The organism is Photobacterium panuliri, assembly GCF_059920555.1.
Genome location: NZ_CP197192.1, coordinates 803,284 through 1,264,656 on the forward strand (window position 1 = coordinate 803,284; position 461,373 = coordinate 1,264,656).

Sequence of the window (461,373 nt, forward strand, 5' to 3'; positions counted from 1 at the left end):
AGCGAATGTTCAATATTCACCTTGGTGAGCTGACATTTAGCCTCAGTGTTTAATGTGAATAATTGCTCGGCAGCTTTTAATTGTATTTGGGCCTGCGTCATGGCCTGATGTTGTGCTTCATTTTTCGGTGCATGTTCGAAGCCGACGATGTCAGCGCCTGGGGCGGTGATTTCCATTAACAGTTGGTTGCCATCTTGGGCTATGTTCAGTTCAACGTGACCGTGTACATGGGCATCATGTTGGCGAAAGCCTTCAGAAGAGTGCTCGTGCGAAGCGGCTTGTGCGGTTGATAGTGTGAGGCCTGCGATTAGGACAGATATAGCAGTTTGCATGTATGGCATTGTCTTACTCCTTGTAAAAATTATGGTGACAGGGATAGCGTCAGGATAGTTGGGAGTAAGGAGGCGAGCGAGCTGTTGGCGTAAAGGCTGATTTTGAGTGAGGACTCTTTCGCTGAAACTGAAAGAATTCCGTTTGTTGAGCGGAGAATAGTGTGTGTTGTCCAAGGGAGGGCGTATCATCATGGATAATATGGCAGATCGTGCATGATGCCTGATGATGGTTGTGAGCACTTGCTTCTAGCTTGTGCAATATCACAATTGGCCCTAACAAAATAAGTAGGCTAATAAGTAGAAATATTATTTTTTTTTGTAGATTGCCTCTGTTAACCACACTCTGCTCAAAAGCCATGATAACACTGTAATAATATAACATTACAAATTGGTGAAATCATGGCTTAAGATAATTATTTTGAGAGACGACGGGATTATAAGTGTTGCTTTACGATAGCAATAACCTGTTCTACGTCGTTGTTGCCGAGCTTCCCTTCCTTAGCAAACAGTACAGTGCTGTTTTTATCTAATACAATGATCGCTGAACTCTCTGGTTGAAGTTCCCAGTTTTTTTGAACAGTACCGTTAGCATCAAGTACCATGGAGGACCATGAGAAATCCCGTTTGCTATCTTCGGCCGACGATTTAACGAAACTGCCTGTTCCCCAAATAGCATCATCCTGATTGATGATGGTTGTTGTTTGATAGCTATCTGATGGGAATTTCGCGGCGGTAATTGCCGCCATCATCTCAGCATTCATCTCTTTGGCGGCACTGCGCCCGGCGATAGCCTGAATAACCCGGACCTTGCCGTTTAACTGAACGGTGCTCCAGTTTTGGTATGCAATATCACCATTGTTGATCAGGATCTCGCCTTTATCAGCAATAGTTGCAGATGGGATGGGTTGGCCGACATTGAGGTTGTGAGCAAAGGCTGCGCAAGGAAGCAGGGTTGCAAGTAAGCACAACAGTGTTTTTTTGTTCATTCTTGTTATTCCATGATTTTGTAGAGGTATCATTATCTTAGATTAAATGTACCAATCTGGTTTAACCAGTTTTAGGGATATGAATCAGATCACGCTGCGATGACGAATGCATCATTGAGCTTATCGGTGAAAGTGATATGGCAGGCTTATTGCTTCTTTTATCTCTAGATATTTTTTTGATGTTTGTCTTTTGGTATTGAGTTGGTCAAAAAAGTGTCATAGAAACCGTTTAGGCGAACTCAAAGTATGAAAAGGCGGTCTATAGTAAGAAGGAATTGGTGAGGGGCTTATGCTAAGAGTGTTTAAAAAATACAGACCGAATCAAGTTGCCCGTTATGTTAAAAGCTATTTTAGAGGGCGGGTATTTATTACAGGGGTCGGGGGATTTGAGTTCGACTGCGGGCGCCTATTGCCGCCCAAGCGAAAAGACAAGAGAGCACTAAATGTTCTCACGGAGGTTAATCGAGAGATCCAGTTACTTGCTGCCAAGGCGGTATAGGCGCTGAAAATGAGAGGCTAGTTTGGCGGGAAGCAGATTCCAATTCCTCCTAATCCACAGTAGCCATTTGGGTTTTTCGCCAAATATTGTTGGTGGTACTCTTCAGCCAAATAGTACTCTTGGGCTGGTTGAATTTGAGTTGTGATGGACGTGTGCCCCAATGCATGCTGGTAGTGCTCCATACTGCTCTGGGCGATTTGGTACTGTTCGAGGGAGTGAGTCAATATGATGGAGCGGTATTGGCTACCTACATCGTTGCCCTGTTTGAAGCCTTGGCTGGGATTGTGGTTTTCCCAGAAGAGCCTTAAGAGCCTATCAAGTGAAATGATCGTGGGATCATAGATGACTCTGACAACTTCGGCATGGCCAGTTTGCCCGCTGCATACTTCCTGATAAGTTGGATTTGGAGTAAATCCAGCACTGTATCCAACCGATGTACTGTATACACCAGCCTGTTTCCAGAAAAGCCGTTCCGCTCCCCAGAAGCATCCCATGCCAACAATGAGTGTTTCCATGCTGGCAGGGGGAGGTGCCAATAGGTCTGTGCCGTTCACGGCATGGTGACAGCTTGGAAGTATTGGATTATCTCTTCCTGGCAATGCGGTTTCGGCCGTCGGCATAGTGAGTTTGCTCACAGACATTGTCGTATCCTTCTCTCTTTGGTCGTGCTTCCAAAGTAGTGTAATTGGTTATGAGATTCAATCTTGGCTGATTTGTTGGCAAAAGGTTGGCAGTTGAGAAGGGGTTTGTCAGAATGAATAGTGCTCATAAAGATAATAAAGCTTGCTACTAACGAAGTAACCATTGAATGAATAAGACAGTCTTGCGCTCAGGTTTTATTGTTGCCGCGCTTATGGCCATTTCCCCCGCAAATGCGAAGACTTCATTAGAAGTAAAGGGGTTGAAGGGAAGCCTAGAAAAAAACGTTGAAGCATATATATCAGCTATCCCCAAAGGGGATTACAACACCTCGCTGCGTTTTCGCGAGCAGCTCGAGGGTGAGATCCGCAATGCACTTAAGGCACTGGGACGTTATAACCCTACAATCACGATAACTGAACAGCGTGATGACGGTGATACCCTTTTGTTGGTTGAGGTGGCCCCTGGCCCCAAAACGATAATTGCCAAGAGCAATATCCAAATAACAGGTATGGCAAAAGATGATCCAGATTTTTTGTCTTTGGTCAGAAATAGCGGGTTGGGGTTGGGGCAGACCCTCAACCATGGAAAATATGAATCGTTGAAGTCGTCGCTAAGTAGCTTGGCTTTGCGTAAGGGATACTTTGATGCCGAATTGGTCACGAGCAAGATGGAAGTGGCCCCAAGCCTCAATGAAGCATTCATTATCATCGATTTTGCTGGCGGTGTTCGTTACAACTTCGGTGAAACAACATTCTCCGGTAGCCAAATAGACCAAGATCGACTCGAGTCCCTGCTCCCCTACAAGGAGGGGGATCCTTACTTGGCTTCGACGTTGGGGGAGTTCAACCAGCGTTTGTCCAATGTGGGGTGGTTTTCATCTATTTTTGTCGGTGGTGATGTCAATCATTTGGGAGACGGCGAAGTTCCGGTAAACGTCGTTGTGACACCACAGGTCCGTAATCTTGTTGAAACCGGTATCGGCTATTCCACCGATGTGGGGCCACGATTGAAGCTGAACTGGCGCAAGCCATGGCTAAATAGCGCCGGACATAGCCTTAACGTCAAAACCGAAATCTCACAGTCTCAGCCGAAGATAGAAGCCACCTATAAAATTCCTCTCGATGATGTCCTCAATGACTACTACCAAGTTATCGGGGGGATCCGCTATGTCGATAGCCATGACACCATCAGTACCGAATACAACTTGGGGCTTGAGCGGCATTGGCGCTTGGAGTCGGGGTGGAAGCGGATCGCCTCCTTGCGTTTGCTTTATGAAGACTACAAGCAGGGTGCCCTCGAAGAGGGCTTGCTCCAGATGGTGATCCCGGGGATCAGCTACGATAAAACCCGAATTCGTGGCGGTGCTATGCCGACCTGGGGGGACAAGCAGCTTATCTCGATTGAGTATTCCGATCCGGTTCTTGGCTCTGATACGCAATTGGCCAGATTCCGGGGGCGTTCGGCTTGGATCCGTACCCTTGGGGATAACCATCGGGGGTATTTCCGGGTTGATGGCGGGGCAGTGATTGCTGACAAAATTGAAGATGTTCCGCCGTCCATGCGATTTTTTGCTGGTGGTGATAACAGCTTGCGGGGATACAGCTATGAGTCGATCGCCCCGAAAGACCAAGAAGGTCAACTTCAGGGCGGGCGCTTTATGGTGACCTCTACCCTTGAGTACCAGTACCGAGTTTACGGCGACTGGTGGGGGGCTGTGTTTTACGACTACGGCTCATCTTGGAATGACAGCCCTGATTGGCTGGCTGGTGCCGGTGTTGGGGTGAGATGGGCTTCGCCGGTAGGCCCTGTCCGGCTTGATTTTGCCTGGGGGCTGGACAAGCCGACAGACAAGTTTCAGATCCACTTCGTTTTAGGGCCAGAGTTATGATTTGGGTAAAGCGTTTATCATTGGCTGTTCTTGCCTTGCTGTTGTTTTTGGTTATTGCATTGGCTGCGCTGCTGTACACGCCGGCCGGGGTGAAAATCGCAATATGGGGAGCAGAAAAAGCACTGCCAGCACTGAGCATAGAGCAGAGCGACGGTAGTTTGTTGCAAGGCTTCTCGCTGTCAGGCGTTGCTTACCAAGACCAAGGGATGGATCTCTCAGCCAAGCGTCTCGTCCTGGATATTGATGATCAATGTTTGCTGCAGCCTGCAGTGTGCCTGCGTCAGGTTGAGATTGCTGGATTGTCGTTTGCTATGCCGACATTGCCGCCAAGCAGCGAGGAGTCGCAAACTGCGCCTGATGAGCCGAGTACGCCGTTTTCCATGCCGATCCCAATTAGCCTTGATCGCTTGGTGCTGGACGATATTTCATTGGATATCTTGGGTAACAAAGTTGCTTGGAAGCATTTTTCCAGCGCCGCAACCTTATCTGGCAATCAGTTGATACTCAAACCAACTGTATGGGATTCGATAACGTTAGCACTGGCGAAAAGTGATGCGGAGAGTACTCCATCGTCCAGTACCGCGGGTGATCCACAGGCCATTGAGTTGCCGGACGTTATTTTGCCGCTGGGTATTTCTGTTGAGCGCTTTACCGTGACAGATTTTAGCTTGGAAGGGGAAAACGCCCAGAAGGTTGCATTGCTTGATCTTATCGCTAAGGCGGAGGGCAGTGATGTGACGGTGGACCGGATTCAGCTGAATGTACCCCAAGGTAAGCTGGATGCCTCGGCCAAGATACAACTGGCGGGGGATTATCCGCTGCAGCTCAAGGCTGGCCTTGATGTCGCCATGGAGCCCTTGTCGGGCCATCATCTTGATGTAAAGGCATCGGGGAGCGTTAAAACGCTGGTCCTGGATGCCCGGTTGAGCGGAACCCTCGATGCCTTGTTAAAGGGGACACTCTCACCGCTTGATCCTGAGCTGCCGTTTGATCTGTCATTGAAAAGCCAGCATTTACAATGGCCGCTTACCAACAAGCCGGAATTTACCCTGAACGCCTCGGCTCTGACGGCCAGTGGTGATCTAAAAGGGTACCGTTTCAAACTCGACAGTACGGTCGATGGTGTACCTATGCCTAAGGTGAAGGCCCGCCTTGTGGGTAAGGGCTCATTGGATGATGTCTCTTTGAGTAAGCTAGCGCTTGAAACCTTGGGGGGAACCGTGACCGGGCAAGCCAGTGCCAGTTGGAAGGATCTCGTCAATTGGCAGGGGCAGTTGGCCTTTTCCCATATTCAGCCGGGCTTAGAATGGCCGGATGTACCGGGGGATTTAAGCGGCAAGCTGAAGACTTCGGGAGGGTTAACACGAAAAGGTGGCTGGTATGTTCAACTTCCCGAATTGGCGGTCGACGGGATTGTGATGTCGCAACCGCTGGATTTGGTCGGTCAGTTAGATGCCAAAGACTTGAGCGGTAAGGGTAAACTGGCCCTGAGTACTACAGGCTTGTCTCTAAAGCATGGTCCTAACGGATTGACGGCTAAAGGGCAACTGGACGGTGATTGGGACATGGCGGCAAGCATCAATGCTCCCGATCTCAGCCAGTCGGTACCCGGCCTGAAAGGTGAAGTGGCCGGTACGGTATCGGTCAAAGGCAAAATGGCAGAGCCGGAGCTTGATCTGGTTTTGGATGGCAAGCAATTAGGTTGGCAGGATTTGGCTTCTCTGGCATCGCTGGAAATTTCAGGCAAAGTGTCACCGATGCCTGTTCTGAATGCAGATCTTACCGTCAGGGCTGCCAAGGGTCAGTACGAGACTTTTAACTTGAAAACTCTGGCACTGCAGTTTTCCGGAACCGAAGCGAGTCATCAGTTAGTGTTGGACATGCAGGCTGAGCCTGTGAGTACGGTACTGAAGTTGGCGGGGGTATTCGATCCCAAGCAAGGCTGGCAGGGGGTACTGCAACAGGGCGAAATTGAGACGCCTATTGGCCCTTGGCGATTGAACCGACCAACAGCTATCGGCTATCAGCTAAATTCTCAGCTTGCGACAGTTGCTGCCCATTGTTGGCAGCAAGACCGTGCCTCCTTGTGCCTGCAGGAAAATTTGTCTGCCGGTGCCAGTGGGCGGGCCAAAGTCGCCCTTAAGGGATTCGGGTTTGATTTAATCAAGCCGTACCTGCCTTCCGACATCGCCCTCAAGGGGGCGGTCGGGGCCAATGTCGAGGCCGTGTGGGCTCCGGATTCAGCGCCATACCTCAACGCGCAGGTGAGCATGCCGCCAGGTTCGTTGACCCAGCAATTGGATCCTGAGGCCGATCCGGTACGTGTGGGCTGGGATAAAGTGACGCTTAATGCATTGATGCAAAATGATGTCCTCAATGCCGACTGGTTGGTTGCTGTTCGGGACAATGGTGATTTCTCCGGCCGGGCAACGGTGACCCAACTGACCGGTGATAAGCAAATTGAAGGTAATGTGAAACTTGATCGTTTCATGTTGGGTTTCTTGCAGCCGCTGCTTGCGGATTACCATGATTTTGCCGGCCAGGTGGATGCCAATCTGTCTGTTAGCGGTCCGATATTGCATCCTGCAGTTAACGGTTTGCTCAAGGTGACCGATGTCAAGGCGCAGGGTAAGACGGTGCCATTGGATGTAGACAAAGCCGATATCACAGCGACGTTCGCAGGTTATCAGGCTCGGCTACAGGGCAAAGTCGTGACGCCAGATGGCGATCTGTCACTGAGCGGTGAAGGCGACTGGCAGGATCTCAAAGCGTGGCGGACAAAGCTGCGGGTCAATGGGCGAGAGTTGGAAGTGAATGTCCCACCGATGGTTGCCGTGAAGGTTTCACCGGATCTGACGATTACCGCCCAGCCGAAGCAAGCTGAGATCACCGGCAAGGTTGAAATTCCGTGGGGGCGGATCACGGTAGATCAGTTGCCGGAATCCGCCGTGTCGGTGTCCAAAGACGAGGTTATCCTCGGCCCGGACCTGAAGCCAGTTGATACCCAAAGCACGATGCCGTTTAAGATCAAAACCAATGTGCTGGTTAGGATTGGCGATGACGTGAAGCTTTCCGCTTTCGGCCTTAAATCTGGGCTGGTGGGTGATCTGAATGTCCGTCAGAACGACAAGGGACCGTTGGTGTACGGCGAGATCAACTTGCGTGACGGTACTTATCGTTCCTTTGCCCAAGAGCTGGTGATCCGCAAAGGGCAGATATTGTTCAATGGTCCTGCGGATCAGCCTTATTTGTCAATTGAGGCGATTCGCGACCCTGACAATATCGAAGATGATGTGATTGCCGGGATCCGGGTAACGGGGCCTGCGGATGAGCCGAAGGTCGATATTTTCTCGGATCCGGTCATGCCGCAGCAAAATGCCCTGTCTTATATTCTGCGTGGGCGCGATCTGGACAGCGAATCAGACAGCGGTGATGCAATGACAATGGCACTAATCAGCATGGGCTTGGCACAAAGTGGCCAGCTAGTTGGTGATGTCGGCGAAGCGTTCGGTATTCAGGATTTGGCGCTGGATACGGCGGGTTCAGGGCAGGATTCGCAGGTGACGATCAGCGGTTATATTGCCCCGGGGCTACAGGTCAAATACGGTGTCGGAATATTTAACTCGATTGGTGAGTTCACCGTGCGTTACCGCCTGATGAAAGATCTCTATGTTGAGGTCGTATCGGGATTGGATAGTGCTGTCGACTTGCTTTACCAGTTCGAATTCAACTAAGGAGAAATGGTGCACAACGTTTTTGTCTACGGCACCTTGCGACAGGGAGAGTCAAACCATCATTGGTTGGCAGGCGCTGACTGTTTAGGAGAGTGCCGCCTGCCGGGGAGCTATTTGCTTTACCATCTGGGGAGTTATCCGGCAGTGGTAACCGGACCGGATGGCGGGGCATTGATGGGAGAGGTCTATCAGGTTGATGACAGCACATTGGCATTACTCGATGAGTTGGAAGAGTATCCCCGCCTGTACGGTAGGATCCTGATTGCGACGCCATTTGGGGAGGCTTGGCTATATCATTATGCCCAGCCAGTCGATGGCGCTCCGTTGATCCCCGGCGGAGATTGGTGCCAGCGTAGCGGATAGTGAAAATCCCCTTCCTTTTAGGAAGGGGATTTTTTTATATGCGCTAGTTTTTTGTATAGGGTTGGCTGGGCATCGCTGAGAGCAATTTTTGGTAGCTTTCCCCGTTGTATAACTGGCTATAGCCTAATTTTGACAGTTCGGTTTCTGCGATGGCAGCCCGGCGTCCGGAATGGCAATAGAGAAAAATAGCCTGCGATTTGTCCGGGGCTATTTTGATGAGTTTGCTAATTTCGTCATAGGGGACATTGACGGCATTGGGCAAGTGGCCTGCGAGGTATTCTTCGTTGCTCCTCACGTCAACAATCATAGGATTGCCAGTTTCGGCAGAACGGTGTAGTTGCCAGAACTGGTGGGCCGAGACGGTTTCGGCATGGGCTGTGCCTGCAACGAGGCTAACGGCGAGGACGGTCAGTATGGAAAATTGTTTTAACATGCGAGTGTGCCTTGGAGCCATCCCGGATAGGTGATATCCGGGATGGGAGAGATCAGCAATTATTTTTTCTGGGCGCGTTCGAAAGACTCAATAATTTCAGCCTTGGCTGCCTCGGCATCTGCCCAGCCATCCACTTTGACCCACTTGCCCGTTTCTAATTCTTTATAGCGTTCGAAGAACTGTGTGATTTGAGCCTTGAGAAGTTCGGGGAGATCCTCGACGTCCTTGATATGGTCGTATTCCTTGGTGAGCTTGCTGTGCGGTACAGCAACTACTTTGGCATCTTCCCCTGATTCATCGGTCATCTTCAGAACCCCGACGGGACGGCAACGGATCACTGAACCAGGGAATAACGGGTAGGGGGTGGGAACCAAGACATCAACCGGATCGCCGTCAAGGGACAAGGTATGGTTCACATAACCATAGTTACACGGATAGAACATCGGTGCCGACATGAAGCGGTCAACGAAAACAGCCCCGGATTCTTTGTCGACCTCGTATTTTATGGGATCGGCATTGGCGGGGATTTCGATAACCACATAGATATCTTCCGGGATGTCCTTTCCTGCGGGGACCTGATTGAGGCTCATTGTCTCTTCCTTTTGTTAAGTTAATCAGATGTTGGTGATGTTGAAATTATAATAGCAATATCGTTAATTCATTGTCTAATCGACAGGTGCACATTGACCGGGAAAGGATCGGTATCAAAGTGAACAGGCTGCCTTGGGCAGCCTGTTGAGTGGGTTATTCCTCCTCGTCGGGGAAGGTTTCGAGGAAGTGTTCGACTTTTCGTACCATGTTGGTCGAGCCGACAAAAAACGGCACTCGCTGGTGGAGCTCTGTCGGCTGGATATCCATGATCCTTCGGCAGCCGTCGGAAGCGACGCCGCCAGCCTGCTCGATCAGGAAGGCCATTGGGTTGCACTCGTAGAGCAGTCGCAGCTTGCCATTTGGATGGGTGGCCGTGCTCGGGTAGAGGTAGATCCCACCTTTTAGCAGGTTGCGGTGAAAGTCGGCGACCAGTGAACCTATGTAGCGCGAGGTGTAGGGGCGGTTGTCCTCTGGCTCGTTTTCTTGGCAATACTTGATGTATTTTTTTACGCCCATCGGAAAGCGGATGTAATTCCCTTCGTTGATGGAGTAGATACGGCCATCTTCGGGGATGGTCATTCCCTGGTGGGAGAGGCAGAACACCCCGAGTGACGGGTCATAGGTAAAGCCATGAACCCCGTTGCCCGTGGTATATACCAGCATGGTGGACGAGCCGTAGATAATATACCCAGCGGCGACCTGGCGGTGGCCCGGCTGGAGGAAGTCCTCCTCGGTGGCTGGTGTGCCGACGGGGGATACTCGGCGGTAGATAGAGAAGATCGTCCCGACCGAGACATTGACGTCTATATTCGACGAGCCATCTAGCGGATCCATCAGGACGACATATTTGGCGTTGCGGTTGAGCTCCTTGTTGAAGGCCACCGCTTCGTCTTCTTCCTCGCTAGCTACCCCGCACACTTGATCTCGGGCTTCGAGGGCGGCTTTGAATTTGTCATTGGCGTAGACATCGAGTTTCTGCTGCTCTTCACCCTGGATGTTCTGGCCGCCAACCGCTCCTGTGATATCGACAAGGCCAGCCTTGTTGATTTCGCGGTTGACGATTTTGGCCGCCAGCTTGATGGAGCCGAGCAGGGAAGATAGCTCGCCGCTGGCGTGGGGGAAGTCGTTTTGTTTCTCGACAATGAACTCGCCAAGGGTTCTAATATCGGACATATACAATCCTTGCATCATGTTGTCATTGGGGCTGTTAAGTCAGGTACAATGTCTCTAACGGACAATTTTCATACCAATAGTTAGTTAGACGCTTTATATTGTGTGTGCTCTACTTATCTATAACGAATTGTATATAAAGATCTTTTTTAGGGTAACGAAGTAACGCAGAAGCGTGAGGCGACCAAAAAACATACTGAGTGAGCTGACTGTTATGCACATCCATATTCTCGGAATTTGCGGCACATTTATGGGTGGTGCGGCAATCCTTGCCCGCCAACTTGGCCATAAGGTGACGGGCTGCGATGCCAATGTCTACCCCCCAATGAGCACCTTGCTTGAATCACAAGGAATTGAAATTATTCAAGGTTATGACCCATCCCAGCTAAACCCTGCCCCTGATTTGGTGGTGGTGGGCAATGCGATGAGTCGCGGCAATCCCTGTGTTGAGTACGTGCTTAACAACAATCTCCGCTATACATCGGGTCCGCAGTGGCTGCAAGAGTTCCTGCTGCAGGATCGCTGGGTGATGGCTGTTGCCGGTACCCATGGCAAGACGACAACCGCAAGTATGCTGGCGTGGATCCTCGAGGACTGTGGCTATCAACCGGGTTTCCTGGTTGGCGGGGTGCTTGGTAACTTCGGGGTATCGGCTCGGTTGGGCGAAAGTATGTTCTTCGTGGTAGAAGCTGACGAATATGACAGCGCTTTTTTTGACAAGCGTTCGAAGTTTGTCCACTACCGCCCGCGGACGTTGGTGATGAACAACCTGGAGTTTGACCATGCTGATATTTTTGATGATCTGACAGCGATTCAGCGCCAGTTCCACCATCTGGTCAGGACAGTGCCGGGTAACGGCCGGATTCTAGCTCCGAAAGGGGTTACTGCGATTGACCAAACTCTTGAGATGGGATGCTGGAGCGAGCTTGAGTACATCGGTGACGATGGCCACTGGCGGGCAGAAAAACTTGATGAGGCCGGTAGCCGTTTTACGGTGTTCCTTGATGGCAAGGCAGTGGGAACGGTGGATTGGGCATTGATCGGGGATCATAATGTCAACAATGCCCTGATGGCTATTGCCGCGGCACGCCATGTAGGCGTTACGCCTGATTTGGCCTGCGAAGCCTTGGCGGGCTTCATCAATACTAAGCGTCGTCTCGAGCTCAAAGGGGAGCAGCATGGCGTGCGTGTGTTTGATGATTTCGCCCATCACCCGACAGCGGTCGAATTGACGTTGGGTGGACTGCGCGCCAAGGTCGGGGAAGCCCGGATTTTGGCGGTGCTGGAGCCCCGTTCAAATACCATGAAGCTGGGGGTTCACAAGGCCGATCTCGCCCCGGCACTGGCTGCGGCTGATGAAGTGTTCATCTACCAGCCTGATAATATTCCGTGGTCGGTGGATGAGATTGCCCAGCAGTGCCATCAACCTGCCACAACAGATGCAGACCTTGATGCGCTGGTGGCAAAAATATGCGACGCCGCCACGCCGGGGGATAATATTCTGGTGATGAGCAATGGGGGCTTCGGCGGGATCCACGGCAAGATCCTCGCGGCGCTGGAGGCCAAGGGTGGTAGCGAACAGTAACGAGAAGCGGATCACCTTGGCTTGGACGGGAGCATCGGGGGCGCCATATGGCCTTCGACTGCTGGAGTGTCTGCTGGCGGCTGATTACCGGGTATATCTGTTGGTATCGTCCGCGGCGCGGGTGGTTCTGGCAACTGAGCACGGCCTCAAATTGCCATCGGGACCTGATGCGGCGAAAAAGGCGCTGGTCGGACACTTGGGGTGTGATGCCAGCAAGCTAGAGGTATGCGGGAAGGAAGACTGGTTCTCCCCTGTTGCTTCCGGCTCTGCTGCTCCAAAGCAAATGGTCGTTTGTCCGTGTTCGGCGGGGACTTTGGCGTCGGTTGCACATGGGATGTCCGATAACTTGCTGGAGCGGGCAGCCGATGTGGTACTTAAAGAGCGGGGCCAGCTGCTGATGGTGGTGCGCGAGACCCCGTTCTCGACCTTGCATCTTGAGAATATGCTCAAGTTGTCGCAAATGGGGGTTACGATCATGCCGGCGGCTCCCGGTTTTTATCACCAACCCCAATCTATTGATGATCTGGTTGACTTCATGGTCGCCAGAATTCTCGATCATCTCGGTGTCGAGCAGGGCTTGGTGCCTCGTTGGGGATACGATCACCGTCATTAACCTGCGATAGCCCCTTATGTTTGCAAGCCCGCCTTTCGGCGGGCTTTGTTTTATCGGTTATTTGTCCTGATGACTTTGTGGCTTGATCACCAACACATTGAGCGGCGCGTTTTCTACGACTTTGGCCGCCACCGATCCCAACATGACTTTGTCCAGCCCCGAGCGCTTGTGGCTTGGAATAATGAGAAGATCTGCGTTGATCTTCTCTGCGTACTCGAGGATTGTCGTCCAGGTTTTGCCTTCTGTAACGCACTGGTAGCGAGCGATTTCCGGGGGAATGTGCGTTTCGGCAAAAGTCTTTAGCGTTAGCTGGGCATCCTGAAGCATTTGGCGCGCAGCATCTTTGGGGAAGTAGTTTGAGACAATGGCCATATGGACACCGGGTAGGACGGTGAGCAAGTGGATGTCGGCTTTGGATTGCCTCGCGTGCCAAACGGCAACCTCTACAGCTTGGTCGGCAAACCCCGGTTCGTTGAGATCAACGGGAACCAATATCTTTCTATACATAATGCGCTCTCTGTTGATAGGAGGGCTTATGGCTATAAGTATAAGCCCCTCCTTGGAGGGAGGGACTCATAATAGCGTTAGCCGGGCTCAGAGATGGCCCAGACGGCGGGCTCTGCGCTTTTGATTCCAGCCGAGTACGGCCAGCAATAGCAGTACCGGCACGAAGACCCATTCCTTCATCGGCCTGACGGCGGGTAAGCTGACGGAGGTGATCTCCCAGTCGAAATCAATCCCGGCTTGCTCGGCCGGGCTGGAAAACTCAACCATATCAACCAGCATTTTTTCACCGTCCTGACGGAGGATAAGACCTGTTGAAGCGATGCGCTCCTCGGGGGAAACCGCCTCTTCGGCAAAGGGGAGCAGGACATGTTTCGAGACGAACTTGCCTTCGAGGTTCTCCCCGCTAACCTGCAGTTCCAGTGGTTGGCCTATCGCCAGTTTGTCGGCGGCATCGGCGATGAGGATCCCCGGCATATCGTGTTTTGGGGGATAGATATGATCCCACCAGAAACCGGGACGAAATAGCGAGAAGGTGATCAGCAGCAGCAGGGTAACCTCCCACCACCGGGTGCGGGTAAACCACCAACCTTGGGTTGCAGCCGAGAAAGTCAGCATGGCGATCACGGCAGAGCATACCGTCAGCAGCAAATGCCACCAGGAATCAATATTCATCATCAGTAGCTGGGTATTGAAGATGAACATGAATGGCAGAATCGCGGTACGGATATCGTAGGTGAATCCTTGGATACCGGTTCGGATTGGATCGCTTTTGGCGATAGCCGCCGCCGCAAATGCAGCCAGCCCCACCGGCGGTGTGTCATCGGCAAGGATGCCAAAATAGAACACAAAGAGATGGACGGCAATCAGGGGTATGATCAGACCGTGCTGGGCTCCAAGGGTCACGATGACCGGTGCCATCAAGGTTGATACCACGATGTAGTTTGCCGTTGTTGGAAGCCCCATACCAAGGATCAGGCTGATCAGTGCGGTGAAAAGCAGCATCAGGAAGATGTTGCCGCCAGAGATAAACTCAACGAATTCAGTCATGACCAGACCGATCCCAGTTAGGGTTACTACCCCGACGACGATGCCGGCGGCAGCCGTTGCGACCCCAATCCCTATCATATTACGGGCACCGGACACCAGGCTTTCCAGTAAATCAACACCACCTTGTCGGCATGCATCAAACAGGCTTTGTTCCTGGTTGAAGAATGAGAGCAGGGGGCGTTGAGTTAGTAGGATAAAGACCATGAACATGGTTGCCCAGAAGGCTGACAGCCCCGGAGAGAAACGCTCGACAGTCAGGCACCAGACCAGCACAACGATCGGTAGGAGGAAATAGAGCCCGGACTTTAAGGTAGGGCCGGGATCCGGAACTTCGGTGATATCCGCGTTTGGATCTTCGAGCAGGTGGTCCTGATAGCGAGCGGCCAGTCGGATGAGGGCAACATAGGCAATCAGGACGACCCCGGCAATGATCAGGGTGGCGATATCACCGAAGACAGTTTTGGTCCAGCCGACCCCGTAGTAGATGATAGCGCTCAGGACAATCAGTCCGACTATGGTTGTGGTAAATGACAGCAGGCTTTGGGTCAGAGTTGGCTTGTAATGACGCTCTAGGCCAGCCATGCCTGCCTTGCAGGCTTCTAGATGGACGATATATATCAGGGCGATATAGGAAATTAGTGCCGGGAGAAGGGCGGCCTTGATGACTTCGACATAGGAGATCCCAACGTATTCCACCATCAGGAACGCGGCTGCCCCCATAATGGGAGGGGTCAACTGGCCGTTGGTGGAGGCGGCGACCTCTACGGCTCCGGCCTTGGTGCCGGGGAATCCGACTTTTTTCATCAGGGGGATGGTAAAGGTACCGGTGGTGACGACATTGGCGATGGAAGAACCCGAGACTAACCCCGACAGCCCCGAAGCCACCACGGCAGCCTTGGCTGGGCCTCCTCGCATGTGGCCAAGCAGCGAGAAGGCGACTTTGATGAAGTAGGCCCCGGCCCCGGCGCGTTCCAGCATGGCGCCGAACAGTACAAACAGGAATACGAATGAGGTCGAAACGCCGACCGCGATCCCGAAGACCCCTTCTGTTGTCAGCCAGAGGTGGGACATGGCCTTGTTGAGGCTGGCCCCCTTGTGGGCGATGACATCGGGCATGTAGGGGCCGCCGAAGGTGTAGATCAGGAACACCATCGCAACCACCATCAGAGGAGGGCCGAGCGCGCGTCGGGTCGCCTCAAGCAGTAACAGCATTCCGCTGGCCGCGACGATGATATCAATCTGGGTTGGTGCGCCCGAGCGACTGGCCAGTTCGGTATAGAACAGATAGAGATATGCGGCCGAAAAACTACCGGTGAGGGCAAGGAGCCAATCTACCGTAGGGATCCTATCGCGAGGTGAGCTCTTGAGGGCGGGATAGGCTGTGAATGCAAGAAATACGGCAAATGCCAAATGGATCGAGCGGGCCTCGGTATCGTTGATGATACCGATATTGAATATGAAAGGGAGCGGAGAGGCATACCAGAGCTGGAATAGCGACCAGCACAGAGGGATGATCCACAGAACCTTGCTGGCCAATCCTTTCGGGCTCCTTGCCCCGGTATCGGCCTTGGCTACCATATCTTGCACATCGGCTGACGTTTGGTCTGTCTTCGTCATGCATTATCCTTCTTCGATGGACGAGGTGTGGTTGTTGGTAATGGGTATAGGATGTCGTTGTGTCGAGGGGGAAAGAACAAGCGCCGCGGTGGCGGCGCTTGTAGAGCCAATATCATTGAAACCCATCGGGTTATTTTAGGTAGCCAGCTTCCTTGTAGTACTTCTCGGCCCCTGGGTGAAGCGGGATGGACAGGCCGCTTTTGACCATGTCTTCTGGCTTCAAGTTAGCGAATGCCGGATGCAGCCTCTTGAATGTATCGAAGTTCTCGAAGACCGATTTCACGACGGCATAGACGATTTCGTCGGATACGTCTGTGGATGAGACCAGAGTGGCCGCAACACCGAAGCTATTCACGTCGCTATCCGTCCCTTTGTACATGCCACCGGGGACGGTGCTCTTGGCATAGTAAGGGTTGTCGGCGATGATCTTGTCGATAGCCGCCCCGGTTACAGGGATCAGCTTGGCGTCGCATGAGGTGGTAGCCTCCTTGATGGAACCGTTCGGGTGGCCGACCACATAGACAAAGGCGTCGATTTTGTTGTCGCACAGCGCTTGTGAGCGTTCTGATCCCTTTAGCTCGGAAGCCAGTTTGAAATCGCTCTGCTCCCACCCGAGAGCATCCATGACGACGCCCATTGTGGCGCGATCCCCTGAGCCTGGGTTGCCGATATTCACTCGCTTGCCTTTGAGATCCTCGACGCCTTTAATGCCGGCATCGGTACGGGCGATGACGTTGAATGGCTCGGTGTGGAGGGAGAAAATAGCCCGCAGTTTCTTATAGGGCCCTTGCTCTTTGAATTTACTGGTGCCGTTGTAGCCATGGTACTGCCAGTCTGACTGGACGATACCAAAGTCCAGTTCACCGGCTCGCATGGTATTGACGTTGTAAATCGAGCCGCCGGTTGATTCTACCGAGCAGCGAACATTGTGAACCTTACGGTCTTTGTTGACGAGTTTGCAAATGGCGCCGCCGGTGGGGTAGTAGACGCCGGTTACTGAGCCGGTGCCGATAGTTACGAAGTTTTGGGCGGAGGCCGCCCCGGAAACCATGAACGCTGCAGCCAGCGTACTCACTGTAATGAGTTGTTTTAATGCCATGTTTGTCCCTTCCTAGTTGTTGTAATTTCCAGAGGAAATAGTTCCCTTCGGTGGAAAAGGCATAGTTTCAAATCAGCCCGATGATAGCAAAAATAGAACATAAATTTAAAATTATGTTAATTATTTTGGCTATTAGGTGAGTGGAAATAGATACTGACAGGATGAGAGGGTGGAATATTTATTTAGTTCAATCAATAGGTTGCGAGTGAGACAAAGAGGCGGGGGAAGTTCGTGTTAATGTGATCTATTTCTCATCTACACCAGGCTGCAGGGGAAATGCCAGCCTGGTATAGAAATGCCAGATTACTTACTGTAATCAAACAATTCGCAAACGGAGTCGAAAAGTTCTTCGGTTGAAATAGCATTGGTAGGGGTGATGAAAATTGTATCATCGCCAGCAACAACACCAAGGATACCCTCGGCTTTGCCCAGTGAGTCGAGCAGGCGGGCAATAACCTGCGCTGCGCCAGGACCAGTATGGATGACAACGAGTGCGCTGTTAAAACCAATCTCCATAACCAGTTCTTTCAACGGGCTGCTGGTGGTTGGAACACCTAGCTCTACAGGTAGGCAGTACACCATTTCCATTTTCGCGTTACGAGTACGAACCGCACCGAACTTGGTCAGCATGCGCGAAACTTTGGACTGGTTGATATTGTCGAAGCCCTGGGCTTTCAGTGCATCGACGATCTCGCCTTGAGAGCTGAATTTTTCTTCTTTTAGAATAGCTTTGAACGCTTTGACTAAGCGTTCTTGTTTATCTGAATTTCGCATAGGTAACGTTTATCATGCAGGGACGAGGAGCTGTATTCTGGCATAACCTTTTGGTTGCAGGCAAACAGTGTTCAGTAGAAGTGATGGCTGTATCTCGCTTCCATCACAGATAAGTGCATAATTATTTTATTTTATGTTGAGTTTTTGCAATGGCCATAAATGACTGAATATGACGAATGTTAAATCTATGTGGCACGTTTTATTCTTGCCCATGCGCAATATCCCAAAGCTAGCTGCTTGAGATTGTATTTGGCGTACGCTTGCTATAACGTCATTGCTGCACGGTGATATAAAATAGTGGCTATACCCAAGTTATCTCAAGATGAAGGAGTCGCCGTGTGGCATCCTTCCAGTGGGGGAGTTGTCTTGGGTATAGCAATATATCGTGATTTCATATAATTAGGTCTGAAAATTATAACTTCTATCGTAAAGGAGAACGAAGATGAAAGTTGCTGTAATTGGTGCGGCTGGTGGTATCGGCCAGGCACTGGCGCTTTTGCTGAAGAACCGTCTGCCAGCAGGGTCTGATTTGGCCCTGTATGATATCGCGCCTGTCACCCCTGGGGTGGCGGCAGATCTCAGCCATATCCCTACTCCTGTCTCAGTAAAAGGGTTTAGCGGTGAAGATCCAACTCCTGCGCTGGAAGGGGCTGACGTCGTATTAATTTCTGCTGGTGTTGCTCGTAAGCCGGGTATGGACCGTGCTGATCTGTTCAATGTGAACGCGGGCATTGTTAAATCGCTAGCCGAGAAAATTGCCGTTGTTTGTCCAAAGGCATGCGTAGGTATCATTACTAACCCAGTCAACACCACTGTGGCTATTGCTGCGGATGTACTGAAGAAAGCCGGCGTGTACGATAAGCGTAAACTATTCGGTGTCACGACACTTGACGTGATCCGCTCTGAAACGTTCGTTGCTGAGCTTAAGGATCTGGATCCCGGTAAGGTACGTGTACCAGTCATCGGTGGTCACTCTGGTGTTACAATCCTACCATTGCTTTCTCAGGTAGAAGGCGTGACGTTTACTCAGGAAGAAATCGAAGCGCTGACCCCGCGTATTCAGAATGCTGGCACCGAGGTGGTGGAAGCGAAAGCGGGTGGCGGTTCGGCGACGTTGTCTATGGGTCAGGCAGCATGTCGCTTTGGCCTGTCTTTGGTGCGCGCCCTTGAAGGGGAAACCGGTCTTGTCGAGTGCGCCTACGTTGAAGGCGACGGTAAACATGCCCGTTTCTTTGCCCAACCAATACTGCTAGGTAAGGAAGGCGTTGAGGAAGTGATGGATTACGGCTCGCTGAGCGACTTTGAGCAGGCTGCATTGGAAGGCATGCTAGAGACGCTGCGCGGTGATATCTTGACTGGCGAAGAGTTCGCTAAATAAGTCGTGACGTTTTCCCCATAATCTGTGAAGCGGCCATTTATGGCCGCTTTTTTGTTGTTTGTGATCATTCAGTAGTAATGATCGCACCCTGTGTGGAGCTGGGGCTGGTCGGCAAGATCGTTGCAGTTAACATTGATCCTGCGGTGATCTGTTGTGCTCTCGATGATCGCGGTGTTGTTGTCAGGATCAATGTCGACCACCTCGGCTACGCTATGGTGGTATTCTACCCACATACCTCGTTTGAGCTCTCTTGCTTGCATACATCCCTCCCATGTGGATCTGGAAGATCCCTCATTGTCTAAAATATAGCTGATGAATTGCTCTGCCTAAATCTTAACGAGCTGGAGGAGGGCTAGGATCAAAAAAGCCTGTGCGAAGACAGGCTTTTGCGGGAGGAGCACTTGTGATGCTTATTATTTATTGCGGTGTACCGCCATGTGGGCCAGTGCCACAAGAGCTTCCTTGTAAGGGCTCTCTGCCAGCACAGAAAGGCAGGCTATCGCTTTCTCAGCTTCTTCTTCGGCGCGTTTCTGGGTGTATTCCAGAGAACCAACGTGGTGCATACAGGCCAGAATAGGCTCAAGCTTGTCCAGGCCGTTGCCTTGCTCGATTGCTTCGCGGATCATCGCTGCCTGCTCAGGGGTACCATGATGCATAGCGTGTAGCAGTGGCAGGGTAGGCTTACCTTCGGCCAGATCGTCACCAACGTTTTTGCCCATTTCGTCGCCATCGGCAGTGTAGTCGAGGATGTCGTCGATCAGCTGGAAAGCGGTGCCCAGATAACGGCCATAATCCTGAAGTGCCGTCTCGATCTCCTGTGGGGCTTCGACGAGAATTGCGGCAACCTGAGTAGCGGCTTCAAACAGACGAGCGGTCTTGGAGTAGATCACCTGCATGTAGCTTTCTTCGGTGGTGTTAGGATCATTACAGTTCATCAGTTGTTGCACTTCGCCTTCGGCGATCACGTTGACTGCCTCGCTCATTACATCGAGGATCCTTAAGGATCTTAGGCTGGTCATCATCTGGAAAGAACGTGTGTAGATGTAATCCCCAACCAATACGCTGGCAGCATTGCCGAACATCGCATTGGCAGTTGCTTTCCCGCGGCGCATGTCAGACTCGTCGACCACGTCATCGTGGAGGAGGGTCGCTGTGTGGGTAAATTCGATGAATGCCGCAGCGGTAGTGTGCTTGTCACCATCGTAACCTAGGGCTCGGGCTGCCAATACGGCCAGCATTGGACGCAGGCGTTTGCCACCGCCGCTGACAATGTAGAAACCTAGTTGATTGATGAGGGCTACATCTGAGTTCAGTTGAGCCAGTATCTTCGCGTCGACCTCAGCCATGTCTTGGGCCGTGAGCGCTTGGATAGCTTTGAAATCCATTGTACATCCAGCAAAATAGTGTACCGCGTAGCGCGGGAGGTTTAAGCCTGCCGGCTGATGACTTGGCCGCCTCACTGTGCCCTTGGGGCGTATTGCCGCGTGCTTCACACCGCAAATACACAAGGTTGCATAGTTAGGGGGGGTTGTTAATCAGCAGCTAAAATTAATTATCGAATATTACACTAAAAGTCAGCGATCTTCATAACCTCGATTGTGTTTAAATCAGGAGCTTTTATTCCTGAGCAGCTTTTCGCCAATTTTCTTTGCACAATAGCTTGCCAGAAGCAGTCTTTTCGCGTAACATTCGCGCCCTATTGATGACAAGATTAAGCGCATACCCAATGCCTAAAATATACCTGGCATATGGCCTATGCGGACAAGCGGAGTAAGACATGTACGCTGTTTTCCAAAGTGGTGGTAAACAACACCGTGTAAGCGAAGGCCAGACCATTCGCTTAGAAAAACTAGACGCTGAAACTGGCGCTAGCGTTGAATTTGACTCAGTACTTCTAGTAGCTAACGGCGAAGAAGTAACTGTAGGCGCACCTTTCGTAGCTGGCGGTAAAGTAACTGCAGAAGTAGTTACTCACGGTCGTGGCGATAAAGTTAAAATCGTTAAGTTCCGTCGTCGTAAGCACTCTCGTAAGCAAATGGGCCACCGTCAGTGGTTCACTGAAGTCAAGATTACTGGCATCAGCGCTTAATAACAGGAGAATTTAAAGATGGCACACAAAAAAGCTGGCGGTTCTACTCGTAACGGCCGTGACTCAGAAAGCAAACGCCTAGGTGTTAAGCGTTTCGGTGGCGAATCTGTACTAGCAGGTAACATCATCGTTCGTCAGCGCGGTACTAAATTCCACGCTGGTAACAACGTAGGTTGCGGTAAAGACCACACTCTATTCGCTCTATCTGACGGTAAAGTGAAGTTCGAAGTTAAAGGTCCTAAGAACCGTAAATTCGTTTCTATCGAAGCTGAATAATTCAGATTCGTAACGAATACTAAAGCCCTGCCAACTGGCGGGGCTTTTTGTTTATGGGAGACCGTTATGCCACAGCAAAATCCCGCATTGGGAATGTCACTGGCACTGATAACAGCGGTTTTCTGGGGAGCCTTGCCAATAGCCATGAAACAGGCTGTTGAGGTGATGGATCCTTTTACCATCGTTTGGTATCGGTTTCTGACGGCCTCGATAGGTTTGGGGCTATGGTTAGGGTTCCGCCGCCAACTACCCGCTGTGTCGCGGCTAGGGGGCCTAGGAGCGGTGATCCTACTGATAGCCAGTATCGGCCTTGCCGGTAACTTCGTGCTGTTTAACAGCGCGCTGGAGTACCTTAACCCCCCGGTGGTGCAGGTGATCATCCAGCTGGCTCCTGTTATGCTCTTGTTGGCCAGTGCCTGGCTATTCAAAGAATCACTAGGGCGACACCAGATCCTTGGTGTTGTCGGCTTGCTGACGGGCTTGCTGCTGTTTTTCAATGAGCGGTTGCTAGAGCTTTTTACAAGCCTGAGTAGCTATACGACAGGTGTCTTGCTTGCCGTGATGGCGGCACTGGTATGGGTGGTTTACGCCCTGGCCCAGAAGCGCATGTTAAGGCAGTATAATTCACCCCAGATCCTGTTAATGATCTATATGATCTGTGCGATCATGCTAACCCCGGCAGCTAGCCCCGAGCAAATACTGCTGATGGATACGCGCCAGCTGGGTATGTTGCTGTTTTGCTGTATCAATACCCTTGTTGGATACGGTGCGTTCGCCGAGGCAATGGCGCGCTGGCAGGCATCGCAGGTCAGTGCCGTGATTACATTGGCCCCGTTGTTCACCATTGTGTTTGTCGATTTGGCCAGCCTCGTATGGCCGGCATATGTCGTACCGGCAGAGCTCAATGGCCTGGGGTATCTTGGGGCCTGCGTCGTGGTTGGTAGCGCGATGTTCAGTGCCATTGGCCATCGCCTTATGCGCCGTCGTTGAGGGTGAACCCGCAGGGGCGTGAAAGGCGAAAAGGCCAGAACCAAACGATGTTTGGTGTACAATAGGTTTATAGCATCCTGGGTGGCCGCTGCCGCCGGATGAAGAGTTTTAACGCCACAGTGCGGAGAAAGAGATGAAGTTTGTAGATGAGGCGGTAATTCGCGTTGATGCTGGTGACGGTGGCAACGGTACAGTAAGCTTCCGCCGCGAAAAATATGTGCCGAAGGGTGGTCCTGACGGCGGTGACGGCGGTGACGGCGGTGATGTATACCTGCTGGCTGATGAAAACCTAAATACCCTGATCGACTATCGCTTTGAACGATTCCATGCTGCACAGCGTGGCGAAAACGGCCGTGCCGGTAACTGTACTGGTAAGCGTGGCGAAGACTGCGTATTGTCAGTGCCAGTTGGTACTCGTGCGGTGGATGAAGAAACCGGTGAGATCATTGCCGATCTAACAGATCACGGCATGAAGATCATGGTTGCCAAAGGTGGTTTCCACGGTCTTGGCAATACCCGCTTCAAATCATCAGTTAACCGTGCGCCGCGTCAGAAGACGATGGGTACCAAAGGTGAAGTGCGTCATCTTCGCCTTGAACTGTTGCTGCTGGCCGATGTTGGTATGCTAGGTTTGCCGAATGCCGGTAAGTCGACGTTCATCCGTGCCGTGTCTGCGGCGAAGCCTAAAGTAGCTGACTACCCGTTCACGACCTTGGTGCCGAGCTTGGGCGTTGTGCGCATTGATAACGAGCGCAGCTTCGTGGTTGCTGACATCCCTGGTCTGATCGAGGGTGCTGCAGACGGTGCTGGTTTGGGTATCCGCTTCCTGAAGCACCTTGAGCGTTGTCGTGTGTTGCTGCACATGATCGACCTGATGCCGGTTGACGGCTCGGATCCGATCGAGAATGCCTTTACGATTTTGAACGAGCTTGAGAAGTACAGCGAGAAGCTGGCGAGCAAGCCACGCTGGATCGTGTTCAACAAAGTTGATCTGATGCCTGAGGAAGAAGCTCAGGAGAAGATTGACGAAGTACTCGATGCACTGGCATGGGAAGGTGACTACTACTGTATTTCTGCCTTGAACCGCGCTGGTACCAAAGAGCTGATTTACGATCTTATGAAGCAGATCGAATCGATGCCGGTTGATCTCTACCGTGTCGAGGAAGAAGAGACTGAAGAGAAGAAAGTCGAGTTCAAGTGGGACGATTATCACGAGAAGCAAGTCAAGCAAAGCAGCTATGACGAAGACGACGACGATGATTGGGAAGACTGGAACGAAGATGATTACGACGTAGAGATTATCTACAAGCCGTAATTTTTCAGTTATCTTTCTGAATAGAAAAAGCCGCTCATATGAGCGGCTTTTTTGTTATTTATCAAGCCAAAAAGTGCGAATTTGACTGATAATCCATCACCCACATCACAAAACAGCAAAAAGGAGCGCTGATGCAGGTAGGAGAGGCACCACTTACGGAGCCCGTACAAAGGGAGATTTCACGCTTGGCAGCATCGGCGGGGCAGCGCTTGCTCCAGCATGGGGCTGAAAGTACTTTGGTGATGGATGTGACCCGCCGGTTGGGGCTGGCTCTCGGCGCCGATAGTGTTGAGGTGTCCCTGTCCGCCAGCTCGATGGTTATCACGACCTTGAGCAGCGAGCGTTGTATTACCACAACTCGCCGCTGTCAGGATCGCGGGATCAACATGCAGGTCGTGACCGAAATCCAGCGCGTTTGTATTCTGGCCGAGCGCGGGATGCTCGACATCGATGGGGTGCACCAGCGCCTAGAGCAGATCCAGCCGCTGCGTTACAACCGCTGGCTGGTTATTTTCATGATCGGTTTGTCCTGTGCCTGCTTCAGCCGCTTGGCCGGTGGGGACTGGCCTGTTTTTGCCCTGACCTTTGTTGCCTCTGCGGTCGGGATGTTTGTCCGTCAGGAAATTGCCCATTGCCATTTCAACCCGTTACTCAATTTTGGGGTAACGGCATTTGTGACGACCTTGATTTCGGGATTCGGCCAGGTCTACCAGATCGGCGAGACGCCATTTTTGGCAATGGCCTCATCGGTACTGATGCTGGTACCCGGTTTTCCACTGATCAATGCAGTCTCTGATATGGTCAAGGGATTTGCCAATATGGGGATTGCCCGTTGGACAATGGCAACGCTGCTGACGCTGTCTACCAGCATGGGGATTGTCGCGGCGATGAACGTACTTGGTGTGTGGGGGTGGCTATGATGCCTACGGTAGATTTTCTGTTGGCGCTACTTGAGGACATGCTGTTGGCATCGGTGCCGGCAGTCGGTTTTGCTCTGGTCTTCAACGTGCCGCACAAGGCGCTGAAGTACTGTGCGATAGGCGGGGCGCTGGGTCATGGTTGCCGCTTTGCCCTGATGCACTATGGCCTGTCGGTAGAGTGGGCTAGTCTGTGCGCCGCAACCGTTGTGGGGATGATAGGCGTGCATTGGTCGCACCGTTTCCTTGCCCATCCCAAGGTGTTCACCGTGGCGGCCCTGATCCCTATGGTTCCCGGGGTTTTTGCCTTCAAGGCGATGATCGCACTGGTCGAAATAAACCATGTCGGCTATAGCCCCGAGCTTTGGGGGGTAATGGTCGACAACCTGATCAAGGCTATTTTCATCGTCGCTTCGTTGGCGATAGGGCTGGCGATGCCCGGCTTGCTGTTTTATCGTCGTCGCCCCGTCATATAGGGGAGGGGGGAGCCTGTGTATGGGGCTAACGCTGTGGTATAACTACGGAAAGATATCGAGCAGGGTAAAGAATTATGATTATCAGCATGATTGCGGCAATGGCGCAGGATCGGGTGATAGGCAAGGATAATGCGATGCCTTGGCACCTGCCGGCGGACTTTGCCTGGTTTAAGCGCTCCACTCTTGGCAAGCCCATTATGATGGGGCGCAAGACGTTTGAGTCTATTGGCCGGCCCTTGCCGGGGCGCCACAATATCGTTATCAGCCGTAACCCCGCCTACCGCCCTGAAGGCGTCACTGTGGTGGCGGATATCGCCGAGGCCAAAGTGGCTGCGGGGGATGTCGAAGAGCTAATGGTGATTGGCGGGGGGAGTATCTACGCGGCTTGCCTGCCCGAGGCGCATCGCCTCTACCTGACCTTTATCGATCTGGAGGTCGAGGGTGACACCCAGTTTCCGCAATGGGGTAGTGAGTGGGAAGAGACTTACCGGGAGGCCTATACTGCCGACGAGAAAAATGCCCATGATATGCAGTTTGTGATCCTCGAGCGGTAGTGGCTTGGAGCATACAAAACAAAAAGGGCTTGCCATCGGCAAGCCCTTTTTTATTGCGGGTTATTGGGCATGGAGAGGACATGGCTGACTAAACCTGTGTCCGTCCTCCCAGCGCAGCAGGGTCATGCTGTTGCCCCAGACACAACCGGTATCAAGGCCGATAGTATGCTCGTCTTGATGGCCCATCAAGGCTGCCCAGTGGCCGAAGATCACTGTTTTTCCGAGTGGCTCGCGCGGCAGTTCGAACCAAGGACGCAGTGACGAGTCACCGATGTCGGCCGGAGCCAGTTTGCATGCCATGTCAAGTCTGCCGTCCGGGTAGCAGAAGCGCATCCGGGTAAAGGCATTGATGGAAAAGCGGTAGCGCTCAATCCCGCTCAGTGCGGGATCCCAGCTGTCCGGGCCATTGCCATACATATTTTCTAGTAACCACAGCCAGTTATCGCCTTGTAGCTGTGCTTCGATTTCACGCGCCTGCTGGCGTGCTTCAGCAAGGCTCCATTGCGGTGTGATCCCGGCGTGTGCCATCACGAATGGATGTGTCGGATGCTCTGCCATCAAGGGTTGGTGGCGAAGCCAGTTCAGCAGCTCATCGCAATCAGGCGCATCCAGCAGGGGCTGGAGCAGGTCTTTAGGCTTGCTCTTGGCGATACCGTTGGCAACGGCCAGCAAATGGAGGTCGTGGTTGCCGAGTACGATGACTGCCCGTGGACCAAGGCTTCTGACAAAACGGAGCGTTTCGAGGGATTTCGGGCCGCGCGCGACGAGATCGCCAGCCAGCCACAGTTCGTCGTGCCCTGCATCGAAACCGGCTTGCTCGAGAAGTTGGCAGAGATCGTCGAAACAGCCCTGAATATCACCGACGAGGTATGTCGACATGTGCGCCCTTATTTAGTGGAGAATATTGGGAATGGAGAGCCGGAACGGGGAAACTTCGGCAATAAACTCATCGCCCTGTTCGTTGGTCATGACGTAATGGCCCTGCATGACACCGAGAGGCGTTTCGATGACGGTGCCGCTGGTATAGGTATATTCGTCATGGGCGGCGATCACGGGTTGCTCCCCGACCACACCTTCGCCTTCGATCACCAATTTCTTGCCATTGGCATCGGTAATGAGCCAGCGTCGACTGATCAGCTGAGCCGAGCCATTGCCAAGGTTGGCGATAGTAATGGTGTAGGAAAAGACATAGCGCTGTTGGTCAGGCTCTGATTGGTCGTCGAGGTAGTGGGTGATCACCCGGCATTTGATGGTTGGCGTCGCATTCGTTGTCATAATAAGCATCCTTTCAGTCTGGGGGTGGCAGGCCACCCCCTTTAGAACGGCAACTTGGCGATATGCTGCCGGTTATTTGCCGTGGTTGGCATCCAGCCAGTTGGCCATGCCGACAAACTGTTCCAGAGTCAGGTTCTCCGGACGAAGGCTAGGGTTGATGCCCAGAGCTTCAAGCTGCTCGTCGTTCAGTAGACCTTTGTAGCAGTTACGTACGGTCTTGCGGCGCTGGTTGAAGCCCTCGCGGCAGACACGGTCCAGCCACTTCAGGTTGGTACATGGGTGCGGTAGCGTCTCGTAAGGGGTCAGGCGAACAACCGCCGAATCAACCTTAGGTGCTGGCTTAAATGCTGTTGGCGGCACTTCCAGTACCGGCATAACACGGCAGTAGTACTGTGCCATTACGGTTAGGCGGCCATAGGCTTTGCTACCAGGGCCAGCTGCAAGACGGTTAACAACTTCTTTTTGCAGCATGAAGTGCATGTCCTGAACATGTTCGTGGAACGTGAACAGGTGGAACATCAGTGGCGTTGAGATGTTGTATGGCAAGTTGCCGAAAATACGCAGCTTGTTGTTTTCTTTGATCAGCTGGGTGAAGTCGAAGCGCATGGCGTCGCCTTCGTGGATAGTCAGCTTGTCAGCTAGATCTGGGTGGTTGCGCAAGCGTTCAGCCAAATCACGGTCAAGCTCGATAACAGTGAACTTGTCTACCTGCTTGCCGACTGGCTCGGTGATCGCGCCAAGACCCGGGCCGATCTCAACCAGGTTTTGGCCTGGGCGTGGGTTGATTGCCGACACAATGCCGTCAATGATGTATGGGTCATTCAAAAAGTTCTGGCCAAAGCGCTTACGGGCGCGGTGACCGAGGTGGACCTGATCGCTGCTCATGTTTGTTTTTCTACCAATTCGAGGGCGTGCGATAGCGCTGTCCAAAGGCTACCGGTGTCCGCCTGTCCGGTACCGGCTAATTCCAGTGCGGTACCATGATCTACTGATGTTCTGATGAAGGGCAGTCCCAACGTGATGTTGACCGATTTGCCAAACCCCTTGTACTTGAGTACTGGCAGCCCTTGATCGTGATACATGGCCAATACCGTATCGGCATCGGCAAGGTATTTTTCCTGAAAGATGGTGTCGGCCGGCAATGGGCCAACCAAATGCATCCCATCCTCCTGACGAAGCTGGTCAAGGGCAGGGGTGATCACGTCGATCTCCTCTCGGCCTAGGCAACCGTCTTCGCCGGCATGGGGATTGAGGCCGCAGACATAAATCTTTGGCTCAGGGATCCCGAACTTACTGACCAGGTCGTCATGCAGAATATGGATCACCTGCTGCAGACGGTCGGTCGTGATGGCCTTGGATACACAGGCCAGTGGAATATGGGTTGTCACAAGGGCAACCCGTAATCCTTCTGTGGCCAGCATCATGACTACCTGGGCGGTATCTGACTGCTGGGCAAAAAACTCCGTATGGCCACTGAACGATACGCCAGCCCGGTTGATGACACCTTTGTGTACCGGGCCTGTGACCACGGCGGCAAACTCGCCGCTCATGCACCCTTGCGCCGCGCGGGCTAGGGTATCGAGAACATAGTGGCCATTTTGCTCATTAAGCTGCCCGGGTGCGACAGCGGCGCCAAGCTGGTGGTCGTCAACAACCAGTGTCCCTGCTTGGTGAGGCTGTGCTGGCACGTTCGGATCATAGCTGACCAAACGGACGTCAATCCCCAATAAGGCTGCACGTTCTACCATAAGCTGGGCGTTAGCACAAACAACCAGTTGGTGAGGCCACGCTTGCTGGGTGAGGGCCAGGACTAAATCTGGGCCAATCCCGGCGGGTTCACCGGGGGTGATGGCAATACGCTTAACTTTGTTCATCGGCGAGTTCCGGTTTCTCGATGAAGGCTCCGGCTCTTAGTTCCTGTAGCCAGGCCTGGGCTTCTTCGTTGAACTTGCGGCTAAACAGGATGCGATAGGCGCGATTTTTTACAGCCGCATCGGTGCGGTCGACGTCACGGCGGCCCATCACTTCAACGATATGCCAGCCATGTACTGTCTGGAACGGTTCGCTGATCATGCCTTGTGGCAGGCTCTCAATTTTGTCTTTGAACTCTGGCACGTAGATATCGGGTGTTTGCCAGCCGAGATCACCACCATTGACTGCTGAGCCGGGATCGGCACTCAAAGACTGTGCAACATCCGCAAATGTGCGTTCGCCAGCCATGATTTGACGGCGGGCTTCCATCAGCTCCTTGCGGGCCGCGTCATCACTGAGGATCAACGAGGTCTTAACCAGTATATGGCGCGCATTGACTTCGGTGACCGATACGGTTTCCAACCCTTCAACCTTGTTGATCTTCAGGATATGGTAGCCGCTGCCGCTGCGGAATGGGCCGATAATGGCACCGTTACCTTGCGTCGTGATTTGATCGGCAAAGATGGTCGGCATCTCTTCCTTGCGCATCCAACCCCATTCACCGCCCTGCAGGGCTTTAGGACCGTTGGAATAACTATAGGCCATATTGGCGAAATCAGCCCCTTCTTTCAGTTGGTTAACCAACTGTTGGGCTTCTTTGGCAACCGTTTCGCGCTGTTGGGCTGAGGCCCCTTCTTCAAGGCGTAGCTGGATGTGGCTGACATTGTAGCGCACCCCTTGCTGCTCTTGTTGGCTTAGCTGTTTGGCAAGGTTGTCCACTTCCTGAGGCAGGATGTTGATCCGGCGGCGAACCTGAATGTTGCGGGCTTCGCTGGCGGTCATTTCGCGGCGCATCTGCTCGCGGAACATCGGGTAGCTGATCCCGTAGCTGGCCAGCTGCTGCTGCAACTGGGCTAGGGTCATTTTGCGCTCGGTGGCAAGCTGGTTAATTGCTTGGTCAAGACGGTTGTCGTCGATACGAATGCCGAACTGTGCCGCTTGCTGGAGCTGGAGCTGTTCGATGATCAGCTGATCCATGATCTGTTTTGATAGCACCTCATCCGGCGGTAAGCCTTGGTTTTGTCCCGCTGCATTCATACGGACAGTTTTCAACATGGCATCGACATCGCTTTGCAGGATCACGCTGTCGTTCACAATCGTGACAACCCGATCCATTTCCTGAGGGGCGGCGTAGCTGCCTGCTGCCAAGCCCATCAGAACCATGCCAAGGAGGCTAGACTTCCAATTTTTCATCGTATATTTCCATTTGGCGCTGTCGCGCATTGTGTTACTTAGGGCGCGATAGCCAGGCTATCGCGCTTTAGTTGTTAAGGTAGAACGGGCGTCCGTAACCAATCGCAGTGTTGTCCGTCGAGCCAAACGGCGCGACGCCGCTCAGGCCGAGTAGTGAGAAGGAGATACTGAAGTTCTCTTCGTACTTGGCCGGGTCGGTGGTCACATTGCCGCGGGTCTCGAGGTACTTGTTGTAGCCGAGGCTGATCATCCAGCAGGCGGTGCGATAGTTGAGGGTGATTTGCCCCTCCAGCATCTGGTTCTCGGTCAGGTCATGGTAGTAGTCCGCACGCAGGCTGACGTTGTCATGGACCGGGAAGCCGGTAGAGAAGCCAAGCTGCGAGATCCCGTCTTCGGTGTAGCTGTTGAGCTGGTTTTCATCGTTAAGGTTCTCAGAAAGGTACTCTTTTGAGATGTAACGGTAGTTCAGCTGGTTGAAGACCGAGCCTTCGCGGTACTCGATAGCACCGTTGATGAACTGGAGATCGCTCTTGTTGGCGTCATACTGCACGCCGCCGTGGAAGAACAGCCAGTCATCGTAGTTGAAGTCGGACTCTAGGGCAGTCGCCGAGTAGTTCGGTGAGGACTCCCCGTCGACTTGGTTACGGCCGGCATCGTTGAGGTAGAAAATTTGGCCGATCGCCACGTTGAAGCGCTCGACAAACTCGCTGTCGAAGTAGCGCGAGGTCGCCCCGACGGTAAACTGGTTGGCCGCCGCAATGAAATCGACGCTGGAATAGCGCTTGTCACGGAACAAACCGTAGAAGTCGGTTTGCATCAGCGTGGTGTCATAGGCGTTGTAGATCCCTTTCTGGTCGACATCCTTGACATAGAGATATTGGATCTGCGGCTCAAGGCTCTGGGTATAGCTCTCGCCCCATAGCGAGGTATCACGCTCTAGGTACAGGCCGCTGTGGATCCGGATGCTCGGCACGGTACGCGAGACGTTCTCTTCGAGGTTGCTCAGTTCCGCAACTGTCGGGTCGAACTGCTGATTGTAGTAGGTGTACATCAGCTTGGCTTCGCTGGTGATTGACCACCACGGCGTCGCATACGGCAGGGTCAGGGTCGGCTCGAGGTGGACTCGGTCGGCCTCTGGCTTGTTTGGATCATCGTTCTCGAACCGGCTGATATGGCTCAGCAGGCTGAAGTCCAGGTCATACGGCAGATCGGTCTGGTAGTAATTGACCTCGAGCTGTGGCATCAGGCGGTAGTTGGAGGATACGCCCAGCGTCAGCGGCTGGAAATTACGTACCCGCAGGGTCGAATCCCAGTTCAGATCGCGGTAGGAGACGGCCGCCGTTTGTAGCAGGTTGTTGTCTTCGCGCTCACCGATGCTCGAGTCGATATCGGAGAAGTAGGTGGCATCGCTGACCTTGCTGTAGTCGACGTCAAATAGCCAGTGCGGGCCGTAACGGCCGGTGTGCGACCAGTTGAAGCCCCAGCGCGAGTCATACTGCTCGAATTTCTGGTCGTTACCCAGATATTCCCCTTTCAGGCTGCCTTCGCCCCACGTCGACAGGTAACGGAATTCGGTATTGAGCTGCAGACCGCGATTGCTCATATACTTCGGCGTGATTGTCATGTCGTAGTTCGGGGCGATGTTCCAGTAGAACGGGGTTTCCAGTTCGAAACCGTCACGCGAGCCGAAGCTGACAGACGGGTACAAGAAACCAGTTAGGCGCTCTTTGCCAACGGGAACCCGAAGGTAAGGCATGTAGAACACCGGTACGTCGGCCACTTCGAAACGGGCATTGTAGAGGTCGGCAAACGGCGAGTCGTTTTCGCGCTCGATGCTGGTTGCCGAGAAGCGCCAGCTCTGGTCGCCTTTCGGACAAGTGGTATAGGTACCGTTTTTCAGCCGGTAGTAGGCGATACCGTTCTTGATGACGCGCTCTGCCTCACCACGGCCTGCTTCACAGGTCATGTTGTAGACGGCGTTGTCCAATTCGGAGTCCTCGGTATCGAGGTTGCTCTGGATGCGGTCTGAGAGGATCTCGATGGTACCGTCGTGGAAGTAGACATTACCCTCGGCGGTGACGATATTCTCAGGCTGGCGCAAGGTGGCGGTATCGGCTGCGACTGTACGGTTCCCCTGACGGACAACGACGTCGCCCGAATAGGTCACCGATTTGTCGTTCATCGCCTCGGCGTGGTCTGCCGTGACTTTGACAGGTTCATTATTAGGATCTGCTGGCATATCCTTGGGCGCAATACAGACACCCCGGACCATTGCCAGTTCATCAGTCTCATCACTGGCCGCAGAGTTATCATGGATTTCTTCGGGAGTCGCAGGATTTGCATGGGCAACGGATGGGCCGAACAAGGCCAAGCTGATCATGGTTGCCAATAAGCTGCGGGAGGTTGATGACATCTAACTAAACGTTCCTGTAATTGAAGTTATTATTTGTTTGTGGGTCTTGGCCGGGTTTTTATATGATTTCACGGTCAATGCCAGTTATGATAATGCAAATTCGACCCGACAGCATCCTTTGGCTGTGATTGTATCGGGCAATATGTTCACGTTCTCTCAATAAGTTGGGACAACGCGGAAGAAATAATTTTAATTTAGCAAATTACCAGAGAGTCGCGAATGCAGGTTTGGGGCAAAATCTTAGGGGCATTTTTCGGATTCCTCCTTGGTGGGCCATTTGGTTTGTTGTTAGGTCTTTTTTTAGGCCATAAGTTCGATAAAGCGCGCTCAAATATTTATTACACCGGTTTTTCCGGATCCCGTAGCAATGCCGCCGAGCAGCAATCGGCATTTTTTAATGCCTGCTTTTCGGTAATGGGGCATGTGGCCAAGGCCAAAGGTCGGGTGACCAAGGACGAGATCCGGGTCGCCAGCACCATCATGGATAGAATGGGGCTGCAGGGCGAGGCGCGTCGCCAAGCTCAAAATGCGTTCCGTGACGGTAAATCAGAAGACTTCCCGCTCGAAGAGACCTTAATGCAGATCCGTCGAGGCAGTGGCGGTCGTGCCGATTTGTTGCAGTTCTTCCTCGAGCTGCAAATTCAGGCGGCGTTTGCTGATGGTTCGCTGCATCCTAGCGAGCGCCAGCTTCTGCATGTGATTGCCCGTATCCTCGGCTTTTCGCCGCAGCAGCTTGAGCAACGCCTGAATATGCAAGAGGCGGCGTTCCGCTTCCAGCAAGGGGGCTTCCATCAGCAATACCAGCAGCAGGGGCAGTTCCAGCAGGCGCCGACCCGTGATCAGCTGGCCGATGCCTACGAGGTTCTGGGGATCAAGGAAGGGGCATCAGCACAGGAGCTCAAGCGCGCCTATCGCAAGCAGATGAACGAGCACCACCCTGACAAGCTTGCTGCCAAGGGGCTGCCGCCAGAGATGATGGAGCTGGCCAAACAGAAGACGCAGCAGTTGCAAGCTGCTTATGATTTGATTCGTAAGACCAACGGATTTAAATAGACTCAGAGTTGATGAAAAACGGACGCCTTGGCGTCCGTTTTTTTATGTTCTTAATTTCTTATGCCTTTGAGTAGCGGTCAGGCAACGTTTTCGGGCTGGCTTCCGGGAAGAACTCGCACGGGGCAAACAGATGCATCGGCTCGTCGCTGCCCGGATGGAAGAAGCTCAGCTCAGCGGCATGTAGCTGGAGTCGCGGTGCCATCGCGATGGCTTCTTCGCCGGCATAGAACTTATCACCGAGGATCGGGTGGCCTAGCGATTGCAGGTGGACACGCAACTGGTGCGAGCGGCCAGTGATCGGGCGTAGGCGAACCAAGCTGCTATTGGCACTGCGGGCAATCACGTCATAGTGGGTGACCGATGGTTTGCCGTCTTCGAAGCACACTTTCTGCTTGGGGCGGTTCGGCCAGTCGCAGATCAACGGCAGGTCGATGGTGCCGCTGTCTTGCTCGACACATCCCCACACCCTTGCGTAGTAAATTTTCTCGGTCTTGCGATCGCGGAATTGAGCCTTGAGGTGGCGCTCGGCATTTTTGTTGAGCGCCAGAACGATCAGCCCTGAGGTTGCCATATCAAGACGGTGGATAATGTGCGAATCAGGGAAATCGGCCAGAACCCGGGCGTAGATACTGTCGTGGAACGCCGGATCGCGACCGGGATTGGACAACATGCCAGAGGGCTTGTTGACGGCAATAATATCGTCATCCTGATAGAGGATATCCAGCCATGGATCCTTGGGTGGGTTGTAGTCGATTTCGGGCAGTCTGTTCATTGCGTGCCTGGTTGTCATCGCTGTCGTCATAAGGGGCGGCGATGATAGCACACTTGCCGGTGTCTCCCAACGGCAGCAGATACCAGCAGGGGCTGGTGGTCAGGCGAAAAAAAGCCGCCAGAGTTTGGCGGCTTGTTATGAGGCGGGATGGTTAGCCGTGGCTAACGACGATCAGGCGCAGGGAGTCGAGCTGGACCTGAGCCTTGGTGATGTAGCCGGTCAGCTCGGTGATCTGGCTTTCCAGCAACTCAAGCTCATCATCACGGATATTCGGGTTGACGGCCTTGAGCGCCTGCAGACGGTCAAGTTCGCTGCGCAGGGTCGCTTCCATCTCAGCCTGAGCATTGGTGCGGATGGCTGCGACCTCATCGATAACCGATTTCTCGGCAAACTCGATCAGGGTGTGGATATCCTTCTGCACCGAATTGACCAATTTGCTGCCTAGGTGGCGGTTGACCGGGCTTAGCTGGCGGTTGAAGCCTTCGAATTCAACATTGGCCGCTAGGTTGTTGCCCTTGGCATCCGATAGGATGCGAATCGGTGTCTTTGGCAGGAAGCGGTTGATACCTGATTGCTTCGGAGCCTGAGCATCGACCACGTAGACCAGTTCCAGCAACAGGGTGCCGGCTGGCAATGCCTTGTTTTTCAGTAGCGATACGGCGGTAGTGCCGACCCCTTCAGTCAGCAGCAAATCGATGCCGCCCTGGATCATCGGGTGCTCCCAACTGATGAAGTGCATGTCCTCACGAGACAGCGCGGTATCACGATCGAAGGTGATGGTGCAGCCGTCGTAAGGCAGGCCTGGGTAGCTGGCCACCATCATGTGCTCTGAAGGCGTCACCACGATGGCGTTTTCACCGCGGTCGTCCTGATTCAGTCCGATGGTATCGAATAGGCCAAGAGCGAACGTAACCAAGTTGGTATCCCCGTCCTTGGCGCTGATTTCCTCGACCAGTGCCTGTGCCTTGTCGCCACCGTTGGAGTGGATTTCCAGCAGGCGGTCACGGCCTTGTTCCAGCTTGGACTTGAGCTCGTTGTGCATCGCGGCACTTTTCTCGATCAGGCTTTCTAGTTGCTCGCCTTCTGGCTTGTCATTGGCCAGCAGGGCGATCAGCTCGTCACTGAAGGCGTCGTAGATGGCACGGCCGGTCGGGCAGGTTTCCTCGAAGGCATTAAGGCCCTCGTTATACCAGCGTGCCAGCAGGGCTTGCGAGGTGCCTTGCAGGTGCGGGACGTGGATCTCGATATCACGCTTCTGGCCGATACGGTCAAGGCGGCCGATACGCTGTTCCAGCAGATCCGGGTTGTTCGGTAGGTCGAACATGACCAGCTGGTTGGCAAACTGGAAGTTGCGGCCTTCGGAGCCAATTTCCGAACATAGCAGCACCTGCGCGCCGTCTTCTTCTTGGGCGAAGTAGGCAGCGGCCTTGTCACGCTCGATAATTGACATGCCTTCGTGGAACACGGTGGCACGGATCCCCTCACGTTCGCGCAGTGCCTGCTCAAGGGTCAGGGCCGTCTGGGCCCGGGCACAGATCACCAGCACTTTTTCATTGCGGTTGGCTTTTAGCATGTCCAGCAGCCAATTGACGCGTGGGTCGAAGTGCCACCACGTTGCCGACTCACCTTCGAATTCTTGGAAGATATCTTCAGGGTAGAGTAGCTTCACCGCCTTTTGCTCGGTGCTCATGCTGCCGCCCATCATGCCGGCGACACGCATTGCCGTCTGGTACTGAGTTGGCAGGGCGAGCGGGTACATGTTGAGATGGCGCTGCGGGAAGCCCTTAACACCGGCACGGGTGTTGCGGAACAGCACGCGGCCTGTACCGTGGCGGTCCATCAGGTTGTCGATCAGCTCGGCACGGGTTGATGCCTTGATCTCGCTGTCGACGTCGGACGCCTCGATGATCCGCAGGGCAGGCTCGATATCTTGCTCGGACAACAGCTCGGTCAGGATGTTCTTGGCGCTGTCGTCGAGTTTCTCGTCAGACAAAAGGTTCGATACGGCTTCGGCCACAGGGGCGTACTGGCGCTCTTCCTCGACGAATGCCTCGTAGTCGTAGAAGCGATCAGGATCAAGAAGGCGCAGGCGGGCAAAGTGGCTCTGGTGGCCAAGCTGCTCTGGGGTTGCTGTTAGCAGCAGCACGCCCGGGCTTTTCTCGGCCAGTTCTTCTACCACTTGGTACTGGCGGCTTGGTTTGTCCTCGCTCCACTCTAGGTGGTGAGCCTCATCGACAACCAGAAGATCCCAGTCGGCATCCAATGCCTGCTCGAAGCGACGGCGGCTCTTGCGCAGGAAATCCAGCGAGCACAGCACCAGCTGGGCGGTATCGAACGGGTTGGCAGAATCGGCAAAGGCTTCAACACAGCGTTCTTCGTCGAAGATGGAAAAGTGAAGGTTGAAACGGCGCATCATTTCGACCAGCCACTGGTGCTGAAGGGTTTCCGGAACCAGAATCAAAATCCGCTCGGCACGGCCTGAAAGAACCTGCTGGTGGATGATCATACCGGCTTCGATAGTTTTGCCCAGACCCACCTCATCGGCCAGCAGGACGCGTGGAGCATAGCGGCGGCCGACTTCATGGGCGATGAAAAGCTGGTGTGGGATCAGGCCTGCCCGCATGCCGCACAGGCCGCGCAATGCGCTCTTGTGCTGTTCATACTGGTTTTTCAGGGCGCGGTAACGCAGGGCAAAGCGGTCCATACGGTCGATTTGACCGGCGAACAGCTTGTCCTGTGGTTTGTTGAAACGAATCTGGTTGCTCAGGAAGATCTCGCGGAGCACAACCCCTTCTTCGCCCGTGTCGGTACGGGTCCCGATGTAGGTGAACACGCCATTGTCTTCGTCTACCTGCTCAACATTCAGCGACCAGCCGTCATGGCTTTCGATCACGTCGCCGACGTTGAACATGACGCGTGTTACAGGGGCATCGTTTCTGGCATAGAGACGGTTCTCCTCGCAGGCGGAGAACATCAGGGTGACAGTTCTGGCGTCAAGGGCAACAACGGTACCCAAACCCAAATCACTTTCAGTATCACTGATCCAACGTTGACCCAAAGCAAATGGCATAGTGGTTAAAACCTTCTAATTCTTTGAAATTAAGGGAGATGCTAAGTCGGTGCTCTAGCGTTTTTGAACTACACTCAAAGTAATACCATAACTTGGCCACGGCCCTTGCGGGTCGGCAAAGCGTCAATCGGTATTAAGTGTAAGCCAGAATCCGCACCGGTAAAAAAGGGGAGTAATGTTACTGCATGCCGTGAGTAAGGTCACGGGCAAACTGTAAACCGGAGCGTAATATCTAAGTGTCACATTTGTTTCATTATCTCCGGTCTAAATAGAAGTACGCAGTTGCTTTTTCCCTAATCTGGCAGACACAGAAAGATTGCGGTGGTTGCACCGTTATTTTGATACCAAGGAGGTACTTATGGATGATGCAGGTAGGAAAGTCTTTGTACTTGATACGAACATTCTGCTGCATGAACCCCTCGCCATCTACTCCTTCAAGGAGCATGACGTAATTATTCCTATGACCGTGCTCGAAGAGCTCGACCGAATCAAGGACAGCAAGCGCGATGTCTCCCGTGATGCTCGGGTCGCCATCCGTGCGCTGGAGGATATATTCCATGATGCCACCCCCGAGCAAATTGCCGGGGGGATCCCCATCTCGGCGGCAGGCGAGGCCTGTGGTTCAATCTCAATCTTTGCCGATTACGAAATTACCGAGACCGTCCATGCCTTCGCCGACAAGGCGGGCGACAACCGGATCCTCAACGGGGTGCTCTACCTTCAGGCCTACTATTCCCCGCGCGAAGTGGTGCTGATCACCAAGGACATCAATATGCGCCTGCGGGCCAAGGGGGCCGGGGTTTATCATGTCGATGACTACCGCAGCGACCAGCTGATCGACGATATCCGGATGCTGACCAAAGGGTACTACCAGTTCCCGGGCAGCTTCTGGGAGCGGGTCGGGGTGTGCCATTCGGAAAAACAGGGCCGGGCCACCTTGCACACCCTGCCGGTCGAGCTGTTTGAGGCGCCGTATATCAACCAGTATCTGATTGACGAGGGCCGTGATTTCGCCGGGCGGATCCAGTCGCTGGAAGGGGATAGTCTGACCTTCAAGGATATCGGCCATGAGCGGATGATGCACCGTCAGGCATGGGGGATCCACCCTAAGAACATCTATCAGGGGATGGCCCTCGATGCGCTGATGGATCCGGATATCGATCTGGTTATCCTGACCGGGCCCGCAGGGTGTGGTAAGACGATCCTGGCGATGGCCGCGGCGCTGGAGCAGGTTATCGAGAAAAGCATGTACGACAAGATCATCGTGACCCGAAATACGCCGGAAATTGCCGAGTCGATCGGCTTCCTGCCGGGGACGGAAGAAGAGAAGATGATGCCGTGGCTGGCGGCGGTGACCGATACCATGGAAGCCCTGCACAAACATGACGTCTGTACCGATGGCTCGATGAAATATATTTTCGAGAAGGCCAATATCCAGTTCAAGTCGATCAACTTCATGCGCGGGCGCTCGATCCAGAATGCCTTTGTGCTGCTCGACGAGTGCCAGAACCTGACTGCCTCCCAAATCAAGACCATCATTACCCGCTGTGGAGAAGGCACCAAACTGGTCTGTTCCGGTAACCTTGCCCAGATAGACTCCAGCTACCTGTCTCCGGTCACATCGGGGCTAACCTATATTGTCGAACGCTTTAAGCATTTCGAGGGCAGTGCCAATGTCTACCTCAATGGTGTTGTGCGCAGCCGCTTAGCGGAGTTCGCCGAAGAAAACCTCTAACGCCTGAATATACAAAGGGCCAAGCTCTCCGCTTGGCCCTTTGTCATTATCTGCCGTTATTTATTCGTTGTTGTCTTGTTCCATGCCGAGATAGCGCCGCAACGCCGGCTCGCTTGGACGGGTCAGCAGCTCGCTTGTCGCCCCGAACACCTTTACCTTGCCCTCCTCGATAAACGCACAGCGGTTGGCGATCTTCCGTGCATCCTCCGGGCTGTGGGTGACCATGAGAACCGTAGTCTTCTGCTCGCTAGCCAATTGCTGCACCAGCGTCAGCATTTCTTGCCTCAGGGCCGGGTCAAGGGCGGAGAAGGGTTCGTCCAGTAGCAGCAATGGCCGTTGGCGCAACAGGCACCGGGCAAGGGCGACCCGCTGGCGCTGGCCGCCGGAGAGCTGCTCGGGGAGGCGGTCGAGATAGGTATCGAGGCCGACCTTGGCGGCGGCGGCCTTGACCTGCTCACGGTCACTGTCATTGAGTGACAGGCCCGGATGCAGTCCGAGTCCGATATTCTCGAAGACACTCAGATGGGGGAACAGGTTGTGTTCCTGAAACAGGATGGATAGCGGCCGCTCGGCGGGCGCAAGGGATGCCTCGATCCGCTTGCCGTCGATCTGCAATTCGCCGCTGTGTGGTTTGAGGAAACCGGCAATCATCGCCAGCAGCGTGCTTTTCCCGGCCCCGCTCGGGCCAAGCAGGGCGACGATGTCGCCGCGTTGAAGGTCGAGATCAAAACACAGCTCGGTCGACTGACCGCGCTGGGTCGGGTGTGGGTAGCTGTGGCTCAATTGGGTCAGTGTCAGCATGATGGTTTCCGGTTTAGCAGGTACTCGATGGCAGCGAACAGGCCGAAGCTGAGTACCAAGAGTAACAGGGCGGCAACGGCAGCCGCGTCCATTTGGTAGCTGCCGAGCAGCTGGAAGAGGTAGAGCGGGAGCGTTTGGAAATCTTGGCTGCCAAACAGGGCTATTGCTCCGAGATCCCTGAGTGACAGCACCGTGCTGATCCCGGTAGCCTGAGCCAGCGGCCCGCGCATGGCCCGCCATTCTACTAGCACCAAGCGGCGAAGGCCGCGCATTCCAAGACTCTGGCACAGCGGGTCGTATTGCTGGGCAATATGGAGCATGGGCTGGCTTAAGGTCTTGAGCACATAGGGCAGGGCCATCAGGGCATTGACGGTGACGACTACCCAGAAGGCGGCGGCAAAGGCATCGGTAAACTGGCGTAGCAGCAGAAATATGCCGGTGCTCAGGACCAGCCCTGGCGTGACCAGAATGATCGTCCCGATAAGCTCGATGCCATCGGCCCGCCAGCGAGCTTTTTGCAGCCGCCACTGGCGGCTGGTCAGCAAGATGGCGATCCCGCCGCCCAGCGCCAGCAGGCACGAGAGCACGGCAACCTGAAGAGAGTGCCATACAGCTTGCCATAGGCTGCTGTCACCGAGCAGCGCGAGGGCTTTGGGGTTGAGCCCCGACACAAAGACAGCCAATAGCGGGGGAAGCACGAGCGCGACGGCGGCGGAGATCCAAAGCCAGTCCCAGCAGCGGCTGGCTGGTGTGTCGAATTGGCCTTGGCGAGGCTGTAGGGTGCTGTGGCTGGCTGTCGCCAGGGGTTTGGCAAAACGCTGGGTCAGTAGCACCAGCGAAGCGCAGAGCAGCATTTGCCACAGGGCCAAAAGCGCTCCGCCAGCAAGATCGAAGTCATAGCGCAAGGCTTGGTAAACCGCCAGCTCGATGGTGGTGGCTTTCGGGCCGCCACCTAAAGCCATGACTACGGCGAAACTGGTGAAGCAGAGCATGAAAATCAGTCCGCCGGCATGGGGGAGTTGCTGGCGCATTCTCGGCCAAGCCACAAAGCGGAAGGCTTGCCAGCTCGACAGGCCGAGTTGGGTTGCCAGCTGGTGTTGTTCGGCCGGGATCCCCTCAAGGCTTTGGTAGAGCAGGCGCGTTGCCAGCGGCAGGTTGAGGAATACATGGGCCAGCAAGATCCCCTGCAGGCCGTAGAGCGACGGTATCTCCGCCGAGCCTGATGCGGCAGCAATATGGGCGAGCAAGCCGTTGTTGCCGTAGATAGCCAGCAGGCCGAATACGGCGACCAGTACCGGCAGGACCAGCGTCATGGCAAAGAGCCGCAATAGCAGTGGCTTGCCGGGGAAGTTGCGCCGCGATAGGGCATAGGCCATCGGGATGGCTGGCAGCAGGCTGAGCAGGGTGGATAGGGTGGCTTGCTTGAAGGTAAAGGCCGTTACATGGCGAAGATATGGATCATGCCACATGGCCGGGATATCCAGCATGCTGGCCTCGCCGACCAGTGCCAGTAGCGCGCCGAATACGACGCAAACAATCAGCCCGGCGGTAAGTACGCCGGGCTTTGATACATTGGTGGTTGTCAAAAGTAAGTGCCTACTACTTGGTTAGGGCTTGTTGCCATTCTCGGATCCAGCCCCGGCGCTGCTGAGCGACCTCGTCGGCACTGAATTCGAGGGCCTTGCTCGGCACGCTCAACTGCTCGAACCCTTTAGGTAGTTCGGTCGCGGTCACCGGATACATCCAGTTGCCGGTCGGGATTGCCTGCTGGAAGGCTGGGCTTAGGATAAAGCTCAGGAACTGGTCTGCCAGCGCGCTGTTCTGGCTGTACTTGAGCTTGGCGGCCACTTCTACTTGCATATAGTGCCCTTCGCTGAAATCCGCTGCCTTGTACTTGTCCTCTTGTTCGGCGATCAAGTGGTAGGCTGGCGAAGTGGTGTAGGACAGGACCATATCCGATTCGCCCTTGAGGAACATGCTGTAGGCATCGGACCAGCCTTTGGTCACGGTCACGGTCTTCTTGGCCAGTTGCTGCCAAGCAGCGGCGGCCTTGTCGCCGTAGACGGATTTCATCCACAACATCAGGCCTTGCCCCGGTGTAGAGGTACGAGGGTCCTGGTAGATGATATTCAGATCGTCGCGGTCGACGAGATCTTTGAGGCTGCTGGGTGGATTGGCCAGTTTGCTGCTGTCGTAGACAAAGGCAAAGTAGCCGTAATCATAGGGAACGAAGGTGGTATCCGACCAGCCGCCCGGCAGGGTGATCTTGCTCGTATCGACGTTGTGCTGGGCCAGTAGCCCGGTTTTTTTCGCTTCACTGATCAGGTTGTTGTCAAGGCCGAGCAGGACGTCGGCTTTGCTGCGCTTTCCTTCCAGACGGAGGCGGTTGAGGATAGAGACCCCGTCATCAAGGGCGACGAATTCGAGGTTGCAGCCACATTGGGCTTCGAAGGCCTTCTCGATGGTTGGGCCTGGACCCCAATCTGAAGCAAACGAACTATAGGTATAGACGGTCAGGGTGTTATCGGCGGCGAAGGCTGAGCCCGCTGCCAACGACAGAGTTAAAATCGGAAGTAGCTTTGTTACGTTGTTCACTATGCGCTCCTGGTACTCTTGCATCCGGCAAGAGAGGGAAGAAGGGGGCACAGGGTTTGAGATCCACCAGCATCGTGCTGGAGGTGATACGGCAAATTATCGTGGTCTCAATTCCTACGCCAGTACTAACTGGATCAGGTTCAGTGGGTCTTGCGTTGGCAATCTCAGCCCGGTGCATTTGCCCAGGCTCCCCAATGAGAACGGCTCTTATTGTATACCCAAGCGAGTTTCAGATGCTAGGTTCTGCATGCAAGGCATAGCTTTGGGGGGCGCTATTTGGCATCGTTGAGCGACCAGTTGTACTCGTATTTGATTTTGCCCAGTGAAATGGGTGCACCATCGCGGTAATGGTTGATGTGCTTGGTCAGAGCAGCTTTGTCTCCGAAGTCACTGCCATACCAGTCGTAGATCGATGAAAGGGTGGTCGAGGAGCTCGATACGGCGACCCCCTTGCGGCTGTTGATGAAGCGGGTGGCGGCCTGTTCAAGTAGCCGTTCGCTGTTATTGGCCGTGAACGCTTCTGACAGTAGGTCGGGGCAACCGAGGCTGGCGCAGTTGACCGCATAGTGGATGCGGGGGTCTTTCCAGATCGGTCGCAGGATCCGGTGTTCGATATCATTGAGGGTCAGTGGCTGGCCTGTAATTGTGAGTACTTGCTCATCCCACGGCCCAAAACTGAACAGGCCTCCGAGCTTGGTGATCGAGCTGACCGGATAGTTATCGAGGATCAGCTTGACCGTCTGGGCGTTGTAGAGGTTGACCCAATAGGCAAACTGCTCGCGCCGGTTGAGCTGGCGCGGGTCGAGTTTGGCGAGATCGCGCAGGTAGCGGTCGAGCTCGTAGTTGTCGCTGGCGCTGACTTGCCCGTAACGGAAAAGAGTTTGCTGCGGGGCGGCAATAAGGTATTTGTCGAGCAGGTGTTGCCAGCGGCTATGGTCGACCCGGACTTGGCTGGTGGCTGAGGCCTGTTGCCAGTAGGGCCAGAGGTTGGCCTTCGGGGCGGCGAGAGTGGTGGCAGGGAGCAGCAGGATTAGCATCAAGAGAAGCGGGCGCATGTGGGATCCTCGGTCAATAGTAGAGTGCTATTTCCTAGCAGACCGCTCAGGCGGCAGATTGCTTTCGTTTTTGTTCAAGGTATTGGCTTTTGGGGCAAAATTGCGGGGTATAGCTCCGGCCGATGGCCGGAGCTTGGGTCGGTTCAGGATAAGAACGCGGGGATATTGCGCTCGAAGGCAGCAATCTTATCTTCGTGTTGCAGGGTCAGGCCGATGTTGTCCAGCCCGTTGAGCAGGCAGTGGCGGCGAAACTCGTCGATCTCGAATCGGTACTGTTTGCCGTTGGCCGTAACGGTCATTGCCTCGAGGTCCACGGTGATCTCCGCGCCTTCGTTGGCATTAACGAACCCGAACAGCTCATCGACTTCCTGCTCGGCCAGCCGGACCGGTACCATTTGGTTGTTGATGCTGTTGCCGTAGAAGATATCGGCAAAACTCGGTGCGATCATAACCTGAATGCCGTAGTCAGCCAGCGCCCATGGGGCATGCTCGCGTGATGAGCCGCAGCCGAAGTTCTCCCGGGCCAGCAGAATACTGGCACCTTGGTAGCGGGGGGCATTCATCACGAAATCCGGGTTGGGTTGCTGGCCAGCATCGTCGAGGAAGCGCCAGTCGTGGAACAGATGCTTGCCGAAGCCGATCCGGTTGACCTTTTGCAGGAACTGCTTGGGGATTATGGCATCGGTATCGACGTTGGCGGCATCCAGCGGAACAACCAGGCCGGTATGTTGTTTGAATCCTGTCATGGTATGTTCCTTCTGTTAGGCCTGAATGGCAGCGGGTTCAAGTTCTCGGATATCAACAAAATGTCCCGCGCAGGCCGCTGCGGCCGCCATGGCCGGGCTGACGAGGTGGGTGCGGCCGTCACGGCCCTGACGTCCTTCAAAGTTGCGGTTGCTGGTGGAGGCGCAGCGCTCGTGCGGCCCCAGACGGTCATTGTTCATAGCCAGGCACATGGAGCAGCCCGGCAGGCGCCATTCAAACCCCGCTTCAATGAAGATTTTATCCAGCCCTTCTTTTTCCGCCTGTGCTTTTACTTGCTCCGATCCCGGCACCACCAGCGCCTGCACATTGGCCGCGACCTTGCGCCCTTTGGCGATGGCGGCGGCGGCGCGCATGTCTTCGATACGCGAGTTGGTGCACGAGCCGATAAACACTTTATCGACACTGAAGTCGGACAGGGTTTTGCCTGCTTCCAGCCCCATGTAGGCCAACGCCTTGGCGGCCGATGCCTGCTCGACCGGATCGGCAAAGTCGCTCGGTGACGGAATGGGTTGGTCAACCGCGATGACCTGACCCGGGTTGGTTCCCCAGGTTACCTGTGGCTTGATGTCCTTGGCATCAAGGGTCACCATATGATCAAACTGTGCGTCATCATCGGTTTTCAGGGTGTTCCAGTACGCCACTGCGGCATCAAAGTCGTCGCCTTGTGGCGAGAATTTACGGCCTTTGATGTAGTCGTAAGTGGTCTGATCCGGCGCAATCATCCCGGCTTTTGCCCCCAGCTCAATGGCCATGTTGCATACCGTCATTCGGCCTTCCATCGTCAGGTCGGTGATCGCCTCGCCGCAGAATTCCACCACGTAACCGGTGCCGCCGGCTGCTGTTGTCTTGCCGATAATGGCCAGCACGATGTCCTTGGCGGTGATCCCCGGTGCAACCTTGCCCCGGACCTCGATTTTCATGGTCTTGGCACGGGCCTGCTTGAGGGTCTGGGTTGCCAGTACGTGCTCGACCTCAGAGGTGCCGATCCCGAAGGCCAGCGAGCCGAAGGCCCCGTGGGTGGCGGTATGCGAGTCTCCGCAGACGATGGTCATTCCCGGCAGGGTGATGCCGAGCTCAGGCCCCATGACGTGCACGATACCTTGGTATTTGTGGTTCAGATCATAGAGGGTCACGCCGAACTCCTCGCAGTTCTTCGCCAGTGTTTCCATCTGGATCCTTGCCATGTCGCCACTGGCGTTGATGTCCTTGGTCTGGGTCGAGACGTTGTGATCCATCGTGGCGAAGGTCTTGCCGATCTGGCGTACCTTGCGGCCCTTTTCGCGCAGGCCGTCGAAGGCCTGCGGCGAGGTCACTTCGTGGACCAGATGGCGGTCGATGTACAGGATCGGGTTTTCGCCTTCCGCCGCCACCGCAACATGGGCATCATAGACTTTTTCGTATAGCGTCTTGGGCGCTTTGTTGTTCGACATTGCTCTTGCTCCTTGCTGCGGGGTTAGATTTGGCGGATATACTGGGCGATCCTGTCACCCATCTCGCTGGTGGACAGCGCCTTGCCGCCACCGGCTAGATCTGCCGTCAGCTCACCGGCTTCCAGTGCCTGTGAGACGGCTTGTTCGATGGCTCGGGCTGCGTCCTCTTCGCCAAGGCTGTAGCGAAGCATCAGGGCTGCCGAGAGGATCTGGGCAACCGGGTTGGCGATGTTCTTGCCAGCGATATCCGGTGCCGAGCCGCCTGCCGGCTCGTACATACCGAACTTGTCCTGATTGAGGCTAGCGGAGGGCAGCATTCCCATAGAGCCGGTGATCATCGCGCATTCGTCGGAGATGATGTCGCCGAAGATGTTGGAGCACAGCATGACGTCGAACTGGGCGGGATCCTTGATCAACTGCATGGTCGCGTTGTCGATGTACATATGGTTGAGGGTAACGTCCGGGTAGTCTTTGGCGACCTCTTCGACCACCTCCCGCCACAGGATCGAGCTCTGCAGGACGTTGGCCTTGTCGATGGAATAGACGTTCTTGTTTCGCAGCATCGCCGATTCAAAAGCGATACGGGCAATCCGCTCGATTTCGTAGCGGTGGTAGATTTCGGTGTCGAAGGCTTTCTCCTGCGGCCCCTCGCCCTCGCGCCCCTTGGGCTGGCCGAAGTAGATCCCGCCGGTCAGCTCGCGGACCACCACGATATCGAATCCTCGCTCGGAGATGTCGGCACGCAGCGGCGAGAAGGCTTCAAGGCCGCTGTGGATCTGCGCCGGCCGCAGGTTGCAAAAAAGCTGGAAGTGCTTGCGCAACGGCAGCAGGGCACCGCGCTCGGGCTGGTCATTGGGGGGGAGGTGCTCCCACTTGGGGCCGCCGACCGAGCCAAACAGGATCGCATCGGCGTCCTCGCACCCTTTTAGGGTCGCCTCTGGCAGCGGGCAGCCGTGGTTGTCGATGGCGATACCGCCGACATCATATTCGTTGCAGATCAGGGCAAAGCCGAATTTTTCCTGTGCCGCAGCCAGTACCTTTTCGGCCTGCTGCATGACTTCCGGGCCGATACCGTCACCCGGTAGAACGGCAATCTTGTATGTACCTGCCATGGTTATACTGTCTCCATTTTTGATTTCTGTTTGATTTCTGCAATCTGGTCTGCTTGATGGATGCTGTTGATCACATGCAGCAGGGCTTGCCCTGAGGCTTCGACGATATCGGTCGCCAAGCCCGTTCCGTGGTACTTGCGCCCTTTGTAATTGGCAATGATGTCGGCTTGGCCGAGGCCGTCCTCGCCTTCGCCCTTGGCGGTCAGGTCAAATTTGTCCAGCACTATTTCGTAGCCGGTCAGGCGGTAGATGCACTGGTATAGGGCATCTACCGGGCCGTTGCCGACAGCAGCCTCGCATTCTTCCTCCTCGCCGCACTGCAGCTTGATGGTGGCCGTGGCCATGACGCTGCCTGACTGGACGCTGAGGTAGTTCAGTTTGTAGTAATCGTCTTCCTCGCGCAGGTTGACGAAGTGGACGAGGGCCTCGAGGTCGTAGTCGAAGACCTGCCCTTTGCGGTCAGCCAGCTTGAGGAAGTCTGTGTACAGGGTATCGAGATCATATTCTTGCTCTGTGTAGCCCATCGCATCCATATGGCTTTTGACGGCGGCGCGGCCGGAGCGGGAGGTTAGGTTCAGAACCTGGTTCTTCAGCCCGATGGATTCCGGGGTCATGATCTCGTAGGTATTCTTGTTCTTGAGCATCCCGTCCTGATGGATCCCCGACGAGTGGCTGAAGGCATTGGCCCCGACGATGGCCTTGTTAGCCTGAACCGGCATATTGCACAGTTGGCTGACCAGTTTGCTGGTGCGGTGAATTTCCTCGTGTTTGATATTGGTGTCTACGCCGAGGAAGTCAGCCCGGGTTTTGATGATCATTGCGATTTCTTCGAGCGAGCAGTTGCCGGCGCGCTCGCCGATGCCATTGATGGTGCCCTCGACCTGACGTGCCCCAGCCTGTACGGCAGCCATGGAGTTGGCGACCGACATGCCCAGATCATCGTGGCAGTGGACCGAGATAACGGCTTGGTCGATGTTGGGGACCCGGTCGAATAGCTGGCTGATGATCCCGCCGAATTCGCTGGGCAGGGTATAGCCGACCGTATCGGGGATGTTGATGGTCTTGGCCCCGGCACGGATTGCCGCTTCGACCATCCGGCATAGGTTGTCAATTGGGGTGCGGCCGGCATCCTCGCAGGAGAACTCTACATCGTCGGTGTAGTTGCGGGCGCGTTTGACTGCCGCCACCCCCATCTCGATAACGTCATCGTAGCTGCGACGCAGTTTGTCTTGGACGTGGACGGTCGAGGTCGAGATGAAGGTGTGGATCCGGAAGGCTTCAGCGACTTTCAGCGACTCGGCGGCCACGTCGATATCTTTGGCCACGGCTCGCGACAGTGCGCAGACCCGACTGTCCTTGATGTGTTTGGCAATGGTCTGGACTGACTCGAAGTCGCCCGGCGACGATACAGGGAAACCCGCTTCGATAACATCAACACCCAGACGTTCGAGGGCATAGGCGATCTGCAGCTTTTCTTTGACGGTTAGACTGGCTGGCAGCGCCTGTTCGCCGTCGCGCAGGGTGGTGTCGAAAATGATGACCTGATCTTTCATTGCTACATCCTTTTGTTGGCCTGCCTGTCTAGGCATTGTCTGCATCCGCTTGCGCCGGCCTTGATATGAAAAACCCGCGCATATTGCGCGGGTTTTTGAATTCTTAGTGGTGTTTCTCACCCATAAGCTACCCGCGCGAACTGGTCACGATAAGGAGGAGGCTTAGGAGGAGTGATGAGAAACGTATTTTCATAATTGAAATATATCCACAAACTTCATTAACAAATGAATACCAAATAGACAGCTTCGCCGTCAACCTCAAATTGCATGTTTATTGCTCTTTTTTGGGTATTCAATAGCAGAGTATGGCTATAGGCGGACAAAACGGGCTAGAGATATGCACATTAAGAGAGGCCGTTAGAGCTTGGTGTATGGTCAGGTGCGGCTTGTGCAATGTTGCGGTTGTGTTGTTTTTTTTGCGTTGGGCGTCTGGGAAGAACGGAGAGGATCACTAAAATTAATCATAGTTTTAATTACACTGAGGCCGGAAGGAAGACCGAATTGGCCGAGAACAACGTAAAACAGTTAACCCGTGGATATTGATACCAGAGGATGGTGGTCTGGATGCTAAAACCTAAGAAGCGTTTGATACTCCCGGCAGTGTTGGCTGGTGTGGTTGTTTTACTACTGGCGATTAATCTTCGCCCGTCACCGGAGGTGAAGTCGGTTGGGAGCAGGAGCAAGGCGGTCGATGTGATCACCTTGCAGCAGCAGCCTCTGGCACCGCAGGCGGTAGGGTTCGGTAGGGTTGCCCCCAAAGTGGAATGGCAGGCTGTCGCCGAGGTGACGGGCAAGGTGGTGTACCGTCACCCGGATCTGGCCAAGGGGCGGGTGATGGATGCCGGAACGATATTGTTGAAAATCGACCCCTTAGATTATGAGTTGCGCTTGGCTCAGGCCGAGGCCGATATCAGCTCCAGTCGGGCTCAGCTCGCCAAGCTCGCCCAGGAAGGCGATAATTTCCGGACCACCCTGAAGATTGAGAAAAACCGTCTGGCTCTGGGGAGAAAGGAGCTTGCCCGTAAACAGGAGCTTAGGCGAAAGGGGCTGACTTCGCAGTCAGCGGTGGATCTGGAGCAGCAGGCGATGCTGGCCAACCAGAAAGTGGTGCAGGATATTGAAAACCAGTTGGTTGTCCTGCCCAATGAAATCAAAGTCGCCCAAGCTCAGTTGGATGTAAACAAGTCTCGGTTGGCCGAGGCTAAGCGGTCTTTGGATAAAACGGTGATCACTCTGCCGGTTGATGCGCGGATCTCGAGTGTTGAGATTGAGCAGGATCAGGTCGTGAATACCCAGCAGGTGATGGTGACGGCCCACGGTATTGACACGGTCGAGATTGATGCTCAGGTTGCCCTCCATGATATGCAGGTACTGGCATCGAGCCTGACCCAATACACCGCCCATACCGACGGTAGGCCCCGTGCCGACCAGTTGGATCTCGTCGCCAGTATTGAGTTGTCGAGTGGTAGTTTTCGTCAGCGTTGGCCGGCACGAGTGGCACGGATCAGCGACACGGTCAGCGCCAATCAGGCCACCGTCGGGGTGATCCTCGAGGTCGATCAGGATTACAGTCAGCTGTCACCGGAGTCGGCTCCGCCTCTGGTCAACGGGATGTTTGTCGAGGCTCGGATTGTTGGTCAGGCCAATTCGCATTGGGTGGTGCCGGAGCGGGTTGTCCACGGTGGTAGCGTGTACCGGCTAGGAGAGGGCGACCGGTTGGAGATCCTGCCTGTCACCGTGCTGTTTCGCCGTGATGGTCTCGTTGTCATTGACGGTGATCTAGCGGCAGGCCAGTTACTGGTGGCCAATGATTTATTGCCGGCAGTGGCCGGAATGGCACTGCATGTCGTTACCCGTGACGGGCATTCGGTGGATGATAGCGGGGAGCCGGAATCATGATCCGTTATTTTTCTCGCCATCCTACCGCCGCCAATTTGCTGATGATGGCGTTGATCCTGTTTGGTATTGTCTCCTTGCCCAAGATCAAGCGCGAAACCTTCCCCGAGTTTGCCCCCCCTTACATTATCGCTTCGGTCGCCTACCCCGGGGCGACGCCGCAGGAGGTTGAAGAGAGCATCTGCATGCGGCTCGAAGATGCGGTGGATGGATTGGCCAATATTGTCGAAACCCGCTGTGAAGCTGTTGAAGGGGCCGCATCGCTGATCCTCAAGCTAGATAGCAGCGAGGTGGTATCGCGGATGCTGGTGGATGTTCAGACCCAGATCAATGCGATTAATGATTTCCCTGCCGAAATTGAGTCCCCGATTGTTCGTGAGCTGGATTGGAACGAGCCGGTGGTGGATGTGGCGATCAAGGCTGAGACTAGCCTGCCGCACCTCAAGGCTTATGCCGAGCAGTTGAAGCGAACGTTGAAGTTGGATTACGGCGTGTCGCTGGTGGAGGTCAGTGGGTTCTCAGATCATCAGATCCGGGTTGAAATCGATGAGGTGGCCCTGCGCCAGCTTGGCCTGAGTATCAATGATATTGCCAGCAAGTTGAGCCGGCAGAACGTCAAACTGCCGAGTGGCAATCTGGAGTTGGCCGACCGTAACTTCCTGTTACGGTTCGACGAGCAGAAGGTAACGCCCCAAACCCTGGCCCTGACCGTGATCGGGGCAGATAGTCAGGGTGGGGTGATTCGGCTGGGGGATGTCGCGACGATCACCGATCGGTTTGCTCTCGATGAGCAAAAGGTGCTGTTCGACGGTGAGGCGGCGGCGATGCTGCGGATCAGCAAAAACAAAGCTGATGATGCCCTGCGGATCAAGGAGCGGGTGGTTGAGTTTGTCGAGGCCGAAAATCAACGGGCTCCGACGGGCGTCACGTTGACGTTGACCAATGATCTCTCCTCGCTGCTGTGGGACCGCCTGACCATGATGGTCAAGAATGGCTGGCAGGGGGTGGGCTTGGTCTTCGCCGTGATGTGGTTGTTCTTCTCGTTCCGCTACTCGTTCTGGATTGCCGCGGGCTTGCCGGTGGCTTTTCTTGGCAGCCTGTATCTGATGGCAACGTTGTCCCTGTCGATCAATATTATGTCGCTGGTTGGTTTGCTGATGGCGATTGGGATCATGATGGATGACGCAATTGTGATCTCAGAGTCGATCGCCTCGCATTTGGATCGCGGCCAGAAAATTCAGGATGCCGTTTACAACGGGGTACGTAAGGTGATGCCGGGCGTCGTGTCGTCTTTTCTGACGACGATTTGTATTTTCGGCAGCCTGATTTTTCTCGAGGGGGAAATGGGGGCGGTGCTGCGGGTTGTGCCGCAGGTATTGATCCTGGTGTTAACGCTGAGTTTGATTGAGGCCTTTCTTATCTTGCCTAACCACCTCAGCCATTCGTTACAGCGCCAGTCGGCGGAGCGGCGGCCCCCGCAGTGGAAACAGCGCTTTCTGGCTCAGTTTGACCATTTCCGCAACGGTACCTTGGTCCGCTGGGTCGGCCGCGTGGTCGAATGGCGCTACCTGTTCGTCGGCGCGGTGATCGGCCTGTTGTTTGCCTCGTTTGCCCTGCTGGCCGGCGGTGTGCTGAAGTTTGTCGGTTTTCCTGAGTTGGACGGGGATATAGCCGAGGCGCGGATTATTCTGCCGCCGGGGTCGACGTTGGGGCAGACCGAGACGGTCGTGGCGGAAATCGTCGCGGCGGCGGTAGCGCTTGATCGTGAGTGGAGTGTCCGCAATGAAGGTGGCGAGCCATTGGTTCGCAATATTACCGAGCATTACAACTTCAACGCCGATGCCGATGAGAGTGGCCCACATGTGGCGACAGTGCGGTTGGATCTGCTCAGTGCCGAGATCCGCACCAGCTTGATTGACGAATTCATTGCGGCATGGCGTGACAAGGTCGGGGAACTGGCCATGCCGATAGCTCTGGTGTTCAAGCAACCGGCGATGGGGCCGGGGGGACGGGCTATCGAGATCCGAATGCAGCATGATGATTTGGCTATGCTCAAGGCGGCATCCATTGATACCCGTCAGTTTCTCAATGAGTTTGCCGGTGTTTCCGGGGTGCTGGACGATATGCGGATGGGGAAACCCGAGGTGCTTATTACGCTGCGTCCCGGCGCCGAATCATTTGGTATTGATGGCCAGATGATCGCTTCCCAGCTGCGTGCTGCTTATTTTGGCCAGACCGCAGACGAGATCCAGGTAGGGCCTGAGAATATCGAGATCGAGGTGATGCTCAACAAAGGACGGGCGGCTAACTTGCAGGCACTGGCCAGTTTCCCGGTGATTCTGGCTGACGGTAGCCAGATTCCACTGGCATCGGTGGCTGTGCTGGAGCACCAGCGCAATTATGTCAGGATCCAGCGTATCAACGGGATGCGAACGCTCAGTGTCTATGCTGACTTGCAAGAGAGCGTGATCAGCTCGACCGAAGTATTGCGCCAGTTTCGTAGCGAACTGATGCCCCGTTTGCTGGCTAGCTATCCGGGCCTGAGGTTTGATTTTGAGGGGGCGGCCAAGGATACCGCCAAAACAGGGCAATCAATGGCTGTTGGGTTCGCGCTAGGGATCTTTGGGGTCTTTGTGATCCTTAGTTTCCAGTTCCGGAGTTACCTTGAGCCTTTCGTGGTGTTGTTGGCAATTCCGTTGGCATTGATCGGAGTGTTGTGGGGGCATGTGCTGCTCGGCCACCCGCTCAGTATGCCGAGCTTGATGGGCTTTGTGTCGCTGGCAGGTGTCGTCGTCAACGATTCTATCTTGTTGGTGCAGTATATCCGTTATCACCTCGACGAGGGCGATGAAATCAAGCGGGCTGTGGTGCTGGCCAGCCGCGAGCGTTTCAGGGCGGTGTTCTTGACGTCGTTGACGACGGCGGCAGGCTTGTTGCCGCTGATGCTCGAAACTAGCCTGCAGGCGCAGGTCATTAAGCCGTTGGTGATTTCGATTGTGTTCGGGATTTTCACCTCTACCTTGTTGGTGCTGTTCATGATCCCGGCCGCCTACGTGATCCTTGCTGATTTCAATCTTGTTCAGCGGCACGAGGCTTTGATACCGAATCTGTCTGACCATTAGGTATGTCTGGCTATATTCTGTTGTAGAACAGTGTGATAGTGGCTTGGTGATAATTTGTATGGCTTGCCAGCCTAGATAGTCAGACGTATTTTCTTACATTTTGCATAGTGGCTATTTGAACATGTTATTCCCCCTGTATTTGCAGGGGTTTTTATAGAGGTCATACCAGAATAATGATGAAATTGTGATGATGCAGAGTTGCCTTTTTCAGCATGGCAGGTAGACTCCCGTGCGTACTAGGCTTACAGGTGTAAGCTAAATTGGCAGAGTAGTTATGGCTAAACGTGAATTTCATATCGTAAACCGCCTTCGTGCCCAGATTGAACGTTTGGGTGAGCGGGTTGCATTGCGTCATCAGGTGGAAGGTACATGGCAGGATATCAGCTGGACTGAGTTTGGTGAGCAAATCCACCAGTTAGCGCTGGCGATGCTGGGCCAGGGCCTGAACATCCAAGATAAGATTGGTATCTTCTCTAACAATATGCCGCGCTGGACAGTGGCGGATTTTGCAGCTTTGTACAACCGAGCGGTTACGGTACCGATTTATCCGACTAACACGCCACAGCAGTCTGCCTATATCATCAATGATGCTGAGGTGCGTATTCTGTTCGTCGGCGGTAAGAGTCAGTTGGATGCGGCGCTTCAGATTGCGGATGAGTGCCCGCGTCTTGAGCGTATTATCGTGATGGCCGAGGGGGTGACGCTTCCTGAGCATCCGTTGGTAATAAGCTATGACGATTTTGTTGCCAAGGCCTCGGTAGATTGTGAGCCAGAGCTGGCGGCACGTCTGGATGCCACGGCGATGGATGATCTGCTGACCTTGATCTACACCTCTGGTACCACAGGTACGCCGAAAGGGGTCATGCTTGACTACGCCAATATAGCCTCGCAGATCGAAGGCCATGATCAGAAGCTGGCATTGGCAGAAGGCGATGTATCGCTATGTTTCTTGCCGTTGTCGCATGTGTTCGAGCGTGCATGGACCTTCTACGTCCTGCATCGTGGCGGGATCAACTGCTACCTGTCTGATACCAATTTGCTTAAGGAAGCTCTGGCAGAAGTGAAGCCGAACGTGATGTCGGCGGTGCCACGCGTTTATGAGAAAATCTATTCGGCGGTACACGATAAAGTCGCCCGGGCCCCGTTCCATCGCAAGGTGATTTTCACCTGGGCGGTCAATATGGGGGCGCGGATGGCGCTGGCGCGTCAGGAGTGCCGCGAGCCATCGTTCATGCTCAAGAAGAGCTATGCCTTGGCAGACAAGCTGGTGCTGTCCAAGCTGCGCGCGCTGTTGGGGGGCAACATCAAGTTCATGCCATGTGGCGGTGCTAAGCTCGACGAGAGCATCGGTCGCTTTTTCCACGCTATTGGTATCAACGTCAAGCTGGGTTACGGCATGACCGAGACCACGGCGACAGTATCATGCTGGGATGATCGCTGCTTCAACCCTGACTCCATCGGTATGCCGATGCCGGGAGCCGAGGTGAAGATTGGTGAAAATAACGAGATTCTGGTACGTGGCCCTATGGTCATGCGCGGTTATTACAACATGCCGGAAGAAACGGCCAATAACTTCACTGAGGATGGTTTCCTGAAAACCGGTGATGCTGGCCATATCGACGAAAATGGCAATGTTTTCATTACCGATCGCATCAAGGAACTGATGAAAACCTCGGGCGGAAAGTACATTGCCCCACAGGTGATCGAAGGAGCCATCGGCAAGGACCACTTCATTGAGCAGATCGCGGTGATTGCCGATACCCGCAAGTTTGTGTCGGCTCTGATCGTACCGTGCTTCGAAACGCTTGAAGAGCATGCCCGTGAGCTGAATATCAAGTATCAGGACCGCCTGGAGCTGATTAAGCACAACCAGATCATCGAGCTTATCGAAAAGCGGGTTGTGGAGCTGCAAAAGGATCTGGCCCGTTTCGAGCAGGTGAAGAAGTTTACCCTGCTGCCGAGCGCGTTCTCGATGGACAATGGTGAGCTGACGCCGACTCAGAAACTTCGCCGCAAGGTAATTCAGGATCGCTATCATCAGGAAATCGAGCGCATGTATGAGGAGAGCCATAAGAAGGCTTAATCTCAGGCCATGTGCCAATCATGATTTACGACAGGGAGCTTCGGCTCCCTTTCTTTTTGTCTGCGGGTTATGAACCGGCATCATGGCGAGGGGATTTTACTATCAGCTAGCGCGATATCCTCGTATTTCAAGGATAACCGGAGGAAGATCTTATTCACGAGGTGCATGGTGTGACGAATTCGGTGAATATTTGCTCATTTCAGGACAAAGTTGTTAACTGATGGCGACCAATAGACATATTTGCTAAAAAAGCGTTACAGTTGTTGCGATTCGCTGTTTGGCGTTATGACGTCAGGCAGCCACATAGTGAAGTACGGTGTATTTCATTCTTAGGCTAAAAATAAGCCCTAACTATGTACTGCTGATCTGTATAGCACAGCATAGATGCCGGACGTCGGATGTTGTCGGTATCTGGCTCTGACTCCGTGTTCGAGTAGGCAACGGAGTTGGGATGGCTGTACGGGGGCAGACGCGACCTGGAGGCAGAAATATGGAAATGTTGTCCGGCGCTGAGATGATCGTCCGCTCGATGATCGATCAAGGCGTGAAGCATATCTTCGGATACCCCGGCGGTTCGGTATTGGATATCTACGATGCCCTGCATGAGAAGAGTGACATCGAGCATGTCCTGGTTCGACATGAGCAGGCAGCGGTACACATGGCCGACGGCTATGCTCGTGCCACGGGCGAAGTGGGCGTGGTCTTGGTTACCTCTGGACCGGGTGCGACCAATGCCATCACTGGGATTGCAACTGCGTATATGGACTCCATTCCCATGGTTGTGCTCTCTGGCCAGGTGATGAGCAATCTCATCGGCAACGATGCCTTCCAGGAGTGTGACATGGTCGGGATCTCCCGTCCGGTCGTGAAGCATAGCTTTTTGGTCAAAAATTCCGAGCAGATCCCTGAGATAATCAAGAAGGCATTCTATATCGCATCCAGCGGCCGCCCCGGCCCGGTGGTCATTGATATCCCGAAAGACATGCTCAACCCCGCAGATAAATATCCTTATCAGTACCCAGCGTCCATTGCGATGCGCTCTTATAACCCCACGACTAACGGCCACAAGGGGCAGATTAAACGCGCGCTCAAGGCCTTGCTTGCTGCCAAGAAGCCTGTTTTGTATGTCGGCGGCGGTGCCATCATGGCTGATTGTAGCGAGCAGCTTCTGGCCTTGTCCGAGCAGCTTGATTTGCCGGTGGTCAATACCTTGATGGGGTTGGGGGCTTTCCCCGGGAGCCATGAAAAGAATTTGGGTATGCTGGGGATGCACGGTACTTATGAGGCCAATATGGCCATGCATAATTCGGATTTGATCTTTGGGATCGGCGTTCGTTTTGATGACCGTACCACCAATAACGTGGCTAAATATTGCCCTAATGCCACGATCATGCACATTGATATCGACCCGTCCTCCATTTCCAAGACTATTGCCGTCGATATTCCTATTGTCGGCTCGGCGGACACCGTGCTCGGCAACATGCTCAAGATGCTCGGCGAGATGGACGGGGGCAATGATAGCGAGGCGATTGCCTCTTGGTGGGAGGAAATAGAGAGCTGGCGTGCTCGGCAATGCCTCGGGTATCAGGCTGACAGTGAGCGGATCAAGCCACAGCAGGTTATTGAAGTGCTGCATAAGCTGACGGGTGGGGATGCCTACGTGACGTCGGACGTTGGCCAGCACCAGATGTTTGCCGCACTCTACTACCCATTCGACAAGCCGCGCCGCTGGATCAATTCCGGCGGGCTTGGCACGATGGGGTTTGGCCTGCCTGCCGCAATGGGCGTTAAATTCGCGTTGCCGGATGCTGAAGTTGTTTGTGTCACGGGAGATGGCAGTATCCAGATGAATATCCAGGAGCTCTCCACTGCGCTGCAATATGATATCCCGGTCAAGATTATTAACCTCAACAACCGTTTTCTCGGGATGGTGAAGCAGTGGCAGGACATGATCTATCAGGGGCGCCATTCCCATTCCTATATGGATTCGGTGCCTGATTTTGCTGCGATTGCTGAGGCCTACGGCCATGTCGGGATGCGGATCGACAATCCAGCAGAGCTGGAAGGGCAGCTTGAAAAAGCCTTGGCGATGAAAGACCGCCTGGTATTTATCGATATTAGTGTCGATGAGACAGAGCATGTTTACCCGATGCTGGTTCGGGGCGGGTCAATGAGCGAAATGTGGCTCAGCAAAACGGAGAGAACATAATGCGTAGGATCGTATCGGTATTGCTGGAAAATGAACCGGGGGCGTTATCCCGGGTTGTTGGGTTGTTCTCCCAGCGAGGCTACAACATCGAGTCGTTGACTGTGGCACCGACCGATGACCAGACATTGTCCCGTCTCAATATCACAACCAATGTTGAGGATGACGCCGCCTTGGAACAAATAGAAAAACAGCTGCATAAGCTGATTGATATTCTTAAGGTGTGCAATGTGACTGAAAGTGAGCATGTTGAACGTGAATTGATGCTGGTTAAGGTCAAGGCCAGTGGTTTTGCCCGGGCGGAGGTCAAGCGGACGGCTGATATTTTTCGTGGTCAGATTGTCGATGTCACTAGCCAGATCTATACCATTCAACTGGCGGGCACCGGTGATAAGCTCGATGCATTTATTGCCGCTGTCGGCGAGGCAACAGAGATTATCGAGGTCGCCCGCAGTGGGGTGGTCGGGATAGCCCGAGGTGAGCGGGCGCTGAAAGCATAGAAACGAGCGTATTCATCATCCAGCGACAAGCCCGGGGTTGCCCGGGCTTTTTTGTGCCTGATGAACAGGCCTTATTAGACTAAAGTCTACTAAGGTCTGTTCATCGTCATAATGCTGTTGTTTGGGGAGGGCCTATGACTCAGAAATGGCTGCCAAGGTTAACTGTTATTAGCCTGTTCCTACTGGGGTTTCAGGTGAGCGCATTGTATTTCCTGCTGGCGGTGTTGCTGCTCAATACCCACCACTCTGATATTTTCTGGTAGCTAGATATTGGCTTTTATCATGTCTAGCGCCCGCTGAGAGTGTGCTTTCATTAGCGCCAGAGCTTGGTCACTGTCGCGATCCAGCACGGCTTTCATCATCATCTCATGCTCGCCGTTGTCATTGTAGCGTTCGTCGTAATGGCGCTGGCGATTGACCCAAATGTGGCGGTAGCGTTGGATTTGCTCATAAACCTGATGATATAGACCAAGCATCGTCGGAGACTGGCTGCCGGCCAGCAAGGCCAGATGGAACTCGCTATGGCGCATTTCCCATTCGTTGAGATCGGTGCTGTCGTCGGCGGGGTTGAGTCGGTTGAGTTTATGGTAGCTGGTGATGATGTTGATTTCCCATGCTTCGTCACCGAATTGGATCGCGCGTTCCAGCAGGGTTTGGCTGAGGATTTGGTTGGTGGTGTACAGATCCTCGAGTTCAGTGGTGGATACCGGTGCGACCCAGCAGCCCTTCTGCGGGGCAAAGCAGACGTACTTACGCCATGATAGTTGGACTAGTGCCTCTCGGATCGGCGACGCCCCGACTTGGTAGCGTTCTTTGAGCTCGGCGACAACCAGCTTTTGGCCAGGGGGGAGAGAGCCGGAAAGAATATCTTGACGGATAATTTCCATCACTTTATCGGAAAGGGTTGGGGTTGGCACTGGACTCCTCACTATAAACGGCGAATTCCCAAGGGGAATGTATCGTGGCAAGAGTATACTTAGAGGTGTCGGCAGTATCGAATGTTATCTTATAAAAGTGTGAATTATCCCCCTAGCAATCGATAACGATTTACTCGTTGGGTTTTTTAGCTACTTTATGGTCATTGATCAGAGAACTATTTGTCAGGTATCGCTGCTTGCCGAATATAAAAAACGGGAGCCAGTTGGCTCCCGTTTTGTGTTCTGTGTGGACTGTGGTTGATTACAGTACGTGTACAGAAGCAGTGTTGGTTGTGCCTGATGGTACAAGAGCACCAGAAACCATAACAACGATATCGCCTTTAGCGCCTAGGCCTGTTTCCAGAGCCAGTGACTTACCGCGAGTGTAGAAATCGTCAGTGCTGTCGATTGCATCAACAACTACAGGTGTAACACCCTTAGTTAGTGCTAGCTGAGCAGCAGTCTTAGTGTTAGTAGTAACAGCTAGGATGTTTGCAGTTGGGAAGTACTTACGTACAGAACGTGCAGACTTACCGGCTTCAGTTGCAACAACAATCAGAGGAGCGCTTAGCTTCTCAGCTGTGTCTACAGCACCCTTACATACCGCTTCAGTGATGCGTAGGCGTGGGCTGTCTAGGCGAGAACCTAGCTCAGCACGTAGTGCCTTGTCAGTACGCTCACAGATTTGAGCCATGATGGTTACAGCTTCGATTGGGTATTTACCCTTCGCTGATTCACCAGATAGCATAACTGCGTCAGTACCATCCATGATGGCGTTAGCTACGTCACCCGCTTCTGCGCGAGTTGGACGTGGGTTCTTGATCATTGAATCAAGCATCTGAGTTGCAGTGATAACGACTTTACGTGCACGGTTACACTTCTCGATCATCATCTTCTGAGCAAAGATTACTTCTTCAACTGGGATTTCAACACCTAGGTCACCACGAGCAACCATGATACCGTCAGATGCTTCTAGGATTGCGTCGAAGTTATCAACACCTTCCTGGTTTTCGATCTTAGAGATGATCTGGATCTTCTCGCCGCCGTTTGCGTTTAGCAGTTCGCGGATTTCTTTTACGTCTTCAGCCTTACGGATGAAAGAAGCAGCAACGAAGTCAACGCCTTGCTCACAACCGAACTTAAGGTCAGCTTTGTCTTTTTCAGCAAGCGCTGGCAGGTTAACAGATACGCCAGGAAGGTTAACACCTTTGTTCTCGCCTAGGTCGCCGTTGTTCAGTACCTTACACTTAACTTCTGTTTCAGTTGTTTCCAGTACTTCCATCTCGATTAGGCCGTCATCCACAAGGATGGTGTTGCCTTTCGCTAGGTCTTTTGCAAAACCAGGGTAAGTTACCGCTACGCGCTCGCTGTTACCGATTACAGAAGTGTCGGTAGTTAGCGTGAATTCCTGACCAGCAACTAGAGAAACGTCTTGGCCGCCTTCTAGTTTGATAGTACGGATTTCAGGACCTTTGGTGTCCAGAAGAATCGCAAGGTTCTTACCAGTAGTTGCCATTACTTCACGTAGGTTGTTGATACGCTGGCCGTGCTCAGCGAAGTCACCGTGTGAGAAGTTAAGACGCATTACGTTCATACCAGCGTTAGCTAGTTTGGTAAGCATTTCTACAGATTCTGTTTTAGGTCCAATCGTACATACGATCTTGGTCTTTTTCATTGAGAGTGGTCTCCGGACGAACTTTTACCCAAGGGAAATTTGAATCACGGTGTTATACCTGAAAATGCGCATTGGAGAATATTGAAATACGCCTACAAAACGTGCCGTAGTTCAAACATTTGCAACTTACACCTTCATGACAACGGTGATAAAACAAATTTTGTCAAAAATATAGCCTTACAAAAACATTGTGTTGCTTTTGTAAGGCATTTCTGTGCGATCATCGCCAACCTTTAGGCGGCTTATAACTCAAAAGCATAACGCTTGTACGATCGCTATACACAAAATTGAGTGCTAAACAAGCTGTGTATAGTAGCATAGTTGAACTCTTTGGTCACCTTGTGATAGCGCGCAAAAATTTCTCAATCGCCAAAAGCGAGGGGGGAATTATCTACTTATTTCACAGATTTTTTTTGTTTATTATCAATCTCTGATTAATTTAGGGGCGTGAAATAATTCAATCATCTCAGTTGAACTGGATATCAGTGTAGGGATATTTGGAATTTGTGCGCAATGTGTGCTGTTTGGGTATGGAAGTGAAGCCTATTGGCAGAGTAGAATGCTTTTTACGCATTTTAGTAAGTGGCCTGTGATTTTCTCTGAGAGAAGAACGACATACCTAGCTGATAGGGGCTTTGTGACTAGTCCAGCAATTCATACCGATCCTTTATTCATCGATTCGGCGTATGGGGTTGTTATCCACCGTGATTTCAAACCGCTCTATGTTAATGATGAATATGCCAAATATCTTGGTTTTCAATCAAGCCGGGAGGTTATGGCTCTGCCCAGCATCCTGTCGCTGGTTGCACCTCACGAACAGCAGTTGGCTCGTCAGGCCTATGATTTGGTGATGGCCGGAAAGGCACAACCAGGGGTCAGGACCTATACCAATATCACCCACGGCGGAGCCCCCATTCGAGTGCTGACTATCGACAGTATTGTGAACTGGCAGGGTGAGCCGGCGATGCAAATTATCCTGATAGACTTAAGTGCTCAGGTTGATATGCAGCGCCGTCTTGCGGCCAGCGAGACCCGTTACCGCGGTTTGGTGGACGGGTCGATTCAGGGCATCGTGGTGCACAAAGATTTCCAGCCATTATTTAGCAATCAGGCGTATGCCAACATCCTGGGGTATCCCAGTATTGACGCCTTGCTGGGTTGCTCGTCGTTATTGAACCACATCCATCTGGATCGGCAACAGCAGGCATGGCGCGACAATAACCTGCTGCTCAGGGGGGAGGTTGACTGTATCCGTGCCGAATCCCAGTGCATTCGGTGTGATGGCAGTTACGTATGGCTGAGCATGATATCGAGCCTCGTCGACTGGAATGGCGAGCGAGCGGTACAGGTAACCCTGATGGACATTACCGAGCAGTACCAACTCCGCCAGCAGTTGGAGTTCCGGGCCAATCATGATGGATTGACGGGGGGGTACAACCGGCAGGCGCTCGGTGAGCATTTTCAAACCATGTTGGAGCAGGCCTGTGGCTGTGGCGGCGGACTGTGCTGCGTATTGGTGGATATCGATAATTTCAAGCGGGTCAATGATCGTTTTGGGCACCAGGCTGGTGACGAGGTACTGAAAGCCTTCTCGAGCCGTTGCCTTGAGGTGCTGCCGGAGCATGCTCTGTTTGGCCGTTGGGGGGGCGAGGAGTTCCTTTTGTTGTTGCCGATGTGCTCGACGGCTGAAGCGGTTGAGATGGCCAATGTGCTGTGCAATAGGATTGCGGATCAGGCCGTGAATGTCGACGGTATGTCGATCGGTTTTACCATCAGCGCAGGGGTGGCCGGAGTAGATGCCAACTTGGATTCGGTAGATATGCTGTTACTGGCCGCAGATAGGGCGCTGTATCAGGCGAAGCGGAGTGGGAAGTCGCGGGCGATTGCCTATGGTGGCTGCGAAGCGGTGATGTAGCCTGTATAACACGGTTAGAAAAGACAAAAGGCCGAAGTGGTGATTAACCGCTTCGGCCTTTCTATATCTGGTGGCCCCTGACAGACTTGAACTGTCGACCAAGCGATTATGAGTCGCCTGCTCTAACCACTGAGCTAAGGGGCCAGTGTGCGGGAAATTATATGGGATGGGATTTGCCTTGTCTAGCGAATAAAGTATTTGTTTTGTTTGAATATTAAGCACTCAAGGCAGAGTGTGACGGCGGTCGGTAATCATGGTGGGGTTGCGTACGGGTATAAAAAAACGGGCCTGATGGCCCGTTTTTACAAGAAGTGCTATGACTTACTCGTCAAGGAAGCTGCGCAGTACATCTGAGCGGCTTGGGTGACGAAGTTTACGTAGCGCTTTTGCTTCGATCTGGCGGATACGCTCACGGGTAACGTCGAACTGCTTGCCCACTTCCTCTAGGGTGTGGTCAGTGTTCATATCGATACCGAATCGCATACGCAGTACTTTCGCTTCACGCGGTGTCAGTCCTGCCAGTACCTCGTTAGTCGCTGCGCGAAGGTTGGTCGCGGTCGCGGCATCCATCGGTAGCTGAAGCGTGGTATCTTCAATGAAATCACCTAGGTGCGAATCTTCATCGTCACCGATAGGGGTTTCCATCGAGATTGGCTCTTTGGCAATTTTCAGTACCTTGCGGATCTTGTCCTCAGGCATCTGCATGCGCTCTGCCAGCTCTTCCGGCAACGGTTCACGGCCCATCTCCTGAAGCATCTGGCGAGAGATACGGTTCAGTTTGTTGATGGTTTCGATCATGTGTACCGGGATACGGATAGTACGAGCCTGATCGGCAATCGAACGGGTGATAGCCTGACGGATCCACCATGTCGCATATGTCGAGAACTTGTAACCGCGGCGGTATTCGAACTTGTCGACAGCCTTCATCAGGCCGATGTTACCTTCCTGGATCAAGTCAAGGAACTGAAGGCCACGGTTGGTGTACTTCTTGGCAATCGAGATAACCAGACGCAAGTTCGCCTCAACCATCTCTTTCTTCGCACGGCGAGCTTTCGCTTCACCGATAGACATACGGCGGCTGATGTCTTTGATACGCTCGATAGACAGGCCGGTGTCTTGCTCTAGCATACGCAGCTTAAGCGCGCAGCGGCGAAGGTCTTCTTCATACTGCTTCAGGCGTTCAGCATAAGGCTTGCCTGAGTTCAGTGCTTCGTCGATCCACTCGGTCGATGCTTCGTTGCCGGCAAAGAGGTTGACGAAAGTTTTCTTCGGCATCTTGCTGTTGTCAACACACATACGCATGATCAGGCGCTCGTTGGTGCGCACCTTGTCCATAGAATCGCGAAGTGAGCTAACCAGTTTGTCGAACTGCTTAGGGATCAGTCGGAACTGTTTGAAGATGTCAGAAAGCTCTTCAATAGCTTTGATAGTTTCAGGATCTTGACGGCCACGAGAGTCAATCGCCAGTGCCATCTTCTCGTAGGAGACACGCAGTTCGCTGAATTTCTCGCGGGCTACTTCAGGATCGATGCCAGCATCATCATCAGAGCTGTCATCGTCATCGCTGTCATCGTCGTCGTCGTCTTCAAGATCTTTGTCTTCGTCTTCCAGATCGGTTTCGCTTAGCTCGGAGCCGATGTGGGTTGCCGTCGGTGCCGCCGTCTCTTCGTCGTTAGGATCAACGAAACCAGAGATGATGTCGGTTAGGCGTAGTTCGTCGGCTTCAACTTTGTCAAATTGCTCAAGCAGGTGGGCGATTGCGGTTGGGTATTCGGCCACAGAACACTGAACTTGGTTGATACCGTCTTCGATACGCTTGGCGATGTCGATTTCGCCTTCACGGGTCAGTAGTTCAACGGTACCCATCTCACGCATGTACATGCGCACTGGGTCGGTAGTACGGCCGATTTCACTTTCCACGCTGGAAAGCGCCTGGGCCGCAGCTTCAATCGCGTCTTCGTCCGCATTGTCTTCTGTCATCATCAGATCATCGGCATCAGGGGCGGTTTCTACCACCTTAATACCCATGTCATTGATCATCTGAATGATGTCTTCCACCTGATCGGAATCGACGATATCTTCCGGTAGGTGGTCATTTACTTCGGCGTAGGTCAGATAGCCTTGCTCTTTGCCCTTGGCAACAAGCAATTTTAGCTGTGACTGCGGATTTTGCTCCATAGACGATATCCAACTTAGGGTCTGATTGAGATGTTAGTATGCAGAGATGCAAACCAGTAATTATAACAAATGTCTTAATTGTTGACTACTTACTAGCCGGGACGGTTGAGTATGAGTAACTGCAATTCCCGCTTCTCTTCGACTGATAAGCCGATGGTTCTCGATTTAGCCTGCAACTTTTCGATTTGTTGTTTGACGCACTGATCGATAACTTTATCCATCGCGTCCAAAAATACATCTAGCGTATTGTCCTCATCCTTGTTGAGGGGAAGCTCCCACGCGGCCAATCGGGCCAGCATGGCTTCGCTATTGCTTCCGCGCCAGTTCTCAAGTAATTGGCCTGTTCTGATATTGGGGTTGCTGCGGCATTTTTCAACAATAGATATCAATAAATTTAGTCCAGGCACCTCGATCCCTTCAAATGCCGCCATATCAAATTCGAGGCTGTTAACGAATTCTGGGTGCTGGATCAACAACGCGACCACCTCGCGCATCGGTGTGCGTTTAATTTCCGGTTGGCCTGCTTTTTTGGTGCTTTCGCTTCCCATTCGGGAGATCAACTGCTGGAGCTGGCTCTCGTCGGGCAGGCCGAGCTTCTTGCCCAGCATTTCGCGCAGATATAGGCGCAGCGTCCCGCCGGGTACTTTCTCTATGAGCGGTACGGCGAGGGTGCTGAGCTTGGCCTTGCCTTCGTTGCTGCTGGTGTCTACCTGCTGGAGCAAGGTGGTGAACATGAAATCGGACAGCGTCATTGCCTGATCGATTTGCTGCTCGAAGCCCTCGCGGCCGTACTGGCGGATATAGGTATCCGGGTCTTCGCCGTCAGGCAAGAACATAAACTTCAGCTGGCGGCCGTCATTGAGGTACGGAAGTGCCTGCTCCATTGCTCGCCACGCCGCATCGCGGCCGGCACGGTCGCCATCATAGCAGCAAACCACGGTACCGGTCTGGCGAAACAGGGTCTGGACATGGTCGCCGGTGGTCGAGGTGCCGAGCGAGGCGACGGCGTAGTCGACGCCGAATTGTGCCAGCGCGACGACATCCATATACCCTTCGACCACAAGCAGGCGTTCTGGTTCACGATGGGCTTGCAGAACCTCGTACAAGCCGTACAGTTCACGCCCTTTGTGGAAAATAGGGGTTTCGGGTGAGTTGAGGTATTTCGGCGTGCCGTCACCCAATACCCGGCCGCCAAAGCCGATGACACGGCCGCGGCGGTCGCGGATAGGGAACATCACCCGGCCACGGAAGCGATCATAGCGGCGGCCGTTGTCATTTTCGATCAGCATGCCTGCGGTCACAAGCATCTGCTGGCTGTCCATATCACGGCCAAAGCGCTGGCGCACCAAGTCCCATTGGTCTGGTACAAAGCCGATCCCGAATTTCTGGACGATTTCACCCGAGAGGCCGCGGCCCTTGAGGTAGTCAACCGCGATACCGCCATCGGGGGTACGGAGTTGGGATTGGTAGAACTGGCCAATGTGGGCCATCATCTCGTACATCCCGAGCTTTTCTTTGGTTCGGGCTTCAGGCCGCCCGCCGCCACTGCCTTGTTCGCGAGGGACTTCTAGCCCGACTTGTGAGGCGAGCTCTTCAATGGCTTCGACAAACTCAAGCCGATCGAACTCCATTACGAAGTCGAGGACGTTACCGTGCGCGCCGCAGCCGAAGCAGTGGTAGAACTGCTTTTCCTGGCTGACGGAAAAGGAGGGGGTTTTCTCGTTATGGAACGGGCAGCAGGCACCGAAATTCTTGCCCTGCTTTTTCAGTTTTACCCGGGCATCCACAATATCTACGATGTCATGCCTTGCGATGAGATCATCGATAAAAGATCGTGGGATTTTGCCTGCCATAGCGTGTGCGGTACCTGAGAGTCAGTGGATGATGGGCCAAACCAAAGGACTCGCTGGGGAGGTAGCCCTTTGGTTTGACGTACAGTGTAAAAAGTCTGGAGCTAGAATACAAACAAGCCGCGCATTCCGAAACCGGATAGCACGGCTTGTTGCAGAAATAGGGTGTGGATTAACCTAGCTTGGCTTTCACCAACTGGCTAATTTTACCCATATCGGCACGACCCTGAACTTTTGGCTTAAGCTCCGCCATCAGTTTGCCCATGTCCTGCATGCTGGCAGCACCGGTAGCAGCAATAGCCTCATCCAGCAGAGCAACGATTTCATCATCGCTTAGTGGCTGTGGCATGAACTCTTCCAGTACGCTGATTTCAGCAAGCTCGACATCAGCAAGATCCTGACGATCTGCCGCTTCATATTGAGCAACAGAGTCACGGCGTTGCTTAACCATCTTGGTCAGTACCGCCAGTACGTCGTCATCGGAAAGAGTGATCTTTTCGTCAACTTCGCGCTGTTTAATTGCAGCAAGAGCCAGACGGATAGCACCAAGACGAGGTTTGTCCTTCGCCTTCATTGCCGCCTTTTGTTCGTCTTTAAGACGTTCAATCAGAGTCATAGCACGTTCCTTCTGTTAATCAGTTGATTAGTACAGACGAACGCGACGCGCGTTTTCGCGAGCCAATTTCTTCAGGTGACGCTTAACAGCCGCTGCTTTAGCACGCTTACGTACAGTAGTAGGCTTTTCGAAGTGTTCACGACGACGTACTTCTGAAAGGATACCTGCTTTTTCGCAAGAGCGCTTGAAACGACGTAGTGCTACGTCAAACGGTTCGTTTTCACGTACTTTGATTACTGGCATGTAATACTCACCTCAGAGTGATTCATTAACGCTGACGTTCAAAAAGTGTCAGCTGATTAAAAATGGTGCGAAATTCTAATCTGATCTGGGGGCGTTTGTAAAGCATTCTGCATCCCCGAACTGGTTAATTTCTGTCAAGGGCGGTAGTATTGCCCTCAATTACCATAAGTATAGAGGTTGTTATGCGTATACTGGGCATCGAAACCTCCTGTGACGAAACAGGTGTGGCGATTTTCGATGATGAAAAAGGCCTGCTGGCACACGAACTTTACAGCCAGGTAAAACTGCATGCTGATTATGGTGGTGTGGTGCCGGAATTGGCCTCGCGCGACCATGTGAAGAAAACCATTCCGCTGATTAAAGAGGCGCTGAATGCGGCTGGCCTGACCCCGGCTGATCTCGACGGCGTCGCTTATACCGCGGGACCGGGCTTGGTTGGCGCGCTGCTGGTTGGCGCAACTATCGGTCGTAGTTTGGCCTATGCATGGAACCTCCCTGCAGTGGCTGTTCACCACATGGAAGGCCACTTGTTGGCCCCGATGCTGGAGGATAATCCGCCGGCATTTCCGTTCGTGGCGCTGCTGGTTTCTGGCGGCCATACCATGATGGTGGAAGTGAAAGGAATTGGTGAATATCAGATCCTCGGCGAGTCGATTGACGATGCCGCCGGTGAGGCATTTGACAAGACCGCCAAGCTGATGGGGCTGGACTATCCAGGTGGTCCGCTGCTGTCTCGCTTGGCCGAAAATGGCACGCCGGGTCGCTTTTCCTTCCCGCGTCCGATGACCGATCGTCCGGGGCTGGATTTTAGCTTCTCCGGCCTGAAGACATTTGCTGCCAATACCATTCGCGCCAATGATGACGACGAGCAGACTCGCGCCGATATCGCTTATGCGTTTCAGGAAGCCGTGGTGGATACCTTGGCGATCAAGTGCAAGCGTGCCCTGAAGCAAACTGGCTTCAAGCGCTTGGTGATTGCCGGTGGCGTGAGTGCCAACAAACACCTGCGCGCACAACTCGAAGAGATGATGCGCAAGATGAACGGTGAAGTGTTCTACCCGAGGACAGAGTTCTGTACCGATAACGGGGCGATGATTGCCTATGCGGGCATGCAGCGTTTGAAGAACCAGGAAACGATGGATCTCGGTGTTAAAGCCTTCCCTCGCTGGCCAATCGACCAGCTAAAGCCGATCAAGTAATGCTTGTGGCAGAGGGTTAGTTGATCCGAATTTGGCCGTGTCAAATCCGCATCAGGAAGGGTCTTTGTGGGACTCGTTACTGGTAGAGGGTTTGGTACGGCTGAATTTTGTCCAGATCTTGCTCTCGCTTCCCTCCAGTAGCCGCCGGAGATTGTCATGGTGGCGAAATACAATTAGGCACGATAGCATTGCCACCGGCAGGGTGTATTCGGGCTTTACCCACCAGGTGAACAGCGGTGCGGCCAGTGCCGTGACCATTGAGCCCAACGACGAATAGCCAGTGACCAGCACGGTCAGCAGCCAGGTGCCAATTAGCAACCCGCTCAGATCCCATCCAATCGGTGCCAGTGCGCCGAGGGCGGTGGCCACCCCTTTTCCGCCCCGGAAATGAAAGAAAATCGGATAGATATGCCCAAGGCAGGCCGCAATGCCGATAAAACCGAGTAGGAACGGGTTGATGCCGAGGAAGTAGCTGATCCAGACTGGGAGCATCCCCTTGAGAATATCGCAGACGAGAACCGCAGCGGCGGCTCCTCGTCCTCCCAAACGAAGGACATTGGTGGCGCCGGGATTGCCGGAACCTGACTCGCGGGGATCGGGTAGGCGGCACAGGCGGCTGATCAGCACGGCGCTGGAGACTGAGCCCAGAAGGTAGGCCCCGATGATGATCAGGAGTACGAGTGGTGTCATGCAGTGATCCGCTTGCTGGCGCCGGGGCGCTTTTGGTGTCCATTTTGTTGATTACACGTTGGCCAGTTTCCTGTGTTATAGTGCTGGCCGCAGCTCATAGGCAACCTGATGAGCTTGTAAATCAAAGCAGTAGTATATCGTCGTTTCCGACCTGATAATACGCGTTATTGCTCAAATTTGGTATCCGACCACTAGTACGAATTAGCGATTGAACATGGACTCAGTATTTATCGAACAACTTGAAGTCATTGCCACTATCGGTGTTTATGACTGGGAGCAGGAAATCAAGCAAAAACTGGTGCTTGATTTGGAAATGGCTCACGACAACCGCCCGGCTGCGCAAAACGATGACGTGATGTTGGCCTTGGATTACGCGGCGGTCAGTGAGGCGGTGACGACTTTCATTCAGGAAGGGCGTTTCTTGTTGGTTGAGCGTGTGGCCGAGGAAGTGGCTGGCTTGATTATGTCTCGCTTCGGCGTGCCTTGGATTCGGGTCCGGGTGACCAAGCCGGGTGCAGTAGCCAATGCCCGCGGGGTCGGGGTTGTCATTGAACGGGGTAGTCGGTGACCACGGTTTATATCAGCCTCGGCTCGAACATCGAACGGGACTATCACTTGCGTCAGGGTTTGCTGGAATTGGCCGCGCTGGGGCAGGGAATGCGCGTCTCTACGGTCTACGAGGCCGAGGCGGTTGGCTTTGACGGACCGCAATTTTTTAATTGTGTGGCTGCCATCGAAACGTCGCTGTCGCTAGATAGCCTCTTGCAGGTATTAAAGCAGATTGAACTGAAGTACGGGCGCGAGCCGGATGCAAAGAAAAATCAAAGTCGTACACTGGATCTCGATGTCTTGCTGTACGGCGATGAGGTTCGCGAGGAGTATCCGGTTCTGCCGCGCAGTGACATCTACAAATTTGCTTTTGTTCTTCAGCCATTAATGGAATTAGCTCCGGCACTGGTGCTGCCCGGCGATGGGCGTACCGTGGCGCAGCTATGGCACTTATCGAGTTTTGAGCAGGCACTGTGGCCTGTGGACGATTTTGTTGTTTAAGGATGACTATGACAACCTTTGAAGCTTTTGCGCTGGCTCTTATTCAGGGACTGACCGAATTTCTGCCGATTTCCAGCTCGGCGCATTTGATCCTGCCGTCAGCGATACTGGGCTGGGCCGATCAGGGGCTGGCCTTCGATGTCGCGGTACATGTCGGTACCTTGGCGGCGGTGATTGGCTACTTTCGCAAGGAAGTGGTCGCCTTGTTGTCGGCCTGGTTCGGCTCGATCTTCAAGAAGCAGCATTCAGCCGAATCAAAATTGGCCTGGATGATCGTGATTGCGACGATCCCGGCCTGTATTTTCGGCCTGTTTATGAAAGATATCATCGAGCTCTACCTGCGCTCGGCGTGGGTGATCGCGGTGACGACCATCGTGTTTGGCCTGTTGCTATGGTGGGTGGATGTGCGTGCCAAACAGACCGACGACGAATACCAGGCTGACTGGAAACGCTCGTTGTTTATCGGGCTGTCGCAGGCGGCCGCGATGATCCCGGGGACATCGCGTTCTGGAGCGACCATGACCGCTGCGCTCTACCTTGGTTTTACCCGTGAGGCGGCAGCGCGCTTTTCGTTCTTGATGTCAATCCCGATCATTTTGCTGGCGGGCGGTTATTTGGGGATGAAGTTGGTTAGCAGTGGCGCTCCAGTACAAGTTGATACGCTGGCGATCGGCATTGCGGTGTCGTTTGTCAGCGCCTATGCCTGTATCCACGTATTCCTTAAATTGGTAACCCGATTGGGGATGCTGCCGTTTGTTCTTTACCGTTTGTTGCTCGGTGGTGGCCTATTGGCATTCCTGATGATGCAGTAAGTTTCACGGCAAGCAAAAAGCCCGGCATCATGCCGGGCTTTTTTGTGCCTGTTGGCGGCCCTGTGGGCTCTTAGCGCAGGGTGGTAAGAGCTTGTTCGACGGCGGCTGTGCGGCGGATGGCAAGTTGATCCTTGATATCCTTGCCTTTGAAGCCTGCGTCGATAATCGGTTTTACTTCGACTTCCAGAGCGGCGGCGAAAGCGCCTTGGAGGATTTCAGCCTGTGGGTAGGGGGCGGTTTCGAAACCGGTCCGGCCTCGTACGTCGGCGAGGCAGCAGGTTGCCAGCTGGGCAACCCGCTCCGGTTTGCGCCAGGCATCGATCTGGTCGAAGATCTTGATGAAGGTAGCTGGGCGCAGGATATCGGCATTGTGGATCTTGGTGTGCTGGGCGCAGACCATCAATGCAGTATCTCGGTAGTCGTTGGGGACTCTCAGGCGCTGGCAGAGCGTCTTGATTGCCCCAAGCCCAGTTTGGCAGTGCAGCTTGTGGCTCGGCCATTCTTCTTCCGGGGTGAGCGCCTTGCCCAGATCATGGACTTGTGCCGTAAAGCGGATCACGGGATCATCACTTAGCAAGGCGGCCTGCTCGGCAACGAGCAAGGTATGGATGCCACAGTCGATCTCCGGGTGCCATTTTTTAGGTTGCGGCACGCCGAAAAGATTGTCGATTTCAGGCATGATCACCCCTAGCGCGCCACATTGGCGCAGTACCCTGAGGAAGATCTCAGGATTGGCGGTCTGGAGCGAACGTTCCCACTCCTGCCATACGCGCTCTGGGGTCAGGGCTGCCAGCTCACCGGCTACGACCATGTCTTGCATCAGAGCCATGGTTTCTGGGGCAACGGTAAATCCGAGATGGGCAAAACGCGCGGCAAAGCGTGCGACACGTAGCACGCGGAGCGGATCTTCGATGAAAGCGGGTGACACATGGCGCAGGAGGCGCTGTTGCAAATCGTGCTGACCGTTATAGGGATCGATCAGGGTGCCGTCGTCAGCCTTGGCGATGGCGTTGATAGTCAGGTCGCGGCGCATGAGATCTTGCTCAAGCGTCACATCGGGTGCCGAATGGCAAACAAACCCGGTATAGCCTTTGCCTGACTTGCGCTCGGTTCGGGCCAGGGCATATTCCTGTTTGTTTTTGGGGTGGAGGAATACAGGGAAGTCGCTGCCGACCTGAGTGTAGCCTTGTTCCAGCATTTGTTCCGGGGTCGCGCCGACTACCACCCAATCCTGATCTTTGACGCTCAGCCCAAGAAGGGCGTCGCGAACGGCCCCGCCTACCAAATAAATTTGCAATGTATTCCCCTTATGCACGACAGATATGACACAAGTATATCAAAACAGCAGCTTAGCACGAATCCTGTGAGCAACGTGCCAAGCTGACCAAGAGAGGCAGGTGTCTGTCTGGAAAGGGCTATACAATGGTATAAGTGACAAGTAACGTTAAGTATAATCAACCCATGTTCCAATCAAGAGATACGATGGTATGTATAGGGATTTCTACGGGATATCGGAGCCCCCCTTCTCAATTGTTCCCAGCGCGCGTTTTCTTTATCTGAGTGAGCGCCATCGCGAGGCGTTGACGCATATGCTCTCCAGCTTGAGCGGCGGGGGCGGTTTCGGCTTGCTGACGGGGGAAGTGGGCACCGGGAAAACCACGGTTTTGCGGGCGCTGGTCACCCGGCTGCCGCAGGAGACTCAGGTTGCGGTGATCCTTAACCCGTCCTATACCACGCTGGAGCTGCTGGCGAGTATCTGTGATGAGTTCGGCATCTCGTACCCAGAAAGTGCGACGGTCAAGCAGATGACTGACGCTATTTACCAGCACCTGCTCGATAACCATAAAAACGGCACCCAGAGCCTATTGCTGATTGATGAGGCCCAGCACCTGATGCCGGATGTGCTCGAGCAGCTACGCCTGCTGACCAACCTCGAAACCGACAGCATCAAGCTGCTCAAGGTGGTGTTGGTTGGCCAGCCTGAGTTGCAGCAGCTATTGCAGCAGGAGCGTTTGCGCCAGCTGGCGCAGCGGATCACATCCCGTTATCACCTGCTGCCCCTGACTCAAGAAGAAGTCAGCGAATATATCAACTACCGTTTGCGGGCGGTTGACTGCCTGCATAATGTGTTCAGCACTGCCAACAACCAGATCATTGCCAAGGCGACGGGGGGGATCCCGCGTTTGATCAATCTTGTCTGCGACAAGGCGATGCAGCTCGGTTTCCAGCGCAGCATGCACCAGATCCCGAAGGAGCTGGTGGAGCAGGCCTGTCAGGAAGTGCTGGACTGGCAGTTGCCGACACTCAAGTCGGTGGAGACGAAAAAGCAGGGCAACAAGCGCTTTATGCTGCCATTGGCTGCCGCGGTGGCCGGTGTGGCGGTACTTGGGGCCGGTTACGGCTTGGCGCTATGGTCGGGAGATGGCAAGCAGCCCGACAGCACCGCGAGTGTGTCCGCACTGCCTGTGGTTGCGAGCCAGCCAGTGTCGCCGACTCCCGCTGCTGTTGTGGCGGAAGCCGTGCAGGAGATCGTCGCTCAGCAACCGAGCCAGCCAGTCTATGATCCGCGCCAGGCTGCGGTGAATTGGATGCATCTGGTGAATCAGTCCGCCTCCGAGCGGCATGCGATGCAGTCGCTATACCGGATGTGGGGCTATGACACTCAGCTGAGTCAAGCCAACTGTGAGTCAAGCGGCCGTGTCGGTTTGAGCTGTTACAAGGGGCAGGGTGATCTTGAGCAGCTAGGGCTGATTAACCGGACTGCCATCTTAACGCTGACGGAGCCCGGTGGTATCCCATACTATGCGATTCTGTATGCGGTGCGAAGAGATAGCGTTGAGCTATTACTGGCTAACCAACGGGTTTCTGTGAAACCGGAGTGGCTTGCGGCCCGATGGGATGGGGAATACACCTTGCTGTGGCGTCCGCCGCTTGGAGATAAGGGGGCGATCCGCTATGGCCAGCAGGGGCCCCGGGTTCGTTGGTTGGATGATCAGCTAAGTGCCTTGCTGGGTGTCCAGCAAAGCCGTGATGATATTTTCGGCCAAGGCTTGCTGGAGAAGTTGCGACGTTTCCAAAAGGCCCAGGGATTGTCGGTGGACGGTATTGCCGGGCCGCGTACCTTGATGGTGGTCGATGCTGCTATGAACCTGCCGGGGCCGACCTTGCAGCCGCAAGCAACGGCGCAGGAGCCGCTGGATAATTCGCAGCAGTTGCCAGTCGAGATCACGGCAATGGCCTACCCGGTACTTGATGCTGAGCCATTGCCATTGTACAGCCGCTTGGTTCCGCTGGAGCCATCATCGACCCCGCAAGCTCAGGCTGCTGGACAGACAGGGGCTGAGCCTCCGGCTCTTATCAGCCATCAGGCCGATCAGAGCGGTGATGAGGGCTGGGATCTCAATGCGATTGATTACTCCGATATGTCACCGGAGTTGGCTTCTCACCTGAAGTCGGCGATTGCCGCAACCAGTGATGGGGAGCTGCCTGCAGAAGAGCCGGTGGCGGTAGAAGAGAAGGCGAAGGGTGCCGATACGATTGATATCGCGGATTTGCCCGTTGCGGTACAGAACAGGATCCCGACGCTGAACTTCCAAACCCATATTTACTCGTCGAATAAGGAGAGTCGCTGGGTGAAGGTTAATGGCAAGGAGGCTTTTGAAGGTGACAGTATCGCCCCAGGGGTGTTGCTGCGCAGCATTGAGCCTCGCCGGGTAGTGTTCGACTTCGAGTCGTACCATGTGTCGATGCCGGCACTTTCTGAATGGTAGTCACCCAGTTCCGAATGGTCGTCATTAAGTGACAAGGCGAAATAAAAAAGGCAGCCGCGAGGCTGCCTTTTTGTATGCGGGGATAGCTAGGTTAAGCCCAGCCGTTGTTGCGCTTGCGACGGCGCGGGATGATATGTGGCAGTAACAGGCCAAATAGCAAGCCACCGCCGGCAACCATACCGCCGTAGGTGAACCAGCGCATCAGCAGGTCATCTTTCTGAGTATCAAGCTTGGCACGCAGTTCGCGAATTTCGGTCTGGGACGTCATCAGCTGCTCGTTAAGGTGGCTGCTCTGGGTCTCCAGCTCGGTGATTTGCTCGGTGCGCATTTGCAGTGTGCTCTGCAAGGTTGCCGTTTTCTCATCGCCAGATTGCAGCGCATCAGCTAGCTGCGCCTTGACTTTGGTCAGTTCGTTTTCCAGCGCAGGAACGCGCTCTTTAAGACCAACCTGCTTAGAAATGAAGTCACCGTTAACCCAGCCAATACGGCCTCGGTCGTCACGGATTTTACCAAAACCGGTATCGCGGTTGGTTTCCAGCAGGGTAACTTTGGTTCCCGCATTGACACTGCCGATGATCCGGAACTGGGTGCTAGGGCCTTTGTGCATATAAGTAAACAGGTTATCGGAGATATACCGGGCCTGCTCTGCTTTTGCTGGCATGGTTGCCATGACGCAAGCAAATAATAGTAAGCTGATTAACTGCTTCACAATCTGATTCCTTGGGAGAGCCTGTTTTTCTTAAGATGACAAAGTCTAAAAACTTTGTACGGCGGGTTCAAGAAAAGAGGGAGGCACTGCCTCCCTCTTTTTGATCTCGAGCCCGATTTGACGTTAATTAACCGAACATTGCTTGCATTGCGTAGAAGAAGATCACTGCCAGTAGGGCACCTGCCGGCAAAGTGATAACCCAAGACGCAACGATATTGCGGACAACACCTAAGTTCAGGGCTGCAATACCACGGGCAAAGGCAACACCGATCACACCGCCCACAAGCGTTTGGGTGGTTGAAATTGGCAGACCTGTACCTGATGCAAGAACAACGGTTGAGGCTGTTGCTAGCTGGGCGGCAAAGCCACGGCTAGGTGTCAGTTCGGTAATACCGGTACCAACAGTCGCCATTACCTTGTGGCCCATAGTCGCAAGGCCGATAACGATACCGATACCGCCAAGAGGAAGGATCCACCATGCAATGGTTGTTTCCGCAGCCAGCTGGCCTGCACTCTCGACAGTTGCAACAACCGCAGATAGAGGACCGATCGCATTGGCAACGTCGTTAGAGCCGTGGGCAAATGCCATCGCACAAGCCGTTACAACCATTAGCAGGCTGAATACGCGCTCAACACCGGCGTAGCCGTTGCTGTCGACAGATGAACCGTCGTCAGTGTATTTGCGGCTGATGTATAGGTAACCCAAAAGCATTACAATGGTTGATATAGCGATAGAGGCCATCCAAGCTTCGTTGTTCGACAAGTGAAGACCAACGTGCTTCAGACCTTTCTTGATCGTTACCAGTGCGATAACCATCGCAGTGATGAACATGTAGACGGGTACGAAGCGCTTGGCATTGATTAGCGGGGTATCCGTATCAAAAATGAGACGCTGGGCGCTCACGAAAATACCATAGGCGAACAGGCCGGAAATCAACGGTGTGATAAGCCAGCTGCCGACGATGCCTTTTACCGAACCCCATGAAACCGCTTCAGGGCCGACAGAAATACACGCAAAACCAATGATTGCACCGATGATGGAGTGGGTGGTTGATACCGGCCAGCCCATGTAAGAGGCAAGCAGTAGCCAAGTACCCGCTGCCAACAATGCTGACATCATGCCGTAAACCAGTACCTCTGGTTTATCAGCAAAGAAAGACATATCAACGACGCCTTTACGGATTGTGTCCGTTACCTCACCACCGGCAAGATACGCACCCGCAAATTCAAAAATCATCGCAATGATGATCGCTTGCTTAACTGTTAATGCTTTTGAGCCAACAGAAGTACCCATTGCATTGGCAACGTCATTCGCACCAATACCAATAGCCATCAAAAGACCAAAAAAAGCCGCCACCAAAATAATCATGGTGCCGTAGTTAGACAGGATTTCCATTGTAAAACCTTGTTTTTGTTACACTCTTTCGCTATGAGCGCGATAGCATGATTTCAAGACGTGAGCCGACGCGCTGCGCCTGGTCGGCAATAGCACCAACCCACTCGAGAATCTTGTAAAGGAACATCACATCCACCGGACTGTATTGGTCTTCGATGGACATCAGTTGTTGGCGAAGCTTGATCTGCATACTGTCAGTGTCGTCTTCGATCACGTCTAGCTGGTTGATCATTTCCGCAACAAGCGTTACTTCTCGGCCTTTGAAGCCAGTTTCAAGCAATTCGTCGAGCTCGTTGATAACGCGATTTGCTTGGTTGGCTGAGTCCAGACAGCGCTGAACATAGGCAAGGAAGTCAGGGTACATTTCGGAAGGAATTTGCAGTTGGCGACCCAACACTCGGCCTGCGATATCTTTGGCGAGGTTGGCAAGCTTGTCCTGCTGGGTGAGAAGGCCGAGCATGTCAGTCCGGTCGACTGGCATAAACAGACCGCGAGGAAGCTTCAGACGGATCTCTCGTTTGAGCACGTCCGCATCTTTTTCAAGCTGCGATATCTGCTCTCGGAGCGCCGTCGCTTTATCCCAGTCTCCAGCCTTGCAGGCTTCGAAGAAGGGCACGAGAAGTTCGCAACACTCATTTACGCGTGTAACGTGGCGTTGCAATGGTTTTATTGGGGATTTAGCAAAGAGCCCCATGATCGTATTTACTGGCATAGCCGAATAACCTAGAAAGAGCCTAATTGGCGAATTCTTGAGCGATGGTCATTAAGGCGCGCATGTTAACGCATAAGTAAGTATAGGGGAACTAATTTCGATCAAGGTTTTGTTTATATTTCGTGCTTGCCCCGGGACGAAATTGCCAATATCCTTGGTTTGCCACTGTTTATAGGTAGGACTATGGAAACCGAGATAGAACTGAAGTTTTTCGTCTCACCAGAATTTTCCAGTCAGTTATTGCACAAAATTACTGAAGCGAAGATTCTGCAGCAAAGCCGTCGTGAGTTAGGCAACGTCTACTTCGACACCCCAGACCAAATTCTTCGCCAGCATGATATCGGCTTGCGTATCCGCCGTTTTGATGATGTCTTGGTTCAGACATTGAAAACGGCCGGCCGTGTTGTCGCTGGCTTGCATCAGCGCCCTGAATACAATGCGGAAACCCGCAGCAGTTCGCCTGAATTGACCCTCCACCCGGCCGATGCCTGGCCCGAAGGCTTCGATGTTGCTCATGTTCAGCAGCAGTTACAGCCGCTGTTTTCAACCGATTTTGTTCGTCAGCAATGGTTAATTGCGATGCCCGACGGCAGTCAGGTTGAGTTGGCCTTTGATCAGGGTTGCGTGAGTGCCGATGGCAAGACAGATGCAATCTGTGAAGTTGAGCTTGAACTCAAATCAGGCCAGACCGAGGCTCTGTTCGCGCTTGCCCGCGAGCTATGTACCGACGGTGGAATGCGTCTGGGCAACTTGAGCAAGGCAGCCCGAGGTTATCGCTTGGCCGCGGATTATACCGGGGATGCGATCAAGCCGTTGGATATCGTTCCGCTGGCCGGAGACGAAAGTGTTGAGGCCGTGTTGGTGAAAACCCTCGAGCATGCTCTCGGCCATTGGCATTACCATGAGCAGATTTTTGCCGAACGGCAAGATGTTGCGGCGCTGGAGCAAATCCAGCAGGCGCTGAGCCTGTTGCGCCAGACACTCGTGACCTTTGGCGGGATGATCCCGCGTCGAGCCAGTGCCCTGCTGCGTCAGGAACTGCAGTGGCTTGAAGGCGAGTTGGAATGGCTGGGCGAAGCGGCCAGTATTGCCGATTTGCTTGATGAGAAAGGTTATGCCCTGCGTAAGCTGGACAACCGCAAGACGTTGATGAAACAACTTGAAGCTCGCCAAGCTGATTTGCCTGATACCGAAGAGGTGCTTGAGCTGATTCAGTCGGCCCGTTATTGCAACTTGCTGCTCGACTTGAGCCGCTGGATCCTCAGCCGTGGCTGGCAGCCGTTTCTTGATGACAAGGGACGCGCCAGATTGGCCGAGCACGTCAAGGACTTTGCCGACCAGAGCCTGGCTCGTTCGTGGCAGGAATTGTTGGATGTGTTCCCTGCTGAGCGCCAGCTCAACCGGATTGACTATCTTGACCAGCAGCCGCGTTTGCTACGCAATTTGATGAGCGGACTGAGCTTTGCCGCGCTGTACGACGAAGACAAGCGCCGGCCGTTCCGAATGCCGTGGCTGGATCTGCTACAGGGTATGGACGACTTGCGCTTGCTTGAGCCGGCTCGTTCCCTGCTTGAGCTGCAAGATGACGAAGAAGATCGCCGTCAGCTCGAGAAATGGTTGGTTCGCAAAGAGGACTCATTGATCCACGCGATGGATCAGTCGCGGGCAATCGGTATTGAGCTGGTTCCTTACTGGCCCTAGTTATCCTTGACCCTTCTCGCTAGTTTGTTTATGGGCCCGGCAATATTGCCGGGCTTTATTGTATCTAGGGAGCAGGAGGCGATTTCTGCTCGCCTAACTGCTTTTCGATGGCCTCCAGCCGCTCGATAAGGCGTTGCTGGTTGTCCAGCATCAGGCGCCACTCCTCGGCATGGCGCTTGGCGTCTTTTTCTTTTTGCTGCTCGGGATCGGCGATTACCGAGCTGACCAGTCCCGCAACCATGCCGAACAGCCCGACCCCGCAGATAATGATCACTGCTGCGAGGATTTTTCCCATCGCGGTGACGGGATAGTGGTCGCCATAGCCTACCGTAGAGATTGTGACAAAGACCCACCACAGCGCATCGCCGGCTTCTTTGATATTGGACTCGGGGACATGGCTTTCGAAAATCAGCATCATTGACGAGCCGACCGAGAGCAGCAGGGTCAGTAGTAGGAAGATACCGGCAATAGTGGTTTCCCTGCGGTTACGCCGAAGCTGGCGGAGGATCTGCTTGCTTGAGTTGAGGAGCCGCAAAACCCGGAATATTTGCAACACTCGGGCGAAGCGGAGCTGTTCGATGACCGGGATGCTGGCGAGGAAGTCGACCCAGTGGGTCTTGATGTATGCGCGCTTGTTGCTGCTGCGTGACCAATCACCCAATAGCTGGCACCAGAACAGAAGGCAGATAAAGGAGTCTATCCCGAACAGCAGATGATAGGCGCTGCTTTCCTTGGGCAGGAAGATCATGGTGGTCACGATAGCCAGCGAGAGGAAGGAGAGAACCAGCGACATTAGGCTTAGCGGATTGAGTTCGTGTTTGACGGCATCAATTTTTTTTGTCATTTAATTTTCGTCGCTCCGGGCCGATAGGTACAATGCAGGGTAATTCGGTGAATGAAAAAATAATCATAAAACAATGGCCTATTTACACCGCTAAATAGCGGCAACGCCGAAAGACCAGGCTCATTGTGCATAAATATACGGAGATTCCACATGACAGAAATGGTGTTCAAGCCGTGGGAAAAAGGGCTGACAAATATCCGTTTGGTACCCAAGCTGGTGCTGCTGATGGTATTCAGCACGGTGTTGCTGATCGGCAAGCAGCTTTGGGATGCCCATACATTTTACCAGTCCGTTGTCAGCATTTCGCAAGATAGAGCAAAAGAGCAGGCACTGTCTACAGCCGCTATGTTGAAGAAAGTACTGGCGACTGGCCCGCAAGGGGAGGCCTTGGCGGAATCTTTAATTCAGGCTCAGTCAGCGGCCATGTCGCAGGATGCTTTCCTCTATATTGTTGAGCGTGACTCTCAACAGGTGTTCGGCCATCCGTCAGGGCAGAGCTTGGCTGCTCTGGGCGCGAACGTTGATGGTGCGGGTACACAGGCATCGCTGTTTGCTGGGTTGACGGGGAACCGGGCGATGACGCTGGAGAACCATCAACGATTCGAGTTCGCGGTGGCATTGCCAGAGCATAATTGGTTGGTGGTCGCTTCCCAGCCGGCCTCGGTAGCAGAAGCCTATTACCAGCAGTACTTGGTTCAGATTGCCTGGCAGACGGCGGCAATGATTGTAGCCTTCATGGTGATCTTGTTGGGGGGCTCGAGTGTGATGCTGCGCCAGACCCACTACCTGATGGATAGCATCAAGCGCTTGGCCGAGCGTGATTTGTCCCAGCCGATCGTGATGCCCTGCAAAGATGAATACGGTGATCTGGCCCGTGAGTTGGAGACGACCCGGGTTCAGTTGCGCGAGGTGATTTGCAACCAACGCGAGGCGGCCGGCGAGTTGTCCGGCCTGGCCGAGGTGATGTCTATTAGTATGGTGGAAACCAAAGAGTCCGCCCAAGAGGAATTTGTTGAAATTGACCAGCTGGCATCGGCAATGAGCCAGATGAACTCGACGGTGCAGACGGTGGCTGGCCACGCCAGAGAGGCCTCGGTTGCAACCGCCGGGACCTCGGATCAGGCGCTGCAGGGACAGCAGTTCGTGTCGCAGACCATTTCCACCATCCAGTTGTTGTCGCAGGATATCACCCAGTCTGCCGGTGCGGTTAGCCAGGTGGAAGAGCGGGTTGAGCAAATTGGCAGTGTGATTGTCACCATACAGGGGATCTCTGAGCAGACTAATTTGCTGGCGCTCAATGCGGCGATCGAAGCGGCCCGTGCCGGTGAGGCCGGGCGTGGCTTTGCGGTAGTGGCTGATGAAGTTCGTAGCTTGGCTCAGCGAACCCAAACCGCAACGGTGGAGATCCAGCAGATGATCGCCTCGCTTCAGGGCAGCGCTCAGCAGGCTGTAGGCCTGATGGAACAGAGTGTGGTTGAGGCGGCAGAGAGTGTCGAGTTGGTGACCAATGCCGGTGGTGAGCTTGATAAGATTGTCGAGCAGGTTCAGCAGATCAATGACATGAATTTCCAAATCGCCTCGGCGGCCGAGCAGCAGAGCACCGTAGCCAGCGAGATGAGCCAGAACCTGACGAATGTGCGGGAGTTGGTTGAAGCCTCGGTGGTGGTGGTCAGTGAGTTGGCGGAAACGTCAGATACCATGCAGGACCATGCCTCGGAGCTAGAGCGTAAGATCCAAGCCTTTCAGGTGTGAAAGGATCACCATGTGACACATACTTTTTATAGCTAAATCAACGCCCGTCTTATGCGGGCGTTGTGCTATCGTAAGGGCATATTCGACCGACGCGCCGACAGAGGAAAAGGAAGCATTATGAGCCCGCAAGATATTTTCAACGATGCCAAGGACAAAGCGTGGAACAAGCTGGCCTCGGCCCAGCCGGAGCGACTTGCTGAGTGGCCCGAAGCCAAGGAGGCGGAGCTAAGGGCGGTGCTTGGCTACAGTGATTTTGTTGCCGCAGCATTGGTACGGGACGGTGAATTACTGCCGTGGCTGGCCCAGAATCTGGATGGGCCATCACGCGAGGCGGGCTATCGCGATGAACTGGCGGCGTTGTTGGCCAAGGTCGGTGATGAGGCGGGCTTGATGCGGGTGCTGCGCCAGTTCAGGCGGCGCGAAATGGTTTGGATCGCCTGGCGGGACTTCACTCAGGCTGCCTCTCTTGATGCGGGGCTCGCGCATTTGTCGATGCTCGCCGAGGCGATCATCATGGAGGCCTACAACTGGCTCTATGCCAAATGCTGCGAGGAATGGGGGACGCCGACCAATGCGGAAGGCGAGCCCCAGCCGATGTTGATCCTCGGGATGGGCAAGCTGGGCGGCGGTGAGTTGAATTTCTCGTCTGATATCGATCTTATTTTTACCTACCCGGAAAATGGCGAGACGCTAGGTGGCCGACGAAGTTTGGCCAATGCCCAGTTTTTCACCCGTCTCGGCCAGCGCCTGATTAAGGCCTTGGATCAGCAGACGTATGATGGTTTCTGCTACCGGGTGGACATGCGGCTGCGCCCGTTCGGCGACAGCGGCCCCTTGGTGATGAGCTATGCGGCTTTGGAAGATTACTACCAAGAGCAGGGAAGGGACTGGGAACGCTATGCGATGATCAAGGCCCGGGTGATGGGGCGCGAAAGCTTTAGCCAATATCAAACCCTGCGCCAGATGCTGCGTCCGTTTGTATTCCGTCGTTATATTGATTTCAGTGCCATCCAGTCTCTGCGGCGGATGAAAGCGATGATCAGCAGCGAGGTGCGCCGTCGAGGGCTGATCAACAATATCAAGTTGGGGCCTGGCGGGATCCGCGAGGTGGAATTTATCGCCCAGTCGTTTCAGCTCATTCGAGGGGGGCGCTCGCCGGATTTGCGTGGCCGCGGTTTGCTCGAAACGCTTGATGCGGTGCGTCAGCAGGGCTTATTACCCGAGCGACAGGTCGCTGATTTGGAACGGGGGTACCGTTTTCTGAGGCGGCTTGAGAACCTGCTTCAGGCGATTGACGACAAGCAGACCCAGACCCTGCCGGATAAACCGCTGGATCAGGTACGGCTTGCGATGGCGATGGGTTACGGTTCATGGTCTGAGCTGGAGCATGCAATTACCGATGCGATGACAGCGGTGCACCGGGTGTTCGATGAGATTGTCGGAACCGATGAGGAAGAGTTGCAGCATGATGTACCGGGCCAGTACCGCGAGTTATGGGAGATGGTCAAAAATCCCGATGTGGTGACGGCAATATTGACCGAGCTCGACGTGCCGGCCGTGGAGGGCCAAACTCGGATTCTGGGCAATATGAAAGCCGAGCTGTCAAAGCGTACCTTGGGCCCGCGCGGACGGGAAGTGCTCGCGAGGCTGATGCCTGCAGTTCTCGCCCTGGTGGTGCCTCGGGATGATGCAGAAGCCGTGCTTGACCGCATCAGCAAGCTGATTGTGCGGATCGCCACGCGTACCACATACCTTGAATTGCTCGGTGAGCACCCTGCTGCGTTGGAGCAGCTTATCCGCTTGTGTGCTGCCAGCCCGATGGTGGCGAACCAATTGGCCCAGTACCCGCTCCTGCTTGATGAGCTGCTTGATCCTCAGCACCTTTACAACCCGACGCCGCTCAGTCAGTACGGTGATGAGCTGCGCGAGTACCTTGCCCGGATCCCCGAGGAGGACATGGAGCAGCAAATGGAGGCGATCCGCCAGTTCAAGCAGACCCAGCTTCTGAGGATTGCGGCGGCAGACATTGCTGGAGCATTGCCGTTGATGAAGGTGAGCGATCACCTGACCTATCTGGCTGAAGCCATCGTGGCGGCAGTGGTGAATCAGGCATGGATGCAAATGGTTGCCAAGTATGGCGAGCCATCCCATTTGGCCGGCCGTGACGGACGGGGCTTCGCCGTCGTCGGTTATGGCAAGGTCGGGGGCTGGGAGCTTGGCTACGGCTCGGATTTGGATTTAGTCTTTATCCATGACTGCCCTGAGCATGTCTATACGAGCGGGCCAAAGGAGATTGACGGTCGCCAGTTCTACCTGCGGCTTGCCCAGCGGATTGTCCACCTGTTTTCGACCCGGACGGCCTCCGGTGTCTTGTATGAGGTGGATGTACGGCTGCGTCCTTCGGGGGCATCGGGCATGCTGGTCAGCACGATGACGGCGTTTGCCGAGTATCAGGAAAAAGAAGCCTGGACTTGGGAACATCAGGCATTGGTTCGGGCGCGGATGATTTATGGTGATCCCCTGCTACAGCAGGCATTTGCCACTGTCCGCCAGCAGGTTTTGATGTTGCCGCGCGAAGAGCCGGAGTTACGTCGGCAGGTGGTTGATATGCGCCATAAGATGCGAGAGCACTTGGGGAGCCGCCGTGCCGGGTTCTTCGATCTCAAGCAGGACCACGGCGGGATCACGGATATTGAGTTTCTGGCCCAGTATCTGGTATTGCGTCATGCCGGTGTCGAGCCCGCCCTGACCCGCTGGTCTGATAATGTTCGCCTATTTGATACCATGGCGGAATATGACATCATGGCGGTGCAGGATGCGATGGCTCTGAAACAGGCTTATTGCCGCCTGCGTGATGAAATTCACCGTCTTAGCCTGCTCGGACTGCCCGCTCAGGCAGAGGATGGTACGTTTTCTGCCGAGCGGGATGCGGTTGTGCAGATTTGGACCCGCCTGCTGGCGGTGGACGCCAGCTGAAACACCTTGTGTGTAGGGTATATATATCGTTGAATTCCCCCAGGCTTGGGTGCATGGCAAATTGGCTTTGTGGTAAGATTTGGGGGTTATTACAATCCCGGAGAAAAAAATGAAACTGACCCTTCCTGATTATGATCAAGCAGGAGTACTGGTTGTTGGCGACGTAATGCTGGATCGCTACTGGTATGGGCCAACTAACCGTATTTCGCCAGAAGCACCTGTGCCGGTTGTAAAGGTTGATCAGGTTGAAGAGCGTCCTGGCGGCGCGGCCAACGTGGCGATGAACATTGCTGCGCTGGGCGGTCATGCCCGTCTGGTTGGCCTGACCGGGATTGATGAGCCTGCCAAGGCGCTGACCGAAAAGCTGAGCTCTTTGCAGGTACACTGTGATTTTGTATCACTGCCAAATTACCCGACTATCACAAAGCTACGCGTAATGAGCCGTGGCCAGCAGTTGATCCGCTTGGACTTCGAAGAAGGCTTCCATAATGTCAATGCGGATTTGATCCTGCCACGCGTCGAGCAGTCTCTGGCATCGGCCAAGGCGGTGATTCTATCGGATTACGCCAAGGGCGCACTTGAGCATGTTCAGGCGATGATTCAGCTGGCTCGTAAAGCTGGCGTGCCTGTGATGATCGACCCTAAAGGGGCGGATTTCGAGCGTTACCGTGGTGCGACCTTGTTGACCCCTAACCTGTCGGAATTCGAAACCGTAGTCGGCAAGACGACATCGGATGAGGATCTGGTTGCCAAGGGACTGGGCCTGATCGAGAAATTCGATCTGGAAGCGCTGCTTGTGACCCGTAGCGAACACGGCATGACTCTACTGCAAAAAGGCCAGGAGCCTTTGCATATGCCGACTCAGGCCAAAGAGGTCTACGATGTGACCGGTGCTGGTGATACGGTTATTTCCGTATTGGCGGCATCGCTGGCGGCAGGCAAGTCGCTGTCAGACTCGTGCAAGCTTGCCAATGCGGCCGCTGGTGTGGTGGTTGGTAAGCTGGGTACATCGACGGTATCGACTATCGAGCTGACCGATGCGATCCACGGCAGTCAGGATAGCGGCTTTGGTGTCGTGGGCGAAAGCCAGCTGATTGCTGCGGTGAAGGCTGCCCGTGCTCGTGGCGAGAAAGTGGTTATGACTAATGGCTGTTTTGACATCCTGCATGCCGGCCATGTTGCCTACCTCAATGAAGCCGCCAAGCTAGGCGATCGTTTGATTGTCGCGGTTAATTCAGATAGTTCTGTGCAGGCGCTTAAGGGGCCTGGTCGTCCGGTTAACCCAGAAGATCGTCGCATGGCGGTATTGGCGGGTCTGGGTGCGGTTGACTGGGTAGTGCCATTCACCGAGGAAACACCACAGCGCCTGATCAGTGAAGTATTGCCAACCCTTCTGGTTAAGGGCGGTGACTACAAGCCAGAAGAAATTGCCGGTGGCAAGGAAGTGATTGCCGCGGGCGGTGAGGTTCGCGTGCTTAACTTTGAAGATGGCTGTTCGACGACAGAAATCATCGAGGCTATCCGTGGCGGTCGTGGCTAACCGTCACTCACTAAGCGATAGCGTATAAAAAAAGCACCCTGACGGGTGCTTTTTTGTATCTGATATTTCTACCTAGGGGGGAGCCCCGCTTATTTCTTGGCGGTGATCAGACCGGCGTTGACATCCAGGATGTCTTGCTCGTTGAGGCTGCCGACAGCCTGCTTGAGCTGAAGCTGGCTGATGATGTAATCATAGCGGGCATTGGACAACTGGCGGTTTGCATCATACAGACGGCGGGTCGCATCCAGTACGTCAACAATGGTACGGGTACCCACATCGAAACCGGCCTCGGTTGCCTCAAGGGCTGACTGGGCAGATACCACCGACTGCTTGTAGGCGCGCAGGGCACCGATCGATGCATTGATGTTGTTGTAGAAGGCGCGGACATCTTTGACGACGCTACGGTACGACGCTTCCAGATCTTCGCTGGCTGCAACGTATGAGTACTGGGCCTGTTTCACTTCAGAGGTCGTACGACCACCGGTGTAGACAGGCAGTGCCAAGTTGATACCTGCGTTGATGGTACCGTCGTCCAGGCTGCCGTTGACATCACGGGTTTCGTCGTAGCTGTAACCGGCATTGAACGACAGAGTCGGCAGATGGCCGGATTCTGCTAGGGCGATACGGTCACGGGCGATATCCTGAGCGATGCGTGATGACAGCAGGCTCAAGTTTTCTTGTTCAGCACCGTTGACGAGATCCAGTACTTTGCCCTGTGGGGCGCTGGCAGCAAATCGCTGGGTATCAAGCACATTTAGGTTGGTGTGCTCTTGGCCGGTGATTTCACGTAGGCCTTCGTAGCTGTTAGTCAGGGCGTTTTCTGCCAGGATTTCATCTGCCAGTACGCTGTCGTACTGGGCCTGGGCATCGTGCACATCGGTGATGGCTGATAGGCCAACTTCGAAGCGCTGCTTGGTTTGTTCTAGCTGGCGGCCCACGGCGGCTTTCTCGGCACGGACAAACTCAAGATCATCCATTGCGCGCAAAACGGCAAAGTAGGCATCGGAAGTACGCAGGATCAGACCTTGCTGAGTGGCGGCATAGGCGGCATCACGTTGGCGGGCCTGCTTCTCGCTGATGTCTAGGCTAACCCAGCTTGCGCGGTTATAGATCTCTTGGCCAAGGCTGAGGCCTGCATTGAAACCGTCAGGATTATCCTTACCGTCTAGGAAGAAAGTGTTATAGCCTGCGGTGAGGTTAATTTGTGGTAGCAGGGCACTGCGTGAAGCGTTAATCGCCTCGAACGCGGTGTCTTTATCGGCTGCTGCACGGAGCAACTGAGGATCATTCTGTTTGGCTTGTTGATAGATTTCGGCGAGATCATCAGCCAGTGCACTGTGGCTTAGACCGCCAAGCGCAAAGCTAACGAAGAGCGGAAGCAATTTTTTCATGGATGCCTTTCCTGGTCCTGACAAAAAATGAGCAAGGCTCCAGTTTATCGTATGAATCCTTGCTGGAAACTGATTAATTCGAAGTTTTACTTTAATTTACGTATTTTTCTTATTCTATTCGTGATTGTAATTTATTCATATTGAAATTTTGACTTAAATAATTTAACAAGAATTGTCACAATTGTTGAATTAAATCATTGTTAGTCAGCATCAGGCATGAAAAAATAGTCTGTTATGCTGCTTGCTGGCGAATTATTCGCTCAGTTATACCCAGATAAAGGAATAGGTAAGATGGTGAAAACATCAAAGACAGTTGGCCGTTGCGAGGAATTTACGGCGAACGATGTTGAAGTGCTTGGCAAGGCTCCGCTTTATCAAGGTTTTTTCAGTATGGTCAAATATCGTTTTCGTCATCGCCTGTTTGCTGGGGGGTGGAGCGAGCCGGTCGACCGTGAAATGTTTGAACGCGGCCATGCGGCGGCTATGCTGCCTTATGATCCGGTTAGGGATTGCGTGGTGATGGTCGAGCAGTTCCGGGTCGGCGCCTACGCGGCGGGTTGTGCACCGTGGCAGTTGGAGATTGTCGCGGGCATCATCGAGCCGGAAGAGGTATCGGAGGAGGTGGTTCGCCGCGAGGCGGTCGAAGAGGCCGGCTTGGAGGTTGGCGAGCTGCACAAGATCACCCGTTACCTGTCGAGCTCGGGCGGTTGCTCCGAGACACTGGACGTATTTGTCGGTATAGCCGACAGTCGCAAGGCCGATGGGATCCACGGCCTTCCTGAAGAAGGCGAGGACATTCGGGTTAGGGTGTTGTCGAGGGAGCAGGCTTACCAGTGGGTAGAATCTGGTAAAATTGAAAATGCAGCCTCGATCATTGCACTACAATGGTTGCAGTTGAACTACCGAAAGTTGCAAGAGGCAGCCCAAGACCTCCCATTGCCGTGAGGATACCGATTGAATAAAAAGTACACTGTTGATTTCGCTGGCATTATGCGGTTGTATGAAACCAACTATGCGAAGTTGCTTCCACTACTACCAAAAAGTGATCAGGTTGGTGATAAGTGCGTTTATGGTGTTGCAGATCAGGAATATAGCCTGACTGTCACCGAGTCAACCCGTTATACCACGGTGGTTGAGCTCTGCCTGCGAACGCAGGAGACGTTGCCCGATTACCTGATCCCGCGAATGTCAGTCCGTTTGTACCATGATGCCAGGGTCGCAGAAGTGTGTTCCGCCCAACAGACTTCTAGGTTGAAGCCAAGGTATGATTACCCCAATTTGCGGATGCACCAAAAAGACGAAAAACATCAGGTGAACCGTTTTCTCGGGGACTGGTTGGTATATTGTCTGAAAAATGGGATCAGCAGACAGTCGGTTTGTTAGTTATTGATACACAAGGTTTTAGACGTTTTGCAGAACTTTACTCTGCCCCAAGCGAACCCCGACAAGGTGGTTCTCCTCCAGATCACAGATACCCACCTCTTTGCCGATGAAAGCGGCAGCTTGCTGGGAGTCGCGACTAAAGACAGTTTTCATGCCGTGCTTGATGCGGTAGAGGCGTCTGCATGCCCGTTCGAGGCCATCGTGGCGACGGGGGATATCTCGCAAGATCATACGGAAGCGTCCTACCGTCGCTTTTGCGATGGGATTGCGCGTTGGAGCCAACCTTGTTTCTGGTTACCGGGCAATCACGATTATCAGCCTAGTATGCAGGCTATGTTGCCATCCCCGCAGATCAAACCTTGCCACCAGGTACTCGCTGGCGATCACTGGCAGGTGATCCTGCTCGACAGCCAAGTGAAAGGCGTGCCGCACGGCGAGCTGAACAGCGAACAGTTGGCGATGCTGGATTTGGCCTTGGCGGCTTATCCTGATAGGCACGCGCTGGTACTGCTGCATCACCACCCGCTACCGGCCGGGAGTACGTGGCTTGATCAGCACCAGCTTCATAATGCCGAGCGTTTTTGGCAGGTGGTTGAACGACATCCACAGGTCAATGCGGTTTTGTGCGGCCATATTCATCAAGCTCTTGACCGCCAGTACCGCGGCGTGAGGGTGTTGGCGACACCGTCGACCTGCATTCAATTCCAGCCTGACTCCCATGATTTTTCTTTAGATCACCAAAGCCCTGGTTGGCGGGTATTGGAGCTTTTGCCTGATGGCAGTATCCAAACTCAGGTGCACCGAGTGGAAGGCCATCAGTTTACTCCTCATTTCGACTCGGCGGGTTATTGAATGAAAAAGAAACCGTTACTACTTTATATTCATGGTTTTAATAGTTCCCCGCTATCGGTAAAGGCATCCTTGATGGCTGACTACTGTCGTCAGGAACGTCCTGATATCCGGGTGGAGATCCCGCAGATGCCCTGCTACCCGGCAGAGGCCAGGGCCTATATAGACGAACTTGTCGGTTCGTTGTCTGCCGAATACCAGATTGGGTTGGTAGGTAGCTCGTTGGGCGGGTATATCTCAACATGGCTTAACGACCGCTATGGCCTGCCTGCGGTGCTGGTTAACCCGGCGGTGAAGCCTTATGAGCTGCTGCAGGATTATCTCGGTGAGCAGGAAAACCCATATACCGGAGAGCGTTACCTGCTGGTACCCGAGCATATGAACGAGCTGCGTGAAATGGATGTTGCCCAGTTATCTTCCCCTGAGCTGCTGTGGTTGCTGCAACAAGAAGGGGATGAAATTCTCGATTATCGCCAGGCAGTGGAAAAATACGCGTATTGCCGCCAGACTGTAGAACCAGAGGGTGACCACAGTTTTGTCGGATTTGAACGCTACCCTGCGCAAATCATCACATTTCTTGGCTTGTAGAGCCGATTAACGCTTACGCCCGATTTACAATTGTGGGGCACTTCATCGACCCTAGCTTGACATCCTCGCTGGGGTTACTGACTATTGTGGCAAATTTCCGTAACTTTCCGTAATTATGACAGAGCAAAGCTATAACGCTGGAGCCATTGAGGTTCTGAACGGCCTTGAGCCTGTTCGCCGCCGTCCGGGTATGTATACCGATACGACCCGCCCTAACCACCTGGGCCAAGAAGTCATCGATAACAGTGTCGATGAGGCATTGGCTGGGCATGCCCGTAAAGTCGAAGTGATTCTGCATGCCGATCAGTCGCTGGAGGTTATCGATGATGGCCGTGGTATGCCGGTGGATATTCACCCGGAAGAAGGGGTATCCGGGGTTGAACTGATCCTGTGTAAGCTGCACGCAGGCGGTAAGTTTTCAGGTAAGAACTACCAATTTTCCGGTGGTCTGCACGGGGTAGGTATTTCAGTTGTGAATGCCTTGTCTACCCGTGTCGAGGTCACCGTCAAGCGTGATGGCCAGATTTATCAAATTGCCTTCGAAAATGGCGATAAGGTGTCTGAGCTGGAAGTGATCGGCACTTGTGGCCGCCGGGCGAAAGGGACCAGTGTCCATTTTTGGCCCGATGCCAAGTATTTTGACAGCCCGAAATTTTCGGTGTCTCGCCTTAAGAATAACCTCAAGGCGAAAGCCGTGCTTTGTCCGGGTCTTGAGATTGTCTTTACCGACAAGAATACCGACGAGACACTGACCTGGTGCTACGAGGACGGCCTTAAAGACTATCTGCTAGAAGGCGTCAGAGGTTATACCCTACTGCCGGAAGAGCCGTTTACCGGTGCCTTCCACGGCCAGACCGAGGCGGCCGACTGGGCATTGTTGTGGTTGCCTGAGGGCGGGGAGCTGGTGGGCGAAAGCTATGTCAACTTGATCCCGACGGCTCAGGGCGGTACGCATGTTAATGGCCTGCGTCAGGGCCTGCTGGATGCGATGCGCGAATTTTGTGAATTCCGTAACTTGCTGCCGCGCGGCGTGAAGCTGACGGCTGATGATATCTGGGATCGCTGTGCCTACGTCCTGTCGGTGAAAATGCAGGATCCGCAGTTTGCCGGCCAGACCAAAGAGCGCCTGTCCTCACGTCAGTGTGCGGCGTTTGTCTCCGGGGTAGTGAAAGATGCCTTCAGCCTGTGGCTGAACGAGCGTCCGCAGCTTGCTGAGCAATTGGCCGAAGTCTGTATTGCCAACGCCCACCGCCGGATGCGCGCCAGCAAGAAAGTCGTGCGCAAGAAGATCGCCTCGGGTCCGGCCTTGCCGGGCAAGCTGGCCGACTGTTCGCAGCAGGATCTCAACCGTACCGAACTGTTCTTGGTAGAGGGTGATTCGGCAGGCGGTTCGGCCAAGCAGGCACGTGATCGTATGTTCCAAGCCATCATGCCGCTGCGCGGTAAGATCCTTAACACCTGGGAAGTCTCGGCCGATCAGGTACTGGCGTCGCAGGAGGTGCATGATATCTCGGTGGCATTGGGTATTGACCCTGACAGTGATGACCTGAGTGGCCTGCGCTACGGTAAGATCTGCGTCCTTGCGGATGCGGACTCGGATGGTCTGCATATTGCTACCTTGCTATGCGCATTGTTCGTGAAGCATTTCGAGTCGCTGGTGCGAGCCGGCCACGTCTATATCGCGATGCCGCCTTTGTACCGTATCGATTTGGGCAAAGAAGTGTATTACGCCCTGGATGACGCTGAGAAAGAGGGGATCCTCGAGCGCCTGAGCAGTAAGCGTGGCAAGGTCAACGTCCAGCGATTCAAAGGTCTGGGTGAGATGAACCCGATGCAGCTGCGCGAGACCACGATGGATCCGAACACCCGCCGCTTGGTGCAGTTGACGATCGACGATGATGCGCAGACCACCGAGATGATGGATATGCTGCTGGGTAAAAAGCGTGCGGAAGATCGCCGCCATTGGCTGCAGTCCAAAGGTGATATGGCTGAGGTGTAAACTCGGCTGTGCCAGTCGAGGCTGGCAGTAACGATGATTTGATAGGCCGGAGGCTGTAAATACGCGTCCGGCCGCAACAGTTTGAACGGAATACCCAACGATGACCGATGTCTCAATGGACGGCGTGGAACAGCTTCCGCTACGGAAGTTTACCGAAGACGCCTACCTCAATTATTCCATGTACGTGATCATGGACCGTGCCTTGCCGTTTATCGGTGACGGCCTCAAGCCGGTGCAGCGCCGTATTATCTACGCGATGTCCGAGCTTGGCCTGTCGGCAACTGCGAAATACAAAAAATCGGCCCGTACGGTCGGTGACGTACTGGGTAAGTACCACCCTCATGGCGATTCGGCCTGTTACGAAGCCATGGTGCTGATGGCCCAGCCATTTTCGTACCGCTACCCGCTAGTTGACGGCCAGGGTAACTGGGGTGCGCCGGATGATCCGAAATCGTTCGCCGCAATGCGTTATACCGAATCGCGCCTGTCTCGTTTCTCGGAAGTCCTGCTTAGCGAGTTAGGTCAGGGTACGGTTGATTGGGGGCAGAACTTCGACGGCACAATGAAAGAGCCGAAGATGCTGCCAGCACGTCTGCCGCATATCCTGCTTAACGGTGTTACCGGTATTGCCGTTGGTATGGCGACCGATATCCCGCCGCACAACGCGCGCGAGGTGGCAAATGCCGCTGTTCACTTGATCGATAATCCCAAGGCGGATTTGGATGAGGTGATGGGGTTTGTACAAGGGCCTGATTACCCGACAGAAGCCGAAATCATTACCTCTAAGGCTGATCTGAAGAAGGTCTACCGTACTGGCCGTGGCAGCATCAAGATGCGCGCGGTATGGCACAAGGAGAACGGCGACATCGTGATCACGGCGCTGCCGCATCAGGTCTCTGGCTCCAAGCTGCTCGAGCAAATTGCCGCGCAGATGCGGGCGAAGAAGTTGCCGATGGTCGAGGATTTGCGTGATGAGTCGGATCACGAGAACCCGACTCGCATCGTGATTGTGCCGCGCTCTAACCGTATCGATTGCGACCAGTTGATGAATCATCTGTTTGCCTCCACGGATCTGGAGAAGAGTTTCCGGGTTAACCTGAACATGCTGGGGCTTGATGGCCGTCCGGAAGTGAAGGGGCTGGTGGAAATCCTGAGCGAATGGCTGGTATTCCGCCGCGAGACCGTTCGCCGCCGTTTGCAGTACCGTCTTGACAAGGTTGTGGCCCGCCTGCATATCCTTGAGGGCTTGCTGGCCGCCTACCTCAATATCGACGAGGTGATTGAGATCATCCGCAGTGAGGATGACCCGAAGGCGGAGTTGATGTCGCGCTTTGATCTGAGTGCGATTCAGGCCGATGCGATTTTGGAAATCAAGTTGCGCCAGTTGGCGAAGCTTGAGGAAATCAAAATTCGTGGCGAGCAGGACGAGTTGTCGAAGGAGCGTGATCAGCTTGAGAAGCTGCTGGGTTCCGAGCGCCGACTAAATACTTTGATCAAGAAAGAAATTCTGGCAGATGCCGAAACCTACGGCGATGCACGTCGCTCACCGTTGGTTGAGCGAGAGGAAGCCAAGGCGCTAACCGAGCGCGAGCTGATCCCGTCTGAGGCGATCACCGTGGTGCTGTCTGATAAGGGCTGGATCCGCCATGCCAAAGGGCATGATGTTGACCCGAGCACGCTGAGCTACAAGTCGGGCGATGGCTACTTGTGCCATGCCCGAGGCAAGAGCAACCAGCCTGCGCTGTTCCTTGGATCCGATGGCCGCAGCTATGCATTGGAATCTCATTCGTTGCCATCGGCGCGCAGTCAGGGCGAGCCGATCACCGGCCGCTTGAATTTGACACCGGGCAGCCAGATGCGTCAGGTCATTATGGGCGAAGAGAGCCAGTTGTGGCTGATGAGCTCGGATGCGGGCTATGGCTTTATCTGCAAGTGTGCCGACATGGTCTCCAAGAACAAGAACGGTAAGGCACTGCTGACTCTGCCGGAAAGTTCCGAGGTGATGCCGCCGCAGTTGGTTGGGGATTTGGACAACGATGAAATCTTGGCCATTACCAATGAAGGCCGGATGTTGTTGTTCCCGATCAAGGAGCTGCCGCAGCTTGGCAAGGGTAAGGGTAATAAGATCATCAATATCCCTTCTGCGCGCTCCAAGGCTCGGGAGGAGTTCCTGTCACACTTGGTGGTCTTGCCGCAGGGCAGTCATATCACCTTGTATGCCGGCAAGCGCAAGCTAGGCCTCAAGCCGTCTGATCTGGATAACTTCCGAGGCGAGCGCGGCCGCCGTGGTGCGATGCTTCCTCGCGGGTTGCAGCGCGTTACCCGGATGGAGATTGACGCCCCGGAATCACAGGTAGAATCCGAGTAATCTCGCTCTGTTGATATTGAGCCCTCCATCAGGAGGGCTTTTTTATACCTATTGGCACAGTGGTCTAATTTCTCCACATAAAGGGTGTTTTTTCCTGCGGCCTGAGTATACTAGCGAACGCTTGTACGCTGAGGAGAAGTCCATGATTTTTGTTTTGCGCATGATTGCTGTGGCGATCTTTGCCTTTGTCATGTTTGTGTTTGGTTGCGGTTACTGTTTGTTGAGCCCGCGCAACCCTAAGCATGTCCGTACATTTGGCCGCCTGTTCAGCAAGATGTCCCGGGTCTTTGGCATCAAGCTGGAAATCCGAGTACCGGAAGGGGCTGATCGGGCAGGGCCTAGCGTTTATATCGCTAACCACCAGAATAATTATGATTTGTTTACGGTTGCCGGTGCGGTTATGCCACGGACCGTGACGGTTGGTAAGAAAAGCCTAGTCTGGTTGCCGTTGTTTGGGCAGCTTTACTGGCTGACCGGTAATATCCTGATTGACCGCGCCAACCGCGCCAAGGCGGTCGGTACCATTGGTCAGGTTGTTGAGAAAATCAAGCAGCGCAAGGTATCGGTTTGGATGTTCCCTGAGGGGACCCGTTCTCGTGGCCGCGGGCTGTTGCCGTTCAAGACCGGAGCATTTCACGCGGCGATTGGCGCGGCAGTTCCTGTAGTGCCGATTGTGTGTAGCTCGACTGAGCATGTTAAACTTAACCGCTGGAATAACGGGGTGGTGATTGTCGAAATCTTGCCGCCAGTGTCGACCGAAGGATTGACCAAGGAAGATGTTCGCGAGCTTTCCGAACGCTGCCGTAGCATGATGGAGCAGAAGCTGAGCGACATCAACGCAGAGGCCGCCCGCCGCTCAGCAGCCTGAGCCCGTGCGATCCTACCGCCCAATAAGGACATGCTATGCGTGTCCTTTTGTTTATATGGTTATAACGTGATGATTGAAGAACAGGTTGTTTTAGTCTCGCCTGATGGACAGCCCATTGGTCTGCAGGAGAAGATGCAGGCGCATCGAGATGGCGCTCTTCATCTGGCATTTTCTGTGCTGTTGTACCGCCAAGGTGCCAATGGTCGAGAATACCTGATGCAGCAGCGTGCGTTGGGCAAATACCACAGCGGTGGGTTGTGGACCAACACCTGCTGCTCGCACCCTCGTCAGGGGGAGACAATAGTAGAAGCTGGGATCCGCCGTTTGCAAGAGGAGATGGGGATTTCGGGTGTTAGCGCATTGGAAGACGTTGCCAATTTCATTTACCGCGCGCAATTGGACAATGCGCTTGTCGAACATGAGCTTGATCATGTTCTGATTGCCTGTACCGACGAGCTGGCGTTCGAGCCGAATCCTGACGAAGTGATGGCATACCGCTGGTGGCCAGAGCTAGAGCTGGTTGAGGCGGTAGAGGTATCGCCAGAGCTGTTCACTGCTTGGTTCCCGCAGGTACTATCCCACGCCATCGCGGCCTGATGGGGTGTTTCGGCTATAAAGCTTCGGTTATAAAAAAGCTGCCATCAGGCAGCTTTTTTGTGTTTTAGGTGACAGCACCTTGAAGCAACAGCGCGATTATTTGCGAACTGCGATAGCTTCAATTTCAATTTTTACGTCTTTTGGCAGACGAGCCACTTCAACACATGAACGTGCTGGGTAAGGGGCGTTGTGCTCATCGAAGAACTTGCCGTATACCTCGTTGACAGTACCGAAATCATTGAGGTCCTTGACGAAAACAGTCATTTTCACGATGTCAGCCACTTTAAGACCTGAGGCCTCAACAACGGCTTTTACGTTTTCAAGTGATTGGCGAGCCTGATCGGCGATGTCTTCTGCTACTTCACCTGTTTGCGGGTTAACCGGGATCTGGCCTGAGGTTAGAACCATATTGCCTAGGTCTACACCTTGAACGTATGGGCCGATAGCTGCAGGTGCTTGATCAGTGTGAAGAACTTGAGTCATTGCTAATCCTTACTGTTGGATTGGGATGTTAGGAATGACTTAGTTTGCAACCCAATAGCGTCGGGGTCAAAAGGTTTCCGCTGCTGAGATGAAAAAGCCTTCATAGCAGGAATGAAGGCTGGCAAGGTAGAGCGGGTCTAGGCGGTGCTTATGCGGGTACGCCGAGCCGGGTTCTTACCACTTTCTCACATTCATCAATCCGCGAGATATCACGCGGTGCAACCATCACGGTGTCGTTGCCACCCACTGTGCCGAGAATTTCAGCGTGTGGCTGGATATCGATAAGCCGGGCGACCAGTTGGGCCCCGCCGGGATGGGTTTTGACGACCACGACCAATTGGTTGTGGGTGATAAACTCGATTTGTGACGCAATGGATGAACTGACCTGTACCGGTTCGTTTTCTACAGTTAGGCAGTAGACTTTTTTACCGTAGGCATTGGGTACTTTGGCTACGCCTAGTCGGGATAGCAGCCGGGAAACCGTTGACTGGCTGACATCCTCAAATCCCATTTCAATTAGGCTATGACGGACTTCTTCCTGGGTGGAGAAGCTTTGTTGTTGCAACAGGCGCTTGCAGGCCGTTGTCATGCTTTCTTCAGGGCAGACATCCATCGCTCCGTGCATATTGAATCCACTCACGGGCAACTCCTTGTTGTTTCATTGGTATAGATCGTATCTTCTTATTGCCAGCTGGCCTTCAGTGTAGAAGGTTTGCATGAAGACAAAAAAAGGGCACAGCTGGGATATGTCACAGGACATAATAGTTTTGTTGCATAATATTGCAGGGGAATCATAGCAACAAAACCGAGGCAATTTGTTGACCGCAGTCACCAAAACAATACGCCATACATTTCGAGTCTCCGTCGAATTAAATTCTGTTGATAAAGCCTAAAAATAGTGAATTAGTTGATATCTTCCGGGTTCTGGGCAGCCAGCTCCATTGACCCATCGTGATCGCTTGCTGACGGTATATGCATATTTGTAGATCGACGGTTTTCGCTTTGAGATGCTTGTTGGTCTCGTCGGTTGAGGTGGGTGACATAGTCTGAAACCTGGATTTCATTGAGTGCATTGCTGCCGGAGCGGGGGGAGAACCCGAGCGCCTTGAGCCAGTCGAAAATAATGGTTGCCGGCACAAACTGGCTGTAGCGTGCCGCGGGAAGTAGGTTGTCGAGTTCTTCGGGGTTGTCGACAATCGCAACGGTGATTCCGGCGATTTCCCCGGCGGGGTTGAAAACCGGCCCCCCGCTCATGCCTGACATAACAGGGGCATCACTGAGTGAGTAGAGGCAATCGGTATTGGTGTCGATGACATCTTGCAGGTACTTTCCTTTCCCTTCGACGGCGGTGCCGAGTAGGGAATAGCCTTGGTGGGTAACGGCCTGATCGGGATAGATGAGCCCCCAGGTTGGCACAGTATCGGAGTGCCGCCTTACTAGTGATAAATCGCAGTAGGGATGGTGAATGACGTCCATATCCCATGACAGCCGGGCGACGTGCTTGGCGGTGATGATGTAGTCATGGCTGATGGGAACACCGGAGCCGAATCCACCGAGTAGGATCGGCACACCGATCACGAGCATTTTGTTCGCTTGATGATGGCTTGCTGTATCGATGTTGCCGTTGCTGGTTACGCAGCCGCTTACTGCGAGGCTGCTTGCAGCCATGAGCAGAGCGGGTAGGATATGCCGAGAAACGGCATTGCCGCTTGTTGGGGTATCTTTCATGCCACTGACCTTGTTGTCGATTGTTGGTGCTGTGGCCGGCTGTTGCTGGCGTCAGCACACTAGTTAGACTGTAAAAGGTAGCGGGTGGGGAAAGGGCAAGGCTGCGTTAGATGTGAGAATAAAAAAGCCCGCTCAAGGGTGAGCGGGCTTTCTTAGTCATGGGGCAGAAAATGTCTTTAGTGAGACAGGTTTAGCTGTCTATCCCCCTATAAAGGTGAGCGTGTTTTTGGTCACCTGTGCCGTGATATTAGTTGTTCTCGGTGACAATTTCGCGCGAGAAAACCTTTTCGCAGTACTTGCATTTCAGTTGAACGTCATCGTTTTTAGTCAGCACTTTGAAGCTGCTGTCGACGGGCTCGCCGTGGCTAATGCAGTTGCTGTTCGGGCACTTGAAGATGGCATTAATCTGCTCTGGCAGAGACAGATTCATCTTTCCTGCAACTTCGTAGTTTTCGATCTGATTGACGGTGGCCTTTGGTGCGTAGAGGGCCAGCTGATTCGCCTGCTCGGTAGTCAGGAAGGTGTTCTCGATTTTGATCAGATCCTTGGCGCCCAGTGCAGATGACGGCAGGTTCAGGCCGATGGTGACGCGCTGGTTGGTCTTGTGCATCTTGAACAGTTTCAGCACTTTGATACCGATATTGGCAGGGATGTGGTCAATGACGGTACCGTTTTTGATTGCTTCGACCTGCAGTTGTGTTTCTTTTGCCATTGTTGTTTCTCCTGCTTAGATAGTTTCGTTCAGTACCAGTGCCAATAGGGCCTCGCGTGCATAGACGCCGTTTTCTGCCTGCTGGAAGTAGTAGGCGTGCTTGGTTTTGTCTACATCTACGGTGATTTCGTCAATACGAGGAAGAGGGTGAAGAACCTTCAGGTTGTCACGGGCTTCGGTCAGCATCGCGGCAGTCAGGATGTACGCGGCTTTCATGTGGGCGTATTCAGACTCATCGAAACGTTCTTTCTGGACCCGCGTCATGTAGAGGATATCCAGCTCAGGGATCACGTCTTCCATGTTGCTGTGCAGGCTGTAGCTGATCCCGGCTGCATCGAGTTCTTCGCAGATGTAGTCTGGCATGGCCAGAACTTCAGGTGCGATGAAGAAGAAATTGATGTTGTTGAATTTCGACAGAGCCTGGGTCAACGAGTGGACGGTACGACCGTATTTCAGGTCGCCGACGAAGGCAACGTTGAGGTTGTCGAGGCGGCCTTGGGTTTCGTAGATGGTAAAGAGATCCAGCAGGGTTTGGGTTGGATGCTGGTTGGCTCCGTCGCCACCGTTGATGACTGGCACGCCGTTGGAGAACTCTGCTGCTAGGCGTGCTGCACCTTCTTGCGGGTGGCGCATGACGAATGCATCGACATAGGAAGAGATGACCTGAACCGAGTCGGCAAGTGTTTCGCCTTTTTTGGCCAGGGATGTATTTCCGCCGTTGTCGAAGCCGATTACTGTGCCGCCAAGGCGTTGAACTGCCGTTTCGAACGACAGGCGGGTACGGGTGGATGGTTCGAAGAAGCAGCTTGCAACAACCTTGTTCTTCAGCAACTCTGGATTCGGCTCGGCCTTGAGTTTACCTGCCGTCTCGACAACGAGTTCTAATTCACTACGACTCAGTTCCGGAATGGAAATGATGTGCTTTTGAAACAGCGAATTCGCCATGGCTTCTCTTCCCTCTTTGATCACGATGATGAACGTTTTTTGCCTGCCGTCAGTGTGTGACAGACAAAAAAAAGCCCCCTTAAAAAAGGAGGCTTCTTGGATACTTAACAGAAAGAACAAAAAACGGTGCTGCCGCCGAGAATCGGCGTGAGTTCAAGCAGGTAAGCAGAACTAAACAGGACATTTTTTATCTCTCTCTAGACAAATTGCGAAGGATTATACCCCCATTTTTCGTGAACGCAAGCGTTTGCCTAAAGTATTCATTTGTTGGGATTTTATGCAAAATAAAGGGATATTCTGGGTGGTGGAAACGGGGGCTTAACCCTTTAATTAATAGGATTTTTGCTGGGGAGTGCGGGGGGAGGTTGGACTCTTTTTGTTGGCATAAAAATACCGGCCCGAAGGCCGGTATAGGGTCGAGAGATAGGGTCACCAGCAAGAGGGGGGACCCTAAACCCAAGAGAGTCGGTTAGTTACCTAGTGTTGCTACCATGATTGCTTTGATGGTGTGCATACGGTTTTCAGCTTCGTCGAACACGATTGAGTGCTTAGACTCGATCACTTCGTCAGTTACTTCAACGCCTTTAGCTAGGATTGGGTACTCAGCTGCTAGCTCTTTGCCCACTGTAGTATCTTCGCCGTGGAATGCAGGTAGGCAGTGCATGAATTTAACATGTGGGTTGCCAGTTGCTTTGATGACATCCATGTTAACTTGGTAAGGTAGCATTAGTTCAATACGCTCAGCCCATGCTTCTTTCGCTTCGCCCATTGATACCCATACGTCAGTGTATAGGAAGTCACAGCCCTGAACGCCTTCTTTTACGTCTTCAGTTAGAGTGATCTTAGCGCCAGTCTCTTCTGCGATTTCGCGGCACTGTGCTACTAGTGCTTCTTCAGGCCAGTAAGCTTTTGGTGCTACTAGACGGATGTCCATGCCCATTTTCGCTGCGCCAACCATTAGAGAGTTACCCATGTTGTTGCGAGCATCGCCTAGGTAAGCGAAAGTGATTTCGTGTAGTTGCTTGCCACGGCCGTGCTCTTGCATGGTCAGGAAGTCAGCTAGGATTTGAGTTGGGTGGAATTCGTCAGTTAGGCCGTTCCATACTGGTACGCCAGCGTATTCACCTAGCTCTTCAACGATTGACTGGCCAAAGCCACGGTACTCGATACCGTCGTACATGCGACCAAGAACGCGAGCAGTGTCTTTCATTGATTCTTTGTGGCCGATTTGAGAGCCTGATGGGCCAAGGTAAGAAACTTGAGCGCCCTGGTCGAATGCCGCTACTTCAAATGCACAGCGAGTACGAGTAGAGGTTTTTTCGAAAATCAGTGCGATGTTTTTGCCAGTTAGGCGAGGCTGCTCGTAACCGTTGTACTTCGCTTTTTTAAGTTCAGCAGACAGTTCTAGTAGGTGCTGAATCTCACGTGGAGTGAAGTCTAGTAGTTTTAGGAAGTTACGGTTGCGTAGGTTAAAAGCCATGATAGTTTCCTCTCTGAATCTCTCTGGTCCGGCTGAGCACTTACTAAATATGAATAGTGCCAGCCGATTTGTTTTATTAATGTTTAACGTATAATGGAGCTCTTGTGAATAACTATTCTGTTATTCTGCAATAATATTTGTACCTGCGTCACCCTTAAGGATGGCTAGGCCGTCTTCTAGCGAACCGATACCAACCAGCTTGCCGCCTTTACGGATAAATTCGCATGAAGCATCAATTTTTGGACCCATTGAACCAGCATCGAAAGCGTACTGTGACAGCTCAGTAGGCGTAGTGCTGCGTAGTGCTGTCTGGGTTGGTTTGCCCCAGTCTAGGTATACAGCATCGGCATCGGTCAAAATTAGCAGTGCGTCGGCATTAAGTTGCTGAGCTAGGTAAGCTGCTGACATGTCTTTGTCGATAACCGCTTCAACACCTGTTAGCTTGCCGTTTTCGCGCTTCACTGGGATACCGCCGCCACCGGTGCAGATCACTAGGTGATCTTGCTTGATTAGGGTAGTGATGGCGTCGCCTTCAACGATACCGGTAGGTAGTGGGCTTGGTACCACGCGGCGGAAGTACTGGCCGTCAGGCTTCACAGTCCAATGGTATTTTTCTGCCATTTCACGGGCTTCTGCTTCTTCGTAAACAGGGCCGATTGGCTTAGTTGGGTCAGCAAATGCTGGGTCCGCTGGGTCAACTGTCATCTGAGTAAGCATGCAAGAAACGTCTTTCTCAGGAAGCAGGTTCTTCAGTTCTTGCATCAGCATGTAGCCGATCATGCCCTGGGTTTCAGAGCCAAGAACGTCTAGCGGATATGGGTTAACTTTCTTGTATTCCAGGCCTTGTAGGGCTAGTAGGCCAACTTGTGGGCCGTTACCGTGAACAAGGACTACATTGTATTCTTTACCAATTTCAGCAATGGTTTTTGCTGCTTTGGCGATGTTCTGGCGTTGGATATCTGCCTCTAGAGGCTCGCCGCGGCGTAGTAGGGCATTACCGCCCAGTGCGACTACAACAGTTTGCTTAGTCATGTGATCGTCTCTCTTGGTTTTGCTCTCGGTCTTATTGTGTTTTTGTCGTTGGCTTTATGCCGGTGACCGAAAGTGGATGTTGCTGTTTTCAGGCCGGTGCAGCGCACCGGCCGTTAGGGTTTGGCTATTGCCTGTGAACTTAGATACCGTCACGCTCGATTGGGCAGCTCATGCAGCGTGCGCCACCGCGGCCGCGGCCAAGTTGGTCACCAGGGATTGGTAGTACGGTGATACCAGCTTTGTCGTATTTCTCGTTGGTGTAAGTGTTGCACTCGTAACCAACAACCACGCCAGGTTTAACAGTCAGTACGTTGTTTGCATCGTTCCACTGCTCACGCTCAGCTTCGAAGTTGTCACCACCAGTAGTGATTAGGTTCAGCTGGCCTACGCCCAGTGCTTTTTCGATTGCAGTTACGAAGTAGCCTTCTTCAGTTGCTTTCACTGAGCCAGACTCGTCGCCAGTTAGGCTCCAGCACTTAACGTCTTTGCGAACAACTTCTGGGTAAACAGAGAAGGTGTCTTCACGCATGTGGGTCATAACTGTGTCTAGGTGCATGCAAGAACGGTGCTTAGGCAGTTCCATCGCGATAACTTGCTTAGCTTGGCCGTGCTTGAATAGGCTTGATGCTAGCTGCTCTACGCCTTGTGCAGTAGTACGCTCTGACATACCAATCAGTACAGCGCCCTTACCGATAACTAGTACGTCACCGCCTTCGATTGTTGAGTTGTCGTAGATCTTCTCTTCGTCACCGAAGTACTTGATGAAGTCCTGACCTGCGAAGGTTGGGTGCCAGCGGTAGATAGCACGTAGGTGGTTGGTTTCGCGCTGACGAGCAGGCTTAGCCATTGGGTTGATTGAAACGCCGCCGTATACCCAGCAAGATGTGTCGCGGGTGAATAGGTGGTTTGGTAGTGGTTCAATGATGAAGTCGCTTGCTGCGTGCAGGCCCTGCATCATAGAAGAAGACTGAATTGGAAGCTCAGAGTATGCTAGGCCGCCTAGTAGGATTGCTGCTAGTTCTTGGTTTGGTAGGTCCGCAAGGAAGCAACGAACATCGTTAGCAAATGTTGGGCCGAAACGGTTATCTGAAATCTGAGTGCCTAGCAGCCAGTCTTTCGCTTCTTTAACAGCTAGTGTTTCAGCTAGCATGTCTTGAAGAAGCATTACTTCAACGCCTTGTTCGCGCAAAGTGTTGGCAAATACGTCATGCTCTTCGCCTGCACGCTCAACAGCCAATACGTCATCGAATAGTAGGTCATGGCAGTTAGACGGAGTCAGGTGAGTTAGAGCGCGCTCTGGACGATGAAGAAGAACGCGGCGTAGTTGGCCTATTTCAGAACCTACATAGAACTTACTCATGATCGTATCTCTCTTTATTTGATAGCCAATTCATTTGGCATTTATTTGTTTTTTGGCGAAGAGAAAATTTATTCTCTGCCGTTGTTTCTGTAATTCATTCTACGGATCGTGAGCAGATAGTCTTAGATATCCATCACACTTTATCTATTAATCTCATAACGATGCCTTCTTTATTTTTTAACATTTTTAATGCATTCGTTACTATATTTCATGCGGGGTTTTTTATGTGGAAAGGACGTTTTTTTAGTGTGCTATTCACTGTTAAGTTGTTGTTTTAAAAGGTCTGGATTGGTCTTTGTGGAATGTTATGCATAAACTGCGGGTGAAATTTGTTTGTGTAAAAACAAGCTTATTCACTTTTAGTGGCTGACTATATAAAAATAGTTGGAATGTTAATGTTAAAATAACAAAACTTTTTCCAAAATATATTTCTTTTCTTGTTTTGTAATTTAGCAACAGGCGAGGTTACTGTTTTATTTTTCTTTTTTAATTATGTTTTGTTGAGTTTTTTATTTGATATTCGCAGCGCTGTTTTTTTGTTTTATTTCAATGTTTAATTTTCCAAGTGATGGGTAATGCAAAAATATAGCAGCAGGTAAAAATATTGCGCTTATAGGTTAGGGGGCGGTGCAGGTGTGGTATTTGAGTTGAGCGATGTTCTTGCTCTCTCAATCCCAATGGTTGGTGCTGTTGTTATGGCTGTATCTGTCGCCTCTCGTGCTGCCTCCAAGGGGGATGGCCAGGTACTGCCTTGCGATACAAGGGAGTGTCAGCTTGCCGGTATATGGCTGGGGGCATGCGAAACAAGTTGGTTGCGGGAGGGGGGACGAGCCTGCTAACAGCTGCCTAGAGGAGGGGGGCTGGTTGAGGTGCATTTTGAACCGGGTGTTTGGGATGGGCGCTGATAGCAAAAAGCCGCCCCGAAGGGCGGCTGCACAAGCAAGATAGAAGCGGTATTACATCATGGCACCCACGCTGAGCATTACCATGATTAGGACAATCAAAATGCCTAGTAGCGGTGCAACCCACTTCACCCAGCGAACGTATGGGACATGGGCAATGGCCAAGCCACCCATAACAACGGCTGAGGTTGGCGTCATTAGGTTTACAACACCTGATGCAGACTGGTAAGCAGTTACCACTAGGTCACGGCTAACGCCAGCAAAGTCAGCAAGTGGTGCCATGATTGGCATGGTCAGCACTGCTAGGCCTGAAGATGAAGGCACAAGGAATGACAGGATAATTTCCAGTAGGTACATCACGTTGATGAATACTACTGAAGACAGGCCAGATACGATGTGCTCTGCAGAGTTCAGGATGGTGTCGGTGATCATACCGCGGTCCATGATAACCACGATACCACGTGCGATACCGATGATCAGTGCTACGCCCAGTAGGTCGCGGGCACCGTCGATAAAGCTTGTGGTGAACTCTTCTTCGCTCATGCGAGAGATCACGCCGATGATGATGGTTGATGCTAGGAACATGGCAGAGATTTCAGCCATCCACCAACCTGCAACCGATACGCCGTAAATCATGATACCGAAAGATGCGGCGAAGATACCCAGGATGATTTTGCGAGTCGTGGTGAACTCCAGCATTTCGCCAGTCTGGTTGCCAAGGAAGTGTGCTTTGTTTTCTTCGTACTTGTCGTAAACGATAGATTTGGTTTGGTCAGCGCGAACCATCTTGGCATAGCGCATTACGTAGGCAACACAGATTAGCCAGCCGATAACAAGCATAGCGACACGTAGACCGATACCGTCAGTGAACGGAATACCAGCAGCGTTTGATGCGATAACGGTAGCAAATGGGTTGATAGTCGAACCTAGGGTACCGATACCCGCACCTAGCAGAACGGTAGCGGCAGCAACAACTGGGTCGAAGCGCGCGGCCATCATTACCGGTACAAGCAGGGTGTAGAACGGAAGTGATTCTTCAGCCATACCGTAGATAGTACCGCCTGCGGCAAACAGTGCCATCAGAATCGGGATCATCAGCTCTTCGCGACCTTGCAGACGGGCGGTAACACGCTCGATACCCGCATCAATCGCACCAGTCTTGGTGACTAGGCCTAGGAAGCCACCGATCACCAGGATGAACAAGGACACATCGATAGCCGCAGCTTCGTAAGTGTTGTGGTCGTAGAAGCCGTCAATCGGCGCCAATAGCACATCGACAACGCCTTGAGGGTTGCTCTCAACGCTGTGGTAAGTTCCGGTTACGGGTACTTCTTTGCCTAGATCTTCGTTCATGACGCGGTCGTACTGGCCAGCAGGAACGATCCAAGTCATCAGCGCCACTAGGGCAATAAGGGCAAATAAAATGGTGTAGGCAGATGGAAACTTAAAGTTGGCAAAGAAGCCGCCTTTTTCTTCCTTGTTCATCGATTCAGTTGTCATTGTTATCTCCTTGCCTCTTGGGCACTTTGTGCCAGAGGGTTAAACATCGACCTAGTCCGAAACAGGCATGAAAGTGTTAGCCAGCAAGGCCTCAGGGTATGAGGGCTGGTATTGACCATCAGGTACTGTAAAGGGGTGGATTAGCTTGAAGCCGTTGGTGGTTAATACCTTGGGCTGTTGGCCGTGAACAGTCAGAGAAGTACTCTCTCTGCATGAAGTTCCATTGACCGGCAGTAGACAGATTTGCTACTACCGGCGGCAATGGCCATGCGAGTTAGCGTTCTACGAGGGCGACAAAGTGGGCTTTGCCGCCGCCATCCTGATTGCTGGACCGGGCAGATGTTACTCATGATCGTATCTCTCGAAATTGTTTTGGCGCAGTCTCTGCTGCAGCTCTATTTGCTTGTTGCCATCGGATTTTATGCTGACGGGATTGAAATGACTTTGGTGTTGTTCACACTTTACGGGGTGCATGTCGCAGCTCGCTTGAGACGGTATGTAAGGACAAGGGTATTTCTTTGTAATAAGTGGGTGAATATGTGATTAACTATTTCTTGCTCGTTGGGTCGGGGTGCATAGCCGGGAATATTATGCATTTTTCCGAATTCTAGCACCAAGGCAAAAAAAATCGCTTTGTTTGATGTATGTCAATTTTAAAAATGGCGGCTAGAAATGGGAGTGGGAGATAGCCCACGCTTTTACGTGGCAATTTTCCGTAATCCGTGCGATATTTGCCGTCGAATTGATATTAAGGTGGAGTTTCCCATGTCTTATGCAGAACTGATTGAAGAGCAGAAGGAAGAAACGCGCGAGATTATTGCTGCGTTGCTGGAAGATGGCAGTGAGCCTGATGCGCTTTACAGCATTGAGCACCACTTTTCGGCTGATACTTTTGAGCAGTTAGAAGCTGCGGCAGCTGAAGCGTTTAAGATGGGCTTCGATGTACTGGATGCCGAAGAGCTTGAGCTAGCCCCTGAAGACGGTGGCGGTACCGTGGTATGTTTTGATGCCGTGATGGAATCAGCACTGAATGCAGAGTTGATTGACGAGCAGGCAGAGAAAATGATCCGCCTTGCAGAAAAGCACAACATTGATTACGACGGCTGGGGTACTTACTTCGAGTCGGACGAAGACGATGATGAAGACTACGAGGATGACGAGGAGTAATTCCCCGTTGATCTGACCGATTGAAAAGCTGCCCATGGGCAGCTTTTTTTGTATGTAGCCATCACGCATGCTGATGCAGGCAGAATGAAGGGACGCTTGTGGCTGCCTGCTTGTTCTGGCGCAGCCAGACTTTCTCGTGGAAGTAGTACGCAACACTGTTCAGGCTTGGCTCCAACATTGCCATGATACCACCGACAAAGGCATCACCGGTCAGCAAGTACACTACGGTAAAGGCAACGGAAAAATGGACGGTGGCAAAGCTGGCTGTTTTCCATTTTGTTTGAGTTTGACGGGCTTTCAATGTGGGTATTGATGCCCATGCCTTTTCGTGGAAATAGAAGGCCACAGTGTTGACGGAAGGCTCAATCATAGCAATCAAACTACCGATAAGGAGGTCGCCAGTCAGCATGTAAGCGACACTAAACGCAATGGTAAAATGGAGTGCGGCAAAAGTTAGTGTCTTTTTCATGATGATCTCCTCCCCTCAAGGATGTTTGGGTGTGTTGTAGGAATGCCCTGTTTCTATGTTTTCATTATTGAGAATTATTCGCGTTTAATCTAATGGCTTTTAGATATTGATTTGATAGGAACAAGCTATCAAATCGCGTGTGGTGAATGTAATTCTCTATGAGTGATGGTGCGATAAAAATCGAGGGTGGCAGGGGGCGCTTAAAACAAAAAAGGCTGGCCCGAAGGCCAACCTTTTTAACATGACACGCTTATAGGCGTGTTATTAACATTGAGCAAAGCGCTTATAGTGCAGCAATCGTTGCTTGTTGCTCAGCGAGCTTCACTAATGTTTCTTTGTAGCCATCTAGCTTCTCGCGCTCTTTGGCGATAACCGCTTCAGGTGCTTTGGCTACGAAGCCTTCGTTGCCTAGCTTGCCTTCGATGCGCTTGATTTCGCCTTCAGTCTTGGTGATCTCTTTCGCCAAGCGAGCCAGTTCTGCATCTTTGTCGATCAGACCTGCCATTGGGATCATCAGCTCAGACTTGCCAACCAATGCTGTTGCACATGCTGGTGTTTCTTCACCGGCTTCTAGCACGCGTACAGATTCTAGCTTCGCTAGGGACATCAGTACTTGCTTGTTCGCTTCAAGACGTGCGGCATCTTTTGCGTTGTCAGCTTTTAGCATCACGTCTAGCGGTTTACCTGGGTTGATGTCGTATTCGGCACGCAGGTTACGGATGCTGGTGATGAATGCTTTCACCCACTCGATGTCGTCTAGCGCTTCTTGGTTGAAGTTAGCTTCGTCGAATTGAGGCAGGGATTGCAGCATAATGGTATCGCCTTCCACACCGTCTACTAGCGGCTTGATGCTCTGCCAGATAGTTTCAGTGATGTAAGGGATCACTGGGTGAGCCAGACGCAGGGTCTTCTCAAGCACCGTGATTAGCGTACGACGAGTGCCGCGCTGCTGTGCTTCGGTGCCTTTCCATAGAACTGGCTTAGTCAGTTCTAGGTACCAGTCACAGAATTGGTTCCAGATGAACTCGTACAGGGTGTTCGCGGCCATATCCAAACGGAAGTTGTCGATATGGTTGTTGAACGCCTTCGCAGCCAGTTCAAACTGAGACTCGATCCACTTGTCCGCCAGTGAGTATTCGATCTCACCGCCGTTGAAGCCGCAATCTTGCTCTTCTGTGTTCATCATTACGTAACGGCTGGCGTTCCATAGCTTGTTACAGAAGTTACGGTAACCTTCCAGACGCTTCATGTCCCAGTTGATGTCACGGCCAGTCGATGCCATTGCTGCAAGCGTGAAACGTAGGGCGTCAGTACCGTAAGGTTCGATGCCGTTTTCAAACGTCTTACGGGTGTTCTTCTCGATCTTCGCCGCAAGTTGAGGCTGCATCATGTTACCGGTGCGCTTCTCAACCAGAGACTCAAGGTCGATACCATCGATCATGTCGATTGGGTCAAGCACGTTACCTTTCGACTTCGACATCTTGTCGCCGTTCTCGTCACGGATCAGGCCGGTTACGTAAACAGTCTTGAACGGTACCTGCGGCTTGCCGTTTTCGTCTTTCACGAAGTGCATGGTCATCATGATCATGCGGGCAACCCAGAAGAAGATGATGTCGAAACCGGTGACCAGCACGTCTGATGGGTGGAACACTTTCAGATCGTCAGTTTGCTCAGGCCAGCCTTGAGTACCGAACGTCCATAGAGCGGAAGAGAACCAAGTATCCAGAACGTCTTCGTCCTGGTGCAGTTCGATAACGCTTTCTAGGTTGTGGTTCTGGCGAACTTCGTCTTCGTTGCGGCCAACGTAGACATTGCCTTGGTTGTCGTACCAAGCCGGGATGCGGTGACCCCACCATAGCTGACGAGAGATACACCAGTCTTGAACGTCGCGCATCCAAGAGAAGTACATGTTTTCGTATTGCTTAGGTACGAATTGGATGTCGCCATTTTCAACGGCTTCAACCGCTGTTTTTGCTAGTGGTGCAGTACGTACATACCACTGGTCAGTCAGCATTGGCTCGATAACGACGCCACCACGGTCACCGTAAGGTACCTGTAGGTCGTGATCTTTGATCTCTTCAAGCAGGCCTAGTTCGTCGAACTCGGCAACAATCGCTTTACGCGCTGCGAAACGCTCCATACCGTGGTATTTAGCTGGCAGTTCTGTCGCGTAAGCGTCGCTTGGCTCACCGTTGGTGTTGAAGACTTCCGCCGCGTCACGGATGTTAGCGTCGAATGTCAGGATGTTGATCATTGGCAGGCTATGACGCTTGCCTACTTCGTAGTCGTTGAAATCGTGCGCAGGGGTGATTTTCACACAGCCTGTGCCTTTTTCCATGTCCGCGTGCTCATCGCCCACGATAGGGATGCGGCGGTCAACGATAGGCAGGATGATGTCTTTGCCGATCAGATCTTTGTAACGTGGATCTTCTGGGTTAACGGCAACACCGGTATCGCCCAGCATGGTTTCCGGACGGGTGGTGGCGACGACGATGTAATCTTTACCGTCAGCCGTTTTAACGCCATCCGCTAGTGGGTAGCGGAAGTGCCACATGTGGCCCTTGGTATCTTTGTTCTCTACTTCAAGATCAGAGATAGCGGTGTGTAGTTTAGGGTCCCAGTTAACCAGGCGCTTACCACGGTAGATAAGGTCGTCTTCGTACAGACGTACGAATACTTCCTGAACGGCGTTAGACAGACCGTCGTCCATCGTAAAGCGCTCGCGATCCCAGTCTACAGATGCGCCTAGGCGACGTAGCTGCTTAGTGATAGTACCGCCAGATTCGCCTTTCCATTCCCAGATTTTGTCGATGAAAGCTTCACGACCGTAATCGTGTTTGGTTTTGCCTTCTTCTGCAGCGATCTTACGCTCAACAACCATCTGAGTCGCGATACCCGCGTGGTCAGTACCTACCTGCCAAAGGGTGTTCTTGCCCTTCATACGCTCACAACGGATCAGGGTATCCATGATGGTATCCTGGAACGCGTGGCCCATGTGAAGGCTACCGGTGACGTTTGGCGGCGGGATCATAATGCTGTAGGCAGCTTTAGTCGTATCACCGTGAGGCTTGAAGTAGCCAGCCTCTTCCCAGCGCTGATATAGCGCCTGTTCAATTGAAGTTGGGTTGTATGTCTTTTCCATAGCGCTCTTAGAAGGATCTATGTGGAATTAAGGCGTATCAGGGGCAGTGGCGGTCTGAAGCTGGATGCCAGCTTGGCGGTATAGCTTGTAGCGTTCCCGCGCCAACTGCTTGAGTTTTTCATCGCAAGGGACGAAGTCTATCACTTGTGAGAAGGTAACGGCAAAATTTGGTGCATGTTGGCTCAAATTTATCAGTATCCCGCGTCGTCCGCTGTGGCGGAGTTCGGGCCATCCAATTTCAACCGGAGAACCACCACGGGGGCCTTCGCCGATCAAATTGTGCGGTACGAAATTATCGGGTTCCTGTTGCCATAGGTACTCATCAATGTGTTCTGCTTGGGCTTTGCTTTCCGCGAGAATATAGACTTTCTGGCCCTGGCGGTAACTCATGGCTGCTTGATGACAGGCAAAATGCAGCAGGTAGTTGTTGTCTGCGGCAAGGTGCGTTTCATCGATCATATAAAAAGTAGCATGAGTCATAGCGATAACCTATAAAACAAGAGGGCCTTTTGGCCCTCTTCTGTTGTCAATCTTACTCGACGGTTTCCTGGCCTGCTCGGTTGAGGAGGAACTGGACCAGCAATGGAACCGGACGGCCGGTCGCCCCTTTGGCCTTGCCGCCAACCCAAGCTGTCCCGGCAATATCAAGGTGAGCCCAGTTGTACTTTTTGGCAAAGCGAGACAGGAAGCAGCCTGCGGTGATTGTACCAGCGCCCGGGCTGCCCAAGTTGGCCATATCGGCAAACGGGCTTGCCAGCTGCTCTTGGTACTCGTCGCTCATCGGCAGGCGCCATGCACGGTCACCGGCTTGCTCTGATGCGTTGATCAGCTCGTGTGCCAGCGGGTTGTGGTTCGAGATCAGGCCGCTGATATGGTTGCCAAGGGCAACGACACAAGCGCCGGTGAGGGTGGCGACGTCAACGACGCATTCCGGCTCGAAACGCTCGACGTAGGTCAGGGCATCACATAGCACCAATCGACCTTCGGCATCGGTGTTGAGCACCTCAACGGTCTGGCCTGACATGGTGGTCAGGATATCACCCGGACGGTATGCACCGCCGCCAGGCATGTTTTCACAACCGGCCAATACGCCGACCACGTTGATTGGCAAGTTTAGCTTGGCCAGTGATTTCATCGCACCGAAGACCGTCGCGGCACCGCACATGTCGTATTTCATCTCGTCCATCTGGGCTGATGGCTTGATGGAAATACCGCCGGAGTCGAAGGTCAGACCCTTGCCGATCAGTACGATAGGCTTGGCTGACGGATCTGGGTTGCCCTTGTATTCGATGACCGACATCATGGCTTCGTTTTTCGAACCTTGGCCAACTGCCAGGTAAGAGGTCATGCCCAGCTCTTTCATCTCCTGCTCGCCGATGATTTTGGTCGAGACTGTCTCGAAGTCATCAGCCAGACGGCGTGCTTGGGAGGCTAGGTAGGCAGGGTTGGCCACGTTTGGCGGCATGTTGCCGAGATCTTTGCCGGCTCTGACGCCAGAGGCTACCGCTAGGCCGTGTGAAATCGCGCGTTCGCCAAGCGACAGCTCGCGGCGGGTCGGCACGTTGAACACCAGTTTGCGCAGCGGACGACGAGTCTCAGGCTTCACGCTCTTGAACTGGTTGAAGGTATACAGGCTGTCTTTGGTTGTTTCGACGGCCTGGCGGACCTTCCAGTATGTATCGCGGCCTTTGACATGCAACTCGGTCAGGAAGCAGACGGCTTCCATAGAGCCCGTTTCGTTCAGGGTGCTGATCGTTTTCTTGATGATCTGCTTGTATTGACGTTCGTCAAGCTCGCGCTCTTTACCACAACCAACCAGTAATACACGCTCAGATAATACGTTTGGTACATGGTGAAGCAGCAGCATTTGGCCAGGCTTGCCTTCGAGATCCCCGCGGCGAAGTAGCGAACTGATGTAACCTTCGCTAATCTTGTCTAGCTGTTCGGCGATGGGAGAAAGACGACGTGGTTCAAAGACGCCAACGACAATACAGGCACTGCGCTGTTTCTCGGGGCTACCACTTTTTACACTGAACTCCATGCGTACTCCTACATCCTATTAAAGACAATTAAAGCTAAATGTTAGATAATGCCGCACTTACTTGCTGGACCTCAGATTCGGTATAGGATTAAAGTGCAGGTTAACATTTAGCCGAAAGATTAAAAAATACCTAATTAACCGAAAAATTATAGTGATTCCAGTAAAAAAACAAGTTTTCTATGGGTAAATAAAGCGTGATTATTGTTCGGTATTTGACGCGTGAAACATTAAAAAGCCAATTTGCGGTGCTGTTCGTGCTTTTTCTTGTTTTTATCAGTCAAAAATTCATCCGCATTCTGGCCTCTGCGACGGAAGGCTCGATCCCCAGCGATCTGATCGTGACCTTAATGGGGCTGTACATGCCATCTATGGCATTGTTGATGCTGCCGCTGAGTTTGTACATCGGTATCTTGCTGACATTCGGCCGCCTGTATGCCGAGAGTGAAATTACGGTAATGAATGCGACGGGGATCGGGAATAAGTTCTTGATTCAAGCTGCATTATGCTTGGCTATTATCACCGGTACCATCGCTGCGTTCAATGCCTTGTGGCTAGCTCCGTGGAGTGTCGAGCAGGAAACGCAAGTGATGGAGAAGGTTGAGGCCGACTCGGGGCTGGATCTGTTGGTCAAGGGCCAGTTCCAGGCGGCTCCCGATGGCAAGGGCGTCGTGTTCGTCAACGACATTACCGATAACGGTACCCGGTTGCACAAAGTGTTTGTTGCCCAGCTCGCTGCCAAAGATGCCTTGCGTCCAAGTGTGATGGTGGCGGATCGTGGCTTTGTCAGTGAACTGCCTGATGGTCGCCAGATTCTCGATTTGAAAGACGGTACCCGCTATGAGGGGGTTCCGACTCGGCTTGATTATTCCATTACGGATTTTGACGGCTACCAAGCTCTGATCGGCCAGCGCGCGGTGCGTGAAAAAAGCCGAGATTGGGATGCATTGCCAACGCTCGAGCTGATGAAACGCCCGGAACTGGCTGCAAAAGCCGAGTTTCAGTGGCGGGTTTCGCTGGTGCTATGTATCCCTATTTTGACAATGGTTGTTGTTCCGCTGTCGGCGGTCAATCCGCGTCAGGGACGTTTTGCCAAATTGGTGCCAGCCGTTTTGATTTATCTTGCCTACTTCTTGGCGATCAGTGCGGCCAAATCGGCGGTAGAAGACGGGGGGATGCCATCGGCCATTGGCTTGTGGTCAATCAATATTGTTACCTTCATCATCGCAGTGGGGCTCAATAGCTGGGATACCTTACCGATGCGTAAGTTAAGAGAAAAAATGCGGAGACGTGGCTAATGTTTAAGATTCTTGATTTATACATTGGCCGTACGATCATTGCGACATCGGCACTGACCTTGTCTACCTTGGTTGGCTTGTCGGCTATCATCAAGTATGTCGAGCAGTTGCGCAAAGTTGGCGAGGGTACGTATGACTTGTGGAAGGCATTGGCGTACGTGCTTCTGAGCATTCCCCGAGACATTGAAATGTTCTTCCCAATGGCAGTATTGCTGGGGGCGTTGATTGGTCTGGGAATGCTAGCTTCGAGCTCTGAGCTGGTGGTAATGCAGGCGGCGGGTTTTTCCAAGCTTGATATCGGTTTGTCGGTGCTGAAAACGGCAGTGCCTTTGATGATCCTTGTGATGTTGCTGGGGCAGTGGGGGGCACCTGAGGCCCAGAAGTCGGCCCGCGAGCTGCGTGCGCTGTGGACATCTGGCGGCAATATGCTTTCTGTCCAGCGTGGTGTTTGGGCGAAGGACAACAACGATTATATTTACATTGGCCGGGTTCATGAGCAGAAGCAGCTTTACGCTATCAACATCTGGCAATTCAATGATAAGGATCAGCTAGAGTCTACGACCTTTGCTGAATCTGCTGATTTTGAGCCTGAAAAGGGCTGGGTACTCAAGGATGTGACGGTCACGACCATGGGCGAAACTCAGCAGACCAAGCAGTCTTTCCCAGAGCAGGTTTGGAAAACCACGTTGACCCCTGACAAGCTGGCGGTGGTAACGGTTAAGCCTGAAGAGCTTGCCCTTTCTGGGGTGTATGATTACGTGACGTACCTCAAGGACTCCAAGCAGGATGCCTCGCGTTATGAGCTGGCATTTTGGCGTAAGGCGCTCCAGCCGGTTTCGATTGCGGTGATGATGCTGCTGGCGCTGTCGTTTGTCTTCGGTCCGCTGCGTTCGGTGACGATGGGGGCGAGGGTGCTCTCTGGGGTTATTTTTGGTTTCGCCTTTTATATTTCCAATGAGGTGTTCGGGCCGATGAGTATCGTTTACCGCTTACACCCTATTGTTGGCGCACTGGGGCCGAGCTTGGTCTTCTTGCTGATCACTATTTACTTGTTGCGGCGTAAACTCTAGCCCTCATATCGTCACAAACAAAAAAGGAGCCATTGGCTCCTTTTTTGTTATCTCCATTATATGGCCTTATCGAGGACTATCATTTCGCACTCGGCCATGATGTCTTGGAATGATTGCTTTCTGGTGCTGAAAGGGGCGAGCAGGTTGCCGAGACCGAATGCTGAGGTGGCCAGCCTGATCAAAGCTTGGGTAGGGCGGATTGGACTCCCGTCGCTATTTTGCAGGCGCAATTTCCATGCCCGCATCCCCAAGGTTTGCCCGGCTTGGCACCAAAAATACGTGAAAAAGCTAATAGCGACCGTGACTAGGTAGCTAGAGTAAAGAATGCTGGCACTCGGGTGTCGGCTCATGTAGTCGCTGATATCGAGATAGCCGCTGGTATTAATGATACCAAGGCTACTTAGTCCGGCCGTCAGTGCGACACCGACACCGCCTGCAAGCATCAGGACTGCGATAATGATAAGGCTATCGTATAACCAAGCGCCAAGGCGGCGGAAAAGGCTTGGGTAGTTGTTGCTGGGGATAACATCCTGTTGTCTGGACTTTTTCACGTACGTACCTGTGGTCGAGTTTTCAATTTTCGCGCAGTGTACCAAGTTAGGGTGGCGGGGTGAATGGGGGCGATCTCGTAATTGAGAGCCTCGCAGCAAGCTAATGGGCGGGGGCTGGCTATAGTTATCAGAGTCTGGTGACAAAAGCCCGTTAGGCATTGTTGCTTACTACCTATGAGGTAAATCAACCGTTGAGGACTCGAACTATGGCAGAGAGTAATAACCACACAACGAACTGGCCAGAGTTGGCAGAGGCGTTATACGACAAGCTGACGGAGCGACATGCTCAACTCACGTATGATTTTGATCATGTTGAGATCAGTGTACCGAGCGGGACAGGGGATAGCCCTGACCATTCCGTTTGGAAGGTGAACGGCAGTATCTCTATCCGTGCCAAAAACTTGGATAAATAATGCTTTTTTTGCACGGTAAACTCGAGCTGGCACTTGGGCGTAGCCAGGTGCGGGTGAGGGCAAGGAAGCAGGTGCTTATTGCAAGGGTTATTGATGCTACGGATTTTCTCCGTGAGCTTGCCCGCCTTCAGCGCTATTGGCGTCAGGCGGGATTTTCGCGACGAATAAGCGAGATGGGGAGCAATTATACCTGCTATCTTTGCTTGTCTAGAACCGCAGTGGTTCGGCTTACGCTTCGACAGGGATGGTTTGCTCGCCTATTGCCGATTAAGGTGACGGTGCTAAAAGGATACCGAGAGTGGCTTCGGCTTGTTTTTGAACACTATATTGTCGCTCCAAGCGCATGATGCGAAAGTAAATTGTTCAATATGAGCGCTTTGTGTTCCGTTGATCGTTTTTTTTGAAATTCTAACTATTTGGTGCTTGCGTCTGATCTCGCGATACGTATAATGAGCCACATCAGCCCGGGTGGCGAAATTGGTAGACGCAGCGGATTCAAAATCCGCCGGTGAATAACTGTGCCGGTTCAAGTCCGGCCCCGGGCACCATATTTAAGTAAAAAGCCTCGACGAAAGTCGGGGCTTTTTGCTATCTCCCGTTTGTCATTTTTCCCTAAAATAAGAATTCACGTAAAAAGTAGGTTGTGGTGCTATAAGCGGCCCGATGATCGATCACGGCTCGATTTCGTCGTACTTAAACCTATGAGACCACTCTGGTGACATGGATTTATTGTTCTGTTTGGTATCATTTCATCTTTTATCCTTTCTTACGTATATCTATTTTACTTTGTATATATCAGGTTAGTGCTGGAACTCTATGATTTTATATATATTTCCGTGAGTAACCAAAGGCATATAAATACTAACCCCAACATTGTTGCTATTTTTATCAATATATACTGACGTTCATTATGTATTATTTTTTATTTATTTACCTGTTGAAGTGAGATAGCGCTCACGCTAAATGCAACCGGTTGCGCTTTTGTGTTTTGTTTCTTTTGTATACAATTTTTATGTTGAATATGACGTGGAATAAATGGAGAGCAATATGAAAAAAATATTACTTTGTTGCAGTGCCGGTATGTCTACAAGCATGTTGGTTCAAAGGATGGAAAAAGCGGCCCAGGCCCGAGGGTTGGAATGTAAGATCGAAGCACATCCTGTCAGTAGTTTTGAACAGACAATCCAGGAATTTGATGTTTGTTTACTGGGTCCGCAAGTACGATTCCAGTTAGATAGCCTTAGGGATAGCGCGGCTCAGTACGGCAAGAAGGTCGATGCAATATCTCCGATGGCATACGGTATGATGAAAGGGGAAGATGTGCTCGATCAGGCCCTTTCTTTGATTTCGTAAAATATTGCCAGCATATATGCTGGCAGTCTTTAAATATAAACATGCGTTGTACTCTGCGTGCATTTCGCTGGGGATGTTTATATGTAAATAATAAGGAATGTTGAGATGAAAATTTACGATAAGGTAATGACTGTCGTAGAGAAACATATAGCTCCGCTAGCCGCTAAAATAGGGTCTCAAAAACATGTAAGGGCAATGAGGGATGGTTTTATTATTGCCATGCCATTTATTATTGTCGGTAGCTTTATTCTAATATTCGCGTTCCCGCCATTTGCCGAAGATACGCAAAATGGATTTGGTCGAGCTTGGCTTGATTTTGCGACGAAGAATTTTGACGCCATTATGATGCCTTACAATATGTCGATGGGGATAATGACGATATTTGTATCCCTGGGGGTCGCTTATAGTCTGGCTCGTGCCTATGCAATGGATGGGATCACCTGTGCTTGTTTGTCGCTGATGAGCTTTCTTCTGATAGCGGCTCCGGCAACGGATGGTGGTTTGCCGGCCGGGCATATGGGGGGAACCGGGATCTTTACTGCGGTATTAACGGCATTTTTCTCTGTGGAACTTGTTCGTTTTCTGCAACGGCACAACATCACGATCCGTATGCCGGAGCAGGTACCGCCGGCAATTGCTCGCTGTTTTGAAATGCTAATCCCTGTATTGATTGTTTTTTTAACGCTGTATCCGCTGAGTCTGTTTGCTCAAAGCCAGTTTGGGATGTTGATCCCTGATGCTGTGATGCAGCTTTTTAAACCGCTAGTTAGTGCGTCAAATACCCTGCCTGCAATTATTGGTGCGCTGCTGGTTTCACAGTTGCTGTGGTTTGCTGGTATTCATGGCGCTGCGATCGTTGTTGGCCTGCTGTCTCCTATCTTTTTGACCAACATCGGTGCCAATACCGCTGCGTTTGTCGCGGGTGAGCCTATTCCTAATATCTTTACCCAGCCATTTTGGGATTTCTATATCTTCATCGGTGGTTCGGGGGCAACTTTGGCGCTGGCTATTCTGATGGTATTTAGCCGCTCTGTGCACCTACGTAGTCTCGGCCGGATGAGTGCTGTTCCGGGGTTCTTCCAAATCAATGAGCCAATCATATTTGGAGCTCCGATAGTCATGAACCCAATGCTATTTATTCCTTTTGTCTTTGCTCCGATTGTTAATGCCGTTATTGCGTACATTGCGGTACATGGGGGCCTTGTGGGAATGGGGGTAGCAACAACGCCGTGGACGACCCCGGCTATTATTGGTGCTTCGTGGGGAGCCGGGTGGACATTCGCTCCTGTGTTGTTGGTTCTGGGGCTGCTGGTCATAGATTTGCTGATTTATCTGCCATTTTTCCGGATGTTTGAAAAGCAGCTGCTTGAGCAGGAAGGTAAAACGGAGGTTTCTTCCTCCTCTAAAGAGGTTAGCGGCGAAGGCGTTACGGCCTAAGGAATAAAGGCTTGCTGATATGCGGCAAGCCTCTTTTTGACAAGGAGAGAACAATGGATCAAGAAGCTGTGGTTATGGAAATTATCGTCAATGCAGGTGAGGCAAGAAGTCTGTGTTACGAATCATTGGCAAAGGCTCGGGCTGGTGAGTGGGAGTTGGCTGATCAAATGTTAGCCCAGGCTCAATCGTGTATTAATAAAGCGCATTTAGTTCAAACCCAGCTTATTGAAGCTGACATGGGGGAGGGCAAGGTACCGATGACTTTGGTGATGGTTCATGCGCAGGACCATTTGATGACGACAATTCTGGCGCATGAGCTGGTGAAGGAAATGGTTCATCTTTATAAAAGCCGGGAAAGCAAGGAGGCGGTATGAACAAACCAGCATTGAAGCTCGCCATTATTGGCGGGGGGAGCAGCTATACCCCTGAACTTGTGGAAGGCATTATCAACCGTATCGAGCGGTTACCTGTTAGAGAGATCCATTTTGTCGACGTCGAGTCTGGGCGTGAAAAAATGGCAATTATTGAAGCCCTGACACGCCGGATGATTGCCCGTGCAGGCGTGGAGATAGACATCAAGGCATCGTTTGATCGACGAGCTGCAATAACAGGGGCTGACTTTGTTCTTACTCAGTTTCGTGTCGGCGGGCTGCAGGCTCGCGCTAATGATGAGAGGATCCCGTTAAAGTACGGGGTCATAGGCCAAGAAACTACGGGCCCGGGTGGGTTTGCCAAAGCGCTTCGAACGATTCCTGTGATATTGGATATTTGCCGTGATATCGAGGAGCTTGCCCCTGATTCTTGGCTGTTAAATTTCACAAACCCTGCAGGGCTGGTTACTGAGGCGGTAAACAAATTCACAAAGGTTAAGGCTATCGGATTATGTAATGTACCTGTGTCGATGAGAATGATGATCGCAGAGATGATGGAATGTACCCCTGAAGAACTCTCGCTAGAGTGTGCGGGGCTAAATCATCTGCTTTGGGCACACAGGGCATGGATTGATGGCAAAGACGTGACGGATGAGGTTCTTCAGAAAGTAGGCGATGGTGCGACTTATACGATGAAGAACATCAGCGAGGAACCCTGGGATCCTGAGTTTCTCAAGGCTCTGGGTGCGATTCCGTGCCCGTATCACCGCTATTTCTATCAGACAGATGCCATGCTGGCAGAAGAAAAAGCCGCAGCCGAATCACAGGGAACGCGGGCAGAGCAAGTCATGGAAACGGAGCAGTCGTTGTTTGAACTTTATAAAGACGAGTCGTTGGCGACAAAACCGACCGAACTGGAGAGTCGGGGAGGGGCATATTATTCGGATGCCTCACTTAATCTCATAGACTCTATTTACAATGATTTGAAGTCATTGCATGTCGTCAATGTGGCTAATAATGGTGCGATTCCTAACTTACCCGATGATGCTGTAATTGAATGCAGCGCCGTTGTCGGCGGGTGGGGGGCAAGGCCGTTGGCGGTGGGGACATTGCCGGTCGCGATCTCTGGATTGGTTGCGCAGGTAAAAGCCTATGAGCAACTAACGGTTGAGGCTGCTGTCCACGGTGATTACGACAAGGGGCTTATGGCGCTGGCATGTAACCCTCTAGTTCCTGATATCAGCAAAGCCAAGCTGATTTTCGATGATATCCTCAAAATAAATCATGACTATTTGCCGCAATTTGGTCGTTCGTGATAGGAGTGGTGCCGAAGATATCTCTGGTATTTGGCTATATCTGATACCTGAGATCATCGGGTGAAATGGATAGGGTTATGACGAAGGCGAAAGCCAAGGAGGCAACATTGCATGTGATTTTTAATGCTGATGATTTTGGGTTAACCCGTGGTGTAAACCTTGGAATTGTGGATGCATGCCGGTACGGCGTCGTTCGGTCAACAACGTTAATGGTAGGGATGTCTGCCGAGGAGGATGCGGTTTTGCTGGCCTCTCAGACACCTGAATTAAAAGTTGGACTGCATGTTCGTTTGACTGCTGGGCGGTCTTTGACATCAGCGGAAAGTCTGGTTGATGCGGCGGGGAAATTTATCACCAAAGAAGAGTTTTGGCGGACACAAGAATTTGACAGGCAGGCATTGGAAGCCGAAGTGGTTGCGCAAGTTGAACGCTTTTTGTCGTTGGGGATCCACCTAAGCCACTTAGATAGTCATCATCATGTTCATTTGCATCCGGCTGTTTTACCAGTGTTTCAGACAATCGCTCGAGATTATGGTGTGCCGCTTAGATGTGCGGTCCCTTGCTTGGATAGGTATAGAAGGGGAAGGTATGCCTTTGATGATGGCTTTTATAGTGACGGTGTGAGTTTGGAAAATGTACTGGCTATTGTCGATAAACATAACGAGGATTGTGATGTTTTGGAGATCATGACTCATCCTGCGTTTATTGATGCCCCTTTATTGGCGGCGAGTGCTTATGATTGCGCGAGGGCCACGGAGTTAGCGGTACTTACAGCACCTGAGCTCAAGGCGCAATTAGCATTACGAGGCGTGACGATAGCGGATTATTCGATATTGTCAGATTGGTAATAGATGAGTACCGGTGAAATAACAAAGAGGTACATGTTAGTTCTATTTTGCTTGGCATGACGAGTAGCCAGGTGTAAAACGTTTGACAGGTATTCAGGCAGGGAAGGTATGGCTGGACATGGCAAGTATTAAAGACGTTGCGACATTGGCAGGCGTTCACCGTTCAACAGTATCTAGGATCATCAACGGTGAAGGTACGTTTCGGGCTGATACCCGGCGTAAGGTCGAATGCGCGATGGCAGAACTGAATTATCGGCCTAGTGCTATTGCCCGTTCGTTAGCGACGGCCTCAAGTAATATGGCCGGGCTTTTGGTGACGTTTTATACTGGGGGATTTTTTGGTGAAATGATGGGGCAGGTTCAAGAAGAACTTGATCGATCAAATAAATTTTTGATTACTGCACAGGGCCACTTGTCTGCCGATGGGGAGCGGGAGGCAATTCGTCGTTTCCATGACTTACGCTGTGAGGGGTATGTCCTCAATAGCCGTTATCTTTCCGATGATGAGCTCAGATCATTGGCAGAAGAACCCACGCCTTTCGTCTTACTAGATCGTATTGTCCCAGGGCTCGAGGACCGTTGTATTAGTTTTGATCATACACAGGCAGCTAAATTAGCTGTTCAGCATCTTATTGCTAATGGGCATCAGAATATCGCCTGTATCACGGGGCCGGCAGGAAGAAGCAGTAGTCAGGCTCGCTATCTTGGGTATATGGATGCCTTACGTGAGTCAGGTATAGTTGTAAATCCACGGCTTTGTGTGGAAGGTAACTATGAGCGGGAAAGTGGGTATCTCGCTGTTCAATCCCTATATCAGTCATCACCGCCATTTACTGCTTTGTTTTCATGTAACGAGGAGATGATGCTGGGGGCTGTTCAGTATTTCCATGAACATAAAATTAATATTCCTGATCAGGTTTCATTAATTAGCTTTGACAGTGTGGGCTTGTGTTCGAGTTTGTATCCCATGCTTTCAGAAGTACATTTTCCTATAAGAGATATGGCTCGTGCTGCGGTGCAGCTTCTAATGGCTCAAATTGCAGCGAAGGGCAATGCGGTTAACGATGTAGTTATTGAGCGTCGATTTAAGCCTGAATTGATCGATCGGCTGAGTGTTCGGGCATTAAAAAAATAAATAGAAAAAAAAATTGTATAACTGAGCGTTATGCGTATAATGCGACTCCATGCCCGGGTGGCGAAATTGGTAGACGCAGCGGATTCAAAATCCGCCGGTGAATAACTGTGCCGGTTCAAGTCCGGCCCCGGGCACCATATTTAAATGACAAAGCCTCGACGAAAGTCGGGGCTTTGTTGTATCTAGCACAATCAAAAGCTTACCTCAGCTTTCCTTTCCTGTTATCAGCAAAAATCTCTCCTCAATAACCTCAATTTATCAACCCTGAAATTTTGCCCATGGTCCATCTATGGCTCATCGCATGACGATTCTGTGCTCAAGGGAATCCTAGTAAACCCAACAAACTCCGGTTACTGCAAACTCGCAAGCCAGTATTGCCAAGGGTTGTGGTGTGTAAGAACCGGCTAGACTACGACGTACTTTTACTAAGAAAGTCGTTATTGATGGTACAGAGTACCCTAGTATGCGTCAGGCTGCGAAAGAGCTTGGCGTGGCGCAAAGTACACTGATGAATCGCATAAACGCTGGCATTAGTGTTAATGGTGACCTAACTCCCAATGAGTCAGAATGATTATATTGGGAAAACTATAAAACCGTGACCAATTTTAGTTGACCACTACAGTCTAGATGCTGACTATACGGAGCTAGAAACTCATTAAACAACAAATTAAACATTGATAGGTAGGAATCTAATGCGCCATTTTGAATCTGGTGATTATAACCATAATGGTTCTGTTTATGACTATTCAAAAGACTATGTGAATGGTGATAGGTGGGCTTTAGAACCAGAACCAATAGAAGGTTATGCTTATTTTTATTCTTTCGAACATGCTAAACAGTGGAGTATTGAAACTGGTAACAGTTTTCAACCTGTAATTTTCAACAAAGAAAGATTCTATGAATCTAAATTAATGTTTAAAACATCTAAACTTGAACAGTGGTATAGACTAGATTTAATTGTTATGTCAGTGTTAGAAGCTGAACACGCAAAAGATTATTTTAATAATGAATAATTAAATCTTAATGGCATTAAGATGGTGTGTTAGGTCAGAGTGAACGCATGAGTTAACTTTATAGGAGTGTTTTAGGTCGAGATTCTTGTGGCGAACAATAGTCAAAGAGAATGGGGTTATAGATTTCTGCTTGCTCTACTTTGGTTGGTAATCACATGCCGGAAAGTCACCATGGATTTTGGTGTGAATATTACCATAACTAATTGTTTATATACGCGTTTTTAGCGTATCGCTAGGGATTCAAAATCCGCCGGTGAATAACTGTGCCGGTTCAAGTCCGGCCCCGGGCACCATATTTAAATGACAAAGCCTCGACGAAAGTCGGGGCTTTGTTGTATCTGGAAGCTTCCATTTATTCCGTTCGATTTTAGTATTTGTTAAAAACGTTAACTCAAAGATGATATCATCAGCGCTTCTCTCAATGATCGATACCCTATGGTGAGTATCTCTTCAGTGACAGAGGCTGATTGTAACGGTTTATTTAAAGAATGAATGTGTAATGAGAATTCCCCAGCGACTACAACCACTTGTTGATGATGGCTTAATTGACGAAGTGTTATCCCAATTGATGAGTGGTAAAGAAGCCTCGGTCTATGTTGTGCGTAGCAGAGGATAGATCTGTTGTGCAAAAGTCTATAAAGAGATAGATCAACGTAGCTTTAAGCAGGCTGTGGCGTACCGTGAAGGACGCAAAGTTCGTAATAGCCGTAGAGCCCGTGCAATGGAAAAAGGTTCTAAATTCGGCAGGGATGAGCAAGAGAAAGTGTGGCAGCAAGCGGAAGTGGATGCGCTGTCGAGCTTACAGAAAGCCAATGTGCGTGTACCAACACCTTATGGTTGCTTTGATGGCGTGCTGTTGATGGAGCTCATCACTGATAACGAAGGCTCGGTAGCCCCTCGTCTGAATGATGTCACTCTCACCAAGGAGCAGGCATTAAGAGATCATGACGTGATGATAAAGTATGTGGCTCGCATGCTTTGTGTTGGTATTGTGCATGGCGATCTCTCAGAGTTTAATGTGTTGGTTGATGGACAAGGCCCGGTGATTATTGATTTACCGCAGGCTGTCGATGCCTCAGCAAACAATAATGCGAAATGGATGTTAGAGCGTGATGTAAAAAACATGACGAACTATTATGGCCAATATGCACCTTTACAGTACGCAAAAGAAATGTGGGCGTTATTTGAGGCTGGAGAGCTTACGCCTGAAACCGTGTTGACGGGGCATTTTGTGGTAAGTGATGAAGATGCGGATATTGATGGCCTGATGGCGGAAATAAATGCGGTAATGGAAGAGGCCGTATTGCGTAAAGCTCGCTTACTTGATGAGCAAGAGACTGATTAACCTGATTTTATAACTATTGATGATAGTGCTTGCACATAGTCGTTTGATACGTATAATGTGCCGCACATGCCCGGGTGGCGAAATTGGTAGACGCAGCGGATTCAAAATCCGCCGGTGAATAACTGTGCCGGTTCAAGTCCGGCCCCGGGCACCATATTTAAGTAAAAAGCCTCGACGAAAGTCGGGGCTTTTTACGTTTTTACGTTGTGGCATTTGAATTGATGCACCTCTTGGGTTCGTGCCAAATATTGTTAGTGCATGCCTGACAAATGACTTAGGCAGCGATTTCGGTGCTTGTTAGTAGAATAGAATGGCAAGCAAGCTTAAAAAATAGCTGGAAAAGCATTGATCGGTCGAGTTTTGTGCGAATGATTGTTTGTGGCGAAAAAAAGCGTTTTAACCCCTTGCCAATGTGATCGAACTCTCTATAATGCGACCTCACTGACATGGACAACGGCATTGCCGGTAACGATAAGTCAGTTTGTTCTTTAACAATTTGACCATGCAATCTGTGTGGGCACTCGTGAAAAGATTTAGTCAAAAGATTTAAATCAGTGAACTGAGTGACCATTGATACTTTTAGTATCCACAGTCAATTCTTTTTGGTTCTGCTTTTTTATAAAAAAGTGGAAACAAGAAAATCAGTAATCACTGAGCCGTTTCTTCGGAAACACAAAAACTTTAATTGAAGAGTTTGATCATGGCTCAGATTGAACGCTGGCGGCAGGCCTAACACATGCAAGTCGAGCGGTAACATTCCAAAAGCTTGCTTTTGGAGATGACGAGCGGCGGACGGGTGAGTAATGCCTGGGAACATGCCTTGGTGTGGGGGATAACCATTGGAAACGATGGCTAATACCGCATAACGTCTACGGACCAAAGAGGGGGACCTTCGGGCCTCTCGCGCCAAGATTGGCCCAGGTGGGATTAGCTAGTAGGTGGGGTAACGGCTCACCTAGGCGACGATCCCTAGCTGGTCTGAGAGGATGATCAGCCACACTGGAACTGAGACACGGTCCAGACTCCTACGGGAGGCAGCAGTGGGGAATATTGCACAATGGGGGAAACCCTGATGCAGCCATGCCGCGTGTGTGAAGAAGGCCTTCGGGTTGTAAAGCACTTTCAGTAGGGAGGAAGGCAGTGTCGTTAATAGCGGCATTGTTTGACGTTACCTACAGAAGAAGCACCGGCTAACTCCGTGCCAGCAGCCGCGGTAATACGGAGGGTGCGAGCGTTAATCGGAATTACTGGGCGTAAAGCGCATGCAGGCGGCTTGTTAAGCCAGATGTGAAAGCCCGGGGCTCAACCTCGGAATAGCATTTGGAACTGGCAGGCTAGAGTCTTGTAGAGGGGGGTAGAATTTCAGGTGTAGCGGTGAAATGCGTAGAGATCTGAAGGAATACCGGTGGCGAAGGCGGCCCCCTGGACAAAGACTGACGCTCAGATGCGAAAGCGTGGGGAGCAAACAGGATTAGATACCCTGGTAGTCCACGCCGTAAACGATGTCTACTTGGAGGCTGTTCCCTTGAGGAGTGGCTTTCGGAGCTAACGCGTTAAGTAGACCGCCTGGGGAGTACGGTCGCAAGATTAAAACTCAAATGAATTGACGGGGGCCCGCACAAGCGGTGGAGCATGTGGTTTAATTCGATGCAACGCGAAGAACCTTACCTACTCTTGACATCCAGAGAACTTTCCAGAGATGGATTGGTGCCTTCGGGAACTCTGAGACAGGTGCTGCATGGCTGTCGTCAGCTCGTGTTGTGAAATGTTGGGTTAAGTCCCGCAACGAGCGCAACCCCTATCCTTGTTTGCCAGCACGTAATGGTGGGAACTCCAGGGAGACTGCCGGTGATAAACCGGAGGAAGGTGGGGACGACGTCAAGTCATCATGGCCCTTACGAGTAGGGCTACACACGTGCTACAATGGCGTATACAGAGGGCGGCCAACCAGCGATGGTGAGCGAATCCCACAAAGTACGTCGTAGTCCGGATTGGAGTCTGCAACTCGACTCCATGAAGTCGGAATCGCTAGTAATCGTGGATCAGAATGCCACGGTGAATACGTTCCCGGGCCTTGTACACACCGCCCGTCACACCATGGGAGTGGGCTGCACCAGAAGTAGATAGCTTAACCTTCGGGGGGGCGTTTACCACGGTGTGGTTCATGACTGGGGTGAAGTCGTAACAAGGTAGCCCTAGGGGAACCTGGGGCTGGATCACCTCCTTAACGATATGACTGCGCTTTTGACGCAGTGTCCACACAGATTGCCTGGTTAAAATGTAGAAGAACATGTTTCAGGTGCCCAAACCCGAAAAAACTTAGTCCCATTCGTCTAGAGGCCTAGGACACCGCCCTTTCACGGCGGTAACAGGGGTTCGACTCCCCTATGGGACGCCACGGGTCGTTAGCTCAGTTGGTAGAGCAGTTGACTTTTAATCAATTGGTCGCAGGTTCGAATCCTGCACGACCCACCATTCTTTCTCGCGAAGGAATCAAAACTATCGTGGGCGATTAGCTCAGTTGGGAGAGCACCTGCCTTACAAGCAGGGGGTCACTGGTTCGAGCCCGGTATCGCCCACCATTCTTTCTCTGAAAGAAACCCATTCGATGGGGCTATAGCTCAGCTGGGAGAGCGCTTGCATGGCATGCAAGAGGTCGGCGGTTCGATCCCGCCTAGCTCCACCACTTCTTAAACGCACTGACTAGTGTCTTTAAGAAGTGGTTCGAAAGAAACACATGCTCTTTAACAATCTGGAAAGCTGACTAGTAAGTGATCGAAAGATCACACTAAATGTTTTCGTTCTTCGGAACGGAAACGAGTTCTCAAGCAACACACATTCAAGTGTCTTGGCTTTTGTCTCCGCTTTTTAAAAAAGTGGAATAAAAGAAGAGAAGTCCGGCAAAACAACGTCTATCACAACTCAGATAGACAACCTTGGTTGTTTGAACATACGAAACCTCTTGGGGTTGTATGGTTAAGTGACTAAGCGTACACGGTGGATGCCTGGGCAGTCAGAGGCGATGAAGGACGTACTAACTTGCGATAAGCCAAGACGAGGCAGTAAGAGCCACTCGAGTCTTGGATTTCCGAATGGGGAAACCCAGCTGCATAAGCAGTTATCTCAATGTGAATACATAGCATTGTGAGGCGAACCGGGGGAACTGAAACATCTAAGTACCCCGAGGAAAAGAAATCAACCGAGATTCCGGCAGTAGCGGCGAGCGAAACCGGATTAGCCCTTAAGTTGAATTGGCACTAGGCGAACACGCTGGAAAGCGTGGCGATACAGGGTGACAGCCCCGTAGCCGACGGTGCCTTTACAGTGAAATCGAGTAGGACGGGACACGTGTTATCCTGTCTGAACATGGGGGGACCATCCTCCAAGGCTAAATACTCCTGACTGACCGATAGTGAACCAGTACCGTGAGGGAAAGGCGAAAAGAACCCCTGTGAGGGGAGTGAAATAGAACCTGAAACCGTGTACGTACAAGCAGTAGGAGCAGGCTTCGTCCTGTGACTGCGTACCTTTTGTATAATGGGTCAGCGACTTAATTTTAGTAGCAAGGTTAACCGTATAGGGGAGCCGTAGGGAAACCGAGTCTTAACTGGGCGTTCAGTTGCTAGGATTAGACCCGAAACCGAGTGATCTAGCCATGGGCAGGTTGAAGGTGAGGTAACACTTACTGGAGGACCGAACCGACTAATGTTGAAAAATTAGCGGATGACTTGTGGCTAGGGGTGAAAGGCCAATCAAACTCGGAGATAGCTGGTTCTCCCCGAAAGCTATTTAGGTAGCGCCTCGGACGAATACTACTGGGGGTAGAGCACTGTTAAGGCTAGGGGGTCATCCCGACTTACCAACCCTTTGCAAACTCCGAATACCAGTAAGTACTATCCGGGAGACACACGGCGGGTGCTAACGTCCGTCGTGGAGAGGGAAACAACCCAGACCGCCAGCTAAGGTCCCAAAGTTATCGCTAAGTGGGAAACGATGTGGGAAGGCTCAGACAGCCAGGATGTTGGCTTAGAAGCAGCCATCATTTAAAGAAAGCGTAATAGCTCACTGGTCGAGTCGGCCTGCGCGGAAGATTTAACGGGGCTAAGCGATACACCGAAGCTGCGGCAATGTGACTTGTTCACATTGGGTAGGGGAGCGTTCTGTAAGCCGCTGAAGGTGTCCTGTAAGGGGCGCTGGAGGTATCAGAAGTGCGAATGCTGACATGAGTAACGACAAAGGGGGTGAAAAACCTCCTCGCCGGAAGACCAAGGGTTCCTGTCCAACGTTAATCGGGGCAGGGTGAGTCGACCCCTAAGGCGAGGCCGAAAGGCGTAGTCGATGGGAAACGGGTTAATATTCCCGTACTTCTTGCTATTGCGATGGGGGGACGGAGAAGGCTAGGTGGGCCTGGCGACGGTTGTCCAGGTTCAAGTATGTAGGCTGATGGTTTAGGCAAATCCGGACCATCTCAAGGCTGAGATACGACGTCGAGCCGCTACGGCGGTGAAGTCATTGATGCCATGCTTCCGGGAAAAGCCTCTAAGCTTCAGATAGCAAGGAATCGTACCCCAAACCGACACAGGTGGTCGGGTAGAGAATACCAAGGCGCTTGAGAGAACTCGGGTGAAGGAACTAGGCAAAATGGTACCGTAACTTCGGGAGAAGGTACGCTTCTGACGGTGAAGTCCCTCGCGGATGGAGCTATCGGAAGTCGCAGATACCAGGTGGCTGCAACTGTTTATTAAAAACACAGCACTGTGCAAAATCGAAAGATGACGTATACGGTGTGACGCCTGCCCGGTGCCGGAAGGTTAATTGATGGGGTTAGCGCAAGCGAAGCTCTTGATCGAAGCCCCGGTAAACGGCGGCCGTAACTATAACGGTCCTAAGGTAGCGAAATTCCTTGTCGGGTAAGTTCCGACCTGCACGAATGGCGTAATGATGGCCACGCTGTCTCCACCCGAGACTCAGTGAAATTGAAATCGCAGTGAAGATGCTGCGTACCCGCGGCTAGACGGAAAGACCCCGTGAACCTTTACTACAGCTTGGCACTGAACATTGACCCTACATGTGTAGGATAGGTGGGAGGCTTCGAAGCAGGTACGCCAGTATCTGTGGAGCCGTCCTTGAAATACCACCCTTGTAGTGTTGATGTTCTAACGTCGCCCCCTTATCGGGGGTACGGACAGTGCCTGGTGGGTAGTTTGACTGGGGCGGTCTCCTCCCAAAGAGTAACGGAGGAGCACGAAGGTGGGCTAATCACGGTCGGACATCGTGAGGTTAGTGCAATGGCATAAGCCCGCTTGACTGCGAGAATGACGGTTCGAGCAGGTGCGAAAGCAGGTCATAGTGATCCGGTGGTTCTGTATGGAAGGGCCATCGCTCAACGGATAAAAGGTACTCCGGGGATAACAGGCTGATACCGCCCAAGAGTTCATATCGACGGCGGTGTTTGGCACCTCGATGTCGGCTCATCACATCCTGGGGCTGAAGTCGGTCCCAAGGGTATGGCTGTTCGCCATTTAAAGTGGTACGCGAGCTGGGTTTAGAACGTCGTGAGACAGTTCGGTCCCTATCTGCCGTGGGCGCTGGATGATTGAGAGGGGCTGCTCCTAGTACGAGAGGACCGGAGTGGACGAACCTCTGGTGTTCGGGTTGTGTCGCCAGACGCATTGCCCGGTAGCTAAGTTCGGAATCGATAACCGCTGAAAGCATCTAAGCGGGAAGCGAGCCTCAAGATGAGTCATCCCTGATACTTTAAGTATCCTGAAGGGTTGTTGGAGACTACGACGTAGATAGGCAGGGTGTGTAAGCGCTGTGAGGCGTTGAGCTAACCTGTACTAATTGCCCGTGAGGCTTAACCATACAACACCCAAGGGGTTTTATCGGACTCCATGAGCACTTGAATGGCAGTGCTTGAGACACTAGTTGGACTTTCCCAGATTGCTATTTGCGGCCGAGAGGCGGCAGATAAACGAATTTGCTTGGCGACCATAGCGTTATGGACCCACCTGATCCCATGCCGAACTCAGCAGTGAAACGTAACAGCGCCGATGGTAGTGTGGGGCCTCCCCATGTGAGAGTAGGACATCGCCAGGCTTCAAACATTAGATACTTGTTCTGAACGACAGGTATCGGATAGAGAGAAATCTCTGTCACCGTGTGGAGCGGTAGTTCAGTTGGTTAGAATACCGGCCTGTCACGCCGGGGGTCGCGGGTTCGAGTCCCGTCCGCTCCGCCACTTATTAAGAAGCCTCGCTAGAAATAGCGGGGCTTCTTATCGTTTGTAGTATTTTGGATGGACTCTCACGAGCCTTCGGCTTGAGTCCCAGTCGTGCGCGACCCCGGCCGTTCCGCCACTTATACTAAGCCTCAGTCGAAAGACTGGGGCTTTTTTACATCTGTAGACTATGTTCGTCTTACAGGCGAATGAGTCCCGCTGGTGCGCCAGCCCGGACTAGCCGTCCCCGCCGCTCCGCCACTTCTTCGAAAGCCCTCACTGGGCGTGCCCGCAAGAAATAGCGGGGCTTTTTTATGTCTGTAATTTTTGATGAATGTTCAGCTTGGTTCTGGGCATTCGTGGAGGGGGGCGGTGGGAGAGATGATAGAAAAAAGGGTAGCTGGAGCTACCCCTACCGCGAAGGCTTTTGCCTGCGAAATGTAACAGCTATGCTGCTTGTTACCATAGGATTCAACCTAGGGTTTTACTTCCGTCACGGCAGTGTGTGCCAGAAGTAAAGGGAGGATTAAATGTCTAAAAATCCTTTTACCTGTTGAACTACACGCTCTGCGGTATCTTTATCTGCCATTTCAGCAAAGATACGTAGCAAAGGTTCTGTACCAGAGAAGCGTGCAATAACCCAACCACCGTTCTTGAAGTAAACTTTAGCCCCATCTTCGTAGCTGACTTTTTCAATCTCAAAGTCGAACTCTGGTAGCTGTTTATCAACGTAGATCTTGTTGTAAAGTGCTTCTTTCGCGGCTGCTTTAAATTTGCAATCGCCTTCGGCGGTATAGGCATAGCCGTATTTACCGTAGATTTCATCCAATAGTTCAGACAGTTTTTTGCCTGTGACCGAAATCATTTCTACCAATAGGCTTGATGCGAAAACGCCGTCTTTTCCTTTGATGTGGCCACGGATGGTTAAGCCGCCAGAACTTTCGCCACCGATCAGCGAGTCATCAGCCTCCATTTGAGAACTGATATGCTTAAAGCCAACAGGAACCTCGAAACTTTTCTCGCCGTGATCGGCGGCGATCTTGTCAAGGATATGCGTGGTTGCAATATTGCGTACTACTGAGCCTTTCCATCCCTTGTACTCTAAGAGATAGTAATAAAGCAGAATGAGTACTTCGTTTGGATGGATGAAATTGCCCTTCTCATCAATAATGCCCAGACGGTCGGCATCGCCATCAGTACCGATACCGATGTCGTAGCCTTCGTGGGCGACTAAGTGCATTAGGCTGTATAGTGTTGCTGCACTCGGTGACGGCATCAAGCCACCAAAGTCCGGGTTTTTTCCATCGTTGATTACGTCGACTTCACAGCGGCCGTTGATCAATACGGTTTGTAGGGCATTTTTCGCTACGCCGAACATTGGATCGATCAATACACGAAGATTGGCTTTTTTGATTGCCTCGATATCAATAAAGTTAATGATGGAGTCAACGAAATCATTCATAGGGTTAATAATTTCAATTAACTTGTCATCAATCGCCTGCTCAAAATCGACACTCTTCACCTGCGCCGCATTAAGTACCGAAATTTGCTGTTCGATCTTTTTCGTGATGATCTCATCTGCATCACGGCCGCCTTCAATAAAGATCTTGATACCGTTGTAGTCCGCAGGGTTGTGCGATGCAGTGATACATGCCGAGTAGGCACAGTTCATTTCTTTGGCTTTGAACATCACGATAGGGGTCGGGACGAACTTATCGATAAAGCTTACCCGCACTCCGTTAGCTGCCAACACTTCAGCGAACCAGCAACCCGCCTTATCAGACAAGAAGCGACGGTCATAACCGATAACAAAACCGCGCTCGGCGACTTGTTCATCGTTAATAATATTTGCTAATGCTTGGGCAACGAGACGTACATTGTCCTTGGTAAATTCTTCACCAATAAAGGCGCGCCAGCCTCCGGTTCCAAATTGAATCATTGTGGAACTCCTATTTCTCTCGTAGATAGAAGGGGCGCAAGGGGCGCCCCAAACTGTTTAACCCATTACTACTGTGATGGTGTTAGTTGTGCCTTCTGGTTGAACAGGGACGGTATCACCAATGATCTCACCGTTCAGAGTGATGGATTTGACCCCTTTGCTGACACCATTCGGATTTTCAACCTTGATTTGATAGGTCGCCCCAAGCCATTGGCGAGTTACTTCAAAGCCCGGCCAATTGGTTGGGATGCATGGGTCGATGGTCAAACCGTCGAAGCCTGTGCGTACACCCAAAATGAAGTTGGTGACGGCGAAGTAGGCCCAGCCGGAAGTACCTGTTAGCCAAGGGTGGTTGGCACGGCCATGATCCTGATGGTCACGACCCATGATGAATTGAACGTATGAGTATGGTTCTGCAATACGTTTTTCTATCATATCATTTTGGTTGTATGGGTTCAGTGCATCGTAGAACTTCATTGCACGGTCACCACGGCCCAGTTTTGCTTCGGCAACCCATGCCCATGGGTTAGGGTGTGAGAAGATCGCCCCGTTTTCTTTTACGCCTTGGTATACGCGAGTCACGAAGCCGATATCATCATTTGGTGTAGCAAATGATGGAGAGTTCAGGTGTAGGCCGAACTCGGAGAATAGGTTCTCGTCAACGGCATCCATTGCTTTCTCACCACGCTCCTGAGAGACGGCACCGGAGAGAACAGCTAATGTATTTGACTCAAGGTGGACGCGGCCTTCTTTTTGTTGCGCAGTACCGATCTTGTCACCATTCTTGGTTAGGCCACGGATATACCAACCGCCTTCGTCATCCCATAGGTGTGTTTCGCACGCTTCGCGAACGTTGGCTGCCATGATGGTGTATTTCTCAACGTCTTCTTTCTTGCCGAGGAATTTGGCAAGGTCGATGAACTCCTGCAGAGCCCAGAAGTGGAGGAATGACACCATTGATGATTCGCCACCGCCTAGGTTCAGGCAGTCGTTCCAGTCAGCACGAAGACCTTTACAGATCCCTGTTTGACCGACATATTCCGCAGAGAAGTCCAGCGCCGCTTTCATGTGCTCATAAACGGTTGCGTTGCCGCCATCTGCGTACGGGAATACTTCATCAAAAAAGCCGTGTTCGCCGGTTTCCATGACGTACTTACAGATGGTAGGGACCAGCCATAGGTGATCATCTGAGCAGGTATCCTCGATACCGTGGATCTTGTCTTCATCAGATGGAGTAGGAACAACCGTTGGTGATTTCGATGGTTTAACGTCAGCTTTTTCTGGATCGAACCAATCTGGATCAAAGAGGTGCAGACCGTAACCCGCTTTCACCTGACCGCGTAGCAGGTCAACGATGCGCTTGCGGGTCATCGCTGGGTTAGCATGCGGTACAGAGATCGCGTCTTGCGCTGTGTCGCGATAGCCAAGGCCGGTACGGCCGCCAACTTCGATAAATGAAGCAAAGCGAGACCAAACCACACAGGTTTCTGCTTGGTACAGTGTCCAAGCATTGATCATGGTATCCAGGCCTTCGTTTGGCGATTTTACTTGGAATTTGCCACAACGCTCATCCCAGTGTGCTTTGATGCCAGCGAATGCATTATCAACTTCAGCAAGATCTTGGTATTTAGCACGCAGACGCTCGCCATTGCCTTTGCCGATACCCAGAATGTAAGCGAAGCGAACTTCTTCACCAGGCTGGATTGTGAACTGCTTGTGCAGTGAACCACAGTGGTTGTAACACGTTTGTGCGGTGTTGAAGCACTTGCCTTGCTCAACTGCCTGAGGGTTTGACTCGTCACGGTATAGACCGAGGAAGCTGTCACGCTGGCCGTCGTATGAGTCAGGATCAAATGTCGATGCTAGGTAGTAGAAGCCTTCGAAATCATTCGTGTTGTAGTACAGATCGTACTCAATAACACCGTCGTTGTATGCCGTACCCGCTGAGTACAGTGACATCTGATGGTTCTGGTTATCTGACTGGATATGGCTGAACGAGAACTCAACGAACGAGAATGCGCTGATAGTACGTGGTTTGTCAGAAGTGTTCTTGATCACGACATCCCAGACTTCAGCATCTTCGCCTTTTGGCACGAACAGCGTTTTAGTTGCTTCGATACCGTTGTAGTCACACTTGAACTTAGAGTAGGACAAGCCGTGACGAACTTCGTAGCTTGCTTCGTCTAGGCTTTTCGCCACTGGCTGCCATGAGATAGACCAGTAATCACCGGTTTCGTCATCACGCAGGTAGACATAGTGTCCTGGGCGGTCAAATGTCGCATTCGGACGGAATTTGGTGACGCGATTGTATTCTGGTGAGTTGTAGAAAGAATAACCGCCGGCATTGTGCGAAATCACCGTACAGAATTTTTCTGTGCCTAGGTAGTTTGTCCATGGCGCAGGAACATCCGGGCGAGTGATGACATACTCTCTGTTTGCGTTGTCAAAATAACCGTATTTCATTGTTTCAGTCCTTGTTACTAATCGTTGTCTTGCGCATCTTATTCGCAGCGACGGTAGTTGATGCCGACCTTGTCGAGGTACTGCAACTGGCCATTAAGGCGAGCCGAAAACTCCGGCCAGTCACGTTGGTGTGGTGCGGTCCAGCCTAGCTCGGCAACAGCCAGCAGGCGTGGGTAAATCATGTATTCAAAGCGACTTTGGTTGTTGACTAACTCACACCATAATGCTCCTTGGACGCCTTTGACCTTTTGGTGGGCTGGGTCGTCTGCCGGAAGCTGGCTGAGTGGTTGGTAGTTGTAAACCTGTTCTAGCGGCAATTTACCTGCCCAATCTACGCCGACTTCTTCGGCGGAGTGGCCCTGGGCCATATCAAGGTAGGTAAACTGGGCGGGCTGCATAACAACGTCATAGCCGGCTTGGGCGCAGGTCAACCCTGCCTCTTCGCTTAGCCAAGAGAAGATGACCGTTTCCTTGCTGACCTTGTCACCGTGAGTGGCTTCTTCCCATCCCATCATCCGTTTGCCCTTGCTGGCGAGGTGATTTTCGACAAAGCGCAGCAGGTGCCCCTGTAGCTCTTTGGGATCGTTATAGCCATGCTCATCCATCAGTGACTGGCAGGCAGGGCTGTCAGTCCAGACCCCTTTGGGCACCTCGTCGGCACCGATATGAACATACGGGGCAGGGAATAGCTCACAGATTTCATCGAGCACTTTGGTCAGGAAGATATAGGTGCCTTTCAGTGCCGGAGACAGGATATTGTCGTTGTAGCCTTGGATGCTGCGGTAGACTGAGCGATCTTCTGGGTCGACCAGCAGATCGGACAGCGACTTTATAGCTGCACGGCAGTGACCCGGAATATCCACCTCCGGGATCACTATCAGCCCTCGGTCTGCGGCATAGGAGATAACCTCACGGATATCTTGCTTGGTGTAGAAACCGCCGTAGCGCTGCCCGATGGTTGTAAATTGGGGCTGGATAGCCTCATTCGGACCACGCCAAGCACCGACCCGGGTCAGTTCAGGGTAGGCATCGATCTCTACCCGCCAGCCCTCGTCATCGGTTAGGTGCCAATGGAAAACATTGAACTTGTAACGAGCCAATTGATCGATCAGGAATTTGATTCTCTTGAGTGGATGGAAATGCCGCCCACAGTCAAGCATCATGCCCCGGTGGCCAAAATGCGGCGCATCGGAGACTTCCGCCATCGGGATCCGGTATGCGGCATCGGGCTGATGGCTGGTTTTGGCTGGGATCATCTGAAGCAGTGTTGCCGTTGCATGGCAAAAGCCTGATTCAGAGCTGGCGATCAGCCAGATATCATCCGGTTCAACGAGCAGTTGATAGGCTCCCGGTGCGAGCTTTTCCCTAAATTGGTAGTGGATATTGCCATTTGAACGGGTCGCTATATCGTCATGCAGCAAGCATTCAAGTTCGTTGCTCAGCCAGCGGCTGGCACCGGCCGCCATGATATGGTCGACGGCAATGGCAGCATGCTGGGTGAGTTTGAACTCACCACCAAGTGGTTTGAGGTGTTTCGGCTTAGGAATAATGCAGATCCCCGTTGCCTCTTCAAGCGGGGAATTATGACGCTCATGTTCGGGGTGTTGTAAACCAAATGCCGTGATCTCTACCGGAATGGGCTGGATCAATGGTGCATCATGGCTGGTGCTGACAAAGGCATCGATGATCCCGTCATCAAGCAGGGTAAAAGGTGCGGTACCAATATTGAATTCAGTATAAAAGTGGCCGTTAGGCTGCAGAACTTCATCGTTGGCTGATGTGAGAACACAGTAGCTGCCAATCTGCTCAAGCTGTCCCCGTGTCAGGGATTGAGCCTGTATCCAGCGGCCCATCGTAAAGTGCAATGACCAATGAGCCAGTGGTTTATCGGACAAGTTGTGCAGGGTCAGTGCCAAACGGGACTGATTCTGTTGCTGTTCAATAACGACGAAATCAAGACGAAAACTCATAGCCGATCTCACAAAGGGTAGAGGTTATGGTTGCCGCCGGCCATTGCCAGCGCACCATCCATGGCATCGCCTTGAGGGATGGCAATGCATTTCTGTAATGGCGGGATCAGCCACGGCTTGATCCGTTCCGCAATACTGCCCATCAAGCAGATTTGGTCTGCGCCGCGGGCGCGCAGAGCCTTCATCCACATTTCGATGTCCGCAGCCGTTTGGTTCAGTAGCTCGATGGCTAGCCCGTCCCCGAGGGAGGCGTACTCGAATATTTCCGGTGAGAACTTGCCGTAATCACAAGGTCTGGCTGACTTAGACCATTCGACAATCGAATCAATATCGTTGTTGAAGTGCGCAAGGATATAAGCCGCCAGCGGGGTGATAGTGCGGATCCTGTCATGGGCCAGCAATACCTGTTGGATAAGGCGAAGCCCCATAACAGCACCGCCGCCTTGATCGGAAATCGGGAACTCACGGCCGCCGACGATATGCTGTTCGCCCTGATGGAGGAAAATGCCGCATGAGCCGGTGCCGGCTATCAAGATTGCACCGTCTTTGCCGCCCCAGGCTCCGAGGCAAGCGCCATAGGCATCGGTATTGAGAGTGACTTTGGCATAAGGGTGCGGCTGGGCCATAAAGTCGTACCATGCGGACTTCTGCTCGGCACCCGCCAGAGCAAGGCCGACAGACATTGCGGCAAAGCTTGTTTGATCTAGGCCGGCATGGGTTGCGGCAGTGGCAATGGCTTCGTTGATCGATGCCATGGCGATATCGGCGCCAAGGAGAATGTTAGCGCTACCGGTTTTGGCCTCGCCGAGAAACGTGCCGTTGGTGTCAGTGATCCTTGCGCGGCAAGAGGTGCCCCCTCCGTCCACACCGACAAAATAGCGGATAGAGTTAGTCATTGTTTCGCTCCTTGAACTGTAGAGTCACGGCCAGTAGATACCAAGCCGCATGGGGGATCCATTGCTCTCCCCAACGCCAGTTTTGCAAGATATCCTGATGGTGAGGTGCCGGATTGAAGGCGATATCTTGTTCGTTGTCGAACCCCGAGGTGATGCCGTTGCATATCCCGCCGCGGGCATTGGTAAAGCCAAGTTCTGGCAGGTAATCAGGGTTATTGCGGCCATGACCGTCAAGCATAGACATATCGAATGGGTTCAGGCCGATAATCCAGTCCAGCAGCTTTTGGCCGTAGGCTTTCAATTCGGGTTTCAGAGGCTTGCAGGCGGTGTTGCCTGCGGCCAGAAATGCCATGCTGGCCAATGACGCAAGGCGGGCGTTTTCCCCTTGCCACCAGTAACCCGTTTCGTTGTTGTGAGGAATGAAGAAAGCCAAGTGTTTTTGGCCATCGACCGCCTTAACGTACTGTCTTGGGTAGCCGAACGGATTACTGACTGCGTTGGTAATATCAAGCTCAAAGGCAACGGCATTGGCAATAACCTCACCGATAGCGTTTTGCTGTTCTTGATCAGGCTCAATGGCTTGGTATTGGATCAGGCTGATCACCGGCAGGCCGGCTTCTGCGGCGTGGAAATATGGCCGGCTGCCGTCACTGTTGGCTGCCCAGTAGTGGCTCTGGTTACTGTCGCTCATTTGCCTGTTGCTCAGGCGGCTTGCCCAGTGACGGGCCTGTGCAAGGTAATCATGGTTGCTGGTGGCGCGGTAGATCTCGACGGCGGCTAGCAACGCACAATACTCATCAATAATATTCTCGGCCTGATCATCGAGGTACTGGCTATTGCGCTCTACAAGGTGCCAGTAGCCTTTTTCGGCTGCGGCTAGATACGCAGCGGCTTGGTTAGCCGGATAGTCCAAACGCTTGGCTGTTGCGCCTGAAAGGGTTCGGCTGGCCGCAGCGAGGGCGGCAATAGCAATACCACCACCTTGCCGAAAACCGGCTTGGTACTGATTGGATTTGTCGCCGCTTTGGTGGGCGTAGGCACAAATTTCGCGCTGGCTGGTTTGTTTGCTCCACTTATCAAATACCGTCATGTAGAAGAAACCTTGCGGAGATTGCATCCGTAGCAGGAAGTCGGCTCCGAAAAGGGCTTCTTCTAGCAACCGGATACGGCTGAAATCGGCAAATGCCTCTTCATGTTCCAGTATTTCGAAGGATGCAAGCATGTTCCAAACCACCATCGGAATTTGCTGGGGGTTGAAGTAGTTGCTGAATGACAAATGGCTGAGGTACTTACTGACATCACCGGATGCGTCATACCAGCCACCCCGTGCATCAATGGTAGCGTCTGAGCCGAAAAGCGGTGCTTGTTGGTCGGCTAGATCGAACTTGCCGCCGCAGCGCTGTGATTTGAAATAGTGCAGAACATCGCTGAAAGTGCGATCCATCAACAGCCCATCGGCAACCATAAACGGTGCGGATAAAACGTCACCAACACGGATTTGGTATTCCCCGCACTCGGTGAGTGCGGAGAAATCAACGGTATAAGTGAGGCCTGTATGCCATTGGTCGACAGGACCACAGGCCTCAAGAGGCAGCTGCATCACTGGCTGTTGGCTGCGGGCACAGAGTAAATCGGCGTTGTGTGCATCGACAGGTAATGCCGATTGGACAACCGCGTGTTTGTGGCCGAAGCGCTCATAGCCTAGGTGGTTGGTTAACAGCTGCATTTTTCCTCCATTAGTTTTCGTATAGGTAGCAGCGGACAAAGTGATTGTCAGATAGCTGCGTTACGCCAGGTAGTTTCTCGCGGCACTTATCGGAAGCGTGCGTACAACGGCCGGCAAATGGACAGCCTAGGCTCTCTGGTGTCCAGAGAGGGATTTCCCCTTTGTTGCCCTTGAGTTTTTCGTGAATGGATTTTTTCGGATCCGGAACCGCAGAAACCAATAGTTGCGTATATGGGTGCTGAGGATCGTGGATGATCTCTTCAGTATCTCCCCACTCAACCATATGGCCGACGTACATCACCGCCAAGTCCTCGGCGATGTAGCGGGCTGTCGCGATATCGTGGGTGATATACAGCAGCGCCATTTCGCGTTCGAACTTCATCTCTTCCATTAGGTTGAGGACACCGGCACGAATAGACACATCAAGCATTGATGTCGGCTCGTCAGCCAGAACGACCTCTGCACCAACCGCGATGTTACGAGCCAGGTTGACACGCTGACGCTGTCCGCCGGAGAGCTGGTGCGGGTACTTGGCCGCGGTCTCTTTCGGCGGGATCAGGCCAACTTGCTCAAGCAGGCTGTACACACGGTCCTCAAGCTCTTTCTGGTTGCCCTTGCTGACCTTGTTGTGGATCAGCAGCGGGCGAGCGATATGGTGGAAAATGGTGTGGGTTGGGTTCAGCGAGCCGAACGGGTCCTGCCACACCATCTGGATGCCCTGACGGTACTCCATCAGATCCGCCTTCTTCTCGATGGTCGCAATATCACGCCCGCGGTATTCGATATGCCCCGCCGTCGGTGCATACATCTTGGCGATCATCTTGGCTGTGGTTGACTTGCCTGAGCCTGATTCGCCTACCACGGACAGGCCGCGGCTTTTGTACATTTTGAACGACACGTCGTTGATCGCGCGCATCTTTGATTTTTTCAGCGAGTTGCTGTTTACAGAGAAATCCTTGACCAGGTTTTTCCCTTCGATAATTGGTTGTCCGATTGGCTTGCTCATAGTGCTTCCTATTTCTTATTCCGTCTTAACTGCTCTTGTTGAATAGGTGGCAGTTACTGAAACGTCCTGGCTCAAGTTGACGCAACTGTGTTGCTTGTCTGAAGCAGGCATCATGGGCTTTGCTACAACGGGCCTGGAAGCGACAGCCGGTAGGGACTTCCAGTAGGTTCAGCGGGTTACCAGGGATACCTGTCAAACGTGTTTTCGGGCCAGTTAGAGGCGGGAATGAGCTTCCCAGACCTTCGGTATATGGGTGGAACGGGGTTTCTAGGATCTGCTTGGATGGCGCGACCTCGACCAGTTCACCCGAGTACATGATGCCGATGCGGTCGGAGAACTCGACCATCAGTGACAAGTCATGGGTAATGAACAAGATAGAGAACCCGAATTCCTCTTTCAGGGCGTAGATCTTCTGCAGGATCTCGCGCTGTACCACCACGTCAAGGGCCGTTGTCGGCTCATCCATGATGATCATTTTAGGGTTGAGAGCCAAAGCGATGGCAATTACCAGACGCTGGCGCATACCGCCAGAGAACTGGTGCGGGTAGTCACGCAGGCGATCTGGGTGGATATCGACGATTTCCAGCAGCCCTTGCGCACGGCGGACAGCCTGTTCACGGCTCATGCTGGTGTGGCGCATGATCACGTCGCAGAACTGCTCTTCCATGGTCAGAACCGGGTTGAGGGCATTCATCGCACTCTGGAAGACCATGGAGATCTGGCTCCAGCGGAACGCCGTCATCTGATGCTCGTTGAACTTCAGGATGTCACCGTGACCGTCGAAGATAACCTCGCCACCGGTAATGAACGCTGGCGGCTTATGAAGGCGCATCAGCGAGAAGGCAACAGTTGACTTACCACAACCTGACTCGCCAGCCAGGCCGAAGACTTCCCCTTTACCGATGTCAAAACTTACGTTGTTTACCGCGCGGACATCGCCCGCGTCGGTAATATAGTCAACACACAGGTTGCGGATTGAAATTTGTGGGTTTGTCATTACTTCTCTCCCCCTTGAAGGGCTGGCTGAGGCTCAATCGTTGCCTGAGCTTGTTTCTGGTTTTCTTTGGCCATGTTCTGCCAGCGACGCATGCCTTTGTGCGAGCGAAGCTGTGGGTTGGCGATTTCATCGACGGCAAAGTTAAGCATTGCCAAGCCGATTGCAATGAAGGTTAGGGCCAAACATGGAGCAAGCAGTTCCCACCAAGCGCCGACCAGCATGGATGATGAGGTCTGGACGTTGTAGAGCATGACACCCCAGCTGATGGAGTTCGGGTCACCCAAGCCAAGGAACGACAGGGTGGCTTCGGTCATGATGGCAAGCATGACCGAACCGATGAAGCTTGCGCCGACAATGGAGATTAGGTTCGGCAGGATTTCGACGAAGATAATGCGGACTGAGGACTCGCCCAGTACTTCGGCAGCCTTGACGAACTCTTTTTCACGCAGAGACAGGGTTTGGGCGCGTACAACACGGGCACCCCATGCCCAGGAGGTCATCCCGATCACGATGGCGATGGTGAGCGGGCCCGCCTGGCCGATAAAGGCCGCGATAACGAACAGCAATGGCAGCTGCGGGATAACCAGCATGACGTTCATGGCCGCCGACAGAATGTCATCGACACGACCACCGAAGTAGCCAGCAGAGACCCCGATCACGGTGGCTAGGAAGCAGACCATAAAGCCTGCACCGAAGCCTACGGCAAGTGATGTGCGAGCGCCGTATACCACCTGAGACCATACGTCACGTCCCATGCGGGTTGTTCCCATGACGTGCTCTGCGTCTTTTGACATCCGCAAAGTACGTTTGCTGTCAGCGAGGTTGGTGGCAACCCAGCCGTCAGGGTTGCTTTGTGCCGCTTTGACCACGAATGCTGGGTATTCGTGCGGGTTGCCTGTACGTTTGTCCGGTGCGAACTCGGTCAGTAGAGGTGCAAAGATTGCACTCAAAATGAAGATAGCGATGATACCTAGGCCAAACATAGCTTTGGCATTACCTGAGAGTAGCTTGATTAGTCCTTTCATGATTATTTGCCTCCCTTGCGTAGGCGAGGATCCAGAGCAACGATAAGAATGTCAGCCATGAAGTTGAAGAACAGCATGAACATAGTCATGATCAGCAGCTGGCCTTGAAGTACTTGGTAGTCACGAGTATTGATGGCATTGAGCAGCACAGTGCCAAGGCCCGGGTAGTTGAAGATCATTTCGATAATCAGCTGGCCACCGATGGCCATACCAATTGCCATCGACAGGGCGGTAACACTTGGCAGCATCGCGTTACGTGCGGCGTATTTGAAGACGACGCGGTTTTCACTCAGGCCCTTACCTTTGGCCATGGTGATATAGTCTTCGTTTAGCAGGTTGATCATGTTGTTACGCATGTTGATCAGGAAGCCGCCGATTTGGATGATAGTGGCACAGAACAGTGGCAGTACGGCGTGGTAACCAACATCAAGGTAGAAATCCAGACTGGTCCAGTCAGGGGTTGTACCAGGGGTATAAGCATAGGTAGACGGGAACCATTTGGTACCGATAGCAAAGGTATAGAGCACCAGCATAGCGACTACTACCGGTGGAACAGCCTGTACAACCATCATCCCCGGAGAAATGAATGCGTCATATTTGCTGCCGCGTTTCCACGCTGCGAAGACACCAAGGCTCGAGCCGATACAGAATGCTAGGATTACCGCTGTACCGGCAAGGAATAGCGACCAGCCGACCGCGTTGCCCAGTACATCGTTAACCGTTTGCGGGTAGGTCTGAATTGAGATACCAAGATCCCAAGACAAAATCCCTTTCAGGTAAATTAGATACTGTTGGTAAATCGGGCCATCAACAAAGCCCAGCAGCTCTTTCATTGCTGCGATACGTTCTGGGGTCACCTGTACCGATGCATTGGCAAACATCATGGTGACTGGATCCCCTGGCATTGCCCGGGGAATGATAAAGTTAATTGTTACTGCGAACAGCAGCGCAATCCCATAAAAACTAAGCCTGCGTATAAAAAATCCCATAACTCACACCTTAAATTATCCAGTTACTCCAACCAGATTTCAGACACACTCTTCCCTGACCACTGGCCATTGATTCTATCTAAGGGGGGAAGGTTGAAAGGGCGGTGCGCAAGGTGCGCACCGCAAATCGCGAATAATTACGCTTTAGGTTTTAGGTCAAGTACTTGCAGTAGACGCTCTTGGGTATTGGTGATTGGCATTGGACGTCCTTTCGGATTTTTCTCGTTCCACCAACCAGTGAAGCGTGCTGTGTTGTATTGAGATGTGTAAGCACCAGACATTACAGGGATAGTTACTTGGTTCTCTGCAATGATCTTCTGGATGCCGTGAGCGATCTCAAGCTGCTCATCACGGTCTGCTGTCTTGTAGAAGCCATCTAATAGCTTATCTAGCTGCTCGTTCTTCCAGTAGTGTAGGGCGAAACGAGGCATACCTTCGTTAGACATGAAGCGTGAGTGGTACGCGCTATCCCAGTAGGTGTATGGATCTGCACCGTGGAAGTAGTTGGTGTAAGCCACGTCATAAGTCGCGTCAAGCATTGCCTGATTGTACACTGAGAAGTCAGGTGTGCTGGCTTTCGCCTTGATGCCGACTTCCTGAAGCATTTCAACACTTAGCTGTACTGTGTTGTTGAAGTCTGTCCAACCGTTTGGTGATTGGATAGAAAGCTCGATCTGCTTGCCAGTTGGCGTTTCAACAAAGCCATCGCCGTTGGTGTCTTTGTAGCCAGCTTTCTTAAGAAGTGCTTTGGCGTTTGCAACGTTGTAAGTCATGAATGGCTTGTATTTCTCGTACACGCCGTTGTCAGACCATGAAGCAAATGCCTGGCCCAGACCAGATGCGTAGTCGTTCACTACACCGCCGCCGTAGAATGCGATGTCGATGATAGTTTCACGGTCGATAGCCATAGAGAAGGCGCGACGGAAATCAATATCATTGATCGCTTCGTGGTTACCCTTGTTAGGCGTGTTGTAGTTCAACATGAATGCCTGAGTACCGCCAGCTGGGTACCAGTACTTGTTGTTAGGATTCGCTGCTGCGTATGTGCTGTCCACATCAGGAATGAAAGCGTAAGACCAGTCGAACTGACCGCTTAGTACCTGACCTAGGAACTGGTCGTTACCGCCAACCTGAGGCAGGCGTAGACAGTCAACGTCTAGGTTAGCGTTATCCCAGTAGTTAGGGTTACGGCATTGGGTGTATAGCTGAGGAGTGAACGTGTCGATTTCTGTGAACGGACCAGTACCAACAGGGTTTTCGTTGGTGAAGCGCGTTGGATCTTTCACTTTGCTCCATACGTGTGCAGGAACAACAGCCACTTTAGAAATCAGGTAAGGAACGTTAGAGTTCGCTTCAGTTAGGCTGAAGGTTACTTTGTCGCCCTGTGCCTTCACGCCTTTCAGACGGGCATTGATACCGGTACGGTCAAGCTCTGGGTGTTTCTTAAGAAGGTCGAATGTGAACGCAACGTCTTTCGCAGTGAAAGGCTTACCGTCAGACCACTTCACGCCATCACGAATTTCGAAGGTGACGTTCATTAGGTCATCAGTCATGAAGTAGTTCTTTGCAAGACGCATGACTGGCTCATTGCCTTTCAGCTCGTTGAACACAACCAATGGCTCGAAAATGAAGTCATAGGTAGTGTCTAGCTGAGTTTGTAGGTACGGGTTGAAGTTACGTACAAAGGTTGGGTAGAACTTAGGTACCATTGTTAGCTCAGTGCGATCCGCAGCTGAAGCCACTGGGGCTGTTAACATTGTTGAAGCTGCTGCTACAACGGCTAGCGCTAACTGGGTTTTCTTTATATTGGCAAGCATAGCTGTTCCTTACTCTTTGCTTTTAGTTTCACTTGTTTGGAAAAAGCCCGTCTTAGTATCGACATCAACGGGGTTGCAGACCCTACTTTGTTCAAGCGGTGGAACATTCCCGAACAAATGGCCTTGTAGGCTCTGTGTGCCCTAAGGAGACTCCTGATTGTCAAAACGGTCAATCAGGTTTCTCGTTAAAAACGTTAAATTCTTAGCCGGTACCGTCAAAAACGTAAATTTCGGACTGTGATCTGACTCGAAACTGGCGATCTCCTGTGCTGGATATCACGTTTATAGGTTTGACACTAAAGTCTGTTTCATTTCTTTTTGTAAAATATTTAATTATAAAACAATAACTTAAAATCTTGGTTTGTGGCGAGAATGCAACAAGTGAGTTTTCTATGGTTATTTGCCTGCGGAAAATTTTTGCCTTGGATTTGTTGTGATTGGCTTCTCATAACCTGAAACATTTCAGCGTTATGGCCGTTATCTACGGGGTTTGTCGACAAATCGGTGTGTTTTTGAACACTGTCTAGAGGGGGTAGGAAAGCGCTTTTTTCCGTTTTTGGGGTATTAATTTGGGTCGAAAAAAAGCCCGTCAGAGACGGGCTTGAAAGAGAGGGGACATGGGCGCAGAAGTGGGCTTAGCGGCTATTGACTGATGAGCTGCTGAAGTCGCTCTTTGGCCTGATTGAGCTGCTGTTGCGCCGGAGAGGATGCCGGGCAGCGGTCCAAAACAAAATCTACGGTGCTAAGTACGTTACGCCAGCGCGGGGTCTTGGGTAGACTCTCTAAGTGGAGGTACTTATCAAGGGTCCGAGTTTGTAGGGTGCTTCGATCAAGGTACACCCGCCACAGCCCGCTTTCTTCGGCTAGGTCAAACTTTGTTTTTCCGGTGCAGGTTTCCCAGTGCTTGAGGGTTTGCTTCATGACATCAACAACCAGATCGCGCATGGTGTCTTGCTTGCTTTTGCCCCCGTCTCCCAGCTTGTTGGCAATATTCTGAAATTCGTCTCCTAAGTGGCGGAGTTTCTCTAGGTTGCCCTTGTCGCCATTGAAGGCATAGTCGGAAAGGACATCAACAGCATTCTCTAGCACTTCAATCCGGTGGCTGTCAGTTTGGCCTTGGTTGTCGAAGATGAACATCCGTTGTAGGCCAGAGGCTTCCGGCAAGTTGATGACGTCAGTATTGAGCGTTGTGAGCGAGTCGCCAATCCGGAACATCAGTTCGCCGTGGAAATGGTGCAGAGTGTGGATATCCTCCGGCAGGTGGGTAGCCAGAATATCTTCGATATGGTGGCGTTCGATATGTTCGGGTGAGCGATTAAACAGTTTGCCGGCAGCACTGTTCGCATAGCGAATCCTTCCTCCACTCTGGATGCAGATAATAGCTTCATTGGTGGACTCCAACAGCCCGAGCAGGCGGCTTTGGGTCTCTAGCAGGCCAGCCTCGACAGCCTCGCGGCGGGCAATTTCCTCGGCTAGGCGTTGGTTCTCCCTGCGCTGGATCTCGGTTTGTCCCGCCTTGAGATGGGCGCCTATACGGGCAGTGAGCTCCTCTTTGTTGAATGGCTTGGTGAGATAGTCATTGGCCCCGGATTCGAATCCGCGGATCCGGTCCTGCACCTGGCCAAGGGCCGACAGCATGATGACCGGCAGCTCAGTCATGCTGTAGCGTTGGCGAAGCTGCTCGCAGACTTCATAGCCGGACATATCCGGCATCATGATATCGAGCAGCAACAGGGCTGGTGGGTTTTCCTCGATCATTTTGAGCGCCTGCGGGCCGCTTTCTGCCGTTGCAACGCGGTATCCTTCGAGCCGGAGGAAGTTCTTCAATACCTGCAGGTTCACCGGCTCGTCATCGACAACCAGCAATAAATCACCGTCTGGGTTTTCCGGGATATCATCAATATCATTGATTGCCGTTTCGCAGTTTGGAGCCTGAAAATGCTGGTTGCGGCTGTTGAGCTGGCTCTCGGCGATTTCTTGCTTTGAAGCAAGGTTGAGAGTGAAACTGAATGTGGTTCCAATCATCGGCTGGCTGCTGACATAAAGCCTTCCCCCCATTAATTCAATGAGTTGTCTGCTTATTGACAGTCCAAGGCCAGATCCCTGACGGTACTGGGCCGAGTGGGTATTGGCTTGGGTCAGCGGCTCGAAAATATGTTCGAGCTGATCGGGCGGGATCCCCTGTCCGGTATCGACGACCTGAATCCGTAGCTGGTTTTCCAGCATGGTGGCAGACAAAATAATTTTGCCTTCAGAAGTGTATTTGATGGCATTGCCCACCAGATTATAAAGGACTTGTTCCAGGCGCTGTTCGTCGCCGGCAATCGGTGGCAGGTCATCAGGGATCTGATTGATAATTCTGACTGGTTTGCTGCCAAGCAGGTGCCCGGACAACTCAAGCACCAGACGGACGGCCGAGGCCACGTCGACGGCTTGTTTTTGTATATCCATGTCGCCGTAGCGCATTTTGTGGTAATCGAGCAGATCGTCCACCAAGTTGGTGAGACGCTGGCCGCTGTTGATCATGATTTCCAGCTGGCGTCGCTGGGAGCGCTGGACGGGGCCATTGGCACCAGCGAGCAGCGACTCTGCGATACCGACCATGCCATGCAAAGGGGTGCGGAGTTCATGGGAGGTCGTCGCGAGGAACTCATCTTTGAGCTTGTCAGCAGTTTGCAGCTCATTGTTCTTTTGCTGAATAAGCTGGAGGTTGTGTTCAAGCTTGGTGTTCTGCTCACGGATCAGGATCATTTTTTCCCTGATTGATGATTGCATCCGGGCAAAGCTGATTGCCAGTCGGCCGATTTCATCGCTGCGGTCGGTACTTTCTATTTTCTGATCCATATCTCCGGCCGATACGCGTTCGGCGGCCCAGGTCAGACGCAGCAGAGGGGCTGTGATCGAGTTAGAGAGCCAGTGCGAGGCGATAATCACCAGAATAATTGCCGTTACCATCGCGACGAGGAATATGATTTCTAGCTGGTGGATCCGAGCAAAGGCTTCTTTTTCCGGCAATTCCACAACCAGCGCCCATTCGCTCCCCATGATTTTGACCGGGGAAAAGGCACTCAGTACCGAGATACCGCTGAAGTTGGTAAAACTGCCGACACCGTGGTTGCCCGACAGCGCCTGATCAATACTTTGGCTTGAATAGGTTTTGGGCTCGTTGGCAGTGGCTGGCAGCCGAGAGTGGTGATCTTGGCCGACTAACAGGGTCTGGACTGAGTGGGCCCCATTGCTGGTGGTCCCAAGCAACTCGCTGATGACATGGTTGTCGAGCCGGAAGAAGACATAGCTATGCAGGTACCCCTGTTGAATAATGGGGGCGGCAAACCAAGCGGCAAGATCTTGCTGCCCAGGCTCCGTGCTGAAGTCAGTAAAGACAACTGGGACCTGATCCGGCTCGTTGCTGCTACTTTCGGTTTTGGCCTTGATAGCGGCAAAGGTCTTGCTCAGGGCCGGATAGGGCTGCGTCGTTTGATCCAGGTTGATACTGAACATCTCGGGGGTGTAAGCGGAATAGACAATATTCCCTTTTAGATCAACCAATAGGATATCACTGAAGTTCGAGCGTTTGAGGTACTCGTCGTAAGCCCAGTTGTAGCGCTTATACATCAGTCGGTAGCGTTCATGACCGACATAGTTGCTGGCGGTCTGGGTCAAGTTGCTCTTGGTCGTCAGTGTTTCGCTGAAATAGCGCGCCCGACCTGTTTTGCTGAGCTGGGCATTTATGTCGCCGAGCTGGTGATATGCCCCTACGAGCCCGTAGAAACGCCCGCCGCTGGCATTGGCGAGTTCCGAGCGGGCAAAGCTTTGTACTTCTGATTCCCGTGCCGTAAAGAAGTCACTGAGCTGTTTTTTCTGATTGTCCAGCAAGGAGGCCAAGTGATTGGTGCTTTGTTGGACCAAGTCGGTGCTGTGCGATCGGAGGAAGAAAAGCGCAGAGAGGATAAGGGGGGTGATACTGAGAACCAGAAAGGCCAACATCAGCGTATGCTGAAGACGTTTGAAGCGAGTAGTATTCTGCATTCCTGTGCCTGAATTACCAGTGAATTTATGGTATTAACTTTTTGATTAATATTGATATCTAGGTGATAGCTTCCAACGCCAAGATTGACGGAATTAACGGAAGGCGCCGGGCCGGAGGAAGCAATATACCCTTATACGGAGTTTTTTTTTGCAGGCAAGGAAGTGATGATTGAAGCGTGTGCCGCCACACAAAATTGACGGATTTAACGGTAGTTTGAGGGTTATTTAACCCAGATGGCCAGGTCGGTAGTAAAACGCCGGTATGAATACCGGCGTCTTGGTTTATTTTTTTGCGGCGTAAATACAGAACTTATTGTTTTTGGCCACAGTGTTGCACTCACCCAGGCTTGCCTCGATCAGCGGCGGGTACTGCAGGAAGCTGTTGGCGACGATAAGCAGTTGGCCTGCATCAGTCAGGTACGCCGGTGACTGGGCGATGAAGTCTTCCGTTGCCGCATAGAAGGTTTTCAGCCCGGCATGGAAAGGCGGGTTGCTGATCAGATAGTCGAACGCTCCGTCAATATTGGCAAAAACGTCGGTCGGACGGAAGTTTGCCTCAAGCTGGTTGGCTCGGAAAGTTTCTTCTGCCGATGCAATCGCCAGGGCACTGATATCGCACAACGTCAGCTCGATCTCAGGGTTGTTGGCTTTCATTACCGCACCGATAACGCCGGCACCGCAGCCAAAGTCGAGGACGCGGCCGGATAGAGAAGGTAGGGTCTCAAGTAGCAGCTTGGAGCCTAAATCCAGCTCGCCATGGCTGAATACCCCCGGCAGGGAGCGGATAGTCAGTTCAGTATTCGCGACTTTGATCGGGTAGCTGCGGAACCAGTCTGAGATGGTAAATTCCGCAGGGGCATTGTCACAGCGACCCCAGTAGAAACTGCAGCGGCGGGCTGAGTCGTATTTGGTCAAGCTGCCGTAGTCGGCAAACAGTTTTTCTGCACTTCGCACACCACTGCGGTTTTCCCCGACGATACAGATTTCTGTCCCCGGTCCGAATTTTGCCATCAGCATGGCAAGCAGGTACTCGGCCTCAGCCTTGGCCTTCGGCCAGTACAGCAACACCATGTCGATGTCGGCCTCTTGCTCGAAGCAGGCCCCGAATACGGCGGTTAGTGCCGGGTGCTTGGCAAGATTGAGGTATGAACCGTAATTGGTCGTAAACACAGTTACCGACTGTGCGACCCGAGTCAGCTCGATCGGGAAGGTATCAGACAGCTCTCCGGCAACCAGTACTTTACGGTTGTCAAAGAACTCGATTTGGCGGGCAGCCACTTGGCTTGCAGCGCTGTAGGTCATAACGGCCTCGGGTAGAATCATCGGTCATTTGGGGCGCGAATTGTTCCACAAATCACGCCCTAAGGAAAGCCGGGGGAGTCCCCGGCCAGTGGTAGCCAATCAGTTCTCGTCTTGATGGCGGAGAAAGTCTTGGAATTCCACCTCGTAGAGTTTGAATAGTACCAGTGTCACGGCAAAAATAATTGGGCCGTAGATCAGGCCGATCAGGCCGAAGACATTGAGGCCGCCGATGATCGAGAAGAAAATCAGCAGGGTGCTCATGCCCGAGCTGCCCTGCATCAGTAATGGCCGCAGGAAGTTGTCGATAGAACCGACGACTATCGCGCCCCAACCGGCAAGGAACAGCGCCCATTCCCACTGCCCGATAAGCAGTAAGTAAAGGCTCGCAGGTAGCCAGATCAAGGCGGTGCCGACAACTGGGATCAGCGAGGCGAACGCCATCATCGAGCCCCAGAAAAGCCCCGGGAAGCCTGCCATCCACATGGCGAAACCACCGGCAAAACCTTGGGCAAGTGCGGTCAGAAACGATCCCAGCACCGCTGATTTAGCCACTTTTTCCACTTCGTTGAGGACGGCATCTTCTTGGCTGCGCGATAGCGGCAGGACATGGCGGATTGCCGAGACAATGCTGTCATGATCGCGGAGCAGGAAGAACAGCACAAACAGCATCAGCATGAAGTTGACAACGAAACCTGTGGCATCGCCGAGGAACTTGGCACTGACATTGAGTAATTGGGCGCCGAATTTGGAGGCCATCCCGGCGATCTTCTGCACCATCGCTTGGGTGTCCAGCGGTTCGAAAGGCAGATACTTATCAAGGAATGCCAGCAGCTTGACCACATAAGGGTGGGACAGTACATCGTGTACCCCGCCGTTGGTCAGCCAATCATAGCTGGTGCGCGAGAAGGTCGTGCCCTGATGGAGGATGGAGCTGAATACCACAAGCATCGGGATGACGATGATCACCGTCAGCATGAAGCACGATAGTACCGCCGACATATTCGGGGAGCGGGGCATCAGGCGGTCGATCCGGCAGTGGAGCGGGTGGAACAACAACGAGATGATAAATGCCATCACAATCGGCCCGAGGTAGGGAGCGATAAGTTGGTAACTGGCGTAAGCGGCGAGGCCAAGTGCAAGCATCAGCACCCAATGGCGCGATTCCACTTTAAATGGCTTGGGCACAGCGGTATCCTTCTGAGCGGTTAAAGTTTTTTGTGGTTAAGATTACAACACCCCGGCAAGAAACAGGTAATCAATTCGCTGTATTCCCGGGGATTATTTCTACGAAGGGTGGATGATGGGTTGCTGTGACTGCGGTTGTGATGACAAGAAAAAGCGGCGGATCCCCTTGGCCGTCTGGGTTTTGGTTGCCCTTGCCGCGATGGCTCTGGTCTTCTGGCAAGGTTGATAACAAAAAAAGCCGCTCATTGTGAGCGGCTTTGTCGATTCATGGCCGTGGGCCTTATTTTGCTTCCGCTGCCAGTGCGGCAAAGGCAAACTCGGCAGCCTCAAGAGTTGCTTCGATTTCCTTGTCGCCGTGAGCCAGCGAGGTAAAGCTAGCCTCGTAAGCCGATGGTGCAAGGTAAACGCCCTTTTCAAGCATCAGGTGGAAGAAGCGCTTGAAGCGTTCCACATCACACTTGGCTACGTCGCCGTAGCAGGTCACGCTTTCTTGATCAGTGAAGAAGAAGCCGAACATGCCGCCGACCTGGTGCGTGATCATCGGGATACCGTATTTGTCAGCCAATGACTGGAAGCCTTCGGCAAGACGCTGGGTAATATTGGCCAGACGGGCCTCGTTGCCTTCTTCGGTCAGTACGCTCAGGCAGGCATAACCTGCCGCCATCGCAACTGGGTTGCCCGATAGGGTACCAGCTTGGTAAACCGGGCCGGTCGGTGCGATGTATTCCATCACGTCGCGGCGTCCGCCGAAGGCACCAACAGGCATACCGCCGCCGATGACCTTGCCCAGCGTTGTTAGATCAGGCTTAACGTTGTAGTAAGCCTGCGCACCGCCTTGGGCCACGCGGAAACCGGTCATTACCTCATCGATGATCAGCAGCGCGCCGAACTCGTCACAGATAGTACGCAGACCTTCAAGGAAGCCCGGTACCGGTGGAATGCAGTTCATGTTGCCGGCAACTGGCTCGACGATGATACAGGCAACCTGATCAGGGTTCTCAACGAATGCTTCGCGTACCGAGTCAAGGTCGTTGAATGTGCATGTCAGGGTGTGCTTGGCGAAATCTGCAGGGACACCCGGAGAGCTTGGCTGGCCAAGAGTCAGTGCGCCAGAGCCGGCTTTTACAAGCAGGCAGTCGGCGTGGCCGTGGTAGCAGCCCTCGAACTTGATGATCTTGTCGCGGCCGGTGAAGCCACGGGCCAGACGGATTGCACTCATGGTCGCCTCGGTACCCGAGCTCACCATACGGACCATTTCCATTGACGGAACCAGCTTGGAAACTAGCTCGGCCATGGTGATTTCCATTTCGGTCGGTGCGCCGAAGCTCAGGCCCTGCTGGGCGGCTTTGATAACAGCGTCGCGGATTGCCACGTGGTTGTGACCCAGGATCATCGGGCCCCATGAGCCAACGTAGTCGATGTAGGCTTTGCCGTCAGCATCGAAGATATAGGCGCCGTCAGCACGATCGATAAACAGCGGGCTGCCGCCGACACCGGCGAATGCACGTACAGGCGAGTTAACGCCACCAGGGATCGTTTGTTGCGCTTTGGCAAATAAATCAGCGGATTTGCTCATCGGGGTATCCTGTTATTGACAATGTCCAATGTGAACTTCGGGCATTGTACTAGGGTCTGGCAATGTTTCAAAGTTGCTACGTCCTAGGTGTGACCGTACACGGGGCGCACAAGGATGCAATGCTAGTTTCCAACAATGGTTATATTCATTTTTCTTCACAGGGACTATCCTTTTATCAGATTGCCCTTGTCCAATGATGCCAGCCCAGCAGCTAGCCAGCGGCAGGAGGCAGACTCCATCTAGTCCCGGCTCCGGGAAAACTCTCAAAAATGTGCGGCTAACTCATGACTGATATAAATCAAGGCACTCCTGCGTCTGAACGTTTGCAGCCTAGCGGGCTGGTCAGGCGGTTCCTTTCTCGGGATAAGACCCCTGTTTCGGTACTTTTCCTCTCTGCATTGGTAGGGGTGGGGGCCGGGCTGTTGTCGACCCTGTTCGAGATTTGTGTGCATTGGATTTCCGAACAGCGCACCGAGTGGCTCCGGGCCGAGTTCAGCAGTATGTTGCCGCTGTGGTTGTCCGCTTTTTTGATCAGCGCCTTACTTGCCCTGTTGGGGTATTACCTCGTGCACCGTTTTGCGCCAGAAGCTGGTGGTTCAGGGATCCCCGAGATTGAAGGGGCGATGGATGATCTGCGCCCGGTTCGCTGGTGGCGGGTGCTGCCGGTGAAATTTATCGGCGGCCTCGGGGCGCTGGGATCGGGGATGGTACTAGGCCGCGAGGGCCCATCGGTTCAGATGGGCGGCAATATTGGCCGAATGGTGTCAGATATGTTCCGCTTGCGTGACAAGGAAGGCCGCCATGCCTTGCTTGCCTCAGGGGCGGCAGGTGGTCTGGCCGCGGCCTTCAATGCGCCGTTGGCCGGGATTATGTTCGTGGTCGAAGAGATGCGGCCGCAGTTTCGCTATAGCTTGATTTCCATCAAGTGCGTGATGATTTCGGCGGTGACTGCCAATCTTGTATTTCGGAGCCTATCCGGCCAGGAGGCAGTGATCTCCATGCCACAGTACGATGCGCCAGTGCTGCGCTCGCTGTGGTTGTTCCTGCTGCTCGGTATGGCCTTCGGGGTCTTCGGGGTTGTGTTCAACAAATTGGTCACCTTGACTCAGGATATGTTCGTCAAGATCCACCGCAACAACCGTCGCCGCTATCTGATCACCGGCAGTGTGCTTGGCGGGGTATTTGGTCTGCTGCTCTTGTATTTGCCAGAGCTCACCGGTGGCGGTATCGCCTTGATCCCAAGTGCCACGAATGGCGAGTATGGGGTGGGCCTGTTGTTCTTGCTGTTCGTTGCCCGTGTCGCAACGACCTTGATTTGTTTCGGTTCGGGAGCACCGGGGGGGATTTTTGCCCCGATGCTGGCCTTGGGAACCCTGTTCGGTACTTTCTTCGGTGCCGTTGCCCAGCACTATTTCCCTGATTTGGGGCTTCAGCCAGGTATGTTTGCCATTGCCGGTATGGGCGCGTTGTTTGCCGCGACGGTAAGGGCGCCGATCACCGGTATCTTGCTGGTGATCGAAATGACCAATAACTACCATTTGATCCTGCCGCTGATTATTACCACTTTGGGGGCAACCATGCTGGCCCAGGTGCTCGGCGGGCAGCCTATTTACTCTCAGCTGTTGCATCGGACGATAGAAAAGGAAAAAATGGCCCACCGAGAGCAGTCGGAGGCGGTCAATACTTGAACGTATTACTCAGGTATTAGATAATCACCGCAATGACCCAACGTATATGAGAGGTTTTTAATGAGCGATGCCAACTTGCCGCTGAATTTTTCCGATGTTGCAGCGAACAAGGTCAAAACGCTGATCGCCGAGGAAGAAAACCCGGATCTGAAACTACGCGTCTATATCACTGGCGGTGGTTGTAGCGGTTTTCAGTACGGTTTTACTTTTGATGAGAAAGTGAATGACGGTGATACCACCATCGAGAAATGCGGTGTGACATTGGTTGTTGACCCAATGAGCCTGCAGTACCTGATCGGCGGTACCGTCGATTACACCGAAGGTCTGGAAGGTTCGCGTTTCTTCGTGAACAACCCTAACGCCACGACTACCTGTGGCTGTGGTGCATCGTTCAGCGTGTAAGTCGTCCCTACCGGCTTGACGATAATACAAAAAAACCGCCCTCGGGCGGTTTTTTTATTGTTGTACGCAAGTCAAATGCCCAACGCTAGCTGCGGTTGTTGATGAGCGGGCTGTTGTCGGCAATCAGCTGGCTGAATTGGTTGAGTTGGGCCAGTCGCTCGTTGGCATACTCAATGAATTTGCGTTTCTCCTGCCCTTTAAGCGAGCGAGCCTGCGGCAGTTTTACTGTACGCGGGTTCTTGTGGACGCCATTAACCAAAAATTCGTAGTGCAGGTGAGGGCCTGTTACCCGTCCGGTTCCACCTAGCGTGCCGATCACCTGTCCCTGTTTCACCCGCTGGCCAGTTTTGACTTTGCGTTTGGTCATATGGAGGTACTTGGTAATGTAGGTCGAGCTGTGGCGGATGAAGACATAGTTGCCGTTGAATTTGTTGTAGGCAGATTTCATTACCACGCCATCACCGGCGGCCCAGATCGGCGTGCCTACCGGGGCGACGTAGTCGGTGCCGCGGTGGGCGCGGACTTTGCCCGTCACAGGGTGGAGGCGGCGAGGGTTGAAGTTCGAGCTGACGTAGCGGAAGTTGATCGGCGAGCGAAGGAAGGCCTTGCGCATTGCACTGCCGAATTGGTCGTAGTACTTGCCATCTTCACTGCGGATGGCGGTGAACGTCTGGCCGAGGTTGGTAAAGGTCGCGGCAATGATATCACCTCGGCCGATGGCCTCGCCTTCAACGAATTGCTCTTCGAAAAGTACAGAGAAACTGTCCCCTTGGCGGATATCAAGGGCGAAGTCGATATCCCAGCCGAAGAGCCCGGCGATCTCCATGATTTGGTTGGCCGTCAGCCCGGCTTTGTCGGCAGCACTCCAGAAGCTACTGGTGATCACCGCTTGGGCGAAATTGAGCTGGGTATCGACCTTCTTCGACTCAACCTTTGAGAAATAGCTGTCAGCAGTACGGGTGACGACAAGGGTTTCAGTGACGCTCTTGGGTTGGATAAGCTGGATCAGTTCGTTGTTCTCGTCAAAGCCGAAGCGTAGCTTATCGCCCGGGCGCAGGTCGGTGAGCCCCTTGGTTCCCTGATCGGCATTAACCAGACGGTAGAGTGTGCTCGGACTCAAGCCGACTTTGTCAAAAACCACGGCTAGACTTTCGCCTGATTTTATCTTGTGCTCTTTCCAGGTTAGGGACGGGACGAGTGGCGTTTCATTGTTTTCCATTGGCCGCATTGCCAAGGCAGAATGGTCGATATCGAGCGGATAAAGCTTGCCTATTTCAAATTTTCGCTCGGGTTGACTTCGGCTTTCGTTGTTTGGCCAGAGCATCAGCAAAACGATAACCGTACTGAGCGAGGCAATAAGAAGTTGGTGCATCCGTGGCAACCGGCGGAATATCGATATCGGCATGAGTGGTTTTTTTACGATTTCGGAAAAAATAGGACCCCTGTAGTCTAACTGGTTTCAAAAAACATCGCTATTCAAGTAAGATTGAGGATTATGACTTTTTTGCCAATTCTGTGGGAGCAAACAAGAATGGCCAGCATTGAACAAGCATTAGCTGAAATTAAGCGCGGTGTTGATGAGCTGATTCCGGAAGAAGAGCTGATTGCCAAGCTAAAAGAAGACCGTCCACTTCGAATCAAACTGGGCGCGGATCCAACGGCCCCGGATATCCACCTTGGCCACACTGTTATTCTGAACAAGCTACGTACGTTCCAGGAGCTGGGCCACGAAGTCACTTTCCTGATTGGCGATTTTACTGCCATGGTGGGTGATCCAACCGGTAAAAACACAACCCGCCCGCCACTGACGCGTGAGCAGGTTATCGAGAACGCCAAGTCGTACACTGATCAGGTATTCAAGATCCTTGATCCTGAAAAGACCAAGATCGCGTTCAACTCAAGCTGGTTGTCTGAGCTAGGTGCAGAAGGGATGATCCGCTTGGCGGCCAACCAGACTGTTGCCCGTATGCTTGAGCGTGACGATTTCAAAAAGCGTTACAACGAAGGTCGCCCGATTGCGATTCACGAGTTTATGTACCCGCTGCTGCAGGGCTATGACTCAGTGGCAATGCATACAGACGTTGAGCTTGGTGGTACCGACCAGAAGTTCAACCTGCTGATGGGCCGTGAGCTGCAAAAAGCCAATGGCCAGAAGCCTCAGGTTGTTCTGACTATGCCATTGCTTGTTGGTTTGGACGGCGAGAAGAAGATGTCCAAGTCAGCGAACAACTACATTGGTATCTCCGATAGCCCGACTGAAATGTTCGGTAAGATCATGTCGATTTCCGACGATCTGATGTGGAACTACTACGAACTACTGTCTTTCCGCCCATTGGAAGAGATCGAGCAGTTCAAGGCAGATATTGCTGCTGGCAAGAACCCACGTGACGTTAAGATCCTGCTGGCGAAAGAAATCATCGCTCGTTTCCATAGCGAAGCGGATGCCGAAGCTGCTGAGCAAGAGTTCATCAACCGCTTCCAGAAAGGCGCGATGCCTGAAGAGATGCCGGAATTCGAATTCGAAGCCGGTATTGCGATCAGCAACCTGCTAAAAGATGCGGGTCTGGTTAATTCGACGTCTGATGCGCTGCGTATGATCCGCCAAGGTGCTGCAAAGCAAGACGGCGAGAAGATCGAAGACACTAAACTTGTTCCAGCCGCTGGTACCGCAGTGTACCAAGTAGGTAAGCGCAAGTTTGCCCGTGTAACCATCAAGTAATTGATTGGCTACCGCTGAATAAAAAAACCGCCTTACGGCGGTTTTTTTATAGTTGTAGATTAGAGTCAAGAGCGAAGGGCAAAGGTCGGTAGCGACAGGTGCCAACGGATTGCGGCCAGACGGATCACCAAGGTGGTGATGATACCGGCCAGTGTTGCGACTGAGGCTTGTACACCGACAGTCAGTGCCGTGGTATGGACAATACCGCCGACAATACAGGCCGTGGCATATACCTCGGTTCTTAGCACCATAGGTATTTCACGCGCCAGAACGTCACGGATCACCCCGCCGCCACAGCCAGTCATTACCCCCATGATCACCGCCACCATTGGCGTTGCCCCGAAACGCAATGCCTTTTCGACACCGATGGCGACGAAGACGGCAAGGCCGATAGCATCGGCAACTGGCAGGATCCACCAAGGCATATGCCGTGGCCGGCGAATCGCCGCCATGCTGATCAGGCAGGTAACGAATATTACCCACAGGTAATTGGTATCGTTGACCCAGAAGACAGGCGTAGCACCCAGAGCCATATCGCGGATGGTACCGCCACCGATAGCCGTCACACTAGCAAGCACGACAACACCGAAAGGATCCATCCGTAAACGCCCAGCTAGAAGGACGCCCGATGCGGCAAAAACGGCTGTGCCGAACATATCAAGAATATAGATTAGCATCACGTTACCTGTTGAAAGCTGATAGGGAAGAAGGCAAACGCGCTGATTGTACGTTTAATGGGCCTTCGCACAACTCGTTGCGATGGCTTTGTGAAGATTCTCACAATGAATTTTTATGGCCTGTCACTGTGTAGCCTCGCGCACCGAGTCGAGGTACTGGCAGACCTCCCTGACGGCATTGATTGTCCTTGGGGTCGGCCGGTTTAGCCAGTCGGAAGTCAGGGTATAGAGGTGTCCGTTAGCCACGGATGGGAGTTCATCCTGCCACTGGTTCCAGCGGTGCGGATCGGCTGTGGCATGGGCGGTGCCGAAGATCACCTCTGGCTGGCGAAGTATCACTTGTTCAACGGAGACCTGCGGGTAGGCGGCTGGGCTTTCCGCGAAGATATTACGGCCGCCACAAAGGGTAAATACCTGGCTCGGCCAGCTGTTGTCGGCCACGGTGATGATCGGGCTGTCGCTCAACTGGTAGAAATAGCCAACCGGGCGCTGGTGGTGATACTTGGCCCGCATCTCGTTCAGCTGCTGGCGAAATTGGTTAGCGGCACGTTCGGCGATGCTCGGGTCGGCAGCATACTGGCTCAAGTTCTCCAGCGAGGTGGCGATATCGTCGAGGGTCTTAGGGTTGGAGTAATACACCTTGTAGCCTAGCTGTTCCAGCCTCGCCATCTCGCGGCTAGGGTTTCCGCCTTGCCAGGCTAGGATTAAATCCGGCTTGAGGGCGATGATCCGCTCTAGTTTGATCCCTCGGTAGTTGGCGACCCGTTCTAGCTGCTTGGCGGCTTCCGGATAGTCGCTGTAGTCGCTTGCGGCAACCAGTTTGTCGCCGAGGCCCGCGGCATAGGCGAGCTCAGTGGTATGGGGAGAAAGGCTGATGATCCGCTCGGCTGCCGCGAATGATAACGGGCTGGCAAGGAGCAGGAAGAAGCTAAATAGCGTGGTGCGCATTTATACAGTCCCTTGAAATAGTATCAAAAGCAGTGATTGCAGCAGTACCCAGATCAGCAAACGGGTATTGGCGATGCGGTCAATTTGGGCAAGATGCAGTGCTGCCGGGGCAATTTTTCCACCGATACGTGGCCGTTCGCGTTTGGTTTGGTGATAGATAGCAGGCCCGCCAAGAGAGAGGGATAACTTGTGACCGGTAGCGGCCAGTAACCACCCCGGGCCCGGTAGTAGCCAATTTTCACCTTGGCTGGCAAGCCCGGATAGCGCTGCCTTGCTGTTACGGCCAAGGCAAATCAACACCGCAAAAATGCGGAGCGGGATCAGCTCGAAGACGGCCAGCAGGCGTACCGCGGGCAGTCCGAAATATTGGTAGCCGGGATGTCTTGGTGACCAGGTACGCGCCAAGGTCACGGCAAGGCGGTACATAAGAGCGCCGATACCACCGCTAAGGGCGTACCAGAACAAGACACCGGCAACATGGCGGCCATAGCCAAGCAGCAAGGTTTCAGCGGCGGCTTTGCCCAGCCCAAGCAGGGACAGGCTATCGGTTTGGCGGTTAATGCGCAGTCCGAGTAGCAGGCGGCAAACGGTTTTGTCCTCGCGGTTGAAAGCCTGGATAAACTGTTTGCTGAACGTAGAGGTTTCACGCCAGCCGAGGGCAAGCCAGAGGAGCGTGATGTGAAAGGCCGCTTCGAACCAGACTAGTTGGTAGGCGCAAATTAGCAAAATCAGCGGTGTGAGCCAAACCAGACACCAGGCAAGCAGGCCGGACAGTTGCTGCTGGCGAGGGGAATCATCGGATTTGATGACTTTGGCGGCAATGGCACTGGCTAATTGTTGCCCCACCTGCAAGGGATGCAGATGGGGCGGGATAGGCAACAGCCATTGCAATGCCAGTGCGCCCCACAGCGCGAGCAGGGTCGGGTAGGCTGTTACTAATGCAATGGCGTCACTCATTATGCGTTCAGTAGCTCAACCATTTTGGCAACCATGACAGATGAGCTCTGTGCGGCTAGCGGCAGGAATTCGTCGAAGCTCATTGGTGATTCTTTGTCGGCCACATCAGAAATTGCACGTACAACCACGAAAGGCACGTTGAACTGGTGACAAGCCTGGGCAATCGCCGCCGCTTCCATTTCTACCGCAACTACGCTTGGGAAGTTGTCACGGATGAAGGCTTGCTTTTCTGCTGAGCAGACAAACGCATCACCGGTACAGATCAGGCCGCGAACGGCGTGCATGTCACTGCCAGCAAGAGCTTGCTCGGCAACTGCCATCAATTTGCTGTCAGAAGCAAAAGCCGCTGGCTGCTGGGCCATTTGGCCGATTTCGTAGCCGAATGCGGTTACGTCAGCATCGTGGTAGCGTACTTCGGTTGATACAACAACATCACCGACATTCAGGCTGCTGTCGAAACCGCCGGCAGAGCCGGTGTTCAGTACGACGTCAGGCTGGAAAATTTCAAGCAGAATCGCTGTACCCACCGCCGCGGCGACCTTGCCGATCCCAGATTGCAGCAGTACGACGTCTGCGCCGTTAAGGGTACCGGTATAGAATGTACAACCTGCTTTCTGGTGGGTTTCGCAGTTGGTCAGTTGATCTTTCAGGATGGCAACTTCTTGCTCCATCGCACCGATAATGCCGATTTTCATCAATTGAGTCTCTTGTTAGGTGGATAAAGCCCCCCGAGGAGCGGGGGGCTTGATATGGCGCTAATTGTACCACGGCTAACTGGCCAATTGCCAAGCAGTCGCAAGGTGGCGATGAGGTTCAGAGCCCGAGATAGTCGAGGATCCCGCCTGCGGCGCGACGTCCCTCGTCGATGGCGGTTACCACCAGATCCGAGCCTCTTACGGCATCGCCCCCGGCAAAAATTCTCGGGTTGCTGGTCTGGAAGGCCATGTTGTTTTGACTGTGGGTCATGATCCTCCCTTGTTGATCGAGGTCGACATCGAAGTCGGCCAGCCACGGCATCGCATGGGGCTGGAAGCCAAAGGCCATGATCACCGCATCGGCAGGTAAAACATGCTCGCTGTCCGGCACGGTTTCGGGTCGTCGTCGTCCGGCCGCATCCGGCTCGCCTAGTGCCGTTTTGACCATCCTTACCCCGCAAATATGGCCTTGGGAATTGATCTCAAGGCCAATGGGCTGGAGGTTGAACTTGAAGCTGACGCCTTCCTCTCGGGCATTTTTCACCTCGCGCCTCGAGCCGGGCATATTGGCTTCGTCTCGGCGGTAGGCACAAATCACTTTGCTGGCCCCTTGGCGTATTGAGGTTCGCACGCAGTCCATAGCCGTATCACCACCCCCGAGTACCACCACCTGCTTGCCTTGCATGTCGATGTAGTGGCTGTCTCCCTCCAGCTCCATGACCCGATAGGTATTGGCGACCAAAAACGGCAGGGCATCATAGACGCCGGGCGCATCTTCGTTGACTAGGCCCGCTCGCATGTTCTTGTAGGTCCCGACACCGAGGAAGACCGCATCGTAGTCGGCGATCAGATCGGCCATCATGATATCCTTGCCGATTTCGGTGTTGAGCCTGAATTCCACCCCCATCTCGGTGAAGACTTTGCGGCGATTGACCATGACCTTCTTTTCAAGTTTGAAGGAGGGGATCCCGAAGGTGAGCAGGCCGCCGATCTCGGGGTAGCGGTCAAAGACCACGGGCTTGACCCCGTTGCGCACCAGTACGTCGGCACAGGCGAGGCCGGCAGGGCCCGCGCCGACGATGGCGACCTTGCGCTCGGTCCATTCCACCTGCGACATGTCAGGCTTCCAGCCCATCTCAAATGCCTTGTCGGTGATGTACTTTTCGATATTGCCGATCGTCACCGCCCCGAAGTCCTCGTTGAGGGTGCAAGAGCCCTCGCAGAGCCGGTCTTGCGGGCAGACCCGGCCGCAGACCTCGGGCAGGGTATTGGTCTGGTGGGACAGTTCGGCGGCTTCGATGATCCGTCCCTCGTTGGCCAGTTTAAGCCATTGGGGAATGTAGTTGTGCACCGGGCATTTCCATTCGCAATAGGGGTTGCCGCAGTCTAGGCAGCGGTCAGCTTGGGCCCCGGCCTGCTGCTGGGTAAAGGGTTCGTAGATTTCGACGAACTCGATCTTGCGTACTTTCAGTGGCTTCTTGTGCGGGTCGATCCGGGCCACATCAATAAACTGGTATACGTTCTGGCTCATCGGTCTCCCTCCTATTGTGCTTGAACGCGGAGCTCGGCTGCCGAGCGGCTCTGGTGCCCGAGCAAGGTGTTGACGTCGGCGGATTTCGGCTTGGCAAGGTAGAACCGGGGGATCCACTGGTCAAATTCGGCAAGGATTGCCTGGGCGCGATCGGAGCCGGTCAGTTCCAGATGGCGTTCAAGCAGCCCGCGCAGGTGTTCCTGGTGGATTTTGAGCTTGGACAGCGGCAGGGCCTCGACCAGCTCACTGTTGACCCTACCGGCAAAGTCTCCGTCCTCGTCGAGGATATAGGCGAATCCCCCTGTCATCCCGGCACCGAAGTTGACCCCGGTTTTGCCAAGAATGGCCACTATGCCCCCGGTCATGTATTCACAGGCGTTGTCCCCCGCGCCTTCGATCACCGCGATGGTGCCTGAGTTACGTACCGCAAAGCGCTCCCCGGCCTTGCCGGCGGCAAACAGTTTGCCGCCGGTAGCGCCGTAGAGGCAGGTATTGCCGATAATCGTTGACTGGTGTGACTTGAAGGCAGAGCCCAGCGGTGGCCGGATGATGATTTGGCCGCCGGTCATCCCCTTGCCGACGTAGTCATTGGCATCGCCGGTCAGGATCAAATTGAGGCCGCCAGCATTCCATACCCCGAATGACTGGCCAGCGGTGCCCGTCAGGTTGAGGGTGATCGGTGCTGAAGCCATTCCCTGATTGCCCCAGCGCTTGGCGATCTCGCCAGATAGGCGGGCACCCACTGAGCGATCAGTGTTGCGAATGGTCTGGTGGATCTCAGCGCCGCAGCGCGAATCAATGGCAGGCAGTGCCAATTCGAGCAAGGAGGCGTTGAGCTCGGCGTTGTCGAATGGGGTGTTGGGCTCGCTGCAATAGAGCGTCTTGCCCGCCAGCGGGGTTGGGCTGGCGAGTACTGGTGATAGATCAAGTCTGCTCTGCTTGGCGGTAAAGCCCTCGATGACCTCCAGCAGTTCGGTTCGGCCGATAAGGTCGGTGAGCTGTTCAACCCCGAGCATGGCGAGCAACTCCCTGACTTCTTGGCCGAGACCGACGAAGTAATTCATGACCTGTTCTGGCAGGCCTTTGAAGAAGTCGCGGCGTAGGGTCTCATCTTGGGTCGCAACGCCGGTCGCACAGTTGTTGAGGTGGCAGATCCGTAGGTACTTACAGCCTAGTGCAACCATCGGGGCGGTGCCGAAGCCGAAGCTCTCTGCGCCGAGAATCGCGGCCTTGACCACATCGAGGCCGGTTTTCAGACCACCGTCGACCTGAAGCCGGATCTTGTGGCGCAGGCCGTTGGCGACTAAGGCCTGTTGGGTCTCGGCCAGCCCGAGTTCCCACGGACTTCCGGCGTACTTGACCGAGGTGAGGGGGCTGGCCCCGGTGCCGCCGTCATAGCCGGATATGGTGATGAGATCGGCGTACGCCTTGGCGACGCCGGTAGCGATGGTGCCGACGCCTGGCTCGGAGACCAGCTTGACCGACACCAGCGCCTCGGGGTTGACCTGCTTGAGGTCGAAGATTAGCTGGGCTAAATCCTCGATTGAGTAGATATCGTGGTGCGGCGGCGGCGAGATGAGGGTAACGCCGGGAACCGCAAAGCGCAGCTTGGCGATCTCGCTGGTGACCTTGTGGCCGGGCAACTGGCCGCCCTCGCCGGGCTTGGCGCCTTGTGCCACCTTGATTTGGATGACATCGGCGTTGACCAAGTAGTGCGGGGTTACCCCGAAGCGGCCCGATGCCACCTGCTTGATCCGCGAATTGCGCTCGCTGTTGAAGCGACAGGGATCTTCGCCGCCCTCACCAGAATTAGAATAGCCGCCGAGGCGGTTCATGGCCGTCGCCAACGCTTTGTGGGCTTCGGGGCTCAATGCCCCGATCGACATCGCGGCCGAATCGAAGCGCTTGTAAAGCCCGGCGGCAGGTTCGACCTGCGCGATGGGAATAGGATCGTCGCTTTTCTTGAGGCGGAGCAGATCACGGATAGCCGCGACCGGGCGGGTATTGACGGTTTGCGCGAAAGCCAGATAGTCCTCGTAGTGCCCGGATTTAACGGCCGTTTGAAGGGTGCCAACGACATCGGGGTTGTAGGCATGGAACTCGCCATCGTGGACGTACTTGAGCAACCCGCCATGTTCGATCGGCTTGCGTTTGAGCCAAGCCCGGCGCGACAGGTTGAACAACTCTTGCTGGAAGTCGGCAAAGCCAGCCCCTTGGATCCGGCTGGCGACGCCGTCAAAGCAGAGATCGACCACCTCGTCGGCGAGGCCGACGGCCTCGAACAGCATGGCGCAACGGTAGGAGGCGATGGTCGATATCCCCATCTTGGACATGATCTTGTAGAGCCCTTTGTTGATCCCGTTGCGGAAGTTGAGCATGACCTCGCGGTATGGCTTGGCAATGGCGCCGCTGTCGACCAGTTTGCCGAGGGACTCATAGGCCAGATAAGGGTAGATGGCCGTGGCCCCGAAGCCGAGCAAGACCGCGAATTGGTGCGGGTCACGGGCGGTTGCCGTTTCGACAATGATGTTGGCGTCGCAGCGCAGGTCGGTACTGACCAGGCGCTTTTGGACCGCGCCGACGGCCATTGCCGCCGGGATCGGTAATCTGCCGGCGTTAATGCCGCGGTCGGAGAGAACCAGCAGCACGGTCCCTCCGCGTACCAGTCGTTCGGCCTGATCGCAGATCTCGGTAATGGCCTGCGCGAGATCTTTGTCGGCAGGGTTGAAATTGATATCGATAATGCTGTTGCGGTAATGCTGGTCATCCAATTCGAGCAACTGGACCAGATCCGAGTAGAGCAAGACCGGCGAGGAGAAGGCGACCCGGTAGGCATGGCCATCGGTTTCGCAAAATACGTTCATCTCGCGACCGATACAGGTGGCCAACGACATCACATGTTTTTCTCGCAGCGGGTCAATCGGCGGGTTGGTGACTTGGGCAAACATCTGGCGGAAATAATCGGTTACAGCCCGCTCGCGGGAGGAAAGTACCGCCATCGGGGCATCGTCCCCCATGGATCCTGTTGCCTCTTGGCCGTTTTCGCCAATGACCCGGAGAACCTGGTCAAGCTCCTCGCGGCTTACTCCGAACAGTTTCTGGTAGGTGGTAAGCTCGCTGTCTTCAAGTGAGCGGCTCCCGACTTGTTCATCACCGAGGTTTTCGAACGGTACCAGTCGCTTAACGTGGCTGTCCATCCACGCCTTGTAAGGATGGCGGCCCATCAGATCGCTGTCGATATCGGTGGAGTGCCATATTTTGCCGAACTTGGTATCGATAACCAGCAACTCCCCGGGGCCGACGCGGCCTTTTTCGGCCACTTCGTCCGGGGCGTAATCCCAGATCCCAATCTCGGAGGCCAGGGTGATTAGCTTGTCCTTGGTGATCACGTAGCGTGCCGGGCGCAGGCCGTTGCGGTCGAGGTTGCAGGCGGCATAGCGGCCGTCGGACATCACTATCCCCGCAGGGCCGTCCCATGGTTCCATGTGCATAGAGTTGAAATCATAGAAGGCCCGCAAGGCCGGATCCATGTCAGGGTGGTTCTGCCACGCAGGAGGAACCAGCATCCTCATCGCCCGGAACAAATCCATCCCGCCGGCCAGAAACAGTTCGAGCATGTTGTCGAGGCTGGAGGAGTCGGATCCGGTTTCGTTGACAAACGGGGCTGCGTTTTGCAAGTCGGGCAACAGCGGTGAGGCAAATTTATAAGAGCGGGCCCTTGCCCATTGGCGGTTGCCTGCAATGGTGTTGATCTCGCCGTTATGGGCAAGATAGCGAAATGGCTGGGCCAGAGGCCAGCGCGGCTGGGTGTTGGTCGAGAAGCGCTGGTGGAACAGGCATATAGACGATTCCAGCCGGATATCACCGAGATCAAGGTAGAAGCGGGGCAGATCGGCGGGCATGCACAGGCCCTTGTAGACGGTGACTTGCGTAGAAAAGCTGCAAATATAGAAGTCAGGATCACCGCTTAGCCGCTTTTCGATCCGGCGGCGGGCAACATACAGCCGCCTGTCGATGTCGCGCGGCTTCCAGCCTGCGGGGGCATTGACAAAGATCTGCTCGATATTGGGCAGGCTATCGTTGGCTATCGGGCCGAGCACCTGCGGGTTGATAGGTACCTCACGCCAACCTGCCAGAGAGAGTGTTTCCCTGCCTAGCTCTTCAAGGATGACGGTTCTTGCCTGCTCGGCTCGGATCGGGTCTTGGCTCAGAAATAGCATTCCCACGGCAAACTCCCGTGAGAGTTTCCAGCCGTTATCTTCGGCTATCCCCCGGTAGAAACTGTCGGGCTTTTTCATCAGCAGGCCGCAGCCGTCGCCGGTCTTGCCGTCGGCGGCGATCCCGCCGCGATGGGTCATCCGGTCAAGGGCGGAGATGGCGGTACGGACAAGGCGGTGGCTGGTTTCCCCTTCGATGTGGGCGATGAGCCCGAAGCCGCAGTTATCTTTGTCCAGCATTGGGTTATACAGTGTCATTGCAACGCTCCCTTGCTCCTGCCTTGCAGGCAGTGATACAGCATGTGTCGACTCTTATCCTGACCGCCTTAAGTGTAACCTTGGTACCGTTTCCCGTTCGTTAATGACTGTGAGCAGGCAGGCTTGGCGGTAGGTATACCTATGCGTCCAGCGATCTTTCAAGTTAACGGCTATTTACAAAAAGGTCAAACGCCTGTGCTTGTGTAAACATTTCCGCAACCTTGCCGGGCTAGGGTAGAATTAATGCGTGACGAGAAAAGTGATGAAGCCGATAGAACGGGATGTCGATATAAAAAAACCGGCCGAGGCCGGTTTTGGGAGTAGAGAAGCAAGACTTATACGTCAGAGAGCATTAGCGAGCTGGCTTTGGCTTCGAGGTTTGAACCACCGAGCAGGTAGGTATCAATTTCTCGGGCGCATTCGCGGCCTTCGTTGATACAGCGAACCACTAACGACTGGCCGGTACGCATATCACCGGCGGCAAAGACGCCCGGTTGGTTGGTAGCAAAGCCCTTTGTGGCGACATTGCCGCGATCATCAAGGGCGATATCTAGCTGTGCCAGCACACCGTGGGGCTCTGGATGAAGGAAGCCCATCGCCAGAAAGGCCAGATCACATGGGATGACTCGCTCTGAACCAGCCACTTCGGTAAACGCCGGGCGCTCGCCGGGCTTGGCATCCTGCCATTGGATATCGGCGATGCGCAGGGCCTTGAGGTTGCCCGCCTCATCACCGATGAACTCTTTGGTCAGGATATTCCAATGGCGGTCGCAGCCTTCCTCGTGGGAGGTCGATGTCCGCAGGATCATCGGGTATGACGGCCACGGCTGGTTTACTGGGCGTTTTTCCGGTGGGATCGGAAGGATTTCCACCTGGGTAATGCTGGTTGCCCCGTGGCGGTTGGATGTACCTACGCAGTCAGAGCCGGTATCACCGCCACCGATGACCACCACATGCTTGTCTTTGGCATGGATTTCTTCTGTTTTCAAATCCATATCGTTGGCGCGGCGGTTATTCTGGGCCAGGAACTCCATCGCGAAGTGAACCCCCTTGAGCTCGCGCCCCGGGATGGGGAGGTCGCGCGGTACGGTTGAGCCGCCGGTGAGCAGGACGACATCAAAGTCTTGGCGCAACTGGCGGGCATTGATATTGACCCCGACATGGGCGTTGACTTCAAACTTGATCCCGGCTTCGGCCATCAGGTTGATTTTGCGGTCGATGATATCCATACCCAATTTGAAATCGGGGATCCCGAAGCGCAGCAGACCGCCGACTTTCTCATCGCGCTCAAATACCGTCACGCAGTGGCCGGCGCTGTTGAGTTGCTCGGCTGCCGCAAGGCCTGCGGGCCCTGAGCCGATGATCGCTACCGTCTTGCCGGATCGGGTGCGTGGGGTTTTGGGTTTGGCATACCCTTCACGGTATGCCGTTTCGACAATGGTCTTCTCGATGTTGCAGATGGTGATCGGGTCTTGGTTAATACCCAGCACGCATCCGCTCTCACACGGTGCCGGGCAAACTCGCCCAGTGAACTCCGGGAAGTTGTTGGTCGAGCTCAGGATATTCCACGCTTCTTCCCAGCTGTCACGAAACACCGCATCGTTGAACTCAGGGATGATATTGCCGATCGGGCAGGCGTTGTGGCAGAACGGCACACCGCAGTCCATGCAGCGCGCAGACTGCTGGTTGATCTTGTCACCAAACTCCGTATTGAGAACAAACTCCTTGTTGTCCGCGATACGAACGCTCGGGTCTTTCTTGCTTGGCAGCTCGCGGCCAAACTCCAAAAATCCAGTAGGCTTACCCATTGATGGCCTCCAACTCTTCCTTGTTCTGTGCTTCGGCTTTGCGCTTGGCCAGTACGGCCTTGTAGTCCCTTGGCATAACTTTGGCTATTTTCGCCAAGTTGCCCTCGAAGTTGTCGAGGAACATCTGGGCAACCGTACTGCCAGTGTAGGCAAGGTGCTTGGTCAGCATGTCGTGCAGCAATACTTTGTCTTCCTCTTCCAGCGGGTCGAGGTCAACCAGTTCAGGATTGAGCTTGGTGGCGAAATCGTCGAACTGATCCCAGACGTAGGCCACACCACCGCTCATGCCTGCGGCGAAGTTGCGGCCGGTCTGGCCGAGGATCACGGCAATGCCGCCGGTCATGTACTCACAGCCGTGGTCCCCAACACCTTCTACGACGACGCGGGCACCGGAGTTACGCACGCAGAAGCGCTCGCCAGCCATCCCTCGGATGTAGGAGTCACCCGATGTCGCGCCGTAGAAGCAGACGTTGCCGACCACGATGTTGTCTTCCGGCACGATGTCAGACTTGGCATCCGGGTAGAGTACCAAGGTACCGCCAGACAGCCCTTTGCCCCAGTAGTCGTTGGCATCGCCTTCGACCTCGAATTTCACGCCCTTGGCGAGGAAAGCGCCGAAGCTCTGGCCGGCTGAACCGTAGAACTTGACGTTCATCGGCTGGGGCAGACCGCCGTCTTTGTAAATCTTGGAGATTTCATTGGACAGCATTGTGCCGGTACTGCGGTCGGTATTGATGATGCCGAACTCGGCGTCGACCTGCTTGCCCTCGTAAAGGGCTGGCGCGGCGGCCTCGATCAGCTTGCGGTCAAGCACCGCCTCCAAGCCATGCTCTTGCTCGCGCTGGTTATAGATGCCGTCTTCGGCACGGGCCGGCTCGCTGAACAGTACCGGGCTCAGATCGAGGTTCTGGTATTTCCAGTGGCCGATGCCATCGCGGATCTTCAGTTTGTGGGATTGGCCGACCATCTCATCGATCGTGCTAAAGCCCAGTTCTGCCATGATTTCACGCAGGCCGTTGGCCATGTACTGGAAGAAGGTCACGACATCTTCCACTCGGCCGTCGAATCGCTCGCGCAGGGTCTTGTTCTGGGTGGCGATCCCCACCGGGCAGGTGTTCTTGTGGCACTTGCGCATCATGATACAGCCTTCGACCACCAGGGCGGCGGTGGCCACGCCCCATTCCTCGGCACCGAGCAAGGTGGCAACGGCAAGGTCGCGAGGGGTCTTCATCTGGCCGTCGGTCTGGACCACGATCCGGTTGCGCAGGCCGTTTTTGAGCAGGGTCTGGTGGGTTTCGGCAAGGCCGAGCTCCCACGGCAGGCCGGTATGGCGGATAGAAGACATCGGTGATGCCCCGGTGCCGCCGTCGAAGCCGGCAATGAGTACCACATCGGCCTTGGCTTTGGCGACGCCCGATGCAATGGTGCCGACGCCTGCCTCTGAGACCAGCTTGACGTTGACCCGCGCCTTGCGGTTGGCGTTCTTGAGATCGTAGATCAGCTGGGCCAAATCCTCGATGGAGTAGATATCATGGTGTGGTGGCGGCGAAATCAGGCCGACCCCCGGGGTAGAGTGGCGGGTTGCGCCAATCCAGTCATCGACCTTGTCACCCGGCAGCTGGCCGCCTTCGCCCGGCTTGGCGCCTTGGGCCATCTTGATCTGGATTTCGTCCGAATTGGTCAGGTAGTAGGAGGTCACACCGAAGCGGCCCGAGGCTACCTGCTTGATCGCCGAACGCTCCCAGTCGCCATTGGCTTTCTTTTCGAAACGGGCTGGGTCTTCGCCGCCCTCGCCAGAGTTCGACTTGGCCCCGATGCGGTTCATGGCAACGGCCAGTGTTGAGTGGGCCTCGTAGGATATCGAGCCGAAGCTCATTGCACCGGTGGCAAAGCGCGCCAGAATGCTTTCGATAGGCTCGACTTCTTCCAGCGGGATAGATCCGGCTGGGTTTTTGACGAATTCAAGCTGGCTGCGAAGCGTTGCTGCATCATCGCCCTGCTCGTCAACGGCCTTGGCATATTGCAGGAACTGGGCATAGTCCTTGTTGCGGGTTGACTGCTGCAGCAAAGAGATGGTTTCAGGGTTGAACAGGTGCTTTTCGCCGCGCTGTTTCCACTGGTAGACCCCGCCGACGTCGAGCATCTGGATTGGCACTTCGCGGGTCGGGTAGCCGAAGCGGTGGCGGACCAACACTTCCTTGGCGATATCATCGATGGTCAGGCCCTCGATACGCGAGACGGTGCCGGTGAAGTACTTGTCGACCACACTCTTGCTGATCCCGAGCGCTTCGAAAATCTGAGCGCCGTGGTAGGACTGCAAGGTCGAGATCCCCATCTTGGAGAAGATCTTGAGCAGGCCGCCGTTGACCCCTTTGCGGTAGTTGTTGAACAGGGTTTCGGTCGGGATTTCCGGATCGAGCTTGCGCTTGCGCTGCAGGTCAACCAGCGTTTCGGTAACCAGATACGGGTTGACGGCATTGGCACCATAGCCGACCAAGGTCGCAAAATGGTGGGTTTCGCGCGCATCACCGGTCTCGACCACGATGTCGCACTTGGCGCGGAGACCCTTGCGGATCAGGTGGTGGTGAACTGCACCGACAGCGAGCATCGCCGGAATAGCGGCGTGGTTGGAGTTCACTGCGCGGTCAGTCAAAATGATGATCGAATAGCCGTCGTTGACCGCATCTTCGGAGTACTGGCAGATCCGCTTGAGGGCGCGCTCGAGCTTGCCCGGCTCGCCGCTGGCACGAAATACGATATCAAGAGTCTTCGCCTGGAGGTGCTCGTTGTCGATTGCGCGCAGTTTCTCCAGCTCGGCATTGCTCAGTACCGGTGATTCCAGCTCGACCTTCTGGCAGTGCTGAGGGCTTTCGCTAAGCAGGTTTTGGTCTTTGCCCAGATAGGTATTGAGCGACATCACCATGCGCTCGCGGATTGGATCGATCGGCGGGTTGGTGACTTGGGCAAAGAGCTGTTTGAAGTAGTTAGACAGGTGCTGGGACTGGTGGGACAGTACGGCCAGCGGCCAGTCGGCACCCATAGCACTGAGCGGCTCATAGCCAGTTTTTGCCAGCGGTACCAGAATTTCATTGACCTCTTCTGAGCTGATGCCGAATGCCTGTTGGTGATGCAAAAGGCGCTCAGGGGTCGGCTGGTGGTGCATGTTGTCGGCTTCCGGCAGCCCCTTGAGGGTCAGCAGGTTTTCCAGTACCCATTGTTCGTAGGGCTGGGCCGAGGCAATCGTGTCTTTGACTTCTTCGTCGGAAATGATCCGGCCCTGTTCGAGATCGGCAACGAAAATCCGCCCCGGCTGCAGGCGGCCGCGGTAGTGGATGTTTTCCGGTTCAATTTCAATGACCCCGGATTCGGAGGCCATGATCAGGAAGTCGTCCTTGGTGACGGTATAGCGCGATGGTCGCAGGCCGTTACGGTCAAGGGTGGCACCGACCTGAACCCCGTCGGTGAAGCAGACCGAGGCCGGGCCGTCCCACGGTTCCATCATGTTGGCGTGGTATTGGTAAAATGCCCGGCGCTTGGGATCCATCCCTTTATTTTCCTGCCATGCTTCGGGGATCAGCATCATCAGGGCATGGGGCAGGCTACGGCCGGAAAGTACCAGCAGTTCCAGCGCCATGTCGAAGTTGGAGGAGTCCGAGCTGCCTTCTTGGCAGATCGGCAGCAGCATGTCGATTTCCTGCTGGCTGAATAGGTCCGATTCGAGGATCGCCTCGCGTGCCTTCATCCAGTTGAGGTTGCCGCGCACGGTGTTGATCTCGCCGTTGTGGGCGATATAGCGGAACGGCTGGGCCAGACGCCATTTCGGGAAAGTGTTGGTCGAAAAACGGGAATGAACCAGCGCCAGCGCGGTGACCATCGATGGGTTCTGGAGGTCGAGGAAGTATTGGGGAACCTGCTCGGTGGTGAGCTGTCCTTTGTAGACAAGGGTCTTGTACGACAGCGAGTTGATGTAGAAGTCATCACCGATGTTGGACACGCTCTCGAGGCACACCCTTACCGTGTAGTTTCGCAATACGTACAGTTTGCGCTCGAGGGTGGCAGGATCAAGGCTCGGACCGCCGGTAATAAAGACATGCTCGAACTGGGGCTCGGTGCTTAGCGGGTCGTCGCCGATCATTGAGTTGTCGACAGGTAGCACCCGGTAGCCCAACACCTCGAGGTCGAGGCGCTTGGCATTGCGTTCGAGGATATCGCGGCATTGTTGGCGCTTGTATTCATCTTTAGGGAACAGTACGACCCCGATACCGTAGCGGTCAAACGCCGGTAGGCGGATCCCCAGCTTGACGGACTCTTCCAACAGGAATTCATGGGGTTTTTGTAGCAGGATCCCCGCACCGTCACCGCTGCATGGATCGCAGCCTTGGCCACCACGGTGCTCCATTCGTGCAAGCATATCAAGGGCTTGAGTGACGATTTGGTGGGATTTGCGGTTCTTCAGATGGGCGACAAAGCCGATACCGCAGGCATCGTGCTCCATTTCAGGCACATAAAGTCCCTGAGCATTCAGCTCTTGATCTGTCATAGATACTTCCTTCCAGTTTCAACAGGCACCGCTCCAGATGCCTGAGTTATCCCTAATTTTGATTGTTTCCCGCAGACCTTAGATGGACTCCTGTCCGGTTCTTGCGGGTGGTTTGCTGTGGGATGATGTTATCTTGCGTAGCAAACTAAACTCTGTAGCACTGTTGCTCTGGTATGCAAAAGCACTGCATTTTTGATGGGAAGCGACATTAAAATCTGTAGAAAACAGAAATATAGTCACATTTATTGCTCATAAATTGCACACAGCTGTAACTATCCTACAATTTTGATTTATCAATTACCAACAAAAATTCGCGCCAACCGCCAACTCCTTGGCAAATGAATGAATTTCTAGGCGGGTAGATTGAGTAATAATTCGAGAATGATTTGCATTATGCATATCGTGCTTAAATAGACTTGTTTTTGGTGTGGTTATACTGTCGAGAGGTAAAAACGGAGCGTTATTGGTTGTTGTTGCAAATTTTCATTGTACTCCCTGTCGCCGGAGCGGGAGTAGGGTATATGCGGGCTTTTTGTTCTGGCACAACGTTTGACCCAATATTCGGTGATAACCTGCACCGTTTTTTTCTTCCGTAGAATCAACCGAGGTGATCCGATGCAATTGCATGAACTTGTCAATACCTTTGGCCAGGACTTGCAGCGCCGCTATGGCGAGAAGGTACATAAGCTGACCCTACATGGGGGATTTAGCTGCCCGAACCGTGACGGAACAATTGGCCGGGGCGGGTGTACGTTTTGCAATGTCGCCTCTTTTGCCGATGAGCAAGCCCAGTTCAAGCCGATTACCGAGCAGTTGTCCCAGCGCGCCGGTGAAGTGAATCGCGCCAAGCGCTACCTCGCGTATTTTCAAGCCTACACCAGTACTTATGCCGAGGTTCAGACTCTAAAGGCGATGTACGAAGAAGCACTGGAAGCGGCTGATATCGTTGGCCTGTGTGTCGGTACCCGCCCTGACTGCGTGCCGGATGAGGTGCTGGAACTTCTGGTCGGCTACCACGAGCAAGGGTATGAAATTTGGCTTGAATTAGGGCTTCAGACCGCCAATGACAAGACCTTGAAGCGGGTTAACCGTGGCCATGACTTTGCTTGTTACGAGGCTATCACCAAGCGAGCCCGTGCGCTTGGGCTTAAGGTGTGCGCCCATTTGATTGTGGGGCTGCCAGGGGATACTCGTGAAGATAACCTTGATACGATCCGCAAGGTGGTCGATGCCGGTGTCGATGGGATCAAGCTGCACCCTTTGCATATTGTCGAAGGCAGTATCATGGGGTTATCGTGGAAAGCGGGCCGCTTGGCCGAGCTGACCTTGGAGCAGTACACTGAGATCGCCTCGGAGATGATTCGCCTGACGCCGCCAGAAGTGGTTTTCCATCGCGTGTCGGCAAGTGCCCGCAAGCCAACATTGTTGGCACCGGAATGGTGCGAGAACCGTTGGCTGGCGATGACAGAAATCGGCCGAAACCTCGATGCGTCTGGTGGACAGGGCTCCGGGGTGGGAGAGCCATTTGTCTATCTGCCGCCGCAGGCTGTTAGTATGGCTAGCAAGTAAAGGATTTAGCATCAGTTAAGGATTAAACATTACGTAGTCTTTTGGTAGATTACAGTGAATAACTCTTAATAGATGTTGAATTATGCCAGCTCTCCATCAAGGCAAGTTAGGGCAGTGTGAGACCGAAGCCGCCTCCCCCAGAGCACCTAACTCGTGGGGAGGGTGGTTGAAAGGTGCGTTGCCGGCTGTTTTTCCTTCCGCTCCTTTTTTGGGGGCCGTTCTGGTGATCGCGCCGCCGTCAGCGCTGGCGGCGGCAGATGACCGATATCCATTACTGATGCCTCTATTCTTATTGTTGTTCAGTGTATTGTGCGGGGTGACGGCCGCGCTGCTGTTTACTGCATTTCGTCCCCGCACGTTTCGTTATCTTCACGCATTGCTGAGCACCATGCCGGTTGCGGTTGCTTTGGTACGCAAGCGTGATGGCTATCTTGTCTACGGCAACAAACCCTGCCGTGACCTGCTCGGGGTGCGCCGCCTTCACGGCCGTTATCTGATGCCCGACACCCTCAGTGCCGTGATGGTGCATGACTACCTGCGCCCCTTTGCTGATCAGGCTTTTTTCGATGATTCAGGTGTTGAATTGCCAGTCGCCAATGGCCAGCAACTTAACCTTCGGATTAGCGGCCGGGTGATCACCTATCTGTGGTCCCCGTGCTGGCTGCTTTATATTACCCCTGATCTCAGTTCGACAGATTCCCATCAGCAGTTCGAGAAAGAGCAACGTACTTTCCAGCAGGTGCTCAACTCCTTGTCGGAGCTGGTCTGTTTCCAGAACAATAGTGGTGAGCTGATCGGAACCAATAAGGCGTTTGACCGTTTCTGGCGGGGGCGGCTCGAGGAAGGGATTGCCTGTGCCACCGAAGGGAATGCCCGCACCAAGGCAGCTAACCATAGCTGGACCGTCACGCCAGAGGGGTCGAGTTGCCTGCTCGAAATTAACCGCAATTTGCTACTGGGCGATAATGGCGAAGTTATCGGCAGTCTTAGCATCAGTCATGATGTGACCGAATGGCACGAGATGCAGGATGTGTTGCGCAGCGAAATCGAAAAACGCGAGATAACCGAACAGGAGTTGGCCCAGCGTAATAACCTGCTTGATACGATTTTGCATGCCAGCCGTGATCCGATTGGCTTGTATAACGAGCATGGGATCTATGTCGGTTGCAATGAGGCGTTTGCCCGCACGTTGGGCCATACCACGGAAACCTTGTTGGGCAAAGCTGTGCGGGATGTTTTGGAGCCCGAGCGGTTCGCCGAAGTCTGGAAGATCGACCTTAAGGTGATGGAGGAGGGGATCAGTGTTACGACGGATGACTGCGTGACTCTGACTGACGGCAGCATGGTGTGGTTTGAGGTGCTCAAGTCCCCTTATCGGGATCCGACCGATGGGACTTTGGGGGTATTGATGATGGCCCGTGATGTGACCGAGCGGCGTCTGGCCGAACAACAGCTTGCTGATGCCATTATGGAGCTTCAGGAACTCAGCTTCGTTGACAGCCTGACCAAGGTTGCCAACCGCCGCAGCTTTGACGAGCAACTGCGCAAGCTGTGGTACAGCCATATCCGCGAGCAGCAGCCGCTGACCCTGATCCTGTGTGATATTGACTATTTTAAGGCGTTCAATGACAACTACGGCCATCAGCAAGGGGATTTTGCCCTGCGTGAAGTGGCCAAGGTTTTGCTCAGTGTCATTAAGCGCGAGACTGATGAAGTCGCCCGCTATGGTGGCGAGGAATTTGCGTTCCTACTGCCCAATACCAATCTCAATGGCGGTAAAGTCGTGGCGGAGGCCATCCACAAGGCACTGGCCGAAAAAGGTCTGACCCATATGTACTCCGAGGTATCGAACTCGTTGACGGTTAGCTTGGGCGTCGCAACGATCATACCGCAACCTAACCAAGATTACGGCGAGTTGGTCGAAATGGCCGACATCGCCCTTTATCAGGCTAAGGGGGCGGGGCGCAATTGCACCATGACGATGACCGACTCGCAGTGTGATGACGGGAGAGCCTGAGGGGCCAGAGAAAAGAACAGACAAAGCCTGCATCTGCAGGCTTTGTCTGTTAAGGCCTCCACATAGTCGCCATCTTGTGCCCAAACACCACTTGGGATATCGCGAATGGCCTATTATGATGGGAATAGCTGTGGTGTATTGGATGGAAGAATGAAGCAAATCAAAGTTCTAGCTCAGTTTTACGTGGACCTGCTGGTCAAGTTGGGGCTGGTGAGGTTCAGCATGCTGCTGGCTCTTGCCCTGGTGGCTCTGGCCGTCGTGGTGCAGATAGGCGTTACCTTGGTACTGCAAGGGGAAGTGGACAACCTTGATATCGTGCGATCGGTTTTTTTCGGGTTGTTGATTACGCCGTGGGCGGTGTATTTCCTGTCGGTGGTCGTGGATCAGCTAGAAGAGTCCCGCCAGCGTTTGTCTAAGTTGGTCACCAAGCTCGAAGAGATGCGCTCACGCGACATGCAGCTTAACAAGCAGCTTCAAGACAATATTGCCCAGCTCAATCAGGAAATAGAGGAGCGGAAGAAGGCCGAGGTTGCCCGCGAGGAGGCGATGGAGGATCTCGAGAACGAGGTCTACCAACGTGAGAATGCTCAGTTGGAACTGGCCGAGCAGAGTGCCTTGCTGAAATCTTTCCTCGATGCCTCGCCGGACTTGATCTACTACCGTAACGAACAAGGCCAGTTTTCCGGCTGTAACCGCGCGATGGAAGAGCTGACCAACCGTAGTGAAAAAGAGTTGGTTGGACTGACCCCGTGGGATGTCTACAGCGAGGAGATCGCCAGCAAGATCGCCGAGACTGATCAGAAGGTCTACATTGAAAGCCAGTCCATCACCTATGAACAGTGGCTGGAGTATCCCGATGGCCGCAAGGCTATTTTTGAATTGCGCAAAGTCCCTTTTTATAGCCGTGATGGCCGTCGACTAGGGCTGATGGGGTTTGGTCGCGATATCACCGAGCGCAAGCAGTACCAAGACGCGCAAGAGAAAGCCAGTCGCGACAAGACTGCTTTTATTTCCACGGTCAGCCATGAGCTTCGCACCCCGCTGAACGGGATTGTCGGGCTTAGCCGGATGTTGCTCGAGAGTAAACTCGATGAGCAGCAGCGCGGCTATATGCGTACGATCCATGTCAGCGCCATTACCTTGGGCAATATATTCAACGATATTATCGATATGGATAAAGCAGATCGTCGCCGTCTCGAGCTATTGCCTAAGCCGCTAGATTTCCAAGAATTTGTGGCGGAGATGGAGAATATATCCGGATTGATGGCCGAGCAGAAAGGGTTGCGTTTTGACCTTGAGCGGCTGACGGCCTTGCCGCGCTGCATCGAGGCTGATGGGACCAGGCTGCGCCAAGTGTTGTGGAATCTGATCAGCAATGCGACCAAATTTACCAAAGATGGCGGAGTGGTGATGTCGGTCAGCTGCGATATCGAGCAGGAGCTGGCGCATATCACCTTTGAGGTTGAGGACAGCGGAATAGGGATCCCCCATGACGAACTCGACAACATCTTTTCCATGTACTATCAAGTGACCGACGAGAGCGACAACCTACATGCGGTCGGGACCGGTATCGGCCTTGCCGTTTCTCGTCAGTTGGTTCAAATGATGGGTGGTGACATTTCTGTCGACTCGGAGCTTGGGGCCGGCAGTACGTTTACCGTGACCTTTTCAGCGCCGCTGGTGGAGCAAAGCGTTGAGGAGGAGATTATGCCGGCACTGCCTCAATTGGGGCTCAGTATTTTCATGGTTGAGGATATCGAACTCAATATCACCGTTGCCAAGGCCTTGCTGGAAAGCCTTGGCCATGAGGTGACCATTGCGATGCGTGGTGACGAGGCGTTGGCGATGTTCGATCCTGATGCCTATGACTTGGTGTTGCTTGATATTCAATTGCCGGACATGAGCGGGTTTGATATTGCTGCGGCACTGAGGGATAAATACGACGATCTGCCCGCCTTGGTTGCCCTGACCGCCAATGTGATAAAGGACAAAGGGGAGTATCTGGCCAAGGGAATGGATGATGCGATAAGCAAGCCGCTTAGCGTCAAGGCGATCAGTGAGGTTATAGAACGGCTGGTGCTGACCTGCCCGCTCGATGATGACGAGCCGGATGCGATCGAATCAGCGGTTGATATACCTGTGCTCAGTGATGATACGGTCAGCACCCTGCTGGATCTGGAGATGCTGGGGTCATATGTCGAGATAGTCGGTACTCAGCCGGTTTACGATAGTATTGTGATGTTCGAGGAGAAGATGCCCGAGTATATCGCTATCCTTGATTCCAATATGACGGCCAAGGATCAGGACGGTATCAAGTTCGAGGCTCACAAAATCAAGGGGGCGGCGGGCTCGATAGGCCTCAAGCATATTCAGCAGATTGCGCAGATGGCTCAGTCACCGGAACTGCCTGCGTGGTGGGAAAATATCAATGACTGGGTCGATGAAATCAAAGACGGCTACCACAATGATTTGCAAGTACTGAAAGATTGGTTAGCCCAGCAGGAGAAAGGATAATGGATAAGTCGAAGTGGGCAGCTGCACTGCTGTCAATGGTACTGTTGGCGGGCTGCGGCCCAGATGATCCCGGAAAGGAGGCACAAGGCCAGCAGGGCGACGTGGCGAAGCCGGTAGAATCGGTGCAACCGACGACCTTGCCGGCTGAGCTGGATCTCTGGCAATCACCGTCGGAAATCACCCTTGCAGACACGGTTATTCATCTTGGCTCGGCATTGTGGCTGAATTCGATGCCGGTGATTGGCGATGATGGCAGTACGCCTGCTAATAAGTTGTTTGCCTCGGTCCGGTTGCTACCGGCTGAAAAGCAGGCTTTCCCCGATGGTGTGGATATCTTGCAGGTACTGATAGCCCAAGACGATGAGCAGTGGCTAGCCAAGCAGGATCTGGACGTTCGCCGTGACGGTGAACGGGGGATCGAGGTTGCGCTTCGCGGGGGGCCGGAGTGGATTCCCGGGAGCAAAGCGGATATTGCCCTGACGTTGCTCTACAAGGGCAAGGAATACGTGCTGGTGGAAAAGGGTATTGTGATCGAGCAGGTTTACTGATCCTTGTGAATGATTGGCTTGATAAAGAAAAGGCTCCCGTATGGGAGCCTTTTGCTATGGGGTCATAAGTCAACCGCGCAAGCGCGCAGTGTTGCTTATTCTTCTTCCAGATCACCGCAGAAACGGTAGCCTTCACCGTGGATAGTCGCGATGATTTCTGGTGTATCGGCAACTGACTCGAAGTGCTTGCGGATACGGCGGATTGTTACGTCAACAGTACGGTCATGAGGCTTAAGCTCACGGCCTGTCATTTTCTTCAACAATTCGGCACGAGTTTGGATCTTGCCTGGGTTCTCGCAGAAGTGCAGCAGGGCACGGAACTCTGAACGAGGCAGCTTGAACTGGTCACCGCTTGGGCTTACCAGAGAACGGCTGTTGATTTCCAGTGACCAGCCATTGAACTCGTAACGCTCAACGAGACGCTTGTCTTCAGCTGGTACGCCTTGGTTCATCGCTCGGCTCAGTAGGTTACGAGCACGGATAGTCAGTTCGCGAGGGTTGAATGGCTTGGTGATGTAGTCATCAGCACCGATTTCAAGACCAAGGATTTTGTCGACTTCGTTGTCGCGGCCGGTCAAAAACATCAGTGCCATGTCACCTTGCTCACGAAGCTCACGCGCTAGCAGCAGACCATTTTTACCCGGAAGGTTGATATCCATGATCACAAGGTGAACTGGGTGGTCAGAAAGCATCTGGTGCATTTCGGCACCGTCGTTGGCTTCGAATACCGTGTAGCCTTCTGCCTCAAAGATGCTTTTTAGCGTGTTACGTGTTACGTGCTCGTCTTCTACAATTAGAATGTGAGGGGTTTGCATTGGCAGTACCTAAAAGTTTTAAAACGGAATCTGGTTAAAAAACAGAATAGTTAAATTCTATATATAAAATTCACATACAGGCAAAAACTGGGGGAAAACGTGTGTTAGACCCGTGTTGCTGTCTGTTTGGTACGCCGTCCATTTATCCAGCAAAGTAACGGATCGCAGTTTCTTGCTGAAAATAGCCCGAAATTAAGGGGCATTGGCTTCAATTTCCGTAGGATGGCGATGATTGTATTCACTTAACAGCTCTCTAACAATATATGTATTTTGTTTCAGAGCTGCTTTCGGGCATTTTCTTGATTTATGTCAAATGCTATGAACTGCATTACGACTCACGAGATTGTTTAACATTCGCTACAAAAAAACACCTCGCCGAAGGGACGGCTCCATGTATGTGTGAAAAACTCTCGCTTTGGTGTAGCTACTGCTCGAGCATTTTTAAGATAACACAACACCCTGTTTACCCTTGCTTTGCAATTCTAACAGCATTCAATCCGAGAAGCACCGTAATTAGTAACAAAGAGAACCGGTTGCGGCACAGTCAATTGACTAAAGAGTTACGCCGATCGGGTTTTTCTTTTGAGTCAGTAGTGACCTGTTCACCTGATGGTCGTTGGGCTGAACAAGGTGTGATGGTGGCGATGGATAAATCAGAGGCCTGCCGAGTAGCGGCTCGTTGGGAGCAGAATGCGATTTATTGGGTGGAAAATGGCGAGCTGTTTTTGGTACCGGTACTGCTTGCTGGATTCGAACAACAAAGTTTGGGTGATTGGCGTGGTTTTCTCTACACTTAATACCAAATAAAGAGGCCGCAATGAACCCACACGGAGGGCGCTATGAACCAGAAAAAGGAACCACTGGCACTGGATATCACCCCCGATTTATGTGACCACTATGAGCAGGAGGTACGCTGGCTGCCGTTGTCGATGCAGGATTATGGTGGCCGGAGCGTGTTCTATGGGCAGGTAGTGACGTTACGTTGCTTCGAAGACAATAGCTTAGTTAGGGATATCCTCGCGGCACCGGGAAAGGGCAAAGTACTTTTTATCGATGGGCATGGTTCGTGCCACAGGGCTTTGCTCGGGGATCAGTTGGCCCTTCTGGCTCTGGATAATGGCTGGGAGGGGATTGTGATCAACGGCGCAGCGCGTGATGTCGCGACATTGGGCTCCTTGGATATCGGCGTTAAGGCATTGGGGGCTTGCCCGATCAAGACGGTGAAGCGCCAGACTGGCGAGGAAAATGTCACCCTGACAGTGACCGATACCTTGGTGTACCCCGGCGATATGATTTATGCCGACAGAAACGGAATATTGTTTAGTAAAACGGCATTGGATTTGTCAGTTATTGCGTGAATCAGAAATGAACAAAGCCATCTATGCAAGACAACAAGCCACCGATAACCGGTGGCTTGTTATATAGGTTAGCGGACAGGTTCAGAATTTAAAGCCTATCCCGAGTTGGTAAATCTGTTCGAGTGATTCGTAGTCCATCGTCGCATGGAGGTTGATGCGCTCGGTCACTTCGTATTGGCTGGATACCTCGACCCCTAGCACGGTTTCTTCGTCCTGTTTTTCCGATTTTACGGCACTTTTAAGGCTTAACTTGGGCGTGAAGTTGTATTTTACGCCAGATAACATGCCTCGGGTCGCCGAATGGGCGTCATTGCCTGTTTTCAGTCGGGTACTGAGGTATAACTCGGTATTTTCCGTTAGCGAATAGGCATAGCCACTGTCAATTTGCCACAGGTCATATTGCTCGGCACCTTTGGATTGGGATGACAGAAACCATCCGGATGAGGCTGTGTTGTCGCCGAGCGAGAGCCAGTCATTCTCTGCTGCAGTTGTAGGAAGCGCCACTACCAGCAGGGCAATTGTGATAAGCAATGTGCGCATTGATCACCTTCCCTGTTTATCATTATTTATTTGTCTTGCTTTTAGCAAAATAATACTAGGTCAATTTGCTTAAAAAAGACACAGTCAATGATTAAGGTTGAGATCTACTATCATGTTTTTCTGATCCGTAGGCCGTCGTGGGATGATCAAGTGGCAGCACATGTTGAGTAACACTGGATTTGTGTGTAAGTAATTGACGATCAAGTCTAAGTTTACTTTTGTAAGGGTAGACATCCTCAAAGAGGCCTTGTTGGATATTGGCCTGAAGTTGTTGCCAGTAGAGAGGATCGAACAGATCGCGGTGGAGCTCCTCGAACAAAGTCTTGAGTTTGGGGTTGATCAGCAAAAAAGTCCTAAATTCTTCGGGGAAAACATCGTTGGGGCCAACGCTGTACCAAGGCTCCGCTGCCAGCTCATCCTCTGGGTAGCGGGGAGGCGGAATGCGGCGGAAGTTCATTTCAGTCATGTAGCTGATCTCGTCGTAATCATAGAAGACGACGCGTTTGTGGCGGGTAACGCCGAAGTTTTTGAACAGCATATCACCGGGGAAGATATTGGCTGCTGCCAACTGTTTGATCGCCTTGCCGTATTCGTCGACGGCGTGGCGAAGATCGGCATCGCTGGCCTGCTCGATATACAGGTTGAAGGGGATCATCCGCCGCTCGGTATAGAGGTGCTTGATGATGATCTGGGTATCGGTCACGATCAGCTGCGACGGTGCGACAGCCTGAAGCTCGTCGAGCAGCTCTTCACTGAAACGGTGGCGGTCGAAGGCAAAATTGCGGTACTCCTGGGTATCGGCCATCCGGCCGACTCGGTCGTGTTCTTTGACCAGCCGGTATTTCTCCTTGACGACGCTATGGCTGATATCTTTCTGCGGGGCAAACTTATCCTTGATGATTTTGAATACCACGTCGTAGGACGGCAGGGTAAACACTGACATCACCATCCCTTTGATCCCCGGTGCGAGGATAAACTGATCGTCCGATTGTTCCATATGGGCGAGGAACTCGCGGTACAGCTCGGTTTTGCCGTGTTTCTGGCAGCCGATGGCCGTGTACAGTTCGGCTTTGGTTTTATTGGGGAGCAGCTCGGCGAGAAAACGGACCAAGGCCGCTGGGGCCGGCGCGTATACCATGAAATAGGATCGGGCAAACCCAAACAGGATACTGACATCATCCACATCGGTGAGGCAGGCATCGATATACAGCTGATGCTGGCTATTGGTCAGAACCGGTAGCACGAGTGGAAAATGTCGATCGCCAAGGCGGATCCGCCCGACAAGGTAGGCAGCCTTGTTGCGGTAAAACGGCTCGCGGATCATTTCTATCATTGGCGGGCCTGAGGTCGATATTTCAGCAACAGGCGCTGCCAGCCGTTCGATCAACTGGGCGATGTCCCGGCTCCGGTCTTCCCACAGTAGGGTAAACGGGGTGTCATCGAGTACCCGGCCAAGCAGGCTCTCTAGCCCAGAGCCGGTATTGTAGAGCCGGGTCAGGGCAGTTGGGTAGGAGGGGATACGGCCTTCTTGGGAGCTGTGGACGAAGAGTTTGTCGCGGTTGATATGGCGGTGCTCGAAGATCCGGCAATAAACGGAATTGAAGAAGCTCTCGGCGATTTCGTAGCGGGGATAGTCGAGCAGCAGATCCTCATAGGCGTGCTTAACTCCCATTAGGAATCGGTGGTTGGCATAGCGTTTGCCAAGCATAATCTGGATTTGGCTGGTGACAAGCCCGACATGATGGTCGTAGAAGCTGATCCGGCTTTTCAGGGCTCGCTGTACGGCTGGCCAATTTTGGCTTTCAAACCGTTCCTGGGCACCGGCCGTGACATCGAGAAAGCGGCCATACATGGCATCAAAGCCTTGTAAGATAGTATGGGCGACGAGTTGTTCCATTGCAGCTTCTGTCATAGGGGCTCCCTCCGCATCTAACCATAGTCTAGTTTTTACGGAACAACCGAGAAAGCGAGTGGTTGTTTCCTCCCACCATACTGTGCCGATAGCCATTAGGGGCTGCAATCTAATTTGGGTTGGAAGGGTATATTTTTACACCGGGAAAACTCAAAAAATAATCAGCTTTGAGGAAATTGATTGTTGACTCGCCAATGCGAATGCGGTATTCGTTAATTAATAGATATTTAGGGCAACGAATTAGAGTCGCTATGTATAACAACAGCATCAGCCTAGTTACCACAACCACCATTATTACCGGCACGATTGCTGGGGTGGGCTGATGCGCGTAAGAATTGCAGAAAAGAGCCCACACCCAATCCGGTGTGGGTTTTTTTTTGACTGGATATTTGCCTGACAGGCACAGGATTAAGTAATGGGAGTAGGGAATGCGAGTATTAAAGTTTGGTGGTTCATCATTGTCAGATGCTGACCGTTTTTTGCGGGCGGCGGATATTATTGCCAATAATGCGCAGCAGGAAGAAACCGCCGTGGTGCTATCAGCCCCTGGCAAGGTGACCAATAAGTTGGTGGCCGTCATCGAAAGTACGATTGCCCACGGTGAGGCCGAGTTGCAGTTGCGTGATTTGGAAACAGTTTTCAATGAGTTGTTTGCCGGTCTGAAAGTGTTGGTACCGGCGTTTGATAAATTGGCGTTGGATGCCAAGCTGGCCAGTTCGCTTGGTCAGCTCAAGCAGTATGTTCATGGTATCAGTTTGTTGGGGCTATGCCCGGACAACGTCTATGCCAAGATCATCAGCAAGGGTGAGCGGCTGTCAATTGCGGCGATGCAGGCCCTGCTTGAAGCCAAAGGACAACCAGCCAGCCTGATTGATCCGGTTGCCTATCTTCAGGCAAGCGGTGACTACCTCGAAGCCCATGTTGATATTGAGGCATCGACAGACAACTTCCGCCGCCAGCCATTGCCCGAGGGACATGTCAATATCATGCCGGGATTCACAGCCGGTAACGAGAAGGGCGAGTTGGTGACTCTGGGCCGCAATGGTTCGGACTATTCGGCGGCCGTACTGGCAGCCTGCCTCCGTGCGGATTGTTGCGAGATCTGGACTGATGTCGACGGGGTCTACAGTTGTGATCCTCGGTTGGTTCCGGATGCGCGCTTGCTTAAATCCCTCAGCTACCAAGAGGCGATGGAGCTGTCTTATTTTGGTGCCTCTGTGCTTCACCCGAAAACCATTGCCCCTATTGCCCAATTCCATATTCCTTGCCTGATCAAAAACAGTTTTAATCCTCAAGGGGCCGGTTCGCTGATTGGCCTCGATACCGGCGAAGACAAGCTGGATATCAAGGGGATCACCACCCTCAAGGATCTGACCATGGTCAATGTGTCCGGCCCTGGGATGAAGGGTATGGTCGGGATGGCCGCAAGGGTCTTCAGCGCCATGTCTGCCGCCGGGGTGTCGATTGTGCTGATCACCCAGTCGTCGTCGGAGTACAGTATCAGCTTCTGTATCGAGAGTGAGGACAAGCCCGCGGCGAATAAAGCGCTGCAGAACCATTTCGAACTCGAGCTCAAAGACGGCCTGCTTGAACCGGTAGAGTTTATCGACAACCTTGCCATTGTCACCTTGGTCGGTGATGGGATGCGGACCTCGCGAGGTGTGGCCTCACGCTTTTTCACCTCTTTGGCAGAGGTCGACGTCAATATCGTGGCAATCGCCCAGGGTTCTTCAGAGCGGGCTATTTCGGCGGTGATCCCGGATGAGAAAATCTCAGAGTCGGTCAAGGCCTGCCATGAGAACCTGTTCAACAGCCAGCATGTCTTGGATGTGTTTGTCATCGGTGTCGGCGGTGTCGGCGGGGAGCTGGTCGATCAAATTGGCCGCCAACAGGCCAAGCTGGCTGAGAGCGGTATCGCAATTCGGGTATGCGGCTTGGCTAATAGCAAGGGCATGTTGCTCGATGGCCGCGGGGTGTCGCTGGAAAACTGGCGTGACAGCATGGGGCAGGTCAGCGAGCCGCTCAGTCTTGCCCGGATGATCCAGTTGGTTAAGCGCAACCATATTATCAACCCGGTTGTTATCGATTGTACTTCAGATCAGGGCATTGCCGAGCAGTATGTTGATTTCCTTGCTGCCGGTTTCCACGTGATCACCCCGAACAAAAAAGCCAATACCGCCAGCATGGCTTACTACCAGCAGCTGCGTCAGGCTGCGCGCTCGACCCGTCGCAAGTTTATGTACGACACCACGGTAGGCGCTGGCCTGCCGGTGATCGAAAACCTTCAGAATCTATTGGCTGCCGGTGATGAGCTTGAGCGTTTTTCCGGGATCCTGTCAGGATCGCTATCTTATATTTTCGGCAAGCTCGATGAGGGTATGAGCTTTAGCGAGGCGACAACGGTCGCACGCAACAATGGCTTTACCGAGCCGGACCCGCGCGATGATCTGTCGGGTATGGATGTTGCGCGCAAGTTGCTGATTTTGGCTCGCGAAGCAGGCTTGTCGCTGGAACTCGATGAGGTAGACGTTGAACAAGCCCTGCCGCCGGAGTTCGATGCCAGCGGTAGCGTAGATGACTTTATGGCCAACCTGCCAGCAGCCGATGCGTACTTTGCTGATCTGGCCGAGGAGGCCGCCGAGCAGGGCAAGGTACTGCGTTATATCGGGGAAATCAATGATGGCCGCTGTACAGTGAAAATCGCGGCGGTGAATCCGGACGACCCTATGTTCAAGATCAAAGACGGGGAAAATGCGTTGGCTTTCTATAGCCGTTACTACCAGCCTATCCCGTTGGTGCTGCGTGGCTACGGGGCGGGTACCGAAGTTACTGCTGCCGGGGTATTTGCTGATTTGATGCGTACGCTGGGTTGGAAATTGGGAGTATAAGATGAGTGTAGTGGTTTATGCGCCAGCGTCGATTGGCAACGTTAGTGTCGGGTTTGATGTGCTGGGGGCCGCAGTTTCCCCGATAGACGGGACTTTGCTGGGTGATCGGGTTGAAGTAAAGGCTAGCGAACAACCTTTTAGTCTGCGTTGCGTTGGCCGTTTTGTCGACAAGTTGCCGCAGCAGGCCGAGGAGAACATCGTGTATCGCTGCTGGCAGGTTTTTGTCCGTGAGCTGGACAAACTCGGCCTTGCCCCCAAGCCGTTGGCGATGACCCTTGAAAAGAATATGCCGATAGGCTCTGGGTTGGGTTCAAGTGCCTGCTCGATTGTGGCGGCATTGGATGCCCTAAATCAGTTCCATGGCTCGCCGTTGGACGAGACCGCGTTGCTTGCCCTGATGGGGGAGATGGAGGCGGAGATCTCCGGTAGCCTCCACTATGATAATGTGGCTCCGTGCTATCTCGGTGGCTTGCAGTTCATGGTTGAGGAGATGGGGATCATCAGCCAATCAGTGCCGTGCTTCGATGGTTGGTATTGGGTCATGGCCTATCCGGGGATCAAGGTGCCGACTGCCGAGGCTCGGGCAATCTTGCCCGCCCAGTACCGCCGTCAGGATATGATTGCCCATGGCCGCTACCTCGGGGGATTTATCCATGCCTGCCATAGTCGCCAGCCAGAGCTTGCAGCAAAAATGATCAAAGATGTGGTCGCTGAGCCATATCGCGAACGCTTATTACCTGGATTCGGCGATGCGCGGCAGTATGCGCTGGATGCAGGGGCGCTGGCCAGCGGGATATCTGGCTCGGGGCCGACGATGTTTAGTATCTGCGATGATTTGGACGTGGCCAAGCGTATTGCACGATGGCTGCAAGATCATTATGTTCAGAATGATGAAGGATTTGTTCATGTCTGTCGTTTGGATGGACAGGGCTCGAGAGTAACAGGAAGTGAACTGTAACCATGAAGTTATATAACCTAAAAGATCACCAGCAACAGGTTTCGTTTGGCCAGGCCGTCCGCCAGGGGTTGGGTCGCAATCAGGGACTCTTTTTCCCGGCAGAACTGCCGTTTTTCGAGGATGTCGACAGCCTGCTTGAGCAGGACTTTGTCACCCGTAGCACAGCCATTTTGTCCGCCTTCATCGGGGATGAACTCGCTCAGGAAACGGTAGCCCAAATGGTTGGCAATGCGTTTCAGTTTCCGGCTCCTATCGCAACGGTCAAAGAGGGGATCTATGCTCTTGAGCTGTTCCACGGCCCGACATTGGCTTTCAAGGATTTCGGCGGGCGCTTCATGGCCCAGTCACTGGCTGCCGTCACCGAGAGTGATGGTAAGATCACGATTCTGACGGCAACCTCGGGGGATACCGGCGCGGCTGTCGCCCATGCCTTCTACGGTATGGATAACATCAAGGTGGTTATCCTCTACCCGAAAGGCAAGATCAGCCCATTGCAGGAGAAATTGTTCTGCACATTGGGCAAGAACATCACCACGGTTGCCGTCAACGGCACATTCGATGACTGCCAGGCGCTGGTTAAGCAGGCATTTGATGACGCCGAATTGCGCGAAGAAGTGGGCTTGAACTCTGCCAACTCGATTAATATCAGCCGTTTAATGGCGCAGATCTGCTATTACTTCGAGGCAGTATCCCAGATGCCCAAGGCGCAGCGTGAGTCGCTGGTTGTATCCGTGCCAAGCGGTAACTTCGGCAACTTGACGGCTGGCTTGCTGGCTAAGGCCATCGGCCTGCCGGTTAAGCGATTTATTGCCGCGACCAATGTTAATGATACGGTGCCGCGCTATTTGCAAACGGGCGAGTGGTCGCCAGCCCCAACCGTGGCGACCCTGTCTAATGCCATGGATGTGAGCCAGCCAAACAACTGGCCACGGATCGAAGAGCTTTGTCAGGAAAAGGGCTGGGGGCTCGATACTCTGGGCTATGGCGCGGTTACCGATGAACAGACGGCAGAAACCCTGCGCGAGATGGAACAGGATGGGTATCTGTGCGAGCCGCACGGTGCGATTGCCTATCGTTTGTTGAGTGAGCAATTGGGCGAGGGCGAAACGGGATTGTTCTTGTGTACAGCGCATCCTGCCAAGTTCAAGGAAGTGGTCGATGATATTCTGGGCTGCGATATTGCGCTGCCGGGGCCGTTAGCCAAGCACAATGCGCTGCTGCTGTTGTCGCTAGAGCGTGACAATGATTTCGACCAGCTCAAAGCTGTATTACGAGATGTGCAATAACCATATTTTATATGTGGAGAATAAAAAAGGAGCCAGACGGCTCCTTTTTTATTGGGTATGAGGTGCAGTAGGGATTAGGCCGCTTGTTCTTCGCCTTTTACCGCCGTTTCCGGAGTGTCTTCATCGGCAAATTTTTCCACCCACATCGCTAATGCGCCATCACCGGTGATGTTGCAAGCGGTACCGAACCCGTCTTGGGCAAGGTGCAGGGCAATTTGCAGGCCGATCATCGCTTCGGTGAAGCCCATCATGGAGCCGAGCAGGCCGACGGCGGCCATGACGGCACCGCCAGGGGCGCCGGGAGCGGCGACCATTGTGATGCCCAGCATGGCGATGAACGGCAGGGCGTCAAGCATCATTGGAACCGGTTTGCCGGAAATGAGCATGACGGCGACACACACCGTGGTGATACTGATCGCGGAGCCGGACATGTGAATGTTGGCACACAGTGGCACAACGAAGTTGGCAATGGGCTTCTTAACCCCATTTTCCAGTGTTTGGCGCAGAGTTACCGGCAGGCTTGCCGCCGACGACATGGTGCCCAGTGCCGTGACGTAGGCAGGCATCATGGTTTTCAGCAAGGTTAGCGGTGATCGGCCGGTCAGAGCCCCTGTGCTGATAAATTGCAGACTCAGCCATAGCCAGTGCAGCAGGACAATCAGTACCAGTACCAGGGTAAAGGTTTTCAGGGTCGAAAAGACGGTGCCTTTCACCGTCATGTCGGCGAAGACGCCGGCAATGTAGAACGGTAGCGACGGTACCATGATTTTGGCAAGGAACAGCTCGATAATGTTCCGACCCTCATCGCTGATCTGGCGCAGTTGCTGGCTGTTGGTTGCCGAAATGCCCAAGCCGAAAATGAACGCGACAGCAAGAGCTGACATGACTCCCATGACAGGCGGGACTTGCAGGTCAATCAGCGGTGATAGAACACGTACCGCCTCGCTGACATTACCGTTGTTATGGAGCATGGAGGGCAGGGTTTGGCTGGCAACGAAGTAGGCCATGGCCCCCGCACCCATGGTTGAGACGTAGCTGAGGCCGACAGTTTTGCCGAGCAGCTTGCCAGAGTTCTTCGGTAGGTTGGCGATGCCACTGGTTACGAAAAACAAAATCAGCAAAGGAATAGTAAAGTTGATCAGCTGGCTGATCAGGGCTTTCATCGTAATTAGGATTTGCACCAGAAAGTCAGGGGCAAACAACCCAACACCGATGCCGGTTACGATACCCGCAAGAAGTTTGAGAATCAGTTTCATCGCCATAAGTCCTATTTAGGAGTAATCCATCATAAAGCGGCGGTGTTTTATCATTAATGGCGGTGTGATGCCAAAAAAGCTGCAAATAATGTGCTACTGAGTTGCAAATTAGTTGCTGCTTGGCGAAAAAATATACGATTTGTTTGGGGTAATCTAACGATAGCCCCGAGGCGTATGGTTAATGGCTTGTGGGGGGGGCGTAGGTGCTTGAGGCTCGCCTTAGCACCAATTGGGCCAAGGCGAGCAGTGGATTGCTGGCGAGGAGTTACTGCTCTGCTTGTTCGGTCGCTGGGAGCTTTTCGCGATGGGCGAACTTGTCGACCCATAATGAAATTGCGCCGTCACCGGTGATGTTGCAAGCCGTACCGAAGCTGTCTTGTGCCATATAAAGGGCAATCATCAGGGCAAGCTCGGACTCGCCGAAGCCCAACATAGAGGCCATCAGCCCTAGTGCAGCCATGACAGCCCCACCTGGCGCGCCCGGAGCGGCAATCATGGTCACACCCAACATCATGATGAAGGGCATCATCTCAAACAGCGACGGGATCGCAATATGTTGGCTTAGTGCCATGACCGCGGTCGAGCAGGTAACCAGGGTAATGGTCGAGCCTGATAGGTGGATGGTGGCACATAGCGGGATGGTGAAGTTGGCGATGGATTCGTCGACCCCGTTGAGTTTGGTTTGGCGCAGGGTGACAGGAATCGTCGCTGCCGAAGACATGGTACCGACGGCGGTCAGGTAGGCGGGCATCATGTTCTTGATCAGTTTGACCGGCGAGTGGCCGAGAGCCAGTCCGGTAACCGTATATTGAATACAGATCCATACCCAGTGCATGAAGATAGCCAGCGCCAATACCAAGCCGAAGGTCTTCAGGGTTGAGAATACGGTGCCTTCGGCAGCCATTTGGGCAAACACCCCGGCAATATAGAAAGGTAGCAGTGGAATAATCACGTTTGACAGTAGCAAGTCGATGATCCGGCGGCCATCTTCAGCCAGTGCCTTGAGCGATTTGCTGTTGGTCACACTGATGCCAAGCCCGAACAGGAAGGCCGTGGCAAGGGCGGTCATCACCCCGAACATAGGTGGGATTTCCAGAGAGATAAAGCTAGTTAGCTTATTGGCACTCTCGGTGGCTGCTGCTGCGGGTTCTGAAATACCGGCAATCACCGTGCTGGCAACAATAAACGCGAGGCTACCGGCGAGCAGGGTCGAGCCATAGGACAGGATCACGGTTTTGCCTAGCAATGAGCCAGAGTTCTTAGGCAGACTGGCGATGCCGCTGGTGATGTAAAAAAGGATGATGAGCGGGATAGTGAACCCAATGAGCTGGCCACCGAGCTCTTTGATTGTGAGTAAGGTACGAATGATGGGATCTGGGGCAAAAAAGCCAAGGAGGATACCGATCAATATACCTGCGACGAGCTTGAGTATTAACTTCATGAACTGGCTCCAAATTGTTGTTATTAGATACTTCCATATAGCGTAATTGCCCAGCGGTATTGCAGCAGGTGGTGGGCAACGGAGCCAATATACGCCTGAAAGCATATGCCTGCCTATTTTTTGTTCGAAACTGAGAGGTATATATCTGCCTTTGCCATGCTTGTTGATGAGAATGTGAGCAAGGCGAAATAATGCTTTTTATGGCGGGGAGGACTTTTGATAGGTATAAAAAAACGGCATCTAAAATGCCGTTTTTTGTATCACTGAAGCCTAAGGGGGAATTATAGGCTGTTAGTGAAGGTACGAGCGATAACGTCACGCTGCTGCTCTGTAGTCAGAGAGTTGAAGCGTACAGCGTAGCCAGATACACGGATAGTTAGCTGTGGGTATTTTTCTGGGTGCTTAGCAGCATCTTCCAGAGTCTCACGCTTAAGAACGTTAACGTTCAGGTGCTGACCACCTTCAATCTTTGCAGGTGCTTCGATTGGCAGTTCGCGGTACTCGATGTCGCCAAGTTCTGCGGTTGCAACAACTTGGTCAGCTTCGTAGCCAGCAGCTGCTGCAACACAACGTGCTTCGTTCTTCTCGCCGTCTAGCAACCAGATTGAGTTTAGTAGGTTGTCGTTTGCTGCTTTAGTGATCTGAATACCTGTGATCATGACTTTCTCCTTTAAGGATGTCGTTAATTTTTTCGATTTTATTGTCGAGCTGCGTATTATATATCTCGAATGAGCCTATTGTGTATTGATGTAGATCAAATTACAACAAAAAACCTTAAATTGTTTAGGGCTGTTTTCTTGAGCTAAGTCAACTAACCATCACATTTCGTGGCTGTTAACTATTATTTTATCGTTTAAAAAATTTTTGAGTGGATCATTTGTTGTAAAATTACAACATTTATCAGGTGATTTATTCGGTGATGACCACGGAAACTGCGTGTTGGTCGAGCCAAAAATGTAGTAAAAACTGTTGGTAATTACCGTACAAGAGAAGAAGTGAAAGTATGAAATTATTAGGCGCACATGTGTCTGCTGCGGGAGGGGTTCATAATGCCCCGGACAATGCTCGTCAGATAGGGGCGAATGCATTTGCCTTGTTTACCAAAAACCAGCGTCAGTGGGTGGCCAAGCCTCTGACAGAAGATGTTATTGCCGCTTTTAAGGCGCGCTGCCACTTTTATGGCTTTGGGCCTGAAGCGATTTTGCCGCATGACTCCTACTTGATAAATCTCGGTGCGCCAGAGGCGGACAAGTTGGAAAAATCCCGTGCTGCCTTTATTGATGAGATGGCGCGCTGCCAGCAGTTGGGACTGACATTGCTGAACTTTCACCCTGGTAGCCACCTGAAGAAAATCAGTGAGGCGGATTGCCTATCGTTGATTGCCGAATCGATTAACATGGCTCATGCTGCGGTGCCGGATGTTGTGGCGGTGATTGAGAATACGGCCGGTCAAGGAAGCAATCTTGGCTGGCGCTTCGAACATTTGGCCAGCATTATCGAGCAGGTTGAGGATAAGTCGCGGGTCGGGGTATGTATCGATACCTGTCATACGTTTGCTGCTGGCTATGATTTGCGGGGCGAAACCGCGACAGATAAAACGTTTGCCGAGTTCGATCAGATTGTAGGGATGAACTACCTGCGCGGCATGCACCTCAATGATTCTAAAGGGGGGCTGGGCAGCCATCTCGATCGCCACCATAGCCTCGGGGAAGGCGAAATTGGCTGGGACTGTTTCCGCTATCTGATGCAAGACAGCCGGTTCGACAATATTCCGCTGGTGCTGGAAACCATTAACCCTGATCTATGGCAGCAGGAAATTGCCACCCTGCGTGCTTTTGCTAATGGCTCCGTTGCCCAGTTATAGGGCAATAATTTCCCATCTGAGGGAGGGAATCATGGCGGCAGACCGATAAATAACGATTAAGTTAATTAAAAATCAAATGCTTGCCGCTTTGGCACTGTTTTTTCATGGTGTGGGTGGGGACCATGAACATGGCATTCGCCAAGGAGAGAGCATGAATACAGAAATGTTGATATTTAATTATGGGTTGGCCCGCCTGCCACAGCCCTACCGTTATAATCAGGGCCGGGGCCATTGGCGTCATCCTGCCGGTACGAGGGTTCGCCGTTAGGTTCTAGCGATAAAATGAAAGCGCCTTCGGGCGCTTTTTTGTGGCGAGCCTGAGTGGGTGCCATCTGGATGGGGCTTGGGTATACTTTCGGTTTTACCCTATTGGAGCTTTTTGATGAGCCAACCTTTGACGTGGCAGGCGGTGATTGATACTGAACGCCGACAGGATTACTTCCAGTCTATTGAGCAATTCGTGGCAGCCGAGCGCGAAGCGGGCAAGGTGATTTACCCGTCGGCTGGCGATGTGTTCAGTGCTTTTGATTCTACACCGCTTGATAAAGTGAAAGTGGTTATTCTGGGCCAGGATCCCTACCACGGCCCAGGTCAGGCTCATGGCTTGAGCTTTTCGGTCCGGCCCGGTGTGAAGACGCCGCCTTCGTTGGCCAATATGTACAAGGAGCTGGCTGTTGATATCGAAGGATTCTCGATCCCCAATCACGGTTATCTCCAGCAATGGGCCGAACAAGGGGTGCTGTTACTCAATACGGTGCTGACAGTCGAACAGGGTAAGGCGCATTCTCATGCCAAAATTGGCTGGGAGCAGTTTACAGATAGGATCATCGAGGTGATTGACCAGCAATGCGAAGGGGTTATCTTCTTGTTGTGGGGCGCTCATGCCCAGAAGAAAGGAAAAAAAATCGACCAGAGCCGGCATCACGTCCTGCATTCCGCCCACCCGTCACCGCTCTCCGCTTATAGGGGCTTCTTTGGCTGCAAGCATTTCTCTCAGGTAAATATGTTGCTTGAGCAGATGAATAAATCCTCAATTGATTGGACGCTAGAGAATATCGCTTAAATAGCGGGATCGCATGAATTGTGAGCTGATTGTTCGTTTGGTAATCAGGATCAATGCAGCATTGCCCCTTTGCTTTTACACTTTCTTTATAAGGAAGCGTTTTGGGAGGGAGTGTAATGATGTTGGATATTATTCATGCGGAGCATGGCAATATCGTCAGGCTGCTGGGGATTTTGCAGCACAAGCTGAAATTGATCCGTAACGGTGACGAGGTCGACTATAGCCTGCTCCGAGATATTGTCGAGTATTTGCAAAGCCATGCCGAACAGTGCCACCATCCTAAAGAGGATGTTCTGTACCACTATTATCAGGCCCACTATGCCGATGATAATGGCGCGTTGGCCAGCCTCGAGCAGGAGCACCAACAGTTAGCCGTATTGACTCATGAGTTTGCCGAGCTGGTTGACATGATCCTGATGGATGCGGTGATCCCGCTGGATATCTTCGCCGATAAGCTCAACGCTTTTGTTGATCGCCAGCGAGCCCATCTGGAATTTGAGGAATGCCAGATATTTCCAATGATACAAGCCCACTTTACCTCTGCTGACTGGCAGGCCGTTGCCAATGAGTACCAAGAGTGCGGGAGTGACCCGTTATTTGGCAACGAGGTAGCATTGCGTTATCGGAATCTGGCAGAGCGCCTGAGAGAGAGTGCCTAGATCAGGAAGTGAGCGGAACGCAGAATAAGGACAAAGAGTCGGCATGTGCCGACTCTTTTGGTATGGGGTGATTAAAAATCAATATCCTCGTTGGTCAAATCCCTGAATATATCAATATCTGCGAGTTCACGGCGTAGGCGTTGCCTGTCCTTTAGCGCTTCGATTTCTCGCCATTTGCGTTTTACGGGTTTCTTGCGCGAGCTCCTAGGTTGGATATCGGTATCAAAAATATCATCGAATGCATAACTGTCCATAAAGCACCTCATCCTTAAAGGTTTAAAACCAGGTTGCCTCAAAAAAACGGGCTGTTGGGGGTGATCCCGTGCATTATCCGTTGGGCGAGATAAGCGCGAAAGGCTTTGCTATTCATGCGCTTACTTTCCTTGGTGCCGGCATGCCGTAAATACTCCTAACCCTACCTTTTGAGGTAACGTGGACATAACGTTAAATATCACAGGTAGGGTTAGAATAAAATTGAACTGTTTCTCATTTGTTGCCAAGGTATGAATGTTTCATGTGCGTATGTTCACAAAATCGAGCTGGCTGGCCGTGAAGTGGTTATTCGGTAGAGGAGAATAGAGGGGGACAGATGAGTCAAGGACGCGGTTTTTATAAGCATCTGGCTGATCCTACGAGGCCTATATGGGATATTTGTGAGCTGTGTCTTGATTTTTGTGGGTTAAGTTTGCATGATCGTCTGCCATCTGCAGCGCAACTCATGGTTACCGGGAAGCAATAGGTTTGATAGAGACCATCCGGAATTAACATAACATCAACAATGTCGCTGTATTGGTAGCGGGAGCTACTGTCATTTACCACATATTAAAACTAAGGTTGTAGTAATTACTCTGTTGCTGTGGCGTTTTTGCCGGCGCGGTAAGTACTGCTTTTTCTGATTGTCGGGTGGCCGCAGTCAGAATTTCGGTTCATTTTTTGAGGGGTAGACGTGTCAAGCCAGATTAATTTTTTGAACGATCTGTTATGGGGCTCTGTGCTGATCTACGTGTTGATCGGCGTCGGCGTGTTCTTCACCTGTCGCTTGGGCTTCATCCAGTTTCGCCATTTTGGCCACATGTTCAGTGTGATGAAAAACAGCCGCAAATCTGACAGTGCCGGGATCTCATCTTTTCAGGCGTTGTGTACCAGCCTGGCCGCGCGTGTCGGAACTGGTAACATGGCCGGTGTTGCCGTTGCACTGACGCTCGGTGGTCCGGGTGCCATTTTCTGGATGTGGCTGATTGCCATGCTGGGTATGGCGACGGCATTTGCAGAAAGCGCCCTTGCACAGTTGTACAAGACTCGCGATGACGAGGGCAACTACCGTGGTGGCCCTGCCTACTATATGGAAAAAGGCTTGGGCATGCGCTGGATGGGGGTTGTGTTCTCCATCTTCCTGATCATTGCCTTTGGGTTGGTATTCAACTCGGTACAGGCGAATTCCATCACGCAGGCGATGAATGTTGCCTTTGGCTGGAACCCTTTGTACGTGGGTATCGCATTGGTATTGATGACCGGCACGATTATCTTCGGAGGTCTGCGCGCCGTTGCCCGTACCGCTGAGATCCTGGTGCCAGCAATGGCCCTGTGCTATTTGCTGCTGGCCCTGTTCATTGTGTTTACGAATCTGGAAAAACTGCCAGATGTTATCGGTATGATCTTCCGCAGTGCGTTTGGCTTGGAAGAGGCCGCGTCTGGTGCTTTGGGCTACACCATTGCCCAAGGCATGATCAATGGCCTGAAACGCGGCTTGTTCTCTAACGAGGCCGGTATGGGCTCCGCGCCGAACGCGGCAGCGTCAGCGACACCTTATCCGCCACACCCTGCATCACAGGGTTATGTTCAGATGCTAGGCGTGTTCATGGATACGATTGTTATCTGCTCGGCGACAGTGGCAATTATCCTGATGTCGGGTGAATACGTGCCGCATGGCGAGGTGACGGGTATTGAGCTGACCCAGCGTGCGCTGAGTGCGCAGGTTGGCGGGTGGGGTGAAGTATTTATCGCTATTGCGATTTTCTTCTTCGCTTTTACCTCGCTGGTGGCGAACTATTCATATGCCGAGACCAACTTGTTGTTCTTGGAGCACAACCACAAAGCAGGCCTGAATGTATTTCGCCTCGTCGTGCTGGGTATGGTGATGTTTGGTGCCTTGGCGGATCTGCCGACGGTGTGGGCGATGGCGGATGTCTCCATGGGAATGATGGCGCTGATCAACCTGATTGCGATTGTGCTGTTATCAGGTACGGTGGTGAAGCTGGCGAAGGATTACAACAAGCAACTCTCGCAGGGCAAAGTGCCGACGTTTGACAGCAATGATTACCCGGAGCTTCATGCCCAGCTTGAAGAAGGGATCTGGGATCGTTCCGAGCAGTCGGACAACCGTTGATCATCGACGTTTCCGATGGCAATAATAGAAAAAGACCACGCTCACGAGCGTGGTTTTTTTTTGCTGGCCTGTTACCATTTTGGCAAAGCATAAGTTTGCCAAAAGGAATGTTCAGATGTTGATTGTGGTTTCCCCTGCCAAAACCCTTGATTACGAATCGCCGCTGGCGACACAGGAATATACTCAGCCTGAGCTGGTCGAGCATTCGGCCGAGCTGATCGATGTCTGCCGCGAGTTGACCCCGGTGGATATTGCTAGCCTGATGAAGGTTAGCGACAAGATTGCCGGTCTCAACGCTGCGCGCTTTGCCGAGTGGCAGACAACCTTTACTCCGGACAATGCCCGTCAGGCGATCTTGGTGTTCAAAGGTGATGTGTATACCGGTCTGGCAGCCGAAACGCTGGACAGTGACGGGTTTGCGTATGCCCAGCAGCACCTACGGATGCTATCCGGCCTGTACGGCTTGCTCAAGCCGCTGGATCTGATGCAGCCTTACCGGTTGGAGATGGGCACCAAACTGGCTAACCCACGCGGTAGCAACCTCTATCAGTTCTGGGGCGATATTATTACCGATAAGCTCAACGAGGCCCTGGTTGCTCAGGGGGACGATATTCTGATTAACCTGGCATCCAACGAATACTTCAAGTCGGTCAAGCCCAAGAAACTGGCCGGTTCGGTGATCACACCAGTCTTCAAGGATTGCAAGAACGGCACCTACAAGGTGATTAGTTTCTATGCCAAGAAAGCGCGTGGCATGATGGCCCGTTATATCATCGATAACCGTATTTCTTCGGTTGAGGCACTGAAGGCATTTGATACGGCAGGATATTATTTTGTACCGGCGGAGTCGACGGCAACAGAGTTGGTGTTCAAGCGCGAAGAGCAGGCTTGATAGCATCGAAGTGATATTGACGAGATAAAAAAACGGGCTGGATAAACCAGCCCGTTTCGTTTTCGATTGTTGTCCGAGTACCGGGTTAGTGCCGATATTGCAGATTACTTCTTGGCTTTTTTCTTGCCAGCCGCTTTCTTTTTCGGATCTTTTTTCTTTTTCTTCTTCACGGTGCTGGCTTTTTTGTGTTGTGGACGCAGGCCCTCAACAAAGCGCTCTGGCACTTCTTCTTTCTGGTAGCGGCCAACACGCTCTAGCATTGACTGGTCATGGGCCTCAACCAGTGACACCGCGATGCCTTTCTTGCCGGCACGGGCGGTACGGCCGATACGGTGCAGGTAAGTATCGGCAGAACGTGGCATATCGAAGTTGATGACATGGCTGACATCCGGCAGGTCGATACCACGGGCGGCAACGTCGGTAGCCAGCATGACATTGACGACGCCTTCGCGGAAGCGGCGGATAGTATTGTTGCGGGAGGCCTGGGCCATCTCGCCCTGTAGCCAGCAGCAGGCAATCTTCTTGGCTGCAAGTTGGTCACGCAGGGTAGCCAGACGCTCACGGGTCTTGACGAAGATAATCGTACGTTCGGCTTCGCCCAGAATATTTTCCAGCAATGCCAGTTTATGTTCCATGGTGTCGCAACGGTGGTAGTACTGCTGGATCTTCTTGCGCTCGCGGCGAGGTGGTTCGGCGTTAACTTCTACCGGCTCGTTGAGGATGGTGCTGGAGAAATCGCGTACGCCTTTGCCTTCGAGCGTTGCAGAGAACAACAAGCTCTGGCGGCGCCAGCGACATTCTTTGTTGATACGCTCGACGATTTTGCCAAAGCCCATGTCCAGCATGCGGTCAGCTTCATCAAGGATCAGGCATTCGATCGCGCGGCAGTCGAAGCGCTCGCTCTCGATGTATTCCATCAGGCGGCCCGGCGTGGCCACGACGATATCCTGGGTTTTACCCAGTAGCTCGGCGTGCTCGTCATAGGAGATCCCGCCGGTGATGGTGAAGACCTTCTGGTTGGTGTATTTGGTCAGGGCTCGGGCTTGGTCGGCAACCTGGATGGCCAGTTCGCGGGTCGGCGTCAGTACCAATACGCGGGCAGGCCCCGGCTTCTTGCGCGGGAAATCCTGCAGGTGCTGGATCATCGGCAGAAGAAACGCAGCTGTCTTTCCGGTACCGGTAGGAGCTGATGCCAGTACATCGCGGCCATCCAGTGCGTGCGGGATCGCTTCGGACTGAACCACTGTCGGGCGCTCGTAACCAATTTCTTCAATGGCTTGAAGCAGCTCGCTATCTAATTCTAATTCGGAAAAGTCTCTCACCTGTCATTTCTCCTCGGAACTCAGGGATGATCTTGCCGGCGAGGGAAATGACCTGTCACCGGTGTCGGGCAAATTGCATAAGGGGCGGCATTATAGAGATTATTGTCGCAACGATCACCGATAAAAGCACAAAAACTTCTTGGAATTGGCCATAGCTGCCAGTCGTTGCCTGCTCATGTTTGGCCCCAGAGCGTGAGAACACGGGGTATTCGGCTTACATTTTCAGGTAGAAATCCCGGGTCAGGGCGGTAAATGCTGCCGAGTAATGGCCGTGTTCGTGGATAACCAGCTGTTCGTGGCGTGTCGCGGTCTGAACGGGAGTCAGAGCGATGAGCAGCCGACTGACGGGTTTGCTGGCAGAAGTGCGAACGTCGCAGCGGCGCTGGCAATATAGCCCAGTTTGCTCTGCCTGCTGGAGCAGTTGCTCGCCCTCGTAAGTGGGCAGGATCAGGCTGGCGATGCCGTCGTCGGCCAACAGGAAGCGGAGTGCTTCCAGCAGCTCGATGTGCGGTAGGCTATCGGTGTGGCGGGCGGTCGCGCGTGCTTGGCAGTTCGCCTGCTCGCCGCTGTTGAAGTAGGGCGGGTTGCAAATGACGGAGGTCACAGTCCCTTGTTCCTGCATCTTGGCCCATTGGCGAATATCTTGCTGGGTCAGGGATAGTGCGTCTGGCCATGGGGAATGCTGGAAGTTTAGCAGGGCAGCCTCGGCAGCTGCGGGATCGATCTCCACGGCGGTAATCAGATTGCCTTGGGCGTGTGTGCGCTGGGCGGCCATCAAGGCCAGCAGGCCACTGCCTGTGCCGATATCGACGATGAGTCCTTTACGTGAAAGGTCAGCCCAAGCGCCCAGCAGTACTCCGTCGGTACTGACCGGCATGCCGCAGCCATGATCGTTGACGTGAAATTGCTTGAATGAAAACCCTTTAGCCATGGTTACTGTGACCTGTACTGTTTGTGACGGCAAAATTATATCAGTTCATTGCTGATAGATACTCAAGAACCTTCAAGTCAGAGGCTGCATGGGAATAGTCATATCCTCTCTCATTATTGATGGTTAATTGTTATGGTGAGTGTTTTTGATTTTGTTTATTTTGAGTTATTCAGATGTTGATTCTGTTTTTGATCTTTTTTATAAATGAGATTTGTTGGATTTAAATTCTGATATTTAATTTTAATTTGGTTGTATATTTCAGTTTTTTCATTGTGTATCCAAAGATTATGGTGTTTTTCACTGCGGGGTTGCGCATTGGCTGCTTTTTGTTCATTATGCTGTGAGTAAGGTCACATTCAGCTTTAAGTTTTTTGTGGCGAGAAAAACAACAAAACAAAAATTACGCAAGCAAACATTTCATCAATATCAGAGTGGAAGGTGCAGTTTGAAAAAGACACTCAAGTTTAGCGATATCATGGCAGTAGGTTTTATGACCTTTGCCTTCTTCTTGGGCGCAGGCAACATCATATTCCCGCCGCAGGCTGGTTTGGCTGCTGGTGAGCATATGCTTCCTGCGATGTTTGGTTTTCTGTCTACGGCCGTTGGCCTGCCGCTGATTGCGATTATCGCTGTCGCGATTGCGGGTGGTGGCTGGAAAGGCTTGACCCGTGACTTGCCACCTGCCGTGGCAACCCTGATGGCTGTGCTGATCTTCATTATTATTGGTCCCGCTTTTGCAGCACCGCGTACAGGTCTTGTGGCTTACGAAATGGCAGTGAAGCCGTTCATTGCAGATGCTGGGCAGATGAGCCTGACTGTTTTCTCTGTGGTGTTCTTCGCCGTTGCGCTGTTCTTTGCCTGGTCTCGCGGCAAGCTGATCGACTTGATCGGTAAGTTCCTGACTCCTGCACTGTTTGCGGTACTGGCTATTCTAGCGGTGGCTGTCTTTATTAACCCGCAGGGTGATATTCTGGCGGCTCAGGGCGACTATGTGGACATGGCTTTCACCAAGGGTTTCCTTGAGGGCTATAACACCATGGATACCTTCGCCGCGTTGATGTTCGGCATGTTGATTGTCGATGTGATCCGCAGCAAGGGCATCACGGATGAGAAGGCGACATGCACCTACCTTATCTACGCAGGCCTGATTGCGGCAGCGGGATTGGCATTTGTATACATCTCACTGTTCTACCTGGGTGCAACAAGCTCGGCGGTGGCAGCCGGTGCTGATAACGGTGGTGCGATTCTGGCGGCATATGTATCGGCTCTATTCGGCCCGGTTGGTCAGATCATCCTGTCGGCTATCGTACTGCTGGCATGTTTGACTACGGCGGTTGGCCTGATCAGCGCATGTTCTGACTACTTCAGCTCGCTGACCAAGCTGTCTTACGAGAAGTGGGCGATTATCCTGGCTGTAGTGTGCGCCGTGGTTGCCAACGTAGGTCTGAGCCAGTTGATTTCTCTGTCCATCCCGGTACTGTTTGCCCTGTATCCGGTAGCGGTGGCGCTGGTTGCGTTGACATTTGTTCGCCGCTGGTTGCCAAACCCTCGTATGGCTTACCGTGTGGTGCTGTCAGTGTCGTTGCTGTTCAGCCTGATTGATGCGGGCAAGTTTATCGGTATCGATATGAGTGTGTTGAAGTTCCTGCCGCTGTTTGACTACGGTATGGCATGGGCATTGCCGACGGCATTGGCAATGGTGGTGACTCGCTTCATTGGCTCGGTACAATCAGTACAGGACAAAACCCAAACGGCATAATGCCACTGTGGTGACAGTCAAAAAAACGGGATGCTTTGCATCCCGTTTTTTTGTTTTGCTGTTACAGGCTGTCGCTGTACTCGGTGAGGATCTGCTCACACCAGGAGGTGATTCGTTCGTCACTCAGCTCATATTGGCTGTCTTCGTCCAACGCCAGGCCGACGAAGAACTGGCCGTCATCGGTAAGTGCCTTGGAGGCTTCGAACTGGTAGCCTTCATTGGGCCAGTAGCCGACGAACTGGGCTCCGGTCGGTAGTAGCTTGTCGTGGAGCATCCCCATCGCATCAAGGAACCACTCGGTGTAGCCTTCCTGATCGCCAAGGCCGAATAGGGCGATGGTTTTGCCGGTCAGCGATAGGCCGTCGAGTTGTTCCCAAACCGCTTCCCAGTCCTCTTGTAATTCGCCGAAGTCCCAGGTCGAAATCCCCAGGATCAGCATGTCGTACTGGTTCATGGCGGAGATGTCCGCTTCTTTGATGTTGTGCAGGTCGATCATCTCTTCACCGATGCAGTTGCGGATTTTCTCCGCTGCCATTTCGGTATAGCAGGTGGTCGAGCCGTAGAATAAGCCAATCTTCATGCTGCGTGTCCAACTTGATACAAATGAGAATGAGGCGATTTTACCTAGCTTGGCGTCAGTTGCCTAATATTGTGTCCTTGAGCCATAAAATTACGCTTGCGATGGAATCCCAGTTACATTCTTTTGTGGATCGACTAACATATAACCACTGTTTATTTATCCATGTGTTATCGCGGCGGCCGCGGTGGCGCAGTCAGGAATCTGCTGAGGTAGAAGTGGAAAACGACGAAGTGATCATTGAGCGCTTTCTCGATGCAATGTGGATGGAACGTGGGCTCTCGGACAATACCCTGTCTTCTTACCGTAATGATCTCAAGAAATTGGTGGGTTGGATTGGTGAGCAGGGCTTGAGCCTCGAGCGGGTTTCGGCCGATGAGCTGCAGCGTTACCAGCAGTGGCTGTTCGATGCTGATTTCAAGCAAACGTCGCGAGCGCGCATGGCGTCGGCGATCCGCCGCCTGTTTCAGTACTTGCACCGTGAGAAGGTGCGCGACGATGATCCGAGTGCGATGCTGGTCAGCCCCAAGCTGCCAAAGCGCTTGCCCAAGGACATTACCGAGGCACAGGTCGATGCCCTGCTGGAGGCCCCGAACACCGATGATCCGATAGAGTTGCGCGACAAGGCGATGCTCGAACTGCTTTATGCGACAGGGCTTCGCGTGACGGAACTTGTCAGTTTGACGATGGAGAATATCAGCTTGCGCCAAGGCGTTGTCCGGGTTACGGGTAAGGGCGACAAGGAGCGGCTGGTGCCGATGGGCGAGAGCGCCGTTGATTGGATCGAGCAGTTTCTGGCCCATGGCAGGCCACAGCTGCTTGGCGAGAAAAGCTCCGATGTGGTCTTCCCGAGCAAGCGGGCCAAGCAGATGACCCGGCAGACATTTTGGCACAGGATTAAGCATTATGCCGTCTTGGCCGATATTGATACCGATACCCTGTCGCCACACGTCATGCGCCATGCGTTTGCCACCCATTTGTTAAATTATGGCGCAGACTTGCGGGTCGTCCAGATGTTGCTGGGGCACAGTGACTTGTCGACGACCCAAATCTATACTCATGTCGCAACTGAGCGACTTAAGCAGTTGCACCAGACGCACCATCCGCGGGCTTGAGTGTATAATTACTCCGCGATGGGTGATATCCCCAGGTGTTTTGAGGTGCCGGGGTGTTCTGAGCCGATATGTATTGATCGAATTGACCAATAAATTGGTCTGCATTGAAATTATTTTTGCGATCAGGGGTCATATACCACGCAGGCGCATCATTGACGACTGGCGTCGGCCTTAGCCCTGTATGGTTTTTAATTGTTTACATTTTAAGGAAAATCTAATGCACTTCTTTGGCCGTACGTTACTAGCCACCACGGTTGCCCTGGCTGCTTGCTCAGCTTATGCCAAGCCGGATGAGGCCGCAATCACGACCAAACTGAGCGGCCTTGGCCTGACGCCAGAGTCTATCAGCGCTTCTCCACTGTCTGGTCTGAACGAAGTCGTGACTGAACGCGGTATCCTTTATGTTTCTGATGACGGCAGCTACTTCCTGGCAGGCCATTTGTTCCAGAATGACGGTGCACAGCCTGTCAACCTGACCGAGCAGAAGATGGCCAAGATCAACAAGGAAAAACTCCAGGGTTTGGAAGGCGAGATGATTGTCTACCCGGCCAAGGATCAGAAATACGTGGTGACGGTCTTTACCGACACTAGCTGTGGCTACTGCCGCAAGCTGCATAACGAGATGCAGGCCTACAACGATGCCGGTATTACGATCCGCTACCTTGCCTTCCCGCGTGGCGGCGAGCGTTCTGGTAACTTCAAGGAAATGAGCGCCATTTGGGGGGCTAAGAACCCGGCTCAGGCAATGAATGATGCCAAGAACGGCAAGCTCAACATGGAAGGTGCCAAGTTGCGCGAAGATATGGTGCGCAAGCACTATCAGTTGGGCGTCGCGATGGGGGTGTCGGGTACACCGGCCATGATTCTGGAAGACGGCACTATGCTGCCGGGCTACCAGCCAGCCAATATGCTGCGCCAGTTGCTAGACAGCCGTAGCAAGCAAAGCTAAGAACGCTATCCCACAGGCCCGGACTTTTCCGGGCCTGTTTGTTTCTGTTTTGTCCCTGTCCCTAGGGGTATACTTGCCTCTATATATAGTCAAGAGCCTTCCTTTTTATCTCGCTGCTTGTGGTTTGGCCCGTAGGGTTCTTCGCTATATAACAATGAAAGAGTTGCCTGATGATTGAAATTAAACGTCGCCCAGAGGCCGACACGAGTCAGTTTAGTGATGCGATCCCTCCTTTGTTGCAACGTATTTATGCCAGCCGTGGGATCCATTCGGACAGTGAACTGGAGCGTGGTGCTCGAGGTCTGCTTGGTTACAACCAGTTATACGGTATTGTCCCGGCAGTGGCTCTGCTCAAGCAGGCACTGGCCGAGCAGCAGCGGATTATCGTGGTGGGGGATTTCGATGCCGACGGGGCGACCAGCTCGGCGTTGTCGGTGCTAGCATTGCGTATGCTTGGCAGCCGCAATGTGGATTACTTGGTGCCGAACCGTTTTGATGACGGCTATGGCCTTAGCCCTGAAGTGGTCGAGCAGGCCGCGGCACGCGGTGCCGAGATGATCATGACGGTTGATAATGGGGTTTCTTCCATCGCCGGGGTAGCGGCCGCCAAGGCCAAGGGGATGCAGGTTTTGGTCACCGACCACCACCTGCCGGGCGACACCCTGCCTGAGGCTGATGCCATCGTCAATCCGAACTTGAATGAATGCGGTTTTCCTTCTAAGGCGCTGTGCGGGGTCGGGGTGGCCTTTTACCTGATGCTGGCCCTGCGGGCATCGCTGCGCGAGGACAACTGGTTCGCCGAGCAGGGGCTGGCAGAGCCGAACCTAGCCGAATTGCTGGACTTGGTGGCACTGGGAACCGTTGCCGATGTGGTTGCGCTGGATGGCAACAACCGCATTTTGGTGCATCAGGGGTTGCAGCGGATCCGCGCCGGGAAATGCCGCCCGGGGATCAGGGCGCTGATTGAAGTGGCCAACCGTGAGCCATCGCGCCTTGTCGCCAGCGATCTCGGGTTTGCGCTGGGGCCGCGGATCAATGCCGCGGGCCGTCTGGACGATATGTCGTTCGGGGTCGAGTTGCTATTGTGTGACAATATTCAGGCCGCGCGGCGGATGGCGACGGAACTGGATGCCCTCAACCAGACCCGCAAGGAAATCGAGCAGGGGATGAAAGAGGAGGCGCTGGCGATTTGCGAGCGGCTCAAGTTCAACCAGAAAGACATGCCCTATGGTCTGGCCCTGTACCAGCGTGATTGGCACCAAGGGGTCATAGGCATCTTGGCTTCGCGGATCAAAGAGCTTTACCACCGTCCGGTGATCGCGTTTGCCGATGCGGGTAATGGCGAGATCAAGGGGTCGTGCCGATCGATTCCCGGCCTCCATATGCGTGATGTGCTCGATCTGATTGATACCCAGAACCCGGGGATGATCCTCAAGTTCGGCGGCCACGCGATGGCGGCGGGTCTGACAATCCCTGAGTCCAAGCTTGAGGCGTTCAGCCGGGCGTTTGATCAGGTGGTGCGCAATGAGCTGGACGAGGCGGCCCTCAAGGGGGTCTTGCTGACCGACGGCGAGCTGCTGCCGCAGGAGTTGAATTTGCAGACGGCAGAGGTTCTGCGGGCTGGTGGCCCATGGGGGCAGCAGTTCCCCGAGCCGCAGTTTGACGGCCGTTTTCGTCTGCTTCACCAGAAACTGGTTGGCGGCAAACACCTTAAGATGATGCTCGAGCCACTGGCTGGTGGCAGCGTGATTGATGCGATTGCTTTTAATGTGGACTTGCGCCAGTGGCCGGATGCTTCGGTCCAGCAGGTTGAGCTGGTCTATCGCCTTGATGTCAATGAATTCCGCGGCAACTGCAGTGCTCAGTTGTTGGTCGAGCACCTCTCTGCGCTCTGATTCTTAACCTGCTAGCGGCCGTCACATCGGCGGCCGCTTATCGTCCGCCTCGCCCGGTGGTTCCTAAAATAATCACGGTTTCCCTTTCTCTGCCTCTGTATATTCTATCAACAATTCGATAGAATCCTTCGGTTATGTCCATTTCGGCTATGAAGAGTGGCAATGTTCGAGATTAATCCTATTAAAAACCGACTTGAGGATGTATCAGCGCGTACTGACATCCTTAGGGGGTACCTTTGACTATGATGCTAAGAAAGAGCGTCTAGAAGAGGTTAACGCAGAATTAGAGCAACCAGATGTATGGAACGAGCCAGAGCGTGCACAGGCGCTGGGCAAAGAGCGTGCATCACTGGAAGCGGTTGTAGAGACTATTGACCAGCTAGACCAGGGCGTTGAAGACGTTGAAGGTCTGCTTGAGTTGGCGGTTGAAGAAGAAGACCAAGAGACATTTGACGAGATCGAACCTGAACTGGCTGAGCTTGAAGCGAAGCTGGCACAGCTAGAGTTCCGCCGTATGTTCTCTGGTGATCATGACGCGTCAGACTGTTACATCGACCTGCAGGCAGGTTCTGGTGGTACGGAAGCACAGGACTGGACATCGATGATGCTGCGCATGTACCTGCGCTGGGCCGATGCCAAGGGCTTCAAAACAGAAGTGATTGAAGTGTCTGAAGGTGATGTTGCCGGTCTGAAATCGGCGACAGTGCGTATCAGCGGTGAGTATGCTTACGGCTGGCTGCGTACGGAAACCGGTGTTCACCGTCTAGTTCGTAAGTCACCATTTGATTCCGGTGGTCGTCGTCACACATCGTTTGCTTCTGCCTTTATTTATCCTGAAGTTGATGACAATATTGCTATTGATATCAACCCAGCTGATCTGCGTATCGATGTATATCGTGCATCGGGTGCCGGCGGTCAGCACGTAAACACCACCGAATCGGCCGTACGTATCACCCACGTACCGACCAACACCGTGGTTCAGTGCCAGAACGACCGTTCTCAGCATAAAAACAAAGATCAGGCGATGAAGCAGCTTAAAGCGAAGCTGTTCGAGCTTGAAATGCAAAAGCAAAATGCTGAGAAACAAGCAAACGAAGACTCTAAGTCAGACATTGGCTGGGGTAGTCAGATCCGTTCGTATGTACTGGATGACTCTCGCATCAAAGACTTGCGTACAGGAATTGAGAACCGTAACACCCAAGCGGTGTTAGACGGCGACCTAGATCGATTTATTGAAGCCAGCCTGAAGTCAGGTCTGTAACCGATTCCGGTTAGAACATTTAAGGGTTAACCCATGACTGATCAATTACTAGATGAGAATAAGCTAATTGCTGAGCGTCGCGCGAAATTGGATATGATCCGCGAGAACTGCAAGGCAAACGGCCACCCGAATGATTTCCGTCGCGATAGCCTAGCGGCAGATCTTCAGGCGAAATTCGGCGAGCTAAGCAAAGAAGAGCTTGAAGAAGCCGGTCAGGTTGTTGCAATCGCCGGCCGTATCATGGCTAAACGTGGTCCATTCCTGGCGATTCAGGACGTGTCTGGCCGTATTCAGGCTTACGCGGATAAGAACGTTCAGAAAGAGCTGAAAGAGAAGTACTCAGGTCTGGATATCGGTGACATCATCGGTATTAAAGGTGCGCTGCATAAGTCTGGTAAAGGCGACCTGTACGTGAACATGGATCAGTACGAGCTACTGACCAAGGCACTACGTCCGCTTCCAGAGAAATTCCACGGTCTGACTGACCAGGAAATGCGTTACCGCCAGCGTTATGTTGATTTGATTGTCAACGACGACTCTCGCAATGCGTTCAAAGTACGTTCAAAGCTGATTTCTGCTATTCGCCGTTACATGGAATCAAAAGGTTTCATGGAAGTGGAAACGCCAATGATGCAGGTGATCCCGGGTGGTGCGTCTGCACGTCCGTTTATCACTCACCACAACGCGTTGGATCAGGAAATGTTCTTGCGTATCGCGCCTGAGCTATACCTGAAGCGTCTGGTTGTTGGTGGCTTCGAGCGTGTATTCGAAATCAACCGTAACTTCCGTAACGAAGGTCTGTCTCCACGTCACAACCCAGAATTCACCATGATTGAATTCTACATGGCGTACGCGGATTACAACGACCTGATGGATCTGACTGAAGACATGCTGAGCGCAGTTGCCCTAGAGGTACTGGGCAGCACTTCTATGCCTTACGGTGAGCACACGGTTGAATTCGGTGGCAAGTATGCGCGTATGAGCATGCTAGACGCGATCAAGCACTACAACCCAGATCACGCAGACATCCAGGCACTGACTTACGAGTTGGTGGCAGATCGCGAGCACATGGCAAACATTGCACGCAGCCTGGACATCTACGTAGAGAAGTTCTGGACATGTGGCCAGCTTCTGGAAGAGATCTTCGGTGAAACTGCTGAGCCTCAGCTAATGCAGCCAACGTTCATTACAGAATACCCAGCAGACATCTCTCCGCTGGCACGTCGTAACGATGATAACCCGTTCATCACCGATCGTTTTGAATTCTTCATCGGTGGCCGCGAAGTGGCAAACGGCTTCTCTGAGCTTAACGACGCGCAGGATCAGGACCAGCGCTTCAAGGCACAGGTGAACGCGAAAGATGCTGGCGATGATGAAGCGATGTACTACGATGGCGACTACATCACCGCTCTTGAGCACGGCCTGCCGCCAACAGCTGGCCAGGGTATCGGTATCGACCGTCTGGCAATGCTGTTTACAAACTCGCACACTATCCGTGATGTGATTTTGTTCCCGGCAATGCGCCCGCAGAACAACGCTTAATTGATGTTGTGATGGAAAAACCACTCTTCGGAGTGGTTTTTTTTTGCCTCAAATATCGTTGTCGCCAATCACTTTTACCTGAAAATAGAGTGAGGAAGTTCACAGAGATTGAAACGAAAAATAGTGCCAACGGGCGCTTTTTATGTTTTTTGGCCAAAATTTTTGGGAGGCAAGCCTGTAAGCTATAATTTTAATAGTAAACGAGTTGCATTTATCGGTTGAGGCAAATTATGATCCGGCAAGATGAATTTAGGCTTTGTCATATACCTAAGTTGTCACAGGCCGCAAGGCTTCGTGTGAGTTGTGTCAGCCTCTCCTTTGTGTCGTGTTATGACACGGAGCGATTATGTGTACCAGTGATGAAATCTGGAAAGATGCCAGGTAGAAGCGGTACACATTTTTGCGGCAACGAGCCTCTAGAGGCAACGTGGGTATAAAGGATTGATTTATTGCCTGGTTGGACGATAGGAAGCTGCCAGCAGGGAAGGGTTTGGGAATGAATAAGCAGAAAATACCGGTATTGGGAACCTTGGTGGTGCTTGGGGGCAATGATACGCCTTGGCTTGCCGTTCTTGAGAAGGCTGGCTGGCTATGCCACCGTTGCTATGATTTGAGGGCAGCTGAAACCTTGCTGCTCGATGTCGGTCCGTGTATTGGCGTTGTTGACCTGACCCGGGATAATTTTAGCTTGCAGGCTGTCGCGGGGATCACCCACCGTAACAAGCAGGTACGCTGGCTGGCTTTGGTCCGGGAAGATCAGCTCAAGCGGGAGGCCGTTTGCCAGTTTATCGTTAGCTTCTGTATAGATTACTTCACTTCACCTGTACCTGAAAACCAACTTCTTAAAACCATCGGCCACCAACTTGGGATGCTGCAGCTTGAACGTCAGGTTTGGCCTCAGCTAGGCCAATTCGGTCAGCAGGGGTTACAAGGTGGCAGTCCTGCCATGAATCGTTTGCGCCATCAGGTAAAACGTATTGCGATGACGGACATGCCGGTGTTGATCCACGGTGAGATTGGCACCGGCAAGGAATTGGTTGCCAGGGCGGTTCATCAAGCATCGACCCGGGCCAAAGGAGCCTTTGTCGCAGTAGGTTGCGAGGCGCTGACGGAAGAGTGGCTCGTGGCTGATAGGGCTGATAGTCCGGCCCGGAGCTGTATCGAGGCCGCTCAGGGGGGAGTGGTATACCTTGATGAGGTAACGGCATTAGCGCCGGAGCGTCAGCTGGAGTTGGTGAAATGGCTCAAGGAAGAGAGGTTTATTCATGCCGACAGCAGTCAGCCAAAGTCGGATATTAGGGTGATTGCCGCGACCCGCTACAGTGCCGAAGAGTTGCTTGAGGGAGCGCTTATCCATGATGATCTGTATTTTCAGCTTAATATATTGAACCTTCAAGTACCGGCGCTGCGCGAGCGCGACGAGGATATTGTCCTGCTGGCGGAATACCTGCTGCTGAAACTTGCTCGCCAGTACAACAGCCCCGCCAAGCAGTTGTCGGCGGGGGCCAAGCGAATGCTCTCTGGCTACAGCTGGCCGGGTAATATTCGTGAGTTGATCAGCCAGCTTAAGCGGGCAATATTGCTGGTGGATGGCAAGGAACTCGATGCAGAACATTTTGACCTGCCCCGATTGGTTGATGATCGCCAGAGCCTAAAGCAAATCAGGGAGGATTCAGAGCGAGGAGCACTGCTGGCCGTGCTCGAAAACAACAAGGGGCAGATTTCTGCGGCCGCTCGGGAGCTGGGAGTATCGCGCGCCACCATGTACCGCCTGCTCAATAAGCATGATCTGGTGCCGCCGCCGCGCAATTTCCGTCAGGGCTGACGTGGGGCGATACGAGCCAGAGTGCAGATAATAATCATGGGGCAATAGCCGCAGCGTGCGGTGCCAAAGCATAAAATCGCGTTATTGCATATTATGCAACTAATGGCTTGAATTGTTGTCCTAGCCCGATAGAATAGCCATATATTTCACATCAATATAACTTATTACCGGAGGAGCTTACTATGCGAGAACTAACCATCCAGCGTACCAGTTCGTTCGGTGATGGGTGTCAAACCCCTAACCACTAACAGCATCCGCTGTGTAAATGGGCCGCGGATCACTGTCGCGGCAAGTTAAGTCTTTACTTATGTAGTCAGCCTGAATCGGCAGCATTCGCGTCCCGTAAATTTAACCTTTTAATTTATGGAGAGCATAACTATGCGCCAGTCAGTCTATTTACGTCTTGCGGTTTTTTTCGTTCAACTGGACCTTCAGCGTGAGGATGCCCAATGGCGGCATATCCATCGTCGTGTCCGCGTTCAAGTGCCTCACCTGTCCGCCCACATTATGCGGGACGTAGGGATCGATGCCGATGAGCGTATCGCCAATCATCTGCTGCAAACTCCGGCCGGCCGTCAGGTGCAGCACTTGAGACAGCGATCCCGGCTGCGATCGATAACGTAATGCCAGCCCTGCCAATTTCGGTTGGCAGGGCCAGACGCCGGGTAATTCCTTGTAACACTTACCAATGCTTTGCGACGATTCCACACTGGTCTGAGGTAGGGCATATTCGATAAAGTGGTAAGGTATCAACAAAGGGGATTGCCTGAGTTGGTTGAGCTAATGTTTTTGGCCCCCGTTCCCACGGGGGCTTTTTTTGTTTGGATCAACAAGGTGTTGTGGTTAGTCCATTATGGGCAAGGGTTGGAGAATTGCACACCGACGGCCTGTAGATCAGCCAGCACTTCCTCGTTCAGGTGCAGGTCGATACTGGCGATATTGGCATCAAGCTGCGATAGGTTGGTGGCACCGATGATATTGCTGGCGACGAACGGGCGTTGGTTGACAAAGGCCAGTGCCATTTGGGCCGGGTCAAGACCGTGTTTGCGGGCAACCTCAATATAGGCTTCGGTGGCCGCAATGCCTTGCGGGGTGAAGTATCGCGAGAAGCGTTCGAACAAGGTGCAACGCGCTCCGTCTGGGCGGGCACCGGCAAGGTATTTTCCGCTTAGGGTGCCGAATGCCAGCGGAGAGTAGGCTAGCAGTTCGACGCCCTCGTAGTGGCTGATTTCCGACAGGCCAACTTCGAAGCTGCGGTTGAGCAGATTGTAGGGGTTCTGGATGGTGACCACACGCGGTAGGTTATGTTTTTCGGCAAGGCGTAGAAATGACATCACCCCCCATGGCGTCTCGTTGGACAGGCCTACGTAGCGGATCTTGCCAGCGCGGACAAGCTCGGCCAGGGCCTCGAGGCTATCGCTGATTGTCACGCCGCTGTTGTCGTCTTTATAGGGGTAATTGAGCTGGCCGAAGCAGTTGGTTTCCCGCTGCGGCCAATGGATTTGGTACAGGTCGATATAGTCCGTTTGCAGGCGTTCTAGGCTGGCATCGACGGCATCGTGGATATTGCGCCAGTCAAGGGCCATATTGTCCCTGATATAGGGAACATTGCGCGGGCCGGCGACTTTGGTGGCCAGAACGATCTTGTCCCGAAGGCCGGTTTTTTTCAGCCAGTTGCCAATGTAGCGTTCGGTGAGGCCTTGGCTGTCAGATTTCGGGGGAACCGGGTACATTTCGGCGGTATCGATGAAGTTGATGCCGTGCTCAATGGCAAAATCAAGCTGGCTGTGGGCTTCCTTCTCGTTATTCTGCTCGCCAAACGTCATGGTACCGAGGCAGATTTTGCTAACCTCGAGGGTCGAATTGGGGATTTTGTGGTATTTCATCAGCCCTCCTTGGAGCGTGTTGTTGTATACCTAAGCTACCTTATTCCTAAGCTACCTTATCCCCAAGTTACCTCAAGATGCGCGTTTCGGCGACAATGTATTTGTCTGAGCGGGAGGCCAGTTGCCCAATAACGACTTATCGACAATAGTTATGAGATGGTGAGCCGGGTATCCAACAGCAGGAGGCATGATGAAGCTGTCTCAACTCAAACATTGGACTCAGTCCAGCCGTGGCGAATTGCCGCACTGTATCCTCACGAGCTACGCAGGGTGCGGTGACTACCTTATGGAAGTGGAGTACAAGCACCATCTCGAGCCATTGAAAACCGAGCAGGGTGAGATGATGACTTTCCAGACGATCGAGCAAGCTGGCGAGCTGCTCAGGCCGCTCGGGATAACCTCGGTGACGCTGCGAATGACCGATCCTTACGATGAGTTCGGACCGGCCGGGTTGGAGTCCCGTTGTCAGCAGGATATGACCGTGCACCTGTAGAGGGGCGTTAGAGAATAAAGTAACGCTCTAGCAAGGCGGCAGTGAAATGGGTCTTGAGGTAAAAGCCCCGTGGCAAGGTCTTGATGGGTTGGCCGTTGGCTCCGTACGCTTCGGTCAGGGCTCGGCTGTTTGCCGCCTTCGGACGTAACTGCAGAACCTCGCCGTGACGGGCTGTAATTTGTTCGACCTGGCCGAGGACAATCATGTCCATCAACTCTTCCCAGTCCCGGCGGAGCTGCTGCTCTTCTTCTTCTGACGGGCTCCATAATAGCGGGGAGCCAACGTGGCGATCTGGCAGCGGGATATCCCGCTCACCCTCCACAGGAACCCACAGAACTCTGGCGAGTTTGTGGCGGATGTGGCTTTTTTCCCAGCTCAGCCCATGCAACCCGATAAGGGGGGCCACACAGACAAAGGTCGTCTCGAGAGGTTTGCCGTTGTAGCCAATCGGGATGGTTTTCAGCTCAATCCCGAGGTTGTCAAAATCAGGTACCGGTTTGCTGCCTGCTGAGGCGCCGAGGTGCCATTCCAGCAATTGGCCAACCCATCCCTTGTCGCGGCGTAGATCCATCGGGACGGAAATGCCTGCCTGTACAGCCAGTTCGCCGAGAGTCTGCCCGGCCAGGTTACATGCCCGCTCGAGGAGTGCGTGTTCAGAGGTCGGGGGGGAGGGTTGCATATCGTGGTACCTATTGTTGTCGAGGTGATGATCCTAGCATAGGCGCAGGGGGAAAGCCGAGGACAAATGGGGCGTAGTGCAGTGATGGCAGGAGACGATCCTGCCCGAGGATCTTATCACGGCGTTGGAAATCAACTTATCCACAGTAAGACATGATATTTTTTAATGCCTGCCATTAACTGTGGATTTAAACAGGGGTTGGTTGCAATTTTGAACGCTGTGCTGCGGTTTATTTATCCGGTGTTGATGATTTTATGTGGATAAAACCTAATCTGGTCGATCTTTAACCGATCTGGATTTTGCATACAAACTGGTATCTGTTGGTATTTTGTTTCCGAAAGGATCTCTCGTTCAAGTGTTTGATTTGATGGTGTTTTGTTTTTGTTTTTGAATGCTTTTATTGTTGTTTCATATAATAATCACATTCCAAAGATCCTTGGATTTACCGCTTCTTCACAATTCTATCCACAGAAATCGTGTATAAATGTGGTCTAGGTCTCATTGGGTTGTTTATAAAATAACCAGCAGATAAAAGTTATCCAAAAACTGAGGCTTTGGTAGGAAAATAGGGGGATAAATTCGATTGTTAGTTTACCCGTTGCGGCGACTGTGAAAAAATCACTATTAATAGAGATTTATATTGAGGTCGTCCAGTGATTGATGGCGATGGATACCGCCCGAATGTGGGGATAGTGATCTGCAATAGCCATGGTCAAGTATTCTGGGCTCGGCGGTACGGACAGCATTCCTGGCAGTTTCCACAAGGTGGTATTGACGAAGGGGAAACCCCTGAGCAGGCCATGTACCGGGAACTGTATGAGGAAGTGGGATTAACGAAGAAAGACGTGCGGATTCTGGCATCAAGCCGGCACTGGCTTCGTTATAAGCTTCCTAAGCGTCTGGTGCGCTGGGATTCAAAGCCTGTTTGTATTGGTCAAAAGCAAAAATGGTTTTTGCTGAGTTTGGAATGCGATGAATCCAAGGTAAATATGCAGCGTGGTTCGATTCCGGAGTTCGATGGCTGGCGCTGGGTCAGTTATTGGTATCCGGTTCGGCAGGTTGTATCGTTCAAGCGGGATGTTTACCGCCGAGCATTGAAAGAATTCGCAGCGATGGCAATGCCCTTCAAGGAGCGCAAAGAACGCAGAAAGCAGCGCCGGGGCAAACGCAGTTAACCCTGTTTGATGTGGAGTTAGGCAAAAGATGCTGACGCAGCTAAGAGAAATCGTTGAGAAGGTGGCCAGTGCGCCGAGCCTGCTTGATGCACTGGAACAGTTGGTGGTCAGCACTTGCCATGCCATGAAAACGGAGTGTTGTTCGGTCTATATCGCAGATTACCAGCGTCAGCGTTATACCTTGATGGCGACGAAGGGGCTCAGAAAGCCCCATCGTCATGTCGGTCTTGCCTTTGGTGAAGGGCTGGTCGGGCAGGTGGCTGCCAAGGCCGAGCCCATCAACGTCGCTGACGCCCGTCAGCACCCTCATTTTAAGCTCCTTCCCGGCATTGGGGAGGAGTCCTTCCGCTCTTTCTTCGGTACCCCGATCATTCATCAGCGACAGGTGCTGGGGGTATTGGTGATCCAGCAGCGCGAGCAGCGCGAGTTCGACGAGAGCGAAGAATCCTTTATGGTGACGCTGGCAGCCCAGCTGGCAGTATTACTGGCTCATGCCAAAGCGCAGGGGATGTGGCCTGATCAGCATCGCGGGTTGCGTCTGGTCGGTTCGGCCGCCTCCAGTGGTGTTGCGGTTGCAACGGCATGGTGGGATGACAATCAGCCGCGGCTGGAGCTAGTGTGTCCGGCATCGTGTATCGATCGCGAGGCGGAGCAGGAGCGGCTCAGTATTGCCATTGAAATGGCCAGTGCCGAGTTCCGTCGTCTGCGTAAGCGATTCGACAGTGAGCTGCATAAGGAAACGCTCGCTATTTTTGACTTATTCAGTCACCTGCTCAATGACCCCATGCTGCGCAAGGACTTGTTTGGCAAGGTCTCGGCGGGCGCACAGGCGGAATGGGCCGTTAGGCAGGTTGTTGAAACCTACTCGGCACAGTTTGCCAATATGAAGGACGATTACCTCAAAGAGCGCGCTCAGGATATTCGTGAGCTGGGCCAGCGTTTATTGTTCTTCCTCAATAATGAAACGGTCGACGAGCATCAATGGGATGAACCGGTTGTCTTGCTGACCCGCGAGCTCACCGCTGGGATTCTGGCCAGTATCCCCCGGGAGAAACTGGCCGCCGTGGTATCTCAGGAAGGGGCGGCGAACTCCCATGCTGCGATTTTGTCGCGGGCACTTGGGATCCCGGCGATTATGGGTGTCGATTTTGTTCCCGATAAGATCCATGACTGCAAGGTCGTGGTGGACGGCTACCGCGGCGAACTGTTGGTCAACCCGCCCCGTCATGTTATGGCGGAATACAAGCGCTTGGTGCGCGAAGAGCTGGAGCTGGCCAAGGTCGTCGAGGAAGACGTTGAGAAATGTGCCGTGACCCGAAATGGCGAGCGGGTGCATATCTTCCTCAATGCCGGGCTCAGTGCCGACACCAGTATTGCGGTTAACCGTGGCGTGGACGGGGTGGGCCTGTACCGTACTGAAGTTCCCTTCTTGTTGCAGCGTAGCTTCCCCTCTGAAGAAGAGCAGACCCAGCAGTACCGCGCGATTTTAGATACCTATCAGGGCAAGCCGGTGGTGATGCGCACGCTCGATATCGGTGGTGACAAGCCGTTGCCCTATCTGACCATCGAAGAGGATAACCCGTTCCTCGGCTGGCGGGGGATCCGTTTCACCCTTGATCACCCTGAGATATTTCTGATCCAGGTCCGGGCGATGCTTCGGGCCAGCATCGGCATCGACAATATGGATATCCTGTTGCCGATGATTTCCGGCATTGCCGAGCTTGATGAATCACTAGCACTTATCGAGCGGGCCTACATCGAAGTGGCCAAGGCGGCCGAGGCGCAGGGGCTGACTCTGCGCAGGCCGCGGGTCGGGATCATGATCGAAGTGCCCTCGATGCTTTACCAGCTATCGGGCTTGACGTCGCGGGTCGATTTCATTTCGGTCGGCAGCAATGATTTAACTCAGTATTTATTGGCTGTAGACCGGAACAATTCTCGGGTGGCCGGTGTCTACGATGCGTTGCACCCTGCGGTGATCCACGCCCTCAAGTATATTGTCGACACCAGCAAGCATATCGGTTTGCCGGTTAGCTTGTGCGGTGAGTTGGCCGGTGATCCGGTCGGGGCTTTGCTGCTGGTCGGGATGGGGTACCGCTCGCTCAGTATGAATACCCGTAATGTGGCCAAAATTAAATATATGCTTAGGCATGTCTCCATTGAGGAAATGGAGCAGCTGGTGGATTATGCCCTCACTGCGACGTTTGCCGATGAAATCAGGGCCAAGGCAACGGCCTTTGTTGACAGCCACGGTTTAGGTGGCTTTATCCGTGCAGGGAAATAATCTCGATGAGTGATGCGCTATCGGCCTTCTGGCTGTTGGTTGTCAGCTATAGCCCAGAACTATGGGTCTTTGGCGTGTGTTTGGTGCTTGGCGGCTGTGTTGGCATTCTGGCCGGGCTGTTGGGGATCGGCGGTGGGCTTCTGGTGGTGCCTGCATTGGTCTGGCTCTTGCCCCATGCCGGTATTCATGGTGATATGGCGATGCACATCGCGTTGGCGACCTCGCTGGCCAGTATCGTGCTGACTTCCGGGGCATCGGCCAGAAACCATTACCGGTTGGGTAATGTCGATCTGGGCGTAGTCAGGGCGCTTGCGCCCGGTGTCGTGGTTGGCGGTCTGGGTGGCAGCGTAGTGGCCGAGTTGGTGCCCAGCCATGTCCTGCCACGTATTTTTGCCGTCATCGTGTTGGTGTTGGCGTTGCAGATGATGCTGTCGATGCGTGTCACCAGTAATCGCCCGTTGCCGGGAAGCAGCCGAGTTTTCGGCGCCGGTAGCATGATCGGCATGGTATCGAGCTTGGCCGGAATTGGTGGAGGCTCGTTAACTGTGCCATATTTGAGCTGGCACGGGGTTGAGATGCGCCGTGCCATAGGCTGCGCGTCCATGGCTGGGGCACTGATAGCCGTTGCCGGGATGACGGGGTTCATTGCCGCCGGGGTCGGGGAGGAAAATTTACCTCGTCTGAGCCTTGGCTATGTATACTTGCCGGCCTGGCTCGGGGTGATATCCACCTCAATGTATGCCACCCGGTTTGGTGCAGCATGGGTCAGCCAGCTGCCAACGCTGGTACTGAAGAAAATTTTTGCAGTATTCTTGCTGTTTGTCTGCGTGAAGATGTTCATGGGGTAAGCCCGTAACCTTCCGAAAAGGTAGAGATATAATTTAATGAGCCAAGGTTTTTTGACGTTTCCGAATATCGATCCGGTGATTTTTGAGATCGGTCCGCTGTCAATCCGCTGGTACGGTATGATGTACCTGCTCGGTTTTGTGTTCGCCATGTGGCTGGCCAACCGCCGTGCCGACAAGCCGGGCAGTGGCTGGACCCGCGATCAGGTCAGCGATCTGCTGTTTGCCGGTTTCCTCGGGGTGGTCGTCGGCGGCCGTATTGGCTATGTGCTGTTCTACAACTTCCAATTGTTCCTGGATAACCCGCTCTACTTGTTCCAGGTATGGACTGGCGGGATGTCGTTCCACGGCGGCCTGCTGGGTGTGATCACCGCAATGATCTGGTATGCCTACAAAAACAACCGCACTTTCTTCAATGTGGCGGATTTCATCGCCCCTTTGGTGCCGTTCGGGTTGGGGGTTGGCCGTCTTGGCAACTTCATCAACGGCGAGCTGTGGGGACGCGTGACCGATGTGCCGTGGGCGATGGTCTTCCCGACAGGTGGCTCGTTGCCACGCCATCCGTCACAGCTGTATGAGTTCTTCCTTGAAGGCGTTGTCCTGCTGATCATCCTCAACGTATTCATCCGCAAGCCTCGCCCTGCCGGTGCGGTGTCTGGCTTGTTCCTGTTTGGTTACGGCAGCTTCCGCTTTATTGTCGAGTACTTCCGCCAGCCGGATGCCCAGCTTGGCCTGTTCGGCGGCTGGATCAGCATGGGGCAGATCCTGTCATTGCCGATGGTGATTGCCGGCGCCCTGATTATGCTGTGGGCTTACAAGTGCCAGCCTAAGGGCAAGACGGCGTAAGTTTGTAGAAATATCTAGACTGAAAAAGCAGCCATCCGGCTGCTTTTTTTGTTTTGGGCGGTTTATTCGGTAGAATCAGCCACAATTGTAATTTAGCAGTATGAAGGTCAGCAGGACATGAAACAGTATCTAGCGCTATGCCAGCGCATTGTCGACGAAGGGGTATGGGTTGAGAACGAGCGGACTGGCAAGCGTTGCCTGACCGTTATCAACGCTGACTTGAACTATGACGTGGCCAACAACCAGTTTCCGCTGATCACTACCCGCAAGAGCTTTTGGAAAGCAGCCATTGCCGAGCTACTGGGCTACATCCGCGGCTATGACAATGCTGCCGATTTTCGCGCACTGGGCACCAAAACCTGGGATATGAATGCCAACGACAACGCTGCTTGGCTAGCCAACCCGCACCGCAAGGGTGAGGATGACATGGGCCGAGTATACGGCGTACAGGGCCGAGGCTGGAAAAAGCCTGACGGTACGACGATCGATCAGCTGCGCAAGATTGTTGATGACCTAAGCCGGGGGATTGATGATCGCGGTGAGATCCTGACATTCTACAACCCGGGCGAGTTCGATATGGGCTGCCTGCGACCTTGTATGCACACCCACACGTTTTCCCTGTTGGGCGATACCTTGCACCTAACCAGCTACCAGCGTTCGTGCGATGTGCCGCTGGGGCTTAATTTCAACCAAATTCAAGTGTTCACGTTATTGGCATTGGTCGCGCAGATCACCGGCCACAAGGCGGGCCAGGCCCACCATAAAATCGTCAATGCCCATATCTATGAAGATCAGCTGGCACTGATGCGTGATGTCCAGCTCAAGCGCGAGCCGTTCCCGTCGCCGCAGTTGAAGATTAACCCTGACATCAAGTCGCTGGAAGATCTTGAGACATGGGTCACAATGGATGACTTTGAGGTGGTGGGTTACCAGCACCACGACCCAATCAAGTATCCTTTTTCTGTATAAAAATGTTAACGGGGGTAACGTATCGTTGCCCTTGACACACTTTTGGATGTGGTAGAGGCATAAAAAAACCCCGCATGGCGGGGTTTTTTTGTGGCTTGAATCAGCGGTTAGGCTGTCAGTGCCAAGATAGAGCCAGGAATAACCAGGAATACTAGGGCAATGTAAGCACCAACGGCAGTCTTGCTCTTTGTACCTAGGTCACCTAGGAAGAATGCACCCTTCAGAGGCAGTTCACGCAGGAACGGCGTACCGAAGATAAGCAGTGTAGCCAGTACGTTGAACGCAAGGTGTACCAGTGCAATCTGCAGGGCGAATACCGCGAACTCACCGGTTACCGCTGTTGCAGCCAGCAGGGCTGTGATACAGGTACCGATATTCGCGCCCAGAGTGAACGGGTAAACATCACGTACTTTCAGAACACCAGTACCAACTAGCGGAACCATCAGGCTGGTTGTCGTAGAAGAAGACTGAACCAGGATAGTTACCAGAGTACCTGACGCAATACCGTGCATTGGGCCGCGGCCGATAGCGTTTTGCAGGATTTCACGAGCACGGCCAACCATCAGGCCACGCATCAGTTTGCCCATTGCTGTGATTGACACGAAAATCAGGCCGATACCGATAGCGATCATCAATGCGCCACCCATGGTACCCATGTCTGCCAGCGGAGCCTTGATAAGGTTAACGCCAGGCGAAGTCAGGGCCTTCATGAAATCCATGCCTTTCATGCTCAGGTCGCCTGTGTGCATTAGCGGCGACACCAACCATGCAGAGATTTTGTCTAGTAGACCAAACATCATTTCCAGCGGCAGGAAGATAGCAACAGCCAGTAGGTTGAAGAAATCGTGAACGGTCGCACTGGCGAACGCACGGCGGAATTCTTCATTACAACGAGCATGACCTAGGCTAACTAGCGTGTTTGTCAGGGTTGTACCGATGTTAGCACCCATTACCATTGGAATAGCGGTTTCAACTGGCAGACCGCCAGCAACTAGACCTACGATGATAGAGGTTACTGTACTTGATGACTGGATTAGCGATGTCGCTACCAGACCGATCATCAGGCCAGCAATTGGGTGCGAAGCAAATTCAAATAGCGTTTTAGCTTGTTCACCAACAGCAAGTTTGAAGCCGCCGCTTACAACAGATACGGCAACAAGTAGAACATACAGCATGAACGCCAGGTTTGCCCAGCGGACCAAGCGCATAGAGCTGCTAACTGGTTGTTCAGCAGTAGTGGCTTGGATAGTCATAATCATTTCTCCGTGACAGGAATATGTCGTTTGGGTTTCATGTGTTTGAAATCTGGTGGCGATGGTAGAGATCGAATATTTCAGAAATATGACACTTGCTGTCACAAAGTGATTTGGCGCTCACTAAATGAACAATTTTGAAATTATGAAGTGTAATGATATCTTTGCTTTGTGGTTAAGCTCTTGATTTTGATTGTTTTTATCTTATGTGGTCGATTGGCGGAATAAATGAGATTTTTCGCTGCTATTTAAGGTGTTTTTGTTTTTTTTATGCTGAGGGAGGTCGAATTTGTTAGTGAATATGGCGCTTATTTAACGCTAAAAACTAACACTGCGTATATTGCTCACTATAAAGGCCAAATGCTCGGAAATTTCGAGGTGTTTATTCCGAACAAACGATTTAACACTTTGTCGCTGTGACGGATAAACTAAATTTACATTTTTGGGTGTGATATTTGTTTCATGCAAAGGAGATCCGGTCGATGACCGATGCTATTCGTAAGTTTTTGAAATTGGAGTCCGCAGGCGGGATTCTCCTGATTATTGCGGCGGCGGTTGCCATGATGACGGCCAACTCGCCCCTTGCTGATATGTACAACGATACGCTGCACATGAAAGTAGCGGGACTGTCGATTTCTCACTGGATCAACGACGGTCTGATGGCGATCTTCTTCTTGTTGATCGGTCTTGAAGTAAAGCGCGAGTTGATTGAAGGCGCACTCAATACCAAAGAGAAGGCGATCTTCCCGGCTATTGCTGCGGTAGGTGGCATGATTGCACCGGCCCTGGTGTATGCCGCATTTAACTTTGCCGATCCGATGGCAATCAAAGGCTGGGCGATCCCCGCTGCCACGGATATTGCGTTTGCGCTCGGGATTATGGCGCTACTTGGCAACCGTGTACCGGTTAGCTTGAAGGTATTCCTATTGGCGCTGGCGATCATCGATGACCTTGGTGTAATCGTGATTATCGCCTTGTTCTACAGCAGTGATCTGTCAACGTTGGCACTGGCCGTGGCGTTTGCCTCGACAGCGGCGCTGTTTGTCATGAATGCCAAGAATGTCACTAAGCTGTCATGGTACCTACTGGTGGGCGCAGTGCTGTGGGTCAGCGTGCTCAAGTCAGGTGTTCATGCGACGCTGGCTGGCGTGGTACTGGGCTTTGCGATTCCGCTGACGGGCAAAGATGGGCGTTCCGACGACCATTCGCCGCTTAAGCATTTGGAGCACGCACTGCACCCTTATGTCGCATACTTGATTCTGCCATTGTTCGCGTTTGCCAATGCGGGTATCTCACTGGCGGGTGTATCGCTGGCAGGTCTGACCGCCATGCTGCCGCTGGGTATTGCCTTCGGTCTGTTGGTTGGTAAACCACTGGGTATTTTCACGGCCAGCTATCTGGCAGTGAAGACGGGCTTGGCCAAGATGCCTGAAGGTATCGGCTTTAAGCACATCTTCGCGGTGTCTGTTCTGTGTGGTATTGGCTTTACTATGTCGATCTTTATCTCGTCGCTGGCCTTTGTCGGCGCACCAGAGGACTTTAGCACCTATTCTCGTCTGGGGATTTTGCTAGGCTCGACAATTTCTGCGCTGCTTGGTTACGCGATGCTGAGTCGTTCTCTGCCAAAAACGGAGGTATAACATGAAATACGCTCTACTATTTGCTGCTACTTTAGTATCGGGCGCTGCACTGGCAGGTACCCCGAATTATGACAGCTGTTCACAGAACAGCGACACGGATGTCTGCCAAGCGTACCTTGCGGGCTTGAACCATGGAAAGGCACAACAGGATACTGTCATGGCTGAGACGGAGAGTAAGTTCCGCTCTCGTGCTCTAGAGCAAAGGGTTGGAGAGCGTACTCGTAAAACCGCTGCGTTTGATAAGACAATTGACCCAATGACGAAGTGATCCTGCTGTTTGTGTAATCAGTCATGAACAGTTAGTGGATTCTAGTTGAAGCGCCCAGATGCTCAGCGTAAGCTGACATCTGGGTTTTGTTTTTTTGGCGGGTGATGAATGCCCGCCGTTCTATGATGGCAGCTAATCATGTCTCACCTTAATTACAACCACTTGTATTACTTTTGGATGGTATGCAAGCAGGGCTCGGTGACCAAGGCGGCGGATGCTTTGTTTTTGGCACCCCAAACGGTCACCGGCCAGATCCGCGCACTGGAAGAGCGCCTTAAGGGTAAGCTGACCAAACGGGTCGGCCGTAACATCGAACCGACTGAGCTCGGGCAGCTGGTATTTAAGTATGCCGATAAGATGTTCGACCTGAGCTACGAGATGCTCGATATCGTCAACTACACCCAGCGAGAGAACTTGCTGCTCGAGGTCGGGGTGGCAGATGCATTGTCCAAGCGCCTGGTCAGCAAGGTGTTGATGGAGGCGCTGCCGGAAGACGAGCGTATTCACCTGCGTTGCTACGAATCAACGCATGAGATGCTGCTGGAGCAGCTGTCCCAGCACAAGCTGGATATGATTTTGTCTGATTGCCCGGTTGATTCCGCCCAGAGCCCGGGGCTGTACAGCAAGAAACTGGGTGAGTCGAGTATGAGCTTTTTCTGCTCGGATCCTATTAAGCCCCTGTCGTTTCCTGCCTGTATCGAAGACTACAAGCTGTTGATCCCGGGGAGGCGCACGGCGATGGGGCGTAAACTTCACCACTGGTTTGACAGGCTGGGTATCACTCCGAATATTCTCGGAGAGTTCGATGACGCCGCCTTGATGAAGGCATTTGGCTTGTACCAGAAGTCAATGTTCGTGGCTCCGTCGATTTATGCCGCCGAGTTGGAAGACAGCAAACACAATATCCGAGAGGTCAAACGGGTACGGGAGATTCGCGAAGAATACTACGTGATTTTTGCCGAGCGGATGATAATGCATCCGGCCGTTAAGCGGATTTGCGAGGCAGATTTTAGGAAGTTGTTTAAATAATGTTGCGCCGATTTGTTTGTTTGCTTTAATTCTAACCGGTTATGGCTAGAAAAGGCCGCCTGATTTAAGTACATTAGCATTAACTTAATTTAACGGGTGGTTCGGTATGGAATTACAGCAGATGGAGCAGAATGCACCGAAGGCGGTCGCCCTGCTCAAAGCGATGGCAAACGAGCGGCGCCTGTATATTCTGTGCTACCTGCTTGAGCAGGAAATGTCGGTCGGGATGATGAGCGAGCGGCTGGGCCTGAGTCAGTCGGCATTGTCGCAGCACCTTGCTTGGTTGCGGCGTGACGGGCTAGTGGATACCCGTAAGGAAGCACAGACGGTGTACTATCGGCTCAAGAGCGACGAGGTACGAGCCATGATCCAGCTACTGCATAAAATGTATTGCGGTGCCTAGCGCCTAGCATAGATGAATAGCAATCGTAGCTGCTGAGCAATAACTTACTGTGATTGGTATAACCTGTTGTTGCAGGTATAAAAAAACCGGCTGGCGCCGGTTTTTTTTAATAAATCAAAAACTCAAATTAAAGAGCTTTGATTTTAGCAGCTAGACGAGCTTTGTGACGTGCAGCTTTGTTCTTGTGAACCAGGCCTTTAGAAGCCATGCGGTCCATAACAGGTTGCATTTCAGCGAAAGCTTGAGTAGCAGCTTCTTTGTTGCCAGCTTCAATAGCAGCAATAACTTTCTTGAAGAAAGTACGCATCATAGAGCGACGGCTAGCATTGTGCTTACGACGTTTCTCTGAAGTGATAGCGCGCTTCTTAGCAGATTTGATGTTTGCCAAGGGTATAACTCCAAAACTTGGTACGGTGACAATTTAAGGCCGAGGACTATGCCTGTTAGACCGAAGAATGTCAAATGATTTGTGCAAATAACCGCCTAACCAATTGAATTGGCACTGGCGGATTATCACGGTTAATATGGCGGCAGATTTTACCAGCATTTGAACTCAGAAGTCACCTTCTGAGACCATCTTTATGAGGTTTTTTTTGTGAGCAAGCGTCTATTGCGTTCCGGACTGATAGTCAGCACCATGACATTGGTCTCTCGGGTGCTAGGTTTGGTGCGGGATGTGGTGGTGGCAAACCTGATGGGAGCGGGGGCAGCAGCCGACGTTTTCTTCTTCGCCAACAAGATCCCAAACTTTCTGCGCCGTCTGTTTGCCGAGGGGGCATTCTCTCAAGCATTTGTCCCGGTGTTGACCGAGTACCATGCTGCAGGCGATATGGACAAGACCCGCCAGCTGATTGCCAGAGCTTCGGGTACCCTTGGGGTGATCGTCACCGTGGTGACCCTGTTCGGGGTGCTGGGTTCCGGTGCAGTTACCGCATTGTTCGGCTTTGGCTGGTTCCTCGACTGGCTCAATGACGGGCCGTCGGCGGAAAAATTCGAGCTGGCGAGTCTGTTGCTCAAGATTACCTTCCCGTATTTGTGGTTCATTACTTTTGTTGCTTTGTCCGGGGCCATCCTCAATACCTTGGGTAAGTTTGCGATCTCCTCGTTTACCCCGGTTTTCCTCAATGTGGCGATCATCGGCTGTGCGGCCTTTGTCTCCCCGCATTTGGCCCAGCCGGAAATAGGATTGGCTATCGGGGTGTTCCTTGGCGGCTTTATCCAATTTATGTTCCAGATACCGTTTCTGTATAAAGAGGGGCTGCTGGTCAAGCCGCAGTGGGGATGGAGCGATCCCGGCGTGGTGAAGATCCGCAAGTTGATGCTGCCGGCTTTGTTCGGTGTCTCGGTGAGCCAGATCAACCTGCTGCTTGATACTTTTATTGCCAGTTTCCTGATGACCGGCTCGATCAGTTGGCTTTATTACTCGGATCGTCTGCTGGAGTTCCCGCTCGGCCTGTTCGGCATTGCCATTGCTACCGTGATCTTGCCTGCACTGTCGCGCAAGCACGTGGACAAGTCAGCGGAGCAATTTGCCCAGACCATGGACTGGGGCGTGCGTATGGTGCTGCTGCTGGGTATCCCGGCCATGCTGGGGATGATCGTGCTGGCCAAGCCGATGCTGATGGTATTGTTCATGCGTGGCGAGTTTGGCGTCCATGATGTCAATCAGGCATCGATGTCGCTGTGGGCGTTGTCAGCTGGCCTGCTCAACTTCATGCTGATCAAGGTACTGGCACCGGGTTACTACGCCCGTCAGGATACCAAGACCCCAGTGAAGATCGGGATCATCGCGATGGTCAGCAATATGGCATTTAACGCCATGCTGGCCCCGTTTTTCGGTTATGTGGGCCTTGCGATGGCCACGGCGTTGTCGGCGCTGGTTAATGCCGGTCTGCTATACCGCGGCCTGCACCGCGGCAACGTGTACCGAGTCAGCCGTGAAACCGGTTTTTTCGTCTTGCGTCTTGCGTTTGCTGGCGCGGCGATGGTCGGGATGCTTTTGTGGCTGTCGCCGGCAATGGCGCAGTGGATCGACTGGTCGTTGGTTCACCGTGCTGGTTGGTTGGCGGCTCTTATCGGTGTGGGCGTCGTTTCTTATGTCGCCGTGGTGCTGCTGCTGGGCGTTCGTCCGCGCCACCTGCGAGCGGCGGGTTGATCCTCCCGGGGCGATACTCGGGGTTTGGACGGCGCGGGCAGTTGACCCGCGCTGATAAAATACCCGCAAAAACAGCCTGAATATGATTGAAATTGGTATGATGGCTGGAGAGTAGTATATAATCCGGCAGTTTTTCACATTGCGAAAATGAATTTGGCGCATGGAATTGATCCGAGGAATACATAATATCCAACCCAAGCATCACGGTTGTGTGCTGACGATTGGGAATTTTGATGGGGTTCACCTAGGCCACCAGGCCGTGCTGCGCAAGGTGATTGCCACCGCGCAGTCGCTGGGATTGCCGTCGACGGTGATGAGCTTCGAGCCTCAGCCTCAGGAACTGTTTGCAGGGGATAATGCCCCGGCGCGCCTGAGCCGCTTCCGCGACAAATACCTGCAATTGCGGGAAGTTGGTCTGGAGCGTTTTTTCTGTGTGAATTTTAACCACCGTTTTGCTAATTTATCAGCGGAAGATTTTGTCCGCCGCTTGTTGGTTGAGCAATTGGGTGTTAAGTTTCTGGTTGTTGGCGACGATTTTCGCTTCGGTAAAGGCCGCAGCGGAGATTTTGCATACCTGCAAGCAGCCAGCAAGAAATACGGCTTCACTGTCGTCAGCACGCAGAGTTTCTGCGTGTCGGAGCAACGTGTCAGCAGTACCGCCATCCGCCAAGCCTTGGCGAACGATGATTTGGAGCTGGCTGAGTCCATGCTAGGGCGTCCATTCAGTATCAGTGGGCGCGTCTCTCATGGGCGGAAATTGGGACGGACTATCGGTTTCCCAACCGCCAATGTCCCGCTCAAGCGCCGGGTCTCCCCGGTGTCCGGCGTTTATGCCGTCGACGTTTACGGTGTCGCAGCCACGCCGCTTCCCGGTGTGGCAAATGTTGGCCGACGGCCAACGGTCAATGGGGTTCGCCGTCAGTTGGAGGTGCACCTATTTGATTTTCAGTCTTCGCTTTACGGAGCGCAGATTGACGTCGTGCTGCGGCACAAGCTGCGCGACGAGGTAAAGTTTGAATCATTTGATGCCTTGAAAGCACAAATTGAGCGTGATGCCCATTCAGCCCGGGTGTGGCTGTCTGAGCGTAGTAATGTCCAACTTCGTCCAAGTAACGGAATCGAGAATCAATGAGCGACTACAAAGATACCCTGAACCTGCCTGAAACAGGGTTTCCGATGCGAGGCAACCTAGCTCAGCGTGAGCCTGCAATGCTTAAGCGTTGGTATGATGAAGACCTTTACGGTGAGATCCGTAAAGCCAAGAAGGGTAAGAAATCCTTCGTACTACACGATGGCCCTCCATACGCCAACGGCGATATTCACATTGGTCACGCGCTAAACAAGATTCTTAAAGACATTATTATTAAGTCCAAGACTCTGTCTGGTTTTGATGCCCCGTACGTTCCAGGTTGGGACTGCCACGGTCTGCCAATCGAACTGATGGTGGAAAAGAAAGTCGGCAAGCCAGGCCACAAGGTGACAGCCGCTGAGTTCCGCGAGAAGTGCCGTGAATACGCTGCTGGTCAAGTTGAAGGCCAAAAAGAGAGCTTCATTCGCCTGGGCGTACTGGGTGAGTGGGACAAGCCGTACCGCACGATGGACTTCGATACCGAAGCCAACATCATTCGCGCGCTGGGCAAGATCGCCGATCAGGGCCACCTGCTAAAAGGCTTCAAGCCTGTTCACTGGTGTACTGACTGTGGTTCTGCACTGGCTGAAGCAGAAGTGGAATACAAAGACAAAGTATCCCCGTCTATCGACGTACGCTTCAAGGCGGCTGACGAAGCTGCATTGCTGGCTAAATTTGCCATGACCGAAGGCCACGAAGGCCACGGTGACGTGTCTATCGTTATCTGGACCACAACGCCTTGGACACTGCCTGCCAACCGTGCGGTATGTCTGCGTGACGATCTAGAATACGTTCTTATCCAAGTTGAAGCTTCTCCTGAAAACGGACAACAGCCTGAGCGTATCATCGTTGCCGCTGAGCTGGCCAAAGACGTGATGGACCGTGCCGGTATCGAGCACTTCCACAACCTTGGCTTCGCCAAAGGTGCCGATCTTGAACTGATGCAATTCCAGCACCCGTTCTACGATTTCACTGTTCCTGCGATCCTAGGCGATCACGTAACGACGGATTCGGGTACTGGTGTCGTACACACTGCACCTGGCCACGGTCAGGAAGACTTTGCGGTTGGTCAGAAATACAACCTAGAAGTGGCTAACCCAGTCGGCTCTAACGGCGTATACCTACCTGACACGGAGCTATTTGCCGGTCAGCACGTATTCAAAGCCAACGACGCGGTAGTCGAGACACTGAAAGAACACGGTGCCCTGCTGCACCACCACGCTTACGAGCACAGCTACCCACACTGCTGGCGCCACAAGACGCCAATCATCTTCCGCGCGACCCCTCAGTGGTTCGTGTCGATGGATCAGGCGGGTCTGCGTGCCAAGGCACTTTCTGAAATCAAGGGCGTTCAGTGGATGCCTGAGTGGGGCCAGAGCCGTATCGAAGGTATGGTTGAAGGCCGTCCAGAATGGTGTATCTCCCGTCAGCGTACCTGGGGTGTGCCAATTGCCCTGTTCGTCCACAAAGAGACGCAGGAACTGCACCCTAACTCAGCCGAGCTGATCGAGAAAGTCGCCAAGCTGGTTGAAGAAAAAGGTATTCAGGCGTGGTGGGATCTGGAAATTGCCGACATCATGGGCGAAGCCGATGCCGCGAACTACGAGAAAGTGCTAGATACACTGGACGTATGGTTCGATTCAGGCGTGACCCATTTCTCTGTGGTTGATAGCCGCGAAGAGTTCAACGGCGCAAGCGCTGATCTTTACCTAGAAGGTTCTGACCAGCACCGCGGTTGGTTCCAGTCATCGCTGATCTCATCGGTTGCGATGAAGGGCGTGGCTCCATACAAGCAAGTATTGACTCACGGCTTCGTGGTTGACGGTCAGGGCCGCAAGATGTCGAAATCTATCGGCAACGTAGTGGCACCGAAAGACGTAACCAACAAGCTGGGTGCGGATATCCTGCGCCTGTGGGTTGCATCGACTGACTACACCGGTGAAGTTGCGGTTTCTGATGAAATCCTTAAGCGCTCTGCCGATGCATACCGTCGTATCCGTAACACAGCGCGTTTCTTCCTGGCTAACATCAGCGGTTTCAACCCAGAAACTGACTGTGTACCGGCAGAAGAAATGGTGGCACTGGATCGCTGGGCAGTTGGCCGTGCAATGGCTGCGCAGGAAGAGATCATCCAAGCTTACAACGACTACAACCTGCACGCGGTAACCCAGCGTCTGATGCAGTTCTGTTCAGTTGAGATGGGCTCGTTCTACCTTGACGTGATCAAGGACCGTCAGTACACAGCGAAGCGCGGCGGCCATGCTCAGCGCAGCTGTCAGACAGCTCTGTACTACATCGTAGAAGCACTGGTTCGCTGGATGGCACCGATCATGTCGTTCACTGCAGATGAAATCTGGAACGAAATGCCAGGTCAGCGCGACAAGTTCGTATTTACCGGTGAGTGGTTCGATGGCCTGTTCGGTCTGGCCGAAGGTGAAGCACTGAACAACGAATTCTGGGCTGAAATCCAGAAAGTGCGTGGTGGCGTTAACAAGTTGCTTGAAGCGGCGCGTAACGAGAAAACCATCGGTGGTGCACTACAGGCAGAGATCACGCTGTACGCCAACGAAGCATTGGCTGCCAAGCTGAATATGCTGGAAGATGAGCTACGCTTTGTATTGTTGACCTCAAAAGCCGAAGTGGTTGTTGCTGAAGCCCAGCCTGAAGGTGCGCACAGCACTGACGTTGAAGGTCTGTACGTTGCAGTTAAAGCCTCTGATGCCAAGAAGTGTGACCGTTGCTGGCACCATGTTGCCGATGTTGGCACGATTGCGGGTCATGAAGAAATCTGTGGCCGTTGTGCAAGCAACATCGACGGCGAAGGTGAAGAGCGTAAGTTTGCCTAATGAGTAAGTTATCGCCTGAAAATGGGCTACCGCTTAAACAATCAGGAGTCCGCTGGCTTTGGCTGGCGGTACTGGTGTTCATCGTAGATATTGCCAGTAAGTTTCTGGTTATGAACACGATGGAATACGGTTGGCCAAACCGAATCGAAATCCTGCCATTTTTCAATTTGCTGTATGTCCACAATTACGGGGCAGCCTTTAGCTTTTTGAGTGATGCGGGCGGTTGGCAGCGTTGGCTGTTTACGGCGATTGCTCTCGGGGTATGTGGTCTGCTGACCTTCTGGATGCGCCGCCTGCCGGCGACCAGCAAGTTGGCCAATATTTCATACGCGCTGATCATTGGCGGTGCGCTGGGCAACTTGTTTGACCGGCTGTACCACGGCTTCGTGGTCGACTTTCTTGATTTCTATATCGGAAAGAACCATTGGCCGGCGTTCAATATTGCCGACATGGCGATTTGTATCGGTGCCGGACTGATCATACTTGAGGGCTTCTTGTCCGATCGCGACAAGCAAACCGTGAAGCATTGATCGGCCTATTGCCGAGACCTCATACCTGATAACCCTAAGCGCTGTCCGTTGATACGGGCGGCGCTTTGTTGTTAAATGGCAGTAACAAAACCCAGTATAAAAAGGATCTCTACATGCCGGTGATAACGGAAAACAGTGAAGTTCTCATGCATTTTGCCATTAAGCTGGAAGATGGCACTGTGGCTGATTCTACCCAGACCGCGGGTAAGCCGGCAAAATTCCGAATGGGAGACGGTAGCCTGACGGCTAATTTCGAACAATGCCTGCTGGGTTTGTCCTGTGGCCAGAAGTCGGCTTTCGAGCTGGCTCCCGAGGATGCCTTTGGTTTGCCTAACCCTGACAATATCCATCATCTAGACCGGGCCAAGTTCGGTGCCGACGTGCCCGCTGAAGTCGGAACCATTATTGCCTTTGCTGGACCTGATGGTCAGGATATTCCCGGGATCATTACCGATGTACTGGGGGACTCCGTGACGGTAGACTTTAATCACCCCCTTGCCGGGCAGCGTGTGACTTTTGAAGTTGAAGTCGTTGCCATTGAAAACTAAGAGCTGTAGCAATGAAAATCTTACTCGCTAACCCGCGTGGTTTCTGTGCCGGTGTCGACCGTGCGATCAGTATTGTTGAGCGTGCGCTGGAGCTGTACCAGCCGCCGATTTATGTTCGCCATGAAGTGGTTCACAACCGTTTTGTGGTTGAGGGGCTGAAGCAGCGCGGTGCGATCTTCGTCGAAGAGCTTTGCGAAGTGCCTGATGACAGTATCGTCATCTTTTCGGCCCACGGGGTATCTCAAACTGTACGTAGTGAAGCCAAAGCCCGTAAGCTGACGGTATTTGACGCGACCTGTCCGCTGGTGACCAAGGTGCATATGGAAGTTGCCCGTGCAAGTCGCCGTGATATGGAAGTGGTTCTGATTGGCCATGCTGGGCACCCGGAGGTGGAAGGCACTATGGGGCAGTATGCCAGCGAGGCGGGCGGCATGTATTTGGTCGAGAAGCCAAGTGATGTGGCCACGTTGCCAGTGAAAGATCCGGCCAACCTGCACTATGTCAGCCAGACGACCTTGTCGGTGGACGAAACGGCAGATGTGATCACCATGCTGCGCGAGGTGTTTCCTGAGATCCAGGGGCCGCGCAAGGATGATATCTGCTATGCCACCCAGAACCGTCAGGATGCGGTGCGCGAAATGGCCGCCGAGGTCGACGTGATGATAGTGGTCGGCTCGAAGAACTCATCCAACTCCAACCGCCTGCGTGAACTGGCGAACAAGCTGGGTACGCCGGGCTACCTGACCGATGCCCCGGAGGATCTGGAAGCTGCATGGTTCGATGGCAAGGCCAAGATCGGCGTGACTGCCGGCGCATCAGCTCCCGAGGAGCTGGTTAACCAAATCATCGAGCGAATCCAGTCACTGACCGGTGCCGAAGTCGAGGAGTTGACCGGCCGCGAGGAAAATATGTTCTTCGAAGTACCGCGTGAGTTGCAGGTGAAGAATCTCTGATTCGCAGAATGAATTTCCAACCCCGGCAATGGCCGGGGTTTTTTTATTTATCCCAACAGGCTACATTGGTCGGGTATTGATTTAGAAAGTTAACCAAGGGAGAAAACGCAATGGTGAGAATTGCGATTGCTGGTGCTGCAGGACGCATGGGCCGCCAGCTATTGAAGGCCACACATGTTTCAGAGCAGGCAACATTGGGGGCTGCGACCGAGCGTCCGGAGTCCACGCTGGTTGGTGCCGATGCCGGCGAGTTGGCGGGTGTGGGCCCATTGTCTGTGGCGATCGTTGACGACCTTGCCAAGGCGATTGATGACTTTGATGTGTTGATCGACTTTACCGCGCCGGCTGCTACCTTGTCTAACCTTGAGGTTTGTCGCCAGCACGGCAAGAAAATTGTCATTGGTACAACCGGATTTACCGAGCAAGAGCGTGTGGTAATTGATGCGGCGGCGGAAACGATGCAGATAGTAATGGCGCCGAACTACAGTGTGGGTGTCAACTTGGTGTTCAAGCTGCTTGAAAAGGCGGCCAAGGTAATGGGCGATTACTGCGATATCGAAATTATCGAGGCTCACCACCGTCATAAGGTCGATGCGCCGTCTGGCACGGCAATCGGTATGGGGGAGGCCATTGCCGGAGCGATGGGCAACAAGTTGAGCGATGTTGCGGTTTATGCCCGTGAGGGGATCACCGGGGAGCGCAGCCGTGACGAGATCGGGTTTGCTACGATTCGGGCTGGCGACATCGTCGGTGAGCACACAGCCATGTTTGCCGATATTGGCGAGCGGGTTGAAATTACCCACAAGGCTACCGACCGGATGACGTTTGCCAACGGGGCTGTCAGGGCGGCGGTGTGGCTCAATGACAAGCCTGCCGGGTTCTATACCATGCACGATGTGCTTGGGCTCGACGAGTTATAATTTGGAAAAACCGGCCGAATGGCCGGTTTTTTTATGCCTTGAAGCCTCGAAAATGTATTTGGCGAGTATGCTTGTCATAATTTGTTGCAGTATTCTTCGCTGGAATAGGGGGTGTTCAACGTCAATGCTTAATGCGTACCCTTTGCATAAAACATTATTTTTCACATGGGTTTTCTGGGGCTTGGTTTACTGGTATTGATAGTACATAAAATCACCCTTAAGGGGTGGTGTTTTGCTGTGTTTTATCCCTATTGGTTTTTAGATTGGCAAAATGTCATGATAAGTTGTGAATTTAATGGCTTTTTGATGAGGAAAATTGTTTGTGATTGATTATCCAGTTTAGGCAAACGATTAAATTTTCTTGTTCAGCTAAACCTTGCTTTTTGCAGGGTGTTTGCTGTTGTTTTTGGTGTCTTTGTGGTGTTTGGGTGTGTTATTGCCTGTAAATAAAATTAATTTTACGTGATTTCTTGACAGGTAAAGCATGCGTCTCTAGAATGCGCGCAATTTGTCAAAAATATGCTTGACTAGGTTTTTGACATTGTATGGAATGGGTAAGTGCAAGTTTATCTGTTTTGATTGCATTATTATTATACTTGGAGGTTGTCTTGAGCAAATCAGCGCTGTTAGTCCTGGAAGATGGGACAGTGTTCCGCGGCGTGTCCATTGGGGCAGATGGGTCGGCCGTTGGTGAAGTTGTTTTCAATACCTCGATGACGGGGTATCAAGAAATTCTCACCGATCCCTCGTACTCCCAACAGATTGTCACTCTTACTTATCCCCATATTGGCAACACCGGCACCAATGCCGAAGACGAAGAATCCTCCTCAATCCATGCCCAAGGCTTGGTAATCCGCGACCTCCCCCTCATTGCTTCTAACTTCCGTAATCAACAATCCCTTTCCGATTACCTCAAATCCCAGAATATCGTCGGCATCGCTGACATCGATACCCGCAAGCTCACGCGTCTGCTGCGTGAAAAAGGTGCCCAGAATGGCTGCATCATGGCGGGCGATAATCTGGATGAGGCGCTGGCGCTGGACCAGGCGAAAGACTTCCCGGGTTTGAAAGGGATGGATCTGGCAAAAGAAGTGACCACGGCCGAGCAATACCAGTGGAAACAGGGATCATGGACGCTGGAAGGCGGCCTGCCAGAAGCTCTGGATGACAGCGAACTGCCATACCATGTCGTAGCCTATGATTTCGGTGCCAAGCGCAATATCCTGCGCATGTTGGTTGACCGCGGCTGCCGTCTGACAGTGGTTCCAGCCCAGACGTCTGCCGAGGATGTACTGGCGCTTAATCCGGACGGTATCTTCCTATCAAATGGTCCTGGTGATCCAGAACCATGTACCTATGCCATTGAAGCTACCAAGGTATTTTTGGATAAGGGCCTACCGATTTTCGGTATCTGCCTTGGCCACCAAATCTTGGCGTTGGCCTCAGGTGCTCAGACCGTCAAAATGAAGTTTGGTCACCACGGTGCCAACCATCCGGTAAAAGACCTCGAGCGCGGCGTTGTGATGATCACCTCCCAGAACCACGGCTTTGCCGCTGATGAAGGCACGTTGCCTGAAAACCTGCGCGCAACCCACAAGTCGTTGTTTGACGGCTCGCTACAGGGAATCCATCGTACCGACAAACCGGCTTTCAGCTTCCAGGGACACCCTGAAGCTAGCCCGGGCCCACACGATGCCGCCCCGCTATTTGATCACTTTATCGAACTAATTAAAAAGCACAGCGCCTAAGCCGGAGTAGTAAGCAATGCCAAAACGTACTGACATCAAAAGTATTCTAATTCTGGGTGCAGGCCCGATTGTTATCGGCCAGGCGTGTGAGTTTGACTACTCGGGCGCACAGGCGTGTAAGGCCCTGCGTGAAGAGGGTTACCGCGTTATTCTGGTTAACTCCAACCCTGCTACCATCATGACCGACCCGGAGATGGCCGACGCGACCTACATCGAGCCGATTCATTGGGAAGTGGTACGCAAGATCATTGAAAAAGAACGTCCGGATGCGGTTCTGCCGACCATGGGTGGCCAGACGGCACTGAACTGCGCATTAGATCTGGAGCGTCACGGCGTACTGGCTGAGTTCGGTGTCGAGATGATCGGCGCGACGGCCGATGCCATTGATAAAGCCGAGGACCGTTCGCGTTTTGACAAGGCAATGAAGTCTATTGGCCTGGCGTGTCCGCGTGCCGATACCGCCAAAACGATGGAAGAGGCGTACCAAGTCCTCGATATGGTCGGCTTCCCATGTATTATCCGCCCATCGTTCACAATGGGTGGCACCGGTGGCGGTATTGCCTACAACAAAGAAGAATTCGAAGAAATCTGCCGTCGAGGCTTGGATCTGTCGCCAACCAACGAGCTGCTTATCGACGAATCGTTGATCGGCTGGAAAGAATACGAGATGGAAGTGGTTCGTGATAAGAACGACAACTGCATCATCGTGTGTGCGATTGAAAACTTCGACCCGATGGGTATCCATACCGGCGACTCTATCACCGTCGCCCCTGCCCAGACACTGACCGACAAAGAATACCAGTTGATGCGCAACGCCTCGTTGGCGGTGCTGCGCGAGATCGGTGTGGAGACGGGCGGCTCGAACGTACAGTTCGGTATCAACCCGAAAGATGGCCGCATGGTAATCATCGAGATGAACCCGCGCGTATCTCGCTCTTCGGCACTGGCCTCAAAAGCGACTGGCTTCCCGATTGCCAAAGTGGCGGCGAAACTGGCGGTGGGCTTTACCCTTGATGAGCTTATGAACGACATCACTGGCGGCGCAACGCCAGCATCGTTCGAGCCGACCATCGACTACGTCGTTACCAAGATCCCTCGCTTCAACTTCGAGAAATTTGCCGGTGCCAATGACCGTCTGACGACCCAGATGAAGTCAGTGGGCGAGGTGATGGCGATTGGCCGCAACCAGCAGGAATCACTGCAAAAAGCTCTGCGCGGTCTGGAAGTTGGTGTGAATGGCTTCGACGAGATGGTTGACTTGGACGCGCCGGATGCGCTGACCAAGATCCGCCATGAGCTTAAAGACGCGGGTGCTGAGCGTATCTGGTATATCGCTGATGCCTTCCGTGCCGGTATGTCTGTCGATGGCGTGTTCAAGCTGACCAATATCGACCGCTGGTTCCTGGTGCAGATTGAAGAGCTGGTCAAGCTTGAAAACGATGTGAGAGAAGGGGGCTTCGCAGGCCTGAATGCCGATGTACTGCGCAAGCTAAAGCGCAAGGGCTTTGCCGATGCGCGCCTGGCCAAACTGCTGGGTGTGGCAGAAAGCGAGATCCGCCGCCTGCGCGACCAATTCGATATTCACCCGGTCTACAAGCGCGTTGATACCTGTGCGGCAGAGTTTTCATCAGATACGGCATACATGTACTCGTCTTACGATGAGGAGTGTGAAGCGAACCCAACCGACAAAGACAAGATCATGGTATTGGGCGGTGGCCCGAACCGTATCGGTCAGGGTATCGAGTTCGACTACTGCTGCGTGCATGCCTCGCTGGCATTGCGCGAAGACGGCTACGAGACCATCATGGTCAACTGTAACCCGGAAACTGTATCGACAGATTACGATACCTCTGACCGCCTGTACTTCGAGCCGGTCACGCTGGAAGACGTACTGTCTATCGTTCGTGTCGAGAAGCCGAAGGGCGTGATTGTCCAGTACGGTGGCCAGACGCCGCTGAAACTTGCCCGCGCCCTTGAAGCGGCCGGTGTGCCGATTATCGGTACCAGCCCGGATGCTATCGACCGTGCCGAAGACCGCGAACGTTTCCAAGCTGCCGTTGAGCGCCTTGGCCTCAAGCAGCCGGAGAACGCCACGGTGACAGCGATTGAGCAGGCCGTAGATAAAGCCCGCGACATCGGTTACCCATTGGTGGTTCGCCCGTCTTACGTGTTGGGCGGCCGCGCGATGGAAATCGTCTACGACGAGCAGGATTTGCGCCGTTACTTCAACGAGGCGGTCAGCGTCTCGAACGAGTCCCCGGTACTGCTTGACCGTTTCCTTGATGACGCGACCGAAGTGGACGTCGATGCAATTTGCGACGGCGAACGCGTGGTTATTGGCGGTATCATGGAGCACATCGAGCAGGCGGGCGTTCACTCGGGTGACTCGGCGTGCTCGCTGCCGGCTTACACTCTGAGCCAGTCTATCCAAGACGAAATGCGCCAGCAGGTCGAGAAACTGGCCTTCGAGCTGGGTGTGCGCGGCTTGATGAATACCCAGTTCGCGGTCAAGGACGGCGAGGTCTACCTGATTGAAGTGAACCCGCGCGCAGCGCGTACGGTACCGTTTGTCTCCAAGGCCATCGGTGCGCCGCTGGCGAAGATTGCGGCCCGTGTCATGGTTGGCCAGACGCTGGAACAACAAGGCTTTACCCAGGAAATTATCCCGCCGTACTACTCGGTGAAAGAAGTGGTGCTGCCGTTCAACAAGTTCCCGGGCGTAGACCCGCTGCTTGGCCCTGAAATGCGCTCGACCGGTGAGGTTATGGGTGTGGGTGACACTTTCGCCGAGGCGTTTGCCAAGGCCGAATTGGGTTGCGGCAAGATCAAACAGGCCAAGGGACGCGCACTGCTGTCTGTGCGAGGCAACGACAAGCAGCGCGTGGTCGACTTGGCATCGAAACTGATCAAGCTGGGCTACGAACTGGATGCGACCCACGGTACCGCGGTTGTGCTGGGCGAAGCGGGTATTAACCCTCGCTTGGTCAACAAGGTCCATGAAGGCCGTCCGCATATCCTCGACCGTATCAAGAACAACGAGTACACCTATATTGTCAACACGGCGGAAGGTCGCCAGGCAATTGAAGACTCGAAGGTACTGCGCCGTGGAGCATTGGCAGAGAAGGTGAACTACACCACGACGCTCAATGCCGCCTTCGCAACGTGCATGGCATGGACTGCGGATGACCGCAACAAGGTCACCTCGGTACAAGAGCTGCATGCTCGCTTGAACAACGCGTAGTCGTTGCCAGTGGCATAACAGAAACGGCCTGCAAGTATGCAGGCCGTTTTCTTACCTGTGAATAAACGGCTCCCGTATCAGAATGTGAGGGGCGTAATATTTTGTTCCATATTGGCACTGCTTTGCCTTGCGCTGCTATCTGAAGCGCGTACAATTGGCCGCGTCGCATAAGCGATAACTTTTCTGGAGACATTAATGAACGATACCGACCATCCCCCGAGTATGAAGGTGGAAAATCAACCCCGCTAACGGTATCGGTCGTTTTTCTTCCGAACCGTACGAGGTTCGGATTAGTTTGTCCCCCCTGTTCCCGCGCTGCAATGCCGCGTGGATATAGCATTCTTGACATGCTCTTCCTTGGTTTTCCTACCATTTTTTCTCAACATGGGTGTTACCTGTTTCACTGAGTGACAGGCTGTGTGCTGCCGTGCATTTGCGGCGGGCGGAGCACATTCGTGACGCATTCCGGTGCCATCCTGGTGGTCGTTACCCATGCTTGCTTGATCGCAGGCATTGCCAATCGGGAGATTCGCCATGGCGGTAATGAACTATGCAGCAGCTGCTGCAATGACAAAGAATGAAACATTGGCCAAGAATGACATCCTGGCCGCAAGAAACGCGTTTTTGAAATACGATTTGGCCGAACAGGCCGCGCTACTGGTCAAGATGCCGCTGTCGGAGGCGATTGCGATCCTGCACGAGATTCCGTTGCGCCATGTCCAGACCTTGCTTGATCGCTTGGATGAAATGGACGAGGAGGTGTGCATGCGCCATCTCGCCAACGGGCTGGGCTTGATCTGCTCGGAAGCAGAGCCGGCGGGGCACTATTTGAAAAACAGTGTCTTTAGCCATGTGCGTGAGCGCATCGGCTGGATTGTCGGTCTTGCCCTGCTCGGCATCGTTTCGGGGCTGATTATCTCGCACTACGAAGACACCCTGAGCCAATTGGTGTTGCTGGCTATTTACATGCCGGTGATCGCGGCAGCGGGTGGTAACACGGGTTCGCAGGCGGCTACCTTGGTGGTTAGGGCACTGGCAATGGAGGAGATCCACTGCCGGGACTGGGCCAAGGTACTGTGGAAGGAGTTCCGGGTTGCACTGATTATGGCAGCGGTCTTGGCAACCGTGATTGTCGGACGGGTGATGCTGTTCAGTGATAGCACCGTTTTGCCGGTGGGGATGGCGTTGTCTGACATCGCGTTTGCGATCGGTATCGCGATATCGCTGCAGGTGGTGCTGTCGACGGCGGTCGGCGGGGTTTTGCCGCTGATTGCCCGGGCCTGCAAGCTCGACCCGGCAGTACTGGTCAGCCCGGTACTGGCCTCGGTGGTCGATATCTCCGGGATGATCATTTACTTCAAGACGGTCAATACCTTGCTCGGGCTCTCCTAGTTGCAGCCAAGCAAATAAACGGCCAGTCGCGGTTTCGCGGCTGGCCGTTTTGCGTTATGGGAAGACGTGACTCAGCAGTTAGTAGTTACTATACAGCTGGCGGTAGAGATCCTTCTCGAAACTCTCGATGGCAGGTGCGCTTTTCGGGGCATCGTCTGATGTTGCCAGCGGGTGGTAGTTGGTTACCATCTGGACGAACAGCAACTCGCGGCCCGAGCTCGTTGTTATACGGCCAGCCAAATTGTAAGTGCCGTACAGTGAACCGCTTTTTGCGTGAATTTTCCCCTTGAGTGGCTGGTGGCGGATACTCTGGCGGTAGAGTAGGGTGCCGCTCTGGCCACTGACCGGGAACGTCTTGCTAAGGGCAAGCGTCTTGTCATGGCGATAGAGGTAAGTGAGGACGGCCATCATTTGTTCGGCGGTCAGACGGTTGTTGCGAGACAGGCCTGATCCGTCAGCCAGTACGGCATGGGCGAGGTCAATGCCGGTCTTGTTTTTGATAATGGCCTTTATGGCTTCGGTCCCGTTGGCGAACGTACCGGGTTGCTCGAAGTAACGCTGGCCCAAGGTTTTGGCCAAGTTGTCGGCAATCAGGTTGTCGGACTCTTTCACCATGGTATCGAGCAGTTTACTGAGCGGTGCAGAGCGGTGGGTCGCAATGATCTTGCCGTTCGCATTGTCGTCGCGGCGGATATTGCCGCTAAAGCGAATGTTGCGGCGCTTGAGCTCCTGCTTGATCACCGCAGCGATGTACTGCTCGGTATCTTGTACGGCAAAATTGAGCGGCAGGGGCTGTTTGCGCTGGGCAAGGCAGCCGCCCAGCTGGTATTGGTTGCCCGGGCCTGTGGTTAGATCGAGATCGCAGTGGCGTGTTTTTTGTTCTTCTTTGCTGACAATAATCGCATTGGTTGAGACGGCGATCGGCTGGTGGGCCGGAATATGGATACGGGTTAGCTCGCCGGTTGCTTTGTTGCTGTATAGCGCGCCCTGCACACAGTTGTGATCCAGGCTCATGCTGCTTGCCGGGGCACTGTAGCAGACACCGAGAATATCCCACGGCCAGCCGGGAGCCTGCTCATGGCCGGAGAACTGGCTGCCATTGAGCAGAATGTCGCCTTTTATCCCCTGTTTTTTGAGTTTTCCCAACAGTGCAGAGAGCTGCTCTCGGCTGAGGGTTGGATCCCCGCCAAAGCGGATAACGATGTCATCGCCTTGCTTTTCTAGGGTGGTGGCAAAGCGAAATTCAGGGCCTAGATAGAGCCTTGCAGCAAGTGCGGTGATCATCTTCTGGGTACTGGCAGGGGGCTGGAGCTTGTTCTGCCTTTGTTGGTAGAGGGTCTCGCCGCTGTTGGCGTCGGTGACCAGCAGCGCGACGTCATGGCCGTCAGGCAGTAGGCTGTAGTCGGGGTGGATAGATAGCGGTTGGCTATACGCTGCCGTGGCAAGCATGGCACAGCAGGCAATGAAGAGGTTACGCAGCATATCGGGTTACCGGTGGAGGATAATGCCGCTAAGTGTATATGAAAGTGATAATGGGATAAAACAACGCCGGCTCAAAGGCCGGCGCTGTCAGGCAGTGTGAGACGCTAATCGAAAAAGTGATTAGAAGTCGTAGCGTGCACCTAGTACGAATTCGTCAGATGCAGCTGCTTTGCCCACTTTGTCGCTGTCTAGCATGTTGAACTTGTAAGACGCGTAAGTACGGAAGTTGCTGTTGAAGTAATGTGTTGCATCAATCGCGATAGCGTCGTTCAGGTCAACATTGTTAGAGCGATCTTCGCGGTAGTTGTATGTTGAAGTGAACACTGTCTTGTCCCAAGTGTACGCTGCTGCTAGTTCGTAGCCGCGCTGCTTGTCAGAGTTCGCTACTGTGTGGCGAGCGTCTTGGTATAGACCTGCTACATAGAAATCACCGTAGGTGTATGAGATCGCACCGAAAGCTTGTTTCTGTGCATCTTCGTCACCTACGATTTTCTGTTCGCCGTAACCTGCACCGAATGATAGACCCATGTCCATGGTGTAGATTGTACCTACAGAGTAACCATCGTCGTAATCAGTGGTTGATTCAGTAACGATACCGCCTAGGCCAGTAGAAGTTGTAGTATCAGAGTTGCCTTCGAAAACGTAGTTCGCTTTGAAAGTCAGGTTGTTGCCGCCTAGGTCGAATGAACCGGTGTAAGCAAGGTTGTTACCAGTACGGTCGCCTGCAGCAATCTTGTTACCCGCTTCGTTACCGTGGTAAGCCATGATATCAGTGAAGTCGGTTAGCATGCCCAGAGAGCCGTCTGCCTTACCGTAAACAACTTGGCCGTAAGTACCGCCCATACCTGCAAACATGTAACGGTTGTCTAGGTTACCGTCGCTGTTTGACGTACCTTCGTTGGTGTATTCGCCTTCCCAGAAACCAATACCGTATAGTGAGTCAGTGATATCTGTCTTACCTGCTACGTTGATACGTACGCGAGTCTTGTCAGTAACTTTAGTGCTACCTTCGTCGTTATCAGCAACAACACCACGAGCTTCAAAACGACCGCCAACAGCCAGGCTAGATGTTTCGTCTGAGTAAACTTCCGCAGCATTAGCTAGAGAAGAGATAGAGGCCGCTGCTACTGCTAGAGCAATCAGTTTCTTGTTCATTGTCGAATCCTTTTGGAATTTTTTTGATGTATGCATGTCTGTGCTAAATGCATGGTGTTCTTTTTACTGGTTTCTGATGGCCGAGAGTTAGTAAAAAGATCTTAAAAATCGCCATTAGGAATATAAATTTGGATGAGTAACTTTGTTTAGGTCAATTAAAACAGTGCCTTATCGGCATGAGCAAAAGTTCATTGTTAGAGTGCGTTTTTTGTTTTTTTTTGCTTTTGTTTAGCTATTTTGTGGTGATTAAAATTGTCACAAGTTACTGATTTGTGAGGTTAGGCACATTATTTGTAGTGTCTTTGTGCCAATGGAATAATTTTAATTTGTTGAGTTGTGACCGAGAAGGAGCAAGAAGTGGTGGCATTCTCGGTAAAGGTAAGAATGCTGGGTGATCTCTTGGCTATCTTTGTTTAGAATGAAATTGTTTTCGATTAACTAACCGTTCGCCAGTTCGGCAATAATGCCGGGCCGGCTTCGTTTTGCCTTTTATAGCTGTGGCTATACAGGCGTAGAGGTAAATATAAGCATGGATAAGATTCCAATGACAGTGCGCGGCGAGAAGCTGCTGCGTGAAGCACTGGAAGTATTGATGAAACGTCGTCCGCTGATTTCTCAGGCCATTGCCGAAGCTCGTGAGCTAGGCGACCTAAAAGAAAACGCGGAATACCACGCTGCACGTGAAGAGCAGGGTATTTGTGAAGCTCAGATCCGTGATATCGAATACAAGTTGTCGATGTCGCAGGTGATCGATGTCACCAAGATGCAAAACACTGGTAAGGTGATTTTCGGTACGACGGTAACCTTGATTGACGTGGATACGGATGAGGAAGTGACTTACCAAATCGTGGGTGATGATGAAGCAGACATCAAAGCCGGTCGTATTTCGGTGAACTCTCCGATTGCTCGTGGTTTGATCGGCAAGATGCAGGACGACGAAGTGTCAATCACTACACCGGGTGGCAAGCGTGAGTTTGAAATCTCGGAAGTGGCTTACATCTAGTGGTGAAATTGTTTGTAGTTGTAACTAACTATTAGCAGTGATGACAGATTAAGCCCCTGATGTGGCCGTAAGGGTCACATCAAGGCAATAAAAAAGGCCGCAATGGCGGCCTTTTTTATTTGCGTGGAAGCTCGATTTTGCGATCTTCGCTCTGGCGGTAAAGCACCAGTGTGTTACCGATAACCTGAACTTTTTCTGCTTTGGTCTCGCGAACAACTGCGTCAACGATCAAAGCTTTGGTTTCGCGCTCTTCTGCAGCAACTTTAACCTTGATAAGCTCATGGTGATCCAGTGCAATCTCAATTTCGGCAAGCACAGCTTCGGTGAAGCCATTTGCGCCCATTAGGACAACTGGTTTCAGGCTATGGGCAAGACCTTTTAGGTATTGCTTTTGTTTGGTGCTTAGATTCATGTCGACTCTATATCAATTTAGGGTTGAAAACCGCGTATTCTAACGCCATATAGCCTAGAAGACTAATTTGTTTAGTATACGCCAATTGTGGTGTTGCTGAGTATACTTGATAAGTACCCAAACTCATTAGGTAAATCATGAGTAAGAAAAAGCACTCGGGAAGTTCTGGCCGTTGGCTGAAAGAGCATTTTGATGACAAATATGTTCTAGAGGCTCAAAAAAAGGGCTACCGCTCACGCGCCATTTTTAAAATTGAAGAGATCCAGCAGAAAGATAAACTGCTAAAACCAGGTATGACCGTTGTTGACCTCGGTGCTGCACCGGGCGGCTGGTCACAATACGCGGCAGAAGTTGTTGGTGATGACGGGCAGGTAATCGCCTGTGACATTCTGCCAATGGATTCCCTACCAGGGGTTAGCTTCCTACAGGGGGATTTCCGAGAGGAAGCAGTTTTGGATGCACTGCTTGAACGCATCCAGCCGGACATGGTTGACGTGGTATTGTCTGACATGGCGCCGAATATGAGCGGCAACATGGCTTCAGATCAGCCTAGAGCTATGTATCTTGTTGAACTAGCATTAGATATGTGTAGACAAGTACTTGCGCCCAACGGCAGCTTTGCGGTAAAAGTTTTCCAAGGTGAAGGCTTTGACCAATATCTTGCTGAAGTGCGTAGTATGTTTAAAGTGGTCAAAATTCGTAAACCGGATTCATCACGAGATCGCTCTCGTGAGGTATATATTGTAGCTACAGGTTACAAACTGTAGTACCCTAAATTCATCTATTTAGTTATCGCGAGGTTAACACCTTGAGTGACATGGCAAAAAACTTGATTTTGTGGTTGGTTATCGCTGTGGTTCTGATGTCTGTTTTTCAGAGCTTCGGTCCGGGCGATAGTGCTGGCCGTCAAGTCGACTATACAACCTTTGTCCGTGAAATCGGTCAGGATCAGATAAGGGAAGTGCGATTCAATGATCGTGAAATTACGGTATTCAAACGTGATAACACGCGATACGTCACTTATCTACCTGTCTACAACGACCAAAAGCTGTTAGACGACCTAATTAACGCTAACGTAAAGGTTATGGGTACTCCACCGGAGGAGCCTAGCCTACTCGCTTCCATCTTTATCTCTTGGTTCCCGATGCTGTTGCTTATCGGGGTCTGGATCTTCTTCATGCGCCAGATGCAGGGCGGCGGTGGCAAAGGCGCCATGTCGTTCGGCAAATCTAAGGCCCGCATGATGAGCGAAGACCAGATCAAGACCACCTTCGCCGACGTGGCAGGGTGTGACGAAGCCAAGGAAGACGTAAAAGAATTGGTCGACTACCTGCGCGATCCAAGCCGCTTCCAGAAACTGGGCGGTAAGATCCCAACCGGCGTGTTGATGGTTGGTCCTCCTGGTACTGGCAAAACCTTGCTGGCGAAAGCCATTGCCGGTGAAGCCAAAGTACCGTTCTTTACTATCTCTGGTTCTGACTTCGTTGAAATGTTCGTCGGTGTGGGTGCGTCCCGTGTCCGTGACATGTTCGAGCAGGCGAAGAAAGCGGCACCTTGTATCATCTTTATCGATGAAATCGACGCCGTAGGCCGCCAGCGTGGCGCAGGTGTCGGCGGTGGTCACGATGAGCGCGAGCAGACATTGAACCAGATGCTGGTTGAAATGGATGGTTTCGAAGGTAACGAAGGTATCATCGTTATCGCGGCAACCAACCGCCCAGACGTACTTGACCCTGCGTTGTTGCGTCCTGGCCGTTTCGACCGCCAAGTGGTTGTCGGCTTGCCTGACGTCCGTGGTCGTGAGCAGATCCTGAAAGTACACATGCGCAAAGTACCGCTAGACGGTGACGTGAAGCCTGAGCTGATCGCTCGTGGTACTCCTGGCTTCTCTGGCGCTGACTTGGCGAACCTAGTGAACGAAGCGGCACTGTTTGCTGCCCGTGGCAACAAGCGTACAGTGTCTATGGTTGAGTTCGAACTGGCCAAAGACAAGATCATGATGGGTGCCGAGCGTAAGTCAATGGTAATGACCGATGACCAGAAAGAGTCAACGGCCTACCACGAAGCTGGCCACGCAATTATCGGTCGCTTGGTTCCTGACCATGATCCGGTCTACAAGGTTTCTATTATTCCTCGTGGCCGTGCGCTGGGTGTGACCATGTATCTGCCTGAGCAGGATCGTGTCAGCCACTCGCGTGAGTTCCTTGAGTCGATGATTTCTAGCCTGTATGGCGGTCGTCTGGCTGAAGAGCTGATTTACGGTCTTGAGAAAGTATCGACTGGTGCATCGAACGATATCGAGCGCGCAACTGAGATTGCCCGCAAGATGGTGACCCAGTGGGGCTTCTCTGACAAGATGGGTCCAATTCTGTATGCCGAAGATGAAGGCGAAGTCTTCCTTGGCCGCAGCGTAACCCAGACTAAGCACATGTCAGACGAAACGGCTCGCGCAATTGACGCTGAAGTACGTGCCATTATCGACCGCAACTACGAGCGTGCCCGTGAAATCCTTGCTCAAAACATGGATATCATGCATGCAATGAAAGATGCGCTGATGAAGTACGAGACGATTGATGCCGGTCAGATTGACGATTTGATGGAGCGTAAAGCCGTCATTCGTGCGCCGAAGGGTTGGGGTGACGAAAACGACACCATGAACTCTGATAGCGATGCTGCGGAGCCAGTCGCTGAGAAATCAGCTGCAGAGCCTGCTGCTCAAGCACCGAATGAGCAGGATGTGCCAGAAGCACAGCCAGCCCAGCAGAATAAAGAAGACGACAAGCCACAGGCTTAAACGTTGTCGATAGCTACTAAACCCCGACTTAGTTCGGGGTTTTTTTTCATACCTGTGATGACCGGAACCGGCCCGCCATCATGGTAAACAAGGAGCCGAGACTTGATACTGACAAGCAAAGACAAATCCCTCGATCTTTCCCGTCCCCATACAATGGGAATCCTCAACGTTACCCCAGACTCTTTCTCCGACGGTGGCCGCTTTAACCAGCTTGATGCCGCGCTGCGCCATGCCGAGTCGATGCTCGAGGCGGGAACCTCAATTTTAGATATTGGCGGCGAGTCGACCCGCCCCGGAGCCGCGGATGTCGCGACCGAGCAGGAAATTGAGCGGGTAGTACCGGTTATTGAAGCGATCCGCGCGCGTTTCGACTGCTGGATTTCAATAGATACCAGCAAGGCGGTAGTAATGCGCGAGGCGGTACAGGCAGGGGCGGATTTGATCAACGATGTCCGCGCACTGCAGGAGCCGGGCGCGCTGGCCGTGGCAGCGGCAGCCCAAGTGCCAATCTGTTTGATGCATATGCAAGGACAACCGCGTACAATGCAGCATCAGCCTGTTTATCAGGACTTAATGGCAGATGTTGCTGGTTTCCTTGACGAGCGTGTCGCGGCTTGTGAAGCCGCAGGGATCCCTCGCCAGCAGTTGCTGTTGGATCCGGGGTTCGGCTTCGGCAAGACCTTGGAACACAATTACCAGTTATTGGCCAACCTTGAGGCCTTTCATCGATTTGAACTGCCTTTGCTGGTAGGAATGTCGCGCAAATCGATGATTTTTAAATTACTAAATAAAGAGCCTGCAGAATGCATGGCCGGTAGCTTGGCCTGTGCCGCTATCGCCGCCATGAAAGGGGCGCAAATTATCCGCGTTCACGATGCAAAAGAAACCGTAGACGTGCTGAAAGTCTGCGAAATGACCCTTGCCCAGTCATAGGGCATTCTGAGTCAGGCATATATAGATGAGTTGCTAGGAGCAGAACATGACAGAACGTAAATACTTCGGTACTGACGGGGTACGCGGATTGGTGGGTCAAGCACCGATCACGCCGGACTTTGTACTGAAGCTGGGTTGGGCCGCTGGCCGTGTGTTGTCTAAGCAGGGCACCAAGAAGGTCATTATCGGCAAGGATACCCGAATCTCGGGCTACATGCTGGAGTCGGCGCTGGAAGCTGGCTTGGCAGCCGCCGGTTTGCAGGCGGCCTTTACAGGCCCTATGCCTACGCCTGCGGTGGCCTACCTGACCCGTACATTCCGTGCCGAGGCCGGTATTGTGATTTCGGCGTCGCACAACCCGTATTACGATAACGGGATCAAATTCTTCTCGTCGGAAGGTACCAAGTTGCCGGACGAGGTCGAACTGGCTATCGAAGCCGAGCTGGAAAAGCCGCTTAACTGCGTGGAATCGGCGTTGTTGGGTAAGGCGTACCGGATCAACGATGCCGCCGGCCGTTACATTGAATTTTGCAAAGGGACGTTCCCTAGCCAGCTCGATCTTGCTGGCTACAAAATTGTGGTCGACTGTGCTCACGGGGCGACTTACCACATTGCACCGAATGTTTTCAAAGAGCTGGGTGCTGAGGTAATCACCATCGGCTGTGAGCCTAACGGTATCAACATCAACGACAAGGTTGGTGCGACCGATGTTGCCGCATTGCAGGCCAAGGTACTGGAAGAGAAAGCCAACTTCGGTATTGCGCTGGACGGTGACGGTGACCGCGTGATCATGGTGGACGAAGAAGGCAACAAGGTCGACGGTGACCAGATTGCCTATATCATTGCCCGTGACGCGCTTCGCCGTGGTGAGCTCAAAGGCGGTGTGGTCGGAACCCTGATGACCAACCTTGGCATGGAGAATGCGCTTAAGAACCTGGGTATTCCGTTTGTGCGTGCCAATGTCGGTGACCGCTACGTGATGGAAGAACTGCAAAAGCAGGGCTGGCTGATCGGTGCCGAGAACTCAGGCCACGTTATCCTGCTGGACAAGGTGACCACGGGCGACGGTATTGTGGCAGGCTTGCAGGTTATGGCATCGATTGTCGGCAGCAAGATGACCCTCAAGGAGTTGGCTGACGGCATGACCATGTACCCTCAGGTGTTGGAAAACGTCCGTTTCAGCGGTGATAGCAATCCGCTTGAATCTGCACTGGTTGTTGCGGCGCAGGCAGAAGTTGAAGCTACACTTGGAGAGAAGGGGCGGGTGCTGCTGCGCAAGTCGGGCACCGAGCCGCTGATCCGTGTTATGGTCGAAGGGGAAGACGGTGAGCTGGTGAAAGCCTCGGCGCTAAAAATTGCCGAAGCGGTTAAAGCAAGCTTCTAACCTTCTGTTTTAGACTAAAAATAGCTGGTTTTGCTTAATTCTTCGGCAGGTGATCGGCGAATCTTCAAATTCGCTAAAATTTTGCTTGTCAGTCGGATTCTGTTTCGCTAGTATTCATCCCGCTCCTTAAAGAAGGGGTGCGCTGGCGGTGCTAAAGCAAGGCCGGCACAACAACTTAACCATAGGTGGAAACATGTACGAAATTCTACTTGTGATTTATCTGTTGGCTGCGCTTGGTGTGATTGGCCTAGTATTGGTTCAACAAGGTAAAGGCGCAGATATGGGAGCCTCTTTCGGGGCTGGCGCATCAGGCACACTGTTTGGCGCTAGTGGCTCTGGTAACTTTCTTACCCGAATGACGACAATTTTGGCAACAATCTTTTTCGTCATCAGTTTGGTTCTTGGTAATATGAGCACCAAGCAAGCGAACGAAGTCAGTGGTTGGGAAGACCTAGCAGCACCGGCTCAAGAAAAAGTTGTTGAGAAAACTGAGACTGCGCCAGTAAATAGCGACATTCCTCAGTAAAAGAATTTAGCCGAGATGGTGAAATTGGTAGACACGCTAGCATGAGGTGCTAGTGCCGTAAGGTGTAGGGGTTCAAGTCCCCTTCTCGGCACCATTATTTGGTTACTTGAAAAAGTAACGTCTGAGCGGTATAATTCGCATCAGATTACGGACGCGGGGTGGAGCAGCTTGGTAGCTCGTCGGGCTCATAACCCGAAGGTCGTTGGTTCAAATCCGGCCCCCGCAACCACTTCCGAAAAAACAGACTATCTTAATTGTTAGATTGTTTTTTCTGCCACAGCCTAGGCTGTGGTAAACAGGGTCCAGTGATATTAAACCCCGTAATTCGGGGTTTTTTATTATCTGAAAAATGACCATTCAGGTATCTACTGGGCTTTATAGCCCTTTTTTTGTTTCCGGGGGGTTGTCTTGACAGCTTTAGAGATGCAATTGACCGAACTGCTTGATGCGCCGGTAACGGCGACAGGCTACGAATTAGTCGGTCTGGAATTTATCCGTGCAGGCGAACATTCAACACTTCGCGTGTTTATTGATCACGAAAACGGTATCACCGTTGAAGATTGTGCAGAAGTAAGCCGTCAGGTTAGCGCAGTAATGGATGTTGAAGATCCAATCACTGTAGCCTATAACCTGGAGGTCTCTTCCCCTGGTCTTGAAAGGCCACTATTCAAAGCCGCACATTACCAACAGTTTATTGGCCACGAAGTCAGCCTTGTGCTGAAAATGGCGATGGGCAACCGTCGCAAGTGGAAAGGTGACATCATTGCCGTTGATGGCGAGCTGGTCACGCTAAACGTAGATGGCAATGAAGAAACGTTTGCACTAAGCAATATTTCCAAGGCCAACCTGGTTCCAAAATTCTAACCGCTAAATTGGGGCACTAGAAATGAACAAAGAAATCTTGGCTGTCGTTGAAGCGGTATCCAACGAAAAAGCTGTTCCTCGTGAGCGTATTTTTGAAGCGCTTGAAATCGCGCTTGCAACCGCAACGAAGAAAAAATACGAAGCCGAAATCGACGTTCGCATCGCGATCGATCGTAAAACTGGCGAATTCGAAACTTTCCGTCGTTGGAAAGCGGTAGAAGAAGTTACCCAGCCTACGCTGGAAATGACTATCGAAGCGGCGCAGTACGACGACGAGACTATCCAGCTAGGTGATTTTGTCGAAGAAGAAATCCAATCGGTAACCTTCGACCGTATCACCACCCAGACTGCCAAGCAGGTTATTGTACAGAAAGTACGTGAAGCCGAGCGTGCGCAGATCGTTGAGCAGTTCATCGACAACGAAGGCGAGCTGATCACCGGTGTGGTTAAGAAAGTAAACCGTGACGCAGTGATCGTTGATCTGGGTAACAACGCTGAAGCCGTTATCCTGCGTGAAGATCAGTTGCCACGTGAAAACTTCCGTCCGGGTGACCGTGTGCGTGGTTTGCTGTATGCTGTACGTCCAGAAGCGCGCGGTTTCCAGCTGTTTATGACCCGTTCTAAGGCAGAAATGCTGTCTGAACTGTTCCGCATCGAAGTGCCAGAAATTGGCGAAGAGATGATCGAACTGATGGGCGCTGCTCGTGATCCGGGTTCTCGTGCCAAGATTGCCGTTAAGACTAACGACAAGCGTATCGACCCAGTTGGTGCGTGTGTTGGTATGCGTGGCGCACGTGTTCAGGCTGTTTCTGGCGAGCTTGGCGGTGAGCGTATCGATATCGTACTGTGGGACGAAAACCCAGCTCAGTACGTGATCAATGCAATGGCTCCTGCTGAAGTTAGCTCTATCATCGTGGACGAAGACAACCACACGATGGACATCGCAGTAGAGAAAGACAACCTAGCACAGGCTATCGGCCGCAGCGGTCAGAACGTACGTCTTGCTTCTCAGCTAACTGGCTGGGAATTGAACGTAATGACGGTTGAAGATCTACAGAAGAAACACCAGGAAGAAGCGCAAGAGTCAATTGACAACTTCACTAAGTACCTGGATATCGATGAAGGTTTCGCAACTTCACTGGTTGAAGAAGGCTTCACGACACTAGAAGAAATTGCTTACGTTCCAGTTGCAGAGCTACTGGCTGTCGACGGTCTTGATGAAGACACTGTCGAAGAGCTGCGTAACCGTGCGAAAGAAGCGTTGACGACTCTTGCCCTTGCTCAGGAAGAAGCACTGGAAGGTGCCGAGCCTGCTGAAGACCTATTGGGTCTGGAAGGCCTTGAGCGTGAACTGGCTTACAAGCTAGCCGCGAAGGGTGTATGCACGCTGGAAGATCTTGCTGATCAGGGTACAGATGATCTAACCGACATCGAAGGTGTCGACGAAGCGAAAGCGGGTGAGTTGATCATGGCAGCACGTAATATCTGCTGGTTCAGCGACGAAGCATAAAATATTTTAATCGCAAGGGAGGAGCAGCATGTCAGAGGTTACAGTTAAAGCATTAGCCGAAGAAATCGGCACGCAGATTGACCGTTTGCTTCAACAGTTTGCCGATGCAGGTATCACCAAGAAAGACAGTGATACCGTAAGCCAACAGGAAAAACAGTCGCTACTAAGCCATCTTCAAAAAGAACATGGCGGCAGTGGTACTGGTGAGGCTCCTACACGCCTTACCTTGCAACGTAAGACCCGAAGCACGCTGAGTGTTTCGGGCTCTGGTGGCAAGAATAAAAGCGTTCAAGTAGAAGTGCGCAAAAAGCGCACCTACGTAAAGCGCTCTGCGCTTGAAGACGAACAGCGTGTCGCTGAAGAAGCGAAGCGTGAGGCAGAAGAAGCAGCCAAGCGCGAAGCCGAACAGGCAGCGAAACGCGAAGCCGAAGAAGCGGCCAAGCGTGAAGCCGAAGAGGCGGCCAAGCGAGAAGCCGAAGAACGTGAAAAACGTGAGGCAGAAGAGCGGGCAAAACGTGAAGCTCAAGAAGCTGAACAACACGCTGCTGAAGAAAGGCGTTTAGCTGAAAGTGAAGCCGAACGTGATTCAGATAAGAAAGCCAAGCGCGAAGCTGAGGAAAAGCTGAAGCGCGAAGCTGAAGATAAGCGTCTGGTGGAACAGAAAGAAACCAAACGCACCGCTGATGAAAAGGCTAAGAAAGATGCTGAGGCGCTCCAACGTCGCCGGGAAGAGGAAGCCAAGCGTAAAGCCGAAGAAGAGAGTCAGCGGCAGCTAGAAGAGGCACGCAAGATGGCAGAAATGAATGAAAAGAACTGGTCAAAAGCTGACCAGGAAAAAGGTAATATGGATAAAACAGACTACCATACTACAACGTCTACCTACGCGCGCGCTGCGGAAGACGAGCAGGATCGTAAAGAAGAAGGCGCACGCCGTCGTAAGAAGAAGAAACCTGGCGCTAAGCAAGATGATCGCGCAAACGCCCGTGGCGGCCGTAACCAGCGTGGTCGTGGTAAGCCTCAGATGGCTAAGCCTACATCTATGCAGCACGGTTTCGATAAGACAGCAACAGTCGCTAAGCAAGATGTTGTGATCGGCGAGACTATCGTTGTGTCTGAACTTGCTAACAAGATGTCTGTTAAAGGCGTTGAAGTTATCAAGGTGATGATGAAGATGGGTGCAATGGCAACCATCAACCAGGTTATCGACCAAGAAACAGCAGCGCTTGTTGCTGAAGAAATGGGCCACAAGGTTATCCTACGCAAAGAAAACGAACTGGAAGAATCCGTTCTGTCTGACCGTGACGAGAACCTGACTACCGTTCCGCGTGCACCTGTTGTTACCATCATGGGCCACGTTGACCACGGTAAGACTTCTACCCTTGACTACATCCGTAAAGCACACGTTGCAGCGGGCGAAGCCGGCGGTATTACCCAGCACATCGGTGCATACCACGTTGAAACTGACAACGGTATGATCACCTTCCTAGATACTCCGGGACACGCCGCGTTTACCGCAATGCGTGCTCGTGGTGCTCAGGCAACGGATATCGTTGTTCTTGTTGTAGCAGCAGACGATGGCGTAATGCCACAGACAATCGAAGCGATTCAGCACGCGAAAGCGGCTGGCGTACCTCTGATTGTTGCCGTGAACAAGATCGACAAAGAAGATGCGAACCCAGACAACGTTAAGAACGAGCTTGCTCAGTACGACGTTATCCCAGAAGAATGGGGCGGCGAGAACATCTTCGTTCACATCTCTGCGAAGCAGGGTACGAACATCGATGGTCTGCTAGAAGCTATCCTACTTCAAGCTGAAGTTCTTGAACTAACAGCAGTTGCTGAAGGCATGGCGAAAGGTGTGGTTGTTGAATCACGTCTTGATAAAGGCCGCGGTCCTGTTGCAACTATCCTGGTTCAGGAAGGTACACTGCGCAAGGGCGATATCGTTCTGTGTGGTCTGGAGCATGGCCGTGTTCGTGCGATGCGTGATGAGCGTGGTCAGGAGATCGAATCTGCTGGTCCATCTATCCCAGTTGAGATCCTAGGTCTGTCAGGCGTACCGTCTGCCGGTGACGAAGCGACAGTTGTACGTGACGAGCGTAAAGCGCGTGAAGTTGCACTGTACCGCCAAGGCAAATTCCGTGACGTTAAACTGGCTCGCCAGCAGAAAGCGAAACTGGAAAACATGTTTGCCAACATGGCTGCCGGTGAAGTTGCTGAACTTAACGTGGTACTGAAAGCTGACGTACAGGGTTCTGTTGAAGCAATCGCTGACTCACTACGCAAGCTGTCTACCGACGAAGTTAAAGTTAACATCGTAGGTTCAGGCGTAGGTGGTCTAACAGAAACTGACGCTGTACTTGCAGCTGCGTCTAACGCAATCCTACTTGGCTTCAACGTTCGTGCTGATGCATCAGCGCGTCGTACTATCGAAGCTGAGAACCTGGATCTTCGTTACTACTCAATCATCTACCAGCTGATTGACGAAGTGAAAGCGGCAATGGGCGGCATGCTTTCTCCTGAATTCCGTCAGGAGATCATCGGTCTTGCTGAAGTACGTGACGTGTTCAAGTCACCTAAACTGGGCGCGATCGCTGGCTGTATGGTTACCGAAGGTACTATCAAGCGCAGCAACCCAATTCGCGTTCTACGTGATAACGTTGTTATCTACGAAGGTGAACTGGAATCACTACGTCGCTTCAAAGATGACGTTGCTGAAGTGAAGAACGGCTACGAGTGTGGTATCGGCGTTAAGAACTACAACGACGTACGCGTAGGCGACCAGATCGAAGTTTACGAAATCATCGAGATTCAGCGTACCCTTGACTAATCCCCAAGGCGCTAGCTGAACTAGGATGAAGAAATAATCTATGGGGAGCTTAGGCTCCCCATTCTTTCAAGAGCGTTTTCTCTAAGAGAGGCATTGAATGTCTAAAGAATTTAGCCGTACTCAGCGTGTTGCCCAGCAACTGCAAAAAGAGCTAGCGGTGATCATGCAGCGTGAAATCAAAGACTCACGTATCGGCATGGCAACTATTTCAAGCGTTGAAGTATCACGCGACATGGGTTACGCCAAAGTGTACGTAACCTTCCTGACAGTTGGCGAGCAAACGCCGGAAGAGAGCCTAGAAGCACTGCGCGAAATGGCTCCGTATATCCGTTCGCTGCTGGGCAAGCAGATCCGCCTGCGCGTAACGCCAGAGCTGAACTTTATCTTCGATAAGTCTCTGACTGAAGGTATGCGCATCTCGAACTTGGTGAGCAAGGCCGTTCGTGATGATGAAGAGCGCCGTGGCAATGAGCCACGCGAGGAAGGCGAGGAGTAATCCATGGCCCGTCGTCGTAAAGGCCGTGCTATTGACGGTGTGATCCTGTTGGACAAGCCAACCGGGATCAGCTCCAACGATGCATTGCAGAAAGTAAAGCGTATTTTCTTCGCAGAGAAAGCAGGCCACACCGGTGCGCTTGACCCGCTGGCAACCGGCATGCTGCCGATTTGCTTTGGCGAGGCAACCAAGTTCTCCCAGTTCCTGCTGGATTCGGACAAGCGCTACCGCGTGATTGCCAAGCTGGGCGAGCGTACCGACACCTCCGATTCGGACGGTGAAGTGGTACAGACCCGCGAAGTGAAGGTAGACCGTGGCCAGCTTGAGCGTTGTATTGCCAAGTTCCGTGGTACAACCGACCAGATCCCATCGATGTACTCGGCACTGAAATACCAGGGCCGCAAGCTGTACGAATATGCCCGCGAGGGAATTGAAGTACCGCGCGAGCCACGCAAGATCACCGTTTACTCGGTTGAGTTGCTGCGCTTTAGCAACAACGAAGTGGAAATGGAACTGCACGTATCCAAAGGCACCTACATCCGTACCATCGTTGATGATTTGGGAGAGATGCTAGGCTGCGGCGCACACGTGATCGACCTGCGTCGTACCGGCGTGTCTAACTTCCCACTTGAGCGCATGGTTACGCTGGAGCAGCTCAATGCGCTGCTGGAGCAAGCCAACGAGCAAGATATCGCCCCGCGCGAATTGCTTGACCCGCTGTTGCTGCCTACAGATACTGCAGTGCAGGATCTGCCTGAGGTGAACATCATTCCGGCGCTGGCGGTATACATCCGTAACGGCAACCCGGTTAATGCAGGCCGCGTACCGGAAGAAGGTACCCAAGTTCGCATCACCGTGGGTGAGCAGCATGAGTTCATCGGCGTGGGTGTGATCGACGGCGAAAACATGCTGGCACCAAAGCGCGTGTTCGCCAACCCGCAGCCGGCGAAGTGATCCTCGGCTGCTGGCATGGCTAGCGCGTGGTGCGCTAGGTGTCATTGCCCGCCATGATAATAAAAGCCGCCAGCCCGAGAGGGCAGGCGGCTTTTTGTTTTTCATCGCGGATTTTGTTTTTTGCAATCGCATTGTTCATTGAATATTCCCTTGTAGTTAACTTAGCCTCCACGTATAATCCGCGGCTCGGGTGTCGGCTGAATCAGAGATTGGCTGACACAAGTTAAAAACAATTTTGTATTAGGAATGAGTTATGTCTCTGAATGCAGAAACTAAAGCAGCAATCGTTGCTGAATACGCGCAGTGCGAAAACGACACTGGTTCTCCTGAAGTTCAGGTTGCTCTGCTAACAGCGCAAATCAACCACCTTCAAGGTCACTTTGCTAACCACAAACACGACCACCACAGCCGTCGCGGTCTACTACGCATGGTTTCTCGTCGTCGTAAGCTTCTAGATTACCTAAAAGGTAAGAACCTAGATCGTTACCAAGACCTAATCAAGCGTCTAGGCCTACGCCGCTAAGATTGCTTTTAGAAAGGAGCCGCAAGGCTCCTTTCTTTTTATCAGGCCCTTTGTGCACAGTATTTGTGCGAAGTGGTAGTAACACGTGTCGTTTTCGTCGACCTTAAGGTCGCGGCTAATGACAGTTCTCCTGTGCGGAGGGTTATCATTAGTCGCGATGGCGTGAAATTACCGTAAAGTGCCTTTCATCACATGACGCTTTTCCTTGTGTCAGATATACTTAACGACGCAAATAAAAAGCGGAATAATACTAAGGAAATTCACGTGAATCCTATCGTAAAGACATTCCAGTACGGTAACCACACGGTTACTATCGAAACTGGTGTTATGGCACGTCAAGCGACGGCTGCTGTTATGGTCAGCATGGACGATACATCTGTATTCGTTTCTGTGGTTGGTAAGAAAGAAGCGGTAGAAGGCCAGGACTTCTTCCCATTGACTGTAAACTACCAAGAGCGTACTTACGCTGCGGGTAAAATCCCTGGTGGTTTCTTCAAGCGTGAAGGTCGTCCATCTGAAGGTGAAACACTGACTGCTCGCCTGATCGACCGTCCAATCCGTCCGCTATTCCCAGACGATTTCAAAAACGAAGTACAAGTTATTGCTACTGTCGTTTCTGTAAACCCAGACGTTCAGCCTGATATCCCAACAATGATTGGTACATCAGCGGCACTGGCTATCTCTGGTATCCCATTCAATGGTCCAATCGGCGCAGCACGCGTTGGTTTCATCAACGACCAGCTAGTTCTGAACCCAAGCAACAAAGAGCTTGATCAGAGCCGTCTTGACCTAGTAGTAGCCGGTACTGAAGGCGCTGTACTGATGGTTGAGTCAGAAGCTGACCGCCTAAGCGAAGAGCAAATGCTTCAGGCAGTGGTATTCGGCCACGACCAGCAGCAAGTTGTGATCAACGCGATCAAAGAGTTCGCTGCTGAAGTGAACACGCCAGCTTGGAACTGGGTTGCACCTGTTGAAAACACTGAACTGAAAGCACGCGTTGCTGAGCTTGCTGAAGCTCGCCTAGCTGATGCTTACCAGATCACTGAGAAAATGGCACGTTACGAAGCTGTTGGCGCAATCAAGAGCGACGTGACTGAAGCCCTACTGGCTGAAAACGACGAGCTAGATGCGAACGAAATCCGTGGCATGCTAAGCTCGCTTGAGAAGAAAGTTGTACGTAGCCGCATCATCGCTGGCAACCCACGTATCGACGGCCGTGAAAAAGACATGGTTCGTGCGCTAGACGTACGCACTGGCGTACTGCCACGTACTCACGGTTCATCTCTGTTCACCCGTGGTGAAACTCAGGCGCTGGTAACAGCTACTCTGGGTACTCAGCGTGACGCACAGATCATCGACGAGCTAACTGGCGAGCGTAAAGATCACTTCCTGCTTCACTACAACTTCCCTCCATACTGTGTAGGCGAAACAGGTTTCGTTGGTTCACCTAAGCGTCGTGAAATCGGCCACGGTAAACTGGCTAAGCGCGGTATCGCAGCGGTAATGCCTTCTGTTGATGAGTTCCCGTACACAGTACGTGTTGTTTCTGAAATCACAGAATCAAACGGTTCGTCTTCAATGGCGTCTGTATGTGGTACGTCTCTAGCGCTGATGGACGCTGGTGTGCCAATCAAAGCATCTGTTGCGGGTATCGCAATGGGTCTTGTGAAAGAAGGCGACGACTTCGTTGTTCTGTCTGACATCCTAGGTGACGAAGACCACCTTGGCGACATGGACTTCAAAGTAGCGGGTACTGAAGACGGTGTTACTGCCCTGCAGATGGACATCAAGATCGAAGGTATCACCAAAGAAATCATGCAAATCGCCCTAAACCAGGCGAAAGGTGCGCGTACGCACATCCTTAGCGTGATGGATCAGGCGATCAACGCGCCACGCGAAGACATCTCTCAGTTCGCACCACGCATCCACACCATGAAGATCAGCCCTGAGAAGATCAAGGACGTGATCGGTAAAGGTGGTGCGGTTATCCGTGCGCTAACTGAAGAAACTGGCACTACAATCGAAATCGAAGACGACGGTACAGTGAAGATCGCTGCAACCGAAGGTACCGCTGCGCAAGAAGCTATCCGCCGTATCGAAGAGATCACTGCTGAAGTTGAAGTTGGCCGTATCTACACTGGTAAAGTAATGCGTATCGTAGACTTCGGTGCGTTCGTTTCTGTTATCGGTGCGAAAGAAGGCCTGGTACACATCTCTCAGATCTCTCAAGAGCGCGTAGAGAAAGTATCTGACTACCTAGAAATGGGTCAGGAAGTACAGGTTAAGGTACTGGAAATCGACCGTCAGGGCCGTATCCGCCTAAGCATGAAAGAAGCTCAGGGCGAGCAGGCTCCTGCCGCTGCTGAGGAAAAGCCAGAAGCATAACGCTTTTTGCTAAAACCATGATATAAAGGGGCTATTAAGCCCCTTTTTCATGTCCGGGTACATGTGACCGGAAATAGAGGGGATCTGTGAGCTCCCGTCTCGTTGTTAGGTAATACTAATCTTATTCGTTAGCTCATTCGTTGGATTGGTATAAATGGCATAGCCTGGCCCGTACATGGGCATTGATGGTATATGCTAGAGTTAGAAGCGTCTCACTGAGGGAGAACGGCATTGATTACAAATAGGATGAAGCTGGCATGTCTGGCTCTGACCATGGTATTGGCCGGGTGTTCTTCACCCCAGCAGCAATGGAACCAGCCACCGATGGCCGTTCCGTTCCAGCCAACCATTCAGCAACAGATCCAGCTGGCCCGCATCGACCAGTTGCTAAAGCGCAACGATTTGGACAATGCCACATTGGCACAGGTGTTCTACGAGCGCGGCCTGCTGCGCGATAGCCTTGGCTTGCGTGATCTGGCCCGCCTAGACTTCAACCAGTCGTTGTCGCTTAAGCCGGATCAGCCTGACGTATTCAATATTCTTGGTGTCTACTTTATCCAGAGCGCCCACTTTGATGCGGCATACGAAGCATTTGACTCGACCCTTGAGCTGGATGTGACCCATCCGTTTGCCCAGCGCAATCGCGGTATCGCCCTGTATTACGGTGGTCGCTACCAGTTGGCCTATGAGGATCTCAATGCCCACTACCAGCAGGGTATCAATGATCCCTACCGGGCGATTTGGCTCTACTTGGTGGAGCTTGAGCGTGAGCCCGAGAAGGCCCAGCAGAAACTGCGCAACTGGTATGATGCCAGCGACAAGCAAGAGTGGGGATGGCAGATTGTCCGCCTGTATCTTAATGACGTCAGCGAGCGTGATTTCCTCAACAGTATTGCCCTAGAGAGCGAAGACAACGACATGCTGGCGGAGCGCCTGACCGAAGCGTATTTCTACCTTGGCAAGCGTTACCACCACAACAAGGATTTCCCGGCTGCGCTGATGCTCTATAAGCTGACGCTGGCAGGCAATGTCTATGAGTACGTCGAGCACCGTTTCGCGCTGCTGGAGCTCAACAGACTGATGACCGAGGTCAACAACCAGCCGCAGCCTTCTGCCGTCACGGACAGCAACGAAGAGGCCTGATAGGCCGGGTTACCGGATAAACAAAAAAGCCGCGTTTTATAATGCGGCTTTTTTTATGGTATCGGCAGGCTGTTATTCGATGTTCAGGCCGGCCAGGTTGTGCCAGTAGCCATTGCACTGGTGGCCGCCGGCAAGCGGCTGCGGGTGGCTGCCGGTTTGGTTGGCGCGGAAGTCGTCGACCACCGACAGGGTGTCGATACCCAGCGGGCTGAGGCGGACAACGTCGACCAGCCCTTCCATTCCCTTGAGATCATTGATCAGGTTGTAGCAGTAACCTGATTGGGTCTGGATACCGTTGAGGGTGAAGACTTTCTGCTCTTCCTGGCTGTTCACCGTGATCCCGGTCGGGTACTTGATGCAGCAGGTTTCGCAGTCATCCTTGGCGCGATCTTCGGCGCGGGCGGTGAAGCAACGGGCCGAGTAGGCCAGCGGCAGGTAGCCGTAACTGAAGACTTCCGTTTCGAACTTGTCGCGGATCCCCATCTGCTCGCACTGCTCGGCGACATTCTGCAGCCACTGGCGTGACAGCTCAACCGGCATGCACCAGCGAACCATGCCTTTTTTCAAAAACAGGTTCAGGGTCTGGGCGTTATAGCAGTTGACCGCAGGGCCGACCACGAACGGTACACGCTTTTCGTGGGCAAGCTGGATCGCCGACACGTCATTGGCCTCGACAATGAACTCGCCGTTGTCGATGTATTTCTTCATCACGTTGACTTCGCTCGGCGCCTCGAGCAGTGCCATCGTCGACAGGACGACCTGCTTGCCGGTACCGGAGATATCACGGGCGATATCAAACCAGTGGGCCGGTTTCATCTCGCGGCGTTTTGAGCACACCGTCTCGCCAAGGTAGATGATATCGGTATTGGCTTGTTTGGCTTGCTGGTAGAAGGCTTCCACGTCTGTTTGCGGCCAGAAGTACAGCAGCGGACCAAGAGAATATTTCATGCTGGCTCCTTATTGCCATTTACGGTGGTAGGCACCCAGAGTGGTCTGTTTGCCTTCTGAGACATTGCCCAGACAGGCGTTCCATGCCGGTTCGACACTGTAGCCCTCAGGGTTGGCCTGATAGCGGTCGATGGCCGCTCGCCAGGTTTTGGTTACCTGCTCGACATAGGCCGGGCTGCGCTGGCGTCCTTCGATTTTCACCGAGGAAATATTGGCCTTGAACAGCTCAGGCAGAATCTCCAGCGTGTTGAGGCTGGTTGGCTCTTCCAGTGCATGGTAGCGGCGGTTCTGGCCATCGAGGTTCACATCGAAGCGGCCTTTGCACAGGGTCGGGTAGCCAGCGTTCTCGCCTGCTGCGTAACGGTCGATCAGCACTTCGTTCAGGCGCGATTCCAGTCCCTGAGCCGTTTCCTGCCAGCGTACGAACTTGGCGGGTGAACAGGCTCCCACGGTGTTTGGCGACTCGCCGGTCATGTACGATGACAGGTAGCAGCGGCCTTCTGACATAATGCACAGGCTGCCGAAGGCAAACACTTCTAGTTCGACATCGGTATTGCGGGCCAGTTGCTTCACCTGGTGGATCGACAATACGCGCGGCAGTACTACGCGCTTCACATTGAAGTTCTGCTTGTAGAAGTCAATGGCTGCGGTGTTGGTGGCCGAGGCCTGTACCGACAGGTGCAGTTCCAGATCCGGGTATTTGGTTGCGGCGTAGTCAAGTACCGCGATATCCGCCACGATCAGGGCGTCGACGCCCATCGCTGCGGCGTTGTCTACTGCCGTGCGCCAGCGGTCGAAACCATCTGGGTGGGCAAAGGTGTTAAGTGCAACGTGGAGCTTGCGGTTGTGGTCGCGAACATATTCGACGGCTTTCTCAAGCTTGCGGCCTGAAAAGTTGAGTCCTGCAAAATGGCGCGCATTGGTGTCATCTTTGAATCCGATGTATACCGCGTCGGCGCCGTTGTCGATGGCAGTTTTTAGCGCTGGCAGGTTGCCAGCGGGGCAAAGTAGCTCCATTTTTTTATCTACCAAGGTGGAATGAGTCATGGAGCAAATAGTAGGGGGCGAGCGCCCCCGAAGTTTTGATATCAGGCAGGTTTTGTTGATTTAGGACAACTTATTTTCCATTAATGGTGCTTTCCCGATGAATAATTCGCCGTTGTGTGCTCCGGGTATACTCATCGGGCATTGCCGTTATTCTATTATCCGACCCGGGCGTGTTTGTGGAGCAGTGCTTCTACCTCGTTTTTCGGGATCGGCTTGAAGAAATGGAAGCCCTGGATCGCATTGCAGTTGAGGTTCGACAGCAAGGTGGCCTGCTGGCGGGTTTCGACCCCTTCGGCTACTACGCTCATATTGAGTGACTTGCCGAGGTTGATGATATTCTCGATCAGGGTCAGCTGCTTGGGCACGGTGTCGATGTCCTTGATGAAGGCACGGTCGATCTTCAGCTCGTCCAGCGGGAAGCGGGCAAGGTAGGAGAGCGACGAGTAGCCGGTACCGAAGTCGTCGATAGAGAGCGAGAACCCGAGTTTCTTGATGGCGTTGAGCATCTGGATCGTATGCTCGCCGTCGCTCATTACCGCGCTCTCGGTCAGCTCGAAGGTGATATCGAGCGGGTTGACCCCGGTTGCCTTGCGCAGGTTATCGACGAACTGGATCAGGTTGGGGTTGCCGAACTGCTGCGGCGAGAGGTTGATCGCCACCTTGCCCTTGAGCAGGTTTTGCGACTTCCACTGGCGCACGGTGGTGAACACCTCGCGCATCACTGCCTGGCCGAGTTGCTCGATCATCCCCGAGCGCTCGGCGACCGGGATAAACTGCCCCGGGCTGATATAGCCTTCGACCGGGTGCTTCCAGCGAACCAGTGCCTCAGCCCCGTCTATCGAGTAGTCGCGGGCATTCACCTTGGGCTGGTACCACACTTCCAGCCCTTTGTTCTGCAATGCTTTTTGCAGCTCTATCTCGAGCCATAGCTGCATCCTCGCTTCCTTATTCATCTCCTCGGTGAACTTGACCACGCGGTTGCGGCCGCGGTGCTTGGCCTCGTACATTGCGGTATCGGCATTTTGCAGCAGCACCCGGGCATCGTTGCCGTTGCCGGGGTAGCTGACCATGCCGATAGAGCAGGCAAGGTGCTTGCTGAAATGGTGGAGGTTGAACGGCTGGTTGATCAGCGAGATAACCTGATCGGCGATCAGATCGCCGCTGCGGGCATGCTCGGGGTTGGGTAGCAAGATGGCAAACTCGTCACCGCTGAGGTGGCCAATGGTGGCGTTGCTCGGCAGCAGGCGGCGCAGGCGCTGGGCGATTTCCTGCAAGACCTGATCGCCGATATGGTGGCCGAGTGAGTCATTGATGTTCTTGAAGTTGTCGATATCGAGGTAGAGCATGGTCAGCGGGGTCTGCTGGCCGATTATCTGCTCGAGCTGGCGGCTGAAACCGTGGCGGTTGTACAGTCCGGTGAGCGGGTCGATATGGATCAGGTGTTCGATTTTTTCCGGCTTGAGGGCATTTTTGCTGTTGTCTTGCAACAGTATCAGCTTGGCCGGTGAACCGAGGAAGTTGATGGCCGTCGACGACAGTCGCAGCGGGCGCTGGCTCGGACAGTGACTGCTGGTTTGGCAATTGCGTGACTCACCCCGGCTGAGTGATTGCAGGTGTGCCTTGCGAACCGGCTTGCCGTTGCTGTCGGTAATAAAACGGCCGAGCTCCATACCCTTAATATCATTGGTAGAGGCAAAGCCAAGCAGAGCGGCGGCCTGCGGGTTGGCACTGAGGATGGTATTGTCCTCGACCACGCAGCACCCGTCGTTGATCAGCAGGCTGAGTTCTTGAATCTGCTGCTCGAGATCTTGAATCGAGTGGGTCAGGATCTGGCGTTCGGAGGTATCGATACAGTGCAGCACGATATAGAGCACCTTGCCATTGCTGTCACTAATCGGTGCCAGAGTGAAGTGCATGCTGGTATCATGGCGGTTGTCGTTGAGCACAACCTCGCTTTCAATGCGTTCGCCCCCGAAGGCGCGTTCGTAATAAGGGCGCATGGTTTGGTAAAACGTCTGGCCGAGGGTATCGGTATCGTTAAGACCGATCAGCTCTTCCCGCGTCATACCGCTTATTTCACAGTAGCGACTGTTGACGACCAGATAGTTGTGCTGGGCGTCGAGTACCGCGAATAAAAATGGGCTATGGTCGGTTAGCAGGGGGAACCAGAAGTTGAGTTGCTCTGTCGGCATGATTAGAAGCGTCTGTCCATTGTAGCTGCCATCTGAGACAGGTTGATTTCAAAGTAATATACCCTGCCTCAGGCAGGGTTTGCCAAACTTTACCCCGACAAAACCGGTTTTTTTGACTCAAGGCATAAAATACGAGCCTTTTGTTGCCATACAATCGTTAGGGTTTGTTATCTTTCTTAGTAAAGCGACAACCTTACAGATGATCTAAAGAGGATGATTACATAGTGATTGCTCAACTGAGAAAACAGCTGGTCCAGCGTGGCCCTGCATTGCTACGCGTACCGGCAAGTTTCACCCCTTTTTCTATCCAGAAAAAAGTGATGCTAGAAGGGTTGGGACTGGTTTTTAAGGAAGCCTTGGAAGATGGAGATTTTGAGTTTCTGGAAGACCGTTGGCTGAAAGTGGAAGTACGCGATCTTGGCCTGCAGTGGTTTATTAGCTTCCAGAATGAGCAATTGGTGGTTTCCCAGCATGTTGACCAGGAAGATGTCAGCTTCAGCGGCGACTTTCATGACCTGCTGCTGATAGCGGCTCGTAAGGAAGATCCGGATACCCTGTTTTTCCAGCGTCGCCTACGTATCGAAGGCGATACCGAACTGGGCCTGGAAGTAAAGAACCTGATGGACAGTATCGATCTTGACTCGTTGCCAGGGCCGATGAAGTTCATGCTCGAGCAGTCTGCCGACTTTGTTCACAAGGGGATGACAACGCCTGATAATCACCGTGAGGTTGCCCATGCTCATCAGAACTGAGGCTCCAGCCGATATCCTACCTATTGACCGTTTGCTGAAGTCGGTGTTCGATACCGAGGCCGAAGCCAATTTGGTGATGAAGCTGCGTGAAAACGGTCGCTGTACGTTGTCCTTGGTGGCTTGTAACGACGAGGGCGAGGTGGTCGGCCACCTATTCTTCAGCCCGGTACTGCTCGATGGCGAAGACTACTACTGGCAAGGGCTTGCACCGATGGCGGTCAACGCGGACTACCAGCGGCAGGGGGTTGGCCTGGCGATGCTTGAAGAGGCCAAGCAAATGCTGGCTGAGTTCGGCTACCCGGCAGCCGTTGTGCTCGGGCATAGCGACTACTACCCGAAAGCGGGGTTCGAAGTGGCTGCCAAGCACGGCATCTTGTGCCCGTATGACGCACCTGAAGAAGCGTTCATGGTGCAGGCATATGTTCCCGGCGCACTCGAAGGCCGAACAGGAACTATTGAATATTGCCCCGAGTTCGCCGATTTGTAGTTAAAAGCGGTAAAAGTCGAACAAAACAAAAACCACCCTCAGCGGTGGTTTTTTGTTGTCTAAAAAATATTACCGATCGTGTTGATTTATGAAACTTATTATTTTTTATAAATCACTGAAATGGAGCAGAAATAGAGCAAAAAGCATTTTTGTGCTCACAAAATAGACGGAATAACCCTACAAATTATTCCTATATGGAATAGTGATTATTTAATAATCACCTATGCACTTACCATGCACTTTATCACTTGCTTGTTGGCTATATAGTCGATTACCCTTACGCCTCAAAATAAAGAGTTATTCCTAAAAATAGCTAAAAGCGGTCAAAAATCCGCTGTAGCACGAATAACTCACTGGATTATATATAAGGCGTGTTACGGAATTGCGCAATCAACCGTAGGGCGGTAGCGTATCAAATGACATTGAATAGACATTTCAAATCCCTTTCTTTGGCCCTCGGTGTAGTAATAGCGCTGGGTGGCTGTGCCAACAAACCTCGCGAAGTCAAAGCGGATATCCCCTTGGTAACGGCGAATAGCCAGCAGCCCAATGGCGAGATTATTCCACAGCAGTATTGGCAGGCGCTGGGCGATCCGCTCGCGGTTACCCTTATCCACCCAAGCCTGAGCGTAGAGCTTGGCCCGCTGTACTTTTCTGCTCTCGGGCAGCAGTGCCGTACGCTTGTCATCGCAGACAAATACATCAGCAACACCCGTATTGCGTGTGCGATAGATGTACCGGACGAGGCCCCGTCCCCCAAGTGGTATCTGAGCAACAGCGTTGTGCAAGGTGCCGTCGAGCTAACGCTATAATGCAATCGTAATATTATGACTCCTATATTAAGTAAATGGCTTGGGGCATCGCTGGTTATTGCCTCATTCAGTGCCCACTCTGCCGTCAATACCTCTTTTCAGCTAAATCCATCATCGTCAGCAATCCCCCCCGAAGCCAACATGGCGAATGCCCAAGTGCCGCCTAACCAAGCACTGGAAAATGGCACCTATACCAAAGAGAACCGCAGCAACCTGCTATTGCCGGGTGAGGCAAATGTGCGTGATTTGCTGCCGTCTTCTGGTGAGGCGCTGCCGCCGCCATACGGGGCCAACCTGTTTGCCGGTGGTTACGAAACCGAGCGAAGCGATGGCCTGAGTGACAACTACCTGATTGCCGCTGGTGACAAGGTGAATATCTGGCTGTGGGGGGCGGTGAACTACTCCAACGTCGCCACCGTTGATAACCAGGGCAATATCTTTATTCCTGAAGTCGGCCCGATTAATGTCCTGAATGTAATGGCCAGCAAACTTAATGCGCTGGTGACTCGAAAAATCAAACAGGTCTACACCAATAACGTTAACGTCTACGTCAATTTGCTAACGGCAACGCCGGTGAGCGTATACCTGACCGGGCCGGTGATCCGCCCTGGGCAGTACGCAGGCATGGCATCGGACTCGGTGCTGTACTTCCTAAAGCGTGCCGGTGGCATTGATTCGGAGCGCGGCAGTTACCGTGCCATCCAGATCCTGCGCAACCAGAAAGTGATTGCCGATATCGACCTGTACGATTTTATCCAGCAAGGCAAGCTCGCCAATATCAGCTTCAAAGATGGCGATGTGATTCTGGTCAAACCGCAGAAGGCGGCCATCACTGTTTCTGGCGGTGCGCGCAACCCGTTCCGTTTCGAACTGGATAGCGAGCAGGCGATGGGTAGCGAGCTATCGGCCTATGCCAAGCCGCTGGCCAAGGTCTCTCATGTTGGTGTGGTGGGTAACCGTGCCGACGGGCCGTTTTCGCGCTATATGACCTATCAGGACTTTCAGTCATTTGAAGTGCAAGACGGCGACAAGGTGATTTTCAACGATGACCTTTACGCTCCGGTTATCGACGTGCAGGTTGCAGGCAGCTACCTTGGCCCATCGTACTTTGCCGTTACCAAGCGTACCCGCTTGCATGACTTGCTGAGCTACATCCCGGTTGACCCCGAGCTGGCTGATTACGACTCGATTTACGTGTTGCGCCAGAGTGTGGCCGCAAAACAAAAAGAGATGATTGAGGAATCGCTGAATCGCCTTGAGCGCAGCGTGTTTACCGCCCCGGCTTCATCGGATGGCGAGGCAGCGATCCGCGCCCGCGAAGCTGAGATGGTGCTGCGCTTTACCGAGCGTGCCCGCAAAATCGAGCCATTGGGCAAGGTGATCGTCTCCGACAACGGTCAGATCGCCAACATCCTGCTTGAGCAGGGCGACAAGATTGTTATCCCGAACAAGACCGATCTGATCCAGATTGGCGGCGAAGTGCTGATGCCGCAAGCGGTGGTGTACAACCCAGAAGCAACACTGGATGACTACATTGCCTGGGCAGGCGGTTTTACCGACCGTGCTGAAGACCAGCGCATTGCTGTTGTTCGTGCCAATGGCCTTGTCGAGTTCGATAGCAATGAGCCGCTCCAGAAAGGCGATCAGGTATTGGTACTGCCGAAGGTCGACACCAAGACCATGCAGGCCGTGAAAGATATCACCCAGATCATCTATCAGATTGCCGTTGCGGCAAATGTGGCGATTAACTAATACATGAACAGAGAATATGTAGTCCTTTCCCTTGACCCGATGTACTCGCCGCTGCATGAGAAAATTGCTCGGCTGGTGGCAAAAAAGAAATATGCCGTGACATCGTGCTTGTCGAAGAAGGTCTATTTGCCAACATTTCCGATCCATCTGGCTGCCGGGCTGATTGCTAAAGTCAGTCCGGCGCAGGCAAAGCCGTTTCATGGCAAGATCCGCGAGCTGGAAACCTATCACCACGCCTTTGCCAAAAAGCGTGAGCACCGTGAACTGAACGAGCAGGAAGTGGCTTATATGGCTCGCTTCTATGTGGCGATCAAGGCTTTTATCGTTGATAAGCAGATTGACCTGGTGCTGGTCAACAACGATACCCGCTGGCATCACGCCATCGCCATAGAGGTATGCCGTGAGCTGGGGATCCGCTACCTGGTGACCGAGCAGGGGCTTATCCGCCCCCATACCACGGTGATCGACCCGAAAGGGGTCAACGCCTATGCCGATATCCGTTTCGGCGGTATCGAGCAGGGTGGCAGCACACAGAGCCTCCATTCGTCATTCAGACCTAACGACAAGCATGACTCGTTGAAGTCGATGTTCTTCTTCTTGCTGTTTTTGCTCGGGTTTGCTGCCGAACGTTGGACCGGGAACAAAACCGTACTGCGTTATCTCCACAACAACTACAGCTTGCGCAAGTACGGCAAGCGGGTGGTCAATCGCTTCAAGCCGCGCAAGAAGCACTGTAGCACCTTGGCGGGGAACAGCGCATTGTTGTTGCTCCAGCTTGATTACGATTCGCAGGTTCTGATCCACAGCCCGTTTGAATCCAATCAAGAGGTGATTGATCTGGTTGAGGGGATCACCCAGAGCCACGGGATGAATCTGGCCATCAAGGCCCACCCTCTGGATATGGCGCATTACTCCCTGAGTCCGACCAGCTACTGGGTTGACGGCAAAATCCCGGATCTGACCGAGCAGGCCCAAGTGGTGTTTACCATTAACTCCAGTGCTGCCATTGACGTATTGCGCACCAATACGCCGCTGATCTTGATGGGTGATTCGATTTACGAGCACCGTGGCATTGCCTGCCGCCTGAATCCGGCTGCCGGGGCCGACTGTATCGCCGAGGCCGCCAGCAACACCGATGCCAACGAGCGGCACCGATTTATTGATTACCTTAGCCACCAGTATTTGCTGCTGGGCGCGGGTTACTCCTATTCCCCGCAGATCCTGCGGGACAAGCTCAAAACCATTCTTCAATAAGCTTACCGAACCCCACGGCGGTAATGTGATAGCCAGGAGGCGCAGTCATGAAAACGCTTGATATAAACGATTACTACTCAGTGTCCACCGAGCGGCAATCAGCCCTCGATTCCATTGTCAGCACCTTTCGCCATCAAGCCTCGGCGCTGGAACTGATGGCGAATAACATTGACTATAGCCAATACCAAAAAGCCATTGCCTATATGGCCGAGTGTCAGGGGCATGTGATTGTCTGTGGCATGGGTAAATCCGGCCATGTCGGGAAGAAGATTTCGGCAACCTTGGCATCGACTGGTACCCCGAGCTTCTTCTTGCACCCAAGTGAAGCCTTCCACGGCGACTTGGGCATGATCACCCGTGATGATGTGATCATCCTGATTTCCAACAGCGGTGAAACCGACGAGGTGTTGCAGCTTATCCCGTCGCTCAAGCTGTTCGGCAATAAGATCATTTCTATCACCGGCAAAATCAATTCAACCATGAGCAATAATTCTGATGCGACCTTGCTGCTGGCTGAGTCGCAGGAGTCGTGCCCGAACAATTTGGCACCGACCACCTCAACCACTCTGACCATCGCCTTGGGTGATGCGCTGGCCGTTGCTTTGATGAAAATGCGCCAGTTCCAGCCGAACGATTTTGCCCGCTTCCATCCGGGGGGCTCGCTGGGCCGCCGCCTGCTGACCCGGGTCCGTGATGTGATGGTCAAAGAGCACCTGCCGCTGGTGGATGTTAACGATGCGATGACCTCGATTGTGATCACCATGAACGAGGGGCGTAAGGGCGTCGCTATTGTCACCGACAACGGCACGCTCAAGGGCATTATTACCGATGGTGACTTGCGTCGGGCGCTGGCTGAAAAAGCGGCGTTTAGCGAACTCAAAGCGTGTGATTTGATGACCGCCACCCCGAAGACCTGTTTCGACACAGAAATGCTCTCTGATGCCGAAGAGAAAATGCGTGAGCATGCGGTTTCGTCATTGGTGGTATTGAGCGACAGCAACAAAGTAGTCGGTCTGGTTCAGTTGCTGAATATTTAAATGGGCGAGTTAAGACAAGCATTAAGGGTGCAGGGCCGGGTGCTCTACGCCCTGATTTTACGTGAGGCCCTCGCCAAATATGGCAAAAGCCAGATTGGTTATTTGTGGGCGGTGTTTGAACCGTTGGCTCAGGTGTTGGTACTGGTGGCGATTTTCTCCGGATTGGGGCGGCAATCGCCGGTCGGTGGTGATTTGGCCGTGTTTTTTACCACCGGTATTGTGCCTTGGATGATCTATAACAGTATATCGTCACGTCTATCTGGCGCGCTCGGTGCCAATCAGGCACTGCTTTCATATCCCCATGTGACCCCGTTTGATGTTCTGATGGGGCGTGCCTTGTTGGAATCGACCACCATGCTGGTGGTATTCGCGTTGATTGTGGCATCACTACAGTTAATGGGGAAAGCGCTGGCTGTTTATGACTTGTTTCATGTATTGATGGGTTTACTGGTGTTGATTGTTTTCTCGACAGGGGTTGGGATGATTAACTCGGCAATCCGAATTTACTTCGATAGTTGGGACAAGCTTTTCAATGCCTTTAACCGTCCGCTTTACTTTTTGTCCGGTATTTTCTTCACTGCAGCCAGCCTGCCGCCGCAGGCGCGGGAGTATCTACAGTGGAACCCAATTTTCCAATGTGTAGAGTGGGTGCGTAGCGGTTTCTTTTCGACCTATCAGAACACCTACATCAACTACGGCTACGCCGTGGCCAGCAGCGCGGTGATGTTCTTGCTTGGCCTTGCCCTTACCCAATACACCCGACATAAAGCACGCAATTTATGATTGAGCTTATTAACGTATCTAAAACCTACTGTACTGCCAGTGGCAAAAAGCAGGTGTTAAAGCCCTGTACCCTTAACTTTCCCAAAGGCCGAAACATTGGCCTGTTGGGGGTTAACGGTGCCGGTAAATCCACCTTGTTGCGGATGATTGCTGGCTCTGAAGCGCCGACAACAGGGGTGATTAAGCGTAACGTCAAAATGTCGTGGCCATTGGGCTTTGCTGGTGGGTTTAATGGCTCAATGACTGGTGCGGAGAACCTGCGTTTTGTCAGCCGGATTTACGGGGCCGACATCAAGCTGGTGACCGAGTTCGTCAAGGAGTTTTCTGAGCTGGGTGACTACTTGGATATGCCGATCCGCAGCTACAGCTCGGGTATGAAGGCAAGATTGGCGTTTGGCCTGTCGATGGCCATTGATTTTGACTGCTATCTGGTTGATGAGATCACCGGGGTGGGGGATCGCCGCTTTCAGGATAAATGCCGTGATGCCTTTAAGGCGCGCAGCGAAAAATCCAGCTTGATCATGGTGTCGCACAGTATGCCGACCTTGAAAGAGCACTGCGACATGGGGTTGGTATTGTCTGGCGGTGAGCTGACGTTTTACGAAGATATCAATGACGCGATAGATAACTATTTGACACTTTCAAAATGAAATTACAGAAAAAGTACAAGTTATTCCTTAACAAGGTCTGGAAAAACCGTAACAACAAGCAGCGCAGCTTCTTGTTGATGGTGATTTTACCCACGTTGCTAGCGGCTTTTTATTACAGCTTTATCGCTGCGGGCCTTTACGTGGTTGAAACTCGGTTTGCCGTTAAGGGCAACGAGATGCAGCAGATTGATTTGCTGAGTGGGCTGGCGGGTATTCCGGCGCAAGGTGGCAGTGCGACAGATTCTTACATTGTCCAAGATTACATACAGTCGATAGACATCGTACGTGCCATTAGCAAAGAGGTGGATTTGCGCGCCATGTTTAACCACCCCGATGCTGACTGGTTGTCGGCGATGGGCTATCAGCCGACCCAAGAGCAACAGCTAAATTATTGGCGTAAGCGGGTCACGGTGTCTTACGACCCGACCACCACCATCATTACTTTGAAGGTACGGGCATTCAGCGCCGACGATGCCAAACTATTGGCTGAAGCGGTGTTGAATCAAAGTGAGATTCTGGTCAACAACCTCTCTGAGGTGGCACGAACCGATGATCTTGCCTTTGCTGAAAATGAAGTGGCGCGGGCAGAAGCCCGGGTAACCGCAGTGCGGGTGGCGATGAACGATTTTCGCAATGAGGTGAAAGACCTTGACCCAACTCAAACCGCCAGTGCCAAAATGATGCTGATTGGTGAGTTGGAAGTGCAACTTGCCAAGGCCCATGCCGAGCTGAACGCCTTGACCAGTTACATGGACGATCGCGCCCCGGCTGTAGTGAACCTGACCCGCCGGGTACAGGCACTCACCCAGCAAATTCAGCACGAGAAGCAGAATATTACCGGAGACAGCAAAACCCAGCCAGCCTTGAGCGGGGTATTTGCAGATTACGAGCCTTTGTTGGTGGAACGTACCTTCGCCGAAAAGGCCTATACCTCGGCGCTGGCTTCCCTTGAAGCCGCCCGAATTGAAGCGGCGCGCAAGCACCGTTATTTGGCGACCTTTGTGGCGCCAATTCACCCAGATGAGGCCATCGAGCCGCAGCGGCTAAAGTCGGTTGTCACCGTATTGATTGCCAGTTTGATGAGCTGGGCAATTGGCCTGTTGGGACTGGGAATTATTAGAGAGCACGTTGGTTGGGTGTGACCAGTTACATTTGATTTGATTGAAGGTTAGTTTGTGAATATTCTTTATTATCTTGAGCCGCAAGTTGAACTTGGAAATAGCACGTTTAGATTTGCAACATTAAAAAGTATAATTGTTCCTGAGTCCAAAGGTCTAAAAGAACATGATAATAACTACAATATCAAGGTTGTAGTAAGTGAAGATGTTTATGATATGGCTATCATGGAAGGTGTGGATTTTAGCCATTTAGACATGATTGTTCTTGATAGAAAATCAATAATTAATGTTTTTTCTGATGATTCATATAGAAACTCAATTAACTTTTATAATGGAAACTACAATCAGGATGTTTCTGATAGTTTTAAATGTTTGTTGAAAGATAAATTAGGTGATTTTGAACCTGATCTAACATTAACATATGAATCTAACAATGGGTTGTTAAAACAGCTATATCCAAATTCATTACATTTGAATCAAATGTTTGGATGTTTTTCAAGACCTCCCTTCCCTTCATTTTGTGTACTAGATGCAGAAGGTATCTTTGGCCATAGTTTTTTAAGTAAATACATAGATAGCCTTGTCTTTAATGAATTATCTTCTGATGAAGAGGATGTACTAAAGAGATTTAGACGAAAAGTTCTACATAATCTATCGAAAAATTTCCCATTTAAGAAAGAAATTGAAGTTTATAAAGGAAAATTTGATTCGTTAGTATTGTTGGCAACTCAAATTGATGGTTATTTTGCATTTGATGCTTGCACTGATTATCAGTCGCAGTATGAAATGGCTGTTGATGTTTTGTCAAAAACTCCTGAGAATACAGGTGTTATTGTTACAGAGCATGGTTATTCTGAACAGTTCAATAAAGAACAAAGAGAATTCATTAAGAATACATACCCTAATGCTATTTTCCTTGATAAGGATATTCCATCGTCATCGCAATTTTTGTTGCCATATGTTGATGGTGTATTGACAGTTTCGTCATCTATTGGCTATCAAGCTTTGTTATGGCAGAAACCTCTCCTGGTATTAGGAGATTCTCAGATTTCACCTTTATCAAAAATTAAGAGTGAATCTGAGTTTTATAGTCTGGTTGAAAATCATTATGCTGTAAATAATGATGTTGTATTATATCATTTGATTAGTCAGCTACATCTTAATTATAAGTTTGATATTTTTGATGGTAAATCTTACAGTTGTATATTAGAAGAGTTATTATTTAAGCATAAACAAGGAATGGAAGGGCTTGAATTAATATACATCAAGAAGGAACCTGCTCAGGTAGAAAAAGAACTAAATGATTCATTTAGAGGTTGGGCTGTAGATAAACAAATTAAAGAATCAAGTGTTGATATTCAGCCTGATTATTTAAGAATGGCTCTATGTACGAATAAATATGTCTCTTTTGATTTGTTTGATACTTTAGTTGAGCGTAGTGTCTTTGAACCATATGAGTTATTTTATGTGGCTGAGAAGAAAGTTAGAAAACTATTAAATAATAAAAACTTTGATTTTGTTTATTTTAGGCGTACTGCAGAGGCTGATACTCGTCGTCCAACAGGCGGTAAGTTTGAAGTAACTCTAGATGAAATTTATGAAACCTTCTCTAGTTTAACTGGGCTAAGTAAATTAATTTGTGACCAAATCAAAGAAATTGAATATCAGGTTGAACTGGACAATGTAAAACCCAAAAGAAGAATGATTGAAGAGTTCAACTTAACAAAGTTGATAAATTACGGCACTTCGATTATTACTGATATTTATTTAACACAAGATCAGATTGAGGGTATACTATCTTCATGTGGAATTACTGATTATAATATTTTATTGGTTTCAGCTGAAACCAGAACTCGAAAACATAATGGAACAATATATCCAGAATATTTAGAGTTGCTGACTGATAAATTTGGTGATGATGTTAAATCTAGTCGTTGTCTTCATATTGGTGATAATAAAACAGCAGATGGAGATATGGCTAAACTTAATGGATTGAATTGTTATACATTCCCTAAAGCAATTGATAATTATCGTGCATCTGCTATTTCTGAATTAATGGGTCCATCAGTTAGAACACGCAGTTTATTAACGAGTCATATTAATGGATTAATTGCTAATAGATTTTATTTTCCTCATTGGAACTATGTAGATAAAAAATCAGCTTTTCATGGCCATCCATTTGAATATGGATATGCAGCAATCGGTCCATTAGTGACAGGTTTCGCACAATGGTTACATGAGGAGTTAACTTCCGATGGTATCGAAGTTGCCTATTTCCTTTCAAGAGATGGTTGGTTATTTAAGCAGGCATATGAGCAACTCTATCCTCAATCAAACATTAAAGTAGAGTATTTATATTCATCGCGAAGAGCTGCTATGGTGGCTTCAATATCATCATTAGATGATATTAATGAGATTGCTTCTCAGAGCTTTAGTGAAAGAAGTTTAGAAGACTTTATTGTCTCTCGATTTGGTCTGGAGTGGTCTGAACAGTTAGAAAGTGAAGCGAAGAAGTTTGGTTTAAATAAGAAATCAATAGTGTCTCCAAAATTTAGGTTTGCATCTTTGCTTAAATATCTTGATTCAATTCAAGATGTTATATTGTCATCAGCAAAATCAGAAAGAGAATCATATTTAGACTATTTAGACGAACGTGGATTCATTCAAGATACTAAAGATAATAAAGCCGCTGTAATTGATATTGGCTACAGTGGCTCTATGCAATACTATCTAAAGAGAATGCTTCAATTAGAAAGCTTACCTGGATATTACTTTTTGACACATTTGCATGCTAAAAGCTTGTTTGATGGTGATATTTATAAAGGTTATTTAGCGAACTATGATGATCATAGAAACGGTTTTAGGCATTCTTTAAATGATCATGTGTTTATTTTTGAATCTGCATTAAGTTCGCCTGAAGGAAGTTTAACTAAGTTTACAGGTAAAGGCTCCGATCGAGTAATGCATCTACTTGATGCTGAAGAAGAAAAGAAACGTGTTCATTTGTTAAATGATATACATATTGGTGCCAGAGCATTCTTTTCCGATTGGTATAAATATTTTGTAAGTAAAGGTAATACAGAAAACATCCCCGCAATTGTAGCATCTTCGATTATTTCTCGTTATGCAGAATATCCTAAGGCTAAAGATGCTGAAATGTTCTTAAATTTTGAAGTTGAAAATACATTTGGTGGTGGCTCTGTTAGCTTAGTTTGTGATTATACAAAGTTTGGTGTTACAAAAGATAAGCCACTTGATAAAGTTTTGATGGATAAGTTAATTGCGGAATCAAAATGGAAGCAAGGAGCAAAAGTCCTATTTTCCAGTTTTGGAAAAAATGAGCCGCAAAAGAATAACCATAATACAAACAAGGTTGTTAAGCCTGCGCTTAAAGTTAAGAGTAATCAATCAAGAGTTGCGAAAAAATTATTGAAGTTTTCTAATGACCCTTATTTGTATACAAAGGCATCAAATAATAAGAAGCTAAAAGCAATGTCTTTCTTGTTTGATTATAAAAAAGTTCATGGTCGCATGGTGTCTAAGTTATCATCTTCTATGGTTAAGTTTTTTATTTAATTATGTGGGGCACTAGCAATAGTGCCCTTTATTATAATGGAAAATATCAAAACAGTTCTATACGATAATAGTAAGACGCTATTAGTTGTATTCACATCAATTGGTTCTAAACCTGATGAATTTAGTTTTTTTAAAACTATAAATTCTTTAGGTAATTCAGCTGTATTTATCAGGAATACCAAAGATGATTGGTATGTAAATGGTATAGATTGTTTAGCTGATAATGTTATTGATACGGCAAGTATATTATCTGGCATTATCAATGATATTGTTATTAATAGTAATATAGAAGATGTGATTTTTATTGGTTCTTCTATGGGGGCTTATGGGGCTGTTAGATGCACTGAGAATATTTCAATATCAGTGCCATATAGCTATGTTTTATTTTCTTTGGAGTCACCATTACTTCTGTCTAATTCTAAATCAATTTTAAATAAAACTGATATAGATGTAAGTTCAGGGACGGATATTATTCACCTTTTAACTGATAAAAAGGGTGTTTTGTTTTTTGGTGAATATGATTTAGTTGATTCTTACACAGCATTAAGAGTTAAAGAGCAGAAATCAAACATAAAAATAATAAGCCATAAATCCTCAGGACACAATGTTCCAGAAAAACTTAATGAAGATTGGAGTATTGTTAATTATATCCATAATTTTATTTCTGGTGATTTTAGAATTACGAATTCTGGAGGAATGGCTAACTTTTTATCATCAGGAGACCTTTTATTATTCTCTATGATGGTTGATAAGGATATGTTAGATGTTAAATTCTTACATATGTTAGTCGATAAGTATCCTGATTATGGATTTGCTCTTAATCGACTAGGTGTTATCTATCATCAAAAAAATGATTATGAAAATGCATTGAAATTTATTAAGCGTTCATTGGCAGTAAATCATAAGTTTTATAATAGTAAACAGCACTATAAATTACTAACTGAGAAGATCAGAAACAATGCAACATCGGCATAAATGTTTATGTTTCTCACGAGGAATATCAGCTATATCTAATGTTGATTTATTTTTACCTTATGACCTAATTATGCACTACTCACCTCAAAAAGGTGATGTGAGTAGTGTCATTGGCTGGGGCTTTAAATCAACCGCCAAGCGGGCGAGGGATTATGCCGCTGCGCATAACCTGCCGTATGTTGCATTGGAAGACGGCTTTTTGCGTTCAATTGGGTTGGGGGTTGCCGGCGCGCAGCCTCTGAGCCTGGTCGTTGACGAAGTAGGCATCTATTACGATGCCCGCCAGCCTTCGCGATTAGAGCAGCTGATTGCTGCCAATGGGGAGCTGGCAGGCGATGCGGTGGCGCGAAGCCACCGTTGTATCTCGGCTATTCGTGATTATCGCTTGTCTAAGTATAACCAGAACCAAAGTGACCCGCAGTTGCGGGCGGCAGCCCCCAAGGTAGTGGTGATTGACCAGACTCAAGGCGATGCCTCTGTGGTGGGCGCGATGGCTGATCAGGATACATTCGTTCAGATGCTGCGCAGCGCGGTGGAAGCCCATCCGAACGAGACTGTTTGGGTGAAGGTGCATCCTGATGTGGTGCACGGCAAGAAAAAGGGCTTTTTGTACCCGTTGCCGTTTGAGCATCCGAACGTAAAGCTGTATGCCGAGCCGGTAAATCCGTGGGATTTTCTGGAAACAACGACGCACGTTTATACCGTATCTAGCCTGATGGGGTTCGAAGCCCTGATGGCCGGGGCGCAGGTGCATTGTTTCGGTATGCCGTTCTATGCGGGGTGGGGGCTAACCCACGATCAGCAAAGCTGCGAACGCCGTAGTCAGCCGCGTACCCTCGAGCAGGTATTCGATGCCGCCTATATCCAGTATGCCCGCTATGTTGACCCGATTTTGGGTGAGCGTTGCGAGATAGAGCAGATCATCAGCTATATGAGCGATCAGCTCGCGTTGCAGGCAAACGCGGAAATGGCGGTCTCCCTTTCACGGTTGTCGTGGTGGAAGCAGCGCTGGATCGGTGATTACCTGCAGGCGTGGCGCTTTGCGCCGTCGGCCAATGGCAAGGCTATTCGTTGGGGTAGGGGTGAGCCGGATGAGGCCAGCTTCTGTATCGAGGATGGCTTTATCCGTTCGGTGGGGCTAGGGGTTCACTTTAACCGCCCGGTTTCTCTGGTATGCGATCGCCGAGGGATCTACTTTGATGCCCGGGTCGAAAGTGATTTGGAATATGCCCTTAACAACACAGAGTGTTCAGACTGGGCACAATGGCGCGCCCGGCAGCTTATCACTCAGTTGCTCGCTGCCAACCTAACCAAATACAATGTCGGTACCGATACTGTGCTGGATTTACCAGCGGGCCGGAAGATCATCCTGGTGCCGGGTCAGGTGGAAAGTGATGCCTCTATCCGTTGCGGCTCGCCTGAGGTAACGACCAACGAGGCCTTGCTCAGGGCGGCACGTGATGCCGAGCCGGATGCCTATATTATTTATAAGCCGCATCCGGATGTGGTCGCCGGGCAGCGCGATCAGGGCCAGTGGCAAGGTGACTTCACTGCCGTGGCGGATAGGGTTGAGACGGACGTTGCCATGGCGCAGCTGCTTGATCAGGTTGACGAGGTGCATACGATGACTTCGCTGACCGGGTTCGAGGCACTGCTGCGCGGCAAGCAGGTGACAACCTACGGCATGCCGTTCTATGCCGGTTGGGGGCTGACCCGCGATATGATGGCGTGCGAGCGACGGGTGCGTCGTCATAGTCTGGAAAGCTTGGTGTATTTTGCACTGATTGCCTACCCGACTTATGTTGATCCGCTGACCCGCCGTGCATGCAGCGCCGAGCAGGCTATTGAGCGTGTACGGCAGATGAAATGCGGGGCAGTGGAGGTAAAAGATTTAACATTGAATAGTCTTTTATTTTTGAAAGCAATCAAACATAAATGTGAAGTATTACTTGGTTTGAGAGCATAGCAACAAGAAGGAAATTGATTTGCTCAAGGCGATTTTTTTCGATATGGATGAGACCCTTTGCGGCACATCCGAGGCTGACAAGCTGGCGGGGCAGGCCTTTGCCCGCTGGGTGAAAGAGACGTACCCGCAGCTTACTGACGAGCAACGCTTTATCCAGCGTTACCTTGCCGGGGTTTACAAGCAGCTTAATGCCGAGTTTCCCCAGCTGGTTGCCCTGCTGCCGAACGAAGCGGCGTTTCGCTGCGGTTTGATCCGTACCCTGCTGGCCGAGCAGGATGTCGAGGTTGACGAGGCGGCGGCGCAGGCCGCGCAGGCATATTTTGATCACCAGCGGATGGAAGCGTTCACCTTCTTCCCGGGGGTGGGCGAGTTGCTGACATCGCTACGTGAGCGTTACACCTTGGTGGTGATCACCAACGGGCCGACGTTCTCCCAGTATCCGAAGTTGGCGGCCGTCAACATGTCGGAGTGGGTTGACCACATCATTGTCGGCGGTGACGAGCCGGAGGAAAAGCCCGCAGCCAGTATCTTCCAAAAAGCGTTGGATCTGGCCGGGGCGAAACCTGAAGAGGTGATCCATATCGGTGATTCGCTGCCGAGTGACATTGCCGGTGCTAACCAAATGGGGATCACCAGCGTGTGGGTCGATGCGTCCGGCAACGGTAAGCCGGGCGATATCACCCCGAGCTATACGGTACGCACGGCAACTGAGCTGCCTGCGATCCTTGCGGCTCTGTAAATTATATTGTTGTAAGAATATTGGAATACACATGTCGAAAACACATATCGTGATCCCTGCGCGTTTTGGCTCTAGCCGCCTGCCGGGTAAGTTGATGCTTGATCTGGCAGGCAAGCCAGTCATTGCCCATGTTGTTGAGCGCGCACTTGAGATCACCGATTCGGTCTATGTTGCGACTGACCATGATGAGATCTACAAGGTAGTGACTGAGTTCGGCGCCAAGGCGGTAATGACCTCGGCGTCGCACAATTCTGGCACGGATCGTTTGGCTGAAGCTGCCACCGAACTAGGTTTTGCCGACGGTGATATCGTGGTTAACCTACAGGGTGACGAGCCGCTGATGCCTGCCACGTTATTGTCGCAGGTGGCACAGCTGCTCGAGGCGCATCCGGCCGCTGGTATTGCGACGTTGATGCAGCGTATTGAGAAAGTTCAAGATTTCATGAACCCAAACGTGGTGAAGGTTGCCAAGGGCGAGAACAACAAAGCGTTGTATTTCAGCCGTGCGCCGATCCCGTTCCCGCGTGATGAGTACCAGCCTGAGATGGTAGAACTGCCAGCTGGTGATTACTTCCGCCATATCGGCCTGTATGCATACCGCGTGGCAACCCTGAAGGCGATTACCGAACTGCCGGAGCACCCGCTGGAGGCGCTTGAGAAGCTCGAGCAGCTTCGCCCATTAGCACACGGTATCGGGATTGTTGTCGATCAGGCGTGCGTTGCCCCAGAACATGGTATTGATACGCTGGAAGATCTTGAGCGTGTTCGTGCTGTTATCGCTAACCAGTAAATCCCAGATTTGATCAAACGGAAAACCATAATGAACCAAAAGACAGTTAATGTCGGCAATATCGAAGTTGCCAACGACAAGCCGTTCGCCCTGTTCGGCGGCATGAACGTACTTGAGTCGCGCGACTTGGCGATGCAGATCTGTGAGCACTATGTCACAGTGACAGAGAAGCTGGGTATCCCATACATCTTCAAGGCATCGTTTGACAAGGCGAACCGTTCGTCTGTCCACTCTTACCGTGGACCTGGCATGGAAGAAGGCCTGAAGATTTTCCAAGAGCTGAAGGATACCTTCGGCGTGAAAATCATCACCGACATTCACGAGCAGCACCAAGCTCAGCCTGTGGCTGAGGTGGTTGACGTAATCCAGCTTCCGGCTTTCCTTGCCCGCCAGACTGACTTGGTTGAGACAATGGCCAAGACCGGCGCGGTGATCAATGTGAAGAAGCCGCAGTTCATGAGCCCGGGTCAGGTTGGCAATATCGTTGAGAAGTTTGCTGAGTGCGGTAACGATCAAATCATTTTGTGTGAGCGCGGTGCGCTGCACGGTTACGATAACTTGGTTGTTGATATGCTGGGCTTCGGCGTGATGAAGAAGGCGTCTAAGGGCAGCCCGATCATCTTTGACGTGACCCACTCTCTGCAGTGCCGTGATCCACTGGGCGCGGCTTCTGGCGGTCGTCGTGACCAAACAGTTGATCTTGCTCTTTCTGGCATGGCAACCGGTATCGCTGGCCTGTTCATGGAAGCGCACCCGAACCCAGATAACGCTAAGTGCGACGGCCCATCGGCGTTCCCGCTGGCCAAGCTGGAAGCGTTCCTGAGCCAGGTTAAGCAGGTGGATGATTTGATCAAGAGCTTCAGCCCGATCGACATCGACTAATGCATGATGCAAGGCGGCACTATTGTGCCGCCTTGTTTTTATTGGTTGTCTTTTCTTTTCTTTCTCATTTTCTGCCTCTGCCTCTGCCTCTGCCTCTGCCTTGCTTGTTTCCCTTATATCCTTCATCTATTCATCTCTTTCTCGCTGATCTTCTCTGTTCTCGTATTTCCCTGCTGCTTTCTCGCTGCGCTATGTTTTCGCCCTTTTACGGGCAAAAAAAAGAGGCGGTAGCCGCCTCTTTGTCGTGTTTGGATATAGGGTGCCGGTTACTTGGCCGGTCGTTGATACCACGGGTGGCGGGCATCGGTCATGCCGAACAGCGAGTACTTGCGGTTTAGCATCTGGCCGCCGTCACGCGTTAGCGGTGCCCAGGCAATGGTCGCCCGGTTGTTGCTCGGTTTCACGGTCATGATGTCGAACGGGATCGACAGGTAGAAGCCCTTGTTGAAGCTGCCTTCGCCGTAGTCGTCGGTAGACATGTTGGTGAAGGTGGCATAGGCACCGGCGATCACGCCGCTGTCGAACTGCTTCGAGATGTCGATGGTTACGCCCATGTCTTCAGCAAGGTAGCGACCGGCGCTGACCTTGAGCAGGGTGTTCGGCAACCACTGCCATTGCGGCTGGTAGTATGCCGTGGCATGGCCGGTCAGGGTGCCAGTCTGCACGCGGTAGTAGCGGTTGGTGGTTGGGTCGAAGTGCACTTCTTCGGTGAAGAAGCCTAGCTGCGAGTCGGGATCACGCTGGATGACGTAGTTGGCATCGAAGCCGACGGCCCAGTTGCTGCCCATAGGTCGGTACAGCAGCTCGCCGCCGACACCGCCGAACATGGTTTCCAGATAGCCGCCGTAGGCTTGGCTGTACCAGCTGTCGCCCCAGTGATCGAGCCAGGTCAGCTGCAGGTTGTTGAGCCGTACCGGGTTGTCGTTGATGTACTGGCGGACAAGGGTACGGACACGCTTGTTGTCGGTGCCGTCAGGTGGTACGTCGTACAGGAACTTGTCGTAGTTATCCAGCAGGTTGATGTAGATCGAGCCACCAAGAGCCAAGTGGTTGCCGAACCAGTAATTGGCCCCGGCATTCAGGCCGATGTTGTAGAGGTAGAAGTCTTCTGAGCCGCCGATCGACTGTTGCAGGGTCGGTGCTAGGCTCACTTCCCAGTTTTTGTTCGGCTCGGCAACGTGGCGGCCTTCCGGCGTGCTCGGTGCCTGAGTCGTGGTGGCGTCGGCCATGCCGATACCGATGTCGTTAACTTGTGCCACATCGGCAAAGCGGGCGGCATCGATTCGGGTTTCGGTCACCGGCTGGCGGTTGCTGGTCTCGATGATCCGGTATTGTTCAACCGGGGTACCGTAGTTGGCCATAATGGTGGCGGCACGGCGGTGGGCCTGCTCGCGGTCGCGGTATTTGTTCTGGTTGGCAACAAGGGTCAGCTGGTCGTCGCCTTGGTACAGGTTGATCTCGTCGTAGCCTGCCACGGTGTCGAGGGCCTTGGCCATCTCTAGGTAGCGGCTGTCGTCGTCTGCGAACGTTGCCTTGGCTGGCTGGTACGGCGGTATCGGCTCGTCTTTCCAGTGGCTCTTGAGATCGTTGAAGTTGGTGCGCAGGGTGAAGCCTAGGGTCAGGGTATTGCCGCGCTCGTAGCTGGCGCGGATGTCACCCCAGTCGCCAAGGCGGTAGAGCATTCCGACGTTGAACTTGCTCGACTGGGTCATGTCGGCAGCGTTTTTGAGCGTCGGGCGGTCACCCATGTAGTCGTTGCCGTCGTATTCCAGCTTCAGGCGCAGAGGCTCCCACGGGGTCTGGTATTCAAGACCACCGTACAGGGCGGCCGGGCCGCGGAACAAGTTGCTGAATTCGGCCATGCCGCCGCGGCCTGATGCGCCTGAAGGGCGTTCGCAGAAACGGTCGGCAACGTGGCAGAACGGGTTGTCGATGTTGCCGCTGTTGCCGATGTAGCCCCAGCCCATGCCGAGGGTGAAGTCAACCGGGCCGACCCGCTTGGTGGCGGCGATGTATTCGCCGTCGAACAGGCCGGTACCGGCAAAGTCGCGGATACCGATGGAGGTCTCCGGTAGCCAGTAGCTCTCTTCGATCAGGCGGAATTTGAAGTCCATGCCCTTGTCGGTATAGACACTGTCGCCGCTAAAATCAGGATTGTTGCTGTAAAGCACGTCCTTGACTTGGGTGTAGCGGATATTGGCTTCCATCCACGGGAACAGCTGGAGGGTCGCGGTGTAGTGGTGGTAGTTGTCGTTCACCGTTGCCTGAATGTTGAATTCCCCTTCCGGGGCCATTCTGCCTGACGGCATCTGCATCAGGCCGACGCCGCCGAAATCAGACTGCGAGGGCTGGAGCTGTGGGTAGCTGAACTCGTCGGCCTGGGCGTGGAACACAGGCATGATGGCGAGGCTAAGTGCCGACAGGCGGCAAAACTGGGTCAGTAAGGCGTATTGCTGTTTCATTGCAGGGCACTATTTTGAAGAAGGACAAGCAGGTCGTCATTCAGTGAGGCGGCCGCGTCGGGCAGCGTGTCGAATGGGATGAAGATCACCGCTCCCGGTGCGATATCGTGGTGCGAGGCATTCCAGTAGGCGATAGGGTGCTTGGCCGTGTCGCCGTTGGGCTGGATCACCCACACTTCGCTCGTAGCGTGGTTCGGTGCAAGCGCTATGTTGCTGAGGTAGCCGTTGGCATCGGTGCGAGGCTGCCAGTGGATCTGGCCCCAGTCCATAGTATCCCCGGTGGTGTTCTGCGGTATGCTGCTCTGCGGTATGGTGAACGCGCCGACCAGCTGGACCCAGTCTGGGCGCTGCGGTACGACAAGCTGGATATCGTCGCGCACGAGCGGGTTGTGCTGCGGGTCAATGCTTGTGGTGTCGAGATCCAGTCCAGAAAGACGTTTTTTCTGGGTTGTCAGGGTTGCCACCCATTGTTTCATCGCCGTTAGACCGGCTTGGCTTTGGGGATCTTCGCTGGCAGCGATCAGGCTGTCGATCTGGCGCAGGACGCTTTCTTTTTGCTGGGCGATTGTCGGATCGGCCGCAGGCGTGTAGATGGCACTGGCCAACCAGTAGTTGCGCGGTGCGCTGGCGGTTTCGCTTGTTGTTGTGCGGTCAAGCTGGGCAAGCTGCTGCTGGCTGTCGCGCAGAACCTGTTCGAGCCGGACAGGCTGGCCGTAATCAAGCTGGATGCTGTTTTCTGTATCGGCGCTTAGGCTGGATTGTCGCAACAGGGTGATGGTGACGCTGTTCGGGTTCTGTGCGGTGTGAGCCGCGTTGGCGGGTGTTGCTGCTTGGCTGCCAACGCTGGCGCTGAGCAGAGCGACAACAGGGAGTAGTCGGAAAAACATACGGATGGTCGCTCCTTACGCAAATGGTTTTAGCAGGGTGAGCTCGATGTACGGCAGTGACGGTGCCGGTTTTTGCAGGCTTTTCCACACCCGGCCGTTGTCTGGGTCAATCCAGAACTGGTTGTCGTACGCGATTCCAAGCTCGGCTACCGAGACATGTTCGATGAAGTGGAGCACCTGCTTGGGGGTGTCGTTCACTAAGATCACCGCATCGCCCTGAGGGCGGAATTCCGAGCGCAGGGTGTAGCCGAAGTGGAAGCCCGGCTGCCAGTCGATGCTGTGCTGCCATGTGGTCGGGGTGTCGGCTTTATGCAGGCCGAGAGCCAGCGGGTCGGCTTGGCGGCTGAATGTTTCTTGCAGGTTGCCTTGTGGCAGGCCGACGGTTTTTACGATCCGGCCGGCATCGGTGACGATCATGGCGCGGTCGGCAGAGAGCCATTTTAGCTTTGGTGTTGCCGTTACTTGACCCGTCTTTTTGCTGGCTGGTTCGGCAATGGCCAACACCATGAAGGCCTGTGGGCCTTCGCTGATGCGCGCATAGAGGCTGGCATAAGGCAGTTGGTTGATATCAGAGGTGGAGAGTTGGGTATCGGCTTCGCCGAACAGGGCCAGTTGCAATGTGTCGTTGACGTCATTGAACTTTTGGCTGCACCCGCTTAGTAGGGTGAGGGCACCGACGAGTGCTACGCGCATCATCGGGTTTCGCCAATGGGGACGGACTGCATTGGCAAGCAAGGAGATGGATAACATGGGGCTCATCCAGTGATGACAGAGAAAAGCCAACCGCGGGCGGTTGGCTTTGCTTGATCCAGCATTGTTGCGCTTGCTATGAATATAACAAGCCAATGTTGGCGCTACTGAGGCAGAGAATTACTTCTGGTTGCTCAGAGTTGTAGTGTTAGTGTTGCCGTTGTCGTTGCCTGCTGAGTCAGCAACTGCAACTGCTGCTACAGCGGCTGCCGCGCCAACAGCGATAGTAGTTGCAGTAACGCCGCCAGCTGCTGCTGCAGTTGCACCGGCAGTACCTGCTGCTGCGCCAGAAGTAGAAGATGCTGCAGTCGCTGCAGTTTCAGGTGCTGCGATAGCTGAACCAGCGAAAGAAAGAGCTGCGATTAGAGTTAGGGCGATTTTTTTCATGGTATTACCTCTGCTGTATAGTTTTGCTGTAGATGCGGCTTTGCTATGGTCGGTTCGCGCCAAACAAGAGCTGGTTAGTCTAACTGGCTGATTGATTGGGCTGAATCGGCATTATTAATTGCCACACTTATTGAGTAGATTGTAATCTAAATCCAATGGCCTCGAAAGCAATTTATTGCCTTTTACCGACGGTTCTGAACTGATTTTAATGGCAATTTATTTTGCTTTTTTTCACAGGGTGATAGTGGGCACGCTTTTGTTATTGGCTTGCCTTTTTTGAATGTTTTGTCTGTTTGAACCGTGTGGTGACGACCCTGCCGTATTTTTTACTGCCCGTCAGGGGCGGATCTGGTAGTATCCCCAGCCATAATCTAGGCAAGCAAGGTGAGTGGATGAAACAACGAGATTTACAGCTCATGCAGGAAATGGGGCTGACGTACTGGCAGGTACGCAAGCCGGATTTTTTTCCTGACCGTGAGGTGCCAGCCATTGATTTGCCTGAAACCTGCAAGTTGCTGTTTGTCTGCGATGACCCGCTCGATGAGCAAGACCGGTGGCTGTTCGGCCGTATTCTGCTCAGTATGAAGCTGACGCCCGAGCAGGCGTTGCTGCTGCCGTCTTCGGCCACTGAGCTGATCCGCGAGCACCATCTTACCTGGTGCTGGCAGGCGGGTTGCACAGCACCGCATCCGGCGGGGTGCCAGTTGCTGACATCGGTGCCGCTCAAGCAGATGCACACCCATCCCAGCGCCAAGAAAGCCTTGTGGCAGCAAATTTGCAGCTATGACAATTAACCCTATCTTTTGATTTGTTGATGATGACATCCAGTATTGTTCCTCTGGCGCCGCACCATCTAGATGATGTGTGGCGTATCGAGCAGGCCGCCCATGCCTTTCCGTGGGCCGAGTCGATGATCCGCAAGGATCCCAATAGAATTGCCGTCAATATTGCCCTCGAAGTCGATGGCAAGCTGGTGGGCTACTGTTTTGGCCAGTTGGTCGCTGGCGAGGCGACCCTGCTCAATATCGCGATTGATCCGGCCCTTCAGGGCAAGGGTTACGGCAAGCAGTTGCTCGACGGTTTTATCGAGGCTATTCAAAGCCGTGCGGGCGAAGAGATTTGGCTCGAAGTGCGCGAGAGCAACACCCGTGCCTACCAGCTGTACGAGGCGACGGGTTTCAATGAAATTAACCGCCGCGAAGGCTATTACCCGGCGGCGGACGGCCGTGAAGATGCCCTGATCATGACTTACTATGTGATGTAGTGGGTTGGCTGCGCCCGCCCCTTGCTGGTCAGGGGGCGGCACGGGCGTCTTAGTGCTGTCTCTTTGGCTGGAGTTTGCGTATAATTCCGCCATCTTTACCACTCCTGACAGTAAACCGGCACATCGACGAGAGGGCGATATGTAGCAACTTTGAGGTGCGGCACCCGGAAACGGGCAGCCTTCTGGTTACGATGAGGTGCTTGTCCTGCTATCAGGCCATGCACGCTGTTTAGGAGTCAGGCACCGGCTATATGTGGCCGGTGGCCATGTCACCATTGAAATCTCTCACAGGATTATCAACGCTTATGTCTTTTCTTACTGAAGTGGGCAAACGTCGTACGTTTGCGATCATTTCTCACCCGGATGCGGGTAAAACCACAATTACCGAAAAAGTTCTGTTGTTCGGAAACGCCATCCAGAAAGCCGGTACCGTCAAAGGCCGCGGCTCAAACCAGCACGCCAAGTCGGACTGGATGGAGATGGAAAAAGAACGTGGTATCTCGGTAACCACCTCGGTGATGCAGTTCCCATACAATGATTGTCTGGTTAACCTGCTGGATACCCCGGGACACGAGGACTTCTCGGAAGATACCTACCGTACTTTGACGGCGGTTGACTCGTGCCTGATGGTGATCGACGCCGCTAAGGGTGTCGAGGATCGTACCCGTAAGCTGATGGAAGTTACCCGTCTGCGTGATACACCAATCGTGACGTTCATGAACAAATTGGACCGTGAAGTGCGTGATCCAATGGAAGTCTTGGACGAAGTTGAAAACGAATTGGGTATGATGTGTGCGCCAATTACCTGGCCAATTGGCTGTGGTAAAGAGTTTAAAGGTGTTTACCACATCCACCGTGACGAGACGATTCTGTATGAATCGGGTCATGGTCATGAGATCCAAGAAGTTCGTATCATCAAAGGTCTGGATAACCCAGAGCTTGACGAGACAGTTGGTGCAAACCTAGCCGAAAGCGTGCGAGAAGAGCTTGAGCTTGTAATGGGTGCTTGCCCTGAGTTTGATCTTGATGCGTTCCTGACCGGTGAGCTGACTCCGGTTTACTTCGGTACGGCACTGGGTAACTTCGGTGTTGACCACATGCTAGATGGCTTGACCGAGTGGGCGCCAGCGCCGAAAACGCGTCAAGCGGTAGAGCGTGATGTTGAAGCAACAGAAGAGAAATTCTCTGGCTTCGTGTTCAAGATCCAGGCAAACATGGATCCAAAGCACCGTGACCGTATTGCGTTCATGCGTATCGTGTCGGGTACTTACACCCAGGGCATGAAGATGAACCACGTGCGTACCGGTAAGCAGGTGAGCATCTCTGACGCTGTAACCTTCATGGCCGGTGACCGTTCTCGTGCGGAAACGGCGTATGCTGGCGATATCATTGGTTTGCACAACCACGGTACGATTCAGATCGGTGATACCTTCACTCAGGGCGAAGCGCTGAAGTTTGCGGGTATTCCTAACTTTGCCCCTGAACTGTTCCGTCGTATTCGCCTGAAAGATCCACTGAAGCAGAAGCAGTTGCTTAAAGGTCTGGTTCAGCTGTCTGAAGAAGGTGCGGTACAGGTGTTCCGCCCGCTGCAGAACAACGATCTGATCGTTGGTGCGGTAGGTGTGCTGCAGTTCGACGTGGTTGTTGCCCGTCTGAAGGCTGAATACAACGTGGAAGCTATCTACGAAGGCGTTAACGTTGCGACGGCGCGCTGGGTTGAGTGTGGCGATGGCAAGAAGTTTGAGGACTTCAAGCGCAAGAACCAGAGCAACCTGGCCCTGGACGGCGGCGACAACCTAACGTACATCGCACCGACCATGGTTAACCTGAACCTGGCCAAAGAGCGTTTCCCTGAGGTTGAGTTCCGTGCAACCCGCGAGCACTAATCGCGCCAGCCGGTGATACCTGATAAAAACCGCCCCTGTGGGCGGTTTTTTTATGTCTGTTTTTCGTCAGGGGAGTGTGGCGGTATTTTTTTGCTTTTGCGGACTGGGCGGCACGTTTTTCTCTGGATGTTTACTATTCTGGTTGATGCATATGGCGGGCGAAGCGGCCCATACCTGCGAAACGCAGATAGCCCCGGCGGGGCACGGAGGGAGTCCGATGTACGAATTGGCACAGTCACACGATGTTTATACCTGGCAGGGAGAGGCTTATCCGCTAGGGGCGTCGGTCAAGCGCAATGGCGTGAATTTCAGCCTCTATTCCAAAGATGCGACCCGGGTTGTCTTGCACCTGTTTGCGAGCGCTGAGGCGGCCAGCCCCGAGCACAGTTTCGAGCTTGAGCCGAGCATTCACAAACGGGGCCATTACTGGTTTATCTTTGTCGGCAATATTGGCCACGGGCAGGTTTACGGCTTTCAGGTTGATGGCCCTTGGGATCCGGAGAGGGGGCAGCGCTTTGATGGTGACAAGCTGCTGATTGACCCTTATAGCCAGGCGATCAGCTTGGGCCGCAATTACGACCGCCAGCGGGCGATCGGCAAGGGGCGCAACATGGATGCCAGCCTGCGCAGTATCGTGGTCGATCAAAGTGAGTTCGACTGGCAGGGCACCGTCACCCCGCGCCACTCATTGACCGAGACCATTATCTACGAGATGCATGTCGGTGGTTTTACCCGCCATCCCAATTCAGGCGTTAGCGAGGCCAAACGCGGCACGTTCGCCGGGGTTATTGAGAAAATACCATACCTTAAGTCGCTCGGGATCACGGCAGTAGAACTGATGCCGGTGCAGCAGTTCGATGTTGACGATGCGCCCGAGGGCAAGCAGAACTACTGGGGCTACAGCCCGATCAATTTCTTCTCGGTGCACTCGGGCTACAGCGTCGAGAAAACCCCGCTGGCGGCCATAGACGAGTTCAAGACCTTGGTGCGCGAGCTGCACAAGGCCGATATCGAGGTGATCCTCGATGTGGTGTTCAACCATACCGCCGAGGGCGATGAGTTCGGCCCGACATTCTGCTTCAAGGGGCTCCAGAACGGGAGTTATTACCTGCTTGATCGTGAGAACGGCCGTTATAGCAATTTCAGCGGCTGTGGCAACACCTGCAATGCCAACCACAGCGTGTTGCGCCGGATGATCATCGATGCTCTTCATTTCTGGGTCACGGAGATGCATGTCGACGGCTTCCGTTTCGATTTGGCCTCGGTACTGGCCCGTGACGGCAGCGGCCAGCCGATGAGTGATCCGCCTTTGCTGTGGACGATAGATACCGACCCGATCCTGTGCGCGACCAAGATCATTGCCGAGGCGTGGGATGCGGCGGGGCTGTATCAGGTCGGCTCGTTTATCGGTGATCGCTGGAACGAGTGGAACGGCAAGTACCGCGACGATGTGCGCGCGTTCTGGCGTGGCGATAATGGTTGTGTGAGCCGCTTTGCCTCGCGGATCCTCGGCTCTCCCGATATCTATTGCAGCCACCACCACTCGCCCCATCGCTCGGTGAATTTCATCTGTGCCCACGACGGCTTCACCCTCAATGATCTGGTCAGCTACAGCGACAAGCACAACTTGGCGAACGGCGAGGGCAACCGTGACGGTGACAACCACAACCTGTCGAGCAACTATGGGGTTGAAGGGCCGACGACTCTCAAGGACATCGAGGAGATACGGGTTCGCCAATGCAAGAACATGCTGGCAACGCTCTACTTGTCGCTCGGTACGCCGATGCTCAACATGGGGGACGAGGTGCGCCGTACTCAGCAGGGCAACAACAATGCCTATTGTCAGGATAACCCGATAAGCTGGTTTGACTGGCAGGGGCTTGAGCAGCATGCCGAGATGCTGCGTTTTGTTCAGATGCTGGCACAGGTTCGCAGCGCCGAGCCGACTATCGACTGGAACTTGCACACCCCGCTCAGTTCGGTGGTGGAAGACGTCAACATTCGCTGGCACGGCGTGATGCCTGATCAGCCTGATTGGTCGGAGCATTCCCATTCCATTGCCCTGACGGTGTACCACCCGATCACCTTGGATGAGCTCTATGTGGTGTGCAATGCCTATTGGGACCCGATTGAATTTACTATTCCTGATCGCGACGACAGCGACTGGCACCTGCTGATTAATACTGCGAACCCGTCGCCGCAGGATATCTATCTGGTGGAGGTGGCCCCTAGTTACCCGGACAATACCGTTCTTGTCGCGGGGCGTAGTATGATTGTGATGGTCGCGAAGTCGAGGAAGTAAAGAGTAGGAGAGGTAATGCGAAATTGGCTCAAACAGGCACTGGCGGCATACGACCGCTGGTGCGCCTCCATGGGGTTGGTGCCCGAGAACCGCCGGAGCTGTGCGCCGGTGCGTTATGATCATGACGACCCGCGTCATCCCGATAACCGTTGCCAGCCAAAACGGGGGGAGCGGGATGTTGATTGACAGCCATTGCCATTTTGACTTCCCGCCTTTTGCCGATGATCCCGCCCACTATCTGGCGCTGGCCGCACAGGCCGGTGTGGGACGTTTGGTGGTGCCGGCTGTGGGTGAGCGCAATTGGGCACAGGTGCGCCAGCTCGCGGGTTGTTTTCCCCAGATCTACTACGGGCTCGGCCTGCATCCGTTTTTCAGTGCGGAGCACACCCCTGGGGCGATGGCGCGGCTTGCCGCCGAGCTTGGTTCAGAAATGAGCCTGCTGGGCACTCGGTGCGTCGCGGTTGGCGAATGTGGGCTAGACTTTGCCATTGCTGATGTCGATCGGGCACAGCAGATGTCGCTGTTAGAGGGACAGTTGGTGCTTGCTAACCAGCACGGGCTGCCGGTGATTTTGCATTGCCGCAAGGCCTATCCGGAGTTGCTGCAATTGTTGAAGCGTCACTGCCCGGAAGCGGGCGGGGTATATCATGGTTTTAGCGGTAGTTTGCAACAGGCAATGCAACTAATTGAACTGGGTATCAAAATTGGTGTCGGGGGGACGATCACCTATCGCCGAGCCAATAAAACCCGCCATACAATAGCGTCATTGCCCCTGACGGCATTGTTGTTGGAGACCGATGCGCCGGATATGCCGGTGGCGGGTTATCAGGGGCAGCCCAATCGCCCGGATCGGCTGGTGCAGGTGTTGGCCGAACTGGCGGCGATACGGGGGGAAAGTGAGCAGGAAATAGCGCAGGTAACAAACTTAACTGCAGCTGAATTATTCCGCATTCCGATATGAATCCACATCACAAATATAAACGTTTGCGCCAAACGGTTGCAATCATTTGTGATTGGTATCACGTTTGCGGTTGTGGGCTGGCTTTATTTCCTTGCAAACTGTGAGCGCGGCATTATTTTATCCGGCGCTGCATGAGTATAATGCGCCGGACTCTTAATGAGCCGAATTGTCGAGACGCCAAACTTAACTAAAGGGATGCCATAAACTATGAGCCTGTTTATGAGCCTGGTTGGGATGGTAGTACTGCTACTAATCGCAGTACTTCTATCTGATAACCGCAAAGCTATTAATCTTCGTACTGTTGGTGGCGCATTTGCCATCCAATTCTGTCTAGGTGCATTTGTACTTTACGTACCTGTGGGCCGTGATGTGCTTTATGGCATGTCAACTGCTGTTTCCAACGTTATTGCTTATGGTAACGATGGCATCAACTTCTTGTTCGGTGGTTTGACGTCGGACAAAATGTTTGAAGTATTCGGTGGCGGCGGCTTCGTTTTCGCCCTGCGCGTACTTCCAGTAATCGTATTCTTCTCTGCACTGATTAGCGTACTTTACTACTTGGGCATCATGCAGGTTGTTATCAACATCCTGGGTGGTGGTCTGCAGAAGGCGCTAGGTACTTCTCGTGCCGAATCTATGTCTGCAACAGCTAACATCTTCGTTGGTCAAACGGAAGCACCTTTGGTTATCCGTCCGTTCGTACCTAAAATGACTCAGTCTGAGCTGTTCGCGGTAATGTGTGGTGGTTTGGCATCTGTTGCTGGTGGTGTACTGGCTGGTTACGCATCAATGGGCGTGCCACTAGAGTACCTAATCGCGGCCTCTTTCATGGCGGCACCGGGTGGTCTGCTGTTTGCTAAAATCATCAAGCCTGAAACTGAAGAAGCTGTTGAGCAGATGGCTAGCGATGCAACGTCTGGCGACGACAAGCCTGCCAACGTTATCGACGCAGCGGCTGCGGGTGCATCTTCTGGTATGCAGCTAGCGCTTAACGTGGGCGCAATGCTACTTGCTTTCATCGGTCTGATTGCTCTGGTTAACGGTATCCTTGGTGGTATCGGTGGCTGGTTCGGTATGCCTGAGCTGACTCTGGAAATGATTCTGGGTTATGTCTTCTCACCACTTGCGTTCCTAATCGGTGTGCCTTGGTCTGAAGCAACTGTAGCTGGTTCTTTCATCGGTCAGAAACTGGTTGTGAACGAATTCGTTGCTTACCTGAACTTTGCACCGTACCTGAAGGACGTTGCTGAAGGCGGCATGGTGATTGCACAGACTGGTGCTGAAATGTCTGACAAGACTAAAGCTATCATCTCGTTCGCACTGTGTGGCTTTGCTAACCTGTCTTCTGTGGCAATCCTACTAGGTGGTCTGGGCGGTCTGGCTCCAAGCCGTCGCCACGACATCGCACGCTTCGGTATGAAGGCTGTAGCAGCAGGTACTCTATCTAACCTGATGTCTGCAACCATTGCTGGTCTGTTCGTGACCCTGTCAATGTAAGCCTTTCGGTTATACCGTTTGAAACGCCGCGGCCCTTGTGCCGCGGCGTTTTTGTTTGTGCTGTCTGGCTGGCTCGAAGGCGGTGCTTGGACAGGTGTGCGGGCTGCATGCGCGGCATAGTGCGCGGCATAGTGCGCGGCATAGTGCGCGGCATGGCGCGTGTGTTCATCGAGTCAACAGATTAGGTAAACATGAAACAGGCTTGTCTATTCTTATCCGATAAAATCGATTGCGCTCCGTTTTCTCGACATTGCCTTTGTTAGCATTACTTTCGTTGTCGAGGAGACTACACTAACTGTGTTTGAAATAGAGACAGAGGGTGTGGTGATGAGTGAAGTCTTATTGGCCTTGGCGGCAGGGTTTATTGTTGGTGTGCTGTTTTCAGCGCTTAAACTTCCGATTCCAGCGCCACCGGTATTGTCCGGGGTGATGGGGATAGTCGGGGTCTACGGTGGCGGGATTGCCTATCAGTGGATCGTAGAGCGCTTTTTTACCTGACAATAGGCGTGGTTGCTTACCCAATGTTGTTGTTGGTGTTTTTCTTCCGGTAAACACATTGTCGACTCTGGGAAACGTAACTTTCATGGTGAGTGGGCGGCTGGCTTGGTATTATTGACAGGCACCATCACAAACAGATTCGTGTTGTTTCAGTGGGTATTATTCATGTTGCGAGAGGCAGCATATATCGCTGGGCAACCTTCGGCAGATCAGGTTTGGCTTGGTTTGCACGGTGACAGGGAAAGCAATCAGGATACCGAACTCGCGTTGGTGGCCTGAGTCTTCAGGGAGCAAGTCCGTAAACCCCGCAACTCTCGGTAGAGAGTCGGGAAAACTGTTCGCGTTGCGGGCCGTTTGGTGGTGGCACAAGAAACTGCAACCAGACGTATGGAACAGTTTTCGCATACTTTGGCGACGCTGCATATTTCCGGATTGGAAGGGCGGGCCGAGTATAAGCTTGGTAGAAATTAACTGGACTGGAGAAAGTCATGAGCGATTTAAAAGCTGCTGCACTGCGTGCACTTAAACTAATGGACCTTACAACGCTTAACGATGATGACACTGATGCGAAAGTGATCGAGCTTTGTAAGAACGCTAAGACGCCTGTAGGCAACACAGCAGCTATCTGTATTTACCCACGTTTCATCCCAGTTGCTAAGAAGCAGCTGCGCGAGCAGGGTACGCCAGAAGTTCGCATTGCGACTGTGACTAACTTCCCTCACGGTAACGACGACATCGAAATCGCAGTAGCTGAAACAAAAGCCGCTGTAGCTTACGGTGCAGACGAAGTTGACGTGGTATTCCCATACCGTGCGCTAATGGCTGGCAACGAAGAAGTTGGTTTCGAGCTAGTTAAGCAGTGTAAAGCAGCGTGTGGCGATGTATTGCTGAAAGTGATCATCGAAACTGGCGAGCTGAAGACTGAAGAGCTGATCAAGAAAGCTTCTGAGCTATCAATCAAAGCTGGCGCTGACTTCATCAAGACTTCTACTGGTAAAGTGCCAGTAAACGCAACACCAGAATACGCTGAGATCATGCTGAACGTGATCAACGACATGGGCGTAGCTAAGACTGTTGGCTTCAAGCCTGCAGGTGGTGTACGTACCGCTGAAGACGCACAGCAGTACCTAGATATGGCTGACCGTATCCTAGGCGCTGAGTGGGCAGACAACATGCACTACCGCTTCGGTGCTTCTAGCCTGCTAGCTAACCTGCTTCACACGCTGGGCGAAGGCGAAAAAGCGGCTGAAGGCGGCTACTAATCTTTTCTCGACAGGGTGGCTCAGGCCACCTTGTTTTTAGGTCTTTTGACCGACCCAATACCCGTGATGCTTTACTGTTTGGTTCTTGCCTGCTGCGGCGCAACGCAATGGGACGGCACCCTTATGCCTGAGAATCACTGAAAGGCCCGATGTAACTGAGTTGCCAGGGTAAAGCGTCTCACCACCCTACAGAATGAAAAACGGGGAATACCATGTATTTACCACAAGAAATTATCCGCAAGAAACGTGACAACATCGAACTGACTGCTGACGAAATCAACTTCTTCATCCAGGGCGTTGCCAAAGATACCGTATCGGAAGGCCAGATTGCCGCTTTCGCAATGGCGATTTTCTTCAATGACATGACTATGGACGAGCGTGTTGCCCTGACTTGTGCGATGCGTGATTCTGGCATGGTTATCGACTGGAGCCACATGAATTTCGATGGTCCGATTGTCGACAAGCACTCGACAGGCGGCGTGGGCGACGTGACGTCCCTGATGCTTGGCCCAATGGTGGCGGCATGTGGCGGTTACGTTCCGATGATTTCTGGTCGTGGCCTTGGCCACACGGGTGGTACGCTGGACAAGCTTGAAGCGATCCCTGGCTACGACATCACCCCGAGCAACGAAGTATTCGGTCAGGTGACCAAGGATGCAGGCGTGGCGATTATCGGCCAGACTGGCGACTTGGCTCCAGCTGACAAGCGTGTATATGCGACTCGCGACGTAACGGCGACGGTTGACAATATCTCTCTTATCACCGCTTCTATCCTGTCTAAGAAGCTGGCTGCCGGTCTTGGCTCGCTAGTGATGGACGTGAAGGTTGGCTCTGGCGCATTCATGCCGACTTACGAGGCATCTGAAGAGCTGGCCAAGTCTATTGTTGCGGTAGCCAATGGTGCGGGCACTAAGACCACAGCTTTGCTGACAGACATGAACCAGGTGTTGGCATCAACTGCTGGTAATGCACTCGAAGTTCGCGAAGCCGTGCAATTCCTGACCGGTGAATACCGTAACCCTCGTCTATTTGACGTGACTATGGCATTGTGTGCTGAAATGTTGATAAACAGTGGTTTGGCAGAAGATCTTGATCAGGCAATGGTTAAGCTTCAGGAAGGTCTGGACAGCGGCAAGGCAGCAGAATGCTTCGGCAAGATGGTTGCTGGCTTGGGTGGCCCGGCTGACTTTATGGCAAACTACGACAACTACTTGGAAACGGCTGAAATTGCCAAGCCGGTATATGCCGAGCAGCAAGAAGGTTACGTTTACGCGATGGACACCCGTGCCCTAGGCATGGCTGTGGTAGGTATGGGCGGTGGCCGCCGTGTACCAAGCGACAAGATTGATTACGCTGTGGGCCTAAGCGACATGATTCGCCTTGGCGACAGCGCAGACAAGCCGCTGGCTGTGATCCACGCGCGCAACGAAGCGCAGTGGGAAGAGGCTGCGAAAGCGGTACGTGCAGCGATTACGATTGCCGATACCCAACCAGAGCCGACTCCGGTTGTCTACCGCCGTATTCGTCTAGAAGATTGTTAAGGGAGATCCCGATGAAACGTTCGATTATTCTGGTACTGGACTCATTTGGTATTGGCGCAACGGAAGACGCCGACAAATTTGGTGATGTGGGTGCAAACACCCTTGGCCACATCGCTGAAGCCTGTGCCCGCGGCGAAGCCGACAACGGCAACCGCAGCGGCGCACTGAAGCTACCTAACCTGAACATACTGGGTTTGGGCAAGGCGTGTGAGGAGTCATCGGGCTACTTCCCTGAAGGGTTGGAGCAGGGCGTTGAGTTCAACGGTGCATTCGGCCATGCCAAAGAGCTGTCATCGGGCAAGGATACTCCGTCTGGTCACTGGGAAATTGCTGGTGTACCTGTATTGTTTGACTGGGGTTACTTTACTGACCACAGCAACAGCTTCCCACAGGAGCTGTTGGACCGCATCGTAGAGCGTGCCAAGCTGCCGGGTTACCTAGGTAACTGCCATGCATCGGGTACTCAGGTACTTGACGATCTTGGCGAAGAGCACATGAAGACCGGCAAGCCGATTTTCTACACCTCTGCCGACTCAGTATTCCAGATTGCCTGCCATGAGGAAACTTACGGCTTGGACAACCTGCTTGAGCTGTGCCAGATCGTGCGCGAAGAGCTGGAAGACTACAACATCGGCCGTGTTATCGCTCGTCCGTTCATCGGCGCTGGCAAGGGCCAGTTCGAGCGTACCGGCAACCGTCGTGACCTGTCTATCGAGCCGCCAGCACCGACTGTGCTACAGAAGCTGGTAGAAGAGAAGAACGGCAACGTTGTCTCTATCGGTAAGATCTCTGATATCTATGCTGGCTGCGGTATCACCAAGAAGGTGAAGGCAACCGGTATCCCTGCATTGTTCGAGGCGACACTGGAGCAGATCAAGGAAGCGGGCGACAACACTATCGTGTTCACCAACTTCGTTGACTTCGACTCAGCTTACGGCCACCGCCGTGACGTTGCTGGTTACGCGGCTGCGCTTGAGTACTTCGATGCGCGCCTGCCAGAGATTTTGGCTCTGCTAAAAGAAGATGACGTGCTGGTTATCACTGCCGACCACGGTTGTGATCCAACATGGCCGGGCACAGACCACACCCGTGAGCATATCCCTGTTCTGGTTGCTGGTCCTAAGGTGAAGCCGGGCTCACTGGGTCGTTTGGGTACGTTTGCCGATATCGGTCAGTCGCTAGCAGCGCACTTCGGTATCACTGATATGGAATACGGTAAGTCATTCTTGTAATTTGCTTGCTGTAAAGCCTTCAGATTGGCTGTTTCGGTCTATATTTGTGCTAGATTGAAGCAGCCAACAAGAGACTAATTGACATTGATGTTGGTAAAATCATTCAGTGCTATACCAACATAACTATTAAGGAATTAACGATGGCAACTCCTCACATTAACGCTGAAATGGGCGATTTCGCAGACGTAGTACTGATGCCGGGCGACCCACTTCGCGCCAAGTACATCGCTGAGACTTTCCTAGACGATGCCAAAGAAGTTTGTAACGTTCGTAATATGTTCGGTTACACCGGTACTTACAAGGGTCGCAAGATCTCTGTAATGGGCCACGGTATGGGTATCCCATCATGCTCTATCTACGCGACTGAGCTGATCAAAGACTACGGCGTGAAGAAAATCATCCGTGTTGGTAGCTGTGGCGCGGTACGCGACGATGTGAACCTGCGCGATGTTGTTATCGGTATGGGTGCTTCTACTGACTCTAAAGTAAACCGTATCCGTTTCGGTGACCACGATTTCGCGGCACTGGCTGATTACGATATGGTTCAGAACGCAGTTGAAGCAGCGAAGGCGAAAGGTGTTGACGTTAAAGTTGGCAACATCTTCTCTGCTGACCTGTTCTACAACCCAGATTTCGATTTCTTCCAGACTATGAAGAAGTACGGCATCGTTGGTGTTGAGATGGAAGCGGCGGGTATCTACGGCCTTGCGGCTGAGTTCGGTGCGAAAGCCCTGACTATCTGTACTGTGTCTGACCACATCCTGCGCGGCGAAGCGACAACTTCTGAAGAGCGTCAGCTGACGTTCAACGAGATGATCGAAATCGCGCTTGAGTCTGTTCTGCTAGGCGACAAAAACGCGTAATTGATACGCGAATTTGATGGCGAAAAAAAGCTTGGGGCAACCCAAGCTTTTTTTATGTCTGTCATTTATACCGAAGATGCGGTGTGCCGCTGGCTAGTCTTTGGTATTGGCCGTGAGCAGGAACGGGAAGTGCCAGATGTCCTTGCGGCGGCCGAAGGTGAAGGCCAGCAGGAAGCCGATCATCAGTGCGCTGATAATCATGGCCCGGATCACGTTGGTGACATAGTCTATTCGGCTGATGGTAGCCGCGAGCAGTTTGTCATGCTCTAGGGTAATTCGCAAAAAGCCCACGACCTGATGCTCGGTCATGACCGGCTCGACCAGCTGTTGGCGGCCTTGGCTGGCGATAGAGAGCGGGGTGGACAGGCCGGTGATCATTTCCAGTGGTAGCGCGTTTTGGCTTCTGGCAATCGTTGCCCCTTCCAGCTCGTAGAGGGTGGCATCGAGGATCAGCGGTTCGTCGGTGAGCTGCTCGACCAGTTGCTGGAGCTGTTCTTGGTTTTTCTCGACGATATTCGGTGCGGCCGTTTCTGCGGCTAGCCTCACTGCCATTCGCGATAGCTGTTGGGTTTGGTCGCTCAGCGCCTGATAGTTGCGCTTGGTAAGATCAGCGCCGTATTCCAGCATGGTTAGCACGGCCGCCAAGCAGCCAAAGAGAACGAATAGCTGCCAGGCTTTGATAAATCGGGATTTTTTTACTTTCATTGTCTTGCCCAGTGCGGCGGCACTCCATTGGGTACAAAATTAGGTCTCTAGGGTAAAGCTCTTGGCATTATGGCGGCTATTTGGGCGTAAGCAAAGAATAAATCGGCTAATCGGCGTACTGTGAACGATGGTGCTGGGGTTTGGCGTGATGAGAGGCAATCCTTTGTTGCTTAAACACGCATCTTGAGGTCACTTGGACATATAGGTTAACGTATAGCCTATACGGAGAAGAACACGGATGGTTTACAGGTGCTGAAAATTAGGAAACATACCACATTGCTGGCGCGATTCCCCGAGGTCGTTGCTGCGGATAATCGTGAGCGGTATCGGGCGACGACCTTGATTTACGGTAAGGCAATTCAACCGGCGGCCTTGACGGCGGTTGAACGGGTAACCGGTGAGCCGTTGCAGATTGTGGCGGCATGGAAAGTTGGCCGCTACGACTGTTTGCTGGTGGCCAATCCCTATGATTTGCAGCTTGAGCAGGGTGTTGTCTCACAGCAGCTTGATATCGCAGATTTGCGAGATGCGCCGGACTTGCGCGAGCCGGGGTTGGTGGTGATGGATATGGACTCGACGGCTATCGAGATTGAGTGCATCGATGAAATTGCCGCATTGGCAGGCGTGGGCGAGCAGGTATCAGCAGTGACCGAGCGGGCGATGCAGGGCGAGTTGGATTTTGCCCAAAGTCTGCGTGAACGGGTCGCGGCGCTGAAAGGGGCTGACGAAGCCATTCTGGCCGAGGTTCGCGGGCGGTTGCCGATGATGCCAGAGCTTCGTGAGATGGTGGCAACGTTACAGGCTCGGGGCTGGAAACTGGCGATTGCCTCGGGGGGCTTTACCTACTTTTCTGACTACCTGCGCGACGAGCTTGGGTTGGTCGAGGCACGTTCCAACACCCTTGGGATCGAAGATGGTAAGCTGACTGGCAACGTAGAGGGCGAGATTGTTGACGCCCAGGCCAAGGCATCGATCCTACGCAATCTAGCATCGCAGCTCGATATAGCTCCGCACAACACGGTGGCCATTGGTGACGGTGCCAATGACTTGGCCATGATCCACGCCGCGGGGCTTGGCGTGGCCTATCACGCCAAGCCACGGGTGGAAGCTGAGTCACCGGTGGCGATCCGCTTTGCCGATTTGGGCGGGTTGGTCTGCATCCTCTCGGCATCGCTGGTTCCCCAGCAACTGGGTTGGTCTGGTTAAGCTCAATTAAATGTTAATTAGCGCCTAGGCGCAGCAGAACTTCGTCGGTGATATCAATGATCTCGCCGCACCCAACGAGCTCGCTGAGCTCAGACTCCAACGTTTTGGCACGGTGCATCGTCAACCGTGCCAGCTCACCGATTTCCTGACTGATCAGGGCGGTCATCGGGCTGTGTACCGGTACTGCTGTGATCTTCAGCGCCATAAATATGCCGTTTTCCTGTGCCTCGCGGATAAATTTGATCCGGGCATCATTGTCGGCAAATTCCCTGTGCAGTTTGCTTTGGGTTTCAATCAGTTTGCCGTCGCGGTAGCGCGCGTGGCAGTAGAGATCGTGGCTGAACGGCGTATGTACTTCTACGGGGCGCATGGTTTCCGTCAGCATGGTTTTGATCCGATTACGGAACAGTGACTTGAGACTATAGCTATCCCCGTCGTTGAGCGGCTGGAACAGTTTGATGATCTCGGGGAACGGGGTATTACTGCCGATCGCCTTGAGCCGGATTTTGTGATCCACCTTCTCGGTGAAATAGGGCACGCTGTTGAGGCGGCGCAATAGCATCCGGTGCATGGCCAGCAGGAGCTCGCCGCGTGGCAGGCGCTCTTCGCTGACAACCAGTTTCAGCTCGTTGTGCTTGATCAGCTTGCGCAGGAAGCTCTCGCCGCTCTTGGCGATCCGGCCGTCCCCGGTTTGCAGCCGGATGTTGAGCTGATCCGGGCTGATGCGCATGATCTGGTACGGGATCTCGCTGAGCGGAAACTGCTTGTTGATCGTCTGCAGTCGGGGGAAGCTGATAGCGACGGTGTCGCCCCGGCGCAGCATGGCCGGTTCCTTGAGCTGGATGTTCAGGCCGCGCGAGGAAAAGTCGATACTCCGCCCGGCGATCTGCTGGGTGTCGCTGCGCAGGGTGATCGGAGTGCCATAAAGGAAGCGCTCTTCACTGCGCTGCGGCTTGGGATCGAAAAAGACTCCCTTGGCACTGGCAACCGGGTTGCGTTGGTGACGGAACCGGTTGAGGGCACTTGGTGGGAGCCTTGGGCGGTTACCCATCCGGTAGTCCTGCTGGGACTCGGGGTTGCTGAGATCTTGCAGTAGGCCGATATGGGTCAGCGTCTTGATCTGCTCGACCATGTCGGGGGCGAGGTGTTTGAGCTGCTCGATATCGTCCGGCATCACGGCCTGCAAGGTCAGGCGGTAGACCCGCCAGCTGCTGCGCTGGGCACCGAGGTACCAGAACAATTCGCGCTCGTCGCTGTCCAGCTCCGACAGGGCGGCGGAATAGAAATAGCTGCGGTTGTTGTACTCGTGGCCGAAGCTGTAGAGCAGGGTTGAGGAATATGTCATGCCGGGACGGGCGAGGTTGGCCAGTCGCTCGGGAGAGAACAGCTGGTTGATCACCGGTTGGTGGCGCTCGTCGTGCCAATATTGCCAGATAGGGCGGTTGTGCTGGGTGAGCAGGGCATATTCCAAGGTGTTGCCCGAGAAAAACAGCGGCAACCCGGCACTGTGTTTGAGGTAGCAGTGCTCGTAGCCGCGGGTGCGGGCCTGCAGGACCTTGTCGTTATGGTTCTGCTTGGCGCGGTTGGCGGTTTGGTTGAGGTAGCTGTTGATAGCGTCTTTGATGATCCCTTCGTGGCCGAGCAACCTGACCCGTAGCCATTTGTTGCTGGCGCAGTCATTGTTGTCTTCAAGGCCGATGATCCGGTAGCACAGGGTGTTGTCGTCGAGCTTCGGGGCCTGGATCTGGCGCGCGAGATCTGGGTAGCTGACGTGGATATCCATGCCCAGCTGGTAGTTGAAGGACGCAGGGACCTTGAACTTGGCACCGGAATAGGAAATATCGCTGGTGGTTGCGTTGACCACTTGGCCGAACGGCAGGGAAAGTACGGCCTGAGTGGCGATTTGCAGCCGGTTTTCGTTGCGGCTTAGGTAGTGGCCGAAACGGATCAGGGTCGCATCGAACTGCGGATCGTCACTGGCTGCGATTTCGGTTTCGGTCGGGTAGAGCTCGCCGTTCTGGTGCAGGACCCGGAAGTTGTTGCGGGTATTGTGCAGCTCTTCGTAGAGGCCGACCCTGAATCTCCCGCCGAATATACCGATCCGGTTCTGGTAGATGTTGATGGCGACATCATCAAGCCAGTGTTGCTTGCCGTGGAGTTGGTATGGCCGACATTCCCCTTTGACCCGGCCGCGTAGGTCGACGGCTTTGTGGTTGAGGGCCATGATCCGGTGGAGTTCCATTTTTATTTTGAGCCGGGTCGGGCCGTCTAGGTCGGCGGCCATCTGCAGGAAGATGTTTTCGAAGTCTTCGCTGTCGTAAACCGGGATCAACTGCTCGAGCGGTCCTTTGTATTCGTCAGGCAACATTGTTCTTTTGTTCGCAGGTATTTCGTTTAATATCGTTATTTTGCCGCAAAAGCTGAGTATGTCATCTTTTTGCGTTGAGTTTTTTGTATTACGTCGATTTTGTGGCGCAATACGTTCGGTTTATATGATGTAAGGTTGAAACATGGCGAAAACCAAACGTGCCTATGTGTGTAGTGATTGCGGCGCTGATTTTCCGCGCTGGCAGGGACAATGTAGCGCATGTGCGGCATGGAACACGATTACTGAGTTCACGATCCCCAAGACCCGTGCGGCAGTAGGGGGCGGCGCTGCCGCAGCCAGCAGTTACGCGGGTGGGACGACTCAGGTTCAGAAGCTGTCGGAAGTTGAGAGCAAGGATCTGCCGCGCTACAGTTCGGGTGTCAGCGAGCTTGACCGGGTGTTCGGTGGCGGTATCGTGCCGGGCTCGGTGCTGTTGCTGTGCGGTGATCCGGGTGCGGGTAAGTCGACCCTGCTATTGCAGAGCATCGGTTCGGTGGCGGCGACCAAGTCATCGCTGTATGTGTCCGGCGAGGAATCCATCCACCAGATCTCTCAGCGCGCTAAGCGCTTGGGTACGCCTAACCTCGACAATATCAGCGTGGTGGCGGAAACCTCGGTGGAGCAGATCCTGGCTCATGTCACGGCGCAGAAGGCCGAGTTTGTGATTATCGACTCGATCCAGACTATGACCGTGGCCCACAACGATTCGGCGGCGGGTAGTCCGAGTCAGGTCAAGGAGTCGGCAGCGGCGTTGACCCGTTTTGCCAAGACTAAAGGGGTGACCTTCATGATTGTCGGCCATATCAACAAGGACTCGAATGTGGCAGGCCCGATGCAGCTGATCCACATTGTCGATGGCCTGTTCTCGCTGTCGTCGACCTCGGATGAGAAGTTCCGGGTGCTGCGTACCTCGAAGAACCGTTTCGGTGCCGATTCCGAGTCGTGCTTCTTTGCCATGACCGAAACCGGGATGAAGCAGGTTAAGAACCCGTCGGCGATCTTCCTCAGCCGCTCCAACAAGAACCATGCCGGTTCGGCCTGTACCACCCTCTGGGAGGGGACGCGCCCGTTGTTGGTGGAGATTCAGGCCTTGTGCAACAGCTCGGTGACCGAGAACCCGCGCCGCTTGACGGTGGGCTATGACTCGAACCGTCTGGCGATGTCGATTGCAGTACTTGCCCGCCACGGCGGGATCATGCTGTCGGACATGGACATCTTCGTCAACTGTGTCGGCGGGATCAAAATCGAGGAGACCTCGGCGGATCTCGCGGTGCTGCTGGCGATTTTCTCCAGCTTCAAGAACGCACCGATCCCGCAGGATGTGCTGGTGTTCGGTGAAATCGGCCTTAATGCCGATATCCGCCCGGCAGCCAATGGTATCGAGCGTATTCGCGAAGCGGCCAAGCAGGGCTTTACCCGCGCGATTATCCCCAAGGCCAACGCCAGCCGTCAGGTGCCGGGGATCGAAATTATTGCGGTGGAAGATCTGCAGGAGGCGCTGTCGGCGTTCGACCGGATCTGCAACCCTGCCTGATACATGGCGGTTGGATTTCCAGCTATAAAAAAACCGGGCCAAGCCCGGTTTTTTGTTGGCGCAGGGTTTGCCCGACGCCGGCATGTCGCAAGATTACTTGGCGATACGCTTGTACTTGATGCGGTGTGGCTCGGCAGCCTGTGCACCCAGTGTTTTCTTCAACCAGTCAGTGTACTCGGTGTAGTTACCTTCGAAGAAGTTAACCTGACCTTCGTCACGGTAGTCAAGGATGTGGGTTGCAACACGGTCAAGGAACCAACGGTCGTGCGAGATCACCATGGCACAGCCAGGGAATTCAAGCAGTGCTTCTTCCAGTGCACGTAGGGTTTCTACGTCCAGGTCGTTGGTCGGTTCATCGAGTAGCAATACGTTGCCGCCCGCTTTAAGCAGCTTCGCTAGGTGAACACGGTTGCGCTCACCGCCAGACAGTTCGCCGATGCGCTTCTGCTGGTCGCTGCCCTTGAAGTTGAAGCGAGATACGTAGGCACGGGCCTGAAGCTCGAAGTTGTTGATACGGATGATATCCGCACCTTCCGAGATCTCCTGGTATACCGTGTTGTTGTCGTTCATGCTGTCGCGGAACTGATCCACAGACGCCAGCTTCACAGTGTCGCCCAGTTCGATGGTGCCTGAATCAGGCTGCTCTGCGCCGCTCAGCATCTTGAACAGGGTCGATTTACCCGCACCGTTGGCACCGATGATGCCGACGATCGCACCCTTAGGCACGCTGAATGACAAATCGTCGATCAGCACGCGGTCACCAAACGACTTGGTCAGGTTCTGTACTTCGATAACCTTGTCGCCCAAACGCTCACCTGGCGGGATGAACAGTTCGTTGGTCTCGTTACGGCGCTGGTGTTCGGTGGTGTTCAGCTCTTCGAAGCGAGCCATACGCGCTTTCGATTTTGCCTGACGACCTTTAGGGTTCTGGCGAACCCACTCTAGTTCTTTCTCGATGGTCTTCTGACGAGCTCTCTCTTGAGACGCTTCTTGTTGTAGACGCGCGTCTTTCTGCTCTAGCCATGAGGTGTAGTTACCTTCCCATGGAATACCTTCACCACGGTCAAGTTCCAGGATCCAGCCAGCTGCGTTGTCTAGGAAGTAACGGTCGTGGGTGATAGCCACAACAGTACCGCTGTAATCAACAAGGAAGTGTTCCAGCCATGCCACTGATTCTGCATCCAGGTGGTTGGTTGGTTCGTCAAGCAGCAGCATGTCTGGCTTGTCTAGTAGCAGACGACAGATTGCCACACGGCGACGCTCACCACCGGACAGGAATTTCACTTGCGCGTCCCACTCAGGTAGGCGCAGGGCATCGGCGGCACGCTCTAGCTGCATGTCTAGGTTGTGGCCGTCTTTGGTGGCGATCAGTGCTTCCAGTTCGCCTTGCTCTTTGGCCAGCTTGTCGAAGTCAGCGTCTGGTTCGGCATAGGCCGCGTAGACTTCATCAAGGCGGGTCAGAGCGTATTTCACGTCAGCGACAGATTCTTCGACAACTTCACGAACGGTTTTCTCTTCGTCCAGTACCGGTTCCTGTGGCAGGTAGCCAACTTTCAGGCCGGTTTGCGGGCGCGCTTCACCTTCGATATCGGTATCGATACCGGCCATGATGCGTAGAAGGGTCGATTTACCCGAGCCGTTCAGACCCAAAACACCGATTTTGGCACCCGGGAAGAAGCTCAATGAAATATCTTTTAGGATTTGGCGCTTTGGTGGGACGATTTTGCCCACGCGCGACATGGTATAGACGTATTCAGCCATAGCCGTTGCGATCTCTAAAATTCAAATAAAGGGGTATTTTACCTGTTCTGGACATAAGTTTAACAGCTATGTGCAAAATAAATGGTAAGAGAGTGTGCTGGGTAAGAGGGCTGTGGAGCTAGGTCGCGAATTGGGTGGTTGAACTGTTCACCGTGGTGACAAGGGGATGCAAGGTCGCTAGCAATACTGACAAGGGAAATGGCATGTTGGCGGCGGTGCTCCTAAGCTGGAAAGGAGCCATCAAGTGCTGCACAATGGCGGCGGCAACGGTGGCTGGGGGAGTAGCCCGGCTTGCTGGTGGTACAAAAATGTGCCATAGATGGTTTTTAAGGGATTGAAACAGCAGGAATTTCAAAGTGGAGTAAAGTTGTGCCTGAAAAGTTATTTGGTCAAATACGCATAGTTACATGTCTTGCGGGCATTTTGTTTGGATCTTATGCCTATTCCGCGACTATCGAGCAACAAAGGGAGTGGTACGAGCAGGCTCAGGCTGCGCTGGAGGAAAAAGACAACAATGCGTATCAGGTACTTCGCAACAAGCTTGATAGCTATCCGTTGGTGCCGTACCTCGATTATCGGCAGTTTAACCAGAGCTTGTCTGAAAAAACGCCGGCTCAGGTCGACGATTTTGTTAATAAATATGAATCACTGCCGTTTAGTACGACGGTGCGCTCGCGCTATTTGAGTTATCTGGCCAGCAGCCAGCGTTGGCGCGAATTTGTGGCAATGCAGCCGAGACCGCCCAAGGGGCAGGTGATGCAGTGCCATTACTACTATGCCAAGAGCGAGTTGGGCAAAGAGGCGACGGCATGGAGCGGGACCCGGAAGCTGTGGCTGACCGGCAATTCACTCAACGACGCCTGTGATCCCCTGCTCGAGAAGTGGGAGAAGGCCGGCAAGCGGACCGATGGTTTGATCCTTGACCGGATGCTGCTGGTGTACGGCAAGGGCAACAAGAGCCTGCTCGAGTATCTCGACAAGCAGCTAAGTGGCAGCAAGGCCAAGAAGGCGGGCGATACGGTACTGGATCTGTTTGACAAGCCGCAGGGCGTGGCTGATTTTGCCAAGCGCAGCAAGGTAACGCCGTTTAATCAGTCGTTGACCGAGCAGGCCTACAAGCGGTTGGCTCGGCGTGATGTCCGCGAGGCGGTTTCGCAGTATCCGCGTACGGTCGAAGGGCAGCACCTCACGGCGTCCCGGCGTCAGGCTTTGGCCGATTATACCGCCAGCCGGTTGATGGCGACCGACGATGCGGGTTTGCAGCAATGGCGCGACAAGGTACTGGCAAAGAGCAAGAATACCTCCTTGCTCGAGCGGCGGGTTCGCCAGTCAATGCGCGAGGATGATTGGAAAGGCGTTGAGCTGTGGGTTAAGCGCTTACCTGCCAAGGCCAAGCAGACCGAACGTTGGCGTTTCTGGCAGGCACGGCTGGCTGCGATGGCGGGTGATCAACAAGCCGCTGACAAGCAGTACCGGGCGTTATTAGGTACCCGAAATTTCTACAGTGCGGCGGCGGCAACGGTGTTGGGTGAGCCGATCACCTATCCGGTTAAGAAAGCCAGCGATACGGCGCAGGTCAAAAAGCAGTTTGGTACGACCCTGGCTCGGATCAAGGAGCTGGTGGCGCAGGACAAGTTTCTTGATGCTAACCGTGAATGGCATTATCTGTTGCGAAATGTCAGTAAGAGGCAGGCAGTAGCACTGGCAAGTTATGCTTCGGCAAGCAAGTGGCACCATTTGGCGGTACAGGCGACGATTTCGGGACGGTTGTGGGATCATATCCCGTTGCGATTCCCGGTGGCCCACAAGTGGTGGTTTGACTTCTTCAGCAAGAAGCGCGATCTGCCGGTGACAACCATGATGGCGCTTGCCCGCCAAGAGAGTGCGATGAACGTCGAGGCGCGATCGCCGGTTGGGGCCCGCGGCCTGATGCAGTTGATGCCGGCGACGGCGAGGGAGACCGCCAAGAAGCTGGGGCGAAACTATCAGGGTAAGGACAGCTTGTTTGATCCTGGGGTCAATATCCGACTTGGCAGCGGCTACCTCAAGATGATGCTGGAGCGTTACGACAACAACCGGATTTTTGCCTTCGCGGCCTATAATGCCGGGCCATCGCGTGTGACGCGCTGGCGCGAACAGACAGACGGCAGGCTGGACGCTTATGCCTTTATCGAGGCGATACCGTTCAACGAAACGCGGGGCTATGTCCAGAACATCCTGATGTTCGAGGTGTATTACGGCAACCTTACTGGTGTGAAAGTGCCGCTTCTTAAGCCGAACGAGTTGGCGACGAAGTATTAGTTTGGACTATTCATGGTGGAAAGGGATAAAATTAGTAATCGTGAATGAGTACGTCAAATGAGGATGACATGTCGACTGTTCAAGAAACTCCGGAATTTACTGACTGGCAACAGGTAGTAGATATTTTGCGCCAGGCGGCATCGGAACAAAAAGAAGATACCTTGCTGAGGTTATTGCTGACCCCCGATGAACGTTCGTCGCTGTTGTCCCGTGTCAATATTTTGCACGAGTTACTCAACGGTGAGCGTAGCCAGCGTAGGATCAGTGAGTTGCTTGGGGTTGGTGTGGCGACGATCACCCGTGGCTCCAACGAGCTGAAACACCATGACGACGAGACCAAGCGCTGGTTGGCCGATATGCTGGCAAAGCAGCTTCAGCCTTGATCCTTGCTTGGTAACAAAAGACGCAAATCCCCTGCCATCGGCGGGGGATTTTTGTATCTGGGGTAGGCGTTATGCCTGTTCGGTAGGGAACAGCGCCGGGTTGATAAACGGGATCAGGGCGAGGATCAGGGCCTGCTGGTATACCGAACTGCGGCTGAGCAGGTGGTTGGTGAGCATGGCGATGGCCCCGCCTTTTTGCTTGATGTTGGTTTGGTTGAACATCGCATCCATCACATCACCCAGTTCCTCGCCTTGATGCAAGCGGGCAAGGGCGGCTGGGGGCAGGGGCAATGAGGCCGAGCGGGCCTCGCCGCGCTGCTGGCCGTTGTCGATCACCATCCAGGCGAAGGTCAGGTCGTTGTCGATCCCGGCTTCTAGCCCGACATAGTAGTCGGCTTCTGGGGCGAGGGCGCGGGCATTGGCCACCCGGTTGCGGGCCCCGAGCAGGGTTTCGTCGGCTGACATCGGTTGGTCGCGCACGCCGCTGGCGGCACTGATCCCTTCGATATGGAAGGCGGTGTCTGGAAATACTTGTTTGAATGCGGCGTCGACCGCTGCGATTTTGGCGGGGTTGGTCGAAGCGACAATGATCGTTTGCATATCGGGATCCGGTTATGGCTGAAACGATTATTCTAAACCCGATTGGGTGACGAAAGCGATGCGGTAAGCCGAATGAGTGTTGGATGTCTACGTGGGCGAGTGCGGGGAAGATAGCGCAGGGAGAGTTGCACGAGGAGGCTGGCGCCCAAGCATCTTAGATTAGGGTAACGAAAGATGCTTGGGGATCGCTACCGGCAGTATAGGGTCACACTGCCGTTGCACGAGGTACAGAAGGTATTATGTTTTGCCAGCGGTGATTAACGGTCGTAGGCCCAGTCAGACTGGATAATGTAACCGTGGATCTGGTATTCGCCGTTGCTAACAAACAGATTCGGGAAATCTGGTTGAGAAGTGGAGAACACCACGCCGTCTGCCAATTGAGTCATGTGGTAGAAGTCTGGCTCGCTGCCGCGTACTGAAGCAAACACAGGTTGCTTAGGACGGTATTCGGCAGTTCTTGTTGCTAGCGCGTAGCTACCTACAGGTGCACACTGGGCAATGTTTTCGTTATCGACCAGCAGGCCCAGACATTCTTCGCGGATCAGGTGCTGTGGAATTGCACGCTTGCTCACGACATCGACGCTCGCACCGCTGTTGTAAGACACGAAGTCTTTGCGGTGGATGATCGGAATGTAGGTGCTGGTTGTACCTTGGCTGTCAGCGCTGTTGATGGTGGTGGTGGCTTGGGTGCCGGTATCCACTTGGCCAGTCAACAGGTAGCTGATAGATGTATTGAGGGCTTCGGCGATTTTTTCCAGTTCGCGAACTTCAATACCGTATTTGCCAGACAGCTTACGGCTCATAGTACCTTGTTGTAGGTCTAGTGCTTCACCGAGTTGTTTCTGGCTGATGCCCTGGACTTTAGCCAGGCGTTTGATTCTCTCTAAATATTCCATCTCACAAGCTTCCTGCTGAAAATAATAAAACGATGCAAATGGCATTCGTAAAAGTCATACCCATTGTACTGATTAACTTCGCGGGGGGATCTCGCTGGTATAGAAAATGCGATTGGTTTCGTTAAAGGAATATCGGTTTTTTTCAGGATGGGAAAAAAATGGCACAAAATTCGAGAATTAAATTAAGAGCAAGGGGACGAATGATTGGACTAAGATCACCTTTTTCTCTCTTGACACCCTATTTGATATTTGTGTCATTCTTGTCTCCTTTCCTTGCGTGTGTCCATATCTATTTGTTTTTGTTGGGTTTTAATCTGTGTTTGTGAAAAATGGTTATTTTTTGTGTGCCTATCAATCAAAATATCAATATTGATAGTTTAAACCTATTTAATGGTCAAAATTGTGACACTGAAATCGGGGGAGCGTATAGGTTGGCGCGGGCGTGAAATAAAATTCAGCTATACCTTTTAGGGATGCCTTGAGGTGAGGGGCGTGCAGCTTGGGAGTCAGACGAAGGTGGTGAGGCGGGAGAATTGCAGGCGGTGACTGGGTTTGGACAAATTTTGAGCGCAAAAAAAGGAGGGCAGAAGCCCTCCTTTTTGTATTTTGACGGCCGCAAGGTACTAGCGGGTCAGGTAGGTGTACAGGAAGCCCGAGATCGCCACCATGTCGTCGATCTTGATGAATTCCTCGGTGGTGTGCACCTTGGCCATGCCGGTAGACAGGTTGACGGTCTTCAGGCCCTTGCTGTTGAAGATGTTGGCGTCGCTGCCGCCGCCGGTTGACTTGGTGAACGCGTCGATGCCGTTGGCGGCGAAGGCTGCCTTGATGCGCTCGATGTGGGCGTCGTTCTCGTCGATGCGGTAGGCGTTGTAGGCACGCTTGGAGATGATATTGATCTCGGCACCGTGTTTTTCCGCTGCCGCCTCGAATGTGCTGACCATATGGTCAACCTGTGCCTGTAGCTTGCTGTCGTCCAGCGAGCGGGCCTCGGCTTCGATGTACAGCTCTGGCATCACGATATTGGTTGCCTGGCCGCCCTTCACCACACCGATGTTGGCGGTGGTTTCGTGGTCGATGCGAGACAGCTTCATCTGGCAGATGGCGTCAGAGGCCACGGTCAGGGCGTTGATCCCTTCTTCCGGGGCAAGGCCTGCGTGGGCCGGTTTGCCAGTAATGGTGACTTTCAGGTTCTGCTGGCCCGGCGCGGTGGTGATGATAGTGCCGATAGGGCCGCCTGAATCGAAAACCATCGCTTGGTGGGCGGTGACTTTCGACATGTCGAAATGCTGCGAGCCTTGCAGGCCGCCTTCTTCGTGAACGGTGAACGCCAGCTCGATAGTCTGGTGGTCACGGCCGTCGGCACGGATGCAGCGAACCGCTTCCATGATCGCGGCAATGCCGGACTTGTCGTCGCCGCCAAGGATGGTATTGCCCTTGGAGCGGATGATGCCGTCTTCGATGATTGGCTCGATGCCGTTGCCCGGGGTCACGGTGTCCATATGGCAGCTCAGCAGGATGGTGCCTTCCAGCTTGCCCTCGAGCTTGGCGTAGATATTGAAGCCGTTGGAGATCGCCTCGGGAACCGGTAGTTTTTCCACGGCGAAGCCCAGCTCGCCAAGTTGCTCGGCCAGTGCCTCGGCAATGGCTTTCTCGTTGCGTGACTCGCTGTCGATCTTAACGAGATCGAAGAAATGTTGGACCAGACGGTCTTGGTTGATAGTTGTCATGGTGTTCCTCCTAATCAGACCATCTTAAGATAATTTTTCAGGGGGATTTTGATCTGAATCCGAAGAACGTGGGACTTATCACTTTAAATTGGCTGTTGTGAAGCGGTTTGTGCGGTGATGTTAACCTAAGGTAGCTAAGGGAGGGTTTGTCAGGCCCCGGCAGCAGCGGGCAGCACGGGGTGTACCGCCCGAGGATGGCGCATTGGAGAGACGGGCCTAGCGGGTAAGGGCGTGGAGGGCCGCGAGGATGGCATGGCGCTCGGCTTTTGCGGTGGCGGCAGATTCAGCCACGTAGTCTGCCACGCCCTGCTGGACATCCTGCTCGTAGCGCACGACATTGGCCAGGATCGAGGCGACCTTGAGCCCGCGCAGGCGGCCGACGGTGAGCAGGGCGGAGGTTTCCATGTCTGCGCCCAGTACGCCTTTCTGATGCCAGTAGCGGCAGATCTGCGCTTCGTCGTCGGTATAGAAGCTGTCGTGGGAGCGCACTACCCCGGCATGGAAGTCCAGCGAGTGGACGGAGCAGTACTCGTGCAGGCCGATCAGCAGCTGGGTGTCGGCACTGGCCGGGTAGGCCGGGCTGACATAGCTGCTTGAGCCGCCTTCGTCGCGCACCGCGGCTTCGGCGATGATCAGATCGCCGATGGCAATGTCATGTTGCAGGGCCCCGGCCGATCCGACCCGCACCATGCGTTCCACGCCGCACTGGCGCAGCTCTTCGAGGGCGATCAGGGCCGAGGCGGCACCGATCCCGGTACTGCAGACGGTAATGGAGGTGTGGTTGTATTTGCCGCGCATTAATCGGAATTCGCGGTTTTCGGCAAGGAACTCGACCTCGGTGAGGTGCTCGGCGATCCGGTTAACCCGATCGGGCTCGCCACATACGATGGCATTGGCTGTGATTTGGTGGGGTTCGACCAGAAGATGAGGCTGTTTGCTCATACATTACCTTTGTAACTCTGTATTTCATAGATCGTGGCGGGCAATACCTGTACAGGTGCCCGCCGCGTGATGGGGTGGTGCGAGATGGGTTAGACGAACAGGCCGACGATGGCCGCGTTCATCAGGTTGGCGAGGGTCGCCGCCAGCAGGACGCGCATGCCTAGTTGGCCGATAAGACCAGCACGGGCCGGGATCATCGAGCTCAGGGCGCCGCACACCATGGCCACCGAGCCGATGTTGGCAAAGCCGCACAGGGCGATGGTCATGATGGCCGTTGCACGCGGGCTCATCGTAACGTTGCCCATGTTGGCAAAGGCGACGAACTCGTTCATGGCAATTTTCTGGCCGAGGAACGAGCCTGCGGTCATGGCTTCATCCCAAGGAATACCGATCAGCCAGGCTATCGGGGCGAACAGGGTGCCGAGGATCAGGTCGACGGTTAGCTCGGGGATCCCGATCAGCTCGCCGATGGCGCCCAGGCCGCCGTTGAGCATCGCCATCAGGCCGATACAGGCGATGATCACCGCACCGACGATGGCCGCAATGTTCATACCGGCAATGGCGCCCTTGGCAATGGCGTCGATGAAGCTGGTTGGCTTCTCGTCGTCCGGCAGCTCAGGTACTTCGTCGATGGTCTGCTCGGTTTCCGGCACCAGCATCTTGGCAAACATCAGACCGGCCGGGGCCGACATGAAACACGCCATGATCAGGTAGTTGAGATCCACACCCATCCCGGCAAGGCCGGCGAGGATAGATCCTGCGATGGACGACAGGCCGCCCACCATGATGGCGAAGATCTGGGCGCGGGTGAGCACGTGGTGGTACGGCTTGACCAGCAGTGGGGCCTCGGTTTGGCCCAGTACGATATTGCCCGCCGCGCTCATGGATTCGGCGCGCGATGTACCCAGTACCTTTTGCAGACCGCCACCGATGATCAGGACGAACCACTGCATGATGCCGAGGTAGTACAGGAGCGAGGTCAGGGCGGCGGTGAAGATGATTTGCGGCAGTACCTGCAGGGCCCAGACAAAGCCGATCCCCTCGACGCTGAAGTTCACCAGGCTACCGAATACGAAGCGGATCCCCTCGATACCGTAGGTGAAGACCTTGCCGACGGCGTTGGAGACAGCCAGCAGGACGTTGCCGCCGGTTTCGGTCGCCAGAACGAAGAAGGCGACCGAGAGGATGATACCGAAGGCGCCGGAGACCGCACGCCAGCTGATCTGGCGGCGGTTTTCAGAGCACAGGAAGCCGATAAGCAGAAGGACGGCAATACCGATCATAGACTGGATCATGCGTGGACCTCCGCGAACTGGCTGACGGCGGCCATGATACGCTCGGCATGGCGGTGGGCCAGTGCCAGCGTGTTGGCTTCGTCGCCGCCTTCTTCCGGTGTGGCGTTCATCTCAAAGGTGATGACGGTATCAACAATATTGACTTCGGCAGCCCGGAACGGGTGCTCGTAGGCAATTTGGTAGTGTTCGAACGGCAGGAAGTTGAACCCTTCTGTGCTGTACGAGGCCTCGGTTGCACCGGCGGTCACCGAGAAGATCACCTTCTTGCCCTTGATCTTGCTACCCTCTGGGCCGAAGGCGAAACCGTAGGTGAAGACATCGTCAACCCACTTTTTCAGTACCGCCGGATAGGTGCTCCAGTACAGCGGGAACTGCACCACGATCACATCCGCGTTGAGCAGCTGTGCCTGCTCGGCCTCGATGTTGCCGTCGAAGTCGGCAACGTGGTTGACCGTCCAGTTGGTCTGCTCTGCCAGATCCGCCAAGATGGTGCGGTTGGCAACTGACTGGGCCAGGTTAGGGTGGCCGTTCAGAACCACTACATTCATATTATTATCCTTATATTGCTCACGGGTCGTCGTTGCGCCCGTGAACCACGTCGTATGGCGGCGATTATAAAGAGGGAGCGAGGCACAAAGGGAGGACATTTGTCCCCTTGGGGCGGAGTGAGATCATATTATTGATACAAAGCTAGGTAACCGAGTGGTTTTGGGCGATGGACCGGGACGATACCCCGCTGGGTTATGTATGGCTGGTCTTTTTTGAGTTCAAAATGACACATTTTCTTACATTTTTTTGTACGCTGTGCAAAAATCAGAAAACTGTGATCGGATTCAACAATGATTCAACTATGGGTGACGTTATGAAGCACCGTATCAGCCACCTTGCCTTCGTGCTGGTGGTCTCCCTCTTTTTTGCCTCTTTCCAGAACTGGGCGCTGTGGCAGCACCTGACGACGATACTGGCCCAGGCCGATAACCTGAGCTGGGGCTTTTTGCTGAGTATCCCGCTGCTTATCACCGCGCTGTGCGTGGCACTGTTTACCTTGCTGCTGTGGCCTGTCGTCTACAAGCCGCTGGCTGCGGTGCTGATTGTGCTGTCGACATTGGCCACCTATGCCATGGTCAACTACGGCCAGTATTTCAACTACGGTATGATCGTCAATATCTTCGAGACCAACCAGAGCGAGGCTGCGAGCTACCTTTCGCCGTCGGTGCTGCTGTGGTTTGGTGCGCTGGCCCTGTTGCCGCTGGTGTGGCTGGTGGCGGTGAAGGTGCGTTTCCCTTCTTCTGTTATCCGGCTTATAGGGCAGAAGCTGGCGATGTTGCTGGCAGTCGTGGTGGTTGTCGGCGCGGTTGCCGGGCTTTACTACAAAGACTACGCCTCGCTGGTGCGCAACCACAGCGAGATCAAGGCGCTGATCAACCCGACCAACTACCTCAGCGCCAGCTTCCGTTATGCCAAGTATTGCCTGTATGAGCAAAACTTGCCGTTCAAGGTGTTGGGGACCGATGCCCGTGATACTCACTCGATGGCTATTGCCGAGGGCGGCAAGCCCGATGTGGTGGTGCTGGTTGTAGGCGAGACCTCGCGGGCGATGAACTATTCGCTCAATGGCTACCCGCGCCAGACCAACCCGCGCCTGTCACAGGAGGATGTGGTGAGTTTCCGCCACGTGGCCTCGTGCGGCACCGCCACGGCGGTATCCTTGCCTTGTATGTTCTCGGATATGACCCATGACAGCTACAATGCTACCGCCGCCCGTCATGAGGAGGGGGTGCTGGATATTCTCAAGCATGCCGGGGTGGATATTAGCTGGAAAGACAACGACGGTGGTTGCAAGGGGGTGTGCGACCGGGTGGAGCATATGGAGATTTCACCCAAGAGCGATCCGACCCTGTGCCATGACGGTACTTGTTACGATGCCGTGTTGCTCGATGGCCTTGCCGAGAAAATTGCCAATGCCAAGCAGGATACCCTGATCGTGCTGCACCTTATTGGTAGCCATGGCCCGACCTATTACCGCCGCTATCCCGAGCAGTTCAAGGTGTTTACTCCAACCTGCGATACCAGCGAGATCCAGGATTGCAGCCGCGAGGCGCTGCTCAATACTTACGACAACACCATAGTGTATACCGACTACGTGTTGAGCCAGGTGGTGGCGCTGCTCAAGCAGAATGACACCGAGCACGAGACCGCGATGCTGTATTTGTCGGATCACGGCGAGTCGTTGGGTGAAGATGGCGTTTACCTCCACGGTTTGCCCTACGGCATCGCCCCTCGGGAACAAAAGCGGGTGCCTTTGATTTTGTGGCTATCGCCTGCCTACCAGCAAAGCCACGGGATAGATCGCCAGTGCCTGCAGGCCAAGGCGCAGCAGGAGAAGGTATCGCAAGACAACCTGTTCCATACCCTGCTTGGCATGATGGCGGTGCAGACCCATGTCTACCAGCCCGGGTTGGATATTCTGGCCAGCTGCGAAACGGGTGAGTAATAGCTGGCAAGCGTAGCCGCATAGCCTGCAAACGATCGCAGACTATGCGGACACTGCCGCAACGCACTGATAAAATGCGGCGTACACAGAATCTGGCTGATATATTCAGCTTTGATTGATGATACATACCAAGAAAGAGAAGACAGCATGAAACCCAGTACCACCGGCCTTAGGCGAATTATCAATGCGACCGGCTATTCCATGAAGGGGCTGCGCGCCGCCTGGCAGAACGAGGCGGCCTTTCGTCAGGAGTCGGTACTGCTGGTGGTCATGACCGCCGCGACCTTCTTCCTGCCGGTAACTCTACTCGAGCAGCTGTTGATGATTGCCAGCTTGTTTCTGGTGGTGATTGCCGAGCTGATCAACTCGGCCATCGAAGCGGTGGTGGATCGCATCGGCCCCGAGCATCACGAGCTGAGCGGCCGCGCCAAGGATATCGGCTCCGCCGCAGTATTCGTCGCCCTCGTGCTGGTGGTGATCATCTGGGGCGCGATATTGGTGTTTTGATATTGGGGCAGTAGGCTGATATTGCTTCTATATACTGACAAAGGGATAGGCAATGCCTGTCCCTTTTTGTTTATTCGGGTTTGTCAGTATACTGCCGAGATAAAATAACTGATTGAAGTCATTGGAATATGCCAAATTATTACAGTGTGAACGCACAGGCTTTTTTTGACGGTACGGTGAATGTTGATATGTCATCGCTGTATTCGGCATTTCTTCCCGCATTGCCGTTCGGTGGTGCGATTTTGGATGCAGGTTGTGGCTCTGGTCGAGATAGCCATTATTTTGTGGGCCAAGGTTTTGCTGTGACTGCGTTTGATGCCAGTGATGCGATGGTGGCGTTGGCCAGCGAGTATTCTGGTTTGTCGGTTCACCATGCAATATTTTCAACATTTACCGCTCCGCCTGCTTCGTTTGATGGCATTTGGGCATGTGCATCATTGCTACATGTTCCTGCTGATGAGTTGCATGCTACGTTTGCGCATTTGGCAACCTTACTAAAACCTGAAGGTCTTTTTTACTGTTCGTTCAAATATGGCAAAGAGGAAGTGGAACGAGACGGTCGTCGATTTACCAATTTGGATGAGATTGGGCTGGATGCGTTATTGGTTGATACCTCGTTGACGGTAAAGCAAACGTGGATCACCGGTGATTTGCGCCCCGGGCGTGATCATGAAAAGTGGCTCAATGCCCTGTTGGTGAAGCGTAGCGACTTGGTGAAATAGGAATACGGTCATTTAGGAAAGCTGTTATGACAATGCCGTCTTTGGTAATGGAGCACAATGTGCTGACTACCGGGGGAGAAGATCCATTGCTTCCCCAACTTCTGCATGCGATCAACCGTGCGACTGAAATAGAGATAGCCGTCTCATTTGTCCAACGGTCAGGTGTGGAGTTGTTACTCCCAAGCTTAAACGAGGCCATTGAGCGCCATAAGCACCAAGGTACGCAGTTGATATTGCGTATTCTCACTTCAGATTATCTGCATATTAGCCATCCGATAGCTTTGCGGTATCTACTGGCATTAGAGGGTGATGGGGTCGAGGTGAAAATATTCGAGTCCCAAAACCAGAGTTTCCATCTTAAATCCTACATTTTCGTGCGGTCTGATTCTAATGATCTCCTGATGGAAGGGACCGCATTTATTGGCTCCAATAACATCAGTAAAACGGCACTGACTGACGCCCACGAATGGTGTTTGCGCTACGACTATCAACCGCCAGAGGATTCGTATCCAGCACAGCAGTTTGCCAATATTCGTAATCAATTTGATCGCTTATTTACACACCCGTCAGCAAAGCCTTTGACTGACGAGTGGATCTCCCGTTATTTGCAAAACCGTCAACCACCCAAACTGGCATTGGTGGTAAGCAATGGTTTGATTGATGCAGACGAGGAAAAGGTCGGGCCTAATTCTGCGCAAATTGAAGCATTGGAAGCCCTCCATCAGACGCGCTTGGCGGGTAATGTACGGGGGTTAGTGGTACTTGGCACCGGAATGGGAAAAACATGGCTGTCAGCGTTTGATGCCAAGCAGGTGGCGGCCGAGCGGGTGTTGTTTGTTGCTCACCGGGAAGAAATTCTGACTCAGGCGCAGAACACCTATACGAAACTGTGGCCAGAAAAGTCATCGGGTTTCTATCATGGCCAAGAGAAGGAGCTCGACAAGGAGATGGTCTTTGCGTCCGTGCAGACATTGGGGCGCCAGCATCATCTTGATCGTTTTTCCCCTGATCACTTTGACTATATCGTGATTGATGAATTTCATCATGCCAGCGCAAAAACCTACCTTAATATTCTCAATTACTTCACGCCGACCTTCTTGCTGGGTTTAACCGCCACGCCGGAGCGTACCGATCAAGCCAATATCCTTTCGCTATGCCATGACAATTTGGTGTTTGAGCGTAATCTGGTTCATGGTATTGATGAGAAAATTCTCGTTCCTTTCCATTACTTTGGGATCTGGGATGACGCTGTTGATTATCAAGAAATCCCCTGGCGTAACGGTAAGTTTGACCCACAAGCCTTAGATGCACAATTTGCGACCTTGCGCCGTGCACAACACATTTTCCATCATTGGAAACAGCATCAACAGAGCCGCACACTGGCGTTCTGTGTATCGAAAAAACACGCAGATTTCATGGCTGATGCGTTCAATGAGGCTTTTGCCGAGCAAGGTTTAAAAGCATTGGCGGTGCACAGTGACTCACCTGTGCGACGTAACGAAGCGCTTACCTTGCTCGATAAGGGGGAAGTACATGTGCTTTTCTCGGTGGATTTATTTAACGAAGGGACGGATCTGCCATCTATCGATACCGTGATGATGCTCCGTCCTACCGAGTCCAACATTATCTTCTTGCAGCAGTTGGGCCGTGGGTTAAGGCGACATGAAAGCAAGGCACATTTGGTCGTGCTGGATTTCATCGGGAACCATCGAACATTTTTGAATAAGCAGGAGGTCTTGGGGCTATCTTTGGGGCAACGCGCAGCTAGCAGTGCGTTACGTTCGTCATCCGGTGAGGCGCCACGTTTGGGGGCAGGGTGTTTTGTTAATCTTGACCCGCAGATTATCGCTTTCTGGGAACAGCTGTCTAAGCAGTACCGTAATACCGCCGAAGAAGATTACCTGAACCTTGAGGGACATTTAGGCCATCGACCTCAAGCTGTTGAGTTTTACCGAGCGGGCTATGATTTAGCCAAAGTAAGCAAGCAGCATAAGAGTTGGTTTAGCTTGGTCGCACAGCATTGTGAGAGTGACACGACACGCAATGTGATTGCACGTCATCATGATTTTCTGTTTAACGCCGTTCAGAAAGCCAGTATGACAAAGTGCTTTAAGGCGGTATTGCTTGAAGCCTTTTTGGAGCTGGATGGTTTCCAGACACCACCGACTATCGAACAATTAGCGGCACGTAGCTGGCAAGTACTTTCTTGTTATCCGCGCTTACGAGAGAGAGATCTTAAACCCAAAGAGCAAGCGCTGTTGGCAACCGATAAGCAATGGGTGAAGTATTGGCATGCTAACCCAGTTAACGCTTTCATCGGAAAGAACAGCAAACAGGCTGATGCTTGGTTCAGGCTTGAGGGGGAGCATTTTTGCGCCAACTTTGAGGTATTACCGAGTGAGGCGGCCATTTTGCACGATTTGGTCAAAGAGCTGGTGGATTACTTACTTGCAAGATATACCGATCGCGACAGTACACCAGCTATTGTCACCAACCAAGTAACAGAGCAGGTATCCAATGTGACAGCTTTGGATTCGGGAAAGACAGAAGTACCAGAAAAGGCGCAAGTGTCTCTGCCATATTATCCGGATCTGAAAATTGCCTGTGGCCATTTTAAAACGGGGCATCATGATGAGTGTGAGTTGATGGCGGTTGATCTTATGAATGTTGATCCTGAGCGTCATTTCTTGGCTCGGGCATCCGGTAATTCGATGAACGGTGGTAAGTCACCGATCTATGATGGTGATTTGCTGTTGCTCGAATTAGTGACCCCCTCCAGTGCCGGGTCGATCACGGGGACGACAATGGCTATCGAAATCCAAGATGAAAGCGGAGACAACCAGTACCTCTTACGCGTCGTCAAGAAAGACAAGCAGGGCCAATATTGGCTGAAGGCCAATAACCCTGATTATGCCGACATGCCTGCTAACGAGACGATGAAAACCTTTGCGAGGTTGAAGCAGGTGGTGAGGTAAATCATAGAGGGAGAGTGGTCAATCACACGTTTTTTGCATCGATTTGCTCAAACACAGATGCCAATTTTCAGGTAAGACAAAGTTACTCGCCCTATGCTAACGTTAAACAAGAATTTCAGCCTTCTTAAGAAAAGAACATCCTATGAATAACAAGCCATTAGCAACGCTCACTGACGAACAAAAAATCCTGATTGAACAATTGGCTACAGATAAAGTGAACTCGATGAACAGTGACCAATACTTATGTGATCGTATTGATGAAAAAGTATTGGAAATGGAAGAGCATATCCAAGCGTATTTTCATGAACGCTTTCATTTTCATATGAAGAAGCACGAACAAAAATAAACGCTGGGTAAACGAAAAGTTATTGATATTCAGAGGCTGCATTGTGCGGCCTTTTCTTTATGTGTCAGGCCTTGTGCGTTAAGTCACTCTGAGCATTGAATGTGAAGCGGGATAGCTGCCAATTACATGTTTGGTGGGGTAGATAAGGGCTGTGATGATACGGCCATAACGTAATACAAGAGGATTCTATGTATCCTTGGGTGTACTCAAAGCACTGCGTTAAGCGGAAGATAGCAGAGATACAAAAAGGGCCAACTCTTTCGAGTTGGCCCTTTCCAAACGTTTGGTGGGCTGGCGTAAGTTGAATTGATAATTTAATGTTTTGATTTTACTGTATATATTTCAGTTTGATTTTTCTTGGTGTACCGAGTGGTGTACCTATTTGTCATTGTGTCATGATTTTATTTGTTTTTTTGCGTATTTCTTCGCTTTGTATCACTAATTCGAGTTCCCTTACATGCTGGACACCACTTGCCCTGTTTGACATTGTCTGGGGTCGCTTCAAACAAATGACCTAGCCGACACTTCCAAGTAAGTTTTACTTTTGCTGCCAGATATTGTTTGGATAGGCATTCTCCTCCATGTTTAATAGCATATTGATGGCATTGTTTTAATGCTTTATTTGAGCGCTCTAGCTTTGCACAGTGCTTGCACCATTGGCGTTTTGCAACCGCGAAACTAGCTTCAAAATTGTGCCCCGCAGCGCAGCGCCATCGCATTTTCTTTGATCCACCTACATAGCGTTCAGAAATAATTACTCCACCTTTAGCGTTTGCTAACTCCCGAGCTTTGTCGATACCATTGGACAATTGCTCCGCCAGTCGAAGAGAACTGCACTTTGGACACCACATCCCATCCCTGATATACCTCACTTTTGTAGTCCAAGTGTGACCAACTAAGCACTTGAGAGTGATTGATGCTTGAGGGTGGGGGGACTTACATTCGATAAGCTGTCCCCCTTGAGAGGTGACTTTGTCATAAATAGCTTCTAATGTGTTGTTTCTACAGTTACAAGTTGGACACCAACGGCCTTTGTTTATCGTCGCCAAGGTTGCTTCCCATTTGTGACCTTTCCCACATTGCCAAAGGAGTTTCTGTTTACAATGGTCATAACTTCTTGATAGCAAAAGCCCACCGTTTTTTGTGGCAATAGCTTGTAAACTTTCGAGTGAGGTTCTTCGGCTATCGCTCGCCTTCTTTGCACCACACTCATGGCACCAAGCACCACTGTTTATCTGGAAAGGTGTAGTTTGCCACTGGTGGCCCTTTTGGCATTCAAAGGTTAACTTTGTTGTCGCATTTATGTAGTGTGGGCTGATGACCTTACCCCCTTTATCTGCACAGATTTTTTGAAGAGATTTATATAAATGGTTTTTTGCTTTGTATGCTGGTGACAAGTCGATCTTACAAGCCTTTTGTTCTGGGGTAAGGGTTATGCCTAACTTTTCACACTCACCAATAATAAAAGATTGAATATCATTAAGAGGTAATCTGCTAAAAATGTCTGGCACTTGTATGAGCTTTATTCCTTGTTCCTTGCATAATCTAGCCTTATCGATATCATCTAATTTGCGTTGAGAGAGTGCTTCTGTAGTCTTAATAAAATGAGTTTTAAGGGAATAATGTTGTTCGCCTTCATATTCAAAGGCGACCCCAATTTTTTCCGCATATCCGTCTAGTTCCATTTTATTCCCCCGATCATTAACCAGCCAATCTGGTCGGTATTTCACGAAAGTTTCTCCGAATATCTGCTCAAAATGGGCCTTAGTTATGCGCTCACCAAGTCCTGCTGAGCAGTATGGACACCAACTGCCCGCTAATATTGATGCAGCCACTGCTTTCCAATGGTGACTAATGGAGCACTCCCAATCCATTGGAGTTAAATTGTTTTTGTACGTCGCCGATAAACATTTCCCGCCTCGTTCATTGGCGAGTGAACGAAGTCGAGACAGATTTATTGAAGCCTGACCTGCACAAACTCGACACCAGTGCCCTTTTACGAGCGTGTGAGCCGTTGGATACCAGACGTGTCCATATGCACATTCGACTTTTAATTTTTCAGATGGATTTTTCATACTAGTGGAGAAGCACCGTCCCCCCTTACTCTCTATTAAGGCTACTACCGCATTAAACTGTAGGTGTTCACCTTGCTTGCACACAGAACACCATGTCCCGTTTTCGATCGAACGCAAGGGGGCGCTCCACTCGTGGCCATGCTGACATCGCCACAACAGCTGAGAGGTCTTATTCACATACTCAGTTGATAGGCACTCACCTCCTTTTTGTTTGGCAAGTACCTGTGCTTCATTTAAAGTTTTGCGTAATGTTCCTGCACATTTCGGACACCATGTCCCTTTTTTGACTTTATATGGTGTTGCTTGCCATTCATAGCCACAAGCGCATCGCCAAATCAACTTGGTGTCAGTATTGATGTATTGTGTTGATAAGCATCTCCCCCCACGGAATGAGGCAATTTTATGCATTTCTTCAATGGTAAGTTTTGTTGGCTTATTGCAGGTTGGGCACCACGTGCCTCGCTTGACTTTATCAGGACTTGCATACCAGGTATGTCCATGTGTGCATTGCCATTCTAGCTTGGTTTTGGCATTCACATATTTATCGGAGAGTAATCGACCATTATGTTTAGCTGCGATTTGATGCATTTCCTCTGTAGTGCCGCGTTTAGGTTGGTTGCAGGTTGGACACCATCGGCCTTGCTTAATTTTGGTGGATACCGCCTCCCAAACGTGCCTAGCATGACATTGCCAGCGCATTTTAGTGGTAGAGCTTTCCCATTGGGTAGAAAGACATTTCCCACCTCGTTGGAGGGCGATCATTTGAAGAAGCTTAATCTCTTCTATAGGATTGGTGATTTTCGACATAACAAGTTTACCTTGTGGTCAAAGATTCCCAATTTCCGTATAAAAGCAGGGGATGTGTTTACAGTATGGATTTAGACTCAATGTCTGTCCTGTTTTCGATGACTTTTTATTTTAAATAAAGTGCTCTAGTTGGTGGTGTTTGGGCTTTTGGAGGAGATACAAACCCCTGTTCAATAAAGGGAGGTGCCGGGGTTTGGTTCTTATTTTGAATAGAAAATGAGTGAAGCGTTAGTGATATGATTCGCTCTAATAAGATTTGATGAAATCATCACATCTGGTTGCTGGTTAAGCAAAAGGTTGTACATAAAGGGAAATGAGTAAGTTATTTAAATTAAAAAATTTTTTCACGCTAGATGAGGCTACAAGGTACCTGTCTGACTCATTAGAAGAGCCCGTGTCTTTATCTGATATCTATGGATTGGCAATGGATAAGCATTTGACACTTTCTGTGCGGCTTATAAATCAAGCCCTTGCAATCAAGGGGCGAATAGTTTCTGGTCAGGATGGTGATTCGGTTTTGTTGGAAACCGATTTAGTAACAGGTGAAGTATTAGACGAGCCATATTCTGTTTGTATAGATGATGATGCTGTTCCGATAGATGGTAACAAGTGGTTTTTGTTTGATGGAAACGTTCATGTCGTCGATGGTATATGGGATTTAGCCATGATAGGTGTGGAATCTCTAGAAATTGAGCGACTATATCAAAATGAAGTCAATGGGCCGGAGCCTATTGTTACAGATGCACAGGGTCTTTATCTAAAACAAGGGGAGGTGGTTTGCAGGCTTCAAAAAGAGTCTTTGGATAAAACTGAAGAAAATTTAGCAGAGATTCAAAGTGGACTGGAGTTCATTTTAGAGCCCAAAGGTATTTCCGTTGATGATTTCCTCGCACGTGATGGTGATAATTTATATGACGATTTGACTGATGATGAAGTTGATAATATATCGTTTTTATTCAGTCTTATGAGGAACCAAGTTGATGGTATAGGAAATTACGAAGATTCTTGTTGTCTCACTGATCATAGCTGCCAATATGTAATCAAGACGAACGAACTCACACGTTTTGTTCAATCATTACAAGATGATCCCCTTACTCTCACTCATGAAGACAAACCACTAGCAGCAAGAGAGCGTAATACATTACTTACTCTTATTGGGGCGCTTTGTAAGCAGTTGGATATTGACCCTTCAGCGCGTGGAGTAACTTCCGCTGTACAGTCTATGACAGAACTGGCAGGTGCCCCGTTATCTGATGACTCTATTCGTAAAATACTAACCCAAGTAGAGCCCGCGCTAGAAAGAAGGCAAAAATAACAAAACCTAATTAGGAATTTGGTTTCCCTTGTTAGGATTTACCAATGCATCATTTCAATAACCTCTTGGTCATCCGATAAACGACCAAGAGGTTTTTTAATGTCTAATAAAATCATCCGTCTGCCAGAAGTTATTCAAGAAACTGGCCTATCTCGCAGCACCATTTACTTACGTATGTCCAAGGGGGATTTCCCTCAATCGATATCTCTGGGAGATCGTGCGATTGGGTGGCTTCAAGAAGAGGTTAATCAGTGGTTAGAACAGAGAATAGCAGCCAGCCGAAATTCTGGAGTTGAGCATGCGTAACGACCAGTTGTTTTTAGACCAATGCTTGCTGTATGTGCGATGTGTGCAACTTTCCATTTGTATTTCACAGCTCATCATCTGGAGGGTCTATGGCTGCTAAGCGATTGAACCCTAGGCTAGCCAAAATTCACCGTAGTTACACGGTGGAGGAAGTTGCGAAGTTGTATGGTGTGCATAAAAAGACGGTGAGAAATTGGATCAGACATGGCCTACCTGTGTTTGCTGAGGTTCGTCCTCTCCTTATTTTAGGAACAGATCTAAGGTTATTTCTTCAACAACAGAAGGACAAACAAAGGAGTCAATGTAAGGAAGGCGAAATGTATTGCTTAAAGTGTAGAGCACCAAGGAAACCGAACCCTGAAACTGCAAAATTTATCCAACCAGAAAATGGCATTGGGCGTATGTTTGCACGTTGTAATGAATGTGATTCAAAGATCAATCGATTCTTCAGTTGGAGGCAGTTAGAGGCAATTCGAAGAGAGTTTCAGGTGGAAAGTGCCGTAGGCACAAAAACACATAATTGTGAGGGTTTGCCCTCTCCTAAATTGTCCCTAGCTTGAGGCATCGAAGATCATGAAAAAACACAACACAAGTAACGTTCGCGCTATCCGAAATTATTGCGAGTTTTTGAGAGAAGCTAAACGACTTAGCGACGTCTCTATTGATGGAGTTACTAAAGCAATTAATCGTTTTGAGGTCTACACAAAATACAAGGATTTTAAGCAGTTTCATCGCCAACAAGCAGTTGGATTTAAGAAGTATTTGGTGGAGCAAAAGAATGTAGTTACGGATACACCGCTCAGCAAAGCAACAGTGCATACAACGCTACGTCATTTAAAAACATTCTTTCAGTGGCTAGCACTTCAGGATGGCTACCGTTCTCGCGTCAATTACAGTGATACAGAGTATTTCAACCTCTCCGAAAAGGATGCTCGGATTGCTAATGCAAAACGCAAAAAGCCTGTGCCGAAGATTGAGCAGGTCAATAAAGTTCTAGAGGCAATGCCGAGCATAACCAGTATTGAAATGAGGGATCGCGCACTGGTGGCTTTCACATTGCTAACGGGAGCCCGCGACAGTGCAATCGCTTCGTTGAAAATCAAGCATGTGGATGTGGCGGAGCAAAGCTTGTATCAAGATGCCAGAGAGGTAAAGACCAAGTTTAGTAAAACCTTTACGACTTACTTTTTCCCGGTAGGAGAGCGACCTCAACAGATTTTCACCGAGTGGGTTAGCTATTTAATGCACGAGCTGTCATTTGGCCCCGATGATCCTTTGTTTCCAAGAACCAAGGTGAAGAATAACCCAAGCCGGAAGTTTGAATCGATGGGACTAACACGAGAGCACTGGACTACAGCTGGGCCAATAAGGCGGATTTTTAAGCAGGCTTTTAAGCTAGCGGAATTGCCTTACTACAATCCACACAGCTTTCGCAACACGCTGGTTCGGTTAGGAGAGCAGCTATGCTGCAATGCGGAGGAATTTAAGGCTTGGAGTCAGAACCTTGGGCATGAAGGTGTTCTCACTACTTTCTATAGCTATGGTGACGTTGCTGACTATCGGCAAGCTGAGCTACTCAAGAAACTAGCAAAGCCGAAGCCAGAAACTAATGATTCAGATGCAGCTCTTTTACAAAGGATGCTAGCAGCTGCAAGAGAGCAGGGAATTTAACGTAACGTCTATTTATGGCTGGTATCAAAAAACATTCGTATGTTGATACCAGCTTTTATTTTACTTTGTGGGTATCATCAAACTAGGGTTGTTGATTTGTGATACCAAAGATATATGATGCCCCAGTATTTGATACCAAAACTAAGAATGAGTAACCAATGCGTATATTTGCTTATTGTCGTGTTTCTACAACCGAACAATCTACAGAAAACCAAATCATTGCTATTCGCCAGAAAGGGTATGAGGTTTCAGATTCTCGCGCTGTTAGCGAAACTGTTTCTGGTTCAGTTGAAGCGATGAAGCGAGAGAAGTTTCAGCTCTTGATAAACCACCAGATGGAAAGCGGAGATATGCTGGTGGTTTTAAAGTTAGACCGTTTAGGGCGAGATAACATTGATGTTCAAAACACTATCAATCTACTTACTGACAAAGGCATGAAAGTTGTCTGTTTAGATTTACCGGTAGCTGACCTATCAAGCGCAGAGGGAAAGCTGATGCTGCAAATGTTTTCTGCTTTTGCTGAGTTTGAGCGTAATCGGATTCGGGAGCGCACGAAAGAGGGATTGGTTCGGGCTAGGGCTCAAGGTAAAAAACTTGGAAGACCTTCTGCTCGAACTACGACACTTTCAGTACAGGCTAAAAAAGCAGAAGGGTTGTCGCAACGTAAAACAGCTGAAGCCTTGGCAATTGGGATAGCTACGGTGAAAAGGCATTGGAATAAATTAGACTCCTAGTTATAGGAGCCTATACGTAATTGTCTGAGCGTCTATGAAATACTCTAATTTTGTCTCTTCTTGCTAGTTAGATAAATAGTTAACTAGCAATGCTTTTCTTATTGCTTAATTATATAACGAACGGGTTTTGTCAGCTTAGTTAACTTATCTTCTTTAACCAATAATGCTAACCAAGCAGCAGCTTGACTTTTTGATACATTGAGTTCTTCTGCCACTTCTTTTTCGTTCATTGGTTTGTCTAACATTTCTATTAGTAAACTTTGTACGACGGTGTAAAGCCTTTCTCTCAAGCTCTGTTTAGGCTCATTGTTTTCTGGCAGCTGAACATTGTGTTCCATTGATTCTGAAACATCATGTTGTGGGAGGTTATCAAACAAAGACCCAGTTACATGCATCGAAGAGTTATGCTTTTGAATATGTTGTCTCTCGATAAGTTCAGCCATTTCTATTGAGGTAGATGGATTCGGCCAAGAAATCGCACCTTTGTTCCTGAGAGCATCTAGCCCACTACTTGCTGAGCCGGATGAACGAACGTACACAGGAACTAAGTTTAAATTATCTAACTGCTCAGCAGCACCTGCCCATGTACCACCTTTATTGACTGTTGCGTCTACTACTAATGCTGCTTGCGATAAACCATAGATTAGTTTGTTTCTTTGCATTGAATGACCAACATTAAATCCTGCTTTAGGGTCATAAGCAGAAACAAGGACCAGTTTTTGGTTTAAGATATGCTCCCTGTTATCCCTATTAATAGCTGCTTGTTCTAGATTTTCAGCCATCACATTACAAACAACACCACCAGCTAACTGAGCCCCAGTCATAGCTGCTAGATCTACTCCCTTTGCTCCTCCAGAAACGAGAGTTTTCTGTGCTGTTGCACATAAACGACCAATCTCATTAGCGTAAACCTGCAGTTCATTATCTGATTTTCTTGGTCCCACGACGGCAAGGCCACCTGTTTCCAATAGGCTTGCATCACCACAACCATATAGCAACGCAGGAGCGTTCTCTCTTAGAGATCTTTTTAGTCTCATAGGGTATAGCGGGTCTGCTCGACTGATAACCCAAATAGAACGAGCTCTCCATTGTTCTACGACTTGGCTGAGTAAAAAGCCTCGTCCAATTAATCGTGTAATACGATCTGTATCGATGATATGGCTGCAGCTTTGTATTAGTTCTTTCGCATCGTTAGTTAATAAGTCAGAAGGCTGACGCTTTATTTCTCTCAAATAGCGAGCAAGCTTTTTATATTCATGTGGCTTAATCAGATCTACTGATTTTTCATTGCGCCCTGCAATAAGTGGCGCAGTGAGTAGCAGGATAGCCTGAGTATTGGGAGATAGGGAAAAAGTCATTTCTAATGTCCAGTTTGTGAAAGTGCAAGCGGCCAGACATCACCACTACCGTTACTACGGAGTAACCAAGCTGCGACGGTAGATGTCCATCTTGAGTTTACAATGTCATCAATTAGAAGAACCGGGCCAGACTGGATAAGTTCTAGGTCTACTCCCATTGAGCCATCTATGTTCTGAGCCTGTTGCATACTGTTCGCCATGCACTTTTGTTCTTGGCAATGCTCAAGTTTAACCAATGCAGGATAAAATGGTAGTTCTAGTGCTTCAGCGAGACGCCTAGCAAAATCAGGAACGAGATCTGGATGACGTAGTGACGGCATGCAAGTGACCCATGTTGGAGTTGGGTTTGGCTGCCATTTTAAGTATAACTCAACACAAGCATCCAATAATTCATCAGAAAAATGCTCATCCACATATCTTCCTTGTTGAACTATGCTCCCCCATCCTGCATCTCCCCATATGCACAAAGACATACCCACATTAGCTTGTGCTTCTGGGCGGATTCTACCTCTGACGTTATAACGAGGCAAACCACCTGCAGGCCATTGTTTTCTTGGTTCAATAGGAAGGCCTGTACGTTTCAGAAATGTCATTGCTTCAATTATTTTTTCTGGGCTAGCAGTTGTGGGAAGCATTGGTAAACTCGGTGGAGTTGCAAGGCTAGGATCTCCGTTGAGTTCTGTTATTAGAAACTCCATATGTCCGGTTTCTAATTCCACATATTGCTTCATTCGAGCTTGTTCTTCACGCCTTAAGCTTGTCAGCCGATCTGCTCGGGACCAGAATTCCTCGCTCAATCTTGAAGTAGTTAATTGGTATTTTGATGCATTTTTTATTAGTGGCGGTGGAGATTCTAGTGATAACAGGTCAATTGTGTGTTCAAGTCTATTCTTTCCAATGTTCAGGCTAGCCATTAGTTCATTTAGGGATAAGCCTGTGTGATTTTCTTCTAGTTTAGCTATGATTTGGTTAACTTCGTCTACAGATGGAAAAGCATTATCTATAAAAAAGTCATTGATATTATTCTCCTCTTGCCCACTGAGTAATATGCCATATGCATTGTCTAGAGCTCGCCCCGCGCGGCCTACTTGTTGGTAATAAGCTACTACTGAACTAGGTGCTTGATAGTGGATCACGAAGCTTAAGTCTGGTTTGTCATATCCCATTCCTAATGCCGTTGTTCCGATCAAAGCTTTTATCTCATTATTGAATAAGGCTTGCTCTAAACGTTCTCTGTCTTCTCCTGTATCTCCAGAGTATGCCTCGACATTAATTCCATTTTCTTTCAACCAGTTAGAAACTTGATTGGCATCTCTTATAGTCAAAGTATATACAATTCCGTGTCCGGGCAAAGACGTTAATTGTTCAGCTAACCATGCAAGTCGTTCAGCTTGACTGGATAGAGAAATTGTTTGAAGGGTTAGGGAGCTTCTGTCTAAATCGCCACGAACAATCGTTAGTTCAGGACCTAAAACTGATTGTAAGTCAGTGGTCACACGACTATTAGCTGTCGCCGTTGTAGCTAGTAAACGCATATTGGATGGAAGAGCTCGAATGATACGTTCAAGTAGTCGATAGTGAGGTCGGAAGTCATGTCCCCAGTCAGATATACAATGTGCTTCATCAACAATAAGTAGTGACACATCTTTAGTCATTGGTGCTAACACATTACTATTAAAGTCTTGGTTACCTAATCTCTCAGGGGTAACTAGAAGAATGTCTATTTCATTAGCAATAAACTCTTGCTCTATTCTAGAATGTTCACTTCTATTGTCACTGTGAATAGCTTCCGCTCTTAAGCCCATTCTGCGCGCAGCCTCAACCTGATTCCTCATGAGTGCAATGAGAGGAGATACTAATAAAGCTGGTCCTTTGTTACTTTCTCTCATCAATTTAGTTGCAATGAAATATACGAAGCTTTTACCCCAGCCTGTTTTCTGTACAACTAATAATTTACCTCGTCCTTCAACTATATGTTGTATAGCGTCTTCTTGCTGATCTCTAAATGTAGCGTTGCTGTTGTTTGCACCTAACCTTAATAGTTCAAGTGAACGTGCTGGATTGTATATCATTATGTTTCCTCAAAAAGTCATTATAAAGAACAAGTTAACATGGGTAAGGTATAGGAACAATGATACGTATATAAGAAATCGGTTTGAGTGCATAGTGTTTTGTTGCATGCCATTGAAAATGGATTATCGCCCTATTTATGTGAACTACCATAAGGGGGATGATTTTGCTGATTCAAGCAAGTACGAGGGCCACTTTATTGATGAATCAGCATTTGGCTGGATGTCTAGTTCTAATCGGACACTTGATAGATCGGAGGCTAAGTTATTTTCATCATAAAATGCTCTACCACTTCCACCTTTGTTTATTAAAAAGCATAGCGACGAGGGTGATGGCCACCGGTATCACTATCGCTGGTGGCTAATTATGACCGCTAGATAACGGCCTTTAGTAATAAAGAGCCCGTCATGGATAGCTTTCCTTTAGATGCCTCTTCTATATGCCCGCTCCACCAGCACATCATTGGACGGCGGCGTTCCAGGTAGTCGGTACGGTTATAAGCGCTGCGCACTTGATTGTCGTCCACATGCGCTAGAGCTGCTTCGATTAAATCTCTATCAAAACCTTGTTCATTGAGTGTTGTACTTGCCAGTGAGCGTAGGCCATGGCTGACCAAGCGCCCTGCAAACCCCATACGCTTTAGTGCCATATTCGCTGTTTGGCTGTTACATGGTTTCTTTGGGTCACGGTCAGAGGGGAAGATAAATTCACGGTGCCCACTGATAGGTTTGATTACCTCAAGAAGCTCCAGCATTTGTTCCGTGAGAGGGATACGGTGCTCTCTACGCTTTTTCATACGTTCAGCTGGGATGATCCAAGCTTTCTCATCCCAATCAATTTCTTTCCACATAGCACCAGAAGCTTCGCTAGGCCGTGTCATGGTATGAAGTTGCCATTCAATTAAACATCGCGTGGTACGCTTAATGCTGGCGTTAGCGATGGCACCAATAAGTTCTGGTAGCTCCGCTGGTTTGAGCGATGCCATGTTCTCTTTTTTGGGTTTCTTGAAAGCGGCTTTTATACCTGTTAATGGGTTCGCGTGAACCAAGCCACAGTTAGTTGCGAAGTTCATTACTTCATTCAGGCGTTGTGCTAGGCGCTTTACGGTTTCTAGGCTGCCTTTGGCTTCTATAGGCTTTAGTAGCTCGATAATTTGCGGTGCTGTGATTTCTTTAACCGGAATTTCGGCTAGATAAGGGAAGATATGCAGCTCAAGAGAGCGCCAGATATCAACAGCATAATCAGGGGTGACATCGTCTGACTTAATTTCAAACCACTCTTTAGCCACATTGATAAACGTGTGCTGGTGGATGGTTTTGTACTCTTCTTGCTGTCGCTTTTTGTCTTTTTGAGGATCAATCCCTTGAGCGAGTAACTCTTTTGCTTCTAGTGCGTATTTGCGAGCCTTGGCAAGGGATACCTCTGGGTATTTGCCTAATCCGAAGTTAGTGCGGCTTTTTTTTATTGGATGTGTATAGTTCAGCAGCCATAACTTTGAGCCGTTCTTTTTGACCCGTAGCCGGAGTCCATCACCATCAGAGAGTGTGTACTCCTTTTCCTTTGGTTTCGCAGATTTGATTTCTATGTCCGTTAATCTAGTCGTTGTTCTCGCCATCATTGGTACACCAAATTGATACACTAAAATCAGTGTACCTTTTGGTGTACCTAAAAAGCAAAGATGTGTTTGGACACTATAGAATCGGAATGGACGCTAAGCTATTGATTTTATTTGCTGAGGATACAAAAAAAGACGCCCTAGGACGTCTTTAAATGTGTATTTGGTGGAGCTGGCGGGATTTGAACCCGCGTCCAAAACCAGTCTAACAGATGGCGCTACATGCTTAGTCAGTCTTTATTCTCGTATCTACACTGCGAACTGACACGCTATGCAAACACATACCAGAATTCTATTTCGCGGTTCATCTCTCTAGCCAAAGATTCCCTCGCTATCTTGTTTGGGTTTGACTGCCCTTGATTCCCCGTCTTACAAGCGGAAGCTAGGGAGGGCAGGCTCTGAGCAGGTTATTAAGCTGCTAGTGCGTAGTTTTCGTCGTTTGCGACTATTTTTTGCGGTTTTTTTACGAGGCCAACCGCACCTCGGCATGCTCCACAAGCCTTCGTGATCCTGTCGAATCCTAAATCAGCCCCAGAGTTCGATCGATGTTAGCAGATTAATTGCTACCGTCAATAGCCATGCGGCTATACGTGTACTGACTGGCTGATAAACAACCACTTACCAACATCGACAATCAAAAACGCTTAGCGGTTGCTGCTTTTCATGATGCGGGCTTTGTCACGCTGCCAGTCGCGGGCTTTGGTGTCTGCACGTTTGTCATGAAGCTTCTTACCGCGCGCGGTACCTATCTTCAGTTTAACAAAGGATGCCTTCCAGTACATGCTCAGCGCCACAATGGTTTCGCCGTCGCGGTTAACTGCGCCTGCTAGCTTGTCGATCTCTCGGCGGTTCAGCAGTAGCTTGCGGGTACGTGTTGGATCGGCAACGACGTGGGTGCAGGCGACGTTGAGCGGGGTAATGGTCAAACCGGAAATGAAGGCTTCGCCGTTACGCAGGAAGACATAGCTCTCTGTCATGTTGACCTTGCCGTCGCGAATGGCTTTGACTTCCCAGCCCTGTAGCGACAGGCCGGCTTCGTATTCGTCATGAATTGCAAATTCAAAGCGGGCCGTTTTGTTTTTAGCAATGGTATTGCTGTTTGGTTTGCTTGGTTTCTTTGCCATAAATTGCTCTTTCTCTGTAGTCCCAGCCAGCCGTATGGCTTCTGGTCGAAGTATCCTTACTTGAACATCAATAGGTTATGATGCTCCAAGTATGCTAATTTTGGCTGTTAGCGTTGTAATGGTATCATTGCGGTTGTCCTTCTCATAGGCTTTGTCGCGTGCGGCTTGGCTGTGGGATGCGGCATGTTCCGTGGGTAAAGGAGAAGCTATGCCTCAGATTAGCCGTTCTGCGCTTGTGCCGTACAGCGCGAAGCAGATGTTTGCATTGGTCAATGATGTTGAATCGTATCCGACTTTCCTGCCGGGCTGTTCCGGTACGAAAATTCTGGAAAGCTCTGGGCAGCATGTAATGGCGTCGGTGGATGTCTCCAAGGCGGGGATCAAGAAAACGTTCGTGACCCGCAACGCGATCACCGAGGGCATTAAAATTGACATGCAGTTGGTTGAGGGGCCGTTTCGCAGCTTGGTGGGTGGTTGGCATTTTATTGAGTTGGATGCCGAGGCCTGCAAGGTAGAGCTGAAGTTGGATTTTGAGTTTACCAATGCGTTGGTGGAAGCGGCGTTCGGTAAGGTGTTCCGAGAATTGACGAACAATATGGTGAATGCGTTCACGCAGCGAGCGAGAGAAGTCTATGGGTTCTGACGAGAAGCTGATCCATGTCGAGGTGGTGTATGCGCTGCCTCATATTCAGAAGGTGATCCGCCTGACGGTGACACCGGATACACAGGTGCAGGATATTATCGAGCAATCAGGCGTGCTGGAGCAGCACCCAGAGATTGACCTGAAGCAGAACAAGGTTGGGGTGTTTAGCCGCAATGTTCGCTTGGATGCGACTGTGCATGATGGTGACCGTATCGAGATTTACCGTCCGTTGCTGGCCGATCCCAAAGATATTCGCCGTAAGCGTGCCGAGCAGGCCAAGCAAGAGGCATTGGCTGCAAAAGGCGATTGATCCCGTTCCGGTTCACTGTTGAACGAATGTGGTCTTTCAAACACGAAAAAAGCTCGCTATAGCGAGCTTTTTTGTTTTATCGGTTAGGGTAGTGCTTAGTTGGCCGCACTCATGAAACCAGCTCCTTTCGGGTAATCCCCCTCAAGGCTGATCAGCTGGTTTTGGCCATTGAAACGCAAGATCAGGTTTTTCTGCTCCGCCTTTTCATGTCCCGGCTTGTGGTAGTAAACGTAATACCAAGTGTTTGGGTATTCCGGCTCTACCAGCATCGGCGAGCCTAGTACGAACTCAACCTGTTGTTTGTTCATTCCATATTTCAGGGTATCAATATCCTTTTGCTCCAGATAGTTCCCCTGATTGATATCAATACGGTATACCAGCTTATCAAGAACTGAGCACCCGCCTAGCAAGCTGACTGCCAACGTCATGGCAGCAAGATTTTTCCAACTCATAGCATCCCGGCAAATTCGCGTTACTTCTGCTGCGATAATAAACAACCGCTTGGCAGAAGTAAAAAAGCGTTGAAGAAAAAAACTGTAAATGAGACTGCGGTACAACCAATAAGTTGCATCATTCACATAATTCTATGTTATTTACGCGGCAAACAGCAGCTCTTTTGCGTTGGCCAGGGTGCGTTCGGTGATTTCACTACCGCCAAGCAGGCGAGCCAGCTCGTTGATCCGGTCTTCTTGGCTCAGCGGGTACATGTTGGTTTCGGTCTGTCCCTCGCTGGCTTTTTTGGCCACGAACATCTGCTGATGGCCGCAACCGGCCACTTGTGGCAGGTGGGTAACACACATTACCTGGGTTGATTCGCCCAGAGTGCGCAGCATCTTGCCGACAATGGCAGCCGTCGGTCCACTGATACCTACGTCTACTTCATCGAAAATCAAGCTTGGGGTCTCGACCTTCTGGGCAGTGATCACCTGAATTGCCAATGAGATCCGCGACAGTTCACCGCCTGAGGCGACTTTGCCCAACGGCTGGAGTGGCTGGCCCGGGTTGGTGGATACCAAGAAGGTAATGGTATCGAACCCTAGTGGGCTGAGCATGCGTTCGGCGTCGCTTTGAATATCGATGCTGAAGATCCCGTGCTCCATGCTGAGTTGGTGCATGCTGTCGGAAATTTTCTTGTCGAGTTCTTTGGCATAGCGCTGGCGGCTCTTGCTGAGTTTTTCGGCACAGGCAATGAACTGCTGGCGTAATGCTTCTACCTCTTCGGCGATCTCTTCTAGGCGCTCGTCGCTGCAGTCCAGGTTCTCGAGCTCCTGCTTGAGCTCTAGGTGCTTGGCATAAAGCTCGCCCGGCATCACGTAGTGCTTGCGCGACAGTGACATGATCTTGGCCAGACGCTCTTCGAGGTAAATCAGGCGTTGCGGATCCATATCCAGATTATCAAGGTAGCTGCGCAATTCTTGGCTGGCTTCCTGTACTTGGATGATGGCTTCTTCGAGCATCTGCGGAATCGTGCTCAGGCTGGCGTCGATTTCGCCTAGGTTGCACACTTGCTGGCTGGCCATCTGCAGCATGTTGAGCGCATTGCACTCTTCGCTATCGTAGAGGATCGAGAGGGCTGTCTGGCTTGATACCGCCAGCTCGCCGCAATTCGACAGGCGCTTGTGTTCTTCTTCGATTTCGCTGAATTCGTCTTCGCCCAGAGCCAGTTCGTCGAGCTCTTTGACTTGATACTGGATCAGTTGTTTCTGGGCTTCGTTTTCCTCGCGACTTTGAACTAGGCGCTTGTACTCGTTGTTGGCCTGACGCCAGATCTGGTAGCTGTCGCGGGTTTGGTCCATCAGGTGATGGTGACCGGCGTACTGATCCAGCATTTGTTGTTGGTAGTCAGGGCGCATCAGCTGTTGGTGGGCGTGCTGGCCGTGGATGTTGATCAGCAGTTGGCCAAGGGCTTTTTGCTGAGACGCAGGTACCGGGCTGCCGTTGATGAAACCACGAGAGCGGCCTTCTTTGGTGATCACCCGGCGCAGGATGCAGTCATCACCGTCGATCAGTTCGTTGTCTTCCAACCAGCGGCGTGCGGTTTGGTTGTTGAGCAGCGAAAAGGTGGCTGAGATCTCGGCCTTGTCTTCGTTAGGTCGAACCATGCAGGCTTCGGCACGATCGCCCAGGCAAAGGCCGAGCGCGTCGATGGCAATGGATTTACCGGCACCGGTTTCACCGGTGATGGTTGTCATACCTGGTTTCAGTTCGAATTCAAGGTTTTTGACAATGGCAAAGTTTGAGATTGTCATGTGAGCCAGCATGTGTGTTTACCTGTTCAAATCAACACCTGTTTTTCCATACAGTATATACTGTATGTAGGTACAGTAAAGTACTGAGTGTGAATTTTCAGAGCAAAATTTGATTTACGTTAAGGTGATGAAAAACAGCGATAAAAAAAGCCAACCGTGAAGGTTGGCTTGATGGGGAGTTCTGGCTCAGAACAGGCGGCTTGACCAGCCGAGTTTGCCCCGCAGCACTTCGTAGTAGCTGTAGTGCTTGGGGTGGATTAGCTTGAGCGTGTCTGGGCTTTGGTAGATGTGGATCTCATCGCCGGGGCTGACGGGCAGCGAGACTTGGCCGTCGCAACTTACCTCGAGGGTGCTGCCGTTGGTCGGTGATACCATCAGCTTGATCCGGCTGCTGCCGTCAACAACCAGCGGCCGGCAAGACAGGGTGTGCGGGAACATCGGCACCAGCGAAATCGCGTTGAGCTCGGAGGTCAGGATCGGGCCGCCACCTGAGAGCGAGTAGGCGGTAGAGCCGGTCGGGGTCGAGATGATCAGGCCGTCAGATCGCTGCGAGAAGGCGAATTTCTCGTCAATGTAGACCTCGAATTCGATCATATGCGCGATTTTGTCGGGATGGAGCACGGTTTCGTTAAGTGCGGCATTGCGACTTTTTATCTGGCCGTGGCGGTGCACTTCGGCTTCGAGCAAAAAGCGTTTTTCGACGACAAATTGGCCGTTTAGCACATCTTCAAGTTCGGATTCGAAGTCGTCGGGATCCAGGTCGGTCAAAAAGCCGAGGCTGCCACGGTTCACCCCGATCACCGCGATGTCGAAGCGGGATAATACACGTGCTGCACCCAGCATATTGCCATCACCGCCTACCACGATGGCAAGGTTGGCCCTGTCGCCGATGGTCAGTAAGTCGCAAAAGGCGGCCTGTGGCAGGTCGACGTCGTTGGCTAACCGGTGGTCAACCAATACCTCGTAGCCACGCTCTACTAACCATGTGTACAGGCTTTGGTGGGTTTGCAGGGCCTCGGGATTACGGGGCTTGCCGATTATCGCAATGGTCTGAAAAACACGCGTCATGTCCATGATCCGACAGATGAAGAGTGAGCCAGTATAGCGTCAGGATGAGAGAGTTGTCGCGCTTTGTGAGCTATATCGGCTTGAATCATTGAGGTTCATCCCCATAATATGCCCATCAACCCGTTTTTAGGATAGGTTTTCAGCCTATTCTCATAAAACATGATTTTGGTGGAGAAGCGAAAGCATGAGCAACGAAGAGAAAAAAGTACAGGACGAGCAGCTTCAGCAAGAAGCTGTTGAGACAGTGGAAACTGATGCTGTTGAGCAGGATGAAGTCGTCGAAATGACCCTTGAAGAGCAGCAGGCTGCACGTATTGCTGAGCTTGAAGCGGCATTGCTGGCTAGCGATGCGAAAGCGAAAGAGCAACAGAACGATGTATTGCGTGCCCGTGCTGACGTTGAGAACATGCGTCGCCGTACCGAGCAGGAAATCGACAAGGCTCGTAAATTTGCCCTGAACAAGTTTGCCGAAGAGCTGTTGCCGGTTATCGACAACATGGAACGCGCCATCGAGATGGCCGACAAGAACGACGAAGCTATCAAGCCAATGGTTGAAGGTGTCGAGCTGACCCTGAAGACCATGATGAGCACGGTAGAGAAATTCGGCCTGAACCAGCTGAACCCAGTTGGCGAGGCGTTCAACCCAGAGCAGCACCAGGCGATGGCGATGCAGGAAAGTGCCGAGCACGCGCCGAATACCGTGATGCTGGTTATGCAGAAGGGCTACGAGCTGAACGGTCGTGTGGTTCGTCCGGCAATGGTCATGGTGTCTAAAGCGGCATCAGGCAGCATCGATACCCAAGCGTAATTGGGCGTGTTGTTTAGCAAGCCCGCAGCGATGCGGGCTTTTTTATTTTTTTGAAATTTTTTTCGTTGTCACCCTTGAAAAGTGTTTGGCTGCCCTTATCTAGTAGTCATACGACATCGTAAACCAATTTCTGCGGATGATTCCGCATTGTCGGTGGAGCACGATGGCACACTGGCAAATAAGCTAAATGAATTTCGGAGAGAACCTGATGGGTAAAATCATTGGTATTGACTTGGGTACAACTAACTCTTGTGTAGCAGTACTTGATGGTGACAAGCCACGTGTAATTGAAAATGCTGAGGGTGAGCGTACAACGGCATCAGTTATCGCTTACACCCAAGACGGTGAAACTTTGGTCGGTCAGCCAGCAAAACGCCAGGCAGTAACCAACCCTGAAAACACACTGTTCGCTATCAAGCGTCTGATCGGTCGTCGTTTCGAAGACGAAGAAGTTCAGCGTGATATCGAAATCATGCCTTTCAACATTGTTAAGGCAGACAACGGCGATGCATGGGTAGAAGCGAAAGGCCAGAAAATGGCTGCTCCTCAGGTATCAGCTGAAGTTCTTAAGAAGATGAAGAAAACTGCTGAAGACTTCCTAGGCGAAGCAGTTACTGGCGCAGTTATCACTGTTCCTGCTTACTTCAACGATGCACAGCGTCAGGCAACTAAAGATGCAGGCCGCATTGCGGGCCTAGAAGTTAAGCGTATTATCAACGAACCAACTGCAGCTGCTCTAGCATACGGCCTAGACAAGAAAGGCGGCGATCGCACTATCGCGGTATACGACCTAGGTGGTGGTACGTTTGATATCTCTATCATCGAAATCGACGAAGTAGAAGGCGAGAAAACTTTCGAAGTATTGGCAACCAACGGTGACACTCACCTAGGTGGTGAAGACTTCGACAACCGCATGATCAACTACTTGGTTGAAGAGTTCAACAAAGAGCAGGGCATCAACCTGAAGAACGATCCGCTAGCGATGCAGCGTCTGAAAGAAGCCGCAGAAAAAGCGAAGATCGAACTGTCTTCTGCACAGCAGACAGATGTAAACCTACCTTACATCACTGCCGATGCAACTGGTCCTAAGCACATGAACATCAAAGTGACTCGCGCTAAGCTTGAGTCTCTGGTTGAAGATCTAGTACAGCGCTCTCTTGAGCCGCTAAAAGTAGCACTGTCTGACGCTGGCCTGTCTGTAAGCGACATCAACGACGTTATCCTTGTTGGTGGCCAGACTCGTATGCCAATGGTTCAGGCTAAAGTGACTGAGTTCTTCGGCAAAGAGCCACGTAAAGACGTGAACCCAGACGAAGCTGTTGCGATTGGTGCAGCGGTTCAGGGTGGCGTGCTTGCTGGTGAAGTGAAAGACGTTCTTCTGCTAGACGTTACTCCACTGTCTCTTGGTATCGAAACCATGGGCGGCGTGATGACTAAGCTTATCGAGAAGAACACCACTATCCCGACAAAAGCGAACCAGGTGTTCTCTACTGCAGAAGACAACCAGAACGCGGTAACTATCCACGTTCTACAGGGTGAGCGTAAGCAAGCGAACTACAACAAGTCACTTGGCCAGTTCAACCTAGAAGGTATTCAGGCAGCACCACGCGGTATGCCACAGATCGAAGTAACATTCGACCTTGATGCCGACGGTATCTTGCACGTATCTGCGAAAGACAAGTCTACTGGTAAAGAGCAGAAGATCACTATCCAGGCATCTGGCGGTCTGAGCGACGAAGATATCGAGAAAATGGTTCAGGAAGCGGAAGCTAACAAGGAAGCGGACAAGAAGTTCGAAGAATTGGTAACTGCACGCAACCAGGCTGACCAGCTAGTTCACGGTACTCGCAAGCAAATCGAAGAAGCTGGTGAAGCACTGCCAGCAGACGAGAAAGCGAAGATCGAAACTGCAGTAAGCGAGCTTGAAGAAGCACGCAAGGGCGAAGACAAAGAAGCGATTGACGCGAAGGTTCAGGCCCTGATTGCAGCATCTCAGAAGCTAATGGAAATCGCTCAGCAGCAGGCTCAGGCTCAACAGGCACAAGGTGCTGGCGAGCAGCAGGCACAGCAGGACGACAACGTTGTTGACGCTGAGTTCGAAGAAGTTAAAGACGACAAGAAATAAGAACAGAGCTAACGCTTAATCTTATTCGGGCACGGGCGTTGGAGGTTACTCTTGCGCCCGTAGCTGTATTAAGGCAGGTGACAGATAAGTATGTCAAAACGTGATTTTTATGAAGTTCTGGGCGTAAGTCGTGATGCGTCAGAGCGTGACATTAAAAAGGCTTACAAGCGCCTTGCAATGAAATTCCACCCGGACCGTAACCAGGGGGATGCCGAGGCTGCTGAGAAGTTCAAAGAAGTTAAGCACGCATACGAAATCCTAACCGATCCGCAGAAGAAAGCAGCCTACGATCAGTACGGCCATGCGGCATTCGAGCAGGGTGGCGGTGGCTTCGGTGGCGGCGGCTTTGGCGGTGGTGCTGATTTCGGTGATATCTTCGGTGATGTGTTCGGCGATATCTTCGGTGGCGGCGGCCGTCGTGGTCAGCAACGTGCCCAGCGCGGCGCAGATCTGCGCTACAACATGGAGCTGACTCTGGAAGAAGCCGTTCGCGGTTGCTCCAAGGAAATCCGTGTTCCTACCTTGGTTCACTGTGATACCTGTGATGGTAGCGGTGCTAAGAAAGGCACTTCGGCAACCACTTGTGGCACGTGTCACGGTAGCGGCCAGGTACAGATGCGCCAAGGCTTCTTTGCCGTTCAGCAGACATGTCCGCACTGTCATGGTCGCGGTAAGATCATTCAGGAACCTTGTGGTACCTGCCATGGTCAGGGCCGTAAGGAAGAGACCAAGACGCTATCGGTCAAGATCCCTGCTGGCGTAGATACGGGCGACCGTATTCGTCTGTCTGGTGAAGGTGAAGCCGGAGAGTTTGGTGCTCCCGCCGGGGATCTGTATGTACAGGTTCATGTTGCTAAACACCATATCTTCGAGCGTGACGGCAACAACCTGTACTGCGAAGTGCCTGTTAGCTTTACCATGGCAGCGCTTGGTGGCGAAGTGGAAGTGCCGACTCTTGATGGTCGTGTTAACCTGAAAGTCCCATCTGAAACGCAAACGGGCCGTATGTTCCGTATGCGCGGCAAGGGCGTGAAGTCTGTACGCGGCGGTGCAATGGGTGATCTTATCTGTAAGCTGGTTGTGGAAACACCAGTTAACTTGAGTTCACGTCAGAAAGAGTTGCTGCAAGAGTTGGAAGAGACTTTGGGCGGAACCGCTGCTAAAAAGCACAAGCCTAAGTCAGAAGGTTTCTTCGACGGTGTGAAGAAGTTTTTTGATGACCTAACCGGTTAATTTATTTTAGCCTGTTAGTGATGAATAAAAGAAAAGCCAGCATAGTTGCTGGCTTTTTTATATATTATGGAATAATAGTGCTGTTAAAATAATAACTACCAGCATTCAGATAATGGTTTGTTATTACTTCCGTATCCTTTTTTTACACCCGCAGCATTAATTGATAATGCTTTGCATGCATCCCCTGTTTGTTTTCCATTTGCAATTACACTGGCTGTAATAATAAAACGATCTTGGCCTTTTCCGGTATTAGATATGGAATATGTATATTCATCAGCGAGAGTACATTGTTCACATTTATTTGTGCCAGTACTGAGGTCTGATGAATTGGGGTATGTTTTATTTAAACTTGGGCTGTTAGTATAATACTGTTCAGCCCATAATTGTAATTCCATAAGACTTGCCTGAGCTGCCGTTCGGCGCCCTTTTTCAACATGCTCTTGATAGGAAGGATAGGCGATTGCAGTGATGATTCCGAGAACTGCAACCACGATCATTACTTCAATGAGTGTCAAACCTTTTTGTAAAATACACCTGTTCATTACATTCACTTTTTTAAGCGTGACGAAAAAAAAATTGATGGGACTGTGTAAAGCTATACCTTGTGATAAGTTGATTTCAAGTCATTTTTGGTTATTTAAAAAAAATCATGCATAGTTGGAAGGTAAATCAAGGTCTAACATTAATAGAGTTAATTACTGTAATTTCAATAATTGCTGTGATATCGGCATTTGCTATTCCTAGTTTTGAAAAAAGTCGTAATGCAGCTGAAATAACAAGTAAGTCAGAAATAATTTATGAATTTATCAGATTGGCAAAATATGAAGCGGTAAAAAGAAATACCACCGTGGAAGTTTTTTTTGAAAAAAATACGCGAGACACATTTTGTTTTGGTATGAGAAAAAAGAATTCATCTGATACTTGCGAACAATCATCTTCAGCCTATCCTCGCACTATTTTGGATAAAAACTCGCATTACTTTCTCAAGACAGCAGATGTTAATGGTGGCTTAAAAGATTTATCTGTAGGGACTCTGATGGATTTCAATCCCGTGACTGGGCAGGCTTCTAATAGCAAGAGAATATTGGTCAATAGTTCATTGGATGCAAATCTCCTAAAAGGGGTCAGGGTTACTGACATCGGTTTTGTGTACCGCTGTAGCAGCGCAACCAGTAGTGGGGAAGAAACATGCGTATAGAAAAAGGATACTCACTGGTTGAATTACTGATTTCAACGTTTCTTGGCATTTTGGTTATAGGAACAATTACATCAGCATATACGATGACTCTTACCGGTTCGAATCAGTATTTAAAAGAATCTGCTTTGTCATCAGAGCTAGACAGTATTTTGTTTTTGATGGCAAGTGAAATTAAACGAGCGGGTTATTGCCGGGATTGCTTTGCTACAAATCCATTCATGCTAAATGACGGGACAAATTCTGCCAATATACTTATTGATGGCCTTGCTGATAGTAGTAACGGTCATTGTATTTTATTTGCTTATAACCATGACTCAGCACTCGGCGTGACTTCAATTAGAAATGACGATGCGAGAGGGTTTCGTGTCAAAGACAGTAATAAAGATGGCAGGAACGAAATAGAAATCTATACCACATACAGTGGTATGGCGAATTGGTCTTGCACCGGCACTAATTGGCAAGATTACAATAATAAGCGCATAGATATTAAAAAGTTGGATTTTACTAGAACGGTTTATGACTCATCGGTTGCTGGCTCAACCAACAGTATTCAAAACATCACGATTACGATTGGTGGGAAGCTTGGTGAGCTATATGAAGAAAGAACGACCAGTGTGGCTCTGCCAAATATTAAACCTTAGGATGAAGTTAAAATGAGAGTGCACCGAAATCTCCAACAAGGAATTTCTACATTACTAATAACAGCTGTATTAGCGTTATTGATGGCTTTGTATGTATTTGGTGTATTGGCGGTTGAAACCTTTAATGCCAAAAAGACACAAAATGCGGTCGTAACCAAAGAATTGAAAACAAGGGCGGATGCCGAGCTTCAATGTGCGAAAGAAATTGTTTTATCTTCTGGAGATTTGGCAGCGGCACACGACTTCTCTAGTTGTAGCAAAGCTAAAATTGAGCTAGAGCAGATTGATGTTAATAACTATGAACTGAGATCTATAGTCGCTGATCTTGTTTCCGAAGGCCAGGCTGTATCTAAGGTGATTCTGTCGAATTACGGCTTGTCAGGCCCCACGGCGGCTATTTCTTCAACGGGTAATCTTGTTTTTAATGTCTCGCAGACAATCGACCCGTATGAAGGAGACAAAGTCGGTACGGGCTACAACTGCAGCGCCATTCGTACGGGGGGAACGTTTACTCTGCAGGATAATGCTGATCTGGTTGTCCGACATCCTCTTGATCAAAATGGGCAGCCTAAGAAAGGGGAGGATGGCAATGTCATTAAGTGTAACAGTAGCCATTTAACTCAATCGCCAAAAAGTCGGGCGGATTACAAATTAGATATAGCCGAAAACGTAAAGGACATGGATCTGTTCGAAGAGAACTTTGGGATCCCGCGCGAGGAGTGGGCGAAGGCAAAAGAGAAATTCCAGGAGTTCTTAACACCTACGATGGTAACGCAAGATATTGTGGTTGGTCATGGCACTGATGGCACACCGATTACAAAATCTGTCACGTTTCCGAAAGTCGTAGACTGTGGCACAAAAATTCAAAAGATTATCGATGCCAATAAAGCCTTAAAGCCGGGCGAAGAGAAGAAGAAAATTGAGTACATCTGGGTTGAGGGAAGTTGTGATCTTTCGGGCATGAAGTACGAACAAACTGCGCCAGATACAGCGGGTGTGACAGTTGTGGTTAAAGATGGCTTCATACATACCTCTGTACCGACCTCGTTTCACGGTAACCTGTATATGTTGGACGTAGCGATGACTAACGAGCAACTGAAGGCAGCATGGGCGAACTCAAAGCTTGATGTATATATGGCGGGCCGGAATGTTGATTTGGCAAATGTTCCTTTTTATTTCCACGGTACTTTCCAGACCCAGGGAGCGTTTAATTTGGATTCACCCAATCGTGACTCGCATGTGTTTGGTGCGTTCCAGCCGGGATACTCAAAAGGTAAGGCGATGCCTGGTACTCCTTTATTTCCTCAAGTAAAAATATTGAATGGGAGCTGGCATGATTTCTAAGCGAGGCCGTGGCTTTAGCCTGATAGAGGTGTTGGTATCCTTACTGTTGATTTCAGTGTCGTTTGCTGCAGTGATGCGAATGCAGGCATATGTAGAGGTAAAAAGAGAACAAGCTGCGTTACAGTACCAAGCGATGCAGCTTGCTGAGCAGCAAGTGATGCTCTGGCAAAATGTAGGGGCGACAGTTAATTGCAATGGAACAATGAAAGCGCTGACATTAGCCAATCTGGAAACCTGTCAGATTGGTTTTGGCAAGATGACAGGAACAGTCAGTGTTGTGGGAACCCCCAAAAAAGACTTGGCGGGTGCTATTCTCTTTAAGCGTTTGCAAGTTGCGGTGCAATGGATTGATAGGAGTGGTGAAAAGGGTACGGTAACACTCTATTCCGGCCATTCGAATCAGAGCCCGCTTCTGAAATAGAAATAATAATTTTGATTATAGAGCACACAGTAAGTTGTATTGCTGTGTGCTTTTTGTTCGTTTGGTTTGTTTTGTTGTTTTTTTTCTTGCCCTTCATAAATCCCACCCTATAATGCGACCTCACTGACACGGACAACGGCATTGCCGGTACCGATAAGTCAGTTTGTTCTTTAACAATTTGACCATGTAATCTGTGTGGGCACTCGTGAAAAGATTTAGTCAAAAGATTTAAATCAGTGAGCTGAGTGACCATTGATACTTTTAGTATCCACAGTCAATTCTTTTTTGGTTCTGCTTTTTTATAAAAAGTGGAAACAAGAAAATCAGTAATCACTGAGCCGTTTCTTCGGAAACACAAAAACTTTAATTGAAGAGTTTGATCATGGCTCAGATTGAACGCTGGCGGCAGGCCTAACACATGCAAGTCGAGCGGTAACATTCCAAAAGCTTGCTTTTGGAGATGACGAGCGGCGGACGGGTGAGTAATGCCTGGGAACATGCCTTGGTGTGGGGGATAACCATTGGAAACGATGGCTAATACCGCATAACGTCTACGGACCAAAGAGGGGGACCTTCGGGCCTCTCGCGCCAAGATTGGCCCAGGTGGGATTAGCTAGTAGGTGGGGTAACGGCTCACCTAGGCGACGATCCCTAGCTGGTCTGAGAGGATGATCAGCCACACTGGAACTGAGACACGGTCCAGACTCCTACGGGAGGCAGCAGTGGGGAATATTGCACAATGGGGGAAACCCTGATGCAGCCATGCCGCGTGTGTGAAGAAGGCCTTCGGGTTGTAAAGCACTTTCAGTAGGGAGGAAGGCAGTGTCGTTAATAGCGGCATTGTTTGACGTTACCTACAGAAGAAGCACCGGCTAACTCCGTGCCAGCAGCCGCGGTAATACGGAGGGTGCGAGCGTTAATCGGAATTACTGGGCGTAAAGCGCATGCAGGCGGCTTGTTAAGCCAGATGTGAAAGCCCGGGGCTCAACCTCGGAATAGCATTTGGAACTGGCAGGCTAGAGTCTTGTAGAGGGGGGTAGAATTTCAGGTGTAGCGGTGAAATGCGTAGAGATCTGAAGGAATACCGGTGGCGAAGGCGGCCCCCTGGACAAAGACTGACGCTCAGATGCGAAAGCGTGGGGAGCAAACAGGATTAGATACCCTGGTAGTCCACGCCGTAAACGATGTCTACTTGGAGGCTGTTCCCTTGAGGAGTGGCTTTCGGAGCTAACGCGTTAAGTAGACCGCCTGGGGAGTACGGTCGCAAGATTAAAACTCAAATGAATTGACGGGGGCCCGCACAAGCGGTGGAGCATGTGGTTTAATTCGATGCAACGCGAAGAACCTTACCTACTCTTGACATCCAGAGAACTTAGCAGAGATGCTTTGGTGCCTTCGGGAACTCTGAGACAGGTGCTGCATGGCTGTCGTCAGCTCGTGTTGTGAAATGTTGGGTTAAGTCCCGCAACGAGCGCAACCCCTATCCTTGTTTGCCAGCGCGTAATGGCGGGAACTCCAGGGAGACTGCCGGTGATAAACCGGAGGAAGGTGGGGACGACGTCAAGTCATCATGGCCCTTACGAGTAGGGCTACACACGTGCTACAATGGCGTATACAGAGGGCGGCCAACCAGCGATGGTGAGCGAATCCCACAAAGTACGTCGTAGTCCGGATTGGAGTCTGCAACTCGACTCCATGAAGTCGGAATCGCTAGTAATCGTGGATCAGAATGCCACGGTGAATACGTTCCCGGGCCTTGTACACACCGCCCGTCACACCATGGGAGTGGGCTGCACCAGAAGTAGATAGCTTAACCTTCGGGAGGGCGTTTACCACGGTGTGGTTCATGACTGGGGTGAAGTCGTAACAAGGTAGCCCTAGGGGAACCTGGGGCTGGATCACCTCCTTAACGATATGACTGCGCTTTTGACGCAGTGTCCACACAGATTGCCTGGTTAAAATGTAGAAGAACGTGAAAGACTTGGGTCTGTAGCTCAGGTGGTTAGAGCGCACCCCTGATAAGGGTGAGGTCGGTGGTTCAAGTCCACTCAGACCCACCACTTTCTCTCCCGGAGAAAGTGAGTGAGAAGTCTTTCGAACGTTGGGGTTATAGCTCAGCTGGGAGAGCGCCTGCCTTGCACGCAGGAGGTCTGCGGTTCGATCCCGCATAGCTCCACCACTTTCTAAATGCACTCGCTGAGTGTGGTTAGAAAGTGGATCTTTCAATAGAAACACATGTTCTTTAACAATCTGGAAAGCTGACTAGTAAATTCAATCGAACGATTGATTTATAGTTTCTACTCTAACGAGTAGGAACGAGTTCTCAAGCAACACACATTCAAGTGTCTTGGCTTTTGTCTCCGCTTTTTAAAAAAGTGGAATAAAAGAAGAGAAGTCCGGCAAAACAACGTCTATCACAACTCAGATAGACAACCTTGGTTGTTTGAACATACGAAACCTCTTGGGGTTGTATGGTTAAGTGACTAAGCGTACACGGTGGATGCCTGGGCAGTCAGAGGCGATGAAGGACGTACTAACTTGCGATAAGCCAAGACGAGGCAGTAAGAGCCACTCGAGTCTTGGATTTCCGAATGGGGAAACCCAGCTGCATAAGCAGTTATCTCAATGTGAATACATAGCATTGTGAGGCGAACCGGGGGAACTGAAACATCTAAGTACCCCGAGGAAAAGAAATCAACCGAGATTCCGGCAGTAGCGGCGAGCGAAACCGGATTAGCCCTTAAGTTGAATTGGCACTAGGCGAACACGCTGGAAAGCGTGGCGATACAGGGTGACAGCCCCGTAGCCGACGGTGCCTTTACAGTGAAATCGAGTAGGACGGGACACGTGTTATCCTGTCTGAACATGGGGGGACCATCCTCCAAGGCTAAATACTCCTGACTGACCGATAGTGAACCAGTACCGTGAGGGAAAGGCGAAAAGAACCCCTGTGAGGGGAGTGAAATAGAACCTGAAACCGTGTACGTACAAGCAGTAGGAGCAGGCTTCGTCCTGTGACTGCGTACCTTTTGTATAATGGGTCAGCGACTTAATTTTAGTAGCAAGGTTAACCGTATAGGGGAGCCGTAGGGAAACCGAGTCTTAACTGGGCGTTCAGTTGCTAGGATTAGACCCGAAACCGAGTGATCTAGCCATGGGCAGGTTGAAGGTGAGGTAACACTTACTGGAGGACCGAACCGACTAATGTTGAAAAATTAGCGGATGACTTGTGGCTAGGGGTGAAAGGCCAATCAAACTCGGAGATAGCTGGTTCTCCCCGAAAGCTATTTAGGTAGCGCCTCGGACGAATACTACTGGGGGTAGAGCACTGTTAAGGCTAGGGGGTCATCCCGACTTACCAACCCTTTGCAAACTCCGAATACCAGTAAGTACTATCCGGGAGACACACGGCGGGTGCTAACGTCCGTCGTGGAGAGGGAAACAACCCAGACCGCCAGCTAAGGTCCCAAAGTTATCGCTAAGTGGGAAACGATGTGGGAAGGCTCAGACAGCCAGGATGTTGGCTTAGAAGCAGCCATCATTTAAAGAAAGCGTAATAGCTCACTGGTCGAGTCGGCCTGCGCGGAAGATTTAACGGGGCTAAGCGATACACCGAAGCTGCGGCAATGTGACTTGTTCACATTGGGTAGGGGAGCGTTCTGTAAGCCGCTGAAGGTGTCCTGTAAGGGGCGCTGGAGGTATCAGAAGTGCGAATGCTGACATGAGTAACGACAAAGGGGGTGAAAAACCTCCTCGCCGGAAGACCAAGGGTTCCTGTCCAACGTTAATCGGGGCAGGGTGAGTCGACCCCTAAGGCGAGGCCGAAAGGCGTAGTCGATGGGAAACGGGTTAATATTCCCGTACTTCTTGCTATTGCGATGGGGGGACGGAGAAGGCTAGGTGGGCCTGGCGACGGTTGTCCAGGTTCAAGTATGTAGGCTGATGGTTTAGGCAAATCCGGACCATCTCAAGGCTGAGATACGACGTCGAGCCGCTACGGCGGTGAAGTCATTGATGCCATGCTTCCGGGAAAAGCCTCTAAGCTTCAGATAGCAAGGAATCGTACCCCAAACCGACACAGGTGGTCGGGTAGAGAATACCAAGGCGCTTGAGAGAACTCGGGTGAAGGAACTAGGCAAAATGGTACCGTAACTTCGGGAGAAGGTACGCTTCTGACGGTGAAGTCCCTCGCGGATGGAGCTATCGGAAGTCGCAGATACCAGGTGGCTGCAACTGTTTATTAAAAACACAGCACTGTGCAAAATCGAAAGATGACGTATACGGTGTGACGCCTGCCCGGTGCCGGAAGGTTAATTGATGGGGTTAGCGCAAGCGAAGCTCTTGATCGAAGCCCCGGTAAACGGCGGCCGTAACTATAACGGTCCTAAGGTAGCGAAATTCCTTGTCGGGTAAGTTCCGACCTGCACGAATGGCGTAATGATGGCCACGCTGTCTCCACCCGAGACTCAGTGAAATTGAAATCGCAGTGAAGATGCTGCGTACCCGCGGCTAGACGGAAAGACCCCGTGAACCTTTACTACAGCTTGGCACTGAACATTGACCCTACATGTGTAGGATAGGTGGGAGGCTTCGAAGCAGGTACGCCAGTATCTGTGGAGCCGTCCTTGAAATACCACCCTTGTAGTGTTGATGTTCTAACGTCGCCCCCTTATCGGGGGTACGGACAGTGCCTGGTGGGTAGTTTGACTGGGGCGGTCTCCTCCCAAAGAGTAACGGAGGAGCACGAAGGTGGGCTAATCACGGTCGGACATCGTGAGGTTAGTGCAATGGCATAAGCCCGCTTGACTGCGAGAATGACGGTTCGAGCAGGTGCGAAAGCAGGTCATAGTGATCCGGTGGTTCTGTATGGAAGGGCCATCGCTCAACGGATAAAAGGTACTCCGGGGATAACAGGCTGATACCGCCCAAGAGTTCATATCGACGGCGGTGTTTGGCACCTCGATGTCGGCTCATCACATCCTGGGGCTGAAGTCGGTCCCAAGGGTATGGCTGTTCGCCATTTAAAGTGGTACGCGAGCTGGGTTTAGAACGTCGTGAGACAGTTCGGTCCCTATCTGCCGTGGGCGCTGGATGATTGAGAGGGGCTGCTCCTAGTACGAGAGGACCGGAGTGGACGAACCTCTGGTGTTCGGGTTGTGTCGCCAGACGCATTGCCCGGTAGCTAAGTTCGGAATCGATAACCGCTGAAAGCATCTAAGCGGGAAGCGAGCCTCAAGATGAGTCATCCCTGATACTTTAAGTATCCTGAAGGGTTGTTGGAGACTACGACGTAGATAGGCAGGGTGTGTAAGCGCTGTGAGGCGTTGAGCTAACCTGTACTAATTGCCCGTGAGGCTTAACCATACAACACCCAAGGGGTTTTATCGGACTCCATGAGCACTTGAATGCAGTGCTTGAGATAACTAGTTAACTTTCCCAGATTGCTATTTGCGGCCGAGAGGCGGCAGATAAACGAATTTGCTTGGCGACCATAGCGTTATGGACCCACCTGATCCCATGCCGAACTCAGCAGTGAAACGTAACAGCGCCGATGGTAGTGTGGGGCCTCCCCATGTGAGAGTAGGACATCGCCAGGCTTCAAACATTAGATACTTGTTCTGAACGACAGGTATCGGATAGAGAGAAATCTCTGTCACCGTGTGGAGCGGTAGTTCAGTTGGTTAGAATACCGGCCTGTCACGCCGGGGGTCGCGGGTTCGAGTCCCGTCCGCTCCGCCACTTATTAAGAAGCCTCGCTAGAAATAGCGGGGCTTTTTATCGTTTGTTGTATTTTGGATGGACTCTCACGAGCCTTCGGCTTGAGTCCCAGTCGTACGCGACCCCGGCCGTTCCGCCACTTATACTAAGCCTCAGTCGAAAGACTGGGGCTTTTTTACATCTGTAGACTATGTTCGCCTTACAGGCGAATGAGTCCCGCTTGTGTGCAAGCCCAGCCACTCCGCCACTTCTTTGAAAGCCCCGCTAGAAATAGCGGGGCTTTTTTGCGTCTGTATTTTGGTTATACCAACTATCGGATTGATATGATTATAGTAAGGTGTACAGCTCTATAAGCTTTTTGATTATAGTAGTCAAAAAGCTGTACGCAGATAAATTATTATAAATATCAATGTGTTGATTTTGACATCCCAAGTCTGCAAGTGAGTTTTCTAAGGTGTTCATCTTTATGGTGTAATTTTGATGTAATGCTGTACAAGTCACTGGTGCTGGGTACTCGCCGGAAAAAGAGATTGCAGGTAAACTAGAGTCTCTAACAGATTGAAATTACGCTTGATACAAGGAATGGTTATGACGACCGCTAATAATGACAACACCCATGTTGATAGTGATCAGCTGACAGAGATCGCCATTGCCTATTATCAGGATGGGGCGACTCAGGAAGAGATATCAAAAACGTTCGGGATGTCACGTGCCAAAGTGGGTCGATTGCTGCGCCGGGCCCGTGATGAGGGCGTTGTTGAAATTACGGTGAAGTACCATCCGGTATTTAGTGAAAAACTTGAGCAGCAACTTATTGAGCGCTTCAACTTGAAACGTGCGTTAATCGCTCTAGATCAGCCGGATGATGAAAGCCAGCGTCAACAGGTAGCCAGTTTGCTTTCCAGTTACTTGTCTTCAATTCTGACCGATGACATGGTGGTGACCGTAGGGCAGGGGCGCAATATTGCATCGATTGCCAATCATGTTGGGGTCGTCCCGCATCGACGATGCCGCTTTGTATGCGGGATCGGGGGTACCCACCGTTCAGGTAATGCGATCAATGCCGATCATATTTGCCGCCAGCTTGCCAAAAAATATGATGGGATCAGTGAGACCCTTTATGCGCCAGCCTATGTTGAAGATATCAATGTTAAAGAATCATTCATGAAAAATGGTACGGTCAAGGAAACCCTTGATCGGGCTCGACGGGCGGATATTGCTTTGGTAGGCGTCGGGGATATGAATGAAAATAGCCATATGGTGAAGCTTGGCTGGTTTACGCCGCAGGAAATTGTTGAAGCGCGTATTCGCAAAGGAGTGGTTGGTGATATAGCCGGTTATGACTTTTTTGATAGCCAAGGGAATCGTGCAGATACCATGATGAGTGATCGCGTCATTGGTTTGAGCATGGAGGAACTGCGCCATATACCAACGGTTGTGGTAACAGCTGCTGAAAATAGCAAGGCCTTGGCATTGCTCGGTGCACTGCGCTCAGGAGTTGTGGATGTATTGGCAACCAGTGTCAGTAATGCGTTGACGATCCTGAATTTGGATCAGCAAATGAAATAACAGATCACTATTTCATTGTGGCGATCCAAGTTGATCAGACTGCCTGCGGGCAGTCTTTTTTTTGCTTGCTATTATCAAGGAAGGTACAGGGAAGGGGATCAAATGAAGAGAGTTATCGAGGGAATGGCAATCATAGCCCTAATGCTATGTTCGGGGGCGGTAACGGCAAGCCCGTGGGAATCTGTCGAAGCCCCGAGTCGGGGGAGTTCAGAATCGATAGGCAGTTACAGTAACGGCTGTTTGGCCGGAGCGCAGAGTTTGCCTTTGGCCGGTGATGGCTATCAGGTGATGCGTTCATACCGTGGGCGTTATTATGGTCACCCGGATATGATCCAGTTTCTGACCGATCTGTCGCAGAAGGCTAATAAACTGGCACTGGGTCAGTTATTGGTGGGAGACATTGCCATGCCACGGGGTGGCCGTTTCTCTTCAGGGCACGCCAGTCATCAGACCGGCTTGGATGCAGATATTTGGCTGAAGGTGGTAGATAAGCCGCTCAGTGATGATGAGTTGATTGATGTGCAGCCGTTGCCGATGGTGCATCTGAAGCAGTACAAAATCAATAAGAAGAACTGGGGGGAATCACAGGTGCTGATGATCCAACTGGCTGCTGCCGATGAGCGCGTAGCCCGTATATTTGTGCATCCTGTGATAAAAGAACAGTTGTGTGCCCGCGAATGGACAGAGCGCGACTGGCTGCGGAAAGTGCGCCCGTGGTGGGGGCATTATTACCATTTCCATGTTCGTCTGAATTGTCCGGAAGGGGACAGCAGCTGTAAAGAGCAGGCGGCACCACCAGAAGGAGACGGCTGTGGGGCTGAATTGGCTTCTTGGAAGCCCAAGCCTAAATCTGAGCAAAAGCCGAAAAAGAAAGTCGTGAAGGCGAAGAAGAAAGTGCCGCCGCCACCGCCCGCACAATGTTTGGTATTGCTGGAAGGGAGCGGAAAAAAAGACGGCTAACAGAGCGCCAATGGGCGAAAATCATGTACCGTTTTAAAAATGCAGTTCGAAAAAAAAGCGCCATCAGGCGCTTTTTTCTTATGCATCAACCCAATTGGCCTGCTGTTTATACCAGACCTTGGAGAGTGACGAACTTCTCGAGCAATTCTTCATCGCTTTCAATGTTGTCAGGGTCAGTGATAATGCAGTTGGTGATCGGGCAGACCGACTGGCAGGTCGGTTTGTCGTAATGCCCTTTGCACTCGGTGCACTTGTCAGGGTTGATCTCGTAGATCTCGTCCCCCATGGTGATCGCCTCGTTCGGACATTCGGGATCACACATATCACAGTTAATGCACTTGCTGGTAATAAGCAATGCCATATTATTGACCGTCTTTCGGCGCGTGCGGGTTGCGCGTGTTCTCACCTGAGTTTAGGTTACGCATCAGCAGACCGAAGTCCAAATCCATATCCTGTGGGACCGGGATGAACACGAAGTGGCCGTTGCCTTTTGCATCGTCAATGACTTCAGACTTGCGGTTTTCCATCGTTTCCAGCGTGAAGATCACATTGCCTTTAGGAGTCATCACTTCTAGGCTGTCGCCAACTACGAATTTGTTCTTCACTTCCACTTCAGCCAGATCGCCACGGCGCTTGCCGGTGAACTCGCCGACAAATTGCTGGGCATCGGAAATAGAGTAGCCGTAGTCGTAGTTCTGGTACGCATCATGGGTATGGCGGCGAAGGAAGCCTTCGGTGTAGCCACGGTGCGCCAGGCTTTCCAGTGTACCCATTAGGCTAGGGTCAAACGGCTTGCCGGCAACGGCATCGTCGATCGCCTTGCGGTATACCTGTGCGGTACGAGCGCAGTAGTAGAATGATTTGGTACGACCCTCGATTTTCAGCGAGTGTACGCCCATCTTGGTCAAACGCTCAACGTGCTGGATAGCGCGCAGATCTTTTGAGTTCATGATGTAGGTGCCGTGCTCGTCCTCGAAGGCGGCCATTTTTTCTTCAGGGCGGTGTGCTTCGCTTAGCAGTACCACTTCATCGGTTGGCTTGCCTAGGCCGATAGTGTTGTCAGGGCGCTCGTCTTGTACCTCGATAGCCTGAGCTTCGTTCGGGTTGAACTCCTCAACGATCTGGCCAGCGTCATTCTCGGTGCCTTTCTCGACCTTGTATTCCCAGCGGCAGGCATTGGTGCAGGTACCTTGGTTCGGGTCACGCTTGTTGATGTAACCAGACAGTAGGCAGCGGCCAGAGTAAGCCATGCACAGTGCGCCGTGAACGAACACTTCGATTTCTGTGTCAGGGCAGTGCTCACGGATCTCTTCGATTTCTTCCAGAGACAGCTCGCGAGATACGATTACACGCTCTACGCCATTGGCAGCCCAGAATTTTACGGTTGCCCAGTTTACGGCGTTCGCCTGTACCGACAGGTGGATTGGCATCTCTGGGAAGTTTTCGCGTACCATCATGATCAGGCCAGGGTCAGACATGATCAGGGCGTCAGGCCCCATTTCAACGATAGGCTTAAGGTCGCGAATGAAGGTTTTCAGTTTTGAGTTATGCGGCTGAATGTTACAAACCACGTAAAGCTTTTTGCCTAGCGCGTGGGCTTCGTCGATACCGATTTTCAGGTTGTCGAGGTTGAATTCGTTGTTACGGACGCGAAGGCTGTAACGTGGTTGGCCGGCGTAAACGGCATCTGCACCGTAGGCAAATGCGTAGCGCATGTTCTTAAGGCTGCCCGCAGGCGATAACAATTCAGGTTTAAACATAGCTCTTATATTCCAGTGTCTGATTGCAAATCAGGCCGTATCGCAACGGGGATACGGAGTTGAGGCGCGATTTTACTGTGATCTGCCACACAAAGGCAATGATAACAGGGTAGATGATAGGTTTTGGGTCGGAGGAAAATAAAACCGGCATGTACAACGGTACAGGCCGGTTTGGTGATAGCTTGGGAGCCAGTGTAAGGCCGGCGAGTTGGTGCCGGCAGGCAATCTTACGTTATGCTTTAGCTTCCAGTCCGCCAAGTACCTCGAACAGATTTGGCAGGAAGGCAGAGAACTCGCCGGCCATCAGTGATAGATCGGCATCAAGACGCTGGGCCATGTCTTCGCGGTCGATATCGTCGTTCTGATCTTTAAGGTCGTCAGAGAACTTTAGGCGCTTGACGGATAGGTCATCGCCCAGCATGAAATCGATACGATCCTGCCAGTTGATGGCAAGTTTGGTCACAAGTTTGTCAGCTTCAATGTGGGCCATGATTTCATCACTAGAGAGATCTTGCTGCTTGCAACGGATCACGCCGCCATCTTCCAAGATGGCTTTTAGCTCTGCTTCTTCGCCGATAGTGAAACCGTTTGGTGAGGTGTTTGAGCGGACCCATTCGGTCATTGTTAGCTCAGCAGGTTTTTCCGGTGTAACCGGAACCACGGGTAGGCTGCCCATGGATTTGCGCAGCAGGGCCAGCATATCCTCGGCTTTTTTGAAGCTACCGGCATCTACCACAATGAAGCCTTGTTTTGGCATGATCAGGGCATAGGTCTGGTGATGGCGGCTGAAGGCGCGCGGCAGTAGATCCATCATGATTTCATCTTTGATGGTGTCTTTTTCGCTTTTCTTCAGCTTACGACCCTGCTCGGTTTCCATTGCTTCGACTTTGGTGTTCATTGACTCTTTGATCACCGACGATGGCACCATTTTCTCTTCTTTACGGGCACAGATCAGGATATTGTCGCCGACCACGTGGGTATACATATCGCCATGTTTGCCAAGCGCGTGAACCCAGCCGAACTTCTGCACGTCCTGACTGCCGCAAGGTGTGAAGCGGAACTCTTCTAGCTGCTTTTCCAGTTGGTCTGGATTGAGGTCGATTTCGCGGCTGAAGCGATAGGTAAGAATATTTTTAAACCACATCATGGCTGGTACAGATCCTAGGTTGTGCATTTGGCTGACAATCTTATTTCATCGGCTGGCGTTTGTCCTAAGTTTTCTTGTAGCGCGTGTTGGGGCTTTGGCAAAGTGCGGTACAATCGCAGTAGTTTTCTAAGTCGGCATAGTGATTTGCAATGAAGATCCTCCATACCTCCGATTGGCACCTGGGACACCAGCTGCATGGCTACAACCGCGATTTTGAGCATCAGGCATTTCTTGATTGGTTGGCTGATACGCTCGAGGCCGAACAGGCCGATGCCCTGCTGGTGGCGGGTGATATTTTCGATACGGCCAACCCGCCAGCAAGTGCTTGGCGGATGCTTTACCGTTTCCTCGCCAGATTGGCAAAAAGCCTGCCGACATTGGATGTGGTGATGATCGGTGGCAACCACGATTCGCCGAGTAAATTGGATGCCCCGCACGAACTATTGAAAGCGTTTGACCTGCACATGGTCGGTGGAATTCATCGCCTTGAAGACGGTGCGCTGGATACTGAGCGCATGTTGGTGCCAATCACCAATAAAGATCAACAAACAGCCGCTTATGTATTGGCTGTACCGTTTTTACGCAGTGCCGATTTGCGTACGGAAGGCTTGAATGACGACGATGATCGCCTGATCAAAGGCGTCGATGTGTTGTACGGCGAAATGACTCAGGCTGCTCGAAAATTACTTAAGCCAGAACAGGCGATGATCGGTATGGGACACGCCTACATGGCATCGGGGCAGTTATCTGAAATGTCGGAACGTCGCGTCTTAGGGGGTAACCAGCATGCGCTCCCTGCTTCGATTTTTGCCGATGACATCAGTTATGTCGCCCTTGGGCATCTGCATTTAGCGCAAAAAGTGGCAAAGAAAGAGCATGTACGTTATAGCGGCTCACCCATTCCGCTATCAATGTCTGAACGTAATTATTCTCATAAAGTTCTGGTCGTAGAATTAGAGGGCCGTGAGATCACTGCCATTGAAGAAATCAGCATTCCTCGCAGTGTCGATATGCTCAAAGTGCCAGCGAAACCTGCGCCACTGGATGACGTGTTAGCGGCATTAAAAGCCTTGCCTGATGATGGACTGCCACGAGAGCAGCAGCCATTTTTAGAAGTGCATGTGCTGCTTGATAAGCCCCAGGCATTATTACGTGAAAAAGTGCTGCAGGCCTTAGAGGGTAAATCAGTACGTCTAGCCAAAATTACCCCGCATTACCATCAGCGCGAGCAACAAGACAGCTTGCAACACCGCCGTTTATCGGATGTGTCACCGCAACAGGTGTTTGCCTTGAGCTGGAATAAAAAATTCGATGGTGAGCCGACTCAAGCCATGGTGGACGCTTTTGAAACCCTATTAACGCAAGTTGAAGAACAAGACTAAGAGAGATAATAACAATGAAAATCCTTGCGCTTCGTGGTGAAAATTTAGCGAGTTTACAAAACCAGTTTGAGATTGATTTTGCGGGTGGTCGCTTAGGTGATGCTGGCTTGTTTGCGATAACGGGTAAGACGGGGGCGGGCAAATCTACGCTGCTCGATGCGATTTGTTTGGCGTTGTTTGACCGTATTCCTCGTTTGCAATCCAACAAAAAGAATGATGCAGAGATCGGTCGTGATGAAGACGATAACCGTATCAAAGCCAATGATGTGCGCAGTATTTTGTCTCGGGGTAAAGGCGAAGGTTTTGCCGAAGTCGATTTTGTTGCCAACGACGGTTCTCATTGGCGTGCTCACTGGCATGTTCGTCGTGCTCGTGGTCGGGCTGAAGGCAAAATTCAAGCCGCTGAGCAATGGTTAGAAAACATTGAAACAGGGCAACGCTTTGCGGGTAAAAAGCAAGAGTTACAAGCGGAAATCGAAAAGCTGATTGGATTGAGTTTCGATCAGTTCCGCCGTGCCGTGATGTTGCCTCAAGGGGAGTTTGCCGCATTTCTAAAAGCCGGGGCTGATGAGCGTGCTGCACTGCTAGAGCGCATGACCGGCGGTGAGATTTACGGTCGTTTATCCATTGCCGCCCATGAACGCGCTAAAGATGAAAAACTAAAACTGACTCAGCTTCAAGGTAAGTTAGGTGATATTGCACTGCTGACCGATGAAGAGCGCGACGCATTAAATGCGCAATTAGCGATTGCCCGTGAGCAAGTAAGAAGCCAGCAACAAAAACTTGAGCAACTCAAACAGCACCAAGATGTGTTGGTGAATGCAGAAAAACTGACTCACCGTATTGGTGAAAGTGAGCAGCAGTTAGAACAAGCAAAGCAAGCGCATCAATTGGCCGAGCCGCGTTATCGTCAACTTAACCAGTATGATCAGGCATTGCCTGCACGCGGTGACTTCACGCTATTATCGCAAGCTCAACAACAAGTGATTAAATGGCAACAGACACTGCAATCGGCAACGACTGAATTAACGGAAAAGCAGCAACAACAAGGGCAATTGCAAAATCAGGTAGCGCAAAGTCAGCAGCAATTAGCACAAAAACAACAGGTATTTGTTGAACTTGAACCAAAGCTAAAACAAGCGGCAAGTATTGAACAAAAACGTGATGGTTTGCTGCAACAAAGCGCGGAGCTAGAACAGCAATTAGCGAGCTTAAATAAAGCACTGACTGCGCAGCGAGAGCAGCTCGCAAGTCAACAACAACAGCAATATGCCGCTCAATCGCAACAGCAGCAAGTAATGGCAGCTCTGGCGCAAACGCAAGGAGTAAAAGCTTTGGCAGAGCAGCAGAATGCGATCAAAGATAACATCAGTCAGTTCCAACAAGCGCAAAATCACATTGCCCAGTTGCAAGCCGATATTACATTGCGTGAGACAACACTGGCTACAGTGACTCAGCAGCAAATCCAGCTGGATAAACAGCTTTCGGTATTGGATCAGCAAAAACAGCAATTAACCGAACAGACTGCAGCGCACGATCTGACTGCATTAGAGCAATTGCAAGATCAAGAACGCCAACACTATGCGGCGTATCAGCAATTAAGCAGCAAGTTAAAAGAGAGCTTATTTGGCCTCGATAAATGGCATGGCTTGTTGCAACAGCGTGATAAATTACAGCTCCAGCGACAAGGTTTAGCCAATAGCGTTGCAACCAGTGAGCAACGTCTAGGGGTATTAGCCCCTGAGTTGTTACAGCTCGATGCACAGCATAAAGAAGTTGAATTCCAGCTAAACCAAAGTCGTGCGGTAATGAGCTTAACCGACTATCGTGAGCAGCTTGTTGAAGGGGAACCTTGCCCATTATGTGGTTCAGCAGAGCATCCTTATCAGCAGCATAATCCACAAGTTGAAAGTATTATTAGCCAGCAACAGCAGCGATTACAGCAATTAGCGCAACAACGACAAGACGCGTATGCCGAGCAGCATCAGTTAACCCAATCTGCAGCCCAAGATAAGCAACGCCAAATTGAGCTTGAGCAAGATATCGTTGGGCTAAATAACACCATTCAAGGGTTAGTCGACCAACAACAATGCCACTGGACAGATTTAATGGCAGTGGATTTGGATGCCATAACGTTAGCGGAAATTGTGCTATCTGTTGCCAGCGATTTAGCCCAACTTTCTGATTATCAGGCAAATTGGTCGCACGCTTTAGAGGGTGCGCAAGCACAAATGCTGCAGATTAAAGTGCAGGGTGAACAGCGCAAAGTACTCATTGAAGAGGTGAAGAAACAACAGCTTCAATTACAGCAGTTAACAAAGCAAGAAGCGGAGCTGAAAGAGCAATGTTACCTGTTAACCCAGCAACAAACCCAAGCGCAAGAGCAGTTGAATGCATTTGCGGCACAAGCAAACAACTTGCAAAATGTGGTAGCGGAAAGACAACAAGCGTTAATGGCTATCTATGGCAATGACACCTGGTTAAATGCATTAGCACAGCAAGGAAAAGCAGGCTTTATTGCTGATTTAGAACTGCAAATTCAGCAATATCAAAGCAATCTTGAACAGCAACAGCGACTGGATAAACAACTGACAGAGCTTGCGCCTGTGCTCGCGACGTTAACCAATAGTGTTCAACACGGTGAGCAGCAAATCGATGAGATCACAGCGAAAGTGACTCGTCTTGCGAAAGAGCAACAGGCTTGTTGGCAACAACGTATTGACCTGATTGGTGAGCTGCCACTAGATACTATTGAGCGCTCAGCCAAAGCCGATATTGACGCGCAGCAGCAACACTGCCAGCAGTTACAAACGCAATTAAGTCAATTAGCAGAAGTGATTGCCGCAGAGCTGACCAGACAGCAGAACGCAACCCAACAGTTAGCCGAATCTGACGCTGCGCAACAAAAGCTACACCAAGTGTGGCAAGCATGGTTAGAAAAATTAGCGTTAACCGAGGCTGAATTAACGGCGCTGTTAAGTAAAGACGACGTTTGGTTACAGCAAGAGCGCAGTGAACTCAAACAGTTAGAGCAAGCGGTGTCTCAGGGCGAAACCATTGTTAAGGAAAGACAGCAAGCCCAGCAGGATTATCAGCCAACGGTTGAACTTGCCAAGCAGTGGTTTAGTGAACATAACATCAGTGATGATACTTCAGACCAGCAGCAACTATTTACCCAATGGCAGACGGAAAAGTCACAATTTGATGATCAGGTTTTCCAATTCCGTCAGCGCTTAGAGCTGGGCGAACAAGCGGAAAAACAAGCCGGTGATCTTCGTACCGCTTTAGCGGCCCAACAGACGCAGACTGAGCTTTGGATGGAAATGAGCGATTTAATTGGCTCTGCCTCCGGTAATAAATTCCGAACTTTGGCCCAGGGATTAACCCTGCAACAGTTGGTGATTAATGCCAATGAGCATCTGTATGAACTTGCGCCGCGCTATGCTTTGCAGCCGGTGCCGGGCAGCCCGCTTGCCTTGCAGGTGATTGACCACGACATGGGCGATGAGGTGCGTAGTGTGGAATCGTTGTCTGGCGGTGAGAGCTTCTTGGTTTCGCTGGCCTTGGCATTAGCTTTGGCGTCTTTGGCGGCAGATACCCGCCAGCTCGGCTCGCTGTTTATCGATGAGGGCTTCGGTACTTTGGACCCGGACAGCTTGGAATTGGCGCTGTCTTGCCTTGATGCCCTTCAGGCCGATGGCCGCCAGATAGGGGTGATCTCCCATGTCGGTACGCTGGTGGAACGGATCGGCGTTCAGGTGGCCGTCGATGCAATGGGCGGTGGGCGAAGCCGAGTGACAGTGATGGGATAGTAGTTATATATTATTAATCCTATCAATGGCTTCAGAGGGGCCTGCGTTGTGGCAGGCCTTGGTATGTTTACTCGCTGTCAAATGACAATTTGATGGACGTAGCGTTACGTTTAATCGACCTCGGTCACAAAAGTGTCATACTTAACACACATAATTGACACTCAAAAGACAGCAACTAAGTAGGTATAGAACACGATGGTTAGACGGATTCTTGTCGTAGAGGATGAAGCACCAATCCGCGAAATGCTTTGTTTCGTACTCGAACAGAAAGGATATCAGCCTATCGAAGCGGAAGACTACGACTCCGCACTTGAGAAATTGTGCGAACCGTATCCTGAACTGGTTCTTTTGGACTGGATGTTGCCGGGCGGCTCCGGGATCAACCTGATCAAGCACATGAAGCGTGATGAGCTGACACGCAGCATTCCTGTCGTGATGCTGACGGCCCGTGGTGAAGAAGAAGACAAGGTCCGCGGGCTGGAAGTCGGTGCTGATGATTACATCACCAAGCCGTTTTCGCCGAAAGAGCTGATGGCACGCCTCAAAGCGGTTATGCGCCGCGTATCGCCGACCTCACTTGAAGATATTATTGATGTGCAGGGGCTAAAACTTGACCCGGTTTCGCATCGAGTCACATCCAATGACGAACCGCTGGATATGGGGCCGACCGAATTCAAAATGCTGCATTTCTTTATGACCCACCAAGAGCGGGTATATAGCCGTGAGCAGTTGTTGAACAACGTTTGGGGGACCAATGTCTATGTCGAGGACCGTACGGTTGATGTACATATCCGACGTCTGCGCAAGGCGTTGGAAGCCAATGGGCATGACAAGCTGGTACAGACCGTACGCGGGGCGGGTTACCGTTTCTCGACTCGGGTGTAGCGTATTACCCATATTGAATATTTTTGTTTAAGTTAAGCCGCCGGCAGCTTCTGTCTGGCGGCATTGGAGTCTTTGATGGTAGAGCGGCTGTCGTGGAAAAAATGGGTCTGGGAACTGATTTTTTTCTACTTGCCTTGGATCGCGCTGGGTTGGATTTTTGGCTATATGCCGTGGTTCCTGTTGGTCGCGACGTGGATCCAGTTGATTTGGCATTTCCATAACCAGTTGAAAATGTCCAATTGGCTATGGAAAGAGCGCAGCCTGACACCGCCATCCGGCTCGGGGAGCTGGGAGCCGTTGTTCAATGGTATTTATCGCCTGCAGCAGCGCAACCGCCGCCGCCGTAAAGAGCTGGCTACCCTGATCCGCCGTTTCCGCAATGGTGCCGAATCCCTACCTGATGCAGTGGTTGTTTTCCGCAGTGAGGGGAACATCGTATGGTGCAACAAGCTAGCCCAGCACCTGCTCGGTTTCCGCTGGCCGGATGATGCCGGCCAGCCGATCAGCAATTTGCTCCGGAGCCCGGATTTTGTTCGCTATCTGGCTAAACGTTCTTTTGACACGCCGCTGGAGATCACCTCGCCGTTTAATTACGACCGCACGCTGGAGCTGCGGATCATGCCGTACACCGAAGGGGAATACCTGATGGTGGTGCGCGATGTTTCGCAGGTCAAACAGCTCGAAGGAATGCGCCGCAATTTCTTTGCCAATGTTTCCCATGAGCTGCGTACCCCGATGACGGTGCTGCAGGGGTATCTGGAGATGTCGAAAGACCCGGATATGTTGATTGGCCCAATGTGGGACAAGGCTCATGGCGTTATGACTGAGCAGCTGTCGCGGATGAATGCCTTGGTTGAGCAGCTCTTGACCCTCTCTAAGATCGAGGCAGCCCCTAACATCGAACTGGAAGAAATCATTGATGTGCCCGCCATGCTGGACGTTTTGGAGAAGGAGGCCGTTTCGCTCAGTGGCGGGCAGGATCACTTGTTCACCTTTGAGGTCGACAAGTCGCTCAAGGTGCTTGGCGATGAAGATCAGCTACGCAGCGCCATTTCCAATCTGGTTTACAATGCGGTGAAGCATACGCCAGCCAACGCCGAGATCACGGTACGCTGGTTCCTTTCTTCTTCGGGGCCGAGGTTGGAGGTGACGGATCTCGGGCAGGGGATCGAACCCCAGCATATCCATCGCCTGACCGAGCGATTCTACCGGGTCGACAAGGCCCGTTCGCGCGAGACGGGCGGCAGTGGTTTGGGGCTGGCGATTGTGAAACATGCGTTGAGCCATCACGATTCGCATCTGGAGATCCAGAGTACCGTTGGTGAAGGCAGCACGTTTTCCTTTACCCTGCCGCAGCGGCTGGTGGCCAAGGCGGCATGATCTATTGTTGTTTTTCGAAGCGGTCCCGAGGGGCCGCTTTTGTTGTTTGCAAGGAATAGCCATGACTATGATTCGACGCCTGTCGACAGGTATCACCTGTGTGATGTTGGCTGCCGCTGGGTATCTCCCGGCAACGGTATTCGCCGAAGGGGAGTTGGTGCAAAACCACGATCTTCCCCAGTACCGGGAGGTCACGGGTATCTCCGGGAATTTGTCATCGGTCGGTTCGGATACTTTCGCCAATTTGATGACCTACTGGTCTGAAGAATTCAAGCGTTACTACCCGAGTGTCAATATCCAGATCCAGGCTTCCGGTTCATCGACGGCACCAACGGCCTTGGTTGAGGCGACGGCCCAGCTTGGGCCGATGAGTCGGCGGATGAAATCCCGTGAGCTGGCGGCTTTCGAGCAGGAGTTCGGCTATAAACCGACTGAGATCCGGGTGGCTATCGATGCCCTAGCGGTGTTCGTTCATGAAGACAACCCAATCAAGGGGCTGAATTTTTCGCAGTTGGATGCGATCTATTCACGGACCCTGCGTTGCGGCAGTACCCAGCCGATCACCCGCTGGGGGCAACTGGGACTGACGGGTAACTGGGCCAAGCGTGATATCCAGCTCTATGGACGCAACTCGGTGTCGGGCACTTATGGGTATTTCAAGCAAAAGGCCCTGTGCCACGGGGACTTTCGCAACAATGTCAATGAGCAGCCGGGCTCGGCCTCGGTCGTGCAGTCGGTCGCCAGTTCGCTCAATTCGATTGGCTACTCCGGGGTGGGCTACCAGATGACGGGGATCCGGGCATTGCCGATTGCCCGCAAGGGAACGGAGTACGTTGCGCCGACGGTGAAAAACGCGGTCAATGGCAATTACCCGCTCTCTCGTTACCTGTATATCTACATTAACCGGCCGCCAGGCAAGCCGCTCTCGCCGCTGGTCGCCGAGTTTATCCGCTTTGTCATGTCGGCACAGGGGCAGGAGCTGGTGTCCAAGGATGGGTATGTCTCGCTGCCGGCCAGCGTGGTCAGCCAAACGCTGGATCAACTCGGGCTGGCCGTAGAAGAGTGACGGCCAGCCTGTTGCTATTGTCGTATTTGAATTAGTTCTCCGGCTTCTCGGCTGGCTTCTCGTCGGTGTGCTCCCCCAATTGCAGTGACCAGCCGACTTTTTGCCAATACTCTTGTTCTTGGCGCAGGTCGGCGGCCAGTAGGCGGTTGTCTTGCTCCCAGTTGGGAGGGAAGGTCAAAAGCCAGGTTTCTTTGTCGGCAGTGACGGTGATGCTCGGTAGCGGTTCGTCACTGCGCTGGCCGTTGAGCACGACCGCAAGGCGCAAGGTTCGGATCAGCGGATAGAGATGCTTGCGTTTGTAGATGCTGAGTTCTGGCATTTCTTCGAACTTGAGGCTTTTTCGCTGGAAGCGAACCAAGGTCGCCAGAACGGTTTGCTGCTCGAGGTTGAATCCCGGCATGGTCGAGTGGCGCAGCAGGTAGGCCGAATGACGGTGGAAACCCGGGTAGCTGATACTCAGGCCCACCTCATGCAGCAGCGATCCCCAGTTGAGCAGGGTCGCCAGTTCGCTTCTGGCTAGCCCCGGGTGAGACTCGATTTGGCTGTAGAGCATCTCGGAGCAGTCTTTGACCCGGTTGGCTTGGGCTATGTCCACGTTATACTGTTTTGCCATTGCGCTGGCGGTTCGGGTTCGGATATCGCTGTGGCGGAAGCGATCTTCCATTTCGTATAGCAAGCCTTCACGCAATGCCCCATCGGAAAAGACCATTTCGGAGATAGCGAGCGATTTGAATACCGCACATAGGATCGCGACGCCCGCAGCGAAGACCGGTTTGCGATCATCGCTCAGTCCCTCGAAGGCGAGCTCGTCATAGTGCTTGGCCTTGAGGATGGCCTCATAAAGTTTGTCCAGCCGCTCGGGGGTGATGATGCCGTCATTGTAACCGAGTCCGATCAGCACTTCGCGTATCGCCTTGATGGTGCCTGACGAGCCGATAGCAGCCTGCCATCCCGCTCGGATATAGAGGCTGGCGATACTCTCCAGTTTCTGCTCGGCGGCCAGTTGGGCGGCGGCCATCCGCTTGCTGCTGATTTTTCCCTTGGGGAAATAATGCTGGTTGTAGCTGACACAGCCCATATGTTTGCTGTAGGTCAGTTCGGTCTCAAACCCCTCGCCAATGACCAGCTCGGTGCTTCCCCCGCCGATATCGACAATAAGCTTGCGCCCGGTATCGGGTTGGGTGTGGGCGACCCCGAGGTAGATCAGGCGGGCTTCCTCTGTGCCGGGGATGATCTCGATGGGGTAGGGCAGCAAGGTTTCGGCCCGCTTTAGGAAGACATGGGCATTGTTGGCCTGGCGCAGGGTATAGGTGGCGGCAATTCTGACGTTGTCCGGCTCGAACCCCTGCAAACGTTCGGCGAACATGGCTAGGCAGTTGAGGCCGCGCTGGATGGATGGTTGGTCGAGGTTGTGGTGCTCATCCAGCCCAGAGGCCAGATGGACCCGCTGTTTGTGCCGGCTGACTATTTGCAGGCTTTGGCCGACTACGCGCGCTACGACCATATGAAAGCTATTTGAACCCATATCGATGGCCGCGATTTCCCGTGGCCGTGTATGCTCTGTCATTGGCTATTGCTCTTTTCCGCAGTTCTTTTCAGCTGCTTTTCCGAGTGTTTGAGGTAGTCGTAAATTTCAGTCTGCGAACGGATTTTGCGTTTGTTACCCCGTGGGACATAGTGGTTAGTCATGTCTTTGTCGAGCACTCGGGCTTTTACGGTATCGGACAGTTGAATTGTGAGAATATCGATGATCTTCTTTTTCAATGCCGGTTCGTAAATTGGGCAGCCCACCTCAATTCGGTTGTCGATATTGCGGGTCATCCAGTCAGCGGAGGAGATGAAGACCTCGGGGTCGCCGTTGTTTTCGAATACGGTGACCCGAGGGTGTTCGAGGAAGCGGTCAATGATGCTGATCGCCGTGATGTTATCGCTGATCCCCTTTATACCGGGGATCAGGGCGCACATCCCCCGAATGATAAGCTGGATTCTCACTCCGGCATTGCTGGCTTGGTAGAGCAGGTTAATCAAACCCTTATCGACCAAATTGTTCACCTTTAGTGTAATACCTGCCGGTAGTTTTTGCTTGGCGTGGGCAATTTCACGGTCAATAAGATCGTAAAGGCGTGATCGTGAGTTACGTGGCGACACGATGAGGTGGCTGAATTTCACCGGCCGGTATGGATTTTCGATATAGCTGAAGACCATCCTGACTTCGTCGGTAATGGTCTTGTTGCTGGTCATCAGTGAGAAGTCGGTATAGATCCTGGCGGTCTTCTCATGGAAGTTGCCGGTGCCGATATGGGCGTAGCGGACCAGCTCGTCCTCTTCCTGCCGGGTGATCAGGCATAGTTTCGAATGGATTTTCAGGCCCGGTACACCGAAGAGGACATGAACCCCGGCCTCGGTCAGGCGGCGGGCCCAGACGATGTTGGCCTCCTCGTCGAAGCGGGCTTGCAGCTCGACCACTACGGTAACCCGCTTGCCGTTGTTGGCCGCATCAATCATTGACTCGATGATCCGCGAGTTTTTGGCGACCCGGTAGATGTTGATTTTAATGCTGCGTACTTTCGGATCGTACGATGCCTGACGGACCAGTTCAGTCATGTGATTGAAGGTATGGTAAGGGTAGTACAGCAGAATATCCTGCTTCTTTATCGCCTCGAATGCATTGCGGGCGCTGATGAACTGGTAGCTTTCGATAGGTGGCAGCGGCTTGTTTTCGAGATAGCTGCGCCCGACATTGGGGAAGCCAATGAAATCCTTGAAGTTATGGTAGCGGCTGCCGGGAATGATGCTGTCGTAACTGGAAATCTTCAATGTGTCACATAGAACATCGACCATGTCGGCTGGCATGTCGCGTTGGTAGACGAACCTGACCGGCATCGCAGTCAGCCGCTGGTTGAGCCCTTCGGACATCTGCTCGAGCAGGCTGTGTTCCACTTCTTGGCTGAGGTCGTATTCGGCATCGCGGGTCATTTTCATCGAATAGGCAGCAAGGCTGTCATAGTCGAAAAAGCCGCTGAAGATATCATCAAGGCAGAACCGGATAATGTTATCTAGCAATATGAGTGTCTTCCGCCTTTTTCCTTTGGCTTCGGGGAGCTGGATAAATCGAGGCAGTTGGTCGGTCGGAATTTCGATCAAGGCGTAGCGCTTGGTGTTGCCCTGCTGCATGTCGACGGCGAGATAGGAGTATTCGTCTTTGAGGAACGCCAGCAGGTTGATTTTGCTGTTGAGCAGAATGGGGGTGATATGGGGCAGGATTTGGCTGCGGAAGTATTTGCGGAGCCAGACTTTTTGGTTGTCGTCGAGCTGCTGTTCGTTGACAAGGAAAATATGGCGGCGGGCCATTTCGAGCAGGATTTCATTATACAGGGTATCGAAGTCCTGATTGAGTTTGAGAACCCGGCTTTGGATTTTGCTGAGCAGCTCTTTGGCGTTTTCGTCGCCCCCTTGCTCTTCGTTGATCAGGATCCGCCGTTTTACATCGGCAAAGCGGACTTTGTAGAACTCGTCGGTATTGCTTGAGAATATGCCGAGGAAGCGCACCCGTTCGATAAGCGGGACCGATTTGTCTGCCGCTTCTTGCAGGACGCGCTCGTTGAAAGATAGCCAGCTAAGTTCTTTTTCGATATAGAGTGATTCCGTGCTCATGGTCATTCCACTGATAAGCGGTGTGGGGTTATGGCGTCACCAGCCGCATTCGGCGAATCACGGCTGGCCTCGCGCTAACCGTTTGGGGATCAGTTGTTATCAATATCGATATTGAGATCATCGGCGATATTTTCGATCTGCTCTTGGACATGCTCGAGAGAGAGCCCATGGGGAAGCTCTAGTCGGAAATCGGCGGTGAAAATGGGGTAGCCCCAGTTGGGTGCGCTGTCAGTAGTTGTTTTGAGCTTGTTGATATTAACCCCGAGCTCGGTGAGCTTGGTGGTGACGTCTTTGACTATACCGGCCCGGTCATTGCCAGTGACCAGCATGTTGTGAAGCTGAGTCGGCGTGTCGGTTTGGCGCTGCTCTTCAACAATATGCACTTGGAGTGATGGGATATCGGTGAGGGCGCGGTGGAGGGCCGTTGTATGCTCGTCGGCAACTTCTACTTGTAGGATCCCGGCGAACTGGCCGGCCAATTTACTCAGGCTGCTGGAAAGCCAGTTACCGTGGTTGTGGTAAACCGTATCAGACAGTGTTTCGACCAATCCGGGCTGGTCGGTGCCAATAACAGTAATAATTAGGTGCTTCATCGTCATATCCTTTTGTCTCTGAGGCTGGGTGGCAGTGGTGCCGGTGGTGCGATTGAATACCACTTGGGTATATAGACATTATGTGGCCATGTGTCTGGGCTGTCTAGGCTTCAAGTCACAGCCAACCGGTTGAAAAAGGTCTACATTGGCGTGCAGTACACAAGAGTGATTTTATTTCAGTCGATTGCTGCGCAAGAGGCCTCTCGCCATTAGCCGGAGAGCCTGGCTTGTCATATAATTGTCATCTTGGTGCAATACTATGTAGGGTCAGCTTGGCTATCAATGGCTTAGCCAGGGTCATCACACCCGACAAGAGATTTACGTTAACGATTGAGGAATACATGGCGAAGGCCGGTGCAATATTGTTGGGAGACAGTCCCGGCCGTAAGGTTAAAGACAAACTAGCCCGCGTAGGGGTAACCGCCGGTGGGATTTCCGTCCTTTTCACCCTCGTATTGATATTCTTCTTCCTGCTTTATGTCATCTTGCCTATCTTTTCCGCGGTAAAGGTCACCCCACGCCAGACGTTGGTTGTGGACTTTGCCGATTCTCCCGCCCTGATCCGCCTGAGTGAGTATAACGACAAGGCTTACCGGGTTTCCGACCACGGCCAGATTGATGTGGTGTCTCTGGTCGGGGCCAATGCCGGGAAATCATTGGGACAGGCTAGCCTGTTGGATGACACGACCAGTGTTGCAACGGCTCTGCCTGACGAAGATCTGATTGCTCTGGGAGGCAGTCAAGGGCAGGTGGCAGTGGCAAAAATGGTATTTGTGCCGAACCCGTCCAGCGATGGCAGTGCATTTTCATTGGACTATCCGTTCGGTAAGCCTGTGCAGCAGCTTGATCCCCTTCGCCAGCCTATTACCCATCTAGCCATTTCCGTTCGTGAGCAGCGTGCCGTGATGCTGGGTGTTACCGCTGACAACCGTTTGTTGGTCCGGCGTTTTTTCTCAGGGTTCAATACGTCGCCAGCAGGAGTGCCGCAATGGGAGGCACATTCGTATGAAATTAACGGTATTAGTTCGCCGGTGCGCGGCGTGGCAGTAACGCCGGATGCCGCAACGGCCTACGTACTGACTGAGCAGAAACTCAATGTCTTTACTCTGGGCGAGCAAGGGGCAACGCTGCGTGATGCCGTTAAGATGACAGACATCATGGGAGAAGGCAGCCAGCTGGCCTTGTTGTCGGGGGCCAACTCGTTGCTGGTCTCTGATGAATCAGGTGATGTTGTTTCCCAGTGGTTTGAAATTGTCAGAGACGGTCAGCGCAAATTAATCAAGGCGCGTGATTTTGCTTCTGCCAAGGGCAAAATTCTCAAGATTGTTCCTGAGTACACCCGCAAGGGATTTTTCACCCTGCTCGACAACGGCATGCTCGAGGCTTTCTACACCACGTCTGACAGTGCTATTTACGAAGAGATGATTTTCAGCCAGCCATTGCCCGATCATTTGGTGATATCACCTCGTGCCGATCGCCTGGTTGCGGTCACGGGGCATCGTTGGCAGATCTATGCGGTTGATAACCGCCACCCTGAGATCGGCATTGCCTCGCTGTGGCAGAAAATTTGGTATGAAGGCTATCCCGAGCCAGATTATGTCTGGCAGTCCACCTCGGCCAGCGATGAGTTCGAGCCCAAGCTGAGCTTGTTGCCGATTGTCTTTGGGTCGGCAAAGGCCGCCCTGTATGGGTTGTTTTTTGCGATTCCGCTGGCTTTGGGCGGCGCAATATATACGGCTTATTTTATGTCATCGCGGATGCGTCGGGTCGTCAAGCCAACTATTGAGCTGATGGAAGCCTTGCCGACCGTGATCCTTGGTTTTTTGGCCGCGATCTGGCTTGCTCCGATCATCGAGGAGAACCTCAGCGGGATTGTGTTGCTGCTGGTGTTGTTTCCTATGAGCATGGTACTGGCAGGGCTGGGATGGTCACAGTTGCCAGGCCGCTGGCGACACAAGGTGCCGAGTGGCTTCCATATCTTGCTGTTGATCCCGATGATTGTGCTGGTGGGCTATGGCTGCTTTAGCCTGAGCCAGCCGCTGGAAAATACGTTTTTCGGCGGCGATGTGCGCGTCTATCTGACCAACGAATGGGGGCTTGGGTATGATCAGCGCAATTCCCTGGTGGTCGGGATTGCTATGGGCTTTGCCGTGATACCGACCATATTTTCGATTGCCGAGGATGCGATTTTTTCGGTGCCGGGGCATTTGACCAGTGGCTCATTGGCATTGGGGGCGACCCATTGGCAGACGCTGACTCGCGTGGTGCTGCTCACGGCCAGCCCGGGTATCTTCTCGGCGGTGATGATGGGGCTGGGACGAGCGGTGGGCGAGACCATGATTGTGCTGATGGCAACGGGCAATACGCCGGTGATGGATTGGAATGTCCTGGAGGGGATGCGGACACTGGCGGCAACGATCGCCATTGAAATGCCCGAGAGCGAAGTGGGTAGTTCGCATTTCCGGGTGATGTTCCTTGCCGCATTTGTGTTGTTTGTATTTACCTTTATTTTCAATACCGTCGCTGAACTGGTAAGACAGAGGCTGCGGGATAAATATAGTTCGCTCTGATGGCGGAGGAGACAGTAATAGTGACAAAGTCGATGGCACACCATGGTTAACTGGGTCCGGTCGGGAGCACCGTGGATCTGGTTGACGGCCGGAGCGGTAAGTTTGAGCCTGTTGGCTGTGCTCGGGTTGCTGTTGCTGATTGGTTGGAAGGGGCTCGGCTACTTCTGGCCTGCGCCGGTTTACCAGTTTGATATCGAGCAGGCGGGCCATCGCAGCGTGGTGATTGGTGAGCTGTATGAGCGCAAATGGGTGCCATTACAGCAACTGAAAGATGCCGGTGTCGATACGGCAGGGTTTGCTGGTGACAAGATTGAACGCTATGTTATCAAGACCGGAAACCGCGAGGTGCTGGGTAGCGATTTTGTCACTGTATTGGCTCCCTATGTCAAAAAACAGCACCTCTTGGATGACGTTGCCGTGGTTGAGAGGCTGAAGAATGGCCTGGCTTACGGTGTGCCGGTGGCACTTTACAATGATGGAGAGAAGGTCAGCCTGACTCAGCTTGCCGAGCGGCTGGAGGAAGCAGAGACGATTCGTCGTGAGCTTATCCGGCTGGAGAAAACAGAGCTGGCGGAGCTTTCACATCAGTTCGAGCAGTTGCGGAAAAATGGCGGCAGTGATACGTCGCGAGCGGGCTTGGAGCAGCAGTACCGAACTCTTGAGCAGACCATGCACTCGTTACGCCGCCTGTTGGCTCGCGATGCCTTGGTGATCCGGGTGATGACCGGGCAGGAAATCAGGCTGCCTCTCGACCAAGTCTTGTCGGTATGGCAACCCAACCAGATGAGCCTGCTGGGTAAAGTCAGCCATTGGTTTTTGAAGTTGGGCAGTTTTGTCAGCGATGATCCCCGAGAGGCCAATACCGAAGGCGGCGTGTTCCCTGCTATTTTCGGTACGGTTTTCATGGTGCTGTTGATGAGCGTGATCGTGACCCCGCTGGGCGTGTTGGCGGCGGTCTACCTGCATGAATATGCCGGCCGCAATGCCTTCACCAAGCTGATTCGGGTGGCCGTGATCAACCTTGCCGGGGTCCCGTCGATTGTCTATGGCGTATTCGGTCTGGGCTTTTTTGTTTATATCGTCGGTGCCGGTATTGATAATGTCTTTTTCTCGGCCGAGCTGCCGGCTCCCACATTCGGCACCCCGGGGATCTTGTGGTCGGCACTGACCCTGGCGATATTGACGTTGCCGGTGGTGATCGTCTCGACAGAAGAAGGCTTGTCACGGATCCCCAACTCGGTACGCCACGGTTCGCTGGCGTTGGGTGCTACGCAGGCAGAAACGCTGTGGCGGATTGTGTTGCCGATGGCTAGCCCGGCGATCATGACCGGGTTGATCCTCGCGGTGGCGCGTGCAGCTGGCGAGGTAGCGCCGCTGATGTTGGTAGGGGTAGTTAAGATGGCACCGTCACTGCCGATTGATGGCCAGTTTCCCTACTTGCATTTGGATCGTAAATTCATGCATCTTGGTTATCATATATATGATGTGGGGTTCCAGAGCCCGAATGTCGAAGCGGCGAAGCCGTTGGTCTATGCCACCTCATTTTTGCTGGTTACCGTGATCATAGGTTTGAACCTGACAGCCATTGGCATTCGCAACCATTTGCGAGAGAAGTTCCGTTCATTAGAGCAATAGCGAAGCGAGATACTAGATAGCGTATGTTTTCACTTAATTCACCCATTGGCCTGTTTGAGCCTGTTGATTTGTCTGCTTTGCCTGAAGCGCAAACTGCCCTGTCCATTGAGGGGTTGGATTTGCACTACGGTAATACCCAGGCGCTGTTTGATATCAACATGCGGATTGCCAAGGGGCAGGTAACTGCGTTTATCGGGCCGTCTGGCTGTGGTAAATCAACCTTGCTGCGCTGCATCAATAGGATGAACGAGCTGGTGGAGGGGTGCCGTGTCGATGGCAAAATCATGCTTCATGGCCAGAATATTTACGATAGTCAGGTGGATGTTGCCTCATTGCGCCGTCGGGTCGGAATGGTGTTCCAGCGGCCGAATCCATTTCCTAAATCTATTTATGAGAATGTGATTTACGGCCTTCGCCTGCAGGGGGTCAAAGACCGCCGCATGCTTGATGATGCCGTCGAAAGCTCGTTGCGCGGCGCGGCGCTGTGGGATGAAGTCAAGGATCGCTTGCATGAAAATGCATTTGGTCTCTCTGGCGGTCAGCAGCAGCGACTGGTTATAGCCCGGGCGATTGCGATAGAGCCAGAGGTATTGCTGCTCGATGAGCCAACCTCGGCCTTGGATCCGATATCGACCCTGACCATCGAAGAGCTGATTAACGATTTAAAAGATAAATATACCGTGATTATCGTTACCCATAACATGCAGCAGGCTGCAAGGGTGTCGGACAATACCGCCTTTATGTATATGGGAGAGTTGGTTGAGTACACCTCGACCAATGACATATTTACCACGCCGCGAGAAAAACGGACCGAAGATTACATTACCGGCCGTTACGGTTAAGGAGCAATACGTGTTAGATAATATCAGCCTTGGCCGTCATATTTCCGGTCAGTTCAATGCCGAGCTAGAAAGCATTCGTACCCATGTGCTGGCGATGGGTGGTTTGGTGGAGCAGCAACTTGCTGATGCCCTGCGGGCGATGCATCGCCAAGATGTCGAATTGGCGCGCCGGGTGATCAAAGATGATCACAAGGTGAATGCGATGGAAGTGGCTATCGACGAAGCCTGTACCCGGATCATTGCCAAGCGGCAGCCAACAGCCAGTGATTTGCGGTTGGTGATTGCGATTATCAAGACTATCACCGATCTTGAGCGTATCGGTGATGTCGCCGAGAGCATTGCCAAGGTGGCACTCGAGAATTTCACCAACAAGCAGTATAACTTGCTGGTGTCGTTGGAAGCGCTGGGCCAGCAGGCCGTGCGTATGCTCCATGAGGTGCTCGATGCGTTTGCCCGAATGGACGTGAAGGCGGCGATAGAGGTCTATCAGGAAGATGATAGAATTGACCGCGAATATGAAGCGATAATCCGTCAACTGATGACTTATATGATGGAAGATCCGCGATCTATTCCCAATGTGCTGCAGGTAATGTGGTCGGCACGCTCAATAGAGCGGGTGGGGGATCGTTGCCAGAATATTTGTGAGTACATCATTTATTTTGTCAAGGGCAAAGATATTCGGCATACCAGTCAGGAAGAAATCGAGAAAATTCTTCGTTAGTCATTTATCGCCCCGGCTCAGTCCGGGGCGATGTTCGTGTCGTGTCAGAAATTATACTGAATGCCGAAGTTGTAGCTTAGATAGTTATTGTTTTCATCAAAGAGTGTCGTACGGCGGTATTTTATCGAGGCGATGAGATCGAGTTTGTCTGTCATGCGACTTCCTATTTCAAATCCAGCCAGACCGGCCATACTGTAGTCCTTGAACTTCTGATATTCCCCACCATCCCCCCGCATCGAGCGTGTTTCTTTCATTTTGTGTATACCGGCGATGCCAGCCACGTAGGATGGCTTGTGACCGATATGGAAATGGTACTTTGGTTTGACGTTTAGCCCCCAAGAGTAGGTTTGGTAGTCAATATATTTCCAGTTCTTGAAGTACCCACCGTTTCCGACCTCCGTGCCTTCGACTTCAATAGCCAAGCTATAGTTTGGGGTGAGGGGGTGCTGGTATCCCACTGTGAGGCCAAAGGTTAGCGGGAAGGTAAAGTGTTCATAGTAACTAAAGCCCGTCACGGCACCTATATACAGGTTGTCGGCTGAGGGGCTGGCAAATAGTGCCGGAGAGAAGCAGGCTAGGAGTAATAGTCTTTTCATGGTACCTCTTGAAAGTTAGATCAGGATCGGCACGGATCTCCTTATCAGCAGAGGTAGGATATAGGCTGGGTTATGGCAAAGGCCAATCAGCAAGGTTGATATCGGTTATAAGCCAGCGTTATGAGGGTGGCACGTGGTATCGACGATGTTGTAAAGCCATTGCATCAGCGGGGCATTGTGTTGGGTTTGAGAATAAAAGCATACAGTGTGGAATTGATGGTATTCGCCATTGGTGACAGGGATGATTTTACGAATTGTTGGGTCGTCATCACGGACTAAACCATCAATCGAGGGAAACAGCATATCACTGTGGCGAAGGGCATCGAGGATGACTTCTGGAGAGGTCGAGCGGAAGTTGATAGTCGGGGTTATACCATATTGGGCTAGGTAGGTTTCGAGATCGGTAACATGTTCATTGCGGTCGGGGATGATCAGGCTGGCCCATGGGTAGGGGGCTGATTGATGGGCATCAATGGTTGCCCCGTGATAAGGGTGATCACGGCGGGCATAAATGGTTGCGTAGCCGGGTGAAAGGTTACGGCGATAGAGTGTTTTCTTTGTATGGGGAATATCGTAGTTGATCCCCATTTGGGTCTTGCCATTGGCAATATCTTCAAATGTGGTGCTGGTCCATTTAACGAGCGATAGGCTAAGAGTTGGAGCCTGTTGGGCGATAGCCCGGTAGATTTTACAGCCATAAGCGGCTAGGTATTGCGGTGCCAATGCGATTTGTAGTTTGCCGGTTAGCTCACTGGGTTCGAATGCCTGCTGGCTATTGATGGCATCAAAGAGGGAGCCAAGTGCAGGTTCTAGGTGGCTGCAGAGCTCAATGGCATATGGGGTTGGGGCTAGTCCGCCTTGGGTTTTGCTGAATAGGTCGTCATTGAAATGGTGACGGAGCTTTTGCAAAGCATGGCTGAGTGCGGGTTGGGTAACGAATAATCGCTCGGCGGCTTTACGTAGATTCCGCTCTTGATAGATGATCAGCAAGGTACGCAGGAGGTTGAGGTCCAGATTGGCTGAGAGATCTTTTGCCATAATAGGGCTCCTTCCATTGGCATTGTCAGCTTATCTTACCTAACGATCACGATGAAGGATACGGAGTACGTCTGGTTCATCCACTTTGTCTTTCTTTCCTGTTTATTCGTCATCATTGTTGAAACGATCGGGGACAAAGGTTTGGTTTTCCAGCGGAGCGCGGATGTAGCCTTCTTTGTTGACCTCCGGCAGTTCAATAATTGGGTAGTGGATTTCCTCGTAGGGAATTTGTGTCAGCAGGTGGGAGATACAGTTGATGCGGGCGCGTTTTTTGTTGTCGGCCACGACAACCCACCACGGGCATTGCTTGGTATCGGTATAGGCGAACATTCTGTCTTTGGCGGCGGAATAGTCGGCCCAGCGGTCGCGTGACTCGAGATCCATCGGGCTGAACTTCCAGCGTTTGATGGGGGTGTTGATCCGCTCTAAGAAGCGTTTTTCCTGCTCTTCGTCGGATACGGAGAACCAATATTTGAGCAAGATGATCCCCGAGCGTTTCAACATGCGCTCAAATTCGGGGCAGGAGCGGAGAAACTCCTCGTACTCTTTGTCGGTACAGAACCCCATTACTTTTTCTACCCCGGCCCGGTTGTACCAGCTACGGTCGAATAGCACCATTTCACCCGCAGCAGGCAGGTGGGCGACGTAGCGCTGGAAGTACCATTGGGTCTTCTCTTTTTCGGTTGGCTGGGGAAGGGCGACGATTCGGCATACCCTAGGGTTGAGCTTTTCGGTGATGCGTTTGATCACTCCGCCCTTGCCGGCGGCGTCACGTCCCTCGAAAATCACCACGACTTTCAGGCCTTCTTGCTTGATCCACTCCTGCAGTTTGACCAGTTCGATCTGTAGTTTTTCAAGTTCGTTGTCGTAGTCTTTTTTGGCGAGCTTTTTCTTGGAAGGATTGAAAGACATAGCGATCTCTATACCGTTATTTGCCGATAACAAAAGAGTAACAGCCAATCATGGTGTTGACGAATATATCGTCAAGATAAAGATGGGGCTTGATGGAAAAGTCCCAGCGGTGGACGGAGACACCACCGGGAAGAGCCTGTCAGGACGATGTGTTCAGGGCTCGGACAACGGCTGCGATTTTAGCGCTGTCGGTGACAGGAATCGCGAAGTCATCAATATCGGCGCTGCCCATATAGGCATCGCGCGAGAATTGGGTCATTAGGCTGGCACGCTGACTCTTGCCGGAAAGGTGGACTTCCTGCACGCCAGTTTGGCTGACGATACGGGCGACATTGTCGGCCGTGACACCTGCTCCAGCCATGATTGAGAGGCGCTTGCCGCAATAGTCGACCATTTGTTTGAGCATCGGGATCCCCTGTTCGGCATTGGCTTTTAGCCCCGAGGTGAGCACCCGCTCGCAGCCCTGCGTCATGATGATATCGAGGGCGGCAATGGGTTCAATGCACTGGTCGATGGCACGGTGGAAGGTCACGCCCATCCCGTTGGCTGCTTGGCACAAATCATGTAGGAGGGTTTGGTCAATGCTGCTGTCTGGATTGAGAACGCCGACGACGACACCCTGTAGTCCCGCTTGCTTGGCGGCATGAACATCGGCCAGCATGATTTCCTTGTCTTGGTCGGTAAACAAGAAGTCGCCTTGGCGTGGGCGGATCATGGCATAGACGGGAATAGAGGCATTGCGGGCAGCAAGCTGCATCAGGCCGGCATTGGGGGTCAGCCCACCGAGGGCGAGCGAGGAGCAGAGCTCGATACGGGTAGCACCACCTTGCTGGGCATGGTGGAGTGATTCGATATTGTCGATACAAACTTCGAGATTCTTTAGCATAGGGTCGGGAAAAGTAGTGGATATTGTGCAGAGTGTAATGGATGGTCAGAGTCGAGGCGAGCCGTAAAAAGCGCGAAAAGGCGTGGTTGTTCAATAGTGTGATCGGCCTGACTGATCGCCAATCAGGCTGATTGTTTTACTACTTTAAGGTTGCCATGAGTGCACGGTGTTTTTTAGGTTCATCGATTTGAGGCTTTGATTCTGAGATCTGATTAGAGTACTTATCCAAGAGTAACAGAGCCGCGGGTTCTTCGTTACGTTTGGCTTGCTGTGCCCAATAAATAGCAAGTTTTTCATCGGGTGGAAAACCACAATTGCCCATATCAAAACACAAGGCAAGATAAAGTTGACTGTTAGCATGTTGCAACGTGGCGGCTTGGCGAATATTGGCATACCCTTCTTGGATATTACCATTTTCTAATTGTATTAACCCAAGGAGTTCTAGACCATGAGGATTTTCTTTTTCGGCTAATACAGCGAGCCATTGCATAGCTGTAGTCATATCACTATCTAAGAGTATTTCTGCTAATCTATATTGTGCTGCTGAATGTCCTTTTTCAGATAATTCATTCAGAATCTCAATCGCCAATACTATACTATCGTTATCATTTTTATCAATTAATGATATAGCTTGAGAGAATAACCTATCTCTCTGATAAAAATCGTAACTAAAGTATGAAACGGTTAAGACCGCGATTAAAAAAACAAGTGAGATGATTTTACCACTCACAGAGGATGAAAAGTGATGCCGTGTCATATACGCCTCTATTGTTTATTTTGTTAATATCGACAAGCTCTTTAAATATTTCTGCCCTTTGTTTTAATGTGTTTCCGCAAAGTGATTCGACTCTTGTTTCTACATAATTATATGGAATGATGTTTTCTGCATAATCAATTAAACCATCAAAATAAATACCTCTGAGATTAGGTGAACGACCATAATCTGGATTTGCTTTTAAATAGTAAATAGATGCAACTAAAACAGCACTGTTAGCATTTGGGTGTTTTTCTTTTACTTTAGCAATAACTTCATTTAATGAGAATTTAATTGTTTTAAGTAAAACTTGGCTTCTAGCCTTTTGGGCTATTATACCAATAGCCATAGCTCGGCCGGCTTTACGTATTGCTTGAGGTGTCATTGTTGTTGATGGTTTGATTGGGGCTAGTAATTTTGGTGCTTTATTTAAATAAGGTTTGTTTTGAATCTTGTTCACATAGCTAAAGTTTTGCTGGTTGGCTTTGTCTAGTTTTTCTAAAAATGCTTGTTTTCTTGATTGCCCATTAGTTTCTGGAATTACTTTTTTTAAATCACCTGCGTAAGTGCTAAATTTATCTTCCTTTGATTTTTTTGATACTCCGACGTTAAGCTCGATACTGTAACAGTATTCTCTTAGAGAGCTTGATGGATATAAATAGTCATAAAAGTTAGAACTTAAGCTATAACTCCCATTTTGTGTCAAAATTCTGTATTTCATATGCTAACCCTAAAAATGAGTATATTAGGTTACATATTTACATTTCACCACAAGTAAATATATAAGATAGAAACAAATCAATAAAAAATGTAAATGCACACCTGATTGTTACATTAATAAAAAGGTGTGTATGGGATTTTTTGAAATGATAAACGGCAGATACAAAAAGGGCCCGGTGTGTCCGGGCCTCATTATTTTTGCCTTTGGCTGACAATTGGCTTTACGCTTTAGCGTTTATTTCGCCTAGCACCGTGAGCATGGTGCTATGGGGCAATTACTTGCCTAGGTCTGAAGTGTGCTCAGAAAGGTAAGCGGCAACACCTTTTGGAGATGCATCCATACCAGCTTTGCCTTCTTCCCACTGTGCTGGGCAAACTTCACCGTGCTTCTGGTGGAAGTTAAGTGCATCAACCATACGTAGCATTTCGTCGATGTTACGGCCTAGTGGTAGGTCGTTTACTACCTGGTGACGTACCATGCCTTCCTCGTCGATTAGGAAAGAACCACGGAAAGCAACGCCTGCTTCTGGGTGCTCAACATCGTAAGCTTTGCAGATTTCGTGCTTAACGTCAGCAACTAGTGGGTATTTAACCTGACCGATACCGCCGTTCTCTACTGCAGTGTTACGCCATGCGTTATGAGAGAACTGAGAGTCGATAGAAACACCAATTACTTCTACGCCTTTAGTCTGGAACTCTTCGAAACGCTTGTCGAAAGCGATCAGTTCAGAAGGGCATACGAAAGTGAAGTCTAGTGGGTAGAAGAAAACTACCGCTTTTTTACCTTGTGTGAATTCTGCAAAGTTGAAGTTCTCAACGATTTCGCCGTTACCTAGAACAGCTGCAGCAGTAAAATCTGGTGCTTTACGACCTACTAGTACCATCTTGGTGCTCCTAATAATTTTGGGTTGTCGCCAACTTTTTTGGTGGCTCCGTGTTTGGACGAGACAAACTATATCGAAACTGGTAGATTGAAAAAAGCGGAATAAATAGATTAATACAATCGAAAAATACGATGAGCAAATTTCCTTCCCTCAAACAGCTCCACTATCTTGTGACCCTGTTTGAAACCCGGCACTTCGGCGAAGCCGCCAAGCGCTGCTTCGTGAGCCAGTCGACATTGAGCTCAGGCATACAGAACCTCGAAGACCTACTCGGTTGTCAGCTTATAGAGCGCGACAACAAATCCTTGGTGTTTACCTCAACCGGCGAGGATGTGGTGAGCCGCAGTCGTGAACTGCTGGCTCGCAGCCAAGATTTGATGGAGTTAGCTAGCTGCAAGGGTGATGGCATGGAAGGGCCGCTACGGGTTGGATGTATTCCGACCATTGCGCCGTTTCTGCTGTGTGATCTCGTACAGGAGGTCAACCGTCTTTACCCGAAACTGAACTTGCTGCTGCGTGAAGATACGACCACTAATCTGCTGGCTGCCTTGCGCAACGGCGAGATGGATGTGCTGATCCTTGCTTTGCCAGTAGAGATTTTCGGAATGCATAGCCAAGTTGTCGGCCGAGACCCGTTCAAGATGGTGATCAGCCATAATCAGGCTAATAAGGTCAGCGTGCCGCTTCGTTATGCTGACTTGCCGGACGAATCGGTATTCTTGCTGGAAAAAGAACACTGCCTGACCGACCACGCTGTTTCGGCCTGCCGTTTGACTAGTAAGGAGAAGATTAATCCGTTCACGGCAACCAGCTTGCACACTCTGGTACAGATGGTGGCCAACGGCCTCGGAACGACGTTTATTCCCCAAATGGCCATTGACCACGGTTTGGTGGATAACATGAATTTGGTGGTGATTGAACCACCGGGTCAGGACGAGGCGTATCGAGAAATTGGGCTGGTTTGGCGACCGACGTCGAGCCGTACCCGGACTTTTGACCAATTGGCTGATATCGTGAAGGGACTTTTATAACCTGATTCTTTGCCATGCTAACTCAGTGCTGGAAGAAAAGGCCTTCTTTCAGCATATTATCCTATATTCCCTCCTATTCTCATTATGATCCTCATTGCAGGCTTCGCCCTTAATCAATCAATTTTGTAGGTTTATTTTGTTTCGCATCACAAACAAATGAAACCGATGACACACAGTCTTTCCATGTTGGTGTCCAAAACTTCACATTTTCATGCGATTAATTTTTTGTTTATTAAATGTATTGTCTATTCTTGGTTTTGGTAAATATGTTTGAAACGCATATTTGATTGCCCGAGCAAAGAGGTTTGTTATGTAATTTATTTACGTAATTACAAACACATTGCTAAAGTCATCAGCCTGATTCGTAAAACCGAGTAAATAGCTGAATTCTGTTTCAATTTAGTGTTTTGAGTTTTAACTCTATATTGATTAACTAATTGAATAATAGGTGTTTTGCTCAAAATGTCTTGGCTGGTGGTAAAACGACAAATTTGCAATTCTTCGTTTGTTGCGGCAACGTAAATAGGCCGTTAAGCCTATGGTGTGAAATGGTGTTGGTATAGTTATTACTGATAAAAGTGGTGATTAAGTTACAGGTGTAAGGGAGCGAATTAAATGGATAGAACACATACTGGCGGCCACGAGGTTAAATTATCCCTTCAGGCAGCATTGACCCCCGAGCAGGCATCTCTTCTCAGTAAGGACGCTTTGCAATTTCTGGAAAAACTCGTTCAACGTTTTGCTTCCCGTGTCCCTGAACTTCTTGCTACCCGCGAACAGCGTCAGGCGGCGATTGACGAAGGTCAGTTGCCGGACTTCTTGCCAGAGACGGCATCGATTCGCCAAGAGGGCTGGAAGATCCAGAGTATTCCTAAGGATCTGCAGGATCGCCGAGTTGAAATTACTGGGCCGGTCGAGCGCAAGATGGTCATCAATGCCTTGAATGCCGATGTAAAGGTTTTTATGGCTGACTTCGAGGACTCTTTCTCACCCGCATGGGATGAAGTGATTGAGGGTCATCGCAATCTGCGAGATGCGGTGAATGGTACGATTTCCTATACCCAGCCAGAAACGGGAAAGCACTATGAGCTGGCGGAGGATCCCGCAGTGCTGATCTGCCGGGTTAGGGGGCTTCACCTGCCGGAAAAACATCTGTTTTGGCAAGGCGAGCCGATCCCTGGCTGCTTGATGGATTTTGCCCTGTATTTCTTCCACAACCACCGGCAGTTGCTTGAAAAGGGAAGCGGTCCGTACTTTTACATCCCCAAGTTGCAAGCGTATCAGGAGGCGGCATGGTGGAGCGAGGTCTTCAGTTTTGCTGAAGATGAATTCGGTCTGGCTCGCGGGACAATTAAGGCTACGGTCTTGATCGAAACCTTGCCTGCAGTGTTTGAAATGGACGAGATCCTCTATAGCCTCAAGGAGCATATTGTCGGTCTCAACTGTGGACGTTGGGACTATATTTTTAGCTATATCAAGACACTGCGCAATCATCCCGACCGTATCTTGCCTGATCGCCAAGTCGTGACGATGGAGAAGCCCTTCCTCAATGCCTATTCCCGCCTGTTGGTGAAAACCTGTCATCGCCGTGGTGCATTTGCGATGGGGGGGATGGCGGCCTTTATTCCGTCTAAAGAGCCGGAGCAGAACGCTTGGGTGCTGAACAAAATTCAGACCGACAAATCTCTGGAGGCCAACAATGGGCATGACGGTACATGGGTCGCGCATCCTGGTCTAGCCGGTACGGCAATGGCGGTATTTGATGCCGTACTTGGTGAGCGCAGCAATCAGTTGGATGTCACGCGGCACGAGGATGCGCCGATCAGTGCCGCTGAGTTATTGGCACCGTGCGAGGGCGAGCGTACCGAGGAGGGGATGCGGCATAACATTCGGGTGGCCGTGCAATATATCGAAGCATGGATCTCCGGTAATGGCTGTGTCCCAATTTACGGTTTGATGGAAGATGCCGCCACGGCGGAGATCTCCCGAGCCTCTATCTGGCAGTGGATCAGACACGGCCAGTCATTGAGTAATGGCAAGGTCGTGACCAAAGCCTTGTTCGAGCAGATGCTCAGCGAAGAAATGCAGGTATTGGAGCAGGAGCTGGGCGAGGCGCATTTTGCCAAAGGGCGTTATGACGAAGCGGCTGTGTTGATGGCCCAGTTGACCACCAGTGATGAATTGGTGAATTTCCTGACCTTGCCGGGATACGAGTACCTGCCTTAGTCATAACAAGAAAGGAAGGCCGGTCGGCATTGGTCGGGAATGGCCTGAGTCAGTTCAATAACGAAATGTGATGCGAATTATCGCCAAATGAAACGAGGGACATCATTATGACATTAACTCGCCAGCAACAAATTGAAGCATTGGAAAAGGACTGGGCTGAGAACCCACGTTGGAAGCATGTAAAGCGTACCTACACCGCAGAGGAAGTGATTAACTTGCGTGGCTCGTTTGCGCCAGCCAATACCATTGCTCAGCGTGGTGCCGACAAGCTATGGGATCTCGTGAACGGTGGAGCCAAGAAAGGGTATGTCAATTGCCTAGGGGCATTGACTGGCGGTCAGGCGGTGCAGCAGGCGAAGGCCGGTATTGAGGCTATTTACCTCTCTGGCTGGCAGGTTGCTGCTGATAACAATACGGCCAGTTCGATGTACCCCGATCAGTCGCTTTATCCCGTAGATTCTGTACCTGCCGTTGTTAAGCGAATCAACAATTCATTCCGCCGTGCGGATCAAATTCAATGGTCGAACGGAAGTTCACCAGAGGAGGGGATTGATTACTTCTTGCCGATTGTTGCCGATGCCGAGGCCGGATTTGGCGGCGTACTTAATGCCTATGAGCTGATGCGTAATATGATTGATGCTGGGGCGGCGGGTGTGCATTTTGAAGATCAGTTGGCATCGGTCAAGAAGTGTGGCCATATGGGCGGCAAGGTATTGGTACCGACTCAAGAAGCGGTGCAGAAGCTGGTTGCAGCACGTCTGGCGGCCGATGTGGCAGGTACGACAACACTGGTTATCGCCCGTACCGATGCCAACGCGGCAGACTTGCTGACATCTGACTGCGACCCGTATGACAAGGACTTCATTGTTGGCGAGCGTACTGCAGAAGGTTTCTACCGTGTGCGTGCCGGTATTGATCAGGCGATAGCCCGCGGTTTGGCTTATGCCCCGTATGCTGACTTGATTTGGTGTGAAACGGCTACGCCTTGCCTTGAGGAGGCGCGTAAGTTCGCCGAGGCTATCCATGCCCAGTACCCGGATCAGCTGTTGGCATATAACTGCTCGCCATCGTTCAACTGGGAGAAGAACCTCGACGCAGAGACCATTGCTAAGTTCCAGCAAGAGCTGTCGGACATGGGCTATAAGTACCAGTTTATTACGCTGGCGGGGATCCATAACATGTGGTTCAACATGTTTGAGCTTGCCCATGCTTACGCACAGGGTGAAGGCATGCGCCACTATGTTGAGAAAGTACAGCGTCCAGAGTTTGAGGCGGCCGAGAAGGGTTACACCTTCGTGGCTCACCAGCAGGAAGTGGGTACCGGTTATTTCGACAAGATGACCAACACCATTCAGGGGGGGAACTCATCAGTAACCGCCTTGACGGGCTCAACCGAGGAAGAGCAGTTCAAATAGCAGCATCAGCAGTAAACCTGCTGTTAGCAAGCAATAGTTCACCAAACGAAGAGCGCCGCTGAGGCGCTCTGTTTGTTTGTGGATAAAAGCGACACAGTCATTGCACGGGATTGGTGATGTCACTCGCTAATGTGGGCCGCTCTCCCCACTGAATCTTAAGTTATTGATAGTCTATGGTTTTGTTTGATGGCTGGTCAGCTGGGATTATTGACTTGGGTATGTATCTTAAAAGTGGCCTATTGATAGCAATAGGGGTTGGGGCAAGTTTGTCTGCTTGGGCGCAGGATAGTTATTGGCATGGTCGGGTAAATACGCTGTCAGAAAGCGAGCCCTGGACGGTTGAAATTGTGCTTGATCTTGCGGAAGGGGAGCTGGATACGACGGTATCGCAGTTGGCGTCTTGTGAACAGGTTACGGTAAGTATGGGTAATGACAGCGACTCTTTTATTGACGCGATGCGGCATATGATGATCAAGCTGAATTACCGTCATGAGACCCTGTTGGCGATGCAGTTTATCAAGGAGAAGTATCTTAGCCGCGAGCAGGTATCTTTCACGGCACAATCACAGGGGGGACCTGCTGTGGTTACGTCAGATTGCCACGTCTATTTTAGCCGGATCCAGTTGGAGAGCGATCCGCAGGGAAATGCACCGACAGTAACGTTTGTTAGTAACGGCCATATCTAAGCCATGCATGAGCTGTTTGCAAGGCTATGAACAGCAAAAGAGTATGGCCAGAAAGCCTATCTCATGACTTTCTGGCGATATTTGCTATTTGCTAATGGCTAAAAGTCTGTTTCGAGGTTATCCCCGTCTTCATCGATAGGCTCTATCTCTTCTTGTATCTCCAGTAAATTAATCGCAATCGAAACGAAATCGGTGTCAGTGATGATGCCGATTAATTTATTGTGGTTAACAATCGGCAAGCAGCCAATTTGGCGTTTTTGCATATACATTGCTGCTTCTTTTAGGCCTGCATTGGGAGCAACGCTGTGGAGCTGGCGGTGCATCGCTTGCTCGAGCGGGATATCCAGCGCAGAGATGAAGTTGCTTTTCGTAATGTGTTCGAGGCAGGATTCCTGGGCTGCCAGTATGTCCCGCTGGCTAACGAGGCCGATTAGGTGGTTGTCTTTGTCGGTCACCGGAATGTGGTGAACGTGGTGCTTGTCCATGAGGTGCTTGGCATCGGCAAGAGTGTGCGATGCTGTCAGGGTATGGGGGTGCGGGGTCATCATATCTGCGACGGTAAACATACAGGCCTCCAAGCTTGTTTTTACTGCCTGCATGAGCAGGCCTATAAGATCGTATTGCCTTGCTACTTATTTGACTGTAGCGAATCCTGCCATTCTCTCCTATGACGAGAGTCAAAGAATCGGAAGGTTGTTTGCTTGTGTCTCATTTGTTTCTCATAAGTTAATTTTCAATAGCTGTCATATACTCATTACATAGTATGTTATATAGGAATGTGTAGATGGGTAGGTCGTTGCTTTTGCTGTGCTTTATTTGCCTGTTTGGTACAGGGGAGAGTTGGGGTAGCGATCCTGCACCAGAACCTAGGGTCATAGGGGGGATTGTTTCAGGCAATAGTGAGTTGCCTTGGCAGGCATATCTCAATATGACCTATCGTACGAACGGCACGGTGAGGACATTTATCTGTGGTGGGGTGGTTATTAGTCCGGATGTCGTGGTGACGGCTGCCCATTGCCTACGGAATGACGGAGAGACGGTATCGGTTAATGATATTGAGGTGTGGGCGGGGATCACCAGTATTTTCAGTGCCAGTGCCTCTAACGCTGTGTCAGTAAGGGAATTGGTTATCCACCCTAGCTACAATGCCTTTCGATTTGCCAATGATATCGCGATTTTGAAGTTATCATCCGCGCTGCCTGATACGGTGGTACCGATTCAAGTGGCAACGACCGATGAGCAATTTGATGCTGACTTGGCTTTCAATAGTGGTTGGGTGGATAACGGCGAGCGTATCGCCAATCTGCTAGTCTCTGGCTGGGGGAGTACCGATCCTAGCGATCCCAACTCGGGATCGACTCGACTGCGTCAGACCTTACTTTCCGGTGTCCCGGATTTTCGCTGCGACAGTTTGTGGGGAGCCAATATCACCGGCCTTGATTACCCTATCTATCTCTGTGCCGGCTCGACATCGCCGGATTTAGCCCGCGATAGCTGTTTTGGTGATTCCGGCGGGCCGCTTGTCTGGCAGAACCCACTGCGGGCTGGGGATAGTGATTTTGGCTTGCGTCTGGTTGGGTTGGTCAGTTTTGGCGAAGGATGTGCCGGCCGCCTCCCTGGCGTGTACACGGAAACGGCGACATACCGTGGCTGGATCGCCGCAGAGGCGGGAGAGTCGATTTTTGGGCAGCCAACGCCGAGTTTCAAAGTGAATCCCTTTGAGGCTGATTATCCGGCAGAGAACGAGGAGGGAGTAACCACTATCACCATCGACAACACTGGTGGCGACAGTGGTGGTGGTAGCTTATCGTGGTGGTGGCTATGTGCTGTGGGTTGGCTAGCCCTGTATCGTCGGAGGCGTATCGTGCCTGCATCCTCGTTGCAGCAATAGTAGAGTCGACTCTCAATACCGCATATGGATATAATGGCGGCTTGCTGTAATTTAGGGCCATGATGATGCAAGTTTCCGATTTTCACTTTGATCTTCCCGATGAGCTGATTGCTCGTTACCCACAACCTGAGCGTACGGCGAGTCGCCTACTGCAGTTGGACGGCAATACCGGCGAGCTGACGCATAAAGGCTTCAAGGATGTACTTGATTTAGTTATGCCTGGCGATTTGTTGGTATTTAACAATACTCGCGTGATCCCTGCCCGTTTGTTTGGTCGCAAGGCGTCTGGTGGCAAGATTGAGGTACTGGTCGAGCGTATGCTTGACGACAAGTCGATTCTGGCACACGTACGTGCGTCAAAAGCACCGAAGCCGGGCAATGAGTTGTTACTTGGCGAAAATGACGATTACAAGGCAGAGATGGTCGCCCGCCACGACGCACTGTTTGAAATCCGCTTTGATAGCGAAAAGACAGTGTTGGAAATTCTCGAAGAAGTGGGCCATATGCCACTGCCTCCGTACATTGACCGTCCGGATGAAGATGCAGACAAAGAGCGTTACCAGACCGTGTATAACGCCAAACCGGGTGCGGTTGCGGCACCGACAGCCGGTCTGCACTTTGACGATGAGCTGCTAGCGGCGATCAAGGCCAAAGGTGCAAGCTTTGCATTCGTTACCTTGCATGTTGGTGCAGGTACTTTCCAGCCGGTGCGGGTGGACAATATTCTTGATCACCACATGCATGCCGAGTACGTTGAAGTACCGGCTGATGTTGTTGCTGCTGTTAATGAGACCAAGGCCAATGGCGGCCGGGTGATTGCGGTAGGTACGACTTCTGTACGCTCGCTCGAGAGTGCCGCTCAGGATGCTGTGAAAAATGGCACTGAGCTGAAGCCGTTTTTCGGTGATACCGAGATCTTTATCTACCCGGGGTATGAGTTCCAGCTGATTGATGTGCTGATCACTAACTTCCACCTGCCTGAGTCAACGTTGATCATGTTGGTCAGTGCGTTTGCCGGCTATGAGCATACGATGAATGCTTATCAGCAAGCTGTTGAAAATAAATATCGATTCTTTAGTTACGGCGATTCGATGTTTGTTACTCGGCAGGTTAAATAATCAGCAATTAATTACATCTAAGTCAGTGTGACTTCAGGCTGCATTTGGTAAAATGCAGCCTTTGTCTTTTTTATTGGCTGAGAAAGTGTTTTTCGGCTGATAGCGAATTCCTCCGCTTGTCGATACGGCAAGGTGGAGAATAGGCAGCGGGCCCTTGCCATTGCTGCTTTAATGTAAGACTGGGTGGCGAATGGCTGCCTTGTCGGTCCTCTTGAACATTGTGTTCGGGAGGGGTATGTCAGATTGTTTCTCTGGCTGTTGGAGGCTGTGTGAAATTTGAATTAGATAAAACCCAAGGCAATGCCCGTCGAGGCCGCTTGGTGTTTGAACGTGGTACGGTAGAAACCCCGGCATTCATGCCAGTAGGTACTTACGGTACGGTAAAAGGTATGACACCGGAGGAAGTGAAAGACACCGGTGCGCAAATCTTGTTGGGTAACACCTTCCACCTGTGGCTACGCCCAGGTCAAGAAGTGATGAAGCTACACGGTGACCTGCATGATTTCATGAATTGGCAGGGCCCAATCCTGACGGATTCAGGCGGTTTCCAGGTATTCAGCCTAGGTGCTATGCGTAAGATCACTGAAGAAGGTGTGCATTTCCGCAACCCGGTAAACGGCGACAAGATCTTCATGGATGCAGAGAAATCAATGCAAATCCAATACGATCTTGGCTCTGATATTGTGATGATTTTTGATGAATGTACGCCTTATCCTGCGACGCATGATGAAGCGAAAACATCGATGGAAATGTCACTGCGCTGGGCACAACGTAGCCGCAACGAGTTTGACCGCCAAGAAAATCCAAATGCACTGTTTGGTATTGTTCAAGGTGGTGTATACGAAGACTTGCGCGACGTGTCTGTGGAAGGCCTGACTAAGATCGGTTTCGACGGCTACGCGGTTGGCGGCTTGGCCGTTGGCGAGCCGAAAGAAGACATGCACCGTATTTTGGAGCATACCTGTCCTCAGTTGCCACAAGACAAGCCTCGCTACCTGATGGGTGTGGGCAAGCCGGAAGACTTGGTTGAGGGTGTACGTCGCGGTATCGATATGTTCGACTGCGTAATGCCTACTCGAAATGCCCGAAATGGCCACCTGTTTGTGACCGGCGGTGTGATCAAGATCCGTAATGCGAAACATAAAACAGATACAACCCCTCTCGATCCGCACTGTGACTGTTACACTTGTCGCAACTACTCGAAGGCGTATCTGTACCACCTAGATAAGTGTAACGAAATTCTGGGTGCGCGCCTAAATACAATCCACAACTTGCGTTACTACCAGCGTTTGATGGCAAGTATCCGCAAGGCGATTGAAGAAGATCGTTTCGATGCATTTGTAGAAGAGTTCTATGCGCGTCGTAACCGTGAAGTTCCACCACTAAACGACAACAACTAAACGAGGACGTTAGTAAATGAGTCTGATTTCTCAAGCACACGCAGCAGCAGAAGGTGCACCACAGGGCGGCAGCATGCAGCTGTTCATCATGCTGGGCCTATTTGCCGTTATTTTCTACTTCATGATTTACCGTCCACAGGCGAAACGCGTTAAAGAGCACAAGAACCTTATGTCTTCTATGGGCAAGGGCGATGAAGTGCTTACTAACGGTGGCCTAGTTGGCAAAATCACCAAGGTGTCAGAAGAGAACGACTACATTGTAATCGCGCTTAACGACAACAATGAAGTAACCATCAAGAAAGATTTCGTGACTGCCGTACTACCGAAAGGCACGATGAAGTCTCTGTAACAAATTTGCTTTGAAGGATCACAGCAGTGTTAAACCGTTATCCCTTGTGGAAGAACTTGATGGTAGTGTTCGCACTGATCGTCGGTTTGCTTTACGCACTTCCCAATGTATACGGTGAGGATCCGGCAATTCAAGTCTCCGGGGCGCGTGGCGCCTCGGTAGACATGGCTGCCCTGGATGCCGTCACCGAAGATTTGAAACAAAACAATCTCCCATATAAGTCTGTCGCATTCGAAAACGGTACTGTCTTGGTCCGATTCAACGACACTGACACTCAAATCAGTGCTCGCGATATCCTCAATGACAAACTGGGCGATGATTACGTCGTTGCCTTGAACCTCGCACCATCAACGCCAGCTTGGCTAGAGTCTATTGGCGCTACGCCAATGAAACTGGGCCTAGACCTGCGCGGCGGCGTGCACTTCCTGATGGAAGTCGACATGGATGCTGCGATGGAGAAATTGCTTGGTCAGCAGGAGGAGACTTTCCGTACCGAGTTGCGTGAAGCCAAAATCCGTTACCGCGCGATCAGCAAGACCAAGGACGCGGTGGAAGTTCGCCTGCGTAATGCGGAACAGCTGGAACAAGCCTCACAGGCATTGGCGAAACTGCATCCCGATATGGTCTTTACCGACAGCGACAAGAATGGTCGTTTTGTCTTGAGTGCGACGTTTACGGAAGCCCGCCTACAGGAAATCCGTAACTACGCTGTTGAGCAAAACATTACTATCTTGCGTAACCGAGTGAACGAGCTGGGTGTTGCCGAGCCATTGGTTCAGCGCCAAGGTGCCAACCGTATCGTGGTTGAGCTACCGGGTGTTCAGGACACAGCGCGTGCCAAGGAAATCCTTGGTGCAACCGCAACGCTTGAGTTCCGCGAAGTTGACAGCTCGGCTGATCTAGCTGCAGCTGCATCAGGCCGCGTACCTGCTGGTAGTGAAGTGAAGTACACCCGTGACGACCGTCCGGTGGTGCTGAAGAAACGCGTGATCCTATCAGGTTCACACATCACAGATGCAAGCTCAAGTGCCGATGAATATGGCCGTCCTCAGGTTAACATCTCGCTAGATAGCGAAGGTGGCAGCAAGATGACTGCTTTCTCGCGCAACAATGTCGGCAAGCTGATGGCAACTGTCTTTACCGAATACAAAGACAGTGGCAAGCGCGATCCTGACGGCAAAGTCATGCTTGAGAAGCACGAAGAAGTTATCAACCAAGCAACCATCCAGACTGCACTGGGCCGCAATTTCCGCATCACGGGAATCGACTCGCAGGCAGAAGCCCATAACCTGGCCCTGCTATTGCGTGCCGGTGCCTTGATTGCACCCATTTCCATTGTCGAAGAGCGTACCATTGGTCCATCAATGGGTCAGCAGAACATCGACATGGGCATCCAGGCGTGTATCTGGGGCATGATTGCCGTTATGTTGTTCACCGTCTTCTACTACCGTCGCTTTGGCTTGTTTGCCAATGTGGCGCTGATGATGAACCTTGTGCTGATTATCGGCATCATGTCGATGATTCCAGGGGCTACTATGACCTTGCCGGGTATTGCCGGTATCGTTCTGACAGTCGGTATGGCGGTTGACGCCAACGTTTTGATTTTCGAACGTATCCGTGAAGAACTACGCGATGGACGCAGTCCGCAGCATGCGATTCAGCAAGGCTATGCCAACGCATTCAGCACCATTGCCGATGCCAACATCACAACGTTGATCACCGCGATCATTTTGTTTGCTGTGGGTACGGGTGCGATTAAAGGTTTTGCCGTGACTCTGTCTATCGGTATTTTGACTTCCATGTTTACGGCTATTATCGGTACCCGTGCACTGGTTAACTTGGTTTACGGCGGCAAGCGCGTCGATAAACTGTCGATCTAAGGAGACGCTGACATGTTTGAATTGATGAAGGCGGATAAAGTGATCGACTTTATGCGCTGGTCGAAGTTCGCTTTCGTGTTCTCGGCGATTATGATTGTTGCCTCGCTAGGCACTGTGGCTACCCAGAAGCTGAATTGGGGACTTGATTTTACTGGCGGTACCTTGATTGAGGTGAGCTTCGAGCAACCGGTAGAACTGCCTAAGATCCGTCAATCACTGGAAACTGCGGGTTTTGGTGATGCCATCGTGCAGAACTTCGGTACCGCCCGTGATGTGATGGTTCGTCTGCAGCCACGTGAAGATGCCAAAGGTGAAAAACTGGGTAACCAGATCATCGAGGCACTGAAGAGCGGGACTGGCCAGAACGTAGAGATGCGCCGTATCGAGTTCGTTGGCCCGAATGTGGGTGACGAGCTGGCAGAAGCGGGCGGTTTGGCCATTTTGGCGGCCCTGCTTTGTATCTTGCTGTATATCTCAATGCGTTTTGAATGGCGTCTGGCAGCCGGTGCGGTATTGGCACTGGCTCACGATATCATCATTACCATTGGTATCTTCTCGTTCACCCAGATCGAAATTGACCTGACGATTGTCGCGGCATTGCTGACGGTTGTCGGTTACTCGCTCAACGATACCATCGTTGTCTTTGACCGTATCCGTGAAAACTTCCGTAAGATGCGCAAGGAAACGGCTATCGAGGTGATGAACAGCTCGATTACCCAGACCTTGAGCCGTACCTTGATCACTTCGGCAACGACCTTGTTCGTGGTTATTGCCCTGTTCGTGAAAGGCGGTAGCATGATCCACGGCTTTGCTGCTGCATTGCTGATCGGTATCACTGTGGGTACGTATTCATCTATCTATGTTGCATCGGCGTTGGCGCTTAAACTGGGTATCACCCGTGAGCACCTGATGCCACCACAGGTAGACAAAGAAGGTGAGGAGTTCGACGCGATGCCATAAGGTATGGCTAGAACGACGAGATCAAAAACGGAGCTTCGGCTCCGTTTTTTTATGTTTGTTGCCGCGAGGCTCAGCGCGATCACTGCCGCCATTCGCTGGCTGGGCGTTGCTTGCCTCCGTTCATTTTGTTGCCTTTTTCAATCAAGCCCGTCAGTTTTTTGTTGTTGCTCAGATCAAGCGCGGTCAGCTCGTTGTCCATCACGTTCAGCTTTTTGAGTTCGCTGGCTGTACTTAGATCGAGCGCGGTGAGCTCGTTGGTGGGAACGGCAAGGTGGGAAAGGCGTTTTGCCTTGCCAAGCCGAATGCTTTCCAGCTCGTTGTTGCCTGCCAGTACATCTTCAAGCTTGTGGTTGGCTCGAAGATCCAAGGTTTCCAGCTCGTTGTCGGTGACGATCAGGCTGCGCAGTTGTTCATTCTCGCTCAGATCCAGCTCCTCAATTTCATTGTCCGCCAGATTAATGCTGCGGAGCTCAGGGTTGTGGGTCAGATCGATGGTCGTGAGATGGTTATCTTTGAGGGAAAGCTCGCGTAAGTTTTCAAAGTACTTCAACTCGGCAACAGACTTGATATTGCTGTTATCGCACTCCAGCTCCGTGATGTCTTCGGAATACTGCTCGTCGGCCTCTAGGACGCAGTTGCGGAAGTTGTTGTCGGCAAATGGGATGGCAGCAACGGTCTCGTAATGCTTGTCGCAGCCACTGAGGAGCGTGGCGCAGAGAAGAGTGATTGCTGATAATGGGAGGATACGAGGGGAAATGGTAGGCATGGCCGTCACCTAAGTTAGATAAACAAGCTGGCATTCTACATAACAATAGGAGACTCAATCTATTCGTTTCGTATTGTTTTAAAAGGTATTGTTTGGGTTTTCTGAATATGCGGGATGAGTATTTGGGTGACGGGTGAAATGGCGAGGATAAAAAAACGCCCCGGTACAGTGTACCGGGGCGTTTTAGTAATTAGGCAATCGTAATGATTACTTAGTTAGAGCATCGCTACCGTGTTCACGGATTTTGCTCAGTAGTGGCTTAACTACGCGAGCGTTACCAGCAACGATGTTGCCAGAAGTCAGGTAGTTAGTGTTACCGGTAAAGTCAGTACAGATAGCACCAGCTTCACGCGCGATTAGTTCACCAGCTGCGATTTCCCAAGGCTTAAGGCCTAGCTTGAATACGCCGTCAACGCGGCCAGCGGCTAGGTAGCAAAGGTCCAGAGCAGAACAGCCAGACTGACGCATGTCGTCACAATCAACGAACAGGGCGTTCTGGATTTTCATGTAGCTTTCAGCGTGCTGTTTTGCAGCAAACGGCAATGCAGTAGCAAGTGTTGTACCAGTTAGGTCACGTGGCTGAGAAGCACGGATACGCTGGCTGTTCAACTGAGCGCCTGAACCGCGAGTAGCAGTGAAAAGCTCGTTACGGGAAGGGTCGTAAACAGCTGCAACTTCAGTACGGCCGCGCATGCGCAGTGCAACAGAAATTGCGTAGTGAGGATAACCACGAACGAAGTTCTTGGTGCCATCCACTGGGTCGATGATCCACTGACATTCTTTGTCACGGCCTTCGATTGTGCCGCTTTCAGCTGCGATAATGCAATGCTCCGGGTAAGATTTCCGGATTGTTTCGATGATGATAGCTTCCGCTTCATGATCGATGTTGGTAACAACATCATTACCTTTGTTAGCTACTTCGATAGCTTGTGTTTTTTCTAGTGATTTAATGACATGGTCACCTGCCTTTCGTGCAGCACGAATGGCGATGTTTAGCATCGGATGCATAGGATCTTCCCAACGGATGTTAAAGAACTAAAAAGCGGCGGCGAGTATATCAGAGCTAGACGAAAAGGGAAGTGGTTATTTTTTGCCCTGGCGATGATCTTACATGATCCGATGCGTTTTTCGTCAGTCGGGCAGGGGTTTGCGTTATTGGTATAATGTTTTTACATGTTTTCACCTATTTTAAAATCTCTGTGCTAAAATCCTCGGTTCTATTGAAGAGTCGAAGTTACACCTCCTATGTTAGATAAAGTCAGTGTGGTTTTGGTGGGGACATCCCATCCCGGCAATATTGGGTCTGCAGCTCGTGCGATGAAAGTCATGGGGCTGACCAATCTGGTTCTGGTTGATCCTCAGTGTGATATCGATGAGACGACCTATGCACTGGCTGCGGGGGCTGCGGACGTTGTCGAGAATGCCAGAATTGTGGCGACGCTGGACGATGCGATTGCCGATTGCGGTTTGGTGATTGGTTCTAGCGCCCGTTCCCGAACATTGGAGTGGCCGCAACTAAATCCGCGAGAGTGTGGCCGCCGCTCGATGGCTGAAGCGCCTAGTCACCCTGTTGCTATCCTATTCGGTCGTGAACGTACCGGTTTGACGAACGAGGAATTGCAGCGCTGCCACTGTCACGTCTATATCCCGGCCAATCCCGAGTACAGCTCGCTTAACCTAGCGATGGCAGTTCAGACCATCGGTTACGAAATTCGCATGGCACACCTCGAGAATCAAGCCTTAGAAGGTGATGCCGAGCAGGATGATGCTGACTATCCCCGGATGAAAGAGCTGGAAATGTTTTACCAGCATCTTGAAAATGTCGCGACTCAAACCAACTTTATCAATAAAGATAAGCCAAGCATGGTGATGACCAAGTTGCGCCGGCTTTTTTCCCGCGCACGCCCTGAAGCTCAGGAGCTGAATATCTTGCGCGGCATCCTCACTGCCGTAGAAAAAACACTCAAAGGGCAGGATAAATAGTCACACTATCTGAAAGGTTAAAAGCCTGACTAAAATGGTCAGGTAAATACTTGACCGTATTAGTCGGGTATGCGACACTGCTTCCATAAATTGACGTGGGTAGCGGTGTGTTATGAGATTGACATCAAAAGGAAGATACGCAGTCACAGCCATGCTGGATGTGGCATTGCATTCTCAGGATGGTCCAGTCCCTTTGGCTGACATTTCCGAGCGCCAGGGGATTTCACTGTCCTACCTGGAACAATTATTTTCTCGCCTACGCAAGGCCGGCCTAGTGGCCAGTGTGCGTGGGCCAGGTGGTGGTTACCGCCTTGGCGAAGATGCCAATAACATTGCTGTAGGCATGGTAATTGCGGCTGTTGATGAATCGGTTGATGCCACCAAGTGCCACGGGAAAGGGGATTGTCAGGGTGGCGTACGTTGCCTAACCCATACCCTGTGGCGTGATCTGAGCTCCCGTATCAGCGGCTTTTTGAACAACATCACTCTCGGTGAGTTGATGCAAGACAATGACGTACAAACGATTTCTGATCGCCAAGATCAGATCCTTAGTAAATCGTCATTTGGACATAAAAACACACACGACAGCACCACGATCGGTGTCGATGTTCGCTCCTAGAGACTAGACGTCCGTGTTTTCGGAGATGAAGATGAAACTGCCAATTTATTTTGATTATTCAGCTACTTGCCCGGTGGACCCTCGCGTTGCAGAGAAAATGATGCAATGCATGACGATGGATGGAAATTTCGGTAACCCGGCTTCTCGTTCACACCGTTACGGTTGGCAGGCAGAAGAAGCAGTCGACACTGCGCGTGAGCAAATTGCCGAACTGCTAAACGCAGACCCGCGCGAAATCGTATTTACGTCCGGCGCAACAGAGTCAGACAACTTGGCGATCAAAGGCGCAGCCCACTTCTACGGTAAGAAGGGCAAGCACGTGATTACCTGCAAGACCGAGCACAAAGCTGTGCTGGACCCTTGCCGCCAGTTGGAGCGTGAAGGTTTCGAGGTGACTTACCTTGAGCCAGAATCCAACGGTCTGATTGACCTTGCCAAGTTAAGCGATGCAATCCGTGAGGATACCGTGCTGGTATCTATCATGCATGTAAACAACGAAATTGGCGTGATTCAGGATCTTGCTGCTATTGGCGAAATGTGCCGCGACAAGAAAGTGATCTTCCACGTCGATGCTGCCCAGTCGGCAGGTAAGCTGCCAATCGATGTTCAGACGATGAAAGTCGATCTGATTTCACTGTCAGCGCACAAAATTTACGGCCCTAAGGGTATCGGTGCCCTGTATGTTCGCCGTAAGCCGCGTATCCGTCTTGAAGCGCAGATGCACGGTGGCGGCCATGAGCGTGGTTTCCGCTCTGGTACCCTGGCGACTCATCAGATCGTCGGTATGGGCGAAGCATTCCGCATTGCCAAAGAAGAGATGGACAAAGACTACCAGCACGCGCTGGCTCTGCGTAACCGCCTGCTTTCCGGTCTGGAAGGTATTGAAGCGATGACCATCAATGGTGATATGGAACAGCGCCTGCCAAATAACCTGAACATCAGCTTTGCCTTCGTTGAAGGTGAGTCGCTGCTGATGGCACTGAAAGATCTTGCTGTCTCTTCAGGTTCGGCTTGTACTTCTGCGAGCCTTGAGCCGTCTTACGTACTGCGCGCGCTTGGTTTGAATGATGAACTGGCGCATAGCTCAATTCGTTTCTCTTTCGGTCGCTTCACGACGGAAGAAGAAGTAGACTACGCAGTTTCACAAATCCGCGGTGCGGTAGAGAAACTACGTGACATGTCTCCGCTGTGGGATATGTACAAAGAAGGTATTGACCTCAACACGGTCGAGTGGGCACACCACTAAATCTTGCGGTCATCACGTATTCGAGGAAACTGTCATGGCATATAGTGAAAAAGTTATCGATCATTATGAGAACCCGCGTAACGTGGGCTCATTTGACAACAATGACAAAAACGTCGGCAGCGGCATGGTGGGTGCACCGGCTTGTGGTGACGTAATGAAGCTTCAGATCAAAGTATCTGAGGAAGGCATCATTGAAGATGCCAAGTTTAAGACTTACGGTTGTGGTTCTGCGATTGCTTCAAGCTCTCTGATCACTGAGTGGGTAAAGGGCAAGACCCTTGACGAAGCCGCTTCGATCAAAAACTCGGCGATTGCCGAAGAACTTGAGCTACCGCCTGTAAAAGTTCACTGTTCAATCCTTGCTGAGGATGCCATTAAAGCGGCAGTGAGCGATTACAAAAAGAAACACGAACAAAATTAATGTTTGAAGGGTTGTTGTATGGCCATCACAATTACTGAAGCGGCGGCAAGTCGTGTCGCTACTTTCCTAGAAAACCGCGGAAAAGGCATTGGCCTCCGGCTTGGTGTCCGTACCTCCGGCTGTTCTGGTATGGCCTATGTGCTGGAATTTGTCGATCACCTCGATGAGGGTGATCAGGTATTCGAAGAGAAGGGCGTCAAAATCATTGTTGATGCCAAGAGCTTGGTTTACCTCGAAGGTACTGAATTGGATTTCGCCAAAGAAGGCCTGAATGAAGGCTTCAAGTTCAACAACCCGAACGTGTCTAGCGAATGCGGTTGTGGTGAAAGCTTCAACGTGTAATCGCTAATCTGACCGAACCTGATCGCGGCCTCTTATTGGGCAGTTATCAGGTTCTGTCTTTTTCTAGATACTGATGCGATATGAATCATTTCGAACTCTTCGGGCTACCTTTTCAGTTTCAACTGGACGGTAGCCTTCTTTCAACGCAATTCCGGGAATTGCAGCGTCGTTTCCATCCCGATAATTTTGCCGTTGCTTCTGAGCGAGACCGCCTGTTGGCCGTCCAGAAAGCGGCACAGATTAACGATGCCTTCCAAACTCTGAAAAATCCGGTATCTCGTGCAGAGTACATGCTGTCAGTCAATGGTCACGAAATTCGCGGTGAGCAAAAAACGCTCCAAGATCCGGCCTTTTTGATGCAGCAGATGGAGCTACGCGAAGCGTTGGAAGAGATCCCCCAAGCCAGCGACCCTGAGTCGGCCCTGTTTGATTTTGAACAGGAAGCATCGGCGTTGTATAAGACGCAACTGGCACAACTCGAACAATTACTCGATGATGAAAGCTGGGACTCGGCGGCAGATGCCGTGCGCAAGCTAAAATTTATTGTTAAGCTGCGTGAAGAAGTAGAGCGTTTGGAAGAGCGCCTGCTTGACTGAATTTGTCCGTACCCGGTACTAAACACCACAGGAACCAACATGGCACTGTTACAGATTGCTGAACCTGGTCAGAGCGCAGCCCCGCATGAGCACAAGCTTGCGGTGGGTATTGACCTTGGGACTACAAACTCTCTCGTAGCTGCAGTTCGCAGCGGCGTTCCGGAAACCCTCAAAGATGCGCAGGATCGTGCGATTTTGCCATCAGCAGTTCACTACCAGGCTAGCGGCGTGGTTGTCGGCCATCAGGCGCGTGAAGCTGCTCAGCAGGATCCGGCCAACAGCATCATCTCGGTAAAGCGGATGATGGGGCGTTCTCTGGCTGATATTCAGCAGCGTTACCCGCAATTGCCTTACCGCTTTAGCGCGTCAGACAACGGTCTGCCGCTGTTGGAGACAGTAACAGGTGCTGTTAATCCGGTACAGGTCTCAGCTGAGATTTTGAAATCGCTCAAGGCACGTGCCGAAGACAGCTTGGGCGGTGATCTTCAAGGTGTGGTCATTACCGTACCGGCTTACTTTGACGATGCGCAACGTGCTGGCACCAAAGACGCTGCCAAGCTGGCGGATCTGAATGTGCTGCGTTTGCTCAACGAACCGACAGCGGCCGCTATCGCCTATGGCTTGGATTCGGGTCAAGAGGGCGTGATTGCGGTGTTCGACTTGGGTGGCGGTACTTTTGATATCTCCATTCTTCGCTTGTCCAAGGGCGTGTTTGAGGTACTGGCAACCGGCGGCGACTCTGCACTGGGTGGTGATGATTTTGACCACCTGCTGGCGCAGTGGTTGGCGGAGCAGGCGGGCATGGCCGATTCGGCGCTGAGCGCTTCGCAATTGCGTATTTTGCAAGACGCGGCTCAGTCAGCTAAGGAAGCCCTGTCGGCGAGTGATGAAGTTAATGTAGACGTACTTGGCTGGCAGGGAACCGTGACCCGTGATCAGTTTGACGCTTTGATCCAGCCATTGGTGAAGAAGACCCTGATGGCCTGTCGCCGTGCGTTGAAAGATGCTGACGTGACCACCGACGAGGTGCTTGAGACCGTGATGGTCGGCGGCTCGACCCGTGTGCCGTTAGTTCGCTCTATGGTGGGCGAATACTTTGGCAAGCCGGCATTGACCTCGATCGACCCTGATCAGGTTGTGGCAATCGGTGCGGCTATCCAGGCGGATATTCTGGTTGGCAACAAGCCGGATGCCGATATGCTGCTGCTGGATGTGATCCCACTGTCGCTGGGTATTGAAACCATGGGTGGTATGATCGAGAAGATCATCCCGCGTAATACGACGATTCCTGTCGCGAGAGCACAGGAGTTCACAACGTTCAAGGATGGCCAGACCGCAATGTCTGTCCATGTTGTGCAGGGCGAGCGTGAGATGGTGGACGACTGCCGCTCTTTGGCCCGCTTTACCCTGCGCGGTATCCCGGCGATGGCCGCGGGTGCTGCACATATTCGAGTAACCTATCAGGTTGATGCCGATGGTCTGCTGTCGGTCACTGCGATGGAAAAGAGCAGCGGCGTACAGTCATCAATTCAGGTTAAGCCGTCTTACGGGTTGAGTGATGATGAAATTGCGACCATGCTTCGCGATTCGATGACCCATGCGCAGCAGGACAAGGACGCACGTGCCTTGGCCGAGCAGCAGGTGGAAGCTGACCGGGTACTGGAAGGCTTGATTACAGCGCTGGCTCAGGATGGGGAAACCTTGCTGAGCACAGAAGAGCGCGAAGAGCTGGAAGCTGTGATGATGGAATTGGTTCAGCTGCGTCAGGGCAACGACCCGCACGCCATTGAAGCTGGAATTAAAAAGACAGATAAAGCTAGCCAGGAATTTGCGTCACGCCGGATGGATCAGTCAATCCGTCGTGCACTGGCCGGCCATTCGATTGATGAGGTTTAGGCATGCCTAAAATTGTTGTACTACCCCATGAAGATCTTTGCCCTGAAGGGGCGGTGCTGGAAGCGCAAGAAGGTGAAACCATTCTAGACGTGGCACTGCGCAATGGTATTGGCATTGAGCACGCGTGCGAGAAATCGTGTGCGTGTACCACCTGTCACTGCATTGTACGTGAAGGTTTTGACTCGCTTGACGAGAGTGACGAGCTGGAAGATGACATGCTGGACAAGGCGTGGGGCCTTGAGCCTGAATCTCGCCTAAGCTGCCAGGCCAAAGTGGCCGACGAAGATTTGGTGGTGGAAATTCCGAAGTACACCCTGAATCTGGCCTCGGAAAACCACTAAAATGATGATGCCACTTGCCGTGATTCGGCAGGTGGCATTTTTTTATTCCTCTAGCCTTTGCATGGCCTGCTCTAGCACGAGAGGCTTGAGGAATAACAGTCCATCGCCTTTATCTCAACTCGGAGGAATATGTTATGAGTTTGAAGTGGATTGATTCGCGTGAGCTTGCCATCGAGCTGGCAGAGCGTCATCCGGAGGTTGATCCGGTTACGGTGCGTTTTACGGATTTGCGCGACTGGATTTTGGCGATTGACGGGTTTGATGATGATCCCGAGCACTGTAGCGAGCGGGTGCTCGAAGCGGTGCAGATGTGCTGGATCGAAGAAGCCGATTAGTCCCATTCATTCATTTATTAGTGAGCCAGCCAGATTCATCGCGTGTTCGTCACGCCTTGCTGGCTGCTTGTTAGCCTCCTTTGACCTCCTGCGTCTCAATGCTCTGGCTCCTAGCAGCAAGATCCTGATCTTGATCTGACTCCTGTTGTAAACAGCTTGTTTATTTCATGCCCTCAAGGCAAGGTTGAAAAACTACTGGGAATAGCCATTTTTGGTGAATTTTTCCTCTGTGTTTTCTGTGAAATCTGGACGAGTTATCTGATTTTATTCGCAAAACCACGATACCCCCTTGTAATGCATTGATGTGCCCCCATTGAAACTGTTATCGGGGTAACATGATTGTCATCGAACTGTTATTCGAATACGTTAGGAAAAGGTATCGCACTGACTCGTTATCCACCTCTTTATGTTATCGGTCATGTTGGACCATAACAGACCAATCAAGGAGTAATTCATGTCTGCCAAAATGAACGTTCTTTTATCTAGGGAAGCGGCCGCCGAGCAATGGGGGAAAAATGCGCAGATCAGCTTTGCTGCCGATGGCGCAATCGTGCACCTGACCGATGGGAATGTATTGGCTGCCGTGCAGCGCGCGGGACGCAAGCTCGATGGCCAGGGGATCAAGCAGGTTCATTTGGCTGGTGATGGCTGGGATCTGGAGACGATCTGGGCATTTGTCCAAGGCCACCGCAATGCCAAGCCAGGCAACGAGGTGAGCTGGGGTGAGTTGGAGAGTGCCGACGAAGCTGAACTGCAGGCGCGTTTGATGGCGACTGGCTGGGTATGCGAGATCATCAACCAGCCGGCAGAGCTTGTGCGTCCGTCCCAGTTGGCGGCCCGTGCCGGCGAGCTGATCAAGGCATTGGCTCCAGAGCATGTGACTTACAAAATCATCAAGGGTAACGATCTGCTTGATGAAGGCTGGAACGGTATTCATACCGTTGGTCGAGGCTCTGAGCGCTCTCCGGCGATGCTGCGCCTTGATTACAACCCGACCGGTAACCCAGATGCGCCAGTGCATACTTGCCTTGTCGGCAAGGGGATCACGTTTGATTCCGGTGGTTACAGTATTAAGCCATCAGCCGGTATGACGGCAATGAAAACCGATATGGGCGGCGCGGCGCTGGTAACCGGTGCATTGGCACTGGCCATTGCCCGTGGTACCAACAAGCGAATCAAGTTGGTTCTGTGTTGTGCCGAGAATATGGTTTCTGGCCGAGCCTACAAATTGGGTGATGTGATCACCTACAAGAACGGCAAGACAGTCGAGATCCTCAATACCGATGCTGAAGGGCGCTTGGTATTGGCCGATGGCCTGATTTATGCCAGCAGCCAGAACCCGGCGTTGATTATTGACTGCGCCACCCTGACCGGTGCGGCGAAGAATGCGTTGGGCAATGATTACCATGCGCTGTTTAGCTTTGACCATGCACTGGCCCAGAAAGCATTGATGGCCGCTAGCGATGAGAACGAAGGGTTGTGGCCGTTGCCGTTGGCTGAAATGCACCGTGGCATGATGCCGTCGAGTTTTGCCGACCTGTCGAATATTTCGATGGGCGACTTTACCCCGGGAGCCAGCACGGCTGCGGCATTCCTGTCGTACTTTGTCGAAGATTACCAGCATGGTTGGATGCACGTTGATGCCAGCGGTACTTACCGCAAGTCGGCATCGGATATGTGGGGTGTCGGTGCGACGGGCATGGGGGTGCGAACCTTGGCCAACATCCTGTGTGATGACGAAGAATAACAAACAATACTCACTGCCTCGATTTTCGGGGCAGTGTTCAAAAGGAAGGAACCATGCTTAACATTTCACTTTCGTCGCAGCCGCACTCCGGCGTGTGGGGCGACAAAGCCTTGGTATCATATTCTGGTGACGGCGCCGTGATCCATTATGGCGGCGATTACCCGTTGCGCCGGATCCAGCAGGCGGCCCGCCAGCTTCAGGGGCAGGGCGTTACCGCTGCCAATCTTGAGGGCAAGGGATGGAGCTATGAGCGCCAATGGGCATTCTACTGCGGCTTTGCAACCACGAAAACAACGGTGCAGCTAAGCTGGGCCTCAATCGATGAGGACGAGCTGGAACTGCTCAATGCTCGCCGCCGCAGTGCTGATTGGGTGCGGCGGGTGGTCAATGCCGGCCCGCAGGAGATGTACCCGGAGAAATTATCCGAGGAGGCGGTGGCCTTTCTCAAGGGAATTGCTGGCGATGCCGTTAGCGCCCAGCGTATTGTGGGTGACGAGTTGCTGGAGCAGGGCTGGATCGGAACGCACAGTGTCGGTCGGGGCAGTGTCCGCCCACCGGTGATGCTGACCGTTGACTACAACCCAACCGGCGATCCTGACGCCCCGGTGGCGGCATGCTTGGTCGGCAAGGGGATCACGTTTGATTCCGGTGGTTACAGCATCAAAGCCAGTGCTGGGATGGTGACCATGAAGTGCGATATGGGAGGCGCGGCGACAGTCACGGCGGGCTTGGGGTATGCGATCGAGCAGGGGCTGCGCCAGCGGGTTAAGCTCATTCTGTGCTGCGCCGAGAATTTGATTGCCGGAAATGCCTACAAGTTGGGGGATATCCTGACTTACAAGAACGGCCAGACGGTAGAAATCGTCAACACCGATGCCGAGGGCCGTTTGGTGCTGGCGGATGGCCTGATTGCCGCGAGCGAGATGAAAGCGCCATTAGTGATTGATGCCGCGACCCTGACCGGGGCGGCGATGGTTGCGGTTGGGGCTGATTACAATGCCCTGTTCAGCCTTGACAGGGAGTTGCTGTCTAAGGCCCAGCAGCTGTCTGACTTGGTCAATGAGCCCGCCTGGCCGCTGCCGTTGGAAAAATGGCACCAGGGGCATTGCCCGTCCCATTATGCCGATACGGCAAACAGTGCTGTGCAGAAAGGGGGCGGTTTCGGCGGGGCATCGAATGCGGCGGCATTCCTCTCTCGTTTCGTCGATACGGATAACTGCCGTTGGCTGCATATGGACTTGGCCGCCTGCTTTCATGACAGCGGCAACGCCCGTTGGTCTGCCGGGGCGACGGGGTTGGGTGTAGCCAACATTGCTGCATTGCTGTTACAGTAGTTCTGAAGCTGTTAACGTGTATTAGCGCTATTTGCCTGAGGGGCGTTGTCGCCGGCTAGGTGGCAGCAAAAACAAACTGATTCAAAAGGATTATAATAATGACAATTCAAAAAACGTTCTCAATCGTCAAGCCAGATGCCGTCAAGCGTAACCTGATTGGTGCTATCTACCAGCGTATCGAACAGGCTGGCCTGAAAGTGGTTGCCGCCAAGATGATCCATATGGATGCCGACAAGGCCAAGGGTTTCTATGCTGAGCATGAAGGCAAGCCGTTTTTCGATGATTTGGTAGCCTTCATGACCTCCGGCCCGGTTATGGTGCAGGTGCTAGAAGGTGAAAATGCCGTTGCCCGCTACCGTGAGCTGATGGGCAAGACTAATCCTGAAGAGGCGGCCTGCGGGACGTTGCGTGCCGACTACGCATTGAGTTTGCGCCACAACTCAGTGCATGGTGCCGACAGCCCAGAATCAGCCGCTCGTGAAATCGCCTATTTCTTTGCTGATGACGAAATCCACACTCGTGGCTAACGCATAAATACAATCTTGTTACTAAGGGGGAGCGATGGCTCCCTTTTTTATTGGGTTACGGCCAGCGGAAGCAGAGTGGCTCTGGGGCGGAGGTGTTGGTAACTGGTGGAAACTCGCAGGCAAAGCCTGTACAATTTCGCGCCTTAAACCAAACTGAACATAAAATAGGGCGAAAGCCGGTTTGGTGATATCTCAGATATACAAAGGTCCTGTCGTATTCGGCGCCGGAGATGGCCCAATACCTAAGGTACAGACAACGTCACGCATAGAAAGAGGCAACAACCGATGACCACTGTTAAAACTAATCTACTGGATTTCGATCGCAAGGGGCTGCGCCAGTATTTCGCTGATGAACTGGGCGAGAAAGCGTTCCGAGCCGATCAGGTCATGAAGTGGATTTATCATTTCGGTTGCGATGACTTCAATCAGATGACCAACATCAACAAGAAGCTGCGTGAAAAGCTGAAACTGGTTGCCGAAATCCGCGCCCCGTATGTCTCAGAGGCCCAGCACTCTTCAGACGGTACCATCAAATGGGCAATGCGCGTTGGTGATCAGGATGTTGAAACGGTTTATATCCCAGATGAAGATCGTGCGACGCTGTGCGTATCCTCTCAGGTTGGTTGTGCGCTGGAGTGTAAGTTCTGCTCTACCGCGCAGCAGGGTTTCAACCGCAACCTTCGTGTATCCGAGATCATTGGCCAGGTGTGGCGTGCAGCCAAAGAGATCGGTGTCGAGAAAGAGACTGGTCGTCGCCCGATCACTAACGTGGTGATGATGGGTATGGGCGAACCGCTGCTGAACATGAAGAACCTGATCCCGGCGTTGGAGATCATGCTTGATGATTTGGGCTTTGGTCTATCCAAGCGTCGCGTGACCGTGTCGACGTCAGGGGTTGTTTCTGGTCTTGATCAGATGACGGGCAATATCGACGTGGCACTGGCGATCTCGCTGCATGCACCGACCGATGAGCTGCGCTCTGAAATTATGCCGATCAACAACCGTTGGAACATCGAAGAGTTCTTGGCATCAGTACGTCGCTATATCGCGTCGTCGAACGCCAACCGCGGCCGTGTAACAGTGGAATACGTATTGCTTGACCATGTCAACGATGACATGGAGCATGCTCGCCAGCTTGCAGAGGTGCTTAAAGATACCCCAGCCAAGGTGAACTTGATCCCGTTCAACCCGTACCCGGGTTCTCCGTACAACAAGCCGAGCAATTCTCGCATCGACCGTTTCATGAAGACGCTGATGGAGTACGACTTTACGGTGACAGTGCGCAAGACCCGCGGCGATGATATCGATGCAGCTTGCGGACAATTGGTTGGTGATGTGATTGACCGCACGAAACGTACCCAAGCAAAGCTTCAAAACGGTGAACAAATCCCGGTAAAATCAGTCTAATAGAAAATGTAGCTGGTATCTGTGATGTAATCGGGTACCAGCGATGTCTTGCTCACGGTGGGCAGGATACTTAGACGATGGATTGGAATGCGGGGATAGCATGGTACGGTGGACGGTGTACCCATTATTGTGTAGTTTATTAATCGGCTGTGTAACAGTGGATGAAAGCGGCACAGAGCAAAGGGAAGTGGATGAAATTCAAGCAGCTGAAGCAAGGATTACGCTTGGGCTGACCTATATGAAAAATGGCCAATGGCAGCGCGCTCGTGACAATTTGGAGCTTGCCTTGGAATATGCGCCAAAATATTACCGCGCTCAGAATGCTATGGCCTATTATTATCAACGGGTTGATGAACCCGAGCAGGCTGAGGCCATGTACCGCCAAGCGTTGCGCGATTCGCCGAAAAATGGCGATGTGAAGAATAACTTTGGGGTATTCCTCTGTTCTCAGGGGCGTTATGACGAAGCTATTAGTGCTTTTGAAGGCGCGATAAAGCAACCTTACTATTACCTGACATCAGCCAGCTACGAAAATGCTGGACTATGTAGCCTCAAGGCCGGAAATAATCCTGAGGCGAGAGAATATTTTACCAAGGCGCTGTCTTACGATCCTTACCGAGCGAAATCAATGTTGGAGCTGTCATTGCTTGACATTGAAGAGGGTAACCTTAACGAGGCAAGGGTGAGGCTGTTTAAATTTAATAAGAGATATGGGTACAAGGCCGACAGTTTGTGGCTGTTGGTGCAGCTGGAACATAAAGCTGACCGAGAAAGCTTGGTATCTAAATATGCAGGCATTCTCGAGCAGGAGTACCCTGACTCACTGCAATATCAAAAATATCTAGCTAATGAATACTGAACAGAACGAAGAACGCACAACAGAAGATATTATGCTTCCTGGAGACATGCTGCGTCAGGCTCGTGAAGCACAGGGCTATTCGCAGAAAGATGTTGCCAGTCGGCTCAGGCTACGCCTGTCAGTCGTCAATGATATCGAACAAAATAATTTCGAGCAGGCTCAGCTTGCCACCTTTACACGCGGTTACGTCCGCTCCTATGCCAGATTCGTCGGGATTGATGAGGCTGAGATCCTAGCTCGCCTTGATCAGCTTGGTCAGGCTCAGCCGCAAGAGCAGGAAATGCAAAGCTTTTCTCGTCGCACCAAGCGCGAGGCCCATGATAACCGCATTATGCGTTTGACTTGGGTGCTGGCAGCACTGTTTATCGGTCTGACCGGGGTATGGTGGTGGCAGAGTCTGCATATGTCGCCGGAGGCCGAGTTGCCAGCGACACTGACGACTCAGCAGCCGCTTGACGAGTCCCTTGCCAACTCTGGTACAAATCAAGCTGCGGTGGTGACAGTATCGCCTGATGCCAATCCCGTCGAAGAAGCCAGTGTCGTGACCACGGTTGACAGCCCGCTCGAGGCGAAGGTTATGCCGGCGGGTGATCTGAATAGCGAGCCGAAAGCTGAGTTTGCTGACAGCTTTACCGATCCGGAGCCCGCCGAGCCAGCGATAGTCGACAGTGCAGATAGTTTGGCTGCCGAGCAAGTGACCGAGGTTGTACCGGAAGCCCCAGTTGTTGTTGCTACCGGGCTAGAACTGACTTTCAGTGGTGATTGCTGGATTGATATTCGCGATGCCAAGGGGCGCCGCCTTGATTCAGGGATCAAAAAAGCCGGTGAGGTACTAAAGCTCGACGGGGACGCGCCGTTTAAAATTGTGCTTGGCGCCCCTGGCGTAGTGAGCATGAGCTATAAAGGCGAGCCAGTTGATTTGAGCCGGTATCCTGCCGGTAAAGTGGCACGCCTGAAGCTGCCGCAGTAATACAGAGTGAATGTAATGCATAACGAGTCTCCAATTAAACGTCGCCAGTCCACACGTATTTATGTGGGTAACGTACCTGTCGGCGATGGTGCACCTATTGCGGTGCAGTCGATGACCAATACCCGTACCACGGATGTGGATGCAACGGTGGCCCAGATTAAGGCACTGGAAAAAGTCGGTGCGGATATTGTCCGTGTTTCGGTGCCGACGATGGACGCCGCTGAGGCTTTCCGCCTAATCAAGCAGCAGGTCAATGTACCGCTGGTGGCAGACATTCATTTTGATTACCGCATCGCCCTCAAGGTCGCAGAATATGGCGTCGACTGTCTGCGGATCAACCCTGGCAATATCGGCCGTGAGGATCGTATCCGCGCGGTGGTAGATTGTGCCCGGGACAAAAATATCCCGATCCGTATCGGCGTCAACGGCGGTTCGCTGGAAAAAGATATCCAGCAGAAATATGGCGAGCCAACCCCTGAAGCCCTGGTTGAGTCGGCGATGCGCCATGTTGATATTCTTGACCGCCTGAACTTCGACCAGTTCAAAGTCAGCGTAAAAGCATCAGATGTATTCTTGGCGGTGGAGTCATACCGTCAGTTAGCCCGCCAGATTGTTCAGCCGCTTCACCTTGGTATTACCGAAGCTGGCGGTGCCCGAGCAGGTGCGGTGAAATCGGCTGTTGGTCTGGGCATGCTGCTCTCTGAAGGTATCGGTGATACGCTGCGTATTTCTCTGGCCGCTGATCCGGTCGAGGAGATCAAAGTGGGCTTTGATATCCTGAAGTCTTTGCGTATCCGCTCTCGCGGGATTAACTTTATTGCCTGCCCGACCTGTTCGCGTCAGGAATTTGATGTGATCGGCACGGTCAACGAGCTCGAGCAGCGCCTTGAGGATATTACGATCCCGATGGATGTTTCCGTGATCGGTTGTGTGGTGAACGGCCCGGGCGAAGCAGAGGCCTCGCATCTCGGTATTGCCGGCGGCAACCGTAAGAGCGCATTCTACGAAGACGGCGTGCGTCAGAAAGAACGCTTTGACAACGAGAATGTCATTGACCAGCTAGAAGCTAAGATCCGCGCAAAGGCATCAATGCTCGATAGTAAAAATCGTATTGATGTAGCAGAAAAATAACGAAATTCCGTTGAACCGCTGTTGTCTTTGACGACAGCGGTTCACAGTTTGCGTTATAACCTATATATTCAACTCCATTCCCCATCGGTTAACGAGAATAAACGTGGCGAAACAAATTCAAGCAATTCGAGGCATGAACGATTGCCTTCCAACACAATCCCCACTTTGGCAGAAAGTGGAATCGACCATCAAACACGTTGTGAGCGCATACGGTTACAGTGAAGTACGTATGCCAATCGTTGAATCGACGCATCTGTTTAGTCGAGCGATCGGTGAAGTGACGGATGTTGTTGAAAAGGAAATGTACACCTTCGACGACCGTAATGGCGACAGCCTGACCCTGCGCCCTGAAGGTACTGCGGGCTGTGTGCGCGCCGGTATTCAGAACGGCCTTCTGTACAATCAGGAACAACGTCTGTGGTACACCGGCCCAATGTTCCGCCACGAGCGCCCTCAGAAAGGTCGCTACCGCCAGTTCCACCAGTTCGGTGTTGAGGTATTCGGCCTGAACGGCCCTGACGTTGATGCTGAGTTGATCATGATGACGGCTCGCATGTGGCGTGAGTTGGGTATTCACCAGCATGTTCGCCTAGAACTGAACTCAATTGGTTCGCTAGAAGCGCGTGCTGATTACCGTCAGGCATTGGTTGCATTCCTTGAGCAGCATATCGATATTCTGGACGAAGACTGCAAGCGTCGCATGCACACCAACCCGCTGCGCGTGCTGGATACCAAGAATGCGGCTATTCAGGAAGTACTGGTTGACGCGCCTAAGCTGTCTGAGTACCTAGACGAAGAGTCAAAACAACATTTTGACGGTTTGTGTGAACTATTGGATGCCGCTGGTATCGAATATCAGGTAAACGAGCGTCTGGTACGCGGTTTGGATTACTACAACCGTACCGTGTTCGAGTGGATCACGGAAAGCCTTGGCTCTCAGGGTACTGTTTGTGGCGGTGGCCGCTACGATGGTCTGGTTGAGCAGCTTGGCGGCAAGGCAACGCCTGCAGTTGGTTTCGCGATGGGCCTAGAGCGCTTGGTACTAATGATGGAAACCCTTGAGCTGAACGATGTTCGCCGTGCGGTGGATGTCTACATGGTAACGGCGGGTGAAGGCACCATGATGGCGGGCATGAAGCTGGCTGAAAAGCTACGCGAAGAGGTACCGGGTCTACGTGTGATGAGTCACTTCGGTGGCGGTAACTTCAAGAAACAGTTCAAGCGTGCCGATAATGTCGGTGCGGCAGTTGCATTGGTGCTGGGCGAAAATGAAATCGCCGAGAATACCGTGGTAGTTAAAGATCTTCGCGGCGGTGAGCAAACCACTATGTCGCAGGACGACGTGGCAGCTAAGCTGGCCGAATTGATTTAAGAGAGGACAGGAAGTGGACGGCAATATCACAGAAGAACAACAAGTTGAACAGATTAAGGCTTGGTGGAAAGAAAACGGTAAAGCCGTTGTTCTTGGCGCTGTGATTGGTCTGGGTGGTCTGACTGGCTGGCGTTATTACCAAGCCGAAGTCCAGTCAGCCAAGGAGCAGGCATCAGATGCATATACACAAGTGGTCAGTGCACTTGAAAGTGGCAGCGACAATGCTGTAGCTGACATGAAAGCATATATTTCCGCTCACCAGAGCAGCCAATACTCGGTGCTGGCTGCGCTTCAACTGGCTAAAGTTCAGGTGGAGAAAGGTGAGTTGGACGCCGCCGCCGAACAGCTGAGCTGGGCGATTGCCAATACTCAGGATGCGGCGATTCTACCTATTGCCCAGACCCGTCTGGCCCGTATTTTTGCGGCCCAGCAGGATTACGACAAGGCACTGGCTGAGCTTGACAAGGTGACGGCAGAAAGCTGGAAAGGTAAGGTGGCAGAGCTTAAAGGTGACATCTTGCTTCAGAAAGGTGATGCGATTGCTGCCCGTGAAGCCTATGTCCAAGCCCAGCAGCTAGGCGGTTCGCCAGCACTGCAAATCAAGTTGGATGATTTGGCTCAGTAAGGTAGGGATATGCAGAAGGTGTTAAAGCAAGCAATCTCCATGGCTTTGGCAGCTGGCCTATTGGTCGGCTGTGCCAGTGAGGAAGATACGATTCAGATGGCACCGCTGCCGGCTGTTGAAAACCAGTTTAGCCCGGTCAAGGTATGGAGCTCTTCCATCGGTGACGGTGTGGGGAATTACTTTTCCAAGCTGTCTCCGGCCTTGGGGTACGGAAAGCTGTATGTTGCAGACCGTGCTGGCTTGGTCAAGGCGCTGGATCCGGCAACGGGTAAGCTGATCTGGGAGCAGGATCTGGAAGGGGATATCACGGCCCGTTTGTCCGGCGGGATCACCTTGTCATACGGCAAGGTGTTCATTGGTTCGGAAAACGCGGAAGTGATCGCTCTCGATGAAGAGACGGGTGCTGTGGTATGGCGCAAGCCGGTTGAAGGCGAAGTGCTGGCCAAACCGCTGGTCGATGAAGGCCTGGTTATCGTCAACACCAGCCGTGGGATCTTGCAGGCACTGGATGCAGATACCGGCGAGAGCAAATGGCAGCTTGGTAGCGAATTGCCAAACTTGACCCTGCGTGGTGACAGCTCGCCGGTCGCTATCTCTGGTGGTGTGTTCTGGGGGCAGGCCAACGGCCGTCTGGCCGGTGCCTTGATGGCCAATGGCCAGCTGCTGTGGCAACAACCACTGGGCGCACCGAAAGGTGCGACGGAAATCGATCGCCTGATTGATGTTGATGCATCGCCGGTAATTGATGGTGAGCGCCTTTACGCAGTGGGTTACAACGGTAACTTGGTGTCAATTGACCTGCGCTCGGGGCAAGCGGCGTGGAAGCGCAGCTACTCCTCGACCACCGATTTTGCAGTAGCAGGCAATTTGCTGTTCTTGGTTAACGACAAAGACCATGTGGTAGCGGTGGATAACCGTAGTGGTACTGAGTTGTGGGTAAACTCCCAGCTGGAACACCGTCTACTAAGCGCCCCTGCGGTAATTGATGGTTACCTGGTTGTCGGCGATACTGAAGGTTACGTACACTGGTTTGATCTATATACCGGTGATCTGGTTGCCCAGCAGGATGTCGGCGGTGATGGTATCGCAGTGCCCCCAATGAAGCTTGATGATGGCTATTTGGTGGTTACCCGCGATGGCAGCATTAACAAAATGCAAATGCCGTAAATTGTCGCTATAATATGCGCCATTAAAATTTCTCGGCTCCTGCTGTGATACAGTCAGGAGCCGTTATTGTTATGTCCATTCGCTATATTATTGTCGGTTGAAGGTGCGGTGTATACCGGCTGGAGGCAAGAATGAATGGCAAATATGTCAGTAAGACTATGAATAGAAAGAGGTACTTATGATTCCTGTTGTTGCCCTTGTCGGGCGCCCAAACGTGGGTAAGTCGACGTTATTCAACCGTCTTACCCGTACGAGGGATGCACTGGTTGCGGACTTTCCTGGCTTAACAAGGGATCGTAAATACGGCAAGGCTGAGCTTGACGAGCACGAATTTATTGTGATTGATACCGGCGGTATCGATGGCACCGAAGAAGGCGTCGAAACCAAAATGGCCGAGCAGTCACTGGCGGCTATCGAAGAAGCCGATGTTGTACTGTTTTTGGTAGATGGCCGTGCCGGCCTGACGTCTGCCGACGAAGCGATTGCCAAGCACCTGCGCAGCCGTGACAAGCCAACCTTCCTGGTAGTGAACAAGATTGATGGCATTGATGCCGACTGTGCTTGTGCCGAATTCTGGAAGCTAGGCATGGACGGTATGTATCAGATTGCCGCAACCCAGAACCGTGGTGTGACCGCGCTGATGGAGCGAGCACTGGCCCCGTTTGCCGAAAACTTGAAAAAAACCAGCGGCGACGAAGAAATGCAGATCGAAGATCTGACGTCGGTTGAAGATATCGAGAAGGCTAATCTGTCTGAAGCAGATGCTGAAGCAGCGTACAAGCGTCTTCAGGAGCAGCCAATCAAGATGGCTATCATTGGCCGTCCTAACGTGGGTAAATCAACCCTGACCAACCGTATCCTCGGTGAAGAGCGTGTGGTTGTCTACGATATGCCGGGCACAACCCGCGACTCTATCTATATCCCGATGGAACGCGAAGGCCAGGAATATGTTCTGATTGATACAGCCGGGATCCGTCGCCGTAAGAACATGAACCAAGCGGTTGAAAAGTTCTCAGTGATCCAGACCCTAAAGGCGATCGAAGATGCCAACGTGGTTCTTCTGGTGATTGATGCGCGCGAAAATATCTCGGATCAGGATCTTAGCCTGTTGGGCTTTGTACTGAACTCTGGCCGTTCGCTAGTGATTGCCGTGAACAAATGGGATGGCTTGGACAACGACGTGAAAGAGCGCGTGAAGTCAGAGCTTGACCGTCGCCTTGGCTTTGTTGATTTTGCCCGTATTCACTTTATCTCTGCGCTGCACGGTACTGGTGTTGGCCACCTGTATGAATCAGTGAAGGAAGCCTACCAGTCTGCGACTAAGCGTATCAGCACCTCGTTGCTGACTCGTATCATGCAGATGGCACAGGACGATCACCAGCCGCCGATGATCCGCGGACGCCGCGTGAAGCTGAAATATGCCCACGCCGGTGGTTACAACCCGCCGATTATCGTTATCCACGGTAACCAGGTGAACGAATTGCCGGGTTCGTACAAGCGATACCTGATGAACTACTACCGTAATACGCTGGAAATGATGGGTACACCAATTCGCATCATGTTCCAGAACAGCGATAACCCGTTCGAAGGCAAGAGCCAGAAACTGACGATCTCTCAGCAGCGTCAGCGTAAGCGCCTAGAGAGCGCGCTGAAAAACCGTGACCGCAACAACTAAGTTGCCCTGAGCGGATATCCTATAAAGCCCGGCTTGATGCCGGGTTTTTTATTGCCTGCATTTTGTTATTTGGGCGGCTATTGGCAGTGATTTGTTCTGGTGTATGATCAAGTCTTGCCATTTTCTCTCTTTCTACCAACAACTAAGGAATGTTATGACCGCTGTAACCGCAACCAAAGTGTTGTTCCCTGAGCACTGTTACCAAAGTGATGCCACCGTTCAGCTGGCTGTTGATGCCAATGGGGCCGGTTGCTATATCGTGACAGATCAGACGCCGTTCCACCCTGTGAGCCATATTTGGCCTGATCATCCTGCAGATCAGGGAACTTTGGTGGTCGGTGGAATTGATCATCCGGTTTTGGGATGCCATGTCGGAGCGGTAGAACTTGCTACCGGCAAGTTGTTGGTCGGCAGTGATATTTTCGTTAAGCGTGGTACCGAAGGTTGGGTTTTTGTGGTGGTTCACCATATTGGAACCGGTATAGGGTTAACGCCGGGAACGTCGGTGCATTTGCAGGTAGATGCCGCTTACCAGCAGGCGTTGAGCCGGGGCCATAGTGGTGGTCATCTGTCATCATTGGCGCTAAACAAAGTGCTGCATGAACAATTTTGGCGCAAGGATGCCTCGCGCAAAGACGAACTCGGTCATTATGATTTCCATAGCTATGCCCAAAGTGAGAGCCGTGTAACCGAGGATCTGAGTACGGATACCTATCGTTTGGGCAAGACATTGCGTAAGCGTGGTTTTAATACGGCTGAGATGCTGGAGGCCCTGCAGGAGATAGAGCAGCAGGTCAATTTGCTGCTTGCCCAATGGTGCGATAGTGGTGCGCCGGTAGTGATCCGCCGAGAGGGGGAGGCGTTGACAGATTCACGTTACTGGCAATGTGATTTAGGCGAAGGGGGCGTGGTGGAGATCCCCTGTGGTGGGACGCATGTTACTTCCTTGGCAGAATATGCTGGGCTGGAGGTTTCTCTGGTGGCGGCCAGTGAGCAGGAGCTGGTGATGTTGACAAAAGCATCGGTGGCGTGATCTGAACCGGATAATCTACAAATCAGGATGGATTTAGTTTAACTATTTGTTTTTAATGTTATTTATCAATAGATCTTCTTGTGATCAAGAATATAGGTTGATCTGTGTGGTGGATTTTACAAAATACTTGATCGTTGGGTTTGATCTCGGAAGTTGCAGTTTTATATATCGGATTAAATTGAAATGCAGAATATGTAACTTATGCTTTCGGGAAGTGTATTGATAAATGTTCTTTTGATAGGTGATCGCTGATCGCGGTGTATTTTGTCGCTGATCAAGAGATCGAGTAAAGATCATCGCCAGTGTCTATCATCGGGATAGTGCTAATTTACGCTGTATCCGTAATGAAATGATTGGGACAGGTGTACGATAGCTACCATTGGCGCTCAAGGAGGAAATAGAGATGAGCCAAAGTCAGAATTATTGTCCGGATTGCCAAAGTGAATTGGTTTGGCAGCCGGAGGGGTACTTTTGTGATTTTTGCCAGCAGCCATTTCGCAAAGAGGCTTACTGTAATGAGTGCGGTGTGCGGCTGGAAAAATTGCAGGCATGCGGCTCGGCCAGCTATTTTTGTCATTGCTGCAACGAGCTGAAGTCAAAGTCACGGGTGAAGATAGTTTTTGCTCCGCAGGCCGAAGCGCAATGATTGTGATTGCGAGATAATAAAAAACGTCACTGGGGTGACGTTTTTTATGGGTATTACTTCATTGGCTAGGATTTAGAGACGACAGAATGGATCTCGCCGTCGGCGACGCTAGTCAGTAGGTGATCGCCGGGACGAACCTGTGCGGCACTGCGCACGACCTGTCCTGAGCTATCTTTGGTGATGGAGTAGCCACGCGCCAGTGTTGCCAGCGGGCTGACGGTTTCGAGTTTCTCTGCAGCCAGTGCCAGTTTGTGATTGGCCTTGACCAGCTGGCGGTCCAAGGCGGTTTTAAGGCGCTGTTGGAGCGTATCGAGCTGGGCTGTTTGCCGTTGTAGTTGGCGCTGTGGCGAATGCAGTGCCAGCTTGTATTGCTGTTTGTTAATGTGCTGCTGGTAGCGGTTGAGCTGCTCTTGCATTGCCTTGAGCATACGTGCAGAAAGCTCGTCAAGCTGCTGTTGCTGTTGGTTCAGCCGGATTTGCGGATGCTGGCGATCTAGCCGGTGTTGAAGGCGCAAGATCTGGGTAGAGTGGCTGGCCAAGCGGTTTTTTATCGCATGCTGCAAACGCTGGCAGCGCTGTTCAAGCTGTTGTTGCTGGTGGTTACTGTCACGGCTGATCAGCTCTGCCGCTGCCGAGGGGGTCGGGGCCCTGACATCGGCGACAAAATCGGCAATTGTTACGTCGACTTCGTGGCCGACGGCACTGACGATAGGAATTTGGCTGGCGACGATGGTGCGGGCGACGATTTCCTCGTTGAATGCCCAGAGATCCTCAAGCGAGCCGCCGCCCCGGCCAACGATCAGTACATCGCACTCCTGGCGGGCGTTGGCTCTACCAATTGCTTGGGCAATGGAGATTGCCGCCCCCTCGCCTTGAACCATCGTTGGGTAGATGACCACAGGCAAGCTCGGGTCGCGTCGTTTGAGAACATGGAGGATATCGTGTAGCGCAGCACCGGTTTGGGAGGTAATGATCCCGACCCGTTTAGGTTGTGCCGGCAGCGGTTTTTTCAATGTTTGGGCAAACAGCCCTTCGGCTGCCAGAGCCATCTTCAATTGCTCGAACTGCTGTTGTAGGCGGCCATCACCTTCGGGCTGCATGCTTTCGATGATCAGTTGGTAGTCACCTCGGGGTTCGTAGAGCGACAGCCGCGCTTTGACCAATACTTGCGCGCCATTGGCCGGTTTGAACATGACCCGCCGGTTGCTGCCTTTGAACATGGCGCATTTTACTTGGGCGCGTGAATCTTTGAGGGTGAAGTACCAATGCCCCGACACGGGCATGGAAAAGTTTGAAATTTCACCGACCAGCCATACGACACCCATCTCGTTTTCCAGGATCAGGCGAACCTGGGCATTCAAACTGGAAACCGTATAGATCCGGTCATTGGCTTGGGATTGTTGGTTGAAAAGGCTCAAGCGGCAAGCTACCTGTTGTGGGGGAGATGGGCGGTATTGCGCGGATGGCGGAGTTTGGGCAGATCTATGGACAGATCTTGGTCGAAAAATGCCGACCGCAGCACCGGAAACTTAACCGAAATATACTACACATCAAGAAGAAAAAGTCAATTAAAAAAATTAAAAAATTACTAGCCAAACGATTGCACCGTGCGTATAATTCGACCGCAATATTTTATACATCCTTTCAACCCACTCTGGTGTGAGATATTGCAATGTTACGAATCAAACAAGAAGCTTTGACTTTTGATGATGTTCTACTAGTTCCAGCCCATTCTACCGTTCTACCTAACACTGCCGATCTGCGCACCCGCCTGACGAAAGATATTTCGCTGAATATTCCGATGATTTCTGCATCGATGGATACAGTAACCGAAGGCCGCCTGGCGATTGCCCTGGCGCAGGAAGGGGGTATCGGCTTTATCCACAAGAACATGTCTATCGAACAGCAGGCCTGCGAAGTACGCATGGTGAAGAAGTTCGAAGCGGGCGTTGTCTCTGAGCCGGTAACAGTCAAGCCATACAATACGATTGAAGATGTGAAGCGCCTGACACTGGAAAACGGCTTTGCCGGTTACCCGGTTGTGTCGGATAACAACGAGCTGGTTGGTATTATTACTGGCCGTGATGTTCGCTTCGTGACAGATCTGTCGCTTAAAGTCGAAGAGGTGATGACACCGAAGGACAAGTTGGCGTCAGCCAAAGAAGGCGCATCGCGCGAGGAAGTCGAGCAAATCATGCAGCAGCACCGCGTAGAGAAAGTGTTGCTGGTTAACGACGATTTCCAGCTGCGCGGCATGATCACCGCCAAGGACTTCCAGAAAGCAGAGCGCAAGCCAAACGCTTGTAAAGACGAATTTGGTCGTCTGCGTGTCGGTGCGGCAGTCGGCGCGGGCGCGGGTAATGAAGACCGCGTTAAGGCGCTGGTTGAAGCCGGTGTCGATGTGCTGCTGATTGACTCTTCTCATGGCCATTCAGAAGGTGTTCTGAATCGTATCCGCGAAACCCGCAATGCTTACCCTAACCTGCCTATTATTGGCGGCAACGTGGCAACAGCTGAAGGTGCCCGTGCTCTGATTGAAGCTGGCGTAAGTGCTGTGAAAGTCGGTATTGGCCCAGGTTCAATCTGTACGACCCGTATTGTTACCGGTGTTGGTGTTCCTCAGGTAACAGCGATTGCCGATGCGGCCGCAGTGGCTGATGAATACGGTATCCCTGTTATTGCCGATGGCGGTATCCGTTTCTCTGGCGATATGTGTAAGGCGATTGCTGCCGGTGCATCGTGTGTGATGGTCGGCTCGATGTTTGCCGGCACCGAAGAAGCCCCGGGTGAAGTGGAGCTGTACCAAGGCCGCGCTTACAAGTCATACCGTGGTATGGGCTCGCTGGGTGCGATGTCCAAAGGTTCTTCTGACCGTTATTTCCAGTCTGACAATGCGGCTGACAAATTGGTACCGGAAGGTATCGAGGGCCGTGTTGCCTATAAAGGCCACATGAAAGAGATCGTACACCAGCAAATGGGCGGCCTGCGTTCAAGCATGGGCTTGACTGGCTCGGCTACCATCGAAGAGCTGCGCACCAAGGCGGAGTTCGTACGTATCTCCGGTGCTGGTATGAAAGAGTCACATGTTCATGACGTGACCATTACCAAAGAAGCGCCAAACTACCGTATGGGTTAATTTTAACCGCCCGTACCAACGGGTGGCGAAAACGTTTGCCTAACTGCGAAACTTGTATAAGATTGGGGGCGATTTTAGCCCCCACCTTTTAATAAATTCTTGAGACAGCTCGAAATGACCACTACCACAAATATTCATGACCAGCGTATTCTGATCCTGGACTTTGGTTCTCAGTACACGCAGCTAATTGCCCGTCGTATTCGCGAAATCGGTGTTTACTGCGAACTGTGGAGCTGGGATGTTGATGAGGCGGATATCCGCGAGTTCAACCCTAACGGTATTATTTTATCAGGTGGTCCAGAGAGCGTGACTGAGGAAGGTTCTCCTCGCGCTCCTCAGTATGTATTCGAAGCCGGTGTGCCAGTATTCGGTGTGTGCTACGGCATGCAGACAATGGCTGAGCAGCTAGGTGGTAAGGTTGCCGGTTCAAACGAGCGAGAGTTCGGCTATGCGCAGGTGCGTGTGGTAGAACCAACAGACTTCCTGCTCAATATCGAAGACGCTATTGCCGAAGACGGTACGGCATTGCTTGACGTATGGATGAGCCACGGCGATAAAGTGGTTGAAATCCCATCTGACTTCGTCAAGGTTGCAGAGACCGAAACGTGTCCTTACGCAGCAATGGCCAATGAAGCTAAGCATTTCTACGGCGTTCAGTTCCACCCGGAAGTAACCCATACTCGTCAGGGTATGCGCCTTATCGAAAACTTCGTCCTTAATATCTGCCGCTGCGAGAAGCTGTGGACATCAGAGAACATCATCGAAGATGCCGTTGCCCGTATCAAAGAGCAGGTTGGTGACGACGAGGTGATCCTTGGCCTGTCTGGTGGTGTTGATTCATCCGTTGTGGCGATGCTGGTTCACCGTGCAATCGGTGACAAATTGACGTGTGTATTCGTTGACAACGGCCTGCTGCGCTTGAACGAAGGCGAGCAGGTAATGGATATGTTCGGTGACCATTTCGGCCTGAACATTGTTCATGTTAATGCGGAAGAGCGCTTCTTGTCGGCACTGGAAGGAGTTGATGAGCCTGAAGCCAAGCGTAAGATCATCGGTCGCGTGTTCGTGGAAGTGTTTGACGAAGAGTCGAAGAAGCTGCAAAACGCCAAGTGGCTGGCACAGGGTACGATTTACCCTGATGTGATCGAGTCTGCTGCTTCTAAGACAGGCAAGGCACACGTTATCAAGTCGCACCACAACGTGGGCGGCCTGCCAGACGATATGAAGATGGGCCTTGTCGAGCCGCTTAAAGAGCTGTTCAAAGATGAGGTTCGCAAGATCGGCCTTGAGCTTGGCCTGCCTTACAACATGCTATACCGCCACCCGTTCCCTGGGCCGGGCCTAGGTGTTCGCGTGCTGGGTGAAGTGAAGAAAGAGTACTGTGACCTGCTGCGCCGCGCCGATGCTATTTTCATCGAAGAGCTGCACAAAGCGGATTTGTACAACAAGGTCTCTCAGGCTTTCACCGTGTTCCTGCCGGTTCGTTCTGTAGGCGTGATGGGCGATGGTCGTAAGTACGATTGGGTTGTATCGCTGCGTGCGGTAGAGACGATCGACTTTATGACTGCGCACTGGGCTCACCTACCTTACGAGTTCTTGGGCAAGGTATCCAACCGTATCATCAACGAAGTAGACGGTATCTCCCGCGTGGTATACGACGTATCAGGCAAGCCGCCAGCAACGATCGAGTGGGAATAAGATTCTCCGTGTGAGGATTATCATTCTGGTTGTAAAAAGGGTCCCGTTAGGGACCCTTTTTTATCGTCTACACTTTACCAGATTGCTAGGATATTTGACTGTTGTTGATTGAAAGTGATGTTGACGGTAACGAGCATTTTGTATCTTTACTCGCAAAGTTAGTTGAAAATTCCGTTGCTGACTTTTGTTGTTGTTGTGAGTTATATGTTTTTAGGATGTTTCGTATTAATATCCCCTTACAAAATGGTCTAGTAGTATTTTGTTATTAGTTAGATGAACATGCGTTTTCTTTTGATCTTTTCATTACAATCCTTGTCGGTTTTTCTATGTGGGTAACATGGGAATAGCGGCGGATAAATAATTATTACAGCACCGCAAACTAACAACATCATCAATAACCATGGAGTTCCCATGAGTAATCAAGCAGTAAATAAGGCACCGGACACACCGCCGAGTGCGATGGACAAATTTCTTAATGGCATTGAACGTGTCGGTAACAAGATTCCAGATCCAGCCCTTTTATTCTTTTGGGGATTGGTCCTAGTTTGGGTCCTTTCCGCACTACTATCACAATTTGATTTTGGTCTGGTTCATCCTGTGACTCAGCAGGCAGTAGAAATTAAGAATCTACTTACCGGTGAGTCTATGGCGAGTTTCCTTGCCAATATGGTGAAAAACTTCACCGGTTTTGCACCTCTGGGAATTGTACTTGTTGCGATGCTGGGGGTAGGTGTTGCTGAAGCATCCGGCTTTATCAATACTGGCCTTAAGAAAATGCTGAATATTACGCCAGTTAAACTACTGACTCCTATGCTGATTCTGGTGGCGATTGTGTCACACACAGCAGCCGATGCGGGTTATGTACTGGTTATTCCACTAGGTGGTATCATCTTCCACGCTGCTGGCCGTCATCCTCTGGCGGGTATTGCGGCTGCATTTGCCGGTGTATCAGGTGGCTTCTCTGCCAACTTCATTCCATCGGGTATCGATCCTCTGCTAGCTGGCTTTACGCAAGAGGCGGCGCGGATTATGGATCCTGACTATATTGTTAACCCTCTGGCAAACATCATATTCACCGGGCTATCTTCATTCGTCATCGTTGCAATTGGCTGGTATATCACAGATAAGATTGTTGAACCTCGCCTATCCAAAGTAGCGATTGACGAAGACGCTGAAGAAGCTCCTGATATGGGTTCATTTACTGAACTTGAATCGAAAGCATTCTCTCGTGCGGGTTGGTCAATGATTGCGGGTATCGCATTGTTGGTGGTCGCTCTTATCCCTGAGTCATCGCCGCTACGTTCCCCGTCTGGTGAAATCGCGGCATTTAATGCTCCTGTGATGCAATCTATCGTACCGTTGATTTTCATCCTGTTTGTTATCCCGGGCATTATCTACGGTAAAGTTGCAGGTACCTTCAAGCAGAGCCAAGACGTGATTAAGGCCATGTCTACCACGATGGCGGGTATGGCTGGCTTTATGGTGATGGTATTTTTCATCGCCCAATTCCTTGTTGCGTTTACTCAATCTAATATCGGTACGCTACTGGCACTGTCCGGCGCTCAGCTGCTACAGGCGATGAACTTGCCAGGTCAGATCACTATCGTTGGTATGATTCTGCTAACGGCATCGGTCAACCTATTGGTGGGTTCTGCCTCTGCGAAGTGGGCACTGATCGGCCCAATCATGGTACCGATGCTGATGGCGGTAGGTATTTCTCCTGAGCTGACTCAAGCCGCTTACCGTGTAGGTGACTCTGTGTCTAACATCATTTCTCCAATGATGGTGTTCTTCCCGCTGGTGGTGGTTTACATGCAGCGTTATGTGAAGAGCGCAGGTATCGGTACGCTAGCATCTATGATGATGCCGTATTCCATTGCGATGTTGGTTGGTTGGACTATTTTCCTACTGGTTTACTGGGCAATTGGTATTCCTCTAGGTATTCAGGCTCCGTACACTTACACGATGTAATCTGGATCCTTGTAGCATTGTCGAAACCCGCTCGAAAGAGCGGGTTTTTTTATGGGTGGTAGGGACAGTTAATCCAACAGGTGCTGAGCGTGGAAGCGCAGGTGGTCGTCAATGAAGCTGGCAATAAAGTAGTAGCTATGGTCAAAACCTTCTTGCATCCGTAGCTCCAGCGGGTAGTCAGCCGCTTTGGCGCTGGCCACTAAGGTCTCTGGTTTGAGCTGTTCGGCCAAGAAGTCATCTTGGTCACCTTGATCGACCAGAGCCGGAACCGGTTGGGCGGAGTTCCTCATCAGCAAGGCGCTATCGTATTGTTCCCAGCAGGTCTTATCTGAGCCGAGGTAGCTAGCAAAGGCCTTCTTGCCCCAAGGGCATTGGGTCGGATTGCTAATGGGGCTAAAGGCCGAGACAGACTGGTAGCGTGATGGATTGCGCAGGGCAAGCATCAAGGCACCGTGGCCGCCCATGGAGTGGCCGCTGATCGACCGCTTGTTGTTGACCGGGAAGTGGCTTTCGATCAGTGCTGGCAGTTCTTCCAGTACATAATCGTACATCCGGTAGTGGCGGTTCCAAGGGGCCTCGGTGGCGTTGACGTAGAAACCCGCACCGTGGCCGAAGTCATACGCACCCTCCGGATCATCGGGGACGTCTTCGCCGCGCGGGCTGGTATCCGGGGCGACGATGGCGATCCCCAGCTCGGCCGCCAAACGTTGCGCCCCGGCTTTTTGCATGAAGTTCTCGTCGGTGCAGGTCAGCCCCGACAACCAGTAGAGAACGGGAACCTTGTCGCCACGGGTAATGTGGGGCGGAAGGAATATCGCAAAGCGCATGGTACAGCCAAGCACTTCGGAGTAATGGCTATATTGTTTGTGCCATCCACCGAAGCTCTTGTTCCAACTGATATTTTCAATACTCATAAGGTCGCCTGTAACGAGACAGGGAGCTGTTGCCAGCTCCCTGAAAAATAGAGAATGGAGGATTACTTGTTGTAGTGAATCACGGTGCGGATGCTCTTGCCTTCATGCATCAGGTCAAGGGCTTCGTTGATTCCCTCAAGACCCATAGTATGGGTGATGAAGTCATCCAGCTTGAATTCACCCGCCATGTAGCGGTCGACGATTTCAGGCAGTTCAGAACGGCCTTTTACGCCACCGAAGGCTGAGCCACGCCATACACGGCCGGTTACCAGTTGGAATGGACGGGTTGAAATCTCTTGGCCCGCACCAGCTACGCCGATGATGACAGATTCGCCCCAACCTTTATGGCAGCATTCCAGTGCCGAGCGCATAACGTTGACGTTACCGATACACTCGAATGAGAAATCGACGCCGCCATCGGTCATCTCGACAATCACCTCTTGGATAGGCTTGTCGAATTTCTGCGGGTTAATGCAGTCAGTTGCGCCCAGTTCTTTGGCAAGCTCGAATTTGCTCTCGTTGATATCAACACCGATGATACGGCTGGCACCAGCCATGGTCGCACCGATAATTGCCGATAGGCCGATCCCGCCAAGACCGAAAACGGCAACGGTATCGCCTTTTTGTACTTTGGCTGTTTTTAGTACCGCACCCATACCAGTAGTTACGCCACAGCCCAGCAGGCAGACTTCTTCAAGCGGTGCTTCTTTGTTCACTTTTGCCAGTGAGATCTCAGGCAGTACCGTGTACTCAGAGAATGTCGAGCAGCCCATGTAGTGGAAGATTGGCTGGCCGTCTTTGTAAAAACGGGTTGTACCGTCAGGCATCAGGCCTTTGCCCTGTGTTTCGCGGATCTTCTGGCATAGGTTGGTTTTACCTGATTTGCAGAACTTACACTCGCCACACTCAGGGGTGTAAAGAGGGATCACATGATCGCCAACTTCAACGCTGGTTACGCCTTCGCCGACCATTTCGACGATACCGCCGCCTTCGTGGCCAAGAATGGCAGGGAAGATCCCTTCAGGATCATCACCAGACAGGGTGAAGGCATCGGTATGGCAAACGCCGGTGGCGATGATGCGAACCAGTACCTCGCCTTTCTTTGGTAGCATGACATCGACTTCTTCAACAGAAAGAGGCTGGTTTGGACCCCAAGCGATTGCCGCGCGTGATTTGATGAATTGTTCAGACATTTTGTTTCTCTCTATTTGTTATGGGGCACTGCCCGGTTGTTCCTACCTTTGGCTGTTTAATAAAAGTAGGAGAGAAAATGTCGGGAGACAGAGATATGTTTTAGTTCTCGTTCCCGTTGTGATGTGTGCAGTATATTTATTTCACAAGAAATGATAATTACCATAAAATGCAAATTACTTTTTCTGTTTGGTAATAATGGTGCTGTGATGTTTGTCTGGGAAGGGGTCTCTGAATTTGTTGCGGTGGCGGAGAGCGAGAGTTTTACGGCTGCCGCAAAGCAGCTGGGTATTTCGACGGCCCAGGTCAGTCGGCAGGTGAGCGCGTTGGAAAACCGGCTCAACACCAAGCTGTTCTACCGAACCACACGAAAAGTATCGGTTACCGAGGAAGGGGCGATTTATTACCGTCATTGCAGGCAGGTGATGAATGGTCTGGCAGAAGCCGAGCGGGCGATCAGCGAGCGGCGCGACACGCCTCAGGGCAGTATCAAAATGACCGCCCCTGTGACCTATGGCGAGCAGTTCGTGATGCCGTTGGTCAATGAGTTCATGCTCCAGTTCCCCGAGGTCGAAGTGACGATGGAGCTGACTAACCGGCAGGTCGATTTGGTTGAAGGAGGCTTCGATTTGGCGATTCGCCTTGGGCGACTGTCAAGCTCAAGCATGATGGCGCGAAAACTGGCGAGCCGAACCCAGTATATCTGTGCCGCCCCGATGTACTTTGAAAAATACGGGGTACCGCATTCGTTATCTGAGTTGCGCCAGCATAACTGCTTGGTGGGCAATAGCGATCATTGGCATTTTATTGAGTCCGGCCGGGAGCGTAGCGTCCGGGTGAGCGGCAACCTGCGCTGTAATAGCGGTTTTGCCCTGCGTGATGCGGCGCTGAAAGGGCTGGGGGTGGTTCAATTGCCGGATTATTATGTGGCTGAGGATTTGGCCAACGGCAGCCTTGTGGAAATACTTGCCCCGTTTAGAGAGCCGGAAGAGGGGATTTGGGCGCTGTACCCGCACAACCGTCACCTATCGCCAAAAGTTCGCCTGTTGGTGGATCATTTGGCCAAGGCATGTGGGGCATAGCACGGAGTTGCGTTATAATCCCGCGCTTAACCTAACTAACAGCAGTGATATTCGTACCGATGACCAGTAACAAGCCCCTATACACAGACGAAGATTATATGCGCCGGGCAATGGTGCTGGCAGCCAAGGCCGAGGCTGAGGGGGAGGTACCGGTTGGTGCTGTTGTCGTCTATCAGGGGCAGGTGGTCGGAGAAGGCTGGAACCGTTCAATTACCCAGCACGACGCAACGGCCCATGCCGAGATCATGGCGTTGCGCCAAGCGGGCAAGGTGATCCAGAATTACCGCCTGATTGATGCCGTGATGTATGTCACTCTCGAACCTTGCCCAATGTGTGCCGGTGCTATGGTGCACAGCCGTATTGGTAAGGTGGTGTTTGGTGCTCATGATCTCAAGACCGGCGCGGCCGGCAGCATTATGAACCTGTTGAGCTATGCACAGGTCAACCATCATGTCGAGATTGAGTCGGGTTTGCTGGCAGATGAGTGCCGTGCCCAGCTTCAGGCTTTTTTCAAACGCCGCAGGGCCGAAAAGAAAGCAGAGAAGCAGGCGAGGCGGGTTGCCGAGTCAGGACTGGACGATGAGGGCGGGTTTTCCGGTACGCATCGCAAACCATAGATATGTTAGGGCCGCTACGATAGCGGCCCTTTTTACATCCTGTTTATCGAGAAGAGCAGGGCATGGTGGCAACGGTATAGCGACGATGGCGGGCTAGGACTTTCTTACGATTGTTGGCTGCATGGCGCTTGCGGCGAATGGATGATTTCCCGCTATGCTTTCGCATTCCCTGCAGGGTTCTTTTTCTGGAAAAACGCATCATACCTCCGTGTTTATTGTTGTTAAATGAAGGCGTTGGGGAAGAGCCCCAGAAGGCTATGGCATTAGTATCATTGAAAATCGCGCCGGTGTAGGCGAGGGCTGTCACATTTATTTTATGGCTGTTGCCATTGGCGTTGCGAGTGGTTGTGATTTGAGCTGAAAAAGAAACAGCCTGCTGGGCAGGCTGTTTGGGATAACCGATCAGCTATTGGTTGTGGCTGGTGGAATAGAAGTGGGAATGTCGCTCTGGCTTAGGCAGCGGTGTGAGTGCAGGAATGTCTGCCTGTGCCTCTTGGGTGATGACCTTGACTTGCGGCATTGGCGTTGGGGTGATGGTATGTAGGCCATCCACTAGGCTGACTTCTTCTTGCTGCGGTTGCTGGCTGTGTGTTTGTTCATAGCCGATAATACTCTGGTAATAGCGGCGAATATTCTCGACATAGTTCAATGCCTCGTCGCCGCGTGCATAACCATAGCGGGTCTGGCGGTAGAACTTGCGCTGGCGTAGTAATGGCAGGCGCTGTTTGACATCGCTCCACGCATCAGGGTTTCCGCCCTGCGCTTTAGTTAGGCGGCGTGCATCCATTAGGTGGCCGAAGCCAACATTATACGAAGCAAGGGCAAACCATACTTTTTCATGGGTCTCGACACTGTCCGGGATCCGGTTGATCATCTTGCGCAGGTATTCAGTCCCGCCGCGGATGCTTTGCTCAGGATCAAGGCGGTTGGTAACGCCAACGGATTTAGCTGTTGGCAGAGTCAGCATCATCATGCCCCGTACCCCGGTCGGTGATACCGCTTTTGGATTCCAGTGTGATTCCTGATACGCAAGGGCGGCAATGAGTCGCCAGTCAAACTCATTGGCATATTGTTTGAATAGCCCTTCCCATTTAGGTAACTTGCCCTCGACAGCTCGCAGGAAGGCGCGGGTATCGACATAGTCAAACTTGTCGACATGACCGAAGTACTTTTCTTCGAGCTTGGCCAGTTCGCCGCTTTGCTGGATTTCACCAAAGAATTCGATCAGCAGGGCATAAAGGCTGTCGTCGGGGCGCTGGTTGACAAACCAGGCAATAGGCTCGTCCTCGGTCAGTTCGAGTGCCGTGGTGATATCAGGGTAGATACGCTGGTTAAGGGCGATATCAACCGAGTCGGCCATAGTGTAATCAATGTTGCCGATAGCCACTTGGCGCAGCAGTTCATCGGTGTCGATCTCCTCGGCGCTTTCCCAAGTCAGATCTGGGTATGTCTTTTTCAGGGCAATGAGGGTCTTTTCGTGGCTCGACCCTTGGGCGACGACCAGGCGGCCTTTGCTTTCTGCCAAGTTTTTAATATCGCGCGGGCGCCACTGGCCTTTTTTGTAGACCACTTTTTGGCTGGCATAATAATAGGCTGGTGCAGCGCGAAATTCCGCAAGACGCTCATCGGTCATGGTCAGTCCGGATGCCAGAATGTCGACATCGCCTCGCTTGAGGCTAGGGAACATGCCAGCCAGGCTGAGCATTGGTTTCATTTCCAGCTTTACGCCCAGTTTGTCGGCGAAGCGGCGGGCCAGCTCGTAATCAAGGCCTGTTGGCCCTTCGTTACCGATATAAAAAGACAGCTGGTTATTGAGGGTGCCTACCCGCAAGACACCGCTTTGCCGGATGCGTTCGAGGTCTGTCAGCGGCTCTTCTTGCCACAGGCAGCCACTTAACATTACCACGCTAACTAGCAAGGCCATGATATGTTTGAAATAACGTCTTGGTTGGATAATGCTCAACGCAACATGCTCTTTGTAATACTAGGGCGTTCTTTATACCAAAGCTGGCCTCAACCTCAAAACAATGCGGCATCAATTTCGTGCCAAAGATAGGATTTCGGCATACGCACATGGTTGTTTTTTGAACACCCAACGGTAAAAGTGCTTGCTGTCCATAGTACTTGACAGGGAAATTGACGCGGATTGAAAAAAAAAGACGCAAACGGTTGCGTCAAGAGTTACGTCACAAATTTTTTTCCCTTATACTACGCCCCGTCAGCAGTAGGTTGGATGTTGAACAGGGACGAACGAGGTGAGATTGACGTGATTGTCCCGGTGACTTACCGGGGGATTAGGCCAATATCACCTTCATTCAACTGCTAATCGAGAGACGTACGCACATGGAAATTTTGCGTGGTTCACCCGCACTGTCTGAGTTTCGTATCAATAAGCTACAGGCTCGTTGCCGCGAATTGGAGCTCCCAGTCACAGGTATTTATGCTGAGTTCATGCACTTTGCCCACCTGTCTGCACCGTTAAGTGCCGACGAGCAAAGCAAACTGGTCAGCTTGCTCACTTACGGTCCGACGATTGCAGAACATGAACCAGTCGGTTTATTGCTGCTGGTTACTCCGCGTCCGGGCACGATCTCCCCTTGGTCATCCAAATCTACCGATATCGCCCGCAATTGCGGTCTGGCTCAAGTTAAGCGTCTTGAGCGCGGTACAGCTTATTATATCGAAACCTCTGCCGAGTTAAGTGCGATACAGTTGCAGGCACTCAAAGGACTGCTCCATGATCGGATGATGGAAGTTGTCTTTGCTGATATGAACGATGCCGCTGCATTGTTTGCCCAGGCTGAGCCCGCCCCCGTAGGCTGTGTTGATATCCTTGCTGGCGGCTACAAAGCGCTTGAGGATGCAAACGTTACTCTTGGTTTGGCTTTGGCTGACGATGAGATTGAGTATCTGGTGGAGAGCTTCACCAAGCTGGGGCGCAACCCGAATGACATCGAGCTGATGATGTTCGCTCAGGCAAACTCCGAGCATTGCCGCCACAAAATCTTCAATGCCGATTGGACTATCGATGGGATCGCGCAGGACAAGTCGCTGTTCAAGATGATCAAGAATACCTTTGAGCAGAACAGTGATTATGTGCTTTCGGCGTACAAGGATAACGCGGCTGTGATGGAAGGCTCCAAGGTCGGCCGTTTCTTCCCGGATCCGGACTCGCGCCAGTACAACTACCATCAGGAAGATGCCCACATTTTGATGAAAGTGGAAACCCATAACCACCCGACCGCCATTTCTCCGTGGCCGGGAGCGTCGACGGGCTCTGGCGGTGAGATCCGCGATGAGGGCGCGACCGGTATCGGTGGCAAGCCGAAGGCGGGCTTGGTCGGCTTTACGGTGTCTAACCTGCGTATCCCTGATTTCGAACAGCCGTGGGAGAGCGATTTCGGCAAGCCGGGGCGCATTGTTAATGCCTTGGATATCATGCTGGAAGGCCCGTTGGGCGGAGCGGCATTCAACAACGAGTTTGGTCGTCCCAACTTGCTGGGGTATTTCCGTACTTACGAAGAAAAAGTGACGTCCCATAATGGCGAGGAGATCCGTGGCTACCATAAGCCGATCATGATTGCGGGCGGTATGGGTAACATCCGTGCCGAACATGTCCAGAAGAAGGAGATCCCGGTGGGGGCCAAGCTGATTGTCCTTGGCGGCCCAGCGATGAATATCGGCCTGGGTGGCGGAGCGGCCTCGTCGATGGCCTCCGGCCAGTCTGCTGAAGATCTAGACTTTGCATCGGTCCAGCGCGAGAACCCTGAGATGGAGCGCCGTTGTCAGGAAGTGATCGACCGCTGCTGGCAGATGGGAGACGCTAACCCGATCGCCTTTATCCATGACGTCGGTGCAGGCGGTATTTCCAACGCCCTGCCGGAGCTGGTTGACGATGGTGAGCGTGGCGGCCGTTTCCAGCTGCGTGATGTGCCCAATGATGAGCCGGGAATGAGTCCGCTTGAGATTTGGTGCAACGAATCGCAGGAGCGCTATGTATTGGCGGTAGCCGCCGAGGACATGGCGATCTTTGACGCTATTTGTCAGCGTGAGCGTGCCCCGTATGCTGTTGTTGGCGAAGCGACCGAAGAGCGCCACCTGACACTGGAAGACAGCCATTTCGACAATACCCCGATCGACATGCCGATGGATATCTTGCTCGGCAAGCCGCCCAAAATGCACCGCGATGTGACAAGCCAGAAAGCCGAGGGGTTCGCCCTTGACCGACGCGGCATCGAGATAGAAGAGGCGACCCACCGGGTGTTGCGCCTGCCAGCCGTGGCCGAGAAGACTTTCTTGATCACTATCGGCGACCGCACCGTGACCGGTCTGGTTGCCCGCGATCAGATGGTTGGCCCTTGGCAGGTGCCGGTAGCCAACTGTGCCGTGACCGCAGCGAGCTACGATACCTATCACGGTGAGGCAATGTCGATGGGCGAGCGAACGCCGATTGCCCTGCTTGACTTTGCCGCTTCTGCCCGTATGGCGGTGGGCGAGTCACTGACCAATATCGCCTGTTCTGATATCGGTGATCTAAAGCGTATCAAACTGTCGGCCAACTGGATGTCTCCGGCGGGTCATCCCGGCGAGGATGCGGGTTTGTACGAGGCTGTGAAGGCGGTTGGCGAGGAGCTCTGTCCGGCGCTGGGTCTGACGATCCCGGTTGGCAAAGACTCGATGTCGATGAAAACCAAGTGGGAAGAGAATGGCGAGCAGAAGGAAGTGACGTCGCCGCTGTCCTTGGTGATTACCGCGTTTGGCCGGGTAGAGGATGTGCGCAAGACAGTGACGCCGCAATTGCGAACTGATAAGGGGGATTCGACCCTGCTGCTGATCGATCTTGGCTGCGGCAAGAACCGTCTTGGTGCAACGGCCTTGGCTCAGGTTTACAAGCAGCTCGGTGATAAGCCGGCAGATGTAGAGAGTCCTGAGTTGCTCAAGGGCTTCTTCGAGGCCGTTCAGTCCTTGCTGCGTGATGGCAAGTTGCTGGCCTACCACGACCGCGGTGATGGCGGCCTCTACACAACATTGGCCGAGATGGCCTTTGCCGGTCATACCGGGGTTGAAGTTGATCTGAATACGACTGGCGGCGATGAATGCGAAGACATATTGGCGGCACTGTTCAGCGAAGAGCTGGGTGCGGTGGTTCAGGTTCGTACCGATGATTTGGATAAGGTGCTGACGGTATTGGCCCAGTATGGCCTTGAGGCGTGCAGTCATGTGATTGGTACGGTTGTCGATGAAGACGTGCTGCGTATTTGGAACGGCAATGACCGTGTGCTGGAGCAGAGCCGTACCGAGCTGCGTACCATCTGGGCAGAAACGACTTACCAGATGCAGGCTATGCGGGATAACCCGGCGGGGGCGATGCAGGAGTTCGAGGCTAAACAGGATCCTGCCGATCCTGGCCTGAATGTGGCGCTGAGTTTTGATATTCACCAAGATGTTGCTGCGCCATATATTGCGACAGGTGCCAAGCCGCAAATGGCAATCCTGCGCGAGCAGGGGGTCAACTCCCATGTCGAGATGGCAGCAGCTTTTGACCGTGCAGGTTTTGATGCCAAAGATGTCCACATGAGCGATATTCTGTCGGGCAGGGTACAGCTGGATGGCTTCAACGGCCTGGTAGCCTGTGGCGGTTTCTCTTATGGTGATGTGCTGGGGGCCGGTGAAGGTTGGGCGAAGTCTATTCTGTTCAACAATATGGCTCGTGAGCAGTTCGAGCGCTTCTTCCACCGCAATGACACGTTTGCCCTTGGGGTTTGTAATGGCTGTCAGATGATGTCGAATTTGCGCGAGCTGATCCCGGGTGCCGAGCTATGGCCTCGTTTTGTTCGCAATGAGTCTGAGCGATTCGAAGCCCGTTTCAGCCTGGTGGAAGTACAGCAGAGTGATTCGTTGTTCTTCAACGGAATGGTAGGCTCGCGGATGCCGATAGCCGTTTCTCATGGCGAGGGCCGTGTCGAGGTGCGCAGTGGTGAGCATTTGGCTGCTATCGAGCAGTCGGGAACGGTTGCCCTGCGTTACTTAGATAATTACGGTAAAGTTACCGAGAATTATCCTGCCAACCCGAATGGTTCGCCGAACGGTATTACCGGCTTGACGACCCAGGATGGTCGCGTGACGATTATGATGCCGCACCCTGAGCGTGTGTTCCGTACCGTGGCCAACTCTTGGCACCCGGATGATTGGAGCGAAAACAGCCCGTGGATGCGGATGTTCCGTAACGCAAGGGTTAATATCGGTTAATCCGGCCAGATTGATGATTGAACAAAAAAACCGCTCTTGGTAGCGGTTTTTTTTGTTTTGTGCGTGTTTTCCTCGCCATTATGTCAAGACTGTGATTAATCTGATATTGCTGGGTAAGGGGTAGCACAGGAGGCGGTATGATTTTTTTCGATCTCGATAATACCTTGCTGGATCATGATGGTGCGGAGCAGAATGCGATAGAAGCGTTTGCCGCGAATCATCCGGGTGAGCTGGTGGCCGGGACTGAGGCTATCGGCAAAGCATGGCGTGATATATCGGACAGCCAGCGTGCCCGTTGGCGGGCTGGGGAGCTTGATTTTGAACAGTTGCGCCGAGCACGGATCAGTGCGTTGTTCCAGCGGCCGCTGACGGTTCGCGAGGCCGACAGCCTGATGGCCGAGTACTATGCCCTCTATCGCCAGCATTGGTGTCTGTTTCCTGATGTGCTTCCAGCCTTGGAGGCCCTGAAGGCTGTTGCGCCGATGGCGATTATCACCAATGGTTTCGCTTACCATCAAGAAGCCAAACTCAAGCAGATGGCTATTCGTGATTATTTTCAGTTCATGGTGATCTCCGAGCAGGTCGGCCATGCCAAGCCCCATCCCAATATTTTCCGGCAGGCCCTACGCCAGTCAGGACTCAGTGCCGAGCAATGCTGGTATATCGGCAATCATCCCGATAATGACGCCACCGCCGCCAGTCAGCTTGGGTTTAAAGCCGTGTGGTTAAATAGACATTACCAAGACACTCCCAGCCCATCCGTTCAGGTGAATACTAGGGTTGTCAGAACCCTAGGCGGCTTTGTCGAGCTGGTTAAAATGAACGGCTAGTACGATTGTCGGCATATCAGTACACGTAACGCGTGTTTATGCTCGACATTGAACGAAAAATGTTCAAATAGTTATTGTGTAGATTGTAATAGCCACATAAAATGTGCGCCTATTTTATTAACCATATTCGTAATACTTTCACGGAAGAGAGAATAATATGGATCATTCACGCAAAGGATTAAACCGTGCCGCGCAGTTGCTGGCCGCCTTGGTCGTTGTCTGCTTGCTCCGCTATGCCGACAGTTTTGCGATTATTTTCAGTTTCATGCAACTCGGGGTTGTGCCGAGCATGGTAACAGCATTGATCCTGTTGTCAGGGGTGTTTGCGATCGTTGGCCTGTGTCGAGCCCACCGCTGGGGTTTTATCCCGCTCTATTTCTTTATCCCAGCCGTTACTCTGTTTTTTGGTTACAGCTTGATCCCCTTCCTGCCCCTGTTATTTGTCCCCGAAGTCCGCCAACTTGTCATTCTGTTAAGCAACAGTGCAGTGATGCTGTTCTCAGTCATGCTGCTGCTGAAAATGATGGACACCGATGTCGTATTGCCCAAGGAAAAGTACTAAACCGGCTATCAACCATTTGTTATACTTGCCCCTTTAAAGGTCATGGTACCGCAGGGCAAGCAATGCTCCGGTCTCCAGGCCATAGCTCAGCTAAGGATGACGAGAATGAAGAAAATAGAAGCCATTATTAAGCCATTCAAGCTTGATGATGTTCGCGAAGCCCTTGCCGATGTCGGTATCACCGGGATGACAGTGACCGAAGTCAAAGGGTTTGGCCGCCAGAAAGGGCACACCGAGTTATACCGTGGCGCTGAGTATATGGTCGATTTCCTACCCAAAGTGAAATTGGAAATTGTCGTCTCAGACGAAGTCGCAGACCAATGCGTCGATACCATCATCGAAACCGCGCAAACCGGTAAAATCGGTGACGGCAAGATCTTTATGTTCGATGTGGAGCGTGTGGTGCGTATTCGGACTGGCGAGGAAGACGAGGACGCTATCTAAAGCTCGTTATGACGTTGCCGTTTCACTCTCAGTCTGCATCGGAAGTACTCATTTATGCGTACACCGTGCTGGATACAAAAAAGCGTGCTCATGGAGCACGCTTTTTTATTATGGTTAATTGCTTACGCTTCGGCTTGTTGCTTGACGTTGCCGACGTTGCCGACGTAGCGGCCGGGCTTGTGGTTCATGGCCAGTACCAGGTTGAGCATGAACGCCCCGATCACCGAATAGAGCAGAATCATTGGGCTGACCAAGAAGAACGAGGCAGTCAGGATGGTCAGGTCAATGCCCATCTGCAGTTTGCCGGCCGACCACCCGAATTTCTCTTGTAGGTACAGTACCAGGACGTTGAAGCCGCCGAGGCTGGTTTTGTGGCGGAACAGGATCAGCATACCCAGTCCCATGAGTATACCGCCGATCACCGCGCAGTAGAGCGGCTCGAGTCGGCTGATTTCCAATACGTGGTGGAGGTTGTCTGTGATGATCGAAACCAGTCCGCCGGAAAGGATGCTGGTCAGCGCGAAGCTGCGTCCCATTCTAAACCATGCCATCAGGTAGAACGGGGTATTGGCCATGAAGTAAAGTTGGCCGAAACTCAAGTCAACAAACTGGCTCAGTAGCAGGGCAAGGCCCGTGGTGCCGCCGGTTAGCAAATTGGCTTGCTGGAGGAAGAATACCCCCTGAGAAACCACGAAAGTACCGGTCAAAATAGCAATGAGATTTTCTTTGTGAGAATGGGGGATACCGCTCAAGACAACGCTCCTTATGATTGACCGGGCTATGATACTGGTGAACGTAATATGTGCGCAGAGGGGGCGTCGAATTGCCCTTGTTGGCGCTGTACAATTTTATTTCCGCAGTTGTAAAAAAATAATTGTCGGTGTGACTTGTCTCGGTATGTGTTATCGGCTGGCTGAATCTAGAACAAATTGAAAACAATTCATCCCCATATTGAAATAAATGCCAATAAAAAATCACATTAGGGACTATCTGATTTAGATCAAATTCTGTAAAATACGACGTTATCTACCGGTGCAACGAAAACGTTTGCGTCCACGTGGCGCCTAGCTTTCCGTTTTTTCATATTTGTGCCAGAAATGTGTGTTTACCGTCTTTTGGTAACAGTGGCAGGGTAAGTTCGCTCCTGTTAACAAATGGGTTTGAGAACAATCTGAGTCAGGAGATACAGATGCTAAAACGCGACATGAACATTGCCGATTATGACGCTGAACTATATGCAGCTATTCAGGAAGAAACTGCGCGTCAGGAAGAGCATATTGAGCTGATTGCCTCTGAGAACTATACCAGTCCTCGAGTAATGGAAGCACAGGGTTCCCAGCTCACCAACAAGTATGCCGAGGGCTACCCGGGTAAGCGCTACTACGGCGGCTGTGAGTTCGTGGATAAGGCTGAGCAACTGGCCATTGACCGTGCTTGCCAGCTTTTTGGTGCTGAGTATGCCAACGTTCAGCCGCACTCTGGCTCACAGGCCAATAACGCGGTGTACATGGCGCTTTTGAATGCAGGCGACACTGTGTTGGGTATGAGTCTGGCACACGGTGGCCACCTGACCCACGGTTCACCGGTGAATTTTTCGGGCAAGCTGTATAACGTTATTCCTTACGGCATTGATGCCGATGGCCAGATTGACTACGCAGAAGTCGAAGCGTTGGCGCTTGAGCACAAGCCTAAGATGATTATTGGCGGTTTCTCTGCTTATTCGCAGATCGTTGATTGGAAACGTATGCGTGAAATCGCTGACAAGATCGGCGCGTATTTCTTTGTCGATATGGCTCACGTTGCGGGTCTGGTTGCTGCGGGAGTTTACCCGACGCCTGTGCCGCATGCCCATGTCGTGACCACCACTACCCACAAGACACTGGCCGGCCCTCGTGGTGGCTTGATCCTGTCTAATGGCGGTGAAGACCTATATAAGAAGCTGAATTCGGCTGTTTTCCCTGGTGGTCAGGGTGGCCCGCTGATGCATGTGATCGCCGCTAAGGCTGTGGCATTCAAAGAGGCGATGGAGCCTGAGTTTGCAGAGTATCAGGCGCGTGTTGTTGAGAACGCCAAGGTCATGGCGGGTGAGTTCATCGAGCGCGGTTACAAGATCGTCTCTGGCGGTACCGAGAACCACCTGTTCCTTGTGGATTTGATCGACAAGGGGATCACCGGCAAAGAAGCTGATGCCGCGTTGGGTGCTGCCAACATCACCGTGAACAAAAACAGTGTACCGAATGATCCGCGCAGTCCGTTTGTGACGTCGGGTATTCGTGTTGGTACACCGTCGATTACACGCCGTGGCTTTACGGCGGAAGATGCCAAGCAGCTAGCTGGTTGGATGTGTGATGTGATGGACAACATCGACAAGCCAGAAGTGATTGAGGCGACCAAGGCCAAGGTGCTGGATATCTGTAAGCGCCTTCCTGTGTACGCTTAATTGTGTTTTGCGCCAGTCATGGCGCATCAAAATAGAGGGCTGGCCGTTGGGCCGGCCTTTTTTGTTTTGAAAGCGGTCGACGCCTATTTACGCGCTGGCAGGCGGTAGTTTTTCATTTGAAAAAACGCCATAAGGGATTGAAATGGGTTACACTGGGGTATCGAAAGAGAGGAGGCAAGATGCACTGTCCTTTTTGTGGTGCAAACGACACCAAAGTTATCGATTCGCGTCTGGTGGCTGATGGTCATCAGGTGCGTCGCCGTCGCCAGTGTTTGGCGTGTAACGAGCGTTATACCACGTTCGAGACGGCGGAGTTGGTGATGCCAAGGGTAATCAAGACCAATGGTAACCGCGAACCGTTTAACGAAGACAAACTGAGCGGCGGAATTCAGCGCGCGCTGGAAAAGCGGCCGGTCAGCACCGACGATATCGAGCGGGCTATCAACAATATTAAATCCCAGCTGCGGGCAACCGGCGAGCGGGAGGTTCCATCGGAAATGGTGGGTAACTTGGTGATGGAAGCGCTCAAGGAACTCGACAAGGTTGCCTATATCCGATTCGCATCGGTTTACCGCAGCTTTGAAGATATTCGCGAGTTTGGTGAGGAAATTGCCAAGCTGGAAAAATAAGCTAAGACCGGGAGCGTTGCTCCCGGGTAGTCTCTCATGAATCAAAATCAGATTTTCTCACCGAATGACCACGCCATGATGCAGCGAGCCATCAGTCTGGCAAAACGTGGTCGCTACACGACAGCACCTAACCCGAATGTCGGCTGTGTGATCGCACACGGCGAAACGATTGTCGGCGAAGGTTTCCATTATCAGGCCGGTCAGCCCCATGCCGAGGTTTTTGCCTTGCGAGCCGCGGGCGAACAGGCGCGCGGCGCAACCGCCTATGTCACCCTCGAACCATGTTCCCATTATGGTCGAACCCCACCTTGTGCCGAGGCATTGGTAAAAGCCGGTGTTGCCCGGGTGGTGTGTGCGATGGTTGATCCCAACCCGAAAGTAGCCGGCCGCGGGATAGCAATTTTGCAGGCTGCTGGCATCGAGGTTCAAAGCGGTTTGCTTGAAGCCGATGCAGAGGCGCTTAATCCCGGTTTTATCAAGAGGATGAAAACCGGTATGCCGTTTGTCCAGCTCAAGCTGGCATCCAGCCTTGATGGCCGTACCGCATTGGCCAATGGTGAAAGCAAATGGATTACTGGCCCGGCGGCACGGGCGGATGTTCAGCGGCTGCGTGCCTGTGCCGGAGCGATTCTTTCGACCAGCGCCACGGTGCTCGCTGATGATCCGTCACTCAATGTTCGCTGGGATGAACTGGGTGCTCAGGTACAGGAGATGTACCCGCAGCAGAACTTGCGCCAGCCGGTGCGGGTGATAATCGATAGTAAGAATAGGGTCACGCCTGAACATCGCCTGTGCAGTTTGCCTAGCGAGATCGTTTTGGTACGTCATAGTGATGATGGCGGACAATGGCCGGATCATGTTAGCTCGTTGCTATTGCCACAAGCGAGCGCTGATCAGGCGGGTATTGATCTGAAGGCAATGATGGCGGCATTGGCTCAGCAGGATATCAACCATATTTGGGTCGAGGCCGGTGCCGGGCTCGCCGGTGCCTTGCTGTCCGCCGGTCTGGTCGATGAGCTGATTGTCTATCAGGCGCCGAAATTGATGGGCAGCGACAGCCGCGGCCTGATTGGTTTGCGCGGTCTGACGGCGATGGAGCAGGTGCCGGAACTGGCGATTTCCGATTTGCGTATGGTAGGTGGTGATATCCGTATTACCGCTGCTATCAAACAACATTGATTAAGAAGGGTATTCATGTTTACTGGCATTATCGAGGCAGTGGGTACGATTGCGGCCATCACCCCGAAGGGAAAAGATGTTTCTGTGACGGTTGAATCCGGCAAGCTGGATCTTTCCGATGTAAAATTGGGTGACAGTATTGCCACCAACGGTGTCTGCCTGACCGTCGTTGCCTTGACAGGCTCAGGCTATGTGGCCGACCTGTCACTGGAAACCTTGCAGCGGACGGCATTTGCCTCATACCGAGCTGGCGAGAAGGTGAACTTGGAAAAGGCGATGTTGCCGACAACCCGATTCGGCGGTCATATGGTATCTGGCCACGTAGATGACGTCGCTGAGATTATTGAGCGCAACCATACCGGTCGGGCGATTGAGTTTTGGGTCAAGGCACCGGCGCATTTGGCTAAATATATTTCCGAGAAAGGCTCGGTATCGGTTGACGGGATCAGCCTGACTGTCAATGCCATTCGTGGCAATGAGTTCAAGCTGACCATCGTGCCGCACACTGCGGCAGAGACGACGATGGAATCGTTCAAGGTCGGTCGCAAGATCAACCTCGAGGTTGACGTTATCGCCCGTTATCTGGAGCGCCTGATGCTGGGTGATAAGGCTGCCGAAAAATCATCGGTAACCCTAGATTTGCTGGCTCGCAGCGGTTTTCTGCGTTAGTCCCATTTATGACAACAGGATAGGTACCCTCTATGGCATTGAGCAGTGCAAAGGAAATAATTGAAGATATCCGTCAGGGCAAGATGGTGATCCTGATGGATGACGAAGACCGCGAGAACGAAGGTGACCTGATCATCGCCGCGGAAAAAATCACCCCGGAAGCGATCAATTTCATGGCGCGGCATGGTCGCGGCCTGATCTGTCTTACTCTGACCAAGACCCGTTGCAAGCAGCTTAACCTGCCATTGATGGTGCAGGACAACACCGAGCAGTTCAGTACCAACTTTACCGTTTCGATTGAGGCCGCCCACGGGGTGACAACCGGTATTTCTGCCGCCGACCGGGCCACTACCGTGTTGGCTGCGGTTGCCGACTCGGCCTCGCCTGCTGATATCGTGATGCCGGGGCATATCTTCCCGTTGATGGCGCAGGAAGGCGGGGTGCTTGCCCGTGCCGGCCATACCGAGGCTGGTTGTGATGTTGCGCGCCTGGCTGGGCTTGAGCCGTCGAGTGTTATCGTAGAGATCCTCAACGAGGACGGTACGATGGCCCGCCGTCCGGATTTGGAGGTCTTTGCCGCCCAGCATGGCCTCAAACTGGGGACCATCGCCGATCTGATCGAGTACCGTAACAATAACGAAACGACGATCGAGCGGGTTGCTGCCTGCAAGCTGCCGACTGAGTTTGGTGAGTTCGAGATGGTGACTTACCGTGACACCATCGATAACCAGATTCACTACGCGCTGAAAAAAGGCGAAATCACCGCCGATATGCCAGCCTTGGTACGTGTCCATTTGCAAGACACTTTCAAGGACATCCTCCATTCGGGGGCATCGCAGTGGACGTTGCCGACGGCAATGAAGCGCATTGCTGACGAAGGCGGAGTACTGGTGGTGCTCAGCAAACCTGAATCGCAAGAGGCATTGATTGGCAAGATCTTGAATATGGCTGCGGCAGACGAGGGTCGCCCGGCAATGAAGGTCAATCCGAAAGACCAGCTGCGTCAGGTCGGAGTCGGCTCGCAGATCTTGGCTGATCTCGGGGTATCAAAGATGCGCCTGTTGTCATCGAGCACCCAGCGTTACCATTCACTGGCAGGTTTCGGCCTCGAAGTGGTGGAATATATCTGCGAGTGATAGGTCTGGCCGTTTAATCGAGCCAGTTACATCGTGTTATCCGGTGGGGATGGCGGGGGAAATCAGCGATGAATATGCCAATTGGTATAACGCATAAAGTGTGATAGACTCCCGCGGTTTCTCATACCGGAAAAAAGACATAGTCACAGGAAGGCCCATGAAGGTAATCGAAGGCGCCATCGCGGCACCAAACGCAAAAGTTGCTATCGTAATTTCACGCTTCAATAGCTTCATCAATGAAAGCCTGCTTGAAGGCGCACTGGATGCTCTGAAACGTCAGGGTCAGGTGAGTGATGACAACATTACTGTTGTTCGCTGCCCAGGTGCGTATGAGCTACCTTTGGTTGCTCAGCAAGTAGCAAAGAGCGACCGTTATGACGCGATCGTTGCGCTTGGCTCTGTGATCCGTGGCGGTACACCGCATTTTGATTATGTTGCCGGTGAGTGTAACAAAGGTCTGGCACAGGTAGCTCTGGAGTACAATACTCCGGTCGCTTTCGGTGTCTTGACTGTAGATACTATCGAACAAGCCATCGAGCGTGCCGGTACCAAGGCTGGTAATAAAGGGGCAGAGGCTGCACTAAGCGCGCTTGAAATGGTTAATGTCCTGTCCCAAATTGAATCCTAATGGGGGTTAGTGTGAAACCAGCCGCACGTCGTAATGCACGTCACTTTGCTGTACAAGCAATTTATTCTTGGCAAATCACCAAAGGCAATGTTGCCGATATCGAGCAGCACTTCCTTTCGGGTGATCACTTCGAAGAAGAAGCACATCAGGCAGAAGCCCCAGTCATGGCTGTGCCACACACAGACGTTGCATACTTCCGCGATCTGCTAACAGGTGTTGTTCTGAACCACCAGGAACTGGACAGCAAGATGCGTCCATACCTGTCTCGTCCTCTACAGGATTTGGATCAGATGGAACTTGCGCTGCTGCGTCTTGCTATGTACGAGATGCTAAAGCGTGATGACGTACCTTACAAAGTTGTGATCAACGAAGCTATCGAACTGGCGAAAGCCTTCGGTGCAGAAGACAGTCACAAGTTTGTGAATGGTGTGCTGGACAAAGCAGCACCAACACTTCGTAAGAAGTAAGTAATACGAATTAAAAAGGCCAGCTTTGCTGGCCTTTTTTCTATGTAATGATATTTGATATAGACACGCAGATTCACTATGGCTTCAAATGAATTTGACCTAATTGCCCGTTATTTCGAGCAGCAGGCAGTGACCCGCAAGGATGTTGCTTTGGCTATCGGGGATGACTGTGCCTTGTTGGATATTCCAGCAGGAAGCCACCTTGCCGTGAGTACCGACTCGCTGGTGGCCGGTACCCATTTTTTGGCCGAGGCCGATCCGCAGTGGGTTGCCCATAAAGCATTGGCTTCAAACCTGAGTGATTTGGCGGCGATGGGTGCGGCACCTGCCTGGATATCGTTGGCATTGACTATGCCAGCGCCGGACGAGGCATGGTTGGCAGAGTTCTGTAAGGGTTTCTTTGCCCTGGCAGAGTATTACAATGTTCAATTGGTCGGTGGCGATACCACCAAGGGGCCGCTGAGCATCACCCTGACGGTACATGGCTTTGTGCCACAAGGGCAGGCACTGACCCGAAGCGGGGCAAAAGCCGGAGACTGGTTGTATGTGACCGGCAATCTTGGTGACAGTGCGGCAGGTTTGTCGTTGATCCTCGGTGAGCGGGCGTGCCGTGATGAGGCGCTGGCAAGCACCTTGATTGACCGCCATTACCGTTCGCAGCCGCGGTTGCTGGCTGGGCAGGCCCTGCGCCAAATTGCTTCTGCGGCATTGGATATCTCTGATGGCCTTGTTGCCGATTTGGGGCATATCCTCAAGCGCTCCGGGGTGGCCGCCGAGATCGATGTCGATAAGCTGCCGTTGTCAGATGAGCTGCGGCAGTTTGAACCTGATTTGGCCAAAGCCCAGCAGCTAGCCCTTAGCAGCGGTGAGGAGTACGAGTTGTGCTTTACTGTGCCGGAGCAAAATCGTGGCGCGCTGGAAACGGCCTTGGCCCATACCGGGGTTAAAGCAACCTGTATCGGCCGGATCCGAGTTGGCAGCGGGCTATCGTTAGTTAAAGCCTCTCAGCCGTTGGACTGGCAGTTGGCCGGTTATGATCATTTTGCGGAGTAAGTTGTGGTAAATCCGAAAGAGAAAATCATTCTGAGCAATCCTTGGCATTTGTTGGCGACGGGATTTGGTAGCGGCCTGTCACCGGTTGTACCGGGAACGATGGGCACATTGGCCGCCGTGCCGTTTTATTTTCTGCTGGCCCAATTGCCGTTTGTCGCTTATCTGGCAGTTGTTGCCGTCTCTGCTGTTATCGGGGTGGCAATTTGCCAGAAGACTTCCGACGATATGGGCGTGCATGATCACGGCAGTATCGTCTGGGACGAGTTTGTCGGCTTTTGGATCACCATGGCGATAGCCCCTGCGGCAACTTGGCAGTGGGTGCTGGCAGGTTTTGTCCTGTTCCGCTTCTTTGACATGGTCAAGCCGTGGCCGATCAGCTGGCTCGACAAGCATGTCCACGGCGGATTTGGGATCATGGTGGATGATATTCTGGCTGGTTTCATGGCGATGATTGCACTGTGGGGCGTGGGTAACTGGCTTGGCTGGTAATCGTGCCGTTATCGGCGAAGGCCCCTTGTTATGAATGGATAACGAGGGGCTTTTTTTTATCGCTCTGATCAAGGTTTCCTCCACGATATGCAACCGCTCGTCTAGGCTTGAAAATAGCGATGACAAGAGTGGTGTGATATGGATGGATTACGTAATGTATTGATATTGTTATTGGTGTTTTTATGGGGGGGAGGTGGCAGCCCCTCTAGTGCGATAGCACAAGTGTACCCCTCTACGGCGACAGGGTGGGTGCTTCCGGGAGCATGGCAAAAACCATTAGCACCTGCCATGTTTAAGACCCCCGATGATGTCAAACAATGGGAAGCCGCCCATGCCGATATTATTTTTGGCAGTTTGCAGGATGTTGCCAAAAATACCCAGACCATTGCTCTGGGCTATATGTACAGCCAGAAATGGGATTGTCGCCCCGGGCGTCAAGAAGCGTGGATGCACCGACAGGCCATGCGGCAAGGGTTCGATCCTGAGAATATGTATCTGCACTATGGTGAGGATACTGTATTGAAGGTACCTGTGATCAATAGCGGAATGGCCGCTCTGCTAAACGGGAAGCCATACCATCTGCTGTTAGTGCGTGACGGTAACTTTTCGACGGCTCGTTTGCCAATGCGTATCACCTCCGCCGATACGCTTTTTGCGATTTCAGCATACCCTAGTCAAGATGTCATTATTGACGCCCATGCTACGCCAACAGTGGCGTTGAGCCAGCCAAATACCGCGGGGGATATCGGGCAATGGCGCTCAGTAAAGATGGCATGGCAGCCTGTTAACGCGAGCAATTCCCCCTCAGCGGGCTCGGCATGGCAAGGGGAACGGTTAGATCAGATCGCATGGCAGCCTGCATTGGCTCGTTATCAAGGGCGAATGTTGAATTCAGGCCTGAAAGCCTTGGATGACGGGCTGCCAGTATGGGTCATGGCATTGTCGTGGCCTGTTGACGGTACGGTTCACGCAGTGACGTTTCAGCCGTGGATCTCCACAAAGGGCGATGCCATGCATTTCCCGGGGTGGGATGATCGAAATGATCAGGATGGCGATGGCTGGGTGAATAATCAAGAGTGGGGGGCACGTGCTAATACTGCGGCCAGTGCCCGCTTTCGTCATCAGGCTCGGGTCATTCCGGCTGGGCACATGTGGCCCAATACCTGTTGGTATCGCACTAATTTTACCGCTCCAGCCATCAATACCCTGCATGCGCAATGGTATCGCCATGATTGGCAGCAACAAGGTCTGAGCGGGGCCTATAACGATGATATGGCAAAACTGCTTGGTGAAAATCAGTTTTCTCTGTTGTCGGGGGGAACACTCATTGAAATCACCCATCCTGTCGGCCATCAACACACCTCAATGATTTATGCCCAACAGATGGCCAATTTCTTACAGTTGGTGAAGACAACGACGAAAACGCAGTGGCTTGCTGCCAATATATCGGAGTTAAACCTCTGGGAATATGCAGCGTGGCCTACTGCTTTTCGGAATGTCATGGATGTATGGCTGCGGGAGCATTATTTGAGCCCGGCTGTGGGTTTGGAGCGTTTGCAACGAAAATGGGACAGCTTTGCGCTGGCGAAACGTGATGATAAAAGTCTGATTATGGTGACGACCAAAGGCGGGCGAAGCAGCCAGAACCCTCTTAGCCCTGAGGCATGGAACCAAGATATAGCCACCGGGCTGGCCTTGTACTATTTATTTAACATTCCAGGCCAGACGTATTACCACAGCTGGAATCAGACATTCTACTACGGCAGCGGTAATACTGACGTCAGTAAAGATAATCCCACAAATTCGACGTGGTATCGTGGTGGCGTGCCGAAGAACTGGGCCTATCAACCTAGCGCCATGCTGCGAGTCGCCATCGGTAGCCCCGTTAATGCTCCGGCTGGCTATCCCCCTGTATATTGGCAGAGCAAGGTAGACAAAGCGCCCTCATCGCATGATGTGATTAAAATCAATCAAACAGAGCGCGTGCCACTCAATCCTGCAAACTGGTTTTGGCTGTACCGCAGTGGTTGGTGGGGGGAGTTTCCGGAAGAAGGGGTGATTGCCCGTCAATATAGCGAGGGGCTGGTGGTATACCGAGCCACACGCATTCATGATGATCCCCATTTTTTCCATGCCACACCGCGTCGCGTCTCATTGCCCGGCGAATATCAGCGCGTGAATGTCGATGGGTCACTCAGCCAGCCTGTGCGTCACATTGAGTTAAAAGGGTATGAAGGGGTGGTGTTAAAGCGCTACCCCAGCAGGTAATTTGCGCTCAGGCGAAATAAAAACACCTCATGACGAGGACTCGAACATGAGGTGCTTATTTAATCGTGATACCAATTGCTGTGGTTAATCAGCAAGGTAGGCGCGGATCTGCTTTTCAATACCCGGGCCATCGATCTCAAGCATGGCATGAAGCTCTGCTTGGGTTCCCTGCTCGATAAAGCGGTCCGGCAGGCCGATGTTTAGCACGGGGCGCAGGACTTTTTTCTTCATCAGCAGCTCGTTGACACCACTACCGGCACCGCCGGCAATCGCATTTTCCTCTACAGTTACCAGCACATCATGTGATGCCGCGAGTTCGAGGATCAGGGCCTCGTCGAGCGGTTTGACAAAACGCATATCGGCAACGGTAGCGTTGAGGTTTGCTGCTGCTTCAAGAGCATAGGCCAGCGTCGTACCAAAGTTGAGGATAGCAACGCTTTCGCCTTCACGGCGAACGATGCCTTTGCCGATTGGCAAGGCCGTCATGGTTTTTTCTGGTACCGCGCCGGTACCGCTGCCGCGTGGGTAGCGAACCGCGCTTGGACCATTGTGGCGATGGCCGGTATAGAGCATTTGGCGACATTCGTTTTCATCGCTCGGCGTCATGATCACCATGTTGGGGATGCAGCGCATGAAGCTCAGATCGAACGAGCCTTGATGGGTTTGGCCGTCGGCACCGACTAGTCCGCCGCGGTCAATGGCAAACATGACCGGGAGATCCATGATGGCGACATCATGGATCAGCTGGTCGTAACCGCGCTGGAGGAAGGTCGAGTAAATCGCCACGACCGGATTGTAACCGCCAATGGCCAAGCCCGTAGCCAGCGTCACAGCGTGCTGCTCGGCAATCGCCACATCGAAGTACTGGTCAGGATATTCCTTGGAGAAGCGTACCATGCCTGAGCCCTCGCGCATCGCGGGGGTGATCGCCATCAGCTTGCTGTCTTCGGCTGCCATGTCGCACAGCCAGTCGCCGAAGATGTTTGAGAACGTCGGTTTGCTCTTGGCTTTGGGGATCGGATTTTGGGTCAGATCGAACTTGGGTACGGCATGGTAGTTGATCGGGTCGGCTTCGGCTGGAGCATACCCTTTGCCTTTCTTAGTCATGATATGCAGGAACTGCGGCCCTTTGAGGTTGCGCATATTCTTGATGGTCTTGACCAGCTCTTCGACATCGTGTCCGTCGACAGGACCGATGTAGTTGAAGCCCAGTTCTTCGAACATGGTGCCAGGGACAACCATGCCCTTCAGGTGTTCCTCTGCACGCTTGACCAGCTCTTTGATCGGCGGTGCACCGGAAAGGACTTTCTTGCTGCCTTCTCGGATCGTGGTGTATAGGCTGCCGGAAAGCAGGCGGGCAAGGTGGTTGTTCAGCGCTCCGACGTTTTCCGAAATAGACATTTCGTTGTCGTTGAGGATCACCAGCATGTCAGGATGGACATCACCGGCATGGTTCATCGCTTCGAATGCCATCCCCGCGGTGATAGCCCCGTCACCGATCACACTGACTACTTTGCGGCCTAGGCCTTCTTTCTCGGCGGCGATAGCCATGCCTAGCCCGGCGCTGATCGAGGTCGAGGAGTGGCCGACAGACAGGACGTCATACTCGCTCTCTTCACGCCACGGGAACGGGTGGATACCATTTTTCTGGCGGATCGTCTGCATCTGCTCGCGGCGTCCGGTCAGGATTTTATGTGGGTATGCTTGATGACCGACATCCCAGATCAAGTGGTCAAACGGAGTGTTGTATACATAGTGCAGGGCGACCGTCAGCTCGACGGCACCTAAACCAGAGGCAAAGTGGCCACTGCTTTGGCTTACCGACTTGAGTAGGTAAGTACGTAATTCGTCACACACTGCAGGCAGGCTTTCGACTGGCAGCAGGCGGAGCTCATCTGGCGTATCGGCCAGAGCCAGATGAGGGTATTTTGAAATATCCAGTGTCATATCATTCACGGCGCTTGTGGTTATCAGGTCAGCTAACCCTAGTTATTGCGCTCGATGACGTATCGGGCAAAAACTTCTAATTGCACTGTATTGTAGGGTATCGCATCTAATGCGTGTAGCGCCTGTTGATACAGTTGTTGTGCTTTTGCCTTTGCGCCATCCAACCCGAGAAGAGCGGGATAGGTACTTTTGTCCAGCTCGATATCCGAACCCTGCGGTTTGCCGAGGGTCTCGGTATCACTAATTACGTCAAGAATATCGTCTTGGACTTGAAACGCCAACCCAATTGCATCGGCATAGTGATCGAGCTGCGGTAAAACCGCGATCCCTTTTTCGCCGGCAGCCAGCGCACCAAGACGGATGGCGCAGCGGATCAGGGCGCCAGTTTTGTGGCGGTGGATGGTTTCAAGCTGCTCAAGGCCGACGTGTTTACCTTCGGCGTCTAAGTCGAGCGCTTGCCCCATGCACATACCAGCCGCACCCGAGGCGCGGGCCAATTCCTGAACCATCGCGATACGTTGACTATTGCCGTCGTTACTGAGCGGACCGCTGGCAAGAATTTCGAAGGCCAGGGCTTGTAGCGCATCACCGGCAAGGATTGCATTGGCTTCGTCGAAGGCAATGTGGCATGTTGGCTGGCCGCGGCGCAGGGCGTCGTCGTCCATAGCCGGCAGATCGTCGTGGATAAGCGAGTAGGCGTGGATGCACTCGACGGCGGCTGCCGGAGTGTCCAAGTCTTCCTGCTGCGCTCCCAGCATCATACCGGTGACATAGGTCAAAAACGGGCGAGCTCGTTTCCCGCCAAGCAAGGTACCGTGCCGCATTGCTTTGATCAGGGTCTGATCAGCAAAAGGCTGGCGATCAATCCAGTCACCCAGTTGTTGGTTGTTGCGTTCCTGGAAGTGCAGCAGGGACTGCGATAGTGACGACATGTTATTCATTATCGGTTTCAAAATCAGTCAGAGGCGCATTGTCATCGGCTTGGAGCAGGATCTCAACACGCTGTTCGGCTTCGGTCAGCTTTTGCTGGCTGGCTCGGGCCAGTGCGATACCGCGCTCGAATTTTCTCAGTGCGTCTTCTAGTGCGATATCCCCAGATTCCAGCTCATTGACGAGGGAATCGAGTTCGTCCAGTGCGGCTTCAAAAGCCATATTTTCCGGTTTCTTGGCTGCCATAATCTTGTCGTTTCTTTTGTCGTGTCCGCAAAATAGCGTAGAGCGTAATAAGGGTCAAATTATCGCACAGGAATGTGTGCCGCAGGCAAAAAAAATCATCTTTTACGCTTTGAGGCTAAATCAATTTAGTGTTCTGCCGATAAAACGAGGAACTTAATTGTCGTGGTTTTGCCAATCGTCTATTGAAAGACCCTTGCGGTAGGATAAAATGCCGCGGTTTGAATCACATAATAATGTAACAGCAGGAGACTACTAGGTGGATTTAGCGACCCTTATCGGATTGGTTGGGTCCTTTGCTTTTGTCATTATGGCAATGGTGATGGGCGGAAGCTTCGGCATGTATGTCGATACCCAGTCGATATTGATTGTAGTATGTGGCTCTATGTTTGTTGCAATGATGCAATACAGTATTGGCCAGTTTTTCGGTGCCGCGAATATTGCGTTGAAAGCCTTCATTTTCAAATCTGACAATCCTGAAGATTTGATCGCCAAGATCGTCGAAATGGCTGATACGGCACGTAAGGGCGGTTTTTTGGCATTGGAAGAAATGGAAGTGGAGAACAGCTTCTTACGCAAGGGCATTGATCTGCTGGTTGATGGCTACGATGCGGAAGTGGTACGCGCTACCTTGCAAAAGGATATTTCGCTGACCAATGAGCGCCATGAGCAGGGTATCAGTATTTTCAAGGCGCTGGCTGAGGTTGCCCCGGCAATGGGGATGATCGGTACGCTGGTTGGTCTGGTGGCGATGCTGTCGAATATGGATGATCCGAAATCGATCGGTCCGGCGATGGCTGTTGCGTTGCTGACAACGTTGTACGGCGCGATTATGGCCAACATGATGCTGTTGCCTATTGCCGCTAAGCTAGGGTTACGCAAGGACGAGGAGAAGCTTAACCGCCGCCTGATCCTTGATGGAGTATTGGCAATTCAAGATGGTCAGAACCCGCGGGTGATTGATGGTTATCTGAAAAACTACCTCCATGAAAAGAAACGTATAATCGCAACTGACGAAGAATAGGGGGCGTAATGGAAGACGGACATAAGTGCCCTCCTCCCGGTTTGCCGCCGTGGATGGCAACTTTTTCGGATTTGATGACGTTGCTGATGTGCTTCTTCGTGTTGCTGCTATCGTTTTCCGAGATGGATGTATTGAAATTCAAGCAGATAGCCGGTTCTATGAAGTTCGCTTTCGGTGTCCAGAATATGCTGGAAGTGAAAGACATCCCGAAAGGAACCAGTGTGATTGCCCAGGAGTTTAGGCCGGGACGTCCCGAGCCGACGCCGATTGAGGTGATCATGCAGCAGACGATTGACATGACCAATCGCAGCTTGGATTTTCACGATGGGGATTCGGCCCGCGCTGGCGGTACGATGCGAGATGCCGGTGATAAAAACGGTGGTAAGCATGCCGATACCTCGGTGCTTGATCTTGATACAGAAAGTGCTGAAGAGCCTAGTGAGGCCCAGAACAAGCTGAAGAACTCCCTTGAGATTGCGTTGAACCGTGAAATCGAGGAAGGCTCGATAGAGCTGGAGAACCTCGGCCAGCAACTGGTGATCCGCATTAAAGAGAAAGGGGCGTTCCCTGAAGGTTCCGCCTTCTTGCAGCCGAAGTTCCGGCCGCTGGTCCGGCAGGTGGCGGAATTGGTGAAGGATGTCCCTGGTATCGTCCGGGTATCGGGCCATTCTGATAATCGGAAGCTGGATTCTGAGCTTTACCGTTCCAATTGGGATCTGTCTGCACAGCGAGCGGTATCTGTCGCTCAGGAGATGGAGAAGGTGAAGGGCTTTGACCATATGCGCCTGCGTGTGCTGGGTCTGGCTGATACCCACCCACTCAATAAGAACAAGACCCCGGCTGAGCGTAAGGCCAACCGACGGGTGGAAATCTCGGTGATGCAGGGTGAACCGTATTACACCGATGAAATTCCAAGTGAAGCCAGTAAAACTAAGTAAACCATTCAGCCTCGCGAGTCGAGGCTGAATTTTTTGTGGCAGGCAATTAGTACAGTGCGGGCAGGGATAAAAAAACTGCCTACACTATAGAGAAATACGGCGTTCCTGCCCGTGTGGCATGGGGCGGCGGTAAACCCATTTTTTCTGGGCTGGCAGGTGAGCTTACATCATGCGGGACGACATCCTTGTTTCGGCAATAGCCCGCTTGCTGTATAATCCGCGCCTTTGATCCTTTTTGGCAATGTTTGGCCCAGTGTAGCGAAGCGTGTTATGAAATTTATCGTTAAACCCCATCCTGAGATTTTCGTCAAGAGTGAGTCTGTTCGTAAGCGCTTTACGCGAATCTTGGAGTGCAACATCCGCGTGATCCTTCAGCGCGTGTCTGATTCCATCGCGGTTTACAACCGCCGTAGTTATATCGAAGTGTCTTCGAAAGACGAGTCGCTGCGCGATGACGTGCTGACAGTACTGACGCAGACTCCGGGTATTCACCATGTGCTTGAAGTGAAACAAAGTGAATTTACCGATCTGCACGATATCTACGAGCAGACGCTGGCACATGTTCGCGACCAGCTGGAAGGCAAGACATTCTGTGTTCGTGCCAAGCGCGTCGGCAAGCATGATTTTACCTCTATTGAGCTTGAGCGCTATGTAGGTGGTGGCTTGAACCAAGCGGTTGCAACCGCCTCTGTGAAGCTGAAGAACCCAGATATCACCGTCCGTGTCGAAGTTGAAGACGAAAAGCTCAACCAGATCCTTGCCCGTCACAAAGGCCTTGGTGGTTTCCCGCTAGGCACGCAGGAAGATGTACTGAGCCTGATTTCCGGTGGCTTTGACTCCGGCGTATCTAGCTACCTGCATATCAAGCGCGGCAGCAAGGTGCATTACTGTTTCTTCAACCTAGGCGGTCCGGCTCACGAGATCGGTGTTAAGCAGGTTGCCCACTTCTTGTGGAAGAAGTACGGTTCGTCGGCTAAGGTGAAGTTTATTGCCATTGACTTCGATCCAGTTGTTGGCCAGATCCTTGAGAATATCGACGACGGCCAGATGGGCGTTGTGCTTAAGCGCATGTTCATGCGTGCTGCTGGTATGGTGGCCGAGCGTCTGGGGATCCAGGCTCTGGTAACGGGTGAGGCGCTAGGTCAGGTATCAAGCCAGACTCTGACCAACCTACGTCATATCGATGGCGTGACGGAATCTCTGATCCTGCGTCCGCTGATCAACTGGGACAAAGAAGACATTATCAACGTGGCGCGTGAAATCGGCACGGAAGATTTTGCCAAGACCATGCCTGAGTTCTGTGGCGTGATCTCGAAGAGTCCAACCGTGAAGGCGGTCAAAGAGAAGCTGGAAGCAGAAGAAGCGAAATTTGACTTCACGATCCTAGAGCGAGTGGTTGCCGAGGCCCGTATTATGGATATCCGTGCTATCGAGAAAGAGAGCCAGGAAAAAGCCCCAGAAATCGAGCTGGTAGACCAGATCGACCAAGGCGCAATTGTGCTTGATATCCGTAGCCCGGACGAAGAAGACGAGAACCCGCTGGAAATCGACAACGTTGAAGTCAAGCACCTGCCGTTCTACAAACTGGCAACCCAGTTTGGCGATCTGCCGCAGGACAAGACGTACCTGCTTTACTGTGATCGCGGCGTGATGAGCCGCCTTCAGGCGCTGTACCTGAAGGAAAACGGTTTTGACAACGTGAAGGTATACCGTCCGTAATCGGGCAGTAGCTGGAAATTACAAATAAAAACGAGAGCCTAGGCTCTCGTTTTTTTTCGTCGCAACAGCAGGTTTGTCAAACCGAGTACGATGCTTATTAGCGTGTTTCGCCTTTTGGCATGATGTCAAAGTGCATGTGCGGCCACATCACCATCGGCTCGGCGACATCTGCGGCAAGGGGTTTGCCGGCTAGCTGGGCGATGATCGCCAGTGCAAATTCCTGCGAGGTGCCGGGACCTTGGCTGGTCAGCAAGTTGTCATTTTTGTCATAGACAACCCGCTTAACGCGGAGCTGTTGCTCCGGAATATGGCTGTGGAAGGCAGGGTGGGCGGTCATGATTGCCTTGGGGAAGAGCTGGTGGTGTACAAAGACCAGCGCCGGCGCCGCACAGATAGCCGCGACCAGTTTGCCGTCGAAATGGTGCTGTTTGACGAACTCGATAACCAGCGGGCTGTCACGGAAACATTCCGATCCACCAAGCCCGCCCGGCAGTACCACGCAGTCGAACTGCTCGTCGGCAATTTTGGCCAGTGCGACATCGGCGACCAGCTTGATCCCGCGCGAACCGGTGACGATCAGCTCGCCGTTGGAATCGGCGCTGGCGGTGGTAACGTCGAAACCTGCCCTTAGCAGGATATCAATCGTATTGATCGCCTCCATTTCTTCCGTACCCGGTGCAATGCAGACGGCCACGCGGATGGGGGTTGCGGTTGACTGATCAATGGTCATGGTAGTGTTGCTCCAGTTGTTTGATTTGCTGCCACAGGGCGCGGTTGGCCGGTACGGCGATGCCGTGGCTATCGGCCCGGGCTATCAGATACCCGGTAATATAGTCGATTTCGGTCGTCCTTTGGTGATAAACATCCTGATTCATGGATGATTTGTTGGCAGCCGTCGCCGAGATGACGGCGGAGGTTTGCTCGAGCAGGTCGGTGACTGTCGTCGGGTAGCCCTCAGCGGACATGACTACGGCCACTTCTTCGCAGATCTGTGTAAGCTGCGGGGTAAATTCACTCAGTGCCAGATGGCCGTTACGGCATTGCAGAATCGCAGTCAGCGGGTTGATCGCACAGTTGATGGCCAGTTTTTGCCACAGGGCCCGACGAATATCCAGAAGCCATTGGCATGGGGCAAGGGCCTGATCGAACACGGCGGCCAAGTGTTGGTATTGCTTTCCTGCCGGGTTCATCGCCCCGAGCCGGGTCGGCCCCAATCCGGTATGGGTAACCCCCTGTTCGGTGCGAAGCGCGCCCTGAGCCGTGGTCGCGTAGAGTATCGGATGGCCGGGCAGTTGGTTGAGTACGGTATCGTGAGTGCCCATACCATTGTGCATCACCACGATAGGGGTAGTGGGTGGGAGTAGGTCTTCCACTGTTGCCAGTGCCGCATGTAGCTGGAATGCCTTGACCGTAAAGATCACGATATCCGCCTGTGCAAGCTGGGTGGGGTCGTTGGCCTTAAATGGCCATGTCTGGATTTTTTCATCTCC

The 461,373-nt window shown here is 52.2% G+C and carries 374 protein-coding genes, 14 tRNA genes, 6 rRNA genes, 1 other RNA gene, 2 pseudogenes, 1 riboswitch and 1 other annotated feature (2 of these 399 cut by a window edge); of the genes and pseudogenes, 247 read left to right on the forward strand and 150 right to left on the reverse strand.

Annotation, left to right across the window (positions count from 1 at the left end; translation table 11 throughout):
* Both zrgA and ACSF8X_RS04025 read right to left on the reverse strand, forming a co-directional pair.
* Positions 1-341: the 5' portion of a zinc uptake protein ZrgA gene (zrgA, locus tag ACSF8X_RS04020; RefSeq protein WP_500850743.1), read on the reverse strand. 280 nt of this gene lie to the left of the window's left edge; only the first 341 of its 621 coding nucleotides appear in the window; the start codon lies at positions 339-341; its stop codon lies off the left edge, out of view.
* A gap of 425 nt (positions 342-766) precedes the next feature.
* Positions 767-1,318 carry a YtfJ family protein gene (locus ACSF8X_RS04025; protein WP_500850744.1) on the reverse strand — a complete coding sequence of 184 codons (552 nt, stop codon included), beginning with the start codon at positions 1,316-1,318 and terminating at the stop codon, positions 767-769.
* A 289-nt stretch (positions 1,319-1,607) separates the two neighbouring features.
* On the opposite strand from ACSF8X_RS04025, the gene ACSF8X_RS04030 reads away from it, so the two are divergent.
* Positions 1,608-1,817, forward strand: a complete 210-nt coding sequence (locus ACSF8X_RS04030; RefSeq protein ID WP_047880966.1) for a DUF1107 domain-containing protein — start codon at positions 1,608-1,610, stop codon at positions 1,815-1,817.
* 17 nt (positions 1,818-1,834) lie between these two features.
* Here ACSF8X_RS04030 and msrA read toward each other — a convergent pair whose 3' ends face one another.
* Complete coding sequence (gene msrA, locus ACSF8X_RS04035) at positions 1,835-2,458, reverse strand: peptide-methionine (S)-S-oxide reductase MsrA (protein WP_500850745.1); 624 nt, start codon at positions 2,456-2,458, stop codon at positions 1,835-1,837.
* A 167-nt stretch (positions 2,459-2,625) separates the two neighbouring features.
* Here msrA and tamA point away from each other — a divergent pair, with 167 nt between their 5' ends.
* From tamA to ACSF8X_RS04050, 3 genes are read left to right on the forward strand one after another with little or no spacing between them, the layout of a single operon-like run.
* Positions 2,626-4,347, forward strand: coding sequence for an autotransporter assembly complex protein TamA (tamA, locus tag ACSF8X_RS04040; RefSeq protein WP_500850746.1), 1,722 nt, complete (start codon positions 2,626-2,628; stop codon positions 4,345-4,347).
* Positions 4,344-8,081: an autotransporter assembly complex protein TamB gene (tamB, locus tag ACSF8X_RS04045; protein ID WP_500850747.1), complete on the forward strand. Its 3,738-nt coding sequence runs from the start codon at positions 4,344-4,346 to the stop codon at positions 8,079-8,081. The genes tamA and tamB overlap by 4 nt, the downstream gene beginning before the upstream one ends.
* A gap of 6 nt (positions 8,082-8,087) precedes the next feature.
* Positions 8,088-8,444, forward strand: a complete 357-nt coding sequence (locus tag ACSF8X_RS04050; RefSeq protein ID WP_500850748.1) for a gamma-glutamylcyclotransferase family protein — start codon at positions 8,088-8,090, stop codon at positions 8,442-8,444.
* 43 nt (positions 8,445-8,487) lie between these two features.
* On the opposite strand, the gene ACSF8X_RS04055 is transcribed toward ACSF8X_RS04050, so the two are convergent.
* The 3 genes from ACSF8X_RS04055 to fbp all read right to left on the reverse strand — a co-directional run bounded on the left by ACSF8X_RS04055 (position 8,488) and on the right by fbp (position 10,641).
* Positions 8,488-8,877, reverse strand: a complete 390-nt coding sequence (locus ACSF8X_RS04055; RefSeq protein WP_500850749.1) for a rhodanese-like domain-containing protein — start codon at positions 8,875-8,877, stop codon at positions 8,488-8,490.
* Positions 8,878-8,936: 59 nt separating this feature from the next.
* Positions 8,937-9,467, reverse strand: a complete 531-nt coding sequence (gene ppa / locus ACSF8X_RS04060) for an inorganic diphosphatase (protein WP_500850750.1) — start codon at positions 9,465-9,467, stop codon at positions 8,937-8,939.
* 154 nt (positions 9,468-9,621) lie between these two features.
* Positions 9,622-10,641 (reverse strand): class 1 fructose-bisphosphatase, encoded by a 1,020-nt coding sequence (gene fbp, locus ACSF8X_RS04065; protein WP_500850751.1) that lies wholly within the window; start codon positions 10,639-10,641, stop codon positions 9,622-9,624.
* A gap of 211 nt (positions 10,642-10,852) precedes the next feature.
* On the opposite strand from fbp, the gene mpl reads away from it, so the two are divergent.
* Both mpl and ACSF8X_RS04075 read left to right on the forward strand, forming a co-directional pair.
* The gene (gene mpl, locus ACSF8X_RS04070; RefSeq protein ID WP_500850752.1) at positions 10,853-12,223 is read left to right on the forward strand and encodes a UDP-N-acetylmuramate:L-alanyl-gamma-D-glutamyl-meso-diaminopimelate ligase; all 1,371 of its coding nucleotides are present in this window, start codon (positions 10,853-10,855) and stop codon (positions 12,221-12,223) included.
* Complete coding sequence (locus ACSF8X_RS04075; protein ID WP_500850753.1) at positions 12,207-12,836, forward strand: flavin prenyltransferase UbiX; 630 nt, start codon at positions 12,207-12,209, stop codon at positions 12,834-12,836. Before mpl ends, ACSF8X_RS04075 begins: the two co-directional genes overlap by 17 nt.
* Positions 12,837-12,893: 57 nt before the next feature.
* Here the strand turns inward: ACSF8X_RS04075 and ACSF8X_RS04080 are convergent, their stop codons facing one another.
* From ACSF8X_RS04080 to argR, 4 genes are all read right to left on the reverse strand, one after another.
* Positions 12,894-13,343 (reverse strand): universal stress protein, encoded by a 450-nt coding sequence (locus ACSF8X_RS04080; RefSeq protein WP_047880956.1) that lies wholly within the window; start codon positions 13,341-13,343, stop codon positions 12,894-12,896.
* Between the two features lie 87 nt (positions 13,344-13,430).
* Positions 13,431-16,007 (reverse strand): TRAP transporter permease, encoded by a 2,577-nt coding sequence (locus tag ACSF8X_RS04085; protein WP_500850754.1) that lies wholly within the window; start codon positions 16,005-16,007, stop codon positions 13,431-13,433.
* Between the two features lie 130 nt (positions 16,008-16,137).
* Entirely contained in the window at positions 16,138-17,106 is a 969-nt protein-coding gene (locus ACSF8X_RS04090; protein WP_047880954.1) for a TAXI family TRAP transporter solute-binding subunit, read from the reverse strand.
* Positions 17,107-17,409: 303 nt separating this feature from the next.
* Positions 17,410-17,880, reverse strand: a complete 471-nt coding sequence (gene argR / locus ACSF8X_RS04095) for a transcriptional regulator ArgR (protein ID WP_047880953.1) — start codon at positions 17,878-17,880, stop codon at positions 17,410-17,412.
* Between the two features lie 442 nt (positions 17,881-18,322).
* Here argR and mdh point away from each other — a divergent pair, with 442 nt between their 5' ends.
* Positions 18,323-19,258, forward strand: a complete 936-nt coding sequence (gene mdh, locus ACSF8X_RS04100) for a malate dehydrogenase (RefSeq protein ID WP_047880952.1) — start codon at positions 18,323-18,325, stop codon at positions 19,256-19,258.
* A 68-nt stretch (positions 19,259-19,326) separates the two neighbouring features.
* On the opposite strand, the gene ACSF8X_RS04105 is transcribed toward mdh, so the two are convergent.
* Together ACSF8X_RS04105 and ispB are read right to left on the reverse strand one after the other, a co-directional pair.
* Positions 19,327-19,518: a hypothetical protein gene (locus ACSF8X_RS04105; protein WP_500850755.1), complete on the reverse strand. Its 192-nt coding sequence runs from the start codon at positions 19,516-19,518 to the stop codon at positions 19,327-19,329.
* Positions 19,519-19,671: 153 nt separating this feature from the next.
* On the reverse strand, positions 19,672-20,643 hold the full coding sequence (gene ispB, locus ACSF8X_RS04110) for an octaprenyl diphosphate synthase (RefSeq protein WP_047880950.1): 972 nt from the start codon (positions 20,641-20,643) through the stop codon (positions 19,672-19,674).
* 392 nt (positions 20,644-21,035) lie between these two features.
* Between ispB and rplU the strand changes: the two genes are divergently transcribed.
* The 7 genes from rplU to folA all read left to right on the forward strand — a co-directional run bounded on the left by rplU (position 21,036) and on the right by folA (position 25,875).
* Entirely contained in the window at positions 21,036-21,347 is a 312-nt protein-coding gene (rplU, locus tag ACSF8X_RS04115) for a 50S ribosomal protein L21 (protein ID WP_047880949.1), read from the forward strand.
* A gap of 18 nt (positions 21,348-21,365) precedes the next feature.
* Positions 21,366-21,623, forward strand: coding sequence for a 50S ribosomal protein L27 (gene rpmA, locus ACSF8X_RS04120; protein WP_036750185.1), 258 nt, complete (start codon positions 21,366-21,368; stop codon positions 21,621-21,623).
* Positions 21,624-21,689: 66 nt separating this feature from the next.
* Positions 21,690-22,613: a DMT family transporter gene (locus ACSF8X_RS04125; protein WP_047880948.1), complete on the forward strand. Its 924-nt coding sequence runs from the start codon at positions 21,690-21,692 to the stop codon at positions 22,611-22,613.
* Between the two features lie 133 nt (positions 22,614-22,746).
* Positions 22,747-23,928: an Obg family GTPase CgtA gene (gene cgtA / locus ACSF8X_RS04130; RefSeq protein WP_500850756.1), complete on the forward strand. Its 1,182-nt coding sequence runs from the start codon at positions 22,747-22,749 to the stop codon at positions 23,926-23,928.
* Between the two features lie 131 nt (positions 23,929-24,059).
* Positions 24,060-24,848 carry a threonine/serine exporter family protein gene (locus ACSF8X_RS04135; RefSeq protein ID WP_047880946.1) on the forward strand — a complete coding sequence of 263 codons (789 nt, stop codon included), beginning with the start codon at positions 24,060-24,062 and terminating at the stop codon, positions 24,846-24,848.
* Positions 24,848-25,321 (forward strand): threonine/serine exporter family protein, encoded by a 474-nt coding sequence (locus ACSF8X_RS04140; protein ID WP_157037945.1) that lies wholly within the window; start codon positions 24,848-24,850, stop codon positions 25,319-25,321. The genes ACSF8X_RS04135 and ACSF8X_RS04140 overlap by 1 nt, the downstream gene beginning before the upstream one ends.
* Positions 25,322-25,395: 74 nt before the next feature.
* Positions 25,396-25,875, forward strand: a complete 480-nt coding sequence (gene folA / locus ACSF8X_RS04145) for a type 3 dihydrofolate reductase (RefSeq protein ID WP_047880944.1) — start codon at positions 25,396-25,398, stop codon at positions 25,873-25,875.
* A 60-nt stretch (positions 25,876-25,935) separates the two neighbouring features.
* Here the strand turns inward: folA and ACSF8X_RS04150 are convergent, their stop codons facing one another.
* The 6 genes from ACSF8X_RS04150 to lptD form a co-directional block, all read right to left on the reverse strand.
* Positions 25,936-26,754, reverse strand: a complete 819-nt coding sequence (locus tag ACSF8X_RS04150) for a symmetrical bis(5'-nucleosyl)-tetraphosphatase (protein WP_500850757.1) — start codon at positions 26,752-26,754, stop codon at positions 25,936-25,938.
* A gap of 12 nt (positions 26,755-26,766) precedes the next feature.
* Positions 26,767-27,150, reverse strand: coding sequence for a Co2+/Mg2+ efflux facilitator ApaG/CorD (apaG, locus tag ACSF8X_RS04155; protein ID WP_047880942.1), 384 nt, complete (start codon positions 27,148-27,150; stop codon positions 26,767-26,769).
* Between the two features lie 72 nt (positions 27,151-27,222).
* On the reverse strand, positions 27,223-28,035 hold the full coding sequence (gene rsmA / locus ACSF8X_RS04160) for a 16S rRNA (adenine(1518)-N(6)/adenine(1519)-N(6))-dimethyltransferase RsmA (RefSeq protein WP_047880941.1): 813 nt from the start codon (positions 28,033-28,035) through the stop codon (positions 27,223-27,225).
* Positions 28,032-29,024, reverse strand: coding sequence for a 4-hydroxythreonine-4-phosphate dehydrogenase PdxA (pdxA, locus tag ACSF8X_RS04165; protein WP_500850758.1), 993 nt, complete (start codon positions 29,022-29,024; stop codon positions 28,032-28,034). Before pdxA ends, rsmA begins: the two co-directional genes overlap by 4 nt.
* Positions 29,011-30,315 (reverse strand): peptidylprolyl isomerase SurA, encoded by a 1,305-nt coding sequence (surA, locus tag ACSF8X_RS04170; protein WP_500850759.1) that lies wholly within the window; start codon positions 30,313-30,315, stop codon positions 29,011-29,013. Before surA ends, pdxA begins: the two co-directional genes overlap by 14 nt.
* Positions 30,316-30,382: 67 nt before the next feature.
* A complete protein-coding gene (gene lptD, locus ACSF8X_RS04175; protein ID WP_047880938.1) occupies positions 30,383-32,728 on the reverse strand; it encodes an LPS assembly protein LptD in 2,346 nt (781 codons plus the stop codon).
* A 219-nt stretch (positions 32,729-32,947) separates the two neighbouring features.
* On the opposite strand from lptD, the gene djlA reads away from it, so the two are divergent.
* Entirely contained in the window at positions 32,948-33,781 is an 834-nt protein-coding gene (djlA, locus tag ACSF8X_RS04180; RefSeq protein WP_047880937.1) for a co-chaperone DjlA, read from the forward strand.
* A 58-nt stretch (positions 33,782-33,839) separates the two neighbouring features.
* Here djlA and rluA read toward each other — a convergent pair whose 3' ends face one another.
* Positions 33,840-34,553 (reverse strand): bifunctional tRNA pseudouridine(32) synthase/23S rRNA pseudouridine(746) synthase RluA, encoded by a 714-nt coding sequence (gene rluA / locus ACSF8X_RS04185; protein WP_500850760.1) that lies wholly within the window; start codon positions 34,551-34,553, stop codon positions 33,840-33,842.
* 151 nt (positions 34,554-34,704) lie between these two features.
* On the reverse strand, positions 34,705-37,623 hold the full coding sequence (rapA, locus tag ACSF8X_RS04190; RefSeq protein ID WP_047880935.1) for an RNA polymerase-associated protein RapA: 2,919 nt from the start codon (positions 37,621-37,623) through the stop codon (positions 34,705-34,707).
* A 358-nt stretch (positions 37,624-37,981) separates the two neighbouring features.
* On the opposite strand from rapA, the gene ACSF8X_RS04195 reads away from it, so the two are divergent.
* Entirely contained in the window at positions 37,982-39,358 is a 1,377-nt protein-coding gene (locus ACSF8X_RS04195) for a PhoH family protein (RefSeq protein ID WP_500850761.1), read from the forward strand.
* Positions 39,359-39,418: 60 nt separating this feature from the next.
* Here the strand turns inward: ACSF8X_RS04195 and thiQ are convergent, their stop codons facing one another.
* The 8 genes from thiQ to leuA form a co-directional block, all read right to left on the reverse strand.
* Entirely contained in the window at positions 39,419-40,159 is a 741-nt protein-coding gene (gene thiQ / locus ACSF8X_RS04200; RefSeq protein ID WP_500850762.1) for a thiamine ABC transporter ATP-binding protein, read from the reverse strand.
* Positions 40,153-41,745 carry a thiamine/thiamine pyrophosphate ABC transporter permease gene (gene thiP / locus ACSF8X_RS04205; RefSeq protein WP_500850763.1) on the reverse strand — a complete coding sequence of 531 codons (1,593 nt, stop codon included), beginning with the start codon at positions 41,743-41,745 and terminating at the stop codon, positions 40,153-40,155. The genes thiQ and thiP overlap by 7 nt, the downstream gene beginning before the upstream one ends.
* A 13-nt stretch (positions 41,746-41,758) precedes the next feature.
* Positions 41,759-42,727: a thiamine ABC transporter substrate binding subunit gene (gene thiB, locus ACSF8X_RS04210; RefSeq protein ID WP_500851138.1), complete on the reverse strand. Its 969-nt coding sequence runs from the start codon at positions 42,725-42,727 to the stop codon at positions 41,759-41,761.
* A 121-nt stretch (positions 42,728-42,848) separates the two neighbouring features.
* Positions 42,849-42,958, reverse strand: a riboswitch (TPP riboswitch).
* A 68-nt stretch (positions 42,959-43,026) separates the two neighbouring features.
* Complete coding sequence (locus ACSF8X_RS04215) at positions 43,027-43,809, reverse strand: DUF547 domain-containing protein (protein ID WP_500850764.1); 783 nt, start codon at positions 43,807-43,809, stop codon at positions 43,027-43,029.
* 143 nt (positions 43,810-43,952) lie between these two features.
* Positions 43,953-44,555, reverse strand: a complete 603-nt coding sequence (leuD, locus tag ACSF8X_RS04220) for a 3-isopropylmalate dehydratase small subunit (RefSeq protein WP_500850765.1) — start codon at positions 44,553-44,555, stop codon at positions 43,953-43,955.
* Between the two features lie 15 nt (positions 44,556-44,570).
* Positions 44,571-46,004 carry a 3-isopropylmalate dehydratase large subunit gene (gene leuC / locus ACSF8X_RS04225; RefSeq protein ID WP_500850766.1) on the reverse strand — a complete coding sequence of 478 codons (1,434 nt, stop codon included), beginning with the start codon at positions 46,002-46,004 and terminating at the stop codon, positions 44,571-44,573.
* 23 nt (positions 46,005-46,027) lie between these two features.
* Positions 46,028-47,116, reverse strand: coding sequence for a 3-isopropylmalate dehydrogenase (gene leuB, locus ACSF8X_RS04230; protein WP_047880927.1), 1,089 nt, complete (start codon positions 47,114-47,116; stop codon positions 46,028-46,030).
* A gap of 2 nt (positions 47,117-47,118) precedes the next feature.
* Positions 47,119-48,669: a 2-isopropylmalate synthase gene (gene leuA / locus ACSF8X_RS04235; RefSeq protein WP_047880926.1), complete on the reverse strand. Its 1,551-nt coding sequence runs from the start codon at positions 48,667-48,669 to the stop codon at positions 47,119-47,121.
* A gap of 564 nt (positions 48,670-49,233) precedes the next feature.
* Here leuA and ACSF8X_RS04240 point away from each other — a divergent pair.
* The 6 genes from ACSF8X_RS04240 to ACSF8X_RS04265 all read left to right on the forward strand — a co-directional run bounded on the left by ACSF8X_RS04240 (position 49,234) and on the right by ACSF8X_RS04265 (position 58,739).
* On the forward strand, positions 49,234-50,568 hold the full coding sequence (locus tag ACSF8X_RS04240; RefSeq protein WP_500850767.1) for an efflux RND transporter periplasmic adaptor subunit: 1,335 nt from the start codon (positions 49,234-49,236) through the stop codon (positions 50,566-50,568).
* Positions 50,565-53,687 carry an efflux RND transporter permease subunit gene (locus ACSF8X_RS04245; RefSeq protein WP_500850768.1) on the forward strand — a complete coding sequence of 1,041 codons (3,123 nt, stop codon included), beginning with the start codon at positions 50,565-50,567 and terminating at the stop codon, positions 53,685-53,687. The genes ACSF8X_RS04240 and ACSF8X_RS04245 overlap by 4 nt, the downstream gene beginning before the upstream one ends.
* Before the next feature lie 274 nt (positions 53,688-53,961).
* Positions 53,962-55,770 (forward strand): AMP-dependent synthetase/ligase, encoded by a 1,809-nt coding sequence (locus tag ACSF8X_RS04250; RefSeq protein ID WP_047880924.1) that lies wholly within the window; start codon positions 53,962-53,964, stop codon positions 55,768-55,770.
* Positions 55,771-56,260: 490 nt separating this feature from the next.
* Positions 56,261-57,979, forward strand: a complete 1,719-nt coding sequence (locus tag ACSF8X_RS04255) for an acetolactate synthase 3 large subunit (protein WP_500850769.1) — start codon at positions 56,261-56,263, stop codon at positions 57,977-57,979.
* A complete protein-coding gene (ilvN, locus tag ACSF8X_RS04260) occupies positions 57,979-58,476 on the forward strand; it encodes an acetolactate synthase small subunit (protein ID WP_047880922.1) in 498 nt (165 codons plus the stop codon). Before ACSF8X_RS04255 ends, ilvN begins: the two co-directional genes overlap by 1 nt.
* Before the next feature lie 134 nt (positions 58,477-58,610).
* Positions 58,611-58,739 carry a hypothetical protein gene (locus tag ACSF8X_RS04265; RefSeq protein ID WP_047880983.1) on the forward strand — a complete coding sequence of 43 codons (129 nt, stop codon included), beginning with the start codon at positions 58,611-58,613 and terminating at the stop codon, positions 58,737-58,739.
* Here ACSF8X_RS04265 and ACSF8X_RS04270 read toward each other — a convergent pair whose 3' ends face one another.
* Complete coding sequence (locus ACSF8X_RS04270; protein ID WP_047880984.1) at positions 58,740-59,363, reverse strand: FCD domain-containing protein; 624 nt, start codon at positions 59,361-59,363, stop codon at positions 58,740-58,742.
* 292 nt (positions 59,364-59,655) lie between these two features.
* Positions 59,656-61,068, reverse strand: a complete 1,413-nt coding sequence (pykF, locus tag ACSF8X_RS04275; RefSeq protein ID WP_500850770.1) for a pyruvate kinase PykF — start codon at positions 61,066-61,068, stop codon at positions 59,656-59,658.
* Between the two features lie 637 nt (positions 61,069-61,705).
* Here pykF and ACSF8X_RS04280 point away from each other — a divergent pair.
* Entirely contained in the window at positions 61,706-62,983 is a 1,278-nt protein-coding gene (locus ACSF8X_RS04280; RefSeq protein ID WP_047880986.1) for a sensor domain-containing diguanylate cyclase, read from the forward strand.
* Between the two features lie 68 nt (positions 62,984-63,051).
* Here ACSF8X_RS04280 and ACSF8X_RS04285 read toward each other — a convergent pair.
* The 5 genes from ACSF8X_RS04285 to rpsU all read right to left on the reverse strand — a co-directional run bounded on the left by ACSF8X_RS04285 (position 63,052) and on the right by rpsU (position 67,870).
* A tRNA-Ile gene (locus ACSF8X_RS04285) sits at positions 63,052-63,127 on the reverse strand.
* A 177-nt stretch (positions 63,128-63,304) separates the two neighbouring features.
* A complete protein-coding gene (rpoD, locus tag ACSF8X_RS04290; protein ID WP_047880987.1) occupies positions 63,305-65,161 on the reverse strand; it encodes an RNA polymerase sigma factor RpoD in 1,857 nt (618 codons plus the stop codon).
* A gap of 92 nt (positions 65,162-65,253) precedes the next feature.
* Positions 65,254-67,014 carry a DNA primase gene (gene dnaG, locus ACSF8X_RS04295; RefSeq protein WP_500850771.1) on the reverse strand — a complete coding sequence of 587 codons (1,761 nt, stop codon included), beginning with the start codon at positions 67,012-67,014 and terminating at the stop codon, positions 65,254-65,256.
* Between the two features lie 169 nt (positions 67,015-67,183).
* Positions 67,184-67,627 (reverse strand): GatB/YqeY domain-containing protein, encoded by a 444-nt coding sequence (locus ACSF8X_RS04300; RefSeq protein WP_047880989.1) that lies wholly within the window; start codon positions 67,625-67,627, stop codon positions 67,184-67,186.
* Positions 67,628-67,654: 27 nt separating this feature from the next.
* Positions 67,655-67,870 (reverse strand): 30S ribosomal protein S21, encoded by a 216-nt coding sequence (rpsU, locus tag ACSF8X_RS04305; RefSeq protein WP_005301411.1) that lies wholly within the window; start codon positions 67,868-67,870, stop codon positions 67,655-67,657.
* Positions 67,871-68,052: 182 nt separating this feature from the next.
* Between rpsU and tsaD the strand changes: the two genes are divergently transcribed.
* Positions 68,053-69,069 (forward strand): tRNA (adenosine(37)-N6)-threonylcarbamoyltransferase complex transferase subunit TsaD, encoded by a 1,017-nt coding sequence (gene tsaD, locus ACSF8X_RS04310; RefSeq protein ID WP_500850772.1) that lies wholly within the window; start codon positions 68,053-68,055, stop codon positions 69,067-69,069.
* 51 nt (positions 69,070-69,120) lie between these two features.
* On the opposite strand, the gene plsY is transcribed toward tsaD, so the two are convergent.
* Complete coding sequence (plsY, locus tag ACSF8X_RS04315) at positions 69,121-69,759, reverse strand: glycerol-3-phosphate 1-O-acyltransferase PlsY (protein WP_500850773.1); 639 nt, start codon at positions 69,757-69,759, stop codon at positions 69,121-69,123.
* Positions 69,760-69,973: 214 nt separating this feature from the next.
* On the opposite strand from plsY, the gene folB reads away from it, so the two are divergent.
* The 3 genes from folB to ACSF8X_RS04330 are packed head-to-tail and all read left to right on the forward strand — an operon-like array spanning position 69,974 to position 71,621.
* Positions 69,974-70,327 carry a dihydroneopterin aldolase gene (gene folB, locus ACSF8X_RS04320; RefSeq protein WP_047880992.1) on the forward strand — a complete coding sequence of 118 codons (354 nt, stop codon included), beginning with the start codon at positions 69,974-69,976 and terminating at the stop codon, positions 70,325-70,327.
* Positions 70,324-70,809: a 2-amino-4-hydroxy-6-hydroxymethyldihydropteridine diphosphokinase gene (folK, locus tag ACSF8X_RS04325; RefSeq protein WP_500850774.1), complete on the forward strand. Its 486-nt coding sequence runs from the start codon at positions 70,324-70,326 to the stop codon at positions 70,807-70,809. The genes folB and folK overlap by 4 nt, the downstream gene beginning before the upstream one ends.
* A gap of 8 nt (positions 70,810-70,817) precedes the next feature.
* Positions 70,818-71,621, forward strand: coding sequence for an undecaprenyl-diphosphate phosphatase (locus tag ACSF8X_RS04330; protein WP_500850775.1), 804 nt, complete (start codon positions 70,818-70,820; stop codon positions 71,619-71,621).
* A gap of 70 nt (positions 71,622-71,691) precedes the next feature.
* Here ACSF8X_RS04330 and ACSF8X_RS04335 read toward each other — a convergent pair whose 3' ends face one another.
* The gene (locus ACSF8X_RS04335) at positions 71,692-72,918 is read right to left on the reverse strand and encodes a multifunctional CCA addition/repair protein (RefSeq protein WP_500850776.1); all 1,227 of its coding nucleotides are present in this window, start codon (positions 72,916-72,918) and stop codon (positions 71,692-71,694) included.
* A gap of 190 nt (positions 72,919-73,108) precedes the next feature.
* On the opposite strand from ACSF8X_RS04335, the gene ACSF8X_RS04340 reads away from it, so the two are divergent.
* Positions 73,109-75,391: an AAA family ATPase gene (locus ACSF8X_RS04340; RefSeq protein ID WP_500850777.1), complete on the forward strand. Its 2,283-nt coding sequence runs from the start codon at positions 73,109-73,111 to the stop codon at positions 75,389-75,391.
* Between the two features lie 91 nt (positions 75,392-75,482).
* Here the strand turns inward: ACSF8X_RS04340 and ACSF8X_RS04345 are convergent, their stop codons facing one another.
* The 3 genes from ACSF8X_RS04345 to ACSF8X_RS04355 all read right to left on the reverse strand — a co-directional run bounded on the left by ACSF8X_RS04345 (position 75,483) and on the right by ACSF8X_RS04355 (position 78,208).
* The gene (locus ACSF8X_RS04345; protein ID WP_047880997.1) at positions 75,483-76,100 is read right to left on the reverse strand and encodes a TIGR04211 family SH3 domain-containing protein; all 618 of its coding nucleotides are present in this window, start codon (positions 76,098-76,100) and stop codon (positions 75,483-75,485) included.
* Between the two features lie 127 nt (positions 76,101-76,227).
* Positions 76,228-77,496 carry an inorganic phosphate transporter gene (locus ACSF8X_RS04350; RefSeq protein ID WP_500850778.1) on the reverse strand — a complete coding sequence of 423 codons (1,269 nt, stop codon included), beginning with the start codon at positions 77,494-77,496 and terminating at the stop codon, positions 76,228-76,230.
* Between the two features lie 31 nt (positions 77,497-77,527).
* Positions 77,528-78,208: a TIGR00153 family protein gene (locus tag ACSF8X_RS04355; protein WP_047880999.1), complete on the reverse strand. Its 681-nt coding sequence runs from the start codon at positions 78,206-78,208 to the stop codon at positions 77,528-77,530.
* Between the two features lie 183 nt (positions 78,209-78,391).
* Between ACSF8X_RS04355 and ACSF8X_RS04360 the strand changes: the two genes are divergently transcribed.
* Positions 78,392-79,909, forward strand: coding sequence for a CYTH and CHAD domain-containing protein (locus ACSF8X_RS04360; RefSeq protein WP_047881000.1), 1,518 nt, complete (start codon positions 78,392-78,394; stop codon positions 79,907-79,909).
* Between the two features lie 64 nt (positions 79,910-79,973).
* Here the strand turns inward: ACSF8X_RS04360 and ACSF8X_RS04365 are convergent, their stop codons facing one another.
* Positions 79,974-80,753 (reverse strand): potassium channel family protein, encoded by a 780-nt coding sequence (locus ACSF8X_RS04365; RefSeq protein WP_500850779.1) that lies wholly within the window; start codon positions 80,751-80,753, stop codon positions 79,974-79,976.
* A gap of 150 nt (positions 80,754-80,903) precedes the next feature.
* Between ACSF8X_RS04365 and ACSF8X_RS04370 the strand changes: the two genes are divergently transcribed.
* From ACSF8X_RS04370 to hldE, 3 genes are all read left to right on the forward strand, one after another.
* Entirely contained in the window at positions 80,904-82,505 is a 1,602-nt protein-coding gene (locus ACSF8X_RS04370) for a methyl-accepting chemotaxis protein (protein WP_500850780.1), read from the forward strand.
* Positions 82,506-82,622: 117 nt separating this feature from the next.
* Entirely contained in the window at positions 82,623-85,481 is a 2,859-nt protein-coding gene (glnE, locus tag ACSF8X_RS04375) for a bifunctional [glutamate--ammonia ligase]-adenylyl-L-tyrosine phosphorylase/[glutamate--ammonia-ligase] adenylyltransferase (RefSeq protein WP_500850781.1), read from the forward strand.
* 109 nt (positions 85,482-85,590) lie between these two features.
* Positions 85,591-87,021, forward strand: coding sequence for a bifunctional D-glycero-beta-D-manno-heptose-7-phosphate kinase/D-glycero-beta-D-manno-heptose 1-phosphate adenylyltransferase HldE (gene hldE / locus ACSF8X_RS04380; RefSeq protein ID WP_047881004.1), 1,431 nt, complete (start codon positions 85,591-85,593; stop codon positions 87,019-87,021).
* A gap of 89 nt (positions 87,022-87,110) precedes the next feature.
* Here hldE and tolC read toward each other — a convergent pair whose 3' ends face one another.
* On the reverse strand, positions 87,111-88,412 hold the full coding sequence (tolC, locus tag ACSF8X_RS04385; RefSeq protein ID WP_047881005.1) for an outer membrane channel protein TolC: 1,302 nt from the start codon (positions 88,410-88,412) through the stop codon (positions 87,111-87,113).
* A gap of 291 nt (positions 88,413-88,703) precedes the next feature.
* Here tolC and nudF point away from each other — a divergent pair, with 291 nt between their 5' ends.
* From nudF to idi, 8 genes are all read left to right on the forward strand, one after another.
* Entirely contained in the window at positions 88,704-89,357 is a 654-nt protein-coding gene (gene nudF, locus ACSF8X_RS04390) for an ADP-ribose diphosphatase (RefSeq protein ID WP_500850782.1), read from the forward strand.
* A 9-nt stretch (positions 89,358-89,366) separates the two neighbouring features.
* Positions 89,367-89,795: a DUF1249 family protein gene (locus tag ACSF8X_RS04395; protein WP_084722460.1), complete on the forward strand. Its 429-nt coding sequence runs from the start codon at positions 89,367-89,369 to the stop codon at positions 89,793-89,795.
* Between the two features lie 27 nt (positions 89,796-89,822).
* Complete coding sequence (gene cpdA, locus ACSF8X_RS04400; RefSeq protein WP_047881008.1) at positions 89,823-90,647, forward strand: 3',5'-cyclic-AMP phosphodiesterase; 825 nt, start codon at positions 89,823-89,825, stop codon at positions 90,645-90,647.
* Complete coding sequence (gene yqiA, locus ACSF8X_RS04405) at positions 90,648-91,232, forward strand: esterase YqiA (RefSeq protein WP_500850783.1); 585 nt, start codon at positions 90,648-90,650, stop codon at positions 91,230-91,232.
* Between the two features lie 115 nt (positions 91,233-91,347).
* Entirely contained in the window at positions 91,348-93,231 is a 1,884-nt protein-coding gene (gene parE / locus ACSF8X_RS04410) for a DNA topoisomerase IV subunit B (RefSeq protein ID WP_500850784.1), read from the forward strand.
* Positions 93,232-93,331: 100 nt separating this feature from the next.
* Positions 93,332-95,599 (forward strand): DNA topoisomerase IV subunit A, encoded by a 2,268-nt coding sequence (parC, locus tag ACSF8X_RS04415; protein WP_500850785.1) that lies wholly within the window; start codon positions 93,332-93,334, stop codon positions 95,597-95,599.
* Positions 95,600-95,741: 142 nt separating this feature from the next.
* Positions 95,742-96,467, forward strand: coding sequence for a 1-acylglycerol-3-phosphate O-acyltransferase (locus tag ACSF8X_RS04420; protein ID WP_047881012.1), 726 nt, complete (start codon positions 95,742-95,744; stop codon positions 96,465-96,467).
* A 69-nt stretch (positions 96,468-96,536) separates the two neighbouring features.
* On the forward strand, positions 96,537-97,064 hold the full coding sequence (idi, locus tag ACSF8X_RS04425; RefSeq protein ID WP_047881013.1) for an isopentenyl-diphosphate Delta-isomerase: 528 nt from the start codon (positions 96,537-96,539) through the stop codon (positions 97,062-97,064).
* A gap of 96 nt (positions 97,065-97,160) precedes the next feature.
* On the opposite strand, the gene ACSF8X_RS04430 is transcribed toward idi, so the two are convergent.
* The 8 genes from ACSF8X_RS04430 to arcA (ACSF8X_RS04465) form a co-directional block, all read right to left on the reverse strand.
* A complete protein-coding gene (locus ACSF8X_RS04430) occupies positions 97,161-97,547 on the reverse strand; it encodes an enamine/imine deaminase (RefSeq protein WP_047881014.1) in 387 nt (128 codons plus the stop codon).
* A gap of 148 nt (positions 97,548-97,695) precedes the next feature.
* Positions 97,696-98,172 (reverse strand): arginine repressor, encoded by a 477-nt coding sequence (locus tag ACSF8X_RS04435; RefSeq protein WP_047881015.1) that lies wholly within the window; start codon positions 98,170-98,172, stop codon positions 97,696-97,698.
* A gap of 278 nt (positions 98,173-98,450) precedes the next feature.
* Positions 98,451-99,275 (reverse strand): S1 family peptidase, encoded by an 825-nt coding sequence (locus tag ACSF8X_RS04440; RefSeq protein ID WP_500850786.1) that lies wholly within the window; start codon positions 99,273-99,275, stop codon positions 98,451-98,453.
* Between the two features lie 247 nt (positions 99,276-99,522).
* Positions 99,523-99,987 (reverse strand): aspartate carbamoyltransferase regulatory subunit, encoded by a 465-nt coding sequence (gene pyrI, locus ACSF8X_RS04445; protein WP_047881016.1) that lies wholly within the window; start codon positions 99,985-99,987, stop codon positions 99,523-99,525.
* Positions 99,988-100,002: 15 nt separating this feature from the next.
* The gene (pyrB, locus tag ACSF8X_RS04450) at positions 100,003-100,932 is read right to left on the reverse strand and encodes an aspartate carbamoyltransferase (RefSeq protein ID WP_047881017.1); all 930 of its coding nucleotides are present in this window, start codon (positions 100,930-100,932) and stop codon (positions 100,003-100,005) included.
* Between the two features lie 469 nt (positions 100,933-101,401).
* Entirely contained in the window at positions 101,402-102,412 is a 1,011-nt protein-coding gene (locus tag ACSF8X_RS04455; RefSeq protein WP_047881018.1) for an ornithine carbamoyltransferase, read from the reverse strand.
* A 120-nt stretch (positions 102,413-102,532) separates the two neighbouring features.
* A complete protein-coding gene (gene arcC / locus ACSF8X_RS04460; RefSeq protein ID WP_047881019.1) occupies positions 102,533-103,444 on the reverse strand; it encodes a carbamate kinase in 912 nt (303 codons plus the stop codon).
* Between the two features lie 139 nt (positions 103,445-103,583).
* Entirely contained in the window at positions 103,584-104,804 is a 1,221-nt protein-coding gene (gene arcA / locus ACSF8X_RS04465) for an arginine deiminase (protein ID WP_047881020.1), read from the reverse strand.
* 635 nt (positions 104,805-105,439) lie between these two features.
* Here arcA (ACSF8X_RS04465) and ACSF8X_RS04470 point away from each other — a divergent pair.
* Positions 105,440-105,643, forward strand: a complete 204-nt coding sequence (locus ACSF8X_RS04470) for a hypothetical protein (RefSeq protein WP_500850787.1) — start codon at positions 105,440-105,442, stop codon at positions 105,641-105,643.
* 117 nt (positions 105,644-105,760) lie between these two features.
* On the opposite strand, the gene ACSF8X_RS04475 is transcribed toward ACSF8X_RS04470, so the two are convergent.
* Positions 105,761-107,206, reverse strand: a complete 1,446-nt coding sequence (locus ACSF8X_RS04475) for a YfcC family protein (protein WP_047881022.1) — start codon at positions 107,204-107,206, stop codon at positions 105,761-105,763.
* A gap of 765 nt (positions 107,207-107,971) precedes the next feature.
* Here ACSF8X_RS04475 and rraB point away from each other — a divergent pair.
* A complete protein-coding gene (rraB, locus tag ACSF8X_RS04480) occupies positions 107,972-108,373 on the forward strand; it encodes a ribonuclease E inhibitor RraB (RefSeq protein WP_047881023.1) in 402 nt (133 codons plus the stop codon).
* 61 nt (positions 108,374-108,434) lie between these two features.
* Here rraB and ACSF8X_RS04485 read toward each other — a convergent pair whose 3' ends face one another.
* From ACSF8X_RS04485 to pepA, 4 genes are all read right to left on the reverse strand, one after another.
* Positions 108,435-108,842: a DUF2061 domain-containing protein gene (locus ACSF8X_RS04485; RefSeq protein WP_500850788.1), complete on the reverse strand. Its 408-nt coding sequence runs from the start codon at positions 108,840-108,842 to the stop codon at positions 108,435-108,437.
* A 283-nt stretch (positions 108,843-109,125) separates the two neighbouring features.
* Positions 109,126-111,984 carry a valine--tRNA ligase gene (locus ACSF8X_RS04490; RefSeq protein WP_500850789.1) on the reverse strand — a complete coding sequence of 953 codons (2,859 nt, stop codon included), beginning with the start codon at positions 111,982-111,984 and terminating at the stop codon, positions 109,126-109,128.
* Between the two features lie 27 nt (positions 111,985-112,011).
* Complete coding sequence (locus tag ACSF8X_RS04495; RefSeq protein WP_500850790.1) at positions 112,012-112,464, reverse strand: DNA polymerase III subunit chi; 453 nt, start codon at positions 112,462-112,464, stop codon at positions 112,012-112,014.
* Positions 112,465-112,516: 52 nt separating this feature from the next.
* Complete coding sequence (gene pepA, locus ACSF8X_RS04500) at positions 112,517-114,025, reverse strand: leucyl aminopeptidase (RefSeq protein WP_047881027.1); 1,509 nt, start codon at positions 114,023-114,025, stop codon at positions 112,517-112,519.
* 194 nt (positions 114,026-114,219) lie between these two features.
* Here pepA and lptF point away from each other — a divergent pair, with 194 nt between their 5' ends.
* A complete protein-coding gene (gene lptF, locus ACSF8X_RS04505) occupies positions 114,220-115,320 on the forward strand; it encodes an LPS export ABC transporter permease LptF (protein WP_047881028.1) in 1,101 nt (366 codons plus the stop codon).
* Positions 115,320-116,390 carry an LPS export ABC transporter permease LptG gene (gene lptG, locus ACSF8X_RS04510; protein ID WP_047881029.1) on the forward strand — a complete coding sequence of 357 codons (1,071 nt, stop codon included), beginning with the start codon at positions 115,320-115,322 and terminating at the stop codon, positions 116,388-116,390. Before lptF ends, lptG begins: the two co-directional genes overlap by 1 nt.
* A 56-nt stretch (positions 116,391-116,446) precedes the next feature.
* Here lptG and ACSF8X_RS04515 read toward each other — a convergent pair whose 3' ends face one another.
* Positions 116,447-116,941, reverse strand: coding sequence for an RDD family protein (locus ACSF8X_RS04515; RefSeq protein WP_240478377.1), 495 nt, complete (start codon positions 116,939-116,941; stop codon positions 116,447-116,449).
* A 206-nt stretch (positions 116,942-117,147) separates the two neighbouring features.
* On the opposite strand from ACSF8X_RS04515, the gene ACSF8X_RS04520 reads away from it, so the two are divergent.
* The 21 genes and pseudogenes from ACSF8X_RS04520 to ACSF8X_RS04620 all read left to right on the forward strand — a co-directional run bounded on the left by ACSF8X_RS04520 (position 117,148) and on the right by ACSF8X_RS04620 (position 132,413).
* Positions 117,148-117,354, forward strand: coding sequence for a hypothetical protein (locus ACSF8X_RS04520; RefSeq protein ID WP_047881030.1), 207 nt, complete (start codon positions 117,148-117,150; stop codon positions 117,352-117,354).
* 462 nt (positions 117,355-117,816) lie between these two features.
* Positions 117,817-117,902 (forward strand) — tRNA-Leu (locus ACSF8X_RS04525).
* 499 nt (positions 117,903-118,401) lie between these two features.
* Positions 118,402-118,707, forward strand: a complete 306-nt coding sequence (locus ACSF8X_RS04530; protein ID WP_047881032.1) for a PTS sugar transporter subunit IIB — start codon at positions 118,402-118,404, stop codon at positions 118,705-118,707.
* A gap of 105 nt (positions 118,708-118,812) precedes the next feature.
* Entirely contained in the window at positions 118,813-120,144 is a 1,332-nt protein-coding gene (locus ACSF8X_RS04535) for a PTS sugar transporter subunit IIC (protein WP_047881033.1), read from the forward strand.
* 53 nt (positions 120,145-120,197) lie between these two features.
* Positions 120,198-120,518, forward strand: coding sequence for a PTS lactose/cellobiose transporter subunit IIA (locus ACSF8X_RS04540; protein ID WP_500850791.1), 321 nt, complete (start codon positions 120,198-120,200; stop codon positions 120,516-120,518).
* Positions 120,515-121,831 carry a 6-phospho-beta-glucosidase gene (locus ACSF8X_RS04545; RefSeq protein ID WP_500850792.1) on the forward strand — a complete coding sequence of 439 codons (1,317 nt, stop codon included), beginning with the start codon at positions 120,515-120,517 and terminating at the stop codon, positions 121,829-121,831. The genes ACSF8X_RS04540 and ACSF8X_RS04545 overlap by 4 nt, the downstream gene beginning before the upstream one ends.
* A gap of 107 nt (positions 121,832-121,938) precedes the next feature.
* On the forward strand, positions 121,939-122,679 hold the full coding sequence (gene chbG, locus ACSF8X_RS04550; RefSeq protein ID WP_500851139.1) for a chitin disaccharide deacetylase: 741 nt from the start codon (positions 121,939-121,941) through the stop codon (positions 122,677-122,679).
* 118 nt (positions 122,680-122,797) lie between these two features.
* Positions 122,798-123,814 carry a LacI family DNA-binding transcriptional regulator gene (locus ACSF8X_RS04555; protein WP_500851140.1) on the forward strand — a complete coding sequence of 339 codons (1,017 nt, stop codon included), beginning with the start codon at positions 122,798-122,800 and terminating at the stop codon, positions 123,812-123,814.
* A 51-nt stretch (positions 123,815-123,865) separates the two neighbouring features.
* Positions 123,866-123,951 (forward strand) — tRNA-Leu (locus ACSF8X_RS04560).
* A gap of 302 nt (positions 123,952-124,253) precedes the next feature.
* The gene (locus ACSF8X_RS04565; protein ID WP_500851141.1) at positions 124,254-124,385 is read left to right on the forward strand and encodes a hypothetical protein; all 132 of its coding nucleotides are present in this window, start codon (positions 124,254-124,256) and stop codon (positions 124,383-124,385) included.
* Positions 124,386-124,506: 121 nt separating this feature from the next.
* Positions 124,507-124,827, forward strand: a complete 321-nt coding sequence (locus ACSF8X_RS04570; protein WP_500850793.1) for a hypothetical protein — start codon at positions 124,507-124,509, stop codon at positions 124,825-124,827.
* Positions 124,828-125,326: 499 nt separating this feature from the next.
* Positions 125,327-126,172 (forward strand): annotated as a pseudogene (locus ACSF8X_RS04575) (PA4780 family RIO1-like protein kinase).
* Positions 126,173-126,240: 68 nt separating this feature from the next.
* Positions 126,241-126,326: transfer RNA gene (locus tag ACSF8X_RS04580), tRNA-Leu, on the forward strand.
* A gap of 528 nt (positions 126,327-126,854) precedes the next feature.
* Positions 126,855-128,399, forward strand: a 16S ribosomal RNA gene (locus tag ACSF8X_RS04585).
* A gap of 95 nt (positions 128,400-128,494) precedes the next feature.
* Positions 128,495-128,570, forward strand: a tRNA-Glu gene (locus ACSF8X_RS04590).
* Between the two features lies 1 nt (position 128,571).
* Positions 128,572-128,647: transfer RNA gene (locus tag ACSF8X_RS04595), tRNA-Lys, on the forward strand.
* Positions 128,648-128,678: 31 nt separating this feature from the next.
* Positions 128,679-128,754, forward strand: a tRNA-Val gene (locus tag ACSF8X_RS04600).
* A gap of 28 nt (positions 128,755-128,782) precedes the next feature.
* Positions 128,783-128,858, forward strand: a tRNA-Ala gene (locus ACSF8X_RS04605).
* 288 nt (positions 128,859-129,146) lie between these two features.
* A 23S ribosomal RNA gene (locus ACSF8X_RS04610) occupies positions 129,147-132,037 on the forward strand.
* 118 nt (positions 132,038-132,155) lie between these two features.
* Positions 132,156-132,271 (forward strand): 5S ribosomal RNA (rrf, locus tag ACSF8X_RS04615).
* Together the 16S, 23S and 5S rRNA genes with 5 tRNA genes alongside form the textbook arrangement of a ribosomal RNA operon.
* Before the next feature lie 65 nt (positions 132,272-132,336).
* Positions 132,337-132,413 (forward strand) — tRNA-Asp (locus ACSF8X_RS04620).
* Between the two features lie 505 nt (positions 132,414-132,918).
* Here the strand turns inward: ACSF8X_RS04620 and ACSF8X_RS04625 are convergent.
* The 14 genes from ACSF8X_RS04625 to hemL all read right to left on the reverse strand — a co-directional run bounded on the left by ACSF8X_RS04625 (position 132,919) and on the right by hemL (position 155,312).
* Complete coding sequence (locus ACSF8X_RS04625) at positions 132,919-134,331, reverse strand: phosphoglucomutase/phosphomannomutase family protein (protein WP_047879620.1); 1,413 nt, start codon at positions 134,329-134,331, stop codon at positions 132,919-132,921.
* Positions 134,332-134,388: 57 nt separating this feature from the next.
* Positions 134,389-136,794: a glycoside hydrolase family 94 protein gene (locus ACSF8X_RS04630; RefSeq protein ID WP_047879621.1), complete on the reverse strand. Its 2,406-nt coding sequence runs from the start codon at positions 136,792-136,794 to the stop codon at positions 134,389-134,391.
* 38 nt (positions 136,795-136,832) lie between these two features.
* Positions 136,833-138,764, reverse strand: a complete 1,932-nt coding sequence (locus tag ACSF8X_RS04635; protein ID WP_500850794.1) for a beta-N-acetylhexosaminidase — start codon at positions 138,762-138,764, stop codon at positions 136,833-136,835.
* A gap of 8 nt (positions 138,765-138,772) precedes the next feature.
* Entirely contained in the window at positions 138,773-139,660 is an 888-nt protein-coding gene (locus tag ACSF8X_RS04640; RefSeq protein ID WP_500850795.1) for a glucosamine kinase nucleotide-binding domain-containing protein, read from the reverse strand.
* Positions 139,653-141,386: a glycoside hydrolase family 9 protein gene (locus tag ACSF8X_RS04645; RefSeq protein WP_500850796.1), complete on the reverse strand. Its 1,734-nt coding sequence runs from the start codon at positions 141,384-141,386 to the stop codon at positions 139,653-139,655. Before ACSF8X_RS04645 ends, ACSF8X_RS04640 begins: the two co-directional genes overlap by 8 nt.
* 10 nt (positions 141,387-141,396) lie before the next feature.
* Positions 141,397-142,392 (reverse strand): ABC transporter ATP-binding protein, encoded by a 996-nt coding sequence (locus ACSF8X_RS04650; RefSeq protein WP_047879625.1) that lies wholly within the window; start codon positions 142,390-142,392, stop codon positions 141,397-141,399.
* 25 nt (positions 142,393-142,417) lie between these two features.
* Positions 142,418-143,389, reverse strand: a complete 972-nt coding sequence (locus ACSF8X_RS04655; protein ID WP_047879626.1) for an ABC transporter ATP-binding protein — start codon at positions 143,387-143,389, stop codon at positions 142,418-142,420.
* On the reverse strand, positions 143,389-144,414 hold the full coding sequence (locus ACSF8X_RS04660; protein WP_047879627.1) for an ABC transporter permease: 1,026 nt from the start codon (positions 144,412-144,414) through the stop codon (positions 143,389-143,391). The genes ACSF8X_RS04655 and ACSF8X_RS04660 overlap by 1 nt, the downstream gene beginning before the upstream one ends.
* A 2-nt stretch (positions 144,415-144,416) precedes the next feature.
* Positions 144,417-145,403, reverse strand: a complete 987-nt coding sequence (locus ACSF8X_RS04665; protein WP_047879628.1) for an ABC transporter permease — start codon at positions 145,401-145,403, stop codon at positions 144,417-144,419.
* A 137-nt stretch (positions 145,404-145,540) separates the two neighbouring features.
* Positions 145,541-147,220: an ABC transporter substrate-binding protein gene (locus ACSF8X_RS04670; protein WP_500850797.1), complete on the reverse strand. Its 1,680-nt coding sequence runs from the start codon at positions 147,218-147,220 to the stop codon at positions 145,541-145,543.
* 642 nt (positions 147,221-147,862) lie between these two features.
* Complete coding sequence (locus ACSF8X_RS04675; RefSeq protein WP_500850798.1) at positions 147,863-151,249, reverse strand: hybrid sensor histidine kinase/response regulator; 3,387 nt, start codon at positions 151,247-151,249, stop codon at positions 147,863-147,865.
* 282 nt (positions 151,250-151,531) lie between these two features.
* Entirely contained in the window at positions 151,532-152,551 is a 1,020-nt protein-coding gene (gene rsmC, locus ACSF8X_RS04680; protein ID WP_500850799.1) for a 16S rRNA (guanine(1207)-N(2))-methyltransferase RsmC, read from the reverse strand.
* Between the two features lie 99 nt (positions 152,552-152,650).
* Complete coding sequence (locus ACSF8X_RS04685; RefSeq protein ID WP_047879631.1) at positions 152,651-153,736, reverse strand: AI-2E family transporter; 1,086 nt, start codon at positions 153,734-153,736, stop codon at positions 152,651-152,653.
* 280 nt (positions 153,737-154,016) lie between these two features.
* Positions 154,017-155,312, reverse strand: a complete 1,296-nt coding sequence (gene hemL / locus ACSF8X_RS04690; RefSeq protein ID WP_047879632.1) for a glutamate-1-semialdehyde 2,1-aminomutase — start codon at positions 155,310-155,312, stop codon at positions 154,017-154,019.
* A 284-nt stretch (positions 155,313-155,596) separates the two neighbouring features.
* On the opposite strand from hemL, the gene clcA reads away from it, so the two are divergent.
* Positions 155,597-157,000 (forward strand): H(+)/Cl(-) exchange transporter ClcA, encoded by a 1,404-nt coding sequence (clcA, locus tag ACSF8X_RS04695; RefSeq protein WP_500850800.1) that lies wholly within the window; start codon positions 155,597-155,599, stop codon positions 156,998-157,000.
* 60 nt (positions 157,001-157,060) lie between these two features.
* The gene (erpA, locus tag ACSF8X_RS04700) at positions 157,061-157,402 is read left to right on the forward strand and encodes an iron-sulfur cluster insertion protein ErpA (protein ID WP_047879634.1); all 342 of its coding nucleotides are present in this window, start codon (positions 157,061-157,063) and stop codon (positions 157,400-157,402) included.
* Positions 157,403-157,487: 85 nt separating this feature from the next.
* Here erpA and shyC read toward each other — a convergent pair whose 3' ends face one another.
* Complete coding sequence (shyC, locus tag ACSF8X_RS04705; protein WP_047879635.1) at positions 157,488-158,807, reverse strand: peptidoglycan DD-endopeptidase ShyC; 1,320 nt, start codon at positions 158,805-158,807, stop codon at positions 157,488-157,490.
* A 126-nt stretch (positions 158,808-158,933) separates the two neighbouring features.
* On the opposite strand from shyC, the gene tyrS reads away from it, so the two are divergent.
* Positions 158,934-160,121, forward strand: a complete 1,188-nt coding sequence (gene tyrS, locus ACSF8X_RS04710) for a tyrosine--tRNA ligase (protein ID WP_047879636.1) — start codon at positions 158,934-158,936, stop codon at positions 160,119-160,121.
* A 65-nt stretch (positions 160,122-160,186) separates the two neighbouring features.
* Here the strand turns inward: tyrS and ACSF8X_RS04715 are convergent, their stop codons facing one another.
* From ACSF8X_RS04715 to gltB (ACSF8X_RS04750), 8 genes are all read right to left on the reverse strand, one after another.
* Positions 160,187-160,798: a TRIC cation channel family protein gene (locus tag ACSF8X_RS04715; RefSeq protein WP_047879637.1), complete on the reverse strand. Its 612-nt coding sequence runs from the start codon at positions 160,796-160,798 to the stop codon at positions 160,187-160,189.
* 123 nt (positions 160,799-160,921) lie between these two features.
* Positions 160,922-161,746, reverse strand: a complete 825-nt coding sequence (gene btuF, locus ACSF8X_RS04720) for a vitamin B12 ABC transporter substrate-binding protein BtuF (RefSeq protein WP_047879638.1) — start codon at positions 161,744-161,746, stop codon at positions 160,922-160,924.
* Complete coding sequence (locus tag ACSF8X_RS04725) at positions 161,747-162,703, reverse strand: cobalamin biosynthesis family protein (RefSeq protein WP_047879639.1); 957 nt, start codon at positions 162,701-162,703, stop codon at positions 161,747-161,749. It abuts the gene before it with no gap.
* Positions 162,703-163,398: a 5'-methylthioadenosine/S-adenosylhomocysteine nucleosidase gene (gene mtnN / locus ACSF8X_RS04730; RefSeq protein ID WP_047879640.1), complete on the reverse strand. Its 696-nt coding sequence runs from the start codon at positions 163,396-163,398 to the stop codon at positions 162,703-162,705. Before mtnN ends, ACSF8X_RS04725 begins: the two co-directional genes overlap by 1 nt.
* Before the next feature lie 118 nt (positions 163,399-163,516).
* Positions 163,517-164,929, reverse strand: coding sequence for an FAD-dependent oxidoreductase (locus tag ACSF8X_RS04735; RefSeq protein WP_047879641.1), 1,413 nt, complete (start codon positions 164,927-164,929; stop codon positions 163,517-163,519).
* A gap of 11 nt (positions 164,930-164,940) precedes the next feature.
* Entirely contained in the window at positions 164,941-169,404 is a 4,464-nt protein-coding gene (gene gltB / locus ACSF8X_RS04740) for a glutamate synthase large subunit (protein ID WP_500850801.1), read from the reverse strand.
* Positions 169,405-169,739: 335 nt separating this feature from the next.
* On the reverse strand, positions 169,740-171,212 hold the full coding sequence (locus ACSF8X_RS04745; protein WP_047879643.1) for a glutamate synthase subunit beta: 1,473 nt from the start codon (positions 171,210-171,212) through the stop codon (positions 169,740-169,742).
* A complete protein-coding gene (gene gltB / locus ACSF8X_RS04750) occupies positions 171,205-175,752 on the reverse strand; it encodes a glutamate synthase large subunit (RefSeq protein WP_500850802.1) in 4,548 nt (1,515 codons plus the stop codon). The genes ACSF8X_RS04745 and gltB (ACSF8X_RS04750) overlap by 8 nt, the downstream gene beginning before the upstream one ends.
* Positions 175,753-176,367: 615 nt before the next feature.
* Here gltB (ACSF8X_RS04750) and mnmL point away from each other — a divergent pair.
* From mnmL to ACSF8X_RS04770, 4 genes are all read left to right on the forward strand, one after another.
* Positions 176,368-177,321, forward strand: a complete 954-nt coding sequence (gene mnmL, locus ACSF8X_RS04755) for a tRNA modification radical SAM protein MnmL/YtqA (RefSeq protein WP_500850803.1) — start codon at positions 176,368-176,370, stop codon at positions 177,319-177,321.
* An 82-nt stretch (positions 177,322-177,403) separates the two neighbouring features.
* Positions 177,404-179,338 (forward strand): GGDEF domain-containing protein, encoded by a 1,935-nt coding sequence (locus ACSF8X_RS04760; protein WP_500850804.1) that lies wholly within the window; start codon positions 177,404-177,406, stop codon positions 179,336-179,338.
* 150 nt (positions 179,339-179,488) lie between these two features.
* Entirely contained in the window at positions 179,489-181,852 is a 2,364-nt protein-coding gene (gene arcB / locus ACSF8X_RS04765; protein WP_500850805.1) for an aerobic respiration two-component sensor histidine kinase ArcB, read from the forward strand.
* Positions 181,852-182,400: a hypothetical protein gene (locus tag ACSF8X_RS04770; RefSeq protein WP_500850806.1), complete on the forward strand. Its 549-nt coding sequence runs from the start codon at positions 181,852-181,854 to the stop codon at positions 182,398-182,400. The genes arcB and ACSF8X_RS04770 overlap by 1 nt, the downstream gene beginning before the upstream one ends.
* A 95-nt stretch (positions 182,401-182,495) precedes the next feature.
* Here the strand turns inward: ACSF8X_RS04770 and arcA (ACSF8X_RS04775) are convergent, their stop codons facing one another.
* On the reverse strand, positions 182,496-183,215 hold the full coding sequence (arcA, locus tag ACSF8X_RS04775) for a two-component system response regulator ArcA (protein WP_047879648.1): 720 nt from the start codon (positions 183,213-183,215) through the stop codon (positions 182,496-182,498).
* Positions 183,216-183,610: 395 nt separating this feature from the next.
* Between arcA (ACSF8X_RS04775) and ACSF8X_RS04780 the strand changes: the two genes are divergently transcribed.
* Both ACSF8X_RS04780 and ACSF8X_RS04785 read left to right on the forward strand, forming a co-directional pair.
* Entirely contained in the window at positions 183,611-184,012 is a 402-nt protein-coding gene (locus ACSF8X_RS04780; protein ID WP_169753928.1) for a DUF3293 domain-containing protein, read from the forward strand.
* A 42-nt stretch (positions 184,013-184,054) separates the two neighbouring features.
* A complete protein-coding gene (locus tag ACSF8X_RS04785) occupies positions 184,055-184,573 on the forward strand; it encodes a putative 4-hydroxy-4-methyl-2-oxoglutarate aldolase (RefSeq protein ID WP_500850807.1) in 519 nt (172 codons plus the stop codon).
* Positions 184,574-184,654: 81 nt separating this feature from the next.
* Here ACSF8X_RS04785 and ACSF8X_RS04790 read toward each other — a convergent pair whose 3' ends face one another.
* Entirely contained in the window at positions 184,655-185,113 is a 459-nt protein-coding gene (locus ACSF8X_RS04790; protein WP_047879650.1) for a hypothetical protein, read from the reverse strand.
* Between the two features lie 205 nt (positions 185,114-185,318).
* Positions 185,319-187,025 (reverse strand): annotated as a pseudogene (gene aceK, locus ACSF8X_RS04795) (bifunctional isocitrate dehydrogenase kinase/phosphatase); the annotation flags it as partial.
* Positions 187,026-187,289: 264 nt separating this feature from the next.
* Positions 187,290-187,405: a sequence feature (Thr leader region), on the forward strand.
* A gap of 48 nt (positions 187,406-187,453) precedes the next feature.
* On the opposite strand from aceK, the gene thrA reads away from it, so the two are divergent.
* Genes thrA through thrC form a run of 3 tightly spaced genes read left to right on the forward strand, consistent with a single transcriptional unit; the run spans position 187,454 to position 192,157 of the window.
* Complete coding sequence (thrA, locus tag ACSF8X_RS04800) at positions 187,454-189,913, forward strand: bifunctional aspartate kinase/homoserine dehydrogenase I (RefSeq protein WP_500850808.1); 2,460 nt, start codon at positions 187,454-187,456, stop codon at positions 189,911-189,913.
* Between the two features lies 1 nt (position 189,914).
* Positions 189,915-190,871 (forward strand): homoserine kinase, encoded by a 957-nt coding sequence (gene thrB, locus ACSF8X_RS04805; protein ID WP_500850809.1) that lies wholly within the window; start codon positions 189,915-189,917, stop codon positions 190,869-190,871.
* Positions 190,872-190,873: 2 nt separating this feature from the next.
* On the forward strand, positions 190,874-192,157 hold the full coding sequence (gene thrC / locus ACSF8X_RS04810) for a threonine synthase (RefSeq protein ID WP_500850810.1): 1,284 nt from the start codon (positions 190,874-190,876) through the stop codon (positions 192,155-192,157).
* Positions 192,158-192,231: 74 nt separating this feature from the next.
* On the opposite strand, the gene ACSF8X_RS04815 is transcribed toward thrC, so the two are convergent.
* The 3 genes from ACSF8X_RS04815 to grcA form a co-directional block, all read right to left on the reverse strand.
* Positions 192,232-193,413, reverse strand: coding sequence for a dicarboxylate/amino acid:cation symporter (locus ACSF8X_RS04815; protein ID WP_047879761.1), 1,182 nt, complete (start codon positions 193,411-193,413; stop codon positions 192,232-192,234).
* A 265-nt stretch (positions 193,414-193,678) separates the two neighbouring features.
* Positions 193,679-194,854 (reverse strand): dicarboxylate/amino acid:cation symporter, encoded by a 1,176-nt coding sequence (locus ACSF8X_RS04820; protein WP_047879654.1) that lies wholly within the window; start codon positions 194,852-194,854, stop codon positions 193,679-193,681.
* A gap of 281 nt (positions 194,855-195,135) precedes the next feature.
* Positions 195,136-195,513, reverse strand: a complete 378-nt coding sequence (gene grcA, locus ACSF8X_RS04825) for an autonomous glycyl radical cofactor GrcA (protein WP_047879655.1) — start codon at positions 195,511-195,513, stop codon at positions 195,136-195,138.
* A gap of 344 nt (positions 195,514-195,857) precedes the next feature.
* On the opposite strand from grcA, the gene nfo reads away from it, so the two are divergent.
* The 3 genes from nfo (at position 195,858) to ACSF8X_RS04840 (ending at position 198,440) form a co-directional block, all read left to right on the forward strand.
* Complete coding sequence (nfo, locus tag ACSF8X_RS04830) at positions 195,858-196,718, forward strand: deoxyribonuclease IV (RefSeq protein WP_047879656.1); 861 nt, start codon at positions 195,858-195,860, stop codon at positions 196,716-196,718.
* Positions 196,719-197,100: 382 nt separating this feature from the next.
* Positions 197,101-197,781 carry a uracil-DNA glycosylase gene (gene ung, locus ACSF8X_RS04835; RefSeq protein ID WP_500850811.1) on the forward strand — a complete coding sequence of 227 codons (681 nt, stop codon included), beginning with the start codon at positions 197,101-197,103 and terminating at the stop codon, positions 197,779-197,781.
* 116 nt (positions 197,782-197,897) lie between these two features.
* Positions 197,898-198,440, forward strand: coding sequence for a hemerythrin domain-containing protein (locus ACSF8X_RS04840; RefSeq protein ID WP_047879658.1), 543 nt, complete (start codon positions 197,898-197,900; stop codon positions 198,438-198,440).
* A gap of 71 nt (positions 198,441-198,511) precedes the next feature.
* Here the strand turns inward: ACSF8X_RS04840 and ACSF8X_RS04845 are convergent, their stop codons facing one another.
* Positions 198,512-198,694, reverse strand: coding sequence for a DUF3545 family protein (locus tag ACSF8X_RS04845; protein ID WP_047879659.1), 183 nt, complete (start codon positions 198,692-198,694; stop codon positions 198,512-198,514).
* A gap of 692 nt (positions 198,695-199,386) precedes the next feature.
* Between ACSF8X_RS04845 and ACSF8X_RS04850 the strand changes: the two genes are divergently transcribed.
* Both ACSF8X_RS04850 and yaaA read left to right on the forward strand, forming a co-directional pair.
* Complete coding sequence (locus ACSF8X_RS04850) at positions 199,387-200,826, forward strand: alanine/glycine:cation symporter family protein (RefSeq protein WP_047879660.1); 1,440 nt, start codon at positions 199,387-199,389, stop codon at positions 200,824-200,826.
* Positions 200,827-200,941: 115 nt separating this feature from the next.
* Positions 200,942-201,718, forward strand: coding sequence for a peroxide stress protein YaaA (gene yaaA / locus ACSF8X_RS04855; protein ID WP_500850812.1), 777 nt, complete (start codon positions 200,942-200,944; stop codon positions 201,716-201,718).
* Positions 201,719-201,822: 104 nt separating this feature from the next.
* Here yaaA and srmB read toward each other — a convergent pair whose 3' ends face one another.
* Positions 201,823-203,040 carry an ATP-dependent RNA helicase SrmB gene (gene srmB, locus ACSF8X_RS04860; protein WP_500850813.1) on the reverse strand — a complete coding sequence of 406 codons (1,218 nt, stop codon included), beginning with the start codon at positions 203,038-203,040 and terminating at the stop codon, positions 201,823-201,825.
* A 214-nt stretch (positions 203,041-203,254) separates the two neighbouring features.
* Positions 203,255-203,971 carry a tRNA1(Val) (adenine(37)-N6)-methyltransferase gene (locus ACSF8X_RS04865; RefSeq protein ID WP_500850814.1) on the reverse strand — a complete coding sequence of 239 codons (717 nt, stop codon included), beginning with the start codon at positions 203,969-203,971 and terminating at the stop codon, positions 203,255-203,257.
* Positions 203,972-204,416: 445 nt separating this feature from the next.
* Here ACSF8X_RS04865 and brnQ point away from each other — a divergent pair, with 445 nt between their 5' ends.
* Positions 204,417-205,730: a branched-chain amino acid transport system II carrier protein gene (brnQ, locus tag ACSF8X_RS04870; protein ID WP_205626090.1), complete on the forward strand. Its 1,314-nt coding sequence runs from the start codon at positions 204,417-204,419 to the stop codon at positions 205,728-205,730.
* Between the two features lie 61 nt (positions 205,731-205,791).
* Here brnQ and fldB read toward each other — a convergent pair whose 3' ends face one another.
* The gene (gene fldB, locus ACSF8X_RS04875) at positions 205,792-206,310 is read right to left on the reverse strand and encodes a flavodoxin FldB (RefSeq protein WP_047879664.1); all 519 of its coding nucleotides are present in this window, start codon (positions 206,308-206,310) and stop codon (positions 205,792-205,794) included.
* A gap of 257 nt (positions 206,311-206,567) precedes the next feature.
* Between fldB and xerD the strand changes: the two genes are divergently transcribed.
* The 6 genes from xerD (at position 206,568) to ACSF8X_RS04905 (ending at position 214,894) form a co-directional block, all read left to right on the forward strand.
* Positions 206,568-207,422 carry a site-specific tyrosine recombinase XerD gene (gene xerD, locus ACSF8X_RS04880; RefSeq protein WP_240478326.1) on the forward strand — a complete coding sequence of 285 codons (855 nt, stop codon included), beginning with the start codon at positions 206,568-206,570 and terminating at the stop codon, positions 207,420-207,422.
* 217 nt (positions 207,423-207,639) lie between these two features.
* A complete protein-coding gene (gene dsbC / locus ACSF8X_RS04885; protein WP_047879666.1) occupies positions 207,640-208,371 on the forward strand; it encodes a bifunctional protein-disulfide isomerase/oxidoreductase DsbC in 732 nt (243 codons plus the stop codon).
* 170 nt (positions 208,372-208,541) lie between these two features.
* Positions 208,542-210,266: a single-stranded-DNA-specific exonuclease RecJ gene (gene recJ / locus ACSF8X_RS04890; RefSeq protein WP_500850816.1), complete on the forward strand. Its 1,725-nt coding sequence runs from the start codon at positions 208,542-208,544 to the stop codon at positions 210,264-210,266.
* Between the two features lie 162 nt (positions 210,267-210,428).
* Positions 210,429-211,527, forward strand: a protein-coding gene (gene prfB, locus ACSF8X_RS04895; RefSeq protein ID WP_157037864.1) for a peptide chain release factor 2 whose coding sequence is annotated in 2 segments (ribosomal slippage) — positions 210,429-210,503 and positions 210,505-211,527 — 1,098 coding nt in all. Because the reading frame shifts where the segments join, the coding sequence is not laid out codon by codon here.
* Between the two features lie 33 nt (positions 211,528-211,560).
* Entirely contained in the window at positions 211,561-213,069 is a 1,509-nt protein-coding gene (gene lysS / locus ACSF8X_RS04900; protein WP_047879668.1) for a lysine--tRNA ligase, read from the forward strand.
* Positions 213,070-213,565: 496 nt separating this feature from the next.
* Positions 213,566-214,894 (forward strand): sigma-54-dependent transcriptional regulator, encoded by a 1,329-nt coding sequence (locus ACSF8X_RS04905; protein ID WP_157037865.1) that lies wholly within the window; start codon positions 213,566-213,568, stop codon positions 214,892-214,894.
* A 396-nt stretch (positions 214,895-215,290) separates the two neighbouring features.
* Here the strand turns inward: ACSF8X_RS04905 and ACSF8X_RS04910 are convergent, their stop codons facing one another.
* Both ACSF8X_RS04910 and ACSF8X_RS04915 read right to left on the reverse strand, forming a co-directional pair.
* A complete protein-coding gene (locus ACSF8X_RS04910; protein WP_500850817.1) occupies positions 215,291-215,602 on the reverse strand; it encodes a hypothetical protein in 312 nt (103 codons plus the stop codon).
* 143 nt (positions 215,603-215,745) lie between these two features.
* Positions 215,746-216,780: an NADP(H)-dependent aldo-keto reductase gene (locus ACSF8X_RS04915; RefSeq protein WP_500850818.1), complete on the reverse strand. Its 1,035-nt coding sequence runs from the start codon at positions 216,778-216,780 to the stop codon at positions 215,746-215,748.
* A 187-nt stretch (positions 216,781-216,967) separates the two neighbouring features.
* On the opposite strand from ACSF8X_RS04915, the gene ACSF8X_RS04920 reads away from it, so the two are divergent.
* The gene (locus ACSF8X_RS04920) at positions 216,968-217,273 is read left to right on the forward strand and encodes a DUF6482 family protein (protein WP_500850819.1); all 306 of its coding nucleotides are present in this window, start codon (positions 216,968-216,970) and stop codon (positions 217,271-217,273) included.
* Between the two features lie 7 nt (positions 217,274-217,280).
* Here ACSF8X_RS04920 and mutH read toward each other — a convergent pair whose 3' ends face one another.
* Positions 217,281-217,952 (reverse strand): DNA mismatch repair endonuclease MutH, encoded by a 672-nt coding sequence (mutH, locus tag ACSF8X_RS04925; RefSeq protein WP_047879672.1) that lies wholly within the window; start codon positions 217,950-217,952, stop codon positions 217,281-217,283.
* A 653-nt stretch (positions 217,953-218,605) separates the two neighbouring features.
* Between mutH and rppH the strand changes: the two genes are divergently transcribed.
* From rppH to ACSF8X_RS04950, 5 genes are all read left to right on the forward strand, one after another.
* The gene (rppH, locus tag ACSF8X_RS04930) at positions 218,606-219,127 is read left to right on the forward strand and encodes an RNA pyrophosphohydrolase (RefSeq protein WP_047879673.1); all 522 of its coding nucleotides are present in this window, start codon (positions 218,606-218,608) and stop codon (positions 219,125-219,127) included.
* Between the two features lie 28 nt (positions 219,128-219,155).
* Positions 219,156-221,411, forward strand: a complete 2,256-nt coding sequence (gene ptsP, locus ACSF8X_RS04935; RefSeq protein WP_047879674.1) for a phosphoenolpyruvate--protein phosphotransferase — start codon at positions 219,156-219,158, stop codon at positions 221,409-221,411.
* A 5-nt stretch (positions 221,412-221,416) separates the two neighbouring features.
* Entirely contained in the window at positions 221,417-222,259 is an 843-nt protein-coding gene (locus tag ACSF8X_RS04940) for a sulfite exporter TauE/SafE family protein (protein WP_047879675.1), read from the forward strand.
* A gap of 36 nt (positions 222,260-222,295) precedes the next feature.
* Positions 222,296-223,102 (forward strand): prolipoprotein diacylglyceryl transferase, encoded by an 807-nt coding sequence (lgt, locus tag ACSF8X_RS04945; RefSeq protein ID WP_500850820.1) that lies wholly within the window; start codon positions 222,296-222,298, stop codon positions 223,100-223,102.
* Positions 223,103-223,219: 117 nt separating this feature from the next.
* Positions 223,220-224,071 (forward strand): thymidylate synthase, encoded by an 852-nt coding sequence (locus tag ACSF8X_RS04950; protein ID WP_047879677.1) that lies wholly within the window; start codon positions 223,220-223,222, stop codon positions 224,069-224,071.
* Between the two features lie 107 nt (positions 224,072-224,178).
* On the opposite strand, the gene ACSF8X_RS04955 is transcribed toward ACSF8X_RS04950, so the two are convergent.
* Entirely contained in the window at positions 224,179-225,324 is a 1,146-nt protein-coding gene (locus ACSF8X_RS04955) for a Na/Pi symporter (protein WP_047879678.1), read from the reverse strand.
* A gap of 482 nt (positions 225,325-225,806) precedes the next feature.
* On the opposite strand from ACSF8X_RS04955, the gene nhaA reads away from it, so the two are divergent.
* The 4 genes from nhaA (at position 225,807) to ACSF8X_RS04975 (ending at position 228,664) form a co-directional block, all read left to right on the forward strand.
* The gene (gene nhaA, locus ACSF8X_RS04960; protein ID WP_047879679.1) at positions 225,807-226,964 is read left to right on the forward strand and encodes a Na+/H+ antiporter NhaA; all 1,158 of its coding nucleotides are present in this window, start codon (positions 225,807-225,809) and stop codon (positions 226,962-226,964) included.
* 1 nt (position 226,965) lies between these two features.
* Positions 226,966-227,232 carry a hypothetical protein gene (locus ACSF8X_RS04965; protein WP_047879680.1) on the forward strand — a complete coding sequence of 89 codons (267 nt, stop codon included), beginning with the start codon at positions 226,966-226,968 and terminating at the stop codon, positions 227,230-227,232.
* Positions 227,233-227,370: 138 nt separating this feature from the next.
* Positions 227,371-228,261, forward strand: a complete 891-nt coding sequence (nhaR, locus tag ACSF8X_RS04970; RefSeq protein WP_047879681.1) for a transcriptional activator NhaR — start codon at positions 227,371-227,373, stop codon at positions 228,259-228,261.
* Between the two features lie 106 nt (positions 228,262-228,367).
* Positions 228,368-228,664, forward strand: a complete 297-nt coding sequence (locus ACSF8X_RS04975; protein ID WP_047879682.1) for an ArsR/SmtB family transcription factor — start codon at positions 228,368-228,370, stop codon at positions 228,662-228,664.
* Positions 228,665-228,791: 127 nt separating this feature from the next.
* Here the strand turns inward: ACSF8X_RS04975 and rpsT are convergent, their stop codons facing one another.
* Complete coding sequence (gene rpsT, locus ACSF8X_RS04980) at positions 228,792-229,052, reverse strand: 30S ribosomal protein S20 (RefSeq protein ID WP_047879683.1); 261 nt, start codon at positions 229,050-229,052, stop codon at positions 228,792-228,794.
* Between the two features lie 207 nt (positions 229,053-229,259).
* Here rpsT and murJ point away from each other — a divergent pair, with 207 nt between their 5' ends.
* The 10 genes from murJ (at position 229,260) to ACSF8X_RS05030 (ending at position 244,126) form a co-directional block, all read left to right on the forward strand.
* Complete coding sequence (gene murJ / locus ACSF8X_RS04985) at positions 229,260-230,819, forward strand: murein biosynthesis integral membrane protein MurJ (protein ID WP_047879684.1); 1,560 nt, start codon at positions 229,260-229,262, stop codon at positions 230,817-230,819.
* A gap of 160 nt (positions 230,820-230,979) precedes the next feature.
* Entirely contained in the window at positions 230,980-231,951 is a 972-nt protein-coding gene (gene ribF, locus ACSF8X_RS04990; protein WP_047879685.1) for a bifunctional riboflavin kinase/FAD synthetase, read from the forward strand.
* Entirely contained in the window at positions 231,948-234,794 is a 2,847-nt protein-coding gene (gene ileS / locus ACSF8X_RS04995) for an isoleucine--tRNA ligase (protein WP_500850821.1), read from the forward strand. The genes ribF and ileS overlap by 4 nt, the downstream gene beginning before the upstream one ends.
* A complete protein-coding gene (lspA, locus tag ACSF8X_RS05000) occupies positions 234,794-235,324 on the forward strand; it encodes a signal peptidase II (RefSeq protein ID WP_047879687.1) in 531 nt (176 codons plus the stop codon). Before ileS ends, lspA begins: the two co-directional genes overlap by 1 nt.
* A 113-nt stretch (positions 235,325-235,437) precedes the next feature.
* On the forward strand, positions 235,438-235,872 hold the full coding sequence (gene fkpB / locus ACSF8X_RS05005) for an FKBP-type peptidyl-prolyl cis-trans isomerase (RefSeq protein ID WP_047879688.1): 435 nt from the start codon (positions 235,438-235,440) through the stop codon (positions 235,870-235,872).
* Between the two features lie 11 nt (positions 235,873-235,883).
* Complete coding sequence (ispH, locus tag ACSF8X_RS05010; RefSeq protein WP_047879689.1) at positions 235,884-236,825, forward strand: 4-hydroxy-3-methylbut-2-enyl diphosphate reductase; 942 nt, start codon at positions 235,884-235,886, stop codon at positions 236,823-236,825.
* A 110-nt stretch (positions 236,826-236,935) separates the two neighbouring features.
* Positions 236,936-237,745: a 4-hydroxy-tetrahydrodipicolinate reductase gene (gene dapB, locus ACSF8X_RS05015; protein ID WP_500850822.1), complete on the forward strand. Its 810-nt coding sequence runs from the start codon at positions 236,936-236,938 to the stop codon at positions 237,743-237,745.
* Between the two features lie 608 nt (positions 237,746-238,353).
* On the forward strand, positions 238,354-239,493 hold the full coding sequence (gene carA / locus ACSF8X_RS05020; RefSeq protein WP_500850823.1) for a glutamine-hydrolyzing carbamoyl-phosphate synthase small subunit: 1,140 nt from the start codon (positions 238,354-238,356) through the stop codon (positions 239,491-239,493).
* Positions 239,494-239,509: 16 nt separating this feature from the next.
* A complete protein-coding gene (gene carB / locus ACSF8X_RS05025) occupies positions 239,510-242,734 on the forward strand; it encodes a carbamoyl-phosphate synthase large subunit (protein ID WP_047879691.1) in 3,225 nt (1,074 codons plus the stop codon).
* 534 nt (positions 242,735-243,268) lie between these two features.
* On the forward strand, positions 243,269-244,126 hold the full coding sequence (locus tag ACSF8X_RS05030) for a magnesium transporter (protein ID WP_047879693.1): 858 nt from the start codon (positions 243,269-243,271) through the stop codon (positions 244,124-244,126).
* 78 nt (positions 244,127-244,204) lie between these two features.
* Here the strand turns inward: ACSF8X_RS05030 and dacB are convergent, their stop codons facing one another.
* A complete protein-coding gene (gene dacB / locus ACSF8X_RS05035) occupies positions 244,205-245,608 on the reverse strand; it encodes a serine-type D-Ala-D-Ala carboxypeptidase (RefSeq protein ID WP_500850824.1) in 1,404 nt (467 codons plus the stop codon).
* Between the two features lie 120 nt (positions 245,609-245,728).
* Positions 245,729-246,763 carry a porin gene (locus tag ACSF8X_RS05040; RefSeq protein WP_047879695.1) on the reverse strand — a complete coding sequence of 345 codons (1,035 nt, stop codon included), beginning with the start codon at positions 246,761-246,763 and terminating at the stop codon, positions 245,729-245,731.
* 529 nt (positions 246,764-247,292) lie between these two features.
* Here ACSF8X_RS05040 and greA point away from each other — a divergent pair.
* Positions 247,293-247,766 carry a transcription elongation factor GreA gene (gene greA / locus ACSF8X_RS05045; protein WP_047879696.1) on the forward strand — a complete coding sequence of 158 codons (474 nt, stop codon included), beginning with the start codon at positions 247,293-247,295 and terminating at the stop codon, positions 247,764-247,766.
* Positions 247,767-247,881: 115 nt separating this feature from the next.
* Here the strand turns inward: greA and yhbY are convergent, their stop codons facing one another.
* Complete coding sequence (gene yhbY, locus ACSF8X_RS05050; RefSeq protein WP_047879697.1) at positions 247,882-248,178, reverse strand: ribosome assembly RNA-binding protein YhbY; 297 nt, start codon at positions 248,176-248,178, stop codon at positions 247,882-247,884.
* Between the two features lie 137 nt (positions 248,179-248,315).
* On the opposite strand from yhbY, the gene rlmE reads away from it, so the two are divergent.
* The 15 genes from rlmE to nlpI all read left to right on the forward strand — a co-directional run bounded on the left by rlmE (position 248,316) and on the right by nlpI (position 264,520).
* Positions 248,316-248,945, forward strand: a complete 630-nt coding sequence (rlmE, locus tag ACSF8X_RS05055) for a 23S rRNA (uridine(2552)-2'-O)-methyltransferase RlmE (RefSeq protein WP_047879698.1) — start codon at positions 248,316-248,318, stop codon at positions 248,943-248,945.
* A gap of 41 nt (positions 248,946-248,986) precedes the next feature.
* Complete coding sequence (gene ftsH / locus ACSF8X_RS05060) at positions 248,987-250,972, forward strand: ATP-dependent zinc metalloprotease FtsH (protein ID WP_500850825.1); 1,986 nt, start codon at positions 248,987-248,989, stop codon at positions 250,970-250,972.
* A gap of 102 nt (positions 250,973-251,074) precedes the next feature.
* A complete protein-coding gene (gene folP / locus ACSF8X_RS05065) occupies positions 251,075-251,905 on the forward strand; it encodes a dihydropteroate synthase (RefSeq protein ID WP_500850826.1) in 831 nt (276 codons plus the stop codon).
* 46 nt (positions 251,906-251,951) lie between these two features.
* On the forward strand, positions 251,952-253,289 hold the full coding sequence (glmM, locus tag ACSF8X_RS05070) for a phosphoglucosamine mutase (protein WP_047879701.1): 1,338 nt from the start codon (positions 251,952-251,954) through the stop codon (positions 253,287-253,289).
* A gap of 193 nt (positions 253,290-253,482) precedes the next feature.
* Positions 253,483-253,815: a preprotein translocase subunit SecG gene (gene secG / locus ACSF8X_RS05075; RefSeq protein WP_047879702.1), complete on the forward strand. Its 333-nt coding sequence runs from the start codon at positions 253,483-253,485 to the stop codon at positions 253,813-253,815.
* Positions 253,816-253,824: 9 nt separating this feature from the next.
* Positions 253,825-253,909 (forward strand) — tRNA-Leu (locus tag ACSF8X_RS05080).
* Between the two features lie 58 nt (positions 253,910-253,967).
* Positions 253,968-254,044, forward strand: a tRNA-Met gene (locus ACSF8X_RS05085).
* 179 nt (positions 254,045-254,223) lie between these two features.
* Positions 254,224-254,679 carry a ribosome maturation factor RimP gene (gene rimP, locus ACSF8X_RS05090; protein ID WP_047879703.1) on the forward strand — a complete coding sequence of 152 codons (456 nt, stop codon included), beginning with the start codon at positions 254,224-254,226 and terminating at the stop codon, positions 254,677-254,679.
* Positions 254,680-254,701: 22 nt separating this feature from the next.
* Positions 254,702-256,189 carry a transcription termination factor NusA gene (gene nusA, locus ACSF8X_RS05095; protein WP_047879704.1) on the forward strand — a complete coding sequence of 496 codons (1,488 nt, stop codon included), beginning with the start codon at positions 254,702-254,704 and terminating at the stop codon, positions 256,187-256,189.
* A 28-nt stretch (positions 256,190-256,217) separates the two neighbouring features.
* The gene (gene infB / locus ACSF8X_RS05100) at positions 256,218-259,019 is read left to right on the forward strand and encodes a translation initiation factor IF-2 (protein ID WP_047879705.1); all 2,802 of its coding nucleotides are present in this window, start codon (positions 256,218-256,220) and stop codon (positions 259,017-259,019) included.
* 97 nt (positions 259,020-259,116) lie between these two features.
* Positions 259,117-259,515 (forward strand): 30S ribosome-binding factor RbfA, encoded by a 399-nt coding sequence (gene rbfA, locus ACSF8X_RS05105; RefSeq protein WP_047879706.1) that lies wholly within the window; start codon positions 259,117-259,119, stop codon positions 259,513-259,515.
* A gap of 3 nt (positions 259,516-259,518) precedes the next feature.
* Positions 259,519-260,469: a tRNA pseudouridine(55) synthase TruB gene (gene truB, locus ACSF8X_RS05110; protein WP_047879707.1), complete on the forward strand. Its 951-nt coding sequence runs from the start codon at positions 259,519-259,521 to the stop codon at positions 260,467-260,469.
* 253 nt (positions 260,470-260,722) lie between these two features.
* The gene (rpsO, locus tag ACSF8X_RS05115) at positions 260,723-260,992 is read left to right on the forward strand and encodes a 30S ribosomal protein S15 (protein ID WP_005369538.1); all 270 of its coding nucleotides are present in this window, start codon (positions 260,723-260,725) and stop codon (positions 260,990-260,992) included.
* 264 nt (positions 260,993-261,256) lie between these two features.
* Positions 261,257-263,377 carry a polyribonucleotide nucleotidyltransferase gene (pnp, locus tag ACSF8X_RS05120; RefSeq protein WP_047879708.1) on the forward strand — a complete coding sequence of 707 codons (2,121 nt, stop codon included), beginning with the start codon at positions 261,257-261,259 and terminating at the stop codon, positions 263,375-263,377.
* 231 nt (positions 263,378-263,608) lie between these two features.
* The gene (gene nlpI / locus ACSF8X_RS05125) at positions 263,609-264,520 is read left to right on the forward strand and encodes a lipoprotein NlpI (protein ID WP_500850827.1); all 912 of its coding nucleotides are present in this window, start codon (positions 263,609-263,611) and stop codon (positions 264,518-264,520) included.
* Positions 264,521-264,592: 72 nt separating this feature from the next.
* Here the strand turns inward: nlpI and ACSF8X_RS05130 are convergent, their stop codons facing one another.
* The 3 genes from ACSF8X_RS05130 to ACSF8X_RS05140 form a co-directional block, all read right to left on the reverse strand.
* A complete protein-coding gene (locus tag ACSF8X_RS05130) occupies positions 264,593-265,468 on the reverse strand; it encodes a U32 family peptidase (protein WP_500850828.1) in 876 nt (291 codons plus the stop codon).
* A gap of 9 nt (positions 265,469-265,477) precedes the next feature.
* Positions 265,478-266,485 (reverse strand): ubiquinone anaerobic biosynthesis protein UbiU, encoded by a 1,008-nt coding sequence (ubiU, locus tag ACSF8X_RS05135; protein ID WP_500850829.1) that lies wholly within the window; start codon positions 266,483-266,485, stop codon positions 265,478-265,480.
* A gap of 185 nt (positions 266,486-266,670) precedes the next feature.
* Complete coding sequence (locus tag ACSF8X_RS05140; protein ID WP_500850830.1) at positions 266,671-268,707, reverse strand: sensor domain-containing protein; 2,037 nt, start codon at positions 268,705-268,707, stop codon at positions 266,671-266,673.
* 224 nt (positions 268,708-268,931) lie between these two features.
* Here ACSF8X_RS05140 and ubiT point away from each other — a divergent pair, with 224 nt between their 5' ends.
* The 15 genes from ubiT to kdsA all read left to right on the forward strand — a co-directional run bounded on the left by ubiT (position 268,932) and on the right by kdsA (position 286,280).
* Positions 268,932-269,459 carry a ubiquinone anaerobic biosynthesis accessory factor UbiT gene (gene ubiT, locus ACSF8X_RS05145; protein ID WP_047879713.1) on the forward strand — a complete coding sequence of 176 codons (528 nt, stop codon included), beginning with the start codon at positions 268,932-268,934 and terminating at the stop codon, positions 269,457-269,459.
* Entirely contained in the window at positions 269,443-269,946 is a 504-nt protein-coding gene (locus tag ACSF8X_RS05150) for a GNAT family N-acetyltransferase (RefSeq protein WP_500850831.1), read from the forward strand. The genes ubiT and ACSF8X_RS05150 overlap by 17 nt, the downstream gene beginning before the upstream one ends.
* A gap of 416 nt (positions 269,947-270,362) precedes the next feature.
* A complete protein-coding gene (locus ACSF8X_RS05155; RefSeq protein WP_500850832.1) occupies positions 270,363-270,758 on the forward strand; it encodes a hypothetical protein in 396 nt (131 codons plus the stop codon).
* Between the two features lie 15 nt (positions 270,759-270,773).
* The gene (locus ACSF8X_RS05160; protein WP_500850833.1) at positions 270,774-272,510 is read left to right on the forward strand and encodes a polysaccharide biosynthesis/export family protein; all 1,737 of its coding nucleotides are present in this window, start codon (positions 270,774-270,776) and stop codon (positions 272,508-272,510) included.
* 3 nt (positions 272,511-272,513) lie between these two features.
* Complete coding sequence (locus ACSF8X_RS05165) at positions 272,514-273,764, forward strand: capsular polysaccharide export protein, LipB/KpsS family (protein WP_500850834.1); 1,251 nt, start codon at positions 272,514-272,516, stop codon at positions 273,762-273,764.
* Positions 273,765-273,811: 47 nt separating this feature from the next.
* Entirely contained in the window at positions 273,812-274,801 is a 990-nt protein-coding gene (locus tag ACSF8X_RS05170; protein WP_500850835.1) for a KpsF/GutQ family sugar-phosphate isomerase, read from the forward strand.
* Positions 274,802-275,584 (forward strand): ABC transporter permease, encoded by a 783-nt coding sequence (locus ACSF8X_RS05175; RefSeq protein ID WP_500850836.1) that lies wholly within the window; start codon positions 274,802-274,804, stop codon positions 275,582-275,584.
* Positions 275,581-276,234, forward strand: coding sequence for an ABC transporter ATP-binding protein (locus ACSF8X_RS05180; RefSeq protein WP_500850837.1), 654 nt, complete (start codon positions 275,581-275,583; stop codon positions 276,232-276,234). Before ACSF8X_RS05175 ends, ACSF8X_RS05180 begins: the two co-directional genes overlap by 4 nt.
* The gene (locus ACSF8X_RS05185; protein ID WP_500850838.1) at positions 276,231-277,376 is read left to right on the forward strand and encodes a KpsE/RkpR family capsule polysaccharide export protein; all 1,146 of its coding nucleotides are present in this window, start codon (positions 276,231-276,233) and stop codon (positions 277,374-277,376) included. Before ACSF8X_RS05180 ends, ACSF8X_RS05185 begins: the two co-directional genes overlap by 4 nt.
* A gap of 33 nt (positions 277,377-277,409) precedes the next feature.
* On the forward strand, positions 277,410-280,928 hold the full coding sequence (locus tag ACSF8X_RS05190; RefSeq protein ID WP_500850839.1) for a capsular polysaccharide export protein, LipB/KpsS family: 3,519 nt from the start codon (positions 277,410-277,412) through the stop codon (positions 280,926-280,928).
* Positions 280,929-280,964: 36 nt separating this feature from the next.
* Positions 280,965-281,903, forward strand: coding sequence for a tetratricopeptide repeat protein (locus ACSF8X_RS05195; RefSeq protein ID WP_500850840.1), 939 nt, complete (start codon positions 280,965-280,967; stop codon positions 281,901-281,903).
* A 97-nt stretch (positions 281,904-282,000) separates the two neighbouring features.
* Entirely contained in the window at positions 282,001-283,869 is a 1,869-nt protein-coding gene (locus ACSF8X_RS05200) for a capsule polysaccharide biogenesis protein (protein WP_500850841.1), read from the forward strand.
* A gap of 19 nt (positions 283,870-283,888) precedes the next feature.
* Positions 283,889-284,608 (forward strand): HAD family hydrolase, encoded by a 720-nt coding sequence (locus ACSF8X_RS05205; protein ID WP_500850842.1) that lies wholly within the window; start codon positions 283,889-283,891, stop codon positions 284,606-284,608.
* Positions 284,609-284,639: 31 nt separating this feature from the next.
* Entirely contained in the window at positions 284,640-285,398 is a 759-nt protein-coding gene (gene kdsB, locus ACSF8X_RS05210; RefSeq protein WP_500850843.1) for a 3-deoxy-manno-octulosonate cytidylyltransferase, read from the forward strand.
* 30 nt (positions 285,399-285,428) lie between these two features.
* Positions 285,429-286,280, forward strand: coding sequence for a 3-deoxy-8-phosphooctulonate synthase (gene kdsA, locus ACSF8X_RS05215; RefSeq protein WP_500850844.1), 852 nt, complete (start codon positions 285,429-285,431; stop codon positions 286,278-286,280).
* Positions 286,281-286,546: 266 nt separating this feature from the next.
* Here kdsA and ACSF8X_RS05220 read toward each other — a convergent pair whose 3' ends face one another.
* The 4 genes from ACSF8X_RS05220 to ACSF8X_RS05235 form a co-directional block, all read right to left on the reverse strand.
* On the reverse strand, positions 286,547-288,742 hold the full coding sequence (locus ACSF8X_RS05220) for a YjbH domain-containing protein (RefSeq protein ID WP_500850845.1): 2,196 nt from the start codon (positions 288,740-288,742) through the stop codon (positions 286,547-286,549).
* Positions 288,739-289,629: a capsule biosynthesis GfcC family protein gene (locus tag ACSF8X_RS05225; protein ID WP_500850846.1), complete on the reverse strand. Its 891-nt coding sequence runs from the start codon at positions 289,627-289,629 to the stop codon at positions 288,739-288,741. Before ACSF8X_RS05225 ends, ACSF8X_RS05220 begins: the two co-directional genes overlap by 4 nt.
* Positions 289,630-289,644: 15 nt before the next feature.
* Positions 289,645-290,379 carry a YjbF family lipoprotein gene (locus ACSF8X_RS05230; protein ID WP_500850847.1) on the reverse strand — a complete coding sequence of 245 codons (735 nt, stop codon included), beginning with the start codon at positions 290,377-290,379 and terminating at the stop codon, positions 289,645-289,647.
* 120 nt (positions 290,380-290,499) lie between these two features.
* The gene (locus tag ACSF8X_RS05235; protein WP_500850848.1) at positions 290,500-290,766 is read right to left on the reverse strand and encodes a hypothetical protein; all 267 of its coding nucleotides are present in this window, start codon (positions 290,764-290,766) and stop codon (positions 290,500-290,502) included.
* 392 nt (positions 290,767-291,158) lie between these two features.
* Between ACSF8X_RS05235 and ACSF8X_RS05240 the strand changes: the two genes are divergently transcribed.
* The 12 genes from ACSF8X_RS05240 to deoD all read left to right on the forward strand — a co-directional run bounded on the left by ACSF8X_RS05240 (position 291,159) and on the right by deoD (position 304,072).
* Positions 291,159-291,560: a DNA polymerase III subunit psi gene (locus tag ACSF8X_RS05240; RefSeq protein ID WP_047879716.1), complete on the forward strand. Its 402-nt coding sequence runs from the start codon at positions 291,159-291,161 to the stop codon at positions 291,558-291,560.
* 23 nt (positions 291,561-291,583) lie between these two features.
* Positions 291,584-292,030, forward strand: a complete 447-nt coding sequence (gene rimI, locus ACSF8X_RS05245) for a ribosomal protein S18-alanine N-acetyltransferase (RefSeq protein WP_500851142.1) — start codon at positions 291,584-291,586, stop codon at positions 292,028-292,030.
* 305 nt (positions 292,031-292,335) lie between these two features.
* Positions 292,336-293,916, forward strand: a complete 1,581-nt coding sequence (gene prfC / locus ACSF8X_RS05250) for a peptide chain release factor 3 (protein ID WP_047879767.1) — start codon at positions 292,336-292,338, stop codon at positions 293,914-293,916.
* Between the two features lie 52 nt (positions 293,917-293,968).
* Positions 293,969-296,218: a glycogen debranching protein GlgX gene (gene glgX / locus ACSF8X_RS05255; RefSeq protein ID WP_500850849.1), complete on the forward strand. Its 2,250-nt coding sequence runs from the start codon at positions 293,969-293,971 to the stop codon at positions 296,216-296,218.
* 15 nt (positions 296,219-296,233) lie between these two features.
* Complete coding sequence (locus ACSF8X_RS05260) at positions 296,234-296,404, forward strand: DUF5363 family protein (protein WP_169753932.1); 171 nt, start codon at positions 296,234-296,236, stop codon at positions 296,402-296,404.
* The gene (locus ACSF8X_RS05265; protein WP_500850850.1) at positions 296,394-297,179 is read left to right on the forward strand and encodes a TatD family hydrolase; all 786 of its coding nucleotides are present in this window, start codon (positions 296,394-296,396) and stop codon (positions 297,177-297,179) included. The genes ACSF8X_RS05260 and ACSF8X_RS05265 overlap by 11 nt, the downstream gene beginning before the upstream one ends.
* Positions 297,180-297,386: 207 nt before the next feature.
* Complete coding sequence (locus ACSF8X_RS05270; protein WP_047879717.1) at positions 297,387-298,676, forward strand: NupC/NupG family nucleoside CNT transporter; 1,290 nt, start codon at positions 297,387-297,389, stop codon at positions 298,674-298,676.
* A gap of 327 nt (positions 298,677-299,003) precedes the next feature.
* Positions 299,004-299,174 (forward strand): XapX domain-containing protein, encoded by a 171-nt coding sequence (locus ACSF8X_RS05275; RefSeq protein WP_047879770.1) that lies wholly within the window; start codon positions 299,004-299,006, stop codon positions 299,172-299,174.
* Between the two features lie 488 nt (positions 299,175-299,662).
* Positions 299,663-300,436: a deoxyribose-phosphate aldolase gene (deoC, locus tag ACSF8X_RS05280; RefSeq protein WP_500850851.1), complete on the forward strand. Its 774-nt coding sequence runs from the start codon at positions 299,663-299,665 to the stop codon at positions 300,434-300,436.
* Between the two features lie 212 nt (positions 300,437-300,648).
* The gene (deoA, locus tag ACSF8X_RS05285; RefSeq protein ID WP_047879719.1) at positions 300,649-301,977 is read left to right on the forward strand and encodes a thymidine phosphorylase; all 1,329 of its coding nucleotides are present in this window, start codon (positions 300,649-300,651) and stop codon (positions 301,975-301,977) included.
* Positions 301,978-301,988: 11 nt separating this feature from the next.
* Positions 301,989-303,209, forward strand: coding sequence for a phosphopentomutase (locus ACSF8X_RS05290; protein WP_500850852.1), 1,221 nt, complete (start codon positions 301,989-301,991; stop codon positions 303,207-303,209).
* Positions 303,210-303,349: 140 nt separating this feature from the next.
* Positions 303,350-304,072: a purine-nucleoside phosphorylase gene (gene deoD / locus ACSF8X_RS05295; RefSeq protein WP_047879721.1), complete on the forward strand. Its 723-nt coding sequence runs from the start codon at positions 303,350-303,352 to the stop codon at positions 304,070-304,072.
* Between the two features lie 93 nt (positions 304,073-304,165).
* On the opposite strand, the gene ACSF8X_RS05300 is transcribed toward deoD, so the two are convergent.
* Positions 304,166-304,777: a YtjB family periplasmic protein gene (locus ACSF8X_RS05300; RefSeq protein ID WP_047879722.1), complete on the reverse strand. Its 612-nt coding sequence runs from the start codon at positions 304,775-304,777 to the stop codon at positions 304,166-304,168.
* Between the two features lie 249 nt (positions 304,778-305,026).
* On the opposite strand from ACSF8X_RS05300, the gene serB reads away from it, so the two are divergent.
* Positions 305,027-305,983, forward strand: a complete 957-nt coding sequence (gene serB / locus ACSF8X_RS05305) for a phosphoserine phosphatase (protein WP_500850853.1) — start codon at positions 305,027-305,029, stop codon at positions 305,981-305,983.
* 13 nt (positions 305,984-305,996) lie between these two features.
* Here the strand turns inward: serB and ACSF8X_RS05310 are convergent, their stop codons facing one another.
* Positions 305,997-308,351, reverse strand: coding sequence for a PilZ domain-containing protein (locus ACSF8X_RS05310; RefSeq protein WP_500850854.1), 2,355 nt, complete (start codon positions 308,349-308,351; stop codon positions 305,997-305,999).
* Between the two features lie 142 nt (positions 308,352-308,493).
* Between ACSF8X_RS05310 and radA the strand changes: the two genes are divergently transcribed.
* Positions 308,494-309,885, forward strand: coding sequence for a DNA repair protein RadA (gene radA / locus ACSF8X_RS05315; protein ID WP_500850855.1), 1,392 nt, complete (start codon positions 308,494-308,496; stop codon positions 309,883-309,885).
* Between the two features lie 93 nt (positions 309,886-309,978).
* Here the strand turns inward: radA and ettA are convergent, their stop codons facing one another.
* Positions 309,979-311,646 (reverse strand): energy-dependent translational throttle protein EttA, encoded by a 1,668-nt coding sequence (ettA, locus tag ACSF8X_RS05320; protein WP_047879726.1) that lies wholly within the window; start codon positions 311,644-311,646, stop codon positions 309,979-309,981.
* 369 nt (positions 311,647-312,015) lie between these two features.
* On the opposite strand from ettA, the gene sltY reads away from it, so the two are divergent.
* Both sltY and trpR read left to right on the forward strand, forming a co-directional pair.
* A complete protein-coding gene (sltY, locus tag ACSF8X_RS05325) occupies positions 312,016-313,947 on the forward strand; it encodes a murein transglycosylase (RefSeq protein WP_500850856.1) in 1,932 nt (643 codons plus the stop codon).
* 68 nt (positions 313,948-314,015) lie between these two features.
* Positions 314,016-314,330: a trp operon repressor gene (gene trpR, locus ACSF8X_RS05330; protein WP_047879729.1), complete on the forward strand. Its 315-nt coding sequence runs from the start codon at positions 314,016-314,018 to the stop codon at positions 314,328-314,330.
* Between the two features lie 69 nt (positions 314,331-314,399).
* Here trpR and yjjX read toward each other — a convergent pair whose 3' ends face one another.
* The 6 genes from yjjX to ACSF8X_RS05360 form a co-directional block, all read right to left on the reverse strand.
* Entirely contained in the window at positions 314,400-314,930 is a 531-nt protein-coding gene (yjjX, locus tag ACSF8X_RS05335) for an inosine/xanthosine triphosphatase (RefSeq protein ID WP_047879730.1), read from the reverse strand.
* 257 nt (positions 314,931-315,187) lie between these two features.
* A complete protein-coding gene (locus ACSF8X_RS05340) occupies positions 315,188-315,826 on the reverse strand; it encodes a helix-turn-helix domain-containing protein (protein ID WP_047879731.1) in 639 nt (212 codons plus the stop codon).
* 623 nt (positions 315,827-316,449) lie between these two features.
* On the reverse strand, positions 316,450-317,556 hold the full coding sequence (locus ACSF8X_RS05345) for a M20/M25/M40 family metallo-hydrolase (protein ID WP_047879732.1): 1,107 nt from the start codon (positions 317,554-317,556) through the stop codon (positions 316,450-316,452).
* A 216-nt stretch (positions 317,557-317,772) separates the two neighbouring features.
* Positions 317,773-318,498, reverse strand: a complete 726-nt coding sequence (locus ACSF8X_RS05350) for a nucleoside phosphorylase (protein ID WP_500850857.1) — start codon at positions 318,496-318,498, stop codon at positions 317,773-317,775.
* 89 nt (positions 318,499-318,587) lie between these two features.
* A complete protein-coding gene (locus ACSF8X_RS05355) occupies positions 318,588-319,793 on the reverse strand; it encodes a NupC/NupG family nucleoside CNT transporter (RefSeq protein ID WP_500850858.1) in 1,206 nt (401 codons plus the stop codon).
* A complete protein-coding gene (locus ACSF8X_RS05360; RefSeq protein WP_500850859.1) occupies positions 319,790-320,440 on the reverse strand; it encodes an NAD(P)H-dependent oxidoreductase in 651 nt (216 codons plus the stop codon). Before ACSF8X_RS05360 ends, ACSF8X_RS05355 begins: the two co-directional genes overlap by 4 nt.
* 203 nt (positions 320,441-320,643) lie before the next feature.
* On the opposite strand from ACSF8X_RS05360, the gene eptA reads away from it, so the two are divergent.
* The 5 genes from eptA (at position 320,644) to ACSF8X_RS05385 (ending at position 326,837) form a co-directional block, all read left to right on the forward strand.
* Positions 320,644-322,287 carry a phosphoethanolamine transferase EptA gene (eptA, locus tag ACSF8X_RS05365; RefSeq protein ID WP_500850860.1) on the forward strand — a complete coding sequence of 548 codons (1,644 nt, stop codon included), beginning with the start codon at positions 320,644-320,646 and terminating at the stop codon, positions 322,285-322,287.
* Positions 322,288-322,434: 147 nt separating this feature from the next.
* Positions 322,435-322,794 (forward strand): diacylglycerol kinase, encoded by a 360-nt coding sequence (locus tag ACSF8X_RS05370; RefSeq protein ID WP_500850861.1) that lies wholly within the window; start codon positions 322,435-322,437, stop codon positions 322,792-322,794.
* A 128-nt stretch (positions 322,795-322,922) separates the two neighbouring features.
* Positions 322,923-323,516, forward strand: a complete 594-nt coding sequence (locus ACSF8X_RS05375; RefSeq protein ID WP_500850862.1) for a class I SAM-dependent methyltransferase — start codon at positions 322,923-322,925, stop codon at positions 323,514-323,516.
* A 26-nt stretch (positions 323,517-323,542) separates the two neighbouring features.
* Positions 323,543-326,491 carry a DEAD/DEAH box helicase family protein gene (locus tag ACSF8X_RS05380; protein WP_500850863.1) on the forward strand — a complete coding sequence of 983 codons (2,949 nt, stop codon included), beginning with the start codon at positions 323,543-323,545 and terminating at the stop codon, positions 326,489-326,491.
* Between the two features lie 142 nt (positions 326,492-326,633).
* On the forward strand, positions 326,634-326,837 hold the full coding sequence (locus ACSF8X_RS05385; RefSeq protein WP_047874412.1) for a hypothetical protein: 204 nt from the start codon (positions 326,634-326,636) through the stop codon (positions 326,835-326,837).
* A gap of 401 nt (positions 326,838-327,238) precedes the next feature.
* Here ACSF8X_RS05385 and ACSF8X_RS05390 read toward each other — a convergent pair whose 3' ends face one another.
* Complete coding sequence (locus ACSF8X_RS05390) at positions 327,239-329,719, reverse strand: hypothetical protein (RefSeq protein WP_500850864.1); 2,481 nt, start codon at positions 329,717-329,719, stop codon at positions 327,239-327,241.
* A 424-nt stretch (positions 329,720-330,143) separates the two neighbouring features.
* Here ACSF8X_RS05390 and ACSF8X_RS05395 point away from each other — a divergent pair, with 424 nt between their 5' ends.
* From ACSF8X_RS05395 to ACSF8X_RS05415, 5 genes are all read left to right on the forward strand, one after another.
* Positions 330,144-331,034 (forward strand): hypothetical protein, encoded by an 891-nt coding sequence (locus tag ACSF8X_RS05395; RefSeq protein ID WP_500850865.1) that lies wholly within the window; start codon positions 330,144-330,146, stop codon positions 331,032-331,034.
* A gap of 99 nt (positions 331,035-331,133) precedes the next feature.
* Entirely contained in the window at positions 331,134-331,340 is a 207-nt protein-coding gene (locus tag ACSF8X_RS05400) for a helix-turn-helix transcriptional regulator (protein WP_500850866.1), read from the forward strand.
* Between the two features lie 89 nt (positions 331,341-331,429).
* A complete protein-coding gene (locus tag ACSF8X_RS05405) occupies positions 331,430-331,900 on the forward strand; it encodes a helix-turn-helix domain-containing protein (protein WP_500850867.1) in 471 nt (156 codons plus the stop codon).
* A gap of 13 nt (positions 331,901-331,913) precedes the next feature.
* Entirely contained in the window at positions 331,914-333,011 is a 1,098-nt protein-coding gene (locus ACSF8X_RS05410; protein ID WP_500850868.1) for a tyrosine-type recombinase/integrase, read from the forward strand.
* A gap of 158 nt (positions 333,012-333,169) precedes the next feature.
* The gene (locus tag ACSF8X_RS05415) at positions 333,170-333,745 is read left to right on the forward strand and encodes a recombinase family protein (protein WP_500850869.1); all 576 of its coding nucleotides are present in this window, start codon (positions 333,170-333,172) and stop codon (positions 333,743-333,745) included.
* A gap of 98 nt (positions 333,746-333,843) precedes the next feature.
* Here ACSF8X_RS05415 and ACSF8X_RS05420 read toward each other — a convergent pair whose 3' ends face one another.
* Entirely contained in the window at positions 333,844-335,103 is a 1,260-nt protein-coding gene (locus ACSF8X_RS05420) for a DNA-processing protein DprA (RefSeq protein WP_500850870.1), read from the reverse strand.
* A 2-nt stretch (positions 335,104-335,105) separates the two neighbouring features.
* A complete protein-coding gene (locus ACSF8X_RS05425) occupies positions 335,106-337,175 on the reverse strand; it encodes a RecQ family ATP-dependent DNA helicase (RefSeq protein WP_500850871.1) in 2,070 nt (689 codons plus the stop codon).
* A 118-nt stretch (positions 337,176-337,293) separates the two neighbouring features.
* On the opposite strand from ACSF8X_RS05425, the gene ACSF8X_RS05430 reads away from it, so the two are divergent.
* Positions 337,294-337,452 (forward strand): DUF3427 domain-containing protein, encoded by a 159-nt coding sequence (locus ACSF8X_RS05430; RefSeq protein WP_500851143.1) that lies wholly within the window; start codon positions 337,294-337,296, stop codon positions 337,450-337,452.
* 94 nt (positions 337,453-337,546) lie between these two features.
* On the opposite strand, the gene ACSF8X_RS05435 is transcribed toward ACSF8X_RS05430, so the two are convergent.
* From ACSF8X_RS05435 to smpB, 3 genes are all read right to left on the reverse strand, one after another.
* On the reverse strand, positions 337,547-338,788 hold the full coding sequence (locus tag ACSF8X_RS05435; protein ID WP_500851144.1) for an integrase domain-containing protein: 1,242 nt from the start codon (positions 338,786-338,788) through the stop codon (positions 337,547-337,549).
* A gap of 164 nt (positions 338,789-338,952) precedes the next feature.
* Positions 338,953-339,321: a transfer-messenger RNA gene (gene ssrA / locus ACSF8X_RS05440) on the reverse strand.
* A 111-nt stretch (positions 339,322-339,432) separates the two neighbouring features.
* Positions 339,433-339,912 (reverse strand): SsrA-binding protein SmpB, encoded by a 480-nt coding sequence (gene smpB, locus ACSF8X_RS05445; protein WP_500850872.1) that lies wholly within the window; start codon positions 339,910-339,912, stop codon positions 339,433-339,435.
* A gap of 208 nt (positions 339,913-340,120) precedes the next feature.
* Here smpB and ACSF8X_RS05450 point away from each other — a divergent pair, with 208 nt between their 5' ends.
* Complete coding sequence (locus ACSF8X_RS05450; protein WP_047879745.1) at positions 340,121-340,555, forward strand: SRPBCC family protein; 435 nt, start codon at positions 340,121-340,123, stop codon at positions 340,553-340,555.
* A complete protein-coding gene (locus tag ACSF8X_RS05455; protein ID WP_047879746.1) occupies positions 340,545-340,865 on the forward strand; it encodes an RnfH family protein in 321 nt (106 codons plus the stop codon). Before ACSF8X_RS05450 ends, ACSF8X_RS05455 begins: the two co-directional genes overlap by 11 nt.
* Before the next feature lie 95 nt (positions 340,866-340,960).
* Here ACSF8X_RS05455 and bamE read toward each other — a convergent pair whose 3' ends face one another.
* The 3 genes from bamE to nadK form a co-directional block, all read right to left on the reverse strand.
* Complete coding sequence (gene bamE / locus ACSF8X_RS05460; protein WP_500850873.1) at positions 340,961-341,317, reverse strand: outer membrane protein assembly factor BamE; 357 nt, start codon at positions 341,315-341,317, stop codon at positions 340,961-340,963.
* A gap of 141 nt (positions 341,318-341,458) precedes the next feature.
* Entirely contained in the window at positions 341,459-343,126 is a 1,668-nt protein-coding gene (recN, locus tag ACSF8X_RS05465) for a DNA repair protein RecN (protein ID WP_047879747.1), read from the reverse strand.
* Between the two features lie 174 nt (positions 343,127-343,300).
* A complete protein-coding gene (gene nadK, locus ACSF8X_RS05470) occupies positions 343,301-344,191 on the reverse strand; it encodes an NAD(+) kinase (RefSeq protein WP_500851145.1) in 891 nt (296 codons plus the stop codon).
* Positions 344,192-344,366: 175 nt separating this feature from the next.
* Between nadK and grpE the strand changes: the two genes are divergently transcribed.
* From grpE to dnaJ, 3 genes are all read left to right on the forward strand, one after another.
* Entirely contained in the window at positions 344,367-344,990 is a 624-nt protein-coding gene (gene grpE, locus ACSF8X_RS05475; RefSeq protein ID WP_047879749.1) for a nucleotide exchange factor GrpE, read from the forward strand.
* A 208-nt stretch (positions 344,991-345,198) separates the two neighbouring features.
* The gene (gene dnaK / locus ACSF8X_RS05480; protein WP_047879750.1) at positions 345,199-347,115 is read left to right on the forward strand and encodes a molecular chaperone DnaK; all 1,917 of its coding nucleotides are present in this window, start codon (positions 345,199-345,201) and stop codon (positions 347,113-347,115) included.
* A 90-nt stretch (positions 347,116-347,205) separates the two neighbouring features.
* Entirely contained in the window at positions 347,206-348,348 is a 1,143-nt protein-coding gene (dnaJ, locus tag ACSF8X_RS05485) for a molecular chaperone DnaJ (RefSeq protein WP_047879751.1), read from the forward strand.
* A gap of 95 nt (positions 348,349-348,443) precedes the next feature.
* On the opposite strand, the gene ACSF8X_RS05490 is transcribed toward dnaJ, so the two are convergent.
* Positions 348,444-348,890, reverse strand: coding sequence for a type IV pilin protein (locus ACSF8X_RS05490; protein ID WP_047879752.1), 447 nt, complete (start codon positions 348,888-348,890; stop codon positions 348,444-348,446).
* A 107-nt stretch (positions 348,891-348,997) separates the two neighbouring features.
* Between ACSF8X_RS05490 and ACSF8X_RS05495 the strand changes: the two genes are divergently transcribed.
* The 12 genes from ACSF8X_RS05495 to mepA all read left to right on the forward strand — a co-directional run bounded on the left by ACSF8X_RS05495 (position 348,998) and on the right by mepA (position 360,199).
* Positions 348,998-349,546, forward strand: coding sequence for a pilus assembly FimT family protein (locus ACSF8X_RS05495; protein ID WP_500850874.1), 549 nt, complete (start codon positions 348,998-349,000; stop codon positions 349,544-349,546).
* Positions 349,537-350,187, forward strand: coding sequence for a PilW family protein (locus tag ACSF8X_RS05500; protein ID WP_500850875.1), 651 nt, complete (start codon positions 349,537-349,539; stop codon positions 350,185-350,187). Before ACSF8X_RS05495 ends, ACSF8X_RS05500 begins: the two co-directional genes overlap by 10 nt.
* A 12-nt stretch (positions 350,188-350,199) precedes the next feature.
* Positions 350,200-351,531: a hypothetical protein gene (locus ACSF8X_RS05505; RefSeq protein WP_500850876.1), complete on the forward strand. Its 1,332-nt coding sequence runs from the start codon at positions 350,200-350,202 to the stop codon at positions 351,529-351,531.
* Positions 351,521-351,952, forward strand: a complete 432-nt coding sequence (locus ACSF8X_RS05510; RefSeq protein WP_500850877.1) for a type IV pilus modification PilV family protein — start codon at positions 351,521-351,523, stop codon at positions 351,950-351,952. Before ACSF8X_RS05505 ends, ACSF8X_RS05510 begins: the two co-directional genes overlap by 11 nt.
* 364 nt (positions 351,953-352,316) lie before the next feature.
* Positions 352,317-353,861 (forward strand): 16S ribosomal RNA (locus ACSF8X_RS05515).
* A gap of 74 nt (positions 353,862-353,935) precedes the next feature.
* Positions 353,936-354,012: transfer RNA gene (locus tag ACSF8X_RS05520), tRNA-Ile, on the forward strand.
* 43 nt (positions 354,013-354,055) lie between these two features.
* A tRNA-Ala gene (locus ACSF8X_RS05525) sits at positions 354,056-354,131 on the forward strand.
* A gap of 294 nt (positions 354,132-354,425) precedes the next feature.
* Positions 354,426-357,316: ribosomal RNA gene (locus ACSF8X_RS05530) — 23S ribosomal RNA — on the forward strand.
* Positions 357,317-357,433: 117 nt separating this feature from the next.
* A 5S ribosomal RNA gene (rrf, locus tag ACSF8X_RS05535) occupies positions 357,434-357,549 on the forward strand.
* 65 nt (positions 357,550-357,614) lie between these two features.
* Positions 357,615-357,691: transfer RNA gene (locus ACSF8X_RS05540), tRNA-Asp, on the forward strand.
* A gap of 567 nt (positions 357,692-358,258) precedes the next feature.
* Positions 358,259-359,239, forward strand: a complete 981-nt coding sequence (locus ACSF8X_RS05545; protein ID WP_047878893.1) for a sugar-binding transcriptional regulator — start codon at positions 358,259-358,261, stop codon at positions 359,237-359,239.
* A gap of 102 nt (positions 359,240-359,341) precedes the next feature.
* Positions 359,342-360,199 (forward strand): penicillin-insensitive murein endopeptidase, encoded by an 858-nt coding sequence (gene mepA / locus ACSF8X_RS05550; protein ID WP_500850878.1) that lies wholly within the window; start codon positions 359,342-359,344, stop codon positions 360,197-360,199.
* Between the two features lie 106 nt (positions 360,200-360,305).
* Here the strand turns inward: mepA and ACSF8X_RS05555 are convergent, their stop codons facing one another.
* The 3 genes from ACSF8X_RS05555 to rdgC all read right to left on the reverse strand — a co-directional run bounded on the left by ACSF8X_RS05555 (position 360,306) and on the right by rdgC (position 363,103).
* Positions 360,306-360,560 carry a YfhL family 4Fe-4S dicluster ferredoxin gene (locus ACSF8X_RS05555; RefSeq protein ID WP_047878891.1) on the reverse strand — a complete coding sequence of 85 codons (255 nt, stop codon included), beginning with the start codon at positions 360,558-360,560 and terminating at the stop codon, positions 360,306-360,308.
* A gap of 1 nt (position 360,561) precedes the next feature.
* Positions 360,562-361,959: a prephenate-dependent tRNA uridine(34) hydroxylase TrhP gene (gene trhP, locus ACSF8X_RS05560; RefSeq protein WP_047878890.1), complete on the reverse strand. Its 1,398-nt coding sequence runs from the start codon at positions 361,957-361,959 to the stop codon at positions 360,562-360,564.
* 232 nt (positions 361,960-362,191) lie between these two features.
* A complete protein-coding gene (gene rdgC / locus ACSF8X_RS05565) occupies positions 362,192-363,103 on the reverse strand; it encodes a recombination-associated protein RdgC (RefSeq protein WP_205626072.1) in 912 nt (303 codons plus the stop codon).
* Positions 363,104-363,255: 152 nt separating this feature from the next.
* On the opposite strand from rdgC, the gene ACSF8X_RS05570 reads away from it, so the two are divergent.
* The 5 genes from ACSF8X_RS05570 to ACSF8X_RS05590 all read left to right on the forward strand — a co-directional run bounded on the left by ACSF8X_RS05570 (position 363,256) and on the right by ACSF8X_RS05590 (position 371,631).
* A complete protein-coding gene (locus tag ACSF8X_RS05570) occupies positions 363,256-364,488 on the forward strand; it encodes an exonuclease SbcCD subunit D (RefSeq protein ID WP_500850879.1) in 1,233 nt (410 codons plus the stop codon).
* Positions 364,489-364,502: 14 nt separating this feature from the next.
* Positions 364,503-368,300: an AAA family ATPase gene (locus ACSF8X_RS05575; protein WP_500850880.1), complete on the forward strand. Its 3,798-nt coding sequence runs from the start codon at positions 364,503-364,505 to the stop codon at positions 368,298-368,300.
* 195 nt (positions 368,301-368,495) lie between these two features.
* Complete coding sequence (phoB, locus tag ACSF8X_RS05580; RefSeq protein WP_047878886.1) at positions 368,496-369,185, forward strand: phosphate regulon transcriptional regulator PhoB; 690 nt, start codon at positions 368,496-368,498, stop codon at positions 369,183-369,185.
* Between the two features lie 75 nt (positions 369,186-369,260).
* Positions 369,261-370,565: a phosphate regulon sensor histidine kinase PhoR gene (gene phoR, locus ACSF8X_RS05585; protein ID WP_500850881.1), complete on the forward strand. Its 1,305-nt coding sequence runs from the start codon at positions 369,261-369,263 to the stop codon at positions 370,563-370,565.
* Positions 370,566-370,632: 67 nt separating this feature from the next.
* On the forward strand, positions 370,633-371,631 hold the full coding sequence (locus ACSF8X_RS05590) for a PstS family phosphate ABC transporter substrate-binding protein (RefSeq protein ID WP_500851146.1): 999 nt from the start codon (positions 370,633-370,635) through the stop codon (positions 371,629-371,631).
* Positions 371,632-371,662: 31 nt separating this feature from the next.
* Here the strand turns inward: ACSF8X_RS05590 and ppx are convergent, their stop codons facing one another.
* The 3 genes from ppx to ACSF8X_RS05605 form a co-directional block, all read right to left on the reverse strand.
* Positions 371,663-373,198 carry an exopolyphosphatase gene (gene ppx / locus ACSF8X_RS05595; RefSeq protein ID WP_500850882.1) on the reverse strand — a complete coding sequence of 512 codons (1,536 nt, stop codon included), beginning with the start codon at positions 373,196-373,198 and terminating at the stop codon, positions 371,663-371,665.
* On the reverse strand, positions 373,195-375,285 hold the full coding sequence (gene ppk1 / locus ACSF8X_RS05600) for a polyphosphate kinase 1 (protein WP_047878883.1): 2,091 nt from the start codon (positions 375,283-375,285) through the stop codon (positions 373,195-373,197). The genes ppx and ppk1 overlap by 4 nt, the downstream gene beginning before the upstream one ends.
* An 89-nt stretch (positions 375,286-375,374) precedes the next feature.
* Positions 375,375-375,878, reverse strand: a complete 504-nt coding sequence (locus ACSF8X_RS05605; RefSeq protein WP_047878882.1) for a glycine cleavage system transcriptional repressor — start codon at positions 375,876-375,878, stop codon at positions 375,375-375,377.
* Between the two features lie 341 nt (positions 375,879-376,219).
* On the opposite strand from ACSF8X_RS05605, the gene ACSF8X_RS05610 reads away from it, so the two are divergent.
* Genes ACSF8X_RS05610 through phoU form a run of 4 tightly spaced genes read left to right on the forward strand, consistent with a single transcriptional unit; the run spans position 376,220 to position 381,646 of the window.
* Positions 376,220-378,448: an ABC transporter permease subunit gene (locus tag ACSF8X_RS05610; protein ID WP_500850883.1), complete on the forward strand. Its 2,229-nt coding sequence runs from the start codon at positions 376,220-376,222 to the stop codon at positions 378,446-378,448.
* 42 nt (positions 378,449-378,490) lie between these two features.
* Positions 378,491-380,083 carry a phosphate ABC transporter permease PstA gene (pstA, locus tag ACSF8X_RS05615; RefSeq protein WP_047878880.1) on the forward strand — a complete coding sequence of 531 codons (1,593 nt, stop codon included), beginning with the start codon at positions 378,491-378,493 and terminating at the stop codon, positions 380,081-380,083.
* Between the two features lie 23 nt (positions 380,084-380,106).
* Complete coding sequence (gene pstB / locus ACSF8X_RS05620) at positions 380,107-380,925, forward strand: phosphate ABC transporter ATP-binding protein PstB (RefSeq protein ID WP_047878879.1); 819 nt, start codon at positions 380,107-380,109, stop codon at positions 380,923-380,925.
* A gap of 10 nt (positions 380,926-380,935) precedes the next feature.
* A complete protein-coding gene (phoU, locus tag ACSF8X_RS05625; protein WP_047878878.1) occupies positions 380,936-381,646 on the forward strand; it encodes a phosphate signaling complex protein PhoU in 711 nt (236 codons plus the stop codon).
* Between the two features lie 44 nt (positions 381,647-381,690).
* Here the strand turns inward: phoU and ACSF8X_RS05630 are convergent, their stop codons facing one another.
* The 7 genes from ACSF8X_RS05630 to ACSF8X_RS05660 form a co-directional block, all read right to left on the reverse strand.
* Positions 381,691-382,242: an outer membrane beta-barrel protein gene (locus ACSF8X_RS05630; RefSeq protein WP_500850884.1), complete on the reverse strand. Its 552-nt coding sequence runs from the start codon at positions 382,240-382,242 to the stop codon at positions 381,691-381,693.
* Positions 382,243-382,347: 105 nt separating this feature from the next.
* Complete coding sequence (locus ACSF8X_RS05635) at positions 382,348-383,280, reverse strand: LysR family transcriptional regulator (RefSeq protein ID WP_500850885.1); 933 nt, start codon at positions 383,278-383,280, stop codon at positions 382,348-382,350.
* Between the two features lie 102 nt (positions 383,281-383,382).
* Complete coding sequence (gene ppk2 / locus ACSF8X_RS05640) at positions 383,383-384,192, reverse strand: polyphosphate kinase 2 (protein WP_047878875.1); 810 nt, start codon at positions 384,190-384,192, stop codon at positions 383,383-383,385.
* Positions 384,193-384,331: 139 nt separating this feature from the next.
* Entirely contained in the window at positions 384,332-385,078 is a 747-nt protein-coding gene (locus tag ACSF8X_RS05645) for a copper homeostasis protein CutC (RefSeq protein WP_500850886.1), read from the reverse strand.
* A 139-nt stretch (positions 385,079-385,217) separates the two neighbouring features.
* Positions 385,218-385,835: a tetratricopeptide repeat protein gene (locus tag ACSF8X_RS05650; RefSeq protein WP_500850887.1), complete on the reverse strand. Its 618-nt coding sequence runs from the start codon at positions 385,833-385,835 to the stop codon at positions 385,218-385,220.
* Complete coding sequence (locus ACSF8X_RS05655; protein ID WP_500850888.1) at positions 385,798-386,553, reverse strand: hypothetical protein; 756 nt, start codon at positions 386,551-386,553, stop codon at positions 385,798-385,800. Before ACSF8X_RS05655 ends, ACSF8X_RS05650 begins: the two co-directional genes overlap by 38 nt.
* A gap of 274 nt (positions 386,554-386,827) precedes the next feature.
* Positions 386,828-387,436 carry a peroxiredoxin C gene (locus ACSF8X_RS05660; RefSeq protein WP_500850889.1) on the reverse strand — a complete coding sequence of 203 codons (609 nt, stop codon included), beginning with the start codon at positions 387,434-387,436 and terminating at the stop codon, positions 386,828-386,830.
* Between the two features lie 131 nt (positions 387,437-387,567).
* On the opposite strand from ACSF8X_RS05660, the gene ACSF8X_RS05665 reads away from it, so the two are divergent.
* The 4 genes from ACSF8X_RS05665 to ACSF8X_RS05680 all read left to right on the forward strand — a co-directional run bounded on the left by ACSF8X_RS05665 (position 387,568) and on the right by ACSF8X_RS05680 (position 392,794).
* Complete coding sequence (locus ACSF8X_RS05665) at positions 387,568-388,467, forward strand: hydrogen peroxide-inducible genes activator (protein ID WP_047878872.1); 900 nt, start codon at positions 387,568-387,570, stop codon at positions 388,465-388,467.
* A 615-nt stretch (positions 388,468-389,082) separates the two neighbouring features.
* Positions 389,083-390,693, forward strand: coding sequence for a malate synthase A (aceB, locus tag ACSF8X_RS05670; RefSeq protein WP_500850890.1), 1,611 nt, complete (start codon positions 389,083-389,085; stop codon positions 390,691-390,693).
* Between the two features lie 107 nt (positions 390,694-390,800).
* Positions 390,801-392,108, forward strand: a complete 1,308-nt coding sequence (gene aceA / locus ACSF8X_RS05675; RefSeq protein WP_047878870.1) for an isocitrate lyase — start codon at positions 390,801-390,803, stop codon at positions 392,106-392,108.
* Positions 392,109-392,281: 173 nt separating this feature from the next.
* A complete protein-coding gene (locus ACSF8X_RS05680) occupies positions 392,282-392,794 on the forward strand; it encodes a hypothetical protein (protein ID WP_500850891.1) in 513 nt (170 codons plus the stop codon).
* 98 nt (positions 392,795-392,892) lie between these two features.
* Here ACSF8X_RS05680 and ACSF8X_RS05685 read toward each other — a convergent pair whose 3' ends face one another.
* On the reverse strand, positions 392,893-393,360 hold the full coding sequence (locus tag ACSF8X_RS05685; protein ID WP_047878868.1) for a CBS domain-containing protein: 468 nt from the start codon (positions 393,358-393,360) through the stop codon (positions 392,893-392,895).
* A gap of 218 nt (positions 393,361-393,578) precedes the next feature.
* Here ACSF8X_RS05685 and ACSF8X_RS05690 point away from each other — a divergent pair, with 218 nt between their 5' ends.
* The 6 genes from ACSF8X_RS05690 to secF all read left to right on the forward strand — a co-directional run bounded on the left by ACSF8X_RS05690 (position 393,579) and on the right by secF (position 400,392).
* Complete coding sequence (locus tag ACSF8X_RS05690) at positions 393,579-394,685, forward strand: S1 family peptidase (protein ID WP_500850892.1); 1,107 nt, start codon at positions 393,579-393,581, stop codon at positions 394,683-394,685.
* A 65-nt stretch (positions 394,686-394,750) separates the two neighbouring features.
* Positions 394,751-395,803 (forward strand): tRNA preQ1(34) S-adenosylmethionine ribosyltransferase-isomerase QueA, encoded by a 1,053-nt coding sequence (gene queA, locus ACSF8X_RS05695; RefSeq protein ID WP_047878919.1) that lies wholly within the window; start codon positions 394,751-394,753, stop codon positions 395,801-395,803.
* Between the two features lie 269 nt (positions 395,804-396,072).
* Positions 396,073-397,203 (forward strand): tRNA guanosine(34) transglycosylase Tgt, encoded by a 1,131-nt coding sequence (gene tgt, locus ACSF8X_RS05700; protein ID WP_047878867.1) that lies wholly within the window; start codon positions 396,073-396,075, stop codon positions 397,201-397,203.
* A gap of 16 nt (positions 397,204-397,219) precedes the next feature.
* Positions 397,220-397,552 (forward strand): preprotein translocase subunit YajC, encoded by a 333-nt coding sequence (gene yajC, locus ACSF8X_RS05705; RefSeq protein ID WP_047878866.1) that lies wholly within the window; start codon positions 397,220-397,222, stop codon positions 397,550-397,552.
* Positions 397,553-397,578: 26 nt separating this feature from the next.
* Positions 397,579-399,432, forward strand: coding sequence for a protein translocase subunit SecD (gene secD, locus ACSF8X_RS05710; RefSeq protein ID WP_500850893.1), 1,854 nt, complete (start codon positions 397,579-397,581; stop codon positions 399,430-399,432).
* A 12-nt stretch (positions 399,433-399,444) separates the two neighbouring features.
* Positions 399,445-400,392 carry a protein translocase subunit SecF gene (gene secF, locus ACSF8X_RS05715; RefSeq protein WP_047878864.1) on the forward strand — a complete coding sequence of 316 codons (948 nt, stop codon included), beginning with the start codon at positions 399,445-399,447 and terminating at the stop codon, positions 400,390-400,392.
* 79 nt (positions 400,393-400,471) lie between these two features.
* Here secF and ACSF8X_RS05720 read toward each other — a convergent pair whose 3' ends face one another.
* The gene (locus tag ACSF8X_RS05720) at positions 400,472-401,158 is read right to left on the reverse strand and encodes a leucine-rich repeat domain-containing protein (RefSeq protein WP_500850894.1); all 687 of its coding nucleotides are present in this window, start codon (positions 401,156-401,158) and stop codon (positions 400,472-400,474) included.
* Positions 401,159-401,365: 207 nt separating this feature from the next.
* Positions 401,366-402,166 carry an inositol-1-monophosphatase gene (gene suhB, locus ACSF8X_RS05725; RefSeq protein ID WP_047878862.1) on the reverse strand — a complete coding sequence of 267 codons (801 nt, stop codon included), beginning with the start codon at positions 402,164-402,166 and terminating at the stop codon, positions 401,366-401,368.
* Positions 402,167-402,403: 237 nt separating this feature from the next.
* Here suhB and trmJ point away from each other — a divergent pair, with 237 nt between their 5' ends.
* The 22 genes from trmJ to ACSF8X_RS05835 all read left to right on the forward strand — a co-directional run bounded on the left by trmJ (position 402,404) and on the right by ACSF8X_RS05835 (position 423,430).
* Positions 402,404-403,141, forward strand: coding sequence for a tRNA (cytosine(32)/uridine(32)-2'-O)-methyltransferase TrmJ (gene trmJ, locus ACSF8X_RS05730; protein WP_047878861.1), 738 nt, complete (start codon positions 402,404-402,406; stop codon positions 403,139-403,141).
* A 112-nt stretch (positions 403,142-403,253) separates the two neighbouring features.
* Positions 403,254-403,760: a Fe-S cluster assembly transcriptional regulator IscR gene (gene iscR, locus ACSF8X_RS05735; protein ID WP_047878860.1), complete on the forward strand. Its 507-nt coding sequence runs from the start codon at positions 403,254-403,256 to the stop codon at positions 403,758-403,760.
* 31 nt (positions 403,761-403,791) lie between these two features.
* Positions 403,792-405,006, forward strand: a complete 1,215-nt coding sequence (locus ACSF8X_RS05740) for an IscS subfamily cysteine desulfurase (RefSeq protein ID WP_047878859.1) — start codon at positions 403,792-403,794, stop codon at positions 405,004-405,006.
* Between the two features lie 34 nt (positions 405,007-405,040).
* Positions 405,041-405,427: a Fe-S cluster assembly scaffold IscU gene (gene iscU / locus ACSF8X_RS05745; RefSeq protein WP_047878858.1), complete on the forward strand. Its 387-nt coding sequence runs from the start codon at positions 405,041-405,043 to the stop codon at positions 405,425-405,427.
* An 18-nt stretch (positions 405,428-405,445) separates the two neighbouring features.
* On the forward strand, positions 405,446-405,769 hold the full coding sequence (gene iscA / locus ACSF8X_RS05750; RefSeq protein ID WP_047878857.1) for an iron-sulfur cluster assembly protein IscA: 324 nt from the start codon (positions 405,446-405,448) through the stop codon (positions 405,767-405,769).
* An 80-nt stretch (positions 405,770-405,849) separates the two neighbouring features.
* The gene (gene hscB, locus ACSF8X_RS05755; RefSeq protein ID WP_047878856.1) at positions 405,850-406,365 is read left to right on the forward strand and encodes a co-chaperone HscB; all 516 of its coding nucleotides are present in this window, start codon (positions 405,850-405,852) and stop codon (positions 406,363-406,365) included.
* Positions 406,366-406,404: 39 nt separating this feature from the next.
* The gene (gene hscA / locus ACSF8X_RS05760) at positions 406,405-408,261 is read left to right on the forward strand and encodes a Fe-S protein assembly chaperone HscA (protein ID WP_047878855.1); all 1,857 of its coding nucleotides are present in this window, start codon (positions 406,405-406,407) and stop codon (positions 408,259-408,261) included.
* Positions 408,262-408,263: 2 nt separating this feature from the next.
* Positions 408,264-408,602 (forward strand): ISC system 2Fe-2S type ferredoxin, encoded by a 339-nt coding sequence (fdx, locus tag ACSF8X_RS05765; protein WP_047878854.1) that lies wholly within the window; start codon positions 408,264-408,266, stop codon positions 408,600-408,602.
* A gap of 134 nt (positions 408,603-408,736) precedes the next feature.
* A complete protein-coding gene (gene iscX, locus ACSF8X_RS05770) occupies positions 408,737-408,937 on the forward strand; it encodes a Fe-S cluster assembly protein IscX (RefSeq protein ID WP_047878853.1) in 201 nt (66 codons plus the stop codon).
* A 454-nt stretch (positions 408,938-409,391) separates the two neighbouring features.
* A complete protein-coding gene (pepB, locus tag ACSF8X_RS05775) occupies positions 409,392-410,684 on the forward strand; it encodes an aminopeptidase PepB (RefSeq protein WP_047878852.1) in 1,293 nt (430 codons plus the stop codon).
* 53 nt (positions 410,685-410,737) lie between these two features.
* Entirely contained in the window at positions 410,738-412,018 is a 1,281-nt protein-coding gene (pepB, locus tag ACSF8X_RS05780) for an aminopeptidase PepB (protein WP_500850895.1), read from the forward strand.
* 98 nt (positions 412,019-412,116) lie between these two features.
* Complete coding sequence (ndk, locus tag ACSF8X_RS05785) at positions 412,117-412,545, forward strand: nucleoside-diphosphate kinase (RefSeq protein WP_047878850.1); 429 nt, start codon at positions 412,117-412,119, stop codon at positions 412,543-412,545.
* 285 nt (positions 412,546-412,830) lie between these two features.
* Complete coding sequence (gene rlmN / locus ACSF8X_RS05790; protein ID WP_500850896.1) at positions 412,831-413,952, forward strand: dual-specificity RNA methyltransferase RlmN; 1,122 nt, start codon at positions 412,831-412,833, stop codon at positions 413,950-413,952.
* A 100-nt stretch (positions 413,953-414,052) separates the two neighbouring features.
* Positions 414,053-414,811: a type IV pilus biogenesis/stability protein PilW gene (gene pilW / locus ACSF8X_RS05795; RefSeq protein WP_047878848.1), complete on the forward strand. Its 759-nt coding sequence runs from the start codon at positions 414,053-414,055 to the stop codon at positions 414,809-414,811.
* A complete protein-coding gene (gene rodZ, locus ACSF8X_RS05800) occupies positions 414,801-415,781 on the forward strand; it encodes a cytoskeleton protein RodZ (RefSeq protein WP_047878847.1) in 981 nt (326 codons plus the stop codon). The genes pilW and rodZ overlap by 11 nt, the downstream gene beginning before the upstream one ends.
* A gap of 15 nt (positions 415,782-415,796) precedes the next feature.
* Positions 415,797-416,912 carry a flavodoxin-dependent (E)-4-hydroxy-3-methylbut-2-enyl-diphosphate synthase gene (gene ispG / locus ACSF8X_RS05805; protein WP_047878846.1) on the forward strand — a complete coding sequence of 372 codons (1,116 nt, stop codon included), beginning with the start codon at positions 415,797-415,799 and terminating at the stop codon, positions 416,910-416,912.
* A gap of 103 nt (positions 416,913-417,015) precedes the next feature.
* The gene (gene hisS / locus ACSF8X_RS05810; protein ID WP_047878845.1) at positions 417,016-418,284 is read left to right on the forward strand and encodes a histidine--tRNA ligase; all 1,269 of its coding nucleotides are present in this window, start codon (positions 417,016-417,018) and stop codon (positions 418,282-418,284) included.
* Positions 418,285-418,297: 13 nt separating this feature from the next.
* Positions 418,298-418,909, forward strand: a complete 612-nt coding sequence (locus ACSF8X_RS05815) for a YfgM family protein (protein ID WP_500850897.1) — start codon at positions 418,298-418,300, stop codon at positions 418,907-418,909.
* 9 nt (positions 418,910-418,918) lie between these two features.
* A complete protein-coding gene (gene bamB / locus ACSF8X_RS05820; protein ID WP_500850898.1) occupies positions 418,919-420,076 on the forward strand; it encodes an outer membrane protein assembly factor BamB in 1,158 nt (385 codons plus the stop codon).
* A 178-nt stretch (positions 420,077-420,254) separates the two neighbouring features.
* Complete coding sequence (gene der, locus ACSF8X_RS05825; protein WP_047878842.1) at positions 420,255-421,751, forward strand: ribosome biogenesis GTPase Der; 1,497 nt, start codon at positions 420,255-420,257, stop codon at positions 421,749-421,751.
* 154 nt (positions 421,752-421,905) lie between these two features.
* Positions 421,906-422,784, forward strand: a complete 879-nt coding sequence (locus ACSF8X_RS05830; protein ID WP_500850899.1) for an alanyl-tRNA editing protein — start codon at positions 421,906-421,908, stop codon at positions 422,782-422,784.
* A 403-nt stretch (positions 422,785-423,187) separates the two neighbouring features.
* Complete coding sequence (locus ACSF8X_RS05835; protein WP_047878840.1) at positions 423,188-423,430, forward strand: zinc ribbon domain-containing protein; 243 nt, start codon at positions 423,188-423,190, stop codon at positions 423,428-423,430.
* Positions 423,431-423,495: 65 nt separating this feature from the next.
* Here ACSF8X_RS05835 and xseA read toward each other — a convergent pair whose 3' ends face one another.
* Positions 423,496-424,848: an exodeoxyribonuclease VII large subunit gene (gene xseA, locus ACSF8X_RS05840; RefSeq protein WP_047878839.1), complete on the reverse strand. Its 1,353-nt coding sequence runs from the start codon at positions 424,846-424,848 to the stop codon at positions 423,496-423,498.
* Between the two features lie 254 nt (positions 424,849-425,102).
* Here xseA and guaB point away from each other — a divergent pair, with 254 nt between their 5' ends.
* The 3 genes from guaB to ACSF8X_RS05855 all read left to right on the forward strand — a co-directional run bounded on the left by guaB (position 425,103) and on the right by ACSF8X_RS05855 (position 430,235).
* Positions 425,103-426,566 (forward strand): IMP dehydrogenase, encoded by a 1,464-nt coding sequence (gene guaB, locus ACSF8X_RS05845; protein ID WP_047878838.1) that lies wholly within the window; start codon positions 425,103-425,105, stop codon positions 426,564-426,566.
* Between the two features lie 114 nt (positions 426,567-426,680).
* Entirely contained in the window at positions 426,681-428,264 is a 1,584-nt protein-coding gene (guaA, locus tag ACSF8X_RS05850; RefSeq protein WP_500850900.1) for a glutamine-hydrolyzing GMP synthase, read from the forward strand.
* Positions 428,265-428,675: 411 nt separating this feature from the next.
* Positions 428,676-430,235 (forward strand): AbgT family transporter, encoded by a 1,560-nt coding sequence (locus tag ACSF8X_RS05855; protein ID WP_500850901.1) that lies wholly within the window; start codon positions 428,676-428,678, stop codon positions 430,233-430,235.
* Positions 430,236-430,303: 68 nt separating this feature from the next.
* Here the strand turns inward: ACSF8X_RS05855 and fghA are convergent, their stop codons facing one another.
* Together fghA and ACSF8X_RS05865 are read right to left on the reverse strand one after the other, a co-directional pair.
* Positions 430,304-431,149 carry an S-formylglutathione hydrolase gene (gene fghA / locus ACSF8X_RS05860; RefSeq protein WP_500850902.1) on the reverse strand — a complete coding sequence of 282 codons (846 nt, stop codon included), beginning with the start codon at positions 431,147-431,149 and terminating at the stop codon, positions 430,304-430,306.
* A gap of 62 nt (positions 431,150-431,211) precedes the next feature.
* On the reverse strand, positions 431,212-432,342 hold the full coding sequence (locus tag ACSF8X_RS05865) for an S-(hydroxymethyl)glutathione dehydrogenase/class III alcohol dehydrogenase (RefSeq protein ID WP_500850903.1): 1,131 nt from the start codon (positions 432,340-432,342) through the stop codon (positions 431,212-431,214).
* Between the two features lie 207 nt (positions 432,343-432,549).
* Here ACSF8X_RS05865 and ACSF8X_RS05870 point away from each other — a divergent pair, with 207 nt between their 5' ends.
* Positions 432,550-433,422: a LysR family transcriptional regulator gene (locus ACSF8X_RS05870; RefSeq protein ID WP_047878833.1), complete on the forward strand. Its 873-nt coding sequence runs from the start codon at positions 432,550-432,552 to the stop codon at positions 433,420-433,422.
* A gap of 59 nt (positions 433,423-433,481) precedes the next feature.
* Entirely contained in the window at positions 433,482-434,039 is a 558-nt protein-coding gene (tadA, locus tag ACSF8X_RS05875) for a tRNA adenosine(34) deaminase TadA (RefSeq protein WP_500850904.1), read from the forward strand.
* Between the two features lie 43 nt (positions 434,040-434,082).
* Here tadA and ACSF8X_RS05880 read toward each other — a convergent pair whose 3' ends face one another.
* Positions 434,083-434,205 (reverse strand): hypothetical protein, encoded by a 123-nt coding sequence (locus ACSF8X_RS05880; RefSeq protein ID WP_276203181.1) that lies wholly within the window; start codon positions 434,203-434,205, stop codon positions 434,083-434,085.
* A 240-nt stretch (positions 434,206-434,445) separates the two neighbouring features.
* The gene (gene mltF / locus ACSF8X_RS05885; RefSeq protein ID WP_500850905.1) at positions 434,446-436,002 is read right to left on the reverse strand and encodes a membrane-bound lytic murein transglycosylase MltF; all 1,557 of its coding nucleotides are present in this window, start codon (positions 436,000-436,002) and stop codon (positions 434,446-434,448) included.
* Between the two features lie 380 nt (positions 436,003-436,382).
* On the opposite strand from mltF, the gene purL reads away from it, so the two are divergent.
* The 4 genes from purL to glnB all read left to right on the forward strand — a co-directional run bounded on the left by purL (position 436,383) and on the right by glnB (position 442,124).
* Positions 436,383-440,288: a phosphoribosylformylglycinamidine synthase gene (purL, locus tag ACSF8X_RS05890; protein ID WP_500850906.1), complete on the forward strand. Its 3,906-nt coding sequence runs from the start codon at positions 436,383-436,385 to the stop codon at positions 440,286-440,288.
* 137 nt (positions 440,289-440,425) lie between these two features.
* Positions 440,426-441,118: an HAD family hydrolase gene (locus ACSF8X_RS05895; RefSeq protein ID WP_500850907.1), complete on the forward strand. Its 693-nt coding sequence runs from the start codon at positions 440,426-440,428 to the stop codon at positions 441,116-441,118.
* 157 nt (positions 441,119-441,275) lie between these two features.
* Positions 441,276-441,680, forward strand: coding sequence for a hypothetical protein (locus ACSF8X_RS05900; protein ID WP_047878829.1), 405 nt, complete (start codon positions 441,276-441,278; stop codon positions 441,678-441,680).
* Positions 441,681-441,785: 105 nt separating this feature from the next.
* Positions 441,786-442,124 (forward strand): nitrogen regulatory protein P-II, encoded by a 339-nt coding sequence (glnB, locus tag ACSF8X_RS05905; protein WP_047878828.1) that lies wholly within the window; start codon positions 441,786-441,788, stop codon positions 442,122-442,124.
* A 122-nt stretch (positions 442,125-442,246) separates the two neighbouring features.
* Here the strand turns inward: glnB and ACSF8X_RS05910 are convergent, their stop codons facing one another.
* Positions 442,247-442,876 carry a YitT family protein gene (locus tag ACSF8X_RS05910; protein ID WP_500850908.1) on the reverse strand — a complete coding sequence of 210 codons (630 nt, stop codon included), beginning with the start codon at positions 442,874-442,876 and terminating at the stop codon, positions 442,247-442,249.
* Positions 442,877-443,313: 437 nt separating this feature from the next.
* Between ACSF8X_RS05910 and glyA the strand changes: the two genes are divergently transcribed.
* From glyA to ACSF8X_RS05960, 10 genes are all read left to right on the forward strand, one after another.
* A complete protein-coding gene (glyA, locus tag ACSF8X_RS05915) occupies positions 443,314-444,564 on the forward strand; it encodes a serine hydroxymethyltransferase (protein WP_047878826.1) in 1,251 nt (416 codons plus the stop codon).
* A 179-nt stretch (positions 444,565-444,743) separates the two neighbouring features.
* On the forward strand, positions 444,744-445,193 hold the full coding sequence (gene nrdR / locus ACSF8X_RS05920) for a transcriptional regulator NrdR (RefSeq protein ID WP_047878825.1): 450 nt from the start codon (positions 444,744-444,746) through the stop codon (positions 445,191-445,193).
* Positions 445,194-445,244: 51 nt separating this feature from the next.
* Positions 445,245-446,372 carry a bifunctional diaminohydroxyphosphoribosylaminopyrimidine deaminase/5-amino-6-(5-phosphoribosylamino)uracil reductase RibD gene (gene ribD / locus ACSF8X_RS05925; RefSeq protein WP_500851147.1) on the forward strand — a complete coding sequence of 376 codons (1,128 nt, stop codon included), beginning with the start codon at positions 445,245-445,247 and terminating at the stop codon, positions 446,370-446,372.
* A gap of 15 nt (positions 446,373-446,387) precedes the next feature.
* Positions 446,388-447,041 carry a riboflavin synthase gene (locus ACSF8X_RS05930; RefSeq protein WP_047878824.1) on the forward strand — a complete coding sequence of 218 codons (654 nt, stop codon included), beginning with the start codon at positions 446,388-446,390 and terminating at the stop codon, positions 447,039-447,041.
* A 32-nt stretch (positions 447,042-447,073) separates the two neighbouring features.
* Positions 447,074-448,177: a bifunctional 3,4-dihydroxy-2-butanone-4-phosphate synthase/GTP cyclohydrolase II gene (gene ribBA / locus ACSF8X_RS05935; RefSeq protein ID WP_500850909.1), complete on the forward strand. Its 1,104-nt coding sequence runs from the start codon at positions 447,074-447,076 to the stop codon at positions 448,175-448,177.
* Between the two features lie 157 nt (positions 448,178-448,334).
* Positions 448,335-448,805 carry a 6,7-dimethyl-8-ribityllumazine synthase gene (gene ribH / locus ACSF8X_RS05940; protein ID WP_047878822.1) on the forward strand — a complete coding sequence of 157 codons (471 nt, stop codon included), beginning with the start codon at positions 448,335-448,337 and terminating at the stop codon, positions 448,803-448,805.
* Positions 448,805-449,272, forward strand: a complete 468-nt coding sequence (nusB, locus tag ACSF8X_RS05945; RefSeq protein WP_047878821.1) for a transcription antitermination factor NusB — start codon at positions 448,805-448,807, stop codon at positions 449,270-449,272. The genes ribH and nusB overlap by 1 nt, the downstream gene beginning before the upstream one ends.
* Before the next feature lie 78 nt (positions 449,273-449,350).
* Positions 449,351-450,325, forward strand: coding sequence for a thiamine-phosphate kinase (thiL, locus tag ACSF8X_RS05950; RefSeq protein ID WP_500850910.1), 975 nt, complete (start codon positions 449,351-449,353; stop codon positions 450,323-450,325).
* A gap of 3 nt (positions 450,326-450,328) precedes the next feature.
* Entirely contained in the window at positions 450,329-450,814 is a 486-nt protein-coding gene (gene pgpA / locus ACSF8X_RS05955; RefSeq protein ID WP_500850911.1) for a phosphatidylglycerophosphatase A, read from the forward strand.
* Between the two features lie 288 nt (positions 450,815-451,102).
* The gene (locus ACSF8X_RS05960) at positions 451,103-453,082 is read left to right on the forward strand and encodes a hypothetical protein (protein WP_500850912.1); all 1,980 of its coding nucleotides are present in this window, start codon (positions 451,103-451,105) and stop codon (positions 453,080-453,082) included.
* 84 nt (positions 453,083-453,166) lie between these two features.
* Here ACSF8X_RS05960 and dxs read toward each other — a convergent pair whose 3' ends face one another.
* From dxs to xseB, 3 genes are read right to left on the reverse strand one after another with little or no spacing between them, the layout of a single operon-like run.
* Positions 453,167-455,029 (reverse strand): 1-deoxy-D-xylulose-5-phosphate synthase, encoded by a 1,863-nt coding sequence (dxs, locus tag ACSF8X_RS05965; protein ID WP_047878818.1) that lies wholly within the window; start codon positions 455,027-455,029, stop codon positions 453,167-453,169.
* Between the two features lie 38 nt (positions 455,030-455,067).
* Positions 455,068-455,970 carry a (2E,6E)-farnesyl diphosphate synthase gene (gene ispA, locus ACSF8X_RS05970; RefSeq protein ID WP_047878817.1) on the reverse strand — a complete coding sequence of 301 codons (903 nt, stop codon included), beginning with the start codon at positions 455,968-455,970 and terminating at the stop codon, positions 455,068-455,070.
* Positions 455,963-456,205 carry an exodeoxyribonuclease VII small subunit gene (gene xseB / locus ACSF8X_RS05975; protein WP_047878816.1) on the reverse strand — a complete coding sequence of 81 codons (243 nt, stop codon included), beginning with the start codon at positions 456,203-456,205 and terminating at the stop codon, positions 455,963-455,965. The genes ispA and xseB overlap by 8 nt, the downstream gene beginning before the upstream one ends.
* A gap of 256 nt (positions 456,206-456,461) precedes the next feature.
* Here xseB and pomA point away from each other — a divergent pair, with 256 nt between their 5' ends.
* The 3 genes from pomA (at position 456,462) to thiI (ending at position 459,883) form a co-directional block, all read left to right on the forward strand.
* Positions 456,462-457,226: a flagellar motor protein PomA gene (gene pomA / locus ACSF8X_RS05980; RefSeq protein ID WP_047878815.1), complete on the forward strand. Its 765-nt coding sequence runs from the start codon at positions 456,462-456,464 to the stop codon at positions 457,224-457,226.
* A gap of 8 nt (positions 457,227-457,234) precedes the next feature.
* Positions 457,235-458,164 carry a flagellar motor protein MotB gene (locus tag ACSF8X_RS05985; protein WP_047878814.1) on the forward strand — a complete coding sequence of 310 codons (930 nt, stop codon included), beginning with the start codon at positions 457,235-457,237 and terminating at the stop codon, positions 458,162-458,164.
* Between the two features lie 270 nt (positions 458,165-458,434).
* On the forward strand, positions 458,435-459,883 hold the full coding sequence (gene thiI, locus ACSF8X_RS05990; protein WP_500850913.1) for a tRNA uracil 4-sulfurtransferase ThiI: 1,449 nt from the start codon (positions 458,435-458,437) through the stop codon (positions 459,881-459,883).
* 97 nt (positions 459,884-459,980) lie between these two features.
* Here thiI and ACSF8X_RS05995 read toward each other — a convergent pair whose 3' ends face one another.
* A complete protein-coding gene (locus ACSF8X_RS05995; protein ID WP_047878812.1) occupies positions 459,981-460,613 on the reverse strand; it encodes a DJ-1 family glyoxalase III in 633 nt (210 codons plus the stop codon).
* Positions 460,603-461,373 carry the 3' portion of a 2-dehydropantoate 2-reductase gene (panE, locus tag ACSF8X_RS06000; RefSeq protein WP_500850914.1) on the reverse strand. 129 nt of this gene lie beyond the right edge of the window, so only the last 771 of its 900 coding nucleotides appear in the window; its start codon lies beyond the right edge, outside the window; the stop codon is at positions 460,603-460,605. The genes ACSF8X_RS05995 and panE overlap by 11 nt, the downstream gene beginning before the upstream one ends.

What these genes read in the sequence shown, in the direction of transcription:
- ACSF8X_RS05630 (WP_500850884.1), bottom strand. Translation starts at nt 382,242, where the DNA reads ATGAAAAGACTATTACTCCTAGCCTGCTTCTCTCCGGCACTATTTGCC.
- ACSF8X_RS05265 (WP_500850850.1), top strand. Translation starts at nt 296,394, where the DNA reads ATGTTGATTGACAGCCATTGCCATTTTGACTTCCCGCCTTTTGCCGAT.
- ACSF8X_RS04745 (WP_047879643.1), bottom strand. Translation starts at nt 171,212, where the DNA reads ATGGGTAAGCCTACTGGATTTTTGGAGTTTGGCCGCGAGCTGCCAAGC.
- folB (WP_047880992.1), top strand. Translation starts at nt 69,974, where the DNA reads ATGGACTCAGTATTTATCGAACAACTTGAAGTCATTGCCACTATCGGT.
- ACSF8X_RS05495 (WP_500850874.1), top strand. Translation starts at nt 348,998, where the DNA reads ATGCATAGTTGGAAGGTAAATCAAGGTCTAACATTAATAGAGTTAATT.
- dnaG (WP_500850771.1), bottom strand. Translation starts at nt 67,014, where the DNA reads ATGGCAGGCAAAATCCCACGATCTTTTATCGATGATCTCATCGCAAGG.
- ACSF8X_RS04975 (WP_047879682.1), top strand. Translation starts at nt 228,368, where the DNA reads ATGGAATTACAGCAGATGGAGCAGAATGCACCGAAGGCGGTCGCCCTG.
- ACSF8X_RS04350 (WP_500850778.1), bottom strand. Translation starts at nt 77,496, where the DNA reads ATGGAAATCCTGTCTAACTACGGCACCATGATTATTTTGGTGGCGGCT.
- ispG (WP_047878846.1), top strand. Translation starts at nt 415,797, where the DNA reads ATGCATAACGAGTCTCCAATTAAACGTCGCCAGTCCACACGTATTTAT.
- ACSF8X_RS04150 (WP_500850757.1), bottom strand. Translation starts at nt 26,754, where the DNA reads ATGTCGACATACCTCGTCGGTGATATTCAGGGCTGTTTCGACGATCTC.
- ACSF8X_RS04475 (WP_047881022.1), bottom strand. Translation starts at nt 107,206, where the DNA reads ATGACAACTGAATCGATGAACAAGGAAGAAAAAGGCGGCTTCTTTGCC.
- deoD (WP_047879721.1), top strand. Translation starts at nt 303,350, where the DNA reads ATGGCAACTCCTCACATTAACGCTGAAATGGGCGATTTCGCAGACGTA.
- ACSF8X_RS05880 (WP_276203181.1), bottom strand. Translation starts at nt 434,205, where the DNA reads ATGCGAAAGCATAGCGGGAAATCATCCATTCGCCGCAAGCGCCATGCA.
- queA (WP_047878919.1), top strand. Translation starts at nt 394,751, where the DNA reads ATGCAAGTTTCCGATTTTCACTTTGATCTTCCCGATGAGCTGATTGCT.
- hemL (WP_047879632.1), bottom strand. Translation starts at nt 155,312, where the DNA reads ATGAGCAAATCCGCTGATTTATTTGCCAAAGCGCAACAAACGATCCCT.
- ACSF8X_RS05455 (WP_047879746.1), top strand. Translation starts at nt 340,545, where the DNA reads ATGGGTTCTGACGAGAAGCTGATCCATGTCGAGGTGGTGTATGCGCTG.
- ACSF8X_RS04140 (WP_157037945.1), top strand. Translation starts at nt 24,848, where the DNA reads ATGCCTACGGTAGATTTTCTGTTGGCGCTACTTGAGGACATGCTGTTG.
- ACSF8X_RS04965 (WP_047879680.1), top strand. Translation starts at nt 226,966, where the DNA reads ATGAAATACGCTCTACTATTTGCTGCTACTTTAGTATCGGGCGCTGCA.
- ACSF8X_RS05720 (WP_500850894.1), bottom strand. Translation starts at nt 401,158, where the DNA reads ATGCCTACCATTTCCCCTCGTATCCTCCCATTATCAGCAATCACTCTT.
- grpE (WP_047879749.1), top strand. Translation starts at nt 344,367, where the DNA reads ATGAGCAACGAAGAGAAAAAAGTACAGGACGAGCAGCTTCAGCAAGAA.
- ACSF8X_RS05030 (WP_047879693.1), top strand. Translation starts at nt 243,269, where the DNA reads ATGGCGGTAATGAACTATGCAGCAGCTGCTGCAATGACAAAGAATGAA.
- ACSF8X_RS05870 (WP_047878833.1), top strand. Translation starts at nt 432,550, where the DNA reads ATGTTTGTCTGGGAAGGGGTCTCTGAATTTGTTGCGGTGGCGGAGAGC.
- rlmE (WP_047879698.1), top strand. Translation starts at nt 248,316, where the DNA reads ATGAGTAAGAAAAAGCACTCGGGAAGTTCTGGCCGTTGGCTGAAAGAG.
- ACSF8X_RS05350 (WP_500850857.1), bottom strand. Translation starts at nt 318,498, where the DNA reads ATGAGCAAACAGCCTCATCTTCTGGTCGAACCCCACCAAATCACAGCC.
- ACSF8X_RS05415 (WP_500850869.1), top strand. Translation starts at nt 333,170, where the DNA reads ATGCGTATATTTGCTTATTGTCGTGTTTCTACAACCGAACAATCTACA.
- nusA (WP_047879704.1), top strand. Translation starts at nt 254,702, where the DNA reads ATGAACAAAGAAATCTTGGCTGTCGTTGAAGCGGTATCCAACGAAAAA.
- glnB (WP_047878828.1), top strand. Translation starts at nt 441,786, where the DNA reads ATGAAGAAAATAGAAGCCATTATTAAGCCATTCAAGCTTGATGATGTT.
- eptA (WP_500850860.1), top strand. Translation starts at nt 320,644, where the DNA reads ATGGGTGACGTTATGAAGCACCGTATCAGCCACCTTGCCTTCGTGCTG.
- trpR (WP_047879729.1), top strand. Translation starts at nt 314,016, where the DNA reads ATGTCGACTGTTCAAGAAACTCCGGAATTTACTGACTGGCAACAGGTA.
- ACSF8X_RS04905 (WP_157037865.1), top strand. Translation starts at nt 213,566, where the DNA reads ATGAATAAGCAGAAAATACCGGTATTGGGAACCTTGGTGGTGCTTGGG.
- rpoD (WP_047880987.1), bottom strand. Translation starts at nt 65,161, where the DNA reads ATGGAGCAAAATCCGCAGTCACAGCTAAAATTGCTTGTTGCCAAGGGC.
- ACSF8X_RS04520 (WP_047881030.1), top strand. Translation starts at nt 117,148, where the DNA reads ATGGCAGAGAGTAATAACCACACAACGAACTGGCCAGAGTTGGCAGAG.
- tamA (WP_500850746.1), top strand. Translation starts at nt 2,626, where the DNA reads ATGAATAAGACAGTCTTGCGCTCAGGTTTTATTGTTGCCGCGCTTATG.
- nudF (WP_500850782.1), top strand. Translation starts at nt 88,704, where the DNA reads ATGGTGAAAACATCAAAGACAGTTGGCCGTTGCGAGGAATTTACGGCG.
- rimI (WP_500851142.1), top strand. Translation starts at nt 291,584, where the DNA reads ATGACATCCAGTATTGTTCCTCTGGCGCCGCACCATCTAGATGATGTG.
- ACSF8X_RS05420 (WP_500850870.1), bottom strand. Translation starts at nt 335,103, where the DNA reads ATGACTTTTTCCCTATCTCCCAATACTCAGGCTATCCTGCTACTCACT.
- ACSF8X_RS04785 (WP_500850807.1), top strand. Translation starts at nt 184,055, where the DNA reads ATGAACCAGAAAAAGGAACCACTGGCACTGGATATCACCCCCGATTTA.
- ACSF8X_RS04440 (WP_500850786.1), bottom strand. Translation starts at nt 99,275, where the DNA reads ATGAAAGATACCCCAACAAGCGGCAATGCCGTTTCTCGGCATATCCTA.
- ACSF8X_RS05835 (WP_047878840.1), top strand. Translation starts at nt 423,188, where the DNA reads ATGAGCCAAAGTCAGAATTATTGTCCGGATTGCCAAAGTGAATTGGTT.
- ACSF8X_RS05610 (WP_500850883.1), top strand. Translation starts at nt 376,220, where the DNA reads ATGGCGAAGGCCGGTGCAATATTGTTGGGAGACAGTCCCGGCCGTAAG.
- ACSF8X_RS04955 (WP_047879678.1), bottom strand. Translation starts at nt 225,324, where the DNA reads ATGACTATCCAAGCCACTACTGCTGAACAACCAGTTAGCAGCTCTATG.
- ACSF8X_RS04490 (WP_500850789.1), bottom strand. Translation starts at nt 111,984, where the DNA reads ATGGAAAAGACATACAACCCAACTTCAATTGAACAGGCGCTATATCAG.
- ACSF8X_RS05425 (WP_500850871.1), bottom strand. Translation starts at nt 337,175, where the DNA reads ATGATATACAATCCAGCACGTTCACTTGAACTATTAAGGTTAGGTGCA.
- arcA (WP_047879648.1), bottom strand. Translation starts at nt 183,215, where the DNA reads ATGCAAACCCCTCACATTCTAATTGTAGAAGACGAGCACGTAACACGT.
- ACSF8X_RS05165 (WP_500850834.1), top strand. Translation starts at nt 272,514, where the DNA reads ATGAACAGAGAATATGTAGTCCTTTCCCTTGACCCGATGTACTCGCCG.
- ACSF8X_RS04675 (WP_500850798.1), bottom strand. Translation starts at nt 151,249, where the DNA reads ATGCAGAATACTACTCGCTTCAAACGTCTTCAGCATACGCTGATGTTG.
- ACSF8X_RS04650 (WP_047879625.1), bottom strand. Translation starts at nt 142,392, where the DNA reads ATGAGCAAGCCAATCGGACAACCAATTATCGAAGGGAAAAACCTGGTC.
- parC (WP_500850785.1), top strand. Translation starts at nt 93,332, where the DNA reads ATGACCGATGTCTCAATGGACGGCGTGGAACAGCTTCCGCTACGGAAG.
- fkpB (WP_047879688.1), top strand. Translation starts at nt 235,438, where the DNA reads ATGCCGGTGATAACGGAAAACAGTGAAGTTCTCATGCATTTTGCCATT.
- pstA (WP_047878880.1), top strand. Translation starts at nt 378,491, where the DNA reads ATGGTTAACTGGGTCCGGTCGGGAGCACCGTGGATCTGGTTGACGGCC.
- ACSF8X_RS05310 (WP_500850854.1), bottom strand. Translation starts at nt 308,351, where the DNA reads ATGTTGCCTGACGAATACAAAGGACCGCTCGAGCAGTTGATCCCGGTT.
- ACSF8X_RS05290 (WP_500850852.1), top strand. Translation starts at nt 301,989, where the DNA reads ATGAAACGTTCGATTATTCTGGTACTGGACTCATTTGGTATTGGCGCA.
- iscA (WP_047878857.1), top strand. Translation starts at nt 405,446, where the DNA reads ATGGCCATCACAATTACTGAAGCGGCGGCAAGTCGTGTCGCTACTTTC.
- ACSF8X_RS05150 (WP_500850831.1), top strand. Translation starts at nt 269,443, where the DNA reads ATGCTCATCAGAACTGAGGCTCCAGCCGATATCCTACCTATTGACCGT.
- gltB (WP_500850801.1), bottom strand. Translation starts at nt 169,404, where the DNA reads ATGACACTGTATAACCCAATGCTGGACAAAGATAACTGCGGCTTCGGG.
- mpl (WP_500850752.1), top strand. Translation starts at nt 10,853, where the DNA reads ATGCACATCCATATTCTCGGAATTTGCGGCACATTTATGGGTGGTGCG.
- greA (WP_047879696.1), top strand. Translation starts at nt 247,293, where the DNA reads ATGGATAAGATTCCAATGACAGTGCGCGGCGAGAAGCTGCTGCGTGAA.
- ACSF8X_RS05400 (WP_500850866.1), top strand. Translation starts at nt 331,134, where the DNA reads ATGTCTAATAAAATCATCCGTCTGCCAGAAGTTATTCAAGAAACTGGC.
- ACSF8X_RS05660 (WP_500850889.1), bottom strand. Translation starts at nt 387,436, where the DNA reads ATGGTACTAGTAGGTCGTAAAGCACCAGATTTTACTGCTGCAGCTGTT.
- ACSF8X_RS05690 (WP_500850892.1), top strand. Translation starts at nt 393,579, where the DNA reads ATGGGTAGGTCGTTGCTTTTGCTGTGCTTTATTTGCCTGTTTGGTACA.
- ispH (WP_047879689.1), top strand. Translation starts at nt 235,884, where the DNA reads ATGAAAATCTTACTCGCTAACCCGCGTGGTTTCTGTGCCGGTGTCGAC.
- iscU (WP_047878858.1), top strand. Translation starts at nt 405,041, where the DNA reads ATGGCATATAGTGAAAAAGTTATCGATCATTATGAGAACCCGCGTAAC.
- ACSF8X_RS05960 (WP_500850912.1), top strand. Translation starts at nt 451,103, where the DNA reads ATGTTTAAGACCCCCGATGATGTCAAACAATGGGAAGCCGCCCATGCC.
- ACSF8X_RS05590 (WP_500851146.1), top strand. Translation starts at nt 370,633, where the DNA reads ATGATTCGACGCCTGTCGACAGGTATCACCTGTGTGATGTTGGCTGCC.
- ACSF8X_RS04300 (WP_047880989.1), bottom strand. Translation starts at nt 67,627, where the DNA reads ATGACTCTGATTGAACGTCTTAAAGACGAACAAAAGGCGGCAATGAAG.
- ACSF8X_RS05375 (WP_500850862.1), top strand. Translation starts at nt 322,923, where the DNA reads ATGCCAAATTATTACAGTGTGAACGCACAGGCTTTTTTTGACGGTACG.
- yaaA (WP_500850812.1), top strand. Translation starts at nt 200,942, where the DNA reads ATGTTGATTGTGGTTTCCCCTGCCAAAACCCTTGATTACGAATCGCCG.
- tsaD (WP_500850772.1), top strand. Translation starts at nt 68,053, where the DNA reads ATGCGTATACTGGGCATCGAAACCTCCTGTGACGAAACAGGTGTGGCG.
- bamB (WP_500850898.1), top strand. Translation starts at nt 418,919, where the DNA reads ATGCAGAAGGTGTTAAAGCAAGCAATCTCCATGGCTTTGGCAGCTGGC.
- ACSF8X_RS04940 (WP_047879675.1), top strand. Translation starts at nt 221,417, where the DNA reads ATGAGTGATGCGCTATCGGCCTTCTGGCTGTTGGTTGTCAGCTATAGC.
- leuD (WP_500850765.1), bottom strand. Translation starts at nt 44,555, where the DNA reads ATGACAGGATTCAAACAACATACCGGCCTGGTTGTTCCGCTGGATGCC.
- gltB (WP_500850802.1), bottom strand. Translation starts at nt 175,752, where the DNA reads ATGACAGATCAAGAGCTGAATGCTCAGGGACTTTATGTGCCTGAAATG.
- pilW (WP_047878848.1), top strand. Translation starts at nt 414,053, where the DNA reads ATGGTACGGTGGACGGTGTACCCATTATTGTGTAGTTTATTAATCGGC.
- iscX (WP_047878853.1), top strand. Translation starts at nt 408,737, where the DNA reads ATGAGTTTGAAGTGGATTGATTCGCGTGAGCTTGCCATCGAGCTGGCA.
- erpA (WP_047879634.1), top strand. Translation starts at nt 157,061, where the DNA reads ATGAGCGATGCCAACTTGCCGCTGAATTTTTCCGATGTTGCAGCGAAC.
- ACSF8X_RS04655 (WP_047879626.1), bottom strand. Translation starts at nt 143,389, where the DNA reads ATGACAAACCCACAAATTTCAATCCGCAACCTGTGTGTTGACTATATT.
- trmJ (WP_047878861.1), top strand. Translation starts at nt 402,404, where the DNA reads ATGTTAGATAAAGTCAGTGTGGTTTTGGTGGGGACATCCCATCCCGGC.
- hscB (WP_047878856.1), top strand. Translation starts at nt 405,850, where the DNA reads ATGAATCATTTCGAACTCTTCGGGCTACCTTTTCAGTTTCAACTGGAC.
- ACSF8X_RS04715 (WP_047879637.1), bottom strand. Translation starts at nt 160,798, where the DNA reads ATGCTAATCTATATTCTTGATATGTTCGGCACAGCCGTTTTTGCCGCA.
- nhaA (WP_047879679.1), top strand. Translation starts at nt 225,807, where the DNA reads ATGACCGATGCTATTCGTAAGTTTTTGAAATTGGAGTCCGCAGGCGGG.
- rdgC (WP_205626072.1), bottom strand. Translation starts at nt 363,103, where the DNA reads ATGTGGTTTAAAAATATTCTTACCTATCGCTTCAGCCGCGAAATCGAC.
- grcA (WP_047879655.1), bottom strand. Translation starts at nt 195,513, where the DNA reads ATGATCACAGGTATTCAGATCACTAAAGCAGCAAACGACAACCTACTA.
- nrdR (WP_047878825.1), top strand. Translation starts at nt 444,744, where the DNA reads ATGCACTGTCCTTTTTGTGGTGCAAACGACACCAAAGTTATCGATTCG.
- fldB (WP_047879664.1), bottom strand. Translation starts at nt 206,310, where the DNA reads ATGAAGATTGGCTTATTCTACGGCTCGACCACCTGCTATACCGAAATG.
- carB (WP_047879691.1), top strand. Translation starts at nt 239,510, where the DNA reads ATGCCAAAACGTACTGACATCAAAAGTATTCTAATTCTGGGTGCAGGC.
- ACSF8X_RS05740 (WP_047878859.1), top strand. Translation starts at nt 403,792, where the DNA reads ATGAAACTGCCAATTTATTTTGATTATTCAGCTACTTGCCCGGTGGAC.
- radA (WP_500850855.1), top strand. Translation starts at nt 308,494, where the DNA reads ATGGCGAAAACCAAACGTGCCTATGTGTGTAGTGATTGCGGCGCTGAT.
- ACSF8X_RS05175 (WP_500850836.1), top strand. Translation starts at nt 274,802, where the DNA reads ATGGGCGAGTTAAGACAAGCATTAAGGGTGCAGGGCCGGGTGCTCTAC.
- ACSF8X_RS04135 (WP_047880946.1), top strand. Translation starts at nt 24,060, where the DNA reads ATGCAGGTAGGAGAGGCACCACTTACGGAGCCCGTACAAAGGGAGATT.
- ACSF8X_RS05665 (WP_047878872.1), top strand. Translation starts at nt 387,568, where the DNA reads ATGAGCAAATTTCCTTCCCTCAAACAGCTCCACTATCTTGTGACCCTG.
- ispB (WP_047880950.1), bottom strand. Translation starts at nt 20,643, where the DNA reads ATGGATTTCAAAGCTATCCAAGCGCTCACGGCCCAAGACATGGCTGAG.
- arcB (WP_500850805.1), top strand. Translation starts at nt 179,489, where the DNA reads ATGAAGCAAATCAAAGTTCTAGCTCAGTTTTACGTGGACCTGCTGGTC.
- pdxA (WP_500850758.1), bottom strand. Translation starts at nt 29,024, where the DNA reads ATGAACAAAGTTAAGCGTATTGCCATCACCCCCGGTGAACCCGCCGGG.
- ACSF8X_RS05405 (WP_500850867.1), top strand. Translation starts at nt 331,430, where the DNA reads ATGGCTGCTAAGCGATTGAACCCTAGGCTAGCCAAAATTCACCGTAGT.
- ribBA (WP_500850909.1), top strand. Translation starts at nt 447,074, where the DNA reads ATGGCATTGAGCAGTGCAAAGGAAATAATTGAAGATATCCGTCAGGGC.
- pyrI (WP_047881016.1), bottom strand. Translation starts at nt 99,987, where the DNA reads ATGGCAAAAGAAACACAACTGCAGGTCGAAGCAATCAAAAACGGTACC.
- ribH (WP_047878822.1), top strand. Translation starts at nt 448,335, where the DNA reads ATGAAGGTAATCGAAGGCGCCATCGCGGCACCAAACGCAAAAGTTGCT.
- ACSF8X_RS05995 (WP_047878812.1), bottom strand. Translation starts at nt 460,613, where the DNA reads ATGACCATTGATCAGTCAACCGCAACCCCCATCCGCGTGGCCGTCTGC.
- ACSF8X_RS05830 (WP_500850899.1), top strand. Translation starts at nt 421,906, where the DNA reads ATGACCGCTGTAACCGCAACCAAAGTGTTGTTCCCTGAGCACTGTTAC.
- ppk1 (WP_047878883.1), bottom strand. Translation starts at nt 375,285, where the DNA reads ATGAGCACGGAATCACTCTATATCGAAAAAGAACTTAGCTGGCTATCT.
- ACSF8X_RS04255 (WP_500850769.1), top strand. Translation starts at nt 56,261, where the DNA reads ATGGAAATGTTGTCCGGCGCTGAGATGATCGTCCGCTCGATGATCGAT.
- ACSF8X_RS04820 (WP_047879654.1), bottom strand. Translation starts at nt 194,854, where the DNA reads ATGAAGTTAATACTCAAGCTCGTCGCAGGTATATTGATCGGTATCCTC.
- ACSF8X_RS04635 (WP_500850794.1), bottom strand. Translation starts at nt 138,764, where the DNA reads ATGAGTTTTCGTCTTGATTTCGTCGTTATTGAACAGCAACAGAATCAG.
- ACSF8X_RS05650 (WP_500850887.1), bottom strand. Translation starts at nt 385,835, where the DNA reads ATGACACGGCATCACTTTTCATCCTCTGTGAGTGGTAAAATCATCTCA.
- ACSF8X_RS04670 (WP_500850797.1), bottom strand. Translation starts at nt 147,220, where the DNA reads ATGCTTGCCAATATAAAGAAAACCCAGTTAGCGCTAGCCGTTGTAGCA.
- fbp (WP_500850751.1), bottom strand. Translation starts at nt 10,641, where the DNA reads ATGTCCGATATTAGAACCCTTGGCGAGTTCATTGTCGAGAAACAAAAC.
- ACSF8X_RS05240 (WP_047879716.1), top strand. Translation starts at nt 291,159, where the DNA reads ATGAAACAACGAGATTTACAGCTCATGCAGGAAATGGGGCTGACGTAC.
- ACSF8X_RS05355 (WP_500850858.1), bottom strand. Translation starts at nt 319,793, where the DNA reads ATGATCCAGTCTATGATCGGTATTGCCGTCCTTCTGCTTATCGGCTTC.
- ACSF8X_RS05680 (WP_500850891.1), top strand. Translation starts at nt 392,282, where the DNA reads ATGGTTTTGTTTGATGGCTGGTCAGCTGGGATTATTGACTTGGGTATG.
- der (WP_047878842.1), top strand. Translation starts at nt 420,255, where the DNA reads ATGATTCCTGTTGTTGCCCTTGTCGGGCGCCCAAACGTGGGTAAGTCG.
- ACSF8X_RS04250 (WP_047880924.1), top strand. Translation starts at nt 53,962, where the DNA reads ATGGCTAAACGTGAATTTCATATCGTAAACCGCCTTCGTGCCCAGATT.
- surA (WP_500850759.1), bottom strand. Translation starts at nt 30,315, where the DNA reads ATGAAAAATTGGAAGTCTAGCCTCCTTGGCATGGTTCTGATGGGCTTG.
- ACSF8X_RS04845 (WP_047879659.1), bottom strand. Translation starts at nt 198,694, where the DNA reads ATGGACAGTTATGCATTCGATGATATTTTTGATACCGATATCCAACCT.
- ACSF8X_RS04030 (WP_047880966.1), top strand. Translation starts at nt 1,608, where the DNA reads ATGCTAAGAGTGTTTAAAAAATACAGACCGAATCAAGTTGCCCGTTAT.
- rlmN (WP_500850896.1), top strand. Translation starts at nt 412,831, where the DNA reads ATGACCACTGTTAAAACTAATCTACTGGATTTCGATCGCAAGGGGCTG.
- infB (WP_047879705.1), top strand. Translation starts at nt 256,218, where the DNA reads ATGTCAGAGGTTACAGTTAAAGCATTAGCCGAAGAAATCGGCACGCAG.
- prfC (WP_047879767.1), top strand. Translation starts at nt 292,336, where the DNA reads ATGTCTTTTCTTACTGAAGTGGGCAAACGTCGTACGTTTGCGATCATT.
- ACSF8X_RS04105 (WP_500850755.1), bottom strand. Translation starts at nt 19,518, where the DNA reads ATGCAAGCAAGAGAGCTCAAACGAGGTATGTGGGTAGAATACCACCAT.
- ACSF8X_RS04365 (WP_500850779.1), bottom strand. Translation starts at nt 80,753, where the DNA reads ATGACAAAAAAAATTGATGCCGTCAAACACGAACTCAATCCGCTAAGC.
- ACSF8X_RS05155 (WP_500850832.1), top strand. Translation starts at nt 270,363, where the DNA reads ATGACATTGAATAGACATTTCAAATCCCTTTCTTTGGCCCTCGGTGTA.
- ACSF8X_RS05855 (WP_500850901.1), top strand. Translation starts at nt 428,676, where the DNA reads ATGAGTAATCAAGCAGTAAATAAGGCACCGGACACACCGCCGAGTGCG.
- ACSF8X_RS05895 (WP_500850907.1), top strand. Translation starts at nt 440,426, where the DNA reads ATGATTTTTTTCGATCTCGATAATACCTTGCTGGATCATGATGGTGCG.
- ACSF8X_RS05510 (WP_500850877.1), top strand. Translation starts at nt 351,521, where the DNA reads ATGATTTCTAAGCGAGGCCGTGGCTTTAGCCTGATAGAGGTGTTGGTA.
- tadA (WP_500850904.1), top strand. Translation starts at nt 433,482, where the DNA reads ATGACCAGTAACAAGCCCCTATACACAGACGAAGATTATATGCGCCGG.
- thrB (WP_500850809.1), top strand. Translation starts at nt 189,915, where the DNA reads ATGAGTGTAGTGGTTTATGCGCCAGCGTCGATTGGCAACGTTAGTGTC.
- lysS (WP_047879668.1), top strand. Translation starts at nt 211,561, where the DNA reads ATGACTGATCAATTACTAGATGAGAATAAGCTAATTGCTGAGCGTCGC.
- ACSF8X_RS04245 (WP_500850768.1), top strand. Translation starts at nt 50,565, where the DNA reads ATGATCCGTTATTTTTCTCGCCATCCTACCGCCGCCAATTTGCTGATG.
- msrA (WP_500850745.1), bottom strand. Translation starts at nt 2,458, where the DNA reads ATGTCTGTGAGCAAACTCACTATGCCGACGGCCGAAACCGCATTGCCA.
- hscA (WP_047878855.1), top strand. Translation starts at nt 406,405, where the DNA reads ATGGCACTGTTACAGATTGCTGAACCTGGTCAGAGCGCAGCCCCGCAT.
- ACSF8X_RS04340 (WP_500850777.1), top strand. Translation starts at nt 73,109, where the DNA reads ATGTATAGGGATTTCTACGGGATATCGGAGCCCCCCTTCTCAATTGTT.
- mtnN (WP_047879640.1), bottom strand. Translation starts at nt 163,398, where the DNA reads ATGAAAATCGGCATTATCGGTGCGATGGAGCAAGAAGTTGCCATCCTG.
- ACSF8X_RS04370 (WP_500850780.1), top strand. Translation starts at nt 80,904, where the DNA reads ATGACAGAAATGGTGTTCAAGCCGTGGGAAAAAGGGCTGACAAATATC.
- ACSF8X_RS04535 (WP_047881033.1), top strand. Translation starts at nt 118,813, where the DNA reads ATGAAAATTTACGATAAGGTAATGACTGTCGTAGAGAAACATATAGCT.
- ACSF8X_RS04790 (WP_047879650.1), bottom strand. Translation starts at nt 185,113, where the DNA reads ATGCGCACATTGCTTATCACAATTGCCCTGCTGGTAGTGGCGCTTCCT.
- mutH (WP_047879672.1), bottom strand. Translation starts at nt 217,952, where the DNA reads ATGCAACCCTCCCCCCCGACCTCTGAACACGCACTCCTCGAGCGGGCA.
- leuC (WP_500850766.1), bottom strand. Translation starts at nt 46,004, where the DNA reads ATGTCGAACAACAAAGCGCCCAAGACGCTATACGAAAAAGTCTATGAT.
- ACSF8X_RS05430 (WP_500851143.1), top strand. Translation starts at nt 337,294, where the DNA reads ATGGATTATCGCCCTATTTATGTGAACTACCATAAGGGGGATGATTTT.
- djlA (WP_047880937.1), top strand. Translation starts at nt 32,948, where the DNA reads ATGCAGGTTTGGGGCAAAATCTTAGGGGCATTTTTCGGATTCCTCCTT.
- thiL (WP_500850910.1), top strand. Translation starts at nt 449,351, where the DNA reads ATGGCTTCAAATGAATTTGACCTAATTGCCCGTTATTTCGAGCAGCAG.
- ACSF8X_RS04050 (WP_500850748.1), top strand. Translation starts at nt 8,088, where the DNA reads ATGGTGCACAACGTTTTTGTCTACGGCACCTTGCGACAGGGAGAGTCA.
- aceB (WP_500850890.1), top strand. Translation starts at nt 389,083, where the DNA reads ATGGATAGAACACATACTGGCGGCCACGAGGTTAAATTATCCCTTCAG.
- secF (WP_047878864.1), top strand. Translation starts at nt 399,445, where the DNA reads ATGTTTGAATTGATGAAGGCGGATAAAGTGATCGACTTTATGCGCTGG.
- rsmC (WP_500850799.1), bottom strand. Translation starts at nt 152,551, where the DNA reads ATGACCTACAGCGCTGCAAGCCAAGTGGCTGCCCGCCAAATCGAGTTC.
- pykF (WP_500850770.1), bottom strand. Translation starts at nt 61,068, where the DNA reads ATGAAAAAGACCAAGATCGTATGTACGATTGGACCTAAAACAGAATCT.
- ACSF8X_RS04660 (WP_047879627.1), bottom strand. Translation starts at nt 144,414, where the DNA reads ATGAAAGGACTAATCAAGCTACTCTCAGGTAATGCCAAAGCTATGTTT.
- ung (WP_500850811.1), top strand. Translation starts at nt 197,101, where the DNA reads ATGAGCCAACCTTTGACGTGGCAGGCGGTGATTGATACTGAACGCCGA.
- thiI (WP_500850913.1), top strand. Translation starts at nt 458,435, where the DNA reads ATGAAATTTATCGTTAAACCCCATCCTGAGATTTTCGTCAAGAGTGAG.
- ACSF8X_RS04950 (WP_047879677.1), top strand. Translation starts at nt 223,220, where the DNA reads ATGAAACAGTATCTAGCGCTATGCCAGCGCATTGTCGACGAAGGGGTA.
- ACSF8X_RS05635 (WP_500850885.1), bottom strand. Translation starts at nt 383,280, where the DNA reads ATGGCAAAAGATCTCTCAGCCAATCTGGACCTCAACCTCCTGCGTACC.
- ACSF8X_RS04195 (WP_500850761.1), top strand. Translation starts at nt 37,982, where the DNA reads ATGGATGATGCAGGTAGGAAAGTCTTTGTACTTGATACGAACATTCTG.
- rsmA (WP_047880941.1), bottom strand. Translation starts at nt 28,035, where the DNA reads ATGAGCAGCGATCAGGTCCACCTCGGTCACCGCGCCCGTAAGCGCTTT.
- ACSF8X_RS04080 (WP_047880956.1), bottom strand. Translation starts at nt 13,343, where the DNA reads ATGTATAGAAAGATATTGGTTCCCGTTGATCTCAACGAACCGGGGTTT.
- glgX (WP_500850849.1), top strand. Translation starts at nt 293,969, where the DNA reads ATGTCTGTTTTTCGTCAGGGGAGTGTGGCGGTATTTTTTTGCTTTTGC.
- ubiU (WP_500850829.1), bottom strand. Translation starts at nt 266,485, where the DNA reads ATGGAGCTACTTTGCCCCGCTGGCAACCTGCCAGCGCTAAAAACTGCC.
- dapB (WP_500850822.1), top strand. Translation starts at nt 236,936, where the DNA reads ATGGTGAGAATTGCGATTGCTGGTGCTGCAGGACGCATGGGCCGCCAG.
- ACSF8X_RS05300 (WP_047879722.1), bottom strand. Translation starts at nt 304,777, where the DNA reads ATGAAAGTAAAAAAATCCCGATTTATCAAAGCCTGGCAGCTATTCGTT.
- ACSF8X_RS04430 (WP_047881014.1), bottom strand. Translation starts at nt 97,547, where the DNA reads ATGACTCAAGTTCTTCACACTGATCAAGCACCTGCAGCTATCGGCCCA.
- dnaK (WP_047879750.1), top strand. Translation starts at nt 345,199, where the DNA reads ATGGGTAAAATCATTGGTATTGACTTGGGTACAACTAACTCTTGTGTA.
- pyrB (WP_047881017.1), bottom strand. Translation starts at nt 100,932, where the DNA reads ATGGCGAATTCGCTGTTTCAAAAGCACATCATTTCCATTCCGGAACTG.
- ACSF8X_RS05865 (WP_500850903.1), bottom strand. Translation starts at nt 432,342, where the DNA reads ATGTCTGAACAATTCATCAAATCACGCGCGGCAATCGCTTGGGGTCCA.
- ACSF8X_RS04530 (WP_047881032.1), top strand. Translation starts at nt 118,402, where the DNA reads ATGAAAAAAATATTACTTTGTTGCAGTGCCGGTATGTCTACAAGCATG.
- ACSF8X_RS05655 (WP_500850888.1), bottom strand. Translation starts at nt 386,553, where the DNA reads ATGAAATACAGAATTTTGACACAAAATGGGAGTTATAGCTTAAGTTCT.
- deoC (WP_500850851.1), top strand. Translation starts at nt 299,663, where the DNA reads ATGAGCGATTTAAAAGCTGCTGCACTGCGTGCACTTAAACTAATGGAC.
- ptsP (WP_047879674.1), top strand. Translation starts at nt 219,156, where the DNA reads ATGCTGACGCAGCTAAGAGAAATCGTTGAGAAGGTGGCCAGTGCGCCG.
- ACSF8X_RS04570 (WP_500850793.1), top strand. Translation starts at nt 124,507, where the DNA reads ATGCGCCATTTTGAATCTGGTGATTATAACCATAATGGTTCTGTTTAT.
- ppx (WP_500850882.1), bottom strand. Translation starts at nt 373,198, where the DNA reads ATGACAGAGCATACACGGCCACGGGAAATCGCGGCCATCGATATGGGT.
- kdsA (WP_500850844.1), top strand. Translation starts at nt 285,429, where the DNA reads ATGAACCAAAAGACAGTTAATGTCGGCAATATCGAAGTTGCCAACGAC.
- ACSF8X_RS04455 (WP_047881018.1), bottom strand. Translation starts at nt 102,412, where the DNA reads ATGGCTTTTAACCTACGCAACCGTAACTTCCTAAAACTACTAGACTTC.
- ACSF8X_RS04735 (WP_047879641.1), bottom strand. Translation starts at nt 164,929, where the DNA reads ATGAGCCAGAACGTATACCAGTTTATTGATGTGGCCCGGATCGACCCG.
- recJ (WP_500850816.1), top strand. Translation starts at nt 208,542, where the DNA reads ATGATTGAAATTAAACGTCGCCCAGAGGCCGACACGAGTCAGTTTAGT.
- ACSF8X_RS04865 (WP_500850814.1), bottom strand. Translation starts at nt 203,971, where the DNA reads ATGGCTAAAGGGTTTTCATTCAAGCAATTTCACGTCAACGATCATGGC.
- ACSF8X_RS05575 (WP_500850880.1), top strand. Translation starts at nt 364,503, where the DNA reads ATGAAAATCCTTGCGCTTCGTGGTGAAAATTTAGCGAGTTTACAAAAC.
- ACSF8X_RS05360 (WP_500850859.1), bottom strand. Translation starts at nt 320,440, where the DNA reads ATGTCCTCCCTTTGTGCCTCGCTCCCTCTTTATAATCGCCGCCATACG.
- ACSF8X_RS04125 (WP_047880948.1), top strand. Translation starts at nt 21,690, where the DNA reads ATGCCACAGCAAAATCCCGCATTGGGAATGTCACTGGCACTGATAACA.
- rbfA (WP_047879706.1), top strand. Translation starts at nt 259,117, where the DNA reads ATGTCTAAAGAATTTAGCCGTACTCAGCGTGTTGCCCAGCAACTGCAA.
- ACSF8X_RS04240 (WP_500850767.1), top strand. Translation starts at nt 49,234, where the DNA reads ATGCTAAAACCTAAGAAGCGTTTGATACTCCCGGCAGTGTTGGCTGGT.
- nhaR (WP_047879681.1), top strand. Translation starts at nt 227,371, where the DNA reads ATGTCTCACCTTAATTACAACCACTTGTATTACTTTTGGATGGTATGC.
- rpsU (WP_005301411.1), bottom strand. Translation starts at nt 67,870, where the DNA reads ATGCCAGTAATCAAAGTACGTGAAAACGAACCGTTTGACGTAGCACTA.
- rapA (WP_047880935.1), bottom strand. Translation starts at nt 37,623, where the DNA reads ATGCCATTTGCTTTGGGTCAACGTTGGATCAGTGATACTGAAAGTGAT.
- yhbY (WP_047879697.1), bottom strand. Translation starts at nt 248,178, where the DNA reads ATGAATCTAAGCACCAAACAAAAGCAATACCTAAAAGGTCTTGCCCAT.
- hldE (WP_047881004.1), top strand. Translation starts at nt 85,591, where the DNA reads ATGAAACTGACCCTTCCTGATTATGATCAAGCAGGAGTACTGGTTGTT.
- recN (WP_047879747.1), bottom strand. Translation starts at nt 343,126, where the DNA reads ATGCTGGCTCACATGACAATCTCAAACTTTGCCATTGTCAAAAACCTT.
- dnaJ (WP_047879751.1), top strand. Translation starts at nt 347,206, where the DNA reads ATGTCAAAACGTGATTTTTATGAAGTTCTGGGCGTAAGTCGTGATGCG.
- ACSF8X_RS05220 (WP_500850845.1), bottom strand. Translation starts at nt 288,742, where the DNA reads ATGAAACAGCAATACGCCTTACTGACCCAGTTTTGCCGCCTGTCGGCA.
- shyC (WP_047879635.1), bottom strand. Translation starts at nt 158,807, where the DNA reads ATGCCGATATCGATATTCCGCCGGTTGCCACGGATGCACCAACTTCTT.
- mnmL (WP_500850803.1), top strand. Translation starts at nt 176,368, where the DNA reads ATGCAATTGCATGAACTTGTCAATACCTTTGGCCAGGACTTGCAGCGC.
- ACSF8X_RS05180 (WP_500850837.1), top strand. Translation starts at nt 275,581, where the DNA reads ATGATTGAGCTTATTAACGTATCTAAAACCTACTGTACTGCCAGTGGC.
- apaG (WP_047880942.1), bottom strand. Translation starts at nt 27,150, where the DNA reads ATGACAACGAATGCGACGCCAACCATCAAATGCCGGGTGATCACCCAC.
- ACSF8X_RS05230 (WP_500850847.1), bottom strand. Translation starts at nt 290,379, where the DNA reads ATGTTATCCATCTCCTTGCTTGCCAATGCAGTCCGTCCCCATTGGCGA.
- ACSF8X_RS05345 (WP_047879732.1), bottom strand. Translation starts at nt 317,556, where the DNA reads ATGACAACTATCAACCAAGACCGTCTGGTCCAACATTTCTTCGATCTC.
- ACSF8X_RS04645 (WP_500850796.1), bottom strand. Translation starts at nt 141,386, where the DNA reads ATGCAGCTGTTAACCAACCACCTAGGCTATGAGCGCTTCGGCCACAAA.
- bamE (WP_500850873.1), bottom strand. Translation starts at nt 341,317, where the DNA reads ATGAGTTGGAAAAATCTTGCTGCCATGACGTTGGCAGTCAGCTTGCTA.
- pepA (WP_047881027.1), bottom strand. Translation starts at nt 114,025, where the DNA reads ATGGAGTTCAGTGTAAAAAGTGGTAGCCCCGAGAAACAGCGCAGTGCC.
- leuB (WP_047880927.1), bottom strand. Translation starts at nt 47,116, where the DNA reads ATGGCAGGTACATACAAGATTGCCGTTCTACCGGGTGACGGTATCGGC.
- kdsB (WP_500850843.1), top strand. Translation starts at nt 284,640, where the DNA reads ATGTCGAAAACACATATCGTGATCCCTGCGCGTTTTGGCTCTAGCCGC.
- xseB (WP_047878816.1), bottom strand. Translation starts at nt 456,205, where the DNA reads ATGGCAGCCAAGAAACCGGAAAATATGGCTTTTGAAGCCGCACTGGAC.
- tyrS (WP_047879636.1), top strand. Translation starts at nt 158,934, where the DNA reads ATGGCCAGCATTGAACAAGCATTAGCTGAAATTAAGCGCGGTGTTGAT.
- pepB (WP_047878852.1), top strand. Translation starts at nt 409,392, where the DNA reads ATGTCTGCCAAAATGAACGTTCTTTTATCTAGGGAAGCGGCCGCCGAG.
- ACSF8X_RS05930 (WP_047878824.1), top strand. Translation starts at nt 446,388, where the DNA reads ATGTTTACTGGCATTATCGAGGCAGTGGGTACGATTGCGGCCATCACC.
- nusB (WP_047878821.1), top strand. Translation starts at nt 448,805, where the DNA reads ATGGGGGTTAGTGTGAAACCAGCCGCACGTCGTAATGCACGTCACTTT.
- ettA (WP_047879726.1), bottom strand. Translation starts at nt 311,646, where the DNA reads ATGGCTGAATACGTCTATACCATGTCGCGCGTGGGCAAAATCGTCCCA.
- plsY (WP_500850773.1), bottom strand. Translation starts at nt 69,759, where the DNA reads ATGACACCACTCGTACTCCTGATCATCATCGGGGCCTACCTTCTGGGC.
- idi (WP_047881013.1), top strand. Translation starts at nt 96,537, where the DNA reads ATGATTGAAGAACAGGTTGTTTTAGTCTCGCCTGATGGACAGCCCATT.
- ACSF8X_RS05195 (WP_500850840.1), top strand. Translation starts at nt 280,965, where the DNA reads ATGGAAAATATCAAAACAGTTCTATACGATAATAGTAAGACGCTATTA.
- ACSF8X_RS05130 (WP_500850828.1), bottom strand. Translation starts at nt 265,468, where the DNA reads ATGAAATATTCTCTTGGTCCGCTGCTGTACTTCTGGCCGCAAACAGAC.
- deoA (WP_047879719.1), top strand. Translation starts at nt 300,649, where the DNA reads ATGTATTTACCACAAGAAATTATCCGCAAGAAACGTGACAACATCGAA.
- aceA (WP_047878870.1), top strand. Translation starts at nt 390,801, where the DNA reads ATGACATTAACTCGCCAGCAACAAATTGAAGCATTGGAAAAGGACTGG.
- mdh (WP_047880952.1), top strand. Translation starts at nt 18,323, where the DNA reads ATGAAAGTTGCTGTAATTGGTGCGGCTGGTGGTATCGGCCAGGCACTG.
- tolC (WP_047881005.1), bottom strand. Translation starts at nt 88,412, where the DNA reads ATGAAAAAATTGCTTCCGCTCTTCGTTAGCTTTGCGCTTGGCGGTCTA.
- cgtA (WP_500850756.1), top strand. Translation starts at nt 22,747, where the DNA reads ATGAAGTTTGTAGATGAGGCGGTAATTCGCGTTGATGCTGGTGACGGT.
- rplU (WP_047880949.1), top strand. Translation starts at nt 21,036, where the DNA reads ATGTACGCTGTTTTCCAAAGTGGTGGTAAACAACACCGTGTAAGCGAA.
- ACSF8X_RS05505 (WP_500850876.1), top strand. Translation starts at nt 350,200, where the DNA reads ATGAGAGTGCACCGAAATCTCCAACAAGGAATTTCTACATTACTAATA.
- ACSF8X_RS04915 (WP_500850818.1), bottom strand. Translation starts at nt 216,780, where the DNA reads ATGAAATACCACAAAATCCCCAATTCGACCCTCGAGGTTAGCAAAATC.
- guaA (WP_500850900.1), top strand. Translation starts at nt 426,681, where the DNA reads ATGACCACTACCACAAATATTCATGACCAGCGTATTCTGATCCTGGAC.
- ACSF8X_RS04055 (WP_500850749.1), bottom strand. Translation starts at nt 8,877, where the DNA reads ATGTTAAAACAATTTTCCATACTGACCGTCCTCGCCGTTAGCCTCGTT.
- fghA (WP_500850902.1), bottom strand. Translation starts at nt 431,149, where the DNA reads ATGAGTATTGAAAATATCAGTTGGAACAAGAGCTTCGGTGGATGGCAC.
- ppk2 (WP_047878875.1), bottom strand. Translation starts at nt 384,192, where the DNA reads ATGTCTTTCAATCCTTCCAAGAAAAAGCTCGCCAAAAAAGACTACGAC.
- ACSF8X_RS04265 (WP_047880983.1), top strand. Translation starts at nt 58,611, where the DNA reads ATGACTCAGAAATGGCTGCCAAGGTTAACTGTTATTAGCCTGTTCCTA.
- ACSF8X_RS05490 (WP_047879752.1), bottom strand. Translation starts at nt 348,890, where the DNA reads ATGAACAGGTGTATTTTACAAAAAGGTTTGACACTCATTGAAGTAATG.
- dxs (WP_047878818.1), bottom strand. Translation starts at nt 455,029, where the DNA reads ATGACACTGGATATTTCAAAATACCCTCATCTGGCTCTGGCCGATACG.
- yajC (WP_047878866.1), top strand. Translation starts at nt 397,220, where the DNA reads ATGAGTCTGATTTCTCAAGCACACGCAGCAGCAGAAGGTGCACCACAG.
- trhP (WP_047878890.1), bottom strand. Translation starts at nt 361,959, where the DNA reads ATGTTTAAACCTGAATTGTTATCGCCTGCGGGCAGCCTTAAGAACATG.
- folA (WP_047880944.1), top strand. Translation starts at nt 25,396, where the DNA reads ATGATTATCAGCATGATTGCGGCAATGGCGCAGGATCGGGTGATAGGC.
- ACSF8X_RS05450 (WP_047879745.1), top strand. Translation starts at nt 340,121, where the DNA reads ATGCCTCAGATTAGCCGTTCTGCGCTTGTGCCGTACAGCGCGAAGCAG.
- yjjX (WP_047879730.1), bottom strand. Translation starts at nt 314,930, where the DNA reads ATGCAAACGATCATTGTCGCTTCGACCAACCCCGCCAAAATCGCAGCG.
- rraB (WP_047881023.1), top strand. Translation starts at nt 107,972, where the DNA reads ATGTCTTATGCAGAACTGATTGAAGAGCAGAAGGAAGAAACGCGCGAG.
- ACSF8X_RS05140 (WP_500850830.1), bottom strand. Translation starts at nt 268,707, where the DNA reads ATGCCGACAGAGCAACTCAACTTCTGGTTCCCCCTGCTAACCGACCAT.
- ACSF8X_RS05555 (WP_047878891.1), bottom strand. Translation starts at nt 360,560, where the DNA reads ATGGCATTGCTTATTACCAGCAAGTGCATTAACTGTGATATGTGTGAT.
- ACSF8X_RS05270 (WP_047879717.1), top strand. Translation starts at nt 297,387, where the DNA reads ATGAGCCTGTTTATGAGCCTGGTTGGGATGGTAGTACTGCTACTAATC.
- ndk (WP_047878850.1), top strand. Translation starts at nt 412,117, where the DNA reads ATGACAATTCAAAAAACGTTCTCAATCGTCAAGCCAGATGCCGTCAAG.
- ACSF8X_RS04780 (WP_169753928.1), top strand. Translation starts at nt 183,611, where the DNA reads ATGTGTGAAAAACTCTCGCTTTGGTGTAGCTACTGCTCGAGCATTTTT.
- lgt (WP_500850820.1), top strand. Translation starts at nt 222,296, where the DNA reads ATGAGCCAAGGTTTTTTGACGTTTCCGAATATCGATCCGGTGATTTTT.
- ACSF8X_RS05545 (WP_047878893.1), top strand. Translation starts at nt 358,259, where the DNA reads ATGACGACCGCTAATAATGACAACACCCATGTTGATAGTGATCAGCTG.
- thiQ (WP_500850762.1), bottom strand. Translation starts at nt 40,159, where the DNA reads ATGCTGACACTGACCCAATTGAGCCACAGCTACCCACACCCGACCCAG.
- ACSF8X_RS04760 (WP_500850804.1), top strand. Translation starts at nt 177,404, where the DNA reads ATGCCAGCTCTCCATCAAGGCAAGTTAGGGCAGTGTGAGACCGAAGCC.
- ACSF8X_RS05260 (WP_169753932.1), top strand. Translation starts at nt 296,234, where the DNA reads ATGCGAAATTGGCTCAAACAGGCACTGGCGGCATACGACCGCTGGTGC.
- ACSF8X_RS05900 (WP_047878829.1), top strand. Translation starts at nt 441,276, where the DNA reads ATGGATCATTCACGCAAAGGATTAAACCGTGCCGCGCAGTTGCTGGCC.
- ACSF8X_RS04815 (WP_047879761.1), bottom strand. Translation starts at nt 193,413, where the DNA reads ATGAAACTGATTCTCAAACTTCTTGCGGGTATCGTAACCGGCATCGGT.
- dacB (WP_500850824.1), bottom strand. Translation starts at nt 245,608, where the DNA reads ATGCTGCGTAACCTCTTCATTGCCTGCTGTGCCATGCTTGCCACGGCA.
- ACSF8X_RS05395 (WP_500850865.1), top strand. Translation starts at nt 330,144, where the DNA reads ATGGATAAGCATTTGACACTTTCTGTGCGGCTTATAAATCAAGCCCTT.
- leuA (WP_047880926.1), bottom strand. Translation starts at nt 48,669, where the DNA reads ATGAAAGATCAGGTCATCATTTTCGACACCACCCTGCGCGACGGCGAA.
- ACSF8X_RS05605 (WP_047878882.1), bottom strand. Translation starts at nt 375,878, where the DNA reads ATGAAGCACCTAATTATTACTGTTATTGGCACCGACCAGCCCGGATTG.
- btuF (WP_047879638.1), bottom strand. Translation starts at nt 161,746, where the DNA reads ATGCGCACCACGCTATTTAGCTTCTTCCTGCTCCTTGCCAGCCCGTTA.
- ACSF8X_RS04420 (WP_047881012.1), top strand. Translation starts at nt 95,742, where the DNA reads ATGATTTTTGTTTTGCGCATGATTGCTGTGGCGATCTTTGCCTTTGTC.
- ppa (WP_500850750.1), bottom strand. Translation starts at nt 9,467, where the DNA reads ATGAGCCTCAATCAGGTCCCCGCAGGAAAGGACATCCCGGAAGATATC.
- ribF (WP_047879685.1), top strand. Translation starts at nt 230,980, where the DNA reads ATGGAATTGATCCGAGGAATACATAATATCCAACCCAAGCATCACGGT.
- ACSF8X_RS05160 (WP_500850833.1), top strand. Translation starts at nt 270,774, where the DNA reads ATGACTCCTATATTAAGTAAATGGCTTGGGGCATCGCTGGTTATTGCC.
- ACSF8X_RS05225 (WP_500850846.1), bottom strand. Translation starts at nt 289,629, where the DNA reads ATGTTTTTCCGACTACTCCCTGTTGTCGCTCTGCTCAGCGCCAGCGTT.
- ACSF8X_RS05040 (WP_047879695.1), bottom strand. Translation starts at nt 246,763, where the DNA reads ATGAACAAGAAACTGATTGCTCTAGCAGTAGCAGCGGCCTCTATCTCT.
- ACSF8X_RS05645 (WP_500850886.1), bottom strand. Translation starts at nt 385,078, where the DNA reads ATGCTAAAGAATCTCGAAGTTTGTATCGACAATATCGAATCACTCCAC.
- arcA (WP_047881020.1), bottom strand. Translation starts at nt 104,804, where the DNA reads ATGAGTAAGTTCTATGTAGGTTCTGAAATAGGCCAACTACGCCGCGTT.
- ACSF8X_RS04495 (WP_500850790.1), bottom strand. Translation starts at nt 112,464, where the DNA reads ATGACTCATGCTACTTTTTATATGATCGATGAAACGCACCTTGCCGCA.
- ACSF8X_RS04215 (WP_500850764.1), bottom strand. Translation starts at nt 43,809, where the DNA reads ATGCGCCCGCTTCTCTTGATGCTAATCCTGCTGCTCCCTGCCACCACT.
- lptD (WP_047880938.1), bottom strand. Translation starts at nt 32,728, where the DNA reads ATGTCATCAACCTCCCGCAGCTTATTGGCAACCATGATCAGCTTGGCC.
- thrA (WP_500850808.1), top strand. Translation starts at nt 187,454, where the DNA reads ATGCGAGTATTAAAGTTTGGTGGTTCATCATTGTCAGATGCTGACCGT.
- ACSF8X_RS05685 (WP_047878868.1), bottom strand. Translation starts at nt 393,360, where the DNA reads ATGTTTACCGTCGCAGATATGATGACCCCGCACCCCCATACCCTGACA.
- glyA (WP_047878826.1), top strand. Translation starts at nt 443,314, where the DNA reads ATGCTAAAACGCGACATGAACATTGCCGATTATGACGCTGAACTATAT.
- ACSF8X_RS05985 (WP_047878814.1), top strand. Translation starts at nt 457,235, where the DNA reads ATGGAAGACGGACATAAGTGCCCTCCTCCCGGTTTGCCGCCGTGGATG.
- smpB (WP_500850872.1), bottom strand. Translation starts at nt 339,912, where the DNA reads ATGGCAAAGAAACCAAGCAAACCAAACAGCAATACCATTGCTAAAAAC.
- xerD (WP_240478326.1), top strand. Translation starts at nt 206,568, where the DNA reads ATGTGGATGGAACGTGGGCTCTCGGACAATACCCTGTCTTCTTACCGT.
- ACSF8X_RS04025 (WP_500850744.1), bottom strand. Translation starts at nt 1,318, where the DNA reads ATGAACAAAAAAACACTGTTGTGCTTACTTGCAACCCTGCTTCCTTGC.
- ACSF8X_RS04630 (WP_047879621.1), bottom strand. Translation starts at nt 136,794, where the DNA reads ATGAAATACGGTTATTTTGACAACGCAAACAGAGAGTATGTCATCACT.
- ACSF8X_RS05275 (WP_047879770.1), top strand. Translation starts at nt 299,004, where the DNA reads ATGAGTGAAGTCTTATTGGCCTTGGCGGCAGGGTTTATTGTTGGTGTG.
- ACSF8X_RS05385 (WP_047874412.1), top strand. Translation starts at nt 326,634, where the DNA reads ATGAATAACAAGCCATTAGCAACGCTCACTGACGAACAAAAAATCCTG.
- lptG (WP_047881029.1), top strand. Translation starts at nt 115,320, where the DNA reads ATGTTTAAGATTCTTGATTTATACATTGGCCGTACGATCATTGCGACA.
- ispA (WP_047878817.1), bottom strand. Translation starts at nt 455,970, where the DNA reads ATGAATAACATGTCGTCACTATCGCAGTCCCTGCTGCACTTCCAGGAA.
- purL (WP_500850906.1), top strand. Translation starts at nt 436,383, where the DNA reads ATGGAAATTTTGCGTGGTTCACCCGCACTGTCTGAGTTTCGTATCAAT.
- lspA (WP_047879687.1), top strand. Translation starts at nt 234,794, where the DNA reads ATGAGTAAGTTATCGCCTGAAAATGGGCTACCGCTTAAACAATCAGGA.
- ACSF8X_RS04725 (WP_047879639.1), bottom strand. Translation starts at nt 162,703, where the DNA reads ATGAGTGACGCCATTGCATTAGTAACAGCCTACCCGACCCTGCTCGCG.
- phoB (WP_047878886.1), top strand. Translation starts at nt 368,496, where the DNA reads ATGGTTAGACGGATTCTTGTCGTAGAGGATGAAGCACCAATCCGCGAA.
- clcA (WP_500850800.1), top strand. Translation starts at nt 155,597, where the DNA reads ATGACTGATATAAATCAAGGCACTCCTGCGTCTGAACGTTTGCAGCCT.
- ACSF8X_RS04270 (WP_047880984.1), bottom strand. Translation starts at nt 59,363, where the DNA reads ATGGAAATTATCCGTCAAGATATTCTTTCCGGCTCTCTCCCCCCTGGC.
- iscR (WP_047878860.1), top strand. Translation starts at nt 403,254, where the DNA reads ATGAGATTGACATCAAAAGGAAGATACGCAGTCACAGCCATGCTGGAT.
- pstB (WP_047878879.1), top strand. Translation starts at nt 380,107, where the DNA reads ATGTTTTCACTTAATTCACCCATTGGCCTGTTTGAGCCTGTTGATTTG.
- glnE (WP_500850781.1), top strand. Translation starts at nt 82,623, where the DNA reads ATGAGCCCGCAAGATATTTTCAACGATGCCAAGGACAAAGCGTGGAAC.
- phoR (WP_500850881.1), top strand. Translation starts at nt 369,261, where the DNA reads ATGGTAGAGCGGCTGTCGTGGAAAAAATGGGTCTGGGAACTGATTTTT.
- ACSF8X_RS05380 (WP_500850863.1), top strand. Translation starts at nt 323,543, where the DNA reads ATGACAATGCCGTCTTTGGTAATGGAGCACAATGTGCTGACTACCGGG.
- rodZ (WP_047878847.1), top strand. Translation starts at nt 414,801, where the DNA reads ATGAATACTGAACAGAACGAAGAACGCACAACAGAAGATATTATGCTT.
- ACSF8X_RS05570 (WP_500850879.1), top strand. Translation starts at nt 363,256, where the DNA reads ATGAAGATCCTCCATACCTCCGATTGGCACCTGGGACACCAGCTGCAT.
- ACSF8X_RS04355 (WP_047880999.1), bottom strand. Translation starts at nt 78,208, where the DNA reads ATGCCAGTAAATACGATCATGGGGCTCTTTGCTAAATCCCCAATAAAA.
- ACSF8X_RS05170 (WP_500850835.1), top strand. Translation starts at nt 273,812, where the DNA reads ATGAAAACGCTTGATATAAACGATTACTACTCAGTGTCCACCGAGCGG.
- glmM (WP_047879701.1), top strand. Translation starts at nt 251,952, where the DNA reads ATGACAGAACGTAAATACTTCGGTACTGACGGGGTACGCGGATTGGTG.
- ACSF8X_RS04840 (WP_047879658.1), top strand. Translation starts at nt 197,898, where the DNA reads ATGATGTTGGATATTATTCATGCGGAGCATGGCAATATCGTCAGGCTG.
- mepA (WP_500850878.1), top strand. Translation starts at nt 359,342, where the DNA reads ATGAAGAGAGTTATCGAGGGAATGGCAATCATAGCCCTAATGCTATGT.
- fdx (WP_047878854.1), top strand. Translation starts at nt 408,264, where the DNA reads ATGCCTAAAATTGTTGTACTACCCCATGAAGATCTTTGCCCTGAAGGG.
- guaB (WP_047878838.1), top strand. Translation starts at nt 425,103, where the DNA reads ATGTTACGAATCAAACAAGAAGCTTTGACTTTTGATGATGTTCTACTA.
- ACSF8X_RS04545 (WP_500850792.1), top strand. Translation starts at nt 120,515, where the DNA reads ATGAACAAACCAGCATTGAAGCTCGCCATTATTGGCGGGGGGAGCAGC.
- ACSF8X_RS05435 (WP_500851144.1), bottom strand. Translation starts at nt 338,788, where the DNA reads ATGGCGAGAACAACGACTAGATTAACGGACATAGAAATCAAATCTGCG.
- ACSF8X_RS04625 (WP_047879620.1), bottom strand. Translation starts at nt 134,331, where the DNA reads ATGATTCAATTTGGAACCGGAGGCTGGCGCGCCTTTATTGGTGAAGAA.
- thrC (WP_500850810.1), top strand. Translation starts at nt 190,874, where the DNA reads ATGAAGTTATATAACCTAAAAGATCACCAGCAACAGGTTTCGTTTGGC.
- arcC (WP_047881019.1), bottom strand. Translation starts at nt 103,444, where the DNA reads ATGACTAAGCAAACTGTTGTAGTCGCACTGGGCGGTAATGCCCTACTA.
- ACSF8X_RS04090 (WP_047880954.1), bottom strand. Translation starts at nt 17,106, where the DNA reads ATGGCATTAAAACAACTCATTACAGTGAGTACGCTGGCTGCAGCGTTC.
- argR (WP_047880953.1), bottom strand. Translation starts at nt 17,880, where the DNA reads ATGCGAAATTCAGATAAACAAGAACGCTTAGTCAAAGCGTTCAAAGCT.
- ACSF8X_RS04770 (WP_500850806.1), top strand. Translation starts at nt 181,852, where the DNA reads ATGGATAAGTCGAAGTGGGCAGCTGCACTGCTGTCAATGGTACTGTTG.
- ACSF8X_RS05185 (WP_500850838.1), top strand. Translation starts at nt 276,231, where the DNA reads ATGAAATTACAGAAAAAGTACAAGTTATTCCTTAACAAGGTCTGGAAA.
- ACSF8X_RS04485 (WP_500850788.1), bottom strand. Translation starts at nt 108,842, where the DNA reads ATGAAAAAGACACTAACTTTTGCCGCACTCCATTTTACCATTGCGTTT.
- ACSF8X_RS05235 (WP_500850848.1), bottom strand. Translation starts at nt 290,766, where the DNA reads ATGAAAAAAATCGCCCTAACTCTAATCGCAGCTCTTTCTTTCGCTGGT.
- ACSF8X_RS04085 (WP_500850754.1), bottom strand. Translation starts at nt 16,007, where the DNA reads ATGACGAAGACAGACCAAACGTCAGCCGATGTGCAAGATATGGTAGCC.
- ACSF8X_RS04920 (WP_500850819.1), top strand. Translation starts at nt 216,968, where the DNA reads ATGATGAAGCTGTCTCAACTCAAACATTGGACTCAGTCCAGCCGTGGC.
- secG (WP_047879702.1), top strand. Translation starts at nt 253,483, where the DNA reads ATGTACGAAATTCTACTTGTGATTTATCTGTTGGCTGCGCTTGGTGTG.
- ACSF8X_RS05390 (WP_500850864.1), bottom strand. Translation starts at nt 329,719, where the DNA reads ATGTCGAAAATCACCAATCCTATAGAAGAGATTAAGCTTCTTCAAATG.
- ACSF8X_RS04540 (WP_500850791.1), top strand. Translation starts at nt 120,198, where the DNA reads ATGGATCAAGAAGCTGTGGTTATGGAAATTATCGTCAATGCAGGTGAG.
- ileS (WP_500850821.1), top strand. Translation starts at nt 231,948, where the DNA reads ATGAGCGACTACAAAGATACCCTGAACCTGCCTGAAACAGGGTTTCCG.
- ACSF8X_RS05340 (WP_047879731.1), bottom strand. Translation starts at nt 315,826, where the DNA reads ATGGAATATTTAGAGAGAATCAAACGCCTGGCTAAAGTCCAGGGCATC.
- ACSF8X_RS04330 (WP_500850775.1), top strand. Translation starts at nt 70,818, where the DNA reads ATGACAACCTTTGAAGCTTTTGCGCTGGCTCTTATTCAGGGACTGACC.
- rpmA (WP_036750185.1), top strand. Translation starts at nt 21,366, where the DNA reads ATGGCACACAAAAAAGCTGGCGGTTCTACTCGTAACGGCCGTGACTCA.
- ACSF8X_RS04360 (WP_047881000.1), top strand. Translation starts at nt 78,392, where the DNA reads ATGGAAACCGAGATAGAACTGAAGTTTTTCGTCTCACCAGAATTTTCC.
- suhB (WP_047878862.1), bottom strand. Translation starts at nt 402,166, where the DNA reads ATGCATCCGATGCTAAACATCGCCATTCGTGCTGCACGAAAGGCAGGT.
- nfo (WP_047879656.1), top strand. Translation starts at nt 195,858, where the DNA reads ATGAAATTATTAGGCGCACATGTGTCTGCTGCGGGAGGGGTTCATAAT.
- ACSF8X_RS04435 (WP_047881015.1), bottom strand. Translation starts at nt 98,172, where the DNA reads ATGCACGGAGCGATGGATGTCTGCCCTGAAGAAAGCATGACAACGGCC.
- ACSF8X_RS04665 (WP_047879628.1), bottom strand. Translation starts at nt 145,403, where the DNA reads ATGGGATTTTTTATACGCAGGCTTAGTTTTTATGGGATTGCGCTGCTG.
- tamB (WP_500850747.1), top strand. Translation starts at nt 4,344, where the DNA reads ATGATTTGGGTAAAGCGTTTATCATTGGCTGTTCTTGCCTTGCTGTTG.
- dsbC (WP_047879666.1), top strand. Translation starts at nt 207,640, where the DNA reads ATGCACTTCTTTGGCCGTACGTTACTAGCCACCACGGTTGCCCTGGCT.
- ACSF8X_RS04640 (WP_500850795.1), bottom strand. Translation starts at nt 139,660, where the DNA reads ATGACTAACTCTATCCGCTATTTTGTCGGTGTGGACGGAGGGGGCACC.
- rpsO (WP_005369538.1), top strand. Translation starts at nt 260,723, where the DNA reads ATGTCTCTGAATGCAGAAACTAAAGCAGCAATCGTTGCTGAATACGCG.
- ACSF8X_RS05370 (WP_500850861.1), top strand. Translation starts at nt 322,435, where the DNA reads ATGAAACCCAGTACCACCGGCCTTAGGCGAATTATCAATGCGACCGGC.
- ACSF8X_RS04555 (WP_500851140.1), top strand. Translation starts at nt 122,798, where the DNA reads ATGGCAAGTATTAAAGACGTTGCGACATTGGCAGGCGTTCACCGTTCA.
- ACSF8X_RS05410 (WP_500850868.1), top strand. Translation starts at nt 331,914, where the DNA reads ATGAAAAAACACAACACAAGTAACGTTCGCGCTATCCGAAATTATTGC.
- yqiA (WP_500850783.1), top strand. Translation starts at nt 90,648, where the DNA reads ATGAAAAAGAAACCGTTACTACTTTATATTCATGGTTTTAATAGTTCC.
- pepB (WP_500850895.1), top strand. Translation starts at nt 410,738, where the DNA reads ATGCTTAACATTTCACTTTCGTCGCAGCCGCACTCCGGCGTGTGGGGC.
- ACSF8X_RS05500 (WP_500850875.1), top strand. Translation starts at nt 349,537, where the DNA reads ATGCGTATAGAAAAAGGATACTCACTGGTTGAATTACTGATTTCAACG.
- ilvN (WP_047880922.1), top strand. Translation starts at nt 57,979, where the DNA reads ATGCGTAGGATCGTATCGGTATTGCTGGAAAATGAACCGGGGGCGTTA.
- rluA (WP_500850760.1), bottom strand. Translation starts at nt 34,553, where the DNA reads ATGAACAGACTGCCCGAAATCGACTACAACCCACCCAAGGATCCATGG.
- truB (WP_047879707.1), top strand. Translation starts at nt 259,519, where the DNA reads ATGGCCCGTCGTCGTAAAGGCCGTGCTATTGACGGTGTGATCCTGTTG.
- parE (WP_500850784.1), top strand. Translation starts at nt 91,348, where the DNA reads ATGACAGAGCAAAGCTATAACGCTGGAGCCATTGAGGTTCTGAACGGC.